This is a genomic window from Halobacillus sp. A5 (assembly GCF_024189315.1).
Taxonomy (GTDB): Bacteria; Bacillota; Bacilli; order Bacillales; family Halobacillaceae; genus Halobacillus_A.
The window spans coordinates 230,686-692,058 of the sequence record NZ_JAIZEO010000001.1 but is presented as its reverse complement, the minus strand read 5'-3'; the positions used below and the strand labels follow the sequence as shown (position 1 = coordinate 692,058).

Genomic DNA, 461,373 nt, shown 5'->3' with positions numbered 1-461,373 from the left:
AGCTATCATCCGATGATTTTTCAGGGATAGAAACTGATTTTCTGCCAAGCAGCAGTAGCAGCAGCCATCATAAAGATTAATATGCATGTCCTTGCTGACTCAGCGGGGCATTTTTTTTTGAACCAAAAAAGGGATTTTTTATGGAAGGTTCAGTTGGTTCATAGAGGTTGAGCCTGTGTGATATAATGACTCTATCTGTAAAAGAAGTAATTATAATGTCGACAGCACCAATCTATGTTCGTTTTGGAGGATTTTATATGGCTCAATACACACCCATGATACAGCAGTATTTAAAAATAAAAGCCCAGCACAAGGATGCTTATTTGTTTTTTAGATTAGGCGATTTTTATGAAATGTTCTTTCAGGATGCTTTATCCGCCTCTCAAGAACTTGAAATCACGTTAACCAGCCGGGATGGAGGAGGAGAAGACAGAATTCCTATGTGCGGGGTCCCCTATCACTCGGCTGAAAATTACATAAAACAGTTAATTGAGAAGGGATTTAAAGTAGCAATTTGTGAACAAGTAGAAGACCCTAAAGACGCCAAAGGTGTTGTGAGAAGGGAAGTCGTGCAACTAATAACCCCTGGTACCGTTATGGAAGGAAGTATGCTCGATGAAAAAGAAAATAATTATTTAGCATCTGTCAGTGAATTTGAAAATGGGACATATACTGTAAGCTATAACGATTTGACAACTGGAGAAAACAGTATTGCTTTATTATCCGAAGGCTTTGATGCCGTACTAAGTGAACTGTTTAATCGCCCGGTGAAAGAAGTGGTTATCGATTCTTCATTTGATGAAGCAAAACAGCAAATGTTTAAAGACAGGCTCGGCTTTACCGTGTCCTATAGTGACACCACAGCTGTTGATAAAGAATTTATACCCTTAGTAAAAGATATTCAAAAAGAAGAATGCATCGAAGGCTTCGGCCGTCTATTAAATTACATCCAGACTACACAGAAGCGCTCTCTTGACCATCTCCGCCCTGTCAAAAAGATTGAACTAAAAAAATACATGTCACTCGACATGTATTCAAAGAGAAATCTTGAATTGATGGAAACTATGAGAAAGCAAGGGAAGAAAGGCAGTTTACTTTCAGTGATGGACCGGACGATGACGGCTATGGGGTCACGGTTATTAAAAAAATGGATGGAACGTCCGCTGCTTTCAAGTAAAGAAATTTTAACGAGGCATAATCAGGTAGAGGGACTGCTTGAACATTTTTTTGAAAGAGAAGCTCTCCGCGAACAGTTGAAATCCGTTTACGATATGGAGCGTCTTGCAGGGAGAGTGGCTTACGGTAACGTGAATGCACGCGATTTAATCCAGTTGAAAGAATCGCTGACAGCGGTACCTGGACTGCTTGAGACGCTGCACCAGTTCAATCACACGGCTGTCAATCATCTCTATGAAGCTATTGATCCCTTATCTGAACTGAAAGCATTATTGGAAGAAAGTCTAGTTGATGATCCCCCTATTCAAATAAGTGAAGGCGGGATGATACAAGATGGCTGTCATTCCCAACTTGATGAGTATCGTGATGCTTCAAAAAACGGTAAACAGTGGATTGCCGAATTAGAAGCCAGGGAGCGAAGAGAGACCGGTATCAAATCCTTGAAAATAGGCTATAATCGAGTATTTGGCTATTATATTGAAGTAACAAAAGCTAATATTGCCCATCTTCCTGAAGGAAGGTATGAAAGAAAGCAGACGCTTACCAATGCTGAGCGGTATATAACACCTGAACTTAAAGAAAAGGAAGCTTTAATTTTAGAAGCGCAGGAAAAAAGTGTAGAACTTGAGTATGAACTGTTTATAAAGTTAAGAGAGAAAGTAAAACAATTTGTGGGGAAACTGCAAATCTTAGCCGGGCAGGTCAGCCGCATAGATGTGCTCCAGGGATTTGCACAGCTGGCTGAAGAGCATGACTACAGGCGTCCGGAGTTTAACGATCAGCGGATTGTAGATATAAAACAGGGAAGACATCCGGTAGTGGAGCAGGTTATGGGAAGTGAAACGTTTGTTCCTAATGATATTTTTATGGACGAATCTAATGACATCTTATTAATTACAGGTCCAAATATGTCGGGGAAAAGCACGTATATGCGCCAGCTGGCTCTGACTTCTATTATGGCCCAGATGGGAAGCTTTGTCCCTTGTGAGCAGGCAGAGCTCCCGGTCTTTGATCAAATATTTACACGAATTGGAGCTGCTGATGATCTAGTTTCCGGCCAGAGTACGTTTATGGTAGAAATGCTTGAAGCAAATCACGCGCTCACCCATGCCACGGAAAACAGTTTAATTCTGCTCGACGAAATAGGGAGAGGTACAAGTACTTATGATGGAATGGCTTTAGCACAGGCTATTGTAGAGCATATCCATGAAGAAATTCGAGCGAAGACTCTCTTTTCGACTCATTACCATGAGCTGACTTCGTTAGAAGCACAGTTAACTCGTTTAAAGAATATTCATGTTAAAGCAGAAGAATATGAAGGAAACGTAGTTTTTCTTCACCAAATTCAAGAAGGAGCAGCGGATGAAAGCTATGGTATTCACGTGGCAAAGCTGGCTGATTTGCCATCTTCTCTAATCGACCGGGCAACGAGGCTGCTTCAGGAATTGGAAAGTACTCCTAAAGAAGAGAAAAGCAGCTCCGAGCAGTTGAGCCTGTTTGTAGAAGATGAGAAAGCGAAACCCGCAGCTAAATCTTCTGAAGTGGAAACCAGACTGAAAAGTTTAGATTTAATGCAAATGACACCGATGGATGCTATGAATGAACTTTATCAGATGCAGAAAAAAGTAAAGCAGAATTATTAGCGCCATTCTGATTAATTTTTGATAAGCTGTTGAAAATATAGAAAGGAGGATAAATATGCCGAATATCCAACTGATGGCTGATCATTTAGCGAATAAGATTGCAGCCGGGGAAGTGGTTGAGCGACCATCCTCCGTCGTAAAAGAACTAGTGGAAAATTGCATCGATGCAAATAGTACGTGGATCGAAATTGAGCTTTATGAAGCTGGTCTGCAAAGGATTAGGGTGAAGGATAATGGAGATGGTATGGGTGAGGAAGATACAAAGCGTGCTTTTTTCAGGCATGCCACTAGTAAAATTCAAGACGAGAATGATTTATTCCATGTCAGAACGCTTGGATTTAGAGGAGAAGCACTTGCCAGTATTGCTGCCGTAAGCAAGTTGACTATTCAAACGTCAAACGGCGGACAAGCAGGTACCAAACTTGAACTTGCAGGTGGGGAAGTTATATCAGAAGGCAGAAGTGACGCCCGAAAAGGTACCGATATTGTGGTGGATGAACTGTTTTATAATACTCCCGCCCGCTTGAAATATATGAAAACGATTCATACAGAGCTTGGTCATATTACAGATGTGCTTAACAGAATGGCACTGGCCCATCCTGAAATCAGATTTACGTGCAAGCATAATGATAAAGAATTATTCCGGACGAATGGACGCGGTGAGCTTCTTCAGGTGGCCTCCCAAATTTATGGTGTGAATGTAGCGCGGAAAATGATCGCTGTTCAGGCAGAGACCAAGGATTTCCATGTTCAGGGCTACATTGCCAAGCCTGAAGTTTACAGGGCTTCAAGAAGTTACATTTCAACTATTATAAACGGGCGTTATATTAGAAATGTTGTGATGAATAAAGCAGTGCTGCAGGGATATCACACTTTACTTCCTATAGGTAAAAGTCCTATCGTTATATTAAATATCGAAATGGATCCGATTCTTGTAGATGTAAATGTACATCCAGCTAAGCTTGAAGTGCGGTTTAGTAAAGAAAAAGATTTATTTGAGTTATTAGAGCATACAATCCGGGATGCTTTTCGTACCCAGACGTTGATTCCTGAAGTAGAACATAAGCCACCAAAGAAAGAGAGCCCTTATCAAAGGCAGGGAAGTCTCGAATTGTATGAAAAGTCTTATGACTGTATAAAAGAACCTGCTTTTACACCACCTGTTCAACAAGAAGGGGAGGGGAGAGAAGGTACAAAGGTAAATCCGTCTTTAGAAAAAGAGGAAAAGTTCGAACTTCCCATAAGAGATGAAACGTCAGAAGAACCTCCGTTGAGAGAAACGGAAAGAGAAGAAGCTTCTTCAGGAAAACGAGTGCCGGTTATGCACCCTATAGGACAGCTGCATGGAACTTATATTCTTGCTCAAAACGAGGAAGGGATGTACATCGTGGATCAGCACGCTGCACAAGAGCGCATAAAGTATGAATACTTCCGGGACAAGATCGGAAATGTGGAACATGAGGTCCAGGAGCTATTAGTACCACTCACCTTTGAATTTCAAAGAAAAGAAGCTTTAAAGATCGAAGAGTACAAAGATGAATTGGAAAGGGTCGGGCTTTTCTTTGAAGCGTTTGGAGGAAACGCTTATATTATTCGATCACATCCCCAATGGTTTCCAAAGGGATTAGAAGAAGAGATCATCCATGATATGATTGAACAGCTTATTAAGGAAGATCAAATTAATGTGGCAAAATTGAGAGAAGAGGCTGCCATTTTAATGTCATGTAAACGGTCGATCAAAGCAAACCATTATTTGAACTATAATGATATGTTTGAGTTACTTGAAGAACTGAGAAACTCCACAGATCCGTTTACCTGTCCGCATGGCAGACCAATCATAGTATTTTTCTCTGAATATGAAATGGAAAAAATGTTTAAACGTGTAATGTAAGTAAACAAAAAAGCGCGGCTCCAAATAAGGAGCCGCGCTTTTTTGTTTACATAATGAAATTATGAGGTTTGTTTTTGTTGTAATAAAAATCGGAAATAGTTCTCAATCTGGTGAATTTCTTCAGGCTGTACTTTCATCCATGACTGCTTATCAAAAATTACTGAGCGGTCGAATCCCCTGTCCTCAAGGAATTGTTTGATCTCCCGTATTTCATCTTCCCTCTCATCGCTTAAACCAAGTAAATAATCCGCCGTTGTATGAAGGGCATTAGCAATTTTGGATAAATCCTCTAAGTCAGGGGAGGTATATTGACGCTCCCAATTCGAAACTACCTGGGGGGAAACTCCAACTTTTTCGGCTAACATCGTTTGAGTTAAACGTCGCTTTTTACGTAAGGTTCGAATTCGCTGATTAACCACTTCATACTCCTCCTTTTCTATATAATATCACAAAACTAACGAAAGTCGATATAAAAACTAACGAAATCTTTGAGTTATACTAACGGAATTCGTTAGTAATGGTAACGGATTCCGTTATTACAGGCCTTGAGGTAGCATTCCATAGGCATTCATGTATAATGGAGTTGAATTGAAAAAAGGAGTGAATTAGGTGAAGCCGCACGTGGTTAGTATTGTAGGGCCAACCGCAGTTGGAAAATCAGAATTAGCTGTAAGAGCTGCTCTGCGATACAATGGAGAAGTAATCAGCGGAGATTCTATGCAGGTTTATAGGACGATGGATATCGGCACAGCAAAAGTAACAAAGGATGAGATGCTCGGGGTTCCTCATCATATGATTGATATTAAAAACCCGGACGATTCGTTTTCAGCAGCTGAATTTCAAGAATGCACAGCATCATTAATTGAAGATATTACGGCTCGAAATCGTCTTCCAATCATGGTCGGCGGAACAGGGTTATACATACAAGCTGCACTGTATGGATTTAATTTTCCAAGTAAAGCACGTAATGAATCTATAGTTGAAAAGCTTGAAAAAGAGTATGAGCAGCATGGGGCACAAGCTCTTCATGAAAGACTTAAGCTTATTGATCCTCTCCAGGCTGATAAAATTCACCCCAATAATATAAGGAGAGTCATCAGAGCTCTGGAAGTGTATGAAACAACAGGTCAAACCTTAAGTGAAAATCATGAGCAGCAGCCGTCAGTCTCCCCGTATTCTCCACATTTCATCGGGCTTGAGATGGAACGTGAAGTTTTATATGAGCGGATTAATTACAGAGTGGACCTTATGATCCAGCAAGGACTAGAAGATGAAGTCCGCGCCCTTTATGATGCTGGGTTTGAGCACAGTCAATCGATGAAGGCAATTGGATACAAGGAATGGATCCCTTATTTTAAAGGCGAGTATGATTTCAATCGTGCTGTAGAGTTGTTAAAAAGAAATTCGCGCCGTTATGCGAAAAGACAGTTTACTTATTTCAAAAATAAGATGAACGTCAGCTGGTATAATGTAGATCCGATGCTAAAAGAAGATGAATTTGAAAAAATTTTGGAGGATTTAGCAGGAATGCTCGAAGAAACCTAGAATGGTAATAATATAGATAGAAAAGAGGAGGAAGATGTATGGCGCAGACTGTAAATATTCAAGACAATTACTTAAATCAATTAAGAAAAGACCGAGTCCAGGTGACCGTGTTTTTACTTAATGGTTTTCAATTAAGGGGTGTCATCAAAGCTTTTGATAATTTCACCGTCCTGCTTGAGACCGACGGGAAACAGCAATTAATATTTAAGCATGCAATTTCCACCTTTGCACCTGCAAAAAATATTGCACTTGATAAAGAGCAATAATACTTGAGATTTTTTATTAAAGCGAATATAAGTACTGAAACGGGCGCATCAATCGCGCTCGTTTTTCTATGAATTTAGGCGATTGTCACGAATCCTTGTTTCCGGCGTATGATACAAGGAAGCAAGGAGGGATTTGTGTGGATCAACAAGCTAGAATAAAAAGCCAAAATAAGATTAATATAGTTCTAAAAAAAGATTATAGAGAAAAAGAGAATGTTGCGGTGCAGGCTGAGCCAAAGGTTCATGCCCCTTATTTTCGGTTTATTGAGAATTATTTTTCATCAATTGTAGGGCTGGAAGATTTAAAACATCAAATTAAAGAAATTTACGCACAGGTTTTAATTGAACAGAAAAGAAAAGAAATGGGTCTGAAAGGTAACCATCAGGTTCGACATATGATTTTTAAGGGGAACCCCGGGACAGGGAAAACGACCGTAGCTAGGAAAGTGGCTCAATTGTTTCAGGAAATGGACGTATTAGAGAGCGGGCATCTTATAGAAGCAGACAGAGGAGAGCTTGTTGGAGAGTACATTGGCCATACTGCTCAAAAGACGAAAGATTTAATAACGAAGTCTCTTGGGGGAATATTATTCATAGATGAAGCTTACTCACTGGCTCGCGGTGGGGAAAAGGATTTCGGTAAAGAAGCTATTGATACATTAGTTAAATGTATGGAGGATTACCATGAGCAGCTGATCATTATCCTTGCAGGGTATCCATTAGAAATGAAACAATTCTTAACGATGAATCCAGGTTTGGCTTCAAGGTTTCCTCTGCAGCTTAATTTTCATGATTATACAGCTGAAGAGCTTTCCGCAATTGCAAAAGTTATGCTTGTTGAAAAGGATTACGCTTTAACACCTCAAGCTGAAAGAAAGCTGTATGATCATTTAGCAATGGTGAGCTGCGATCCTCCTCGAAATTTTGCAAATGCTCGTTATGTACGCAACCTTATTGAAGATGCGGTGCGCAAGCATGCTTATCGTATGGCGAATCGGGTAGACTGGAATAGAAAAGACTTAATGATGTTAGAGCCATCTGACTTTCATTTTGACCTATACCCTTAATACATCAAGGCAAAAAGGTGGTAGTGAATGTGAATAGAGAAAGAGTTATTCTTGTAGCAAGAAAGGAACCCAGACAAGACGAGGAACGTTTTCAGTCTTCATTAATGGAATTAAAGTCATTGACTGAAACAGCTGGAGGGGAAGTCAGTGAAGTGATCGTTCAGAATCGCGAACACGTCCACCCTGCAACTTATTTAGGTGAAGGCAAATTAGATGAGATAAAATCAGCAGCTGATGAATACGAAGCTTCTCTTGTCATCTTTAATGATGAACTGTCGCCGGGTCAGCTGAGAAATATAAGTGACCGTTTAGAACGTAGAGTGATCGACCGAAGTCAGCTTATCCTTGATATCTTCGCAAGTCGTGCCAGAACGAAGGAAGGGAAAATGCAGGTTGAACTTGCTCAGCTTCAATATTTACTCCCGCGTTTGGCGGGTCAGGGTACAGAGCTTTCAAGACTTGGTGGAGGGATCGGGACACGTGGTCCCGGGGAAACCAAGCTTGAAACAGACCGGCGTCACATCCAGAGAAGGATAGACGATATTAAAAGAAGACTGAAAACAGTTGTGAAGCAGCGCGAGCAGTATCGCAAACGAAGAGATGAAAACTTCGCATTTCAAATTGCCATTGTTGGATATACAAACGCAGGTAAGTCTACTCTTTTTAACCGGTTAACTTCAAGCGATTCTTATGAAGAAGATTTACTTTTCGCTACATTAGATCCTTTAACGAGGAAGATTAATCTTCCTTCAGGATTTCAGGCGCTTCTTTCGGATACCGTAGGTTTTATTCAGGATTTACCTACCACCCTTATTGCTGCGTTCCGTTCCACGCTGGAAGAAGTAACGGAAGCAGACTTTATTCTTCATCTAGTAGATGCTTCACACCCTGACCACCTGGATCAGGAGAAAACCGTAAACAAGCTGCTTGAAGATCTAGATGCTTCCCATTTACCGAAGTTGACAGTTTACAATAAAATGGATCTCGTGGACGGTTTGTTTATTCCTGATGCTGACCCTTACGTTACGGCAAGTGTTCAGGATGTGATTGACATTAATCGAATTACAGCTAAAATTGAAACCGTACTCACCGAGGAATGGGAATACTATTATACCTTTGTTGAAGCCTCTAGCGGAAAACAGATACAACAGATAAAAAATCATTCTATTGTTTCTTCGCTGCATTTTAATGAAGAACGGGAGGGCTACTACATTGAGGGGTATATTCACCCGGCACACCCTCTGAAAGCAAGTTTAATTAGTTAGGAAGATGATAGTGAAAGAACTCGTAAAACATGTTGAAAATATGATAATGCCCCAGCATCAGCATGTACAAGCTATTGTTGATGCCAATCAAGAGAAAGTATTAGAAGCCTTCCAAAAATTAAGAGTGTCTGATTCTCACTTTAACCCTACAACAGGGTACGGATACGATGACTTCGGACGTGATAAGCTCGAAGCTTTGTACGCTGAAATTTTTAAAGCGGAGGACGCCATTGTACGCCCTCAATTAATCTCTGGTACCCACGCTATTACTACAGCTCTTTTCGGGGTGCTTCGGCCGGGTGATGAATTATTATATATTACCGGCGCTCCGTACGATACATTAGAAGAGGTTATTGGCGTTTCTAATAAAAAGGATAAAGGTTCTCTTCGTGACTTCGGTATTACATATAAGTCTATTCCTTTGAAGGAAAACGGTGAATTTAATGAGTCTGAAGTGGGTAAAGCTATTAACAGTAAGACAAAAATGGTTGCAATCCAGCGTTCAAAAGGTTATGCCGATCGTCCATCATTTTCACTAATAAAAATAAAAAAAATGATTGAAGCTGTAAGATCAATGAAGAAAGACGTCGTCATCTTTGTAGACAACTGCTATGGGGAATTCGTAGAAGAAAGAGAGCCTTTAGAAGCCGGAGCCGATTTAATCGCTGGATCCCTCATCAAGAACCCCGGTGGAGGGATTGCAAGGACAGGGGGATACATTGCGGGACGGACTGACTTAATTGAACAATGCAGCTATAGATTAACAGCCCCGGGGCTTGGTAAAGAAACAGGTCCGAGTCTGCACTCACTGCAGGAAATGTATCAAGGAATATTTTTAGCTCCTCATGTGGTTGGAGAAGCATTAAAAGGAGCTATATTCACTTCTAAGCTTCTTGAGGAAAAGGGATTTCTTACTTCCCCATCCTTTGAAGAAGAACGTACTGATTTAATACAATCCGTCAAGTTTGACACTCCTGAGCAGATGATTGCTTTCTGTCAGGCTGTTCAGGCTTCCTCTCCAATTAATTCACATGTTACTCCACAGCCAAGTGCCATGCCTGGTTATGAAAGCGAAGTTATCATGGCTGCAGGGACATTTATTCAGGGGGCAAGTCTCGAACTTACAGCTGACGGTCCCATCCGCCCGCCTTTCACAGCTTTTGTTCAGGGCGGCTTAACTTATTCACACGTTAAAATAGCTGTTGTGAAGGCGCTGGAGAATAGTTTAAGCCTTACCTCAACTAATTCGTGAGCTTTTGACGAAATTTTTTAAAAATTATGATGTGAAGTTTTGTCACATTTGTTGACATATTATCGACTTAACGTATAATGAAGGTAGAATTTCTGTTTGGGGGTGGCAAATCGATGAGTGACGAAATTCGTCGTTCCATGCCGTTGTTCCCGATGGGGATTGTGCAATCACTAACTGATCTTTCAGCCCGGCAAATCAGGTATTATGAACAACATCAGCTTGTAAATCCAGCAAGATCAGAAGGCAACCGCCGACTTTTCTCGTTTAATGATGTTGATCGTCTGCTTGAGATCAAGTCGTTAATTGAGAAAGGCGTTAACATGGCTGGAATTAAGCAAGTATTGTCAATTACTCATCAGCCGGAGAACGAACCTTACGATGAAAAAGAAGTGGAAGAAGTTCATAATGAACTTACCGACCGCGAGCTTCGTCGTATGCTGCAACAAGAATTATTCACCGCGGGAAGACAAGGAAAAATGAGTTTAAGGCAGGGAGAAATGTCAAGATTCTTCCATTAATTGCTGCATTAGGAGGAGTAGAATGGGACTAACAAGAGAAGAAATTTTCAAGAAAATTGATGAAGAAAATGTAAAATTCATCCGTCTGCAATTTACAGACATGCTGGGCACAATTAAAAATGTGGAGATTCCGCTAAGTCAGCTGGATAAAGCGTTAGACGGGATGATGATGTTTGATGGATCTTCAATCGAAGGCTTTGTTCGTATTGAGGAATCTGATATGTACTTAGTACCCGATCTGGATACATTTGTTGTCTTTCCATGGACTTCAGAAAAAGGGAAAGTGGCCCGTTTTATTTGTGATATTTATAACCCTGATAAAACGCCTTTCGAAGGCTGTCCTAGATACAATCTTAAGCGTAACCTTAAGAAGATGGAGGAGCTTGGATTTTCTGCGTTTAATATTGGTACAGAGCCTGAATTCTTCCTGTTCAAATTAGATGAAAACCATGAGCCGACGCTGGAACTTAATGATAAGGGTGGATATTTTGATTTAGCACCTACAGATTTAGGTGAAAACTGTCGTCGTGATATCGTTCTGGAATTGGAAGAAATAGGGTTTGAAATTGAAGCGTCCCACCATGAAGTTGCTCCAGGTCAGCATGAAATTGACTTTAAATATTCTGATGCTGTTAAGCATTGTGACGATATTCAAACCTTTAAATTAGCTGTTAAAACAATTGCTCGTCAGCACGGGCTTCATGCTACTTTCATGCCGAAGCCATTGTTCGGTGTAAATGGTTCCGGTATGCATGCAAATATGTCATTATTTAATGAAGGCGGCAATGCTTTCTTCGATGAAAATGGTAAAGAGCAGTTATCCGATGTAGCTTACCAGTTTACAGCAGGGATCATTAAGCATGCTACAAACTTTACAGCTGTTACCAACCCTACTGTTAACTCTTACAAGCGTCTCGTGCCGGGATATGAAGCCCCGTGCTACGTAGCCTGGTCAGGACAAAACCGCAGCCCGTTAGTCCGCGTGCCAACTTCCCGCGGATTAAGCACCCGTATTGAAGTACGCAGTGTAGACCCGGCGGCAAATCCTTATATGGCAATGTCCGTATTGCTTGCTGCAGGCTTAGATGGCGTGGAAAACAAGCTTGAAGCCCCATCTCCAGTTGATCGTAACATTTATGTTATGAACAAAAAGGAACGTGAAGCTCATGGTGTTCAGGACCTTCCTGCTACGCTTTATGATGCATTAGAAGAGCTTCAAAAAGATGAAGTTATGGTTCACGCTTTAGGTGAGCACTTATTTGAGCACTTCCTTGAAGCTAAGGAAATTGAGTGGGATATGTTCCGTACGCAAGTGCACCCTTGGGAGAGAGAGCAGTATCTACAGACTTATTAATTGCACACCACACCCCTTGTCCTAATGACAAGGGGTGTAACTTTACTTAAAAAAAGCCTCACGTTCTTAAAAATAAGAACGTGAGGCTTTTTTTAATTTTTAAACCTTAATGTACTGTACGGTACAAACCAACGACCCTGCCTAATATAGAAACATCGTTTAAAATAATTGGATCCATCGTTGCATTCTCAGGCTGCAGTCGAATGTGATTTCTTTCTTTAAAGAAGCGTTTCACTGTAGCTTCTTCATCTTCAGTCATGGCGACTACGATGTCCCCGTTGTCGGCCGTCGTCTGCTGTCTGACAATTACCATGTCCCCATTTAATATTCCTGCCTCAATCATACTTTCACCCTGTACCACCAAAACAAATGTATTATCATCCCCTCCGGCTAAAGAGTCGGGAAGCGGCACGTACTCTTCAATATTTTCAATTGCAGTAATTGGAGAGCCAGCCGTTACTTTACCGATAACGGGTGCGTAGGCAGCTTCTGTGCGGGGTATACTTGAATCTTCTTCCAATTCAATTACTTCTATTGCTCTTGGTTTTGTTGGGTCTCTACGAATAAATCCTTTCTTTTCCAACCTTGATAAATGACCGTGAACAGTAGAACTTGAAGCTAGCCCGACGGACTGCCCAATCTCCCTTACGGATGGCGGATACCCTTTTAACAATACTTGTTCTTTAATGTAATCTAGTATTTCTTGCTGCCTTTTTGATAGTTTACTCATATTTAAACACCTCGAACATAGGATTATAGTAGTTTCATTTTATCATGAGTTTTCAAAAAATACAAACAAGCGTTCGAAAAAAGTAGTTGACAGGAACGTTAGTTCGTATATAATAAAATTAACAAACGCGAACAAACGTTTCCAAGAACGCTTGTTCTAAAAAGGGAGAGTGTTTGATATGTTCAATAAACTTTCAAAACTGGACGTCACGTACATTTTATTATTTGCAGCGAGCTTAGCTTTCTTATACTATTCCATGGTAACTAGCGTGTAAGCGCAGAAGCTTTATGAAAAGAGGAATGGAAAATGAAAGCTATCTTATATTGCAGAGTAAGCACCGACAAAGAAGAGCAGGTGAGCTCTCTTTCAAGACAGAGGTCAGAATTAACAGTCCTGGCTGAAAGTAAATCAGTTGAAATTGTTGATTGCATAGAAGAAAAGGCAAGCGGATATGAGATTGAACGCGAAGGTGTATTCCGTATGCTTGACCAATTCTCAGAGAAACGTGCAGATGTGTTATTCATTCAAGACGAAACAAGACTCGGACGGGGAAACACTAAAATAGCCTTGTTTCATCAGCTTCAGAAGTTAAACGTTAAGATCTTCTCGCTTACAGATTATGGTGAGCTTACCATGTCTGAATCCGACTCTATGGTGTTGCAAATAGTAGCGATCGTTGAAGAATATCAGCGGAAAATTCATAATATGAAAATTCGACGGGGAATGAAGAAAGCGGTAGAAAATGGTTATAACCCCCACAGCAACCTTTCCAATCAGCACTTATCACCAGGAAGGGAAAGGGTAGAGTTTCCAATCGAGGAAGTAGTTAGACTTAGAAGCAATAAGCTTACCTTTAATGAAATTGCAGCAACTCTGAGAGGCCTCGGGTTTGAGGTTTCCAAGGCCACTGTACATAGAAGGTACAAGGAATATGTCTCGCTTGAAAAACAAGACGAGTAGCGTTATTATATATAAAGGCAAGCGTCTAATCGGCACTTGTCTTTTCTTTATATCCTCTTATAAAAGGAGAGTTCTTATGATTTCCAATGAAAAATTAAATCGAATTAATGAATTGTCTCATAAATCTAAAGAACAAGGGCTTACTCAGCAGGAAAAAGAAGAGCAGCAGAAGCTTAGACAGGAATATTTGAATAATGTCCGCAAATCCTTCAAAAATCAGCTTAAAGGAATGACGGTCGTTGATCCTGAAGGTAATGATGTAACGCCTGAAAAGTTAAAACAAATGCAGGAAAACGAGAAAAAACATTAATATACGGTTAACCGCACTTATTCCAGTGCGGTTTTTGTTTAATTTTAATCCCTCAAGGGAAGGTTAAATGAGTGACTTTCAAAGAAAATCCGTTGTGAAACTTGTCACGTACTTCATTTCATTATACGATAATACATGGTACATACGCGAAGTAGAAAGGGGAATTTATTTTGGAAAACAGTATTGAACAGAAATCTATTAATACGATACGAACATTGACGATTGATGCCGTAGAGAAAGCTAACTCAGGACACCCGGGTATGCCGATGGGAGCAGCTCCTATGGCTTATACTCTATGGACTCAATTTATGAACCATAATCCTGAGAACTCTGACTGGTTTAATAGAGACCGGTTCGTGTTATCTGCTGGTCATGGATCTATGCTGTTATACAGCCTGCTTCACCTTTCCGGTTATAATGTCTCCATTGATGACCTAAAGGAATTCCGTCAGTGGGATTCGAAAACTCCGGGGCACCCGGAATTCGGCCATACCGATGGAGTAGAGGCTACAACAGGGCCGCTTGGACAAGGTCTTGCCATGTCCACTGGGATGGCAATGGCAGAAGCGCATTTAGCTGCAAAATATAACCGCGGTGATTTCAATGTCGTGGATCATTATACTTTTGCTATTTGCGGTGATGGAGACCTAATGGAAGGCGTGTCTCAGGAATCAGCTTCTTTAGCAGGTCATTTAGGTTTAGGAAAACTTATCGTGCTGTATGACTCGAATGACATCTCTTTAGACGGAGATTTAAACCGTTCCTTCAGTGAAAGCGTGGAAAAGCGTTATGAGGCATACGGATGGCAGGTTATCCGTGTTGAGGATGGAACGAATATTGACGAAATTACAAAAGCCATTGAGAATGCTAAGCAAAACACGGATCAGCCGACAATGATTGAAGTGAAAACAGTGATTGGTTATGGTTCGCCGAATAAATCTGGGAAGTCTGCGTCACATGGTGCTCCTTTAGGTGGAGATGAAGTAACTGCAACTAAAGAATATTACAAGTGGAACCACGAACCATTCCACGTACCTCAAGAAGTGTACGAAGACTTCAGTCAAAAAGTTAAAGAAAACGGTTCTAAAAAAGAAGCTGAGTGGAATGATCTGTACAGCGAATATGAACAGGCGTACCCTGAGCTTGCGCAGGAGCTTAAATCAGCGAAAGAAGGTAAACTCCCTGAAGGATGGGAACAAAGCTTACCTGTCTTTGAACCCGGCAAAGATGAGCTGGCCACTCGGGCAGCATCTGGTGAAGTAATTAATTCACTATCCAAAGCAATCCCTTATTTCTTTGGTGGAAGTGCTGACTTAGCTGGTTCAAATAAAACAGCAGTAAAAGAAGAGGAAGATTTTTCCCGTCATAATTACGCAGGGCGAAATATTTGGTTTGGTGTACGTGAATTTGCTATGGCTTCGGCTCTGAACGGAATGGCACTTCACGGCGGTTTAAAAATTTACGGCGGTACATTTTTCGTATTTAGTGACTACCTCCGTCCGGCACTGCGTCTATCCGCTATAATGAATCTCCCTGTTAATTACGTATTAACTCATGATTCTGTTGCAGTAGGGGAAGACGGGCCGACTCATGAACCTATCGAACAGCTCTCTTCACTACGAGCAGTTCCTAACTTATGTGTGGTTCGGCCGGCAGATGGAAACGAGACTAGTGCTGCCTGGAGATTGGCATTAGAATCAAATACTACACCTAATGCTCTTGTATTGACTCGTCAAGGTCTTCCAACACTCGAAGGTACTAAAGAAAAAGCTTATGAAGGTGTAAAACGCGGAGCTTATGTACTTGTCGATTCGGATAAAGAAACGCCGGATGGAATTCTATTAGCTTCAGGTTCTGAAGTGCAACTTGCCGTAAATGCACAAAAAGAGCTAAAATCAAAAGGTCATGACGTTCGTGTAGTAAGTGTTCCGTCCTTTGATCGTTTCCATGCACAGGATGAGGATTACAAAGAAGCGGTACTGCCTGACAACGTTCGAAAACGTCTAGCTGTGGAAATGGGTGCTTCCTTTGGATGGGAACGTTATGTAGGTCTTGATGGAGCGGTTATTGGAATTGACCGTTTTGGAGCTTCTGCCCCAGGAAACACCATTATCGAGAATTTTGGGTTCACTGTAAATAATGTCGTGAAACAAGCAGAGAAGTTATTAAACCAATAGAAAGACAGGCTGCTGCATCCCCCTGGGTGCAGTAGTTTACTGTTAAGAAAGAAATTTTGACAAAACAATTTCTTGGACGTGGACATAATGTGACAAACTACTCCTCCCTTGTTCGTTATAATTTTTTAAAAGGGGGGATGGTCACATGCAGTTTACAGTCTATGCAGTAAAACGCGAAGTTAGTGAAAACTATTACTATAAAGTAGATCTGCTGAAAAGGTTCTTTGAAGAATGTCAAGGCAGCATAAGGACAAGTAATTATATGCAGCAGCTTATGCAGCAGCTGGATTACATAACGACCCATTTCTCTTTCTATGACTGGCTTAAAAAAATTCATGAAAACCATATAAATTTGAAAGAGAGATTATTCGATTGTGAAATAAATTGTGATATACTAGATGGTAAGAATTGCTGTTGTCTATTTCAGTGTGACAGCCTCTGGCAGGCAGAAAGGGTTTTATTTCAACCGCTAAGAATGTGTGATCAGTCGTTTTTTATTATTGAAGAAAGCGGAGAACATTACGGATGGATTTCCCCTCTTATACGTCAGCGTCTGTTATCGTAAAATGCTCTATTGTATTCCTTTGAGCATTTTACTATACTGTTATGGGAGACAACACGAAGGAGGAAGACGTTGATATGACTTTGGGCATCGTATGGGTAATCATCATTGCGGTTTTAGCTCTAGTTGGTGGCGTAGCCTTAGGCTTCTTCATTGCTAGAAAGTACATGATGAACTATTTGAAAAAGAACCCGCCGATTAATGAACAAATGCTGCGCACGATGATGATGCAGATGGGCCAGAAGCCTTCGCAGAAGAAGATCAATCAGATGATGCGTGCAATGAACAACCAGCAGACCAAATAACAATTGCTTCAAACATTGATATAACAAGGTTTGAGCTAAGTATATTATTCTAAATATGGATGTGAAAAGGTGCAATTTTAGTACATGCTTAATCATCCTTGGCGATCTCAGAAGAATATGCTTTATCTTTCAAAAGAGCCACTTTCCTTATTAGATTATTAACCAAAAATCTAAATAGAGGGGTGGCTTTTTTGTATGGAATTAGTTACTGATTTAATCGAGGAGTATCTGTATCACTGTATGGCTAGGGGATATACTGCCAAGACAATGAAAAATAAAAGACAGGAGTACAAACAATTCAATACATTTTTAAAAGAAAGAAGGGGAATCACTGAGGTTGAAAACATTACTGTTCACGATATGAAGGCATATGTACGGAGCAAACAATTAGATAACTTACAACCTCAAAGTATTGTATCAATGGCAAAGAACGTAAAAGCATTTTTGAATTGGTGCATTTCCGAAGAATACTTGAACGAAAATCCAATGACAAAAGTTGCGCTCCCTAAAGTTCCAAAAAAGGTGGTAGAAGGTTTTACCTATGAAGATGTGAATGCCATGATCAATGCTTTTAGCACTAAAACAATGTTAGAAGCTAGAAACAAAGCCATAATAGCCATGCTTGCGGATTGTGGGCTAAGATCAATAGAAATAAGAAGTCTCAGGGTGAACGATGTAAGGGACAGTTCTATACTGGTTAGTGGCAAAGGAAATAAAGAAAGAATGGTTTCTATTAGCCCGGCACTTAAAAAGATTCTAATTCGATACGAACGCTTAAAAGAAAAGTATTTTGAAGATAAGAGTATTAAAGCTGATCGTTACTTTTTGTCGTATCAAGCTGGGGAGATATCACATGTAGGGCTGTATAACGTCATACAGAGGGCTGGAGAGCTTGCAGGAATTAAAAAGAGGGTACACCCCCATGCTTTTAGACACTTCTATGCAGTGTCTGTATTAATTGGATATGACAGTGTAGGAGGTTTGGACTTATATACAATTTCCAGGTTGCTAGGCCATTCAGAAACAACTGTAACTGAAAATTATTTAAGATCCATTACAGATCAGCAATTATTGGACAAAGCTGTGTCAGCAAGCCCATTAATGAATTATAATTCTAACAAGCGCTGATTTATAAGTCTGGTAACAGCAAGGATATACAACAAATTAAGTCATAAAAAAGCAGCCCTAAACTTAAAGTTAGGGCTGTTTACTTATAGGAACAAATTCAACTACGTCTTTGATATCACAGTCTAAATATTCTACCATCACAGCAATTACATCTAATGCTATATAGCCATTTTTATTCATTTTCGAAAAGGTTGCAGGCGATATACCTAAGTTATCTCTTAACTCCTGTTTCTTAATCCCTTTATCAATCAATGTTTTTTCAAATGGTTTATAACTTGGCATGATCGTAGTTGCCTTGCGTCTTTCTTTTGCCATATTATCACCCCACAATCCTTAGTATAATACACTTTGCTAACTTTTTATACTTAAAGTTCAAGAAATTGTACGAGAAGGGGTTGTTTTATTTTCCAGGAGGGTGTATGATTAATTTAGTTCAATAAGTTGAACTTTTAGTATTACTTTAAAAACTAAATGATAAGGGGAAATGAAAATGGACAAAAAAATGATGGGTTTAAACGAGGTAGAATCATTTGAAGCGTTAGTTGAGGAAACAGTGATTACAAAAGAAATCTTAATTGAAAAAGCTGATGACACAGCTGCATTTGCGAATGGTTATAAAGCGGTAATCGTTCAACAAGATGAAGATGAGTTCTCAAAATTATATCTTGCATATATCCCTGAGCTGCAGGAAGAAGTATGGTTATGTCCGAGTGACTTCATAGTAGAGAAATGGAAAGTCTAAGCGTTATAAAACATTGTTAGAGCATACTTTATGATTAACCAGTGCCTTTTACAACTAGAGATTACATAAATTACTTGGTTAAGATGCTCATTATTTATGGGATAATTACAATGTGAGGGATAACGTTAGTTCAAGGAGGGGTAATAATGGGAAAAGAAGTTGAGATGAGTGAGTGTGTCCATGAAATCGACTATAGCCACTCCTACACTTTCAGAGATAAGGCTCTAGAATTATTGATCGATTATATTAATGAAACATCCGATTTTCGAGTAGAAAAAAATAAGGGAGAGAATTAGTAATGGAAAAGTGTGTTAAAACGGGGTGCGATGGACGAAATGAGTGAGATTGATATTTCAAATTGCGAAATTATTGTTGATGAGTCCTCAGAATACACTATCAAGGACATGCTTCTTGAGATGATTATTGAGTATGTTAACGAGAACACGGAGCATCAAATTAAAAAGAAACTAGTCAGGTAAGTTATAAGAAAGTAGGAAGGGAGTCAGAAAATGAACAGCATTGATACTTCTGAATGCGTAGTTACAATTGAAGAAAATACAGAGTCTACAGTAAAAGACAAAATGATCGAAGTCTTAATTGATTTTATCCATGAAACAACTGATTTTGAGGTGGAAAGAGTTGATAAAGGAGAAAGCGTTGCTGATAGCTCTATATTATAATTGCTCACCTTTATCAAAAATCTCATGTAAATCATCTATAAAATCATAATCTTTTTCATTTGGGTCAAACATGTAATCACCTCCCAAATACTAATATAGTTGTAGGGAGAGTAATTTAGACCAAAATAGTAATAAAAAAACACGCATACTTAGTTGCGTGAAATAGAAAATCCGCTATAATATATAGTAGGGCTATTTTACCTACACGTGCCAAAATGAGGTAGTCTATTTGACTATCTCTGACTTTTTTGCATCCAATTTTAAGTTGAACCTTGATAACTGAATAGGCGGTTACTGAAAACCGTATTTTCTACCTGTACCGATAGTATAATATGACTCAATCTAAAATGCAAGTGGAGATCTAAATTCAATTAAAATCACTCTTTTATTCAGAAATTGAAAGGAGGTGATAAAAATGGGCAAACAAAAAGAATACACCTTTGTAGATACATTTGTACAAGTGGAGCGTTCTCCAGAAGAGAGACAAAGAAGGTTGGATGTTGTGTATAAGTTGTACTTCGATATGATTCTAAAAGACTTTGAAGAGTATTTGGAGGATATGGATAGAGATAAGGACGAATAAAACGATCAAATCGTCTGTTTTATGTAAGTTAGCCATATTAAAAAATACGATGATCAAGGCGTTTTTGCTAGATCAAAATGGTTTTTAGGTGGGGAGGGTACGTATTTATTATTTTTTGTCTTATTTGTGAAAGGAGGTGAAAGGATGGAACTGACTGAAAGAGAGCTAACACAGATCAAACGTAGAAGGGCCGGTATCAGTTTAGAAGTGGCTGCAAAAGAATTAGGTTGTCATTATACATACTTGAGCAAATGGGAACGTGATAAACGTGATATGCCGGATAAGTTAGTTAGTGCTTACCAGCAATACGTAAACGAAAGACAATAATCAAATGGAGTTGATCTTAATGGATAAATCAAGTCTGCTTTTCTGTTACAGCAAAAATTTATCAGATCATTTGCGACAATATGGATTTCAACCATTGACTTTGGCAAAAAACGCAAAGACTGACCAGTTATTCTCATTATTTTATCGTAGTCCTGAACTTTTGAAAGCTCTAGATGATTATAATGCCAGGATTAATAACAAAAGGGAGCGTGAGTATGAAAAAGTTATAAAATCGTAACAGTCAAAAGTCAGTCATGGCAAGGGTTATACATAATTGGTCAAGAAAACTAGGCATTTTTTAAGAGCAAAGGTAAGCGATTTTAGGAAAAAGTTATAAAATAGATGCGCAATGATCAATATTTAGCAGAAAAAGTTATAAAATCGTAACGTATAGTGGTTATTGGTTGAAATGCTGTCATATCAACGGTTTGGAAGGATTTTAGGTATTCTTAAAAAAGAAAAAGTTATAAAAGTGTAACAGTCAAGCATCTAAAATGTTGGATAAAGTTATAAAATCGTAACCTAATTAATTTAAAGTAATACTCTTTATATAATTTAAAAAATAATATCTCGTCGGTTGAAAGTAAATTTCCCCGACAAATTTAAAACATTTCTTAGGTCAAGGTCAAAACCTTCGCTTGGACAATTTGAAATTTGTTGTTGTTTGTTTTTGGTGAATTTTTAAATACTAAATTTTTAGAGGAGTTTTGTTAATGGATAATTTTGCGTTGGAGTCAATAAAAATTAAATCCAGTTGGTTTGATGGCGGAAAAGATTCTGTGTTTCAGAAAATGGGAAAGGAAAAGGGTTTGGAGTTGTATCTGCAGCTTTTCCGTTTCCGTGTCCACCAAGGGGATATTACTAAGCATCATTTCATTACGAGTGTGGGTGAGCTGCAACAACACACTAATGTAAATGTTAGTACCAAGCTGTCACCAGTCAAAATAGCTGAGTTACTTGAACGTTTTGAGAAACTTGGCATCATAAAGAACCATTCGTTTAAAGACTGGTCGGCTATATATAAAAATAATGATGATTATGGAAAAGTACATACCGACAAATTATTGAAGCTAGAGGCTATTGATACACCTGAAACTGTGCAGGAAGTTGTTAAAGAAATCAAACAAGATATTCCTGTGACAGAAGATGATAAATACATCAATATTACTTTTGAAACTGTAAATGAGATTTACGAAAAGAATCTTAATTCAAAAGCTTTGACAGTATTCTTTTTTATTCGTAAATGGTCGAATGCTTTAGGTGGAGAGAAAAAAGCATGGATGAACATTTCCAAGATAAGTGACCGTTTAGGATTTAACAACAATACAGTTACCTCATTATTGATTGAATTAAATATGACTGGCTTCATACATACAACCGTTAAAAAAGTAAATAAACGTGACAGCTTCGAGCATGTTGCTTGGTTTAAAAAGTGGAAATGCACAGTTGATGAGTTTGCGGAGACGAATAGAGAATCAACAGAAATTTTTCTGAAACGGTACATGGATAAAGGTGTTCCTTCTTCTGTTCTTAAAAAAGCAATGGAAAAACATAATTGGGGATGGGTTTATCAATATAAGAAGGCAACAGATCCTTCTGAAAGGTTTGCTCAAGAACAGGATGATGTATTCGCCAGCGTTGATGATAGCGAAATTTCAGATGACGAAAATTCTTGGGGTGAAGAGCCAGTTGGTTATAGAAGCGAAGATAGATGGGCGATTTAGAAAAAACTACTAAAATAAAAAGGGGAAATTTATTGATGAGTAACCTAAAAGAACAAATTTATCTATATTCCATCAGTACAGATGGGTTTTATAACGAGGAAGAGAATGCAATACATAATAGGTTGATGAGATGCTATGTCTGCAGAAACCGTTTAAAAAAGTATGAAGTCAATGTTGAAAGAAGGATGAGATTTATCAGTGAACATATCAATGAGTTGAAAAAAGAATTAGATGAACTGCTGGAAGAAAATGAAGATATGAGAATACTTAGAGAAGATGCTTTTAAGGATACGAATAAAATTAGTCAGTTTATGTCAACACTTACACGTACACTTGAGTTAGAAGACAAGGAAACAACGAAAGATATTGTTATTGTGAGAGCTTACCATTACAAGGTACTTGAAAATCTAATTCACAAAGGTTTTGTTAATGAGGATGGAGAACATTTTAAATACTTTGCTTCAAGTGCTGGTATGATCCGAAATAAGAAATCAGTATTTATTAAGAAAAGTGTAATGGAAGATGAAACGTTTCATAACCGTATCTGGTGTGGGATTGATAAAGAAAGAATCAACAATAAGAAGTTTGAAGATAAAGAAGGCAATGAAGAGTATGGCATTAACATAAATAAGATGAACGCATACTTAGCTCTTTGTATGACAAGCAGCATACCCTTTAAAGATTTTGATATTGACCGAGCGATTGTCGTTAAAGACTTCGAGACTGTACTAAAGAATCAGACAGTAGATTACATAGATGAAAAAACCTTTAAACCTGAACGAAAACATAATAAATCGATTACAATCAATCATCTTGACGGTGCAGGAATAATGTTGCCTGAAGTAAGAGAAAAGAGTCTGCAGTTTAGGATGCCTCACTTTAAAGGTTTACTTATCCCATTTCCGTTTGATGATTTTATAACCGATAAGATGAGGAAAGATGATGTGACTGTAACAGACATTTACGGTGAAGAGTGGGATATTATTGCTCAAGACATACAGTATATTTTTACAGAAAGTCAGTTTAAATTAGCTAAATATTACAATAATTGGGGTGAGTATAAGTCAGCATTTAAAAAGGGTTGTGAATTTGTTATCTGCAAAGAAGAGGAGAGCAAATTTCCTGATAAGCCTACCAACTACCAGATGCTTCAGACACTGGATGATATGAGTGCAAAAGAATTAAAGATACTTGCAAAAAAGACAAACAAGGATATAGCTGAAACCGGTCAAAGTAAAGAGGTTATGACACGTATTCTAGGTGTAAATAAAGAGGAAGACGATAAGAATGAATTTCAAAAAGCTTTAACTATTTATCCTGAGTTGTTAAATGATCAACACAGTAAAGAGGCAGTAAGGAATACCAGGGATTCTCTTTATAAAGATGCTAAGGCAGGAAGGTTATTGTTAGAGGGTAGTAAACGTACTTTCATAGCTCCTGACTTATATGCTTTCTGTGAATGTTTATTTGAGGGCATTGATGAGCCAGTAGGACTGTTGAAGAATGGAGAAGTAAGTTGTCAACTATATGATAATAAGAAAACATTGGATGTATTGCGCTCACCACACTTATACAAAGAGCACGCTATACGTGAAAATGTAAGGAATACAAATACACGTAAATGGTTTGACACTAATTGCATTTATACTAGCATCCATGATCCAATTAGTAAGGTGCTTATGTTTGATGTAGATGGTGATGAAGCTCACATAATTAGTAATTCAACTTATACTTACATAGCTAAGCGTAACATGGAAGGTATCGTACCGTTAGATTATGATTTACCAACTGCTAAAAAGGAAAAAATCAGCGAAGAAAGTATTTATAATTCGTTGATTGCAGCATACTCAAAGAATATTGGAGAAGTAAGTAATTCAATCTCAAAAATATTTAACCTTCCACATAACAAGATTGATTTAGACACAGTGAAGCAACTTTGCTTTATAAATAACGCAATTATAGACTATGCAAAAACATTGTGGATGCCGGAAGTGCCAGAAGAAGTGAAAGCCAGGATTAATGAACTGACTGAAGGTAAGTTACCTCATTTCTTTATCCATGCCAAAGATAAGACTGAGGATCAGGTGGAACCACTCATACATAATGAAATATTTGATACTATGCCTGAAAAAGACCAACAAATATACTTAGAGCACATAACCACTGTTAATAAGCTTGAATACATAATTAAAAAGAAAAGAATCCATTTCTCAAAAGTAGTTGATGACTTTGATTATCGATTCTTAATGAAAAAGAAAAAGGTCAAGAAGAAGGATCAACAGGTTATCAACAAATACAATGAGATTAATCGTGCGAAAAAGACTTTTATTCGTAAACAAATGGAATTACAGGATGTGAACAATAAAACCAGGTTGAATGTGTATGACGAGATTAGGAAAGCATTGTTAGAAATTAATAATGATGAAGATACTGTTGTGGATATGCTAATCGAGTATGTTTATACCGAGAAGCCTGATAGTAAGAAGTCAACTTTGTGGAAGTCATTCGGTGATGTACTATTTAGAAATCTTGAAGAAAATTTAGGTAGTGAAGCTTGGATTTGTGAAGATTGTGAGTGCATGTTTAGGAAAGTGACAAAGAATAAGGTTGTGTGTGATAAGTGTAAAAAGAAGAGGGATCGAGAAGAGGATAGAAAGAGAAAAATAATGTCAAGAAATAAACTTCGGACAGAAAATGGTAAGACTGCCTGAAGCCTTTGGGGGAGTAAGAGTATAAGAGAATAATACATAAAAATAGATAAGTAACTATAAGGGGAAGGGAAAAGCTAACGGGTCATTTAGAGCTTAGTATCCTTCTCTTTTTTATTTATTTTTTATTTTAAAATTGTATACCATTCCATTTTTATCATAACATTTTATTTGTTCAATAGCAATAAGGGAAATAACTATTTTTTTATACGTTGTAATGGGTCTCATCCACCCTTTTTTTATTAGTAGCGCAGGGCTGCAGTCTAATTAACTGTAGTCCTCATTTTTTTATTTACTAATAAGTTGATGAGATTGATTAGAACGTATAAGCGATTATGCGTTACTACATAAAAAGAAAGAGGATGATTAGATGAAAGAAGTAAAAAATGAGGTAAGAGTAAGGGATGGCTATGTGGAAATCAAATTAGAAGGTAAGCATGGGAAAGATGAAGAAGGTCTTCCCAGGATCACGAAAGTTGATGCAGAGGACTACATAAGGCTGAAATTATGGAAGTATCGTTGGCTATTTACTGGTTGTAGAGGTGGATATGCAGTAGCAAGAGACAGTAAAAATAAGAAAATCATTCGGCTACATAGACTTATTTTAGGATTAACTGACGATGATCAGCGATGGGGAGATCATATCTCTAGAGAATATCTCGGGTTAGATAATCGTAAAAAGAATTTAAGGGCTGTTAATCCAGATGAAAATTGTTATAACAGACAGAGAAACAAAGGACAAAAATATAAAGGTGTTTCAATCAAATACGGGAAGTATAGAGCGCAGACAAGAGTAGATAGAAAGAAAGAGCATTTTGGCTTATGGGAAAATGAAGAATTGGCTGCATATGCTTATGATTGTGCTGTAAAGAAAGTGTATGGAGAATTTGCACACCTAAATTCCATTGATAACTTACTTACTAATGAAGAAAAAAAGAGAATTGAAGAGTACGTATCTGCTAAGTTAGGTAGGATTTATGAAACTGAAAATGAAAGAGTGGAACGTATTGACCTGACAAATAAATTTACTGATAAGCAACAGGACGATTCGGATATAGAAGATATGAAGTAAATACATAATGACTGTATAAATCAAACATAGAACAATTTTCACCGAAAAATACATAGAATATAGTAAATTAATATCATGATAATCCATATTAAGGAAGGGATTTCTCTCTGTTTGGCGAAGATTTATATAATGACCAATGGAGGGAGGTAGTAAAATGCCTGATGTACTAGAACCAATTGACTTACGACTTCTTCAAGCTATTTATGACAAAGACTATAGTCGTAAAGAAATTAATTGGGATGAGTTTGAGTCAATTAATCACAGAGCTTCTCATCTAGAGCGATTAGAGAGAAATGGGTTTATAGAATTTAAAGGAGAGGCTCTGACACCTGGGGGACAGAAAGATCCTAAGTACGGTACTGCTATTGCTATGATATGGCCGGAAAACATCCATATTACAGATATAGGAGTAGAGAAATTAAAATAATAATAAAACACTCCATTCCATAGTGGAGTGTTTTTATTTTGTTCTTATTATCGATAAAGGATCTACATTTAGACACGTTTGTTTACCATTTATATCAGTTGAGATGACTGTAATTTTTATTTTACCGACAGGATCAATTAATTCACTGTTAAAAGCGAATTTAGTATTTTCCTCATATGGTAGATTATTAGTAAATTTAACGGAATGCACACTTCTTGCTGCAAGATTAAAGAAGATGGGAGTTTCAATTGCCTTTTTCTTATTATGTAAGAGCAATGAATTCACGCCATCAGTTACTTTTAATGTTACGTCAGTGATTGCAGTATCGCCTTTACCTGAATTATAGAATAACAAATTTATGTTGAAATCCATATTCGTTAGTTCTGAGTAGTCTACATCTCTAATCGAAGAATAACCCCCGATATTGTCACGAACTACCTTATACATATCAAAACTAGACTCAGAGTTAATTAATGATAGTTTCACTTTAGGTGTATGTTGTATATACTCTTTTAGCCATCCCAAACCAAAACCAATTATAACTGATACTACTGGGATAATTATCTTTAATAAATCCATGGATTCACTCCTTTAGGGAATATAAGACATTTATGTAATAGCTGGCGATCAATAGACCACCAACCTCTCTAAGGAATTAAGCACGACCTAATATTGATCCAGCTTTACTTTTCTTCTTTTTTGAAGAAGACTCTCTAGCCAAGTCTGAACCAGCTTGGGATAATCTTTTCTTTGTTGGTTTCTTTGCCATAATCTATCACCTCGTTTCCACTAATAACATACCACATCTGATAATTTTTAATCAATATATTGTACTCAAAACAGAAAACTTATCTATATATTGTATAGAACTAGTGTTTGTAATGTATTTTTCCTCATGATACAATTATTGTAAAATGATTGTGAGGGAGAGTGTGTTAATGCGAAAGTTTAAAGTTGTATATAGTCTGACGCACGATTACAAGCTAAGTAGGATAATAGAAGAGGAAAGCCAGGAAGATGCAGAAAAGAGAGTTAGAGAAGAAAGGAAACAATATATATCCTTTCATGATCAACGTGGTGTGTACCATGAAATTGATACATCCAAGGTCTTATTAACTAGAATTTACCCTTTTAATAGTAGATAAAATTCTTAAGCACTCCATATAGGGGTGCTTTTTATTATTTAAGGCAGCAACCTCTCTTTTTATCAATCATTTCACAACATCTATATATAGAGTTCAAAACGTTTATTTGTAACTAAATGTAGAGGTTTTTTGTTTTATGTTACAATATTGGTAGAATTTATCTTAGTTGGGAGAGTAGATATTTATGCTTCAAAATGAAATTGATCAAAAATTAAAGGTAAAGAATGACCTTGTCATAAAATTAGAAGAACAAAAACAACTTTACTTAAAAGAATTAACTCCTTTTGTAACGAATTGGTATAAAGAAGAGATGAAAAGAACCGTTAAAGATAATGCGGATAAAATTACGAGTATAGGTGAAGAAAAAGCTAAGCAGTTGAAAGAAGAAACTCAAGAACTTATTAGTAAAACAGATGATTTAGTTCAAAAACACATCGGTGTTGATTCGATTTGGTGGCATACAAATAACAAAAAATTAGAAAAGTATTTTTCAGAAAGAGAAGTGTTAGAGCCTGTTGAAACAAATATCCGTAAATTATTCGGAGAACTTGGTGCGATTCTGTATAAGTATGATATTGTTAGGCCAAAATCTGAATACAGTTCGGATTATGGTAACTCATGGAAAGAAAGTAACCGGCAAATTAAATATGCATATGGCATTGTTTATTCAGACAAGTTAGTCCAAATCTCCAAAGAATATATTAAATTAACTACAACTTGTAATGAACTCATCGAAGAAATAATTGAACTTAAAGATAGGCAAAAAAAAGAGAATATAGAAGAGTGGTGGGAATCTCTTTAATATTATTTAAGTCACTCATTTTGAGTGGCTTTTTTATTGCCCAAAAAGGAGATGGAGACAAATGAACAAAGAAGATATTAAATATTTTGAGCTACTGGAAAAGATTAATGAACGGATGGAGCAAACGAATCAAACGTTAAAAGAGATGAATGATAATGGTGCTTTTAAATTAGAATATAAACTAAAAGAAGGATGTAATACGAATGATTGACGTATGTAAGACATATACATTACACTAAGTTTCAAAATACTGGTAAAGGGACGATGAGATGAAAACTAAGAAAATGTTTATCTCTTTTACTATTGTCGGGGTTTTATCCATTGCTGCTGTTGGTTGTAGTGAAGACGACACAGAGAGTACTGAATTACCTGCATCTACCTCAGATGCAGAAACCGAATCAACTGAAACCACTGAAGAAACTAAAATGAGCTTTGAAGAAAGGGTAACAATCCTGGAAGATGCAATGGGTAAGGAAGGTTCAGGTAAATCATTGGTGGACGTTACTATGATAGGCTATGATGCTATCCCTTCAGAAGGTGGTTATACGTTCCTTGCTAGTGATCAAGATGAAGAAGATTTATCGATGGTTAAAGTTGTCCTTAACGAAGATGAAACTGTAATTGAAGATGTAACTTATACTGAAATCGAAGAGTAGCAGGAGTGTCTGTAATGAAAGTGCAGAAGAGTTACCGAATCGAAGAAAGCACAGTCGATAATATGGAGAAATTAGTGCAACATTACAAACAAGAGCTTTATGAACAAACAGGTAGCACTATTAATATTAGTGCTGCCTTTGTTATTGAGAGGTTAGTTACTGAAAAGATACGGCAGTTAAAGTTGGACGAGAAGTGAATAAATAAATTAGGGGATAGTGTTCTAGGAAATAGGGGTATGGCTGATGCTATGCCTCTATTCTTTATGCCGTTTTATCTAATAGATGTTGTGGCTAATAGCCTAAGCATACACCATATTAAGGGTATTAGTACCTGTGGTATACCTCTCTGTATTAATGGATAAGGGTATGTGCTTATGAGGGATAGATATTGTATAAAGATAGGCTATGTATATTGTAAGGGCTACCCTATTTGTTAAGGGATGGCTTATACATTTGAGAAGGGTAGGTGTTTGTGTATGCCTGGTAAGTCTTATAAGGCGTGTGCCTATATGCACTGCCATATGTTAACTAAGGATACATACTGTGATACACATAGTAAGGAAGTACACAAAGAGTACAAGAGTAATCGTAATGATAAGAGAGAGCAACAGTTCTACTCAAGTAAAGCGTGGATCAATCTAAGGAATGTTAAGAGACAGATGAATCCATTGTGTGAGATATGTATGACAAAGAATAAGCTAACTCCTGTTGATATTGTTCATCACATTGTTGAGCTTAAAGAAGATTGGAACTTAAGACTAACATTGAGTAACTGTCAAAGTGTTTGTTATTCATGTCACGAGAAGATTCATAGTAAGTGATTATGATTCAGGATATTGGATTAGGAATTGCATTATGGATTGCGGAATATGGATTATGATTCAATCCTATATGCTACGTTAGTAACGTTTTGGTCATTGATAATTATTCAGTGATTGAGGCGTTTTTATTTTGTTCAATTTTAAATGTGATGAAGGTTTTAATAAGAAATTTTATTTATTTCTTGAAGGAAAATTTTTTTGGGCGGGGGGATAGTCGAAAAACTTAAAATAACAATTCAGTAGTCGGCGGCAAGTCAACATTTTATAAACTCCCCCAAATAAAGCAGAAGGGGATTATGTTTATGAATAAAGAAGCGGCAGTTTTGTTCTCCTATAATAACGGATTGTTGTCTAGATTAATACGCTGGGTAAGCAGAGAACGATTTAGCCATGTAGCTATTTTAATTGATAACAGTATGGTTCTCGATGCAAGATTTCTAGGTGGAGTAAAGCAAAGGTACTTGAATTATAAGCCACAAGAAATATTGTGGATGAAACTGGATATGGATAAAGCTAAAAGTTGTATTGGCAGCAAGTATGATTTAAAGAAATTCTTCTGGTATGCCTTTAGAGTAGGAAAACCATGGAATACACCTACTCAATTTTTGTGTTCAGAAGTCATTGCTTATGCTAGTGGTGATCCAAACATGTATGATATGACACCAGATGAAATTTACTATTATGAATTGTCAAAGACTAAAAGCGAAAATGCCTATTAGAAAGGAGTGAAATATGATGGGAAGAAAAGCAAAACCTGCTCATTTGCATTTGTTGGAAGGTTCAAAGAGTCATCGTTCTAATGATGAACTAGAGAAAAGAAAGCAAGCAGAAGAGGACATGAATTTTAAAGACGATTCAGTTAGAGCACCCACTTGGCTAAGAAAAGAAGCTAAGAAACACTTTAATAAATTAGTCAAAGAGTTCAAGGGTTCTGGGCTACTTAAGAATGTTGATGTTAATGCTTTAGCCTTATACGCTGACGCTTTACTTGATTATATAGAGTGTACAAGAACCGTTGAAGAAGATGGATTTACAATTGAACAAACTAACAAAGCTGGTGCAACAAATAGTATTCCTCATCCACTCCTAACTAAGAAGAAGCAAGCCTTTGACCAGATGAGTAAATTAATGGGTGAGTTTGGGTTAACTCCTGCAGCCCGTGCTTCATTAGCAAGAAACATGATTAACGAAACCAAAGAAGATGATGAAGGTAATAAATTTGGTGGTCGAGTATGAGCCTAGTTGAAAGAGTATGGAATTATGCATCAGATATAGTTGAAGGGAACATTTTAGCTTGTAAAAAACACGTCCAAGCATGTCAGAGGTTCTTTGACGATGTAAATAAAATTGAAAATGATGATTTTGAGTATTACTTCGATGGTGATGAATTAATTGATTTTTACGATTGGGCAAACATGTTCAAGCATGTTGAAGGAAAACTTGCTAATCAACCTATTGAGTTAACTGATTTCCAGTTATTCTTAGTAGCAAATATTTTTTGTTGGAAGTCTAAAAAGAATCATACACGAAAGTTCAAACGTGTTTACATACAATTAGCTAGGAAACAAGCGAAATCGCAATTGCAAGCATTAATAGCATCATACGTGGGCTTCTTAAGTGAAGAAAAAGAACAGATTTATATAGCTGGTGTAACTAAAGAACAGTCGAAGATAGTATATCAGCAAATATTGGATCAAATTGATAATGCAAAATTCTTAAATGGTAAATACAAGACCTCATACGGAGTCATTACACATAAAAAAAGTGGATCTGTAATTCAGCCATTATCTAAAGAAGCAAAGAAAACGGGCGACGGTAAATTTCCGTCTCTCAATATAATTGATGAGTACCACGCACATGAGACATCTGAGATATTTGAAGTGCTATTATCAGGTATGATTGGAAGGTTGAATACACTCCATGTTGTAATAACCACTGCTGGACTGGATTTAAATGTGCCCTGCTTTAAAGAGTATGAATACGTATCTAAAATATTAGATCCTGAAAGTACTGTCGATAACGATGAGTATTTTGCTATGGTCTGCGAATTAGAGCCGGAAGATGACATAAAACTTGAAAAAAACTGGATTAAGGCAAACCCCATCGTTGCTACTTATGAAGAAGGTATGGAAGCTCTAAGAAGTAGATTAAAAGTAGCTCTAGAACAACCAGAGAAAATGACTGAATTTCTTACTAAACACATGAATATATGGGTTCAAGCAAAAGAAAATGGATATATGGATCTTCAACGATGGAATAAATGTGGAATTGGTAAGGATGAAAGCCTTCCTGATATCACAGGTAAAGAAGTATATCTCGGAATTGACCTTAGTAGTACTTTAGACCTTACCAGCCTTGGAATTATCATTCCTGTAGGTGATAAAAATGATGAAAAATTTGTTGTCAAAGGACACTCGTTTATGCCTGAAAATACGTTAATGGCTAAGATGAATACTGACAAAGTACCGTATGACTTATACGAACGTCAAGGTTGGCTCTCATTTACACCTGGTGATGTAGTGGACTATCGGTTTCTGCAAAAGTACATAGACGAGCAGGTTGAAAAATACAATTGGAAAGTTAAAGCTCTCTATTATGACGATTGGAATGCCACTCAATTTGCCAATAATGCTGCAGATTTAGGTTACATAACAGTAAAAGTTGTTCAAGGTATGAAGACATTAGCACCAGCTTCAAAAGATTTTAGAGAATTGGTGTATCGAGAAAAAGTAATTCATGACAATAACCCTGTAATAAACTGGGCAATGGGTAATGCTGTAACTAAGATGGATCATAATGAAAACTTTATGTTAGATAAGTCAAAATCTTCTCAAAGAATTGATCCAGTAGCAAGTATTATAACCGCACATGCTCACGCAAGATTCCATTACCAATATGGCGATGTAGGTAATTATAGTGATGAGGATTTGGATAAGTTGGGATGGTGATTAAGTGAAAGAAAAATTGAAGAATACATGGTCAAAATTTAAGAAAACATGTTATAAGATTAAAGCTAAAACTCTAAAAGCAAGCAATGAAATAGCCGAATTTGTAGTTGATAATATTGAAGATGTACTCATTTTCTTAGGATTACTGTTAATTGTGATAGCGACACTAATTTCATTTGGAGTTGCACCTGCTTTATATACGGCAGGTACTTTTATGGTGCTTGTAGGCTTAGGGGTTATAGATCCAGATAGGTTCTCAAGTGGAAGGAGGTGAATTAGTTGCTATTCAAGAAAAATAAAATTAGCAAGAGAAGTCTAACAACAACTGACGAAGAGCTTGCGAAGTTGTTAGGGATTGACATAAATGGAATTTCTAGCAATAAAGCTCGTGAAGCTACATTCTATACTTGTTTGCGTATTCTAAGTGATACCGTGTCAAAACTTCCTCTAAAATTGTATAAAGAGTCTACAAATGGAACAGATGTTGCAAGTAAGCATTATCTACATAATAAAATGAAGCTAAGACCTAATAAGAATATGTCTTCATCTGATTTTTGGAAGATGATTGAGTTTCAACGTAGTTATTTTGGTCACTCTGTTGTTGCTGTCCACACTGCACCTAACGGTAAAGTGGAAGGTTTACATCCATTAGATATGGCTAACGTTGAGATATGGGTTGATAATAATGCAATTATCGGTAAGGACAGTGCCATTTGGTACGTTTACAAACAAGGTACTAGAGAATTTAAGTTTAGAAGTGAAGAAGTTTTACATTTCAAAGGTTTAACCCGTGACGGTATTCATGGTATGCCAATCAAAGATTACTTAGCAACTGTTGTAGAGAATCTGCAATACAGTTCTGATTATGTTAATAAGTATTTTAAAGGCGGTCTAACAGCTAAAGGGTTATTACAATACACTGGGGATATTGAACCAGAAGCTATCAACAGAGTGAAAGCAAGATTCGAGAAGATGGCGAATGGTATGGATAACGTAGGTAAGATACTCCCTGTTCCACCAGGATATGAATTTCAAACCATAAATACTTCAATGGCCGATGCTCAATTCTTTGAAATCACTAACCTGTCAATCAGACAAATAGCAAGTGCGTTTGGTATCAAACAACACATGATTAATGATTTGTCGGGTGCTAAATTCAATAATGTTACTCAGCAGAATGAAGAATTTTATCGAGATACTTTGCAATCCATCCTCACTATGTATGAGCAAGAACTTACATACAAGTTACTAACTGAAAAGGAAATAAATGAGGGTAAATTCTTTAGATTTAATGTTGATGCCATACTTAGAACAGACCTTAAAACTCGTTATGAGGCTTATAAAATAGGTATTGAAGGCGGATTTCTCATGCCTAATGAAGCCAGAAAGAAAGAAGATATGGTATCTGCAGAAGGCGCAGATCAATTAATTGTCAATGGAACAATGCAACCTCTGGATAAAGTAGGAATGGCTTACGAGGGTCAGGGCAAAAATGCCTTTGAAGGAGGTGAAAACATTGACGATGAACAAGGAAACACGAACACTAACGATGCCGATTGAGCTTAGAGCAAGTGAAAATGATGAAAGTAAGCAAGTTATTGTCGGATATGCTCTTAAATTTAATTCAGAATCAGAAGATTTAGGTGGATTTGTTGAAATTATTGACCCTTCTGCCTTAAATGGTGCTGATATGTCTGATGTTAGAGGACTCTTTAACCATGATCCTAACATGGTGTTAGGTCGCTCTAAATCAGGCTCTTTGACTCTAGAAGTTGACGAGTTTGGACTAAAATACATAATTGATCCGCCAGATACATCATTTGCTAGAGATTTAGCTTTTTCTATGGGTAGAGGCGATATCGACCAGTCTTCATTCGGATTTGGCATTACTTATGATGGAGACGAATGGAAATACGATGAAAAACGTGATATTTATGTCCGTAAAATTAATCAATTCCATTCAATTGTGGATGTGAGTGTCGTAACGTACCCTGCTTATCAGGCTACTGAGAGTGTTGTTGCACAACGTAGCCTAGAAGATTACAAGCAAAATCAAGAAGAAATTAGGCAAGCAAAGGTAAGAGAAGAAGAAAGAAAGCTCAAACAAAAACAAATAGAAATTGAACTGGAACTTTTCTAATAGAAAGGTTCTTTTTTAATACAAAAAATTAATGAAAGAGGTAATTTTTAAAATGAAAAAAGTAGACGAACTAAAGCAAATGAAGGCTAATCTTAAGGAAGAAGTTCGATCCTTAAACACAGAAAACAAAATTGATGAAGCAAGTACTAAATTAGAAGAATTACGTTCACTAGATAAACAAATTGAAATCCAAATGGAACTTGATAAAGAAGAACAGCGTGAGGTGGAAATTAAAATGGAAAAACGTGAAAATAACAATCAAAAACTAGAAACTCGTACAGTATTTACTAAAGCTGTACAAGGAAAGTCTCTTACACAAGAAGAAAGAGCACTTGTTCAAGCATCTGTTAACTCTGATGGAGGATACTTAGTACCAGAAGAAATCAAAAACGAAATTAACGAACTTAAGCGTCAATACAAGTCTGCAAAAGAAATTATTGGTACTGTTCCTGTAACTACAGAAGCTGGTTCATTTGTACAAGAAGACCTTGCTGGTATCACTGAGCTTGTAAACTTTGACGAAGATAACTCTGGTCTTGATGAACAAAAACCTAAATTCCGTAACATTGAGTACAAAGTTGCTAACTACGGTTCTGTAACTCCTATTTCTCGTAGCTTCCTTCAAGACGAAACAGCTAACTTCATGAATTTCCTTAATGGTCATTTTGCTAAGAAAGCTATTCGTACTGAAAATGCTAAAATCTTTGCTGCACTAAAAACAGGCAAGACTGCTAAAGCTGTTACTGATCTTAAATCTCTTAAGAAAATTGTTAATGTAGACATTGATCCTGCAATTAAAGCACTTGCTGTAATGGCTATGAACCAAGACGCTTTCAACGCTCTTGATGAGATGGAAGATAATAATGGTCGTCCATTACTTCAAAAAGACCCTGCAAACCCAACTCAATACTTAGTACTTGGTCTTCCTGTACATGTTTATTCTAATGCCGAACTTCCAAGTGTTGACGGTCAAGCTCCAATGTTTATTGGTGCTACAAGCGAAGGTGCTAAATTCTTTGATCGTGGTGTTTATGAAGTAGCTGTTTCTACAGAAGCTGGATTCACTAAGAACCAAAACGTTGCTCGTGTTGTTGAGAGGTTTGATGTAAAACAGGCCGATACATCGGCATATGTACTGGCAGAAATCGACGTTTTACCAGAAGTTTAATAACTGATTGAAGGGGATAATTCCCCTTCTTTCTAATAGGGGAGGCGATTAAATGTTAGAACCCAATTTAGTCACCCTAGACGAAATGAAAAGCTACTTAAGATTGGAACGAGACGATATTGAAGAAGATGCTGATATTACTAGCTTCATCCTTGCTGCTGAGGACTATTTGAAGAGGGCTACGGGATTCAAATTTGAAGATGAACAGCCTGACACAGCAAAATTGATAGTTAAATTACTCACTTCACACTGGTATGATCACAGGTCAATTGTTTCCAGTTCACACGTTGCTGTAAATAAAGTGGATTTCACTGTAAGGGCTTTGCTGGCTCAGTTGACTTATACGCATGTAGAAGGTGAAGAAGAATGATTTCAGCAGGGGATCTTAATAAGCGAATTAAGATACAAGGTAAATCTTCTGATGAGCCACAGTATGACGATGATGGGTATTTAATCGAAAATCCTGAGCCTGCTACTTACAGTGTTAGAGCAAAGGTTAAACCTGTCTCAGCACAAGAATATCACAAAGCTAAAGCAGATCAGACTGAGAATATCACGAGGTTTGTTATTCGTTATCGTAAAGGGTTACATGTGGATGATAGTATGCAAGTCATCTACAAAGATAAGGTTTATGAAATTGAATCAGTCATTAATGACAATGAGGCAAATATTACCTTAACCATAATGGGAAAGGAAGTGTCTTAATGTCTAACTTTGGCGTTCAAGGATTAGAAAAGTTCGATAAATTGACTAGGGAAATAGCTAAGATGGCTAAAAATCTTGACGGTGAAACAAAAGAGGACGCAATGAAAGCAGGTGCGGAATTTTTAAAGGGAAAAATAGAAAAGCACCCTAATGTTCCTGTTTCTAGTCAAAATAAGTCTCATGCTCGTGACAACTTTAAAGTTGTAAAGAACAAAGAAGATAATGTGTACGAAGTCGGTGTGTCTGACAAATACTTTTACCTGTTTTTTCATGAATTTGGTGCTGATAAAGGGTTTCATGAAGTAGATGGTAAGAGATTTGTGACTCCTGCAATTGCAGCAAAGCCGTTTTTACGCCCATCTTTGGAAAATAATTCAGATAAGATTCAAGAAATAATGGCTGAAGTGATAAGGAAGTCGATCAAATTATGAGTATGAATAGTATTATCATCAATGCTCTTAAGCCTTATGCTCCTGTTGCATTCCACCATTATACAGGTACAGAAACAACGTACATAACGTTTTTCACTTATAACGAAAGATCAGGATTGATTGCTGACGATGATGAAGTGTCAACGGTTTATAGCATACAAGTTGATATTCATAGCAAGGGAAACCTTGAAACATTAGAAGAACAGGTTAAAGAGGCTTTAAAGAAACATGGTTTTAGAAGGACATGGGCAATGGAAGTATTCAATATCGAAACAAAGACATACCGTAAAAACATGTCCTTTAGGTTAGAAGACTTTAAAGAGTAGACAAGTGGATATACCACACTACTTTACTATAAAAAATTTATTTCAGAAAGAGGTATACAAATGCCAGTATTAGTTGGTTTAGATCAAATTCACATTTCACAAATTACAGAGGCTGACGGAGTAGAATCTTACGACACACCAGTTAAAGTTGCAGGAGCTATGGAACTAGGAGTTAGTGCAAACATTGATTCTCAAAACCTATTTGCTGATGACGGTGTGTCAGAAATTATTGACAACTTCTCATCTGCTGAAGTTTCTATTACTTTGAAAGACGTTTCTAATGAGTTATTGGGACAAATGCTAGGTAAAGAAAAGGATTCTAATGGAGTATGGATTGATTCTGCAGACGATATCGCACCTTTCATTGCTCTAGGTTTCCGTGCTAAGAAATCTAATAACGATTACCGTTATGTATGGATGTATAAGGGACGCATCAAATTACCAGAAGAGGCTTATAAAACAAAAGGCGAAAGTGTTGATTATCAGACTGTTGCACTTACTGGTACTTTCATTAAACGTCCAAAAGACGGTCAATGGAGAAGATCAGTTGATTCTGACGATGAAGAAGTAGGTACTGGAACAATTGACAGTTGGTTTGACGCTGTTTATGAAACTCCTGAAGAGGATACTACTACTACATAAAACATTATAAAAACTAAGGGGTAGGGAGTTTAAGCTCCTTGCCCCTTTTTTTATTTTTTACATTAAATACAAATTAATGAAATGAGGAATTTATAAATGATTAAAGGTAAAGATTTAAAACAAGCAAAATTAGTGAATATTGAGTTGGACAAAGAAAGACCATTGACGTTTGATTTTAACGCTTTATGTGAGTTGCAAGAACACTATATTGATCCATTTGTGGCTATTAATGGTATAGCTTCAGGAGATGTGAAATGTCTACGTGCATTGTTACATGCTTCTTTATTAGCTGGACATTTAGTGGAAAACGAAAATGATGAGTTTGACCTTACTCTTAATCAAGTTGGTCGATATTTAGGTCAAATTATGATAGCAGATAAGAAGTATTATGAAGAGATATTTGAAGTAATTGTTGATGGTATAACATTATTCTTCCCACAACTTAAGCAAGAGGACAATTCTAAAGAAGAAAGCAAGGAAGACGAAGACTCAAAAAACTAAATAACCAATCTCAAGACAATCTTATTGCTTGGGATTGGTACTATTATTTAGCTACTCAAGAGTTAAATATTCCAGAAGAAAGATTTTGGCGTATGACAATGAGAAAGTTGAATCTAATATGGGATATGAAAAAGAAAATGACTAAGCCTCAACAAAGTACAGATGTGAGTGTGAATAAGAAAAATCGAGAAATTGGAAAAAATGAAAGAGTGACTATAGATCAGTTGGATTTATTTTAAAAGTGAATTAAGAAAAGAGGTGGGATTATGTCAGAAGGCTTAGGTGCTTTCAAGATATCTCTCGGTTTAGATTCAGCGCAAGCAACTACCAGTTTGACAGATTTAAACCGAAAGTTAAGAGGTGTAAAGTCTGAATTTGATGCTGTCCATGACGGTACTAGAGATTTTGCTAAATCAGCCGATGGTCTAAAGGCCAAGAATGAGATGCTTACCAGGCAATTCGGTTTGCAGGAAGCCAAGTTAAACGAATTGAAGAAGAGGTACAATGATTCTGTAAAGGCTAAAGGGAAAGATGATAAAGCCTCTGAAGACCTTCTTATACAGTACAATAAAACAAGAAATGCAATGAATAAGACGGAGAGGCAAATTAAAGACGTTGATAGAGCCTTAAAGGATCAGACTAGCAGAGCTAAGAAAGCAGAAAACGCTTTAGAGAAGTTTGGAGACAAATCAAAAGATGTAGGCGGTAAACTGTCTTCAAGTGTAACCCCTCTTATTGGCGGTTTAGGTACGGCTTTTGGAAAAGTAGCTGATGATGCTGATTCTTCAAGGCAGAGGCTACAACAATACTTTGGATCAACTAAAGAAGAAGCTGAAAAATTAACTAAAACAGCCCGTGACGTATGGAAAGACGGTTTCGGTGAAGATATGGGTGCTGTCGAAGAGGGCATTATTCAAGTAAAACAGAACATGAAAGACTTAAATGAGTCTGATTTAGAGCAAGTAACTAGAGACGCAATGACATTAGCTGGCGTATTTGATGCTGATGTAAATGAAGTTACAAGAGCAGGAAATAACCTTATGCAAGGTTTCGGAGAAACGTCAGAAGATGCCTTTGATTTAATGGCATGGGGTGCTCAAAATGGATTGAATTTCTCTAATGAAATGTTTGACAACCTATCTGAGTACGCACCTTTATACAAAGATATGGGATTTTCTGCAGAAGACTATTTTGAACTATTGAAAAAGGGTACTGATTCAGGTGTTTATAATCTCGATTACATAAATGATGTTATGAAGGAGTTCCAGATAAATACTAAAGAAGGCTCTGAAGGAGTAGCTGAGGCTATCGGTCAATTATCACCAACTACCCAAGGTGTATTTGAGGATTTCAAAAATGGTGAAGCTACAGTTAAAGAACTTCATAACTCTGCAATCAAAGACCTTTCGGGAATGGACGATCAAGTTGCTGCTAACCAAATTGGAGTAGATTTATACGGCACGAAGTGGGAAGATCTTGAACAAGATTCTATGTACGCTATGGGTAACATTACTGGTGAACTAGATAACGTTGATGGTGCAATGGCTAAATCAGGTGAAAATGTAGATAAGTCATTCAGTCATAAATTAAAGGTTGCTTGGAGAACAGCACAAGAAGATTTAGTACCATTAGGTGAAAAACTTATTGTGCTTGGAGAGGATATCCTTCCTAAAGTTACTAACGCTGTAAGCAATGCAGTTGATTGGTGGAATGATTTATCTCCTACAACACAGGATTTTGCCATTAAATTAGGCTTAGTTACTGCTGCCGCAGGCCCGATGCTAATAGCTGTAGGCTCAATAGCTGGTACTATTGGCGGATTAGTACCGATTGTCTCAGGAGTTGTTGGTTCAATAGCTGGTGCAGGTGGATTAGGTGCAGCCTTAGCTACTTTGGCTACAGGCCCAGTAGGTATAACAGTTGCGGCTATTGGTGGTTTGGTTGCAGGCGGAGTCCTCTTGTGGAAAAACTGGGATACTCTGAATGAGAAGATCGGGCCTTTGGCAACAAATATACTAGCTTTAGCAACTCCTTTTGGTGGAGTAGTTGCGGCAGTTAAAGGTATTCAAAAAGCTAACGAAGAAGTTATTCCTTCAATGGATTTGTTTAATGATAAGATATCCGACTCAACACAAGAAGCTGTTGGAGATTACATGAAAATGGATGAGGATGCTACTTTAGCTTTAAACGAAATGGCATGGTCGCAATCGGAAATTACAAAAGATATGGCAGAAGATTTAATCGGTCAATACGATGAAATGAATGGCTCTATTCTTACAAAGATGGACGAAAGACACGAAGAAGAACTTGGGAAAACCAAGAAATTGTTTGAAGAAAGTAGTGCTTTATCAGCAGAAGAAGAGGCTAAAATTCTTGAAGATATGGATAAAAAACATGCTACAAGAAAAGAAAAGCAACAAGAGTATGAAGATCAAATAGCTGAAATTGTTAATACAGCAAGTGAAGAAAAACGTGCTTTAACAGAATCCGAACGTCAAGAAATTGAAGGTATTCAGAATAAAATGAAAGAATCTGCCGTGAAAACTATGAGCGCATCGGAAGAAGAGCAATTAATCATCTTAGGTAGATTAAAGGAACAGTCTGGAAGTATTTCAGCAAGACAAGCAGCAGATGTTGTCGCTAACTCAAAAGAACAACGTGATAAGTCAGTTGAAAATGCTGAAAAGCAATACGAGGATACTGTTGATAATATTAGATACCAACGAGACGTTTTAGGAGTTATTTCAGAAGAACAAGCTGAGAAATTAATTGACGAAGCTGAGTTACAAAAAGATGGCGTAGTAAGAAACGCTAACAATATGCATGATGATGTTCTTCGTTCTGCACGAGATCAAGCTGGGGAACACGTTGATGATGTTAACTGGGAAACTGGTGAAGTTCTCAATGGTTGGGACAAAATGTACGGTGGAGTCATTAATGCTGTTAACTGGATAAGAGACCTATTCGGCATGAAGAAACTTAAGAAAAAGGGTGCAGTCGCACCTAAGTATAAACATGATTATAGTAAAGGAGCAAAAGCCACAGGAGTTCAAACTTACGCAGAGGGTACTAAGAATGGTCAACATATGGGCGGTGCTGCAATTGTAGGTGAAGAAGGTCGAGAATTAGCCCATATACCAGGTAAAGGTTTGACAATGCTTGGTACTAAAGGGCCGGAGTTTATCAACAACCTTCCTACAGGTTCTTCTGTACTACCTAACCCACACACGGAAGCTATCCTTGGTTCTTATAATTTTCCGCCTATGTATGCCAACGGTATTGGAGATTACTTTGATGTAATTATGAAAGGTCCGAAAGCACTATGGAATAAAGCCGCAGATAAATTTGGTTTTGGTGACAGTTTACTTCCTGATAGCTTTAGGAATGCAATTGGAAATGTATCTAGCATCATCGGTGGTTGGTCTAAAAACCTAGTGAAAGATCTAATCGGTGACTGGAATTTTGGTGGTAGCTTCAGTGGAGTTGCTAAAAATTCTCAAGTTGAGACATGGGTAAAACAAGCTTTGCAAATTACAAATACACCTATGTCTTGGTTGCCTGCAATGATGACTAAAGCTCAAAAAGAGTCAGGTTTTAATCCTAGAGCGATTAACAAATGGGATATTAACTGGAAAAATGGAGTACCATCTAAAGGTTTATTCCAGACCATTGATCCTACATTTAACGCACATAAGATGAAGGGTATGAATGATATTTATAACCCTTTACATAATACTGTTGCTGCTATTCGCTACATTAAGTCTCGTTATGGCTCTGTGTTCAACACACCAGGTATTGCAGCGATGTCTCGTGGTGGAGCTTATGAGGGTTATGAAAAAGGTGGGTTTATCAATAAAGAGCAATTCGCAATGGTTGGTGAAGGTAATAAAGAGGAAGTTGTAATTCCACTTGAGCAATACCGTGATCGTGCGAAAAATTTATGGCTTCAAGCTGGTGAAAAACTTGGTATGATTCATATGCCACAGCCTGAACTATCGTCTATGGGAGACTCAAGAGGTGGAAACACTACCTCAAATACAAGCAATAACCATTATAATTATAATGTAAATGTTGCTTACACTGGCAATGCGAAAGGTAACGATGTACAAGAATTGGTCAAGGAAATTAAATACGAATTAGAACGACAGGATAACGACAAAAATCGTTCGTATGGAGTGATTTAAATGGCAAGCGAAATAAAGAGTTATGCGGGGGTGGAAACACCCTCTTTTTTAATTATTGAAAAAGTTACACCTCAAACACTGCCACCAGCTAGAGTAAATTCCATGAACATACCTATGAAAAATGGTGAAAGGTTTATCAATAAGACTTTAGGGGTTAGAACTTTCGTTGCTGATGTAGCAATAAAAGTTCCTAAAGGTAAGACGCTTCTTGAAATGATGGATGACTTAGCAGATTGGCTAGACTATGATGAGCCTCAAAAATTTATTCTTAGAGACAAACCTAATATTTATTATATGGCAATTGTAGAAAGTTCAACTGATATCCAACGGTTTAGTTATTCTGGGAAAGGACAAATAACATTCGTCTGTTATGACCCTCACGGTTATGGAGATGATAAGCAATACGTGTATGAAGGCAATCAAGAAGATCCTACGACTATTGTTAATAACGAAGGTAATAAAGAAACTGCACCAATCATGTCTATGAGGTTTGTTAAAGACGTTACGGATTTTGCTGTAACTACAGATGACGACATGTTGTATTTTGGAGAACCTTTTGATCCAGACGTTAATACCATTAAGGATTTTAACCCTAAACTTGTTTATGAAGAAATGGATTCATTCGATGGTTGGACAAATGGAGTTAGTGTTGATGGCGGTAACATTGTAGGTGAATTTGAAACAAACAACAGATCATTCAGACAGTCCGGTAAAGATTATGGAGAAGGTACAAAGTGGCACGGAGCTTCAATGATTAAGTCAGTCGGTAAAGAAATCCAAGACTTTACGATAGATATGCACTTTGGTATGGATTCATATGATGCAAAAGAAAAGGGAAGAGTCGAATTATACTTACTCGATGTTAACGGAAATAAGATAGGTAAGATAGCTTTAGTCGACTTAAGTGCATCAGGAATTTTCCCTAAATTTGAAGCTAGAGCAGGGTCTTTTCAAGATGGACATTATTTTGCTAACGATTATGGAAAACGAAAAGACACGTATAAGAACTTCTATGGGAAAATGGTTATATCCCGTAAAGGCAAAAAATGGAATGCTTACATAGCACATTTTAATACAGATACAAGAAAATTTGAAAAGAAATTAGTTAAGAGTTGGACAGATACATTAAATCAATACGATGCTACATTAGCATCTGTACAGGTGCATATTGCTACTTACAATGATGACGCAATCTATCAGGATATGTATATTTATCGTGTAACAGTATGGGAGCACATCACTTTCGAAGAGGAAGACATTGACTTTGTATTTAGAGTTGACGATGACCTAATAATTGACAATGATAAGGGTGAAATTTACTTAAATGGTGAAGAGTTTTATGATAGGTTATACCATTCATCAACCTTTTTAATGTTAGATAAGGGCTTAAATGGTATTGCCGTTTCTGATACTGATGCAATTACTGATTGTATTATTAACTTCAAAGAAAGGTGGAAATAGTCTATGTGGTTTGTATTAGACGCTAAGTACAAGCCAGTAGGCATTTTAGATAATACAGTACCTAATGGCTGCCCTATTTTAAACGACAATAGAAAAGAACAAATTCTAAATGGATATAACACCCTAGCCTTTGATGTTCCTGCAAATCATAAAACTGCAAACCTTCTGGAAACAGAAGGTTTTGTTGTGTTTACAGATGACAATGGAAGTGAGTTATATCGGATAAAAAGGACAAGGGAAATACATGGGGAGCAAATGATAAAGACTGTAGAATGTGAACCTGGTGCAACTGCAGACTTGCTTACACAACGAATTAGACCTGTAGAATTTACTTCTCAAACTTTAACCCAAGTCGTAGGTACGTTACTTGCCAACACTGGCTGGGAATTAGGTGAAAGTTATTATGATGATGTGGTCACTATAGAATATCAAGATTATCCTACATCTTTGGATGCTATTCATCAAGCTATTGAAGCATTTGATGCAGAAATTGAGTTTAAAGTCGAATTTAATGGTACAAGGATAGTTAGAAAAGTAGTTAATCTTTATCAACAGCGAGGTCGAAAGACTAATCAAATATTTGAATACGGTCACAACTTGCAAGGAGTTGAACGAAGTGAAGATACAAATCTCCTTTTTACAGCCATGATCGGTATTAAAGATGGAATGATGATTAAAGATAAAGCTGTTGGTGATCCTAAATGGGATAAATTTGAAACTGGTGATGACTTTGTAGCAGACCCTAAAGCCCTAGAATTATACGGTAATAATGGAAGGCATATTTTTGGAATTTATCAAGACAATTCTGCTTCATCTCCAACTGAATTGTATAACAATACTTGCGCTCAATTAGAAAAGCATAATAAGCCTCAGTATAAGTACGAAGTTGATATTGCTCTCATTGGAAATGTTTCAATTGGCGACACAATAATGATTAAAGATAGAACATTTAAACCAGAGCTTTACTTAAATGCTCGTGTATTAGAAAAAACGTCTAGTACGATTGAACCCGAAAAGGGAAGTGTAGTGTTAGGGGAATATACTCAATTAAGAGTTGATCCTATTGTTGCAGCTAAAAGAATACAGCAATCCGTAACTATGAAGCAAAATGAATGGACTAAAGCAAAGGAAATGTCAGATCAGTTAGATACAAGAATGGGCAACGCAGAAGAAAAGATTACTGATGACGCTATGGTTAAAACTGTAATGTCAAACCCTTCTTATCAAAACTCAATGGACGAAAAGGCAAACGCAGAAGAGCTTGGCGACAAAGTTTCTAAAGAGGAACTGGATCAGAAATCAGAGGAAGATAAAGCCTATACAGATGACAAAGTGGATAACATTGACTTTTCCCCATATGCTACAAAATCCGAATTAATTCAGTCTTCAGACTCGTTTGATTTTAAGCTTTCAAAAAGTGGTGGAATAAACCTAATTAGAAACTCTGTCGGTTATTCTGATACTGATTTTTGGTACAAAGACGGTGGAACACCTGAAACTATACAAAACAATGAGCTTAAAAAAATTGGTTCTGGTTCTGGATTCCACTTCAAGAAAAATACCGAACGGGTAAATCTGTATCAAGATATTAAAGTTACTGCAGGGCAAGAATATACGGTGTCTTGGCTTGTAAATGTAAATAATTCTACAGAATATGCTTACGTTATTGTTTATAACGGTGATGTGAATGACGATAATAGGGCATTTTCTCAATACACCGACTTAGGTGTTGATACGAATGGATATAAAGAATACTCTGAAACATTTCTTGCTCAAGAGGACGATATTACTTTAAGGATTGGAGCTAAAGACGCAGATGCTATTTTCACAAATATCATGATGAATGAAGGTGACTCATCTCGTCAATGGTCTACAGCTCATGGAGAAGTTTACAACACAAATGTAAAGATTGATATGAACGGTATTAAAGTAAATTCTTCAAACAGCAAAGGGTATACGTCAATTACACCGGAAGAATTTGCAGGCTATGACGAAGTAGCTGATGATGATGGAAACTTAGAGATGGAGAAAGTATTCACGGTAAATGGAGCAACAACTGAGGTTAAAGCATTGCAGGCTGAAAAAGAAATTGATATTAAACCTGTAAAAATGGTGGTTGTAGACTCTCCGACGATAAAGGGGCTGGCGTTTATTCCAAGTATTGATTAAAGAAAGGATAGATAAATAATATGGCATTAAGTGGAAGTTTTGGTAAAAATGTAAATGGACATTGGAGGTTGCAGATTGATTGGTCTGCTACTCAAAATATATCAGAAAACAAATCTAATGTAACTGCGAAGATGTACTGGATTGCCCGAGATAGTTACGGTGCTGTTTACTCTAGTGCTACGAAAACTTGTGCAATGCAACATAATAATGGTTCGTTTGTAACCAGAACAGCTAGTAGTATGGCAGCTTTAAAGGCCAATCAAAAGAAATGGATTCAAACGTATTCCTTTACGATAAATCATGAAGATGATGGTAAGGGTAGCTTTTCATTAGACGGATATTTTGATGTAGAAGTAACCTTGAACGGTACTTACTATGGAAGGATTGACTTAGATCAACAATCTTTTACGCTGAATACAATTCCTAGAGAATCGAAATTAACATCAAGTCCTTCATGGACTGCAGGAAGCAATAAAACAATGTCTATTCAAAGGTATTCATCCAGATTCAGACATGAAATTGAAATGTATGTAAAGAACACGTCAGGAGATAACGTACACGTAAATCAAGTCTTGCTATCCACCTCTGAGACTTCTAAATCGACTTCATTTACTTTGTCTCAGAATACCGAGATATTTGAGCTTTTAAATGGCAGATCAAGTACTGATACCTATGTAATTCTGCAGACTTATGACGGAGACAATTGGATTGGTAGTAGGTATTATGATGGAACTTTATCAGTACCATCTGCAAGTAAGCCTAATGGAAGTTTTGATCATTATGTTTACGTCGATGAAACGATTTCTGGAACATTAAATAAAGATAATTCTAATTTTGAACATACTGTGAGAATAAAATTAGGCTCTTTCACGAAGACATTTACAGATGTGGACTCTTCTTTTAATTGGACTCCTGACGCAACAGAGAAAACAAGTTTGTATGATCAAATGCCAAACGATAAGAGTAAAGATGGTTCAATTGAAGTAGAAACCTTCTATAATGGAGAAAAAGTTAGAAGTACCGTAAGTGAACTACTTAATTTTAGTGTTAGAAACAGTAATCCAATCTTTGAAGAGGATTATACATATGCAGACACCAATCAAACTACGAAGGATATCACCGAAAATGATCAATACATAATTTCAAATCATTCAGAGATTGTAGTAACGATACCGTCAACCGCAAAAGCTACTGCTCAAAATGGAGCTTCAATGGTTTCATACTCTGCAACATTAGCAGGGACAAGTAAGACTGTAGACTACAGTTCAAGTAGTGATGTACAATTCGACTTTGGTTCTATTGATGCAAACAATGATCAATCACTTGTTGTAAAAGCTATTGATAGTAGGGGTCTTACTACAACTACGAGCATAACGGTTCAAGTTATTCCATACAGCAATCCTACAGTTGTTTCAGCTACTAAGAGATTGAACGGATTTGAGGAAACCACCGACATTTCTATGAAGGGTGAAATTTCCTTACTAAGTGTAGACAATGAGCCTCAAAACGATATACATCAAATCGAATACAGATATAAGGCTAATGATAAAGAGGACTTTGGTTTTTGGACTTCTTTGGACTACACTTTAAGTGGCAGAGAGTATTCAAGTACCAAAATACAATTAACCTTAGATTCCACTAAGTCTTATAATTTTGAATTTAGAGTTATGGATGAACTAGGAAGTACTACAATTTCACAAACCATTGATACAGGGCAGCCGTTATTGTTTATTGATCCAGTGCTCAAATCAATTGGTGTTAATGACTTTCCTTCTAGATCAAATGAACTTTTAATTAATGGGCGTGTTCGTTTTGGTGCTACACTATGGGGATCAAATGTTATTGAAGAAGCTCAAGGCGGAGCAATGGATTTGAATAACTCTGACATCGTAGGGCTGAATGGTCTATTCTTTAATGATTTAGCCAATAACCAAGGTGAGGGCTTGATGTTTATTAAGAGTGGTGTAGACAGTGGATCACCAGATGCAGGTGACTACGATAACTTTAGGGTTAGGGATGGTACTGCTTATCTAAACGGTGAACCAATAGGCACTTCAGATGATCGAATATTATGGGAAGGAAACTCATTTATTAGGCCTTCACAGAACATAACACCGTCTAAACATATTGAAGACTGTCCTAATGGCTACATCTTAACCTTTAGCTATTGGAGCGGTACTGCAGAAAACTCACACTGGAACTATGTACCTGTACCTAAAGAACATGCATCAATTACTGCAGGAGGATTCTGGGCAATCATGAACACTACACCAGTCTCTAATCCTACATTAGTACAAAAATATATTTATATAAGCAGCGATTCTGTTATTACAGGTAATTCTCGAAATGAAACATCACCAGAAGATGAGATGGTACTGCGCTATGTATTATCTTTTTAGGAGTGAGAATAAATGATTATTTATTTGGATATGGATAATGAAACTGGTCAAGTTTATGGTTGGGGTTCTTCCTCATTCAATGAGGAAAGTGTATCGTTCGACTTGCCTAGAGACCATGATTTTTTTAATAATCCTATGTCATATAAAGTAGAAAATGGAGAGCTAACAAGAGATAGCAGTGAAGTCTTAAGACGTTACAAACAAAATAAGATAATTGAATTAAGTAAGGCCTGTAACTCTGCTATCTTAGCAGGGTTTTTTCATGTCATCGATGGAGTGGAATATCATTTTTCTTATGATATTGAAGCACAAGTAAACTTTGGGGATTTAAATGAAGTGTTAAAAGACGGAATCGTTGATGAAGTCACGTGGACAGTGAGGAAAGATGGAGAACAAATAAGAATACCTATCACATCTGAAATTATGAAGGAACTTACTGTATCCATTCTTATGCATAAACAAAATAATATTTCTAAATTCAGAGATTTCTTAGAGCCTCAAGTGAAAGATGCAACGACAATTGAAGAAGTCAAAGAAATTACGTGGTAACACCACAAGGAGACAAAGGAGCAAAATGGTTAAGAAGGGGAATAATAATATGGATTTGAAAATGATTTTGGCAGTTGGGGGAACAATTACAACGTTCCTTATAGGAGGGTGGCATGTATCCTTAACTGTTTTAGCAGTATTTATGGCTATCGATTTTCTTACTGGAATGGCTGCTGGTGCTTACAACAAACAGTTAAAAAGTGCAGTAGGATTTAGAGGAATCCTTAAAAAAGGTGTATTCATTCTCGTTATCGTCTTAGCAAACATGCTCGATGTGCTTGTAGGGGCAGGCGCACCGGTATTCAGAACAATGGCAGTATTTTTCTACATAGGTAATGAGGGGATTTCCATACTTGAGAATCTAGATAGAATGGGTATTCCGATTCCTGAAGGTATTTCAAAGTACATTCATGAGATTGGTAAAGAAGAAAACATAGTTAAAAAGTTAGACGAAAAAGGGCTTCCTATTCCTAAGACAGTTACTAAAGCTGCTGAAAAATTGGACGAAAAGCCAGGAATAAATAATGACGAGAATAAATAATTAAGGCTTTCCTTTTGGGGAAGTCTTTTTTAATTAAAGGAGATTTTAATAATGGCACATTTTGAAAAATTAAGTAAGCTTAAAGATTTACGGGGAAAAACAGCACATAACGGATGGCAACCAGTTTATGATATTAGTGTTAAAACTGACATAGCTATTCACCATTCATTGACGAAAGAAGGGGATTCCTACTCTTTTGCAAGGTATCATGTGCATACGAATGGTTGGCACGAAATTGCTTACGCATTTGTAATCCTTAAAGATGGTACTATCGAATGGAATCATGATTTAGGTGTGTTATCTTATCATGTTGGCAACTCCAATAAATTTGCAGTTGGTATCTGTCTTGTCGGAGACTTTAGATCAGAGAAGCCAACAGAAGCACAAAAACGGTCATTAAAACAACTTGTGGATTGTTTGAAGAAGGATATGCCTAATTACAAGCGTACTCGTGGTCATAACGAATTTCCCGGTTATGCTTGGAAACAATGTCCTGAGTTTGATTATCGTGCTGTAGTTAGTGGGGAGAAAGAATTTGCAAGTGTTCCTGCATCTAACGCAACTACTCACACAATCCAACAAGGAGATACTTTCTGGAGCATTGCTAACGATACAAAAGGATTGTCTGTAGATGACCTTAAGAAACTTAATCCTTCCGTTGATCCGAATAAACTTAAAGTTGGTCAGAAAATCAATATTAAGAAAACAGCAAGTAAGCCTGCACCTTCAAAGTCCTTTTCTAAAGGCGATATGAAGACCACAAGTATTGTTACATATCTTAAGAGTATTGGTGAAAATTCAAGTTTCTCTAATCGTGCTAAACTGGCAGCTAAATATAGAATAAAAGGATATAAAGGATCAGTTTCTCAAAATACTGCTTTACTTGAAAAATTACGTAGTGGAGGTAAGCCTGCACCTAAAAAAGTGACATTACCTAATGTCGTTCTAAAGAGAGGGAGCAATGGATATAACGTTAAGAAAGTACAAGAATCATTAAACATACTTAACTTCAAAGTGGGTAGTGTAGATGGAATTTATGGAGTTAAAACAGAGGATGCTGTAAGACGATTTCAGAGTGTTTACCTCCCTTCTGAGGTAGACGGTACCTATGGGGAAAATACGAGAAGTGCCATGCTTAAAAAGTTATAAAATAATCTATTCATTAGTCTCCCTACTTCATTTTTATGTTGTAGGGATTTTTTTGTAAAAAAATAGAGGGAATTACCTATAAGTGTCGAATATTAATTTTACAGGAGGTGTAATAATGGAAAAAGTAACTTTAGATTCAGGTTTTGGGTACACCTTAGACTACCCGTTGGAAAGTGAAATCAATATTTTTTGTACACTAAAGAAAGGAGAAAATGATCGGTATATAGTCATGGAGTATTTGCCCCGTTATCCTTTCCGTAAAGTCCTACAATCTCAAATCCACAACATTGAAGACCGCGCAAAAGACTTCTTACTTAGTCGATTACCGGATATTGATTCAGGAAAGTACGATACGAACTCTAAACTGATCGTAGAAAATTATGGCGTTGATACGCCCCTTGGAAGCGTCGAAAAAATGAGTTTTTAACAAAGGAAAAGCCTCACCTTGATTGGTGGGGCTTATGTTAGTTACATTATTTTATAAATACTTTACGCTTTTCTTCAAATCTTTTTGAGATTTCCCGGTATTCTTTTGTAGTTAGAACAGCAGGGCAGTAAACAGAAAATAATTTATCGTATCCATCTTTGCAATTAAAGCTAGTTGATTCTAGTATTTGTACCCATTTAATACCATCACGTTCAACAAACTTTTTACCGTATTTAAATTTTGGTTTTTCTACCAATAAATTAGATTTAAGTCTTAAAGGAAATCCGGCAGATTGACCTAAATTTATTCCTTTAAACTTAAATGTGATGTTAGTACTTTTTGCAATTGTTCTGGCTAATTGGGTTGGTAATCTTGCAATCCCCAAATTAATTTCTTCTAGGCCATTATTCATTTTTTCTATATTATTTACAGTACTTTCATCGATTAAGCCGATCAAGCCACCGTTTTTGTTGTATTTATTATATATCTCCAACACCGTTACACTTGCCCTAAGATATTTTTCATTGTCTTCAGCTAGTATGTTATTTATTAATAGCTGATGTAACTCACTCAAATTAAAATAAACTACTCTGATAGCTTGGTCTACGTTTAATGACTCAACCTCTGTACCATTTAATTCTTTTCGGAATTTTTTCTGCATTCCATTATGCTCTTTTAGAAAGGTAGCGGTGTTTAAGAGTATTTTACTACTTCCATTTTCATTTTTTGAGACACTAGAAACTGGATTACCATTATGTTGGGCAAAATTTCTTAAATTGTAGATAAATCTATATTCAAAGTTTTCATCATAAATCTTAGAAATTGATTTCTCAAATAAATCTAAAAAATTTTTGCTTTTCTTTCTTTTTATATAAGTTTCCCAATGATCGATAAACCCTTTATAGGCACTTAAAAAATTATTAATAAGTCTAATTACACTTTTTAAGGAACGACCGCCTTTATCCTGAAACCAATTTAAATATTCATTATACTCATTATTTAGGTAATCAAAAAAACTAAATACTTCATTTAAGGGTTTGAGCTTTAACAAAGCTTTATCAATGTCGAGTTTTTCTTCAGGTGTAAGCTCATTAATTACTTCAATACCTTCTTGACTATATTCTAGTACCCACTCCATCCTTATTCCCCCAAATCACATTTTCTTAAGAAAATTTTACCACATTGTAACTCTTTATTTTAGTAACATTTTAATTTAGAACTATAAATTAATTGTGTTAAAATAAGAACAAACGTTCTTTAAGGAGAGATTCGGAATGACGTGGCCGAGTGATCGAGGAACAATTAAGTGGACTTCTCTTATGATGCCTGAACATGTTGAGATGGTTCAGGAAGTTTTTAAAGAACAAACTAAAGAGGAAAAACCAGTACTGGATGAGCAACAGATACAAGATCATGCTTTCACCTTGGAAATGGCTATAAAGGATAACCTCACGGTTGAAATAAAATATCATAACGGACACAATTATTCTTACTTTACTGTGAAGGTGGTAGGTATAAACACTGATACAAAGAAAGTAAGTTGCTTTGATCAGCAAAAGAAAGAAGAAATCCAATTAAATTTTTATGACATATTTGAGGTAACTGTTTTATGAGCTCTCATTAGGAGAGCTTTTTTTTATTTTCCATAAGTCTTCAACTTTGCAGTTTAGAATTTCTGCCAATTTTAATGCATTCTCCAATGAAGGAATACTTTTTCCATTTACCCATCTGGACATTACTTCACTACTTACTCCTATTTGAGCAGCAACCCACTTCTTTTTGAAGCCACGCTTGGCTATCCATTCGTTTAGATTACATTCCATAAGAATCACCCACTTATTACTTCTACAGTTTTACGGAGAATCCTTTATTATTTCTTGAACTAATTTCAGAAGTACAGGCAATCTTTAGACTATTTCCCCATACAATTCTACAAAGGTATCTACCAAAGTAAATACTAACTATTTACCAAAGCATCTATCAAAGTATCCCTACACAATTAATTAAGCCTTAAAGGTAACGTGATAAAGGAAATAAAAAAGTGTTTAAAACGGAACGAAGTGGAGAGTCCTGAAGGGGGAGTATGAGGGGGTTGTAGAATATTTAGAACACTTTAATCAATTCTGGAGGTGGTTAATTGTGCTATCTATAATAGGTTGGTCATTAATCGGGGGAGCTTATTTATGCAATGCTTATCCAGCATTTGAATCTGTATTTTTGAAAAACCGATACAACAAAAGAAAGCTCATTGAGAATCTTTACAAGTCATTTACGAATGGTGAGTTTTTTAAAAAAATAAGTGGCAATGAAATTTATCCTACACTGTTACGTTGTGATACTAAACGAGACAATGTAACCTTTGTTTTTACTGTTCCAAGAGGATTGGAGCCAGATACCTTCATTAAAAAGGATTACGTCTTTAAACAACATTTTGGAAAGCATATTGATTTAATAGTGGATGTATCCAGGATTGTATTAAAAGTATATCCTGAAGGCTTACCTTCTGAGTTTAAGTATCAGTATGACAATGTAACTGAATCAATAAAAGGCTTAAAGTTGCCTATTGTATGTGGTCAGAATTTAGAGGGGAGCATATACAGCTTCGATATGGTCACTAATCCTCACATGCTTATTTCAGGGGAAACAGGTTCAGGTAAATCGAGTGAATTGAGAAGCATTCTAACCACACTCATAAAATTAAAAAATCCAAATGATTTAAGGCTAGTCTTAGGTGATTTAAAACGGTCAGAATTTCACTTGTTTAAAAACATTGAGCACGTAGAAGGGGTATATCATTCTGCGGATAAGTTAAGGCCAGCTTTGAAAAAAGTGAAAAAAGAAATGACTAAACGAGGCAATATGCTGGATGAAGAAGGGGTAAATTCAATTGATCAGTTAAAAGTGAAATTACCTTACATTATTGTTTGTATAGATGAAGTGGCTTTACTGAAGAAAGAAACGGATATTATGGACATTTTAGAGGAAATTTCAAGCATTGGCCGTTCATTAGGTGTGTTTGTAATCTTATCTATGCAAAGACCAGATAGTAAGTTGCTTGATGGTAAGTTAAAAGTGAATCTAACAGTAAGAATGGGGTTCAAAACAGCAGATCTGACTAACTCAAAAATAATTGGTACACCAGGATCTGAGAAAATAGAAACTCCTGGACGTATGTTATTGAAAGTGAATTCGTCCATGCAAGAAATACAATGTCCTTTATTAGAAAATAAACAGGCTGAGAAATTGTTGAAGCCATACAAAGTAAAAGAGATTGTTGAAGAAGAACAGCAGCCTGAAGAGGATATTTATTCTAAGGTTAGGGAGCTGTTTAATAATGAAGAAACGTGACAAGCAAATTATTAATGACTTAGAACGTTTCAGGGTGATGAGTCGTGACGATATTGTTGACTTGTACTTTTCTCATTTGAAGAACCCGATCACAAATGCGAATACAGTCCTCAAAAGAATGGTAAGAGATAACCATATCGAAGTAAGTAAAGCATTTAGCCCATACGTTTATTTTCCCTACAATTCCACAATGAAAAGAAACTCCACTAAAATACCTCACTTTTTAAGAATAGTCGATATCTATAAACAACTAAAACAATACATGAGAGTATCTAGCTTTGAAGTTGAACCTAAGTTTCAAAAAGGGTTAGCAGAGCCAGACATATTTACCACAATTAAAGGGACTCCATTCTTTATTGAAATACAAAGGAATATCTACTCTCAAAAAGTAATGGATAATAAAATGCTACGTTATGAATCTCTGTGTTACTCAGGAGAATTTTCAGCCTTTCCATTTATAATCTTAATTACTGATACAAGATACAAAATTAGTTCTGATGTAATTACAGTGTTTCAAGTACCAACCATCCATGAATTTATGAAGAATATACAAAAGAAAGAAAAGCCTAAAGTAAGAGATAGTCAGGGTGGGGGTATTAAGTTTAAAATTGGCTGATTAGGCAGGAATATCTTTTATATCCCTAGAATAGAGTAAATAATTAACAAAACTTGTATTAAGAGGTGATATAATATCGAAGAAAGAAACGAGGAATCATCAGTAGAACCGTATTGGGATACATCAACTCCAAATCCAAGTAATATTTCAAGAATGTTGTTTTGGGTAGGAGGACTGGAAATCGCATTAGGTTTCATTGTAGCGTCGTTTAGGGCTAACGAGGCTTATGAATTAGGCTGGACTACATTTTTTGTATGGTTAATGCCTACATTGGTTTCTGGCTTACTAATTATTGGATTCGCTGAAGTAATAAAGCTCTTAACGATCATTAAAAATAAGACGGATACATGAGATTATACTCTCGATAAATTCACCCTACAATTTGTAGGGTTTTTTTGTTAACTAATATAATGTAGAAACTCGATGAAAACTTAATCACCCTCTTAATGTTTCTAAGAAAAACATAGACAGAAACTCACCCTTCGTGGTATATTTTTCACAATAAGGGAAGTGGCTCCCTGGAGGAAGACGTTGATATGACTTTGGGCATCGTATGGGTAATCATCATTGCGGTTTTAGCTCTAGTTGGTGGCGTAGCCTTAGGCTTCTTCATTGCTAGAAAGTACATGATGAACTATTTGAAAAAGAACCCGCCGATTAATGAACAAATGCTGCGCACGATGATGATGCAGATGGGCCAGAAGCCTTCGCAGAAGAAGATCAATCAGATGATGCGTGCAATGAACAACCAGCAGACCAAATAACAATCAAAAGCCTTTACTTCCCCTTTAGAAGTAGAGGCTTTTTTATAGGTTTTCGGATCAAATTCGAAATGAATACTTACATTACTGATCGTTTTTCACCCTGCTCTCTGATACAATAAAGAACGAGTATGTTCATGGAGGCTTCACTTATGACTGATTTAAACGTTTTTCTTGCATTTGGAGCAGGGTTTCTTTCTTTTATCTCACCTTGTGTCCTGCCTTTATATCCTGCGTTCCTCTCGTACATAACAGGAATGAGTGTGAATGAACTTAGGGACGATAATGGAATGCTGACGAAACGCAGCCTGACCCACACAGTTTTATTCCTGCTCGGTTTTTCAACAATCTTTCTAATACTGGGTTTCTCAGGATCTTTGTTCGGTCAGGTATTAATTCAGAATGAAGAATTGATCCGCCGTCTGGGAGCCGTCTTAATCATCTTTTTTGGCTTTGTAATTATTGGGGTTTTTAATTTTCAATTCCTGATGAAAGACCGTAAGATTTCTTTTAAAAACAGACCGGCAGGCTATGCGGGCTCTTTTCTAATCGGCCTTACATTTTCACTGGGATGGACGCCCTGCACAGGTCCCATATTATCCGCTGTACTTGTACTTGCTGCTGATCAGCCTGATTTGTTTCTCTTAATGATGGTTGCCTACTCACTTGGATTTTCTCTTCCTTTTTTAATTCTTTCTTTCTTTATAGGTAAAATGGGATGGATTAAACGGCACAGCGCCCGCATCGTTAAAATTGGAGGCTGGATAATGATATTTATGGGTGTCGCCTTGTATTTCGACTGGATGACAAAGCTGACTTCCTATCTGGCCGGATTGTTCGGGTTTCAAGGTTTTTAACCATGGATTTTGCAGAAAGATTGTATTATCATAGTAGAAGTATATAGATGTTGATAAAAGGAGTTTTTTTATGGCGCGGACGAATGACTTAATTCTAAGAACAACAACGGCGTTAATTGCTTTTATTTTACTCGGCTTTTCTGTCTATTTATTTTTCGCCGGTCATAATAAGCCTGGCGGAGGATTTATTGGAGGTCTAATGGCATCTGCAGCCTTAGTATTAATGAATATGGCATATGGACTGGACGTAATAAGAAAAGTGATTCGTGTAAATTACTTGTATATGATTTTTACGGGACTATTAATTGCTGTAGGTACAGGGGTTGGCTCCTTTCTGTTTGGAGCTCCTTTTTTAACTCATAATTTCGGTTATTTTCAGCTGCCGATCCTGGGACGGACAGAACTGGCTACCGCAATATTATTTGACCTCGGCGTTTACTTAACGGTTATAGGAGTAACGATGACGATTATTCTAACAGTAGCTGCTGATCGGGAAGAAAGCGAATAAATGTGAACGGACGAAAGAGTGAACCTTATGTTTTGGATAATTTCAAGTTCCATTATGGCTGCAATAATGGCGGTAGTGATGATTTTCATCCGCCTGCGCGCAGCAAAAAAACCAGCGAGTGTTAAAAAAATTATTCTGCCTCCCTTTATGATGAGCACAGGAGCATTTATGTTTTTGTTTCCTGTGTTCCGTGTAGAATGGACACAGGTGCTCGAAGCTGTATTTATTGGTGCTGTCTTTTCTGTTTTTTTAATACGCTCCTCAAAATTTGAAGTGAGGGAAGGAAAGATTTATTTAAAGCCTTCCAGAGCATTTGTTTTCATACTTTTTGGATTATTAATTCTTAGAATCATATTAAAGATATTAATTGGTTCATCTATTTCATTTGGGGAAACAAGTGGTATGTTTTTTCTTTTAGCGCTCGGAATGATTTTAACGTGGCGTTTAGCGATGCTGAAACAGTATCTTCGCCTTGAAAAAACAATAGCCTCATAAAAAAACTCGGATACCTGCTTAAGGTTCCGAGTTTTTTTACCGTTCAAAGAGTGGCTGATACGGAGTGATGTCAATTTGTTTCTCTTTAAGTTTTTTTATTAAAAATTTATGGTCTCTTTTAGGTGTAGCCAAAATGTAACCTTCAATTATTATATCCTCTGTCATTTTGGAGCTTTTTCTCTCTACAGCTACCTGCCCTATCTTTCCGGCAATTTTTTGCTTAGCCACGTCCCTGAAAATTTCCGGTACCGGGGAAACCAGTTCTTCCAACAGCGCTTTCTGATCCTTCGTCCACATGTGAGCAGTCTGCTCTACGTAGTATTCTTCCCAATCCATTGTCGATTTTCCGTCTTCTTTAGGCATTCTTTTTAGAAATTTCCTGAACATAAAGAAACCGCCGATTGACATAAGTACGATCATGAGAACGATCCAGCCTATAATAAATAAAGCAAAACCGCCTGACATAAAACATCACCTATTTCATTTATACTTATTACGATTCATTATAAAACCATCTGCTGTGAAAGACAAGCTGGATTTAAGCTGTGTCGAATCTATAAAAATTTTGCGTAATTATTTTACTTATAAATCGTTTTCATATACAATAAAGGATGCATATTTGTGGACTTTTCAGAAAAAAAGAAAGCAAATGACACATTGGGGAATGGCATTAGAATGAATAATGTCATTTAAACACTGAAGAGGGGGTAAAAGGAATTATGGCTAACAATGCATTTAATGCTCGCAAACAATTTGAATTGAATGGTCAAACGTACAACTATTACGAATTAAAAGCCTTAGAAGAGGCGGGACACGGCAAGATCTCTCGTCTGCCTTTTTCTATCCGTATTTTACTTGAATCTCTGCTTCGTCAGCACGATGGACGTGTAATTAAGGATGAACATGTAGAGAGTCTAGCAAACTGGGGAACTAGTCAATCGAAAGGGGAAGACGTACCATTTAAACCTTCCCGTGTTATCCTTCAGGACTTTACTGGAGTACCAGCAGTTGTAGATTTAGCATCTCTCCGTAAAGCAATGGTTGATTTAGGAGGCAGTCCTGACAAAATTAACCCTGAAGTGCCTGTAGACCTAGTTATTGATCACTCTGTTCAAGTGGATAAGTATGGCACACCTGATTCTTTAAACATCAATATGGAGCTTGAATTCGAGCGTAACCAGGAGCGTTATGAGTTCTTACACTGGGCTCAAAAAGCGTTTGACAATTATCGTGCTGTTCCGCCGGCAACTGGTATTGTACACCAAGTTAACTTAGAATACATTGCCAACGTTGTTCACGCAATTGAGAATGATGAGGGATCTTATGATACTTATCCTGATACGCTCGTCGGTACGGATTCTCATACGACTATGATTAACGGTCTTGGAATCCTTGGATGGGGCGTAGGAGGAATTGAAGCAGAAGCCGGTATGCTTGGCCAGCCTTCATATTTCCCGGCACCAGAAGTTATCGGTGTAAAATTAAATGGCAGCTTCCCTCAAGGTACGACAGCAACTGACTTAGCGCTTAAAGTTACTCAGAAGCTGAGAGAGCAGAATGTTGTTGGGAAATTTGTTGAGTTTTTCGGCCCCGGCCTTCAGGAAATGCCTCTTGCTGACCGTGCTACAATTTCAAATATGGCACCTGAGTACGGCGCGACATGTGGTTTCTTCCCTGTGGATAAAGAGTCGCTAGAATATATGCGTTTAACCGGGCGCAGCGAAGAACAAATTGCTGTTGTCGAAAAATATTGCAAGGAAAACAGTCTATGGTACGATCCATCACTTGAAGATCCAGAATTTACAAAGCTTGTTGAAATCGATCTCGGAGAGTTAGAACCTAACCTGTCAGGTCCTAAACGTCCGCAGGATTTGATCCCGCTTTCAAAAATGAAGGAATCCTTTGAGAAAGCTATCACGGGACCATCTGGGAATCACGGGTTTGGATTGGATAAGAAAGAATTCGACAAAGAGGTTGAAGTAGAATTTGCCAACGGCAAGAAATCAATCATGAAGACTGGTGCACTTGCAATTGCCGCGATCACTTCCTGTACCAATACGTCGAACCCTCACGTTATGCTCGGAGCAGGGCTGGTCGCCAAGAAGGCTGTGGAGTTTGGTTTAAACGTACCGGATTACGTGAAGACTTCTCTTGCCCCTGGTTCAAAAGTTGTTACGAGATACCTTGAGGACTCTGGTCTTATGGAGCCTTTGAATAAGCTTGGTTTTAACCTTGTTGGGTACGGATGTACTACATGTATCGGAAACTCCGGTCCATTACTTCCTGAGATTGAGAAAGCTATTGCCGACAGTGATTTAACGGCTTCTTCTGTCCTTTCAGGGAACCGTAACTTCGAAGGGCGTATTCACCCGCTTGTTAAAGCGAATTACCTGGCTTCACCGCCATTAGTTGTCGCTTATGCTTTAGCGGGTACAGTGGACATAGATTTAAAAAATGAACCACTTGGTACTAATACAGAAGGTAAACCAGTATATTTCAATGACGTGTGGCCTTCACAGGAAGAAATTAAAGCGGAAGTTGCGCGTGTTGTAACACCGGAAATTTTCCGTAAAGAGTATGAGAATGTATTTAATTCTAACGAGAAGTGGAATGAAATTGATACAACTGATGAGCCCCTTTACGATTGGAACGACGAATCAACATATATTCAGAATCCACCGTTCTTTGAAGGGCTTTCTCCTGAACCTGAAACAGTTAAGCCTTTAAACAACTTAAGAGTAATTGGTAAGTTTGGCGATTCTGTTACGACAGACCATATCTCACCAGCGGGTGCTATTCCAAAAGATATGCCGGCAGGTGAATATTTAATCGAGAAAGATGTATCTCCACGTAACTTTAACTCTTATGGTTCCCGCCGGGGTAATCATGAAGTGATGATGAGAGGTACGTTTGCCAACATTCGTATCCGTAACGAATTGGCACCTGGTACAGAAGGCGGTTTTACGACTTACTGGCCGACAGAGGAAGTAATGCCGATTTATACTGCTGCTATGAAATATAAAGAGGACCAGACTCCACTTGCCGTTATTGCAGGCGATGACTATGGAATGGGAAGTTCCCGTGACTGGGCCGCAAAAGGTACTGATTTGTTAGGAATCAAAACTGTGGTTGCCCAAAGTTTTGAGCGTATCCACCGTTCAAATCTGGTGATGATGGGGGTTCTTCCATTACAATTTAAAGAGGGAGATACCATTGAATCGCTTGGTTTAACTGGTCGTGAATCCTTAGATGTAGACGTAGATGAGTCTGTAAAACCGCGTGATCTGGTTAAAGTTACAGCTACATCTGAAGATGGTACGAAAAAAGAATTTGACGTAATTGCTCGTTTCGATAGTGAAGTTGAAGTTGATTATTATCGTCACGGCGGCATCCTCCAAATGGTGCTTCGTAACAAATTAAGCTAATATTAAAACGAGGGAACCTGCTGTTTATCTTAACAGCAGGTTTTCATGCTGTTGAGAAAGTTTGGAAAGATATAGACGTGTTATTTCGTAGTTCCTCCATTAGAATATGTAGAAAAAGGAACAGGAAAAGCGCCTCTTTTAAGCGGGGCGGACGGCGTCACTTTTTCCGTTCCTTTTAATCACAAGAGGCTTTTAGAACCATTGAAGCATGCAGCTTTGTTAAAGGTAATCCAGAAGCACTAGCTCTCTTTTATCTTGATTATGAAAGGAATGTTTCCACTTTCGAACTAAAAGAGAAAACGACGGTTTCTCAATAAGCTGGTTTTTTCTTTTTAATAGATGAATTATAATTAGAGAATGTCATGTTTTATTTAACGGTTTTATTCATATCTTATAGTAATGAGTGGAAAGTAAGTGGAAGATAAAGGAAGGATTGCAATGATTAAGCAGATTAGTGCCGCTTTTTTCTTGCTTGTGCTGGTAGGGGTTATTGTATACAACGAAACCGGACAAGAAGAACCAGATACCTCCAATAAGCTCCAGGAATATGATACTACAGGAGATGGAGAACAGGAAGGGACGGCGATTAGCCCTCCGAATGCTCCTGAAGGGCTTAAGACAGGTGAACAGGCTCCGGATTTTGAACTTGAAACACTTGAAGGAGATGAGGTGAATTTATCTGAACTTAAAGGGGAGAAGGTGTTTTTAAATTTCTGGGCGACCTGGTGTCCTCCTTGTAAAGAAGAAATGCCCGAAATGGAAAAATTCCACCAGGAATTTGGTGATGAAGTTACGGTATTAGCGGTTAATGCTACTGATTCTGAAAGTAATTTAACCGATGTTGAAGAATACATTGAAGAAGAAGACTACACGTTTCCTGTATTATTGGATAAGAAAGGAGAAGTAAATAATAGTTATCAAGCTATGTCCATTCCCACCACCTATTTTATCGGCACGGATGGAAAAGTTCAGCAGGATCGTAAAGTAGGTCCAATGAGCTATGACTTTATGGTAGAAATGAAAGATGCATTAGATTAAGTATAACTCTTGCAAACATGGGAATCCTTTTTAGGTAAAGGAGTGATTTGCATGAGAAAGAAACAAAAAATTACTTATCAAGAGCGTGTACAGGAGAATATTCAACTGATCTTGAAAGATCAAAAGCTAATGGATCAGATTGAGGCCCGTATTGATGAAAGACATCAACAGCGTATGAAGAAAATTCCTTCTTAATAGTAGAAGGAATTTTTTTGTATAAAAAATGCATAATTTCAAATCATAAATTGTGACATTCAATATAGGAGGTAACAATAGATGCCAGAACAAAAACCAAATCCAGACAATCGCGAGGATAACGTAGAGCGACTGCAGGAAGCTGTACAAAATACGATTGAGAATATTGAAGCATCACATGAAACGATGAATATGGCAGACGGCAAAGACCGGGAGCAGATTGAAAACAAGAACAAAAAGAGAGAACAGGCCTTGGAAGCTATGCGTAAAGAAATAAGTGATGAGGCTCGCCATAAAGAATAAAAACGAATGAAACCGTTCCCTCTTAGGGAGCGGTTTTCAGGCTGTTAAAAAAATTAGATGGTTGTAGCCATGGAATCACCTGTCTCCTCCATAAGAAATTGAAGAAAAGGAACAGAAAAAAGCCGCATTCCTTGCTCTTGTCAAAGGAGTTGTTACTTTTTCTGTTACATCAAAAGAGAGTTTTGGAGCCATTGAGGTATGAGCCTTTTTTGGAAGAGTTAATTTTAGGCAGTACTTAACCGAATACTCTTTTATCGAATAAGGGTTTTAGGAAATGGCGATACTCCTATGGGAGAGACGAATCAGGTGTGCCCCCGGAGGACTGATAAGTACGAGGAGGCACACCATTCGCCCATGGAAAGGGAGTCGTTTCCTAAAACCCGTTCCTCTTATTTATGCAAGGACTGTTTACACTATTTAAATAACAGAGGAAACGATGGTTTCTAATTAAGATAAAACCGTTCCCTATTAGGGAGCGGTTTTATTATATGGGCAAGTTCATCTACATCATTGTTTAATTATGATAAAATATAACGATGATGGAAGGACGGGATATTTTGAAACATCAACATCTGCAGCAATGGACGCACTTAGAGGAGGAGCCTCCTCTATCCGAAGTTGAAGTCTTACGTTATTTAAATAATGAAATTATAGATAATAATGAAATAAAAGCAACCTTATACGTGATTCTTGCCTATTATCGAATCAAAAGACATCCCGCTCAAGATGACCTGGCGGATCAGTTTATTGACCAGGCACAAGTACTGGCTCCTGAGCATCCAATTGTAAAAGAGCTTTACGACTCTGTTCAGATTCTGCGGGGGTACTCAATGTTAAGGCAGAAAACATTTGAACAATGGATTCTGCATGAGACAGATCACAATTCAGCTAAAAGTAAGAAGGTGGAGTCCATCTTGGCCGATGTGGATGATCTTCTCCTGCATTGGAACGAAGAATTAGCAGAGAAAGCAGTAGTTGGCGGTAATTATGCATACGTACAAGTCTATCAGGAGATTTACTCCAATTTGCTTCTTTTAAGAAATAAATTGAATGAGGCACGTGACTCTATTCAACAGAGAAGAATTACTATTCCCGTAATAGAGATTAATGAGAGTATTAGAAAGATTGTCGACAGCAGGGAAGAGCTTTTTAAAATCCTGCCTGGCTTTCTAACCTCGGGTAATAAAGAGAATCCAATTGAACAATTTGATCAAATGATCGGCTTAAGAGACGTAAAAGTTTATATAAAAAAGTATTATCATTTCTTGAAATACCAGCAGCAGCGTAAGAGCCTGGGGTTTTCCATGGTGGACGAACCCGGCCTCCATATGATTATGACAGGTAATCCCGGGACGGGAAAGACCACTATCGCCCGTCTTTTGGCAGGTATCTATTATGACTTAGGAATCTTAGAAACGAAAGACGTAGTAGAAGTCAATCGCTCGCATTTGGTCGGGTCGTACGTTGGTCAGAGTGAAGAGAATACCATGAATTATGTGAAACAGGCGGTAGGCGGCGTATTATTCATTGATGAAGCTTATAGTCTAAAGCGTGAAGGTCAGACTGGCAATGATTATGGACAGGCTGTAATTGACACACTAGTTTCGGCAATGACAAGTAAAGATTACGGTGGGAAATTTGCGATTATATTAGCTGGATATCCTGAAGAAATGAGACAATTTTTGTGGGCAAACCCAGGGTTAAGAAGTCGTTTTCCTGAACAAAATCACATTGAATTGCCTGACTATAATACTGAAGAATTACTGGAAATTGCTGAAAATGCGGCGTTAGAGAATGATTTCTTTTTCACAAAAAAAGCGCTGCGTGCGTTTGAAACGCAGATTGAAAACGAAAGAATTGACGAGTCGTTCGGTAACGCCAGAACCGTACGCAACCTTGTGCTCAAAAATATTTTTCAAAAAGGAGCTTCAGAATCGTTCAATGATAAGGAACACTGGCTTGATCATATGAGGATTGACGAAGAAGACCTTCAGTTTGACAGGGGAAAAGACATGGAAGTTCCTTCTCCCCTCGATGAACTACACCACCTAATCGGTTTAAAAAATATAAAAGATGAAGTAAGGAAACTATCTTCTTTTGTAAGAGCGCAGCAAAAAAGAAGAGATGAAGGATTTCCTGTTGTCCCGATAGAGCTTCACTCTGTATTTTCAGGTAATCCAGGTACAGGGAAGACGACGGTAGCAGATATATATGCCCGCATATTAAAGGAGTGCGGTCTGTTAAAGAGGGGACATATGGTTGTAGCTTCAAGAAGTGATTTAGTAGCTGGATATACAGGACAGACTGCGATAAAAACAAAAAAGAAAATCAGGGAAGCTCTAGGCGGTGTATTGTTTATTGATGAGGCTTACTCTCTTCACAGTAAGGGAAGAGACGATTTTGGAAAAGAAGCAATCGAAACCTTAATAGACGAGATGACTAAGCATAATGAGAATTTAGTTGTCATTTTAGCCGGTTATCAATACGAGATGCAGCAGCTCATTAACAGTAATCCAGGATTAGATTCCAGATTCAAAAAATATTTTCACTTTCCTGATTATACAGAAACAGAGCTCTTAGATATGACTGTTCAATTGACTTTGGAATATGATTATAAAATTGAAGAAGAAGCACAACGTTTTTTATTAGAGCAATTCAGACAGCATAACATTCGCGGTAATGGCCGTTTTGTTACTAACATCGTGACAGAAGCCATTCAATTTCAGTCTTACCGTTTATTTGAAAGCGGCGGGCTGGACGGTATGAATTGGTTAGTGAAAGAAGACTGGCAGAAAGCCTGGCAAACTATCCGGGGGGAATAGTTAAATGATTACTAATAAAACAGAAATTAACGTCCGTTACCAGGAGACAGATATGATGGGTGTGGTCTATCATGCTAATTATCTTGTTTGGTTTGAAATTGGACGTACATCTCTTATCGAAGATTTAGGGTTTTATTACCATGAAATAGAAAAACAAGGAGTAGTATCTCCAGTCGTTGATGCTTCCATCCAATTCAAACGCCCCGTTCGTTACGGAGATGAAGTTTTTGTGAAAACGTGGGTGAAGGCTTATGACGGCTTGAGAATTACCTATGGGTATCATGTAGAGCATCATAATGGGGAGCTTGCGGTGTCAGGAGAAACTAAACACGTTATCGTTAAAAAGGATACCTTCCGTCCTGTTTCGATTAGAAAGCATTTTCCCGATTGGCATGATGCGTATTTAAGAGCAATGGAGAAGTCGGAATAATGGCATTCGGAGTAAAAAGGGCAGAGTTGTCAAATTGGAAGCAGAGTGTAGAAGCGGGAAGTATAGCATTTTTAACACATTATTGGCTGGATGACCGCTTTCCCGGATGTGATACGGTTACAAAAGCAGGCTGTGCCAACATTGATAAGCTGGCTCAATGGGGCAGTCAATACGGCCTTAAAAAGGAATGGATCCACCGTGACCCTCAACATCCTCATTTTGATTTGTTTGGAGCGCGGCAGCTTGAAGTATTGACGAGCGAAAGGCAATGGGAGCAGATTCACCGATTTTCATTAAGGAAAAAATAAAGCGCCGCATAATTGCGGCGCTTTATTTAATCATATATAAATTCAGGCTCCTGCCATTTTTCATTATATTGAACAGTTAAGGAACGATCATCAAAATACCATTCATCATCAGCTTCAATGAAAAAGTGGACTTGCCCCGCCTTGTCTTCTGCTATTGGTTCAGCGGCTTCCACCTGCTTAATGGCCAGAGACAGCCCCGGCTGAAGACCGCCAACTCCTCCATAGCGCACATAAAAACGAATCGAAGCATCCTCGTTTAATTCTAATTCATCTTTATACCATTTCGCAGCTTCTTCCGTTACTTTCAAGTTCATAACCTCATCTCCTACTTTTCTGAATCTGTAAATCTTTTTCCTTTATAGAGAGAATCATAAACCTAAAAAGATGATCAGCTGTTTTTCTCTTTTTTGCTTAAAGGAACAGGGTCAAAACCACCTTTATGAAATGGATGACATTTCGATATTCTTTTTACAGTCAGCCAAGTGCCTTTTATGAATCCAAACTTTCTAAATGCTTCTATTCCGTATTCAGAACAGGTAGGCATAAAGCGGCAGCTCGGCGGAGTCAGCGGGCTGATGAACTTGCGATAAATAGATAGAACAGCGATCATTATATATTTCATAAAATACCTTATTCAAGCTCATGTTTTTTATCATAGGTTAGTGAAGCGACGGCATCGTGTAAATGAATAGATTCCTCATTGCGGCATTTCACTGTAAAGGCTTCTACGAAGTTATATTCATACAAGTCTGCTGCAACCAGTCTTACAATATCCTCAACAAATCTTGGGTTTTCGTAAGCCTGCTCTGTAACCATCTTCTCATCCGGACGTTTAAGAACAGGATGAATGCGTGCACTTGCATTACTTTCTGCTGCTTCTAGTAACACAGCCTTCCAGTCAACCTTTTGTTCATCGAAGTCTTCAGTAAGCTTCACTTCCATCGTCACGTTGCCCCGTTGATTATGAGCGCTGTATTCACTAATCTCTTTCGAACAAGGGCATAATGTTGTAATTTTTCCAGTAAGACTTACGGTCACATCAAATCCTTTAGTACGATCATATTTTACTGCGATTGAAGCATCCGCATGATTCATTCCTGTTAATTGGGAGTAGGGTCCTTTCCTTTCAAAGAACCACGGGAAAGAAACCTCTACCTCAGCATCTTCTTGTTTGAGTCTATCGGCAAGTTCTGAAGTGAAACTTTTTAATGTTTCAACATCGATGGCAAATCCTTCATGATGATATTTGTCAAGCTGCTCCGTAAAGCGGCTCATATTCGTACCTTTGCTTCCCTGAGCAATGGAAGAGCCGAATGTAAACGTTCCAATAGTGGTTTGAATTTCGGGACTCAGCTGACTGGGAATAGAAATCGGGTGCTTTACATTTGAAATTCCAACCATATCTATCTGGAAAAGAAAATCTTTTTTTGAGTTTTGCAAATCAGCCATCTTATCCTTCTCGACTGGTTTGGTTCTTGGTCCTGGATCCACCGATCCAAATAATTTATGACGATCCTCTTTAGGAGGAAGTTGTTTTGTTTTATTCAATTCTGCTTGATTCATAACATAGGCTCCTTTCAGACCAGCTCTATACATCAAAGTATACAATATGTAAATACGTTAATAAAATTTATTGCTTTTATGATGTGTCTTCAAAGCTCGATTATACACACATAGAGAAACCCGCGGCAATAGGCTTCCGCAGGTTTCTCTAATACTGCTGCTTTTACATCCACGTAATTTTTGGCTCTGTCTTATTTAATATCCGCTTAATGTTGGTTCGATGACGGTATATAACAAAAATAGTCATGATCGCAATAACAATGGATAAGCCAAACTCTCCAAGGAGTAAGGTCACCACAAAGGCAACGACCCCGGTTACCATAGAGGACAGCGATACGTATTTGGTTAAATAGAGAAGCAGAAAAAATGTTGCTAAAATTATGGCAAATACTAGCGGGTTTACACCCAGGATGACTCCACCTGAGGTTGCCACTGCTTTTCCACCTTTAAACCCTGCAAATACCGGATACATATGGCCAATAACTGCAAAAAGCCCGATGACTAGTGTGATGATCTCTGCACCAAATAATAATGGAAGGACCGTCGCCAACGTCCCTTTTAAAATATCCGCAGTTGTGACTACAAGACCCGCTTTTAACCCAAGCACTCTAAAGGTGTTTGTCCCGCCTAAGTTTCCACTTCCATGTTCACGTATGTCTATACCATATCCCAGTTTACCTACGATAAGACCAGAGGGAATTGCTCCTATTAAGTAAGCCAAAATAATAAAAATAAAGTATTCCATGATGCACAACTCCTTACGCCTTTGTCATTAGTTTATCATTATATCTGGTGTTAAAGAACAAAAATCTTATATGGAATCTAGTATTTTAAATAAAAGTTCTTTTTGTGTTATAAAGCTCCTCTTAGCTGTAATCAGAAGAGGAATAATAGGAACCAGACTTAATACAATTCACAGAAGAAAAGGAGTATTTATCTAAAACGGTTTGATCATCCCAGACAGACCGTCAAAATAGATTCGGAGGTGGACAGAGTACAACCTTCAAGCTTCTAAATCAAGGGAGATGGACCTGGTATACGTGCAGTTTTCGATATGAATATTAGATCAAATTAAAAACCTGTAATGAGCGATGATTAAAGGTTTATTTTTGTTCTTACCTATCCTTTCCAGCTATTTATTTTTGACATCTCATTTCTATAGCTTAAAATATTTAGTGTACAAAGAATATGAAAAAACACAAAAATCGGATATTATCAAGGATTAAAGGGGTTACATGTTGGGATAAATTTATAATATTGTCCAAATTGTCAAATTATTACTTGTGTAATCGATCCCAATATCTTAATGTAACGAGAGTAGTATTTTGAAGAAACAGAATAGTATAAAAGTATCTTGAAAGTGGAGGAAAAGCTATTGGAATCTATGTCGTTTATCTTGTTTGGATCAACGGGTGACTTAGCAAAACGAAAAATTTACCCAGCTTTGTACAATTTATTTATAGATAGTTCCATGCCTGATTCTTTCTCAGTCGTAGGTTTAGGCCGAAGACAGTGGTCGCATGAAGAATTTAAAGGTAATGTGGAGGATGCGGTACGTACGTTTTCCAGAAGTTCCGTAGATGAAGAGTCGATGGATAAATTTCTTCAAGCTTTTCGTTATCATCCACTGGATGTGACGGAGCCCGAAGCATACGAGGACCTTTACAACTATGTCAATCAAAGGGAAAAAGAATTAAACATTCAAGCAAATCGAATGTTTTATTTATCTGTTTCACCCAAATTGTTTGATGTGATTATAACTAATGTGAAAAACAGCGGCCTGAGTGATACTGAGGGCTGGAAGCGGCTTATTATAGAGAAGCCGTTCGGTCATGATTTACAGTCGGCAAGAGAATTAAATAAGAAGATCAGTGCCGTATTTGAAGAGATAGAAATTTACAGGATCGACCATTATTTAGGAAAGCCCATGGTCCAGAACCTTGAAGCTTTAGAGCACTCTAATCCTGTACTGCAGGCTCTCTGGAATAAAAAGTATATTGCAAATATGCAAATCACTGCCAGTGAGATTGTAGGAGTGGAAGAAAGAGCCGGTTACTATGATAAGGTCGGCGCTATTCGAGATATGGTACAGAATCATATGCTTCAGTTATTAATGATGACAGCGATGCGCCTGCCTAATGAAATTAATGCTGAAAATATAAGAAACGAAAAGAAAAAAGTTATGGAAGCCCTCCGTCCTCTATCAAAAGAAGATGTGGCTAAAAATATTGTCCGGGGCCAGTATGGTCCAGGAATTATAAATGATGAGCATGTACAAGGATATCTGGATGAAGAAGGCATTGAGAATTCTTCAAGAAATGATACCTATATCGCTGCCCGTTTATGGATTGATAATGAATTCTGGGAAGGTGTTCCTTTCTATATCCGAACAGGTAAACGCATGAAAGAGAAGTCCACTAGAATTGTTATGGAATTTAAGAGTCCTTACGGCAAAAGATATGAGGAAGAAGAACTGGCCCCTAACCTGCTGATCATAGAAATTAGTCCAAATAAGGGAGTTACTCTGCAATTGAACAGTAAAAACTCTTTAAATAACGGAAAGCTTGAGCCGGTTCATATTAATTTCTCCCGTGATCAGAGGGAACTGCCTGAAGCATATGAACTGTTGCTTTTAGATGCTATGCGCGGGGACCAGACTTATTTTGCTCACTGGGATGAAGTGGAAATGTCCTGGGAATGGGTGCAGCCAATATTGGATGATTACGAGCAGGATGAAGCACCATTATACTTGTATGAAGCAGGTTCGATGGGACCGAAGGCTGCAGATAGATTAATTGATGAGGACAGCTTTCAATGGTGGTAAACTGCAGATTAATTTAGGATTAATGTATTGAAATATAAAAGGAGATGAAGGTTTTGAAACAGGAAATTGGTGTAATTGGATTAGCGGTTATGGGAAAGAATTTAGCTTTAAATATTGAAAGCAGAGGTTATTCAGTATCCGTTTATAACCGTACGAAAGAAAAGACAGATGAATTTCTTAATGATGAAGCTTCAGGGAAGAATTTCAATGGAGCCTCTACAATTGAAGAATTTGTTCAATCTCTGGAAAAGCCGAGAAAAATTTTATTAATGGTAAAGGCAGGACCTGCGACTGACGCCACCATCGAATCGCTGCTGCCTCATTTAGATAAAGGTGATATTCTTATCGATGGTGGAAACACTTTCTATCAGGACACAATCCGCAGAAACAATGAGCTGAAAGAATCAGGTGTCCACTTTATTGGTACAGGAGTATCCGGCGGCGAAGAAGGTGCATTAACGGGACCTTCTATCATGCCAGGCGGACAAAAGGAAGCATATGAACACGTAGAGCCTATTTTAGAAGCGATTGCTGCTAAAGTGGATGAAACTCCATGTACAACATACATAGGTCCTGATGGAGCGGGTCATTATGTGAAAATGGTGCATAACGGGATTGAGTATGGAGACATGCAGCTGATATCAGAAGCCTATTTTATTTTAAAGAATGTACTGGGCTTATCTGCTCAAGAGCTGCACGAAGTATTTTCTGAATGGAACAAAGGCGAGTTGGACAGCTATTTAATTGAAATTACATCTGATATTTTTACTAAAACAGATGATGAAACAGGAAAGCCGCTGGTTGACGTGATTTTAGATACAGCTGGACAGAAGGGTACTGGAAAATGGACGAGTATCAGTTCTCTTGAGCTTGGAGTACCGCTTCCTGTTATTACTGAATCAGTTTTCTCAAGGTTTATTTCAGCGATGAAAGAAGAGCGGGTCAAAGCTAGTAAAATTTTGAGCGGACCGGAACATAAACCCTTTACCGGAGATAAGCAGGCAGTAATTGAATCGATTAGAAAAGCTCTTTACATGAGTAAAATTGTATCTTATGCGCAAGGGTTTGCGCAGATGCGTTCCGCTTCTGAGCATTATGATTGGAATCTTCAGTATGGAGATATCGCGATGATCTTCCGGGGTGGTTGTATAATTCGGGCTCAGTTCCTTCAAAAGATTAAGGAAGCTTACGATCGTGAAAGCGATCTGGATAATTTACTGCTTGATCCTTATTTTAACGACATTGCAGAAAATTATCAGTCCAGCCTTCGTGAGGTACTCTCGCTGGCTATTGAGCGGGGGGTTCCTGTGCCGGCATTTTCAAGTGCTCTGGCGTATTATGACAGTTACCGTACAGAAACTCTTCCAGCAAACCTTCTGCAGGCCCAGCGCGACTATTTCGGGGCACACACTTACCAGAGAGTCGACAAAGAGGGGACCTTCCATACAGAATGGATGGAAAAATAAAATAACAAACAAAAAAGGATGGCTGAAGAGCTATCCTTTTTTGTTTTCTATCGATCAAGTGGTTTATCTCATTACCTGATAAATTTTTCATAAAGAACGATGAGGAAGTTTGGTAGGACGTAGCGATGATTCTTGCGAAAAGAAAAGAGCCTGCGGAAAACCAGAAGGTTCTCCACAAGCCGTCAAAGGTATTATTGATCTTTATCAAAAAGAAACACTCGTGCAGGGGAAGCATCAGTACCGACAAGCTTCATCGGCGCAGCAATCATTTGATAAGATTTTTGTTCTACATCTTTTAACCTTAATCCTTCAATAACAATGATGTCCGCAGCAAAGAGTGACTTATGAGTAGGGTGTTCAGGCTGGCTCCGTTCGATGCCCAGGGAATCAATTCCTACTCCGCGGATCTTTTTCTCTGCTAAATATCGTGCTCCATCCTCTTTTAGAAAGATGAATTCGAAATTAAAGTCATCTTCAAAGGAATTGCGGGTTTTAAACAAAATAAAATCGTTTTGCTGAATATCCAATTCCTCAAGGTCTTCTTTAGTAATTCCATCGTTAACATGAGTCAGATCAAAAACCTTAGCTTCTCCAATAAGCTTATTCATAGAGATGGTTTCAAAAGTTTCTCCGTCATTCACCATATGCAATGGTGCATCGATATGCGTTCCTGTATGAGCATCCAGTTCAAGACGCGATTCTGTTACATGTCCGTTTGTACTGCTCTTAAAATTCGGCTGTTTCTCAGGTTTGTTTTTGTACACCGGCATCCCTTCATAAACGGGCTGTGTAATGTCGATCATTTTCATCAAAAAACTCCCTTCCAGTAACTTTAAAAGTTCAACCTCTATTCTTACATTGTTTCTTATGACTAGCAAATAATTTGGCAGCGTTTAGATGAGAAGGAAATAAAGTCTTGATGTCGAATATAGGTAGTAAGGAAGGCAAGGGAGCGTGACAGAATGAAACAAGCGAATCTCTTTGATTATACCGGTGACTGCACGGATCCGCTCTATACCGAAATTAAAAAGCTGGGAAATGAAATAGCATCATTACAGGTGAATGAATATGTACTTAGTAAAAATAATTTTGGCTTGATTGAAATCACTGCTGACGGAATTTTTGAATGTGCAGGAAGTGATGAACAATGCTATAACTACTTGATCTCTCACGCGAAATAAGATTAATGAGGGCCTGGTTGAGGTATACATCTCTGTAATAACTATTAAAGAGGTGTAGTCAATGTGGATTAAGCATTCTTATTTTAAATATATGACTGGATTCATTTTAGCTCTCATCAGTATTTATCTATTAACATTACTTGATGCATTTGCTCCAGTCACTACAATTATTAGTACCTTGTTTTACCCTATTCTTATAGCCGGGTTCATTTATTACATATTTAAACCCGTCGTTCAATTCTTAGCGAAGGCTAAGTATATTCCTTTACCTGTAGCTATATTAATAGTTTATACAGCAGGAGCCGGTTTATTTTACCTTATGTACCGTCTGCTGGCAGCTACTGTCCAATCACAGGTTTCAGGGATTTCCTCTGATCTACCTGATGATTTAAAAGAGAGCGCAAAGGAAGCCGAAGAAACAATCCAGGAAAATGACATGGGCATGGTTTCTATGAGCGGGGTGCGTCAGCAGGCATCCAGCTTTTTTGGTGATTTAACTAGTGCAGCCGGCGATCATGCCACTGAAATTTTATCCGCAATTACTGGAGCTGCAACCGTTCTCGTCGTTATTCCTTTTGTCCTGTTTTTCTTTTTAAAAGACGGGCATCGGCTCATTCCTTTCTTAATGAAATATATCCCGGCCGGCCACCAGGAGGAAGGAAGGACGATTCTCAAAAACGTAGATAAGACTTTGAGTGCTTATATTATCGGCCAGATTACTGTAGCGTTTACGGATGCTGTGTTAATGTTCATCGGTTATTTAATAATCGGTCTTGATTATGCATTAGTACTCAGCCTCTTTGTATTTATAACTGCTGTCGTTCCTTTTTTCGGACCGCTTATTGGTGTGCTCCCGGCAGTAATCGTCAGTTTAACTCAAGATCCAGCTATGATTATTTACGTTTTTATTATTCTTATAGTTGTACAGCAATTAGAGGGGAACATTGTCGCGCCGGTTGTTCTTGGGAATCGTTTGAATGTACATCCGTTAACCATCATTTTATTATTAATTGTAGCAGCTGCATTGTATGGATTTATCGGAATGCTGATTGCTATACCGCTTTATTCAGTTCTAAAAGTAATAATTAAGAACGTTTACGCTTTTTACAGGCTGCGGCAGATACAGACTTAAACGCAGCGCAAGGTTTTGTTTCTTCATTAATTGGGGAATATAATGTTGAAATTTGTTATCACAGGGGGAAAGAAATGATCACCTTTAAAAATGTAACTAAGAAATATCCCGATGGAACTGAAGCGGTTAAATCGATTAATTTAAGTGTGAAAGATGGAGAGCTTTTAACCCTCATCGGTCCCAGCGGGTGCGGCAAGACAACAACCATGAAAATCATTAACCGATTAATTGAACCTACAGACGGGGAAGTTTTTATACATAATAAAAACATCCAGGAATATAACATTCACGAATTGCGCTGGAACATCGGATACGTACTTCAGGAAATTGCACTCTTTCCGCACATGTCAATAGAAGAAAATATATCTGTGGTACCGGAAATGAAAAAATGGAATAAAAAAGATCTCACAAATAGAATTGATGAGTTAATGACAATGGTAGGTCTTGATCCAGAAGTACACCGTAAACGAAAGCCAAGCGAGCTTTCCGGCGGGCAGCAGCAAAGGGTAGGTGTTTTACGTGCGTTAGCAGCAGATCCTGATATTATTTTAATGGATGAGCCTTTCAGTGCGTTAGACCCGATCAGCCGCGAACAATTACAGAAGGATATCTTATCCCTTCATAAAGAGATAAGGAAGACGATTGTTTTTGTGACTCATGATATAGATGAAGCTTTGGCGATGGGCGACCGGGTTTGTTTAATGCAGAATGGAGAGATTGTTCAAGTAGATAAGCCCCAGAATTTAATTCTGCATCCAGCCAACTCTTTTGTAGAGGACTTTATAGGAGGAAGAAAATCTCCGTGGCAGACAGCTGTAGATGTAATTATCGATCAAACCCAACAGCATGTATATTCTTTACAGGAGTTTGAAGCTGGAGCTCTTCCTGTTGATGAAACTTATACTGTAAAAAAATCGAACGGAAATTTTGCTTTCGGAGTTCATAAGGGCCGGAAAGTAGACATGCCGGTAATTGAACATGGAAATACGTTAGCTGAAGCAATGAGCTTTTTTGAGCAGGAGAACTATTCCCTGCTGCCTGTTACACGGAATAATGAACTGATTGGAACCTTATCCTATAAAGACATGGTGCTTCACCTGAAAAAACATAGGAGGACAAAAGGTGAGGTGATCCAGTCATGAACAGCTTTATAAATGTGTTTCAGGAACGGCAGGATATCTTTTTAGAGAAAGTATGGGAGCATCTGCAAATATCAATTATTGCCCTCGTTATCGCTACATTAATCTCCGTTCCTTTAGGGTTGATCTTAACACGGAAACAACGGATCGCTGAGCCGATTATTGGAGTGGCAGCTATATTACAAACCATACCAAGCTTAGCAGTTCTTGCATTTCTTATTCCTTTCTTTGGGATTGGGCAAACACCGGCGGTCATTGCTTTAACCGCTTATGGTTTACTGCCAATACTCAGGAACACCTATACTGGAATTAAAGAGGTGGATCCTGCATTGCGGGAAGCAGCCACAGGTATGGGAATGAACTCTTTCCGCCGGCTCTCAAAGGTAGAACTGCCTCTGGCTATGCCGGTAATAATGGCAGGGATTAGAACTTCTATGGTTTTAATTGTAGGGACGACAACCATTGCGGCATTAATAGGTGCAGGAGGTCTCGGTGACTTAATTCTACTGGGATTAGACCGCGGAGGCGATGCCAGCTTAATACTTTTAGGAGCTATTCCCGCAGCAGTCCTTGCCATTGTGCTTGATTTAATTTTACGTTTATTTGAAAGGACGTCAGCAAAGTCAGGTTTTCGTTCACTCGTCATTCTTCTTTCCATTGCAGCTCTCGTGGCAGTAGGACCGCTCGCTTTTGGAGGTAAAATACAAAATGATATTACAATCGGAGCAAAAATGGGCTCTGAACCCGCAATTTTAATAAATATGTACAAACTCCTGATTGAAGACGAGACAGATTTGAACGTAGGATTGGAAGAGAACCTCGGCAAAACGGATCTCGTATTTGGTGCTTTACAGGAAGGAAGCATTGATATGTATCCTGAATTTACAGGAACAGCTATTGTCTCGCTTCTAGAAGATGAAGCAGACAGCAATGATGAGACAGAGGTTTATGAACAAGCCAGAGAAGGTATGTCAAAAGAGTACAACCTGGCCTTCCTTGAGCCTATGCAATTTAATAATACGTACGCGGTGGCTACTACAGAAGAAACCGCTGACCAATACGATCTTGAAACTATAGGTGACCTAAGATCCGTTCAGGATGAAATCACTGCAGGCTTTACATTAGAATTTAACGACCGTCAGGACGGTTATCAAGGCATGAAAGAGGTTTATGGCCTGGACCTTGCGGAAGTAGAAACAATGGACCCCGGATTAAGACAGGGAGCCATTGAAAACGGAGACGTAGACATTATCGATGCCTATGCTACAGACAGTTATATGATTGATCTTGATTTAACAGTACTGGATGACCCAGAGAATTTGTTCCCGCCTTATCAGGGAGCCCCTCTTATGAGAGAAGAAACACTTGAGCAGTACCCTGATATAGAAGAAGCCTTAAATCAACTCAGTGGACAAATTACGGATAACGAGATGAGAGAAATGAATTATGAGGTTGATTTTGACGACCGCGACCCTGAAGACGTTGCACGTGATTACCTTACAGAAAATGGTCTATTAGAAGAATAGGAGGCTGAAAAATGTTTAAAAACCCTGGTCAGGACATACTGCGCTCAATTTTAAAGGATTCTAAAACCATTGCTGTGGTCGGCTTATCTAACAAACCTTACCGTACATCTTATCAAATCAGTCTGGCTATGAAGGAGGCGGGCTATAAGATTATACCAGTTAACCCTGAAATAACGGAGGCATTGGGTGAGCCTGCCTATAGTTCATTATCTCAGATTGAGGAGCCGGTCGATATTATAAATGTGTTCAGAAGGTCTAACTTTCTTCCTGACCTTGCAAAAGAAGCTAAGGAGATAAATGCTAAAGCATTTTGGGCGCAGCAGGGTGTATTTCACGAAGATGTGCCTTCCATATTAAAAGACACAAAGATAGAAGTCGTTATGAATAACTGTATTAAAGTAACGCATGCTTTGGTAAAATAAAATCATTGTGATGAAAAATCCCTGTTTCTACAGGGGTTTTTTCGTGTATGATAATGAAAATAGATTTGCGTCTTTTCGTAAAACCGCTACAATATAACAAGTGATGTTTATACCTGTACGTTTACACTCGGGAACATTTGTTCTAATATAGTAGTATGCAGGTCGTGTAGAAAGGAGCCGATGGAAAATTGTCGAGTCAAAATCAAGTATATTCAGATGATTCCATTCAAGTATTAGAAGGGCTGGAGGCTGTTCGAAAAAGGCCGGGTATGTATATAGGTTCGACAGATCAAAGAGGTCTCCATCACCTTATATATGAAATTGTAGACAATTCTGTTGACGAAGCGTTAGCCGGGTATGGGGAACAGCTGACGGTCACATTGCACCGTGATAACAGTGTTTCTGTTGCGGATGAAGCGCGCGGCATGCCAACAGGAATGCACCAGACCGGAAAACCAACACCCGAAGTCATTTTAACTGTACTCCATGCTGGAGGTAAATTTGGACAAGGCGGATATAAGTCAAGCGGCGGCTTGCACGGTGTTGGTGCATCTGTCGTTAATGCCCTGTCCGAGTGGCTGGAGGTTCATATCTGCCGTGATGGAGAAAAGTTTTATCAAAGGTTTGAGCATGGCGGTGTACCCGTAACCTCACTTGAGAATCGAGGGTCTACAAGGAAGTCAGGAACAACCATCCATTTCAAACCTGACACCTCTATTTTTTCCGTTACCAAATTCAACTTCGAAACTTTATCTGAAAGGCTGAGGGAAGCAGCGTTTCTTTTAAAAGGATTTAAAATTAAGTTAAAAGATGAGCGGGAGGGAGTGGAGGAATCCTATCAATTTAATGATGGGCTTGAATCCTTTGTTTCCTACTTAAATGAAGAAAAGGATACACTTCACCCCGTCGTTTCTTTTGAAGGGGAGCATACTCAGATTGAAGTTGATTTTGCCTTTCAATTTAACGATGGGTTTACAGACAGCATCCTTTCTTTTGTCAATAATGTACGCACAAAAGATGGAGGTACACATGAGTCCGGGGCCAAGTCTGCAATTACCCGTGTATTTAATGATTATGCCAGACGGGCCCAGCACTTGAAAGAAAAAGACAAAAATTTAGAAGGTAATGATATTCGGGAAGGATTTACAGCAATTATTTCCGTCCGCATTCCAGAGGAGCTGCTGCAATTCGAAGGGCAGACTAAAAGCAAACTGGGCACCTCTGAAGCCCGTTCAGCAGTGGATGCTGTCGTTGCTGAAAAGTTATCTTACTTCCTGGAAGAAAATCCGGATATATCTTCGATGCTCGTTAAAAAAGCTATACGGGCAAAAGAAGCAAGAGAAGCAGCACGGAAGGCCCGGGAAGATGCTCGTTCAGGAAAGAAACGTAAGCGGAAGGATGCTTTGCTTAGCGGGAAGCTCACTCCTGCGCAATCCCGGAATGCAGAAAAAAATGAACTGTATTTAGTAGAGGGGGATTCTGCCGGCGGTTCAGCCAAGCAGGGGCGCGACCGTAAGTTTCAGGCAGTCCTGCCTTTACGTGGAAAAGTAATAAACACTGAAAAAGCAAAAATTGCTGACATCTTTAAGAACGAAGAGATTTCAACAATTATTAACACGATCGGAGCCGGTGTAGGCGGGGATTTTGACGTTGAAGATTGCAACTATAACAAAATTGTAATTATGACTGATGCTGATACTGACGGTGCACACATTCAAGTATTATTACTTACTTTCTTCTACCGTTATATGCGCCCGCTAGTAGAAGCAGGTAAAATATTCATTGCTCTGCCGCCTTTATACAAAGTTTCCAAAGGCAAAGGTAAAAAAGAAAAGACCGAATATGCCTGGGATGAAGAAGGAATGCAGAAAATAATAAAAGTTTTAAAGAACGGCTACACGATCCAGCGTTATAAAGGGCTTGGTGAAATGAATGCCGATCAGCTGTGGGAAACCACGATGAATCCAGAAACTAGAACATTAATTCGAGTGACGATTGATGATCTCGCACGTGCAGAACGTCGTGTAACAACGTTAATGGGCGATAAAGTTGAACCTCGCCGTAAATGGATTGAATCCCACGTCGCTTTCGGTCTTGAAGACGAAGCTAACATTTTAGAAAATGAGAAAATAGAGAAATAAAAGGGGGATCTTCTGTTGGCTGAGGCAGAAAAATTTTTAGATTTACCACTAGAAGAAGTACTGGGCGACCGGTTTGGGCGCTATAGTAAGTACATCATTCAGGAACGGGCTCTACCAGATGCAAGAGACGGGTTAAAGCCGGTACAGCGCCGGATCCTGTATGCGATGCATCAAGAAAAAAACACACACGATAAAGCGTATCGAAAATCAGCAAAAACCGTTGGTACAGTCATCGGTAACTATCACCCTCACGGTGACACTTCTGTATATGATGCGATGGTACGTTTAAGTCAGAACTGGAAAGTAAGAAAATCGCTTGTTGAGATGCACGGAAACAACGGAAGTGTGGATGGTGATCCGCCTGCAGCAATGCGGTATACGGAAGCCAGGTTATCAAGCATTTCTTCTGAACTTTTAAGAGATATTGAAAAGAACACGGTTGAACACATACCTAACTTTGATGACACGATTAATGAGCCTACTGTGTTACCTGCTAAATTCCCTAACTTGTTAGCAAACGGGGCGACTGGAATTTCTGCAGGCTATGCAACAGAAATTCCTCCTCACAATTTGGGAGAGGTCATTGATTCGGTAATTATGAGAATCGATAAGCCGCAGTCCACGGTGGATGAACTTATGACTAAACTAAAAGGTCCTGATTTCCCTACTGGAGGTATTATTCAGGGGCTTGACGGTTTGAAAAAAGCTTATGAATCTGGAAAAGGAAAAATTATATTACGAGGGAAAGCCGGCATCCAGGCTGTCAGAGGCGGACGGGAACAGATCGTGATTGATGAAATCCCATATGAAGTTAATAAAGCTACACTTGTAAAGCGGATGGATGAACTGCGTATTGATAAGAAAGTGGAAGGCATTTCGGAAGTGCGTGATGAAACAGACCGCACAGGAATGAGAATTGTGGTTGAATTAAAGAAAGATGCTAATAGTGAAGGCGTTCTAAAGTACCTTTATAAGCATACTGATTTGCAGATCGCTTATAACTTTAATATGGTGGCCATTTATGAACGCACACCTACTTTACTCAGCCTTCCGCAAATGCTGGATGCATACATTGCCCATCAGAAAGAAGTGGTCACCCGTCAGTCTGTCTATGATTTAAATAAAGCACAGAAACGTGCTCATATTGTAGAAGGCTTGATTAAAGCAATTTCTATATTAGATGATGTCATTGCAACAATACGTGCATCAAAAGACAAAGCCGATGCAAAGGTGCAGCTTATGGAGGCTTATCAGTTCACAGAAGAACAAGCAGAAGCTATCGTCACACTACAGCTTTATCGTTTAACTAATACGGATATCACCGATCTACAGAAGGAAGCAGACGATCTGGCTGCCCAGATTGAATATTTACAGGCGTTACTAGCGAGTGAAAACAGACTGTTAAACGTTATCAAAGCTGATCTTCGTTCGATGAAAAAGAAATATGCAGATGACCGATTAACCCAGATTGAAGAAAAAGTAGAAGAGTTAAAGGTAGACTTAGAGGTGACCGTAGCCAGCGAGGATATTGTCGTATCTGTAACTAAGGACGGTTATATAAAAAGGACAAGCCTTCGTTCCTACGGAGCGTCTAACGGTGCAGACCTTGCTATAAAAGATGGAGATCACGTTCTGCGTCTGCTAGAAATAAATACTACAGATACGATCTTATTATTTACGAATCTCGGTAAATATCTCTATCTTCCGGTCCACAAGCTGCCGGACATCCGCTGGAAAGACCTTGGGCAGCATATTGCGAATATCGTATCTATTGATAAAGAAGAATATTTAATTGACGCTATTCCAATTCGGGAATATAAAGATGATCATTATTTAATTTTCTTTACAAAGAACGGTATGGTTAAGAAGAGCGAACTGGAACTCTATCAGGCAACCAGACATTCTAAACCATTAATCGCTGTTAATTTAAAGGGTGACGATGAAGTAGTTGATGTTCATTTAACCAATGGGCTATATGATCTATTCATTGCCTCAAATAAAGCCTATGGTTTATGGTTTTCAGAAGCCGAAGTGAATACGGTCGGACAGAGGGCTGCCGGTGTAAAAGCGATCCAGCTTAAAGAGGGAGAATACGTTGTTTCCGGTCAGGTCTTTCTCCCTGAAGAAGATCCGTCACTACTGTTAACGACTCATAGAGGCGCTGTTAAACGAATGCGCTTAAAAGAATTTGAGCGCACGTCAAGGGCTAAACGGGGTGTCATAATGTTAAGAGAGTTAAAGAAAAATCCACACCAGGTGGTTGATGTTCATATTGTGACGAACCAGGATACTATCGTTTTAAATACGACGAAAGAAGAATTAAAGGTCGTTCAACCGATGGAATTTAAAGCTAATGACCGCTATAGTAATGGATCCTACGTTCTTGATGTTGAAAATAGCGGAGAGGTCACGGAAACATGGGTTCAACCGCAGTATGAAAAAACATTTTCCACAGAAGGTTAATAACAGAAAGGCTCTTTCTACTTGAGAAAGGGCCTTTTTATGCAATGGCGTCTGTCTCCTCTTAAAAGATGAGACATTTCCTCCTTGTATAATAATTCCTTTAACTGTTTTGCATGCAAGTAAAAGTTTGGTTGTTTGGTGAACAAACTTAACTATATTATAGAAATGGGAAATGTTGTTTTTTATTAAAATTGTGATAAGATGAATGTATATTCAGTCTGAGGGGATGGTGTATGTTAAATTTACGAGATCGAATCATTGAGCAGTCACTGATACTATTTGACGAGTATGGTTTCCATGGTGTTACAGTTAAACAGATCGTGGAGGCATCAAAAACGTCTAAAGGCGGATTTTATCATCACTTTCAATCAAAAGATGAACTACTTTACGTCATCCATGATGCATTCATTACATACGTATCTAAAGAAGCGAAACGTGCTGATGAAACCCATCGCTCACCTATAGATAAAATCCAGGAAATTACCAGAGTATTTGTTCGAGTGTTTGACTTATATAAGCCTCATCTATCTGTCTTTTATCAGGAAAGCAAATACTTAAAGCCGCCTTATAACGAGCAGATTAAACAGAAGCGGGATGAATTTAAGAGTCTCATTTTCCAAGTGATCACAGAAGGTCAACGGACCGGCCACTTCAGGAAAGAACTGCCGCCCGGGTTAACAAGCATGGCCATCCTGGGAATGGTGAACTGGATGTACAAATGGTATAGAAGAGACGGCGACTACTCTATTGATGAAATCGCAGACGTCTTCATTGATATCATTCTCCATTCTTTACTCCCGCCTGATGAATCAGCCGTTTATTACGAAAATCAAATGCTGCACGTTCCTTTTTTTTACGATAGTAAGTAAACGCTTACATTTATTTTTGCTCATTACAGACCAACCAGTCGGTCTTTAAACAAGGGGGAAATGGTATGAATTTTGAGTTAACCAAAGAGCAGGAAATGACACGGAAAATGGTGCGTGATTTTGCGGATGGGGTCATTCGCCCGAGAGCTGTTGATATTGATCAAAAAGCGGAGTTTCCTGAGGATATATTTAAAGAAATGGGACAGCTGGGTCTGCTGGGAATTCCCTTTCCAGAAAATTACGGGGGTGCTGGAGCAGACACGCTGACCTACGCATTAGCAGTTGAAGAAATCGGAAAAGCATGCGGTTCCACCGGATTAAGCTATGCCGCAGCTGTGTCATTAGGAGCTAGCCCAATTTATTATTTCGGTACAGAAGAACAGAAGCAAAGATTTCTCGTGCCGTTAGCTAAAGGGGAAGGATTGGGTTCGTTTGGACTTACAGAGCCAAATGCCGGCTCTGATGCCGGTGGTACTAAAACAACCGCAGAGCTGCAGGGAGATCACTATGTTATTAACGGGGAGAAGTGCTGGATTACCAACGCCGAATACGCGCGTTCTATTACGGTTACGGCGGTCTCTGGGAAACGCAGCGATGGGAAGAATATAATCTCGGCTTTTATCATTCCTAAAGATACTCCAGGAATGAAGATTACGAGTCCTTACGAGAAGATGGGGGTTCGTGGTTCGAATACGTCAGAAATTATTTTAGAAGATGTTCACGTTCCTAAAGAAAATGTTCTCGGGGAGCTTAACGGCGGATTTAAACAATTCTTATATACACTTGACGGCGGCCGTATTTCCATTGGTGCTTTAGCTGTCGGAATCGCCCAGGCAGCTCTGGATAAATCACTTGCCTACGCGAAGGAGAGGAAGCAGTTCGGACAGCCGATTTCAAACTTTCAAGCCATTCAGTTCAAGCTGGCTGATATGGCGATGGAAGTAGAACTCGCTCGTAATATGGTCTTAAAAGCCGCATGGCTTAAGGATCACAATAAAAACTTTTCTAAGGAAGCGGCGTATGCGAAGTTATTCGCTTCTGAAACAGCATTTCGCGCGTCGAATGAAGCTATTCAAATTCATGGGGGCTACGGTTATATGAGGGAGTATGAAGTTGAACGCTACCTAAGAGACGCCAAGCTGTTAGAAATAGGAGAAGGAACGTCTGAGATTCAGCGCTTAGTCATTGCTCGTCAGTTAGGCTGTTAAATTATAAAGGAGGTCCATCATGTCTTTATTAAACTTGACGGTAGGAGAATTATTAGAGAAGCAGGCGGAGATGTACCCTGAACATGAAGCGATGATTTATCCCCAGTTGAACCTTCGTAAAACGTATAAAGAATTTAATAATATGACAAATGAAGCTGCAAAAGGTTTTATGGCCCTGGGTATTGATAAGAGAGATCACATGGCGATCTGGTCCGATAATAAGCCCGAATGGCTGACTACCCAGTTTGCTACAGGAAAAATGGGCGCAGTGCTCGTTACTGTAAACACAAATTACAGAGCTCAGGAGCTGGAATATCTTTTAAAGCAGTCTGATGCTTCTACGCTTATTTTAGCGGAAAGCTTCAGAGGAATTTCTTATATCGATATTTTAAGAGAAATTTGTCCAGAGCTAGACCATTCGACTAAGGGAGACTTGCAGAGTGAGAGGCTGCCATGTCTAAAGAATGTAATTGTATTAAGTGATAACGAGTATCCAGGCTGCTATACATGGGATGACGTGATCCATGCCGGCCAATCTGTTAGTGACCGCATGTTATCTGACCGGCACGATTCTCTCCATTATACGGATGTCATTAACATGCAGTACACCTCAGGCACGACAGGTTTTCCTAAAGGTGTAATGCTGAGCCACTATAATATCGTGAACAATGGAAACCAGGTAGCTGATTGTATGCGCCTCACTTATGAAGATCGATTATGTATTCCTGTTCCCTTTTTCCATTGCTTTGGATGCGTACTGGGCACGATGGCAGCTGTTTCTAAAGGAACGACAATGGTCATTCTCGAACAGTTTGATCCAGAAGCCGTTCTTAAAGCTGTAACAGAAGAACGCTGTACGGGTCTGCACGGGGTTCCCACAATGTTTATCGCAGAGCTTAATCATCCAAGCTTTACCGACTATAAACCCACGACGTTAAGAACTGGAATTATGGCCGGCTCTACCTGTCCAATGGAAGTCATGAAGGACGTCATGAATAAAATGGGGGCCGATGAGATTACGATTGCTTACGGCCAGACTGAATCCTCCCCTGTGATTACTCAGACGAGAACAGATGATCCTATAGAACGGCGTGTCCGGTCAGTAGGTAAAGCTCACCCTAATGTAGAAGTCAAAGTGCTGGATCCTGCTACTCAGGAAGAGTGTGAACCCGGCATACCTGGTGAGCTGTGTACCCGCGGTTATCTTGTGATGAAGGGCTATTACAAAAATGAGGAAGCAACCCAGGCGTCCATCGATCAAGACAGGTGGCTGCACACAGGGGATATCGCTGTAATGGATGAGGACGGTTATGTGGAAATTACCGGACGCATGAAGGACATGATTATAAGAGGCGGCGAAAATGTTTATCCACGTGAAATCGAAGAATTTTTATATCAGCATCCTGATGTCCTTGACGTTCAAGTGGTCGGGATACCAGATGCCAAATACGGGGAAGAAATTATGGCCTACGTCATTCCTAAAGAAGGCAGAGACCCTGATGAAGAAAATATTCGGGAATTTTGTAATGGGAGGATATCCAAACATAAAATTCCACGCTACATTCGGTTTACAGATGAATACCCGATGACAGCCAGCGGAAAAATCCAGAAATACAAATTAAAAGAAGCAGCTCTTGAGACGTTAAACAGGAATAAATAAGGAGGGATGCTCTATGTTTTCAAAAATACTCATTGCGAATAGAGGGGAAATTGCCGCTCGAATCATTCGAACGTGTCAACGTTTTAATATAAAAACTGCAGCCGTTTTTTCGGAAGCTGACCAGGACGCACCGTATGTACAACAGGCGGATGAAAGCTATTTAATCGGTAAACCGAGGGTAAATGAGTCCTATTTAAATGTTGAAAAGATTATAAAGGCTGCTAAAGAGTCAGGAGCGGAAGCAATCCATCCTGGATATGGTCTTCTCAGTGAAAATGCAGCTTTTGCAGAAAGAGTGAAACAAGAAGGTTTAACCTTTATAGGACCCTCTGCAGAAGTCATAGCTGAAATGGGGGACAAAATAGCCGCCCGTAACGTAATGAAAGCAGCAGGTGTTCCAGTAGTACCAGGGACGATGGAAGCAGTGGAAAATGTAACAGAGGCCAAAAATATTGCAGAAGAGATCGGGTACCCTGTAATGGTCAAAGCGGCTGCCGGCGGGGGAGGCATAGGGATGCAGTCTGTGTCTTCGAATGAAGAGCTGGCAAAAGCTTTTGAAAGCAATCAGAAGCGTGCCAAAACTTTCTTTGGGGATGGAAAGATGTTCATTGAAAAACAAATAATAAATCCAAGACATATTGAAATCCAGGTTCTCGCAGACCATCACGGACATGCTCTGCATCTATTTGAGAGGGAATGCTCCATTCAACGCAGACATCAAAAGGTGATTGAAGAGGCTCCCTCTCCATTTCTATCAGAAGAAACCCGGAAGAAGATGGGGGATAGCGCACTGCAGGCCGTACAAACATTAGGTTATACAAACGCAGGAACGATTGAATTTTTAGTAGATGAGAACGAAAACTTTTATTTCTTAGAAATGAATACACGTCTCCAGGTTGAGCATCCAGTGACAGAAGAAATAACCGGTATTGATTTGGTCGAGCAGCAGCTCAGGGTTGCAGCAGGGGAAGCATTATCATTTAGTCAAAATGATCTTGTTATTAATGGTCATGCGATTGAAGCACGGATTTATGCTGAAGATTCGAACACGTTTTACCCGTCACCTGGTCAACTGACAAAGCTTTCCCTCCCTGAGGATCCAGGGCTACGTCATGAGCTTGCTGTTCACTCCAATTCCTTTGTTTCTCCATTTTACGATCCAATGATTGCGAAGTTAATCGTTCATGGAGAGTCGAGAGAAGCAGCGGTTCAGAAGTTAACAGCAGCTTTGCATCAATATGAAATCGAAGGCATTAAAAGCAATATAACGATGCTTAAGCGTATTGTTACGAATGAGCATTACTTGCAAGGTCATACGACGACGTCATTTATACAAGATTATTATTTACCAGCGATCTCAAAATCCTAAGGAGGAATTGTAATGACTGAAATTAAAGCTTCAATGGCAGGAAGTGTTTGGAAGATTGTTGCACAGCAAGGGGATTCAGTTGCTGCTGGGGAAGATATTGCTATATTAGAGTCGATGAAAATGGAAATCCCCATCCCTGCAGAAGATGGAGGAACAGTGAAAGAGTTAAAAGTAGCCGAAGGTGATTTTGTTAATGAAGGAGACGTTATAGCCATTATTGAGTAAGGAGTGAACGTATGGAATCACTGCCAAATGCTGTGACAATTAAAGAAGTCGGTCCCCGCGATGGACTGCAGAATGAATCAGAGCAGATTCCTACTGAAGTCAAGGTGAACTGGATTAATCTGCTATCTCATGCCGGCTTTCAATCCATAGAAATCAGTTCATTTGTTAATCCAAAATGGATCCCTCAGTTAAAAGATGCTAAAGAAGTAGCTATGGGTATTGAGAGGAAGTCTGGCATAAGTTATGCAGCCCTTGTTCCTAATTATAAAGGGCTGCAGGCTGCTCTTGATTCCAACCTTGATGAGGTGGCTGTTTTTATGTCAGCGAGTGAAGCTCATAACAAAAATAATATTAATAAGACTATAGATGAAACGTATCCTGTACTTTCTGAAGTGGTACAGGAAGCCAAACATCATAAGAAGAGGGTCCGCGGCTATGTGTCCACAGTATTCGGCTGTCCCTATGAGGGAGAAATTCCTTTCAACCAGGTGGCTGCTATCTGTGAGAAATTGCTTCAAATGGGTGTAGATGAAATCTCTTTAGGAGACACGATCGGTGTTGCTGATCCAAAGCAAGTGGATGCTTTCTTTGAAGAAATAAAAGGTAATCTTCCCTTCAGCAAGCTTGCTATGCATTTTCATAATACGAACGGCATGGCGCTGGCTAATATATTGGTCTCTCTCCAACATGGCATTACGACTTTTGACAGTGCCCTCGGCGGTCTAGGGGGCTGCCCCTATGCTAAAGGAGCCTCTGGGAACCTGGCAACAGATGATTTAGTTCATATGCTGCACAAAATGGGAATCAATACGGGTATTGATGAAGTTAAATTAAGAGAAGCTGCCCGGTACATTCAACAGTCGCTGAATAAAGAATTAAACAGTCATCAAATGCAAATTTATAACCGTACCACAAAGGAGGCGCGATAAATATGGCATTGGTGGAGTTAGAAACTATTGATTCCCACATCGGGAGGCTTACGTTAAACAGGAGCGAAGCCGCTAACAGCTTATCGCTCGCATTGCTTAATGAACTATCAGAACAATTAGATGACATCGAGCGATCAGACTTAAGAGTACTTATTATAACAGGGAGCGGACCTAAAGCCTTCTGCGCAGGTGCTGATTTAAAGGAAAGATCGGGAATGACAGAGGCTGAAGTAGTTGAGACGGTTAGGAAGATCGGAGAAACAATTACCAAGGTGGAACAGCTCTCGATACCAACCATCGCTATGATCAACGGAGCTGCCTACGGAGGCGGACTAGAGCTTGCGTTAGCCTGTGATGTTCGAACGATGAGTCAGCACGCAAAATGCGGCCTTACAGAAACCTCCTTAGCTATCATTCCTGGAGCGGGAGGTACACAAAGGCTTCCTCGATTAATTGGACTTGGAAAAGCGAAGGAATTGATTTTTACTGCAAGGTCTGTAACAGCTGAGGAAGCTGTGAACATTCGGCTTGTCGAATCAATCCATCCACCTGAAGATTTAGACCGTGAGACGCTTCACATGGCCCATTTAATGAGTAATAACGGACCATTTGCCTTGAAATTAGCGAAAACAGCGGTCAACAGTGGATTTGAAACAGATAAACATACCGGACTTGTATTTGAACATCAATGCTACAAGCAGACCATTCCGACGAGCGATCGGGAAGAAGGCTTGAAGGCATTTAAAGAAAAAAGAAAACCGGAGTATAAAGGAAGGTAGAGGAGGGGGAGTTTATGATGAATGAAACTTTACAATCCATGAAGGAAAAAGTTGCCTCAGGCGGACTGGATAAATATCATGAAAGCAATCGAAGCAAAGGTAAAATGTTTGTCAGGGAGCGGCTGCAGCGATTATTTGATGATGACTTAAATGTGGAAGATGCATTTTTTGCTAACTGTATGGATGGTTCTCTGCCAGCCGACGGCGTTGTTACCGGCATTGGGAAAATTAACGGTGAGAAAGTATGCGTAATGGCCAATGATTCTACTGTTAAAGCAGGTTCATGGGGAGCACGAACCGTTGAAAAAATTATAAGGATCCAGGAAACCGCTATGAAGCTCGAAATCCCTATGCTGTATTTAGTTGATTCGGCCGGAGCTAGAATTACTGATCAAGTCGAAATGTTTCCAAATCGCAGAGGAGCAGGAAGGATTTTTCATAATCAAATAAAGCTTTCAGGCCGGGTTCCGCAGGTTTGTCTTCTATTTGGTCCTTCTGCAGCCGGAGGTGCTTATATACCTGCATTTTGTGATATTGTTGTGATGGTCGACAAAAATGCTTCAATGTATTTAGGTTCACCGCGTATGGCCGAAAAAGTGATTGGTGAAAAAGTAAGTTTAGAAGAAATGGGCGGGGCTGAGATGCACTGTTCCGTATCTGGCTGCGGAGATGTGCTGGCCGGTGATGAAGACGAAGCCATTCATTATGCAAGAAGGTACTTAAGTTATTTTCCGCCTAACTTTAGATCACTTCCTAAGCGTATGGACACAGTGGACATTGCTGGATTTGAGAAAAGCATTTCAGAATTAATACCTGCTAATCAGAATGCTCCTTTTGATATGTATAAGTTGATTGAGCGGCTCATTGACGAACAATCATTCTGCGAAATTAAAAAGAAATTTGCTCCTGAAATTATCACCGGACTAGCAAGAATTGACGGCAGAACGATTGGGATTATTGCCAACCAGCCGAGAGCTAAGGGAGGCGTGCTGTTCCCTGATTCCGCTGATAAATCTGCGAAGTTTATGCAGCTCTGTGATGCCTTCAATATACCTCTGCTTTTCTTAGTCGATATTCCAGGCTTTATGATAGGGACAAAAGTAGAAAGAGCCGGCATTATCCGCCACGGGGCAAAAATGCTTTCCGCTATGAGCGAAGCTACAGTTCCTAAAGTATCCGTTATTGTTCGCAAAGCATACGGCGCAGGGTTATATGCGATGGCCGGTCCTGCTTTTGAACCAGATGCCTGTATTGCTCTCCCGACCGCACAAATAGCCGTAATGGGGCCGGAAGCAGCGGTCAACGCTGTGTATGCTAATAAAATTGCAGCATTAGATGAATCGGAACGTCCTGCCTTTATAAAGGAGAAACAGGAAGAGTATAAAGAAAATATTGATTTATACCGTCTGGCCTCGGAGATGGTAATTGATGATATCGTTCAGCCTGAAAATTTACGAAAAGACTTAATACAGCGATTTGAAGCTTATCAATCAAAAAACATAAGGTTTACCGAACGAAAGCACGGTGTATATCCTGTTTAAAAAATTGAGGCTCGGCAAAGCGAATTTAATCCAAGAAAGACCCGATCCAATTGGATCGGGTCTTTCTGTATTTATAGAAAATGACATTATTTAATGTTTGCCTATTTTTTCGCGAGATTTTCTTTTCCCATACTCTCTATTTCTGAAATCGTGTGTGCGTTCTCAAGAGCACTCAAATCTCCGGAGGGCTTGTTTAAATACGCGGTTTTTATTGCTCTTCTCATCACTTTCGCATTTCGGGTTTTCGGTAAATCTGAGACGATAAAAACCTCTTTCGGAGCTAAAGCTTTCCCTAACTTTAATGATAAATACTTTTTTAATTCATCGATTAGGGCGGAGGCATCCTCTGTTTTGTCTTTTAAAACCACGAAAGCTACAGGTTCCTCGCCTTTGATATCATGCGGCACTCCGATAACTCCGGCTTCTATAACGGCTTCATGACTGACGAGCACTGATTCAACTTCAGCTGGTCCCAGGCGTTTACCGGCGACATTGAGTACATCGTCTGATCTTCCAGTAATGGTAAAGTACCCTTCATCATCATTAATCACCCAGTCTCCATGAACCCAAATGTCCTCGAAACGGTTCCAATAAGTTTCGCGGTATCTTTTATCATCATTCAAGAAACCTTTTGTCATCCCGACCCAGGGCTGTTTTATGACAAGCTCTCCAACTTCATTAACTAAGGGTTTACCAGTCTGATCATAAACATCAACATCCATACCCGGTAAAGCAGCATTAAAAGTTACTGGCTGTATAGGTTTCACCAGGACGTTGCCTAATATGCCGCCTGATATTTCAGTTCCTCCGGAATAATTAAAGATTGGCACTCTGGAACGGCAGACATGCTTAAACAACCATTTCCAGGGCTCCAGGTTCCATGGTTCACCTGTAGATCCAATTAAACGAAGGGAGGAGAGATCATGTTTTTTTATCCAGCTTGTACCATGCTTCATCATGGAACGAATTAGCGTAGGAGAGATGCCTAAATGAGTAACTTCATAATCATCTACCATTTTCCAAAGCCGGTCAGGCTCTTTATAATCGGGCGTACCTTCAAACATTACAATAGAAGCTCCATTGATTAAACCACCATAAACCAGGAATGGCCCCATCATCCAGCCCATATCTGTATACCAAAATAGAGTATCTTCTTTTTTAACGTCCATTCCAATTCCAGCATCAAAGGCTGCCTTTATAGGAAAGCCTGAATGAGTATGAAGAACTCCTTTTGGTCTGCCGGTGGTGCCGGAAGTATAGATAAGCATAAACTCATCATCTGCTTTTGTCACTTTAGTCTTGTAAGGTTGACGTGTATTAGTAAGAGATCTGTAGGAAATGTCACGTTCATCATTCCACGGAACTTCTTCATTTGTACGATTAATAACGATTAAGTGCTTGAGACTTCCGCATAGGTCAGCAGCTTCATCAGCTTCTTGTTTCATTTTTACAACTTTGCCTCTCCGATAAAAACCATCTGCTGTAATAAGCACTTTAGAATCGGAAGCGCTTACACGAGCGGCGACAGCTTCAGCTTTATATCCTGAAAAGGTGGGGGAGATGACAGCTCCTACTTTTGAAACAGCAAGCATTGCTACAAGAGTTTCCTTAAGCATCGGCAAATAAAGAGTTACAATGTCCCCCTGCACGACTCCCAGATTCTCCAGCCCGTGAGCAAAAGCGTCAACTTCTTCCTTAAGCTCCTTAAAGGTAAAGGCGTTTTTTTCTCCATTATCGCCCTCCCAGTATAAAGCAATATTATTCTGGGTTTGTATATCTTCTGCCCATTTATCCAGAGCATTATGGACGACATTAATTTCACCATCGATAAACCAATCTGGATACTGAATCCCATTCGATAGGCCGAGAGTTTGTGTATAAGGTTTGTACCATTCGATTCCAAGTGTAGACACGGCTTGATCCCACAGCCATTCAACGTCCTGGACAGACTTGCGGTGGAATTCATCATAATGATTAAACCCTAACGATGTCATCCATTGATATAAACGAGTTTCTTTCATAGTTTCTTCAGAAGGCTTCCAGGCAGTTTCAAAATTACTCATAGTTATCCCCCTAACTTATTTCTACTAAAAACTTCATATAATAAGTATAACTTATATCAGCAGATGAATGAATATTCAATTTCTTTGTTCTTTTTAATATTCACAAATATGAATAAATCGATATAAAATTGGGGTATATAGAGAAAAGGAATTTAAAAAATATGAGGAGATTAATTGTGTTTCTTTTTTTATAATGGTAAAGTCAACATCGTAGGAAATATGGTAACGAAACATATAGTTCCAAAAGTTATCATTACCCGATTAGAAACAAAGAATGTTATTCTAAAATGGAAAATGAAATTGTGAATTGTAACTAGGAGGTAGATTATGAGAATTATAGTAGCAGGGGGAGACGGTTTTTGCGGCTGGCCGACCGCTTTATATTTATCTAAACAAGGTCATGAAGTATCAATCGTTGATAACTTAGCGAGAAGAAAAATAGATGACGAATTGCATTCAAATTCAGTAACACCCATTGCAAGCCTTGAAGAACGGGTAGTTAAATGGAAAGAGCTTACAGGAAAAGAAATCCGGACATTCGTCGGTGATCTTAATCATTATGATTTCCTAAGTGAGGTCTTCCGTCAGACAGAACCGGAAGCTTTTGTACATTTCGCAGAGCAGCGTTCTGCTCCTTATTCTATGATCGACCGTGAGCATGCAGCTTACACTCAGTCAAATAACGTAATTGGGAATTTAAATGTATTGTATGCTATTAAGGAATTCGCTCCAGAGTGCCACTTAATTAAACTCGGCACTATGGGTGAATACGGCACACCTAATATTGACATTGAAGAGGGTTATATTGAAATTGAGCATAATGGAAGAAAGGATACCCTTCCTTACCCTAAGCAACCGGGATCTTTCTATCATCTTTCAAAAGTTCATGACAGCCACAATATCATGTTCGCTTGTAAGATCTGGGGAATTCGTGCGACAGATTTAAACCAGGGTATTGTATACGGTCTTCATACAGAAGAAACTCAGCAGGACCCAGTTTTATTTAACCGGGTGGATTATGACGGTGTTTTCGGAACTGCATTGAACCGTTTCGTTAATCAAGCAGCAATTGGCCATGACATAACCGTATATGGTACAGGCGGGCAGACACGTGCATTTCTAAACATTGAAGATACGGTACGCTGTGTAGAAATCGCTGCAGAAAATCCAGCTGACCGCGGAGAGTTCAGAGTGTTTAATCAATTCACTGAATGGTTCTCAGTTCAGGATCTGGCAGAAAGAGTTCAAAAAATCGCCATAGAAGAAGGATTTGAGACAAAAGTTAAAAATATCGAAAATCCGCGTATCGAAAACGAAGACCATTATTACCACGCTAAAAACACTAAACTTAAAGATTTAGGACTGGAACCACATCTGCTGACAGATGAAGTGATTCGTGACATCTTAAAAATTGCAGTAGAAAACAAGGATCGGATTATTAAAGACAACGTATTACCATCTATTACGTGGAAGTAAGGAGTTTTCCGCTTTGAAAATCGCCATTATCACCGAAACATTTCTACCATCTACCGACGGAGTGGTAACAAGGTTAAAAGAGGCCATTAAATATTTAAGACAGCAAGAGCACGAGGTTGTTGTTATTGCTCCAGACTTTGGTGTAACTGAATATGAAGGTGCGATTGTTGAAGGGGTTAAGACGACAACTATGCCTTTTTACAGGTATAGAGAATTTTCTATGCCTCAAAAGCGAGTTAAAGACTTACTGATAAAACACGATCCTGATCTAGTGCACGTAGTAAACCCTGCTTTAGTAGGAGTTTCTGGTGTATATTACGCGAGTAAATTGGGTTATCCATTAATTGCTTCCTATCACACCCACGTGCCAAAGTATTTGGAATACTATCGCTTGTATCCTTTTGTTCCTTTAGTATGGTGGTATTTTAGAAAACTTCATAATTACGCTGACTACAACTTATGTACATCTAAAGCCATCCAGGGGGAATTACAGGAAAAGAAATTCCACAACGTTCACGTTTGGGACAGAGGAGTTGCAATAGATCATTTCCATCCATCACATAAAAATGAAGAAATGAGAAATCGGCTGTCTAATGGTGAACCTGATAATAAACTCCTTGTATTTGTCGGAAGGCTGGCACCTGAAAAAGAAATTCACAAAATTAAGCCGCTGCTCGAACAAAGAGATGACCTTTCTTTAGCTATTGTAGGAGACGGACCTGAGAAAGAAGCTCTCGAGAAAACGTTCGCAGGTACGAAAACGACTTTCACCGGACTTCTTCACGGAGATGAGCTGGCTCAGGCATTTTCTTCCTCAGACGCGCTTATTTTTCCGTCTATTACAGAGACATTGGGCTTAGTTATCCTGGAATCAATGGCTTCTGGCCTCCCGGTAATCGCAGCAAAAAGTGGTCCGACAATGGAGCAGGTAGAAGACGAGAGAACAGGTTTGTTGTTCGAGAATGAAAACACTAACAGCATGATTGAAGCCATCAACCGGCTGGAAGACGAAGAACTTTACCAAAGGTTATGTAAAAATGCCAGAAGCGAAGCAGAAAAGTTCAGCTGGCAAAAACCATCAGAACAAATATTAGAATTTTATAAAGAAACTCTCGAGGTTTATCAACAAAATAAGGCAAAATCTAGATCTTCCAGAAAATCTAAAGTTAAGGTCACAGAGTAAGCCAAACGCTCTGTGGCTTTCTTTTTGTACATAGTAATTCCAAATAGTCTGACTTGAAACTTAGTAGCAACTCCGAAAGAAAAAACAATAAATAACATTAAAATGTAATTAGACCTAATGAAATATGAGTAGGGAAGGGGAAACTGCAATAAAAGAGGGGAAAGTATGGATAATAAATTTAATACAAAAAAGAATAAGAAAAATAATCTTGCTTCAATAACTTAACAAAAGTATTTTTCAGAAACAGGAAGGTAAGAAAACATAATTTAGGTATGAACGCTGGAATAAACGTAATTTTCATTTTGACCTGAATTATTACATTCGCTATGCAGTGTATATAGTACGGAACGTTGGAAATATATACGGCTTGTCATTCAATTGAACCTAAAGAGAGAATTATTACTGGCAATGCAGCACCAATAGAAAGCTGGAACTCATGTATCTGCTGGTTCAGTTGTTACAAAAGATGTTCATACCAATAGTAACTGGAAATTCAGCAAAAATATTATTTTGTCTCACTATCAAGAGTATACTTGGGTATTGAGACTAAAAAACCAAATGTATTTAAACTTCCTATAATATATATTATGTAAACTACAATAAAAAATTATTAATTCATGAACAGCCCTCTTCTTCATAATAATTTATTCCCGCTGTACTCCCCTGTACTTCGGTAGAAACTCGTTATAAACTTCTACGGGGAATTGAGTTTTCTTAGATTGTAACTTATCATGAATTACATACTCACAATCATAAGGATGACTAAGATGAAGAAATTAACTTTTATCATAAGCATAATCATTAGTTTACTTATTTTTTTATGCAAACCTAAAAAAGTCGTAACACCTTCCTATGTTCACCCTCCATTTTATCCAGGGACTAATATTCCAATTGGACCTGGAGATTTGCTGTTTTCACCGATTGGTAAAAGTGAATCAAAGTATGTTGGTCATGTAGGTATTGTGGACTGCAATCATCAGGTCGTGCATTCAATTCCTGCTGGATTAGTGAAGGATTCGGTTCCGGCTTACCACAATAAATTTCGATTCATTACGGTTTACGCCCCAATAGAATTACAACACGGAGAAAATGCTGCTGCTCATTTAAATACCATTTATGAAAGGGATTCTAAAGCATCTTATAAAATTTCCACAGCTTTAGGCAGTAAGGATAATGAACAATACTGTACTAAAATAGTATGGCAGTGCTATAAATTTGGAGCTGGTATCAACCTGGGTGGATTATCATCCAAAGCAAAAGCGGTCCACCCTTCTTTGATTAAACATTCATCTTTTCTTTATAAAAAAGGTGCCATTAATTAACTTGGCACCTTTTATGCTAGGCAATACTTTCTTTATTGGTTTTCGCGTTTTCAGTTTTTATCATGATTATCACTAGGATTAGGAGGAGAATACCTGCCCCTCCGGCTGTAAAATAACTAAGATTTAAATAATCTTGCATAACCATCGACATTCCAGGTGGCCCAATTGCAACCCCTATAAATCTGGATGAACTGTAAAAAGAGGTAATTGTCCCTCTTTCCTCTTTATCGATCCCTTCCGTAATCATAGCATCCAAAGTTGGAAGGATTGCTCCTATAGCTACTCCCATAAGAGTTGTAATAACTAAGAGCCACATCAGTTTATCACTGACTAAACCTATAAAAACTACAGTAGATGAAGTCATAAACAGACTAAAAAGTAAGACTTTCTTCATCACACTGAGCTCTCCCTTAATTAGTTTACCAGTCACAAACGAGGCAATGCACAATCCAAACAGTGGGACAGCTAGATAAAATCCTTTCTTAATTCCGTATAGATCATGGGTCTTTTCAAAAATGTCGGATAAAAAGAATAAAACTCCAAACAAAATCAGCATTAAGTAAATTCCTATAAGGAAAACGGTATAGAGCCACTTTCCTTCCTGGTTAAAAATTTTCTTCGTATTTTTAATGAACACTTTAAATTTTGGAGGTTTTTCTTCATTTTTTGGTGCTTTAATGAAAAAGAAAACTAATATTATGGAAATTAAACTAAAAAAAGATATTGAAAAAAACGGAAGAAACCAAATAAACGCAGCAAACGCAGCACCTAGAATTGGACTTAATACCTTGCCAAATGTATTGGATGTTTCTATAATACCTAAGCATGAACTCGTTTTTTCATCATCCTCTTTGTATAAATCTCCTACTAAAGGTAAAATTATTGGGGTGGCTCCAGCTGCTCCTATTCCCTGCAGGACTCTGCCAATCATAATCCAGGTGAAAGGATTATTGAGCTGCCAGGAAGCAAACCCTGCAATGATTCCTCCTATTAAAGCTAGGATTAAACTTGGAAGAATTACAACTTTTCTTCCATATCGGTCTGATAAATAACCTGCAACAGGGATCAGAAAGATAGCAGCAATCGAATAGCTGGTAATAATCATGCTTGATTGAAAAGAAGAGATCCCTACTTTCTGTTCAAAAATCGGCAACACAGGAATCAACATGGAATTTCCCAATGTCATTACAAGAGGAATCGAAGCCATACTTACAAGACACCACCTGCTAACTTTTTGACCATTTACATCGTCAGCCATTACTCACACCTCATTCATTATCTATCTTCAGTTATTTTTCTTTAAGTGAAAAAAATTATTCAATGAATAATTTATAAATAAAAAACCCCGCAGAGAAAATGCGGAGTTTTGTTTCAATCTTCTTCATGTCGAATCATCGTTTTGCCATCAATTTGAATAATTTTTCTTTCCTTTAGTAATGAACCTAAAGCACGTTTAAATGCAGCTTTGCTGATTTGAAATGTTTCTCTTATATCTTCTGGTGCACTTTTATCGGTTAAAGTCATCACACCATCATTTTCTTTTAAATAGGTATAAATAACCTCTGCATCATCTTTTAAGACTTCCTGCTTCAAAGGACGTAGAGAAACGTTTATTGTTCCATCTTCCTTTACATCGATTACTCTGCCTTCAACTGTTTCACCTAAGCGAGGCTCCTGTGTTCTTTCAAAAGGATGAACAAAACCGCGGTAACCTTGTTCAGTCAATATAAAGGATCCGGCTTTTGTGGAACGGTAGACACGTCCAGTCACAGTTTTATTTAACAACTCCTGCGGTGCAGGCTCGAGATCTTCCAGTATTTCACTTTCCGAGATAGGCTCGGCAAAAATTCTTCCCTTCTTATCTTTCTCCAGACTTACAAATAGAGTATCACCTTCCTGTGGCCATACAGATTTCTTATAAGGCAGATCATCTTTTGAAACAAGAAATGCTTTGTCGACCCCAATATTAACAAATGCTCCCAGGTTAGGAATAACTTCTTCTACTTCCGCCCATCCATACGACTCCAGTGTCACTTCAGGTAAGAATGTAGTTGCTGTAACTTCTTTGCTTCTATTTTGATAGATAAATACTGAAATCATTTCATTAAGCTCATGTATTTCTTCTGATACCTGGTCATCAGGAAGCAGAAGCTCTTCACTTCCGTCAGTTAACATAAAACCGTCAGTTTTCCTTTTTGTAAGTTTTAGCTTTTGAATCGTTCCGATGTAATTATTCATTTTCTAACCTTCTTTCCTAACACTTAGCTAGTCATTCTGTTTAAAATACTCAGCTATGAGCTTATAAGAATTTTTCTTTTCCTCGAAATCATAAATGTTTGTAATAATTATGATTTCTTCTGTACCATAAAGATCGCTTAGTTTTTTAAGTTTTTTAAGTTCCTTATATACAAATTCAGGATCCCCAATAATACATCTTCTTCGATTATGCTTTATTCTTTCCAACTCTTCCTCAGACATTTCCGCATCTTTTAGTTCGTCTGGCGAAGGTACTCGCGTGTCCAGTCCTTTCTCCACTTGCAAAAGCCACATATCCTGACTTAATGCCAATTTCTCTGCCTTTTCTTTTGTTTCTGCACAAACAACAAATACACAAGCGTTAACAGACGGTTCTTTTCTTAGCTCTGAAGGTTTAAATTTATTACGATAAGTTCTAATTGAAGCAGTGGCATAGTCTGGGTTTATAAAATGACCGAATGTAAACCCCGTCCCATTCAGGGCGGCATGCCTTGCTCCTCTTTCAGTCAGAGCAAGCACCCACAGCTCAGGATTACCATCAGCTGCTGGTTTAGCAGATACTCCGTAGTAGGAATGGTCTTTAGGAATACTGCTTTGCAGGAATTGCTGAAGCTCTTTAACTTGTCTTGAAAAAGAACTTAAAGGCTTTTCATAACCATCATTTAAGGCAGCTCTTGTCTTCTTCCCACCGCCAGGTGACCTTCCTAATCCTAAATCAATTCTTCGTGGAAATAAAGCTTCTAATAATTTGAAATTTTCAGCAACCTTTAAAGGGCTGTACTGCGGAAGTAATACTCCTCCCGAACCCACTCTAATTGAACTCGTAACGGAAGCAATACGGCTGATTAAAACTTCAGGAGAACTGCTTGCTAAACCATTTGTATTATGGTGTTCGGCTACCCAGTAACGGTAATAGTCCAATTTTTCAGTGTATTTCGCTAACTCTAGAGTATAGTTGAGAGCTTCCTCAGCAGTCCTGCCTTTTGAGATAGGACTTTGATCTAATACGCTTAATTTCATTTGGAAATCCTTTCTGTATACCTGTCCCTTAACGATAAACATCTTTCATAATCTTATTTAAAATCGTAAGCTGTTCTTCAAATAACAGCTTATATCGTTTTTTCAATACATTAAATTCTTCTTTACCAGTGTCAGTCAAATAGTACCAATATACTTTTTGTCTTCTTTTCTCATGAGATTTATAATCTTCTTTTCGATATAGTAACCCATCTTCGGTCATCTCATGTAATGTATCAAGCAAAGTTGACGGTGCTGGAATCCAGTTATTTGTTAATTTTTGAAATTCTGTTTTAAAATGTTCACTGATCATAGGTTGACTTAGCTGCAGTAAATGCATAATATAAAACTTTGTAAACTGTGCAGCACTCATATTTAAAGCAAACTTTTTAGGGTTGTTTTTATGAGACATGGAAACCTCTCCCCTCTTTTCTTCTATTTTACAACAGGAGGGTAAGGGTTTGTCTATTAATAAGCACATTTGTTCGGTTTATTGATATTTTTTAAAAGTTAATTCGGAGTAGCTACTAAGTATTGGTGAGAATTCAAGGTGGTCTATGAACTGTTTAACAGCTTTTTTGTTATTAATAATAATTGTTTGCGCGTGATCCTGCTGGATTAACACTGCTTTAATCATTTGATCTCTCTTTTTATAAGGGAACTTCCATACGTAATGCAGAAATTCTATTGTCATTCGGTCTGGACACCCCGGAGCCAGATCATCCCTGACCCTCCCTCGATTCAAAACCCACCTTTTAAGAATGCGATATATACAGAGAAACCGGTTCAGGTCCAAGAAAATAATAGTATCTGCCTTTTTCAACCGTTCATCCCAAACCAGACTATAATTACCTTCAATTATCCATGAACTTTTTTTTAGATGAATTTCCTGTTTAGCCAGCAACTCTTCACGGGTAGACTGTAACCAACCGGGTTTCCAAAAAAGTTTATCCATATGAACAACTGCAATCCGTGCGCTCTTCCCCAGCTTCTTAGCAAGAGTTGATTTTCCGGAACCTGGAGAACCTAATATAACAACTCTATTGATAATAACCACTCCTGTCCTAAACCGTTTAAGTATATAGTTTAGCAATCTTTGAACGATTTCCAAAGAATTTTGACTTATTTTATGAAACCTATTTATTTATTCAATCGTCTAATAATTGACAAATAAAAAAGCCCACTATTGTGGGGGCAATAGCAGGCTTTACATTTCTTCGATAATTATTCAGCTAATACTTGTACAGTTACGTCTTGACGGCCGAACTCAAGAGCTTCACCGCGGTCCTGCATGTAAAGGTCAATCTTATTACCTTGGATAGCACCGCCTGTATCTCCGGCAATCGCTTCACCGTATCCTTCAACATAAACTTTAGATCCTAAAGGAATAACATCAGGGTCTACTGCAATTACCTTTTGATCAGGGTTCGCATTTAGATCAATACCAGTTGCTGTAGTTCCAGTGCATCCTTCACAATCAGCTGTATAAGCTGTAGCTGATACATTTACTTCTTTAACTACATCATTACTAGTATCATTTGATGCATCCTCAGAGCTTGAAGATTGTTCTTCTGAGCTGCTGGATTCTTCTTCACTGGAATCAGAATCTGCAGAAGTTTGTTCTGGTTCTTCTGTTGATTCTTCATTTGAGCTGTCTTCTTTCGGTGCAGGTGCTTCTTCTGTTTCAGAAGGTTCTGATGAAGCTTGACCACTCACTGAAAGCTCATCTCCAGGGTAAATGAGAGAATCAGAAAGGTTGTTCCAACTCATAAGGTCATCTGCAGAGACGCCGTATTCCTGACCGATGCTGTAAAGGGAATCTCCAGATTCAACTGTGTACGTTTCTTCCTTTTGTTCTTCGTCAGAAACTTGTAATGACTGGTCTGCAACAATTAAATTAGAATCAAGGTTGTTAAGTTCTTTAAGTTTGTCAACGGATACCTCTTTATCTTCTGAAATGCTCCAAAGAGTATCACCTTTATTTACTTTATATTCGTCGGCACTTACACCAGTTGCAAATGCACCTGTAAGTGCTGCGGTAGCTGCTAATGAGAAAGCTGTTTTTTTCATTCGTAGAGTCCTCCTCGAAAAATTGATGTGTTGAATTAACCACAATTACAAGATTAACAGATTCTCTATAAAATTTAAGAACAAACAGCTAACAGTTTCTTTTCAACTATGACGCTTATTTTTCACTGAGTTTACAAAATGGTACTTTTTTCTTATTTATCTACAATTTACTTCATGCTTGCATCTTGAAATGTCGTATCCTGCGTAAATTTTTCATTAATGCAATAGGAAAATTTCAATGTTATTTAACTAAAAGATAAATTCCCAAGAAAAAAAGATCTGAAACCTAAGTGGTTTCAGATCTTTTTTTTAGCTTAACGAGGCTATTTGTTTCTGGACCGCAGGATCCTGCAAAAATTCATCGTACGACATTTCTTTATCAATAATACTTCCGTTTGGCGTAATTTCTATAATACGGTTTGCAATCGTGTGAATAAATTCATGGTCGTGAGAAGCGAAAATGATTGACCCTTTGAAGTTAATCAAACCTTTGTTTAATGAAGTAATTGTCTCCAGGTCCAAGTGGTTTGTCGGTTCATCCAGAAGCAGGACATTTGCACCGGAAAGCATCATTTTTGAAAGCATACATCTAACTTTTTCCCCTCCAGAGAGCACATCCGGTTTTTTCAGTGCTTCTTCTCCAGAGAAAAGCATGCGTCCAAGAAAGCTTCTTAGGAAGGTTTCTGTCTCATCCTCAGGGGAATATTGACGGAGCCATTCTACTAAATTAATATCAGAACGGCTGAAGAAAATCGAGTTATCTTTTGGAAAATAACTTTGAGAAGTCGTAACTCCCCATTTATACGTTCCTTCATCCGGTTCGATTTCACCCATCAAGATTTGAAAGAGGGTGGTTTTAGCAACTTCATGGCTGCCTACCAGGGCAACTTTATCGTCTTTATTCAACGTAAAACTTACGTTGTCTAATACCTTGACACCGTCAACTGTTTTCGAAAGATTTTTTACTGTTAATAAGTCATTACCTATTTCCCGGTCTGCTTTAAAAGCAATATAAGGATACTTGCGGGAAGAAGGCTGAATATCATCTAAAGTAATTTTTTCTAAAAGTTTTTTACGCGAGGTTGCCTGCTTTGACTTAGATGCATTCGCACTAAATCTTGCAACAAATTCTTTAAGGTCTTTAATTTTTTCTTCTTTCTTTTTATTCTGTTCTTCAGCCATTTTTTGGGCAAGCTGGCTGGATTCGTACCAGAAATCATAGTTACCTACATATATTTGTAATTTACCAAAGTCAAGATCTGCAATATGAGTACATACATTATTTAAAAAGTGTCGGTCGTGAGAGACAACTATGACTGTATTCTCGAAGTCGATTAAAAAGTCTTCCAGCCATTGTATAGCTTTAATATCCAGGTGGTTAGTCGGCTCATCAAGAAGGAGGACATCAGGGTTTCCAAATAAAGCCTGGGCAAGCAGTACTTTTACCTTCTCAGCACCGCTTAGTTCATTTACTTTTTTATCATGTAAACTATCCGTTATGCCTAAGCCTGTCAGTAAACGGGCAGCTTCTGATTCTGCTTCCCATCCATTCATTTCTGCAAATTCCCCTTCAAGTTCTGCAGCACGCATACCGTCTTCTTCAGTAAAGTCGCCCTTCATATAAATGGCGTCCTTCTCCTGCATGACTTTATACAAGCGTTTATGACCCATAATCACAGTTTGAAGCACCTGGTATTCATCATATTCGAAATGGTTTTGTTTAAGGACAGCCAGTCGTTGATCACTTTTAAGAGAAACATCACCTGTCTGAGGTTCGATTTCACCGCTCAATATTTTAAGAAAAGTAGACTTCCCGGCTCCATTCGCTCCAATCAACCCGTAGCAATTACCAGGTGTAAATTTTATATTAACGTCTTCGAATAGCTTTTGATCTCCAAAGCGAAGACTAACATTAGTTACATTTAACATTAAAAAATCCTCCCGTACCTAAGTGTATAACATTAGAATTATATCATTCATTATGACCGCCGGATAGGCTTTTATAATAGAATCCTCAAATTAACGTAAAAAAAGAACCCTGTCAGGGCTCTATTTTCCTTTATAATATAAACTGTTATTATTTACAACTTGTAAAACTTTGCTTTCTTCTTTCATCTCACTCGAGCACATCGGACAAATCGCTTTTTCTTCTGTTCTGAAATTATCTCTCATCCAGCAATTACAATCTTCTGACGTACATACCCAAATTTTTGTTTCTTCCTCTACAATCTCATCCTGGTTCTTTTTACCGAATGCCATTACGTTGAAACCTCCTTTGGACATGTCCAATATGTAAAAGAGACTGACTAGCCTTAAGTCAGTCTCTTTTCGTACTTATAGTTTAGTTACATTAGCAGCTTGTGGTCCGCGGTCGCCTTCTGTAATTTCGAATTCTACAGTTTGACCTTCTTCAAGAGACTTGAATCCTTCTTCCTGAATAGCGCTGAAGTGTACGAATACATCGTCTCCGCCTTCAACTTCGATAAATCCAAATCCTTTTTCAGCGTTAAACCATTTTACTGTACCAGTTTTCATAAAAATGGGTCCTCCAATATTTCTAAAAATTAATATGTGTTCCATATGCCATGAAAAAAATCACATATTATAAAAAGTACCAAACGAAAATTGATAACCCTTTATAATAAGTGATTTGAGAGTTAATCATGGAATGGTTCCCTTTTTATATACAATTATAACTATACATGATTACGGCCCAATCGTCAAGTTATTGTCAATTTTTAATTTGGATACGCTAAGATGCCTTAGCGTATTTTAAACTTCTTCAATTATACCGCAGGCTAATCTCAGTCCTGAACCACCACTTGGCTGGGACTTATAGTCATCTGGCCCTTGATGAATGATGACAGCTTTACCAACGATTTCATGAACTTCAAACTTATCTGTAAAAAATATCATTCTTGCCCGGCCATGGTTAGAAAATAATACAGGAAAGTCTCCAGCGTGGTTTCCATGAGGCTGATTTCCTGGATTCCAGTGCTCACCTGCTGTTGTGAAAGGTTTCTCCCCGTTCCCAATTTCACATACCCCCTTTTCGTGTATGTGAAAACCGTGCGGGCCTATTTGAGATCCATTTTTAACTTCAAACTTTGGCAGTCCTTCAACTTGTACAATTACCTCGACGCCATAAGGCTGTTGAATAAAGTCTACAGTACCTGTTAGTTCCGGTGCCAGCGGGCTGCTGTGAAATGTTGCTGCTGCGCGGTTGCCGTACATGTTTCGTGAACGATAGAGTATTGGTTCCAAGCAAAATCCCCCTCCCTGTATGCTCATTCTATGTAAATACTGTGGAAATATAACCTTAGAGTTTTACTTCAATTATACTCTTGTGCTACACTCCGTATAATGCTTTATGCTTTACTACGAAAAAGGAGCGAATAGAAAGATGAAAAACACTTTATTAGCTGCGTTACTATCTTTAATCACCATGTTTGGTCTGGCTGCTTGTGCTGGAGAAAATACTGAAGGTGACAGTAATGATGAAGGTCAAACGGAGGAAAGCTCTGAAGATGACAGTGAAGAAAGCACCAGTGATGGACCTGTAGCTACAGTAAACGGAGAAGAAATTTCCCGTCAAGATTTTGATCAGCAGCTGGCCAATGCGGAACAGCAATATGAATCCATGGGAATGGACATGGAAGGTCAGGAAGATCAAATTGAACAAAGCGTAGTTGATGAAATGATTGGAATGGAATTACTTAAACAGGAAGCAGAAAACGAAGGACATGAAGCTTCCGAAGAAGAAATAGATGAGCGCTACGATGAATTCACGTCCCAATTTGAAAGTGAAGAAGCACAGGAAGAAGCCTATGAACAGGCTGACTTAGACGAAAAAACAGTTAGAGAAGAACTGGAGCGCAGTTTAGTCATTAATAAATACGTAGAAGAAAATACAGAAGAAGCCGAAGTCACCGAAGAAGAAATAGAAGAGCAATATGATGCAATGAGCGAACAGCAAGGCGATGAAGCGCCAGACTACGACGAAGCAAAAGAACAGATTGAACAGCAGTTAATTACACAGAAGGAAAACGAACAAGTAACTGAACTGATTGACGATCTTCGAGAAAATGCTGATGTCGAGGTACTTATTTAATAAGAAAAAGGGGTATGAACTTTTTTGGTCCATACCCCTTTTATTTTTTAGTTCTATTTAATATACATACTGAAAACAACCATAGCCGCAATAAATACAATGATAAATTAAATTGGCATGCTCCGTGTAAATTTAATGGAACCCTTTAAACCACTCGATTTAACTGCTCAAGCCGCCTATAAAGGTCTTCACTATTTACCTCTTCCCTTAAACTCATTTTCTGATTCTCAAAATATTGGTTAATTTCACTACTCCATTCATCTTTCATTGTGCTGATTCTCATGTTAAATAGGTTCTGGGAATGAGCTGTAAAGGACTCGATCGAATCCATTATTACAACTTTTAGAGGCTCCTGAAGAACTTGAGCCATTTGATCCTTCATTCGTACTTTTTCATTTCCTTCAAAAAAAGATTTAGTACCTTTAAAAAGTTTCAATGTTTGATTTAATTCTGCCTTATCAACTGGTACAGTTTCATTAAATTGCATAACTGATCCATCTTTGGCAGACCACTCACGGTTACTCAATGAAAGTTCAGGCTCATATTTATTTACGGCAGTCTGTACCTCTTTTTGAGTTTGATTCAATAACTGCTCAACAAAACCTTCCATTCGCAGAGAAATTGCTCTTAATTCTTGATTCATTTCGAAGTCAATTTCATTTAACATCGGTTTAAGAGCAGATTTTAACTGGTCTTTAGCTTGATTATGTGAACCACTTATAACTGATGGGTTAATATGATTTTTAAAAAAATCGGTGAAATTAAGCATCATTCGTTCGTGGGCATAAAACAATTGCTTTTCTACCTTTTGCTCGACTTTCGCATACACACTGTTAAATGACCGTTCATGAATCAATGGGAGAATAGCGAGCTGGTTATTATACAGTTTGTTTAATTGCTGCTCTCTCTGCTGTTCATCCATAGCTGCATTATTAATGTAAGATTGCAGCAACCTGCATGCATAATCAAAATCATTTTGAATCGAGTGCTTTAATACCTGCGTTAACTCATCCTTTAAGAAAATCTCAAATTCTTCTTCAAAAAGAGCTAACCCCGAAGAATCAAGAGTCTTGTGCTCCAGCTTATTTTTCAACCCATTTAAACTGGATAATGAAAATAATCTAGGTTTTCTTATTTGAAAGGCTTGTAGTTGATCAGTAACGTATTCTTCCACCTGCTCTTTTTCATCCTGAGAATCTGCCAGGTCTGATGCATTAATAATGAAGAACATTTTATCCATGGAAAAAGCATCTTTCACCCGTCCCAGCTGCTTAAGAAAGGATTCATCAGCTTTAGAGAAAGGATGGTTATAATAAGTGACAAATAAAATCGCATCCGCATTTTTGATATACTCAAAAGATACATTCGTATGACGGGCATTGACAGAATCCGCTCCCGGAGTGTCAACTAAAGTCACTCCCTTGCGAGTCCACTCACAATCAAAAAATATTTCCACCCACTCAATAAAACAAGAGGTCTCTTCATTTGAGACAAAGGAAGCCAACTGGTTCCATTCAATTTGCATTTCAATTCCGATATTCTCATTCATATAGGAATACCCTTTAAGAAAAGCTTGAATGAATGATCTGTTTTTATGGTTAAGCTGCTCAAGTTCCCCTTCTTTCCACTGGCTGATATCCGAATAAGCTGCTTGCAGTGAATTAAAATGATTCCCATTATCTTCTGTAGCGTGCTTTAGATCATCTAATAGTTCTGTTTCCGCCTTGACCTTAACCAAAACAGTTTGATGACTTTGGCCATCTGTTGGTTTAGTTATTTTATTAATAGTTGCCGTCATAGGGTTAGGGGACACTGGTAAAATATTATCTCCGAGGATCGCGTTGGCGAAGGAGGATTTCCCTGCACTAAATGCCCCGAACAATGCAATCGTATACTCTTTGTTCACCAAACGGTCCTGCTTCTCCTTAAGCTGGTCGAGAAGAGAATTAAAACCTGCCGCCCCTTTTAAAATTGAAGAAACTTTATTGATTTTTTCTTCAAGCTCATCTTCCTGAGTATCATTTAATCCCTTATTTTTCTGGGGAGTAAGCTTGTCCGGCTTCTCTTTAGGTGAGCTTCTATCCAGGTCAGGTTCTGTTGTTTGCAACTCTACTTCCTTAATTTCATTCAATCGTTGATTAACAGCGGTTAAAATGCTTTCTTGTCTCTTTTCTTCTCCCGCTCCATCGTTGTTCAACAATTCGTTTATATAATGGGCAATCTCTTCTTCTATTATTTGACGCCGTGTTTCAAGCCTTCCTTTTTCCTCAATGGCTTCAAAAAGTTCCTTATGGTGTGCTGCCTCCAGTTGAATGGATTGAAGTAATTCTTCTTCAAAGGATTGACGCAGCCCCTCCATTTCCCCACGGTAAAATTTTTGAATATCTTTAGCCAGCTGGTCAGTATACCTTAGTACATACTCTCCTGTTACAGAAGCACCTGGTTCTATCAAAGTGCTGATCCGTTCATCTACAGGATAGCTAAACGTTAGTTTCTGGACATCTTCAACTAGAGAATCATTACTAATCTCGTACTCCTCCAGAAACTGGTTTACACGCTCCCTAAGGGGCCAAACTAAATTTTTTTCAGCTGTGTCGACCAGCACCCTAACGAATGCTTCTTTTCTCTGTACTCGTTCCTCTTCTGTTTTCTTTCCGGAGAAAATAAGCCCCACTTTAAAGTCTGCCTTCTCAGAAACAAGATATGCCTCTGCTTTCTCTCTTACTTCACTAGGCATGAGATAAGCATTGGATATAAACTTTTTCACACGGTCGTTAAAATGGTTCTTTGCTTCTGGAATCAAATTCTTTTCTTTTAAAGGGTCAATACCTTCATAACTTTGAGTTTCTATCATACGTACTGCTTCACTTAAGTCTGCATCAATTTGATTAAGCTCATCCTCAAATTGTTCACGGTATTCTTCTTTACACTCATCTATAATCCTTTCCAATTGTTGCGATGCATGATAAACCGTATCCTCTTCTTGAAAATGACGGCTGAAACTTGATTGTAAACGATCAACTTCACTATATGAGTGGACAGGCTTTTTTAAAGACGTATAGAAAATATCATCGGGTTGAATTCCCCAAAGTTGTAGAGATTCACTTACACTTCTTGAAAAGCTGTAAAAAGGTAATTCTTCCTCGCGGTGCTTGTCCACTTGATTAATAATGATAGAAAAGGAAATGTTTCGTTTCTGCATTTCTAAAAGGAAATTTAAATTCACTTCAGACTGTACATGGTTATAATCCATTACATAATACATATGATCCATCACATGCAGGGCGGACTCCGTAATCACCCGGTCAGCATCATTCGTAGAATCGACTCCCGGTGTATCAATCAGCTTGACATTGTCAGGAAGAGCGGGGATCTCCCGGGAAATCTCAATTCCGGAAATCGTCTCCCCATCCTTACATAAACGTCTGATGGTTTCTATAGGAACAGCACCTAAATATTTTTCGGCAGATTTTTCTTTAAAAAACACAGTGGTAAAAGGATCACCAGAAGACAACTTTACAATATTAGCGCTTGTCGGAATCGGACTCGAAGGTAAAACGTCTTCTCCCGTTAAATAATTGATCATGGAAGATTTTCCTGCTGAGAAATGACCGGCAAAACCGATAACTACTTCATTTTGGTCAGCCTTCTCTGCAAGGTCTAGTGTTTTTTCTGCGGGTACAGGATGGTTCTTTTCGATTTTTTCATATACTTTTGCAATTTCTTTTAATGCGGTGTCCCGTTTCTCTCGGATGATCACAGACATCTGCTATTCTCCTTTTCATGTCGTTCAGTAGGCTTTGGAATATATTATAGCAGAAAGAGAACTGCTCGTTAATTGAGGGAGAAGGCTATAACACTTCTTCCAACTTCTTATGGACGATTTCGTTGTGGAGTAAATGATTATGATCTTCCCCAGGTATGATTAAGACATCTTGTAAGAACGTATCCCTATGCCACCTTTGAAGCTTTGAAGGCACAATAAATTCATCCTTCTCTCCTATAAACGTTATAAACTTTTTTATCATAGACATTTGTCCAGGGAAAGGCTCAAGAAACCTTGAAAACATCAGCTTAAATGATAAATGCACAAGGTCTCCTTCTGAAAACTCATCTGGTACTATAGCTACAGTCTGATTGTTGAATCGTTGAATGCCAAGCTTTTGAAGCAAGGCCAATGCCGCGGCTTTTTTTGAAAAGACTTTATAATCCACTTCTGTTTCAGGTTTAAAGTGTTCATTTACATCCTCTTGATAAACAGGAATTTCCGGATGGAAGTAAGGAGCGAAAAACACATAGCCGTCTGCTGCTTTCTCGTTTTTATAGATAAGTCTTAACAGGTTGGCACACCCCATGGAATGACCTGCTAATATAATCTCTTGATATCCCTGCTTTCGAATAAAATGGATAAAGTCAAATAAGTCATCATCATATTGACCAATATAATCCAACTTCCCTTTTGCATGTTGAGAATCGTAACCCCGCAGAAGTGGCAGAAAAATATCCCCTCCTGCTTTATAGACCTTGGCCATTTCTTCATGATGCTTAACTTCCACCGTTATTCCGTGCACCATAATTAGAGCGCGTTGTGAATTACCATTATTATAATGTAAATAGAATAATGTTGAGAAATCACGCGCTGCGTATTGTTTCCATTCCTTTTTCACCTAACAGGGTCCTCCTTTATTCCGCCACTCCTCAAGATACTCAATGAAGCCTTCCACAGGAAGATGCTGAGTGAACGTATTAACGATTTGTTCGCCATATGATTTTGAAAGATGTCTTGCTGCTCCTCTATGTATTTCGATAGCATAATGAAGAGGCACTGCCTTATTTGGGTTTTTCGTGATTACTGTAAATGTAAGAGCGCGGTAAGTCGTCTCGTTTCTTTTAACCGTTACGACTGTGGGACGGTACCAGTAAGAGTACACACCCTCTCTCATGTATAAATAATCGAGTGCTTCTTCATTTACTTCATACAATACACCTTCCACAAGTCCATTTTCAGCTTCCCCTATATCTGCCCGTGCTCCATCTGTTAAATGGTGGGAAAATAACATTTCATAATGATTAAGGTGAGCCCCTCCGATAATTCTCTCAAATAAGTGATCGACACCTGCTTTTTTAAAGCGGGCATTATCCATGCAGGAGCCATAGGCAAAATAATAAACAGGTTGTGTATTTATGACACCCTCTACCTTCCAGTCTCCGGAACGAATCTCTTTTTCTTTATTTAATTGGGCACTTCCAAAATAGGTATAAGCTTCAACCTCGACTTTAGGCGTTTGAACTTGAACAAGCTTCTTATGAAATAAAGGGCTGGGGTCGTCAGGGTGCCAGCCTTCAAGCTTGTCGATTAATGGCTCTATATCATCATCAACCTTATATAACTCCCCAAAAGTAATCTCGGACTCATGATGTACAATAAAAGGATAATAAAATTCACCTTTATACAGCTTAGACCGGATAAAAGCCTGCTCGCTTATACATATTTCATTCTTCACATAGTGGTGGTTCCTTTCTCCTTTACAAAGAGTTCCATACACAAATAAATACATACCTTTTCACTCCATTTTTGCATCTTGATTAGCCGGAATGCCTAAGCAGCTTTCGGCTGACTCAGCCGCTGTTAATACCGCTTGTTCTACTGCATACGTATATAAATAACTTAAACTATTTACGTCTACTTCTACTTTCCCTGAACTCATGGAGAAGATGGTATCGCCGTCAACAAATGTATGAGCGGGCATCATTGTACGAGCAAAGCCATTATGAGCTACAGCACACAGCTTATTTGATTCTGCTTTTGTTAATTTAGCATTGGTCACAACTGCTCCAAGTGAAGTATTCCCGCTGAAATGATCCGCCTGCTTCCTCCACATTTGTTCCCTTAAAATCTGTTCTGTTTTCAAATAGGTTTGCTGACACCTGTCATATACACCGGCTACTCTTTGTTGAGTATAGGGGTTGATGATATCTCCAAAGCAATTAATCGCAACGACGGCTCCAACCTGTAATTCATTCACCTGAACAGCAAAGCTTCCGATGCCGCCTTTCATCGCGTAGTCATTTCCGAAGATTTTACCAACTACAGCCCCTGTCCCTGCACCAACATTCCCATTTTTAAATGGCGCACGGCTAAAAGCAGCCTCTGAGGCTGCTTTCCCCATACGTGAATCAGGACGTATGTTAGAAGAACCTGCCCCGAGATCATATAAAATAGCACCGGGAACGATAGGAATTCTAGCTTCCTTAGTTTCAAACCCAATACCTCGTTCCTCAAGCGACTCCATTACTCCGCTGCCGGCCTCTAAACCGTAGGCACTTCCACCTGCTAAAAATACGCCATGAACGGCCTGGACTAAATTCTCGGATTTTAATAAATCAGTCTCCCTCGTACCGGGGGCTCCTCCTTTTACATTTACACCACCGACTGCTCCTTCTTCTGATAGAATTACTGTACAGCCCGTTAATGCTTCTGCATACTGAGCGTGGCCAAAATAAAAATCTTTCATTTCTGTAATGTCAATTGTTTTCATTTTAACTCATCCTCATGTTTTCAGAAATATAAAAACGGTAAAATAACCTAAGGAGGTGATCATATGGCACGAAAACATTTAGTATTTCATGGACAGGTGCAAGGTGTCGGTTTCCGGGCTACAGCACAATCCCTTGCGAAGCAGTATGGTCTGACTGGATGGGTGAAGAATAAAGAGGATGGAACTGTCGAATTAGAAGCGGAAGGAAGCGCACAAGACCTTCAATCGTTCACCCGTGAGATAAAGGAAGGACCGAGCCCTTTTATTAAAATTAAGGCAGTAGAAGAAGACGATTATGATGAAGAGAAAGGTCACCGTAAATTCAAAGTGATTTATTAAGAAGTTTTAACGCATGGCCTTCAGCGGCCATGCGTATTCTATTTTTGATGCATGGGTCTGACAATTAATTCATTGACGTTAACAGATTCCGGCTGCATTACAGCATAAGCTACAGCATTGGCGATATCTTCTGATTCCAACGGAGTCATTTCCCTGTTTTTAAACATATCAACAACATCTCCATCCGTTATATGCTCAGTCAGTTCCGTATCCACGGCTCCCGGCGAAACATTAGTCACTCGGACACCAGATTTTGATAATTCTTTTTCCATACCCATCGACAATGCTTTAACGGCATATTTCGTGGCACTATAAACCGTACTCGATGGAAAGACTTCATGACCGGCTACAGAAGACACATTGACAATATGACCGGATTTCTGCTCGAGCATTTGAGGAAGTACCGCATGAATTCCGTAAAGCACACCTTTAATATTCACGTCCACCATCTGTTCCCATTCATCTACGTGATCATTTTTCAGAAAAGAAAGCAGCATAACTCCTGCGTTATTTACATAAATGTCGACGGAGTTAAATTTATCTTTGGTCTGCTTGACGAGTTCTTCAACGTCCACTCTTTTCGTCACGTCTGTTTCTACGACCGCGGTTCTGACATCATATTCATCTTCGATTTTTTCAGCCAGCTTCTGCAATTTATGTGCTCTTCTTGCAGCAAGTACAACGTTGGCGCCTTCACCGGCTAACTGTTCGGCTATAGCTTTCCCAATTCCGCTGCTTGCTCCGGTAATTACAGCTACTTTGTTTGTTAATTTCCCCACTTTAATAACCTCCTTGTCTGCCTATTGTTTTATACCCTTTCAGGGAGTTATTTATTCAAAACAGCCCTGCAAAAAAACCACCTCTAATAAAAGAGATGGTCTTCTTAAAATATGTGTTCATTATTTCTCCTCAAAAAACTTACGGTTCAACTCGATGTATTTGTTTTCTTCCTCTGGAACTTCGTCTTCAATATAGATAGCCTCTACAGGACATACCGCTTCACAGGCGCCGCAGTCAATGCAGATTGCTGGATCGATATAGAACATATCTTTACCCTCTTCAATACAGTCCACTGGACAAACATCAACACATTCGCCAGCTTTCTCATCTTTACAAGGGGAAGTAATTACAAAAGCCATGTGATCTCCTCCTTTTTTAAAAAATAAAGATGTACACTTAAACTATACACCTTAAATGCGAGTCTTAAACAAAACTCCTTTTATTATGATAACGATTCAGAGGAAAAATCGCAATTATTGCGGAAAAATAACTAATCCTGCCAAATACGTTCAACTGTATAATCTCCACCCTGCTTCTGCACAAGAAAAATATCTGGTCTTGAAAGCCTCTTCCATTCATTAAAGCCGAATTCTCTATTATACTTTTGAAGGAGCAGCGCCAATAAATTCCCGTGAGTTACAAGTACGAAATTGCCTGACTGGGCTTCTAATTCGTCAACAAGTGAGAGTACGCGCTGTTTAGCCTCAGTAGAAGATTCCCCGCCTGCCATTTTCAGCTCAGGGTCTTTGAAAGTATCGTACAACACTTCTTCCCAATCGTCTAATGGTGTATGGCTCAATATTCGTTCTTCCAGTCTTTCATCAAGCTCAATTTCTATCCCCTTCTTTTGAGCAAATGGTTTGATGGTTTCAACAGCTCTTAAGAAAGGACTGGAAATGACCCTGTCAATTTCATATCCGGTTTGTTCAAGAAATGCCGAAAGCATCTGAGCCTGGCGTACTCCCAGCTTTGTTAACGGTGAGTCTTCATGCTGTCCTTCTGTTTCACTGTGACGAACGAGTAGCAATTTGTCCATATCTGACTCCCCCTTCAAACTTTCACTTACCCTTATTATCAATGAAATGACAGCGGTTGACAAGAAGTGAACGGAGTAAATCTACAGAACCTGCACAATAAAAAGATATTATACACTAAAAAACTGAAACGGCATCAGCTCGTTTCAGTTTAAATTTCTTTAAAATAATCCTTATAAAAACCACCAATTCGGCCTGTGTTATCAATGACAAAATAAAATTCATCGCTTTCATTTTTCACATCATACAACTTGCCCGGCGTTAACACATTATGAACTACAAATTTTTCTGCATCATTATGAACACATTCGATTTGTTTGATCGTTTCTGACTTTTCCCAGGTTTTATGAATCATCGTAATCTGCCTCCTTCAACTCTCTATCATACACGGTTTCCTCCCATGTCTCAATTGCCTTAGTGATTATGATACCATTTAGCTGAAGCTTTCACTTCTTCTTCCGTTAAACGATGACCCATTCGTTCCCATTGAGTTACTACGGAAGAACCCGCTTCTTCCAGAATTTGCGTGAGCTCTTTAGTTTCCTCTGCGGGACAGATAGGATCGTTTTCTCCAGCCCCGATAAAAACCGGAACGTTGGAAAGATCCGGAAGCTGCACACCTCTTCTTGGCACCATAGGGTGATAGAGAATTGCCGCTCTTAAACTGTTTTCATAATGAAATAAGAGACTTCCCGCAATATTCGCCCCATTGGAGTAACCTGCCGCAACGACATTCTCCCTGCGGAATCCATAGGTTTCGGCCGCTTCATCAATAAATTCGTATAATTCTTTGGTTCGGAGGATTAAATCCTCTTCATCAAATACACCCTCTCTTAATCGTTTAAAATAGCGGGGCATTCCGTTTTCGAGCACATTTCCACGCACAGCTAAAACAGCAGCGTCAGGGTCGATTATTTGTGCAAGCGGCATTAAATCTTCTTCTGTTCCGCCCGTACCATGAAGAAGCAACAGTACACGACTGTCTTTTGATTTACCTTCTTTAAAAATATGTTTCAAACTTTACGCCTCCTATTAACTTAAAGACTAATAATTTCTCGCAATGGTTATAATTGAATAATATCTTTAAGTCGAGATATTGTCAAAACAAAAAGATGAAATGCAGCCGACGAAAGCATGATATACTTGAGAAAACAGGAAGAAAGAGGTGCTTGATTATGGACAAGTGGGTGTACGGATATGATGTCAAATCGAAGAGGTTTAATCATATACATATCCGCAACTATGAAGAGCAGGATTTCTCTCGGCTAATCGAGGTGCAGAAGAAAGCCTTCCCGCCCCCGTTCCCTTCAGATCTATGGTGGGATGAAGAACAGCTTTACAATCATATTTCCATTTTTAGAGACGGGTGTATATGTATAGAAGTTGAAGGTGAAATCGCTGGCTCCATGACGGCAATGCGGACTGAGATAAACGAGAACACACACCACACCTGGGAGGAAGTAACAGCGGGCGGTACAATGCGTACTCACAATCCAAACGGATCCGTTCTATATGTGGTGGACATTTGTATCGACCCTGCCTACCGATCTTTAGGTCTGGGGTCCCAGCTCACCCAGGCGATGTATGAGACCGTCGTTCATTATAAGCTTGACCGTTTAATGGGCGGTGCCCGCATGCCTGCCTATCATAAATATAAAAATGATTTAACCCCTGAAGAATATGTCAATTTAGTACTAAAAAATGAAATAACTGATCCGGTCCTCACCTTTCTATTTAAAGCAGGTCGTTCTCCTGTATGTCCGATGGCGGAGTACATTGATGATAAAGAATCGTGTAACTACGGACTAATTACCGAATGGAGGAATCCCTTTACGTAGATTATTTATTGGATGCACCGCTTTCAATTAACTTCATAAGCTGATCGGTCATAGATTTACTGCCAATCTTATGTTTATGCGGAAACAGAATCGCATGAAAAATAACATCGGCTATCATTTCCGAATCAACTTCACAAGACCATAATCCTGTGTGTTTCGCTTCATTAATCCATTTTAGAAGAATAGAATATGTCCGCTGATGCTCTTCAAAAAGCTGCGTTTGGTAGTAAGAAGCCAGATCCGCATCGCTCGTTTGTATATCCCGGATCATCCGCTCCACCTGATGGATTTCGGCATGATCGAGTAAAATATACAGCAGAGCACGTAATTTTTCATTTGGCTGTAAATTACCAGGTATATTTCCGATGCGATGATTCATCTCATCCATAATATCTTTTAAATAAGCAATTAACAGCTCTTCTTTATTACGATAATATTCATATAATGTACTTCGGCCTACTCCTAATATTTCTGCTAATTTTTTAAAATGGACACCGTGAATGCCTTCTGATCGTATGAGCTCCCCGGCAGCCTTAAAAAGTTCATTTTTCGTTAAGGATTTTTTTCTTCCCATATCTGGTCCCTCACTTACCCTCGTTGGTAAAGTTAAGTATACCTTACAATGATTCCATACAAAAGCTTAGTTGGATGACGGGACAAAACTGAATAAAACAAAAAATAATCCGAATGATTTTGTAGAAATCAGTTCGGATTATTTATGTTAAAGAGAATTCACACTATCGCTCCGTCAAAATGCTTCGCTTTCTGCGGGCACGTCTTCGCATTTTGACTATGCTAAACATCACTGCTTTACTTATGTTCCAGCCTCTTTGTTATGAAACAAATGGGTTAAATACCCATATCCTCTTTTTTCCATATCTTCTTTCGGTATGAATTCCAATGCAGCTGAATTAATACAGTATCTTAATCCTCCCTGCTTAACAGGTCCATCATCAAATACATGCCCGAGGTGGGAGTCTGCTTTCTCACTTCGAACTTCTGTTCGTCTCATACCGTGCGACGTATCCACATTTTCGTTTACCTGCTGCTTTTCGATCGGTTTCGTAAAGCTTGGCCATCCACACCCTGCATCATATTTATCTTCAGAGCTGAATAATGGTTCTTTAGAGACTATGTCTACATAAATGCCGTCCCCTTCTAGATCATAATATTCATTTTGGAACGGTCGTTCTGTTCCGTTTTCCTGAGTCACATGATACTGAATGTCAGACAAAGTTTCCTTCAACCTGTTTTTATTTTTTTTAACACCCCAGTGGTCTTTTATGAAATCTGCTCTTCCGGATCCTTTTTTATACCTTTTGTAATGAAAAGAATTCGTTTTGTGATAATCCTGATGTTTATCTTCTGCTTTATAAAAAATTTGTGCCGGCAGGATATCAGTGACGATTGGAGCATTAAACTTCCCAGATTGCTCAAGCTCACGTTTACTGGTCTCAGCTGTCCGTTTTTGTTCTTCATCATGATAATAGATCGCAGTTTTATACGACTCTCCCCGGTCGGCAAACTGACCGCCAGCATCAGTTGGATCAATTTGCTGCCAAAATATTCCGACTAATCGTTCATACGAGAATTTATTCGGGTCATACTCAATTTGAACAGCTTCTCTATGCCCTGTCGTTTCAGTAATAACTGACATATAGGTAGGGTTGGCCGTATGTCCGCCTGTATAACCCGATTGTACGGATATAATACCAGGACGTTCTTCAAACGGTTCAACCATACACCAAAAGCATCCTCCTGCGAATGTTGCTACTTTAAACTGTTCCTTCATATAGAGAACCTCCGTCATGATGATCTTTATGTGCGTATTTCTTATTTTTGCTAAAAATCAATAAAAAATCAAGCGACGCGCACAGCCTAAATAAAAAGCTTAGGCTGTGAAGTCCCTTGATGGCTTGATTTCTTCTGTTTTTTCATCTCTTTAGACTCTCTGTTATCCTTTCTTTCTCTTTCCCGCCTTCTATTATCGCCTCTTTGTTTTTGCAGGCGGTTTTTAGTATTTGGGCGCCGTTTGTTTTCACGAGGTTGTTTGGAATCAGCGCTCTCTCCTTCATCCGACTCATTCATAATTTTCACCATATTTATCATGGCCGGTAAATTCTTCATCATAGGAGCATATTCCTTAACCATAGGAGCTGCAGACTGCATGGCTTTAAGTGCTGACTGAACTTGTGTCAGCCATCCAGCTCCGGTCTGCGCCTGTATGGGCGCCCCTAGAAACGGCGCGGCACCAAATCCTCCCGGTCCGGCCTGGTTAAAGAATGCAGGAGCAAAACCGCCGGCGTTCCGCATTTGCTGAGGAGAAAAACCTTGAATATTTCTGGCAGGGCCAAAAAAGGGTGGTTGATTAAAACTCATACGAGACCCCTCCGTCATTCGTCATGTGATAGCCTATGCACATTATTACAGAGGGGTATGGGCAGCCGTCAGGATTTATTTATAGATTGCCAGTCCACCGGCTTCTGATTGACAGATTCCAAGAATTGATTTGCTCTGGAAAATGGACGGCTTCCAAAGAAACCTCTATACGCGGAAAGCGGGCTGGGATGAGGGGACTGAATGACGCAGTGTCTGTCTCTGTTTACAGCTTCTGCTTTTTTTTGAGCCGGTCTTCCCCACAGAATAAAGACAAGCGGGCGTTCTCGTTGATTTAACACTTCTATGACCTTATCGGTTAAAACCTCCCACCCCGCCTCCTTATGAGAATGTGCTTTATGAGCCTGAACCGTAAGTACGTTGTTAAGGAGCAGCACTCCTTCGTCTGCCCAGGCTTCTAAATTTCCATGAGGAGGTGATGCCATGCCGATATCTTCCTGAAGCTCTTTATAAATGTTTTTCAGGGAAGGGGGGATGTCCACCCCCTTTGGTACTGAGAAACTGTAACCATGAGCCTGCCCTTCCCCATGATAGGGATCCTGACCGATAATTACGACTTTCGTATCTTCATAGGCCGTGCGGTTAAAGGCAGCATAAATATCATACATATCTGGAAAAACACGTGAGGCAGCATATTCTTTCTTTAAAAACTCTCTCAACTTTTTATAGTATTCCTTTTCTAATTCCTCTGAGAGGATTTGTGACCAGTCATTTGTGAAAACCGACAACTATATCACCTTTCATTCGAACAAATTTCCCTGCTGTCGTGCATGTATATTTCCCGGGCAAGCGCAGGAAGTGACATAAAGCGAATAGAGACTCTTCTAATCAGTTGACTGAATGAAGAGAAATTAATCGATATTTGCAGATGGTTGTATTATTTTTTAATATAAGTTCTTCTATCTCTCCCGACCCGATTTGATCGGATTTGATATGTCGTTTGATTTCGATAATTTCATTCATCGGGAAAAGTTTATAGCCATCAAAAGTTATTTCAAATAAATTATCATTTGAATGTACTCTTTTTTCTTTCCCTTCAGTAATCAGCGTCCATTCCATGGATAGCGGCGTAGACATGGCTCCCATCCCCTTTTCAAGATTATTATTGAAATGCCATTTTAATTGTAGAACCTTCAGGACTGCTTTGAATCTGAAGCTTAGCAGGTATTTCTTCTTTTAACTGCTGCACATGAGAAATAATCCCTAACATTCGATTCCCGTCTTGAAGTGTTCTTAAGCACCCGATGGCCTGTTCCAAAGATTGTTCATCCAGTGTGCCGAATCCTTCATCTATAAATAGAGTTTCCAGTTGTACACCGCCTGAATGGGATTGAACGACATCTGCCATCCCTAACGCCAGACTTAAACTTGCTTTAAAACCTTCTCCACCTGAGAGCGTACGCACGGACCGCTGCTGACCTGTGTGATGATCAATAACTTCCAACTCTAACCCGCTCTGTGCTCCGCGTCTCGCTAACGCGTCGCTTCTAAGCAGCTGATAACGGTGGTCCGTCATCTGATCCAGGCGTATATTTGCCTGAATAAGGATTTCATCTAAATAAGATGCTAATACATAGCGCTCGAGTGAGAGTTTTAAAGAATTATCCCCCCTGGCCAGGTTTGAAATCTCTGCTAAATCGTAATATCGTTCCGCAAACTCTTTCTGCTCTTCCATAAGACTTGACATAGATAGTAAAATATTTTGATTCTGTTCATACACCAGCCGGTAGTCATGAAGTTCTTTTTGTTTACTTTCCACTAATTCTCTCCGCTCTTCAAACTTAAGTCTCAGCTCTTCCAGGTTTGGCCTTCTCTCTTCCTGAAGCTTTTCGGCTAACTCCTCGAGACGGTTGTTTATTACTGCTTTTCGCTGATTGAACTCCTCGATCTTTTTGGTGAGATTATTGATATCTTCTTCAGGAAGTAAGGCTTCCTTATAAGCTGTAAAGGATTCGAAGCGAAGTTGGTCAAGCGTTTGATTAAACTCCTTTTCTTTTTTTCGACACGTTTCTTCCGCATTTTGTAAATAACGTTCTAATTCAGCTTTCTTTGCTGTAAGCTTTTGCATTTCTTCGGACTTTTTACGGTATTCCTCTTGAATAACTTCCCACGAATGCACTGCTTCCTGCAGCTTTTGCTCAGATTCCCTGACAAATGCTTTCATTTCTTTCAATTCAAGTGTATCGAAATTGTAATTAGCCTCTAAGTTATGAATTTCAGTTTGGCAGGCTACTTTTTCCTCTGACCATTTCCTCTGCTGTTCATTTAAATGCTCCACCTCTTGGACAATTTCATTTAATTGATCATCAATCTGAGTAATCTGATCCGCTGCCTTACGAATATTTTTAAGTTCTGCTTCTTTTTTTTGTAATTCTTCGATATTAACTTTTAGATCATCTTGCACTTTACGAATAGCCTGATTTATTGCGCTGCTTGACAGCTCATCACCGGTAAGTTCACGCACTTCCTCGTGCAAAGTGTCAACTAGTTGTTTATGGCTGCTGCCCTCTGCCTTAGCAGAGGCCATTGATTCGTGCAAATTAAAATACTCTTTCTCATAATGATCATAATCTGCCTTTAATGCTTCCATTTCACGAGTAGACAACACATCTTTTGGCTGAACAGCCAGTGAAGGGTGATCTGCCGAACCACATACAGGGCATTTCTGTCCGCTGGATAAGTCCACTGCCAGGTGGTAGGCTCGGTGTTCTTTAAGCTTATCCACCTCGGCCTCATAATGTTTCTTCAGTGTGACACTGCGTTCTTTAGCTTTCTCTGTTTTATTATATAATTCTTTATACTTCTTTCTTAAATTCTGTAACGTATTCCATTCTTTTTCAAGACGCTGCAGGTTCGTTCTGCTTCTTTTAAGCTGTTCATTCATCTGTTTTAATTCGTACAATACAGAAGTGGTTCCTCTCTCTTTTGAAGCTAATTCACTACACGTTTCCCGCTCAGCTGTTAATTGTTTCTTTTTGTTGGAAATGCGGGTGAATGTCTCCCTTGCCCCTGTTTGTTTCCTTTCAATTTCTTGTACAGATTGCTTAAGATTTAATAAAGCTTCCAGCTTGACCTCGGCTTCCTTTTTCTGGCGCACACTTTCCTTGAGTTGATCCCTCAGCTGCTCGTTCGCTTTTTCTCTTTCGTACTTTTCCTTCAAACTTTGGAAATGATTATTTAATTCATTTAAGACCTTTGTATTTTCTTTAAATGAGTGAGCAAGTCTTTCCTTTTCCTGATTCCTTTCATTCATCTGCCGTTCAATAGGTACTATTTTTTGGGCTTCTACTGCCAGGTGCAGTTGATGAGAGGATTGATCAATCTCAGTCTGCTGTTCTTTAATTAGTGCGCGTTCAGCTGTCTTCCCATCTTTTTCCTTAAATAAGCTGTCGATCGATTTTGCATGGTAATACTTTTCCTGCTCTTGATTCAATTGTTTCCTCAGCTCGTCCATCCGTTCTTTAAGACTTTTAATATGGTATTGCTGCTGTTCAAGCGTACGGTCTAATTGTAGAATGACCTGCTTGGGATCCTCAGGAATTTCTTCCTCCTCTTGAGATGGCCACTGAATTTTTTCGATTTCCTGTTCGATCTTCCACTCAAACTGTTCCATATCTTTTTTAAGGGATTTCTGCTGCCCTCTCAGGTATTCTGTTAAATTGGAGTAAAACTGAGTGTTGAAAATCTTCTGAAGAATTTCTTCACGTTCCCTGCTGTTCTCAGAAATGAGTTTTCTGAATTCTCCTTGAGGAATCATAATCATTTTACGAAACTGATCATAATCCAACCGCAGCAGTTCTTCGATCATTTCATTCACTTCTTTAATTTTAGAAGCTACTAATCGTTCTTCTCCGTTTTGCAATTGGTACAAATAGGCCCGGGTGGGTTCTTCTTTAAATCCTTCTCCTCGTTCCTTCTTCTGTCTTTGCTTTGGCATTCTTTCAATCCGGTACTGCTTTCCCCTCAACAGAAAAGTAAACTCGACGAAAGTGGTTTCTTCCTCGCCTGCAAAATGACTTTTTAACGTATCCTGATCCCGATCCGTGCCGCTTGCTTTACCGTAGAGAGCAAAGCACATGGCATCGAAAATAGTTGTTTTTCCTGCACCGGTGGGACCTGTGACTAAAAAGATCGTTTCACTCCCTAACTGCGAGAAATCTATGGTCTGTTTATTTTTAAAAGGTCCGAATGCTTTCACTGTTAAATAAAGAGCACGCAAACTATTTCCCCCTTTCCTGAAGCCGCAATTCTTCAATAGCAGATTCGATCAGATGCTTTCTTTTTTCAGGCAGTTCGTCTTGTTTTATTTCCTTATAAAAATCGGTAAAAAGATCCACTGGATCGAGCCGCTGTCTGGATTTCAGCTGATCTAAATGTTCATGTTGATTCATGGGGGATAATGCCGCTCTCTCTAAATGAAGAATATTAGGATAAACTTTTCTTAATTTGCCCATCGGATCAAGTATCGTTCCATCATCTAACAACCGTACGTGCAAATAATTCTCAGGGTTAGCGGCAGAGGCACCGTCCAGTAAATCGGAAAAATAACCTTCAATGATTTCAAAATCCCGTTCTGGGACAAGTGGTATTTTTTCAATATCGCAGTGCTCACGGCTTAATTGGGCTATTGTAATTGATTTATTATGGTTCGCTTCTGAAAAAGAATATTTTAATATAGATCCACTATACCGAATGTTTTCCTGTTTAATTTTCTGAGCTTGATGAAGGTGGCCTAAAGCTACGTAGCTGAAATTTCTAAACAATTCAGCGTCTACATAAGGGGTGCCCCCTATCATGGAAAGTCTTTCTTCTGATTCCGATTCCATTCCACCAGCAATAAAAGAATGACCTACCCATACATGGCGCTCATTCATATCATAATGGTCCTCAATATGTTGGATCAGCCTTCTTGATGCCTGCTGGTGGCTTTTAATAGAATCGTCGTTAAATACGTAAGCCACTTCAGCCGGTTCTACGTAAGGGATGAGGTGGAAGTGAACTGGTCCTTCCTCATCATGGAAGGTAACAGGCTCCAAGCTGAGCTTTGTTTCAAGGTACAGGTTTTGTTTTCGAAACAGCTTCGAGCCAAAATCAAGCCGGTCAGGACTGTCGTGATTTCCTGTAATCGCCAAAACGGGAAGCTGGAGATCATTTATTAAAGTGGTTAAAGTATCATTAAGTAATTCCACTGCTTGTTTTGGGGGGATGGAACGATCATATAAGTCCCCGGCAATAACAATGACATCGGGCTTCTCTTTTTTAACTGTATCGATAAACTGGTCCAATATATACTCCTGGTCGCTGGTCATATATATATTGTTAACTATTTTGCCTAAATGCCAGTCGGCCGTATGTAATATCTTCATTCCGTTAAACCCCTCCTATCAAAAATACATACTATTATTATACTAAAATGTCATCGTTCATGAAAAAAGAAAAGATACCTTAAACAGGTACCTTTTGCTAACTAATCTTCTTCAATTTGATAGACATCATACAACCTGTCAAATACAGATAAAGCACTTGAAAAAGGGATATTCCATTCCAAGTAGCTGCTGATTTCATTGTAAGAGGTTGCCTGCTTTGGGAAGCTGTGGTCTTCAAACATCCACTCCGCAAGTTTTTTTTCGTCATCGGCCTCGATATTACCTCTATATCTCATCATGTAATGGTAAAACGACCTCATCCCGTTTCCTCCCTCACCATCATACTTGTCTATACTTTTATCACGTTTCACAGAATGAAGCAAAAATAAAGGATCAGTCTTATTCCTCCTGATCCTCCATAAATTCCCGATGAGCTTTAAGCTTCTTACGATAAACCATCCGCGATAATATAATACTTACTTCATAAAGCAGGATTAATGGAATGGCCACTACAATCTGCAGGATAAAGTCTGGCGGAGTAATCATGGTACCTATAATAATAAGAACGAAATATGCGTATTTTCTAATTTTGGATAACCATTCAGGCGTAACAATGCCCAGGCTTGTTAAAAACATAACAATTATAGGAATCTCAAATAATATCGCAAAAGGAATCGTCACGCGAAAAACAAATCGAAAATAACGTTCAACTGTAAATAATTCATTAAACATTCCCTCATTTAACGATAAGAGAAATGGAAGAATTAATTGGACAAATACGGTATATCCAAATCCAAGCCCGGCCACAAATAATAGAAAAACGGCGGGAATATAAGCAAGTGATGCTTTTTTCTCCTTAGGAGTCAACGCCGGCTTTATAAAAAGCCACAGCTGCAGGCAGAGCAAAGGAAGAGAGCCGATTAAGGCTATGATACTCGCAAGGGTAAAATAGATCCATACCACTTCTCCCGGGCTTGTCACACTCAACTTAATAGGTATATCAGCTTCTAGAAACCCATAAATATCCCGTATATAAATAAATCCTGCTATGAAGAATACAACAAAAGAGAGAAGAGAATAAATGATACGTTTCCTTAACTCACTTAGGTGATCCGTCATATTCATTTCTATATCTTGACTGCTGTTTTTAAGGTCTGTCATTTATAAACCTCCAAGCTTTTACAGATGCCCTTACATAAAGAAGATGTAAGGGAGTTCCCCTTACATCTTCTTATTTTCATTTTTGTCTTTATTTTTGGTTGATGGATCATCTGACATCATATCTCCTGCAGCTTTCTTAAACTCTTTTAAAGAACTTCCGAAAGCTTTCCCAATTTCAGGGAGCTTGGCCGGACCAAAAATAACTAATGCAATAATTAAAATAAGCAGCAGACCAGGAACGCCAATGTTTGAAAACATGTATCAACACTCCATTAGGACGATTTATTTCTTATCGTCTATGATATTTTTCGCTTCATTTACATCTTCTTTAACATCGCCAGTAAGATCACGTGCCGATTTTTTAAATTCTTTTAAAGTTTCACCGGTAGCTTTGCCGATCTCCGGAAGTTTCTTAGGACCGAAAATAACTAAAGCTATCACTAAAATTAAAATTAAACCAGGGATCCCAATACTTGAAAGCATGAGAGGCCACCTTCCTTATAAATAAGTATCTAACCTGAATTTTTGTTGTAAATGCATTCATCTGCGTCAGTCCTGCGTCTATCATATCACGTTTGTACGTGCATGTCTTTATTCTGTACGTATTTTTTCCAGAGCGGTTCTATAGTCCTCCCGGGAATTCATATTAAAAAAATGCCAGCAAAGGTTTGAATCACTGATGCCGGGGAAATCAGCGACATACAGAACGTTAATTTGATCTAAAAGAGACTGCATTTTTCTTTCTCCTTCTTCCAGCAGCTGTGCGCAATATTTTTCAACGCGTGTATGATATATGCCTGCAAGCGGCTGCACCCTTTTTTCGTAAACGGGGACAACAGCATCAATACCAGGCGTCAGGCTTGTCCTTAAAAATTGAATCACTTCACCTTGTATAAACGGAGTGTCACAAGCAGTCACATACACATACTCTGACCCGGCTGATGATAAAACAGCATGCAGGCCGCCTAACGGACCGTGTTGTTTATAATAATCTTCAATGTAAACCGCATTAAGTGTAAGAGGTCTGCTGCGATTGATAATAATATTGGAAAAAGCTTGACTCATAACCCGGTAAATACTTTCAATCACGGACCTGTCCCCTAAAGAAAGGCCGGCTTTGTCACGACCCATTCTAGTTGATCCACCGCCTGCCAGAATAGCTCCGCTTACATTCTCCATACTTATAGTCTCACACGATCGTAGATTCTAAAATAATAATCGTAAGGGTTTTTATCATCTTTAATTCCCTTATTCTCCTCTATCAAATGCCAATCGGCTTCATTATAATCGGGGAAGAAAGTATCCCCTTCAAAAGTATAATCAATATAAGTCATATACATACGATCAGCATGCGAAAGCATTTTCTCAAATAAAACACTGCCTCCAATAACAAACCATTCTTTTTCTGGATAGGTCTCGTTCAAACGAAGGATGTCATCAATGGAATGATATATTTCGCAGTCTTTTACTTCATAATCAGGATTGGACGTGACAATAATATGCCTGCGCTCAGGAAGAGGTTTTCCGAACGATTCAAACGTTTTTCTCCCCATAATAATCGTCTGTCCCCATGTTTTCTCTTTAAAAAACTTAAAATCTCTCGGGATATGCCAGGGCAGATCGTTATCCTTTCCGATAACACGATTTTGATCCATAGCGAATACAAATGAAATCATAGCTTCACCTCAACCTTTTCTTAAACTGCTACCGGCGCTTTAATGCCTGGGTGCGGGTCATAGTTTTCTATTTTAATATCTTCTATTTCGAAATCAAAAACGCTGGTTTTTTCGTCGTTAAGCCATAGAGACGGGGCTTCTTTTATATCGCGGGACAGCTGCTTATTAATCTGTTCCACGTGATTGGAGTAAATATGGGCATCACCTAAAGTGTGGATGAACTCTCCCGCAGCAAGCCCGCATTCTCTGGCAATAAGGTGAGTTAACAAAGCATAGCTTGCTATGTTAAATGGAACTCCTAGAAAAATATCAGCGCTTCTTTGGTACAGCTGACATGACAGCTTCCCATCAGCTACATAAAATTGAAACATCATATGACAAGGCGGCAGAGCCATATTGGATGGAACATCTTCAGGATTCCAAGCCGTTACAATATGCCTTCTAGAATCAGGGTTCTGTTTAATATTATTGATTACATCCTTTAGTTGATCAATTGTCTCTCCTCGGGAAGTCTGCCACGCTCTCCACTGTTTACCATATACCGCGCCAAGACTGCCAAAACGCTCACTGAAAGAATCATCTGTTAAAATCTTTTCTTTGAAATGATTCATTTGTTTGTCATATTCCATTTTAAAATCCTCTTCCAGCTGGCTTCGTCTCCCAAAGTCTGACATATCAGGTCCCTGGTACTCATCACTCTCAATATAGGATTGAAAAGCCCATTCATTCCAGATATTGTTGTTATGCTGCAGTAAATAGCGAATGTTTGTATCACCTTTAATAAACCACAACAATTCACTTACAATTAATCGAAAAGGGACCCGCTTGGTTGTCAACAGTGGAAAGCCTTCCTCAAGGTTGAATCTCATTTGGCAGCCAAATATAGATTGCGTTCCCGTTCCTGTTCGATCTCCTTTAACTGCCCCTTTGTTCAAGACTTCCTCACAAAGCGCCAGGTAACTGCTTTCATTTGTCATTTTTCTTCACCTGCTCTTTCTACGCTGTTCCATTCATCTAAAAATTGCCGCAAATATTGTTCCATAAAATCATGTCGTTTCCTTGCTTCCTCCTGAGCTTTCTTCGTGTGCATCCCGCTGCTGAGATGCAGCAGTTTATCATAAAAGTGCTGAATAGATGACGAGTAATGATCGTTTTCATCATAAATTAACTGCTTCTTCAAACCGCCATAAGCGAATGTGCGTGCAATACCTACTGCACCTATAGCATCTAACCGGTCTGCATCCTGTACAATTTTCCCTTCAATTGACTCGGGAACCTGTCCTTTAGAAAAAGATATATTTTTAATAATATCAAAAATAACTGCTCTTTTGGATGGAGAGATCTGGATTGAACTAAGAAATTGATCTAATTCCTTATAGATTGAATCAGGATCATCAAACAGCTTCGAATCACCAATATCATGCAGCCATCCGGCAAGTTCTGCGGTAAAAGAGTCCGCGCCTTCATGAAAGGCTAGTGTTCCCGCCCATTTCGCTACTCGTTTCATATGGTAATAATCGTGTCCTGAAGGCTCATGTTCAAAATGATCATTTACATATTGCTGCACTAGTTCGAGGATACGTTCTTCTCTCATATTTCACCTCTAAAATTGAAAAAGATCCATTTGCCTCGGATTCAAATTCTTATATTCTATATTAAGTAGTGATTGCAGCTGTTTAGCATTATCAGCAGCATCGCCGCCTGAGTTGTTATTAAACAACAATGTAATCTTTTCCGCTTCATTTTGAAGTCTCTTGACTCTCTGGACCCATTCTAATAATTCCTGTTCGTTATAACGGTAAAGAAATCGGACTTTCCGCCAATCTTTACGTCCGTTCTTATTCCATCCATGCAGGTTACGTCCGTGGAACCTTACGAGAGACTGGGCAGGATGAGTGACCGCTTCCACTAATGGTACAGACCCATCCCCTGCTTGAGGCTCGTCACAAATGGTATGAATCCACTGATAGTCTTTCATAAATTTCAACGTCTGTTCTCTATATTTTTCGTTAAACCACGTTTGATTTCTAAACTCCAAAGCAAGCGGATAGGGTTCTAACCATTCTTTGATTAGTCTCAGCTTCTGGATATGCTCTTTTCTTACGTCAAACCAAGGAGGGAATTGAAAAAGCAGACTTTGTACTCTGCCAGATTCAACAACAGGCTGTATCGACTCTTCATACGCTTTAATAATATCCTTAGCTTCCTGAATCGTCCTTGTCTCGCGGTCATGTCCCGTCAGCTGTTGGAATGCTTTAATAACAAAAGAGAATTCATCTGGAGTTTGATTCAGCCATTTTTCATAGTGCTTAACAGGCTGTATGGCATAAAAAGCTGTATCAACTTCTACTACAGGAAAATGGGAAGCATACACTCCAAGTTTTTCTTCAGGCTTCGTTTGATCAGGGTAAAGTGAAGCGTGATCCCCCCACCCTGTTAAGCCAATCCTTATCATGCTTCTACCTCCTTCTCTAGTAACTTAAAAAAGCCCCGTTATCGAACCGTCCTCCTGGACATTCATTTTTAATGCAGCGGGTTTCTTTGGAAGCCCCGGCATTGTCATCACGTCACCTGTTAGAGCCACGATAAAGCCGGCGCCTGCAGAAACTCTTAATTCCTTTACTGTAATCGTAAATCCGCGTGGCCGACCTAATAACGCAGGGTCATCTGAAAGTGAATAAGGAGATTTCGCCATGCAGACCGGCAGATCATTGTGACCATGCTCTTCAATTTGTTTCAGCTGCCTGCGGGAAGAAGGAGTAAATTCAACTCGGGCCGCTCCGTATATTTTAACAGCAATCTTTCGAATTTTCTCCTCTACAGAATCTTTCAGCTCATAAGTGTAGGTCATAGCTCCTTTATCCTTCTTGCAGCACTCGATAACTTTTTTGGCTAAGTCAAGTCCGCCGGCCCCTCCTTTAGCAAACACTTCCGTTAAAGAAAATTCAGCGCCCTGAGCCGAGCACCATTTTTTTAAATAATTAATTTCCTGTCCGGTATCCGTTGGAAAGTGATTAATTGCCACAACATACGGAAGGTTGAACTGCTCAATGGTCTCCATATGTTTCTTTAAGTTATCGGTCCCTTTTTTTAATGCTTCGACATCCTCTTCAGCTAAGTCTTTTACCGCTGCTCCTCCGTGCATTTTTAGTGCTCTGACCGTTGCAACTATTACGACAGCAGCAGGCTTGAAGTTTCCTGCTCGTGTTTTTATATTTAAAAACTTTTCAGCTCCAAGGTCAGCACCAAAACCAGCTTCGGTAACGACATAATCACCGAGCTTAGCAGCGGATTTCGTCGCGATTAAACTGTTACAGCCATGAGCGATATTAGCAAATGGACCTCCATGGATAATTGCCGGTGTATTCTCTACCGTCTGTACTAAGTTTGGCTTGACTGCTTGATGAAGCAGCAGGGTTAATGCACCCTCAAAACCGAGATCCAAAACGGTAACAGGTTGTTTATCATAGGTGTACCCGATAATAATGGCGGCCAGTCGTCGTTTTAAATCTTCAAGACCGTCAGCCAAGCATAGAATCGCCATAATTTCTGAGGCCACCGTGATCGTAAACCCGTCCTGCCGTGGAACACCTTTCACGGGGCCCCCAAGACCCACAACTACTTCCCGAAGGGCCCTGTCGTTTAAATCCATAACCCGCTTCCAGCTGACTCGTCTAGGATCAATATGTAACTCATTCCCTTGATGGATATGATTATCTATAAAGGCTGATAGGGCGTTGTTCGCCGATGTGATCGCGTGAAGATCACCTGTGAAATGAAGATTAATATCCTGCATCGGCAGAACTTGAGAATAGCCGCCGCCGCAGGCCCCCCCCTTTATTCCCATCGTTGGACCGAGTGAAGGTTCTCTTAAAGCAATAATGGCTTTTTGATTAAGCTGGCAAAGAGCCTGACCTAACCCCACAGTAACAGTCGATTTCCCTTCGCCTGCAGGAGTTGGATTAATCGAGGTAATAAGAATAACTTTTCCATCTGACTTAGTTTCTCTATCATTTATAATAGTCGTAGAAAGTTTGGCTTTATAGTGACCAAAAGGTTCCCAGTCATTTTCACTGAGCGACAATTGTTCGGCCACATTTTTAATTGGCCACAAAGTGGATTCTAAAGCAATTTCAATATCAGATTTCATAAGGGACAGCTCCTTTATATGAACAATCTATATCTATTGTACACGGATTATAAGTTACTGAAGAATTTAATTGAAATCATCAAAGCATGGAATTATAATAGAAAACTGTTGATTCATGAGGTTTAAAAGCTTCTCCCTTCACCAAAATAAAGAGAGCTCATATAGTATGAGCAACATATACACATAGTTATTCTATGAAGTTGTGTAGGACTAAATGATCGGATAGCTGCCAGGCAGGGTCTATTTAGCTGGATTTTGAAATATCGTGCAGCAAAATCCTTCCATTCTTGTTAAGAAGGAGTTTTATAAATGATAGAAGTTTACACTGACGCAGCGACTGCCGGCAATCCGGGAGCAAGTGCAGCTGGTATTTATATTAAAGAGCATCATCAATTTAGTAAGTATCTAGGAGTATGCTCAAATCACGAAGCTGAATTTTTAGCTGTTATTCATGCCTTACTATATTGCAAAGACCATTTCGCAGGGGAAATCATCTCTATTCGGAGTGATTCCCAGCTTGTCGTGCGTTCAGCTGATGCTGAGCATTGCAGGAACCCGGTGTACTCTCCCCTTCTTAAACAAATATTAGAATTACATGGGAATTTCTCTTATGTATTTTATAAATGGATTCCTGATAAGGATAATAAACACGCGGACGCGTTAGCCAGAAAGGAATTAAAGAAGAATCAGTAGCAGAAGGGGTTTCTCTACTACTAGTATTTTATATCCCTTTGCGTGCGGAAGGAAAAAGATTGCAGGGCTGAGGGTTGAAAAAAGGGAAAACCAGCAGCTAGTGGCTGGTTCTTCTTTTAGTCTCCATATTAGAAAATCCTCTTTTTTCAAGTGTTTGATAAGCAGTTTTTTTAGATGTTACGCCCTTATCAGCTATAAGCTCCAACACACTTATGTAAAAGCTGGGGTCAAATTTCTGCTGAAATTTTAAAGTCATTTGAAGAGCTAAAATCACTTTCCAGTCTTCTGTATTTGTAGAGTTTTTACCAAAATAAATAAAGCGCACATGTTCATCCGACAACTTAAACCCCCTCGACCATAAGTCTTCCAAATAATAAGCTAATGAGTGAGATGGCTTCATAACAGTCTCCTTATCTATTACCCTATTTCGACAAAATTCTTTCTACCCCAGTATACAAAATAATAAACCAAGTGGGAATCACCTGGCTTAAAATCGGTAAAACTATCAATCATTCGAAATCACCTGATAACGCTCTTTCCTCTGCAGGTATGCGTACACTTAGAACTATAAGATGAAGCAAAGGAAAGATTACGGCGGTTACAAAAGCTTGAAAAATAAGAGGGATAATGAGAAGTTCAAAAAAGACGATCACATAGTTGGGATGTTTAACAAATTGGTAGGGGCCTCTTTCTATAAGCGGCTCTCCAGGAATAACGATAATTCTAGTGTTCCATTTTCTCCCGAGTGAAGCAATGCACCATATTCTTAAGGCTTGTAAAATTAAAAAGGAAATCATTAAAAAGGGAGCAAGCCATAACGTTTCCTCTTTAAGGAAGTACCACTCAGCAAATAAGGCCGTAAAAAAGAGAGCATGTAGCCAGATGAACAGATGATAATGGCCGGCCTCTACTTCCTTTCCTCCTCTTTTAAGCATCCATTTTTTATTCCGCCACGCGATCACCAGTTCTACTAAACGCTGGCTGACTAAAAAGAGAAATAACCACATTTTATTTCCACTCCAGACTAACAATCTCAGAAGTAAAGCCGGGCCCAAGGGAAGTCATAAAAGATTTTGTACCTGAAGCGGGCTTTGTCTCCATAATTCTATTCAGAACAAAATGAACGGTGGGAGATGACATATTGCCATGCTGCTGTAATATAGCTTTTGAATCCATCACCAGTTTTTCATCAACTCCCAGTGTAGAGACAAAAGCTTCGATTACTTTCCTACCCCCGGGATGAGCCACAATGAAAGGCATTTCCTCTACCTTTATGTCCAATTCGGCGATTCGTTCTTCTATATGCTCTTTCCAGAAAGTTTTAACCAATTTAGGTATGCTTTTTTTAAAGATGACTTCAAAACCTGTGTTGACTACTCTCCACCCCATTACGGACTGACTATTAGGTTTGGTTTTCGTACTCGATGAGGTTACTTTAGGGATGGGGGAAGCTCGATATTTAAGAAGCTGTGATTCTTCCCCGGCTAACAAAAGACACGAGGCACCATCACCAAACAATGCTGAACCGACAAAATTACTTACTCTTGCATCGTTATGTTGAAAAGTAACACTGCACAGCTCTACACAGATGACTAATATGTTGCTTTTGGGGGAGCCTTTAAGAATATCAAAAGCTTTCCCTACTGCACTTGTACCCCCGGCACAGCCCAGTCCAAAAATTGGTGTTCTTTTCACATCTTCCCGTAACCCAAGCTCATCAATTAAATAAGCATCAATGGTCGGGGTGGAGATCCCTGTCGAAGACACAAATAAGATATGATCTATTTCCTCAGTGTTGATGCTTTTTACTAAGTAAGAAGGATTCGATAAACATTTTAGAACTGCCTGCTTACTATAATCAATTACTTTATCACAGTACGCTTCGTTTACTTCTTTAAGTTGTCGTTCTTCTCTATACCAGTTTAACGGAAAAGCAAGTTGTCTATAAGTAATATCACTATTATTAAAAACAGGCATTAATTTCTTTTTATCCGATTCTTTTAAGGGAAAGATCTGTTCAATCAGATGCTGAATGTCTGACTGCTCATAATTAAATTCTGCTTCTTTAAGTCCACACGATATGATATAAGCCATAGAATTCCACCTCTTTATTCATTAAGGTGGCATAATCTTCATAAATTATCCTGTTTAATATAAAAAGAGGAAACTGCTTAAGTTTCCTCTCAGAGTATAAAAAAGAACATTGAGAACTCGACGGCCTTAAAAAAACTGCACACGTTTTCTATTTAAAACTGGTAAATTTTCTTGTATTTTTCTGTTAAATACGCAACGAGATAATCAGGATTTAAGCCTTCTCCAGTTACTTCTTCAAGAATAGCTAGAGGTTTCTTCGTCTTACCATACTTATGAATTCGCTTGGAAAGCCATTTCTTAATAACTTCAAACTCCCCTGACTTCACAGCACCTGCTACATCTACCTCTTTCTCCATCGCTCTATTGAACTGTGCAGCATACATGTACCCTAAAGCATAAGAAGGAAAATATCCAAAGTCTCCTCCAGCCCAGTGAATATCCTGCAGAACTCCCTCTGAGTCGTTTGAAGGTGTAATTCCTAAATACGACTCCATTTTCTCATTCCATAATTCCGGCAGCTGGTGAACTTGAATATCTCCACTGATTAACCCTTTCTCCAATTCATAACGCACCATAATATGAAGACAGTAGGTTAGTTCATCAGCCTCAATTCGAATGAGTGAGGGTTTTATCTCGTTTACAGCTAGAAAAAAATCATCCAGTGCTACTTGCTGGAACCGCTCTGGAGCAAAAGTCTGGAAAAGATTGTAATGCTTCTCCCAAAACTCCCGGCTCCTTGCAATAAAATTTTCCCAAAATAAAGATTGAGATTCATGAAGTCCCATGGAGGTCCCGTCAGCTAAAGGAGTAAACGATAAATCAGGATCTATGTTTTGCTCATAGAGAGCATGTCCTCCCTCATGAATGGTCCCAAACACGGCTGTACGAAAATCCTTTTCATCATACTTAGTTGTTACGCGAACATCGTTTACATTTAAACCGATAGCAAATGGGTGAATCGTCTCGTCCAGACGGCCTGCTTCAAAGTCATAACACATCCGCTTAAGAATTTCTTCACTGAATTGTTCCTGCATTTTTTTAGGGAAATGGCCTGTAAGTAAAGTGGAGTCAGGCTTTATACTGGAGGTCTGAATTTTAGATAATAAATTCGTCAATTCGTCTCTTACTTTAGGGAAGACTTGATCAAGTTTCGCTACTGTTACACCCGGCTCGTAATTGTGTAGCAGAGCGTCATAAATATGCTCCTCAAACCCCCATAATCGTGCAAATTCCTGATTATAACGAACTAATTCTTCAAGATAAGGCTGGAAGCTCTTAAAATCATTGTTTTCTTTCGCTTCCGCCCATTTTGATTCTGATGAGGTCTGCAGTGTTACGAATTCTCTATATAATCTTGTCGGAATTTTCTTCGTCCGTTCATACGTTTCTTTTGAATTGTCTAAAGCAGCGAGTAGTTTAGGAGAGGCCTCGTGTTGTTTTAATGTTTCGATTAACTCCCGCATCTCGTCACTTGTCTGTATTTCATGAACCTGCTGTGCAAGGACTCCTATAACTTCCGACCGATTCTCCATTCCTTTTTTGGGTGCTTTCGTGCGTAAATCCCACGCCATTAACCCGATTGCTTCCTCATATGCTGACTGCTCCTTTAATAATTCCCAAAAACGATTCTCCGTTAATTGAGTCAAAAGACAATCCCCCTATTTAATGTTTTTGCCGAAGAATTGATAGTAGTCCGTTTTAATAAATCCATTAAATAATTTCCGCTTCTTCGTTGCTTCACGTCCATACAAACCTTCAAAGTTTTCGTTGGAAGTTAAGATATATACACTCCAGGAAGGATAATCTCTCATAATGGTGCCTAAGTCCCGATACATGTTTTCAACTTCTTCCTTATCCCCCATCCTTTCGCCATAAGGAGGGTTGCCGATAAGATAACCATTACCTTTTCTCGGGTTAAAATCCTTCACCTGCATTTGCTTCCATTTCACTAAGTCTCCAAGACCAGCTTCTATGGCATTCGTTTTGGCAATATCAATCATTTCATGACTAATGTCGGATCCTGTGATGTCTAATGGCTGATCATAATGGGCACAGTCTTCTGCTTCTTGAAACGCTTCCTCCCACAGAGATTCATCAATAAATCCCCAGTTTTCTGAGGCAAACTCTCTATTAAAGCCCGGAGCAATATTCTGCCCGATTAAGGCTGCTTCAATCGGAATAGTTCCAGACCCGCAGAAAGGGTCTACGAAAGGCATATCCGGCTTCCAGTTTGTCGTCTGAATTAATGCGGCTGCCAGTGTCTCTTTTAATGGTGCTTCACCCTGACCTACTCGATATCCCCGCTTGTGTAACCCACTTCCTGATGTATCTATGGTAAGTAACACTTCATCTTTGTGAATGGCAACTTCAACTCGGTGAAATGCTCCTGTTTCTTTTAAAATAGAAGCTACTCCGTATTTTTGCTTTAACCTTTCCACAATCGCTTTTTTAACGATTGCCTGACAATCAGGGACGCTGTATAGTTTCGATTTAACAGATTTCCCTACAACCGGAAATTCACCATCTTCCGTTATGAATTGTTCCCAGGGCAATGCTTTTGTGCTTTCAAACAGCTCATCAAAGCTGAATGCTTTAAACCTTCCGACTAATAACCGTACTCTGTCAGCTGTTCGAAGCCACAAATTAGCTCTTGGAATAGCAGAAACAGGCGCTTCAAATATAACACGTCCATTTTCAACCTTTACCTCTTCATAGCCGAGGGCTTTGACTTCTCTAGCCACAAATGCTTCTATCCCCATGGCTGCAGTTGCAATTAATGTAACTTTTGGTGACATCCTTTACCTCCTAGTATGCTGCAACGATTTATTGTACTGTTTCATATTCAAAAAAATAACCCTTCTAAAAAGCAATTGGCTTTTTGAGAAGGGTTTTCTGTGATGATCAATGACCGATTGAATACTCTGTAAGCCATGTTCTGTTCCTTAGTACTGCAAGCGGTGGTCAACCTCGTACTCCGGTGGTAACCATCTATCTGCCGCTTTACGCGGCCTTTTTTCAGGTTGAATTCCCATCCAAAAGTGCCCCTACCTTAATTTGGGTTGCTCGCTCGCGGGGTTTACCTCGTTCCACCTGAAATATTTCTATTTCAGCTTCGTCACTGTGGCACTTTCAAGGTAGTCATACCTTATCCAAAAAGAACGTAGGTATTTTCCCTGCCGTCAGCTTTTAAGCTACCTTGACTTATGATTTCGTCAAGCACGAACACTACAAGCATCTCAGCTTGTGCGAGCATGGACTTTCCTCTGCATAGATAACCAATGCAGCGATTACCCGAGTATTCAATATTCATTGTTTTTTGCTATTGAAAGCAAGTCCTACTATAATAGCATATTCTAATCTAAAAATCACCTGTTATTTTTTGGTTACTCTTCAGCGTATTTCTTTCCAAACACTGCTTTTTCAAGGTTAGAGACGCGTTTAAGAATATCGTAATTTACTTGATGATTTTGAGTATTATTGACAGGTCGTGTGCGTTGTGTCGGCGCTTCATCACGTGAAGAGTATTTTTTTAACCGGTTGTTCTCGCTCCGAAGCTGTTCAATTTCTTTTTGGAATTTTTCATAGTCTTGAATGATAATGTCTAAGAATTCATCCACTTCTTCTTGGTTATATCCTCGCATTGATGTTTTGAAATCTTTTTCTAAAATAGCTTTTCCATCTAAATTGTACTTATCTCCACTCATTTTTATCACCTCTGTTCAGCACATTACTTATATTTTTTCAAATCCAGAGAGTATTGTCAATTTTATATTTGTTTCCAGCAGGCACTTCTGTTCATATTCACAGTTTACCCTGCTACTGGCTCCAGTAGTCAGGGTTCATCATCCTTATTTCTTCAGCCGTCTCTTCCAAGTCTGACGGGGTAATAAACAAGAGGACATAATCATGGTGCTCTTGAAATTTTTTAATTAAGTCTATCAGATATTTGGGCGAGCCAGGGGTTTCTTCATCAAAAAGTACTACACATCCATCTGAATGCTCGATAAAGAATTGATCTCTAGCCCTGAATTGATGAGGACCTTCATAATTTTTTTCATAAATTTCTTTATAAAAATCGCACTGTTCAATCAATTGTTCATAAGCAAGCTGCATGGCTTCCGGCCACCTTGACTGCTGATTTGAAAAAGGAGGTAATATTCCTAAGCTAATATCATAATCCTCTTCTTTAAGTTCAATTATCACTTCTCCGGTCCAAAGTTCAACCCCCATCTGTCCAGAGATAATAACCCATTGCAGCCCTTCATCAATTAGATTGATAAGTTTCTTCTTCACAGCTGATTTAATGATGTTAATTTTGGGATCATCGTTTTTAAAAATACCTAATTCCATAGGTTTATAACCCGTGATAACAATAGTTTTCATAGGCTCTCCTTTCACCGGTACTCTGCCATTGAGAAAAGGCTGCCTAGATCAGGGCAGCCTTTCTAAGACTCTTTTCTGATTAAATCATCCGGTGAGAATGAAAAAGGTAAAAGTTCAGACATCTTCACAGTTTTCACGGTATCAGTTAAATTCGTGAGATGAATAGTTAAATCCGGGTGGAAGAACTCACTCATAACTTGCCGACATGAACCGCAGGGCGGAACAGGCCGGGCAGTATCAGCTACTACAGCCAGTTCCTTAAATTCGTAATGCCCATCAGAAACAGCTTTAAAAATAGCAACTCTTTCAGCACAGCAGGTGACAGGGTAAGCTGCGTTTTCAATATTACAGCCAGTATATAAAGTACCGTCTTTTGTTAATAGTGCCGCCCCCACATTAAATTTTGAATAAGGTGTGTAGGCTTTGTCTCTAATTTTTATTGCTTCCTTAATTAAACGTTGAGTATCCATCATTACCTCCCCCTTTATTGGGAAGATAATTATAAAAGAATGAAACATAATTGTAAAGCGTTTTCACCTTTTTTATAATCCTGGCACATTGATAAACTTATTTTTGACACAAGTGTCAAAAATAAGTTTATACTGGAATTATCTTTTCTACTATTAATTATGGAGGTTCGAAATGAAACAGGTGATAATTTATAGAAAAATGATCTGGCTTCTTATTATAATCCTTATTTTTACCGGGGTTTTTACATATTTCCAGCTTCCCAAACGTGAAATCCCTGAAATCAGTGTTAACGTAACTACTATTTCTACCACTTACCCGGGGGCATCTCCAGAGGAGGTAGAGCGGGCAATCATTAATCCTGTGGAAGAAGAACTTCTGGATATTAGCGGAATCGAAGAATTAACATCAAATTCAACGAAAGGATTTGGAACAATTACTGCCTCCCTCAGCGAAAATGCTGACAGCGACACTGTTAATAATGAAATTCAGCAGGCTGCTGCTGATGCCTCCAGTTCGTTCCCGGATCAAGCTGAGCCTCCGAGCATCAATAAAGGCGAAAATTCCTCACCAGTAGCTGCTTATCACATGCTGGCCGATTCACATGATGAACTTTACAAAATGAGAGATACTGCAGTGCAGTGGAAAGAACAGCTCTCTGCCATTAATGGAATAAGCGATGTGGAAATTAAAGGAATTCAAGATCAAAAGGTTACTATCTCACTGGAAAATAATTCACTTGAGGAATTTCAAATAACACCCCAGCAGGTGATTGAGGCAGTAGAGCAAGAGTTATCACCTGCTGCCATTGGCACTGAAGAAGATAATGAAAAACGTTACCAACTATCCTTCGAAAAATACAGCGAACTTGCTGAATATGAAGAATTAGCAATTTCTATTGATGGAAACGGAGATCCGGTGACTTTAGGCGACATTGGAGACGTAGGAATTGAAAATAATGAGGAAGAAGATTTAATTAGCTTTAAGGGTCAGAGTGCTTTAACTTTTACGATTCTTGCCGATAAAGGAAGCAATATTTCTGCTCTTCAAGAAGAGATTGACAAAAAAATACAGAGTTTGTCAGAGGACTTGCCTAAGCAAATGACCGTCGATCAATTCTATACTCAGAGTACGGTTATAGATGAAGTATTTTCTAACTTAATTACCTCATTTGCAATTTCATTATTTGCCGTAGTTATCATCTTGGTTATTGGACTCCCTTTATCTTCAGCTGTTTTAGCTGCAGCAGCTATACCAATCTCTATATTAATAGGATTAATTCCCCTGCCGTATATAGGGGTTGATCTTAATCAAATCTCAGTCATTGGTGCCATAATTGCAATAGGAATTCTCGTTGATGACGCTATTGTAGTAAATGAAAATATCCAAAGAAGATTTCAGCTTGGAGATTCTGCTTTAGAAGGGACCGTTAATGGAGTAAGGGAAGTAAAAAAATCGATCATTACTTCTACCCTTATGATCGTATTCAGCTTCTTCCCTCTTACTTTCATTTCAGGTTCAAACGGTGAATTCATTCGTGCTTTACCAAGCTTATTAATATTTACTATAATTGGGTCTACTTTTATTGCACTCACTTTAATTCCCACAGTACAGTTTGCCAAAAGAAGAAACCTTCATAATATGAGAAATACTAAAACAGGGCTTCTCAGCGATCTTTTTAAACGTATAGAAACCGGGTATGCTGACCGGCTGCTTCCAAAGATAGTTAAAAGACCAATTCGGACAGGTATTGCAGGAATTGTAGTATGTGTATTACTATCTTTGCTGGTCATAAGAATTCCATTTGAGTTTTTCCCGGCAGCCGATCGTCCAGAAGTTACAATTTCGGTTAAATTTCCACAAGGTACAACGATTGAAAACTCTGAAGCGCAGCTGGAAACCATGGAAGAATTCATAACTTCTAACGTAGATAGTGTTACAGAAACTGCAGTGTACACAGGGTCGGGGTTACCAAACTTATTTAGTGAAACATTAAGCCAATCTGGAGAGAATACGGGGCAGCTTCTCGTCCGTGTGGACCGTGAAGCTTCAAGTGCTGTGGAATTTATTAGAGACTGGGAAAAACAGTTAAGAGAAGAATTTCCTGATGCTGAAATATTTTTGGATACTATAGTTTCCGGTCCTCCCCCATCACCTCCTGCAGAGCTTAAGCTGCAGGGACCGGATATTGATACGCTTGCAGAGCAAGCAGAAGCTGTAAAAGAACATTTGGAACAGTTAGAAGACACAGAGATCGTTACAATTGACACTGGCACGCTGCAGCCAATTAAACAATATGAGCCCGACCGTGAATTATTAGCAGAAAACAATATTCCTGTAGAGACAGTATCTTCTCAATTACAGCTGGCTAATACAGGCATTCCGCTGGGAACTTTTGATAATGGCAACGCCCGGCTCCCTGTTCAATTAATACTTGAAGATAATAACAATGAAAAATTAGCATTAGACGACATTACAATTATCGGTGAAGCCGAAGATGATGCAGCTCCAAGGGAATTTACATTAAAAGAAATTCTCAGTGTAAATGAATTAGAACAAATTGGTGTAATTCCTCATCTTGACGGCGAGCGGACAGTTACAATAGAAGCTTATCCTTTAACAGGAAGTGAGTCTGACTTTACAGCTTCGGTTCAAGATGATATTGATTCGCTTAGTGAGGATCTCCCTGAAGGATATACCTTGGAGGAAACTGGACAATCCGATGCTCAATCTGACTTTTTTGCAGAAGTTTCTAAACTTTTTGTCATTGTATTATTCCTTATCTACGGTACGATTGCATTACAATTTAATTCGCTTACCATGCCGTTTTTAGTGACGAGCAGCATATTTATAGCTGTAACCGGATCAATTATTGGCTTGTTTATCACAAACGAACCATTAAGTTTTCTAGCCGTATTAGGAATTGTCTCGCTCTCAGGGATCGTGGTAAGAAACTCTGTGATCCTGATTGAATTCATCGAACAAAACAAAAAGAGCTATTCATCTATTCAGCAAAGTATAGTCGAAGCTGGACGGGCGAGAATAAGACCGATCCTTCTAACTTCTATTACTTCCATAGCAGCTTTAACCCCTGTCATCTTTACAGGTGATGTTTTATTTAAACCATTAGCCATTTCGATAGTGTCTGGACTCCTTTTCTCGACAAGCTTAACTCTTATATTAATACCTGCTTTTTATTTAATACTTGATCGCATTCGCTCCAGATAAAACAAAAAGAAGTCGAAAAAAATCGTATAAAACATAAATAATCCGAATGATTTTGTAGAAATCAGTTCGGATTATTTATGTTAAAGAGAATTCACACTATTGCTCCGTCAAAATGCTTCGCTTTGCGTGGGCACGGCCATAAGCTTCTTCAGAAAGTAAAGAACGCTATCCTCCGGGATCTTCGGCTCGTGCTGTTCCCAAAGGAGTCTTCGCATTTTAGCTGCGCTAATCATCTGCGTTTATACAAATGTTCGTTTTTGACATCATTGCTTTACTTATGTCCCAGCCTCTTTTTGTTTATCTATATCAGTTAATATCATATCAAGTACATAATGAGAAGATTGATGGAGCTCTTTAAATCTTTTTTTATCAATATCCAGGTAATAGCTGTGCAGTATAAGCATTTCAATGTTTTCCTGAGTTGATTTTACCTGGTTTGGATGCACACTTATCCCTCGGTTTTTCACAAATGATTCAGCCGCTTCCAGCCACATAAAGGTGAGGTCAAACAGTGGCTTTGTCTCTTTCTTTACATTATGAAAGAAATCATGGTCATTTTTATCCACTGGACCCTCGGTTTCCATAAATTTTTTATGAAGCTCATCAATCAATTCCTTTACGTCCAACGTTAGCTTTTGTATCTTCATATAGAATCAAACCTTTTTCACCAAACAATAACACGTTTTAAGAAATAAGCAAAACTACCCTGCAGATTTTTTTCTTGAGGAGAGATGGAGATTCTTTTTGGAGCTTACCTTCTTTTCTTTCTTTAGGTCCTTAATCTGTTCCCTTAAATGGATAACCTCTTCTTTTAGCTGGTCAATTTCTTTCCGGTGGGATACAGCCATCGTAAATACAATTTCATCAGCTTTTAAAGAAAGTCTCTTCTCAAATAAATGAAATTTTTTCTTCAGCTGAACAAACTGACGTTCATAAGCAGCACGGGATACGGACTCATTATTATTCATCTGATCTCCTCCTAAAAATGCTCTTGCCATAATTATTCTCGTACAATTGAATAACTCCTTTAAGGATGACAAAACTAGAATTAATGCAACAAAGAAAGACATTTCAATAAATAAGGAGGAAATAACGTGGCTAAAGAGCAAAAGAAAAATAGTAAAAAGAAACCTGTTCCGGCTAAAACAGATAATCCAAAATTAGCTGGAGAAAACCGTCCTTCCACATAATAAGGTTCTTAGAAACGCTGCTGTCGAGCAGCGTTTTTCATCCATATTCTCCCCTTAAAATCTTATTGAGATACGAATTTATATTTAGTGCTTATTTTTAATTTGTATTCGCCATGTTTCTCGTTTAAAATTTGTCGTAACTTGTTCCACGTCGTATAATAGAGTGAAACCTTTTGTGCGTTTCAATCGTTAATTAAGTGGCATCTAAAGGAGGAAATTTTGTTAACACCCCCGGTTCTTTTTTTGGTATGATACCCTCATGAAGTTAGGAGGGAAATATGTGAACTACCCTAATGGGAGAAAGTCCTCTAGCCAGCCGCTAAAGAAAAAAAGCAGGCCTGATTTCAGTAACAGAGGAATGACTTTAGAGGATGACATTGCTGCGACCAACGAATATTATCGTAATGCAAAAATTGCGAATATCCATAAAAAACCTACACCTATACAAATTGTAAATGTAGATTATCCCAGACGAAGTGCAGCTGTCATTAAGGAAGCATACTTTAAACAAGCTTCTACAACAGATTTTAACGGGGTTTATCGGGGACGTTACGTAGACTTTGAAGCAAAGGAGACTAAGAATAAAACTTCCTTTCCTTTAAGTAACATCCATCAGCATCAAATTGATCATATGAAGGAGTGCCATCATCATGGAGGTATATGTTTTCTTATTGTTAAATTCTCTGTGCATGATGAAACTTACCTTCTGCCGGCGGAATATTTGTTTTCCTGCTGGAAAGATCAATTAAATGACGGCAGGAAGTCGATTCCGTATCTTGATATTAAAACTAATGGAGTTCTTATACATTTTCATTATCAAGCCAGAGTCGATTACGTCAAAGCTTTAGATAAGCTCTATTTTTGAATGGAGGAATGACGACATGGCCAACGAAAGTCAGTCGAGAGCAGCAAGAAGAAAGCAGCAGAATACTAAGAAAACAAAAGGGAAAAAACGTCCACCATTTAAAACGATTTTCATGACGTTATTAACTATTGGAATCGTTCTTATGCTGGCAGTAGGTGCACTGTTTGCTTATTATATCGCCAAAGCACCTTCCCTGGATGAAGCGCAATTATCTGATCCCTTTTCTTCTAAAATCTATGATAAAGACGATAACTTGATTACCGACGTAGCCGGAGATGAACGGAGAACACCGGTAAGTTATAACGACCTCCCTGATCAAACAGTTGATGCTGTACTAGCAACAGAGGATGTTCGTTTTTTTGATCACTTCGGGATTGACCCTCGAAGAATCGGTGCAGCTGTTCTATCAAACATAACCAACGGTTTTGGTTCAGAGGGTGCAAGTACAATTACTCAGCAGGTGGTCAAGCGTTCTTACTTAACCGCAGATAAAACTCTGGAAAGAAAAGTACAGGAACAGTTTTTAGCTATTAAGCTTGATCAGCAGTATTCGAAAGAATCTATATTAGAAATGTATTTAAATAAAATCTATTATGGACAGGGTGCTTACGGGATTGTAGAAGCTGCCGAAACTTATTTCGGCAAGGATGACTTAAATGACTTGTCCCTGCCTGAATCTGCCCTGCTGGCAGGTATGCCGCAGCGTCCTTCAGCATATGATCCATACGAAAACCCTGATTTGGCTCAGGATCGTATGAACACGGTGCTTAATTTAATGGTTCAACATGATAAAATCTCTGAAGAGGAAGCCGAAGAAGCCAAGCAGACGAATGTAGAGGATCTTTTGGCTGATCCATCCGAAGAAAGTACTCCTTACCGTGCTTTTATTGACCAAGTAGAAAAAGAAGTCGAAGAAAAAATGGATGGAGCCAACATCCATGAAGATGGTCTTAAAATTTATACAACGATTGACCCCAATGCACAGGAAGATGTAGAACAGGCGTTAAGTGACGAAGGGTCAATTTCATGGCCGGATGAGGAGCTGCAGTCCGGTGTATCAGTAACTGATACGAAATCCGGCGCCATCCGTGCAATCGGTGGCGGAAGAGACTATGCAAAAGGAAACTATAATTTTGCTACAGATATCTCCAGGCAGCCCGGCTCCACGTTTAAACCGATTACTGCCTACGGACCCGCCATTGAAAATGAAAAGCTGTCAACTTATCATCAGATTGAAGACGAAGAAATTGATATCGATGGCTGGCAGCCGAACAATTACGATGGCGAATTTAGAGGCTGGGTAAGTATGAGATACGCATTAAGCCGCTCACTTAACATTCCAGCTATTAAAATGCTGGAAGAAACGGGTACAGATAATGCTGAAGACTTTGTAACCGGGTTGGGTTTCACGATTCCTGATGATGGCAGTCTCGTACTCTCTGACGCAATTGGCGGCGGAGTCTTGACCAACCCTGTAGAAATGAGCGGGGCATATGCAGCATTTGGCAATAATGGAACGTACAATGAACCTTATACAGTCCGGGAAGTAGAATCATCTGATGGGGAGTCTACAGACTTAACTCCTGAATCTGAAAATGCGATGAGTGACTCCACTGCTTATATGATCACATCCATGCTCGAAACGGTAATGAGTGACGGAACAGGTACAGCAGCCAACGTTCCCGGACTGCCTGTAGCCGGTAAGACGGGTACAACCAACAGAGAAAATAGTGACGAGGAATCCATCGTTCCAGACGTGTGGTTCAGTGGCTACACAACCGATTATTCTGTCTCCATTTGGACTGGCTACGGTGATAACAATGTCAACTTGTCAGATAGCTCCCAGCAGATCCCTCGTCAACTATTTAAGGAGATCATGGGACAAATCTCAGAGGGGAAAGATACCGAGGATTTCCAAAGACCTGATTCGGTTGAATGGGTTGATGTTGAAGACGGTTCCCGCCCTGCTGAACTTCCGAGTGATTACACACCGGAAAGCCAGATTGTAAATGAGCTGTTCCATGTAGATAATAAACCGACGGAAACGTCAGAACAGTTTGATAAACTCGATGCTGTTGAGGGACTTTCTGCTAATTTCAATGAAGATACAGAAGCAATTGACTTGGAATGGGATTATGAAGATACTGACGATGTAACGTTTGATGTGTCAGTCGCTACCGATGGCGGAGAAGCCCGCGAACTGACAAGCACCAACAGCCGCAGTATGGAAATTTCTCAGATTCAACCAGGATCTTCCTATGAATTTACGGTAGTAGCTGTTAGTGATGACGGCGAAGCTGAAGATAGTGACCCTTCCACTGCGAGCGTTGAAGTACCTGGTGGTGAAGAGGAATCAGAAGAAACAGATGAGAATGAGGAAGAAACCGAAGAGGAGTCAGGTTCTGATAATGAAACAGGTGAAGAGTCTGAAGAGAATGAAGAAGAATCTGACAATGGAGATAATGGTAATGGTAACGGTGATGAAAACGGCAATGGCAATGGTAATGGTAATGAGAACGAAAACGGTGAAGACACCGATGAAGAACAACCCCCTTCCGATGAAGAAGAAGAAAACGGCGGCGGGGAAAACACAGATGAAGATCCTCAAAACGAAGATGACGGCTCTTCAGAAGAAGAAGGTAATTCGGAAAACAGTGAAGAAGAATAGACAGAAAAACTCCAAGCCCTGGCATCAGGGCTTGGAGTTTTTTTACTTTATCGCATCAATTTTCTCGGCTTTACGTTTTCTCTTCTGCCCTTCTCTGCATAAAAAAAGTAGTGGACAATTATGACACTGAGGGTTTTTAGCCTTGCAATGATACCTTCCAAAAAATATCATACGATGATGAGTATCGCTCCACTCATCCCTCGGTATTTTCTTCATTAATGTTTTCTCTACTTCAAGAACAGAATCTTTATAGCGACATATTGCGAGACGTTTTGATACTCGTTCAACGTGCGTATCCACTGCAATGGCTGGTTCTTTAAAAGCAACGGAGGCTACCACATTAGCAGTTTTGCGGCCTACTCCTGCCAGACTCTCCAACTCTGATTTTGTTTGAGGCACTCTTCCATCGAAACGTTCCAGCATCGTGCTGCAAAGCTTTTGAATATTCTTTGCTTTACTTCGATATAAACCGATTCTCTTTATATCCTGTTCCAGTTCTTCCAAAGGAACATTCACATAATCTTCAGGGTTTTGATATTTTTCAAATAAACCTGGAGTGACTTTATTAACTAAAGCATCCGTAGCTTGAGCTGACAAAACAACTGCAATAAGTAATTCAAATGAATTCTTGTGTGTAAGCTCGCACTCAGCTTCAGAAAACATGGTTTTAAAAGTATCTAAACAATATCTTATCTGTGCTTTGTTTAACATAGTCCTACCTCATTTATTCTTCTTCCAGCCAATTATAGTATAAAGAGACGTCACGCTTAGAAGAAGGCTTGGAAGAATTATTTTTTACCTGCCCCTGTCTGAATTTTTTGCCATGCTGCCTGGCTTGGTCGACTGTTTGTATGCCCTTCCTCTTCCATTCTCTCAATATTCTATCAATGTACTTAAAGTTCAGTTTTCCCATTAAAACGGCTTCTCTGAGTGCCGCTTTAATAAGAGCAGGTTCCTGTTCTTCCTGATCAAGCCAGATATTAATATTTTCTATTTCAAACGGAGAAAGCGGACGGCCGAACTCTTGTTCAAATAGAGGGAACAGGTTATCCGGCTGAGAAGAAAAGTCTTTTTGTTTTTTGGGTAGCTGAAATAATTTCTCCCAAAGGGGTTCGAGAGAATAGCATTCATTCCCGACCATTCCTTCCTGATCTTTCTGCTCGATGGAAAGAAGCTGTTTCTGAATAAGGCTTCGCAAAATTTTAGAGCACTCTTCCTCAGTAAAAGACGTTACACTGGTAATTTCATTTGGGGTAGGAAATGAATTCCCGTCTAAACGAAATTGATGGATTTGTAAAATAGTCACCAGTTCTTTCTCTGCTATGCCTAAGCTTCTATATTCCAAAAGCAATACTCTTGGTATTGAAATTTGACTATCTAATACCGCTTGATAATTATAATAGTTAGCGATATTCCTCACCTCATTCTTTGATGCTAAATAATGAAAACACCGACATAGACAGCTGATTATCGGTGCTTTCATTCACTATATTAAGGATATAATCGGTTTAGTAGTCGAGGGAATGGGATAGTTTCTCTTACGTGTTCTACACCGGAGATCCAGGCAACTGTACGTTCAAGTCCTAGACCAAAACCGGAGTGTGGTACAGTTCCATATTCACGCAGCTGCAGGTACCATTTGTACGCATCCCCTGTCAAATCATGCTCTTCGTAACGCTGACGCATAAGTTCAAGATCGTCAATTCGCTGCGATCCTCCTATAATCTCGCCATACCCTTCAGGGGCAATTAAATCAGCACAGAGAACCACCTCGGAACGCTCTGGATGCGGCTTCATGTAGAAAGCTTTAATTTCCGCCGGATAATTTGTAATAAACACCGGTTTGTCAAAGCTTTCTGCAATTGCCGTTTCATGCGGTGCGCCGAAGTCTTCTCCCCACTCTATATCATTAAACCCTTTGTCTTTAAGCAGCTGAACCGCATCATCATAACTAATTCTAGGGAAAGGAGCTTTAATCTTTTCCAGGGTACTAGTGTCACGGTCTAATGCTTCCAAATCGAGCTTACAATTAGTTAATACGGATTGAATAACATGAGAGACATATTGTTCTTGAACGACCAGGCTCTCCTCGTGGTCCATAAATGCCATTTCCGGCTCAATCATCCAGAACTCAATCAGATGACGGCGGGTTTTTGACTTTTCGGCACGAAACGTCGGACCAAAACTAAATACTTTTCCAAACGCCATAGCGGCTGCTTCCATGTAAAGCTGTCCGCTTTGAGAAAGATAAGCATCCTCATCAAAGTACTTCGTATGGAAGAGTTCTGTCGTTCCCTCTGCTGAGGAACCTGTTAATATCGGCGGGTCCACTTTGACATAACCATTTTCATTAAAAAATTCATATGTGGCGCGGATAATTTCATTTCTGATTTTCATAACGGCATGCTGCTTTCGTGAACGAAGCCACAAATGACGATGGTCCATAAGAAATTCTGTGCCGTGTTCTTTAGGTGTTATCGGATAGTCTTTGGCTTCCTGAATAATCTCAAAGCCGCTGACCTGCATCTCATAACCAAAAGAAGACCGAGTATCTTCTACAATAACTCCGGTTACATACAAAGAGGATTCCTGAGTCAGCCCTTTTGCTTCCTGAAACTTTTCATCGCCAAGCTCCGCTTTTACAGCAACACCCTGCATAAAGCCGGTTCCGTCTCTTAGCTGCAGGAAAGCGATCTTTCCACTAGACCTCTTATTTTGAAGCCATGCACCTATTGTAACTTTTTCACCCACGTACTTAGACACTTCTGCGATTGTCGTTTTCACTATTTTAAACCTCCAAATTCAACTATGATTGACTCTTATTTTCAATAAAATGTTTAATTCGCTTAGATGCTTCTTCCAGTTGATCGAGAGAAGTAGCATAGGATAATCTTACATTTTCCGGAGAACCAAAGCCGGACCCCGGTACTAAAGCTACTTTTTCTTCTTCCAGTAAAACTTTCACCCAATCATCTACTTTGTCAAAACCACACATAGAAGCTGCTTCTTTCACATTAGGGAACAAATAAAAAGCACCTTTTGGTTTTTCACAATGAACACCAGGAATATCAACTAACCAAGTATGAAGTTTAGCCAGCCTTTCTTTAAACGCTGCTCTCATTTCTTCTACAGCGGCATCGGAACCCGTATAAGCAGCAAGTGCGCCATACTGTGCCAGAGAAGTCGGGTTTGAGGTAGAGTGCGATGCCATACTTGTCATGGCTTTTATAATTTCTTTATTTCCTAATGCGTAGCCTATTCTCCACCCTGTCATCGAATGAGACTTTGATACGCCGTTAATTATAATGGTCTGTTCATACAGCTCTTTAGATATCTCAGCTATAGAAACGTGCTGTTCCTCAGTATAAATTAATTTTTCATAAATTTCGTCTGATACAATTAATATATTATGTTCCAGGCAGACTTGTCCAAGAGCCTCAAGTTCTTCTTTAGAATACATCATACCCGTTGGATTGCTGGGGGAGTTTATAATAACTGCTTTTGTTTTGTCCGTAATGGAAGCTTCAAGCAGTTCAGGAGTCAGTTTAAACTGATTTCGCTCTTCTGTCTGAACGACTACCGGGCTGCCCTCTGCTAACTTTACTTGTTCAGGGTAGCTGACCCAGTAAGGAGCAGGAACAATAACTTCATCTCCTTTATTCAGCAATACTTGAAATAAGGTGAACAAGGCATGCTTGGCACCAATCGTTACGATCACTTGATCCTGTGTATAAGCCAGCCCTTGATCAGCTGCCATTTTATTAATAATAGCTTCCTTTAATTCAGGAATTCCACCAGCAGGCGTATATTTAGTCAACCCTTCATCCATAGAACGTTTAGCTGCTTCAATGATGTGGGCAGGTGTGTTGAAATCAGGTTCACCGGCACCGAGGCCGATCACGTCATGCCCTTCTGCTTTAAGTGCTTTTGCTTTTGCCGTAATTGCTAATGTGCTTGATGGTGTTAAAGATTGTACCCTTTGTGCTAAATCCAATTTGCTCACTCCTTAAATTTTTTCAAGTCTGCCGAAAAGCAAAACGTTGTACTTCTTCCCCATTTGTTACATCTAAGTATTCCAATACATATCGACTGCTTTCGTCCTTATACGTCACTTCCCAAACGGGACGATTCTCTTCATATGCAAGCTGAATGTCAACGAATTCACAACCACTGCACTCATTAACATTTTTCTTCGCTGCCTGCTCACCGATCATGTCCGCTGCTGGGACGGATGCTAACTCTTCTTTGTTTTCCATGTCAATAAACACATGAGTTTCTTCGTCATTTTCATTTACTCCACTGACGATATGAATAGGAAATTCACCATTATACCGACTAACTTCACTTGTATTTTCAAGTAGATTTTCAGATCGAACAAATTCTTTTACTTCATCGTATTGACCAGTTTTTGAGTCTTCAATATGAAGATACATCCAGGCTGACAGTGTACTTACTATTACAAATAGTATACCGAGTACGAGAAGAACCCACTGCGCCCATTTAGGTACGGTAAATCGTGAAGACGGCTGTGTCCTGATCATTTTCATCAAGGGCCATTCCAAACATTAAATTTTCTTCCTTCAATGTACGGTTCAGTGTATCCACAATTTTATAAAGGTCATCGGTTTTTTGAACACGTACAGTTGACAGTGTTTCAACTTTATTTGACATTAGACATATCTCCTAACTGCTTATTCATTTGGTTCTTCATCGGTAAATTCCTAGTCTATTATAACAGGTCCACAGCTTTTTTTTGTAATAATCCACAGATTTACAGCCATTTCTCTACTTGTTTTATTAAATTTCCAGTTGAATCGTAAGTCGTAGGAACCTCAGGGATCGAAGCTCTGAAGTATTTTCCATACCGGGCTTCTATAATTCTTTGGTCACAGACAAACACAATTCCTCGGTCAGTACGGGCTCTAATCAGCCGCCCAAAGCCCTGTCTAAATCGAATAATAGCTTCAGGAAGAGAATAATCCATGAAAGGGTTTTTCCCCTCTTCTCTTAACACTTGCTCTCTTAAGCTTTGTAAGGGCTGGCCTGGTGGTTGAAATGGAAGCCTGACGATCATCAGGCATGACAAATCGTCTCCCGGAATATCAATCCCTTCCCAAAATGAACTGGTTCCGAGCAGAATCGACTGGTCAAAGGCTTGAAAATTTTTCTTTAAACGGTCTCTGCTGCCGCTTGAAACTCCTTGGCCAAAGATCATATATTCTTCTGGATTTATCATTTCCTTTAGCAGATAATATGTTTTTCTAAGCATGTCGTAGGAGGTAAATAACACAAGCATCCGGCCTTTAGTTATCTGGGCTAAAGAATATACAGCTTCGCTAACGGAATAGATAAACTCCTCCGGGTTTTCCCTTACGTTAGGAAAATCGTTAGGAATCATCAACTTTGCCTGTTCGGCAAACTTGTAAGGAGATGAAATAACCTTCTCTACAACCTCTTTATCTTCACTTAAACCGAGACTTTTCCTTACGAAATTGAAAGTCTTTCGTGTGGTTAAGGTGGCACTTGTTAATACAACACTGCTTTTATTAGTAAATAACTTCTGTGATAAAAGTTCATTAAGATTGACAGGTTCACTGAACATGTAAAAAGAATGCTGATGACCGCTTCCCTCAATCTCGATCCATTTTGCCTCATTTCTCGTATCTTTTTTAAAATAATACTGAAGCTGGTTAATGATTTCGGTGCATTTAGTTTCTTTCTGAATTAATCTGGAGATCAAAATATTGGTCGTTTGATGAGAAGGGAAAGCACTGTACTGATCAATAATGGAGCGTAAATTGCGTTTTATATATGATACCTTAGACAAGAAACGATCCATCATTTCTGAAGCTGTAGAAATCATTGCTTGATCTTTTACAAAATCAAGACTGTATTGGATACGGCCGATATCACTTTTTGTCTTACTGGCAGGCCGTGTCTTTTTAACACGATGAAAAATAAACTTCGACATTTGACTTAACTCTTCTTTTGCCTGTTCGACAACCACTTTAATCTGTTCAAGCTTAGATCTCATTTGCTGGGGACCATTGATAAAATGCTGGTCGAGAAGCAGCTCGTTTAAGTAGGTGAACTGGCTTTGAAGTTCCTTATAGTTAAGCTGAATTCCAAAGTAACGACCCGCTGTTGCAGTAAATTGATGAGCCTCATCGATAATAACTTTACCATACGCAGGTAGCTGCTGGTGTTCATTTACTAAATCTAAGCTTAATAAAGAATGATTGGTAATTAAGACGTCAGCGTTATTCGCTTTTTGTTCTGCAAACGAATAAAAGTAGTTATCTACCTTTCTATGCTTACTTGTTTGTTCTGAAGAAATTTTATGCCAGAATCGCTGGCCGTTAGAGGGCAGCTGAATTTCATCAATGTCTCCAGTTATAGTTTGAGTAAGCCATACTAAAATCATTGATTTAGCTAAAGCTTCATCATAATTATCTAGATGACTGTTCTCAAGCTCATAGCTGAAATGCACTAAACTAATATAATGTGCTTTTCCTTTAAACAGCTCTACACAGAAAGGATTTTGAAATAACTTAAATAATTTAGGAATTTCTTCATTTAATAGCTGTTTCTGCAAAGAAGTAGTGTAGGTCGAAACCACAATTGTTTCTTCATTTTTCAAGGAATAATAAATGGCTGACAATAAGTAAGCAATCGATTTGCCCGTCCCGGCTCCTGCTTCTATCAAAGCGTGCTTATTTGCTGCTAATGCATGGTATACAGACTCTGACATTTCTTTCTGCCCTGTTCTCAGCTCAAAATTAGGAATAGCCTTGTTCAGACCTTCTTTCCCGGAAAACACTTCTTCAAGCCAATCAGGAAAACTTAATGACATCCCTTGATTCCTTTTAACATCTGCAGAGAGTTTCTTCACTGCAAGCCCGTGCCTCAGTTGATAGAGTTTATCTTCTGAAGCTGAGTACCTTAGATCATCGATCGCTTTTTCAAAAAATGGCCGTAGATTACTTTTTAATTTTTCAGTAACCTTTAACAACTGACGGAGTGTTCGTTCCGGCAGGTCTGTTATCCGATCAAGTAAATAAAGCAGCAGTTCACCAGTAACTTGAGCATCAGATAACGCCCTGTGAGGACGATCATGTCCTAAATTAAACTGAGCGGCCAGCGAACCTAATTTAAAGCTTGTGGAAGCGGGGACTAGAATCCTGGCCAGCTCTACAGTGTCAATGACAGGGCTGCTCAGAGATGGAAGCCCGTTTTGGTTAAGTTCAGCGTTTAAAAAACCGAGATCAAACTCCACATTATGAGCTACTATGTATGCATCTTTACATAATCTATAAATCTCTTCTGCTATTTCTGAAAACAGAGGAGCACCACTTACATCTTCGTTATTAATTCCCGTTAATGAAGTAATGAATGGAGGGATTTCACGTTCGGGATAAACGAGGCTAGAAAACTTTTTGCTAACCTTAGTTCCATTAATAATAACGACACCGATTTCAATAATACGATCTTGCTTCGAGGACGAATTTCCTGTGGTTTCAAGATCGATAATGGCAAATACTGCCATAAAAACCCCTCCTTAAACACTTTCAACTGACACAAATGAAGGACCTTGCCTATAAACGGGCTAAGATCCTTGTGTTTTCACGTCAATCATGTTGATTCAGATCTTATACAGAATACCAATGATCCCCTCAAGAATTTATTGTGGAATTGTAGTCATTGGCGGTTCTTCCTCAATCAATTCATTCACATGATTATTTTCATTCATAATAGCAATCTTAGGTTTAAAATCTGCCAGTTCCTCTTCACTTAACATAGCATAAGATACGATAATAATAATATCTTCAGGCTGAACAAGCCGGGCCGCAGCGCCATTTAAACAGACCATTCCGCTTCCCCTCTCTCCAGCTATCACGTATGTTTCCAGTCTGGCGCCATTATTATTATTAACGATCTGCACTTTCTCATGCGGCAGAATGTCTACTAAATCCATTAAATCCTGATCTATAGTTATACTGCCTACGTAGTTTAAATTTGCGTCGGTCACTCGTGCCCGATGTATTTTCGCCTTCATCATTGTACGAAACATGATGCTCCTCCTTGGACAAATCACATTGTTATACAGCCGTCCTTGTTTATTATGATATTATCAATCAACCGAGCCTTTTTGTAAAAAACGGCTGCAGCGAGAATCACCTGCTGGTCAATCTCCTCGATAACTTCCAGTTCAGGATAAGATAATAACTCAATATAATCTATTTTACCATGAGTTCTAGCTTCTAGGAACTGCCTCGTTTGTTCCACAATCTTCCCTGCAGTCTTTTCTCCTCTACAAAATAGGTCTTTACCAAACTCCAGAGCCTGGTGTATAGAAGGAGCTTCCATTCTTTCCCCGGAAGTTAGATTGACATTTCGACTGCTTTTAGCTAACCCATCATGCTCCCTTACGGTATCGACAGGGTTCAGCCTAATGGGGAAGTTAAAATCTTCTATCAGTGCATCCACGACTGCAACCTGCTGAGCATCTTTTTTGCCAAAATATGCGTTGTCAGGCTGGCAGATATTAAATAATTTTGTCAGCACCATCGCTACTCCTTCAAAATGCCCCGGTCTGCTTTTGCCGCATAGTACATCAGCTCTCCTTACTACAGAGATATTTAGTGAAAGCGGCCCGGGATACATCGTTTTTTCATTTGGCAAGAATACGAGATCGACTCCCAGTTCTTCAGCTTTATCAAGATCACGTTTTTCGTCTCTGGGATAAGCGTTTAAATCTTCGCTTTCACCAAATTGCAGAGGATTCACAAAAATAGTAAGCACGACGAAATCATTGTCTGTTTTTGCTTTCTCAATCAGGCGGATATGCCCTTCATGAAGATATCCCATTGTCGGCACAATGCCTATCATTCTGCCTTCCCTCTTCATTTTTAATACAGTTTGTTGAACGTTATTAATATTCTTAGATACTTCCATATAGATATCTCCTTATTGCTTTGGAAGCAATTTACCATCCATTGTAAATGTATGCTCTTCGGCCGGGAATTCTCCGGTTTTCACTTCCGTAACGTAAGTCTTCATGGCACTCTTGACTTCTTCATTGCTGTTAAAGTAATGCTTTGCGAATTTAGGCAGACGTTCCACACCATATTTTAGAATATCATGATAAACTAGAACTTGACCATCCACCTCTGCACCGGCCCCAATTCCAATGACAGGGATATCAAGCTGATTTGTGACAAGTTCGGCTAACTCCTTAGGTACGCACTCCAGTACCAAAGCAACAGCCCCTGCCTGCTGGATGCCTTTTGCATCTTCCACCATTTGAGAAGCTGATTCTTTTTCTTTTCCCTGCACTTTATAACCACCCAGTACATTTACAGACTGGGGTGTTAAACCGAGGTGGCCAATAACAGGTATACCTCCTGAAGTCAGCAGTTCTATCGTTTTTAGAACTTCACCAGCTCCTTCAACTTTTAGAGCCTGTGCCTCTGTTTCCTGAAACATTTTCTTCGCATTTCTTAACGAATCTTCCACTGATAGGTGATAGGACATAAAAGGCATGTCCACCACCACAAATGTATCTTTTGCTCCCCTTCTCACTGCTTTTCCGTGATGAATCATGTCTTCGATTGTAACGGGGATAGTGGAATTGTAGCCCAGTACTACCATACCCAGGCTGTCTCCGACTAATATCATATCCATACCTGCGTGCTCTGCCATCATAGCAGAAGGGTAATCGTAAGCAGTAACCATTGTAATCTTCTCATTTTCAGCTTTCATCTTCACCAGTTTTGATTTATTTAGCATTATATCCACCCTTTCCCCACTGGATTTCCGCAGAGTACAGCTTTTCTTCTTCCCCATTTATGTCTCTTGCTTTTAATGCTCCATCAGGTTCTATCCCAACCAGCACTGCGTCCCATTCTTTTCTCATCGTTTTTATCGTAACCTGCTCTCCTATCTTATAGCCATATTTCTCCCACACTGTTTTCACATGCTGAAATCCTTGAGTCATAAATTGATCATAGGTGATTTCAAACTGGTGCAGCAGATCCTGTATGGTATCAGTAATCGAACATTCTTGATCTGACTCAACTTTTAAAGAGGATGCTATATGCCTTAAATCCACTGGAATTTCATCTTCATTCTGGTTCACATTAATCCCAATCCCTAATACTACGTATTGGATTTGATCATGCTCTGCCTGCATTTCGGTAAGAATTCCTGAAACTTTTTTATGAGCCACGAGAATATCGTTAGGCCATTTTATTTGAGGAGTGACCTTAAACACTTTAGCGAACACTTCTGCCAGAACAGTAGCGGCTAACAGCGTTAGTTGTGGTGCTTGAACAGGCGCAAGGTCAGGACGCAGCAGAATGCTCATCCAGATTCCTTTTCCTTTAGGAGAATGCCATGGACGGGACATACGGCCTTTCCCTTTCACCTGCTCATCAGCTATAATTACAGTCCCGTGAGGCTTCCCCTGCTTAGCTAGCTGGTGGGCGATTTCCTGGGTGGAGTTAACTTCCTCGTAATGATATAGGTTATGGCCCAGCCACTTTGTGTTTAATCCCCACTGGACCGTGTTACCACTCACTTTATTTGGAGAAGAGAGAATGCGATAGCCTTTCCTCTGAAGGGCTTCAATTTTATAACCGTCCTTTTCCAGCTCCTTCATGTGTTTCCACACAGCCGTACGTGATATATCTAACTGCTCGGATAACTGTTGCCCGGATACATAGCCGTCAGCTTTATCCAACAATTGAATTAATCGGTTTCTGGTCGACTCCATGATTTTATCCATTCCTTTATTGCTGATTTTTCATTCGGGATTTGTCCTGTTGCTACGGCATGTTCAATTTCATATAAATATTCTCCTATCCACGGTCCTTTCTGAGATAGAGGAAATATATGGAATAGATCAAAAGCCTGAAAATTTAATTCCCGCCGTGAGTGAATAGGAAGACCCTCGTACACTGCTTTAAACTCTGCAGGATCCACCTTTAACCCTAAAGCGTTTAAAACATTTCCGAAGCTCTCAATAAGGTTAAAAGGCAGGTCATATAATACAGATTGAATAGGTTTATACTTATAAGAATCTACAGCTGATTTTAATTGTAAGGAATTCCTTTTTACTTGATTGGAAAGCTTCCAGTCTTTCACCCAATCCATAACGGTAAAAGTAGAAGCGTACTCACAATAAAAAGGGATAAGTTCCTTAAAACCGTTTAGTTTCACTTTAGGGATGTTCTCGATTTGATTAGGAGCATTTTTAAATACAGGTAAATAAATGTGTACTTTTAACTGTTTCATTAGTTGCAGCAGATAATGATACTCTTTACCCTCACACATTTTCTCAAATTCCACAGCCAGCCGTTCTACAGAGATCTTCGATAACAAGGAGGCTTGTTCCTTTATTGCCAGTTGAGTATCGTGATGGAGATTGAACCCTAATTGACTGGCAAAGCGTAAAGCTCTCATAATTCTAAGAGGGTCTTCATTGAACCTTTTATATGCTTCACCTACCGCTCTTACTTCATGGTTATTAAGATCTTCACGTCCGCCAAAAGGGTCGATTATTTCCAAATCTTTGTTTAATGCCATTGCATTAATGGTAAAATCTCGACGGGCTAGATCTTCTTCTATCGAGCGGACGAATGTGACTTCATCAGGGTGGCGGAAATCTTTATACCCAGCTTCTGTTCGGTATGTAGTGACTTCATAAGAGTCTGATGCATGACGCACAAGTACTGTACCGTGATCAATCCCCACAGGTATAACCTTGGGAAAAACCTTCATCATTTCTTCAGGTGTTAATGAAGTGGCTATATCCACATCTTCTACCGTAACTCCCAGAAGAGAATCGCGTACTGCTCCCCCTACAATATATGCTGTCCCACCGAACTTTTCAATCTTATCAATGATGTTAAAAGCCTTAGTTATTTTTACATTCACTCTTCATCACCTGATCATATAATTGCTCGTATTGTAAAACGATTGCTTTAGAAGCAAACTTCTCGGCAACTAAATTTTCTGCTGCCATTGAGAATTGTTTTAATTTTATTTCATCCTTAAGGAGGTTTACTGCTAAATGGGAAATGCCTTCAACATCTCCTAATTCACCGATATAACCAGTAACACCGGGCTGAATTACTTCTGGTATACCTCCCACATTCGTGCCTATACACGGCACCCCGCAGGACATCGCTTCAAGAAGTACTAGACCAAAGCTCTCTTTTTCTGATAGAAGTAATTTTAAATCAGAAATCGCTAAAAGCTCACTTACATTTTCTTGTTTCCCAAGAAACAAAACCTGGTCCTCTATATTCAATTCTTTTACAAGATTATAGCAATTCGAATATTCCGGCCCATCCCCTACGAGTAATAACTTACTCGGCATTTGTTTTGTAATTTCTGCAAAAACACATATGACATCCTCGACTCTCTTTACTTTACGAAAATTAGAAATATGAATAACGACTTTTTCTTCTTCGGAAATCCCGTATTGATCCTTAAGCGATGGGGTTTGAATCGGGTAATATTCACGTTCATCAACAAAATTATAAATCACTTCAATATCCTTCGTTGTGTCAAGCTGCTGCCTTGTCTGTTCAACCAGACTATGCGAAACAGCTGTAACTCGATCAGAATTGTCAATACCAAACCGGATCATACGCTTTAAGGTAGCGTCAATGCCAAGCACAGTAATATCTGTTCCGTGCAGAGTGGTAACAATCTTAACATCCCGGCTGCACATTTGCTTAGCAAGTATGGCCAATACAGCATGAGGCATAGCGTAATGAACATGTAATACATCTAATTGTTCACGATCAATCACTTCAGCCATTTTATTTGCCAGCGATAAATCATAGGGGGGATGCTGAAATACAGGATAGTTACTAACTTCCACCTCATGGTAAAAAATATTAGGATAAACACGATTTAAGCGAAAAGGGACTTGAGAGGTTATAAAATGAATTTTATGCCCTTGTTCAGCTAATAATTTTCCCAATTCTGTGGCTATCACTCCAGAGCCTCCGACTGTGGGATAGCAAGTGATTCCAATATTCGTCATTAGCCTTACACCTGATCTTTCATTTCTTTTTTATTCTTTCTCCAATTTATATCGCCTCGTTCTAAGGCTTTTATCATAATTTCTGCGCCTGCCATATTTGTTGCCACGGGAATTTGATGTACATCGCAAAGACGCAGAAGAGCAGTAATGTCTGGTTCGTGGGGCTGTGCGGTTAACGGGTCACGAAAGAAAATCACCATGTCCATTTCTTCATTAGCAATCTTTGCACCAATTTGCTGATCCCCTCCAAGAGGCCCTGACTGAAATCGGACGATGTCCAAACCGGAAGCTTCCATTATTTTCTTACCCGTAGTCCCTGTCGCATATAACTGGTGTTTTTTTAAAATGTCGCCGTAAGCTGTCGTGAAATTAATGATTTCAGGTTTCTTTTTATCATGTGCAATAAGTGCGATGTTCATCGTTTCGAGATCCTCCTTTAGTCAAGCAAATGTTCCAGCCCGTATACTAAAGTATCGAGTGAAATAACTTCTGTGACAGCTAGTTTAACACCAGACATAAATGATTCGCGGTGGTGGGAATCATGTTTAATAGTAAGTGTCTCTCCCAGGCTTCCAAAAACAACCTCCTGATGAGCAACGAGACCTGGCAGGCGGAGGCTGTGAATCCTCATACCGTCATAGTCTGCGCCTCTTGCACCTTCAATTGTTTCTTTTTCATTTTCATGTCCCTGCTTATGAGATTCTCTTTCTTCCTGAATCAGCTGTGCTGTTTTAACTGCAGTGCCGGACGGAGCATCCAGCTTTCGATCATGATGCTTTTCAATGATTTCTACATCCGGGAAATGCTTAGCTGCCCATTTGGAAAATTGCATCATCAATACTGCTCCTATTGCAAAATTAGGAGCAATGACTGTACCTAACTGCTTGTCTTCACTCAGACTTTTTACTTCCTTCAGCTGCTCTTCTGTAAAACCAGTCGTCCCGACTACAGGGCGGACATTGTGTTCTAAAGCGAGCTTTGTATGTTTATAGCCGAATTCTGGAGTGGTCAAGTCAATTAGAACGTCAGCTTCGACTTCTTGCAGACATACCTCTGCATCTGAATAGATGGGTGCATCCAGGTTAGGAAGGTTCTCGATCTCTCGAACGGACTTTCCGTCAAATTTACGATCGATGCATCCTGTTAATACTAACTGATCATCCTTTTCTATCATCCGGAGTGCCTCACTCCCCATTTTTCCTCTCGGCCCTGCTACAATACATTTAATTTCATTCATTATTTGTCTCTCCTTCCTTTCTCGTCCAGCGGTTTTTATCTCTTGTTTCAATTTTGCTGATAGACCGTTCAAACGCCTCAGATAAATTAATGTCTAATGAGTTAGCAAAACAAGTAAGAACAAAGAGAACGTCTCCTAACTCTTCTTCCAGCGCTTTCTCTATTTCGGATGATTTCTTTGGCTTTTCACCATACCTGTGGTTGACCTCTCTGGCCAGCTCCCCTACTTCTTCTGTAAGACGAGCCTGCAGGCTTAAAGGTGAAAAATACCCTTCTTTAAACTGCGATATGTAACGATCAACCCGATCCTGGATTTCCTGCGTGTCATATTTCAACTCTATTCCCCCTGAGTTATCTTGTTTTCTTATAGTAATGGTAGCCAAAAGGACGAGTTTTGACAAATTATTAGAACTATACTCATTGTAGGTTATAGTGGAAAACTTTATAATTATATTCGTTACAATAATTTGGAGGTGATAGTATGAGTATTTTTGGACTAAAGATAAAAAACATTGTCTTCATCTTGATCGGATCAGCCATTTTTTCTTTCGGACTCGTCCACTTTAACATCCAAAATGAGCTTGGTGAAGGTGGTTTTACAGGAATAACACTACTCTTATTATATCTCTTTAATTGGGATCCCGCTTTAATGAATATTCTTCTTAATATCCCAGTTTTATTTATCGGATGGAGGATTCTTGGCCGGACCACATTTTTCTATTCACTAATTGGGATTGTTTCGGTTTCTGTATTTATTCGTCTCTCCCAAATCTTTTTAATAGAAATCGATCTTGCTTCCGATCTCACCCTGGCAGCACTTTTTGCAGGAGTTTGTATTGGGGTTGGCCTCGGGATTATTTTTCGTTACGGAGGAACGACAGGCGGTGTTGACATTATTGCTAGGCTGATCCATAAATATCTTGGCTGGAGTATGGGCCGGGCGATGTTCTTGTTCGATGCCCTCGTTATATTTACATCAATTATTACGTACTTAGATCATATAAAAGGAATGTACACCCTGGTAGCTGTATTTATCGGAGCGCGCGTCATTGACTTCATTCAGGAAGGAGCATACGCAGCAAGGGGAACAACTATTATTTCGGAGAAAAGCAAAGAAATTGCCCAGACCATCATGATTGAAATGGACAGAGGCGTCACTGTACTGGAGGGGAGAGGATCCTTTACAGGAGCACGCAGAGACGTTCTATACTGCGTTATTGCCAAAAATGAAATAATACGTCTTCGTCACCTTATTGAACAAATTGATCCCCACGCTTTTGTAGCGGTAAGCCATGTTCATGAGGTGACGGGAGAAGGATTTACATTAGACGAAAATAAAATGCCGTTAACTTAAAAAAACTCCCGCTTTGAGAAATCAAAGCGGGAGTTTTAAATTATTCTTCGTTCATCCCCATGAACATAAAGATAAAACGGAGTAATTCAGCAAGAGCTACAAGAGCACCAGCTACATAGGTAAATGCCGCAGCATTTAAAACCTTCTTCGTTTTACGTTCTTCATCGTTCCTTATAACTCCGGTCGAAACCAGCTGTCCCATAGCTCTGTTAGAAGCGTCAAACTCTACTGGAAGAGTGACGAACTGAAAAAGAACAGCAGCTGCGAAAAACACAATCCCAATCAGTAGCAATCCCTGCATTTGTAAAAGCATTCCGCCAAGAATTAAAAAGATTGACGTGTTTGAGCCAAAACTAGCAGCTGGAACTAACGCACTTCTGAACTTTAAAAATGCATACTCTTCTGCATCCTGAATGGCGTGGCCGACTTCGTGGGCTGACACTGCCGCGGCAGACATTGAGCGGCCGTGGTAGTTATCTGAAGAAAGCCGAATTACTTTTTTTCTAGGATCATAGTGGTCAGACAGCATTCCTTTTGTCTCTTCAATTCCTACATCAAAAATCCCGTTGTCATTGAGTATTTTTCGAGCAACCTCAGCTCCTGTCATTGAAGAAGAAGTTGGTACTTTTGAATACTTTTTATACGTACGTTTAACCTTCGAAGATGCCCATATCGGCACCAACAGAATAATCGCAAAATAAATGATTATCTCCATTTATATTCCTCCATCTTAGATGTGAACTGGTATAGGTCAATTTTAGTCAAATAACTCAAAAAAATCAACTATTAAGCTTTTGTTTTTTCCGCTGTTGAGCCTTTTCTGCTTTATACTTTCTATAACCTACATATGCCAGGGTTACTATAATCGTTCCACTTATAATAGCAGCTGTCCAAATAAATGCATCGTAAGTTCTCTCAGTTTCTTCGGGAATCAATTCCTTCAAATAATATAATACGGTCTGCTGACTATTAAGCGTATTACTCTGATAATAATTTTCAAGTGCATTGCTTACACTTTCAACATCAGCCTCAGGAAAAGTAATCCCTATTACAGGGGACAAACTTGTCCATTCATCCATAACAATAGTTCGATCTGCATCAGAGTTTTCAACTAATAGTTGAATCTCTTTCAGTTTCTCTATGACAGCCTTCTCTTCATCTGATGTCAGGGAGAATTCAAAGAATTGAATCAATGATTGAGCCTCGTAGGAATCCCGTTTAACATTCTCTGCAAGCTGATCAAAAGTCTCTCTATGAGCAGGTGATCTCTCTTCATAGTAAACAGCTAAATCTTCATATCGATTTTCCAGCATCTTTTCGGCCAATTCATATTTTCCGTCTGCAATTAGATAGGTGTATTGTGCAACGAAAGCAGACCAATCCTTGTCCTTTGTATCGGCAGAAACCCATTGACTGTATGCAAACATAAAACCTAGTAACGTAAGGCTTACAATGAGAACAGCTCGTCCCATACAGACTCTCCCCTTCTACTTCTATCTTAATGATATTGTATGAGGGGGAATGCTGAATTAGACCGTACTTCTCTTTCCTGCAAACAAAAAAGCAATCGCGATAGAGACTACACTAAGCCAGAATGTAAAGTACCCAATTGCATTTATGTGCTCCATAATAGCAGGATATACAGGCATCTGTTCATATACATAGTCAATTACATCATTATGAAGGGTCCATACTCCTGCAACAGCCACATGACGGAATTTTAATTTGTAATAAGGCGCATACAACAAGCCTTGTACGGCCATAGCACCATGGGAAACTACCAGCATATAGCCTGTCCATGGAAGCGCTCCATATTCCATGAAAGTCAATCCATTCATTACAACGGCCCATATGCCATATTTAAATAGTGTGACCAAAGCGAGCGCTTCGATGTAAGGAATATTTTTGTTAAATATGTAAAAAAACAAAAATATTGTAAAGAATAAACTGGCTGTTGGACTATCTGGTACAAATATTAAAAAAATAGGATCCGTTATTTTAAGTTGGGATTCGTACCAGATGTACCCATATATTGTGCCTGCTAGATTAATGAGGAACAGAGCTATGAGAAAGCTTCGTTGATTTAAAATGTATCCTGCCAGCGCCTTCATAATAATCCTCCAATGATAAAATAAGCCGTGCTCCGAAGGAAGGGCACGGCTTATTTATAAGCAATTATGTTATTCTTCTTCAGATTCCTCTTCTTCGCCTGAACCTTCCTCTTCAGAGTCTCCTTCTTCACCTTCAGAGTCCTCTTCTTCTTCACCAGTAGGGTTCGTTACGAATGCAGCAAGATCCTCAAGTTCCTCTTCAGAACCTTCAAAGATTCCCTCCGGCATTTCTCCAATACCATTTTGAGCAATCTCTTTAATCTGATCTTCTGGCAGTTGTGTATCAAGCAGTGCCGGGTAGCTTCCCGTACCTTCAAGGTTTCCGCCATGACAGCTGGCACAGTTATTTTCATAAATTTCGTAGCCGGCGGATTCTGTGTCAATTTCAATTTCTTCAGCTTCCATGCTGACGCCGTACTCCTCATCACGCTCAGCGTAGTCTACTTCTGATACAGATTCATAAGTAAGCCAGAACGTAGCGATAAAACCTAGCATCATAAGTCCAACTGCAATTGGACGTTTGTGCGGACGACGCTCAGGTCCTCTATCAAGAAACGGTGCAAGCAGTAAAGCTCCAAATGCTATACTTGGTGCAATAATTGCCCCAAAGACGATAAAGTCTCCACCAGCATATTGATACTTTAAAAATTGGTATAAAAATAAGAAATACCAGTCAGGCAGCGGAATGTAACCAGCATTGGTTGGATCAGCCTGCTGCTCCAGCGGTGATGGGTGAGCGGCAGTCAAAATTAAGAAACCAATAAGGAAAACCGAACCTACCAACCATTCTTTAAGAAGGAAGTTAGGCCAGAATGCTTCCGTACGCCCAGGGTATTCTGAATAATCTTTTGGTAAATTGGCTTTTTGTTCAGCGGTAATCCGAGAATCACCGACAAACTTCATACCTTTTCCCCTATGCACAGCTTTCCCTCCTTTACATCATTTCCATTTTATAGTGGACCGGAAATTCCTTGCTTTCGAATTAATATAAAGTGAGCACCCATTAACCCAAAGAGTGCTGCAGGCAGGAAAAACACGTGAATAGCAAAGAAACGTGTCAGCGTCTGAGCTCCTACAATTGTCGGATCTCCTGCTAAAAGTGATCGTATCATATCGCCTATAAGCGGGGTCGCAGCCGCGATTTCAAGCCCTACCTGAGTTGCGAAATAAGCTTTATTATCCCACGGAAGTAAGTAACCTGTAAATCCTAGGCCAAGCATGACGAAGAATAAAAGTACACCTACGATCCAATTCAATTCACGAGGTTTTTTATAAGCTCCCTGGAAAAACACACGTAAAGTATGTAGAAATAACATGACGATAACAAGACTTGCTCCCCAGTGATGCATCCCACGAACGATCTGTCCATAGGCTACTTCTCTCTGTAAGTAGTAAACAGATTCCCAAGCATTCTCAATATCAGGTACGTAATACATTGTTAAAAACATGCCTGATAAAATTTGAATTACTGTAACAAAGAATGTCAAGCCACCAAAACAATAAACAAATGCTGAAAAGTGGTGGGCAGGGTTGACATGCTCGGGCACTTCGTGGTCGGCGATATCACGCCATAATGGTGTGATGTCTACGCGCTCATCGACCCAATCATAAATTCTCTGTAGCATGATTTACGCCCCCTATCTATCTTGTTCTTGTCCAAGGTACAACATACCTTCTTCTACTTTATGGTCGAATAAAGGCAGCGGTGCAGTAGGCGGAGTGCCAGGCACATTGACTCCATCCTTTGTGTAACGGCCAGCGTGGCAAGGACAGTAAAACTGGTCAGGATACTCTTCGTTGGATCCCCAATCGACTGTACAGCCTAAATGAGTACAAATTGGTGATAAAGCAACAATTTCGTCATCCTCTGTGCGGTACACCCATGCCGTTTTTTGTACCTCTGATTCATACCAACCATCAACTTGATCAACAATCCACTCAAATCTTTGCGGTTCGTTTGTAATCTCATCAACTGATGCAACAGATTGAAAATCACCAGCAGCAGATGGTTTCAGCACAGGATCGATGGCAAATCTTACCATCGGCGCCAGCATACCTGCTGCCATAAAACCACCCACACCTGTCAATGTGTAGTTTAAAAATTGACGACGGGATACTCTTTGTTTATCGCTCATTCTTTTCCCCCCTCTATGCTGTAATCCATGCGACATGGATCGGTTACATACAGTTTACTAGGACATTACTATGATAGCGCAATCTTATAGCCTGGTCAATAAAATATCGGAGTTATAGGAAAGTTTTAGCTATTCCCAATAAGCTTTAATAAGCTCACTCATTTGAAGGACCTGCTCCTTAACATAAGATCTTGTTTCTGAAGAATGCAGGTTTCTATCACTCATGCTCGGTATCCATAGCAGATGCCCTTTCAATTCTTTTTCCCATCTCTTCCATTTTGTATCAAAAGTAAATAAAAATACATGAGCAGCCGGCTGATTATTAAATTTTTCTATCCATTGGTTGATTCTCCGTATTTCTTCCTCATAGTTTTCTGCTATGTAATTGTAGTCAGGTGCAAGTAATATACGCCCCCTGTAATCTTTCTCTAATAAATGCGTAGTCAAGTGATTTAATTCTCTTTGAAACGCCCCATTCACTATAGTACTATCAACCTCAGTGTACAGGGGAATAAGAGGAATAACCAGAGTATCCACATATTCCTTCTCTAAAACATAAAGTTCCATATCTGATTTAGTCCACTGCATAAAAAATTATTCCCTCCCTTACTTACTTTAGTCTATTTTACTAAAAATAAACAAAAAGAAAAGCTAAGAGGAGATATTCCTCTTAGCTATTCGACCTTAGTATATCGTAAAGCTTCTTTTACTTTCATTAATTCACCGGCAAGCTCTTTGAACAGGGTCTGATCTCCACTTTGAAGCGACTGATCAATTTGGCTTTCGAGCTGGGTTTTCTTAAATACAAGCAGGCTAATCGAAAGTAATTGTTCGACTTCTTCCCGATCATTCTCATTTACGTAATGATCTTTAGGTAAATAAGGGTTTTCTTCAAGTACGAGTGCATACATAGAACATTGATGGGCGTTTTCAAAATTCATTTGAATGTAGATTGGTTCCTCCTGATTCATCCTTAAGTCATGAAACGATTTCTCTGCGTCGTTTGTCATCACTTGACCTTTATAAAAACGGAATGGCGGATCTTTGACACCCTGAGCTGTAATTTCCATACCGCGTGGACATAACTTTACATCTTCAACGAAACACACTGATGAGAGCAATGATTCATGATTCATTAAATAGTTAAGAATCCATACACTTTCTCGCTTCTTTAGTTGATAATGATTTAAGAACCAACGGACAAATTCTTTTTTTTCATTAACAGAGATCGGTGTTTCCATAGGCGCCCCTCCTGCGCTTTTTAATTACATGTCTTTTAATCGATGAAGAAATTCTTCCACTTCAGTGTTGGACGGTTCAATTGCTAAATATTCCTCCAGCACCTGCTGACCTTCTTTCATTCTTCCTTCCTCAACTAAGAAATATCCATATGACTTAAGGAATACGTCATCCTCTTTAAGTGAAGGGTAAGCATTCTGGTAATGCTCTAAAGCTTGTTTATATTCTTCCTCTTCCTCATAAGCTTTAGCCAGTTCAAACAAATAATACGGATCTTCTTCGCCCAACGTAAGAAGCTCGGTAATTAATTCTATGATGGATTCTTGGTCAGCATCACTTTTAAAATTTTCAATTAAGAATAGAACTGCTTCTTTATATCCTGGATCAAGAGCAACGGCTTCTCTCATGTAACGATAACCCGCTTCTTTATCACCAAGCTTGTGTGCCAAAGTTCCTACTAAATGATAAAGTTCTTTGTTATATTCATCCTTAGCCAGACCTTTCTCAGCCATATTCAAGGCCTCTTTAGGCATACCTTCTGTTTCATATGCCTGCGCAAGCAGCGGGTATACCGACTGATAATAAGGATCGTTATCAATGAGACGCTCCCACACATGAATGGCAATATCGTTACGCAGTGCCTGATAAGCTACGAAACCGTAGCGGAAAAGTACATCAGCATGATCCTCTTCTACTTTTTCGTAGTATTCTAAAGACTTCTCAAACTCTCCTGTAGCAGCATAAGATTCAGCAAGTCGTGTAGCTACTTCTATATCCGCAATAACAGGCTGATGATGCATCGCATTCTCGTAGAATGGGAGCGATTTGTTGTATTCGCCATTTGAAAAAGCCAGTTCGCCAAGAGCAAAGTCGATTACAGCTTCATTCGGCTCAAGCTGCTTAGCGGTTAATAGTTTTTGTTCAGCAACTTCAAAAAGTCCCTGAGATTGATAGAGATCAGCTAATTGAAGAAGGGATTCTAAATATCCTTCGTCTTCAGGGGTGAATTCATTAAGAAGACTGATTGCATCTTCATCTTCATTCAAATCGATGTGTATTTCAGCCATCATCACTTTCAGTTCAGCTTCTTTAGGATAACGCTGAATTAATTCCTGAAGGATCATCTTTGCTTCCTCCAGCATTCCCCACTGAATATATAGTTCTGTAATCGTAAAGCGTTCCTCTTCATCCGCTTCCGGCAAATATTGCTGTAGTATTGAAATGGCTTCTTCAGATTTATCTGCTTCCATTGCCTGGATCGCTTTATGAATTTCCTCCATATTGACTTCCTTTCAGCATTTAAACAAAATGTTTGTAAATTGAACTTTTAAAAAATAACCCTTTTAGGTTATGTGCTGTTACTTGTCTCACCTGGGTTACCTTCCCTCTCATTACAGTAACAGCAGGAACAGTTTCATGATATAAGAAATTCATATCTTCATCAATTAAACCGTTTGATGATTGTTCGTATAAATTATAATCAGCGTAAGCCTTAGGTCTTAGAGTTCCTTTGTATGGATAAATGCCACTGTCTTTTAAAGCTTGAAAGGATAGTCTTTCCTCACATATTGGTTGAGATAACCCTATAATACCATAATTACTAATAAGGTTTGTCCAAAACCTTTCGTTATTCATCTCACTATTTCTACTATTTCTGACACTATAAGTTATTGGAATACGACGGTAGCTTTGAGCTTGAGCGATCCATCCCCACGGCACTTCATCAAACTGCTCTAAACTCTCTGCATCTACAATAATGAAAGGTGCTTTCTCTTTTGCAAAATAACGAATTATGTCTGGATGAAGAACTTGAGAAGAAACTCGAGGTACAATCATGAAATCAACATGCAGGTTCTTCAGCTTTTCAATCAGCTGTTTGTACTCCAGTTTAAATTGGTATCTTGAATTAATAAAAAACTGAACCAGAAGTAAGGTGCATCCTTTTTTCATGTAGGAGTAACTAAGATCCTCAGGTGAAGGAGAGCGGCTTAAGGGGAAGGAAATATCGAGCATCACGTGGCCGGGAGCGATAACATATTTGTTTACATTCATATTTAACAGGTGACTATAGGCTTCTGTCGGTTCGAGAAATTTGTCTTTATTTACGAATAGTTCTCCATAAAAGCTTTGATTATTTTCATACATGATGCCATGAAACCAGTGAGCTCTCATACGATAACCCTCCATCAGGCTTTTTATATCGTATGAGAGCTTTAATTAATCTATGAATCCTTATTTACAAACCTTGTCCAAATGTTCAAAGAAACCAGGATATGAAATGTTTATGCAGTCCTTATCTTCAATTGTAACCGGTCCTTCAGCAATAATAGATGCAACAGCACCCATCATACCAATACGGTGATCACCATAGGAGTGCACTATACCAGATGTAAGCTCTGTCTTTCCATTAATAATCATTCCGTCCTCTGTAGCTTCAATGTCGGCTCCTAAACTACGTAAATTAGTCACAACCGCTTCAATTCTGTCCGTTTCCTTCACCTTTAATTCTTTAGCATCTTTAATGTGGGTTGTACCCTCGGCCTGAGTTGCAGCAAGAGCCAGGATAGGAATTTCATCAATCAAGTTAGGGATCAACTCCCCTTCAAATGTGCAGCCTTTAAGCTCACTTGACTTGACATGTACCCGTCCAACTGGTTCGTGGCCAATTTTTTCTCCCTGCTCTACGTCAATGTCAGCTCCCATCCTATCAAGAGCAGTTATTATCCCGTCCCTTGTTGGATTTAAACCTACATTTTCAATAGTAATAGAACTGTTAGGTGCTACCGCTGCAGCAACTAGGAAAAATGCAGCGGAAGAAATGTCTCCCGGCACCTTTAAATCCGATGCTTGAGGTTGCTGATTACCTGGTATAGTTAATTTACTACCTTGTTTTTCTAAAGTAATGCCATACTGGGACATCAGCATTTCGGTATGATTTCTTGTAATTCCTTTTTCGTAAACGACCGTGTCACCTTCCGACAGCATACCAGCCAGCAGCAGTGCTGATTTTACCTGGGCACTTTTTACATTCATCTCAATTGTCGTGCCCTTTAATTTTTTACCATTAAAAGCTAAAGGCAAGTATTTAGCATTGTCGCGGCCTATGATCTCAGCACCCATTTCTGATAAAGGGCCGACTACTCTGTCCATTGGGCGCTTCGAAAGGGAAGGATCGCCAAAAGCCGTACTAAAGAAAGGAAGCGCGGATAACACTCCGCTCAGTAAACGGGCGGTTGTCCCGGAATTCCCGAAGTTAATCGGATTTACAGGTGACTGAAGGGCTTTTATTCCCTTCCCGTGTACGATCACATTTGTCCCATTGCGTTCAATATCTACCCCAAGCTCTCTAAAAGCCTGAATTGTACGAAGGCAATCTTCACCATCCAAAAAATTTTTAATATGTGAAGTTCCTTCGGCTAATCCAGAAAAAATGATAGATCGATGAGATATCGATTTATCGCCAGGAACGGATAACGTTCCACTTAAACCTTTTGAAGCAGGCAGTAATTTTACTTGCGTCATCAATGTCCCCCCTATTCTTCTATCATGACTTCATACCCTCTAGTGGATAAGACGTCATAACTCGATTTTTGTTCTTTGCTGGTAGAAAAGCTTATGCGCAAAACCCCGGTTATTCCTTCTCTTATCTCAAGGATCTCAATATTTTTAATACTGATATCCGCTTCCGCTAATTGTTGAATAACTTTGTAAATCGCTCCTGGCTGGTCATGAATATCCACATATAAGTCATAAAAGGCAGGAATAGCTCCTTTTTCTTTTACAGGGAGACCGTCACGATACTTCTTCGCCTGAAGCAGATAGTTATAAGTAAGCTGAGCTTCCTGTTCCTGTAAAAGACCCTGAAGCTCCTGCATTTCATCTATCCAGTCACCAAGCATCTGTATGAGAAGCTTACGGTTTTGAAAAAAGATGTCCTGCCATAATTTAGGATTGCTTGAGGCAATTCTAGTGATGTCCCTGAATCCGCCTGCAGCTAAATGTTCCAGGTAAGGATGCGTTTTCTGCCACTCTTTGGCCTGGTGCACAAGTGATGATGCAATTAAATGGGGAAAATGAGAGATTACTGCAGTCATTTCGTCATGCTCCTGAGTTGAGAGAGTCATAAACCTGGCTTTAGTTTCTTCAAACAATTCCTGAAGCCGGGAAGCCTGTACTCCATTTGAAGTTCTGCTCGGTGTCAGTACATATATAGCATTTTCAAATAAATGAGGCTTTGCTGCTGAATAACCTTGCTTATGAGAACCGGCCATAGGATGGCCGCCGACAAAAGTAACTTTATCATTAGTCAGTTGATTGGCTGCTTCTAATACGTTATTCTTCACGGATGAGACGTCAGTTACGAGCAAAGGCTTATCAAGTTGAATTTCGTTTAATTGATTCAAGTAATTGATGGTTACAGAAATAGGCGTAGCCAGGATTAAAATATCCGCTTCCCGGCACCCGGAATAAAAATCCTCCGCTTCTTCGCTGATCACCCCTTGAATTTTAGCCATGTCCATAGTTTTTTGGTCAGGGTCGAGAGCAATCACTCTGCTATTCTTCTTCTTTGCAACGTTCATGGCCAGTGAGCCACCTATTAGACCAAGACCTACAATAAAAACAGTTTGATTCATTTAGTGATACCTATAATTCTTTCTTTAATTTCTGATTGTATAATTTCCATGTCTTCTTTTTTTCCAATGGTTAAGCGGATAGAATTTGGCAGACCCAGCGCTTCACCTGAACGCACTATAAACCCTTTGCTGAGCAGGTGTTCAAACATGACATCACCGCTCAGAGGAAGGTGTACCAATACGAAATTCGCTTCTGAAGGATAATAATCAAGGCTGTTCTCATCAAGGAACTCCATTAGTTTTCTTTTGTTAACAGCGTTCTCTTTAGTAGTTTCTATAATAAATTCCTGGTCATCAAGGGCTAATATAGCTGCAGCCTGTGCAATAGTTGACGTATTAAAAGGTTCCCTCGCCGGTTCCAGAGTTGACACAATTTCAGGACTCCCGACACCGTATCCAATACGCAGGCCGGCCAACCCATAGGCTTTAGAAAATGTGCGCAATACCAATAGGTTTTCGTACTGATTTAAAGCAGATAAGGAATCAAAGGCATCCTCTGCTTCCATATATTCATAATAGGCTTCATCCATTACAATCAACACGTGAGAAGGACAATTGTTTAAAACATGTTCAATTTCCTTGGCTGATAAATGAACGCCTGTAGGGTTGTTAGGCGTACACAACCATAATACCCTTGTATTCTCATCTACCTGCTCGAGCATCGTTGAAAGATCATGCCGCCCATTTAGCAAAGGAACCTCTCTTACTTCAGCTCCCTCTATTAACGCATTGTGCTTATACTGAGGAAAAGTTGGTGCTGCCATAACCGTATTAGCACCTGCTTCTAAAAACGTGCGGCAAATAATCTGGACAATTTCGTCGGATCCATTCCCAAAAATCAGCTGATCTTCTTTCACATTTAGAAAGTCAGCTGTTTTTTTCCGTAAAGCGGCCGCATAACCGTCAGGATACTTTTCCAGCTGCTTAATGAGCTTAGGAAGCTGTTTATTTACCTGCGGAGAAAACCCAAATGGATTTTCATTGGAAGCAAGTTTAACAATTTTGTCTAACCCATACTCTTTTTTCACTTCTTCAATTTGCTTCCCCGGCTTGTAAGGGCTCATACCTTTTAGTATTTCTTTAGCTTTCAAGACGATCACTCCTCACTTGCTCTAAATCAGGTCGTAATGCTTTAGCCCCGTAATGATATACATGCTTGACATCCTGTTGGGCTGTTGTTGAATTAACCGTCATCATCACACGAATACATTTGTGAAGGCTCTCAGGTACAGGAATTTCCTGCATGCACATAACGGGAACATAGGTCCAGCCCTTTATTTTCCGGAGGGATTTAGCCGGGAATGTGGCATTTAGATCCTCCGTAACACTGAACAGTACAGTAGCCACATCATCTGCCGAAACATTATTATTATTAATCATCTCTTTTACAAGCTCAAAGGAACGGTCTACGATCTCTTGAGCATCGTTACTATTAACCGTAGTAGCTCCTCTAATTCCTCTCATCAATGTTGACTCACCTCTTTTATAAAGTCAGTTAAATACCCTTTCAGCTCATCCTCCTCGACGGATTTAACTAAAGGTTGCCCTACAGATTTTAGAAGGACATAATGAAGCTGACTTTCAACTGTCTTTTTATCCCACTTCATGCGGGAAATTATTTTATCACTATCTATTTCTGCTGCAAGCTTTACGGGGTAATCATTATTTATCAGCCAATCACGGTATTTCCGCGTCGGCAGAGCAGCATCGACCTGTTTTTCACTCACACGGAGAGCAAACCATATCCCGATCGCTACGGCCTCCCCATGAGTAATTTGTCCATATCCTAACTCCGCTTCTAAAGCATGAGCCAGTGTATGACCTAAATTAAGGTGTTGTCTAATCCCCTGTTCTTTCTCATCCTTCTCTACGATATCCGCTTTTACCTGGATGCCTTTTGATAAGTAAAGATTTAACTTTTCGTTATTCATTGCAGATATTTCGGATTCTAATAATTCAGTGCACCAGGCAGGATCACTTAATAAAGCATGCTTGACCACTTCCCCAAAACCGGATCGTATTTCAGAAGGTGGCAGACTTAATAGAGTTTCTGTATCATAAATCACCTGTACAGGATTGTAAAAACAGCCGATTAAGTTCTTCCCCTGTGAATGATTAATAGCTACTTTACCGCCAACACTGCTGTCATGGGCTAGAATAGTGGTCGGCATTTGCAGAAAATCGACCCCTCTTAAATAAGTAGAAGCTGCAAACCCTGCTAGATCTCCAACCATTCCTCCGCCTAATCCTACAATTAAAGATTTTCTATCGAGTTTATTTGTGATACAAGTGTCGAGCAGACTGCTATACTGCTCCATACTCTTAGAAGCTTCTCCAGCTGGAACAATATGCTCAAAAACTTCAGTCTGACTTGAAAAAGCTTGTTTCACATCTTCCAGGTAAAGTGGCGCCACTTGATGATCAGTTATAATCAGTACTTTTTTGTACGTTTTATTCATAAGCCCCTCCAGTTGAAATCGAATAGAAGCTCCGATTTCAACATTATAAGAATGAGTAGAGGCATTAATTGTTATTTTTTCCATTAATATTCACGCACTTCTTCACGATAATCGTCTACCGCTTTCTTCAATCGAGGGAAATAGTCAGAAGGAAATTCTTCTGTAATAGCTTTTGCCAGTTCAAATGCTACAATATGCTCCATGACTACGGAAGCGGCAGGGACGGCACATGAATCCGAACGTTCGATACTAGCCTGGAACGATTCCTTGGACTCAATATCGACACTCTGCAGAGGCTTGTAGAGAGTAGGGATCGGTTTCATCACACCTTTTACTACAATTGGCATACCTGATGTCATGCCGCCTTCAAAGCCTCCAAGATTATTAGTACGTCTGTAATATCCCTTTTCTTTATCCCATAATATTTCATCATGTACCTGGCTGCCGTTCCGGCGGGCTGCTTCAAAGCCAATCCCGAACTCTACTCCTTTAAAAGCGTTGATACTCATAACAGCACCAGCTAATTTAGCATCCAGTTTACGGTCATATTGAACGTAAGAACCTATTCCTGCAGGCATCCCTTCTACATAAACTTCACAGACACCCCCAATAGAATCTCCCTCTTTTTTAGCAAAGTCGATCGCTTCCATCATTTTCGATGCGGCATCTTCATCAAATGTACGGACTGGAGATTCTTCCGAAATGCGCGCTCTTTCATGAACGTCTAACGTCTCGTCAACTTTACTGACAATCCCCGCTATTTCTCTCACATAACCTGCAACTTCTATTCCAAGCTCTTTTAAAAGCACTTTCGCAACAGCTCCTGCACCTACACGTGCTGCTGTCTCTCTGGCAGAAGAACGCTCTAACACGTTTCTCATGTCCCTATGGCCATACTTCATGCCGCCATTTAAATCAGCATGCCCTGGACGGGGACGGGAAATCGTACGTTTGACTTCTGTTCCTTCCGGCAGAGGGTTTTCACCCATTATATTTATCCAATGTTTAAAATCATCATTACTTACGACTAATGAGATAGGCGACCCGAGCGTATACCCGTGTCGCACTCCGCTGGTGATATCCACCAGGTCTTTTTCGATCTGCATACGTCGACCGCGTCCATAACCGCCCTGCCTTCTTATTAATGATTCATTTATCTGTTCTGGTAATAAAGGTAAGTGTGATGGTACACCTTCTATAATTGTTGTTAATTGTTTCCCATGAGACTCACCTGCTGTTAAATAACGCATGAGTAACGGCCCCCTAGTTTTAAAATTTATGTACTACTATATCATAAGCATAAAGCTTTGTGTCCTTTATATAGTCAATCTATTAAAAAAACGATATGTAAAAACTGGATTACTATATTTTTTGGTAAAAGAATGTATCGAATACATTAAAGTTATAATCTGTGGGTGTAAAGATCTGCTCCGTACTCCCAACGAAGAAAAAACCTTGATCTTTAAGAGATCGGCTGAACTTTTCATAAATTAACCGCTTAGCATCTTCTGTAAAGTAAATTAAAACGTTACGGCAAACAATTAAGTCATAATTTTCTCCGTAACTGTCCGATAGCAGGTTATGTTTCTTAAATGTAATGTTTTTCTTTAATTGAGGATTTATCTGATATCCATATTCTTTTTTATTAAAATATTTGGACACTACTTCTTTGGGAGCCTCTTTTAAAGCTCGATCCGGATAAATTCCAGTTTCAGCACTCTTTAATGCATTTTCGTCAATGTCTGTAGCTATGATTTCAAATTCTTGTGGTGACAAATATTTGTTAAGGAGCATAGCCAGTGTATAAGGTTCTTCTCCTGTAGAACAAGCGGCACTCCAAATTTTTAACTTTCCCCGTTTCTCCAATAAATGGGGAAGAACCTTTTCCTCCAGTACAACCCAGCGTTTTTGATTCCGGTAAAACTCGGAAACATTTATCGTTAAACGATCGAGCAGTTCATGGAATAACTCCCTGTTGTGCTGACAGGCTTCAAAATAACTAAAAAAATCCTGATAACCTCGTTTATCGCGTAAAGAAGTTAATCTTCTTTTCATTTGGGCTTCTTTATAAAAAAGCAGATCTATTCCAGATTTTCTTTTTAAATTCTGAACAAATACATCATAATCACTCATGATTCAACTACCCCTCGTCCAACTTCCTCTTTTACAGAGTAAAGCATTAAATTAATGCTGTAAAGTTCATTTTGACAAAATTAAAAAGCTACCTCAAGTGAGAACCCTTTACTGTTACTCACTTAAGATAGCTTTGACTTAATAGATCCAGGATAAATTATCCTTGTTGTAGTCGATCAGTTCTTTTTCATTAAAGAACAGACCGATTTCGCGTTCAGCACTCTGCTGTGAGTCTGATCCATGAATTACATTCTTTCCTACCGTTAAACCATAGTCGCCCCGTACAGTGCCTGGTGAGGCTTCTTGGGGATTTGTTGCCCCCATCATTTGACGTGCGGTTAAGATTACGTTTTCACCTTCCCACACCATCGCAAATACTGGTCCTGAAGTGATAAAATCAACCAACTCTTTAAAGAAAGGCTTGCCCTTGTGTTCGCCGTAATGCTCTTCAGCAAGGGAGCGGTCAATCAGCATCAGTTTGGCTCCTGCTAATTTAAACCCTTTGTTTTCAAATTTGGAAATAATTTGTCCTGTCAGGTTACGCTGAACTCCATCTGGTTTAATCATTAAAAACGTTTTTTCCATGGATAAACACCTCAGTTTATGTATTTGGAAGCGCTTTTATAAAGCACCATAAAAGATTTTACCAAACTTTCATCAGGGTGGCAAACCTTTTATGTCCTTCTTTTTCCAATATATTTCGCAATACCTTTGAGTGTCTGCTTAGCTCTATTCTGAGGTAAACACTCCAACGCCTCATAAGCTTTCTTTAAATAACGGTCACTTAACTCTAATGACCTTTCAATTGATCCATTGCTTTTAATTTTATCAATTACTGCAGAGAAATCTCCTGGGACTCTGTTTTCTTTTAGAAACAGGCTCATCAGGTCTGACTTGAGTTCATTATCCTGAAGTGAGTATAAAACAGGAAGAGTAATGTTTCCTTGAATTAAATCACTGCCCGCCGGTTTACCCAACTCCTTTTCTGAAGCTGTGAAATCCAGTACATCGTCGATAATCTGGTAGGACATCCCCACATAATAACCATAAAGGTGCAAAGCCTTTTCTTCTTCCTTTGTAACATTAGCAGCAATAGCACCCATTCTACAGCTTGCCGCAATAAGGATGGCCGTTTTTCTTTTTATTCGCCTTAAATACTGCCTGATGTTTTGCTCAAGATTATACTTATCTTTAATTTGCTCAATTTCACCTAAACAAAGTTCTACCATTGTTTCTGCTAACACCTGATGTGCTAAAGGGTTGTTTAAGGAGGTTAGATTTTCTAAAGAGCGGGCAAATATGTAGTCCCCTGTATACATGGCTATCCGATTGTCCCATTTTGACTTAATTGTCGGCTCTCCTCTCCTCACTTCTGCTTCATCGATTACATCGTCATGGACCAGTGAAGCTGTATGTATGAGTTCAAGAGATACTGCGACGGCTTTCATTTGATCAATCTGATAATCTCCAAATTTGCCGGCAAGTAACACAAAAACAGGACGGATTCTTTTCCCCCCCGCTCTTAAAAGTTGACTTGACGCCTCACGCAATACAGGATTTTCAGATTGGATGGTTTCATTTACTGCTTCTTCAATTGTTGCTAAATCCTGTTTAAGAAAGGAATAAATCATAGCCAGTTTCATTGTCTTCATCCTCAATTACGATGGTTTTTCACCCATGTGCATCGCTGCCGCCCCGCCTGTATAAGACTTCACTTGTACATCAACCAACCCTGATTCGTAAAAAAGATCAGCCAATTCAACTTTACCAGGAAAATCTTTTGCGGACTCGTGCAACCAGCTGTATTCATTATAACTGCGGGCAAACAGCTTTCCAAAGACAGGCATTATATAACCAAAATAAAAATAGTAAAGCCTTTTAAAAACTGGGTTTGTCGGCTGTGATGTTTCTAAACAGACCACTTTTCCACCGGGTTTTACAACTCGGTGCATTTCTTTTAATACTTGCAGATAATCAGGTACGTTTCTTAAACCGAATCCTATCGTAACGTAATCAAATTGATTATCTTCAAAAGGAAGAGCCATCGCATTACCATGTTGGAATTCCACATGCTTCATACGGGACTCAAGCTTCTTTCTTATAGCTACGGACAGCATATTCTCGCTGAAATCCAGGCCGATTACCTTTCCGGATGGACCCGTTTCACCTGCTAAAGACATCGTCCAGTCCCCGGTTCCACAGCAAACATCCAGGGTCGAACCGCCCCTTTTCACCTTCATACGTTTCATAACATCTTTTCTCCAGAGTCTGTGCTGCTGAAATGAAATTATTGAATTCATTGCATCATATCGATTATAAATTTTTTCGAATACGTGATGCACCCGTTCTTCTTTAGACTGTTGCTGCATCTCTTACCCTTCCTCTGCCATATGTGTTTTATAAAAGCGGTGATAGATCGATGAATCTATATAAGCCTTCAGCCAATTAAAATGAATAGGCAGTTGTGAAACCGTCACTTCAATTTTAGTAATTTGTTTATGAATCAACTGTTCAATATTAGTCAGGAGTTGAGTGCTCGTTTCTTCCGGTCTGTTTATTAACAGCTCAATCACGGGGGAGAACCGGCCTTCCTGATAGCTGTTCTTTTCTTCCATCAGCCTTTTAGTAAATAACCAGTCCCCTGCCATTTCGCTGATCGCTGTCTTTTGGACACAGTCAGCAACCCGCTGAATAAGCAATGATTCAATCTTCTTTAATGAAGTGAAAAATTCTTGAAAGGACTCTACATCTTTATAATACAAATCCATCTTCAGCTCATTTATTTCTTTAATTGCACCCGCTAAAGTGCGGACCATCGGAATATCATTTAACTGCGCAAGCATGTAGTAATACAACCCACTGTAATAATCCCCTGCCAGCACGGTTAATTGTCTGGTTCTTACCGTCTCATGTTCATCATCATTATCAGAAAGAGTAACAAGATCATGAGTATCCAGTGCAATTTGCACAAGCATTGTAGTAACTATATATTTTTCTTTTTTGTATGCAGGAAGAGTTGTGTGATCCATGATAGATATCAGAATAGCGAGCTTGTCCTCATCGATAACGGGATCCGCAATAAACTTAGCTAAAAAAGGATGGCGGACCTTAGCGGCAATTGTTGTCTTTAATTGGTCAATATGCATATCTGATGGATTCACCTTTTATCACCTAATCCCTTTCTACCGCACATCTAAAATATAATTATTATAGCATAAAGCATCACATTATGCTTACTATGTAAACGGCAGAGATGCTTACTCTGCTTCATTCTTCATTTCGCCATGACTTGTTTGAATGATAGCTTTTCCTCTTATTTTCACAGCTGAGGTATGCTCGGTAAACTGGGCGATCATTACTTCATTACGGTCTAACTTTTCTGAATGATGAAAACGAGTATCTGTACCACGGGTTAATCCGATTACATTTACTCCGTCTTCTAATGCTTTAATTACAAAAAAATCATTATCTGAAGCAGCCATTTACAGAACTCCTTTCGTTAACTTTAACTATCTCTTATACCTTTTATTATGTCAAAAATTCTAATTATTTACCATTGAAAAAGGGGTGCTTTTAAAAGCACCCCTTAAGCCCTATGTAGCTATTATTTAACAGCATCTTTAAGGGCTTTACCAGGTTTGAAAGCAGGAACTTTGCTTGCAGAGATTTCAATCTCTTCACCTGTTTGTGGGTTACGGCCTTTACGTGCCGCACGCTCACGTACTTCAAAGTTACCGAATCCAATCAATTGAACTTTCTCACCATCTTTTAGTGAATCCATGATAGATTCGAATACAGAATCAACCGCTTGTGTTGCGTCTTTTTTGGAAAGCTCAGCTTTCTCAGAAACTGCATTGATCAGGTCTGTCTTGTTCATGACATTCACCTCCTTCCAAGAAGGTTGGTCTTTTAAGCGACTATTAATTCACTTAAAGTGCCTCTAAAATCATCAATATATGATGACAAGCCTTATATTAAACGACTTTGATAGGAAATTCAATAGAGAAAACTTATAAGAATGCCTATTTCTAGCCATTCTTCACTTTTTTCGGAAGTTATATACCTTCTCCACGGAATATTTTACATAAACATTAAAATACGCTAAAACCTTGATATATCAAGGTTTCAGCGTGAATGAAGTCTGTGTAATAATATTAATCTGGTTTACATAAAAATATGATTAAAAACTTTTGTTTTATTTTCTAAAAAAAATTAAAACGGCTCTTTAAGGAGCCGTTATAAGATGATCGCTATCATTCCGCCTGAGCCTTCATTAATAATTCTTTCTAAAGTTTCTTTTAATTTATATCTGGCATTTTCCGGCATAAGTGAAAGCTTTGCCTGGATCCCTTCTCTTACGATAGAACTTAATGAACGGCCAAAAATATCAGAATTCCAAATAGAGAGCGGATCTTCTTCAAAATCCTGCATTAAATATCGGACAAGCTCTTCACTTTGTTTCTCCGTACCAATAATCGGAGAAAATTCCGACTGAACATCAACCTTAACCATATGAATTGAAGGCGCCACTGCCTTTAACCTTACTCCAAACCTGGATCCCTGGCGAATAATTTCTGGTTCGTCTAACTCCATATCTTCTAATGAAGGGGCAGCAATTCCATAGCCGGTCTGCTTCACCATCTGTAAGGCATCAGCAACTTGATCATACTCTCTCTTTGCGTGTGAAAAGTCCTGCATAATCTCAAGAAGGTGATCTTTACCTCTAATTTCTTCCCCTACAATTTCTTTGAGCACTTGGTCATACAAGTAATCCGGTGCCTGGAGATCGATTTCTGCAATTCCTTCTCCCAGGTCCATACCGGAAATGTGAGCACCCGTTATATGTTCATATTGATCAAAATTACCAATTACTTGATCTACATCCCGAAGTCTTTTAATATCTTGAACTGTTTCTTCTATAGCTGTCTGCAGGTGTCTGCGCAGCCAGTGGCGGGAGTCAAGCACCATAACCCAGCTTGGAAGATTCACGTTTACTTCAAGGACTGGAAATTCAAATAACGCTTCCCTTAGAACGTTATGAACGTCCTGATCACGCATGCTTTCTACAGATAATGCAAGGACAGGAATATCATATTTCTCCTGCAGCTGTTTTCTTAAATGTTCGGTACGATCACTGTGAGGCTGTGCGGAATTAACAACCATGATAAATGGCTTACCAACTTCCCTGAGCTCTTCCACTACCTTCTCTTCCGCTTCGACGTAGTCAGCACGAGCAATCTCGCCGATTGTTCCATCAGTTGTGACGACAATACCAATGGTTGAGTGTTCCTGAATCACTTTTTGTGTACCGATCTCCGCAGCTTCATGAAAGGGAATCGCTTCCTCATACCATGGTGTGTGAATCATTCTAGGACCGCTTTCATCTTCATATCCGACAGCACCATTTACAGCATAGCCAACACAGTCTACCATGCGGACACGGACGTCTAAGTGCTCATCAAACTGAATAGTAGCAGCCTGATTAGGAACGAATTTAGGTTCAGTGGTCATTATGGTTTTCCCTGCGGCACTTTGAGGCAGTTCATCCATGGCTCTTTCTCTTTCGGAATCATCCTCCATATGAGGAATGACAACCAACTCCATGAACTTTTTTATAAATGTTGATTTTCCTGTCCGAACCGCACCTACAACTCCCAGATAAATATCTCCATTAGTACGCTTGGAGATATCACTGAAAATATCAACCTTTTCCAAAAGATCCCCTCCCAGATAAATTTCACAAAATTACAAGCTTGGACACTCTCATTCTATGACATCACCCCATGTAATTATGCTCGAATTCATTAAGTTCTCGAAGTTCGTTCTGACTACATAGTAAAATCCCCCCTATCCACAAGGGATAAGGGGGATGATCTTTAAGAGTCAGCTGACATGAAGACAAGTTCGCCATCCTCTAATGTATAAGGCGGAGAATAAGCTGGGGCAATTGGAGTATGATCCGTCAAGAAGTAACGAAGGTCATCTCCCTCCTCATAGGAGTGCTCCTCCTCCTCTAACAACGGGTAGATTTCTTTTCTGTAATCAACAAGCAGTTCTCCTCGTTCATTTATATACACAGGCAGTTTTTGATCGGAATACGGACTGTCTATAGTCGGAGCACTCTCCAGCCCCATTTCTTCATACTTAAGGTCGTAAACACCTTTTGCAATCTTATTGTTAAGAGGTGGGAATTCATTCTCATTCTCATAGAAATCCACCTTTAACTGAAGAGACCTTAAGGCTTCAGTCATTCTTAAATCCACCACTTTGACAGTAGGATCTTCATCCGGATTAATAATAACGTACTGGTAATGTCCCCCGTTTTCAAATGAATTACCAGGGGCCTCACCTATCAGTCCGCTTTCTCTTAATTTAGAAAAGTCCAAAGGATACTTTAAAAAAGGTGGAGTATCTTCCTCCTTTGTTTTAATCGGAAGTAATCCAGATTCTTGTTCCTTATATTGTGACACTGCTGTCTGTACCGATTCTAACTGCTCCTGGTTTGTAGCATTATTTTTCTTAAGCTCAGACTGAGGATAAAGACAGCCGGTCAGCATGAACAAAACTGCCGGGATACTCAGCCACTTTAGTAATTTCATGAGGGTCCCCCTTCTAACCTGTCGGTCCGCTTAATACGATGTAAAGTATAATAAGACCGCCAAAAATCATAAACAAATAAGCAAAAACAGCAGTTATGATAGAAATAATTCCTGATAATTTAAACCTGCTCAAATAAATTAAGCCTGTGGCAAGAAATAAAGAAATGATTCCTGCAAAGGATATGTACATTTTCAACATCGCTACTGACATAAAAAACTTCCTCTCCTATATTCCCATTGAACTCGTTGGTATTATACCACAGCTGTACATTCTTAAGAAGTCAAAAAAAAATCCGGAGCCCCTATGCTCCGGTTGACTAAATAATTCCCATAAATAGCTCATACGTATTAATTGCTACGGATTATAGTATGCGCAATTTTGGAGGACTGTCTCCTTAAAACGCCTACATATACTTAACCTTTAAAGTATTTACTTAAAGTATTCATGTCCAGAGGTATGTTTTGGTTTACGATTGCCTCCACAATTTTATCCTCTTTTTGCTTAGAAACCGGCTTGTTAGCCACACGAGCTAATTGTCTTACTAAACGCCTTACCACTTTTTCATCACTGAAGTCCGCATTTTTCACTGAATCAGCTACTTTATACACGTCATCTGGATTAATATTTGCTTTATTCTGCAAATGATCAAAAATGTTTTTTTGAAAATTACTCACTACTATTGACCTCCTCGTGCAATTTGTTCTTGGTAGTATATGCACGAGAAGATTAATGTGTTAGTTGTTCATTTGATCATCAAGGATATTCGTTAAATCCTCCATCTCATGACGTCGGATGCGGGTCATGAGCTGCGTCACCACATCTCTTGGATCAGCATTTTCAAATAAAATCCGGTAAATTCCGGCCGTTATCGGCATGTCAACCTCTTGTTTCTTAGATAATTGATATGCTGCTTTTGTCGTACGGACTCCTTCGACAACCATTCCCATTTCTTCAAGTACCTGGTCCAGGTCAGCTCCTTTTCCCAGCTTATTCCCTGCTCTCCAGTTACGGCTGTGGGCACTTGTACACGTAACGATAAGATCACCTATACCTGTTAAACCAGAGAATGTCAGCGGATTAGCTCCCATAGATGTTCCAAGTCTGGCAATTTCCGCTAAGCCGCGTGTAATCAGAGCTGCTTTTGCATTATCTCCAAACCCCAGCCCATCAGAAATCCCTGCACCAAGGGCAATAATATTCTTTAACGCTCCTCCAAGCTCTACACCAACTAGGTCCGGAGAAGTATAAACTCTAAACTTCTCATTAATAAAGAGATCCTGTACAGTTGCAGCTACGTTTAAATCCTTGGAAGAAACGGTGACGGTAGTTGGATGCTTCAAACTCACTTCTTCGGCGTGACTTGGACCTGACAGTACGACAATATCCTTATAAAAGTCTTTCGGTATTTCTTCAGCGATAATTTCAGACACACGCTTGTACGTTTCAGGCTCAATCCCCTTTGCAGCGTGAGTAATCGTTACTTCTGAAGTTAAATGCGTGACTAATTCCTTGCATACTTCCCGAACTGCCTTAGTTGGTACAACTAGAATGATATGATCGGCTTCTTCCACGACACTTTTCATATCTGAGCTCGCATAAATAGCAGCAGGAATTTCAATATCTTTTAAATATTTTTCATTTTTATGTGCAGCGTTAATTTCAGCAGCGTGTTCTGCCCGGTGTGACCAAAGCTGAACGTCATGACCATTTTCCGCCAAAACTATAGCAAGAGCTGTGCCCCAGCTTCCTGCACCTAATACAGCTGTTTTACCCATATCCTATTCTCCTCTCAGTTTAGCTACGTTTTCTGGCAATAATTTTTATTGGAGTTCCTTCAAATCCAAACGCTTCCCTAATCCTGTTTTCTAAGAAGCGTTCGTAAGTGAAATGCATGAGTTCGGGTTCATTTACAAATACCACAAAAGCAGGAGGTTTAACCGCTACCTGGGTGGCATAAAAGATTTTCATTTTCTGCCCTTTAATTGAAGGTGCAGGATTCATAGCAAGCGCATCCATAATGACTTCGTTTAAAATATTTGTTTGAACTCTACGTGCGTGATTTTCACTTGCTTCAATCACTTTAGGCAATAACGTATGAGTTCTCTTTTTTGTCTTTGCAGATAAAAATACGATAGGAGCATAGTCTAAAAAACGGAAATTGGATCGGACATCATCTTCAAATTCCTTCATAGCTTTCTCATTTGATTCAACAGTATCCCATTTATTGACGACAATTATGACTGCTTTGCCGGCTTCATGAGCATAACCTGCTATTTTTTTGTCCTGCTCCTGTATTCCTGTCTCTGCATCAATTAAACTTAAAACCACATCAGAACGTTCAATGGCTTTGAGCGCCCGCATTATACTATATCTTTCAGTTGCTTCGTAAACTTTCCCCTTCTTACGCATCCCTGCCGTATCTATAATAACGTAATCTCTGTCATCTTTTGAAAAAGGGGTATCAATAGCATCCCTCGTCGTACCGGCAATATCACTAACAATAACTCTGTCCTGCCCAAGGAGACTATTAACTAGTGAAGACTTTCCAACATTTGGCCGGCCAATCAAACTAAATCTTATAACATCATCATCTAAATCTTCTATTTCACGTTCAGGAAAATGCTCTACAACAGCGTCAAGCAAGTCGCCTAAACCGAGTCCATGAGTTCCTGAAATAGGATAAGGCTCACCAAAACCAAGAGCATAGAACTCGTAAATATCTTCTCTCATTTCTGGGTTGTCCACTTTATTTACAGCGAGTACTACAGGTTTATTGGACTTAAACAAAATCTTGGCTACTTCTTCATCGGCACCCGTTATTCCGTCTCTGCCATTTACCATAAAAACAATTACATCAGCTTCATCAATGGCTACTTGAGCCTGAGCACGCATTTGAACAAGTAATGGTTCATCCCCAAGTTCAATACCGCCTGTATCAATTAAATTAAATGTTGTATTTAACCATTCAGCTTCAGCATAAATACGATCCCTTGTGACTCCGGGTGTATCTTCAACAATCGAAATACGATCGCCGACGAGTCGATTAAATATAGTAGACTTGCCTACATTCGGCCGCCCTACTACAGCTACTATAGATTTCCGCATGAAAGGATCATCCTTCCCCTGTCTATTTATCAGCCATTCCCATTTTTCGTCTATACAAATATAAAAAAATACTGCTGTTCAATGGAGTCACTCGTTTAAGCAAACTTCCATAAGAATAGCAGAAATGACCTAACTTTATTATATTAGCAAATTCCTTTACTTTATACAATCGATTTTTAGCGATACACCAGTGCTTTCTTGTTACGCTTTAACTTCGCTGAAGATCTTTTTAAATAGGAAATCCCATTTAAAATAAAAATTACTACAATTCCTTGTAATACTGTGGTGTGGACGTTCACATAATCCGGCATAAAGTCCAGGAACAGAATATCACTTACAATTCCTGCCGTAATTACACCCAGAATATTCATGATCAGCCAAAGTCCAAGTTGACTATTAAAAGTGAAGGTCAAATAATGGAAAATAATTAGCACACCAACAATAGCGATTTGAACACCGGGGAATAAATACCAAACCGGATTACTCAGCAGAAACAATTGAAACACTGCCCAGCAAAAGGTAAATAACACTGGCCAGAGCTGTTGAAAGATCGGACGGGGCTCTGCCCATAAATATATACCGAAAAAGCACTGAATAACTAAAGAAGTCCAGAGAAATACATCCATATGTATGAACGGCAAAAATATCATTTGCAGTAAAACAAAGGTAAGCAGTGCCGTCTTTTTATATTTACGGGAAGTTAAAAAAAATAAAATAATGATAACTATGAACCAGGCATACCAGTAATATACAGCCATAATATCTCTCCTCCGTTTTATTATGGCTGATCTATAACTTATTTAAACATGTATCTAATCCATCAGCTTACAACGTTGATCCACCCATTCTTTTGTTTTGCCATGTAAAGTATAAGGGCTCTGCCTCAATTCTGAAACATTTTTTGAGTTTGTCAGCATCATAACCATTTTAATCTCTTTCTTGACATGTTCTATTTGATCAATTAAGGAATCATACCCTTCTTCTATTAAAACTTTTAATAAACTTCCTGCCATGCCGAACGCTTCAGCACCAAGCACCAGAGTTTTGGCTCCATCAACTCCGTGCCGAATGCCTCCTGACCCTAAAATGTGAAGTCCTGGTAACTTATCCTGGCTGACTTCTGCTAAAGAAATCGGAGTTGGAATACCCCAGTTATCAAATGAAGCAAGCGGTTTTTCTCTACGCATATTCTCGACTTTAGAAAAATTTGTACCTCCTCTCCCACCGACGTCGATATACCGGACACCTAATTCATAAAGTTGTTTGACGGCGTCTTTTGACATTCCATACCCTACCTCTTTAACAATGACAGGTATATCTATACCGCTCACTATAGCTTCAATATTTGCTATACGGCTTGAAAAATCACGATCGCCTTCGGGCATAATTAATTCTTGAAGCGTGTTTAAATGGATTTGTAATGCTTCAGCTTCAATCATATCAACTGCTGATTCTGCCTGTTCCAGAGAAGCCTCGGTTCCTACATTGGCAAAGACAGGGCCATGTTTGTTTTCCTTCCGTACTATCTCATAGCTGGGGCGCTCGGCAGGGTCTTTTATTGCTGACATCTGGGAGCCTACAGCCATTCCGATCCCAGTCTCTGCAGCTGCCCGGGCCAGTTGCCTGTTAATCGTTAAAGTTCGATCCCCACCGCCTCCGGTCATAGCATTTACAAAAATAGGAGAACTTAGATTAAGTTCTCCTACATTAGCATTTAAATGAAGTTGATCAAAGTTCATACTCGTTAAACTTTGATGGACAATGTTTATATCATCAAAATGGTTGTAAACATCGTGCGTATGACTTAAGGCGTGCTGAATGTGATCGAGCTTGCGTTTAGCTCTAGACAAATCCTTCACCGCCTGTTACTTTTTGTATTTATCCAGCTGATCTCCAATCATATCGCTAAGTGAAAATCCTGAGTTATCGTCTTCTTTCTCATATTGCTTCACTTCATCTCTCGCTTGTTCCTTCTCAAGTTCTTTCATGCTGAGAGATAATCTTTTTGCGTCTTCATCTACATCAAGGACTTTAACATTCACTGTCTGACCTTCTTCTAAAACCTCGCCGGGAGTACCAATGTGGCGGTTAGAAATCTGGGAAATATGAACAAGTCCTTCCACACCAGGGAAGACTTCAACAAAAGCACCGAAGCTTACAAGACGACGCACAGTACCTTCTACCACCTCACCTGCCTGTACACGACTGGATATGTCGTGCCATGGTCCAGGCTGGGTAGCTTTTAGAGAAAGTGAAATCCTCTCGTTATCACGATCCACTGATAACACTTTAACCTGGATTGTTTGACCTTCTTCTACTACATCTGACGCTTTCTCCACGTGCTCATGAGAAAGCTGTGAGATATGTACTAGACCGTCAATACCGCCAAGGTTTACAAAAGCACCGAAGTCTGTCAGTCTCTGTACTGTTCCTTCAATGACTTGTCCCTCTTCCAATGATTGAAGAACCTCTTGTTTCTTAGTAGATTCTTCTGCTTCTATAACTGCGCGGTGAGAAAGTATGACACGATTTTGGTCACGGTCAAGCTCCACCACTTTTAAGCTCAGTTCTTTACCTTTGTAATTTTCAAAGTCTTCAACATAGTAAGTTTCGACTAAAGAAGCCGGAATAAAGCCGCGCAGTCCAATATCTACTACAAGTCCGCCTTTAACAACGTCCTTCACTTCTGCAGTAAAAGTTTCACCGCTTTCATATTTCTCTTCGAGATCCTGCCATGCCTTATCTGCATCGACCGCCCTCTTAGAAAGGACAATTTCATCATCTTCTACCTTCTTAACTTGAAGTTTGAGTTCGTCACCTTCGCTAACGACATCTGAGGCTTTTTCTACATGCAGACTGGATAATTCACTAATAGGAACAATACCTTCAACTTTATATCCTACATCCACAAGGACTTGTTTTTCTTCAATTTTTACGACTTTACCAGTCACAATATCCCCTGCAGAAAATTCTTTCATACCTGATACTTCATGGTTCATTTCATCCATGCCAAGCTACCTCCTTCAATTTCCGACACAACCTGAATACAGAAATGCCCTTTTGTCTAACTTCTAATATTTGAAGCGGTTTGTCAAGTATTTACCCTTTTTCGCTGTGAATTTTATGCAATTGTCTGATTTCTTCCATGATCAGATCTGTAACGACTTGTGCGCTTGCTTTTTTATCGCGGTAAGGCTGTAAATCAATCGGTTTTCCGTAGGCAACCTTTATAGGTTTAAATTTGCGATATGGACCAATAATCGCACACGGTACAATAACCGCCTCAGAACGAAGAGCAAAAAAGCCAGCTCCAGCTAAACCTTTCCCTATTTCTCCGTTTCTTTGTCTACTACCCTCCGGGAACAAACCTAAAGCATGATTCTGTTTAAGAATATCTAATCCTTTGCGTAATGCGTTTCGGTCTCTCATCCCTCTTTTGATTGGAAAAGCATGTACTCTTTTCAAAATTCCCCCAATAAGCTTGTTCTTAAACAATTCTTCTTTTGCGAGGAAATAAATGTTTCTATTATTGGTAATCCCTACAACCGGGGGGTCTACATTTGAAATATGATTGCTGCATATAATGACAGGACCTTTTTTGGGTATGTTTTCTCTTCCTACTACCTTAATTCGATATAAAGGATATAAAATAACCGCACATAAAGTTTTTCCTACTGTGTACAAGTTCAACGTTACACACTCCCATCCTGCTCTTTATTGACAATTTCTATGATTTTTTCAACTACCTGCTGAATTGATAATGAGGTCGTGTCTACTTCTACAGCATCCGATGCTTTAACTAAAGGTGCCGTTTTTCTCTGGGAATCAATTTCATCCCTTTTACGAATCTCTTCCATCAACTCTTCTAAATTAGAAGAGAACCCCTGCTCTAAATTTTCTTTATGACGCCGCTCCGCTCTTTCTTTCACAGAAGCAATCATAAATATTTTCACTTCAGCATCAGGAATAACATGGGTGCCGATGTCGCGCCCGTCCATTACGACACCTCTTTTTTCTACAAGCTTTTGCTGCCTTGCCACCATTTCTTTTCTTACTTTAGCATGCTCCGCTACATAGGAAACATTGCCTGTCACTTCATGTGTCCGAATCTCTTTCGTCACATCGGAGCTGTTTAATTTAACGTGCTGGCCGTCTTCTTCTTGAACTAATTCAATTTCAGTTTCTCTAAGAAGCTGTTCAAGTGCATATTCATCATTTAGATCTATTTCATTCTGTAAAGCATTCAAAGTTAAAGCTCTATACATTGCCCCTGTATCTATATATATATAAGATAAATGTTTGGCGACCTTTTTTGCCACTGTACTTTTTCCTGCAGCAGCCGGTCCATCAATAGCTATTGCTAATTTACGTGTCATCTCTTCTTCCTCCAATTTACAATGCTACATACAAAAACGCACCAACTGTTTAGAAAGCGCGTTTTGAAGTCTGTCATGTCGATTTTATGTACACTGTTATCTACTTTCATACTCGTAAAGAATAACATAAAATACAATCTATTATCTATAAAAACCTTATAGTCTTTTCTGTTTACGCATCTGCATCTGCTGTTCAAAACAATATTGAATTACATACTGTCTCATCTTTTCGTTTAAATTAATAAATTCAATTGATACAGATTTTTTATTCGAACCTTTTAACATAGACGACCTTACAACTTTCCCAGAAGACTCCATGTAATGGTAGTCACCATCATTCATGGGAAGCACTACTGTAATATCCAGCATTAGATCTGGAGACAAGGATATTTTTTCAGGCTCGTATATAGCCATGCCTCCCCCGCTCAAGTCTCTAGTTACAGTCGTAAATTTCGTTTTGTTATTATTAGTATTTACTGCCACATCTACAGCAGTATCAACGCGGACATATTCCCTTCTTTGAATGCGGACAAGCTCTTCCTCTCCAGGAAAACTGACCATGAGCACCGGAATATTTTTCTTCTTTCTAGCTAAGACCTCAGTTTCAAACCAATATACTGATCCATCTTCTCCAAGAAAACTGGCTTGAAATTGTGTTCCTTCAAAAAAGAAGGCCGTTTTTTGTGTATTCATTTTAACAGGATAATCAATAAATACATGGCTATGACTGAAGTCGACTATTTTACTCTTATATTTTTCCGCTTCTTCCTGCTTGTTCCTATGTAATTCCAATGTTAAGGGTTCCCCAGCTTTAAACATTTTTTCGCCTTCTTTCACCAGCACTTCACGCTCGTTACTTACATTTATTATCTCAAAAAATAGTATTAAAAGTCCAGGACTTTTGATTCAAATTAACATCAAATGCTTGGTGTACAATATACAGCCATAAACATAAAACAGACTGTCGGGAAATCCTCCCGACAGTCTGAAGCTGCTTATTTAAGATACATCCATGTCGTACCTTTGCTCACTTGTTTTTAAAGTTTCTACTTCTTCCTCTGTTCCATCATCCGCATTAATAAAAATGCGGTAGGTTTCGTCCCCTTTAGTGGTAAGAAACTCGTAACATAAGATGGTTTCCTGAGCCTCATTCTCGATTACCGCTAAATAATTTTCCTGAACTTCCAGATTAGGGTTGATCATTTCTTTTGCCTCATCTTCTGATAGAGCTGGTTGTTTATTTATTTCTTCATTAGGACGGCTGTAGTATTCTACAGCATCTAACCCGAGCATTTCTCCATTATCAAGGGCTACTTTAACTTGAACTGTACTCGGATAATAGCGGATATCATCTTTAGTATAAACAAACCTAAAGACTCCCACATTATCATATTGATTACTTTCAACCATTTCCATGTTCTTCAGCTCTAATTTATCTACATAGGTTGCTGCTTTTTTAGATGCTTCATTTAGACTGATTTGCGTATCATCTACATCTCTTGCCACCATAACGGTTAAAGGATAACCGCCTTGTTTGGACATATCCATATAGCCGTTTCTTTCATCTTCGTTAAATGCAGCGGTAACCGTTGGTATGTCGGCACCTTTTCCTGATTTTGTTATCGTAAATTCATCAGGCTCAACTTTTCCAAACCAATTTTGAGCGATTTCAATTGCATCTTCTTTATTAATTTCTTCTCCTTTTAAATGCGACAGATCTTTCTCATCTGGTCTCGAAGATATACCATTTTCTGAGTTCGTCTGCTGAAATCCATCCATAGATTTTTCAACTGTTTTAAATCCATTAATAATCGTGTTGTCTCCCGTTTCTTCATTTGTGGCAAGAGCAAGCTCAACATCCATCCATCTTAAATTGTCTTCGAGCACCATATTCTGAACTTCTCTCAATTCATTTCTAATATCACCAGACTGCTTGTAAAGCGCCTCCAAACCTGCTATCTCATCTTCAGATAAAGGTTCTTTATCCAAATCTCTTATTGCGGTGTTGTAAGCGAAGTCCCCAATATCAAACAGAAACTCTTCTGTTTTGTTAAAAGGCAACAATGTTAAAGGCAGCTGTCCTACATCAGAGCTCGCCTCAGAAGTAAGCCTCCAAATCTCAGCCATTTGTGGTGAAAGCTGCTTACGTGTGTTCATTGCCAGCGTTGCGCCAATTTTATCATGGAGTGTGTCCACATCGGACGTCAATTCATGGAAAGCCCTTTGATAGCTATTCTCTGCCTGGATAAGTATCGCGTTCTTATCCTGGTGTTCTTTATATCCAAAAACTGCAAGACCTACGATCGTAATCGCTAATAAAGATATGGTAATCCAGCGAAACATGACTCCACCTCCTATTTACAAAAGATATGCTTTCCAATTTTTTTGATTTGCGGTCTCGACCAAATCCAGCTTGACGTTGCTGTGTTAGGGTTAAAATAATAGGTAGCATTACCTGAAGGATCCATCCCATTAATAGCGTCCATAACAGCTCTTTCAGCAGTGTCATTCGGCGTCAGCCAAATTTGACCGTCAGCAACTGCAGTGAAAGCCCGCGGTTCAAAAATCACCCCAGAAATGGAATTAGGGAAAGTTGCGCTATCTACACGGTTAAGTATTACTGCAGCCACAGCTACTTGTCCTTCATAAGGTTCTCCCCGCGCCTCACCATACACAGCATTTGCCATTAATTTAATGTCGTTTTGAGAGTAACCGCCAGGAACGTTTACCGCAGTAGGTTCAGAAGTTGTTTCTCCTCCCCCGCCCTGGTTCTGCTGCTCTTGTCCCTGGTTTTGACCCGTCTGTTTACCTCCGCCATCTCCTGAAGGTAAATACTTTTCATACCCTTTTGAAGCTTTTACTAATTTCTCTTTCATCTGTGGACCTACAAGTCCGTCAATTTCCATACCAAACTCATATTGAAAGTTTCTTGCTGCCCAATACGTACTCCAGCCAAATACCCCATCTACATCTTTGCTGTAGAAACCAAGATGCTTTAGTCTTGCTTGAAGCTCAATAACATCTTGCCCGACAGATCCCTGCTGAATCACTTGACTCGTAAAGGCATGAACCTTTTTGCTGTTATACATTTCAGGAACAGGTAATATAAGAAGCGCAAATAATAAAGCAAACATTACAAATTTCTTCGAAGCCATCTCTTCTACACCCCTGACGCAACTTTTTATTTATAGAGGTAGTTTTGTTCAATTAAGTCACAATATACATAAAGAAACAAAAAAAGCCGCCATAATGGCAGCTAGCGGTCCGAATTGGAGGATAGTACTGGATCGTGATGATTGTTAGCCAGCTTAATCTTGCGGACACCAATACACCACAATATAATCATAAAAGGAATAATCAGATACAGCCAGATTGAGGTAACAACGAAGTAATCATATAAACTATGTAAAACGAAAGGTATAATAAAAGCTAATGCAAGCGACCATCGTCTAGTTGTCGGAGAGAACTTAGCTTTCCCCATATAATAACCCATTAACAGTCCAAACAATGCGTGAGATGAGACGGGAAATAAGGCTCGCAGCAGAGCTATTTCAATGCCATTGGCGAAAAGATAAAGGATATTCTCCAACGTGGCAAATCCTAAGCTGATAGAAACACCGTAAATAATCCCGTCGTAATGGTGATCAAAATCAGAATGGCGGTAAGCCACAAATAATAAGAAGAACCACTTAAAAAATTCTTCTAACAATCCAGCAAGGAAAACAGATTTCATAAAAGGTGATTGGAAAAGTCCTTCGCTCTCAAAAGCATATTGAATAAACATTAACGGGAATACCAGGATGGCTCCCAGTATAAACATCCTGATGATTAAAGGAAGAGGCTCCAGTTCTATTCTTTTACTTAAATAAATGAAAGTCATTAGAGCAACGGCAGGTGCAACTGCTGCTGTTAGAATCGCCAAAACCCATCCCCTCTCTTTCTTTCCACTAAAATTCATCGTATCATGGAAAGAGAATAAAAGGAATATTTGAATAAGCAGGAGGTCCTAATGAAAACTATTTTAATTATACATACAGGCGGAACTATTTCGATGAAAGAAAATAAAGCTACGGGAGAAGTAAATACTGATGGAGAGCACCCTCTTAAAGAGCTTTCAACCTTTCTAAAGGAGAGCATAGAAATTAAAGATGAAATTCTCTTTTACCTTCCTTCGCCTCATATCCGCCCTGATCATATGCTTAAACTAGGTCAGTTTATCCATGAAAAGTTAGCAGAGCATCAATATGATGGGGTAGTCGTAACACATGGTACTGATACTCTGGAAGAAACGGCATATTTTCTTGATTTGTTCCTTCAGACAAGGAAGCCTGTGATTGTCACAGGCGCTATGAGGTCGAGTAATGAAATAGGCTCAGATGGACTTTATAACTTAATGAGCGCCATTAAAGTGTCAAGCTGCGATGAGGCCCATGGCAAAGGAGTACTCGTCGTAATGAATGATGAAATTCATACAGCTCGTAACGTCACCAAGACTTCAACAAGTAATGTTGCTACCTTTCAAAGCCCTCAATACGGGCCGATAGGCATTACGACGAAGAAAGATGTATTTTTCCACCACAAGACTACAAGCCACGATTCATATCCCATTCAGCATTTAACTAAAAATGTGGCTCTCATAAAGGCATATGCTGGGATGGATGGCACAATTATCGAAGCCGTTTGTAACAGCGGAGCAAATGGAATGGTGATTGAGGCTTTAGGGCAGGGCAATCTCCCGCCTGAAACTGTCCCGGCCCTGAAAAACACCATAGAACAAGGAATTCCAGTGGTGCTTGTTTCCAGGTGCTATCAAGGGGTTGTTCAAGATACTTACAGCTATGAGGGAGGCGGCCGCAAGCTGAGGGAAATGGGGATCATATTTGCAAATGGACTGACAGGTCCAAAAGCCAGGATTAAACTTATGGTCGCCCTTGAAATGACAAATAATCCAATAGAATTAAATCCGATGTTTAGTTATTAAAGAAGAAGCATAGTGAATTTCTCACTATGCTTCTTTATCATATATAGATTGAGCAATCTTATCTCCATGGAAGCGGCCATTTTCAATAAATATTTCATTATTGTTATAACCGGCAGCAATGACTCCGGCTATATAAATATTATCCATGTTTGTTTCCATAGTAGCTTCATTAAAATCCGGGCGTCCGGTTTTCTCATCCATATCCACACCCATTGAAGTTAAAAATTGATGGTTTGGACGATAACCGGTCATGGCAAAGACAAAGTCATTTTGAATTCTTTTTTCTTCACCATTGCACGTGTAGATGACTTCGTGATCTGTAATTTCGTTCAAGTGAGCACAAAATTCCATCGTTACAACTTCTTTTCGTACTAATGCTTCAAACTGTGGAAGAATCCATGGTTTTATACTTCTGGAGTAATCTTCACCTCTATAGAGTACGGTAACATTTGCACCTGCTTTTACTAATTCTAATGTAGCGTCAGCAGCAGAGTTTTTCCCTCCAACCACAACTACATCTTTATTAAAGTAAGGATGCGCCTCCTTAAAATAGTGCATTACTTTACCGGAGTCTTCACCTTTAACATTTAATGGATTAGGCTGGTCATAATAACCTGTTGCAGCCACAACGTATTTAGAAAAGTATTCCTTTTCTTCTTGATCATTTTTAATTGTCTTTATGGTGTAGCCCTCATCCTCTTTTGTAACCTTAACTACCTTTTCAAAAGAGTGGATGCGGAGAGTTTCTCTTTCCGCTACAGCTCGATAGTAAGCTAATGCTTCATTCCTTACCGGTTTTTGTCGTTCAGTTATAAATGGAATCTGTCCAATTTCTAGTTTCTCACTGGAACTGAAAAACGTTTGATGAGTAGGGTAATGATAAATCGAGTTAACCACATTTCCTTTTTCTATAATCAGAGCGTCTATCCCAAATTTTTTTAGCTCAATGGCGGCACTCATTCCGCACGGTCCCGCTCCTATGATTATAACTTTTTCTTCCTGCACATCTGTCACTCCTCTTTATCCCGCAAATCCTGTCTGTACAACATAAAAGATCTCCTATCATCTAAATGATAGGAGATCTAACTTATAGAATCAACCTATATCCATCCTCTGAACCTTGACGCTTCAGCCATTTTTCTCACGCCCACCATATATGCTGCCAGCCTCATGTCCACCCGCCGGTTTTCAGCAGTCCGATAGACATTTTCAAAACCTTTGACAATGACTTTGTACAGTTTTTCTTCTACTTCTTCTTCGGTCCAATAATACCCCTGGTTGTTTTGCACCCACTCAAAGTAAGAGACGGTAACTCCTCCAGCAGAAGCTAATACATCCGGGACGAGAAGTATTCCGCGATCTGATAATATTTTAGTTGCCTCTAACGTAGTAGGTCCGTTCGCAGCTTCGACTACTATTGTAGCTTTGACACTTCCTGCATTTTCTTCAGTAATTTGGTTTTCAATAGCAGCAGGGACCAGGATATCACAATCAAGTTCTAATAATTCTTTATTTGAGATGGTGTTCTTAAATAAGTTGGTAACTGTTCCAAAACTGTCTCTTCTATCCAGTAAGTAATCAATATCCAGACCATCAGGGTCATATAACCCTCCGTGAGCATCTGAGATTCCAACAACATTCGCACCTTTGTCGTGCATGAATTTAGCCAGGAAACTTCCTGCATTTCCAAATCCTTGCACAACTACACGTGCTCCTTCTATTTGAATGCCTTTTTTCTTGGCTGCTTCTTCTATACAAATTGTAACACCTTTAGCAGTGGCTGATTCCCTGCCATGAGAGCCCCCGAGCACTAAAGGTTTTCCTGTAATAAAACCTGGATTATTAAATTCATCAATTCGACTGTATTCATCCATCATCCAAGCCATTATTTGCGAATTCGTAAACACGTCAGGAGCTGGTATATCCTTAGTAGGGCCTACAATTTGACTGATTGCTCGCACATAACCTCTGCTTACCCCTTCTAATTCTCTAAACGACATATCCCTTGGATCACACACAATACCGCCTTTACCTCCACCGTACGGTAAATCAACAATTCCTGCTTTTAAGCTCATCCAAATGGACAGTGCTTTCACTTCTTTTTCAGATACATTAGGGTGGAAACGCACCCCGCCTTTTGTAGGGCCAACAGCATCGTTGTGCTGAGCTCTAAAGCCTGTATAGATCTTTATGGAATCATCATCCATTCGTACCGGAATTCTAACTGTCATCATTCTGACAGGTTCTTTTAAAAGATCATAGACTTCATTTGGATATCCTAATTTATCCAGCGCTTTTTTCACTACTTTTTGAGTGGACTTTAAAACATCCAGCTTATCATTTTGGTCATTTGCATTGACGTCAGCTTTATCGGCTACCATCGATTTACCTCCTATGTGAAACCATTCGCTAAGGGTGTTCTTTCAGTCAATAGTATACACGTAACCCATCGTTATGCAAAGCGAATTCATAGCTTTCTTTCTTATTTTTTAAAAAGTATGAAAGCGATTACAACTATTGATTTTTCTCCGGCAATGATAGAGAAACAAATCGTTCAACTAAATCGTCATAGCTCAATCCTATGACCTGTGCCGAATCAGGAAAAAGACTGGTTGGTGTCATACCAGGGAGTGTATTTACTTCCAATATAATAGGTGTATTATTCTCATTAATAATAAAATCTACTCTGGAATAAACACTGCACCCTAATAATTGATGAGCTTCAACCGCATAGGCCTGCAGCTGCTCAGTCAGTTCATCAGAGACTTTAGCAGGTACGATGTGCTCACTGCCTCCAGGTTTATATTTAGAATCAAAATCGTAATAATCGCTTTTCGGAATAATTTCTATTACAGGCAGTGCCTCTTCTTCTCCTTGTTTTCCTACTACCGGTACCGTTACTTCCCGGCCACCTACGTAATCTTCTACTAAAATAACCGAATCAGAAGCAGCTGCAATTTCAATAGCTTTATCAATCTGGCTCTCATCTTTGACTACAGTTAACCCTAATGTGGAACCTTCCTGATTCGGTTTTACAACGAATGGAACTGTAAATCGTTCTTTTACTGCTGCAGCTATTTGGGAATGATCACGATACCTGTTTACTACGTATGATTCGCTTTCGGCGGTAGGAATATGATTAGTCGCAAAGATCTGCTTTGATTTAGCTTTATCCATTGCAAGTGCAGAAGACAGTACTCCTGATCCTACATATGGAATGTCAAGCATATCCAGTAAGCCCTGAATCCTGCCGTCTTCTCCAAATCTGCCGTGCAGACCTATAAATACAAGATCTACTTTTAAATCAATCAGCTGGTCTATTTTACTCGGGTCAAAATCAATTCCTATTACTTGATGACCTTTATTTTTTAAAGCTTGAATAATTCCTTTACCCGTTGATAGAGAAACTTCTCTTTCTCCGGATACCCCCCCGTATAATACCGCTACTTTCATGCACGAACACTCCATTTCTCAGTCCAAAGTTTCACTTTATTTTAACACGTTATGAAGACACCTTCTAATTTAATCAAACAAAAAGAACGAAAGCATCTGCTTCGTTCTACTTTCAATCTATGATTTGGAGAAATATTGTTTAATTGTTTTAACCGCATTTTGTTTCATTATAGGTTGACCATATTCTATTAAACGGTGTGAAGTAACTGCCGAAGCCGAGGAGAATTCTGAGAGTAAAGCGATTACTTGTTCTATGTCTAAATGGAATATGGCTTCATCGTCGAGCACCATATAATAATGGTCATTATAAAGATAAACGTCTCCTTCTTCTACATTTAACGCATATAAATGCAATCCTGCCTGAATGATATCTTCAAAATCATCAAATGCAAAAATCATTTCCTTACTTTCATCTAATGTAACTTTCATTTCAATATATCCATCATCTTCATCTATTTCTTCTTTAGATTTCGTAACCACTACAAGCATTCCTTGAGCCTGCAGCAAGTATACTTGGACAAGAAGCATCCCATTCAGCTCAACCCCAAGCTCAACACCGGCGTCATACATCATATCACTAAACACTCGGTGCACTCTTGGGAGATCACTCCAAAGCTCTTCTTTTGTCAAGCCTCTGTCTAACAAATCATCAAAAGTTAAAAATATTTTAAATTTCTCGTTAGACATTCTTTCGACTCGCATGTATACGCCCCCTTTTAATAAGGATAACTGTTATCTATATCTTATGATGACCGCTCTAATTATGGCACTTTTTTTAGAATTATATCCATTATTTCTCGCAGGGGCAATTATTTAATGGATTATACATTTTTCTGCAGCCATTCTTCCCACTCTTTCTTTGTGCTTCCTACCAAATAAGACTCCAGACTTCTTATATCTAATTCAGGAAGTGTCTCGTAAGCATAACCTCCAAGTCCGATTTTCAGATCAGGAAACTGCTCATCCAATGATTCCACTAAACGAATCGTCATAGGAATATTCTGCTCTAATGTACATGACATAAATACAAACGATGGCTTTATCTCATTGATAACTACCTCGATATCTCCACCTGCAATACTTTGCCCGAGATAAACTACTTCATAACCCCGTCTTTTTAAAAACAATGCAAAAATAAGCAACCCTAACTCATGCTTTTCATTAGGACCACAAACGAGAAGTGCTTTCGGCTGAATACCTTCTGCAGGAATAGTCAGCAGCATCATTCCTATCCGTGAACGGAGGAAATTGCTCGCAAAATGCTCATGCGCACTTGTGATTTCATTATTTTCCCACATGTCACCTATTTTTACTAGTAAAGGCCCGATCATGTCAATAGCAACTGTTTCCGGCGTAAATAAACTGAATGCTTCATCAAGCTTAAATTGGGCCGCTCGCTCATTGAAAGACAATAAACATTGCAGAAGTTGATCTCCTGTAGCGGTCAAATGATTTTTTTCCTCCTTTAAATGTGGAGGTGTCGTCACGTCTTCACTATTTTCCAATAAAGAGACAGCTTGAGAAATAGTAAAACCTTTATTGACTTTATCTAAAAGCCATTTAAGTGTTTGAATATGGTCGTCCGTGTATAAACGGTGACCCGCTTCATTTCGGGAAGGACGGATAATCTGGTATCTGCGCTCCCACGCCCTCAACGTTCCAGCTTGTATCCCCAGCATATTGGAAACAGCTTTTATATTATATTTAGCTTTAATTTTTTGCATGAGTACCCCTCCACTAGAACGTTTTAGTTTAAGTATAGTGTTTGAGCAATTATTGTGTAAAGTTTGTATACGCTTCGTGTGGTTACATACAATTCATTATAAGAATCGAATAGGACAAGTCAAACAAACATAAGGTGGGGGTATGACCGTTAAGAAAGGTGATGAGTATGTATACCCCTATAAAATGGTACCATCCTTACGCAAGTACAGCTGATCCGTGCCCGCCTATTGAATGGAAGTATTATCAAACACCGCCAAACTTATACCTTGGGTTCCAGCCGACCGGACTCCCTCAATTTCCTTTAAAAGAAGCCCTTTACAAAGGGACCTTATGGCCGGTGCTTTTCGATCCTTATCCAAGTCATGTAAGAGGTGAAGACCATTGAAACCAAGTCAAGAGCAAATAAACCAAATGGAACAAATCCAACAGGTGGATTTTGCATTAGTGGAACTGACTTTATATCTCGATACTCACCCTCAAGATTATAATGCCATTCAACAGTTCAATCAGCTGGCCGTTCAAAGTAAACAGTTAAAAGGCCAATATGAACAGCAATTTGGACCTTTGAAACAGTTCGGAGGGAGCTTTTCCTCTTACCCTTGGAACTGGATCGATTCCCCATGGCCCTGGCAGATGTAAATGCGTAAAGGAGGAGCGAAATGTGGTATTATGAGAAAAAATTACAATACCCTGTTAAAGTAAGCGAATGTAACCCAAGATTAGCCAAGTTTTTAATCGAACAGTATGGAGGAGCCGATGGTGAATTGTCCGCAGCGCTCCGGTATTTAAACCAGCGCTACTCCATCCCTGATAAAGTCATTGGACTGCTGACTGATATAGGAACAGAGGAATTTGCACACTTGGAAATGATCGCTGCTATGGTCTATAAATTAACGAAAGATGCAACACCTGAACAAATGAAAGAGGCTGGATTAGGAGCTCATTACGCTAACCATGATCATGCATTATTTTATCATGATGCAGCAGGAAACCCATGGACAGCTACCTATATCCAGGCGAAGGGCGACCCTATTGCAGATTTATATGAAGATATCGCAGCTGAAGAAAAAGCTAGAGCCACTTATCAATGGATTATTAATATGTCGGATGACCCTTGCTTAAATGACAGTTTAAAGTTTCTGAGAGAGAGAGAAATTGTCCACTCCCAGCGTTTTCGCGAAGCGGTAGAAATACTTAAACAAGAACAAGATAAAAAGAAATTTTATTAAAACACTCAAGCTTCCTTTTTTACGGAAGCTTGAGTGTTTTTATTCTATAGAAATCTCTTCAATATAAGAAACGGGGTCTTCTCTTAATTGAGGGCTTTCTACTAAACTACTCCAGTACGGATATGTGATTAAGATTAAGATAATTATTACAAAGGAGGCAAGTAAACACTGAAACCACCTCTGGCTGAACCGAAGTCTTGCATTCAACTTCTTTTTACTGTGTGTAGCAGCCCGGGAAGGCAGGTTTACCAAAGACTCTTCATCGTGCTCATGTTTTGTAGTATATTCATTCATTCTGACCCCTCCCGTAATACTTCGAAATCCAAATACCTAAAATAAAATCGATTAGAAAATGAGAAGTAATTGTGACCAATAGATTTTCTGTAATATGAAACATGTACCCAAGAAAATAACTGACTAACAAAACAGATACGAATAATACCACCTTTTTTAAATACCTGAAATGGATAAGAGCAAAAAGTGTACCGGCTGCCAAATAGCCAAATGAAGTTTGAATAACACCTCTAAATAGAACTTCTTCACAGATCGCTATCAGCAGGGTCAACCAAAAAATGTTAACTGCTTTTTGATTTTGGAATACCTTTTGATTGATCCCTCCATCATCGTAAAATCTTTCCGGGAGAAGAAACATAAGTATAAAATCAATCGAAATAACAATGATAGCCGGCATTACACCAAACCATAAGATTTCGGGTCCCGCATTAAAAAGTGACAGCCACTTATTTACGGGGTCGACAAACAAAAAGGCGCTTGACAGGACAGCAATGGTTAAAAGAATTAATTGAGTAACAATCAGATGCTTTGTAATTTCTCTTGTTGACATTCTTCTAATTAGTTCCCTTTGACTAATCTTAGCCATCGGAGGGCTCCTGAAGGAATATTGCACGAAGTCGTGCTTCCCAGGAGGAGTACTGTGCCCTTGATACTTCCTTTTGGGGTATATGAAGATCCTTCATAAAAGAGCCGCAATAATCACAACAGCCTGCCTGAGGACTCCTCACTTCACTCTGAAAAGGAGAATATAGCATTTTTCTTCTACAGCCGTCATAGAACAACCAGTTTATCATTTGCTTATACTTACTATTTTTGTAATTCCAGCGTTCTTGCAAGCGATTCAATAGTTCAGCCTGAATTACCTTCCAATTCTCTTTAATTTCTATATTATTTCTTGTAATTACCCCCGATTTTCCTAAGTGGAATTTAATAAAATTCCATTGGGAATCTGACAGCTGGAGCGTTTCCAGCATTTCCTCATCAGATAAAAGTCTCTCATTTCTATCAAACCAGTGAAAAACGCGAGCTGCATCCTCATTCTTAGGCAGCTCTTTTTCTATTAACAACTGGGGGAGGTAGTGATCGCGGTGAGTATGCAACACAAGACTGGCACAAGGCTTCCCGTCCCTTCCCGCACGGCCGATTTCCTGTATAAATGATTCAATCTGGCCCGGAAAGTGATAATGAATAATTCTTCGGATGTTTGGTTTATCAACACCCATTCCGAATGCACTTGTACAGCAGACAACATCCAATTCATCATTCATAAACTGCTGTTGAACGAGGAGACGGTCTATATTCTCCATTCCGCCATGATAAAAAGCGACTCTTTGGTCCATCGTTAACCATAGTTCTTCAGCCACTTTCTCAGCAGCAGAACGGCTTGAGAAATAGATCATCGTCGGTGCCGGCTGGTTGGATAATATCGTTTTAATTCTTTCAATTTTTTCGCCCGGATCTTCAAGATATTCCACTTCAAAGCTCATGTTGGGCTTATCCATCTTATAAATATGCGGCACCATATGGGGGCGGTTCAACTGTATTTTTATATCCTGCTGAACTTCAGGGGTTGCCGTAGCGCTCAGCGCAAGCACAGGAGGATCACCTAATTCTTTTATCATTTCATTTAATTTCAAATAGTCCGTTCTAAATTCATGACCCCATTGTGATATACAGTGTGCTTCATCAATTACGAAGAGGTTCACATGTAATTCTTTTAATTTAGCGGCTACCCTCGAGTTTTGAAGAATTTCCGGAGAAAGATAAATGAGGCGGTAATTAGGCAAGGAATTTAAAACAGCCGCTCTTTCTTTTACTTCCATAAAGCTGTTTAAAGCAGTAACTGATTTAACCCCCTTCACCTTCAACTGTCTTACCTGGTCAACCATTAACGAAATTAAGGGGGAGACCACAACCGTAACCCCGCTTTGAAGAAGAGCAGGGAGCTGGAAGCATAGAGATTTTCCGCTGCCTGTCGGCAGTATACCTAGTACGTCTTTTGCTTCTAGAACATCTTCTATAATCTCCTGCTGCCCTTGTCTAAATTCTGAATAACCAAAATATCTTTTCAAATCCTCATGAAGTTGTTCGCGAGACATATGACCCCACCTCTTTATCCCCGTAATTCAAACGAGCTTTAACTAATCTTAATTGAAAATAATCGAACCTTTTTTCCATAGCTTCATACAATTCTCTTAGTTTATTTGAATTTACTAAATTTAAAGCTTGAGCAATTTCAGCTTGATGATCAGCGGACACAAAAGTTGAAATGTCAAAATCAGGAACAACTAAAGCAGCTTCCACGATGTGGTCTTGAATAGTACTTATCTTCAACCGTCTTCTATTACAGATTTGCTCAAGCGTGTAACCACCTGTTAACAAGTGGTGAGTCTGTTTTGCGGAAGCTGTTATTAAATTCGAACCTTCCAGTCCCTCTGCGCACATAAATAACGCTTTATAAGATTGCGGTGCGTTCAACGTACTTTGTAATAAATAATAAAAAGTATGCCGTACATACAGGTCAACGTCTTCTTTAGAAAGGTCATACCGGGAAGCAAGCTGCGCCTTCGTTCTTCCCGTTACCCTGCCCCCTGTAATCCTGGCTGTAAACAGTTCCGCCTCCAGTTTATCAATGGCCAAAAGCAATGTATACAACTCATTGTGAAGATTTGTAATCATCTCCTCTGCCGAGCAGTTCCTGTATATATACTTGACCCAGCGCTGTGTTTCAATATCGTCCTCAATAGGGATAAAAGAGAAGTCTTTCAGATTAGTGCGTGTAATGGTTTGAATTAACAGCCGCAGTCTTTTTTCAAAAACGTTCACATGCTTATGTAAAGTCATTCCATTAAGATAGTGCCGCGTTTCTATGGTAGAATTGTTTAGTACTTGATGTCCTTCTTCCCTAATAACCGGTATCTTTTCTTCATTGATATAAACCCATCCTTTTGCAGCCATTCTTACCACAGCCTCTTCCACCTGTTCTTTCTTAATGGAGGGAGCAGTCGCAAAAAAAAGGTCAATATTATATATTTTAGCATCCTGAAGAGTTTGAGAGGAACGTTTACCTTGAATAAGGTGAAAAATCCCTGAAATTGACCGCTCTCCTCTTAAGGATTGTATACATTTCAGTAGTATCGCTTCAAACATTTTTGTCCCTCTTTCTGTTATGTATTGAAATGTGAAGTTCTGCAATTTACAATATACTTATAGTTTTGACCCTCTTTAGGCCATCTTCATGAGGTAAAACATAAAGGAGGTTCATTAGTGCCTAAATATACAATCGTAGACCAAGATACCTGCATAGCATGCGGTGCCTGCGGCGCAGCCGCTCCTGATATATTTGATTACGATGACGAAGGTTTAGCTTACGTCGTTCTCGATGAAAATAAGGGGATGGAACAAGTTCCTGAATACCTGGAGGATGATATGGAAGATGCTTTTGAAGGTTGTCCGACAGACTCTATTAAAATCGAGGAGGAGCCCTTCGAAGGAGATCCACTTAAATATGAATAGGAAATCAGTCCCTCTAGTATAGATGAGGGACTTTTTTTATTGATGAAAGGCAGCTTTTTGAATCACATCATAAGGTTTACCCTTTAGTGCTGCTGTCAGCGTTTCACTCTCCGAAAATAATGAACATACCACAACGGCCGTACCCCAGCCGGCCAGCGTACGTCCTTTTTCTATTTGAACTAACGTTTTTTTAGACAGCCCTAACATTGTGGACATCTGACTCTGAGTAAATCCTGCCTCAACTCTTACAAGTTTAAGTTTGCGTGAAACGATATCTCTTAACTCGTATCGATTCATTATAACCTACTCCTTCGCAATCTCTTTCTCATTTTAACAGATTATTCTTCTGTATCCTATTGATCAATATTAACTTGCTGAGTTAGTAGAAAGAGGTTGGACATAAGCAAAGCAATGAGGTAAAAAAGTGAATCGTATAAACGAAGATCACGCGAGAATACTTTCCGAGGAAGCTTAAAGCGGAGTCCATCGAAATCGAAGTGATTTGACGGCGCGACGGTAATAAAACTCTTTCGTGGCCATAAATAATCCGAACTGATTTCAATAGAATCGTTCGGATTATTTTATGCTTTATTCAGTTTTATTCAAAACTTTTCCTTCACTTTATTCTGGAAAGTGAAAGCATTCCTTGCAAACAAACAGGCGCCACTGTTCTAATTTAAAGCATGCCGCTTTTGATATCGGTTAAATAGTGTTCCCAAAACAGGTGACAGCAACGCTATAAATACTGCATTGGCAAACGAATGATTCAAGTCCATTGGGATCCCAGCGACATAGTAGCCCCAAAAAGGCTGCCCGGCAGTATACATAGTTATAGAAATCATAAAGCCAAAAAACAGGCCGCTGAAGAACCCATATACTACTAAACACCATGTTGGAATAGATGGCCAGTATTTACCTATCAATCCTGCAATTAATCCAATAACGGACCATGAGATTACCTGCCAGACAGACCATATTCCCATACCTAATATGACATTAGATAAAAATGTAGTTAAAAAGGCCATAATTACTGCAGCAAGCGGGCCCAGCCAAAATCCAGTGATAATAATAACCGCTGTAACAGGCTGGATATTAGGCAGGTGGGCCATAGCAATTCTCCCCGCTACGGCTAGTGCAGCCAGCATAGCAATTAATGTAAGCTTATACGTACTCATTCAAATCATTCCCGGGATTGAAAATCGAAGTTAATCTCGTCTCCTTCTTCCAATTCATACTCATTTGCTCCTACGCTGGCTTCTTCTCCATTAATCGTATACATCCACGCTTTTTCTTCCCCTTCTTCAGCGCTGATGCCCTCAATACTATTAATAAATCCTTCATCTTCTTCGACGTCATAGTGTCCTTCCATAACATCCATCAGTAAGGCTCCTTCTTCCACTGTGTGCTCCTCTGTAGAAACTACTTCTTCCCCTTCGTCTTCAGAAATTTCAATTTCAATCGTTACTTCTTCAGACTGATCGGCTTTACCAGAAGATCCTTCATCATTGTCACCTTCTCCTTGACAACCTGCTAAAAATACAGCAGCTATCAGCGTGAACAATAAGGCTTTAATACTATGTCTCATCTTCATTCTCCCTTCCTTGAATATGTCGTTTCAAAGATGAGGTAACGGGAGTGGATTCGTTTATGTAATCAAAAAACTGCCCTTCAATTATGAAGAGCAGATAAAAGACAATCTAAACGGCTGTAAGTAAATAGACCAGCCGGCTGCCTAAACGCTCAATCCCCGAAGCTTTGAAACGACTAATATTGGCAGGTCTACTGACTTTGTGTGTCATCCTACTAGGAACCTTCCCATAATAACAATTACAGTGGTTTTTTCCGTTCGTCTACACTTACAGTTGCGAGGACAGTTCTGGTTTTTCACCAGATTCCCTGTTCAGCCTGATCGGCACCAATATTATATAAAAAGTTAAGTCCTTTTTTAAGATTACATGATCCCAGTGATAATAGCAATCTAATAATCAAATAGATTTGCTTGGTCAGGGATCTGGACTGTGAAAGCAGTGCCTTCATCTACTTTACTATGGACGGAAATCTTCCCTCCATGTGCTTCGATAATATTTTTAGCAATAGCCAGACCAAGGCCTGTACCTTTTTGAGATGAGTCTCTTTTTCTTGATTTATCCGCTTTGTAAAAACGTTCAAATATAAAAGGTAAATCCTTTTCTGGAATACCGTTCCCAGAATCAGCCACCTGAATCGAAAGTTCTTCTGATGCTTGTACCCTAACCTTTACCACTCCGTTTTCACTTGTATGGCGGATCGCATTGTCGATTAAGTTTGTTAAAACCTGTTCAATCCGATCAGGATCAATATTAATTCTCGTCTGTTTAATATCAACTTCAGAATGGAGCTGCACCTGCTTTTCATCTGCCAGCCCTTTAAACTTACGGATAATTTTATCTATAAATGGTTTAACTTCTATGTGATCAACATGAAGAGAAATGTGTCCTGCTTCCATCCGGGCAAGGTCTAACAATTCATTCACCAGTCTGCCTATCCTCAAGGACTCATCATGAATAATCCTAGCAAGCTCATTTTTATCTTCGCGTGTCTCGGCTATATCATCTACAATTGCTTCACTGTAGCCCTGCAGCATAGATATTGGCGTTCTAAGTTCGTGAGAGACATTAGCAATAAAATCTTTCCTCAGCTTATCCAGTCTTCTCTCGTCTGTCATATCGCGAAGTACAGCTACAGCTCCTCTAATATGCTTCTCATCATATAAAGGGGTCATAATTATAACCCATGATCTTCCCTGAACTGTGATTTCAGTCATTTGCTCCTGCTCAAGTTCAATGACTTCATCAAAAAGCTTCCGCATAGGAGAAGGGAGTGTCTTCCTTGAGATTTCTTCAGAGCCAGGCTGTGTGCTGTTTTCGAAAAACCACGCATCTAAATATTGGTCAGCCGGTGGGTTGGATACAAGAATGTCACCCTGCCTGTTCATCGTTAAAACCCCATCAGCCATCGAGCGTAAAATTCCGGACAATTGTTCTTTTTCATGATTAAGCGCATCAATATGAAACTTCAACTGCCGTCCCATCCGGTTAAAAGCCATAGCCAGTTCACCGATTTCATCATGTGTCCGTATAGGGATCTTAGTATTAAATTCTCCCTTCGTTAACTCTAGAGCACCTTTTCGCATTTTGATAAGCGGAGAAGTGATTCGTGTAGAGAGAAAGAAGGCGAAGATTGTCGTCAATATAATCGCTATACCTGCACCAAGAAAGATGATCTTTGTAGTCTGCTGAGTTGTTTCCTCAATTGTATCAAGGGACTGATAAACAAAAACCGCCCCTTCTTCATTTTCAAGCGGCGTTCCTACGACAAGCAATCCTAATTCAGAAGTACCTAAATCAGCAACTTTCATTACTTCCTGCCCGTCGTTTACTACAGAAGCTAATTCTTCATCTTCCATAAACCACTTATAATCTAATTCAGGCAGATCAGACTCGTTTGACTCTGAACTTAACACATTTTCTGTGTCATTTGTGACTACAACACGGCTCGAGGGATCCTGAATTAGCTCCGTCATTGATAATATTAAGTCTTCCTCTTCATATTCTGTCACTACATCTGAAATTCTTGTGGCATCTTGAAGCAATTCCTTTTCTGCTTCGAGTACATGATAATTCTCAAAAAACTCGAGTAGTAAAACAGTTAATAAAATAAGAACAAAACATACAAGAAGAAGGATAGTAAACCATAGTTTCCCTACGACACTTCTCCAGAACATTAGTCGCCACTAACCTCAAACTTATAGCCTACTCCCCAAACAGTAACAATCATTCCAGCAGCCTTTGAGGAAACTTTACTAAGTTTTTCCCTCAGTCTTTTAACGTGCGTGTCAACCGTTCTTAAGTCTCCAAAAAATTCATACTGCCAAACTTCTTTCAACAACTGTTCACGGTCGAAAACTTTATCTGGAGATTGTGCCATATAATTTAATAATTCATATTCCTTAGGAGTTAAAGCTACTTCTGCACCATCAGCGGTTACTCTATGTGCATCATTATCAATTGTCATATGTGGAAACACGAGCACGTTCCTTGCTGCTGTATCCGTTTCAAGAAATTTTGTTGAAGAGGCTCTGCGCAAAAGCGCTTTCACTCTTAAAACAACCTCTCTCGGACTGAATGGTTTTACAATGTAATCATCAGTCCCTACTTCAAAGCCCTGGACTCTGTTAGCCTCTTCGCCCTTAGCCGTCAGCATTATAACAGGAGTAGCCTTTTTCTCGCGCAGTTCTTTACAAACTTCGACTCCATCTTTCCCAGGCATCATAATATCAAGCAAAATAACATCATAATCTTCAGTAAGAGCTTTATTTAGGGCTTCATTTCCATCCTCAGCTTCATCAATAATATAATTTTCTCTTTCTAAATACATCCTAATCAGCCTGCGGATGCGGTCTTCATCGTCCACGACTAAAATCCTGGCTTCATTATCCATTTATAAGCCCCCTTAAAATTTACGTTGTTACTCAATTATAATAAATGGCAGGCAGGATAAACAAATCCTACCTGCCGTTTGAATCTTTAAGCATAAGAGTGTAAGCCTGAAATAATTAAGTTTACCGCCAGCAAGTTAAACATAATAATAGCAAAACCGCCTACAGCAAGCCAAGCTGACTTTGTCCCCTGCCATCCTCTCGAAAGTCTTAAATGCAGATAGGCAGCGTAAAAGAAGAAGGTAATTAACGCCCATACCTCTTTAGGATCCCATCCCCAAAAACGATCCCATGCCTGTTGAGCCCATATCATCGCAAAAATAAGCGCACCTAGTGTAAAGACAGGGAATCCAATTGCGACGGCACGATAACCAACTTCATCAATAATTTCAGGGTTAGCTTTTTTCAATAGCGGCTGTAATGCAGAGCCTACTCTTTTTCTTAAGAGCAGCCGCAGCAGACCATAAAGTACGAGTCCGCCGAAAAACGACCAGATCAGTGTGTTAAATTTAATCGCCGCATCAACACCACGCATCCATTCCGGCGCTTGAATCAATGGTGTCATAGCATCCTCTGTCAGCAACTCTCCATCGTAAGGACCAGCAACCGCAGGCATTTCGTATGTCATCTCTGTCGGCTGTCCTTCAACCGGAGCTTCAAAGGCTGCCTCATAATTAAAGGCGCTGAAGGTAGACGAGATGATTATAAAAGCGAGAGTGGTAGCTACCATAAATATAACGAATTCAAGCCAAAAAGTCTGCTTAGTTTTTTTCGTTTGATCAATTTGACGAATTAAAAAGATTAATCCGGCTACAAAGCTGATCGATAAGATCGCCTGTCCCAGTGCAGCTGTAGTTACATGAATATATAACCAATGAGACTGCAGTGATGGTACCAATGGTGAAATCTCACGCGGGAACATACTTGCAAAAGCTATAATTAATAATGCAATAGGTAAAGCAATTAATCCTAATACGTTTATCTTGTAAATAAAATACATAACTATAAACGCAAAAACCAGCATCATCCCAAAAAAGGTTGTAAACTCGAATAAATTACTTACAGGTGCATGCCCTGCTGCAGCCCATCTTGTGAAAAAATATCCTAGTTGTGTAAGAAACCCAATGATGGTTACAGTGATCGCAATATTACCTGCTAAACTTGTTTTTTTTCTGCTATTATCCCGAATCGTGCCAGCGAAAAAAAATGTGGCAGTTAAATAAATGAAGAAAGCCGCATAAAGCAGGCTACTGCTTAAAGAACTTAAATCACCCATATAGACACTTCCTCCTTACATGCTCGTATAGGCTAGCCTTTTAATTCTTGTTGGTCTGCAGGTGAAGATACTCCTGTATCCTTTGTTACTTTCTCTATTTCACGTTTTAGAGCAACCCAGTTTTTATTCGTATGTCCAGCAATCCACACTCCGTCTTCCTTCGGCTTAATCCAGATTCTGCGGTGATTCCAATACATTCCTTGTATCACACCAATCATGAATATTGCGCCTCCTAAGGCAATAAACGGAAGGGTATAATCTTTTCTAATCGTAAGCCCTGTGACATCCCGAACATCAAAATCCACCAGGTTGACTTTATGATCATTCTCCCCAGAGCCGTCCACGTTAGCCCCGATCCCCGCAAAACTAACTTCAGGCTCGGATTCATCCGGAGGATAGACATTAAATACGAATGCCGGGTTTTTAGGATATTTCGACTTAGAAACCGGCTCTCCATCATTTAGCTCATATTCCGGAAAGTAAGAATCAAGGACAACCCGGTACCCATTGTCTAATTCATATTCTGAGTCAGGGTCGCTTAAGTCTACCGTGAATTCTCCATAAGTGGTATCCTCATCATCCATATCATGTAATTCAAAAGTCATGTCTCTAAATTCATTTTGCTGATAACTTGCTTGATACAAAGTAAAATTATCAAACTTTATTGGATGATTTACTCTTGCTTCAGCCTGTTTAATTTCTTCCAACTCAGGGTCAGCACCAACGACTACATCATCAGTTCGTTTAAATATAGTGGCGTTAGTCTGATATGTTTTAGGAACCGGCTGGCCATTACGTTGAATCGCTTCCTGGAACCGCTCATCGTTTTCATCATAATTCTCTAGAAGAAATTCATCATTTCTGATGTAATATTCGCCGTCTGTTCCATTAATGACTTTCGTCTCTCCTTCACGTACCCAGATAAACTCGTCTATGTACATGGCAGGGACGAATCTAAGCAGTGAACCGAGTAAAAAGATAATCAGACCGATGTGGTTCACATAAGGCCCCCACCGTGAGAACCTGTTCTTTTCAGCTAAAATACTTCCGTCTTCTTCTTTCACTTTGAAACGATGCTTTTTTAAATTATTCTTTAAAAGCTCCATATTAACTTCTGTTGATTCAGTAGTCCCAAATATTCTCTGTTTCTTAAGAAATTTATCATGGCGTTTAGGCTTTTGAGTTTTCAAGGTTTTGTACAAAGGGATAAAACGATCTAAACTGGCAATTACAATAGAAATCCCGATCATAGCCAGTAATACCATGTACCACCATGAAGTAAATAAATTATGAAAACCCAGCTGGTAATAAATTTGACCTGCAAGACCATATTGATTTTCATAATGGGTAGCCGCATTAGATCCTGGCGGAATGTACATCTCTTGCGGAAATATAGTACCCACTGCAGAAGCAATTAATGTTATAACGATCAGTGTGACTCCAACCTTTACAGAAGAAAAGAAATTCCAAACCTTGTCAATAATCGTTCTATTATACGTTTGAGAACGTCTCGCACTTCCATCGTATCTCATATTAAGAAGTTTTTGATCATCATTTCCATTAAGGTGCTGATTATCCGCTACGGGTTTCCCACAGGACTCACACAACACCGTCCCCTCAGGATTGACATGTCCGCATTCGCACTTAATTTCATTCATAGTAAAACCTCACAATTTCATACGAGCTTAACTCTTCGGTGTAATCTCATCCAGATAACCTTCAAGCTTGTCCAGCGTTAACGGGCCGACAACTTCTTCCTCAACCTCACCTTCAGGGTTAATAAAAAGAGTCGAAGGAAGCTGACCTACATCGTACTCATCCATAACTTGTCCATCTTTATCATGTAAAATCGGAAAGCTTAGTCCATACTCACTAAGAAATCGCTCTACAACGAGATTGGTAGAGTCAAGGTTAACGGCTAATATTTCCACTCCCTGCTCTTTATAATCATCATAAAGCTCTTCCATATAAGGCATCTCGTCTTTACAGGGCTCACAGTACGTAGCCCAAAAGTTTATCATAACACCCTGTCCTTCATAGTCGCTTAAGGAAACGGTTTCTTCAGTGCCAAACTTTTTCAGCTGAAAGTCAGGCGGCTCCTCACCTTTAGCCACTACATTTTTATCTTCATTATGGTTGGAAATCAAGGCAAATACCACAAGACCTACCATGACTGCCAGCAGGATGGAACGAAAAACAAGCCGTTTCTTTTTCTTTTCTATAGTTGTTTCTTTCATGGCTTTCACTCCCAAACCATTATAACATTGATGAACTGTGGAATTTTTGAAAATTATTCAACATTTTCTTCAGCTGCTTGACGGAGCAGTTTCACTTCATGAGGTTTTAACGCTCGATAATCACCCGCGTTCATTCCTTGTAAAGTTATAGAACCATAGCGCTCCCTTTTAAGCTTATCAACAGGATACCCTAACGCTTCGAACATTCTACGTACTTGACGATTTTTTCCTTCATGTAAAATGATTTGAACTATAGCTGTGTTTTTTTTGGAGTCGGCGGATACTAACTTCGAGTGTACCGCTTTCATATACTCTCCATCAACCGTTACACCTTTTTTCAGGTTTTTCAATTGATCTGGAGTTGGAATACCTTTAGTTTTTGCAATATATACTTTATCAATTTCATGACGAGGATGCATAAGCAGATTAGCAAATTCTCCATCATTAGTCAGAAGAAGCACTCCTGAAGTATCGTAATCAAGACGACCCACAGGGAATATTCTTTCTTCTACTTCAGGGAGGAAATCAGTAACTACTTTGCGGCCTTTATCATCTTTAACACTAGAAATAACGCCTCTGGGCTTATAAAGTAAATAGTATACGGGTACCTCTTTAACTAGAGGAACACCTTCCACTTCGACATCATCATTGGGACTAACTTTAGTACCAAGTTCTGTTTCAACTTTTCCGTTCACTTTCACTTTACCTTGCTTAATCATTTCTTCTGCTTTTCTTCGTGATGCAACCCCAGCATGAGCTATCACTTTTTGCAGACGTTCCAGTTTAGACATTGGATCGCCCTCCCGTTTCCATTTTATCGTAAACATCATTAAACCACGCTGGGCAAATCCAGCGCGGCTTATTCTCATCACTATTATACATACTTTATCATAATTTGAACAAAAAATAACGCTCCTTACCCAAATAATATTATAACGACAGTTACCGCAGCAATTAAACCAACTAAGTCTGCGAGAAGTCCTACTTTTAATGCGTCCCCCATCCTGCGAATTCCTACCGCTCCGAAATATACTGTTATGATATATAAAGTAGTGTCAGTGCTTCCCTGCATAACAGATGCCATTTGGCCGATTAAGGAGTCGGGACCAAATGTACGTATTAACTCGGTTGTCATGCTTAAAGCAGCTGTACCTGAAATCGGACGAATTAAAGCCAGTGGCAGAATCTGCTCCGGTACGCCGAATGCTGCCATCAGCGGTTTAAATACTGTTAATACTGCATCCATTGCCCCTGAAGCTTGAAAAATAGCAATAGAGACCATCATACCTAAGAGGAAAGGGAGAAGGTTGACCGCTAATTGTATCCCTTCTTTACTTCCTTCAACAAATACTTCATAGGCAGGTACCCGTTTAATAGTTGCTGTTACCAATACTACAAGGATAATAGCCGGGATTAACCAGACGCTCATAACAACCTCCCCAGCCTTTGACGACGGTAATAAAATAGTCGGTCAATTAAAAGTGCTGCTATCGTTGAGATTATTGTCGCTATTATCGTCGCTCCTATAATACTCGTGGGATCTGAAGAATCATATTTCATTCTGATCGCGATCACAGTCGCTGGAACAATCGTCAAGGATGAGGTATTTATAGCTAAAAATGTAATCATTGAACGGCTGGCTTCGCTGTGCCCTGACAACCGTTTTAATTCCTTCATTGCTTTAAGTCCCATGGGGGTGGCCGCGTTGCCAAGTCCGAACACATTAGCTGTCATATTGGACAGAATATAACCTAAAGCAGGGTCGTTTTCAGGGATATCCGGAAATATCCTTTTTACAATTGGTTGAAACAGCCTCGCCAACCCCTTCAACAGACCGGCTTCCTCAGCAATTTTCATTAAACCCAGCCAGAATACAAGCACACCTAACAGACTTAAAGCAATCATCACACTCTCGTCAACAGCTTCAAAGATAGCTTTGTTGACTTCCTCCATTGTCCCATTGAAACCCGCGTATAGAATTCCGGCGACTGCCAGTACCACCCAGATTAAGTTGACCATAGCTCCACCCCCACCATTCGTTTAAAAAATGATAAGCTGCTGTCCAGCCAGGGCTGGGGAGGTCTTTTCGCTAAGACTTGCGATTCAGCTACTAAATTCTCATTTAGGTGATAAGTTCTGACGCCTTTGTATGTTTCACCTTCAGCATTTGGCTTAAATACTGCTTTAATTTGATTTTTCTCGCTTTCAGTTAAAGGGAAAAGGATATCTTTAGGAAGGTAATAAAGGTTACCATTGGCTTCTGTATATCCTTCTTCCTGTAATTTATAAGTCTCAAAATTATTGAACCCCCACTCATACATACGCTCGTGATCACTCCAGTCACTGGGGGCATTCAAAGTGACAGCTATTAATTCCATCCCGTCTTTTTCAGCACTGCTGACCAGCGTCCGGCCGGCGCGCTTTGTAAACCCGGTCTTTCCTCCTGTTGTATGCTCATATAGTGAAGTTAGTAATTTGTTTTTGTTCTGCCAAGAATATGTACGATTCTCGGATTTATACGAGACACTCCCTGTTACCTCTCTGAAAGTTTCGTTTTTCATTGAATATGCCATTAGTAAAGCTAAATCGTACGCACTGGAAACATGATTCTCGCCATCAAGTCCGTGTGGATTTTCAAAATTCGATGCCTGCATGCCGAGCCATGCGGCTTTTTCATTCATCATCTGAGTAAAGCCTTCCGCGCTTCCTCCAACATGCTCAGCAATTGCTATAGCAGAATCGTTCCCTGAACGAAGCATTAAACCGTAAACTAAATCTTTTAATTTAATTTTTTCACCCTTTGTTAAGTAAATAGATGAACCCTCTGTTCGAATCGCTCTTTCACTTACGACTACTTCTTCTTCCATCATTCCGGATTCAACTGCAATGATTGCTGTCATTATTTTTGTCGTACTGGCAATTAATGAGGAAGAGTAACTATCTTTCTCAAACAATACTCTTCCAGATTCTGCATCGATAAGGACAGCATGTTCAGCTGAGACAAATAATGTTGATTCTGGCTCTGAATAAACAACAGCCGACCTGCCAAATAGGGTAAAGACTAATACGAATAATATCGTATAGATCATCGTCTTCAAAAGAGATCTTCCTCCAATCTTCTTTCTCTTTCTTAAGGTTATGCCGGGAAGTACAGGCTTATGAAAACGAAAAAAAGACTGCGTATAAACGCAGTATCAGCTTGTTGAAATACCCTGGTTTCATGCAATTGTTTTCCTGCCGCCAGTAATAAAGCGCCCCCTTTCCTCGGACGCGCGCCTGAGCTGCCTAACGAAACCCACGCTCCGTGATCTCGGCTCAATAGTTCTTCCGCAGGAGTGGAAATGATCTCGTTCATTTAGCCAGAGTAAGACTCTCATTCACCTGGATCATGAAAACGCTCTTCTTCATGTTCAAGAAGGAACCTGTGACTGGCGAGATTTATATCGACAGGCTTCATACAAGAAAGGTTTTAAAATCTTTTAATAAATAGGACTATTCTTCAAAATAGATAAGTGTTGACTCAATTTCAACCCCGCCGAGCTCGTGAATATCCCGGTATAGATTTTGAACGGCATTAATGTTTAGATCTTCAAAAACAAGCAGGATCTCTTCTTTACTTAATAATATTTTTGAACGATGTTTATACTCCGGGTATTTAATCAGGCAGGCCAGCGAAAGGATATGAACAATCGACTCTTCAGGAATAGAAAAACGTGAAGCAATCTCTTTCTGTACACTCTCAGGATACCTCACTTCAAAAGACTGTCTGTTTCCTTTATCTTCATAAGTAATTACCGAACTACATACAGACACATCACTTTTACTGCATTCTCCATAAGCACCAGTAAATTTCACTATTTAAACTCCCTCCGCTGTTATTCACCTAGATCATCTTCATTTTTATCTTCAGTAAATTTTTCAAAGAATAAGTCAGCCTCGTCCTCCACATTCCCTTCCTCTTGAAACTCTTCAATCGGCGGCAGTTCCTCGATAGAAGATAACCCAAAGTAAGTAAGAAAAGCTGTTGAAGTTCCAAATAGAACAGGTCTGCCGACAGCTTCCTTCCTGCCTTTCTCTTCAATCAAACCTCGATTCACCAGAGTCTGAACAGCTCGATCACTTTTCACACCGCGAAGTTCGTCAATTTCAACACGTGTAATGGGCTGCCGATATGCAATAATGGCCAGTACTTCCAGAGACGCCTGGGAAAGCCTCGTCGTACCTTTAGTTTCCAGTAACTGCTGATAGTATGAAGCATGCTCAGGTTTAGTCGTCAGGTGAAGAATACCATTTGATTCCATAATTTTAATTCCGCGGTCCTCACGATCGTATTCTTTAAAAAGTTCTTCAAGAAGACTGGTGAATTCACTAGAAGTACAATCAATGATTTGTGTTAATTTATTTATTGAAATTCCTTCTTCTCCTGAAGCAAATAATAATCCCTCTATTAGAGCTTTTTGTTTAATCCTATTCATTATGTTCCTCCATTGCTTCAGCATAAAACCTAAATTCAGTGCTTTACACCTTACTGCGAAATACTATCAGCTCTTCAAAATGCTCGGACTGTGTACAAATGATTTCATTGTTTTTCATTAATTCGAGTATTGCAATAAATGAAACGACAATATGAGATCTTGTTTTTTCTTCAAAAAGATCATAGAAACGTGTGCCCTCTCTTGAAACACGAATTTTACTTAAAATGTCGTCCATTCTAAGCTGGATAGATACTTCGTCCCGTTTAATTTTCGTTTCGCCAGGAGCTTTATGCTTGTTATTCTTAAGCATTTGTTGTACGGCAGAAACCATTTCAAAAACAGAGGCTTCTCCTTCTTTAACTACCGGTCCGTCGTACTCATTCTGTTCCACATTCATTTGTGGACGTGTGTAGATTCTATTCTCCTCTACTTCTTTCGTTTTGAGCTGCTCAGCTGCTTTCTTATACTTCTTATACTCGATCAGCCTGCTTATTAATTCTTCTCTAGGGTCTTCCGTGTCTTCCGCTTCGAATTCTTCATTAAGCGAAGGAGAAGGAAGCAGCATCTGACTTTTTATTGCCAGCAGGGTAGCGGCCATTACTAAGTATTCGCTGGCTACATTTAATTCTAGTTCCTGCATGGTGTGAATGTAATTCATATACTGCTCTGTTATAGTAGAAACGGGAATATCATATATATCAATCTCATAACGGTTAATTAAGTGAAGTAATAGATCGAGAGGGCCTTCAAAGCCTTCGAGTTTCACATGGTATCGGTCAGTCATAGTATTCTATCCTTTTTTAAGTAGTTTACATACTGCAATCATCGTACCAGAAAATATTCAAACCGTTAATAATATCTTTTGAAAAATCACCTGCGTGAAAAGGTTAAAGAATAGTTGAATTGCTGATTCCGCTAATTGTAAGGTGAAAGGCGAACCGGGACAGGGCAGTTCCCGACTCACATTCTCTTTAGCAAGCAGCCTGAATAATTTTGCATGTTTAAAGACAGATCCAATATTTAATGAAACTTTTATTCTACAATGTCAGTATTATTAGAACAAGCTAATCAATTTAGAAAGGAGAATGGAATATGTATCCTTTTCCGTATATAGAATTTCTGGCTCATTTTCACGGAACTCGTGACTATTTCGAGTGCCATGAAGTACTAGAAGATTATTGGAAAAAAGTAGAACCCGGGAAAAGAGATTCTGTATGGGTACTGCTCATCCAGTTTGCTGTTTCTCTCTATCACTATAGGAGAGGAAACAGCAAAGGAGGAATTATTCTCATTCAAAAATCGCTGAATAAACTGCCTGCTAACAGAAAGGCTCTCTCTTCAATAGGAATTAATGTAAATGAATTTCAAAATCTTATGCTGGCCGTTAAGAAGAGAATGGAAGCAGATGAAGCATATGAGAGCGTTTCTATACCAATTAATGTTCCTGCCCTTAAAGAAGAGGTTAAAGCATTATGTATGTCCTGGGAGGTTTCTTTTGAATCTTCTAGTGACCTAACCGATGAAAAATTAGTTCACCGTCATAAAAAGCATAACAGAACATAAAAGAAGACGCCCTCCTTTAGGCGTCTTCTTTTATACCTTTGAAGATGAACTTTCCACATCACATTTTTCAAAAAATGTCTCAGTTACTTCATCTGGTTTCACTTCGTAGTTTTTCTCAAATTGCTCTTGAGCAGCTAAGACCATTTTCCTTCCAATTCCTAAATTACGATGAGAAGGGTTTACGGACACGTGTTGTATATAAGCTGCTCCCTCCTCAGTACGCACACCAACAGTACCAAGAATATCTTCCTCTTTCCAAAGGAACAGGTGCCAATCCGGGTTCTGTTCATACTCTTGTATAATTCCCTGCAGCTTGCGTACTTCTTTACATTCCGGCATAAAAGAAAGAAGTCCCATCGCTATTTTTTCAAATGATTTTTTAAATCGAATTAACATAATAACCCCTCGTATTGCTCGTAAATTTTTTATAGCTTTTTAATACTCCAGTGATTACATGACGATCCCAAACCAGTAATAAAATCCCCACGATAAGCTCATAATTAACAAAATTGAAAAGAAAATCCAGTTGTTTCGTCTCATTAAATGCCTCCACAGTGACTAATCTGCCTAGGCATTAGGATACTGTATATTACCTTAAGATTCAACCCGCTTTGCCCGGAGATTCTCTAATACTAAATAACCGTCTGATTTTCTTTTTCCAATTTTAAAAGGGATCATGTTAATAACCGCCATATAAAGATTAAAAAAACTAAATAGGAGCACCTCGTTTTCATATCCAAGCTTTATGTTCATGAAGCATAAGAAAACAATACTATTAGCAAAAGGACCTGCAAGACTAATCCAAACTTTTTGCAGACAGGAAAAATCCGGGTCTTTTACATTAATAGAATAACCGCCCAAGAAATATATTCTACCCACTATTATGTGCAATTTCTGGAATTTAATACGTAGTATAGAATTTCCGGCTCCAACGCTCAACACCGAATATCTAGCTCCACACAGGAATCCCGCAATAATATGCCCGGTCTCATGTATTACCAGCCCTATAGGGGCAATGACGAATAGCAACAAAAGCCATATACCTATCATGTTAAGTATCGATTATCTGCTGTTAACCTTCTACTCTAACTTTCTGCATAACATCACCTGGTCGAACACGATCTACTGTTTCGACGCCTTCAATGACTTTTCCGAAGACAGTGTGTCTAGCGTCTAAATGAGGCTGGGGAGAGTGACAGATAAAAAATTGACTTCCACCTGTATCTTTTCCTGCATGTGCCATGGACAGCGTTCCACGTTCATGCTTGTGAGGGTTTCCTTCTGTTTCACACTTAATAGTGTAACCCGGTCCGCCTGTTCCGTTGCCATTAGGGTCTCCACCCTGTATAACAAAGTCAGGAATGACACGGTGGAAGGTTAAACCATCATAAAATTCACTATTGGCCAGTTTCTCAAAATTTTCCACTGTGGCAGGTGCTGCCTCATCATAAAGTTCTATTTTAAGCTTTTCCCCGTTTTCAAATTCAATCGTTGCTTGTTTCATAATTCAGTTCCTCCTGTTTTGTATAAGATAAGTCCAATCTTGTTATTTCTTCGAAGTCTTCTCTACGCACCACAAGTTGATGCTTTCCATTTTCCACAAAAACAACTGCAGACTTTCCAAAGCGGTTGTAATTATTAGCCATAGCATATCCATAAGCTCCAGTACTGAATACTGCCATTAAATCCTGTGGCTCTACCTCGGGAAGCTTCACATCCCATAATAGCATATCTCCTGACTCACAGCACTTACCAGCTATAGCATATTCTTTTTTTAGAGGCTGGTGCATTTTATTTGCTAAGACAGCATTGTACTTTGCTTGATATAAAGCCGGTCTGATATTATCTGTCATCCCACCATCAACCGAAGCATAAGTCCTTACTCCCGGAATTTCTTTAATAGAGCCTAAAGTATACAGGGTTACTCCGGCATCACCAACGATAGCCCGTCCTGGTTCTATCCAAATTTCAGGCATCGGATAATTTAATTTTTCAGACTGGAGTTTTACTTCATTAATGAGAGCCAGAGCGTACTGGTCAAGCGCTAAAGGGTCGTCTTCATCGGTGTACTGAATTCCGAATCCGCCGCCTAAATTTAACACCTCGGCCTGATAGGAGAATTTTTCCCGCCAATCTTTCATCGTTTCAAACAATTTCTGGGTGGCAAGGGTAAAGCCGCTCGTTTCAAAAATCTGAGAACCAATATGACAATGAAGCCCTTTAACTTTCGTTCGTGGATCAGAATTTAATAACTCGAATGCTTTATCTGCCTGGCCACTGGATAAGTCGAAGCCAAATTTCGAATCTTCCTGACCTGTTAAAATATAGTCATGTGTATGGGCTTCGATACCTGGAGTTACACGCAGAAGTACCTCCATCGTTTTTCCTTTCTCAGCTAAAACATCAGTTAATAAAGCAATCTCATAAAAATTATCTACGACAATACAGCCAATATTATGATTAACAGCCATCTCAAGTTCAGAAAGACTTTTGTTATTGCCGTGCATATGAATTTTTTCAACAGGAAAACCGGCTTCTAAAGCTGTATGTAATTCTCCTTCAGAAACTACATCCAAACTTAAGCCCTCCTGCTTAGCTACCTGCAGCATAGCAATAGTGGAGAAGGCTTTACTTGCATAGGCCACCTGTGCAGGGATACTATAATTTTTAAATGTTTGGACGAACGCTCTTGCGTTATCCCGGATCCTTTCTACATCATAAACGTATACAGGAGTACCGTAAGCTTTCGCAATTTCTGCAGCTGCAACTCCCCCGATCAGAAGCTGTCCTTGTCCGTTGGTTTCATGCCTCATGCTGCTCCGCCTTTCTATATTTTACATTTATTTAATATCTATATTTCTTTATAATAACGAATCCAAAAGAAAATGTTCCTTCAGAGAAAAAGGAACATTTAAAATTATATTTAATTTATCACAAGTTTTATAAACGGGCAATTATCTTTGTCTATGCTCATTTTGAGGATGGACAACGCTTGGACGGATCTTTCCGACAGGTACAGACATTCTAACAAGTATCTGCATAAAAGCTTTTGCATTAAACGGCAGAAACGGCCATAAATATGGGGTGTTGAGAGACTTCGTTCGAGCAAGCAGCAGGATATATAACGTGATCCCGATAACAAAACCACTTAAACCAAATATAGCGGCCAAAACTAATATGAGCAGGCGGGATATTTTATTTGAAATAGAAAGCTCATAGCTAGGGGTTGCATAAGAACCAATAGCACTCACAGCCACGTATAAAATGACTTCAGGAACAAACAGCCCTACATCAATTGCAATTTGTCCAATTAATACAGCAGCAATTAACCCCATCGCCGTTGAAAGCGGTGTAGGAGTATGAATAGATGCAATCCTCAGCATTTCTATACCCAAATCAGCAATAAGGAGCTGAACAATAATAGGCAGAGTACTTTCTTCATTTGGACCTATAAAGTCTAAGGATTCCGGGAGTAGGTCGGGTTGAATAACAAAAAGCATCCACAAGGGTAGAAGAAAAACGGATGAAAATAATCCAAAAAACCGCACCCATCTTATAAACGATCCTATAACAGGAGACTGTCTGTATTCTTCAGCATGCTGCACATGGTGGAAATAAGTTGTAGGTGTGATTATCATACTGGGAGACGTATCTACCATTATCAGAACATGTCCTTCTAATAAATGTGCAGATGCAATATCTGGACGCTCGGTATACCTGACTAAAGGAAATGGATTGCCCCCCTGCTTTACTAAGAACTCTTCTACTGATTTGTCCGCCATTGATAAGCCATCAATTTCGATCTTATTTAGTTCGGCTTTAATGAGCTTAATAAGCCCTGGGTCAGCAACATCCTCAATATAAGAGATACAAATATCTGTCTTAGACCGCTGACCTACTTGTATTAATTCATTTCTTAAACGGTCATCACGTATCCGGCGGCGGGTAAGCGCTGTGTTTTCTATAATATTTTCTGTGTACCCGTCACGGGAACCCCGTACGACCTTTTCAGTATCCGGCTCTTCTGGTGTGCGGCCCGGGTAAGCACGCACATCAACAATAATGGCTTCAGCTTCCCCTTCAACGAAAATTGCAATTAATCCCGAGAGTACTTGGGTAAGACATTTTTCTATCGTATCTTCTAATTCTACCTGTTGATGAGCAAGGTCATTATATATATGTTTAAAAGCAGACTTTTTATCACGAGTACCTTCATTTAACTGAAACAATTGCCTTAATAAATTCACAATGACAGGGGATTCACACAAACCATTAACATAATAGAGGTCGACTTCATGTCCAAGTATATTCAAAGTTCGACACCCGACGTCAAAGGATTTACCAATGCCTAACCTTTCATACATAATGGATCGATTCTGATCTATTTTCATTACAATCGGCGTTTTCGTTTCCTGAGGCATGGTATAGTCTCCTTTCTTATAAATTACCCTTTAGGTTTAAAAATAACAGCAACTATAAATCCAAATAAAATGGCTGAAGCAATACCTGCAGACGTTAGCTCAAAAATGCCAATCGCAATTCCGATAAAACCATGTTCATCTGCCTGTTCCATAGCTCCGTGCAAAAGTGAATGACCAAAGCTGGTGATCGGAACGGTAGCACCCGCACCTGCAAATTCAACGAGTTTGTCATATAAATCAAATGCATCAAGTACAGCTCCGGCTACAACAAAGGATGACATTACATGAGCAGGAGTCAATTTAGCAATATCTAACAACAGCTGACCAACCACACAGATAGACCCGCCTACAACAAATGCCCACAAAAAGCTCATTCCATTTCCTCTCCTTTCGCTAATACGACAGCATGAGCAATCCCTGGTATGGACTCTTTCTGCTGAAGCATCATAGGACTCATGAGAGCGCCGGTAGCAACGACAAGTATTCTTTTATAAGTACCAACTTTAATACTGTTGATCAATTTACCATACGTTACAACAGCCGAGCAGGCACAACCGCTGCCGCCGCTGAATACAGGCTGTTCACTATGGTAAATAAGCAAGCCGCAGTCTTTGTGTACTTCTCCAATGTGGAAGCCATCATCCTTCAACATATCTTTTAATATTGGAGTGCCTACGGCAGAGAGGTCTCCCGTCACGATTAAGTCATAATCATCAGGAACCCTCCCCATATCTTCGAGGTGGGTCTTAATTGTATGCCATGCTGCTGGTGCCATAGCTGATCCCATATCAAAAGGATCTGTTATTCCATAGTCCATCACTTTTCCAATAGTAGCTGCTTCCACTTTAACAGGTGAAGGCTTTCTGGATATTAGTGCCGCGCCGCTGCCGGTAACAGTAAATGTTGCCGACTTAGGCTTCTGGCCCCCATATTCAGTAGGATATCTAAACTGCCGTTCTGCAGTAGCATTATGTGAGCTTACTGCTGCTATCGCTTTTTTAGCGTACCCGCTTTCTATTAAAGCTGCTCCCGTTGCCAATGTTTCCATTGAAGTCGAACACGCGCCAAACATGCCGATAAGCGGTATTCCTAATTGGCGGGCAACGTAATTCCCTGTAACGTTTTGGTTAAGAAGGTCACCTGCAAGAAACAAATCAATGTCCTTCTGGTCAATTCCTGCTTTCTGCAGACACTGATAGACTGCGTCAAGCATTAGCCGGCGTTCGGCTAACTCCCAATTATCTTCATTGCAATGTAATTCGCTGTACACTTTATCGAATGTATCTTTTAACGGCCCCTGTCCTTCCAGCGGACCGACAGCTGTCCCGGTGGACTGAATATATACGCCTTTATTAAAACTCCATGTTTGTTTTCCAATTTTACTCACGACATGTCCCCCTAAAAAATAACCTGCCACGTATATCTTATAATACCTAAAACATAAGCGGCAACGACGCCGAATACGATGACAGAACCAGCTAGTTTAAATAAATTAGTTGCTACGCCAAGAACAATTCCTTCGCTTTTGTGTTCAAGAGCTGCAGAAGTAATAGAATTGGCGAACCCGGTAACAGGAACGGCCGACCCTGCACCGGCAAACTGCCCGAGCTTGTCATAAACACCAAACCCTGTAGCTAAAGCGGAAAGAAGAATTAACGTAGCTACCGTAGGGTCTCCTGCATTTTTCTCTTTAAATCCAAACCAGTGAATATACATTTCTGAAAGAAGTTCACCTAACACACAAATAAGGCCACCGACTATAAAGGCTTTTAAAGCATTAATAAAATATGGTGGTTTAGGCTGGTAATTTTTGCTCGTTTTTTTATAATCTTTCGCATTAAACCCAGGCATATTTATACTCTCCTTTTATTTAACAAACAGCACCCATTGAAATAGAGAACCAGCGATTTTTCCTAATGAAAGTGCCATGAGCAGCGTAAACAAATAACTTTCAATACCTATTCTCTTAAACAGCAATGGAAATACGTTTAATACTTCAGTTAATGCAGCAGCCAGCATGCCTACAAACATTCCATGAAGCACACCCCACAGAACTAAACCAATTACAGGGACACTCATGGTATGGTTACCAAAAGATAAATAAATACCAGCAAACACTCCTAATATGATAGCGGCTTCATAATAAATGATTTTTGATTCTGTATGGCTCAGCTGCATCAACCTGGGCACAATCCCTAAAACAGTAATAAAGGCTACGAAACCTGTACCCACTGCGATACCTGATGCCAGACCAATCAACGCCTCAATGATCCTCATCCTGTTGTTCCACCTTATTTTCGTGAATGGCTACATAATGATCCAAGTCCTCCTGATATTTAAATACTTCAATTTCCATGGGATTAGGCTCTTCGTTAAACTTCTTCGAAAACCAGTGATTAAAAAATAAAATCATGCCGAGCCCAAGTCCTAATGAATAAGGGACTTGTATCCATAAGGGGTGTTTTTCTTCTTCTCCGGTCAGCATGTAATGAAGCTTCTGCTGTACAGATTCCATTGCGACATCGTAGTGAAAATTCATAATAGCCATGGCAGCTCCAACAAATAACAGCAGCCAGATAAATCCTACTACTAGTAAAGGAGGCATCTTCTTTTTTCGTTCAATATGGACTACACATTGATTAGATCCTAAGATTTCAACCTCTCTTTCAGGAAACCTGTTCATCAAAATATCAACAATCAAATAACTGTCAATCACAATGATGTTTTTATCCTCTTCTGTAACTCTGTGGAGGATGATATTTTCTATTGTCTGTCTATTTATTAAGGTTCCTGTGACTTTAGCTACTTCATATAGACGTATTTCCTGCTTAATTGGAATTCGGATGGATTGTCTCATCCTAATATAAATAGGGGTTGACATTACATCGCCTCCCTTAATTTCAGCACAATTTTAGTATGTGATACATTTACAATTTCATACAAAAGAAAAACTACGCATCTCCGCGTAGTTTTGGTTATGAAGAGTCGCTCATAGACTCCTTCATCTGTTCTAATATTTTCTTTTCCAGCCTTGAGACCTGTACTTGAGAAATTCCTATCCTTTCTGCTACCTCCGATTGAGTTTGATCTTTAAAATACCTTAAATAAATGATTAACCGTTCTCTTTTATCCAGTGTATTCATGACCTCATGTAGAGTTAAGTGGTCGAACCATCGCGAGTCTTCTTCTGCAATTTGATCCACTAATGTGATAGGATCCCCTTCACTTTCATAAACCGTTTCGTAAATCGATTGTGGAGAACGCCCGGCATCCTCAGCTTGAATCACCTCTTCAGGAGACAATTCAAGTGCGTCTGCCAGTTCATTTATCGTTGGAGAACGACCATGTTCCTTTAGCAGTTCTTCCTTTTTCACCCGGATTTTATGATACATTTCTTTAAGACTCCGGCTAACTTTTACACTGCCGTCATCCCGGATGAATCGCTGAATTTCTCCAATAATCATAGGAACTGCGTACGTAGAAAACTTTACCTCAAAGCTTAAATCAAATTTATCGACAGATTTTAACAGCCCAATACAGCCGATTTGATATAAATCATCAGGATCGTAGCCCCGCCTCAGATATCTTTGAACGACTGACCACACCAGGCGTGTGTTTTTCTCTACTAAGAAATGACGTGCTTCCTGGTCGCCTTCCTGGCTTCGCTTAATTAAATCCCGCACTTCCTTATCGGATAAACGTTCCTCTTTTGTTTCTGTGTTAATATTCATGGCGGCCGCCCTAATTACAAATGGCCTTTGTAGAAGTCAACTGCTTAGATAAAGTAATTCTTGTTCCTTCATTCTCCTTGGACTTAATATCTACCTGATCCATGAAATTCTCCATGATGGTAAAGCCCATACCAGATCGCTCCCATTCTGGCTTAGAGGTGTAAAGAGGCTCTCTAGCGGCTTCAATATCCTCAATTCCCTTACCAAAATCCTCAATAATAATTTCTACTTGAGACTGGTTTATAGAACATTCAAGAATCACTTTCTGATCAGCATCTTCTTCATAACCATGAATAATTGCATTTGTCACGGCTTCTGAAACTACCGTTTTAATATCTGTCAATTCATCGACCGTAGGATTTAACGGACTAATAAATGAAGCGACAGCAATACGGGCAAGAGACTCATTTTGGCTGACACTCGAGAATTCGACCTTCATATAATTTTTCATGAAGCCACCCCCAGCATCTGTAATGCAAAGTCTTCATTATCTGCAAGTTTCACAATTTTAAACATACCTGAAAGATCGAATAAACGGCGCACTTCCGGAGTAACAGAGCATATGACCATCTCCCAGCCTGCAGCCTGGATTTCTTTATAACGCCCAAGCATAACTCCCAAACCAGAGCTATCCATAAAAGTAAGCTTCTCTAAGTTTACAATTACGTTACCTACATTGTTTTGAGCAAGTTGTGCCTGCCATTCTTCCCTTAAATTTGTGGCTTCATGATGGTCTAGTTCTCCTTCTAGTCGAACAAGTAAGACAGATTCTTTTACGTTAAAGTTTACGGAAAGACTCAAGTGTAGTTCCTCCTTATCAATTAGAGTCACTTAGTCTTTTCGAATAAAATGGCTTACTTTCCTGCCTGAAAACAAAATTAGTGGCGAATCGCTAAAACTTCTCAAATCCGGCTAAATTTCTAAATGAACGTTCCCACAATTCAAGAAGACTGGCTTTCTCCATAGGTTCAGAGGCTTCAAGTCTTACTTTAGATACTTCTTCCTTACCGTTGTTAACGGTCAGCCATCCAAGGTGATCACCTTTCCTAATGGGGAGATCAACTGCATCGTTTAATGTCACAGCCGTTGTATACTTAGCTTTAGGTTCGTTCTTTCGTTTCAGAACGACTACGTCCTTCTCAGGTTTCAGCGGAAGCACGTGAGGCGTTCCTCTAGGATTACTCATATCATCAATGACATCGTCTTTTGAATGCAGCAGCTGACCTTCATATTGTCCAAAACCAAAATCCAGTAAACTGGTGACAGCTTCGTTCCGCTCTTTTGGTTTCTCAGCCCCCATGACCACAGCGATCATGTGTAAATCACCTTTTTTAGCAGTGGCTGTCAGACAGTATTTCGCCTTTTCTGTAAATCCCGTCTTTAATCCATCCATCCCCGGATACGATTTAATGAGTTTGTTTGTGTTCACTAGCCAGAATTCATTGTCTTTCCCTTTTCTTAAATAATCCTCGTAAATCGTTGTATATTTTGTAATATCTTCATGCAATAGTAATTCTCTTGCCATAACAGCCATATCGTGGGCAGTGCTGTAATGATTGTCTGCCGGCAGTCCTGTCGGGTTTTCAAAATGGGTATTTTTTAACCCTAATTGCTTGGCTTTATTATTCATCAATTTGACGAACTCTTCTTCACTTCCTGATATTCTCTCTGCCAAAGCTACACTAGCATCATTCCCTGAGGCTACGGCGACTCCCTTTAATAAATCATCAACTGACATTTCCTCTCCTGCTTCAAGAAAAATTTGAGATCCGCCCATTGATGCAGCATGCTCACTTACCCTGACGGTTTCATCCAGGGTCAGGCTGCCTTTCTTAAGTTCTTCCATAATGAGCAGTAAAGTCATAACTTTTGTCATACTGGCTGGAGGGAGCTTCTTATCAGCCTCTTTTTTAAACAAAGTCATTCCACTGTTTTTTTCCATTAATATAGCTGATGGAGCACTATCTGCAATGGAATTGTTATGATCTTCTGCTTTCGTATATGTCGGGTAAAACAGAGATGCTGAAATACTAAGGGTTAATAGTAGGCATATAAACCTATGCATAATGATACCTCCTGCAACTTTAAGTGCTCCTATTTTCCCCTTAAGTACAGGTTCTATACTTTAAAGTTTCAGAACTAATTGGATACCCTTTCAAGTAAGTGGTTTTGTTTTTGCGGCATTTTCTAAAATCACAAACTAAATAACTTTTGGAAGAGTTCATAAGCCCAGGAATGGCACAAAAAAGTTCATAAATTTTACTTTATGTAACTAACTCTACAGCCTTGCTATTTGAGAACGGAACAGTCATCAGTTCCGTCTTAAAGAGGAAGCGAATGTGGGATTTTCTGCATTTTCTTAGAGCGGGGGAATAATTATTATCTCACTTTAAAAAGGTATAACAGTCGAATCAACTTACAGACAAAAAAATCGAGTAAAAATCTTTGCGATTTCATACTCGATTTCATACAGTCGTTATAAAGTTTGTTTACAGTTTATTTAATTACTTTATGAACAAGGGTTGGAGCTTTCACTATTTCATCCGTAATTTGATAGGCTTCTTTAACTTTCTGCACTGAATCTTCTGCTTCTTTGTAATCACTGTGCAGAATAACCAGCTGCTCTCCCTCTTTGACTTGATCACCGATTTTTTTGTTCAGCGTGATGCCTACTCCGTGGTTAATCACATCATCTTTCGTCGCTCTGCCTGCTCCAAGGTACATAGCGGCCACTCCTATCGATTCTGCGTCAATTGCTTTTATATACCCATCTTTTTCTGCTTTGACTTCGATATCATAAGAAGCTTTAGGCAACAAACTTAAATCATCAATCATTTCAGTGCTGCCATGCTGAGCTTCAATAAAAGTACGGAAGGCTTCAAACGCCTTTCCATTATCAATGTTTTTCTCTAAAGATTCATACGCTTCTTCATAGCTGGTAAATGCCTCAGCTAAAACAGTCATATGTGAAGCGATCTCTAATGAGAGTTCACGCAGATCCATTACTTTTTTACCTTGCAGGATTTCAGCAGCTTCTCTTATCTCATTTGCGTTTCCTACTTCAAAACCAAGCGGCTGATTCATATCACTTATAACTGCAACAGTATTTCGTCCAAGGTTATTACCGATATTGACCATCTCACGAGCCAGAGCTTCTGAATCTTCTAACGTTTTCATAAAAGCTCCACTTCCCGTTTTCACGTCCAGTACAATGCTGTCTGCACCGGAAGCCAGCTTCTTACTCATAATCGAACCGGCAATTAAAGGTAGTGAATTCACTGTCCCCGTAACATCCCGCAAAGCATACAGTTTTTTGTCCGCCGGAGCTAAATTACCCGTCTGCCCGGCAACAGCTAACTTATGCTTATTGACATTCTTAATAAATTCATCTTTTGTCATTTCTATTTTTAAACCTTCTACCGCCTCTAGCTTATCCAGGGTTCCCCCCGTGTGGCCTAAGCCTCTTCCAGACATTTTGGCAACGGGAACACCGGCGGAAGCTACTAGTGGACCGACGATAAACGTCACTTTATCTCCTACTCCCCCAGTAGAATGTTTATCTACGATATGACCATGAATAGCTGATAAGTCGATTGTCTCTCCAGAGCTCACCATAGCCTGCGTCAGGTTGGCTGTTTCTTCCTGAGTCATCCCTTTAAAATAAATCGCCATAGTTAACGCAGAAGCTTGATAATCAGGAATATCACCTTTTGTATACCCCTCAACGAAAAACTCAATCTCTTTCTTTGTAAGTTCGCCGCCGTCTCTTTTTTTTACAATCACGTCTACCATTCTCATTTGAATTCCCCCTTTAGTTATGCCGGTAAAGTTTTAAGCAGGTCTTTAACAAAGCCTAGAAAGTCTTCTCTTACTCGTGCTGTTGTTTCAATGACCTCATCGTGGGTGAGCGGCTGATCTAATATACCTGCCGCCATATTAGATATACAAGAAATGCCCAGTACACGGATTCCGGCGTGATTTGCAGCAGTAACTTCAGGTACTGTAGACATTCCCACAGCATCTCCGCCTAAAATTCGAAGCATTCTAATCTCCGCACCTGTTTCATATGCAGGACCAGTGTTTCCTACATAAACACCTTTTTTAACCTGCATTCCAAGCCGGTCAGCACTTTGTTCAGCATGCTGAATCAACGCTCTGTCATAAGCCTCCGACATATCAGGAAAGCGCGGCCCTAGTTCTTCATCATTTGAACCCATCAATGGATTATCCCCCATGTTGTTAATGTGATCGGTAATGACCATTAAATTGCCAGGTTCAAATTCCTTATTAATACCTCCTGCTGCATTTGTAACAAATAACGTTTCAATTCCGATTTCTTTCATGACACGAACAGGGAATGTCACCTGCTTCATATCGTAGCCTTCATAGTAGTGAAAACGTCCCTGCATAGCCAGTACCTGCCTACCCTGAAGCTGTCCAGCAACGAGCTGCCCTTTATGCCCGGATACTGTAGATTCAGGGAAGTGAGGAATCTCCTGATATGGAATTATTACAGGGTTTTCAATTTCCTCTGCCAGGACGCCGAGTCCAGAACCTAAAATTAACCCTACCGTCGGTTCAATGTTTAATTTCTCTTGAATGAATGTAGCGGCTTCTTTACTTTGCAATGTCATATTAATCTCTCCCTATTTTATGTCTTTTAAAAAGCTTGTGCCGTGGTCAGGCATTTTTGCAGAAAAGTTGTCTGAGATGGTTGCTCCAATATCGGCAAAAGTCAGACGCTGTTCCAGCTCTCTGCCTTGTTTAATCTGATTATGATAGACAAGCAGAGGAACTAATTCTCTTGTATGATCTGTACCATGATGGATAGGATCGTTGCCATGATCGGCAGTAATAATGAGCAAGTCGTCATCATTTAACTTATCCAATACTTCGGGCAGCCGCCGGTCAAATGCTTCCAAAGCCTCACCATAACCTTGAGGGTCTCTTCGGTGCCCGAATTTCGCATCAAAATCAACAAGATTTAGAAAGTTTAAGCCATTAAACGGCTTATCCATTGAAGCAGCCAGCTGATCCATCCCATCCATATTGTCAGTTGTCCGTATTGCTTCAGTTACTCCTTCCCCATCATAAATGTCCGAAATCTTACCAAGAGCAATGACATCAAGCCCCGCGTCCTCCAAATGATTCATCACAGTTTCACCGAAGGGTTTAAGAGCGTAATCATGACGGTTCGATGTTCGTTCAAAAGCACCGGCTTCTCCGATAAACGGTCGGGCGATTACTCTGCCCACCATGTATTTTTCATCTAATGTAAGCTCTCTTGCATACTCACAAATCTCATAGAGTTCTTGAGGAGGAATCACATCTTCATGAGCTGCAATCTGCAGAACAGAATCTGCCGAAGTATAAACGATCAAGTCTCCAGTTTGTACATGATGTTCACCCAGCTCCACGAGAATTTCTGTACCTGAAGCCGGCTTGTTCCCGACAATACTGCGTCCAGTTTTCTCTTGAATTTGATCGAGCAGCTCTTTTGGAAAACCATCAGGGAATGTTCGGAATGGCTGTTGAATATTCAAACCCATAATCTCCCAATGACCTGTCATCGTATCTTTTCCATTCGACGCCTCAATCATAGTCGTATAATGAGCGCCGGCAGTCGCAGCTGGACCAATTCCTTTAACAGGCCTGATATTCCCAAGACCTAACATCGCCATGTTGGGCATATTTAACCCATTCATATGTTCAGCTATATGTCCCAGAGTATTTGAACCCTTATCATTAAACTTCTCAGCGTCTGGAGCTTCTCCAATTCCTACCGAGTCCATTACAATTAAAAATACTCGCTTAAATGTTTGCATAACGATACCTCCTAATGTTTACTTTCCCAAAGCTTATAAAATATAGTCTAAAAACCTCAGTTGTAGGATGTCAGACAACTTAAATTAAAAAGAAACTACGCCCTTGGATGATACGAGCGGTAGACATCTTTTAATCGAGTTTTTGTAACATGTGTATATATTTGTGTAGTAGAAATATCTGCGTGACCAAGCATTTCTTGAACAGCCCTTAAATCAGCGCCATTCTCCAATAAATGTGTAGCAAAGGAATGTCTTAATGTGTGTGGTGTTATTTCCTTAGCCACTCCAGCCTGCCTGGCAACCGCTTTCAATATCTTCCAGAAACCTTGACGGGACAACCTGGAGCCGTGCTGGTTTACAAACAATTCTTCTGTCTGTTTATGCTTGACCAACTGATCTCTTGGACCGTTCAAATACTCTTTCAGTGCATCTTTAGCAAGATCGCCTAAAGGTATAATCCTTTCTTTGGAGCCCTTTCCCATACACCTTACAAACCCCATTGTTAAATGAAGATCACTGACTTTAAGAGTAATCAATTCTGTGACGCGCAGTCCTGTAGCATATAGAATTTCAAGCATTGCTTTATTTCTATAGGTTAATGGATCCTTTGCGGATAAATTCAGCAGTTTATCCACATCATCCGAAGATAAAACTTTAGGAAGTTTACGTTCTTTCTTCGGTGTTTCGATATGTAAACTGGGGTCCTGATTACTTAACTTCTCTCTTACCAAGAATTGATGAAACAAACGAATAGAAGATAAAAAACGTGCAATTGTAGCCGATGAACGTCCTTTGTCATTTAATTTGTAAAGATATTTCATAATCTGTGTACGAGAAACTTCATCCCAGTTCTCCACATTAATTTCCTGTAAAAATAGAAAGTATTGATTTAGATCTCTTTTATAAGAATGAATCGTATTTTGGGACAAACCCCGTTCTACGGTTAAGTAATGAAAAAAATCTTCAAGGGCAAATTTCATTCTGTCTACTCTCCTAATTGAAAGAAAATCGATAAGCGATTGGTCCAATCTGACCCTATCGGATTCATCACCTTAACTGCCCTGCCTTCGGGAGGGTCATATCTATGACTTCTTTCGTGCTGATCATGAATAACACGCAGCGCTACATAAAACAAGCTTGTACATATTGTGAAGATAATGAGTACTCTTATAATTTCTTGAATCTGCTTATTATTAGACATAGGAGCCTCCATAAAAATTCTGTTTATAAAGGATATGTCAAAAAAACAAGCTAGTATACATATAATTTTCATTTCTAAAATTAACGTACACGATTTTCTTTCATTTGTAAATAGAAACCTATTAACTAACAAAACCGTTACGAATACTAGATTCATAACGGTTTAGACTCATAACAGAATTATTTTCTTCCATCTGCCACTGCTGCTTTCTGGCACACTTTGCAAATCCCATGAAATGTTAAACGATGATCTTTTACTTCAAAACCCCACTGCTTCTCAACTAACTTCTCTACTTCGCCTAAAAGATCCTCTTCGATTTCTTCTACAGATCCGCATTCTGTACATACAAGATGATGGTGAAAATGTTCCGCTCCTTCTTTACGTAAATCGTAACGGGAAACACCATCTCCGAAGTTGATTTTATCGACAACTTTCAGCTCTGATAATAGTTCTAATGTACGGTAAACCGTAGCTAAGCCAATTTCAGGTGCTTTCTCTTTTACGAGGAGGTATACATCTTCTGCACTTAAATGGTCAGCCTCATTTTCCAAAAGAACTCTAACAGTGGCTTCTCGCTGGGGAGTCAACTTATAACTCTGAGAATGCAATTGTTTTTTTATACGCTCTAATCGATGTTCCATCTTCGTCCCTCCCTCGTAATTCCATTTTCATTATAAGCAGAGAAGGAACGAGTGTCAAATTAAAATAATTATAAAGTGTTAATGATAATCATTATTACTAAAAACTCATTATTTATAAATCCATTTCACAGCAACTTCCAGCAGCGGATGAGCTATAAATACTTCTATTAATGAAGCGGAGATGAGTATTAGAAGCAGCGCTCCAAAGAGCAGGCTGTACTTTGCAAATGCTTGTAAAATAGGCTGATGTACCCTTTTAATAAATAACTGTTTACACAAAGTTAATGAGAAAAGCAGTGCTAGTGCACCGGCAAATAAGTAGACAGGAATAATTACTATATTCTGCGGAGCTATAGATGCTGAGGACAACAGCAGCCCGTACCAACCCATTTGATTTACGAGAAATCCAACAGAAAAGCCGACAACTAGTCCTTTAATAAATAATAAAACAGTAATAATCGGCATTCCTACAATTGATATCCCTAATAAGAAAAGAAGCAGCATGTATTTCACATGATATAGAATGCTGTCTCTTAATAATCCTGTCCGATCCGGACTGCTTCGATCAACCATTTGTTCAAAAAATTGTTTTAAATAAAAAAACAGATCTTCTTTTTGAACAAAGTTCATGCTGTTCACGATAATGGCCCCAAAAATCATCCCCATAATAAATAATACAAATATAAAAACGAAGATGCTTATATGGTTGTTAATATCACTTTTCACCATTCGTACTCCACGCTGCATCTACTCTCACCCTCTCATCAACGATCTATAAATACTCTATGAGAGAAGGCGGATAAGTAGACCAAATTAAGAGGAAATTATTTTAATCCTCTTAATTTTAAATAGAGCAGAGCGTACGAAGTCTTGGCATCGTGGATTCGCTGTTCTTTTTCTAACTTCTCTGCTTCTCCAAGCGTCAGCTCCAGTAACTCAACAAATTCATCATCATCACCCGCAACTTTTTCTTCTAATGGAATCAACTGGCTTGTGAAATATACATTTACAAGTTCATCTGCAAAACCGGGGGATGTATAAAATGAGTTAATTAACTCTAATTGGTTTGTTGTATACCCTGTTTCTTCCTCCAGCTCCCTTTTAGCCGTCACGATTGGATCTTCTCCGGCTTCTAATTTCCCAGCAGGTATTTCCACCAGACTTTTTTCTAATGCTTTACGATACTGTTCTACAAATATAATTTTCCCGTCTTCCTTTTGGGCAATAACGGCTACAGCACCAGGATGCTTGATGATCTCTCGTTTAGATGTATTACCGTCGGGTAAAGTAACAGTGTCTACATTCAAATGAATAATTTTCCCTTTAAATATTTCTCTTGTTTCTGTCGTTACTTCTTCAAATTTTCGCATAAGGTTTCATCCTCTCTTTTTACCTATCGATAGTTTATCATAGAGAGAGACATTAATAGAATGGAGATTATTTCAGGAAAGGAAGATTACATGTATAAAAGACAATTGGGTAATAGTGACCTTTATGTGTCAGAATTGAGCCTTGGCTGTATGTCCCTTGGAAAAGATGCAGAAAAAGCTAAATCCATAATTGACCTGGCCATAAATGCTGGAATAAATTATTTAGATACCGCTGACCTCTATGACTTTGGGGAAAACGAAAGAACTGTGGGAGAAGCAATAAAAGGACGACGCAATGATATCATTATTGGTACGAAAGCGGGGAATAATTTCACGCCGGGTCAGGAAGGCTGGACATGGGATCCTTCGAAATCGCATATAAAGAGTGCTGTTAAAGACAGTTTGCAGCGTTTAGGCATCGATTACATCGATCTCTATCAGCTACATGGAGGTACGATTGACGACCCTGTCGACGAAACCATTGAAGCATTTGACGAACTTAAGAAGGAGGGCATTATAAGAGAGTACGGTATTTCATCAATTCGACCGAATGTAATTAAAGAATACGTTAAAAAATCTGACATAGTCAGTGTAATGATGCAGTTTAACGTCTTAGACCGACGCCCTGAAGAGGCAATACTAGAGCTGCTGGACGATAACAATATAAGTGTATTAGCACGTGGCCCCTTAGCGAAAGGAATGCTGTCAACCAAAGCTCAAGAGAAGGTTAAGGAGAAAGGGCAGGACGGCTTCCTCGACTATAGCTATGAGGAATTAAAAGCCTTAATCGATAAATGGAAAGACTACGAAAGCAGTGAAAGGACTCTTGAGGCACTGGCTCTGCAATATATTCTTCACAACAAAACTGTAGCGGCTGCAGTGTTCGGAGCAAGCTCTATAGAACAGCTTGAAAATAATTTAAGCTACCTTGAAGCTGCGCCCTTAACTGAACAAATGTTTGGCGAAATTCAAGCGATGACTAAGCCGTTGACCTATAAAAATCACCGCTGATTCAGAAACATTTTCTTCAAAGAGTCGAAAGAAAAAAAATAAAGCTGACGAGAAGAATCTTCGTCAGCTTTATTTTTTGAATTTTTCCCAGTCTAATTCACTTTCATTTAACAGCTCTTCGAAACTTTTATTTGCTTCTCGATCCTTCATTTGCTTTATTCGTTTTTGGCGCTCTTGTTCTTCTTTATCTCGTTCCCGCTCTTTTAAACTAATCTTCTTTTCTTTCAGCTGTTTTAACAGGTCTTGATTTAATTGATCGGATAGCTGATTCCCTTCCCGTTTTGGTCTCATAACGGCACCTCATTTTTCACAGTCCCTGTAGGAATGATTGGATTTAAGATACCTTCAGGACTTGAAAGCCTAAACGTTCCTTTAATTAGATCCAGCTTCATCTCTTTCCTAAAGAAGACCTTCTGCTGATGGTCAATGATCACAGGAAGCTCTTCATTTTCTACTTTCTGATCTGTTTCATTTATATGATTAACAAGTCGTATAGTAGGCTGGCCGTTCACTCCGCAGCCCAGACCCTCTGTATCATAATAAAGCCTTAATATTTGATGTCCTTCATCCATTATCGGTTCTAATTGTTCCCAGGCCGCTTCAGTAATTTCCAATTTCATATGATCACCTCTCTGCTTATCTTATAAAACAAAGTAATCTGAATCAAAAGTTTTACTACTTTTTGTGAAACTGGGATTTTAATAAAGCTTCCATTAACCCAGGAGATAACTGATAGCACCAGCTCCCTGCGTTCATCCATGACGGTAGATTTATTTCACGCCTCCGGTAAAATAAATGATTTATAATCTCTAGTGCAACAGTGTTAGGATCAAGCATGATCTTATCTACAGATTTTTGATAGTTGCCGGAAGGATCAGCCGTTTTAAAAAAATTGGTCTTAACAGGCCCCAGATTAACGGTCGTGACATAAACGCCGCTATTCTCAACTTCCATACGCAGAGCATTAGAAAATCCTAATACGGCATGTTTGGTTGCTGAGTAAACAGCGGATTTAGGAGTAGCCATCTTCCCAGCCTGCGAGCCTATGTTTATAATATGTCCTCTTTTTTGATGGATAAAATACGGAAGACATTCATAAATCGTTCGAAATACAGCTTTAACGTTAATGTTAATCATCTGATCAATATCTTCCCAGTCAGAATCAACAAAGTTTTGAAACCTGCCCATTCCAGCATTGTTAATTAGGGCGTCAACTTCCCCATGCCTCTCGTATATGAGGTTTAATGCCTCCTTCCAAGATGAATCATTAGACAGATCTGCCTGGTAACAATGAACGGGAGTGTCAAAATATTGCTCAATCTTTTCTTTGATCACTCTAAGTTTGTTTTTGGAACGTGACACTATAATTGGTTCGGCTCCCTGCCTGGCCGCATGAATAGCTAAATATAAACCAATACCGTTTGACGCTCCTGTTATTAATACTTTTTTGTTTTTTACTAAATCATTCACACAATCACCTGTTTACATAATAATATTTTCGTTCACCTAAGAAATTATTTGAAATATGCCCTTTTTCTTCTAAATAATCCAGTTGACCTATAGTTTCTGACATAGTCAGACCAAATTGAGAATGGATATGCTTTGGAAACAGTCTCTCACATACTTGAAAAGCTGACTTTTCTCCCTCTTCGAGTAACTTTAATACTTTAGCAGCTCTTAATTCTTGATGTTTGAGTCTTTGCGTGATCAACGAATCTATATCATTGAATACTTCCCCGTGACCCGGATATACTTTTTTAATGTTATAATTTAATAATTTTTTCATTGAATCTCTATACTGCAACAGCGGCCTGGGTCTCGTTGTATGAACAGTTTGAGGCGGCTCAAGCAATGGATTAGATGATATGTGGGCAAGTAAGTGATCGCCTCCAATTAATGCACCGTCGCACTCTCTGAAAAAAGAAATGTGACTTTGTGCATGGCCAGGCGTTTCGATAACCTTCCATTCCTCATGCCCTGAAAGGAAGCTCCCCTCTGTCAGTTCTTCGTGAAGTTCCCCGGATGACGTCCATTTCAACGGTTTTTTTAATGTTTTAAGTATATAAAAGAAATCTTCAGGCACCCCTGATTCTATATACATTTGCCGGAAAAAATTCTCGTATTCAATAAAAAATTGTTCATTTTGTTCATACCAGGGTTTGAGAAAAGGGTGACCCGCTACTTTTTTTATGTTTGGAAAGTGTTGAACCAGCCCCATGTGATCTGGATGATGGTGGGTTAAAGCTACCTGTTCAATTTGATCAGGTGTAATGTTAATTTGGTCCAACTGGAGTTTCATCGCTTCCCACGCTTCTTCCGTTTTCACCCCAGCATCTATTAAAGTCAACTGCTCCCCTTCTAATAAGTAACAGTGCACATCCCCTACGGCATAAGGTGTTGGCAGGGTTAATTGATGAATCGTATCTTTTATCGTTTTCAAGCTTATTACCCCCAAAAAGTGAATGATCATTCATTATTTATCCTTTATTGTAGCATGGTTTTATAGAATATCCTATTATGATCTGCCAGCATGAAGGCTTCAAGCGCCCGGTAGACACGTAAAACACCGAGACTGTAACTGAATACCGGTGGTTAAAGCAAGTTTATCCTCTGCAGAAAATTTATAACTTCCCAGGCCATAAAAAAATACCGCCGAGGCAGGCGGTGTTAAGGTGTTAATAGCGAAACATTTGATGAATGGTTTCAGTTAAGATGTGTGGCAGCTTCTCAAAGCTATAGGTTAATTCCAGCCGTTCTGTCCACTGATGGGGATCTTTTCCTAAAGGACCAATATTAATAATCGGCATTGTTACAGATTCTATCAGGTTTGAAGGCAAGTTAAATCCCCTCCCCTGAATCGGCATTTGATCCACTAATTGCTGGATGGAAGAGTCGGAGGAGACCGGTCCGATAAAACTTAAATCGGACAACCCGGTGAAATACTCCTGAGTATGCAGCTCGACACCGAATTCATTGCGGGCATAATCCATCGCGTAAGCAGAAGTCTTTTTAATGAAAGGATCATGATTCGAAGTCACAGCTGGATAGAAAGGCGGACTGTAGAAAAGAACCATCATCGGGGTAATATCTTTACATAGAGCAGCCAAGTCTTGAACGAGCGTAGTTGAAAAATCCCTGTCCCCCTGATCTCTTTGTTTAATCAGCAGATTCTGTCTTCTTTGAACTTCTTCCTGCCCAAAACGAACTACCGCTTCATGGTAAAGCTGTTCGTACGTCAGGACAGTAATTTCAGGTTGAAAAGATGACTTCTGACCACTTCTTAAATAGAAAGAAGCTTGTTTATGATAATGTTCAATAATATTCTTTTTAGCTCTTTCGGCTGCATTAATTAGTTTCTTATTAATTTCATCAATGGATTGTTTCATATAAAGTACGTTGTACATCGTAACTGCGGCCTGAGGACTTTGAACAGAGTACTCTTCTTTTAAATCTCTTTGCATCAGGCTGATTGGAGGCGGTGTCTTCTCTCCATCAACTTCTTCTATAAAGGCCTCATTTAACTCTAATTCTTTCGCTAAGTAACTTATCATTAAATTAGCATTTAATCCGCCAAAAGGTTCTCCAGCGTGTGTCTCTTTCCCGTAGCAAAGAAAACCCGGAAGAGCCTTACCAATCGAACCTGTATAAAGATAGTAGGCAGGGTCTCCTGGATACTTACTAAACATCGGTTCTCCATTAAGAGCGGCTTTATAGGTTAGATTAAACTTATCTTTTAGTTTATCCAGCACAGGGAGAGCTGCAAGCATACCCTCGGAATTTACCTCTTCATCAGGAACAGCAATCAATAGTAAATTCCCTTTAAAGTTCCCTTTCATTGCTTTTTCTAATATGGACAGCTGGACAGCTAAGCCGGCTTTCATATCCATCGTACCTCGTCCAAAAATCCACTGACCCGTTTTTAAATCCCTTGCGGCGTCCGGCGGCAGGGAATTGATGTTTTTTTGCAGTTCCTGAGTCAACTCTCTAGGGTAGAACGCTAAATTCTCCCACGAACCATAGTCCTGTACAGATACAACATCTGCATGTGATATTAATACAATTGTATCACTGACATTCTCTTGTTTTACCAGTGCAGAAACAAATTGCCTGCCATCTTCTAAGGGATGTAACTTTATATGTTCAGGATGTTTTTGATAATATTCCTGATCGCTTAAAATATAATATAAATACTCAAATATAGCGATCTCAGCGTTAGAACCCGTAATACTTGGGTATTCCACCAAAGAACACAATAAATCTGTCAATTGGTCTTTTGTCTGCCATTTTTCCATAACAAAACACTTCCTTTCATTGACTTCTTATCATTCATCACTGACAATCAAAACGAATTAAACCTTTAACTGAGGTGAAGCAATTGAAGAAAACTTTGATTTATGCTCATAGAGGAGCAAGTAAGCTTGCTCCAGAAAATACCATGGCTGCCTACCAGCTGGCCAGCGAGTCCGGAGCTGATGGTATAGAGATTGATGTCCAGCTGACTAAGGATCGTATTCCTGTTCTCATTCACGATGAGAATGTACGCCGCACCACTAACGGTACTGGATTTGTGCAAGACTACACGTTAAACCAAATCAAGAAATTAGACGCAGGCAGCTGGTTTTCCACAAAATATTCTGACTGTTCTATTGTAACATTGGAAGAATTTCTATGCTGGTTCAAATTCAAACCTTTGGAGTTGAACCTGGAACTAAAAACTAACGTAATTGAATACAAAGACATAGAAAGTCTTGTCTACGAGTCACTTCGCCGCCATAATATGCTTAAACGAACTGTTATATCCAGCTTTAACCTTAACAGTGTAAAAAGAATTCACGAAATAGACCCTCAGATTGACACAGCATTTCTAACATCAACGAAAAGACAAAACCTTGCGGAGTATGCATGGAATCAAGGCTCTTCATCTCTTCATGTAAAGTATCGCTTACTGGATAAAAACCTGATCAAACAATGTCGCAAACTTGAAATGCCGCTGCGGGTATATACAATCAACCGTCCATCTTACATGGAAAAATGCTTCAAAATAGAGTGTGACGGCATTTTTACTGATGTTCCCCATGAAGCTGTAGAATATCGAGCCCGCTTCCAAAAAAAGAGACTTTAAGAAGTCTGATTTATATTTATATGTTCATTTTAACGGTTTTTAATAGCAGAACGAATACTACTTCCTACAAGGGAAATGAAGTGTATCGATTTTAACAGGGTGGTATGATATCTAGAAAGGGGGATACATATATGGAACTATTTTTTTTAGGTACAGGATCAGGTGTGCCTTCAAAAGAACGCAATGTCTCTTCACTAGTACTCCGGCTGCTTGAGAAAAGTGGGAGAACGTGGGTGTTTGACTGCGGAGAAGCCACACAACATCAAATATTAAGTACAAGCATACGTCCCAGAAGAATTGAAAAAATTTTTATTACACACTTACACGGAGATCACATATATGGATTACCAGGGTTATTGAGCAGCCGTTCCTTTCAAGGCGGGGAAACTCCTGTTACGTTATACGGACCAACCGGCATAAAAGACTACGTTGAAACTAGTTTAAAGATAAGCGGCACCCGATTGAAATATCAGCTTTATATTGAGGAAATCGAAGAAGGTTTTCTCTTTGAAGATGACGCATACCATGTGGAGGCTATTAAGCTGAACCATGGTCTTGAAAGCTTCGGTTACATTATTAAAGAAAAAGATAAACTGGGAGAATTACTCCCCTCCCGCTTGTCTGAACTAGGAATAGAGCCCGGCCCTGTTTATCAAAAAATTAAAGACCAAGAAAAAACTACCCTGGATAACGGCCAGGTAATTTTAAGAAAAGAGGTTATAGGTCCTCCAAAGAAGGGAAAACGAGTTGCAATACTGGGTGATACACGCTATATGCCAGGCCTCAAAGAGAAACTGGCGAATGTAGACGTACTTGTCCACGAAGCTACTTTTGCAAGTGAGGAAGAAGAAATGGCACACGATTACTTTCATTCAACTGTCAGGCAGGCAGCCCAGCTCGCCAAAGAAGCTAATGCCAAAGAACTTGTCTTAACTCACATTTCTTCGCGTTATCAAGGGGAATCAATCAAGCAATTAGAACGTGAGGCTGCGGCTATTTTCAAGGAAACAACCATTGCTTTTGATTTCTACCAGCATCACATTAAATAACCTGGAGGTCGAATTATGCACCCGATTGTAAAACTGCAAAAAGACTGGTTTAAAGAAGGACATACGACTAGTTACGAGTTCAGAAAAGAACAGCTGCAGAAGCTTAAAAAGATGTTAAACACCTTTGAAAAACCAATCCTGCAGGCCTTGAAATTTGATTTAGGAAAGTCTGAATATGAGGCTTACACTGCGGAGATTGCTTTTTTAAAAAGTGAAATAAACGACCACATAAAACATTTAAAGGAATGGATGGCGCCTGTGCGCGTTAAAGCCCCTTTAACTCATGCAGGCTCTAAGAATTATATTATGAAAGAACCTTATGGAACAGCACTTGTTATAGCACCATGGAACTACCCGGTACAGCTTGCTGTTGCTCCAGTAATCGGAGCTGTAGCAAGTGGAAATACTGTGATTATAAAGCCATCTGAGCTCACTCCTACGGTTTCCTGGGTAATTAAGAGAATGATTGAGCAGTATTTTCCTCCCCATTATATAGCGGTTATTGAGGGTGATAAAGAAGTTACTCAAGAATTGATGGACCAGCCCATTGACTATGTTTTCTTTACTGGCAGTGTGCCAGTAGGAAAGAAAATAATGGAACAGGCTAGTAAAAGGCTTATCCCTGTAACTCTTGAACTCGGCGGTAAAAGCCCGGCTATTGTACACCAGGATGCTAACATTGACTTGGCAGCTAAACGAATCGCCTGGGGTAAATTTACTAATGCCGGCCAAACTTGTATTGCTCCTGACTATTTATACGTCCATCACGAAGTAAAACCCAAATTCCTAAACGCTCTTCAAAAATATATTTTTGAATTTTACGGCGAAGAATCATTATTAAACGAAGATTATGTAAAAATAGTTAACCGCAGTCATTTCGACCGGTTGTCAAGCTACCTTGACGAAGGAAATATTTTAGCAGGTGGACGTGTGGATTCTATGCAACTGCGTATTGAACCCACCATTATAGACCAGGTAACCTGGTCTGATGAAGTAATGCAGGAAGAAATTTTTGGTCCTATTCTTCCCATACTCACCTATGATGATTTAGAGGGAATCATTAACGAAATTAATGAACATCCTAAACCACTCGCACTCTACTATTTTGGCGGTTCAGAAGAAGATCAGCAAAAAGTAACCCAGTCTATCTCATTTGGAGGAGGGTGTATTAATGATACGCTTTACCACATTTTAAACCCTCATCTTCCTTTTGGCGGTGTCGGCGAAAGTGGAATGGGGAGTTATCACGGAAAAGCCAGTTTCGATACGTTTTCTCATGAGAAAAGCATTACTAAACAGACTACAAAGTTTGATCAGAAATTTCGTTATCCCGGCTCTAAAATAGGTCTAAAAGCAATAAAAACAATATTAGGCTGACAAAGAAGCCCTCCTTCTCATAGAGGACTTCCTCGGTTGTAGAAAAACTTGGATGGATGTATGTAGACAGGACATAGTATTTCAGGGTTCCTCCATTAAAATCTGAAGGAATAGGAAATGCGCCGCTTTGAAGCGGGACAGGCGGAAAAGCTTCCCGGTCTGCGAGCTTCCGCGGCCTCTCCTGTCTGCTTCACTTTTCCGTTCCTTATAATCAAAAGAGGCTCTCGGAACCATTGAAGCATGTAACCTTGTTGCACCAATTCTTAGGCGCCGCCTGGTTTAATGATCTAATATCGAATGCCTACTGATATACAAGCCTTTCTTCTATTTAAATTCATCTACAAACTCCGCATATCCTTCTTTCTCCAAATCAGGTTTTGGAATAAATTCCATGGCAGCTGAATTCATGCAGTAGCGGAGTCCCGTAGGTTGAGGACCGTCATCAAAAACGTGGCCAAGATGAGAGTCAGCTTGACTGCTTCTTATTTCTATTCTGGAGCCGAATAGGCCGGGATCTTCTTTCTCTACTATATTTTCTTCTGCCAGGGGCTTAGTAAAGCTCGGCCACCCCGTGCCTGGATCGTATTTATCATTTGAGCTGAACAAGGGTTCTCCAGAAATAACATCAACATAAATTCCTTTTTCATTTAAGTCCCAATATTCATTATCGAATGCTTTTTCTGTACCATCTTCTTGAGTTACTTTGTACTGTGAATCAGTCAGCATCTTTTTAAGCTCCTCTTGTGAATAGATCTGCTCATCTCCATTTTCACTAATGTATACATTTTTTTCACTTGGCTGGCCACCTGAGATACGATCAATTAAGGAAGGAGTAAAAACGACAGCGAAACCAACGATTACCAATGAGGCTATCAGGATCCTGTACAATCTCTCCCCTCCTCTATTAGAATAGTTATCATTATATTATCACCCTAACCGACACTTCGTCATGAACGAAGATTACTTTTTAGGAGGCAGATTATGAATAAGAATGAAGTTGAAAAACGCATCATCGAGAAATACCGCCAGGATGAAGATATGATGATCCTATTATTTGCCCAATGGTGCAGAAACAACAATATGGACCCACTCCAAGTTTACAAAGAAGCTTACCCGGACCAACCCCAGAATGTTAAATTGGAAATTGCCATAGATGCTGTGGTTCCAAAAGAGCAATCTGATGAAATATCAACTGCTGCCCTATTCGAAATTCTTTCAATTTTCGACAATGATGAGCTTGCTTTTAAAATAAATGAATATATAGTGTATAACCATAAATACAGCAGTAAATGAAGCGCTTGCAATTATCCCGCTGGTAATCTATTCATTTGACTATCCAAAAAATTCTGATAACATAATTAAAATATGAGTCACGGTAGAAAAACCGTGGTAATCACAACGATTATACAGGATGGTGACAACGTGACATTACAAACTAAAAACAACGATCATACGACACCGCTTCGCCGGGACGTAAACTTACTAGGAAACATGCTGGGTGAAATTCTAGTTCATCATGGTGGAGAAGAACTGCTTAACAAAGTAGAATCTATTCGAAAGTTAACGAAAGATTTAAGAAAAAACCACGAGGCAGAGAATTATGAGCAATTGAAACAAGAGATTTCTAACCTTAAGCCGCCAATTCGCTCCCAGGTTATTCGAGCCTTCTCTATTTACTTCCACCTCGTAAATATTGCGGAACAAAATCACCGAATCCGCAGACGAAGAGAATATCAACTTCGGGAAGACCACGGCGTTCAGCCTTATTCATTAGAGAGTGCTGTAAAAAACCTTAAAAATAATGATATTAGTAAAGAAGTCATACAAAATGTTTTAAACGACCTGTCTCTCGAGCTGATTATCACAGCCCATCCCACTGAGGCTACTAAACGTACTGTACTGGAAATACAAAAAAGAATCGCCAATATATTGATTCAACTCGATCACCCTCAATTAACGGACCAGGAAAGGCAGAATATTGAGGAAAGCTTATTTAATGAAGTAACAGTACTCTGGCAGACGGATGAACTCCGTCATCGTAAACCGACAGTGATGGATGAAGTTCGAAATGGATTGTACTACTTTGACAAAACGTTATTTGATGTACTCCCTGACATTCATCAGGAACTTGAAAATCGTCTGGAAGAGTTGTATCCGGAAGAAAATTGGTCAGTACCCAACTTCTTACACTTCGGTTCCTGGATTGGTGGCGATCGAGACGGCAACCCTAATGTTACCCCGGAAGTGACGTGGTCTACACTTGAAAGTCATCGTAAATTGGTACTTAAAAAATATGAAACGGTTTTAATCGAATTGATGAAACGATTCAGCCACTCCACTACTCGAGTGAAGGTAAGTGAAAGTTTCCTGAGAGCTGTTCAGGAAGAAGAATCTTCTATTCCACATGAGAAGCGCTGGCGCGTTGATAGTGAAATTTACCGTCGTAAGTTTGCTATCATTCTTGAACGTCTGAGAGAAGTGGGGCAATCTGAAGTCGGGTATAACGAAGCTGACGAACTATTAACCGACTTACAAGAAGTTCAAGAAAGCGTCCATTTCCATCATCCATCTAAAAGAGAGCTCAAAATGCTAAAGAAGCTAATTAGACAAGTGAAGCTTTTCGGTTTCCATTTAGCTACATTAGACATCCGCAACCATAGCGGTGAACATGAAATGGCTATTACTGAACTACTGCAAAAAGTAAATATTACAGAAAACTATTCTGAGTTAAGTGAAGACAAAAAAATAGAACTTCTTTCAAAGGTATTAAAGGACCCGCGACCGATTTCATTGCTTAATGAAGATTATTCCGAAGAGACTCAGGAAATGCTCAAGGTCTTCCAGCTGATCCGGGAAGCACACAAAGAATTTGGCGAACGTTCAATTCAAGTCTATTTAATCAGCATGACTGAATCTGCCAGTGACTTACTTGAAGTGCTATTATTAGCTAAAGAAGCAGGTATATACAGACTTCATGCAGATGGAAAGGTAGAAAGCGGATTGGATGTTGCTCCATTACTTGAAACAGTAGATGATTTAAAAGCAGGACCTGAAATATTAAAAACTTTGTTCTCCATGGATGTATACAAGAAACATTTAGATGCCCGAGGTAAAGATCAGGAAATCATGTTAGGGTATTCAGACGGAAGTAAAGACGGCGGCACCTTAACCGCGAACTGGAGATTGTATAAGGCACAGCAGGAAATCCATGAAATGGCTAAAGAATATAATGTCGGACTTAAGTTTTTCCATGGCCGCGGTGGTTCTTTAGGCAGAGGAGGCGGACCTCTGAATCGAAGCATTGCTTCACAGCCGGTAGAAACGTTAGGTGACGGGGTAAAAATAACTGAACAGGGTGAAGTTTTATCCTCCCGTTACTTAATTACTGATATTGCCTATCGCAGTTTAGAACAAGGAGTATCAACTCTTCTGGAAGGTGCTGCTCATGTTTCTAAAGAAACTGAACAGGCAACAAGCTGGGAAGAGCATTGGGAACAAGTAATGGAAGAAGCAGCTAACACTTCTTTGAAGAAATATCAGTCCCTTGTCTTTTCAGATAAAGATTTCTTAACTTACTTTAACGAAGTCACTCCCCTTCAAGAGATAAGTGAACTAAATATAGGCTCCCGCCCAATGAAACGAAAAGACAGCACTAAATTTGAAAATTTACGTGCCATTCCATGGGTATTTGCCTGGACGCAAAACCGCCAGCTCCTGCCTGCCTGGTATGCAGCTGGTACAGGACTTGCAGAATATGCAGAACAAAACGATTCAAACTTAACTAACTTACAGCAGATGTACGAAAACTGGCCGTTCTTCCGTTCAACCATCGATAATTTACAAATGGCGCTTACGAAAGCTGATATGCACACAGCCAAAGAATATTCCGCTCTTGTAAATGATGAGGAAATGGGTGAACGCATCTTCCAAAATATTGTTGATGAATATAATACAACAAAAGATATTCTTCTAAAGATCACAGGTGACAATGAGCTTCTAGATCATCAGCCTACAATCCAAGAATCTGTTCGTTTGCGTAACCCTTACGTGGATCCCTTAAATTTCTTGCAGGTTGACTTAATTAAAGAGCTTCGCGAACTTGATGAAACTGACGAAGAATTACTAACGGAAGTTTTGCTAACAATCAGCGGGATTGCAGCAGGGCTTCGAAATACTGGTTAATATCTACCGGGCATTTAACTGCCCGGTTTTTTTTATTTCGAATAAAGTACTGCTGCTAATTCCCCCTATCTAAACACCCGCTTCACCTATTGTATAAAGGATGAATTGTGCCTGTTTATAATACATATTTATTTGTGATTAAACCACAATAGAGAAGAATCTTATTATCAGGAGGAATCAAACATGGACCAGCAAGTACCAAATCCTAATACCGAGCCGTCTGAACAAATGCCCCCTTCCATCAGTCATGGGGGACACGAATTATTCGACGCTCACGAGGTTATTGCATCTATTATCAGCTTGTTAGATCAATATCAGCTTTACAATCAGCATATGCAGGATCCGGAACTCAAACAAATGGCAGATCGTCAATCTCGATTTTTAACCGAGCTTTATAATATTATGGTGGAGTGTCTGCAGACAGGCAGTAAACCAGCAGAATCCACACATATTTATAAAATGGAGCAGAGCAATGACGTTATCTATGGAATGCAGCCCGCTCAACCTAAAAAGCCCAACCAGTCGATTAAAGAGCTTTCTGATCAAGGAATTTCCGCCTATATGCTGGGCCAGGTAAAAAGCTTAGCTTCATTAATGTCTATGACAGCTTTAGAAATGACGAACCCTGTGCTTAGAAGAGTAGTGGCGGACAGCGTGCCGAATCTCATTGAAATGAGCTATGAAGTATTCCTTTATCAAAACAAACATAGTTACTACCAAGTGCCGCAACTGGCCCCGCAGGACCTTACCCAAATGACTCACAGCTATACCCCTGTAGAGATTCAAGACCTTCACTAAAAAAACAGCCTCTGGGCTGTTTTTTTACCAGCTTGTTGAAATCCCATCGTTTACTCTAAAGAGTAAACATTCAAAGGATTCTAGGAAACGACTTCCTGTCCTTTTTCTGCAGATTCTATTGGAGGCACCACGGAATATCATGTCTACATCCATTCAAGCTTTTTTATTCTCGAATATCTAACCAGTTTAATTGGAATTTGAAGAATTCGACGCTGCAGATACAGCCACCATTCCTGCCATCATCGCTGCCTGCTGTGCCTGTAAAATAGCTTCCATTATAGTAAACAATCCGGTTTCCACCATGTTACTATTTTTTAACCGTTGACTCACATTAAGATTAACTGCCATTTTAAAGATTAACTGCCATTTTAAAGTTAATGTCTTTCTGCCATTTGAAGTGTTTCGTGCGATCTAAGTCATCTTTAATATTTTGAATCATTTCTAACTCATTCTTTCCCTGTTCCATTAGAGCAAGCAGTCCAATCTCAGGGTAAAGAACACTCTTTGGTTTTATAGAGATTTTTTTCATTTGATCATACACTTGAACAACACGATCAATTAATACATCCTTGTCGTGACTCTTGTCGAGTGCCAGGATATAACTTAGAAACTGCAGGTCATTCCCTTTATAGAAATTATTTCTGCTCAATTGTTTATAAAAGTATTCTACATTGGCCACGATCTCCTCTGCCTCTCCCTCTAATTGAGACAGAAGAACAGCAAGTGGATAATCCTCATTCGTGGTTATAAAAGGGTGCTCACTTTTCATCTCTTTAAATACTTTTAAAGCTCGTTCCATTTGAGCTTCATTTTCTTTTAATCGATCATCTGCTAAAATCACCAAAGCCGTAATGTACGTGAAATTACCCTTCTTAAACCCTTTATTGACGAGTTTGTCATAGATCTCAATAAATTCACTGTATTTCTCCCTGGTATCCGTAAAACGAGCGTCTAGAAAAGCTGCTGCGGTAAAACGTAAATTGGATTTAAGAGGCGAAAACAGACTTGCTTCCTTCTTGATGAAATCACACAACCCTCTATATCTCGATGCTGAAAAAGGGGAGTCGTTCATGGCATAAACAGATGCGGCAAGCATCAGTACTTTTTTGTCTGTCCATTTGACCGCATCATCCATTTCAAAAAATATCCTTTTAAAATCTTCGATTATCGCTTCTCCTTGATGTTCTTCCATTTCCTTCACGTCCTTTCGCAAGTCTCTTATTATTTACGCATCAGGGTCCTGAAAAGTTTCATATGCGACCAGTAAAGTTCTGTTTATTACCATAGCCATCGCAGCTAAAAAAAGACTGCCGAGATTTTCCCTCGACAGCCTTCTCATCCCCGGCCAGCTCATTTAATCTTTATCAGCGGTGCTGTAAGCCAGAGTTTCTCTTTCCGGATCTTCAGATAAGTTATTCTCATTGTTATTAGAATTGTTCTTACTTAAAGAATCCAGCATACTTGATAAATCTAAACCTGTTAATTCTTTTAAAGGTTCATGCATATCCATCATAGTCTTTGTAACGCTCTTTCCAAAGGAAGAGACGCCCTGGCCATTTCCAGAGTCAATAATTTTCACAGAATCAATATTATTTAATGGGGCAGAAACTTTCTCGGCAAAAACAGGCATCATTTCGATCATTTTCTCAACAATTATAGCGTCGCCATGTTTTTCCATTGCTTCTGCAATCAGACGACGGGACTCCGCTTCGGCTCTACCCTTCTCTCGAATAACTTCAGCTTCTGCCAGTCCTTCTTCTTTTTTAATGCGGGCAGTCGCTTCTCCGGCAATCGACGATTTTTGAGCGTCGGCTTCAGCACGTTTTGTTGTTTCATATGCTTCGGCGTCAGTTTTTGCTTTCCTGACTTTTGCTTCTTCATTCTCAAGTTTAACGAGGCGTTCTCTTTCAATATGTTTTAGGTTAAGATCTTCTTCTTTCGCTCTGCGTTTAAGCTGCAGATCTTCTTCCTGGACTTCCTTTGCAAGCTTCGTACGTTCCAGCTCATAGGACTGTTCTGTCTGAGCACGGGCCCTCTCTGTTTCTTCCTTAAAAGCAGCATCTTTAATATCTTTTTCTTTACGTGACTGAGCGATAGCACTCTCTCGTTTATACTCTTCTTCCTTAGCTTCCTGATCTGTACGGGCTACATGCATTCTCGTTTCTCTCTGACTATTCGCTTCTGCAATTTCAGCCTGCTTCCGTACTTCAGCAATGCGGGGTCTTCCTAAGTTTTCTAAGTATCCATTTTCTTCATCCGCATCACGCAGGTCAGTCAACCCAAGGGAAGTAATTTTAAAACCCATCTCATCTAATTGTTTTTGGGCTATGCTTGTCACTTTTTCGTTAAAACTTTCCCGATCTTCATTGATTCCCTCTACAGTCATTTTTGATAAAATGGCTCGAAGGTTACTGCCTAACACTTCAACAATTTCCTGTTCTATTTCATCTTGTTTTTTCCCGAGGAATTGTTCAGCGTAATTAGCAATCCCCTTTAAACTGTCTGCTACTTTAATCATAGCTACTGCATCCGCGACAATCGGTACTCCACCATTTGTATAAACTTTTGGAGTTTCCAATTTCAGCTGAAAACTCGTTAAATTAACGGGAGTGGAAGTTTGAAACATTTTTAAGCGATAGCCGCCGCCGCGGATAATTTTCATCGAACGACCTTCATCATCTGTGAAGATATTTGTCTCCTTCTCAGGATCGCCCAGCTTAGGGCCTGTAATAATTAAAGCTTCATTAGATTTAGCTGTACGATATCTAATCTTTAACCAGAAGAAGCCTACCGCTCCGACTACAGCTATCACAATCAACAGCGGAATTAAAATAAATAATACGTTTGATAACGACATATGTAATTGTTCCCCCTTGAAAAGAATTAGTTATAGTGTAACATTTTGTCAACAAATGAAAATAGTTCTATCTGATTTTTTAAAAGAAAAAACCACCTCTACAACGAGATGGTTTATAAAGCTTCGATATAGCGCTGATAGTATGCTTCCACATTATTAAGAAGAAGTAATTCAGTATAAATGTAGCTTTTCATATTAAAATCATTAAAATCAATATTTGTTAATTCCTGTATCTGTTTAATTCGATAATTTAATGTGTTTGGATGAATAAACAATTGTGTCGCTGTCTGCTTCCCTTTACCGTTATTCGCCAGATAAACTTCTAAGGTACGCAGCAGATTTGTCTGCTTATCTTTGTCGTTCTGGATCAGTTTAAGAAGGTCTTCACTATAGTAATCCTCTGAGCTGTTTTTCTCATAAAGAGCAGCCAGATACCGATAAATGCCGAGTCTAGCGAATTCTCTGGGCATGGATTCAGGACGGGGAGTAATAAAGTTAGCCGTTTCTATGACCTCTAAAGCCTCAAGGAAGCTTTTCCTTAAATTAAATAGTGTCGTGTATTCTTTGCCAATCCCTATGAGAAAATAATAAAACTCTTCTTCTCCCGTTTCAAATTTCACATCGTCAATTAATCTTCTGGCTGTTTCCCGGGAAGAAAATTCGCCACTGAGCTGACCATTTATAACAATAATAATTTGAAATTCTGTTTTTAAATACAGCATTCTGTTTCGTTCAGAGGACTGCTGGATCACCTTCTCTAAATAATCAAGCATATATTTATGCTTAGGCGTCGTAATGGAAAATACAGCTACCGAAAACCGTTCAGGCAACGTTAGTTTTGCCAGAGACGAATCGTGACGAATTTGACTCTCACTTCCATACTCGTGATGCAGGAGTTTCCAAATAAGTTCTTCTTTATGTCCTTCCTTCGCGTTAGCTTTTGCATATACGTCATAGATCAGCTTACCAATATGAGGGGTTATTTCTTCAAGAAATGTAAGTTCTTCATCTTTTAACAGCTGATCCGATTCCTGAACCCATACATACCCCATTGTATGCCCTAAATGTTTAGCCGAAATCACGATCCGCTGATGGAAACCCAGTTCTTCAATAGGCTGTACTCGTATAGCATCCCGGCGCTTCTCAAGCCGCTGAACAATTCCTTCTTTTTTTAGACGATCAATAATAAAAATAGGACACTTCTTGGACAAAATTGTCTTTTGCTGAGTCTGATCAAACTCATCAAAAGACGAGCTGTATGAAATAAGCTCGAAGTTTTTGTTTTCAATTATAACCGGTTTTTTCAGTCTTGAACTTATTAATTCTGTAGCTTTATGGACATCTTCAACTTGAAATATTAATTCTTTTACTTCCATAATAAATCCATACCTTTCTCAGGTCGTCACAATATGACTATTTAACCATCATTATAGCGATTAATCATGAAAAGAAAAAGAAAAAGAGCTCCCCTGTAAGAAGAGCTCTTCACATAAATAGTATTAATACATTTCCGAGATAGTTTTTGCCTGCATGTGGAGGGCTAGATAATCAGGACCGCCGGCTTTAGAATCCGTGCCTGACATTTTAAAACCGCCAAACGGCTGATAGCCTACTATTGCGCCTGTACAGTTACGATTAAAGTATAGGTTTCCGACGTGAAAATCACGCTTCGCTTTTTCCAGATGATCACGATTATCGGAAATTACCGCACCTGTTAAGCCGTACTCAGTATTATTTGCAATATCGATCGCTTCATCGAAATCTTTCGCTTTAGTAAAGCAAACGACAGGTCCAAAAATTTCTTCCTGCTGCATGCGAGATTTCGGAGCCAGGTCGGCAAAGACGGTAGGCTCAATGAAATACCCTTTGGAGTCATCACCTTTTCCACCTGTGACTAGACGACCTTCTTCTTTTCCAACTTCGATATAACTCATCACTTTGTCAAAGGCACCCTGATCGACCACAGGTCCCATGTAGACGTTCTCTTGTGAAGCATTGCCGACAGTTAATCTCTCAGTCCGCTCTTTTACCATCTCAAGCAACTCATCGTACACATCTTGATGAACAACTGCTCTAGAACCGGAAGAACACTTCTGACCCGAGAATCCAAATGCAGACACAACAATCGCTTCAGCTGCCGTTTCCAGATTAGATTTATTATCTACAACTACCGTATCTTTTCCTCCCATTTCTGCAATAACCTGCTTAATGTGAGTCTGACCTTCTTTAATTTCAGCTGCTCTTTTAAGAATACGGGTTCCTACATCGCGAGAACCGGTAAAAGAAATTAATGCGGTTTTGGGATGGTCTACTAAATAATCTCCTACTTCGCCACCGCTTCCCGGTACAAAATTCAGCACTCCTTTAGGCAGTCCTGCTTCCTCTAAGACTTCCACAAACTTAGCTGCAATCACCGGGCTGTTACTGGCCGGCTTCATAACAACTGTGCTTCCTGTTACAAGTGGTGCAACCGTAGTACCGGCCATGATTGCAAATGCCAGGTTCCAAGGCGGGATAACTACAGCAACTCCTGTTGATGTGTAAATATAGCGGTTTTGCTCGCCTGCGCGGCTCTCTATCGGTTTACCGTCCTTAAGTTCAATCATTTGACGACCATAATATTCTAAGAAATCGATAGCTTCAGCTGTGTCTGCATCTGCTTCTTTCCAAGGCTTTCCGACCTCATATACGAGGTAAGCAGAAAATTCATGCTTGCGTCGACGGATAATACTGGCTGCACGGAAAAGAACTTCTGCCCGTGCGCGCTCATCCCATTTCCTCCAGTTCTCAAATGCGGTAGAAGCAGCTTGAATTGCTTTTTCTGCAATTTCTTGATTGGCTTTAGAAACAACTCCTACTACTTCTTTAGTATACGCAGGATTTGTTGAAACGATCTCTTGATCAGTTCGAATCCTCTCTCCATCAACAAGTAGATCATGTTTTTGTCCAAGCTCATCTTTGACTTTTTTTAAAGCCTCTTCAAACGCTTTTTTATTTTCCTCAATTGTGAAATCAGTGAATGGCTCATGCTTGTAAGGTGTTACCATAGTAAAATTCCCCTCTCAATTTTATTTTTTGAAGATTCCTTTTATAGCAAAGGCGATATTCGCCGGCCTTTCGGCTAAACGTCTCATAAAATATCCGTACCAATCCTCACCGTAAGGTAAATATACGCGTACGGTATAACCTTCCTGAATAAGCTTTTTTTGTGTTTCATTCCTCATGCCATACAGCATTTGAAATTCAAACTGTTCTTTAGACATCTTCAACTCTGCTTCTAACTCTTTCGTATAGTCAATTATGGCATCATCATGGCTGGCAATTGCTGTATATTGACCATTCTCTAAATTCTTTCTAATTAAGCGCTTTAAATTCGAATCAACCATTTCCTTATCTACAAATGCTACTTTGCCAGATTCTTTATACGCGCCTTTGACCAGCCGCAAATATGGGTTATAGGAACTAAGTTCATCAATATCTTCTTCCGAACGGTAAAGATAGGATTGAATAACAGTTCCAAGATTCGAATAATCTTTTTTTAAAGATTTGAAAATATCCAGTGTAGTTCCGCACCTCGAAGAGTCTTCCATATCAATTGTAACGGTAATCCCCGCAGCTTCTGCTGCATCTAAAATCATTTTCATGTTTTCCATTACCAGATCATGACTAATATCAAGGCCTAATGACGTTAACTTCAAAGAAACCTCTGAGTTCAATTGATGATCAGCGATGGACCGAATTGTATCTATGCATTCCTGCGCTCGATTCCTAGCTTCATCTTTTGACTCCACAAATTCCCCTAGATGGTCCACTGTGACCTGTAATCCATCATGGTTAAGCTGTTTAATAATAGGTATTGCTTGACTAAACGTTTCTCCTCCTACAATCTTGTCAGCCCCAAAGCTTGTTCCAAATCGCTTTGCAAAACGATCTAATACTTTGTTATTGGAAAGGAATAAGAAAAAATTCTTACTTATGGCTTCCAAGATCACCACACCCTTTCTGTCATTCATTTATAACCATGTGGAATTTGTAAAATAGAATTTAATCTATTAAGAAAATTATAACGATTATTGTGAGCTGCTGACAACGTGGCACGTTCACAAACATCTTCATCTCTAATTGTGGTTCAATCACAATTAGAAAAAGCCCGTAATAATTTTTTTCAACACGACCATAAAAAAACCGTCATTATGCAATGACGGCCAGCTTGTTGAGAAACTATCGTTTACTCTTAAGTGTAAACATATCTTGCATAAACAAGAGGTAAGGGTTTTAGGAAACGACTCGCTTTCCGTGGGCGTACGGTAAGCCTCCTCAGTCTTTGCCTTCCGGGTTCTCACCAAGTCCGTTTCTCCCACAGGAGTCTCGCCGTTTCCTAATACCCTTTTTCTATAAATGATCACTAGACCCATAGGCGTTTATGAGGTCTTTTTCTGTGATTCAATGGTTCCGAGAGCCTCTTGTGATTAAAAGGAACGGAAAAAGGAACGGCCGGTCCCTTCCCTTTCCGAAATCGAATCTAAGCCTTCAGACCAAAAATTAAGACTGTCGAGAACTTTCCCGACGGTCTAACCGTCATTATGCAATGACGGCTTAAAGTTTCTTCATATTAAACTGAGCATTGAGCTGACCCTGAATCATATTGTCTCTGACTTCACGTTTCTTATTGTCATTTAATAATTCTTTTTTGATTTCATATGTTTGTATCCCTTCTTCACGCTTATCCGCAATATCCATAAGTAGTTCAATATCAGAGAAAGAATATTTCCGAGTACCTCTCTCCGTTCGCTCAGGAAATATTAAGCCACGCGATTCATAATATCGAATCATTCGGCATGTCAATCCTGTGATTTCATTCACAATCCCAATTGTAATGACTTTCTTATCTTTATAAGAAGACATAATTTACTCCTTTAACCAACATTATTATTCAGCTTTACAGGTTTTTGTTCAGTAAGCCGATTGTGATCAATAATAGCTTTGAGCTGGCTTAACGTTAACGTACATGCGTCCCTGGCAGACGGGTCCAATAAATTAGCGTTGATCAGCTTATTTATATAATGTTGTTTCATTTCCTGAATTGCATTCCGCAGTTGATTGGGTTCCGATACATCCATTATCCAATTATACTCATCATTTGGCTGAAAATTTTTAGAATGTTCCATTTAAGAACTCCTCCCTATAATTAAAAAGATTAAATCAGGACTACTGCAAAAATGGAAAAATATCTACTACATAACTTACAACGTCTCCCCTTTTCTCTTTTATAAATATAAGGATAGATGATATTCAGTGAAATGTCAGTTGTTATGTAAGAAAATCTGACATTAAATCAATAATAATTAAATTTTATGTTAGGATTAGTGACATAAACTCACATAAACATACGAAGATTAGTGGGTAATGTCATCGACGGGTGACTGTACCCACCATTTCCTTTTTTCAAGGTATAGTGAGAGGCTGAGACATAAGTAAAGCAGTGAACCATTTTGACGGAGCGATAGTGTGAATTCTCTTTAACATAAATAATCCGAACTGATTTCTACAAAATCATTCGGATTATTTTATGTTTTTTATTCAGTTTTGGCCCAACTTCTTTAAAGTCGCTGTTGATAGCCGTCTTTTACTTTATCAAGTCTTCCAGTGTCAGGATCAATAATCAATCCGTGAACAGGAATGCCTTCCGGCAGTAATGGGTGATTTTCTACTACTTCAACACTCTCCTTAACACTTTCTTCTACGCTGTTGAATCCTTTTAAGAATTTTTCCAGCTCTACTCCTGAATAATTCAAAGTATGTAAGGTTTCTTTTTGAACCCCCCGGTCCTTCATCTTACTTACTATACTTTCTGTTTCTAAGCTGGCCATGCCGCAATCATAATGGCCGACGATGCATACTTCTTCTGCACCTAACTCGTAAATAGCCACTAAAATACTTCGCATAATACTGCCGAAGGGGTGGGAAACGACGGCCCCGGCTGTTTTGACAATTTTTACGTCACCATTTCCTACATTCATCGCTTTAGGAAGCAGTTCAACTAACCGCGTATCCATACAAGAGACGATGACCATCTTTTTGTTAGGCAGTTTGCCTCGCTGATATTTTTCATATTCTTTGTTTCCGACAAACTTTTCATTATGATCTAAAATTTCTTCCAATAACTTCATAATATCTCTCCTCATTTACATTACCTTTCTTATTATAGTAGCGTTCTCTAATGGTATTGAAAAGTATTTTCCCTTAAAGAAGAAAATTGAACCTATTATCTCATTAATAATTAGGTCTTTCTCTTCGTTTTACAAAAGAATTCAAGGGAATATATACCATATGTGGTGATATAATGCTACTAATTCCATGCATCTGAACTTACAGACATTTATCGTTCAATTATCCCTTTCTGAGTTGATCATTTATGAAGGAGGAGTATTATGAGTAAAATTCGTTTGATTCCGTATGAAGTAGATGAGATCGTTGAGGTGTCTTCTGAGACGCCGGAGGGAGTAAAAATGGTTCAGGCTCCTGAGGTCTGGGACAGAGCTGATAAAGGCAGCGGAAGTGTAATTGCAGTGATCGATACGGGCTGTCAAATTGATCATCCAGACTTAAAAAACCGAATTATTGGCGGCAGAAACTTTACTTCTGATTATGATGGAGATGAAGATAATTATGATGACAACAACGGACACGGCACTCATGTAGCAGGTACGGCAGCTGCTTCCTCGGCTAATGATGACGGTATTTTTGGTGTCGCACCAAAAGCAAATTTGTTAGTTGTCAAAGTATTAAGCGAGGATGGCAGCGGTGATTATCAATGGATTATTGACGGCATTGAGTATGCAATTGACTGGGAGGGCGATAACGGAGAAAAAGTGAGAGCCATTTCCATGTCTCTTGGAGGTCCAAGTGACGTACCTGAACTATATGAAGCCGTAAAAAGAGCCGTTGACGAAGGGATTCCCGTTGTTTGTGCAGCAGGAAATGAGGGGGATGACCGACATGAGACGGATGAGTTCGCCTATCCGGGAGCTTACAATGAAGTCATTCAAGTAGGGGCAATTGATTTTAATAAAGAAATCGCACCGTTTAGTAATACAAATGACGAAATAGATATTGTAGCACCAGGAGTGAACATACTATCCACTTATTTAGATAGTAAATATGCTAAGCTTTCAGGCACTTCAATGGCTACTCCTCATGTATCCGGTGCTTTAGCACTGGTCACTAAAGTTGCAGAGGAGCAATTCGACCGGCGTTTAACCGAAGCAGAGCTGTATGCCCAGCTGGTAAGACGCACGATTCCTCTTGGTTATCCCAAATCCGCCGAAGGAAATGGGCTTCTTGCATTAGCTATTCTTGATCAATTCGAACAGTTATTCAAAGCATTTAATACTTCATTCAATTTGCCGAGAGAAAAAGAAAAAGCTGGCACTTCCAATAAATCATAATACAAACAGCCACCTTCGTTAATTGATCAGAAGGTGGCTATTTCTTATAATCATCAAGAAAGTCTTTTTGGAAGCTGGTTGTCACTTTTGCCTCCTGAATATTTTTTAAAGACCTGAAAGTGTTCTCACCATACTTCTCTGTTAAACTATCCATAACTTTATAAAGCTTCTCTTTAGATGCATATTGCTCAAAATTGAACAGATCCAGCTGCTGGGTGGCCTCAGACTTCTCTGATAAATCTTGGGCAGTCACTCCTAATAACCTTACAGGCTGCTGGTTCCAATGTTCATCAAATAAATGCATAGCTACATAAAACAATTCATCTCCGGAAGATAAGAATTCACTCTGCTGTTTACTTCGCGTAATTGTTTTTCGATCGTGATATCGTATCATAATCTGTACGTTATTAGCAACAACGTTTTTATTTTTCATCCGGGCTTCTACTTTATTTACGAGCTTCCTAAAGACGCTTCTTATTTCCACATCATCCGTAGTATCTTGAGCTAAGGTTGTAGACGTACCAATACTTTTAAATTCATGTACAGCCTCAGGATCCACTGGCCGCTGATCTATTCCGTTTGCTCTATTTCTAAGCCTTTCCCCATTGACTCCAAGAAGCTGTTTTAATTCAACTGATGAATGACTGGCTAGATCTCCAATCGTATTGACTTTTATTTTCCTTAATTTTTCTGCAGTCTTTTCGCCTACACCATACATTTCTTCAATGGGCATCACCCACATTTTTGTCGGCAGGTCTCTTTTACGCAGCACTGTAATTCCCATTGGTTTTTTCATATCTGATGCCATCTTTGCTAAAAACTTGTTAGGTGCAATGCCTATACTGCAGGGTAAATCCAATTCCTTATGAATTCGCAATTGTATCCGTTCTGCAATTTCGAGTGGTGAGCCTTGAGCTTCACACCCGGTTATATCCAAATAGCCCTCATCAATGGATACAGGCTGCACAAGCTCCGTTACATCTGCTAAGATTTTAAACATTTCTTTGGACGCTGCACGATAACGATCAAATGTTGGACGCATCACGATTAAATTCGGACACAGCCGCTTTGCTTCCCCAACGGGCATAGTCGTTTTAACCCCAAACTTCCTTGCTTCATAACTACTCGTTACGACGATGCCTCGGCGTTCTTCAGGATTCCCTGCAATAGCCAGAGGCTTTCCTCTAAGATCAGGATTGAATGCCATTTCCACGGATGCATAAAAGCTGTTCATATCAACATGAAATATGACACGTCCGTTTTTCGGATACCATTTAGACATAGTCCCCATCCTTCTCCTTCGAACGTTAGTTCTCACATTATATCATAAAAACAGCCATGCAATATACATGGCTGTTTCATTTTAATGGCTGGCTGCTTCTTCAATAATAGCGGTCACAAATTCTGCAGCCTTTTCTAATTCAGATACAGGAATCCGCTCGCTTGTCGTATGAATTTCTTCATATCCCACAGCTAAGTTTACAGTGGGGATATTAAAGCCGGCAATAATGTTAGCATCACTGCCTCCACCACTGGTTAAGAGTTCACTCTCCCGGCCAATTTTAGCGGCGGCAGCTTTTGCTACTTCTACGACCTGGTCACCTGCTTTATGCTTAAATCCCGGATACATAATTTCTACGTCGAGATCTACTTCTCCACCCATTTCTTCAGCTGTTTCGTAAAATGCTTTTTTCATTAATTCTACTTGCTTCTGCATTTTTTCCGGCAATAAAGAACGAGCTTCAGCCAGGATTTCCACGTAATCACAAACAATATTTGTCTGCTTCCCTCCTTCAAACCTTCCAATGTTCGCCGTCGTTTCCTCATCAATACGGCCCAGGGGCATTTTTGCGATCGCTTTAGAAGCCAGAGTTATAGCAGATACCCCTTTTTCCGGCGCCACTCCCGCATGAGCTGTTTTCCCTTTTACTTTAGCCAGGATTTTGGCCTGGGTCGGAGCTGCAACGATAATGTTTCCCACATTGCCGTCACTGTCTATTGCATAACCGTACTTCGCTTTTAAATGCTTAGCATCCAAGGCTTTTGCTCCAACAAGACCGCTTTCTTCTCCTACCGTAATAATAAATTGAAGGTCTCCATGTGCGACCTCCTGCTCCTGAAGAGTTCGCACAGCTTCAAGAATCGCTGCAATACCAGCTTTATCGTCCGCTCCGAGGATCGTACTGCCATCAGTAGTTACATAGCCATCCTTAATAGAAGGCTTAATGTTATTACCCGGAATCACTGTATCCATGTGTGCTGTAAAATAAATGGGGTCTGCGTCACTTTTGGTCCCTTTTAAATTACAAATTAAATTTCCAGCTCCATGGCCTGTTTTTTCTTTCGCTTCATCTTCTATGACTTCAAGACCTAGATCTTTAAATTTTTTTTGAAGTACTGTTGCGATTTCTGCTTCATACTTCGTTTCAGAATCTACTTGTACCAGCTCCAAAAATTCATTTAGAAGTCGTTCTTTATTTATGGAAACCATCCTTTTACCCCTTTCTATGTAACACGTTTACCATGTACGTTAGCCGAACATGCCTTCCCTGTCAATTAAAGCGGAATGTTCCCGTGTTTTTTATAAGGCCTTTCTTCATGCTTATTTTTTAACATTTCAAGAGCTTTTATGATAGTAATCCTTGTTTCTCGAGGATCAATGACATCATCAATCATGCCAAGGCCCGCTGCTACATATGGGTTAGCAAACTTCTCCCGGTATTCACTTATTTTAGCCTGTCTTGTAGCCTCAGGATCTTCACTATCTTTTATTTCTTTAGCAAAGATAATGTTTGCAGCCCCCTCTGGTCCCATTACTGCAATCTCAGCGTTAGGCCAAGCATATACAAGGTCAGCTCCGATCGACTTACTATTTAAAGCTACATATGCCCCTCCGTAAGCTTTTCTGGTAATAATGGTCAGCTTAGGCACTGTGGCCTCAGAGTAGGCATAAAGAATCTTCGCACCGTGTCTGATTATTCCTCCATGCTCTTGTTTAATCCCAGGGAAGAAGCCGGTAACGTCTTCAAACGTAATTAAAGGTATATTGAATGAATCACAGAAGCGAATAAACCGTGCAGCTTTATCACTGGAGTCAATATCTAACCCGCCAGCCATGTATTTAGGCTGATTACAGACAAGCCCTGCTGTCTGTCCTTTTATTCTAGCGAAACCTACTACAATATTTTTAGCAAAGTCTTTATGAATCTCAAAAAAAGAGCCTTCATCCACTACTTCATCGATGATGGTACGAACGTCATAAGGCCGTATCGGATCAAACGGAATTTTATCTGTTAAATCAGGACGATAATCATCTGACTCTTCTACTTCATTTACAGCCGGCTTCTCTTTGCTGTTCTGAGGTAAATAACGAACCAGCTCTCTTACCGCTTCTAGAGCTTCCGCCTCGTTTTCTGTCTTAACATGTGCGTTACCGCTTAACGTATTATGAACATCTGCTCCCCCTAAATCTTCTGAAGAAATCTTTTCACCTGTTACGGTTTCGATAACTTTAGGTCCAGTAATAAACATTTGAGAAGTCTTTTCCACCATAATAACAAAATCAGTAATTGCAGGTGAATAAACAGCACCACCTGCACACGGCCCCATAATGACACTGATTTGAGGAATTACTCCTGAATAGATAGAATTCCGGTAAAACACTTGTCCATACCCATCAAGAGAGGAAACACCTTCTTGTATTCTGGCACCCCCGGAATCATTTAAACCTATAAAAGGAGTTCCGTTCTTTACAGCGAGATCCATTACGGCAGCTATTTTTTTTGCGTGCATTTCCCCAAGAGCCCCGCCGTATACGGTAAAATCCTGAGCGAATAAATAAACAGGTTTGCCATAAATTTTTCCATAGCCTGTTACGACTCCTTCACCTGAGGCTTCTTTTCCATTCATACCGAAATCCTCGTGACGGTGCTCAATAAATGGATTTAGTTCTACGAAGGAACCTTCATCGAGTAAATGATCGATCCGCTCGCGTGCTGTCCACTTCCCTTTTTCATGCTGCTTATCAATTCGTTCATCTCCGCCGCCCAGTTGAACCTGGCGTCGTTTATCATAAAGCTCATTGATCTTATCGTAAATATCCATCACTATCAGTCCTCCTGCTTGGGTTGACAAAGTTCATACAGCACACCATGTGCTGCTTTAGGATGTATAAAAGCAATTTCACTCTGGTGCGCACCTTGCTTTGGTCCTTCATGCAGCAGATTAACGCCTTCTTCTTTATATTGCTGCAGCCTTTGGCGAATATCATCCACTTCCAGAGCAATATGATGGATTCCTTGCCCTTTTTTAGAGATAAAGTGGTGAATGGGAGAATCATCGCTAATAGGTTCGAGCAATTCAATCCTGGAATCTCCAACGGAAAAAAAGGCCACTCTTACTTTTTCTGACTCCACTTCCTCCACAGCTTCTAAAGTCAGGCCTAACGTATTCTGATAGAAAGGAAGCGCTCCTTCCAGACTTTCCACAGCAATTCCTATATGGGCTATTCTTTTAGGTTCCACTCTCGTTTCAAGGTTCATCATCTGCTTGATGTAAACCGCAATGGCATCCGTAGGAGACCCACTGGTGAATATTTTAGTGACACCTTTCTTTTCCAAAAAAGGGATATCTTCGGCAGGGATCACGCCGCCGCCTATAACCGGAATGTCTGACGCCTGTTCAGCCGCCAATGCTTCTACCACTTTAGGAAACAATGACTTATGAGCGCCTGATAAAGAAGACAGTCCTACCACATCGACATCCTCTTGGACAGCAGCTCTTGCTATCTGCACAGGAGACTGCCTTAAGCCTGTATAAATAACTTCCATCCCATGGTCCCTTAATGCCTGGGCAATAATTAACGCCCCACGGTCATGTCCGTCTAATCCCGGTTTGGCGATTAGCACACGAATTGGTTTCATGTTTTACGTCATCCTTCCTACATAGCCGTATATTCTCCAAACTCATCTCTGAGTACATTTGCAATTTCACCAACAGTGGCATATGCCTTTACAGCCGATACAATGTGAGGCATAACGTTCTCATTTGTATCAGCAGCATTTCTTAAAGCTTCTAGACATTGATTAACCTTAACCTCTTCCCTGGTCGACCTAACCTGCTTTGTGCGTTGAATTTGGTTAGCTTCCAATTGCTCGTCAACTCTTAATAGATCAGGATTAATCTCTTCATCAAGCTGATATTCGTTTAAACCAACGATGATCTCCTCTTTTGATTCAATACGTTTCTGGGCATCATATGCGGTCTGGTGAATTTCACGCTGCATGTAACCTTCTTCCACAGCCTGCACAGCTCCTCCCATATCTTTAATTCGTTTTAAGTACTCATTAACCTGCTCTTCCACCTGGTTTGTGAGTGATTCTACGTAGTAGGAGCCTCCAAGTGGATCGATTGTATCTGCTACTCCGCTTTCCTGGGCTATAATCTGCTGTGTTCTAAGCGCAATCCGGGCCGACTCCTCTGTAGGTAGCGCGAGCGCTTCATCTCTTGAATTCGTGTGAAGACTTTGTGTTCCTCCCATTATAGCGGCTAATGCCTGAAGAGTGACCCTGACTATGTTGTTGTCAGGCTGCTGTGCAGTTAACGTGCTTCCGCCAGTTTGAGTATGAAACCTCATTTTCCAGCTTTTTGGATTTTCTGCTTTATAATGCTCCTTCATTATTTTAGCCCAAATCCTTCTGGCGGCACGAAACTTAGCCGCTTCCTCGAAAAACTGGTTATGAGCATTAAAAAAGAACGCAAGTCTCGGTGCGAACTGATCTACTTTCAATCCAGCTTCTATGGCTGCATCTACGTAAGCCATCCCATTAGCAATTGTAAAAGCCACCTCTTGAACAGCTGTTGATCCAGCTTCTCTAATGTGGTAACCAGAAATGCTGATCGTGTTGAACTTTGGCAAATTCTCCTGACAATAAGCAAAAATATCCGTAATTAACCTCATGGAGGGTTTAGGAGGATAAATATATGTACCTCTAGCAATATACTCTTTTAAAATGTCGTTTTGAATGGTTCCAGTAAGCTCTTCAGGTTTAACCCTTTGTTTTTCACCAACGGCAATATACATAGCAAGCAGGATGGAGGCCGGCGCGTTAATAGTCATAGACGTACTGACTTCATTCAGCGGTATCTGATCGAACAGTACTTCCATATCTTTTAGGGAATCAATCGCCACTCCTACTTTGCCCACTTCCCCCTCAGCCATGGGATCGTCGGAGTCATACCCGATTTGTGTAGGAAGGTCAAATGCTACAGACAAACCTGTCTGTCCTTGATCTAATAAATAACGAAATCGTTTATTCGTCTCATCAGCAGAACCAAACCCTGCATATTGCCGCATCGTCCAGTAACGACTGCGATACATTGTAGGCTGTATCCCTCTTGTGTAAGGGTATTGGCCAGGGTAGCCTAATTTTTCTTCATATGCCTGTGTCTTTAGTTCTTCTGGAGTGTATAAGGCATTAATGTCTATTTCAGAACTCGTGTGAAATTGTTTTTTTCGTTCAGGAAACCGCTGCACTGCTTTTTCCATATCACTTTCCCATTTATGTTTCCCTTGCTGGGTTTCTGATGACTTCCCCATTTGTCTGCCCCCTTTAGTAACACCATACGATAAGCATACCAGAAATAAAGCGCTTACGTTTCAAAAAATTAGTAGAATTCATAATACTATTTTAATTCATTTCTCTCCCTTGTCCAAATCTAAAATATCATTTAAAATGTGTTTAGTAGGAAATGAAGGAGGTTACTAAACCTTGGCTGATCAAAACCAACCAACAAAAAAGAAAAAGTCTAAACGGGAAAAACGCATGAAATTTATCATTTATTTAATGATTTTGTCTATGTTTCTTTCTTCCCTTCTCGCAGGAGCTTCTTTCTTTTTATAATAAGCACTTTAAAGGAAGCCTGGCACCAAACAGGCTTCCTTTTATCACATAAAAAAACCGAGCTGATCCGGCCCGGTTATTCTTTAATATACTGCTTTAACTGCTCTCTCTCCCAGCTCTCATAAACCTTTTCAAAGTCCTTCTGTCCCTTCATAATGATTATATCTGAATCCTCTTCTACTATAGAATAAAGTTTCTCCACCTGCTCATTTTTCATCCGGATACATCCTGCTGATACGGCCATTCCTATTGAATCAGGTTTATTTGTACCATGAACCCCATAGATTCTTCCATCCGTCCCCTTTGCATCAAATCCGATCCAGCGGCTGCCTAGAGGATTTTCAGGGTCTCCGCCTGGAATATCTTTCTTCCTATAGTAAGGATCTATTGCTTTTACTTTAAAAGTAAATTCTCCTTCAGGGGTAAGTTCTTCAGTTTTACCGGTAGCTACTTTCGACTCGAACACGGGTTCACCGTGCTGAAAAGCGACTAGTTCATTTGTTGTTTTATTCACGATAACCAAAGGCTCGTCGGTAACAGCAGGAGGGATAAATATCGCTCCTGCTATTAACAATATATTGAGTAAAGGCATAGGTTTCACCCTTTTTTCAAAGTATGCCTCAATCTCCTATGGTTATACATCACTTTTCTTAAATGACCTTTTAATAATAAGATACTGCTCAATTTCATTTAGTAAATGAAAAAGACTGGCTCTTTTCTCAAATTCTTGTCTCGTAACCGGCAAGTCATCTTCTCTAAAGTCATCCCGTATATCTTTCAGCTTTTGTAAATAAATAACAGCCGTGTTCCCAGGATGGATGCCCTTTGATAATTCATCAAAGAATTCCGCAATCACTTGAGCATGCTTGTTGTCTCCCCAAATTCTTGTAACAAGTGGAAGCATGCGCTCCAATAATTCGAACTGCTTCGTTCTCATATGAAAATAATGATAATACTTATTATGGGTTCTTAATAAATGATTCTCCACATCTCTAAATGATAAAGACTTGGCTTCCTCCAGTAGTGCCGCAGTGTCTGTGAGTTCTTTACCTGCCCACCCTTCATTCCCATCACGAAGAAACCTGGCGATTTCTTTGAGAATGGTTGAGAAGTTATCTTCTACTTCTGTTTGATAGTTCTCAAGTTTGCCTTCTAAGCTCGGCATATACAAGTTAAGCAGCAGAGCTGTCCCAATCCCCACAATAATCAGCAGTATTTCATTTATTATAATGTCCCATCCGATAGGCTCGGAAATAAATAAATGAAGGATAATAACTGAGCTTGTAACGATCCCCGGCGTAATTTTCAACCAAACCGTCGTTGGTATAAATACGAATAACATCAGTCCGATTGCTAACGGATTATATCCCGCTGCCTCAAAGAATATAAAAGAAAACAAAATAGCTATCATACATGCAGAAAACCGGTGCCAGGCTGATAATATCGAGCGCTTTCTAGTAATTTGTATACATAAAATTGTTAAGATTCCGGCCGATGCAAAGTTTTCAAGATCTAATAACATAGCGACCCAAATCGCAAACGGGGTTCCTACCGCTGTTTTTATTGTTCGATAACCGATTTTCACCAGGCATTCCACCTCAATTAATCCATTTCTTCAACACAAAAGAGGACCTTTGCATAACAAAGATCCTCCCAACTTTAATGTTGATTATACTTCTTCACAGTATTCCTCAAATTGTCGTTGTAGTTTTGCAATAACCTCCATTGGTTCAAAACCTTCGATGTCATGACGTTCAACCATAGTTTTTATTTTTCCATCTTTTAGCAGAGCAAAAGAAGGAGAAGAAGGAGGGAAACCTTCGAAATATTCACGGGCTCTTTCTGTAGCTTCACGATCCTGTCCGGCAAATACTGTAACGAGATGATCAGGCCGCTTATCATAGTGAACGGCATGAGAAGCAGCCGGGCGTGCAATACCACCGGCACAGCCGCATACTGAATTAATCATGACAAGTGTCGTGCCTTCTTTATTTAAAGCTTCATCTACTTCTTCTTTCGTCGTTAGTTCTGAATAACCCGCCTGGGTTATTTCTTCACGTGCTTTTAATACTACATCGTTCATAAAAATATTGAAATCCATATTAATCATGGCTCCTTTACTTAAGTACTATCAACAGTTTACCAATATTTAAACACCCTTTCAATTCAAAGAACATAATAATACCCCCAGCTATCAGCCGGGGGTTGTGCGTTAGTATATTGAAGTGTGTTCTTTATTCATATTTTCCAATATTTCTTTAAGACGTGCTAAGAAATTTCCTGCAACCAAACCATCGAGCACACGATGGTCTAATGATAAACAAAGGTTCACCATGTCACGAGCGCCGAACATTCCATCCTGGAACACCGGTTTCTTCACAATTGATTCGACTTGAAGAATAGCAGCCTGCGGATGATTAATTACACCCATGGATTGAACAGAACCAAAAGAGCCTGTATTGTTGACTGTAAACGTGCCTCCCTCCATATCTTTAGAGGTCAGCTTGCCTTTTCTGGCTTTTGCAGCCAGCCCTGTAATATCCTTGGCAATCCCTTTAATGCTTTTCTCGTCAGCATCCCTGATTACGGGAACGAACAGCTCGTTCTCTTTTGCTACGGCTATATTTAAGTTGATGGCTTTACGCTGAATAATTTTATCTCCAGCCCACGTGCTGTTTAACTGCGGATACTCTTTTAATGCTTGAGCTGCTGCTTTTACAAAGAAAGAGAAAAAGGTCAAACTATATCCTTCTTTTTGCTTAAACTCATCTTTTAGCGAATTCCTTAACTCCACCAGGCCGGTTACATCGACTTCCACCATCATCCAGGCATGAGGAATTTCAGTAGTAGACTTCACCATATTCTGAGCTATAGCTTTTCTTACTCCAGTTACAGGAATCTCAATATCGCCATCTTCTGTTTTTATACCCTCTGAAGATGGTTTTGAAGCAGATGTCTGCCGGTCATCCTCTGACACTTCCTTACTAGAAGAAGGAGTAGGAATATCACCGTTTTTAATAATGTTTTCTAAATCTTTTCTCGTAATACGTCCGTCGCGTCCTGAGCCGTCTATCTCGTTTAAATCGATATTATGCTCCTGAGCAAGTGTCATTACTGCCGGGGAGTAGCGTTTTTTACTAGTTTGATTTGTCTGCGCTGGTTGTTCATTTTTGTCCGCCGGCGCTTGTGAAGCAGGAATTTCTTTCTTGACTTCTCCGTCGTTTTCTTTGACAGTTTCTTTATCGCCCTGTGCTTCTTTATCACTGGATGCGCCATCTACTTCAATGTAGCACATCAACTCACCGACTTCGATTGTATCATCTTCTTTAGCTGCAAGTTCTTTGATTGTCCCAGTGAAGGAGGATGGCACTTCAGCATTTACTTTATCTGTCATTACCTCGGCAATAGGATCGTATTTATTCACTTTATCGCCTGGCTGCACGAGCCACGAGCTTATCGTACCTTCTGTAACACTTTCTCCGAGCTGAGGCATGTTGATTTTTTCTAACCCCATGGGAACAACTCCTCTATATTAAAATTCAGCTAAGTCGCGCATAGCTTTTTCAACTTTATCAGGATTCATCATGAAGTATTTTTCCATCGTAGGTGCATAAGGCATAGATGGAATATCCGGGCCTGCTAAACGTTTAACCGGTGCATCAAGGTCAAACAAACAGTTTTCACTTATAATTGCCGAAACTTCGGAAATAATGCCGCCTTCCTTATTATCCTCAGTTACCAGCAGCACTTTTCCAGTCTTAGCGGCAGCTTCGATGATGGCCTCCTTATCGAGCGGATAGACTGTTCTCAAGTCTAAAATGTGTGCATCGATGCCTTCTTCAGCTAATTTCTCCGCAGCCTGTAAAGCAAAGTGGACACACAATCCGTAGGTTATGACTGTTATATCTGTCCCTTCACGTTTTATATCGGCTTTTCCGATAGGAAGTGTATAATCTTCATCGGGCACTTCCCCTTTAATTAACCGATAGGCTCTCTTGTGTTCGAAAAAGAGAACAGGGTCATTGTCTCGAATGGATGCTTTGAGAAGCCCTTTTACATCGTAAGGAGTGGAAGGCATAACAATTTTCAATCCTGGCTGATTAGCAAATACAGCTTCCACTGACTGAGAATGATAAAGAGCCCCGTGAACACCTCCGCCGTAAGGAGCACGAATTGTCATTGGTACAGACCAATCGTTATTTGATCGGTATCTCGTTTTAGCCGCTTCTGAAATAATTTGGTTGACTGCAGGCATAATAAAATCAGCAAACTGCATTTCTGCTACAGGACGCAGCCCGTACATCGCAGCACCAATTCCCACTCCTGCAATGGCTGATTCGGCCAGGGGTGTATCCAACACTCTTGCTTCACCAAATTCTTCGTATAATCCATCGGTAGCCCGGAAGACACCACCGCGTTTCCCGACATCCTCCCCTAATACAAATACTTTCTCATCACGCTGCATTTCTTCTTTTAATGCCTGGGTGACTGCTTGTATATAAGATATTACCGCCATACGATCTCCCCCTCCTTACTCTTCGTAGACAAAGTTCAATGCAGATTCCGCTTCTGCATAAACCGCATTTTCCGCATAATCTGTAGCTTCATTTACGATTTGATCCAGTTCCTTATTTAATTCTTCTTCCTTATCTTCAGTTAATACACCTTGCTCTCTTAAGTATTGAGCAAATGTTAAGATTGAATCCTTTTTCTTAGCTTCATCAACTTCACCGCGCTCCCGATAGGTACGGTCATCATCATCACTGGAGTGCGGAGTGAGACGGTAGGACACAGCTTCGATTAACGTTGGTCCTTTTCCGCTGCGGCCTCTCTCAGCTGCTTCCTTCACGACCTCATAAACAGCTAATGGATCATTTCCATCAACGGTATGCCCGGGCATGCCGTATCCGATTGCACGATCTGATACTTTTTCACATGCCAGCTGCTTGGAGACGGGAACTGAGATCGCATATTTATTATTTTCCACCATAAATATAACTGGCAGTTTATGAACTCCTGCAAAATTGGCTCCTTCATGGAAGTCGCCCTGGTTTGAAGAGCCTTCTCCAAAGGTAACAAAAGAAACAAAATCTTTGTTTTCCATCTTTCCAGCCAGTGCAATACCTACTGCATGAGGTACTTGAGTGGTTACTGGAGATGAACCTGTCACAATGCGATTTTTCTTCTGACCAAAGTGACCCGGCATCTGCCTGCCTCCTGAGTTCGGATCTTCAGCTTTAGCGAAGCCGGACAGCATTAGATCTTTTGCAGTCATTCCAAATGCCAATACTACCCCCATGTCCCTGTAATAAGGTAAAGCGTAATCTTTCTGCCGGTCGAGTGCATAGGACGCTCCAACTTGAGCAGCTTCCTGCCCCTGACACGATATAACAAATGGAATTTTTCCGGCTCTGTTTAACAGCCACATTCTTTCATCAATTTTACGAGCTAATAACATAGTACGAAACATGTCCAGTACTTCGTCATCACTTAACCCTAACGATTTATGACGATTTTCAGCCACAGGAATTCCTCCTTTAATAATTATCCGTGAATTTGATTGCCATCAACAGCCATTGCAGCTTCACCTATTGCTTCTGACAGCGTAGGATGTGGATGGATAGTTTCTGCAATTTCCCAAGGAGTGGCATCAAGAACTTTAGCGAGCCCAGCTTCGGAGATCATATCTGTCACATGAGGTCCTACCATATGGACGCCGAGTAAATCATTATTTGTCTTATTAGCGATAATCTTTACAAATCCTTCTGTTTCCCCAAAAACAAGGGCTTTACCAATTGCTTTAAATGGAAATTTTCCAGTTTTAACTTCATAGCCTTGATCTATCGCCTGTTTTTCCGTAAGACCTACACTGGCTGCTTCAGGACTGGAATAAATGCAAGTTGGTACCTGGTCATAATTTAACACATGAGGATGCTTATCTGCCATATGTTCGACCGCCGTTATCCCTTCATGAGAAGCAACATGAGCAAGCTGCATCCCGCCTATAACATCACCAATAGCATAGATATGAGATTCCTTCGTTTGATAATAATTATTGGTTTTAATCGCTCCATTTTCCGTTTCGATATCAGTATTCTCAAGACCAATATTTGTAACATTAGCTGACCGGCCGACTGAAACTAACATACGATCCGCTTCATAGGTTTCGGTGGCTTCATTTACTTTTCCTTGAATGACAACTTGTTGATCCGTCTTCAGAGTTTCGGGTAATACTTCAACATTTGTAATAATGTTGACTCCTTTTTGTTTAAGCTGCCGCGACATTTCTTTTGCGACCTCTTCGTCCTCCGTCGGCAAAATAGAAGGTAAGTATTCGAGCACGGTTACTTCAACTCCAAAATCAGCAAGCATTGATGCCCACTCAATACCTATAACTCCGCCGCCTACAATAATAATTGATTTTGGGAGCTCCTGCATATTAAGTGCTTCATCAGAAGTCATTACATATTCTCCATCAATATCAAGTCCTGGTAAAGTTTTAGGACTTGATCCCGTAGCAATTAAAACATTTTTAGGAATGAGCATTTCATTCTCTTCCCCATTATTTAACTCCACAGAGATTGTTCCAGCGGAAGGGGAGAAAATGGAAGGGCCGAGGATACGTCCAAATCCTTCGAAAATGTCGATTTTTCCTTTTTTCATCAGTCCTTGCACGCCATTATGTAACGTATCTACAATCGACTGCTTCCGTTCCTGGACTTTGATAAAGTTTATCACAGGCTCAGAAGTTTCGATGCCAAATTGATTCGCATCCCTGGTCTGCCTGAACACTTCAGCACTTCGCAGCAATGCTTTTGAAGGAATACATCCCCTATGAAGACATGTACCTCCCATCTCTCTTTTTTCTACTACTGCCACTTTTAAACCCAGCTTGGAAGCACGAATGGCTGCTACATATCCGCCTGTACCCCCGCCTAATACAACTAAGTCATATTCTTCTGCCATTCTAAACGACTCCTTTTATTCAACAAAGTTTGGATAGTGTTTCGGAAGCTCCTCTTTGTTTAACACACGCAGTGTCCCTTCATTTAAAGCCTCAAGCTCATTTTCACCAGGATAAATGAAAACATCAGAAATCCAGTTGACCCTTTTTTTGATCTCTTCTGTAAAGGCCTTTCCATAGGCAAGACCGCCGGTTAAGGCAATAGCATCTACTTTCCCTTCCAGTACCGCACTCATACTGCCTATTTCTTTAGCAATTTGATAAGCCATGGCTTCATAAATTAGTTTTGCCTTGACGTCGCCGCGCTCTATCATCTTTTCTACCTCAACCCCATCGTTAGTATCGAGATAAGCCATAATCCCACCCTGTCCGACAAGCTTTTTCATAACTTCCTCACGATAATATTGACCGGAGAAACACATCGACACGAGATCCCCGGCCGGGACTGTTCCTGCACGTTCAGGTGAGAAAGGTCCGTCTCCATGAAGTCCGTTGTTTACGTCAATAACCCGGCCGCCGGAATGAGCTCCAATCGTTATTCCTCCCCCCATATGGGTCACAATAAGACGGGCTCTGCTGTATGGTTTCCCAAGATCATCAGAAACCCTTCTTGCTACGGCCTTTTGATTTAAAGCATGGAAGATACTTTTCCTTGGAATTTCAGGAACGCCGGACATTCTAGCTATATCTTGTAGCTCATCTACCACAACAGGATCTACAATGTAAGCAGAAACATCTAAACTCTTAGCGATCTCATTTGCGATAATCCCGCCTAGATTTGATGCATGTTCACCATTATATCCATTCTTTAAGTCTTCGAGCATTGCCTCATTTACTTCATACGTACCGCCTTCAATAGGGTGCAGCAGCCCGCCTCGTCCACAGACCGCACTTAAGGCAGAAATATTCACATCTGCCTTGCTCAGTTCCTTAAGAATAACATTTTTTCTAAAATCGTATTGGTCGATAATATAAGTAAATTCATTCAGTTCCTCATGAGAGTGGCGAATCGTTTTCTCAAAGATAATTTCTGTATCCTGAAATACCCCGATCTTCGTAGATGTGGATCCAGGATTAATAACTAATATTTGATGTATCTGCAACTCCAATACCCTCCGTTATCTATCTTCGGCTCAGAATATGATGGCCGTTTTGTAAAAATTGACTGCGCGATTGTCGCATCGCTTCTATTCGCTCTTCAGCCATTCTATCTGCAGCTACGTACGTAGGTATGTTGTCTCGTCTGGAGATTTCAAATACTCTGGACACATTATCATAAATCGTTTCTACCCGTTTCATCGCACGATCTTTGTTGTAGCCATGTAATTCATCAGCTACGTTTATTACCCCACCTGCGTTTATAACATAGTCAGGCGTATAGATGACACCTTTTTCATGCAAAATATCTCCATGCTTTGTCTCTTTTAACTGATTATTTGCAGCACCTGCAATTACTTTGGCTTTTAATTGAGGAATCGTTTCATCGTTAATTGTAGCACCTAAGGCACATGGTGCATAAATATCGCACTCGACTCCATAAATCTCGTCAATTCCAACTGCTTGAGCACCAAAATCTTCCACTGCTTTTTGAACTGCTTCTTCATTAATATCTGTAACAATTAAGTGTGCACCATCTTCATGAAGATGACGGCATAAATCATAAGCTACGTTTCCTATACCTTGAACAGCTATGGTTTTTCCTTCTAGTAAATCACTTCCGAAACCTTCTTTAGCAGCTGCCTTCATTCCTCTGTATACTCCGTAAGCAGTAACTGGAGAGGGGTTTCCTGAAGATCCAAAGGCTGGTGAAATACCTGTAACGTAATCTGTCTCTTCATGGATCAAATCCATGTCCTGTACCGTCGTCCCTACATCTTCAGCCGTAATATATCTACCGTTTAAACCTTGTATATAACGACCAAACGCGCGGAACATTGCCTCATTTTTATCCTCTCGAGGATTACCGATAATGACCGTTTTTCCACCGCCAAGGTTCAAACCAGCCGCAGCATTTTTGTAAGTCATTCCTTTAGCAAGACGAAGGGCATCTTCTATTGCGTCTTCTTCACTGGCATAAGTCCACATTCTTGTACCGCCCAGTGCCGGACCTAACGTCGTGTCATGAATGGCTATAATCGCTTTTAACCCTGATGCTTTATCATGACACATAACGAGCTGCTCGTAATCATATTTGTCCATGTACTTAAAAATTTCCATTTCCTATTCCTCCTAATTACTGCTTGAATGTATGGCTAATGCTAGAGAATATACTTTGCTTTCAGCCGAGTCTGACCTTGAAGTAAGCACGATTGGAGCACTTGCCCCACTTATAACTGCCGCTACTCTGCCTCCAGCAAAATACATAAATGATTTGTATAAAGCATTGGCAACTTCAATCGTCGGGACCATTAAAATATCAGCTTTCCCGGCTACATCTGAAATAACTCCCTTTTGTTCAGCAGCTGACATGCTGATGGCGTTATCAAATGCTAAAGGTCCATCAATGATACAACCTTTTATTTGTCCTCTTCGATTCATTTGAGTAAGTGATGCAGCGTCAATAGTAGCTGGCATCGCTGGATTTACGACCTCAACCGCGGCTAATGGTGCAACCCTTGGAGTCTCCCATCCGTTCTTTTGCGCCACATCTACAGCATTTTTAACAATTTGAACCTTTTCCTCGAGGGTTGGGGCAATATTCATTGCTGAATCTGTAAGAAAGAGTAATCGATCCTGGCCGGGAATCTCAAATAAGGCAACATGGGACAAAATACTACCCGTTCTCAGACCATATTGTTTGTCGAGAACAGCTTTTAATAAAGTCTTAGTATCCACGTTTCCTTTCATTACCAGCTGGGCTTCCCCTCTATTTACAGCTCTGACTGCTTCAACAGCGGCTTCTTCCTTAGAACAGTCAATAAAATGAACTTCGCTGTCTGATTCTACTGCAAAATCAATTTCTTCAGCTATCCGCTGCACTTCAATTTTACTTCCTGTTAGAATAAAAGAAGCCATATTAAGCTCCCGAGCTCTTTTTACAGCGAGCAGAACTTCTCTATCTGCAGCCTGGGCGACCGCTGCTCTTTTTAATGATTGATTTTCTAACCTGGAGATAAGTTCGCTGAGTGCTTCCATTCCTCCACTCCCCTTTTTGCATACTATGAAAATCCTTGCAAATCATCTTTATCCAGCTGATATTTCTCAAGCTTGTAATATAAATTTCGTATCGAGATCCCCAGTGCCTTAGCCGTTTTTGTTTTATTGAAATTATGTGTTTTAAACGCATCTGTCAATAAACTTTTCTCATATTCATCAACGGCTTCCTGTAGACTGGACCTCTGCCAGGCAGCTTCTTCTCCATCATGGGCTGCTTCCGAATTCATTAAGGAAGGAATATGGCTTTTTCGGATGACTTCCTCCGTATGCTCCATAAAGATCATCGCCCGGCTGACCACGTTTTCAAGTTCGCGGACGTTACCCGGCCAGTCGTAATCCATTAGTTTTTCAAAAGCTTCATCCTCTATTGTACGAACATTTCGTCCATAGTCCTCGTTCAGCTTTTGGATTAAATGGGTAATTAACGGTTCCAAATCTTCTTTCCTTTCTCTTAGAGGAGGAATATAAATCGGCAGACGGCTTAGACGATAATACAGATCATCCCTAAAAGTCTTACGCATGATTGCTTTTTCCAAATTAATATTGGTTGCAGCAATTACTCTCACGTCAACGATTACTGGTTTTGTTCCGCCTACACGAACGATTTCTTTCTCCTGCAATACCCGAAGAAGCTTTGCCTGCATAGGCAGAGTCAGTTCCGATATTTCATCGAGAAAGATACTTCCATAATTTGCTTCCTCAAAGTACCCCTTTTTCCCGCCTTGCTTTGCCCCTTCAAACGCTCCATCCTCATACCCAAACAACTCACTCTCAAGCTGTGATTCTGCTATAGAAGCACAATTAACTCTTATGAATTTATTGTGGCGCCGATTGCTTTCATTATGAATAGCATGGGCAAACAATTCTTTTCCAGTGCCAGACTCTCCACGGAGAAGGACTGTCGCCGGAGTTTTAGCCCCTACCCTTGCCTGCTCAAGTGCAAGAGTCAGCTCTTGAGAATCTCCGGTGATATCAGCGAACGTATATTTAGCTTCTAGGTTACGGATAATCTGCCTTGCTCTCTTTAATTCACTGGTCAAAGATTGAATTTCAGTAACGTCATGAAGAACACCTACACTCCCCTTGACATCTCCATCCACAATTACTGGAGCAACATTAACCACTACTTCTTTTTTGGCAGGTCCTACTTTCATCCTTACCCCGCGTACGGCACGCCTTGTATTTAATACTTTCATATGCATACTTTCACCTTCTGAAATATCTACGGTAGCCGGTTTACCGATTACCTCTCTTTCTTCAAGACCGGTGATCCGGGTATACGCCGGGTTAATCATTAAACCGCTTCCATTTTCATCTACGACGGAAATCGCTTCATCAGAGGAGTGAATTATAGCTTCAAGCATAGTTTTAACTTCTTTTAAGTCAGTTATCTCTTCTGCCAGTTCCACAACTTCAGTTATATCTTTAAATACTGCATAAGCTCCCAGCAGCTCCTGATCTGAGCCTATCAATGGAATTCTTGTAGTTATTACTTTTTTCCCATTCTCTATCTCTAGCTCCTGATTTAATTCTTTAGTTTTCGTTTCTAGTATCTGCGGCAGTCCTGACCCAGGTATGATTTCTCTTACATCTTTCCCTACTACAGATTCTCTTGACTTATCAAGAATCTTTTCCCCGCTCTTATTTAAGAACGATACTTGTGCGTATCGATCAATGACGATCATCCCGTCATGTATACTATTTAGAATTAAATCCTGATTATTTGTCTGCTGTTTAAATTCTTTTAAAAGCGTTTCTTTCTCTTCTAATAATTCAGAAGTTATATAAGCAACGGCACCAGGAATTACAACCGTATGAGCAGGACGTTCTGAACGAATCTGTTCAAAAACCTTCTCATCTCCGGTAGCTTCAATTACAATATCGATCTCTTTATGTATAAAAGCTCTCCAATCTTGTCCAGTTGAAACCCCAAAAGAACTTGCTATTTTAAATCCTGCAGCGTCTGGATTTATATCCGTAATTGCTGCAACAATCATTTTGTCTGTTTCATTTAGTAATTTTAACAGCGCTGAGCCGCCTTTACCCGCCCCAACGATCAGTACTCTTTTCATAGTTTTCACACCCTGCAATTTTTTGCGCATTTTAATCGTACATGATTGTGCATACTTTAGCAAGAGACAACTTTATTTTCAGGCTGAAGTGGTTCTGGTATACTGATGGAGGATTGAAAACAATAAAGGAGTATGATTGATGCGCCTGATTGCTCTATTGCTACTAGTAACTCCCGGAATAATTGCTGTTATAGGAATTAAACTAATACGGGATGCACTATTTAATGTGTACCACCCCGTTTTTTTTCATATTGTAATCCAGGGTATATTCGGCCTCCTGTGTGTTGTGGGAGGAGTTGCATTTATTGGCGGTTTCATCTTGCACAGAGACCGTAAAAGAAATTTAACTAAAGGACGATTTAAGAAAAAGTAGAGGCTATGTTCTCTACTTCTTAAAGTGCCTTTATAAGGAGGAAACCACTCTGGCTTATTCGTTGAAATTTTACCGTTCTCAATATCCTTTTGATCTCTTAACTGATACCGAATTTAATGAAATTTTCAGTGAAGCTGTCATTAAAGAGTACAGCAGCAATGAATTCATAATTCATGAAGATCAGAACGAAGATACGTTTGATATTCATTTTTTATTATCGGGTTTAGCTAAAAACATTATGCACCGTTCGAACGGACGCCAGCTGTCCGTGAGGTTTTATTACCCCGGCGACCTTGTCGGAGTTATGATTTTACTGACAAGCGGGGAAATGAGATTTTCTGTACAAGCTCTAGAACCAGTTAAGACGCTCTGCTTCAAGAGAGAATCATTTTTGAAAATCATGTCCAATAATACGCAGTTCTCTAAAGTTGTCATGGATGGGATCAGTCATCTCATGAAAAGCTTATATGATGAAGTGAAATTTAAAAGTTCTTCAACCGACGAAGATGATGATAGTGAGTTATATAAAAAACGAGCAGGTGCCTATATGGAACAGCCTGCGTTCATCCACCCTCAGGAAACGATAGAACAAGCTGCTCGAATGCTGCAGCATCAAAAAATAGAGGCTCTGCTAGTGAGCGAAGACAGACAGACACTGCTTGGAATGATCGGTTATGGTGATTTATTAAAAGCATATTTTGAAAACAATCATAAAGATCCAGTCTACCTTCATATGTCAGAAGAACCTTATTCGATTAGTGATCAGGAATTTATTTACGATGCGTTAAGCTACTTAAAGCACCATCCTACAGAAATCATTCCCGTCCACCATAAAGATAAGATTGTTGGAATTCTGCGTCAGTCTTCCTTTTTCACTATAAGCAACTCCGTATACTTTGACTTAACTTACAGGATCTCTAATGCTGAAACTATTGGCGAATTAAAAGAACTGTCTCCCCTATATAACTCACGCTTTCAAGATTTTGTTTCCAGTCTCATCGATGACCACATGATGGCTTACGATATTGCTGAGTTGATTACAAACTATAATGACCGTATTCATAAACAAGTTGTTCAAATAGCTGAAGAGGAGATGATTGCTTCAGGGTTAGGCGCACCGCCCATTAATTATTGCTTTCTTGTTATGGGAAGTGAAGGTCGTAAGGAACAGGCCTTCTCTACAGATCAGGACAACGGCATGATATTAGACGATTATGACCATATCAAAAACAAAGAACAGATTAACAATTACTTCAAACTGTTAGCCGAGAAAATAAATCAAATGTTAAACGAATGCGGATTTCCTTATTGCACTGGAGGGATTATGGCCAAAGAAGAGAAATGGCGTCAACAGATGAGCAGCTGGCATGAAAGTATTGATCAGTGGATAAGTAGAATGGACGCTGAGGAGATTCGTGATTTCACCATCTTTATGGACTTCCGCCCTATTTTCGGAGATTTTTCTTTAGCTTATGATTTGAAAAAATATGTGACCCGGAGGGTACAACGTTCCCTTGGCCTGCATCAGCTTCTTATGAAGGATACGCTTCGTTTCCGCGTGCCCGTTCAGCCGTTTGGGAGAATTTCAGGGGTTGGAAAGAAGAAAACACTTAACTTAAAGAAATCAGCGATCATGCAAATTGTAAATGCTATCCGCATTTACAGCATGAAATATGGAATAGAAAATATTAATACTGTCAGCCGTCTGAACGCCCTGGCTGAGCAAGAAAGGTTTCATCCCCGAGATGCTGAAAATGCAAAGCTTTCTCTGCACCGTTTAATGGGATTCAGACTGAAGGAAAATTTAGAACAGCTTAATAACGGCGAACCCTTAACAAATGAACTTAAACTCAGTAAGCTCAATCGTGACGAACGGAAAGCTTTAAAAGAAGCATTAAGTATCGCAAAGCGTTTACAGCAAGTACTTGAACTAAGCTATAACCGAAACAGGGTGATGTAACTTGCTTCCTATTGACTTACAAATAATTAAATACATTTTTTTCGAGAAACCGATATATTATTATAAAATCAGACCGTATTTAAACAGTGATCGTCATAAGCAATTGTTTGTGCGGTTACAAGAGTATAAAAACCCTGAAGTAGCTGGAAAGAGTCTCCTTGAGATTGATTATACGATCTTCGATTTGGAAACAACCGGCTTCATTCCAGAAATCGGCCATGAAATTATCTCAATTGGCGCGGTGAGAATGAATGGATTAGATACAATTCACAATAAAACCTTTTATAAACTCGTGAAGCCCATTCGTCCTGTTAGTAAACAGACATTTAAGCTGACAGGTTTAACTAAGGAGCATCTGGAACAATCCGATTCATTTTTAGACTCTTTACAGGAGTTTCTCGCTTTTAGTGAAGGTTCTGTATTAGTGGCTCATCCCGCTATGTTTGATATGAGATTTGTTCAAACGATGCTGAAGCGGTGGAAACTGCCAAAAATGAGTACACCCGTTATTGATTCGCAAAAGCTGGCTAAATTTTTGTATCCGGGCCAGAAACCTCAGCTTGATCCACTCTTGAAAAAATTCAATATCAAAAGTCGTAAAAGACATCACGCATTGAACGACGCCATTATGACTGCTGAGTTGTTCGGGTGTCTGCTTAAAGAACTCACTTCTAAAGAGGACCATACCTTTCATGAACTTAAGCACTTACTTTATGAACAACAAAAAGCGAGAAGCCTTTAATTGGCTTCTCGCTTTCATTCATTTCTAAAAAAACGCGTGGTATAAAGATTGTACAGCCCGGTTTAAATCATGATCCTTAATACCGAACATCATTGATACTTCTGAGGATCCCTGGTTAATCATATCAATATTAACATCTGCATCTCTAAAGGCAGTCGATGCTTTACTTGCAACACCAATCGCTTCATTCATTCCCTCGCCTACAATCATAATCATAGCCATATTTCTTTCAATCGATATGGTATCAACTTTTAATTCATTTATAATCCGTTCTTTAACCTGTCCTTCCTTCTCTTCGGGGAGCTGGTGGTCTCTGATAATTACAGACATATCATCTATTCCCGAAGGCGCATGCTCAAAAGAGATCCCTTCCTCTTCAAGGATTTGCAGCAGTTTGCGTCCAAACCCAACTTCACGGTTCATCAAGTATTTACTAACATATAAGTTCAAGAACCCGGAATCACTAGCAATTCCAGCAACGTGTCCGTCTCTCTCAGGCAGTTCTGCTACGATCATTGTGCCGTCACCACCTGGATTATTTGTATTCTTAATACAAACCGGAATCTTTTCTTTAAAAGCTGGAATTAAAGCTTCGTCATGAAAAACTGAAAATCCTGCATAAGACAATTCACGCATTTCCCGGTACGTGAGTGCTTTTAATTCTTTAGGCTGGTCCACTATCATCGGGTTTACACAGAAAACAGAGTCTACATCCGTAAAGTTTTCATACAAATCCACTTTCATACCTGCTGCCACAATGGAGCCTGTAATATCTGAACCCCCGCGCGAAAACGTGACTAAATCGCCATCAAGTGTAAAGCCGAAGAAGCCCGGAATAACGAGAACTCCGTCTCTTTCTCTTAGTTTATTTAAATGTTCAAAACTTTCATCAAGTACTAAAGCCCCGCCAGGCTCGTCACTGACAAATATACCTGCATCTTTCGGGTTAACATAAGATGATTCCAGTTCCCTCGAATTTAAATAAGCACTTAAAATTAAAGCCGTTCCATCTTCACCGCAAGATTTTAAAGCATCCATACCGCGGTGGATATCTGATTCAATAAGTTTACAAGCATTGTCAATGCGGTCCTGTATTGTATTCAGCAATGACTGATCCAATTCAAGATCTCTTACGATTGAAGCAAAGCGTTCAATCACTTGATCGTAAATAGCTTGATTTTTTACGTTAACCTGGACAGATTCTCCCAGTGCTATCAGTAAATCAGTCGTTTTAGTGTCCTTAGAATGCCGTTTTCCTGGCGCAGAGACTATGATTGCTTTTCTTTGAGGATCTGCTTTAATAATTTCTGTTACTTTTCTTAATTGGCTGGCATCGGCAACTGAGCTGCCGCCGAATTTTACGACTTTCATTTCTACAACTCCCTGTTATGATGAACTAAAGTGTCTAATAATTAAGAATTGTACCATAATCTGTCGAGAAGATGAAATAAAAAATCTCCTCATGTTCTGAGGAGAATTTTTAGTTTATTATTAAGATGCTTTGTGTTCCAGTCTTAAACGGTCTGCAACCATTGCAATAAATTCGCTGTTTGTCGGTTTTGCTTTTGTAGAGGAGATCGTATAGCCAAATAATGACGAGATGGCTTCTATATTGCCGCGGTTCCATGCCACTTCAATAGCGTGACGGATCGCCCGCTCGACTCTAGAGGCAGTTGTATTGTATTTAGCTGCAATGTCTGGATAAAGGACTTTTGTAATGGATCCAAGAAGGTCTATATCCGTATAAACCATTGTAATGGCTTCTCTTAAATATAAATAACCTTTAATATGTGCAGGAACCCCGACTTCATGGATAATGTGTGTAATACTCGTATCTAAATCAGGCTTTTTCGATTTGGTGTAACTGCTGCCCATAGCACGGTTAATCGGATCACCTACGTGTTTAATCTGTCTGACCTGTTCTCCTAAATGATCTAAATCAAACGGTTTCATCATAAAGTAGGCGGCACCTAATTCTACGGCTTTTTTCGTTACTTCTTCTTGTCCAAATGCCGTGAGCATAATCACCTCAGGGGATTTATCTCTATTCTTAAGCTCCTGCAAAACAGCTAGTCCATCAACATGAGGCATAATAATGTCAAGAATGAGCACGTCAGGTTTCTTTTCCTTCAACATTTCCAGGCAGTCTCTTCCATTAAAAGCTGTTCCAATCACTTCAATATCTTTAGCATCTGAGAAAAAGTCCTCCAGAAGTCTTACTAGTTCACGGTTATCATCAGCTAAGCACACTTGGATTTTATCCATTTTACCCTTCCTCCTTACAAAATAATCCTGACCCTTACATTATGAATTCGACATCAGGAATGGTAACCCTCTTTATTATAGCAAATTTATTCTCAAAAAATAAGACAAACTTTAAAATGCTTCTATTTGCTCTTATTTTCTATATAATTCGATATATTTCTACATTGAATGTCGAATATTGTCGAACACAAAAAATAAAGGAGAGCGTGTATGGCCCTCCTTTACTTCAGCTTGCCTTTTTGTCTTCTTGTTCATAAATATTAATTCCTGCTTCTTCCATCATCCATTCAATATGAACCCCGTAGCCGGACGTAGGATCATTTACAAAAACATGGGTTACAGCACCAATAATCTTATCATCCTGAATAATCGGACTTCCACTCATACCTTGTACGATTCCACCTGTTTTATCAAGTAATTCGGGATCAGTAATTTTAACTATCATTCCTTTTGTAACTGGAGAATCCTTTGGCATGTTGCGAATGATCTCAACATCAAAAGACTGCAATTCATCTCCGTTTAATACGGTGAGTATTTTGGCTGGGCCTTCTTTAATTTCATCGTCTAAAGCAATTGGTAAGCCATCTTTATATTTGTCGTTCTTAATAGGATGTTCAAGTTCACCGAACACACCAAACGAACTGTTTTTGGTAATGGTTCCCATCCGGTCATCCGTTAAAGAAAATTCTGCTTTCTTTTCACCAGGTACTCCCTGGTTTCCTTTTTGAATCGAGGTAACGCGCGAGTTTACGATGGTCCCTTCATGGATTTCGATGGGCTTTTTAGTGTCCATATCGGCAATGACATGACCTAATGCCCCGTATTTTTTTGTGTTTGGGTCATAAAACGTCATGGTCCCAATCCCTGCTGCGGAATCTCGAACATATAACCCGATTTGATACTGCTCTTCAGCTTCATTAATTTGTGGCTTTATACTTGTTTGAAATCTCTCCTCACCACGCTTGACATCAAACTGAATTTCTTTATTCTGTTCTCCTGCATCTTTTACTATCGCGGAAAGGTCCTCCATATGATTTAATTCTTGACCATTTCCTTTTAAAAGTATATCTCCTACTTGTATATCTCCAGTCTCTCCCGGTGATGTCTGTCTTTCTTTATTTTCACTAACAAGGTGGTGACCAACTACTAATACACCCTTAGTCTGTAATTCGACTCCTACCGATTGTCCGCCTGGGACTAAACGAATATCCTTCAAACGCTTCATATCTGTCTTTTTCACAGGGATTCCAGCATATTCGTGGAATATAGCGTTGGAGGTATTTTGCTTATCCATTGAAAACGCAGGTACTGAAATGTCTTGGTCTGCATCTGCATTAACCGTTTGTGAAGACAATCTTAGCTCGGTGGGAATTGATATATACTCTTGAAGTGGACTTAATAAAGGGATAACAAGCATCATCAACAGGAGCATGGAGCCTAGAATATATTTCATCCTTTGTTTATTATCCAAGGTCTACCACTCCTTCTTACTCCTGAACCAATCAATTGGCTTACTTATAATGTGGGCCTTAATGCACTTTTTTAAACGAGCATAATCACAGAAAATATAGGATGCATTCCCTAGTCAAGAAACATTCACCAAAAGAAAAAACGCATGAATTTCATCATGCGTTCTGCTTATGCTTATTTGCCAGCGACAATAATTCTTTTGCATGCTCTACTGTAGTATCGGTTAGCTCTGCTCCTGTTATCATGCGTGAAATTTCATCAGCTTTGTCCATATTTGTAAGCTCCTTAACTACTGTAGATGTCCTTTCATTTACCACATGCTTTTCAATTCTAATGTGCGTGTCCGACATGGCTGCAACCTGTGGTAAATGGGAAATGCAAAGAACTTGAGAGCCTTTGGAAATCCCATAAATCTTTTCAGCTATTGCCTGGGCCACCCTTCCACTTACTCCTGTATCGACTTCATCAAAGATTACGCTCGTCACCCCTTGATGTTTAGAAAATATTCGTTTGAGGGCCAGCATGATCCGAGATAATTCACCGCCTGAAGCTGTCTTATGTATTTCTTTTAAAGGTTCCCCAGGATTGGTTGAAATTAAAAAGGAAATATAATCCATCCCATTTGAATGTAATCGAACTGATTTCCCGTTTATTTCGGGATCAGATGAGGAGCCTTCTTTTGTAGAGAACCCTACATCAAATGCAGCTTTTTCTAGATACAGGTCTTTCAATTCGTCAAGAATGGATTGAACCAGGCTGGAGGCAGCATCTCTCCGTATATCATGAAGGTTTTTGGCTTCAAGGACAGCATCTGCGCCTGACTCTTCGATTTGAGACTGCAGCCGGGACAAGTGGGAGTCTTTATTTTTAATTTCATCGATCTCTTCTTCAATACGTGAAATATACTCCATCATATCTTCAACTGTCTGCCCATATTTTTTCTTCAATCGGTTTAATTCGTTTAGCCGGGCTTCAATAAAATCTAAGCGGTCAGGATCAAATTCAAGTTCTGCCATCTGGGTGCTTAACTGAAAACTTAACTCCTCAATGATGTAATAAGAATTTCTCATTTCCTCAGATAGCTTTTTTGTCTGTTCGTCGAAATCTGCAGCGCTTTCTAAGGAAGACATGGCATGACCAAGCCAGTCCAATCCTTTTTGTTCTCCATACAACGAGTAATATGCATCATGAATACCCTGATATAGTTTTTCATAATTCATAAGCTTCTGCCGTTCATCAGATAACAGCTCGTCTTCCAGTGGTGTTAATTCAGCCTCCTGCAGTTCGCGGTATTGAAATTCAAGAAGGTCTAACCTCTGTGCCATTTCCTGCTCATTTTCACTTAATTCTTTATAACGCTTTTTTAATGTTTGGAGCTGCTGATATAGTCTTCTGTAATCCGTTAAAGTTCTTTTTAATTCCTTTCTTGCGTAAAGGTCCAGTAATTCTATATGACGATCAGGATCCATAAGAGACTGCGTCTCATGCTGACTGTGTATATCGATTAAAGACCTTCCAAATTCCTTTAAAATTGCCAAAGTAACCAATTTTCCATTGACCCGGCAGATGCTTTTACCCTGACTTGTAATGGTGCGCTGCAGGACCACCATGCCTTCGTCTCCAATTTCTACGCCGTAAAGTTCTCCCTTTTCATATACAGGATGATTTTTTACTATTGTAAACAAGCCTTCTATATCAGCTTTGTCTGCACCGTGTCTGACAAAGTCTACAGATCCACGTGAGCCTGATAATTGCTGGATCGCATCAATAATGATGGATTTTCCTGCTCCTGTTTCCCCGGTCAGTACAGTAAGACCTTCCTTGAACTGAATAGATACTTGATCAATAATAGCAAAATCTTTAATTGATAATTCCGTTAGCATGAAAGGACTCACCTCAGTTTTATAACATATTTAACAGTTGGTCACTTATATCCTCAGTTTGTTCCTGACTTCTGCAGATAATTAAACATGTGTCATCTCCGCAAATTGTACCCATGATCTCTTCCCATTCAAGATTATCAATTAACGCACCAACTGCATTGGCATTGCCGGGAAGGGTTTTGAGTATTATGAAGTGACCTGCCCGGTCAATACTGACAAAAGCATCCATCATCAGCCTCTTGAGTTTCTCTAATGGATTAAAGCGCTGGTCTGCAGGCAGACTATATTTATACCTGCCATCCATCATTGGCACTTTAACTAAATGAAGTTCTTTAATATCCCTTGATACCGTTGCCTGAGTAACATTATATCCCATGCCTTTTAAACGGTCGACAAGCTCATCCTGAGTTTCAATGTCATCATTCGTAATCAATTCTCTTATCTTGATATGTCGCTGGCCTTTATTCATATTCACCATCCCGTTCTCATTTACCTTAATAAAGAGGCTCCAGTGCAGCCTCTTTATTAATTATTATCATTTTCTGTGGGTTGAATGCGCGTCACTAACGACCCTGTCTATATCATCGGAAGAGACTTGAGGATCCCGTAACTTTCCGAAGTGAAAATGTGCTAAAAATTCAATATTACCATCTCCCCCAGTAATCGGAGAAAATGTTAAATTTTGAACTTTGAAGCCGTGCTGTAAAGCGAAATTTAAAATTGTATTAATAACGGAAACATGTATAGCAGGATCTCTTACAATACCTTTCCTGCCAACCTGTTCCCTTCCTGCTTCAAACTGCGGCTTGATCAGTGCGACAACGTCACTTCCTTCTTTTAACAAAGTACTAAGTACAGGAAGAATGATTTTAAGGGAAATAAAAGAAACATCAATTGTTGCAAAGTCGGGCTGGTCGTGCTTTAAGTCGTCTATCGTAAGGTAACGAAAGTTCGTACGTTCCATAACAACGACTTGTCTGTGATTCCTTAATTTCCAATCCAATTGATTATAGCCTACATCCACTGCATAGCTTAAAGCTGCTCCATTTTGAAGGGCGCAGTCAGTGAATCCTCCAGTAGAAGAGCCAACATCAATCATTGTTTTGTGATGAATATTTAATTCAAATTCCTTCAGAGCTTTCTCAAGCTTAAGGCCACCCCGGCTTACATAAGGAAGCGGCCTGCCTTTAATGGTGATTTCTACGTCTTCATCAACCTTTACACCAGGTTTATCTAACCGGACTTGATCTTGAAACACCAGTCCCGCCATAATCGTCCTCTTGGCTTTCTCTCTAGTTTCCATCAAACCTTTTTCAACGAGAAGTACATCTAATCTTATTTTTTTTCCCATTTTGAATTAAGCCCTTTGCTGTTTAGTTAAAGTTATTCCTTTAATTTGTTTGATAATATTTTCCTCGGTGAGCCCTATTTCTTCCCAGAGCTTGCTTACACTACCATGTTCAATAAACCGATCAGGAACTCCCAGGCGTTTAATCCACGATGTATAATTGTTTTCTTCTTTGAATTCTAGCACGCTTGAGCCGAATCCTCCCTGCAGAACTGCTTCTTCAATAGTTAGAACAGGAAGATTGTCTTTCATAATGTCATGTAGCATTGATTCATCCATCGGCTTAATAAAACGGGCATTAATTACCCTGACAGAAACTCCCTCTTGTCTTAAACGGCTGCTGGCTGAGAGAGCAAGAGAAATAGTCGTTCCAAATGTAAGAATAACTGCATCTGAACCTTCCTCAAGTACTTCCCAGCTTCCAATTGGGAGCTTCTTCAGCTTCTTCTCCATAGGGATACCTATACCGTTGCCACGGGGGTATCGAACCGCAATCGGCCCGTCATCATAATTTACGGCTGTATGAACCATATGCTGACCCTCATTTTCGTCTTTCGGCATCATGACTACCATATTAGGCACTGTACGTAGAAAAGCTATGTCAAAGACTCCCTGGTGTGTTTCTCCATCAGCACCGACTAAGCCGGCTCTATCTATTCCAAACATGACATTCAAGTTTTGGCGGGCTACGTCGTGAATCACCTGATCATAACCTCTTTGTAAGAAAGTTGAATATATAGCCAGGAACGGTTTCATACCCTGGGTAGCAAGTCCGGCGGATAAAGTAGTAGCATGCTGTTCTGCGATACCGACATCAAACAGCCTGTCCGGGAACTCAGCCTGAAATTTTTCAAGCTTTGAACCCAGCACCATTGCAGGGGTAACAGCTACGATCCTTTTATTTGTCCTTGCTTCAATTCTCAATGTATCACTAATAACTTCACTCCATGCAGGTGGTTCATCCACAGCTTTAATTTTTTCCCCGGATTCAATCTTATATGGACCCACACCATGCCACTTATCCTTCTGGTCTGATTCAGCTGGATGATAGCCTTTACCTTTTTGAGTGATCACGTGAATAATCACAGGACCTTCAGTTTTCTTTGCGTAATTAAGATTTTCGAATAAGTCGTGATAGTCGTGTCCGTCAACCGGCCCGTAATAAGTAAAACCGAGCTCCTCGAAAAACATTCCTGGCACAACAAAATACTTCATACTGTCTTTCAGTCGTTCCGCAGCTTGAGCAAGTTTGCCTCCGACAGCTGGAATCCGTTTCAAAAGCCATTCCAGGTCATCTTTGGCGCGGTTATACTTTCCGGCACTGCGCATACGGCCTAAGGCGCTATGAAGAGCTCCAACATTCCTTGCGATTGACATTTCATTATCGTTTAAGATAACGGTTACATTCTTTTTCTCATCACCAATGTGATTTAGTGCTTCGAGGGCCATTCCGCCTGTCAGCGCTCCATCCCCTATAATTGGAAGGATCGAGTGATTTTCTTCATTTAAATCTCTGGCAATAGCCATCCCCATAGCAGCTGACAATGATGTAGAACTATGACCTGTTTCCCATACATCATGCTCGCTTTCATTTCGCTTAGGAAAGCCGCAGAGGCCTTGATACTGACGTAACGTGTCGAATTTCTCTGCCCGCCCTGTAAGTATCTTATGAATGTAAGACTGATGTCCCACGTCAAAAAGAAAACGATCCTTAGGGCTGTCATAGACTTTATGCAGAGCAAGCGTCAGTTCTACCACTCCGAGGTTTGCACCTAAATGACCTCCGGTGGAAGATAAATTCTCAATTAAAAATTTCCTAACTTCTGTAGATAATTCCTTTAGCTGATCAATTGACATTCCCTTCAAAAAAGAAGGATCTTTAATCTTATACAGATCCATAAATGGACCTCCTTAAATTTAACGTGATTTTCGAGTAGTCTTAGCAGCGGAAGCGAGAATCTTTATTTTTAAGTTAGCTTCGATCCATGCTATTATACGTGCGGCTATAAAAATAATTTTTGTCGAGGAGTGAACAGCAAAATACTTTCCTACTGCTTTTCCTCCTACTGTTAAAGCAGCCACCACACTAGTCAATAATACGGATAGAGTGATCTGCATGCTGGACCCGTCAGAGTGTCCAAGCATGTTAGCTATTTGAATTACCACTACTGCGGAAGCAGTACCGCTAACTATACCAGATATATCCCCTATTACGTCGTTACAAAAACTTGCGAAACGATCTGCATTCCTAACAAGTATCAGAGCCTCTTTTGCACCTGGTACTTTTTCAGCCGCCATTGCGTGAAAAGGAGGTTCAGATGCTGCGGTTGCCGCAATACCAAACATATCGAATATCACACCAATAAATACAATGATGAGGACAATGAGCAATCCAATTATCCATACTACTCCACTCATTACAGAGCTTGAGATAATTGAAAAAATAGCCGCTAACACAAAAGTGATAACGGCAATACTAAAACTAAACTTTAAAGATTTTCTGAATTTATTGTCCATTTTCAACCTCAATATTTTTTATACGACTTATGTAGGAAAGGAATGGTCGTCAATCGAGTAAAAATTACGGCTTAGGTCTAGTAGGTTTTCCCATTTGAATACCGAGTGTCACCACTCTGGCGGTTCCCCTTTAAATCCAAATCAGCTTCGTTTCCGACAGCTGGACTAGATTACCACTCAGTCCGTACTATAATTCCCGATCACCGTCCATAGAACAGCCTAGGGGATTTCCCCGACAGCCTTTAACCGTTCCTTAGCCTCTTTTGCAGTTATGATTTCATATAGTTACCAGTTCAAATCTTAGTGGCCATCTAAGATCTTGAAAGGTCCATGACTATAATCCCCTCAAAAACCACTCAAGGCAGGCTACGCTACTTATACAGATGTAACTCCATATAAAAGTAGGTTCATACCCCATTTCATCAGAGCCTCCGGCTGAGAAACTCTCACAAAGATGGGCCTCCGCGGAAGCAGGGTCAACGCCCACATGCCTTTGTGGATCGCCCTGCGACCTTAACTCCCAGCACCGACCCAAGGCTGGGCGCCTCAAGCCGGCACAAGGAACTTCATCGATGTGCCCTTTGGCGGATTTTTAGGCCCGCCTTCAGGAACGGAGGACCGACTAGGATACTGCACCATTCCTTTTGTAAATCAAATATATCACAATCAATAAACTTCCTCAATTATAAAATCTTATCGGTCTCTTCGGCTTAAATATGCTATTAATTCAGATAAAACTGTTCCATTCACACCTGCTTCTTCAAGAGAAGCAAGAGATATATCAGCGTAGTAATTCTTCTGGCTGACCGCACCCTCTATACCTAGAAGCTGAGGATATGTACTCTTAAAATTTCCTGCATCACTGCCGATCGGCTTCCCGACAGCTTCCGCATCCCCCACAACGTCTAATATATCATCCTGAATTTGAAACAGCAGTCCCAGAGCTTCAGCCATCTTTGTCATCTCAGCTATCTGGCGAGTGTCTGCTTTTGCTAAAAATGCCCCGGCAAGTACAGCGAACTTTAAAAGTGCTCCAGTCTTATCCTTATGAATCGCTTCGAGCTTATTAAGAGCCAGAGTCTGGTTTTCACTAAGCATATCCTGCATCTGCCCGTCTACCATCCCTCTTGGGCCGCTGGCTGTTGATAATTTATTTATGATGAACACCTTTTCTTCATTAGTTAATCTTTCATCTTCAGTTATAACCTTGAAGCTTAAAGTTAACAGAGCATCTCCGGCCAGAATAGCCGTAGCTTCATCAAATTCCCGATGATTAGTCGGTTGTCCCCTTCTATAATCATCATTATCCATTGAAGGCAGGTCATCATGAATGAGCGAATAAGTGTGAATCATTTCTAAAGCGCAGGCGGAAGCTATTCCTTTTTCAGGATCCTTTTGAAAAGCTTCCATCGTTGCCAGCAGCAAAATAGGACGCAGCCTTTTCCCGCCAGCCTTTACCGAGTAAAGCATGGCGTTCCGTAACCGTCCATCATTCGTATGGGTTAGAATATAGTTTTCCAGAGCAGTATTTACTGTACTTTTATACGTACCTAAGAAATTATTTAAGCTTTCCACTAATCTTCCTCCTGAACGTCGAAGGGTTCAAATTCCCCATGTTCATTTAGAATTTGCTGCATTTGTTTTTCAACTTTATTTAACTTCTCGTTGCAGATTTTGGAAAGGTTCATCCCCTCCTGATAGTACTGAATAGCTTTTTCTAAAGGAACTTCTCCTGTCTCGAGCTTTTCGACCAGCTCTTCAAGCTGACTCATCGCTTGTTCAAAACTCTGTTCCTGTTGTTCCTTACTCATTTGTATCCTCCTTTACTTCATTGACTTCACACAGCAATGAACCGTTTTTTAAGGTAACTGTCACTTTATCACCTTTAGATACACTAGTAACGCTTTTAATAACCTGTCCTTCTTGAGTATAAGGAATGGCATACCCACGTTTCATTGTATCTAATGGGTTCAGCAGCGTTAACTTCTCCAGCTGGGAAATAAAATAGTCTCTTTTGGTTTTAAGTTTGTACTCAAATTGCGTTTGTATAAGCTTGGATACTTCTTGAAGCTGCTTGTGCCTTGATTCAATTTCAGTATGCGGATGCTGTTGAGAGAGACGCTTTCTTAAATAGTTTAAACGTTCAGTCTGCTGCTTTTTTAAATTTATCAGGTTAGATGATAAGCGTTCAAGCAAGCGGTCCAAATCCTGTTCCTTCTGTTTCATTAACTGCTCAGGGTACTTAAATGCATAGGACTTCTCCATCTGCTTTAATTGTTTGGAGGCTGCTGTAACCTCTACATCCATGGCCCTCTGCAGTCTATTGGTTAAGATAAGTACATGGTTTTGCAGCTCTACTAAAGATGGGACAGCCAATTCGGCGGCCCCGGTTGGTGTAGCTGCCCTCATATCTGAGACGAAATCACTAATAGTGGTGTCCGTTTCATGACCGACAGCCGAGATAATAGGAATTTCTGAGCGCTCTATTGCCCGTGCCACCTTTTCTTCATTAAATCCCCATAAGTCTTCTAAAGATCCTCCACCCCGTCCTACGATTAAAACATCACAATCTAAATTGTTGTTGGCGTAAGCGATTGCTTTTGATACAGAATCTGCTGCTGATTTACCTTGTACAAGTACAGGCAGGATAGAGACTTTCACTATAGGATACCGCCGTTTAATCGTAATTAAAATATCCCGGATAGCTGCTCCGGTCGGCGAAGTAATTACACCGATGTGCTTCGGGTACATAGGGACTACTTTTTTTCTTTCTTCAGAAAACAGACCTTCCTTGTGAAGTTTTTCTTTCAGCTGTTCAAAAGCAAGATAAAGTGCGCCAATCCCGTCAGGCTGCATATCCTGAATATAGAGCTGATAGCTGCCCATTGGCTCATACACATTTATCTCTCCGCGGACTAAAACGTTCATACCATTTTCTGGAGAAAACTGAAGGGAACGGTTATTACCTGCAAACATGACAGCTTGTATTCTAGACGTCTCATCCTTTAAAGATAGGTACATATGGCCCCGGCTGTGACGTTTAAAGTTAGAGATTTCCCCCCTGAGCCACACATCTTTTAAGTGAGGGTCAAAAGACAGCTTCTTCTTAATATACTTAGTAAGTGCAGCAACAGTTAAATATCGGTCCTTCACTTATAATATCCCCTTACTGATTATGAATCCACTTGGCTGCTTTAATTGTATTGTGCAGCAGCATAGTAATCGTCATTGGGCCGACTCCTTTTGGCACAGGCGTAATATAGGAGGCCTTCTCTTTGGCAGATTCAAAATCTACATCTCCAGTTAATTTACCATCCACACGATTTACTCCTACGTCAATGACAACTGCCCCTTCTGCAATGTCCTCTCCAGTGATCATATGTGGTTTCCCGACAGCAACAATCAGGATATCTGCCTGTTTAGTCAGTGTCTTCATGTTTTTAGTCCGTGAATGACAATAGGTTACAGTAGCATTTTCGTTAAGTAATAATTGTCCGACCGGTTTCCCGACTAAGTTGCTTCGGCCGACAACCACTACTTGTTTGCCTTCAATAGATATATTTGCTCTCTTTAGCATCACAAGGATGCCATATGGGGTGCATGGATAAAAAGTGTCCTGACCCGTCATAAGCTTTCCTACATTGATTGGATGGAAACCATCTACATCTTTCTTTGGATCAATTGCTTCAATTACGTTCTGTTCATCAATCTGTTTCGGAAGCGGAAGCTGAACAAGTATGCCGTGAACTTCCTCATCATTGTTCAGCTCCTCAATTGTTTCAAGGAGTTCCTGTTCAGTTGTATCGTCCGACAGTTCCAGCAGTTCAGACTTCATTCCAATGTTCTCAGACGCCCTTTGTTTCCCTTTTACATAAGATTGGGAAGCAGGATCTTCCCCTACAATGATGACAACAAGTTTCGGGAAAATGCCTTTTTCTCCTAAAGAGGCTACCTCCTCTTTCATTTCCTGACGTATCTGAGTGGCTAACTCTTTACCATATATAACCTCAGCTGACATGTTGAAAACTCCTTTCTACATTACCATTTTAGATAAAACACCATTAACAAACTTCCCTGACTGATCTTCACCGAAGATTTTCGCTAACTCTACGGCTTCGTTAATTGCAACCTGTGACGGGATTTCCTCATTAAATTTAATTTCATAAGCAGCGATACGAAGCAGCGTTTTTTCAACCCTGGCCAAACGAGCGAAGGTCCAGTTTTCCAGATGCTGCTCAATCCAGAAATCGATCTCACTTTTATGTTCGAGAACTCCTTCTACGAGCTGCATTAAGAACTCATCAGCTTTTTGTTCATTCAGAACATGATGAATCGCTTCCTCAGCAGTAATATCACTTGAATCAAGTTGGAAAAGAGCTTGGAATGCTTTTTCTCTTGCTAATCGTCGTTTCATCTATCTTTTTCCCCTTTAATGTCATATCCGATAGAATCATAACATTTTCATATTGTAAATGCTATTCACTATTAATAAAAGACCAGTCCAGGAAGATTCCCTGCTGGCCTTTTATCATTAGTCTTCTTCAGTTGCTGCTTCCTCTCTTGATTCCATCTGAACACCTACAACGTGAACGTTAATTTCTTTGATTTCAAGAGCCGTCATATTCTTTAAAGCCTGACGGGTGTTATCCTGTATTTTCTGGGCTGTTTCAGGTATAGATATACCATAATCCATTACAACATAAGCATCTATAAGAATTCCTTCTTCATCTAATTCTACTTTAACACCTTTACCATGACTCTTCTTACCAAGTCTCTCTACTACACCTGTAGCAAAGTTACCTCTCATCGCTGCGACACCCGCCACTTCTGATACAGCGATACCAGCAATTACTTCAATCACTTCCGGAGCAATCTCTACATTACCAAGAGTCGAACCTTCTGTAACGTTTAATAATTGTCTTTCATCCATTAATGACCACTCCTTATTTATTCATCCTCCATGACGGTATAATTCTCGAGGAATTTCGTATTAAAATCTCCTTGAACAAATACTTCGTGCTCCATCATTCTTTGATGAAAAGGGATGGTAGTCTTTACACCTTCTACAACAAACTCATCCAAAGCGCGTTTCATTTTCTGAACAGCTTCCTGACGGTCTTTACCATAAGTTATTAACTTGGCAACCATGGAATCATAGTAGGGAGGAATCATATAGCCAGGATATGCCGCCGAATCCACGCGGACACCGAAGCCGCCCGGTGGTAAATACATTTCGATTTTACCCGCTGATGGCATAAAGTTTTTAAATGGATCCTCTGCATTTATACGGCACTCCATTGCCCATCCTTGAAATTGAATATCCTTTTGCGCAAAACTCAGTTTTTCATTCTTTGCGACTTTTAGCTGCTCCTTGATTAAGTCTACACCTGTTACCATTTCTGTAACGGGATGTTCGACTTGAATACGTGTGTTCATTTCCATAAAATAAAACTTTTGATCGTTTTGGTCAAAGATAAACTCAACTGTTCCTGCTCCTGAGTAATTGACCGCCAGAGCAGCTTTAACCGCTGCATCACCCATCTTTTTCCGCATCTCAGGGGTAATGGCCGGGGAAGGTGTTTCTTCTATCAGCTTTTGCAGACGTCGTTGAATAGAGCAGTCCCTCTCCCCTAAGTGAACAGCGTTTCCATGATTGTCAGCTAACACCTGAATTTCTACGTGACGGAAGTCTTCTATAAATTTTTCAATATACACTCCTGGATTGCCAAAAGCTGTTTCAGCTTCCTGCTGAGTCATACGGATTCCTTTTTCTAGGTCTTCCTGAGTTCTGGCGACCCTGATTCCCTTTCCTCCGCCGCCGGCTGTCGCTTTAATGATGACGGGATATCCAATATGTTCAGCTATTTGCTTACCTTCTTCAGCATCCTTAATGATCCCTTTAGAGCCTGGAACTACCGGCACTCCTGCTTCCCGCATAGTTTCTCTTGCTACATCCTTCGTGCCCATTTTTTGTATGGCGAATGAAGAAGGTCCGACAAAAGTAATATTACACTCCTCGCACATCTCTGCGAATTCTGCGTTCTCAGCTAAAAATCCATACCCAGGGTGGATCGCATCTGTTCCTGTAAGTGTCGCTAAACTCATTATATTAGTGTAATTTAAGTAACTGTCTTTACTTAAGGTAGGTCCAACACAATAGGCTTCGTCGGCAATCTGAACGTGAAGTGCCTCTTTATCGGCCTCTGAATACACAGCTACCGTTTCAATCCCCATTTCTTTACAAGCACGAATAATTCGAACCGCAATTTCACCACGGTTCGCGATTAAAACTTTTTTTATCATGACATTAACCCCCCGACTATGCTGTCTTCACTCGAAATAATGGTTGTCCATACTCGACGAGTTCGCCATCTTCTACTAAAATCTCCACAACTTCACCTGAAACCTCTGCCTCGATCTCATTAAATAATTTCATCGCTTCAACAATGCAGACGACCGAATCCTCTTTCACCTGGTCTCCAACTTTAACGTATACATCCTGGTCAGGCGATGGCGATTGATAGAATGTTCCTACCATCGGCGATGTAATTTCTTTATCATAGTCTTTTTGATCTTTTGGAGCCTGCTTAGTTTCTGTCTGCGGTTCTTCTTCTTTGGAGACAGGTTCTTCATCTGCTTCAGGCTTAGCTTTTGGAGCAGGTGAAGACGCGGCAGGTGCTTCTGTTACGACTTTTCCACCACTCTTTTTCATACATACTTTTGTTCCATTTGCTTCATAAGAGAATTCATCGATTTGTGATTGATCAATTAATTTAATAAGTTCGCGGATTTCTTGAACTTTTAACATAGTTTGGGCACCCCTTTATGTATATAACTTTTATGACTGGTACTAATAACTCCTTTTAACATTCTACGACAAATAAGCACTCTCCTGCAACTTTCGTTGATTTCAACATGTTCACAGTAATTATCAAAACAAAAAATCCTCTTCACTTATTGAGAAGAGGAATAATCGTTATTTATGATGCAGGCTGAAATTTCACTTCTACACGCATTTGGCCAAACTCGTCTGATACCATCTGCATAATCTCTCTTGTTTCAGCCTTTGTTAACTCTTCAGCCTGTACAGTAACTTGAATGACATCATCTTCTGCCCTGACAAGTACATCTTCGTATGGAACACTCGCTCGAATCGTATTTTCAAGAATTGATTCTTTAGAAGATGTTTCCTGCAGGGTTTCTATTTCCTCCATCGCATCATTTTTTTCCTCTGCTGAATAGTCACTTGAAGCTACAACCTCAGATAGCTGCTCTGATTTTTGGTCTCTTTCGTTCTGTTTCTCCAGGCGGATGGAAGCAAAGAGTTCATCTGCAGCCATTTCGGAGTTGACCACATCTTCTGACGCCTGCTCTCCTTCCTCTTCTGCGTTCTCTCCATCCTGCCACTCATCATCTTGTATGAATGCCATCTCCCCGTTATCAGGCGAGGTCATATAATATACACTTAGAACAATAAGTAAACTTAACATCGTTAACAACCACACTGTTTGTTTTTTTACCAATTGAAACCCTCCCTATGATTTAGGCAGTACTGAAACCCTGTGGCTCGGAACATCAAGCACACGTGAAACAGCCTCGACCACCCATTCTTTCACTTTCATTTGTTCGACTCCTTCTGCTGTTACAAAAACCCCGCTGACATTAGGTTTATTTGTTTTCGTAAGCAGCGGCACTTCCTGATCCCCCTGCCTTACTAATACTAACTGCTGTTCCTTCGAATAATCCTCAATCTCTCTTTCCCCTCCATTCTTGTCGGTTTCTTTCGTTGTCTGTTTTCCTATAATTAAGTTTTTGTCATACACTTTCTCCTCCGTCGCTGCAAGATTAATCATTAATTCAACTTCACTTACTCCCTGTATATTTTCGAGAAGCGGTTTTAGCTGTTGTTCATATTCCTGTTCCAATTGATCTACTGATAATGTTGATTCTTCTTCCTTCTCTTCCGAAGCGGCACTTTCATTAGGAGAAGGAGGCGGGGTGCTGGTGTCAGGAGTTTGAAACCAGTTGCTAAGCAGGATGAACAACACACCAACTAAACCTATAATAAATAAGTATTTTGGCTTGTTCAGTTTGAGCTTCTGTCCCTCTTTTTGTGACATAGGACTTAACAGCTTACTCCACCAATTACTCATGACTTTCCTCCCAGCGTATTTCAATTTGTTCCTCACTAAGATTCAACAATTGAGCCGCTGACTCTCTTATTGAATCCTCGTTAAATTGAGGGGATCCAGCTATTTCCTCTTGGTCTGCTGCAGAGATCACAACTTCTTCTACAGAATCGCCACTCTCTGTAGAAGAGACAAATAAAACGAGCTTGTCCAAAGACTCTAGTGAATGCGGCGTTTTAAAAAATGTTAAATCTGCTTCTTCAATCGTTACCTGTTCATTCATCTCGATAGGCTCTTTCAGCTGTTTTACAATTGCGTCCTTTACCTGTTGTAATGTATATGCATCTTGTCCATTCAATATTTCATTTTTCTTTTCTTCAATTTCTTCGTTCAAATGTTCAGCTTCCAATCCTTCCTGCATTTGATTCTCTACTGTATACAAAAGTTGATTGGGATCTAATTTCAGAAACCCCAATAATGGATCAATAATGACCAGGAGTAATAATATTGACAAAACCAATCTTGCATACTTCTTCATCAGACCGGATGGCAGCAGGGCATCTGCCATCATAGCCAGAAGAAGAAACAAAACTATCTCAGTAATCCATTGGATAAACGTCTCCATAATTCATCCACCTTATCGAACCATCATAGTGATATTACTGGCGGCAACCATAATAACGATGACTAAAAAAAACATCATGGACACCATCAGCAGTGCAGCAAAAATATACATCATATGCTTACTGACTACGGCCATAGCCATCACAACAGGCCCGTCGCCTACCGGCTGCAACAGGGCAGCCGCTAATTTATAAATGAGGGCAATCGCTAATATTTTTAAGGCAGGGAATAAAGCAATACCTAAAAGGATAACTACACCTGCGATGCCCAGCGTATTTTTGAGAATCAGTGAAGCACCCAGGATTGTGTCTGTTGCATCAGTGAATAACCGTCCTACTACCGGAACAAAATTCCCCGTTACAAATCGAGCCGTTTTCATCGTAACTCCATCTTGAACTGCAGTAACAGTACCCTGAACTGATATAACCCCTAAAAATAAAGTAAGATACACTCCCATAATCGCCATTCCTGCTTTTCTCATCAGCTCTGCCAGCTGATCTACTTTAAACGTTTCGTTTAAGGAGCCCACAATCAGCAGCAGGGCTGAAGAAGCAAATAACGGAATAAGTATATATTTAACCAGCAGACCACTCGACTGAACCAGTGCCACAATAATAGGATGGAAAAAAGAAATCGACATTAAATGACTGAACGATGCCATAATTCCCAGCAGCAAGGGAAGAAGCCCTATCATAAAACTGCTCATTTGGTTGATAGCTCCCAGAGTATATTCTATGACTTGTCCAAAGCTCTCCAATGCTAAGCCAATTAGAACGAGATAAATCACCATGTAAGCTACTTTACTGACAATCGTTGTTTCGAAAGAAGACTGCATGGCCTGAAGCAAAGTGCTGAATAACGTGAGGAACAAAAGAGCTCCTAGTAATTTTCCATTTGAGAACAGTTCCTTAAATAAAAATGAAACAATCCCCGTGAGCCAGCCGGAATGCACTTCTCCCTCTTCGCTCCAGCTGCTTAAATCACTAAAATCTACTTTCGGCATATATTCTCCATACTGATCATGCAATTGGTCGTAATTCTGCTCTAATTCTTCTGTAGAAATGTGGTCCATAAGTGATCTGACGTCTTCATCATTAGTTGATGTTGAAGCTTCTGCGAACGAAGGCACAGATATTAAACAAAGAATAAACAAGATGAAAAGCATTAATTTTTTCATTTGCAACCTCAATCCTTACCCGGCGGCACCAGGTATAAAATCAAGTATCGTTTCAATTAAGGCCGTAATAATAGGTATGGCCAGCATTAATATAAACAGCTTGCCTGCGAGTTCCACTTTAGAAGCTAAGGAGTTCAAACCGGCATCACGAATCAGTTGAGAGCCAAACTCCGTAATATAAGCAATGCCGATAATTTTTAAAATCGTTTTGAAATACATCGTCTCCACCTGGGCCTGCTCAGCCATATATTGAAGAAGAGAGAAGATGTATTTCACGTGGTCAATAACCGCAAGAAAAATTAATATAACCGTGAAGATTAAAAGAAGGAAGGCTATTGATGATTTTTGTTCTTTTAATAAGATAATCAATAAGCTTGCGACAAGACCTAGAGAAACAATCTGCACAATATCCATTTTGACCTATCCTTGATATAAAAAAACCGATTTAATTTGCTGAAATAAATCCGCTAACCGGTGCAGCACAATAAATAAAACGATGATAAACCCTGTAAGTGTTACGACTTGAGCGATTTCTTCTTTTCCCATTTGTTTCAAAATGCTATGAAACATGGCTACAATAATCCCTATGCCAGCAATTTGAAATAGGATGGATGCGTCTTGAAACACAACGGTCCCTCCCCCTCATCATATAAGTAGTAATACGACTAACAGTCCGCTTAACACCCCCACACCACGGGCTAACCTTTCATGTTTCCCCGAGCTTTCAATTGCTTCATTAAGCTGCAAGTCTAAATGATGTGTGGTCAACTTGATTTGTTTTTGCTGCTGATCTAAATCATGCTGCCCGATAGTTGCTCCAAACTGTACAAGAATATCAAGATCACTTTTTGACATAGCGTTCCAAAACCAATGCTTTCTTAACTCTGAACTCCAAAGGACACTAAAGTCGGTACAAGTTTCTTTTTCTTTTACAAGGCTTGAAAAGAAATAACTTACAGGCGGCGGCAGTATATGTGAAAGTTTTTCACATACTTCCCACAATGATGATTGACTATAGACCATCTCCGCTTCAATCATTTGAAGGGCGCTTTTCCATTGCCTGATTTCTCCCGGCCTTTTTCTGAACTTAGAAGCAATATCAAAGCCTACCCAGGTGGTGGCGACTAAAACGATCAGGGCTCCGAGCCATTCCATCGCTTCCATCCCCTTTCACTCGTTCCATGATTCTTCCATCTTGATCTAAAATACTTATGAAATAACGAGAATTTGCCTGCAGCCGGGGTAATAGAACAAAGCGGTCAAAGACCTGCTCCTCAATTAAGTGACCGACATCTCTTCTCTTGCTCACTGACGATAAATTTTGTCCGTGCACACTGCAAATTACCTGTACACCTGTGTGAACAGCTTCCTTTACTGCAGCTGCATCCTCGCCCCCTCCTATTTCATCAACAATTAAAACTTCCGGAGACATAGACCGGATCATCATCATCATGCCGACAGCTTTAGGACAACTATCCATCACATCTGTACGGGCCCCGACGTCCATTTGAGGAATACCATCCAGGCAGGCAGCTAACTCCGACCTCTCATCTACAATACCAACCTTGGAAGCCTTCCTTAAGCTGTTATTCGAGCCAATCCATTTAGAAATATTCCTTAGAACAGTGGTTTTACCGGAATGCGGAGGTCCGATTATCAGTGTGTTCATCCATCGCTCCTCTTGGAATAAGTAAGGAAGTATATGCTTTGAACTATCAATATGAGCGTGCGCAACTCTAATGTTCATGAATGTGATATTTCTTAAAGTGTCTAATTCATTCCGCTGCATATTAGCCTTACCTGCCAGCCCTATGCGATGCCCCCCTTCGATTGTAATGTAACCTTCTCTTAATTCCTCTTTGAACTTATAAACAGAAAACTGACTGACTTGATTTAAGACAAATGATAGATCTTTTAGTGATATGTCAGTATTCGTGATAGATTTCACACCATTGCTGTCGATGATCTCTATCGGTTTGCCCACACGCAGCCGTACTTCCTGGATGACGTCCCACCTCACGTATTTCTTCAGCAGAGAAGCATAAACCTCAGGAAACAGTCTTACAATTTCTTTCATTACAGGTTGTCTCCTTTACTTGCTTTACCTTATATGTATGTGCTCTCTTAAAAGATATGACTAGTGATAGGAAGTATAAAAAAATAGCAGCCGGTAGAGTTTAAAGCTTTCAAATCGGATTGTTTATTAACCCATGAACAGTGCCTCATGCGCCCTGGCAGACATGGAGTACAAAAGAAAAACGTCTCGAGGGAAGAATTCTTGCATGTTAAAAGGCGGTTTGCTAAAGATGCGGGTGTCCGCGCTGAGCTGAATGTAACTCCTCAAAACAATAGATCTACAGTTTAGAATTTGGTTACTTCCTTGAGCACAAAAAAAGAGCAACCCCTGTTGGGGTTGCTCTGTTAAACTGTTTTTTATGCACGGGAAACATATTTCCCATCAGATGTGTTGATAACTAGAACTTCGCCTTCATTAATAAAGAAGGGAACTTGAACTATAAGTCCTGTTTCAAGAGTAGCAGGTTTCGTTCCCCCGCTTGCCGTATCACCTTTGATTCCAGGTTCTGTTTCAACCACCTTAAGTTCTACATTGTTAGGCAGTTCAACTCCGATAGTCTCCGCTTCGTATGATTGAATCTGCACTTCCATATTTTCTATTAAATAGTTTAATTTATCTGAAATTTGCGCTGTAGGAAGTTCTACCTGCTCATAGGTTTCAGTGTCCATAAACGCGTGCATGTCACTAGATCCATATAAATATTGCATTTTTCGATTTTCAATATGTGCTTTTTCCACTTTTTCACCAGCGCGAAACGTTTTTTCCTGAATATTTCCATTACGTAAATTACGCAGTTTTGAACGTACAAAGGCCGCGCCTTTTCCAGGCTTTACATGCTGAAACTCTACAACCTGCCATATCCCTCCATCTACTTCAATTGTTAACCCTGTCTTAAAATCATTAACTGAAATCATAATGTATTTCCTCCTATTAGAGCGTTATTAATTCTTTTGGCGAATGGCTCAAGGTTTCGTTGCCAGTCTCAGTCACTACTGTGTCATCTTCAATGCGGCAGCCCCCGGTCTTTGGAACATAAACACCCGGTTCTACAGTGACGACCATCCCCGGCTCAAGCAAGACGTCAGAACGATAGGAAAGCCCAGGACCTTCGTGAACATCGAGACCAATTCCATGTCCCGTTGAATGACCAAAGTAGTCACCATAACCTTTAGCATTAATATAGTCCCGCGTTAATGCATCTGCTCCTTTCCCTGTTAACCCCGGCTTTAAACCTGCCATCCCTTTTAACTGGGCTTGTAAAACAGTTTGATATATGTCCTCTAACTCTGAATTAATTTGTCCCACTGCAACGGTTCGGGTAATATCGGAGCAATAGCCATTGTAAAGCGCACCAAAGTCCAAGGTAACGAGTTCACCCTTCTGTATTTCTTTCTCGGAAGCTACACCATGGGGCAGTGCAGATCTATAGCCTGAGGCAACAATAATGTCGAAGCTCGAAGACAAAGCTCCGTGTTTTCTCATATAGAATTCAAGCTCATTTGATATATCAATTTCTTTAACTCCAGGTTTTATGTAATTCAGAATATGAGAAAAGGCATTGTCAGCTATTTTTACAGCATCCTTTAATATACTAATCTCATCTTTTGACTTAATCAAGCGTAATTTTTCAACGAGTCCTGAGGTAGGAACCAGCTCAGCTTTAACATGCTGGCGAAAAAGATCATATTGACCATATGTAAGCAATTCTTTCTCAAATCCGAGCTTAGCTATGGCAGATTTGCCGGCCTGCGCCGCCACCGCTTCATGTAAAGGAACTTTATGCTCGATAACCTTAAACCCTTCAGCTTGTTCAGCAGCCTGCTCAGTGTAGCGGAAATCGGTAATCAATACCGCTTCGTCTTCAGTGATTAATAATGCCCCGGAGCTTCCAGTAAAATTAGAAATATACCTTCTGTTTTTATCTGACATGATGAGCAGACCATCTACACCCTGGTCTCCAAGCGCTTCACGCAATTTACTGAGTTTAGACATCAACCATTCCCCTCTCCCAAGTCTATCTTTTGAATTAGTCCTAATGCAGCGAGGCGATAACCATCTGTACCAAATCCAACGACTTGCCCCGCGCATACCGGAGCAAGCATCGAGTGATGACGAAACGCTTCACGCTGGTGGACGTTTGAAATGTGTACTTCTATAACCGGAGCCGAAATAGAGGCAATCGCATCCCGCAAGGCTATACTCGTGTGCGTATAAGCTGCAGGATTAAAGACTATCCCGGAAACTTCCCCTTCTGTTTCGTGCAGCTTATCGATTAGTTCGCCTTCATGGTTCGATTGAAAATCCACTAGTTCAAAACTATTTTCTTCCGCGGCTTCTTTCACTTTAGTAATAACATCATCTAATGTCTCAGTTCCATAAGTATCAGGTTCTCTTTGTCCCAGTCTATTTAAATTGGGACCATTAAGTAGCAACAGCTTTCTCACCTAAACTCACCACCTAACTCTGGCAAAAATGAATATCCTTTTTTATTTTATCATACTATGAGCATATCATCACTCTGCCGTCTGCTGGTTATATTCATGAAATTCATAGGATATAGAATAGCCGATAAAGACTCCATACAATATATAAAGACATATATTTGTTACATAGGAGTCTCCGCTAAGCTCATTCCAGGAAGGGACTGCCGAAAATATTGGATTTAAGCCTAAGAAAACAGCGGCAAATAATACTGTTCCAAAAATCATTCCGGGCCATATTCCATTTATGCGCTTGAACGAAATATAGTATATAAACGAAACAAGTACTGACAACAGCCCCACAATAATTACAGCCAGAACTTCTGCTAAAAATGAACTCGTCCAACTCGTCTGCCAAAAAGACCTGAAAATAAAAGAAGCCGCAGACACTTCGGAGAAATGAAAGTAGTAGGAGAGTGCCCCGAGAGCGCTCCAAAGTATACCTGACACAAACCCTACAGTCAAAGCCTTAGCTAGAACACTCTGTGGCGGCTCTTGTTTCCTTTGTTCTTTCTTTTCATCTGACATTCTAATCACCTCAATGTTATATTTTCCAACTTCCTCTTTTTTCATCCAATCTGCCTGCACAAAAATGGTAGTGAAAATTTACATATTGAGGTAAAATAAAAGATAACATGCACGACTGCTAATGAGGAATAAAAGTATAAATTCTCTCGTTCTATGCATAAATAATCTAGGCTTGGAAAGAATTTAAAGAGTTAGATTAAAGACCGTTTCAAATTAATGTGTAAAAAAGTGATAATTATAAGCACTTAAGTGGTATACAAATAGAAAGGCCATCCTTAATTGAACCCAAATAAAGGAGGAATATATAATGTCAAGGAACTGGGTCACACCCGTCATTTATACACTTATTGCACTTGCCGTTTTTTACGTTGGCGTTCAAATGTTTACTAACACATCCAGTTTTCTAAGATCAATTGTTATGATGATTGGTATCGCAGTGCTTATATATGGAGCGATCTATTTCTTCTTCATACGAAATCGGATGGGTTCCGGCGCCAATCGGAATGAAATGAAAAAATACAAACAGGCTGTTAAGCAATCCAAACAAAAATATAAAGCTCCTAAACCTGTAAAATCAGCAAAGACATCCACTTCCCCTACATCGAAATCTACACCTTTGCAAAAGAAAAAAACTAAAAGAAAGCAATCCTCTCACTTAAGAGTGATCGAAGGAAATAAGAATAACAAAAAAGATCGTGCCTCTTTTTAATAAAGGCTCGATCTTTATTATTTTGCCCACCGTTTTAAGAAACTCATTGCTTCAGTTCTGCCGAGGGTTAGTAGCTTCTCCTTCTGGAGCGGACTAATGTAAAAATCCGTTGTCTCTACACCCTTTACTGGAATAAAAATAATATCACGGCTTTTTGTAGTCGAGATGTACCTTGCATCATGAGCCTGTTTCATAGTGCTGAATAAAGCCTGGAACATTTGTATAGCGTTTTTTATCTTGCGCTCAGGAAGTTGATCTGGAGGATCGCTCAGCTGTAATCCTATTATTGGACGTTTCCTTCTTCCGTGTTCATTTTCAAATAACCAGATAGGAAAATTGCTGAGTACACCTCCGTCAACTAGCAAAGACTTTCCTTTCTTTCCATGAATCTTGACAGGCATGAAAAAGTAAGGAAGACTCGCACTAATCCTAGCCGCTTTAGCAACCGAAAACGTTTTCGGATCTATCCCATATATTTCTTTTAAATCATCAGGAAAGACAACCATTTTCCCAAGCGTCAAGTCGGAGCAAACGACTTTTAAGCTTCCTGCTGGAAGGTCAGCAAAGGTATGAATACCTTTTTTACTTAACCACTTAGTTAAAAGCTGTTCTAACCGGTTCCCCCGGTACAATCCCATTCTAAAATATAAAAAAAGCCATTTCGAAAAAGGAAATATTTGATCAGATAAGGGCTGGTCAATAAGCTTCTCAAAGGAGAGCTCATCCAGGATGACCTTTAAGTCCTCTGCTTCATAGCCGGCTGCTTTTAATGAAGCTATTATAGCCCCTGCTGAAGTCCCTGCCAATCTTTCAAGATGATAACCATACTCTTCAAGAACTTCTAAAGCCCCAATGAATGCAAGAGCCTTGACCCCGCCCCCAGAAAACACACCGTCAATATTCACGCGCATCCCCCCACAGTTATATATAGAAGAAACACGGAATATATAGAACAAAGTACAAGTAAAAAGACCTTGACTTATGCTTTATGCCTAAGTACAAAGAAGCAGGTGCCCTGATAAACACGAAACGCATAAGCTAAACGTCTCTTGAGTATGGAGACCTCCCCCGCTTCAATGCGTATTGTTTAGTATGCGAGTGTTTGGACGCTTGAGCAGGATTGTCGCTTTTCAAGGCACTTTTTCATTTGATAATTACTGGACCATAAAAAAACAGGCTGTCGGGATGACGACAGCCTGAAGGAAGGGGAAATCCTCTAGTTTTCTTCATTGTTTTGATCTTCATTTTTCTGTTGTACTTTCCTCAAACTGGCTACCCTTGATTTATCTTCTTCAAAATATTGCACGAGATCGCCGATTCGGTCGATCGAGTCCCAGCTTAGATGATGCTCAATCCCTTCAACATCTTCATAAATTTTATCATTATCCACGCCGATGATTTCCAGGAACTGTTCAAGAAGATCATGACGGTACACGAGTCTCTTCCCGACTTTTTTACCCTTAGGAGTAAGGATCAAACCTCGATATTTTTCATAGTTCAAGTATTGATCACGGTCCAGTTTCTGAACCATTTTTGTAACAGAAGAAGGGTGCACCTGCAGGTTCTCAGCTATGTCCGATACACGGGCGTAACCCTTCTCTTCAATTAATATGTAAATTTGTTCAATATAATCTTCCATACTTGGCGTCGGCATGATGAACCCCCAATACAGCTAGTGGTCTGTAGACCTTTTCATGAAAATGATACACTAGTTTCCCTATGATGACAAGAAAACGCGCAGGCGTAAAATGGACACTTGCTTTACACAAGTGTCCATTCTCCTTTATTATAACCCGCATTTCAACTGAGCATTACAGTTTGTACACGTATTACAACCACCAATGTCTTCCACTGTGCCTTTACGGCAGACCGGGCAGGTATCCCCGACTTCTGACCCTATCGTTACATTAGTTTTATCAAGCTCGTGTACTGTATCCATGAGTACGACATGAGGCTTCTTATCTTCCTCAAATTCGAATTCAGTCTGTTCCCCATCGAACGCATTTTCTTCTGCTTTTAATGTAAGCACCTGGCTGTCACGGCTTCCATCAACGTAAACCGTTCCGCCTTTCGCTCCACCATGGTAAAGCCTTTGATATACTTTCTCTACTTGTTCTACGGAGTACCCTCTTGGAGCATTAACTGTTTTAGAGATTGAACTGTCAACCCAGCGCTGGATAACACATTGTGTATCGGCATGAGCTTCAGGACTCATAGTCATAGCCGTAATAAACCATTCTGGCAGTTCATCAGGATTCTGCTCTGTATTTCTATCTAAATACTCCTTGACGATATCGGCTTTAACTTCGATAAATTTACCTAAACGTCCGCTGCGGTAGTAAGAGAAGGAGAAGTAAGGCTCGAGACCTGTACTTACACCGACCATTGTGCCTGTACTTCCTGTTGGTGCGACAGTTAGGAGGTGAGAGTTTCTAATCCCATACTGACGTACACCTTCTTTAATATCTTCAGGCATAGACCGCATATATCCTGTATTGACAAAATTTTCACGTAATTGTGCTGTTTCTTCCTCCGTATTACCTACGAGGAAAGGAAAGCTGCCTTTTTCTCTTGCTAACTCAATGGATGAACGATATGCGGTTGTGGCAATCACCCCAAAAATCTCATCTACGAGCTGGTTGCCCTCCTGTGAACCATATTCGGTTTCACAATAGATCAGAAGGTCGTGCAATCCCATGACACCTAAACCTACCCGGCGCTCACCAAGAGCCTGCTTCTTATTTTCTTCCAAGAAATATGGTGTGGCATCAATAACGTTATCCTGCATACGTACACCGGTTGCTACCGTTTTCCTAAGCTTATCAAAATCAACCTGCTTCGCTTCTTTATCTGCCACAGACGCCAGATTTACTGCGGCTAGGTTACAAACAGAAAATGGAGCTAATGGCTGCTCCCCGCATGGATTTGTAGCAACAACCTTCTGGCCATAAGCACTTGCATTTGTCTTTTCATTCGCATTGTCAATAAAGAAAATACCCGGCTCAGCTGAATAAGTAGCACATATATTAACCAGCTTCCATAATTCTGCAGCTTTCACTGTACGATATGTTCTTACAGCCAGCCCTTTCTCTTCCCACTCACGTACGTCTCCACTTTCCTGCCATTCATTGTTGTAGATCTCCATTTCTTCTTTCGTATAGGATTCTACATCAGGAAAGCGGAGGCGGTAGTCATCGTTATTTTCTACAGCTTCCATAAACTCATTGGTAATACAAACTGAGATGTTTGCCCCGGTTAGAAACTCAGGATTATTAACCGTATACGTACCGCCGGTGTGAAGTTTCTCTTCGGCTTCACGAATACCGCTCTCAGTAAATCCGCCTTGACCCGGCATAGTTTTATAATTTACAACACTTTGATACAAATCACGTTCGGTTTCAGTCAGAGGAGTAAATTTAAGTTTTTCTTTCGCCAGTTCTTTAATTTGCTCATCTTCCGTATTTTCTATTAAATAACGTAGAATTCTAGAGTTCTGCATCTTTGAAATAATAAACTCAACGATATCGGGGTGCCAATCAGCGAGCATAATCATCTGTGCTCCACGTCTTGAACCACCCTGCTCTACCAGGTGTGTCAGCTTAGCAATATCATCAAGCCAGGATACAGAACCTGATGATTTGCCGTTTACTCCGCGGGCAAGTGTGTTTCTTGGTCTTAATGTTGAACCATTCGTCCCTACTCCGCCTCCGCGGGACATAATTTCCATTACTTGTTTACGGTGATCAGAAATGCCTTCCCGTGAATCCTGAATGTAAGGCATAACATAGCAGTTAAAGTAAGTAACATCAGTGTTTGACCCTGCTCCGTACAGTACTCGTCCTGCTGGAATAAAGTTTAATTCTGAGAGCTCTTCGTAAAATTCTTCGAAGCTCTGTTGGCGTTTATCTTCATCTATTTCTACCGCAGATAATCCAGTCGCGTTTCGCAGCGCAATCTGTTCATAATAAACTTCTAATGGTTTATCTATAGTGTCTAAATTACGTGTAATTAAACCAGATTCTCTTTCATCTTCACTATCGAGTACGTTAACGAAATCAGGCTCTACCTTAACAACCGCTTTGTGTGTTTCCCAGTCGATGGATTGGATAAAACCGAATCCGCGTGCGGGAAACTTAGGATCATCTTTTACAGTTAAAACAACAAAATCACCTACGGCCAAGGTTAATTTTTCCGTGTCCTTAAATGCGTAGCGGTCCAGCATAACTAATCTGGATACACCACTGTGGGTAATATGCATACCTGGTGTAATTTCGTGTACTTGATTAAATTGTCTTATGTCAGCGTTCAAACGTTCAACATTAATTTTTGCATTGGCGTCATTGGAAGTGGACGTCATTTGCATACAAACCTCTCCCTTCAATCATGCTTACTGAGGCATGTCCCTGTAACTTCTAAAATAGTTAACTATAAGTAACATACCACATTTACGAATTTTTAATCAATATATTGTACTCAATTCATTAAAACTTTCTATATATTGTGTTATTGAACGAACGTGTAGAAATTTGTCAATTTATAAATTCTCCAATAATTAACGCGAACTAGAGATATTTGAAGCAATTACATTTTTATTAAGGTAAAACCACTTTTTTTATCATTTGCATTGCACATCTTTTAGACATCCGGACAAATCAATTTTATAAAGCCTATCCAGCTTAAAATAATTCAGCAACCTATTGCAATGGTAAAAAAACTTTGAAATAAGAAGAATTCCCCCATATAATAGATAGGGGAAGAGGGGGTATAGAGAATATGGAACTTTGGATTTTAATTGGTGCAATCGTCTTCTTAATCGCATTTGGAATTTACCGGTTTATGAAGGCTAGAAAAATATTAACAACTTTATCTGAAGAAGAATTTCGTCAAGGGTACAGAAAAGCACAGCTTATTGACGTCCGTGAACCTAAAGAATATGATGGCGGCCACATTTTAGGAGCCCGCAATATTCCTTTGTCGCAAATGAGAAACCGATTAGTCGAAATTCGCAAGGACAAGCCCGTTTATCTTTACTGTCAGAGTGGAGCGCGCTCTACTCGTGCCGCATTAATGCTTAATAAAAAAGGCTACGTAAACCTTAACCAGCTTGAGGGCGGTTTTAAAAAATGGAACGGGAAAATTAAAACGAAAAAGTAAAAGACGCTGCGACCGCTGCAGCGTCTTTTCGTTATTCTTCTACTTTCTGATATCTCAGCACAGGCTTTCTTGCTGCTGTTGTTTCATCCATACGGCTTACAATTGTAGTATGAGGAGCTTCCTGAACCTTCTCGGGTTCATGTTTTGCTTCCTCGGAAATTTGCAGCATCGCTTCTACAAATGAGTCCAGTGTCTCTTTTGATTCAGTTTCGGTAGGTTCTGCCATAATGGCTTCTTCGACATTAATCGGGAAATAAATCGTAGGCGGGTGATACCCGAAGTCTAAAAGCCGTTTAGCGATATCGAGCGTTCGTACACCTAATTTCTTTTGCAGCTTTCCGGATAGCACGAATTCATGCTTACAATGCTGATCAAAAGGAAGCTCATATTCCTTTTGCAGACGACGCATCATATAGTTTGCATTAAGAACGGCATACTCACTCACTTTTTTAAGCCCCTCAGCTCCCATAGTACGGATATAAGTATAAGCACGAACATTTATACCGAAATTACCGTAATACGGTTTTACACGTCCGATAGATTTCGGGCGCTCATAATCAAAATCGAATCCATCTTCCCGTTTCACTAAAATTGGTTTAGGCAGAAATGGTTCAAATTCAGCAGTGACTCCGACTGGGCCCGAACCTGGTCCGCCTCCTCCATGTGGACCTGTAAATGTTTTATGAAGGTTTAAATGGACAACATCAAAGCCCATATCGCCTGGCCGCGCGTAGCCTAGAATCGCGTTTAAGTTCGCTCCATCATAATACAATTTCCCGCCAGCTTCATGAATAATAGAGGCCATTTCTTCAATATGTTCTTCAAACAGCCCCAAAGTATTAGGATTTGTAAGCATGAGTGCAGCTGTACTTTCATCGACAACACGCTTAAGGTCTTCCAAGTCTACTAAACCCTTCTCATTGGATTTTACAGTAACCGCTTCAAACCCAGCCACGGTAGCCGACGCAGGGTTCGTGCCATGAGCAGAATCAGGAACAATAACTTTAGTACGATTAAAGTCTCCATTTCCTTCATGAAAAGCTCTGATCATCATTAGGCCAGTCCATTCCCCATGAGCTCCGGCAGCTGGCTGAAGGGTCACACTATCCATACCTGTGATCTCTGCCAAAATATCCTGTAAATCGTACATAAGCTCAAGAGCACCCTGCACCTGCTCTGCAGGCTGAAGAGGGTGAATATGGGAAAACCCTGTGAGACGGGCAATGTCTTCATTTACTTTCGGATTATATTTCATCGTACAAGAGCCTAAAGGATAGAAACCTGAATCAACACCATGGTTTCTCGTGGACAACCCCGTATAGTGACGCATAATCTGCAGTTCACTTACTTCAGGCAGCTCAGGCTCACTTTCCCTTACAAAAGCTTCACCTAACTGTTCATCTATATTTGTTTCAGGAACATCGAATTCCGGCAGACTAAAACCTGTACGACTCTCTTGACTAAGTTCAAAAATTAATGGAAAGTCTTGATTAGCCACAAATATCACCTACCTCTTTAATAAACTGATCGACTTCTTCCTTCGTTCTGATTTCCGTTATGGCTAAAAGCATGTGGCTGCTAAGCTCGGGAAAATCCCTGGATAAGTTATAACCGCCGATGATTCCCTTTTCGAGAAGCTTACGGTTAACCATATCTACGTCTTGATTCAGTTTCACTACGATTTCGTTAAAGAAAGCTCCGGTGAATGCAATTTCAAATCCGGATTCTTCTAATTGTTTTTTCATATATGACGCTTTTTGTATATTCATCCATGACATCTTCCTTACACCCTGCTTACCGAGGGAGGACATAGCCACGGAAGCAGCGAGAGCATTCAGGGCCTGATTGGAACAAATATTCGAAGTCGCCTTATCCCGACGTATGTGCTGCTCTCTCGCCTGTAATGTAAGAACAAACCCTCTTCTTCCTTCCTCATCTTTCGTCTGCCCTACTAAACGTCCTGGAACCTTACGCATCAGTTTCTTTGTAGTTGCGAAATAACCGCAGTGAGGACCGCCATATTGAGCAGGTATGCCAAACACTTGAGCGTCGCCTACCACAATATCGGCTCCAAACTCTCCCGGCGGAGTGAGGTAGCCAAGGGCCAATGGATTACTGGAAGTTATCATCATCGTTTTCTTCTGTTGATCTACAAGCTCTCTTACTCTGTCCAGCCGCTCGATTTGTCCAAAGAAGTTAGGGTATTGAAGTACAACGCTTGCAGTATCCTCATCAAGTTCGCTTTCTAATTGATCCATATCCGTAACGCCGTTTACATGATCAATCTCAACAATCTCAAGTCCTGGGCCTTTTACATAGGAATGAATAACGGCTAAAGATTCCGGGTGTATAGCTTTTGAGACAAGTACTTTTTGTCTTTTGGTCTGACCAGCTGAAAGATTTACAGCTTCAGCGAGAGCAGTTCCCCCGTCATACATGGATGAGTTAGCTACATCCATTCCTGTCAACTCACAGATCATTGTCTGAAATTCAAAAATAGCTTGCAGCTCACCTTGTGAAATTTCAGGCTGGTATGGTGTATAAGCAGTATAAAATTCTGATCGGGATATTACATGATCCACGATTGAAGGGATATAATGATCATATACACCAGCACCTAAAAAACTTGTGTGAGCTTTAATATTAATGTTGCGGCTGGCTAATTGTGTTAATTCTTTAGTTAAAGCATACTCGTTTTTTGGAGGTTTAATATTTAATTCTCCATTGCAGCGTACACTCTCAGGAATATCTGCAAATAATTCATCTGTCGACTGTACACCAATAGTTGAAAGCATTTCTCGTTTATCCTTTTCTGTAATTGGTAAGTATCGAAATTCCATTTATTGTTCCTCCAATTCTAACGTTTGTAAAAAGGGGTGGCTGCTACTTTAGCTTTCAGAGTTTTCTTGCGAATTTGAACATAAACTTCTGTACCAGGAGCTGTATACTTAGTTTTAAGAAGAGCCAGTCCAATATTCTTCCCAAGTGTCGGTGATTGAGTACCTGTTGTAACATATCCAATCACACTCTCTCCATCCAGTACCTCATAACCAGTCCGGGGAATTCCCTTGTCAATCATTTCAATACCAACAAGTTTCCTTTTTAATCCTTCTTCTTTTTGGCGGATTAAAGCCTCTTTACCGATAAAGTCCGACTCTTTTTTCAGCTTGACTGCAAACTGCAGACCTGCTTCAAGAGGGGTAATGTCAGCACTTAATTCCTGTCCATATAAGGCCAGATTTGCTTCAAAGCGCAGCGTATCTCTAGCTCCAAGCCCGATAGGCTGAACTCCGTGTTCTTTCCCGTATTGAAGAATAGACTGCCACAAAGCAGGCCCCTGGTTACTCGGCAGGTAAATTTCGAACCCATCTTCTCCAGTATAGCCTGTACGCGATACGATAGCTCCCCCTTCTACTCCCCTAAGGCGCACATCTTGAGCAAAATTAAAGAACTTAATATCGGATAACTTTGTTTCTGTCAGGCTCTGCAATGCCCGTTCAGCTGCCGGTCCCTGCAGAGCAAGTTGAACGTAATCGTCAGAAACATCCGTTACTCTTACATTTTCCTCGACATGCTGTTTTAACCAGCTTACATCCTTTTCCCTGTTAGCCGCATTAATTACGAGTAAGTACTTGTTTTCTTCGAGCATATAAACAATGAGGTCATCAACAGTCCCACCATCTTCATAACACATGATCGTATACTGAGCTTTCCCAGGTTTAAGTTTTGACACATCATTCGTTAACATTTTCTGTAAGAAAGATAAGCTGTCGCGTCCTTCGACTAATGCCTCACCCATATGAGAAACATCAAATAACCCAGCTTTTTGACGCGTAGCGCGGTGCTCTTCCTTTATGCTTGAGAATTGAACAGGTAAATCCCATCCTCCAAAATCAATCGTTTTAGCTCCAAGCTTCTTATATTCCGAATATAATGGCGTGCGCTTAAGATCTGCCATGCGATCACTCCTCACTACTTATTTGACATAAAAAAAGAGACTCCACCGTAACCTCAGGGAGTCTCTGTCCGTGCACCAGAAAGTTTCGCGCCATCCTTTATCTTCACGCTTGCTTCTTGGGTGGTTTACGTTAATAGTAAACTCTCTCCAGAGCTGCGTCCTACAGAGGTCTTGTTTGCCTGAGAGATTCACAATTATCTGCTTGCTCCTTCGGCGCTACATTACGTAGGCTCTCCCCCTGCAGTCATTCGCATTAGTATTTAGTTAGATAGATTGGGGCATACTAACCTGTAAAGAATACGACAAACTCTCTTAATTTTCAGGTTCATTATACCACAGCCATTATAAACGTACAGATTAGATTTATAAATTTCAAAAAAATCTACCATTAGAAGGAGGAATACTAAGTGATTGAAATCCATCAGGACTCTGATTTCCTTCCTCAGTTTTCAAACCGCCTTGATGAGTCAAATGCCCTTTGCAGCTTTGAAGAATTCAAGCTGGCATGGCAGGGACTGAAACTCCAGTCTATTCCTCAATTTGAAGGTGTACTCGCTTTAGAACAACTTCCTCACATTCAGTTTCTGGATCACCAGGTTGATGCTTGTGAACGCGTCGTGCACGAAATGAGCGGAAGAGCAATACTTGCTGATGAAGTTGGACTTGGAAAGACTCTGGAGGCAGGATTGATATTAAAAGAATATATGATCAGGGGAATGGTCAAAAAAGTATTGATCTTAACCCCCGCTTCACTCGTTAATCAATGGACACAGGAGTTGAGTGAAAAATTCTATATTCAGGCTGCATCTCCAAGAAAAAAACATGCAGACTGGAGGAATTGGGATATAACCGTTACATCTATTGATATGGCAAAAAGAGAACAGCACCAAGAAGAAATTTTATCTATGACTTATGACATGATTATTATTGATGAAGCACACAAACTAAAAAATCATAAAACGAAAAACTTTCAATTTGTAAAACAATTGAAAAAGACTTACTGCCTGCTCTTGACTGCAACGCCGATTCAAAATCAATTAAGTGATTTATTCAACTTGGTTTCTATATTAAAACCTGGTTATCTTGGAGACCTGACAGAGTTTAAGAAAAAATATAAAAACACTTCACTTGAAGAATCACAAACACAGCAGCACGTTCATTCGCTGCTGGGCAAACTCATGATACGAAATTTGAGAAAAGACACCGGTCTTGATACTTCTAAACGTAAAGTGAAGAACATTACATTAAGTTTTAATGATGAAGAACAGTGGTTCTACAATGAACTAGAGAAGTTAAAGACCAATTATCCATCCTTTACCTGGCTGACACTGGCTAAAGAATTTTGTTCATCGAGGGAAGCCTGCTTTATGTCCCTAAAAGCGTTAAATGAAAAAAGCCCTTCAGATTTTAAAGAACAGTTGATGAATAAACTTGGAGAATTGCCTCATCATACTAAAGCGCAGAAAATGGCCGATTTAATTGAAGAATCAGGCGAGAAATTTATCGTATTTACCGAGTACAGGGCTACACAGTTTTATTTACAATGGTTTTTGCAGCAGAGAGGCATTTCATCGGTACCATTCAGCGGTAAGTTTAATAAGAGTAAAAGAGACTGGATGAAGCAGCTTTTCAAAACCAGAGCTCAGGTAATGATCGCCACTGAAGCTGGTGCTGAAGGCATTAACCTTCAGTTCTGCCATAATATGATTAACTATGATCTGCCCTGGAACCCAATGCGCTTAGAGCAGAGAATAGGAAGAATTCATCGGTTTGGACAGGAAAAGGATGTTAATGTTTTCAATTTTGCTATTAAAAATACGCTGGAAGATCAAATTTTAACTTTATTATATGAAAAAATTAAGCTCTTTCAAAACGCAGTCGGCGATTTAGACTCGATTCTCGAGCAGATTCCAGGCGGCAATTTTGAAAAACACGTTCAGTCCATCCTTCAAGAATCCGAATCTCAGGGAGAAATTGATATTAAACTGAGAAATTTAGTGAGCTACGTAGAATATTCAGTGGAAGAAAGGAAGGAATCAGGGTGAACAGCGCCAGTCATTATGACTTCACAAAACAGTTTTTCCAATTGAATGGATGTAAAATTGATGAGGATAAGCCGAAACAAATGAAAGTTAAGCTTACGAAAGAAATGGACGAAGCTCTTATGAACCGCCCATTCTACTGGCATTATATTAAGAAGATGAATCGAGAAGGTGAGACGCTGAGCTTGACTTTTAAAGATATAAGCCTAGGAGAAGCAGAAGAAGGTATTTATCTGCACGGGGGCACACCGAAACTACAGCAAATATATCAAGTTGCCCTGGAAAAAGGATACACAGCCAGGTTGTATGAAGCTGTAGAAACGGATAATCAAAACCTCGCCCTTCATCCCTGGCTTTGTCTGAATATGAGAGTTACGTTTAGAGGGAAACAATCTAAAGACTTACTGCTGTCTCTTGGTTTGAACTTAATTAACGGTGCAATGGTCCACGAGGCAATGCCGAAACTAATAAAACTGGATTTAACTTCGAAAGTTTCAGACTATACCTTTCCTATGACCCCTTTAATTAAAATGGAAAGCGGTTATAAACGCCTGCTCCGAAATATAGAATTACACCTCGAAACCCTTGATACACAGTGGGCTGTAGAATCACTCCAACAGCTGCGATATGAACAAGAACTGCTGGAAAGTTTTTATAATTCTAAAGACGTTGATACGGACCAATATGAAAAGGAGCTTGAACAGCTCCATGTACGGTATCAGCCAAGAATTCACCTGCAGGTTGCTAATGGCGGGCTGATCTATTTAACTAGTGAAACTTCACAGAATATGCTGAGAACGCAGATTTAACGCCTGCGTTTTTTCAGCATTTTAAGGGCAAATGGCAAGAGGCCGAACCAATAGGACGAACTCTTCTTCGACGGTTTTGTTTGCTTTTTTTCTAATTTTTCCTGTTTAGTCATATGCATATGTTTCATCATTTCTTCAGTTAAATACTGTGCATACTCACTCTTTTTCATAAGTGACCCCACCTTTACAAGAACTACTTTTATTATGTCCGCCGGGTCAGCTTTTTAGACAATTAAGAACTTCTTTCGTGATCGCTTCTTCCGTCTTGTGATCCACTTGAATGGTATAATCAGCCAGGGTTTGATAAAGCGGTAGACGCTGCTCATATCGCTTTTGATTCGTTTCCCTGCCAGCTGACCACAATGGACGATGTTCATCGTTAGATAATCTTTCATCAATTGTCTCAAATAAAGCATGGAGAAAAACCACTGTACCTTTTTGTAATAGTTCCCTGTTTTCCTCTTTTAGAATGACCCCGCCCCCTGTAGAAACAATTTTATCACCTCTTAAGGATCTCAATAAATTTGTTTCAAGCTCGCGGAAATATTCCTCCCCATAATGTTCAAATATTTTCGGAATGCTCATTCCAGCCTCTTCCTCAATGGACTCGTCCATTTCTATGTATTCTACATTCAAGGTCAGACTCAGCTTTTTGGCAATTGTAGTCTTGCCGCTTCCCATGTAGCCGATTAAATAAATCATTTAAAATCACTCCATTTATAAAATTAAAAGCAGGATATTTGCTGTTTATGTCGAATAAGTTATTTACAGAAATTTTGAAATGAGGTGATCCATTCAGTTGAGTCATATTACTGACAAGTCCAGAAAGCTTTTAGCTTCAGCAATCGAACAATCTGCCTCTGATGTGCATTTTTCCCCAAATAAGGAAGCCACTGACGTATACTTTAGAGTGTTCGGCCAGAGGGTTCGATACACTTCCTTACCTAATCCAACTTATCAGAAGTTACTGGCTTATTTCAAGTTTACATCCGGTATGGATATAGGCGAAATCACTAAACCACAAAATGCATCATTAGAGCACCGGCGGGATAACCTAGTGTACCACCTGCGGCTTTCTACACTGCCGACCCCAAACAGTGAAAGTTTAGCTATCCGCATTCTCCCCTCTCAAGAACAAATAGACCTCTCTCAGCTTTTTCTTTTTCCAAATCAGCTTCAAATAATAAAAAAATGGATCAAGCATAAAAGCGGCATGATTTTATTTACAGGACCTACAGGTTCGGGCAAAACAACAACCATGTATTCATTGGTTCAAACTATTCTTCAGGAACAATCACTTCAAGCTATAACGTTAGAAGATCCTATGGAAAAGAAGCTTGACCACATCGTTCAAGTCCAAGTAAATGAAAGAGCCGGAATCACTTATGATGCTGGATTAAAAGCTGCTCTCAGGCATGATCCTGATTTAATTATGGTCGGAGAAATCCGGGATAAGGAAACAGCGCAATTTGCAATTCGGGCAGCTCTAAGCGGACACCTTATCATAAGTACCATACATGCTAAGAATGCTTATGGGACTCTACAGCGTTTAAAAGAGATGAACATAAAAACTGTTGATCTTGAACAAACAATGATAGCTATTGCCTGCCAGGAGCTTATCAATTTACAGCTTACTGGTAATGTTCCAAGAAGGGCTGCCATCCTCGAGGTTCTCGAAAGTTCTGCACTTCAAAGAGCCATACATGGAATCCCGCCCTCTGAAGACCCTTCGTTTCAACCATTTGAATTGCTGAGGAGGAAAGCTCATGCCCTTGGCTTTTATAAAAATCAATAAAGGTAATTCCCCTCCTGCATTACCAATTAGAAATCAAATTGTTTTTCTTAACCGTACGTGTAAACTCCTCGACAAAGGTTATCCTCTCGTAAAGTCTCTGCAGATGATCAGCTGGGACCATAAATATAAATTCATAACAGAAGAGATTATTCGTGAACTTAACTTGGGCAACCCCATTGATATCGCCTTTGCAAATGCGAACTTTTCCAGGCAGGTGACTTCTTTTCTGTACTTCGCCCGAATACACCAGGATCTGCCTACTCTTTTCCGTCAGTGTGCAGACCTTCTTCAACTGCAGCATCAATATAAGCAAAAATTCAGAGATGCCCTCCGGTACCCCCTTATCCTTCTCATTTTTTTACTCGCAGCTTTTACAATTATTAAGCACACAATTATCCCGAGCTTCACCACATTATTCGATAATGCTGCAGGTCAGCCATGGAGTCTTGCCGTACTAAAAGGTTCAGATATGATCATATCTATCCTCGGATTAGCTTTCCTTCTCTTCACTGTTATGTGTACAGCGTTTCTGCTGACAAACCACAGGCGGTCTATTGAACAAAAGCTTGCCATTTATGAGAAGTTGCCTCTGCTTAGAGCCTATAAGAAGTTTACCCTGTCCTTTTTCTTTGCTACTCACTTAAGTTCCCTCCTTATGGCAGGTCTTCCATTAAAGGACGCTTTAAAAGTGATCTCATCTCAGTCAAAATATCCTGAATTATCCTATTATGGCAATCAAATTCAAAAGCAGCTTGAAAACGGATACAGTTTATCAAGTGCCATACACGAGTGTCCTTTATTTAGAGCTGAACTTACAGCGGTTTTCCACCAGACGAATGACTTAAAGACTCTTGCTTCAGAGCTTCAAATGCTGGCAGAATTACTGATTGAACAGCTGAAAGAAAAACTAATGAAGGCCGTACAGCTGATTCAACCTGTGTTTTTTATTATAGTAGCTTGTTTAGTGACCCTTATTTATGCTTCAATCATGCTTCCGCTATACCAATGGATGGATCAAATATAAAGGAGTGTACCAAAATGAACCAAAAAGGATTTACGTTGATTGAAATGCTCATCGTTCTTCTTATTATTTCCGTTTTATTAATAGTAACAATACCCAACCTGACAGAGAATACAGAATCCATACGTAATAAAGGCTGTGAGGCTCTAGTGTTAAATACATCTGCTCAAGTCGAATCATATTATATTGAATATGATGAATTTCCTGTCTCCTTAGAAGAGTTAGTTGACGAAAATTACATTACTCAAACACAATGTCCTAATGGAGATGAGCTAACTTACGATTCAGAATCTGGTCATGTTGGCACCCCGTAAACATCAGAGAGGTTATACGTTAGCAGAAGTGATTTTAGTATTAACTGCGTTTTCAATTCTTACAATTATATTCGTGCCGTTACAAAGTAAAGCTATACAACACATTGAAACTAAACAATATATTGCCCAATTCAAAGAGGATGTTCTCCTAGCTCAGCAATTAACCATGACAGACCATCCATCCTATTGGTTAATGATAAGACCTGCTCAAAAAGACTATTATTTATATGACTATCAACAAAAAAAAACAATTTTTCACAGGGAATTCCCCCCATATTGGAAGCTAAACCTGCAAAGTCTGACTACCCCCGTCCGCTTTAATTCTCAAGGTACACTAAGAAATCCGGGGACTATGAGGATTTCCTCTCCTCATACAGCATATAAAATTACCTTTCCTTTTGGAAAAAGCAGGGTGACTATTAATGAACAATAATGGATTTACTTTAATAGAGGTAATTTGTGCGTTCAGTGTGCTCATGATAGCTGCTGTCTTCCTCTCTCCGCTTCTTATTGAAATGAGACTAGAGCAGAAGGCTCTTTCTGAGAAAAGAAACACTATCCTTACTCTACAAAATAAGTTACACGAATACACTAGTGATCCCTCTTCTGCAGGTGGAAATCAAACTGAGAATAGCATTGAATTTATTTTTACGCCTCACTCAAACTATATAGAGGGGTGTGCACTTTGGGAGAGAGTTGATGAAGAAAAGGAGAAAGAATGTCTTTATGCCCCTTTACAATAATGAAGGCTTTACACTTGCGGAAACTATCCTGTCATTAACAATAATCACTATATTACTGTCTATCAGCTACCCAACCATCCGGATGATAGACAGTGCAAATTATTATGAAGAATTAGATGTATTTCAATTTTTAACATTCGTCGAAAATGAAATGAATTCCTCAAACCACGTAAGTATTACACGTGAAAATATACTGCTGACAGATCACAACAACAGATTAGTCGAAATTGAGAAATATAGAGATCATGTTCGAAGGCGTGTTGATGATCAAGGTCATGAACTTCTTATACAGAATATTAAAGATATTGAATTCGCACATAAAGACAATCTGTTAATAATACATGTTTATACCAGAAACGGAGGTGAATATCATAAAAAAATCCCCCTCCCTGCTGCTTAATGAAAGGGGTATTATTTTCCCGTGGGTAATTATTTTAGTTAACGTCATCATTTTTATTTCCATAATGACAAGTAAACACTTTGAGACACAGATTAGGTCTACGCAGGCTTTTATTTATACAGCTAAGCTGCAAAATGTATTCTACTACGCAGAAGCTGAGTTAATGAGTATCAAAGAAGATAATCCATATACTTCAGGAGCCAGCTTTACTTTACCTCATGGAGAAGCAAAGTTCAGCTGTGAACTGCTTGAAGAATACGATTATAAGTGCAGATGGCATATCACTATTGATTCCGGACAGACGAAAATTTTCTATAGAAAGTATTCTGTAAAAGCCGATGCTGTGTGAACAAATTGCGGCTATGAAGCAAATTATGAAATTTTCACAGTCTGTTCAGGTTTTGAAGTTAATCCTTTTAAACCCTCTTCATTGTATCCTACAACCAGCTTCTCGCCATCAGTTAGTATCGGTCTTCGCAGTAATTTAGGTTTTTCGTTTAGCAGCTTAAGAAATTCATTTATAGTTAATTCCTCAACTTCTAAATTCAGGGATTTAAACTCTTTACTTCTTTTCGCAAGTATTTCGTCTATTCCATTAGTAGTGAGGGACAGAATTTGCTTTAACTCTTCAACCGTTGGGGTCTCTCTGAATAAGTGCTGTTCATCAAATGGAACTCCTTTTGTAGTTAACCATGACTTCGTCCGGCGACAGGATGTGCAACTAGGATAGCTGTAGAATTTCAGACCTTCCATCTTGATCGCTCCTTCTATAATTGAAATTTTTGTCGAATCTTTAATGTACTGTTAATGTATAACCTTTGTACAATTTATTAAACCTATAATGACTAACTTTAATAAAAATTTTATTTTCATATATGGTTTAAAAATTCAAAACAAGGCAAAGGTAAAAGAGATAAATATATGGTTTATTTACATTCGGCTGACGGTCGTTTATAATATGAATGATAACGTTATGATGATAGATGATAAAGGAGGGGGAAGAAGCATGGATCGCATGTTTCGCGTAATGGCGTTCTGGACTGGGATATTTGCTGTCATGTTTTATGTTGGCGACATGATGGAGGCGGCATTTTTATCTTTAGCTCAAACTGCCTTTTTCCTTGCAATTGGGTACCTCAAGCTGTCTGAACGTATGTACATATACATATTCTTTTCGTACTTGACAGTGTTTATGATTGGTTTTACGTATTACTCTTCATTTATTTTAGTTCCTTCTTTTGGAGGCCATTAAAAAAACTGTTCCCCTCGGGAACAGTTTTTTTAGTCTTATCATACTTTCTTTACTTAAAAAACGGGTTTTCTCTTTTTTCCTCTTCTACAGTCGTTGGGAGACCATGTCCGGGAAAGATTCTCATATCATTTCTCAGGCTGAATAATTGAGTCGTAATGCTATCCTCCAGTAATTCACGATCCCCTCCGGGAAGGTCTGTCCTCCCAATCCCTCTTTGGAATAAGGTATCACCCACAACTGTGAACCGCTGGCTGCGGAAGACAAATGAAACACTCCCCGGGGAATGGCCGGGTGTATGTCGAACTTCAAAAGCAATCGGTCCAATTTCCATTGCTCCAGGCTCCAGCTCGAAATCTGCAGACCGGGCTGTTATTTCACCTAATTGAAAAAAAGAGGACCCATTAAGTCTACTGTCCATAAGCCAGTCATGTTCAGCATGATGCAGATACACCGGGACTTGATAAGCGTCCCTCGTTTCATCCACTGCCCCAATGTGATCAAAGTGAGCATGAGTTAAAAGAATAGCTATTACCTCTAAACCTTTCTCTTTGACAGTCTGATCTAATTTTTGAAAATCACCACCTGGATCTACTACAACAGCCTTTTTATTTTCACTAATTATATAAGAATTTGTCCCCATCAACCCAAGGGGAAGTCTCGTAATGTTTAACAATCTTACCACCTCATTTTCCGTAAATTAAAAAAGCAGGAACTACTCGACAAATGACCTTTAATACTATAAAATAAATGTGGAATGAAAACGGTACATATAGTATAACATCCAAACTGATCGGGTGATAATAAAGAAAAGGATATTGGAGGGCTTCTAGTGGTAACAGCAATTCTTCTTTTACTCGTAACAATCTTATGTGTAATGGCTGTATTTAGGGAAATTAAAACGAAAAATTTCTTTGCTGTTCTTTTTGCGGCTGGCTCAGCTCTAATGTTTGGCTGGTTTTCGATAATGACAATTTATGCAAATTTAATTGGCTAAAACATAAGAACTAAAAACAGGATCCAGCTGCTTTCGGGCAGCTGGATCTTTTGTTTAGGTTTGATTTCGTATTTCCTCTTCTGTTTCAAGGAGTTGAGCCTGTTCATTGAAAAAGTAGCGGTACATTGATAACGTTATGAACATTGCACTTAAAGAAACAGAGGAAAAAATACTTAATGAAATGACAAGCTGGTACTTTATTGCCATAACCGGCTCAACGCCTCCTAATATTAATCCCGTCATCATACCGGGAAGCTGAACCAATCCTATAGTTTTTAATTGGTCAACATTTGGAATTAGCGCTGCATTTAATGTCTTTTGTACTATTAACTTTGAAGCACTATTAGGCTTAGCCCCTAAAGATAATGCTGCTAATAATCTTCCGTTATTCTCTTTAAATTCATTTTTCATTCTTTCAAGTGCCAGTCCCATAGCAATCATGCTATTGCCAATCACCATGCCGCTCATTGGTATAACTTCTGAGGGAGTAAACTCTACCATATCAAATAAGAGCCACATACTTAATACGCTGACTTCAATAACAACCAGCCCCGCTAGTATGTACCAAAAAACGTTGGGAAGCTCTCTCCCTTTTAATCTGGCATGAAAAGCAGCTACCATGATCATGATACTTATCATTAATGGTATGCCTATTCCTGCCTGTAAATCAAATAAATAAGTTAACAGGTAGCCAATAGCAAACAACTGAAGTGTCCCCCGGATGGAGGACCATAATATATTTCTGCTTAAACCCAATTGATAAAAATATGATAAAGAAAGTGGTATAAATACAAAGACAGTCAAAAATAGCAGCGATTGATTCGAAATTTCCGGTTCCATTACAGCCTCGCCCCCCTTACTCTTCTATAAACCTTGCCAATTCGTTCGTTTGAGGATTTGTTAACATTTCAGAGATTTTTCCATCTTCGATTATCTTACCATTCACCATAAAGAGCCCGCGATCTCCAAGGCGGCGGGCCTGGTTCAGGTTATGGGTCACCATCACCATTGTAAGTTTATGTTCCTCTATCAGTATTTCTAAGCAGTCCTCAATCTCTTCAGCTGTGCGGTAATCTAACGCACTGGTCGGCTCGTCCAGGAGGAGAATTTCAGGAGAATTGGCTAAGGTACGGGCCAGAGATACTCTCTGCTTTTCTCCTCCGGAAAGCTGTTCAGCATCACGGTTTACATAAGAAGAAGGAAGGTGAACATATTGAAGTAACCTTTTTGCATCCTGATCTTCCCACTCCCCAAAAATAGAAGGACCGTATTTAATATTATCGAGTACGGTTCCAGGAAATAAATTCGGCTCCTGCAGCACCAAGCCTACTCTCTTTCTTAATGCTGTAACCTCATAATCCGCCACGTCCTGGCCCTCTAAATAAATTTGACCCTCTGAGGGGCTATGTAATCGATTAAACAAAAACAGTAATGTGCTTTTTCCTGCACCGGAAGGACCAAACAGCATCACTTTCTCTTTTTTATTAATTGAGAATGATAAATTTTTCAATGGTCCATATGATACTCCTTCAAATCTAAACATCATTTTTCCCCCTTCTTTAAAGCTGTTCCATCTTTATCATACCCGTTAAACGGTTTATATATAAAAGCAAAAAGTCATTATGAGTCAGTACTCATAATGACTTTTTAAGCTAATTAAAATCATAAAACCGGAATAGATCACCGTATATGATGTCATTGGAATATTGTAATTCCTGATCAACATTTTCTCGAACTGGTGCGCAAGCTTCTTCCTCCGGATCAACTTCTTCCCCTGTTTCTCGATCGTAGCAAATAGAATCCGTGTAAATATAATCTTCACTTACAAAACTTCCGTCTCGCATGGCAATAAATCCTTTGCGGTCATCAGAAAACATGTCTGATCCGAAGGTTAAGTCGTTTTCATCTTTAATACCTAATAAATTTAACAAAGTCGGTTTAACATCAATTTGTCCCACAACTTCTTCACGTTTCCCTCCGCCTTCATATCCAGGGATATGAATCATGAAAGGGACACGCTGAAGCTGCATATGTTCATAACCATCGATTTCTTCTCCAATAAATTCACCCATAGCCTTATTATGATATTCACTAATTCCATAATGATCTCCCATGAGTACAATGATGGAATCCTCGTATAATCCGGATTCTTTTAATTCTTCGAAAAACAATTCTAAGGATTCATCTGTATACCTTGCTGTCTGAAAAGAATCGTTTAAAGTCTGAGATCCGGAATCATGTTTATCGATATTTGCTTTTTCCTCCGGCAGTTCAAAAGGAAAGTGATGGGTTAACGTAATAAATTTACTGTAAAATGGCTGTTCTTGTTCTTCTAAATAAGGAATTGATTGCTCAAAGAATGCTTTATCTTCCAATCCCCAGCCAAAAGAGTTTTCTTCAGTTTCTTCGTAAGACTCATCACCGTGAAACTCATCGTATTCAATATTATCGTACATTACATCACGATTCCAAAAACTTTTATTATTCGCATGGAACACACTGGTTTCGTACTCATTTTTGTTAAGAATCTCAGGAAGAGCGTTGTATTCATTTTGTGCATGAGTAAAGTATACAGAACCCCTGTCCAATGGATAAAGGGAATTCTCAACTATAAACTCAGAATCGGAGGTTTTACCCTGTGCTGTCTGGTGATAAAAATTCTCAAACCAGATGGTATCTTCTCTTTCCTTCAAATCATTTAGAAATGGTGTTGTTTCGGTTCCATTTATGTCAGAATCCAGCAAATAATTTTGGAATGATTCAATGCTTACAAATATAACATTTTTGTCTTCTGCCACTCCAAACATATCGGAGTCTTCTTTGGATCCAGTTTCTTCTTTCATATACGATTCTATCCCGCTGATTTCACTGCTGTCTGCGAATGCTCGCTGAGCTTTTGTCTTAGTCTGCATCGTTGCATCATAAATGTGGTAATTATATATCCCTATATTTTTAACAATATATTCGCGGTCAAATGCCCGTACAAAAAGCATCGGACGCTCGATTTCAGCTAAAACTACATTTCCTGCTAACAGCAAAAAAGTTACAGCAGTTGCTGCAATCTTAGAATGTTTATTAAAGTGAACGGAAGCATGAGGCGATTTAAAACTAATCCACCATATGACGATAATATCCAATATCAGCAGAAAATCTTCAAAGTGGATCAGTGTAAAGATACTCGATGTTAAATCGGCTGCATTGTTGCCTTGAAACAAAACTGGTATGGTTATAAAGTCCGTGAAATTCCTATAGAACACTAAGTTTAAATAAAGGATCAGCGTACCAATTACGGCTGTCCAGCGTAAATATCTCATTTGATTTTTCGGCTTCAGCCAGACGCTGATGGCAAACACTAAATATGCGCTCGCTAAAGGGTTAATAAATAAAATAAATTCCTGCATCAAATTTTCTATGGTTAAGCCAAACATAAAACGGTACATAAAATATGTTTTTAAACCAAAGAGAAAGGATGCAATAACAAATAAAGGCACTCGAAATTTGTTAAATTGCATAATTTTCCTCCTCCACCCTGTAAACCGTAACCGATTCAGGATGTTTATCTTTTATTAATTTCCACGCTAGTTCTTTTTTAAACAATATCCTCTAATATGACGAATATCATACCATAAAAGTTTCACCGGATATAGTATTTCCCATTAATTACTAGGATGATCTCCTCTATAAAAACATACACCTTGTTCACATACTTGGGCGTGTTTCCATTAAAAAAAAGCCAATTCAATGGCTTTTTTTAATGATACTGTTTCACAAGAGAAGCTCCGCCTATCACACCTGCATCATTTCCTAATTCTGCAATTTCAAATTCACAAGCCTCTGCTGCTCTTGGAAGAGCATAATTCTTAAATGATTGTTTTAAAGGATCCAATAACTGCTGTCCAGCTTTAGATACTCCTCCTCCTAATACAATTTTATTAGGATTAATTGTTACAGTAAGGTTTGCAAGGGCCAGCCCGAGTGTATCGATTACTTCTACTAAGACCTTACCGGCTGCCTCATCTCCTTGATGTGCTGCTTCAAACACATCTTTAGAGGTTATTTTATCAAAGCCGGCAAGCAGCGAATCTGGCGATTCAGCTAATGCCTCATAGGCTTTTCTAACAATAGCAGTAGCTGACGTTTCTGTTTCTAAACATCCCGTCCGTCCGCAGTTGCATGAGGCGCCACCTGAAGTTTTTACCGTCATGTGACCGATCTCAGCAGCCGTCCCATTCGCTCCGTTTAGAATCTCTCCATTAGCGATAATTCCTCCTCCTACACCAGTCCCGAGTGTAACGGCTATTAAATTTTGAACGCCTCTTCCCGCTCCTAACCAGTTCTCACCTAAAGCAGCAAGATTCGCATCATTGTCCACCCATACTGGCAGTCCGGTTAAATCTTTTAATTCTACTCCAAAATCAAAATGCTTCCAGCCTATATTAATAGCTTCGTTTATATAGCCGGTACTTGTATCAACAAACCCCGGAGCACCCGCGCCTATACCCAATATGGACTCTTTATGTATATTCAGCTCTTCTAGAGTTTCATTAATGGTGTAGTTAATATCGTTGGTAATATTCTTACCGTGATTACTTGTATCAGTGTGGATCTCCCATTTTTTAATAATGTCGCCTTCAGTAGAAATTACCGCAAGCTTAATAGTCGTTCCGCCAATATCCGCGCCTATACAGTATTTCTCATTCATCTTAGATACTCTCCCCTTTTCTCTTATCCCTTAGAACGGCTATTTCTGTTCTGAGCAGCAGAATAGCCATTGAATAATCTTCTTTAGTTATACATTGTGCTTCGTACATCGTCTGGATTTCATCCTCCATTAGTTCTAATTCTGCAAGACGGTCTCCTACATAAATAAACGTTCCAAATTTTTTTAATAATTGTTGGATATCATAAATTGTTTTCATTTTTATCACCTCTCTCATTATACCAATCTAAAGCGTCGTTGAAAACGGTTAACACCCTGATCAAGTTAGCGATCAGGGTCTTTAGGATGCAGAAATGCCGGTCTTCTATTTTTTAATGGTATAGGGGAACGAATTAATATATCACGGAACGCTCGTAAAGAAAAAGGAATAAACGGCCACATATATGGTGTCTTAAAGGATTTCATATGAGAAAGATATAAAATCCAGAAGGTGATACCGATTAAATAACCCTTTAAACCAAAGAAGCCGGTGACTACTAATAGTGCTACTCGTGAAATTCGATCAGCTAATCCTACTTCATAGCTTGGAGTTGCAAATGTACCTATTGCTGCTATCGAAAGATAAAGAACGACTTCGGTTGAAAAAAGACCAACATCTACAGCTACTTGTCCTATCAATATGGCCGCAACCAGTCCTAAAGCAGTGGCCAGAGAAGAAGGGGTATGGATAGCTGCCATTCTTAACATATCTATGCCGATCTCAGCTATTAAAAATTGCACAAGAAGTGGAATAGCCCCTTCTTCCTCTGGTCCGATATAGGATAATTCAACAGGGAGAAGCTCAGGTTGAATAGAAAATAAATAATACAAAGGTAACAAAAATAGAGACATAAACAATGCAGCGAATCTAACCCAGCGAAGATAAGCCCCGACTAAAGGTTTCTGACGATACTCCTCTGCATGCTGCATATGATGCCAAAAAGTAGCAGGTGTAATCATTACACTTGGTGAGCCATCAATAATGATTAGAATATGGCCTTCATATAAATGAGCGGCGGCCGTGTCGGGACGCTCTGTATAGCGAATAACTGGATAAGGGTTCCAATGTTGTCCGCTGATATATTCTTCGATAGTTTTTTCCGCCATCGGAAGAGCATCCGTATCAATCTCTTTCAGCACTCGCCTCAAGTGCTGAACCCGTTCATCCTCAGCTATCTCCTTAATGTAACAAAGACATATATCTGTCTGCGACCGTCTGCCTATCTGCAAATATTCCATGCGCAAGGAACGATCTCGTACTCTTCTCCTTGTTAGAGCAGCGTTAAAGACGATGGTCTCTACAAATCCATCTCTCGATCCCCTGACCACCCGTTCTAAATCCGGCTCTTCCGGTCCACGCACAGGATACGTTCTAGCATCAATCATTATTACATGGTCGACGCCTTCTACAATCAAAGCTGTCGGACCTGCCAGTACATGATCAGCCGCTTTAAGCAAATCCCTTTCTTTATCCAGTTCCACGTAAGGAATATGAGTTTTCAACAGGTTCTCAAGGACATCCACCTCTAAATCTTCTGGTTCCAGGTGTGAAAGACCCCTCATTAAATAGTGAAGGATATCATCTTTAACGAAACCATCCACCATGAACAGTGACATTTTCCGCTTGGCATAAACTACATCTAAATGAATTAAATCAAAGCTTTCATCCGTTCCTAAATATTCCGTAAAGAATTCAACATTTTTATCGAAACTTTCAAACATAGGTTGTTTCTTTTTCATTCCTTCACCCCCATGCCCTCTATGTTGATTAGGCTTCACCAATCAATGAAAATCATTCATGGAATGATATTTTTAAGCATGTCCTCTACATTTCAATCATAGATGTATAATATAGCGTAATTAAAGGGGATGCGGACAATTGAAATACATTTGGTTATCGATTTGTGCCACTCTTGTCTTTTTGATGGTCTTTTATTTTTATACTATTTCTAAAGAGGAAGCAGTTGTGAAATACTTCCCTACTGATGAAGATGTAACATTTGAAAAAGCAGAAACTTCTCTTTCTTATCAAGAAGGGGAAGGAGCCGATGAGTATGAAATAGGCTGGGAAATTTCGTCCAAGAGCGATCAGCCGGTTTACCTCAGGCAGGATGTTTCACTGCTTTATGTAAATGGCAGATTAAAAGGGGTTATAAATAAATGGCAGGAAAACACAGATGAATTGAGTAAACATTCTACTCTTCACGGAGAGGATACGAAGAAATATGAAGCACTTTCTTTTCATCACGGCGAAATACATAAAGACGAAGAGGTAATTAACAGTATTCAGGCAACTACAAGTGATCAATTGTATATTATCGACTCGCCTTACACGAATCGAATGGCCTTTAAGTCCGCAAAAACGAAGGAAGAGGAAGATTGGCAGAATAAACTGGACCATTCTATCTACCAACAGCTTAAGGCGCAGTGGGACGAACTTTTAGCTTTCTATCAAATCCCTGAAAGCCAATATGAACAGGTACCACTCACTGACCTGCCTGAATTTAATGAAGAAAATCCTTTCCCCTATACAACAGGCGACCAATACAGTCGTATTTCAGGCCAATTATGGGAAGGGCTGTACAAGAATTACATCCTTGGGATTAGAGATGCTAAATCGAAGCATCCTATTCAAAGCTATATTCCATTACTGCTTTTTGATAAAAAAGGCAAACACTTAATGGTATTATTTGAGGACGATCAGGGTGAAAAAAAACAGCTCATTCAGTATTATTGAATAAAGTCCAACTACAGCACAGCCAATAAATCAGGCGAAAGAGCTGCAGATTAACAGACTGCAGTTCTTTCCTATATTGTTCGTCCTTATCCTTTTGAAATCCCGATGCTGATCATCGTAAACATTATCGTTCCATACAGCAGTCCTGCAAAGATCCTTCTTTTCTTCAGGTGGATTTGTTTGGGCAGCCCTGTCATCATGGAGGCGATAAACCCTCCAATCAACCCGCCTACGTGAGCTCCATTATCAATTTGAGGAACTATGATGCCAAATGCTAGATTAATCCCAATAATGGTGAGCAGATTATATCCCATTGTCTGAAAAAATACCCGCTTCTTGTTCAGACCAAAATAAAGCAGGGCTCCAAACAAACCAAATATAGCTCCAGACGCTCCGGCAGCAATATTGGGATTTAGCATAAAACTAGCGGTCCCGCCAAAAATTCCAGCTAAAAAGAAAATCAACACAAAGCGGTAGGACCCATAAATTTTCTCCACTGCTATACCTAAATAAAACAAAGCAAGCATGTTCATAAGTAAATGTACGATTCCTATATGAAGAAACATGGAAGTAATAATTCTCCACCATTCCCCTTTAAGAATCTCCGGGTTGTATTTAGCACCAAATTCTATGAGGGTGGCTGCAGAAGTACTTCCACCAACCCGCTCCATCATAGCAAAAACAAGTAAATTGATGAGAATGAACACAAAAGTAAAAATGGATTTCCCATAGGAAAACACTTCCTGCAGCTCTCTATTTCTTTTCTCGTGAATAGATATGATTTGCTGTTTTAAGTACTGTCCTTGTCTTTCATACTCTATCTCATCTTTATCTGTTCTATAAGGCTGAACAGGAATTTGAAAGGTGTTCATAAATTCGGGAAGCTCTTTTGATTTTTCTTGATCATCCATATAATACACATTTAATTCTTTCACACGCTTATTTGATTCAAATTTAATGTCTTCCCAATGGTCTACAGGAGGGAATTCAGAAAGAAACACACAATGAAAATGAATGCGGCTGCCTTGAAACAGATGTTTATTTTTACGCACCTGCTCTTGAGTATACTCGACATCCCGCTTAAGTTCATTTCTCCAATTTATTTCCTTGTGCACTATTCTGACCACGTCTTTTCTGCCCCGCACTTCTTTAACCAGCCAGACTTCGCTGCTATTCTCATCAACAAACACCAGGTCGCAGTTATGTTTAACAACTAAGTCATAGCATAACCTCCATAAGTAAAACTCCTGTTTAATATACACGTCCTCTCCCCTCCTTATAAGAAAATAATACCATGCCCATGGCATGCCGGGCCAAGAACAAAGGCTCAACAGCCTGGAACCACGAAGTAAAAACCTCTTCAGGAAGGGAGCTATCCCTTTCTCATCGTGGGTAACTTATGAGGCGACTACTTGCGCGCATGCTCTGAAAATTGCTCTATAAGTAAATTTATTCTCAGACGGCAAAAATAAAAACTACCGCAGGTGAAGGTAGTTTTACTTAAAAAGATTTCCTATTAGTTTTTGTCTGACGAAAGGCAGCTTCATTAAAAAACGCACACTGAATTTTCTTAATATGGGGACAGAAGCAATAAAAGGAATAAGTTTATTTCGTTGTATAAATAAAATGGCTCCAGCAGGAATCAGCAGCAGACTAAAAAAGAGACTTTTATCTTTCATCTTGAAAACCTCCCGATAATTTAGGTTCGGTTTAGTTTTCACGAAATCAGTGCTGATTATTCCTATAACCGGTCGTCTTTATGATCCCATCTTCTGTAAATAATTGCTGAACAGGCTGGTCAAATGGTTCAGAAGGAACTTTCTCAATTAATTGTTTCCTTGATAACAATGAAGCAGTGGTCCCTTGATAATCCTTTAAATATCGATCATAGAATCCGCCGCCGTAACCGATTCTAAATCCTTTATGATCAAAGAGGAGTCCGGGGACCACTATTAATTGAATATATGATTTCTTAACTAACTTAGAAATTTCAGGAGATGGCTCTTTTAACCCATAATATACAGTCTCTAATTGATCCAGGTTCTCTAATTGATAAAACGTCATCGCCTTAGTGTTTCGATCACATTTAGGTACGAGAACTTGTTTGTGTTCTTTCCATGCTTGTTCAATTATTGGATAAGTATTCCATTCATCAGCCAAAGATACAGTCAGCGCCACTGTCTCCGAGTGTTTAAAAAGGTTGGATTGAAATAGCTGTTGATAGAGCCGTTCTTCAACGGATGTCTTCTCAGCTTTCGTAAATGATTTAAGGATAAGCTTTCCTTGCTCTCTTAATAACTGTTTCTTCATTATAATCATCCCTATAAAAAAACAGCAGAGTATAAACTCCGCTGCTTATTTGGTCTCACGATGAAGCGTATGCTTCCCAACACGCGGGCTGTATTTTTTAAGCTCGATACGTTCAGGGTTTGTACGCTTGTTTTTTGTAGTAATATAATTGCGGTCACCAGTTTCAGTGCAAGCAAGTGTGACATTTACACGCATGGTTTATCCCTCCAAATCATGATTCAATTCACTGTCTTTATCCACATAATCAGACTTTATAATCGTACCAAAACTTCCTGCTCCTTTCAAGTGTGTAATGTAAATAGACGAAATAGATTATAGAATTATTTATTTAAATATGGTATAACTGAACGTGGAAAGAGAGGAATTCAACAAATGATTACTACATTACTTACATTAGCTTCTATTAGTGTTGTACTCTTCATTGCATCATTCTTCATGAATGATCGACTAAAGGACGTGGAAGATCAGGTCGAACAAATGTCCATCCAAATGATGCAGGATACATATCAAGTGAAGAAAAAGCTCAATGTTCTTGAAGAAGAGTTATTAGCAGGAGAGCTGCCTGAAGAAATGATAAAGCAGACTCGTCCATCTGCTCCTTCGTCTACTTCATTAGTACAGACCATTAAAAGTATGTACCAGGGCGGATACTCAACTGAACGGATTGCTAAAGAAACAAATATGAGCATTCAAGAGGTCCATTCGATTGTCCATCATTACTCTCCAAAGGGTGTCAGTCAATGAAGCATTCGGTTCGTTTTTTCTCACTGGGGATAGCCGTTTCAACTGTAATTTTAAGTTCTGCTTACTGGCTCTCTCCAGACAAAACTGCTGAGGGTACCAACACTTCAATGAATGAAAGTGAAATGATTCAGAGACTAGAAGAAAGCAATTATCAAGTTCTTTCTGATGAAGAACTTCAACAGCAGATTAATGAAGCTTTAAGCGAGCAGACAAATGATGAAACCAAAGAAGAGAGCAGCAATACGAGCTCCGAGGAAGAAAAGTCTGAAGAAGAAGAGCAATCTAAAAAACAGGATAATGAGACAAATGGTTCTGACACCTACACGTTAGTAATAAAAGAAGGGATCAGTTCCACAGACATTAGTCAATCTCTTGAACGAGAAGGTATTATAGATAATGCGAATTCATTCGACAAGTATTTATCAGACCGCAAGCTGACCCAGTATATTCAAATTGGAGAGTTTGAATTGAACAGCGGCATGAATAGAGATGAAGTGGCAGACGCAATAACAAGATAGTTTTCAAAACACAGGAAGGACCCCATATAATTTCAGGGGTCCTCTTTAAAACTATTCATTTAAATCATAGGAAACACCTTTAACTAAATAGAGAATGCTTTCACCTATATTAGTCAGGTGATCAGCGAAACGTTCAATATATCTTGAAGTGTAGGCTGTCTGCATAATATATTGAATTTGATCAGGGTTATTTGCCGTTAATTCTAAGAGATCCTTAGTCACACGACCATACAGTTCATCAACTTTATCGTCTTTTTCTGCCAGTACCCTCGCAAAAGAAATATCCTCGTTATGATATCCTTTCACAGCAATGTCGACCATAGACACAGCAATTTCCGTCATTTCCTTAATGGTAGAGTGAATGGAAATCGGATGGTCATCTCCTAGAAAAAGAGTGGCTTTAGCAATGTTTTTCCCATGATCGGCCATTCTTTCTAAATCACTTGATATTTTAATAGCTGCAATTAATCTTCTTAAATCGGATGCTACAGGCTGTTGTTTTGCAATCATCACTAATGCAGAATCGTTTATATGCTGCTCTTTCTCATTATAAATGTGATCTTCTTCAATGATACGTTGAGCAGTTTTAAGATCACTATTATATAACGCCTCAACAGAGGTAGTAAGAACTTTCTTTGTGTCCTCTGCTAATTCTTCTACTTCAAGCTTTAGCTGTTGCAGCTCTTCATTAAAAAAACGCCTTGTTTGCATAGATGGTTTCCCCCTTGGTATTAACCAAACCTTCCACTAATATAATCTTCAGTGCGTCTATCTCTAGGATTAGAAAAGATCTGGTCTGTGTTATCATATTCAATAATTTCTCCATTTAAGAAGAAAGCCGTACGGTCTGATATACGTGAGGCCTGCTGCATATTGTGTGTGACCACCACTATAGTGTAATGTTCCTTCAGCTGCTGAATTAATTCCTCAACCCTGAGTGTAGAGATTGGATCTAACGCAGAAGTAGGTTCATCCATAAGTACAACATCAGGTTCATTAGCAATCGCCCGGGCAATGCAGATTCTTTGCTGCTGTCCGCCGGATAACCCCATAGCGTTTTTATTTAATCGATCTTTTACTTCATCCCATATGGCTGCCCGCTTTAAGCTTTTTTCCACCATTTCATCTAATACGGCTTTTTTACGAATCCCTTTAACTCTGGCACCAAATGCCACGTTGTCATAAATAGATTTAGGAAACGGATTGGGATGTTGAAATACCATCCCAACTTTTGTTCTCAACTCTTCTGGATGATATTTTGATGATAAAATATCATCTCCGTTATATTTAATATTACCTGCCACTTTAACACCAGGCACCATTTCCACCATTCTATTTAAAGCTTTTAAGAAAGTGGACTTCCCACAGCCTGAAGGTCCTATTATTGCGGTCACCTGATTGGAAGGGATATCCATCTTCACTTCATGTAAAGCTTGAGAACTGCCATACCATAAATTTAAGTTTTCCACCTCATAAGAGTGTTTCTCCATTTGAACTCATCCCTTTACAAGAAAAATATCTCTCTACTGAAAATTTATCTGCATATATATAATAGTTAATAACCTTAACTGAACTTTCCAGAAATATAATCTTCCGTACGTTGTTCTTTAGGATTCGTAAACAGGTCGGATGTGTTTCCAAATTCAATTAAATCACCATTGTATAGGAAAGCCGTGTTATCTGAAATCCGAGCTGCCTGCTCCATATTGTGAGTTACGATTGCGATCGTATAATGTTGTTTAAGCTCCATGACCAGGTCTTCTACTTTAGCACTGGAAATAGGATCGAGCGCTGAAGTAGGTTCATCCAACAGCAATACATTAGGCTGAAGAGCCAACGCCCTTGCAATACAAAGTCGTTGCTGCTGTCCCCCTGAAAGCGAGAGAGCAGAATCGCCCAGTCTGTCTTTAATTTCATCCCATAATGCTGCCTGCTTCAGTGAATTTTCTACTATTTCATTCATATTTGATTTAGCCATACCCATAAATTTCAACGCATGAGTGATATTCTTTCTAATTGGTTTCGGAAATGGATTCGGTTCCTGGAACACCATGCCGATTTCTTTTCTTAAGGCGACAACGTCAATATCTTTGTTTAGAATGTTTACCCCATCATAATTAATTTCTCCATCATAGTGAGCAATAGGAATTTGGTCGTTCATACGGTTGATTGTGCGCAGGAGGGTTGATTTACCACATCCTGAAGGTCCAATGAACGCCGTAACTTTATTTTTCTCTATCGGCATCGATACGTTTTTTACGGCCTGATGGTCACCGTAATATACGCTCAAATTGCGTAAATCAAGCAGGGAGTTAAACTCAGGTTCATTCGTTTTATCCAAGGTTCTCTCTTTAGTCTGGCTCTCGCCATAATTATTTTCAGCATGTTTTTTTACCTTTAACATGAAGAATCCCCTTTCTTATTTTGAACCGGTAATCTTGTTATAAATAATGTTTCCTATAACACGTGCCGTAACATTAAACACTAGTACAAAAAGAATCAGAACGGCAGCAGATCCACTTGCAATCTCGTCTACGTCGGGCATAATTCCCTGAGAGTTGACTTTCCAAATATGCACAGACAAAGTTTCAGCTGATCGGAAAGGGTTTAATGGGGAATCGGAATTAAAGGGATTCCACGTATCAAATTGTAAGTTGTTTGTGGATAGGCCCGCTGTGAATAATAAAGCTGCTGCCTCACCGAAAATACGTCCTGCTGACAGTAATATACCAGTTAAAATTCCAGGGAAAGCCGCTGGTACCAGTACGGTTTTGACTGTATGCCAATGAGTAATTCCAAGGGCAAGACTGGCATTTTTCTGTTTCTTAGGAACAGAGCGAATCGAGTCTTCTGTTACACGAACGATTATTGGCAGGTTAAATACTGTGAGTGCCAGCGCACCTGCAATTATTGAATACCCTAATCCGGCATATTGAACGAAAACAAGCAAACCAAACATTCCTACTACTATAGAAGGAAGTGATGATAATACTTCTACACTTGTACGAATAACATTCGTTAATTTCCCCGGTCTGGCATATTCCGCCAGATAGATACCGCCTAATACACCTAACGGCACAGACAAAATCAATGTTACTACGAGGATATAGAAAGAATTCCAAAGCTGATTTTTAATTCCTCCGCCTTCCATTGCTGAACTGGAGTTAGTTGTTAAGAAAGACCAGTCTACATTAGAAAGGCCATTTGTTAGAATGTACCCTAATAAATATACAAGGGTTGCTGTCATTATTACGGCACACAAAATGAAAACAGATGTTGCGAAATTGTTTATGATTCGTCTACTCATTATACTTTCCTCCTTGAGGACACAAAACGAATGATAATAATAAACACATAGGACATAATTAATAAGAATAATCCCAGTGACCATAGCAAGCTGTTATGCACACTTCCATAAGTGGTGTGAGGCATATCCAGCGTAATAATAGATGTTAACGTAGCGGCCTGATCCGTAATTGACTCGGGAAGACCTTTTACGTTACCTATAACCATTTGAACAGCTAAAGCTTCTCCGAAGGCGCGTGCCATGCCTAGAACTATTGCTGTCATTAATGACGGCAGTGCTGCCGGAATAATAACTTTATAAATCGTCTGCCATCTTGTAGCCCCAAGGCCATAAGAGGCATCTTTAATGTCTTGCGGGATGGCTTTAATTGCATCTGCAGAAATACTAGTAATCGTTGGCAGGATCATAACTCCTACAACAATCATTCCCGCCAGCAAGCTAAAGCCGAGACCTCCTACATTATCTCTAAGCAGAGGGACAATTACTGTAACACCAATTAGTCCATAAACAACGGAAGGAATTCCGACTAATATCTCAATAACAGGTTGAAGAACTTTCTGCCCCCATTTTTTTGCAATTTCCGTCATGAAAATTGCGCTGCCTATACCTAATGGCGCAGCTACTAAAGCGGCTAGAAATGTAACTGCAAATGAACCGAATATAAATGAGAAGGCACCACTGTTTTCAGTACCATCCCAGTCGGTTGTCGTCAGAAAGTTCCATACACTTACATCAAATACAAAGAACGTACGAATTCCTTTATACCCCAGGAAAAGAGTGATCGCAAGCGTAGCTATGATAACGATAGCTGCACTGGAATATACTAGAGCTTTGCCCCTCTTTTCATTCTTCTTACTGGAAGAGCCGTTCTTCTTTAGTAATCTATGATTGTTAGTCTCACTCTTCTGAGCGTTCTCCATAAATATCCTCCTAAAGCATGGGAAATGGGTTGAACCCGGACATCCGACGAATTAATGAATCAAGAAAAAATTCATTAATTTATGTTCAGATTCTCAGGCCAACCCTTATGATATCCCGATTAAATTGTTAGTTATAAATCTTACTCAATATCTGATTCGTTACCTTCAGCGTCCCGTTCTACTTCCATTTCAGTAGCAGGAATATATCCTTGATCCGGCAGTAGAGATGTTTGAATTTCTTCACTCATCATATAATCAAGAAATTCTTTTTCCAGACCTTCAGGTTCGCCCTGCGTGTAGCTGTGCTGATATGCCCAAATCGGGAATTCCCCTGTTTTTACGTTTTCATCAGTAGGTTCTACTCCGTCAACACCCAGCGGTACAATGTCTTCGTTGCGTTCAAAGTAAGCGAAGGATAGATAACCTACTGCCCCAGGAGTATCATTTACGATTTGCATAACACGGTTGGAAGAGTCTTCTGTAATGCCTTCAGCAGGTTCCTCACCGTCTAGTCCGAATTCGTTGAAAGTAGCACGAGTGCCTGAACCGTCAGGACGGTTAACCAAGGTGATTTCTTCATCTGCTCCGCCAACTTCAGACCAGTTTGTGATTTCTCCTGTGAAAATTTCTTTAAGTTCATCTTTAGATAAGTTATCAACGCCAACTTCTGGGTGAGCGGCTGCAGTCATACCTACAACGGCTACTTTGTGGTCGACAAGTTCTTCAGCGTCAATATCGTCCTTAGTTTCAGCAAAGTAATCTGAGTTACCAATGTCAAAGTTGCCTGCTGCAACTTCACTCAAACCAGTACCGCTTCCGCCGCCTTGAACATCGATTTGAGCGTCAGAGTTTTCAGCTGTGAATTCTTCAGCTGCTGCTGCAACTAGAGGCTGCATTGCACTTGAACCACCAACAGTGATTGAACCTGATTCACCAGATCCTTCTTCAGATCCTCCGTCTTCAGAACCTGAATTTCCTTCCTCGGAAGATCCTCCGCATGCAGCAAGTACCCCGACTACTAAAAAGAACGCAAATAGTAGTGCTAATCTTTTAAAGCTCTTCATCTTTACTCCCCCTACATTCTCTAAATGTTTTGGATTTTGGCTTGACCAACTCACAATTCATATACTAAAGGTGGAGTTTTAATTGCATATGAATCAAACGTAAATGTTTTGTAAATATGATAATTTCTATGTATATATATGAATTGTTGAACTAATAGTCAATACAACTGAAGGAATCGGTCATTCTACCGCAAGGCGGATTGCTAATAGTGAGAGTATTTAAGCTTCCCAGACCACAAAAAAAGAGCAATGCCTCAGCATTACTCTTCATCCTCTTCAATTTCTTCTGTTTTCTCGTCTGCTTCCGTTAATTCAAGGTTTATTCCATCTTCTTCTCGTTCTTCTTTAAGATCGAAATAAGCATCCATAATTTTACGGGCAATCTCTCCGTTTATACTTGTATCCGCATCCTCGCCTGTAAATGGTACCATCACGGAAAAAGCAACCTCTGGGTTATCAAATGGGGCATATCCTACCATCGTCAAGTTCAGGGTCTCATACTGAACAGGATCTCCCGCTTCATCATAAACAATGTCCCCGTCTTCGTCTCGTTCCGTTACAATTTCCTGAGCTGTACCTGTCTTACCAGCAGGCTGGTAGTCCGCGCCATCAAAATATCCGGATGCAGTACCGCCAGGGAGCATCACATCTCGAAATGCTTCCTGCACTCTAGTTATGTCTTCATTTTCCATTGTTAAATTATTCATTACTGTCGTATCATTTTTATCATACAATGGCCCAAGTCCCTCTTCTTCCTGATTAGGGTTGTGTACTTCTTTAACCAGCTTAGGTTCAACTCTCTGCCCGCCGTTGGCAATTGTAGAAACATACTGATTGAGCTGCATTGCCGTATACGTGCTATACTGGCCGATAGAATAATCCAGCACGTTACCAGGGTTACTAAAGTTTAATTCCTCAGAACCTCTAGATTCATAAGGAAAGTCAATCCCTGTTTCTACCCCTAATCCGAATTGATTAAAATGATAGACAAAACGCTGCAATGTATCACTTTCTAACCCTAACGGACCATTATTCACATACTCATGTCCGCCCATCCACATGGCAATAAAAAACATATAGACGTTTGAAGACTGCTGCAGCGCCTGGCGATAATTGACATTACCGATTCCTGGCCTATAAGAACTCTTATTAGGCGTACCTTGAAATCTTAATGTCCTATCATTCACTACCGTGCTGGGTGTAATTACACCTTCTTCAAGTCCTGTAAGGACCGTAGCACCTTTAACCGTAGAGCCCGGCATATAAGCGTTATAAACGGATTGATAGGAGGCATCAGATACTTTATCATCCCCTGACTCCCTGTCCCGGTTATACTCTTTACCTGAAACAGCAAGCACTTCTCCATTATTAGGGTCGGACATAACGACAATAGCATTTTCCATATGTCTGTTCGCCTGTGGATCTTCTTCAATAGCTTTAACGAGTTCGTCCTCTACAATACGGTCAACCTCTTCCTGTAATTCAATATCTAAAGAAAGCATAAGATCTTTACCTCTTGAGCCTTCTCGAACTACTTCTGTATCAATCACATTGTTATCTTTATCTGTTGTATATTGTACCTTTTCTTTAGTACCCCTTAATACATTCTCATACTGCTCTTCAAGACCGCTTGTACCTACCCGGTCATTACGGCTGTAATCCAGCGACATGTAATAATCCTCTTCATCTTGAGGAATCCCTTGGTCACTTGAAGTGATGCCGCCTAGAAATCCCCTGAATGTATTTTCGAAAGGATATTCCCTGTCCCAATCTGAAGTTACATTGACACCCGGCAGTTCAGACAAATGTTCAGCTACCGTAGAGTATTCCTCCTGAGAAATCTCAGCATTCTTTACAATATGAGGTGATAAAGTATAAGCCTGATCAAGTTCTTTTTTTATCGCGATAATTTCTTTCGTCTCGTCATCAAAACTATCGATTTCTTCTTCTGTAATACTGTCAATTTGGGCTTGATACACTTCCCCGTTGTCTAGATCTTCCAAGTCTTCTTCGGAAAGTCGTTCAGTTACTTCTTCTTCATTCTGAATAAAGTAATAATCTTTTAAGTCTCTCTCTGTTAATTCATCTTCAAAATCCATTTCAATATACTCTGCCATTGCTTCTGCAACTTCCAGACGATCCTGTGGCTGTACCCCTTTAGGCGGCGTATATGTAATCGAGTAAAGAGGTTCGTTATTTACCATCACCCGCCCATAACGGTCATACATTTCTCCTCTTGGAACAGGTATTGTGGTGGTCGTATTTTCCGTACGATCAATTTCTTCCTGTGCTGACTCTCCAGTTAAAATTTGTACAACTCCTAACTGAAGTATTAATCCAGCAAAAAGAAGAAAAACAATAAAGAAGATAATATTTAAACGGAAAGGTACGTGTGATTTCTTTTTGTTTGACTTCTTCCCCATAGTTCCTCTCCCTTACTACTAAAGATTCCAACCTATAGTATACCATTGAATGAAGGTTAGAAAACAGTGGAAAAATTGAAGAAAAAGTTTTAATTCTGTGCCGAGTCTTTCGTTTTGAATTGTATATCTTTGATTAAAAAGTATATTAAAAAGTAGCCTCCGCCTATAATCAGCAATATATATGGAATTCCTGTTTCAGGAGGAATAAAGGCAATAGCAATTAAAAACACTACAATAGACAGAACTCGGCCAGCGTTTAAAAAGATTTCACGAACAACAATGTATTCAATTCTCATTTCCCCAGCATTCCAGGACTTCCCTATAACGTCATATGAAAGTGATTGATACGGAACATATAAAAGCGGAAAAAACACACCTGTAACAGCTCCATAAAAAAGCAGTAAGGATAAGCTTTCTCCCATCAACAGTAACAATACGGACAAATAAAGCGCCAGCCCCGCATAAAAAATCGCCTGTTTTCGCCGGCTTGGTTTAACAATTCTCGTCACTAAGAAAAATAATAAAAATGAGAAACCAGAATATACGAGATTATAGACACCCAGGATAAACTCATCTCTTGTCAATAAATACACCCAGATGGTTACCGCAAATAAAAACGTACCTTCTCTAAATCCTTGAGCTACATGAGCTTGTAAAATCCTGCTCCAATTTGTATTGTATTTTCTCTCTAATATTATCCTGCGAAACGAAAAATTCCCTTTAGCTTTTCTTCTTGATAAGCCAAAGCTGATAAACACAGCTAAAATAAAAAAGCTGAAGGAAATGGCAAAAATAACAGTATAACCTGTCAATTGATCCAACCTTGAAATGACGAAACCGGCAAACAGCGGTCCCGTCATCCCTCCGAATGATTGCAGCACCCCTAGAAATCCATTAAAGAAGTCTCTTGTATCGGGCTCTGTAATTTCAAAGGTGAGTACGTTGTACGCCAGCCAATAGAAGCCATACCCTACACCAAGAAGAGACCCCAGCAGTATGTTAAATTGGGCAGCTCTTTCTCCGATAATAAGTACCGCAAGAAAGAAAGCTGAGAGAACAATAACACCTGCACGCAATACAATTACCCGGTCAATCTTTTTGGCACATTTCCCGGCAAAAATAAACGTCAGTGGCTGCATGATATATATGCTCAAATTATATAATGCAATATCTGTATAACTGTTGGACTGCTTCCACAAATAGATATTTACAAATGTGCTTGACAAGAATATTCCTAAAGAATAGAGTCCCCCAATTAATAATAAGAAAATTAGATCCCTTGATACATTTTCCTGCTTTAACCACACCTTTAACATATTCAGCATAATTGTATATCTCCTTTAACCATCTGTTCTTAGTGTGATCAGAACAAATGGAGATATACAAAAAGAAGGATACAGAAACTAATCTGTATCCTTCTGACTCTTTATTATTTTGCAGCGTCGTAACGCTTAGAAACTTCATCCCAGTTGACTACGTTCCAGAATGCTTTCGCATAATCAGGACGGCGGTTTTGATAGTTCAGGTAGTATGCATGCTCCCAAACATCAAGACCTAAAATTGGAGTTTTACCTTCCATTAAAGGAGAGTCCTGGTTCAGTGTATCAATTACTTCAAGCTGACCATTGTTTACTACAAGCCAGGCCCAGCCGGATCCAAAACGCCCTAAAGCTGTAGCTTCAAACTTTTCTTGAAATTTGTCGAAGCCGCCAAACGTTTCTTCAATTTTAGATGCCAATTCTCCAGAAGGCTGTCCACTGCCGTTTGGTGAAAGGATTGTCCAGAAAAGGCTGTGGTTGGCATGGCCGCCCCCGTTGTTGCGAACTGCAGTTTTAATGTCTTCAGGTACAACTTCAAGGTTATTTGCCAGAAGTTCCTCAAGAGACTTATCTTGAAGATCTGCATGTCCTTCAAGTGCGCTGTTCAGCTTCGTCACATAAGTGTTGTGGTGTTTCGTATGGTGGATGTTCATAGTTTCCTTATCAATAGTTGGTTCAAGTGCATCATATGCGTAAGGTAGTTCTGGTAGTTCAAATTTAGCCATGTTTAACTCCTCCTTAAAATAGTATGTACATTTTGTGAAGATTTTCACTCCACAACTGTACATTACCAAAATGAAAATTTTCTTGCAAATCATTTGCCTCGCTTCATCAAATGAATTTCCGTAAATAAGCATTCCCGTTTTTCTATTTTTAAAACATAAAAAAACAAGCTTGATCTGCTTGTCTGGAATGGTGGCTCGGGACGGAATCGAACCGCCGACACACGGATTTTCAGTCCGTTGCTCTACCGACTGAGCTACCGAGCCGCTATAAGGTTCTGTCTTCTAAATCAAACTTCGGCAATATGTAATGGCGGAGGAGGAGGGATTCGAACCCCCGCGGGCCGTGAAGCCCCTGGCGGTTTTCAAGACCGCTCCCTTCAGCCGAACTTGGGTACTCCTCCGCAAAAAAATGGTGGACCCTGCAGGACTCGAACCTGCGACCGATCGGTTATGAGCCGATAGCTCTAACCAGCTGAGCTAAGGGTCCAACATGGGGCGGCTGATGGGAATCGAACCCACGAATGCCGGAACCACAATCCGGTGCGTTAACCACTTCGCCACAACCGCCATGTTAAATTAGTACAATATGTAAGCTGTTCTATTCATGATACATTCTGCATCTGTCAAAAAACATTCAACTCTTACTTCAGCGTGATTACTCGCGGGTTAAAATCATTGCACTTGGTAGTAGCGGCGGAGGGGATCGAACCCCCGACCTCACGGGTATGAACCGTACGCTCTAGCCAGCTGAGCTACGCCGCCATGATGAGTAAGTATGATCGACTTCGAATGAAGCGACGCAAATAAATATATCATGGTTTCAACAAACTGTCAACAACATGAATACAATGTTTTTGGCAACAAAATTAATATAGCACGTCACCGAATTCGTTTCAATATATTTCAATAAGATTTTTTAAATAAAGAACCGCTGACTTTTCAGCGGTTCTTCAAAGGGTTATAGACTTTCTTTTTCTCCGAGTACTTCTTCTGCAATATTAACGGCATGGTCGCCAATACGCTCAAGGTTGCTCAGCATATCAACGAATACAATGCCTGCCTGACCTGTACATAGACCTTCATTCATACGAATAATATGCTTTTTACGGAAGGTTCTTTCCATACGATCTAATTCATTCTCTTTCTGTACAACTGAGAGCGCTTCTTCACGATCCATAAACTCCAGGGATTTCGTCGCTTGTTTAACTGTCATTAATGTCAGGTCAAACATTTCATTTAAATCTTCGACAGCCTGCTCAGTTAAAATAACTTTATTTGAATTTTTATAATCTATAAGCTCGATAATATTTTCAAAGTGATCACCAATACGTTCAATATCCCGAACAGAATCCATTAAGGCAGTGTGTTTATGGCTGTCTTCATCTGACAGCTGGGCTTGAGACAGATCAACTAAATAATCAGTGATTTTTCGATCTAAATTATTTAATGCCTCTTCAATTTGCATAGCAAGCTCCGAATGTTTCTGCTGCTTGTTATTTAAATACAGGCTCGTTTCTTCCAGCCCTTTATACGCATATTCTCCCATTCGAATTACTTCCTCTTTTGCCTGATCCAATGCTAAGGATGGAGACTGCTCAATAAAGATTGGATCCAGGTGCTGAGGCTTATACTCAATTTCAGAATCCTGTCCCGGTACGATCCTCATTACAACCCAAGCTAATACAGCGATGAAAGGAAACTGAATAATAGTATTGGCCACGTTAAATGAACCATGTGCAAAAGCTATTGTCATTTCCGGGTTTAGGTCGAAGGAGTTCTGCATCCACTCTACAAATAAATGGAAAGGCGCTAGCAAGATTAGGAATACAACAGCACCCAACACGTTAAATATAACGTGTGCAGCTGCTGCGCGTTTAGCTCCTACACTTGCACCTAAAGCCGCTAATACAGCAGTAATAGTTGTACCAATATTATCACCAAACAGAACTGGAAGGGCTGCATTTAAATCTACAAGTCCCTCTCCCATCAGTTGTTGGAGCACTCCAATTGTAGCACTTGAACTTTGTACAATAACTGTGAACAAGGTTCCGATTACTACCCCAAGAATTGGGTTATCACTCATACTTACTGTTAAATCTTGGAACGATTGTAAATCTCTAAGTGGTTTCATACCACCGCTCATAATTTCTAAGCCATAAAATAACGAACCTAAACCAAAGAACAATTGTCCAAAGTTGGCCACTTTTTTATTTTTAAAGAAGAAAAGCATAAATGCGCCGACAGCCAGAATCGGAAGACCGTATGCACCAATCTCGATACCTATAATAAAGGCAGTTACAGTGGTACCAATGTTAGCCCCCATAATTACACCAATAGCCTGCCTAAAAGTCATAAAACCGGCATTAACTAAACCTACCGTTAGTACTGTAGTCGTGGAACTGCTTTGCACTAGAACTGTAACAAATAAACCAGCAAGTACACCCATTAATGGATTACTCGTGAACTTATCCAGAATCTCTCTAAGACGATCACCTGCTGTACGCTGCAGCCCGTCAGCCATATATTTCAGACCAAATAGGAAAATACCTAATCCACCAATAAATTCAAAAATCATTTCTTGAATATTGACTTCCATTTTTCCTCCACCCTTTCTTCATCCATGTTTTTTCTCTTTTTTTAAAAATACCTTCCTCATTATTGACGATATAAAAATGCTTTGTAAAGGGTATTCGTGAATCTTAACATTAAATTTACATTCGCGTTATTTTAGTCATTACTTTTCTTTTTTCATCTTGCCTTCACAGCCAGTTGTCGCTTACGATAGATACGATAAATGTAAAGGAGATATTTACAAATGAGTAAAACCGAGCAGATGCTTAAAAGCTTTTATCATAGTAAGATGATGGCAGCCTTTCGAATCCAGCCTATGGGTAAAGCCATAAGCTATTTGTTTTTTTTAAGCCTAATCACTTTGCTGCCTGTACTACTAAGCACCATGTTTACATATTTATTTTCTGGAGAGAAGCCTTCAAATGGAGTTTCAAGCGGTATTTTTATCGTTATATTTCTGCCTTTTCTTTACTTTTTTATAGCGGCCGTTTTGTTTAGTGTAGTGTCTATACTTGCTAGTATGGCTCTCCTCTACAGCCGTATGCGCCGGTTACGGGCTGACTATAAACAGCTGTGGAACGTTACTGCTTTCTCCGTAACAGCTCCAACTATAGTATTTGTGCTGTTAGAAAGTTTGATCTACTCAAGCACTTTATTAATATTTCTTTATCTCTTGACATCAATGGCCTATGTAGGGCTTGTACTTAGACATATTCCCATAAAAAATAGACCGGCATAACCATGCGGGTCTATTTTTCTATAGGATCGGCTATTTTTTTCACTAAAATTCTTGTACCATCTACAGATACTACTCTAACTGATTCCCCTTTGTATATCCATTGTGCATTGGATATTGCGCTGTACTCTTCTTCTTCAATCTGAATGGTTCCTACGGGCCTCATGTCGGTAAGAGCTTTTCCTGTTTGATCAACTAAGCCCGAATACGATTCTTTCATCGAATTATATCCCATTTCTGAACTTAATTGATCCACTAACGCAATTTTCGTCCACATCTCTCTGCGTTTAAAAACCCTCAAAAACATAAGAGACGATGCTCCTCCAATTAATACACCTATAACAGCATACAATCCTGAAACCCAGTTTGGCGCACTAAATCCTACTGCAATAACCATAGCAGTGGCTCCAATCGTAGCAAGTGTACCGTCATTAACCACCTTACCGTCAATTATAATCAGGGCTAACCCAAGAATATAAACAAACATCATAAGAGCAAACATATCCGGGGTTAAAAAGGAATAAAAATAAACAGTTATAAATCCCAGTCCGAGGACTCCAAATAAACCTCGCATATTAACAAGTAATTCACCAATTAAAAATAAAGTCCCGAATAAAGTGACAAGCAGAACAATCCAATCATAAGTCAACAAATCCACCAGCATTCACCCTCTCTCCGATTCTTCTATAATATATACGTTTGACAAACTGAAATTGTTTCAAAAGAGTTGTTAAAGTTTTTCAACCACCTGACCTCATGATATAATTTTTTTAGATAGCGTACAATTTTACTGGTCATGTAAAGATTAGGAAAGTTTTAAGTGTCTATACTTCTCATTTATCATAATACCCCTTATAATGAAAGGTGGTATTTTATAATGAGCTTTTTTCAGATATAAAGGAGCGATTATTAATGGCAATTATTCACAGAAAAGATACTCGACCTGTTAAAGTCGGTGATCTGACCATAGGTGGAGCTGATCAAGTTGTGATACAGTCCATGACTACAACAAAAACACACGATGTAGAGGCTACAGTAGCTGAAATTCATCGTTTAGAGGAAGCTGGATGCCAGGTTGTTCGAGTGGCATGTCCAGACGACCGGGCAGCTGATGCTATCCCCGAAATTAAGAAAAGAATTAACATCCCGCTGGTCGTAGATATTCACTTTGATTACAAAAAAGCTCTAAAAGCTATAGAAGGCGGAGCTGATAAGATCCGTATAAATCCTGGAAATATTGGTAAACGTGAAAAAGTAGAGGCCGTAGTTGAAGCAGCGAAAGCTAAAAATATCCCGATTCGTATCGGTGTTAATGCCGGCTCATTGGAACGCCATATTCTTGAAAAGTATGGCTACCCTACTGCAGATGGTATGGTTGAAAGTGCACTGCATCACATAAAAATATTAGAGGATCTCGATTTTCATGATATTATCGTTTCCCTTAAAGCCTCTGACGTAAAATTAGCAATTGAAGCATATGAAAAAGCGGCTGAAGTTATTCCTTATCCTCTTCACTTAGGCATTACCGAATCCGGAACGTTATTCGCCGGAACGGTAAAGAGTGCAGCAGGATTAGGAGCGATTTTAAGTAAAGGTATAGGAAGCACTTTAAGAGTAAGCTTAAGTGCTGACCCCGTTGAAGAAGTGAAAGTTGCCAAAGAATTATTAAAATCCTTTGGGCTGGCTTCCAATGCGGCAACCTTAATCTCATGTCCGACTTGCGGCCGAATCGAAATTGATTTAATTTCGATTGCTAATGAGGTGGAAGAGTATATTCAAACCATTAAAGCTCCGATTAAAGTAGCTGTGCTTGGATGTGCGGTAAACGGCCCTGGAGAAGCGAGAGAAGCTGATATCGGTATTGCCGGAGCCAGAGGCGAAGGTCTTCTTTTCCGTCACGGAGAAATTATCCGCAAGGTACCTGAAGATATAATGGTTGAGGAATTGAAAAAAGAAGTAGATAAGCTTGCTGAAGAGCATTATGAAAAAGAACGATTAGAAAAAGAACAGCAAGAAGCTTAATCAAAAGGTGGACCGTTAACGGTCCACCTTTTTTTATGCTAAAACATTTGAGTAACTGGAGCCAAAAATAATGAAAATAGGATAGAAACGATACTAATGATGATCGCCATATTACCTAAAGTATCTGCTCCACGTCGTTTACTTATTACTCCAAAAACAATACCAACAATCCCCAGCAGAAACGGTGCAAAGAAAAAGGAAAGAATCGCGGCGGATAACCCGATCCAGCCCATACCTGATTTAACATCTTCTTCCATATTCGTTTCCGATTCTTGAGATCTAACCGGTTCATTTATCGGCATAGCAGCTTCTTGTGCAAATTCTTCATCATAGCTTTCACCATACACAGGCTGGTTGGCTACTCGTTCAACTTCTGTGGAGTAATCCATCTCTTCACCGTGTTTTTCAAGCTCTTCTTCCTGATCCCCTACAGACTTATTTGTTTCATCCATTTAAAACCCTCACTTTCTGATTGAGAATCAAGTTTAGTATCTGTAGAAACTCATTTTTTAGGTGAGGAATTAAATGGGATAGAACAGCGAAAAACCCTCTGCATATTGATTGGGCAGAGGTTTTCCTTTAATTTGCAGCGGCTATTGTTTCGTGGCTGTCTGCCTTAGATTGAATTTCTACAGCATACCAGCTTTCGGCATCACCATTTTCTTCCTTATATTTCTTTAAACCGCCTACTCCCCGATGATAAGCGGTCAGCGCTTCATCCCAATTATTGTATTTGTTGTATAAATAGTCCAGATATACAACGGCCAGCTGCATGGAATAATAAGGATCGAAAAGCAGTTCTTCTTCATAACGAAGTCCGGCCATGTCTGCAATCCAGGGAGCTGTATTTTTCATGAATTGTCCAATTCCGTATGCTTTACCGTATTTTGTTTCCGGTCCGACCAGTTTCGGGTTAAACGTGTCACCTGTTTCCACCTTTAATAATTCATAAACCACAACTGGATCCACCTCATATTTTTCTGATTGTTTAACCATGAATAAAGCCCATGGCTTTTTAAATTCTTCATCACTATCTTTATGAAATGCCTCCGCTTGATCTTCTAAGTATGACCATTGATCAAAATCACTATTATCGACGGTTCTATCTTTAGATAATACATAATCATTTTCTGCCTGTAGCTGCTCATTTTCTTCAGAAAGCTGTTCATTCTTTTCAGCCAGAGTCCGCTGATCTTTATCCTTATAATAATTAACAATTAAGATAGATCCCGTAATTAAGATGACCGTAAAACTGATTTGAGCAAACATAGTAACACTTTTCAAAATATAACACTCCCCGCTGCTGCTCCTCTGACTTTATTAATAGTCCGCTCTCATTTGAATTCAACGCTAAAATATTGAACGCTTCTCTCTGCGCTGACATAAGGTGTACAGAATAGAAAAAGAAGGAGATCGGATAGATGAAAAACATAGCCCAACAGTACATTACCCATAAACTGAAAAACTTAACCACAGATGAGTTAATTTATTATAGTCAAATGCATAATATCCCCCTTACTTATCAGGAAGCAGAGCAAATCGTGAAAGAATTAAAAAAGAATAGAGAAAATCCTTTTGATAAAAAAGGGAGAAAGCGAATGCTTCGCAAACTAGCTCAAATCACCTCGGTTGAAACCGCACAATCAGTAGATGTTTTACTTCACCGCCTCGCCAAACAGTACGGTGTAGAAGAATGGCTTCAATAAATATAAAACAATTTCTTCCGGCTTGTGGAAAACCCGCGGTTTTCCGCAAGCAACTTCCTAGCTGCGAGGAGCAGTAGGATTCTTTCTTTTCCTTTTCGTGGACGATCGATAATTTTATGTACAAATAATAAAAAGGTCCACTCTCTCCTTTTTAATGCGGGAGAGAGCGGGCCTTTAATTGATATCAGCGGAAATATGAAATTATCCGCGGTTTTAGAGAATTTATCAGCGGTTACCCATTTATATACGCGGTTCTTTATATTTATCAGCGATTCAACGTAGCGGGACAGACTCGGTTAAACGAGCAGGATATGCTATCGGTTTACTCTCGCATAGCTCATCAAAGAAGAGTATACACCGCCGGTTACTGCTTCATAATTTTTTCTTTTAAATCTTCATCATAGATTCCTTTTTTCAGCATATCAATTTCAAATTGATATGGAGGCTGCTTATTCTTTTTATCCTCGCCTACATAAGGAGTTTCCAATATTTTAGGTATGTCCTTAAACGTGTCATGATGAACTATATAATGGAGAGCATCAAACCCAATGTGTCCGAAACCGATGTTTTCATGCCGGTCTTTTCCAGCACCCTGAATGTTTTTACTATCATTAACATGGACGACTTTTATACGGTCCACTCCAATTATTTTGTCAAATTCATTAAGTACCCCATCAAAATCATCAACTACGGAATAACCGGCATCATGAATGTGACAGGTATCCAGACAAACAGATAATTTATCATTAAGTGTTACTCCATCAATAATCTCAGCCAGTTCTTCAAACCTGCGGCCGCATTCAGATCCTTTACCCGCCATCGTTTCTAATGCAATTTGAGCAGTCTGGTCCTTGTGCAGGACTTCATTTAATCCTTCAATAATTTTTGCAATTCCCTTATCAGCACCTTGTCCAACATGTGATCCGGGATGAAGAACAATCTGTTTTGAACCAAGGGCTTCTGTACGTTCTATCTCATTTCTCAGAAAATCCACTCCCAGTTCAAACGTTTCAGGCTTTGTGGTATTCCCTATATTAATTATATACGGCGCGTGCACAACAATATCCTTTATACCATTCTCGTCCATATGGGCCGTTCCATTTTCGATATTTAATTCCTCGATCGGCCGCCTTCTCGTATTCTGAGGAGCCCCCGTATAAATCATAAATGTGGAGGAGCCATAGGATACAGCTTCCTCACTAGCACCTAACAGCATTTTCTTCCCTTTCATTGATACATGTGAACCTATTTTAACCATAGCTGTTCCCCTCTCTATCTTTTCTTGCGGTAACTGTCTCTTTTAAGCTTTTTATAATTTTTGTCTGCATCCTGTTTCATTTTCTTTTTGTAACCTGGTTTAACTTTTTTAGGTTTTTTCACCATTTGTTTTGCTTTCTTCTGCAGGTCATTTTCCACTGGTGTACGCTTCTGTCTTTCTTTATAAGACTTAGCTTCGACCCATTCCCCATTCTTTATTTCATAAAAGTGAAAAGATAACCCGCGTTTTTCCAGCTTTTCGATTAAGGGAAGATCTTCTTCAGCATAAAGATTAATCGCTGTACCTTCTAAACCTGCCCTTGCGGTTCTTCCTACACGATGGATATAGAACTCCTCTTCCTTGGGCATTCTGGCGTTAATTACATGGCTGACACCTTGAATATCAATTCCTCTCGACGCCAGGTCAGTAGCAACAATGTATTGGTAGCGTAAGCTTTGTAAATCCTTTAACATTCTTTTTCGTTCTCTTGGACTCAGCCCTCCATGGAGAACTCCTGTTTCCAATCCTCGATCCAGCAGACCTGAGGCCAGCTCATCCGCCTGTTCTTTGCCGTTTGTAAAAATAATAGCTAAATAAGGCTGAATGCTTTTTGATATCTCCATGATCAGATCTGCAGGATCCTTGTGCCTTAAAGCAACAAGTCTATGTTCCATAGACTCCGGGGAAGGCTTGTTATCATCAATTTCTATATGGGTTGGATTGGCTAAATATTTTTTTAGAAATGGCTGAAGCCTCTCAGGAATTGTTGCTGAGAACACTAATAATTGAAGATCTTCATTCATGCGTATCAGGATTTGATCTACATCCTCGATAAAGCCTAAATCAAGCATAAGATCAGCTTCATCAAGCACAAAAGATTTAACATGATGTACATTTACTGCTTCCTCTTTAACCATATCCAGAATTCTTCCTGGTGTTCCTACAATAATTTGAGGAGGATTGCCCGCAAGCTTTTCAATCATCCGCTGCTTATCTGTACCTCCGATAACTAAACTCGCCCGCCAGACTTCTTCTTTATTGGCCAGCTGGACAGCTTTCTTCACTTCATTATATATTTGCATTGCCAGCTCTCTAGTTGGAGCGGTAACAACAAATTGTACTCCCTGCTCTGCTTCATCAATTTGATCCATAAGCGGCAGCAAGTAAGCATGAGTTTTACCAGAACCTGTATGTGACTGACCAATCAGACTTTCACCGCGCAAAGCTGCAGGTATGACTTTTTGCTGAATGGGTGTCGGCTGATTAAATCCTAATCCCTCTATAATCTGCTCAACGTTTGAGCCTATTGAATATTCTTTAAATGAATGGTTATTCATAACCGTACTCCTTTAATGTAAATTATCCCTATCCTATTATAATCGACTGAACAGTGAATTGCACGAATCGTAGACATTCTTTGTCATATTATACTTTAGCCTTTATAATAGAGGATGAATTAATTCGTTACAAAAGATGTTTTTAAGAACAAAGAGGAGGATTTATGAAATGGAAGTCATAAAAATCGCCCCTCGCGGTTATTGTTATGGAGTGGTAGATGCAATGGTGATTGCGCAGAATGCTGCGAAAGACCCTAATCTGCCTCGTCCTATATATATTTTAGGTATGATTGTCCACAATTCTCATGTAACAGATGCATTTAAGAATGAAGGAATTATAACCGTCGATGGTAAAAACCGCTTAGACTTATTAGATGGAATTAACGATGGGACCGTTATCTTTACAGCTCATGGTGTTTCACCAGAAGTAAAAGAAAGAGCCAAAAAGAAAGGTCTCACTGCATTAGATGCTACATGCCCTGATGTAACGAACACTCATAATTTAATTAGAGACCGTGTAGCAGAAGGTTACGAAATTATTTATGTCGGTAAAAAAGGTCACCCTGAGCCTGAAGGCGCGATGGGAGTTGCACCGGGCAAAGTCCACCTTGTTCAGACCGAAGAAGACGTTGAAGACCTAGAAATCACTCATGACAAGCTGTTAATTACGAACCAGACGACGATGAGTCAATGGGATGTTTATGATGTGATGGAGAAAGTGAAAGAGAAATATCCTCAAGTAGAAAAGCATCAGGAGATCTGCATGGCGACTCAAGTGAGGCAGGAAGCAGTTTCTGAGCAGGCTAAAGATGCAGATTTAACATTAGTAGTCGGTGACCCGAAAAGTAACAACTCAAATCGCTTAGCCCAAGTTTCAATGGAAATTGCCGGCACACAGGCGTACCGTATTTCCGATGTTACAGAAATTGAGCTCGACTGGCTCGAAGGCGTCTCCAAAGTCGCTGTAACGGCAGGCGCCTCCACTCCTACTCCAATTACAAAAGAAGTGATTAAATTTATCGAACAATTTGATCCTGAAATCGAAGACTCCTGGATAAGAGAGTCTAAAGTTGAACAGAAGAAGATTCTTCCAAGAGTTAAGACAAAGAAAAAATAATTGCTAAAACCCCTCTTTCTCCAGTAGAGAAAGAGGGGTTTTTCTACGCAAAGTTAAAGGGTTCTGTATTGGATTTTGAAATGATTACGTCTATTTCCTTACCGTGGCCAGATTCTATCCAGTATTTTATTTCAGGCAATATCACTTTCTCAACATGATGACCTGGATCAATGACAGCAAGACCGCTCTCTTCTGCCTCCTGAGCGAAATGAAAGCTCATATCCCCGGTTATATAGGCATCAGCCCCTTGTTTAAGAGCATCAGAATAGTACTTTTCACCACTGCCTCCAAGAACAGCAACACGGCGGACGAGCTGATCAGGATTTCCGACAAACCTCAATTGTGGTACTTTATATTTCTCCTTAACCAGCGTACATAAATCTTTTAACTGAATCGGCTCTCTAAGATTCCCAATTCTTCCTACACCCTGTACATAACCTTCATTCAGCAGCGGATATAAATCATAAGCCGCTTCCTCATAAGGATGAGCGTTAACCATAGCTTCTATGACTTGAGGAAGAATTGATTGGGGAAGAATCGTTTCTACTCTTTTTTCTTCCACCTTCTCAAGTCTCCCTTCACTGCCAATATAAGGGGTGCTCCCTTCTAATGGTTTAAAAGTTCCTTCTCCCTTTACTTGATAAGTGCAATGGCTGTAATCTCCAATATGACCGGCCCCAGCTTCACTTACAGCATTACGGACAGATTCAACATGAGTACCTGGTACAAATACAGCAAGTTTGATTAAATCGTCTTTAGACGTTTCTATCAGCGGGCTGGTATCATTTAAATCGAGCAAACGACTCATAACATCGTTAACTCCGCCTTCTGCAATATCAAGATTCGTATGAGAAGCGTAGACAGAAATATTATGCTGCAGCAGTTTTTGGACTGCCCGACCTTTAGGAGTCGAAGTATCAATTTTATTTAATTTCACAAATAATAAAGGATGATGGGCAACTATTAGATCAATATTGTTTTCTATGGCCTCGTCAACGACATTTTCTAAAACATCCAGCGTGACCATTACTCTTTCGACAGGCTGTTCCTTTGATCCGACCTGCAGTCCTACGTTGTCCCAGTCAAAAGCAAAGCTGCTTGGCGCTTTTTTTTCGAGCATAGATATAATGTGACGGACCTTAACCTCTTTGTTTCCCATTAAAGAACCTCCTTCAACCAGTTTATTTCCTTCTCAAATTGTTTAACCTTTTCAAAATTTGGTTCACTCGCACTTTTCATTTGCTCTATGATTCGTTCTTTTTTAACTATTTCCTCTGTCCACTTTTTATAAAACACTTTATTTTTCTTTTTCAATAAATGAGGTCCCAGCCATAATTCCCTTTTAAAGTCCTCACTATTATAATTCTCAAAAGGATCTCCTTTATCGGCGACCAAAACTTCATAAATATGACCGTTTTCTTCTAATATTACTTCATTTACTAAATTAAATTGGTGAGCTGCTAACCATTTACGAACTGACCTGGCATCTATATTTGGCTGAGCAATAATTCTGTTAATGTTTAGAAGCTTATCCTTGCCATTCTCTAATATTTCAGTAATAAGGGGCCCGCCCATCCCAGCAATCACCACTTGATTAACCTGATTGTCAATGACTTCTAATCCGTCTCCTTGAACGACTCTAATCTGACCTTCAAGGTTTTGTCGTTTTACTTCTTCAAGAGCACTTAAATAGGGTCCTCTGTTTAATTCTCCCGCTACAGCCAGAGCCTCTTTCTGTTGCTGGCAGACATAACAGGGTAAATAAGCATGATCAGAGCCTATGTCAGCAAAATGTATGGGTGGTTTTAAAAAGTCTGCCACTGTTTTTAATCGTTTTGATAATTGATCGGTATTCATTATGCTAATCTTTCCTCTCATAAATAGAAAAGCTTCCTGTAAAATTACAGAAAGCTTTTCTTAATTTATTGATGCTCTTCAGCAAGCCACTCTGCTAATGTTGCAGCATCATCACCTGAATAAAGGCCGGCCGGCATCGCTCCATCGCCTTTACCGTTTTCGATAATGCCTTGAATCTCACCGGCATCATATTTTGAACCTACTTCTTGAAGGCTTGGCCCATTCTGACCTTCAAGATCACCACCGTGACAGCTTGAACACTGCTGTTCATACATTTCTTCTGGTCCTGCGGCAGTTTCTTCACTTTCTTCGCCATCTTCTGCATTTTCAATTGCTTCTCTTTCGTTAATTCCTACTGATGACACAACAATCATCACTAGAATCCCTAGTACAGCAATAAGTGCAAAAGGAATCACAGGGTTTCTTCTCATTAGTTGCATCCTCCTTATGTATCCCTTGAAAAGAATGAGAGATGTCTAATCGACTATATTTATTTTACTTTAAATTCCTCCCATAGGAAAGGGAAAACGATGAAAACTTACAAAACAATTAGTATGACTTATACGCTTACAACGACTAATATTAAAAAAATTGTACTTATTATGATTATTAAGAGCCACTGGACTGTGAAGCATTTAAAATCAGAAATGAAATTCAGCACATGTCATAACAGGTTCTCAGAAATCCAGCAGACGACAGTTATGTAAGCGATAACAACAAATGTCGACAAAAGACCTGTTTGCATTATAATTCCCATTTCAGTAAAATAAATGACAAGTAATGAAAGTGATAACAATAAAAGGTTGTTGAATGAACATCCGTCTTTTCTTCTTCAAAACAGTGGCACTTCTACATCCGTTAAACAAATAATAAAATTATAGGGACCTTTAAGGCCCCTATAATTCTGCAGCTTTATTCCATAAAATCTTTTAATCTTTTACTGCGGCTTGGATGTCTAAGCTTCCTTAGTGCTTTAGCTTCAATCTGACGAATTCTCTCTCTTGTCACTCCAAATACCTTGCCAACCTCTTCTAATGTACGTGTACGGCCGTCATCCAGCCCGAATCTCAGACGCAGTACATTTTCTTCGCGGTCAGTAAGTGTATCAAGAACGTCCTCGAGCTGCTCTTTTAACAATTCGTAAGCAGCGTGATCGGAAGGGGAAGTAGCCTCCTGATCTTCAATAAAATCGCCTAAATGTGAATCATCCTCTTCACCAATCGGAGTTTCAAGAGAAACTGGTTCTTGAGCAATTTTTAATATTTCTCTTACTTTTTCAGGGGTCAATTCCATGTCCTGAGCTATTTCTTCAGGAGTGGGTTCCCGGCCAAGGTCTTGCAATAGCTGACGCTGAACACGGATCAGCTTGTTTATCGTCTCAACCATGTGTACAGGAATTCGTATAGTTCTTGCTTGATCGGCAATGGCACGTGTAATAGCTTGTCTAATCCACCAGGTAGCGTAGGTACTAAATTTAAAGCCTTTACGGTAGTCAAACTTTTCAACCGCCTTAATGAGACCCATGTTCCCTTCCTGTATTAAATCGAGAAACAGCATTCCGCGGCCTACATACCGTTTGGCAATACTTACTACAAGACGCAGGTTAGCCTCTGCCAGCTCTCTTTTGGCTTCTTCATCACCGTCTTCGATACGATGTGCCAGGCTAATTTCATCATTAGCTGACAGTAGGTTTACACGCCCTATTTCCTTTAAATACATACGAACTGGATCATTTATTTTAACTCCGGGCGGTACACTTAAGTCATTTAAATTAAACTCTTCTTCCTTGTTAAGCTGCTGCATGCTTGGATCCTGATCCGAATCACCAATTACTTCGACGCCTTGTTCATTGAGGTGCTCGTAATATTCATCCATCTGTTCAGAATCCAGCTCAAAACTGGAGAGTTTTTCAGCTACTTCTTCGTAGGCCAGTATACCTCGCTTCTTACCTATTTCCAGAAGTTGTTCCTTTGCTTGTTCCAGGGTTAATTCACTTTCGTTTTCTTTAGAACGTGATGGCTGTTGTTGCTTATCCGCCATGAGTCCCCCTCCTTCCAACTATCCATACCATTAATGAGTATTTTTCAACTCTTGCTTTCGTCTCAATATTTCCATTGCAATTTCTGCAGCTTTTATGGGGTCATTATGCTGCTCTGCTTTTTTTTGTTCAGCTTGCAGGCTCTTTATATCACTGCGGTCAGTGCTTTCGAAACGAATTCTGTGAAGATAATCAGATATTTCCTGGTCAGAAATTTCTTCATTCGTTCCAGAGGACATTGTCAGCTGAATCACTAAATCCTTTAACGATTGATCCTCCAACCGTTCAATGAATTGGCTGACGTCAGGTTCATGGCCATCTTCATAGTATGCATATAAATGCGTTACGATAACTTGATGCTCAGAAATATTAAAGGCCCCTCCTAATTCCTCTTGCACTTTATCAGCAATAACAGGGTTTTTCAACATATTTGCAATCAGCTTTCGTTCTGCATTGTGAAAAGCCGGGAGCAGTTTATGCTGTGTTGTATTCTGTCTTACGGGGGCAGTCCGCTGCTGACGATAGCCGCCGGGTTGTGAAGACGAGGCGGAAGCTTGAGTCTGATGCTTTTCCACTTCTTTCTTCAGCGTATCCGTGGATATTTGGAACTCCTCTGCTAAAGCATTTAGATAATGTTCTCTTTCAATCGCACGGTCTAACTGCGCAATCTCCTGTAATACCTCTTCGATATAAGCAATACGATCTCCTTCTAATTGAAGGTTATAATCTCTGCGAAGATAATTTATGATGAACGACGTATAAGGATCACTTGCCTCTATTATTTCTCTTTCAAAGCGATCTCCGCCAAATTTCTTTATATAATCATCAGGGTCCAGCCCTTTAGGCAATCTTGCTATATTAGTCTGACAGCCGGTTTTTTTTAATAACTTAGCTGCTTTAGCTGCAGCGGCCGTTCCAGCTTCGTCCCCATCGTAGCAAATGATCACTCGATCTGAATATCTTTTAATTAGGTTCGCCTGTGTGTCCGATATTGAAGTACCCATCGTCGCTACACCATTGTGAATTCCAGCCTGATCAGCAGCCAGCACATCAGCATATCCTTCGAATAAAACCATAGACTTAGTTTTGCGGATCGAAGAACGTGCCTGATCAAAATTAAAGAGCAGCCTCCCTTTTTGAAAAAGGTCAGTTTCAGGTGAATTTAAATACTTTGGCTCCTGCTCTCCCATTGACCTGCCGGCAAAAGCGACGGTTTTCCCAAGATGATTACGCAGCGGAAACATTATTCGTCCGCGAAATCGATCGAAGTATTCCCCGTCTTCGCTGGCATTTAACAGCCCTGCCTTCACCATCGTTTGCGGGTGAAAGCCTTTCTTTTCAAGGAAGGTTGCTACGAATGTTTTGGAAGTAGGTGAAAAACCAAGCTGGTACTTGTGAATAGTATCCTCTGAGAACCCCCGGTTCAAGAGATACTGAAGAGCTTCTTTACCTTCTTTCGAGTTACGAAGCAGATGATGGTAAAACTTTGTCATCCATTCATGAGCATCTAATATGCTTTGAGCTTCTGGGTCCGTTTGCTGGACCGGTTCTTCTGTGAACTGCTCTGGAAGTGAATGACCTGTTGTTTCTGCCACCCTGGAAACAGATTGAAGAAAACTGTAGCCTTCTATCTCCATCAGGAAGGTATACACGTTTCCTCCTTTTCCACACCCAAAACAATGAAAGATCTGCTTATCACTGGAAACTGAAAACGAAGGAGTATTTTCACCATGAAAAGGGCATAAGCCAAAGTAGTTTCTACCCTGACGTTTCAATTGAACATATTGACCTACAATATCTGCAATATCAACCGATTTTCTTATCTCATCTACTTTTTCTTCTGGGATGTGTCCAGCCATTTTGTATCACCGTACCAGTTGTAAAATTCCAAATTAATCACCGGCTTTCCCGCGTGTTTAATACGTCTGTTAATGCTTGCGAGAACATCCTGCGATCTTCATCAGTAAAAGCTCTTGGACCTTTCCATTTTTTCTTCCGCCTAAGGGACTGCTGCCGAAGATGCTTCTGATTCATAATATCAAAGGCTTCCCCCTCTTCTATCAGTTTACCTCTTGGCGTAATAACATAAACCCCTCGTGGCGTCAGTAATACAGCTAACGAGTAATCCTGCGTAATTACAATATCTCCGGATTTCACACGATTTAAAATGAAAAGATCTACAGATTGTGAACCATGATCCAGAAAAGTCCAGTTCTCACCTTTTGTGTCATGCTTAAAATGATTCACTGTTGCCACAAATTCAGGTTCAATGTGAAAACCAGAGCATACCGAACGAATTTCCTCCTGGACAGGACAGCTGTCAGCATCTACCCACACATTATTGTTTTGTTTTTGCATACTTGAGTAATTCTACAATAATCGTTAGATTCCTGCTCTTTTCTTAATGTTTTATTATTCAGAAAAGTATCTTCATGTAAATAGCAATATGATTATTTTTACACAAATAATTATTATAATACATAGGAATTGAAAAATCTATATATTTTTCAAGAAAAAACGCGCTTATTAATTCTAAGCGCGAGTTATCTATATTTTAAAATCAAAGAGAATTTTCTCGTTTTAGATTCATAATAACATTTGCCGTTTCCTCTACAGCTTTGTGGGACACGTCGATCACATGACATCCTATCCGGTCTACTACTTCATTAAAGTGTTTAATTTCCTGATGAATGCGGTCCATATTTGCATAGCTCGCCTCCGCTCCTAAGCCAAGCGATTTAAGGCGTTCTTTTCGAATGTCGTTTAATTTTTGAGGGCTGATCTTTAAACCAATACACCGTTTAGGATCTACCTTAAACAGTTCCTCTGGTGGCTCAACTTCCGGAACAATGGGAACATTGGCTACTTTCAGCCTTTTATGGGCTAAATATTGAGACAGTGGTGTTTTGGATGTACGTGAAACTCCTATTAAAACAATATCAGCTTTAGTAATTCCCCTTGAATCCCGTCCGTCATCATATTTCACTGCAAACTCAATAGCTTCCACCCGTTTAAAATAATCTTCATCTAATTTATGAACAAGTCCTGGTTCTAACCTTGGTTCAGATTTAAAATACCTCTGCATAGCATCCATCATCGGACCCATGATATCAATACACTCTAAATCATACTCTTTTGCTTTCTTAATAAGATGAGAACGAAATTCAGGTATAACTAATGTAAAACCGATCATGGCACCATATTCTTTTGCCTGGACCACCGCTTCGTTGATTGTTCCAATATCCTCGACATAAGGAATTCGCTGGACCTCAAAGGGGCCGTCATCGAATTGGCTTAATGCTGCTTTAACTACAAGTTCGGCTGTTTCTCCAACGGAATCAGATAGTATATAAATAAAAGGTTTTTTCAATGTTTCTCCTCTCCTTCTTAGAAGGGATTCCTTATAAATGCTGGTCAGTTGCCAGCTCAACAAGGGCTTTAGTAACACTTGTTTTCGTAAGTCTTCCGATAACCTCCATCCCTGCAGATACAGGTTTCACCACCGGTAGACCGTCAATTTGTTTATCAATAAGTTTTTGTGCCGCATCTAATAAGAGATCATCCTTTTCGCAGATTGAAATATTAGGCATTCTTGTCATGATAATATGCACGGGCACCGATGTTAAGTCCTGATTTCCTATACTTGCCCTAAGGAGATCTTTTCTGGATAAAACTCCTACAAGTAATGATTGTTCATTTGTAACGAATAACGTCCCTACATCCTCTAAAAACATCGTGCATATTGCATCGTAAGCTGAGACGTCCTCTGCAACGACTACCGGCAGAGCCTGATACTCATGAACTTTAAATTTTTTCAGTTTTTCAGTTAACAGCTCTGAACCAGTTTTCCCCGTAAAGAAATAACCGACTCGGGGACGGGCATCTAAGAACCCAGCCATCGTTAAAATCGCTAAATCAGGACGTAAAGTCGCTCTTGTTAAGTTTAAGCTGTCCGCAATGTTTTCTCCTGTAATGGGTCCGTTATCTTTTACAATCTGAATAATCTGTTCTTGTCTGTTGGATAGTTCCATTCTTTCACCACCCTAATCACCAACTGTGACATACTATTTAATTAATTATAGCTCATTTATCATATTGGGTAAAAGAACGTGACTTAATATTGCTGCTTCCATTCTACTTCGTTTAAATCAGCAAAAAGGAAAGTGTCATCTGCTATGTTTCTCAACAGTGCTAATCGATTGGTACGAACCGCTTCATCTTCTGCCATTACCATTGTTTGATCGAAAAAGGAATGAATCGGCTCTGCCATTTCAGCCAGTTGTTCGATCGCAGCTTCTAACCGGCCTTCTTTATACTCTTCAACAAATCTATTGTGCACTTTACTGTAAGCTTCAAACAAGTTCCTCTCACTCTCGTTTTCGAACAGCTCTGTGTTAACAGAAGTATTATCAGCCTTTTCTGCAAGGTTTAATACTCTGCCAAGCGCTTCATGAACCCGTTTAAATTCAGGATCATTTCGTTTAACGGACAGCAGTTCCGCCTTGCTCAGTGTGAGAGTAAACTGCTGGATCCCCCGGCTCAGAACTGCCTTTACTACATCTGGAGCTATCCCTTCATCTTTAAGCAGGAAGTTTGCACGTGAAATGAAGAAATCTTGAGTATCACGGACCAACTGTTCTTTTGAGACAGTCGGCAGCTTCCTTTCGATGTACATTTCAATAACATTATTTATTAGCGCTTCTACTGATACGTTCCAATTCCGTGACTTTAATATTTGCAATATCCCCAGGGCTTGTCTTCTTAACCCGTATGGATCCTGTGAACCCGTCGGCAGTTTACCAATGGCTATTGACCCTATAATGGTATCTAATTTGTCAGCTACACTAACAACAGATCCTATTTCGGATTCTGGCAATTCTCCGTTGGATTGTCGTGGCATATAATGCTCTCTAACTGCCTGGGCTACTTCAGTATCTTCACCAAACAGTTTAGCGTACTTTTCGCCCATAACTCCTTGCAGCTCTGAGAATTCATCAACCATATGAGTTACCAGGTCAAACTTGCTGATCTCTGCCGCTCTTATTGCTTTGGCTTTATTCACTTTGGCTTCCAGATCATCACATAAATGCTCAGAAATTGTTTTTATCCGGTCAACTTTATCGGCTAACGTTCCTAATTCCACTTGATATACCATTCGATTTAGCTTTTGAAGCTTTTGTTCAATCGAACCTTTTTGATCTTCATGATAAAAGAACTGTGCATCTGCGAGTCGTGCCTTTAAAACCTTCTCATTCCCTTTTGATACAGTATCAAGGTAGGCTTCTCCTCCGTTTCGGACAGCAATAAAGCAGGGAAGCAGCTTTCCATCTGTAGATTGTACAGGGAAATAACGCTGGTGCTCCTTCATAGATGTAATCAGCACTTCTTCAGGTATTTCGAGAAACTCTTCACTGAAAGAACCGCTGAATACAGTGGGATATTCGACTAAATGAGTGACCTCATTTAATAAGCTGTCGTCCGCGAGCACCTTCCAGCCTTTCTCTGCTTCCATCCTTTTAAGCTGGCTTAATATTTTCTCTTTTCTTTCGTTTTTATCTGCTATAACATTTTGCTGCTTCAACGCCTCTTCATAAGAATCTGCATGCTTTAAAGTTGTGTGGGTCCCTAGAAAACGATGACCGTATGTTTCATTGCTGCTTTGTACATTTTCAATTTCTAAAGGAATAACTTCATCTCCATAGAAGGCAGTTATCCAACGGATGGGTCGGACGTACCGTAAGTTGAAATCGCCCCACCTCATATTTTTAGGAAAATTAAGCCCTAAAAATACGTCTTTAAAGCTTTGAAGTAAAACGCTTGTATCTTTCCCTTTAATATACTTAGTAATGTGAACATACTCCACACCTTTAATCTCTTTAAAGTAAATATCTTCGACAGACTTCCCCTGCCCTTTTGTAAAACCCGCAGCTGCCTTTGACCATTCTCCGCTATCCGTTAAAGCAATTTTCTTTGCTGGGCCTTTAGCTTCCTCTTCAATGTCAGGCTGCTTACTCTCAACGCCAAATATCTGAACCGCTAATCGGCGTGGGGTGGAATATGACTTTATTGACTGATATGGGATCCGCTGTTCCTCAAGCCAGGTTTTTGTGTTTTCTGCTAGTTGTTTTTCAGCATCGTCAATAAACCGAGCAGGTAACTCTTCAAGTCCAAGTTCGAATAAAATAGTATTAGTCATGACGTGATTCTCCTTCCTGAAGCATTGGAAATCCTAATCGCTCTCTTTCTTCTACATAAGTTTTGGCTATGGATCGTGCCAGGTTCCGAACTCTGCTTATATACCCCGTCCGCTCGGTGACAGAAATGACACCTTTAGCATCCAGCAGATTAAATGTGTGGGAGCACTTTAATACATAGTCATATGCAGGAAACACCAGGCCCTTCTCCATGATTTGTTTGGCTTCTGCTTCATATGTTGTGAATAAATCGAATAACATCTCATCATTAGAGGCTTCAAATGTATATACAGAATGTTCGTATTCAGGCTGAGCGAAAATATCTCCGACGGTTACCCCGTTTGTCCATTCTAAATCAAAAACGTTCTCCTTATCTTGAATGTAAGAAGCAAGACGCTCCAGTCCATAAGTTATCTCAGCAGATACAGGGCGTGCTTCCAACCCGCCGATCTGCTGAAAATAAGTAAACTGAGTAATTTCCATTCCATCCAGCCATACTTCCCAGCCCAGGCCTGCAGCTCCAAGAGTAGGGTTTTCCCAGTTATCTTCTACGAAACGGATATCATGTTGATCCGGATCAATTCCCAGAGCTTTTAACGAATCTAAATACAGCTCCTGGATGTTGTCCGGCGAAGGCTTCATGATAACCTGGAACTGGTGATGCTGATACAAACGGTTAGGGTTTTTCCCGTACCTGCCGTCTGCCGGCCTTCTTGAAGGTTCTACGTAAGCCACGTTCCAAGGCTCAGGGCCTAAACTTCTAAGGAGGGTCATTGGAGACATCGTACCTGCCCCTTTTTCAGTATCATAGGCCTGCATTAACAGACACCCTTGATCAGACCAGTGCTTCTGCAATGTTAAGATCATTTCTTGAATATTCATATTACTTACCTCCTGCTTGTTTTAAGCATAAAGAACCCCGTCTCTATGCCGTAATGACATAGGGACGGGGTTTTAATCTCCGCGGTTCCACCCTATTTGCTTTCAACTAAATCTATTGAAAGCCTCTTTAAACGATTATCGCTCCAGAACGCCTTCACTGAACTATGCCGCCCGAATTCCACCATCACGGGCTCTCTATTTACACAGGCTTCAGTTACTACTTTCCTTCAAAGCAATCATATTGTTAGTAAGTAGAATCATACTGAATCTAAAGAAATTTGTCAATTATTATCCTTAAACATGTCTAACTGATTTAAGAATTTTTTTGATTTTAAAAAATATCCGCCGTAACGGTCATAATACTCGTCCATCAGCAAGCGAAGCTTTTTCTTATTTTCTTCTTTCATTGTAATCTGGCCAACACGTTTAACGTCCATATGTAAAAATAATCGCAGCAGCTTTGCGAGAGGATCTGATAAACCGTAAGCCTGAGAGTCCACGTGCTTACATCTGAAACATAAATAACCGCCCTCTACAACCGAGAACGAAAACGGGCCATCTGAAGCACCACAATTCAAGCAGACATCTACCTTTGGTGCAAAACCTGCTTTGCGATACATTTTCAGCTCGTACATCATAGATAATATTTCACTATCTTTTCCTTCAGCCATCCACAGCAGAGTTTGAAGAAGCTGCTCAAAAAGAAACGGGTCAGGCTTTTTTTCATCCAGAAGTTTATCCGTTAATTCGGCTAGATAGGAAGCATACGCTGTCTTGACAATGTCTTCTCTTATTGATCGTAATGAAGTGATCATTTCACCCTGACTCAGTGAACCAAGACCTGATCCAGCGTGAATCAAGAATTGGCCATGAATAAAGGGTTGTGTAACCGAGGCCATCCGGCTATTGGGTTTCTTTGCTCCTCGAGCCATGACCCCGATTTTTCCTTTTTCTCTTGTGAATAAAGTGACAATCTTATGAGTCTCCCCATAATCTCTCGTACGCAGAACTATTCCTTCGATTTTTTCCAGCAAAGCATTTCACCTGCTTTTTACCCGATAGGGTCTTCGTATTCCGCGGCAGATGAAGCGGTTTCTTTATCCTTAATATTGTCGGCTTCTACTTCCTTCATTAGTAAATAGGTTTCTATGTTTCCTGTCTGCCTAAACACATTCCAGTACAGATCTAGCACAAGAAACACCCCTTTCCCATAATCATAAAAGAAAATGATATGACAATCTTAGGTTGCTTCATCTACCTTAAACAATGAATTATAAATTTTACCAAACTTAGTATTCTTCTTCCTTATATCCGAAGTCACTCAGCTGTACCTGCCGATTTCGCCAATCCTTCTGCACTTTCACCCATAACTCTAAAAACACTTTACTCCCGAGCAGTGCCTCTATATCTTTCCGTGCTCTCTGGCCGACTTCCTTAAGCATACTGCCTTGTTTGCCTATAATAATTCCTTTCTGGGACTTACGCTCAACAATAATAGCAGCTTGTATAAAAACAGCATTTGAATCTTCTCTAGGTTTTATTGTTTCGATAACGACAGCAATTGAATGCGGAATTTCTTCACGGGTTAAGTGTAGAACTTTCTCACGTATTAACTCACTCACAATAAAGCGTTCAGGGTGATCAGTAATGTGGTCCTCCGGATAAAATTGAGGGCCTTCCGGCAAGTGAGTTTTCAGCACGCTTAATAAATGATCTACATTATTACCTTCTAAAGCAGAGATTGGAATAATTTCTTCAAAATTCAACTTCTCACGATACTCATCTATTAAAGGAAGCAGCTGATCAGGATGTACTTTATCAATCTTGTTCACAATTAAAAACACAGGCTGGCTGATCTTTTGTAATCGATCTATTATAAATTGATCGCCCCGCCCATATCCCTCTTCTGCATTAATCATAAACATAATCGCATCTACTTCATTTAATGTATTTTCAGCTACATTAACCATAAAGTCACCCAGTTTATGTTTTGGTTTATGAATTCCTGGAGTATCAATAAATATCAGCTGTGCATCTTTTTCAGTGAGCACCCCTTGAATTTTATTACGTGTCGTTTGTGGTTTATCACTCATTATCGCTATTTTCTCGCCTATCACACGGTTCATGAAAGTCGACTTCCCAACATTCGGTCTCCCGATTATGGCTACGAACCCTGATTTAAATTGTTCTTCCATTATATTGCCTCCATCTTTTTAGAATCAATCTAGAACATTACCATGATTTTAGGTATAAAGATAATAAAACCAATAATAATGGAACTAATTGCTGCAATTAAAACAGCTCCTGCAGCTATGTCTTTAATTGCCCCAATTAAAGGATGAACCTCAGGGGCTAAATAATTCATAACACGCTCAATACTCGAATTGATCATTTCAAGCGTGATCACAAGAGCTATAGTTAATATTAACGCGGTCCATTCGAGGGGTGAAATTCTCAAGATCAGCCCCAATATTATCGCGGTAAAGCCAATAACACCGTGTATTCTTAAATTTCTTTCCTCTTGAAAGGCTGCTTTAACACCGTTAAACGCGTTGGATAAACCGATCCATTTCTTACGACCTTTGTAATCCGAATTCATTTAAAATATCCTCTTGTCGCTTAAACATCTTCTGTTCGTCTTCCTCGTTCATATGGTCGTAACCTAATAAATGTAGAAATCCGTGTAAGGCTAAAAAGGCAAATTCCCTTTCTAATGAATGATTGTAGTCTTCAGCCTGCTCTCTCGCTTTATCTACAGAGATAACGATATCTCCTAATAATACTGGAAGGTCCTCATTTAAGACTTCAACCTCCCCTTCTCCCAGCTCCTGCATAGCGAAGGAAATCACATCAGTCGCTTGGTCCTTCTGCCTGTAATTTCGATTTAATTCCTGAATCTCCTTGTTGTCCACAAACGTAATGGACAGCTCAGCTTCATTAGCTGTATACTCTTTCTCTCCTGCAAATTGAATGACCCTCTCAATTAAATCAACAAATGCTTCGTCTATTGAATTGGTTTCATCGTGAAAATCAATGTGTATCAAATTATTTTGCCTCCTTTACGGCATTGCTCTGGCTTGGATACTTAATACGGGAATGGAAAATGCCCTGAAGTGTTTCACCTATAGCATACTCCACTCTGGATAGTTCATTAAAAGTAAGGCTGCAGTCATCTAACTGACCGTCCAGCATTCGATCTTCAATGATAGAGTGGACAATGCTTTTAATTTTCTCCTGATTGGGGTGATCAAGCGACCTTACAGCAGCTTCTACAGAATCACATATACATACAATGGCTGCCTCTTTAGATTGCGGCTTAGGTCCTGGATAACGAAATCGCTTCTCTTGAACTGTCGGATCCTCTTCCTTTGCCTGATAATAAAAATATTTCAGCAGAGTAGTCCCGTGATGCTGTTTAGCAATATCAATAATTTCTCTGGGAAGTTTGTTCTCATTCAACATCTTCGCCCCATCATAAGGGTGATTGATTATTATGGTAGCACTTTCTTCAGCTTTTAGAAAATCATGAGGGTTTTTAATTCCCATTTGATTTTCGATAAAGTAGTGCGGGTGTACTGTTTTACCTAAATCATGATAATAAGCGGCAACCCGGGCAAGCAGCCCTCTGGCTCCAATCGATTCACAAGCCGCTTCACTTAAGTTGGCAACCATTACACTGTGATGATAAGTTCCCGGGGCTTCTGTTAATATTTTTCTTAACAGCTTGTGATTTGGATTGGCTAATGCTAAAAGTTTACTATCGGAAAGAATGTCAAAGGTGGATTCAATTAAAGGGAGAAGGCCAAAGGTCAAAATAACTGATAACAGCGCACTTCCTGCTCCATAGCTGGAAAATACCAGCCAATCTATCCACGTATACTTTTCAAAAGACAGGAATACAGTAAAGCTTAAAGCCATACAATTGATCAAGGCGATTCCAATCCCTGTTTTTGCAATAAATTGTCGATCAGTAGTATTCCATAAAAAGAATATACCCGCAAATTGCGACAGTAATACATATATTCCCGCATGCGCATTTATTGTACTGGCCACTTCACCATTAAACAATACAGTGGCCATCAAAGCGAAAACGATACTCATCAACAAAGCAAAACGCTCATTACAGAGCAGCTTTATTAGCAGCGCTCCCGCTGCCGCCGGCATTACATAGTACAAAGACTCAACTGATAGCGGGATTACACTTACGCCTTTCATCAGGCTCATAAGAATAATAGATACAAGCAAGACAACATAAATGTGCCTATAGGTTAATGACTCCTCTTTAACCATTTTATAAAAATGGTAATTCACTATGCCTCCTAAAAGAACAGAGAATATCATCAGCCCTAAGTAGGGGATTACATTTCTTTCTTCATTTAAAAGTCCAGTTATTTCAAGTTCTTCATAAATATCATTAGTAATCGTAACACCTTCTGCCACAATCACTTCACCTGCTTGAACCATATCCGGCTGAACTTGTGCTACCGCCTCTTTCCGAGCTTCGTCTGTTGCTTCAGCATCAAAGAATGCATTTTCTACAAGTGCAAAATTACCAAGTTCCGTAGTTTCTTCCTTTAGCTGATCTGGTATCGAAGAATAGCGCACCTTTAATTGAAAAGTTTCTTCTGTATTCTCCAAATCAGTTGTACGGATTCCCTCTTCAAAGTATTTCTGAATAGAAGAAGCGAGAACTTCTTCACTTTTTTCTAAATCGCCATAGTCAGCTTGTATAAATGGCCGAAAAATTTCCATTGGGAGTTCATCCATTATATTCTCTGACAGCAAAGTTTCAAGTTCATTCAGTTTTTTATCTGTTGAACCTTCATCTTCTTTCACTTCTTCTACAGCTTCAAAAATTTCTGTAATATATCCGAGCCTTTCTTCGGTAATCGTATCAGACACCTGATATCGATCTTCCACATCCTGAGTGGCTTCACGCACTCTCTGCTCTGTGTTCTTTTCATTTTCAATCGTTATTGGTGAATGAATCGTTTCTTCTGCTACACTGAATTTTTCCAGATTATATGTTTTAGTATGTATATTAGAAAAGCTCAATATAAAAAAGAATACTGCAAGAAGAATAGACGGAATAGTTAATTTAATCCAGTCGCTGCGGCCTTTTTTAAAACGATTTCTTTTGCCCCCGGGAAACTTCAACAGCGCACCACCACCTTACATATTATTCCAAAATAAGATAATAATAAAGGCCCTTATCTGGGCCTTAGTTTTGTTCATACGCGTCAATTACTCTTTGAACTAATGGGTGACGAACCACATCAGTTTGATCTAAATGTATAAAAGCAGAGCCTTTTACCTTACTAAGCTTTTCTTCCGCTACTTTTAATCCTGAACTCACGCCTTTTGGCAAGTCCACCTGAGTGATGTCACCAGTTATTATCATTTTAGATCCGAATCCTAAACGAGTTAAAAACATCTTCATTTGTTCAGGGGTTGTGTTCTGCGCTTCGTCCAATATGGCGAAAGCATCATCCAGGGTGCGTCCCCTCATGTAGGCAAGAGGAGCAATTTCTATCGTACCCCGATCAATTAGCCGTGCCGTATGTTCCGTACCAAACACATCATGGAGAGAGTCATAAAGAGGTCTTAAATAAGGGTCAACTTTTTCTTTAAGGTCTCCCGGCAGGAAACCAAGACTTTCCCCGGCCTCTACTGCCGGACGGGTTAATATAATCCTCTTTACTTCTCCGTTTTTTAATGCATTTACGGCCATAACTACAGCTAAATAAGTCTTACCTGTCCCAGCCGGACCAATCCCAAACACGAGATCGTTGTTTTTTATAGCTGCCACATAACTGCGTTGTCCCAGTGTTTTCACTCGAACAGATTTGCCTTTAGCATTTTTCGTAATTTCATCTTCAAACAGAGCTTCAAATTGATTTATTTTTCCTTTTTTAGCCAGCTCAACTGCATAAACAACTTCACGTTCAGTTATAGATAAACCTTTTCTGATTAAAGCAAGAACAGCCAGCAAAATTTCTTCGACAAGCTTTACATGCTCAGCTTCACCTGAAACATTTACTTGCTCGCCTCTTGAAATAATAGTTACTTTTAATTGTTCTTCAATTCTTTTTAAATGACGGTCTTCTGTACCGAACAGCGCCAAAGCTTCTGAAGGATTATTTAATTGTATATCTATTGTTTTCAGGTCTCCTTGCATACTCAATCTCCTTGGGAAACATACTTGGTTTCTGCAATATTTTCTTCTACTTTTACTAATAGGATTAATTTTACTTTACCATGGTCCTTACTCTCGTGCAAAATTTTTTCATCAGTAATTTCAGCCTCTTCATCAAGCTGTAATAAAAGAGATTGTTTTGCCGTTTCCACTGAATTATTCACCGATTGATCGCTGGACAAAGACTGCTGCTGTTCTTCATTGTTATAGATCAATGATTCCCTTAATTGTACAGGTACTTTCCATCCAAACAGTTCAAGGCTGTGATTATAGCTTTCCATTCTTACCTGTTCTTCATACTTTCTCCAAAACCCCCATACTGGTATTGAAAAATCATTAATTGCAATGGAAAATGAATGATCTGCATCTCCGTCCGTTATATTCTGCTCTCTTTCCAATTCACTATCAACTTCTACTCTATACCATGTTTCTGCCAGCACTTCACCTTCAGCTTCGATGAATTCCCCACTATCTTCTTTCAGTTCTCCCGTTGCTAACAGCTTCCCTTTTTTCACAACTTCATTTACTTCTGCGGTGGGGCGTCCTTTCGATATGAACATCTTTGTAATTAACCCCTTTTTAGCTGCAACAATATTAGATGGCTTCGGCTTGTCTGCTTCATCGAAATTTGTTTGCTTTACACCGTACAATTGATAGCTTGTCCCCTGCTTCTTCACCCCCACCCATAGAAGCTCAGGAATGTCCTCCAATAATAATCGCTGAATTTCACGAGGCTGCTTCATTGAAAAAGTGCTGGAGCCTGGCTGTATGCCATAAGATGATAATTTAGACTCCACTTCTGCTTCAAGCTCGGGATCAAGCCCTGTAATCTTTATAGACCATAGAGTATTGGCTAACAGAAATGCTGCAATAAAACCTATTAGCACAGCAGTCACTAACGCTTTACGGCTTCTTAGCCGGTTTAAAAAGAATGGAGCACCTTTCTTTGTGAGGATTTTTATTTTACATCTATAATTCTTTCTAAGTCTCCTCAAAACAGGCCAGTCCTGAAGCAGAACAGTCACTTTTACTTTTCGTCCATTTAAATATGTGATATCCGAGAAGGTGCATCCTTGCTTTACGCATGCATGGATAAATGCTTCTAATAGCTGTCCTTCTACAGTAAGAACTAAAGTTCCTTGTAATACAGTCAGCTGACCTCTCCTCATATTCACCCTCCCTCCTTTAATTCTTTAAAATCAATTGATATCAATTCTCCTTCAAGCAGCAGCTCTTGCTTTAACATCATTTTAATCCGCAGGTCTTTCCCTTTAATCGATAACTCACCCCTGCGGTATTGAATCCTGACTTCCCGGTCAGAGAAATGGAGCAGCCCTGTACAATTCTCTATGTAGGCGTGTAAAGAACCTATAGTTGTAATTCTGGGAAGGTCAAGCATGACATCAGCAGGCAGGTCAAAATACTGACTCACCCAATTACGCAATTGATTTTGCCATTTTGACATGCAGCTCCCCCCTCACTTATACATACGAAAAACGCACGAATTGTATCACAACAATTCGTGCGTTTCTTTATCTTTTTCTCGGGTGAGAACTATGCGGTTTGTGAGCCCGCGGCTGACCTAGAATTTCTGACATTACAATTCCTTCAGCCAAGCGGTTTCGATTAAACTTCATAGAATACTTTAAAGGCGTCTTTTTCGTAATTGATTCTTCTTGAACAAATACTTCCATTTTATTCTTATTTAAATCTTTCTCATCAAACGTCAATGATTCTTGAGCTCGTTCTACTTGATAGTCTGCCATTTCTTCAAGACGTTTTTGTTTCTGTTCATAATAATCTTCTATACGTCCCTTGGTATCTTGAGTAACCTCTCTTGACTGGCGTTGAACATCCTTCGCCTTATCCATACTCTCCCTCACCGGTTTTTGCTGCATCGGTCCAGAAGGTGTTCGAGTAGGCTTAGGTTGTTTAGGAGCACCATCCTGTTTCTCAGACTCTTCCTTATTCATACCTGAGAACCAGCTTAATAATCCCCCAATAACAGCCGCCACAATTAAGAAGTTGCTAAAGATTAAATCAAATAGATCATTCATAGCAATTCTCCTTTATGTCATGAGGAAAATTATTGATCATCATTCTCCTTATCTTCTGATAGGTCGCCTAATGTCCTTCTCATGTCTGTATCTGCATTAATGTTCTGATAGTTCATGTAGTCCATGACACCCATTTTCCCGGAGCGCAGGGCTTCAGCAAGAGCTTGTGGTACTTCAGCTTCAGCCTCCACAACTTTAGCCTGCATTTCTTGAACACGTGCACGCATTTCCTGCTCTTGCGCAATCGCCATTGCCCGACGTTCTTCTGCTTTCGCTTGAGCAATGTTTTTATCTGCTTCAGCTTGGTCAGTTTGCAGGATTGCTCCAATGTTTTTACCGATATCAATATCAGCAATATCAATGGATAAAATTTCGAAAGCTGTTCCTGCATCTAAACCTTTACCTAATACATTTTGAGAAATCATATCAGGGTTTTCAAGCACCTTATTATGGTTCGTACTAGAACCGATGGTTGATACAATACCCTCACCTACACGAGCAATAACCGTATCTTCTCCAGCACCACCGACTAATCGATCAATGTTAGCGCGAACAGTTATGCGAGCTTTTGCTTTCACTTCGATACCGTCCATCGCTACACCAGCAATAAAAGGAGTTTCGATTACTTTAGGATTTACACTCATTTGTACAGCTTCTAACACGTCACGCCCCGCTAAATCAATAGCAGCAGCACGTTCAAAGCTTAACTCAATATTAGCACGCTGGGCAGCAATCAGAGCATTCACTACGCGGTCTACGTTACCTCCTGCTAAGTAGTGGCTCTCTAGTTGGTTCGTGTCTACATTCACACCCGCTTTATGAGCTTTAATCAGAGGGTTAATAACTCTAGAAGGGATGACCCTTCTTAATCTCATTCCAATTAGTGTAAAGATACTGATTTTAACTCCAGCAGCTAAGGCGCTAATCCATAGCATAACTGGTATAAATGTGAATAATACCGCTAATACAATAATAATAATCCCAACGATGATGATAGGCATCAATTCTTGAATCGTCATCTCTTATTCCTCCTCTAGTTTGTTTTGTGCTCTCACAACAATTCTTGATCCTTCTGTCTTCACAATAACGACAGGCTGATTAGCTCTTATAAAACTTCCTTCAGAAACTACATCCAGCCTTTCATTATCAAACACCGCTGTGCCTGCGGGACGAAGTGGAGTAATTGTTTCTCCTTGTAAACCAATCAACTCCAGGCGTGTGACAGAAGATACATAACCCTTTTCAGTTGAAGTAGCATCGCTTAATATCACACGTTTGAAGAACCCTCTTTCTAAGCCAATTGTTTTAAATAATATGATGGAAACTACAATGGTGACAATTAACGCAATCCCTATGCTCATTGCCATTTGACCCATATCAGCCGACGAAAGCATTAAGGAAGTAACAATAGCCACAATCCCAGCAATTCCAAGTATACCGCTGGACACAAAAAACTCCGCAATAATTAACCCTATACCTAGTATGAGCAAAATAATCGCTTCATACCCTGCGAGTCCAGCAACGATGTGACCGTAGAAAAACAGTACTAAAGATATAGCACCCATTGTTCCCGGTATACCGAAGCCAGGCGAATACAATTCAACGACTAAGCCGATACTGGCTACTGATAGTAGAATAGGGATAACGACTGGATTCGTTAGAAATCGAGCAAAATTTTCGGCAGGCGTTGGATTATTCTCCACAACTTTCGCTTCTGATAATCCCAGCTCACTAAGTAATTCGACACGATCCTGCACAATACCTTCTGCGTATCCGACTTCCTCAGCCTGATTAGGTCCGAGTGTTAAAAACTCTCCCTCTGGGGCTCCATAGTCTGGTAAGTCCACAGAACTGTCAGCCATCGCTCTCGCATATACCGGATCTCTATCATTAGATTCTGCAGCAGCTACCATTGAAGATATCCAAGCAGATTGAGCTTTCTTATCGGCAGCTGTACCATCAGAGTTAATGACACCTGATGCACCTATAGTCGCCTGCTGCTTCATATAAATTTGATCTGCATTTAAGGCGATATATGAACCTGCTGAATAGGCTTGGCTTGTAATGTACGCTGTGTTTGGAATATCTAAATCTTGTAACAGCTCACCGATCGCACCAGCAGCGTCAACTCTGCCGCCAGGTGTGTCGATCTCAAATATGATATGGTCCGCCCCGTTTTCAAGCGCTTCACTGGTAGTCCGTTCCAAAAATGCAGTCATTCCCCGTTCCACTGTGCTTTCTACAGGTATGACATACACTTGTTCTCCCTCGCCATCTGCATGGACGAGCGAACTAAAATGGCAGGCGGCTAAAATAACGGCCACTAAAGCGCTTGCCCAAAATGGCAGGAACTTAACCTTTCCACCCAAGCCGATCACCCCCTCATTCTATCTTAACCGTTGCATACTATCTATACGTATTTATTATAAAATAAGTTTCAAAAAAATTAAAAAGTCTCCCTTAATTTAATAAAGGGAGACTTTTCTACAATTACGATAATTGCTTAAGTACGAGCTGATTCACTTTTGAACCATCCGCTTTGCCTTTAATCTTAGGCATAACAGCACTCATGACTTTACCCATATCGGCTTTAGATGAGGCTCCTACTTCTTGAATGGTATCCTGAACAACCTGCTCAAGTTCTTGATCAGATAGCTGCTTTGGCATGTATGCTTGTAAAATTTCAATTTCCTTCACTAGTTCTTCTACAAGATCTTCGCGTCCAGCTTCTTTAAACTCATGGAGGGAATCTTTACGCTGTTTTACCTCGCGGGATAAAACGGTAAGTTCTTCTTCTTCAGATAGTTCATTTTTACCCAGTTTAATCGCTTCATTCTGCATTGAAGCTTTCACCATGCGAATTACAGTCAGAGTTTTTTTATCTCTGGCCTTCATTGCGGTTTTCATATCTTGGTTTAGACGTTCAGTAATAGACATCTATATGCACCCTCTTTAGATCACTTGCGCTTTCTAGCGGCCTCAGACTTTTTCTTACGGCGTACGCTAGGCTTATCGTAGTATTCACGCTTACGATATTCTGATAATGCACCGCTTTTCGATACATCGCGCTTGAAGCGACGAAGAGCATCTTCAAGTGACTCGTTTTTACGAACGCGAGTTGTTTTTGACATGCTATTTCCCTCCCTCCGAAGCAAAAAAACTGTTTCTCTAATGTATGAGAGGACTCCCATACCTTCGACAATTATATTATATAGAAGGGATACGGTCAACTTTTTTTAAAAAAAGCCTCTGTTAATAATCCGCAGATCCTTGCCCGCCATTTATGATTTCAATTCCGGCACTGGCTCCAATACGTGTTGCGCCTGCCTCTATCACTGCTTTAGCACCTTCGTAATCTCTTACTCCGCCTGAGGCTTTAACTCCTAGATCGGGGCCTACCGTTTTTCTCATTAAGCTGATGTCTTCCACAGTTGCTCCTCCGCCAGAAAAACCAGTGGAGGTTTTCACGAAGTCTGCTCCGCCTTTTTTTGTAAGCTCAGAAGCTGTCACTTTCTCTTCTTCAGTAAGTAATGAGGTTTCAATTATAACTTTGACTAGTGCTCTTCCTTCAGCTTCATTTACAACGCTTTGAATATCCTGCAGGACGAATTCTATGTTACCGGATTTTAACTCACCCACATTAATAACCATATCTACCTCTGTCGCCCCGTTTTCAATCGCCTGGCGAGTCTCAAATACTTTCGTCTCTGTAGTTGTTGCACCTAAAGGAAAACCGATCACTGTACAAACTTTTACATCTGTCCCATCCAATAATTCCTTGCAGTAGCTGACCCAGTAAGGATTCACACAAACTGACATAAAGCTGTTGTCTCTCGCTTCTTTACAAATCTGCTCTATTTTCTCTTTTGTTGTATCTGGTTTTAATTGAGTATGATCAATTAACTTGGCTAAATTTTGCCCCATATAAATCTTCCTTTCGGTTAGTTGTACGTACATCTATTGTATAATAGCACTACTTCAGCAAAAAAGCTAATGGTTATGAAAGGGTTATCATAGTTACGCTTCTTCTAATTGATAGGAAAGAGCAGATAAGAAATAAAGAGGTGCTGTTTCCATTCTTAGAATTCGCGGTCCTAATCTCACAGAACAGAACCCTTTTTCAATTAATGCAGCACCTTCCTGCTCTGAAAAACCTCCCTCAGGGCCGAATACAATAATAACAGAATCCCCGGGGTTCACAGTGGCTAACGATCTGTGCAGAGTACTGCTATATTCTCTCCTTGCTTCTTTCTCATAAGCAATCAGCTTGTGGTCATACTCATTTAAACCAATAAGATCATTCAGCTTTATTACCGATTGAACGGAGGGTATACGTGTACGTTCGGATTGTTCACTGGCTTCTTTCGCTATCTTCTTTAACCGGCTTATTTTTTTATCCGTTTTTTTAGAATCCCACTTTGTAACAGAACGGGCGGCTTGAAATGGTATAAAAAAAGACGCCCCGAGCTCGGTTCCTTTTTGGACCACCTGCTCCATTTTATCTCCTTTTCCTAAGCTTTGTACGATCGTTACCTCAACTGGGAGTTCATTGTTTTTAGGTACCCAATCACTTATCTCCATCTCTACACACGATTTATCAATGGAAGTTATAGTACAAACCGCATCCCCTTTAACAGCATGTACAACTATCAGCTGGTCCCCCACATTCATACGCATGACGTTAACAATATGGTGAACATCTTCATTATTAATAAAAACGCAGGACTGAGTCCAATTCGAAGAATCTACAAAATAACGCTGCACTATATTCCCACCCTACTTTTTAGCGATGATTGATATCCAGTCTTCCATATTATTTGTTTCTATAATTTCAAAACCCGCTTGTTTTAAATGGTTTAATACAAGTTCTTTTTTTCCAGAAATAATTCCTGAAGTAATAAAATATCCATCCTTTTTCAATAATTGATAGGCTTCATCAATAAACTTAATAATAATTTCAGCTAATATATTTGAGACAATTAAATCAGGCTTGACGTCCACCTCTTTAAGTAAATCGTTTTTCTTAGAAGTAATTTGATTCTGCACTTGATTTAACTCAGCATTATTAGTCGTACTGTTTACTGCCACTTCATCAAGGTCAAAAGCATGTACATGCTTCGCGCCTAATAGAACTGACGCTACACTTAAGATCCCTGATCCAGATCCAACGTCGACTACAAGATCATCGGGTCTTAAATATTGCTCAAGTGCCTGCATGCTTAGAACAGTAGTTGGGTGAGTGCCGGTTCCAAAAGCCATTCCAGGGTCCATTTCAATAATCAGTTCATCACTCGATACAGGTTCATACTCTTCCCATGTAGGTATAATTGTAATGCGTTCAGAGATTTTCACTGGTTTATAATACTTCTTCCACGCTGTAGCCCAGTCTTCCTCTCGAATTTCACTAAGGGAAACGTTGTTATGACCAATATCAATGTCATACTCCTTTAAGCTGGTTACGGATTGTTTAATGGAATCTACAGTCTCTGCAAGGAAGCTGTTCATTTGCAGGTAGGCTTTGACGTAGACCCCTTCTTCAGGATAATCGTCCGGATTTAATTCGTAAATCTCGCCAAGTGATGTCTCTTCTATAATCATATCCCGCGGGTCTTCAATCACCACACCGCTGGCCCCAGCTTCATGCAGAATATTAGAGACAGGCTCAATGGCTTCGTTTGTTGTGTGAATACAAATTTCAGACCACATCATCATCAGATCAACTCACTTTTCTAATTTTAAGTATTAAACTCAATCAAATAACAGCTTCAAGGAATAAGAAAATGTACATCAGAAAGTTCTCCTGTTAAAAATAGGGACAGCAGGAAACCTGGATAAAAAAATAAGTGTCTAGCACTCAAGGCTTGGGGAACGCCCCCTACAATGATATCTGCTAGACACTCTCTTCGATGTGATCAGTCACCTTTAAACGCACGTTTCATTCTTTCAAAAAAGTTTCCATGCTGTTCTTCAGTAACTTCATTACCACTAATCTCATTAAATTCACGAATTAAATCCTTCTGGCGTTCTGTTAAGTTTTTCGGTGTAATCACACGAATCTTAACGTGCTGATCTCCCTGCCCACGTCCATGAACGTTTGGCGCACCCTTATCTTTTAATCGGAACGTCTTACCGGTTTGTGTACCCGCTGGTACTTTCAGCTTAACTTTGCCATGAACAGTTGGTACTTCTATCTCGTCACCAAGTGCCGCCTGGGCAAATGTTAGTGGGATATCACAAAAGATGTGATCGCCCTCACGGTCAAAGAATTCATGAGGCTGTACCCGGATGACAACAAACAAATCACCAGCAGGTCCGCCATTCACACCCGCTTCACCTTTTCCAGGTACACGAATCTGTTGACCTTCTTCAATACCGGCAGGAATATCAATATGAATTTTCTTACGGTTCGTCACACGGCCGTCGCCGCCGCAGGAATTACACTTATCTTTGACAACTTGACCGCTGCCTTGACAGTGATGACATACTCGACGATTTACCACACGGCCAAATGGAGTATTTTGTTCCTGATTGATTTGTCCGCTGCCTTGACAGTGCGAACACGTTTCAGGTGAAGTACCCGGCTTAGCTCCTGAGCCGTTACAAGTATCACACGTTTCCTCTGTCGGTATTTCTACATCCGTACTTTTCCCAAAAATGGCTTCTTCAAACTGAAGTGTCATAGAATATTGCAGGTCGGCACCCTTTCTCGGTGCATTTGGGTCACGTCTGCGCCCGCCGCCTCCGAAGAACATATCAAAAATATCGCCGAAACCGCCGAAGTCTTCTCCTCCGCCGCCAAATCCACCAAAGCCTTGACCCTGGGGACCGGCATGTCCAAATTGGTCGTATTGGGCACGTTTCTGCTGATCACTTAACGTTTCATATGCTTCTTTAGCTTCTTTAAATTTATCAGAAGCGTTTTCTTCTTCACTTACATCTGGATGGTATTTTCGTGCCAGCTTGCGGTATGCTTTTTTAATTTCTTCTTTCGAAGCATCCTTTGATATTCCCAGCACTTCATAATAATCTCGTTTACTCAATTGTCAATCACTCTCCCGGACACTATTGCATAAGGTTTATATTAACACTCTCTAATACATTCAAGCAACTATTAGAGAGGAGTATAGAATTGAAGGTACCGACCTGAAAAAAGTCAAAGTCAAGTTGAACCTGACTTTGACTTTTTCAATTCAATCACTTACTTTTTATTTTCGTCTTCGTTTACTTCTTCATAGTCTGCATCAACCACATCTTCTTCTGTATTTGTCTGCTCGCCTTGTGCGGCTTCGGCTTGTTGTTGAGCTTGTTCATAAAGTTTGACTGAAAGATTTTGAACTTCTTCTTGAAGAGCTTCTTTCTTCTCTTTAATCACTTCAAGATCTTCACCTTCAAGTGCAGATTTCAACTCTTCTTTTGCTGATTCAGCTTTTTCCTTCTCTTCATCAGATACTTGATCACCTAGATCCTTGATCGTTTTATCCGTAGTAAAGACAAGCTGGTCAGCTTCGTTACGAAGTTCAATTGCTTCACGCTTCTTCTTATCTTCTTCAGCATTCTCTTCAGCTTGTCGTACCATGTCTTCTACTTCTTCGTCTGAAAGACCAGAAGAGGACTTAATGGTAATTGACTGTTCTTTGTTCGTTCCCATATCCTTCGCTCGCACGTTAACAATACCGTTCGCATCGATATCAAAGCTAACCTCGATTTGCGGGACTCCACGTGGTGCTGGTGGAATATCAGTCAGTTGGAAACGACCAAGCGTTTTGTTATCCTGAGCCATTTCACGTTCCCCTTGGAGTACATGAATGTCCACAGCTGTTTGATTATCAGCAGCTGTTGAGAACACCTGGGAATGGCTGGTTGGAATCGTAGTATTACGTTCAATAAGTTTCGTAGTTACGCCGCCCATTGTTTCAATACCAAGAGATAAAGGAGTAACGTCAAGAAGCACGACGTCTTTAACATCACCTTGAAGGACTCCACCTTGTATCGAAGCACCAAGTGCTACAACTTCATCAGGATTTACTCCTTTAGAAGGATCTTTACCTACTTCTTTCTTAATAGCTTCCTGTACGGCAGGAATACGTGTAGATCCGCCTACAAGAATAACTTTATGAATTTCACTTGCACTTAAGCCGGCATCTTTAATTGCCTGACGAGTCGGCTTCATAGAACGTTCTACAAGGTCAGATGCCAGTTCTTCAAACTTCGCACGAGTCAGTGTCATTTCCAGGTGAAGCGGTCCAGCTTCTCCTGCTGTAATAAACGGAAGAGAAATTTGAGTCTGTGATACACCTGATAAGTCTTTCTTCGCTTTCTCTGCAGCATCTTTAAGACGCTGCTTAGCCATTTTATCCTGAGAAAGGTCGATGCCGTTTTCTTTCTTAAATTCAGCTACCATATGATTAATGATCACTTCATCAAAGTCATCGCCCCCAAGACGGTTATCACCAGCAGTTGCTACCACTTCGAAAGTACCATCACCGATATCAAGGATAGAAACGTCAAATGTACCACCGCCAAGGTCATACACTAAAATTGTCTGATCCTGATCTTCTTTGTCAATACCGTAAGCAAGTGCAGCGGCAGTCGGCTCGTTAATAATCCGCTCCACTTCCAAGCCGGCAATTTTACCAGCATCTTTAGTTGCCTGACGCTCAGCATCATTAAAGTATGCCGGAACTGTGATTACAGCTTTTTCAACTTTTTCACCCAGGTAGTCTTCAGCATACCCTTTAATATATTGAAGAATAATAGCTGATACTTCCTGAGGAGTGTATTCTTTACCTTCAACTTCTACTTTGTGGTCTGTACCCATATAACGCTTAATGGATAAAATAGTATTCGGGTTCGTAATCGCCTGACGCTTCGCTACTTCTCCTACTTGACGCTCCCCGTTCTTAAACGCAACAGCTGAAGGAGTCGTACGGTTACCTTCCGGGTTTGGGATAACCTGTGCTTCTCCACCTTCCATAACTGCTACACAAGAGTTAGTTGTTCCTAAGTCAATTCCAATAATTTTACTCATAAATCTTATCCTCCTCTACAAATTTCAAAAATATAAGGTTACTGATTTACTTTTACCATAGCCGGTCGGATGACTCTGTCGTTTAACCGATAGCCTTTTTGAAGCTGCTCTACGATGACATTTGAATCGTAGTTCTCATCTTCAACCTGCATTACCGCTTGATGCAGATGTGGATCGAATAGTTCGCCTTTGGCGGGAATCTCTTCTACCCCTTCTTTATCTAAAGCAGCGTGGAACTGATCATATACCATTTTCATTCCATTGGCGAAGTTTTGGGCAGATCCACCATCCACTTCTACCTGCAGCGCTCTTTCAAAGTTATCTAATACTGGGATAAGCTCTTCTACTAGAGATTGAGCTTTATATTTCCGGTCAGCCTCCCTCTCTTTCTGAGTTCGGCGGCGGAAGTTATCATAATCAGCCTGAAGTCGCAGCAGGCGGTTTTGGATTTCTTCCTTTTCTTCACGAAGCTGATCTGCTTCGCTTTTTTCTTCCATTACTTCAGCCTGGTTATTTTCATTAGTTTCATCTTCATCAGGTTGATCATTAATTTCTTGTTCAAGTGTATCTTTCTGTTTCTTTTCTTCCATGACGTACACCTCCTTGGTTCCGTTTCACCGTTATGACTATAACATGAATATATATTCTTAAAAAAGCAATAGACAAAAAGAAGCGATGGGCTGTCCAACTCTCCCATCTTTAATTCCTCATCTTAACCGTGGCTAAACTAGTACCATGCACGGAATGTATCTGTCATTTGCTTAGATAACACGTTTAAAAGAGATACAACCCGATTATATTCCATCCTCGTAGGTCCTAATAGAGCTATTGTCCCTACTTGTTCATTACCGAGCGTATAGCTGGCAGTAATTAAACTGCAATTCTGCATGGCATCGAATGGGTTTTCGTGACCGATACGTACATGCACGCCTTTTTCGCCAGAACGGAGAAGGTCTGCCATTTCGTTTTCTTTCTCGATAATGGCATATAAAGACCGGACTTTCTCTAAATCTTTAAATTCAGGCTGCATGAGTATATTTGTTTTACCGCCTATATACAGTTTCGTCTCGTGATCATCCAGGAGCGCGGCCTGCAAATAAGAAAAAGCATGATTGTGCTGATCCGTGTGGCCTTTTATTAACTCCAGAATTTCAGTTTGCAGCTTCTCATAAAGCTGCACAAGCGGAACACCACGCAGCCTATCGTTGAGGATGTTAACCAATTTCTCTAACTGAGACTGATCCATTTCAACTGGAACATTAAAAGCTCTATGCTCAACGTGTCCCGTGTCTGTAACTAGTATAGCTATTGCAGACTGGTCGTTTAACGGGACAATCTGTAACTGCTTTAACTTCGTCTCAAACACTTCAGGACCAAGGATAATCGAGGTATAGTTCGTCAGCTCCGACAAAATACCAGCGGACTTCTGAACGATACGCTCAAATTCCATTCTACGATCATTAAAAGCCTGCTTGATCGTTATCAGCTCACGGTTAGATAACCTCAGAGGTGATAATAAATGATCGACGTAAAAGCGGTAGCCTTTTTCCGAAGGAACCCGGCCGGAGGAAGAATGAGTCTTTTCCAGAAAGCCCATTTCCTCTAAGTCTGCCATATCATTTCTAATGGTGGCTGAACTGTGAGTGATCTCTTCCTTCTTAGACAAAGATCTCGAACCAACAGGTTGTGCAGTAAGGATAAATTCATCAATGATGACCTGCAGAATTAATAATTGTCTATCCGTTAACATCGATAATCACCCCTGTTAGCACTCGAATTGAGTGAGTGCTAAATCTAATAATAAATTATCAAAAGGCCTTTTCGTTGTCAATGGATTTACATTGTTTTTTATCTTTCCAGCAAAAATTCCCGAAAGACCTCATTTCCCAACAACCTGCCTCTGTCAGTTAGAAACACATAACCCTCTTCTTCATCGAGAAGCCCTCTTTCTTTCAAAGCAGGGAGAGCCCCTTGAAACACCTCCAGGATAGAACGTCCGAACTTTTCCTCAAAGCGTTCCGAAGATACTCCTTCCACTTTTCTTAAGCCTAGAAACATCTCTTCTTCCATTTGTTCCGTTAACCCTACAGGCTCCTCATGTAAAATAGGACGGCCATCAGCAATTGCCTGCTTTACATAAGCCGGAAGGGGTCGAATATTTATTGTGCGGATCCCGGGAAGATAACCGTGAGCTCCTGCACCAATCCCATAGTAGTATTCATTATTCCAGTATGTCAGGTTATGCTGACTCTCATAACCAGGCTTGGCAAAATTACTGATTTCATACTGCCGCACGCCGTATCCAGCCAGTTTGGACTGCAGCAATTCGTACATCTCCGCCTCGTCATCTTCTGGAGGTTTAACGAGCTTACCTTTTTTGTAGCGTTGATAGAAAATTGTTTTGGGTTCAATCTGCAATGAATATGAGGAATAGTGAGGAAGCCCGAATTGAAGAGCTTCATTAATAGTAGCCTCAAAATCTTTTACAGACTGTCCAGGTAATGCGTACATCAAATCAATACTTATATTTGTCAGACCTTGACTTACTAGACGGTTTACATTCGTATATACATCCTTCACTTTATGAACTCTGCCGATTTTCTCAAGCATTTCATCGTCAAAAACCTGAACTCCGAGAGAGATTCGATTTACACCGTAAGCCTTTAATAGTTTTACCTTTTCTAAATCTAAGTCACCCGGATTCGCCTCAAATGTATATTCGATGCAGTTAGAAACACAAAAATGGGCGTCGATCATCTCTAACAACTTTTTTAACTGAGGGGCCGTTAAGGCAGTTGGAGTGCCTCCTCCTACAAAAATTGTTCTTACTTCCGCTTTTTCCCGGGGAATAGACGTATGAATTTCATTCTCTAACGCTGTTAAATATTCGTCTGCCAGTCGTTCATTATAAAAAAACTTTGTAAAATCACAATAATGGCAGATTTGCTGACAAAACGGAATATGGATATATGCTGAAGAAATATTCATGCTGCACAACCTTTCATAAGGAAAACCGCAAGAGGATGCTCCTGCGGCCTTAGACCTTACACTTATTAATCTTCATCAATTTCTAACACGGACATAAACGCTTCCTGAGGCACTTCAACAGAACCAACCATCTTCATACGTTTCTTACCTTCTTTTTGCTTCTCCAGAAGCTTTCGTTTACGGGAAATGTCCCCTCCATAACATTTGGAAAGTACGTTTTTCCGCATAGCTTTAATGGTTGTCCGCGCCACAATTTTGTTACCTATTGCTGCCTGAACAGGAACTTCAAACTGTTGTCTTGGGATAAGTTTTTTCAATTTATCAGCAATAATCTTACCCCGCTCATAAGCAAAATCACGGTGCACAATGAAAGACAATGCGTCAATCGTATCACCATTTAATAAAATATCCATCTTCACCAAATTAGAAGAACGATAGCCAATTAGTTCATAATCAAACGAAGCGTAACCTTTTGTTTGAGACTTTAATGAATCGAAAAAATCATAAACGATTTCAGACAGTGGGATTTCATAAACAATATTTACACGGTTATCATCAAGATATTGCATATCCATAAAATTACCGCGTTTTCGCTGGCAGATCTCCATTACGGGACCTACGTAATCGTTTGGCACCATGACGGTAGCTTTAACATAAGGTTCCTGCACCTCTTCCACCTGCTGATTATCCGGCATCATTGATGGATTGTCTACCTCTACCTCACTGCCATCCGTTAATTTAACAGAATATATAACGCTTGGTGCAGTAGTAATAAGATCGATCTTATACTCTCGCTCAATTCTTTCCTGAATAATCTCCATATGGAGCATACCAAGAAAACCACATCTGAAACCAAAACCCAGAGCCTGGGAAGTTTCTGCTTCAAACTGGAGGGAAGAATCGTTCAATTCTAACCTTTCCAGAGCGTCTCTTAAATCATTGTAATTCGAAGCGTCTACAGGATAAAGTCCGCAGAAAACCATAGGGTTCATCTTCTTATAGCCTGGCAGCGGTCCAGAAGCCGGCCGGTTCGCCTGAGTAATTGTATCCCCTACTCGGGAATCGCCAATATTTTTAATAGATGCTGTTAAGTACCCTACATCACCTACATTGAGTTCTTTCAAAGGGGTCGGAGCAGGTCTGAAAACACCAACTTCGTTCACCTCAAACTCCTTCTCAGTAGCCATCATTTTAATTCGGTCGCCTACCTTAACGGATCCCTCACGCACACAGGTATAGGCCACTACACCACGGTAGGAATCATAAAGGGAATCAAAGATGAGTGCTTTCAGCGGGTCTTCTGCTTTTCCTTCCGGTGCGGGAATATCCGTTACGATCCGTTCAAGAATTTCATCAATGCCAACACCTTCTTTAGCCGAAGCTAGAATGGCGTCGGAAGCATCAATGCCAATCACATCTTCAATTTCCTGCTTAATTCTTTCCGGGTCCGCACCTGGCAGGTCAATTTTATTAATTACAGGTATGATCTCCAATTCATTCTCAAGAGCCAGATAAACATTCGCCAGTGTCTGTGCTTCTATTCCCTGGGCTGCATCTACAACAAGAATAGCTCCTTCACAGGCAGCCAGGCTTCTGGACACTTCGTATGTAAAGTCGACATGTCCCGGTGTATCAATTAAATGAAATGTGTAATCCTGCTGGTCGTTCGCTTTGTAATTCAACTGAACGGCATTTAATTTAATTGTAATACCACGTTCTCTTTCTAAGTCCATAGCATCTAAGAACTGTTCTTTCATTTCTCTTTGAGTCAGAGCATTAGTTTTTTCCAAAATTCTGTCAGCAAGAGTCGATTTCCCATGATCAATATGTGCAATAATGGAGAAATTACGTACCCTCTCTTGATTTGATCGTGTTGTCATTATCATCACTCCTACTATTTCGACACACCTATCTATGATGATTATAGCAATAGGAATGACCAGGTTCAATCATAGTTGTGAAAAAAGCACTAACTTGTACTAATAAAGGAGTAGAACAAGAGAAGGATAAAATCAAAGCCGTGACTCACACCCTTCCCAAGGCCTACAGCTGCTTCCGCTATCAGCGGAACATTTTCTTCAGATTTAACACGTTCACCGCAGGCTTGTTCTTTTTCTATTGACTGTTGAACGTCCGCGTCCACTGTTTGATCTGAGTAATACTGCTCGCTGTTTTTAATCATATAGAGCGAGCCACTTACGAACAAAAACAATGCCATAGCCGTCAGTATCAATACTTTCATCTATTCTTCCTCTCCCTCATTAGAAACTTCCTCGGCCTGCCAATAATACTCGCTGAATACTTCACCAACAGCTTCTGCTGAACGATACAGTTCATCTAAATCATTCTCTACTCCGCCAAATTCAATCAGACTGGCGTTCGGATCTAAATCCTGGTTGTAAACCCCATCAACGCCTGACCCTTTTTTCGTAATAACACCTCGACTTAAGCCAGGGTATTCCTCTTCCAGGCGGTTATGAAGTTCAGTGGCGAGTTTAAGGTTTTGTTCATATTCGCTGTGCTCCGCACCTATTACAAATATGGTTCTTGCATAGTTTTTTCCGTCTATTTCCGCAGTGGTCACATCGCGCGGCAGGCTATCCCTGTGAAGGTCAAAAAAGTAGTTAAACGTATTAGTTTCATCCATAGCATCTTCTACCACTGTACGGGCAGCATCATATGACTGATGATATTCCATGTTCTCCTCCTGAAGAACGGCCGCCATATCCGTATAGTCCACTGAAGTGCCAATTCCATTTTTCTCAAGTGTTTCCGCAAGACGTTCGCCTACCAAAGTTATATTTACTTCTCCATGGAATGCTTCAGAAGAAGGTGTGTTATCCGGGAGATGAGGAAGAAAAGACTCCCTATTATGAGTATGGTAAATAAAAACTTTATCTTCTGTCAGATCTCTTTCCGGCTCCTTCTCCTCGTCACTGTTTTCCTGTTCTTGATCAGCATCTTTTGCCTCTCTTTCTTTCTGAACGACTTCTACAGGAGCTTCGGATTCGATCGGTAAAGTTGTGTAATCTGTCCCTTCTCCAGCTATTACAATATCGCTGTTATATGTCGAAAGCCCTGGAATTTCACGTCCAAGCAGACTCCGTAGATCATGAGGTTTAACACTGGTCAGCATTTGAAATGAAAGAGAAGAGAGACTAGGCAGATTCGACTCCTCAGGGTGTGCTCCTGAAAACTGACGGTTTTCCATTTCAAATAGATGGATAAAAGCTCTTCCTTCGATTTGTGTGGTTACATTTTGAATGGTTTGTGAGTAAATCTTATATGTACTCTTAGCCCCTGTTAACAGCCCGATGCCCACAAATAACAACAAGAGGATAATAATGGCTCCTGCTAGTAATACGGACCACTTTTTAACTATATGTGAATTCCTTTTCTTAAATTTTCGAATGGTTCCCATCGTTCTTCCCCCTGTCATGGACTCTAGTAAATCCTATGAAAGGGAGATATATAATAGAACGATTTCTCTTATCTCAATTAGAATTTCGTATAAGATGAGGCTTCTCCTTCTTCTATTTCTTCATGTAAAGCACTATTAATTCCTGAAGCAATCACGTTAGCCATATCATGGACAAAAGCATCTACTTCTTTAGGAGTAACCATTAAATTGTGTCCTAATGGAGTAAGAACTTCTTTAATTAATTGTTTCTTTTCTTCTGTTCCCAACTCACCCAGCATTCCGAGCACCGCCTTACGCTCTTGTTCTCCGGGCAAATCTTCTTCTGTTAAGGTTTTTCTTTCAAAAGGATTTAATGACGGAGACAAAGCGTTCGAAGGTCTGTCTTTCTCCTGCCACTCTCTTCCAAAATGCTTTAAAATATAATCAATACTGTCGTTCGTGATGGTGACTGCATCGACCACGGTAGGCACACCTATTGATATCACAGGAATACCATATGTTTCTCGGCTGATTTCTTTTCTTTTATTACCAACTCCTGAGCCTGGGTGAATACCAGTATCTGATATTTGAATGGTGGCATTGATACGGTTGATTGACCTGGAAGCTAATGCATCCACCGCAATTACAAAATCAGGATTGATCTCATGGATAATACCGTGAATCATGTCGCTCGTTTCAATCCCTGTGACCCCCATCACTCCAGGAGTTACTGCGGAGACAGGACGATAGCCTTCTGAAACGGTTTCAGGCTGCAGTTCAAATAAATGACTGGTAACTACTACTTCGTTTGTTACAAGCGGTCCTATTGCGTCAGGTGTCACATTGTGATTTCCTAAACCAACAATTAGACAACGGTCTGATTCCTTTATTCCTACTGCTTCCATTAATTTTTGCAGTTGTCTTGAAAGGCATGTAGCCAGCCTGACCTGCATGTCGGTATCCTGCTTACGAATGGCAAGAGATTCAAGCGTAATGTAATTACCAGGCTTTTTTCCAATTCGCTCCGCTCCAGCTTCATCTACTTTTACATAAGTTAGAGTAATATCTTCAAATTTTTCTTCATTGACTGTGACCCCGTCATCAGATTGGCTTTTATCTTCCTCAGGGTGTGCGTTCATTTCCTGTGCCTCTAAAGCTAAGTCTGTGCGCACAGAATATTCCTCATGTTCTGCCATATTTTCATACCTCCTTTAGGAATAATTTCTCCCTTGAAGTCCATTACTATGCAAATGTTCAATGGAAACCTATTGAAAACGGCGGTCTGCTTTGGTAAAATGACTCTTGTTCGATTATGAACGAGTTTAATGTTTTTACCTGGGAGGTGAAACCATGCCTAATATTAAATCAGCCAAAAAACGCGTACGTGTTAACCAGGACGCCCGCGAACTGAACAATGCTTTTAAATCTGATATGCGTACGGCAGTTAAACGCGTAGAGAAGCTTACGGCCAGCAGTAATGCAGACCAAGCTAAAGAAGCATTAGCTACAGCCGTCAAGAAAATTGATAAAGCTGTACAGCGAGGTGCCCTTCATAAAAATAACGGCGACCGAAAAAAGTCTCGTTTATCAAAAAAAGTTAACGCATTATAATGTTTAGCGTTTTTTATGACCAACAGACGATCCTTATTTAAGGGTCGTTTTTTTGTTCTGCTGCAATTAATCTGTATCTACTTTATAAACAAATAAGAGGCTGAGACATAAGTAAAGCAGTGATATCAAAAAAAGAACATATGTATAAACGCAGAGCTTGATGCGAAGACTCCTGTGCAAACCACACAAGCCGAAGAACAAACAGGAAAGCGCTCTTTACTTTCTGAGGAATCTTAAGGCCGTGACCACATAAAGAGAAGTATTTTGACAAAGCGACAGTGTGAATGCTCTATAACATAAAAATAACCCGAACTGATTTCTACAAAATCATTCGGATTATTTTATGATTTATTCAGTTTTATCCCGACCTCATTGCTTTTTATACATTGTTATGTGCAGGTGTTAAGCCACTTTGTTTTAAATGAATCAGTTGATATAGAAGCATTTCAAATGCGAGCTCCTTCTCCATTTGCCCCTGTTTCATTACAAAATCTGTCTCGGCCAGCTCCTGAATGATACCGTTGAGCTCCTCACTCGTGAAAGCTCTCTCTCTTTTCAATGCCATTTTGATTACAAATGGGTGTGCCTTTATATAATCACGCATTTGATTTTGTGCATAACCCTTTTGCTTTAGTGTTTTCACCTGACTGATAATTCTAAATTGAGAAGCAAGCAAAGCCACTAATGAAATAGGTTCTTCATTCGCTTTTAATAAATCTTTAAAAAGCATGATCGCCTTCCCTAAATCTTTTTCCATAACTGCGTCCACCATTTTCAGTCCGGAAGTTTCTGCACTGTGGGATAATAAACTTTCTGCCAGCTCGCGGGTAATAGTACCGCCCTTTCCAACATTTAAAGCCAATTTCTCCATTTCATTCCGCAGAGCCATCAGATTTGTTCCAACTTCCTGAGCAAACAATTCATGAATAGACTCTGGAATGATAATATTAAATTCCCCGGCCAGCGATTGGATCCATTTGTCAATATCCCATTCTCTTACAGGCTGACAATGCTCTATTTTCGCATTTTTCTTTAATTGCTTAAAAACTTTTTTTCGCTCGTCCACTTTCTCATATGGAGCAATAATTACAAGAACACTATAATCAGCAGGATTGGCTATGTATCGAATAAGTGAATCTACATCGTGTTCAAAAGCTAAAGGGTCTGGTTTAGCTTTAAGAAAAACGGGATGATATGCGATAACGATTTTTTTATCACCTAAAAAAGGAAAGGTCTCCGCATCCGTAACAACATCTTCAATTGGTGTTTCCTCAAGATCATATTGAGAAACATTAAATTCACGGTCATCAAGAGCAAGAGTATCTTCAATTATTTTCTTTTTATGGTTTTGAATTAAATAATCTTCCGTTCCATATAATAAGTAAATCTGTTCAGCCAAATTTCGTCTCCCTTTCCGGTTGTAAAAGTTGCGGTGGTGTCCCCAATCAGGGATGATTTCGTGATACTATTTTATGTTTTAACTTTTGCTCTGTCAAAACATCACCACCGCAAGCATCTATATAAACGTTTTTCCTATAGCCCCGGACGCTATAAGAGTAAACGATGTTGTCTCCCTCATGAGCTTAGTGTGACCGTTTATGGGAGAATTATCTTTGACAAGTCTTGCTAGAAGAGGCAAACAAAAATTGAATAGAGGCTTACTTACAAAGCATGTGGATTTTTAATCATTTATCACTTATAATGGGAAATGATATAGGAGGGGTAACCATGAATGAATTTAAGAAAGATATTCAATCAAAAACAAATGACGTCATTGATTCAGGCATTGGTTTTGTCGCATCATTTGTTTTTTTCTTCGTCATTTTTGGGATAGGCGTGTTATTCTCAGTTATTGGACAATAATCCATAATGAAGGTGAAAGGCTGCTTCCTCTACGGCAGTCTTTTTTATTTTCTTTCCGCATTATACGTCAACTCTGTATAAAACGTTCCATCTTCTCCATTAAATAAATACTTTACAGCTCCGTGATGATCAGTACGCAAAATAATACTTCCTTCCTGTTCTAGATCTTCGATAACTTTATGATGTGGGTGACCATACCTATTATCTCTTCCCACTGATAACAAAGCTACTTCGGGACTGATCTGCCTCAGCCAGCTTTCACTCGTGGAACTCCGGCTCCCGTGATGGCTCACTTTAAGAACATCTGCTGTTAATTCAGGATAATTATTCATCAATTCATCCTCAATTTCTTTCGATATATCCCCTGTAAAAAGCCATGAGCGGCCGCCAAGCTCTGTATAAATTACAAGAGAATTGTCGTTTGGATCTAGTTGATCGACTTTAGGATGAATTATGGTAAATGGCTGGCCGGATACATATAGAATATCCTCTTTTTTCACTCGATTACTCTCCTGATTATCATCATGAAAAGAACTGACAAATATATCGTCTACTTCCAAAAAAGAAGAAAGAAATTCTACACTTCCACTATGGTCCTGATCTTGGTGGGATATGAATAATGCGTCAATTTTACTGATCCCTTTTGACTTTAAAAAGGGCTTAATTGTATTGTCAGCAATACTTGAGGGGTTATTAGAAAAAACGGACGGCCCTGCTGCGTCAATCATTACTATGCCTTTTCTGTGCGGAAGCTCAATAACAAATGCATCTCCCTGCCCTACGTCCAGCATGGTCACTTCACCGTTACGGCTTAGGTAAGGAACCACACTGTAGCTCATTATAAGAGCTGCCATCAATATTCCATAAGTAAATGCTTTCTTTAACAGACCTTTACACCAGTTTCTCATCATACTTATAAAAAGAAGAAAATACATGCAGCCCCACACAGGAGGAAATTCACCTACAATCCACTGAATGTTTAACCCTTTACTGATAAAGATAATCCAATGAAGAACAGCATCGTGTAATTGAACAAACACCCCGGACAGGCTTCCCGCAAGTGATGGAATAATCCAGCAAAGAATGACAATCAATATAATAAAAGGAATAACAAAAAAGGAAAAGTATGGAACAATAATTAAATTTAAAATAAGAGACAACGGGTTAAATTCATAAAAGTGGTGGAGTTGAATGGAAAGAATGGAGAGCTGGCTTACAAGGCTGATTGTTGCAGCGACAGCCAGAGGATGTTGAGATAAAATCAGTGGTTTTGATAACAATAGTGCAAAAGTGACGAGAAAAGAAAATTGAAAACCTAAATGATATAAATAATCCGGATTAAACCAAAGCAGTAACAAAGCCGCAACAGAAAGGATGTCGCTCACATTCATTTTAAAACGCGTGAAACTAAGCCCCGTTAACAGAAGAGCCATAAAAGACGCCCGTAATACAGAAGGCTCTGCACCTGCAATAAAGCAATAACATGGAATAATAAGCAACAGAGAGTACCTCGTTTGTTCGACCGTTGCCAAACCTGAACGAAAAAGAACAAAGAACAATCCGCCTACAAACAAACCTACATGCAAGCCTGATATGGCGAGAATATGTGATAAATTAAAATCTCTAAACCACTCTAACAGTTTCTCATCTAATAAAGAACTGTCCCCAAATACAAGTGCGGAAGCCCAGGGAAAGGCTGCTTTACCAACTACATTTGACGTTCGTTCGATAATAGCTTGTCGAACTTTATATATTTGATGAAGATACGATGATCCATCACATAATAGTTGTGAAGGAGTATTAATAATGATTTCTGAATGAATGCCCTGATGAGAAAGGTAAGTCCGATAGTTGAACTCACCGGGGTTGGTGGCTGAATCAGGCGGCCGTTGCACGCCATTTACTTCACAAGAGGCACCGTATTTCAAACGCGACATTATCTCCTCTGCATCTCCCCCATCGGTAAAATATTGAAGCATTAACTTATCATCAGAGGATTGATTTTCCAGAATGACTCTTATAGTCGAATCTGTTTTTGTCACAGGAGATATAACGGTGCCGGAGATTGAGGTGGTGGATTCTTTAATATGAGGAGATTGAGGAGAAGAGTTGTATAGTAAAAATCCAGAAATGAAGAGGGTTAATAAGGTTCCTCTCCATTTCCAAGTATTTAATTTAATTATCCATATCGTAAAGGCCAGCAGAATGATCGCTTTTATTGGATAATTTAAGGTTACAGTCAAGCCGCCTGACAAAAAAGCAAATACCAGCAGATGGTAATTACCTCTCATTTGTTTTTTGAAGCGGATTGGGGAATAATTCAGCAGCCCGGTTCTTTAGTGAGACAATCTCTTGTTCATTAACATTAGTGTTTTCAAGCTTCTTAACTAGAGCTTCTACAAATTGAGCTTTTTCTAATGATTCTTCAGCATTGCCAATGGTATGTTCTACTTTAATCATCTTCACCCCTGCATTTTCAAACAACTGTTCCGCATAAGGGTGATTACGATAATCTTCACTGTAGTATACCGCTTTTATACCTGCTTGTATAATCGCCTTTGTACAGTGAAGACACGGAAAATGAGTAACATAAATTTCGGCTCCTTCGGTTGCGACACCAAATTTAGAACATTGAAGTAAAGCATTCATTTCAGCATGTATGGTACGAACACAATGCCCATCAATAACGTAACAGCCTTCATCAATACAATGTACTCCTCCGCTGACACTCCCATTATATCCCCCTGCAATCATACGTTTATCTCGAACAATGACAGCACCTACAGCAAGTCTTTCACAGGTACTGCGTGTTTTTAGAAGATAGCTCTGTGCCATAAAATAATGATCCCACGATATTCGTTCCATCATACTGACTCCTTTATTTACATCATATTTTTAATCAAGTGTACTCTCACTGAGAATTTACGTCAATTACCAGTTAAGGTATCTGAATATGCTCTTCCAGGCTTTCCAGAGTCTTTTCACCAATTCCGGATACATTCAGTAAATCCTCGCTGCTTTTAAAAAGTCCTTGTTCATCACGGTATGTAATAATTGCCTCTGCTTTTGCAGGTCCAATGCCTGGCAGAGCTTGAACCTCTTCAGAAGTTGCATAGTTAATTCGTACAACCGAAGTACTATTACTTCCACTTTCTTCTGTAACCTTATTATTATCATTTAGTGTGCTCATCACTAAGATCACCATTTCGTCCTGCACCTTTTGAGCAAGGTTAATGGTTGTCTCATCCGCCTTCTCAGTTAGTCCTCCTGCTAATTGAATAGCATCATTAACTCTCATCCCCTCCTCAACATCGTAAATGCCTGGTTCATTCACTTCTCCTTTTACATCTACTACAAAAAATGAACCTTCTTTCTGTGGAGGATCTTGAAGCTCCTTTGAAGTATCCATACTTTTTTCATTTGACTCCCCCTTTACTTGCAATAAAGACTCTTCTTGATCGAAGTTAAACAGTATAAGTAAAGCAAATAAGAAAAGGACTACTCCAATCCAACCATACTTCTTAAGTATCAGCATAGAATTCAACTTCCCTTCATATTTCTTATTGTTGTGAATAAAGTAGTTAGGTAAACGATAAGGAGGAGATGCCCATGAAATATGGATTAATCGGCACAGGAAACATGGGGAGCATGCTTACACATGCCTTCATATCAAGCGGCGCTGTACAGGCAGGTGACATCAATGTCTATAACCGGTCTCCAGATAAAGCTGAAGCCTTAAAAGAACAATTCCCTGAAATCACGGTTGCTCAGACGATTACAGAGGCAGGACAGAACAGCGAGATTATTTTCATTTGTGTGAAGCCTCATCATTACGAGCATGTACTAGATCATTTAACCCTTTCCTCGAACCAATGTCTTGTATCTATAACTAGTCCAGTATCTGTAAATGATTTAGAAAAAAAAGTGAACAGCCAGGTTGCTCGAATCGTTCCTTCTATTACAAACCGGGCTCATGCAGGGGTGAGTTTGTTTACATTTGGGGATAGGATACATGAAAAATTTAAAAAAGAACTCTTTGATACTTTTTCCTGTTTTTCAAAACCTGTTGAGATTGAAGAAGAGCATATTCGAGTTTCTTCTGATATTGTTTCATGCGGACCAGCATTTGTAGGTTTTTTACTGGAGAATATGATTGAATCTGCAAATAAAATTGGAGGAATCTCACAAGATCAGGCAACCGTGCTTATGGAGGAAATGATTATCGGTCTGGCAGCTCTGCTGGAAAAAGATATTTACAGTTTTCCAGAACTCATAAAAAAAGTAACCGTTAAGGGAGGGGTTACGGGAGAAGGGTTAGTGGCTCTGGAAGAAAATATTGATGATACCTTCCTTAGAATGTTTCAGGCTACGCACTATAAGCATTACAGGGATAAATTATCCATAAAGCTTTAATAGACATATTCGACATAAATTGTCTTTTTCCTGCAAAAAAATAAAGGCGGCACCGAATGCCCGCCTTTATTTTTTCAGGCAGACAAAGAATAATCGTTCTCCCTCATCTGCAGAAACATCGGAGAAGTCCGCATAAACACCTAAAATACTAAAGCCTGCTTTTATTAATTCTTCTTTCAAATAAAGGGGAGAGTAACCTTTTTGATAGTGGGTTTCATCAAATCTTTCAAATACTTCACCATTTCTTATAAAGAAAGTCAATTCATGCTCAAATTCACCTGGAACACTACCCTCATCGCAAAACCATATATAGGATAAGTCATCATATACTTCGGCAAAAGTCCGACCGATCAAATCATTGTTAATATGAGGTAGAGAATGAACGTCAAACAAGAAAAGCCCTTCTGAATCTAAAGCTTCATAAGCATGCTGAAAAACTAAAAGTAAATCTTCTTCTTTAATAATATAGTTAATAACATCACAGTAACTGATGATACAATCATAATTGGAAAGGCCGGTTAGCCTGGTAATATCCTGCCGCAGCCACTGAATGGTTCGGCGGTCGTCTTTAGTCGAAGCGATTGCCAGCATATCTTCTGATAAATCGACACCTGTCATTTGATAAGTCTGTGCCAGTCTAGTTGTAATTTCACCCGTTCCACATCCTAAATCAAGTACATACTTAGTGCGGGGACGGTGTTTCTTAATCATGTGTCTGGTCCAGGTTACCCATTTATTATAAGGAGCATCCTGCATCAGCCGGTCGTATACCTCGGCCATACGTTGATAACTCAACCTTGTATCCCCTCAACAGAAACAGTTGATGCATCGCCCCATAGTCTTTCTAAATTATAATAATGACGCTCATCTTTATGAAAGATGTGACAGACGACACCGTTTAAATCCACCAGTATCCATCGAGCTTTATCAAAGCCTTCCATACGTTTCACTTCAATCCCATTTTCTTCTGCTTGTTCTTTTACTTCACGAGCAATGGCTTGTACCTGTCTTTCATTTGATCCTTCACAAATTAAGAAATAATCAGCAACAAGAGATACATCAGCCATATCAAGTACAACTATATCCTGTGCTCTTTTCTCGTCACATGCCTTCGCAGCGACCTTCACTAAATCTTTACTATCCATACTATTCCTCCCATTATTTATAGTGGCGCAGTTTATTATACTAATGCATTATATGCATTAATGGTATCAGGATAAACCGTTCTTTTATTATTCGTTAAAAAATGTACGGTATTAACCAGTGATTGCAGACAAGCGTTATCCAAATCACTCTTCGCCAGTTCACGTACCTCTTCAACTCCTTCAAAATTACGGCCCGGCTCTATATAATCTGCCAGAAATACAACCTTGTCCAATAAACTCATATTCTTTTTACCCGAGGTGTGGCAGGCTATCGCAGATAGTATTTCTGGATCTTTAATTTCAAGTTCATTTTCAAGCATTAGCGCACCCGCTGGACCATGCCACAATTCATGGTGATAGTCCAATAAATCATTAGGAACCCTCTCATCATTAGAAATCCAGTGTTTAAGCTCTTCTTTAGATTTATGTTTAGCAAAATCATGTAAAATTGATGCAGTTTCTGCTTTTTGAACGTCAGCCCCATATTGTATTGCCAGTTCTACTGCTGTATCAGTCACTCTTACAGTGTGTTCATACCGCGACTGCTTCAGATGCGGCCGTACGAAATCTAATAATTGGTCACGACTCAGGTGCATACAGAGCATTCTCCTTTATATAATCGTTAACTTGATCGGCTACTAAATATCTTACACTTTGTTTGTTAGAGAGCCGCTCTCTTATCATTGAAGAAGAGATGTCTATTCGTGGTATATCCACCATAGTAACCCCATCAGCGGCGTTGGAAGAACCACCTCTTCCAACACCAACAAACTGGACAAGCCTTTTCAGTTCTTCAATACGATACCAGCGGTCCAGGTAATCCACCATATCTCCGCCTATAATAAAACAGAAATTGTAAGATGGGAATTGAGCATCTAATTCTTTAATGGTGTCCAGCGTGTAAGACTTCCCTTTTCTTTCTAATTCAATTGATGAAACAAAGAAATGGGGGTTGCTTTCCACCGCTTTTTCAACCATCACTAAACGATCATCAGCAGAGATCGATGATTCCTGTTTGTGTGGAGGGACATGAGAGGGAATAAACCAAATTTCGTCCAATCCCATCATTTCACATACATGTTCAGCTATAATCAGGTGACCTAGATGAGGAGGATCAAAAGTCCCTCCCAGCAACCCTACTTTCATATTGATGGCTCTCCTTTAAGGCAGCTCAATCTGCTTATTATTAATTGATTCTTTGTATAAAATAACAATATTCCCAATAACCTGTACAATCTCAGCTTTCGTTTGTGAAGAGATCTCTTCAGCTACCACTTGATTATCATCGAAATTATTTTGCAGAATACTGACTTTTATCAGTTCTCTTTTTTCAAGAGCCTCCGCTATCTGAGTTGTCATATTAGGATTGACGCCGCCTTTTCCTACTTGAAAGATAGGCTGGATGTGATGAGATTCCTTACGAAGAAACTTTTTTTCTTTACTCGTTAACATTCTATTCTCCTTCCAATTTGCTTTCAAAATCATTCATTATTTTTTTAGTTTCAGGATTAGTATTTGTCCAAATCCTAAACGCATAAACAGCTTGATGAAGAAGCATTTCATACCCAAAGTGTATGTTTGCTCCGTGCTGCTTGGCTTCCTGCAAGAACTTTGTCATTTTGGGGCGGTAAACAATATCACTAAAAATGGCCCCTTTTAATTCAGGCTTTAATTTTACAATCGATTGCTGATCATTTGGTGACATGCCTACAGAAGTAGTTTGGACAACAAGATCATACTGATCAATTTGACTTTCGGCTTGCTCGGTACTAAGAGGAGTAGAAAAATTCTCTCCGTTTAGTTCTTCGATAATTTTCTCCGCTTTTGCAACCGTCCTATTAGCAAGGTCTACTTTACTTATTTGATTACGTAAAAAAGCGTAATAAATCCCACGTGCAGCTCCGCCGCTTCCCAGGATAAGGACCTTACTTGTATCTTTTAAATATTGCGGAAATCGGTCTTCAATTGAAGCTACATATCCGATTCCGTCTGTATTATAACCGACCCACTTCCCATTCTCTGCCTTAACGGTATTTACCGCTCCTAAGAAACGAGCCCCTTCATCAATATCATCAAGATAATCCATAATTCTTTCCTTGTAAGGAACAGTGACGTTAAACCCGTCGAGCTTTTGTTCCTTTAACTCAATAATCTGTTCGTCAAAATGTCCAGGATCAATCTCAAACAATTCATAACTGCCATCCAATTGTTGATCATTTAAAAGCCTCTCGTGAATCCAAGGTGATAATGAATGTGCAATCGGATAACCTATCAGCCCTAATCGAAGCATATACTAACCTCCTAAATTAACGATTCGCGAAGTGATACTTTGACCCCTTCAGGAGCATAAGCTGTCACAGTAATGCCACCCTGGGGTACAGTCACCCAACCCAGTCCGGAAAATACTAAATCTGTTTTGGCACGTGTAATCTTAAAGGTATGCGGTGCCAATGCAGGAAGTCTTTTCATTGTTTCCGAGTCCGGCGGTGCAAGCAATTCTCCCAAATGATCCCGATATAAATCATCTGCTTTTTCTAACTTTGTACGATGGATTTCCATTTCATTTGAAAGGTAACATATAAATGAGCTTCTTTCCCCTGAATTAAAGTCTAACCTGGCCAGACCTCCAAAGTACAAAGTTTGTCCTTCGTTCAATTGATAAACTTTAGGCTTCACTTCTTTTCTTGGAGTGATTTGCTTTAAATCGTGATCGGATACATAGTGAGCCATTTGATGACGGTGAATAACACCAGGCGTATCAAAAAGAGAAGTCTTGTCATCTAACGGAATATCAATAAACCCAAGTGTGGTACCCGGGAAATAAGAAGTAGTTATTACATCTGTGACACCTGAACTCTGGTGAATTAATTTATTAATAAAAGTTGATTTACCAACATTCGTCGTTCCTACTACATAAACATTCTGCTCTTTGCGGTGTTTCTCGATAGCTTGAGACAGGTCTTCCATACCCGACCCGTTTTGGGCTGAAATTAAGTGTACATCTTCCACCTTAAGACCGATTTCCTTTGCGGCAGAACGAAGCCATTGCTTTAGCTTATTTTCGTTAACCGACTTTGGAAGAACGTCCAATTTATTTCCTGCAAGAAGGATAGGGTTGTGCCCGGTTAACCTTTGCAGACCAGGAATAAAGCTTCCGCTTAAGTCGAAAATATCTACCAGCTGTACAATTAAGCCTTTACTCTTACTTATCTGATTTAACATATTTAAGAAATCATCGTCCTCAAATGGAACATCCTGAACTTCATTGTAATGCTTCAAACGAAAGCATCTCTTACATATTATATCCTCTCTTTCAAGAGCAGATTTCGGTGCATACCCTGCCCCTTCAGGATCTGAAGTTTGAATAACTGCTCCACACCCTTGACATTTTATTTCATCCATTAATTTTCCTCCCAGTTAATCTTCCCTTTACGTTTCATCCACTTTAAGATTCTACGTTCAATTTTCCTGTTGAACTTCGTGAAAAAACCATCTGTTTCTACAATGGGAACGACTAAAATTGTGTGTATTCCAGCTAAATTACCGCCAAGTACGTCAGTCATTATTTGATCGCCGACGACCACAAGCTCTTCTTTTTTTACATTCATTTCTTTTTGAGCCTTTTTAAAAGCTTTAGACAAAGGTTTCCTTGCACTATGAATAAATGTAGTATCCAGCGGTTCAGAGAAAAGTTTTACACGTTTTTCATTATTGTTTGAAGCAATAATAACTTGAATACCGTGTTTATGCATCCTTTGAAACCATTCTACTATTTCCTCTGTAGCATCCGGTGCGTCCCATGGCACAAGCGTGTTATCTAAATCTGTTATCACACCTTTAATACCTTTATCCTTTAAAACGAGAGGGCTGATATCGTGTATACTCTCGACATGTTCATTTGGTAAAAATTTTTTCAGCATTCAAATTACTCCACCCTTCACGACAAAATCTCCTTACCTATCATAAACAAAAATAGACATTGTTTCAAAATAATCCTGATTGTACCTTCAATATTCCAAAAATCGTTCGACAAATCGCGACAACTCCAGTGTGTGGATAACTTTATACACATATTCCACATAGAAAAGGTGTGGTACTTATAGGAATTTGACGAAGTATCATTTCCACTTATCTACAATTGGTTGTTGATAAAGGGGTTATTGTAGCCTGCAGCCTCCCGTGATAAGGTGAAATAGTAATAAAACTTCCAATTCCTAAATACTCAGGAGGTGGCTGCCATCCGGCAGAGGAAGATGAAACAATTATCCGATACCCTGTTAATACAATCTTACCACAAAGCCATTCAACTCAATCTATCCCGCGATTTTATAAAACAAATAGAATGCGAAATCATCGAAAGAAAATTATATCACCTATTAGATCGCTCGAACTTTCGTGTAGGTTAATTCCACTAAAAGGAAATCCTGCCTCCTGGACAAACGTCAATCTCTGAATTGACGTTTTTTTATTAAGTTTTTTTATGAGTTAAATAAGACGCATTTCTACATATTTATATATTTCGAAAAATTAGGCTACAATAATCTTGTTTCTAATAGTATTCAGTTGAATATTCGACTCATTTTTGATTACAATTGAGTGAACCTACTATTACATTTGAACTTATTTAGGCTGAGGGAGGAACAACCAGATGCTACTGGCTGTATTATTGCCTTTTATCATTGCAATTTTCATTCCATTATTAAGTCGATGGAAACACAATCTTCACACAGGATTTTTTGTCACAGCAGTGCCCGTTGTGATCTTTATTTATTTTATACGATTTATAGGACAAGGATTTGAACCTGTTGAAAGGGAATATTCCTGGATTCCATCACTTGATATGAATATACTTCTTTATCTTGATGGTTTGAGCTTGCTTTTCGTATTATTAATTAGTGGTATTGGCTCCCTAGTTGCTTTTTACTCGATCTATTATTTACATAAATCGGAGCAGCTGGGACATTTTTATGTTTACTTTTTACTATTTATGGGCTCCATGTTAGGTGTTGTTCTTTCAGATAATGTATTTGTATTATATACATTCTGGGAGTTCACATCTCTTTCCTCTTTCCTGCTTATCGGCTTTTGGAATCATAGAGAAGGATCTCGGTACGGCGCTTTAAAGTCAATGTTAATCACTGTGTTTGGGGGCTTGAGTTTACTTGGCGGACTCGTTTATTTGAGCGTGATCACAGGTACTTCGAGTATTCAGGAGATTATGAGTCAACGGGAATTAGTACTAAATCACGAATTTTTCCCACTTATTCTCGGACTTATCTTACTTGGTGCCTTTACTAAGTCTGCTCAATTCCCATTTCACATTTGGCTTCCGGATGCTATGGAAGCTCCGACACCCGTAAGTGCTTATTTACACTCCGCAACGATGGTAAAAGCCGGCATATTTTTAGTGGCCCGGTTTTTCCCCATGCTGTCAGTATCAGAGTGGTTTTTTATCATCGTTTCTACGGTAGGTATTTTTACGCTCTGCTGGGGGTCCTACATGGCAGTACGCCAGACAGATCTGAAGGCTATATTAGCCTTCTCCACTATAAGTCAACTCGGTATGATTATGGCTATGCTCGGTTTTGGAACGGAGCTGGCAATTTTCGCAGCTGCGTTTCACATTTTGAATCACGCCACATTTAAAGGCAGCTTGTTTATGGTTGCCGGAATCGTGGATCATGAAACTGGTTCGCGTGACATTAGACGACTGGGCGGACTTATGACATTTCTGCCGATTACAGCTACATTAGCTTTAGTAGCTTCTTTTTCCATGGCAGGTGTTCCACTTCCGTTCTTAAACGGTTTCTATAGTAAAGAATTATTCTTCCAATCTGTATACGAATTGGATTTATCCGTAACCGGTATAATTGCTTTTCTGCAGTCGATATTTCCTTATCTTGCTGTTTTCGGAAGTATATTTACGTTTGTATATTCTATGTATTTCTTCTTCGGCACTTTTAGAGGGCAGGGACGCATTGAAAAATTGCCAAAAAAACCGCATGAAGCTCCTATTGGCATGCTGGTCTCACCACTGCTGCTTGTGGTTGGTGTAATTGTTATAGGGTTAATTCCTGACCTGATTAATAAACCTTTTGTAGAACATGCAGCTTCTGCTATTGGTGGAGCAGATATATCAAAAGACATTTACTTCTGGCATGGGATTAAGCCGCCTTTTATCATGTCCATCACAGTCGTTGTGTTTGGAACAATTTTATTCTTGGTGCGTCCAAAGTGGGCTTCTGTATATAAAATAGTACCTGGCATATTAAGTTTAAATAAATTTTATGATGGCCTTGTCGCCCGGACAGAACGGTACTCTACTGTTATAACAGACGGTTATATGAATGGGTCATTGGGACGGTACATGCGTTTAATTCTAGTGGCTATTATGCTTGTTACGTTTAGTGTAATGATTTACACAGGAGGATTCACAGTTGATACCGGTAATCTGTCAGACATTAGAGTGCACGAACTGTTAATTGCTTTAGTTATGGTTATTGCTGCTTTTGGTACGATTGTCGCAAAAAACAGAATTGCAGCCATTCTCATATTAGGTGTAGTCGGATATGGGTTAGCAATGCTCTTCGTCGTATACAGGGCCCCCGACCTTGCCTTGACTCAATTAATTATTGAAACAGTTACTGTAGGATTATTTTTACTCGTGTTTTATCATTTGCCTAAGCTTAAGAAAACCAGTGAATCACCATTCACCAAAACTATGAATGTAATCATTTCTGCCGGCTTTGGCCTTCTTATGACGATGGTAGCTATCTCTGCTCACAGCTCAAAACTATTTGATTCTATGTCCAGTTACTTTGTTGATAATTCTTATGAATTGGGCGGCGGAGATAATATTGTAAACGTGATTCTAGTAGACTTTCGTGGATTAGATACACTATTTGAGATCGCTGTCCTTGGAATTGCAGCCATGGCGGTCTTCTCATTAATTCGATTACGCGAAAAGAAAAAGGAGGAGTAAAACATGGAAATTGTGATGTCCATACTTGCCGGTATTTTATTTATGACCGGCGTCTATAACCTCCTCCAGAAACAACTGCTCCGAATTGTTATAGGGACAGCCTTGATCTCACATGGGGCGCACTTGTTTATACTAACTATGGGAGAATTAAAAAGAGGAGCGCCTCCTATTCTGACGGATGGCATTGAACAATACACAGACCCGCTCCCTCAGGCTTTAATTCTTACATCAATAGTAATCAGCTTTGGCGTAACAAGCCTGCTGTTAGTGTTAGCTTACAGAGCTTCGAAATTAAATGGAACCGACAATATGGAGCAACTGAGGGGTAACGACTATGAGTAACTTATTAGCTTTAACAATTATTTGGCCGCTGATTGCCGGGATTATTGCGGCCTTTCTAAATAACAAGAAACGTGTAGTAAGACCGCTTGCTCAACTGTTTGCCGTTATAAGTTCAGCTTTAGCCATTTTAGTGCTCTATTTGGTTTCTGCCAATGGAACGATAGTGTTGGAAACAGGATCTTATGAAGCTCCTTTTGGCATAGTATTGGTCGGGGACCTATTATCAGTTACGCTGGTAGTAACTACGAATATAATAGCCACTGCCTGCGTATTTTATGCGCCTAAATCGTTAACAGAGAAGCAGGAATCCTTCTTTTTTTACAGCTTCTTCTTTATGCTTATTACAGGAGTCAGCGGCGCTTTTCTAACTGGTGATATATTTAACCTATTCGTATTCTTTGAGGTTCTCCTTATGGCTTCCTACGGACTAATTGTGTTAGGAAACGGGAAAGCTCAGTTAAGAGAATCCTTAAAATATGTATTGATCAACTTATTTTCATCTATGCTTTTTGTTACTACTGTAGCTTTTCTATATTCAGTTGTAGGCTCCGTAAACATGGCTCAAGTGGCTCAGCGGGTACAAGAAGTAGAACAGCAGGGAGTTCTTACAACAATTGCGATTTTATTTTTCTTTGTGTTCGCTACTAAAGCAGCCGTTTTTCCACTGTATTATTGGCTGCCGCGCCCTTATGTTGTGCCGAATCCGGTCGTTTCTGCTTTATTTGGAGCTTTACTTACAAAAGTAGGTATCTATTCTATCCTAAGAATCTTCACCCTTATTTTTGTTGGAGAGTTAGATTTAACACATACGATCTTTATTTACCTTGCTGCATTTACTATGATTTTTGGTGTCATCGGTGCATTATCAACTCACAATGTTAAACTGATTGTAGCGTACAATATTATCCCTGCAGTCGGATTTATGCTTATGGGCATCGGCATTTTTTCTGAGGTTTCCATAAGCGGCACCATTTATTACCTAATTAACGATATGATTATAAAGGCGGCTCTGTTTCTACTTGTAGGGGTAATTGCTTATGTAGCAGGAACATCAGACCTTCGTAAAATGAGTGGACTAATTCATCATTACCCTGCCCTGGGATGGTTAATGTTTATTTCCACTCTGGTTCTGGCAGGGATTCCGCCTTTCAGCGGATTTGTAGGTAAACTGCTCCTTATTCAGGGAGGGCTGGCTAACGAAGAAATTATGGTGGTTATTGCTTCACTCGTTTCCAGTCTTCTAATTCTGTTTTCCATGATAAGGATATTCGTTAGAGGTTTTTGGGGAGAGAAAACAAAATCCCCGCCACATCCTGAGCGAAGCAAGTCAGCAGGCAGAATGATTTGGCCTATTGCATTTCTTTTGTCTCTGACCGTCCTTTTAGGTGTTGGAGCTGAATGGTTTTATCCTCCTGTAGAATGGATGGGAGAATATTTAATGGACCCTCAAATGTATATCGATTCTGTTATAAAGGAGTAGACTATTCATGCCGTTTCAAATTTTGCTCAATATCATCATTGCAGTAATGTGGATGTTTTTAAGCGAAACCTATAACTTTACTACATTTGTTGTAGGCTATATTATTGGTGCTCTTATGCTCTTTGTTCTGCAGCGTTTTGTTCCTGGCACCTTTTATTTCAAGCGGGTGGTTGGTGTAGTTAAGTTAATACTGCTGTTTGCCAGAGAGCTCTTATTATCGAACCTGGATATAGTAAAATTAGCATACAAACCTAAATTGGACTTTCAACCTGGTATATTTGCCTTACCCATTGAATTAAAGTCAAACTGGGAGATTACTTTACTTGCTAATTTAATATCGTTAACACCTGGGACATTGTCTCTTGAAATTAGTGAAGATTATTCAAAGATATATATTCATGCTATGGATATTCCTGACGTAGAACAATCGATTAATGATATAAAAGATACTTTTGAAAAAGCAATCATGGAGGTGACACGATAATGGAGGAATTATTAAACTTTACTAAAACTTTGATTCATATTTCTTCAATCATAGCGATTATCGGTGTCTCTGTTTCCGTGATCATTTTACTATACCGAACGATGAGAGGACCTACCAACCCTGACCGGGCTGTTGCTCTGGATGTCATTGGAGTAAACATAATGGCGTTGACTGGGCTTATTGCCATATTACTGGTATCCACACAGTTCAACGATGTAATTCTTTTAATTGGTATATTGCTTTTCATTGGTACTGTCGCCTTGGCGAAATTCTTAGAAAAGGGTGTTATTATTGAACGGGACATGGATTAATATCATTCTTGATTTACTCATATGTATCTCCCTGCTGGCAGGCACCTTTTTTCTTATTTCCGGATCTATTGGTGTGTTACGGTTCCCTGATGTCTATACAAGACTCCACGCCGCTACCAAGAGTTCTACTTTAGGCGTAGCCGGCATCCTTATAGGAGCCTTTCTGTTTATGTATGTTGAGCACGATGTGATAAGCGGCAAACTTCTACTCGGCATTTTTTTCGTTCTGCTCACAGCTCCAGTCTCCGGTCATATGATTGGACGAGCTGCTTACCGGAGCGGCGTTGAATTATGGGACCATAGTATTCAGGACCAGTATAAAGAAGTCTTTGACCAGTCGAAGCACACAAATAAATAAAGGGATTTCCTCTAATCTGAAGCAGCCATTCACTGGCTGCTTTTTTTATGTACGTACAGGCACAGCTATGCTTTAACCCACATACACTTGTGATATAGGCAGATACCCAAATCCAGGGAGGTGTATGCAATTTGAGCAGCATATTAGCTTCAATTTTATACTTTTTTAAAGAAGCTTTATTTTTTGTGTCTTATGTAAAAAACCAAGCTTTCCCTAACCCTTTATCTAAGGAAGAAGAAGCAAAACAGCTGCAGCTTATGAAAGAAGGGAATAAAGAAGCCAGAGATAAACTCATCGAACATAATTTGCGTCTTGTAGCTCACATTGTAAAAAAATTTGAAAATACAAAGGAAGATTTCGAGGATTTAATTTCAATTGGAACTATAGGTTTAATAAAAGGAATAGAGAGCTACTCTACAGGGAAAGGGACTAAGCTCGCTACCTATGCAGCCAGGTGTATAGAAAACGAAATCCTGATGCATCTACGTTCCACTAAAAAGATGAATAAGGACATCTCTTTGCAAGATCCCATCGGTCATGATAAAGAAGGTAATGAATTGAATCTGCTCGATATTTTGCAAGCAGATGTCGTTGATATTGTTGAGGAAATTCAGCTTCACATGGAAATAGAGCAGATTAAAAAATATATTTCCGTCCTTGATGAACGTGAGAAAGAGGTTATAGTATTTCGATACGGCTTAAATGACGAAGACGAGAAAACTCAGCGTGAAATTGCCAAGGAATTAGGCATTTCCAGAAGCTATGTGTCACGTATCGAGAAACGAGCATTAATGAAGATTTTCCACGAGTTTTACAAGCAGAGTAAATACGGAAATTCCTCCTGAACACAGCAAAGCCACTGCAATGATATGCAGTGGCTATTTCATTCTTCTCTTAATTTTTGCTGCCAGTGTTTAATCTTATTTATAAAAATAGCTGAAGTTCCAAGTAAAACTGCTATGACTGCAAATAAATAATAATACGCATTGGTTTGATATTCATAAAGGCTGATAATGACCCCTATATATAAATAACTGCTTAGGATGAGTAAAGTCATTGTGAAGCGTCGATAGTCTCTTAACTTGTTCTCTAAATGTTTAGTAGAATCCATCAAGCCACCTCCTGTACGCTAACGATTGTAACATATCTATCGAAACGAACAGGATGGTAATTTCTACTATTTAATTTCTTTTAGTATCGTTAGAATCATAGCTGCTGCATTATTAGCCGCTTTAGGCAGGAATTGGTCAAAAGAAACAGAGGATTCCTTTCCAGCAATATCAGAAAGCGCACGAATCACCACAAAAGGAGTTTCATACTTATAGCAGACCTGAGCTATGGCTGCTGCTTCCATTTCAGCTGCGATCATTTCCGGAAATTTGCCTCGTACAAAGCTGACTCTGCTTTCTTCCTGCATAAAAGAATCTCCCGTAGCAATAATACCTTTTTTAGCCTTCGCATCCGTTGACTTGACAGCTTTCATTGCAAGATTTATCAATTCATCGTCTGCTGGATACATGGCCGGCAGGCCGGGTACCTGTCCGTACTCATATTTAAAAGCCGTAACGTCCACATCGTGATGTGTAACTAAAGAAGAAATGACAAGGTCTCCTACTTCCAGTTCCTTTGCAAAGCCTCCAGCCGAGCCTGTATTAATAACACGTTCTATAGTAAAGCGTTCATGCATGATCGTAGCTGCTATGGCAGCATTTACTTTACCAATCCCGGATTTTAATAATACTACCGAATGAGCACATAACTCTCCTTCAATGAAGATATTATCTGCGACGTGATGAACCTCTCTTACTTTCATGTTACTTTTTAATAGTTCAATTTCTTCGTCCATTGCTCCTATAATTCCAATAGCCATCCTGCATGTTCTCCTTCCGAAACCTTACTTCCCATCATTCATACGGATTACCGTTTAATTCTTCCACCTGTAACGGACGGTAGCCTTCTCCATCCACCCATTCAATCAGCACCCGGTAAACAGGATCCTGGGATTGATTGGAAATCACAGCATGAACTTGACCATCACCTGCGTTCTCTACACGCCATTCAATAATGTCGCCCGAGTTTAACCCAGTGGCCATTGTGGCAGCAGAAATGATCTCCTCCCAGTCTTGCGATCCTTGATTAAATGAAGTAGTGTGGTCACCTGAAGTGTCCTGTTCTGTAGCTACAGGCTCCCAGTCTTCAGTAATTACACGGTCTACGTTTTCGTCTGAACTTTCTTCTACTTGACGATCATTATCCTCTTCCTCTGAAGATTCCTCTTCATCCTTTGAGTTTTCTTCATCTTCTGAATCTTCTTCACTTTCTTCGTCTTCTGAGTTGTCTTCATCTTCTGAGCTTTCTTCGTCTTCATTTTCTTTTACTTCCAGATCTTTGTCACTTTCTTCTTCCCCGGAATTCTCTTCTTCGTTTTTATTGTTTTCTTCTTCATTAGCAGACTCGGTCGCGGTTTCGTCTGACTCTGGACCAGTCCCCCCAGTAAAAGTAAACAACCCTATATATACCATAACCAGTAAAACTGCTGCTGCAGCCAGTATGGTCATTAATTTTTTTGTTCGATTTCTTTTTTCAAACCGATTCGATCTTGATGATAATTTTTGATCGTTTTTCATTGCTGAAACCTCCTCTATGAAATTCATTATAGTTCATTCGACTCTCAGTTCCAACCTTAGTCCGTTCTAAGAAAAAATCAAAGAGAAAGACAGGGGGTTAATCCCCTGTCCTTATTGTGTCGTTACTGTAATGATTTTAACGTTAATTTCTCCACCCGGTGTAGCAACCGTTACTTTATCTCCTACTTCATGACCAATTAGACTTTGAGCCATTGGAGAATCATTTGATATTTTACCTTCAAATGGATCAGCTTCTGCACTACCTACAATTGTATAGGTTTCTTCATCACCATCAGGCAGTTCTTGAAAAGTAACCGATTTCCCCATAGACACGCGGTCTGGGTTATCATTATCACTTTCAATAATAACTGCATTACGTAGCATATTTTCCACGCTCTGAATCCGCGATTCTACAAAGGCCTGCTCATCCTTCGCAGCATCATATTCAGAGTTCTCAGAAAGATCCCCAAAACCGCGTGCGATTTTAATACGTTCGACGACTTCTTTACGACGTTCATTTTTTAAATATTCAAGTTCCTCTTCTAATTTAACTTTTCCTTCTTCAGTCATGTAAAAGCTTTTTTCTTGGGCCATGCCAACACGCTCCTTCTATCCGACAATGTTAAAAAATACGCGTTCAGAAAGATTTAAGCTTCTGAACGGTCAACCATCCGGGGTTCTCCCCGGAATGTACACTTATTATCAATAATTTGCACATAGCCAGTACAAATGTGAATTAATATAATGTATACGATAGTTAGGTTATCTAGAACTTCTAAACAAAACTATGCCAGATTTATTAAAACTTTTCAACTATTTTCTCTGCTTATTTTTTGTCCTTCTGTTGTAATACTGTTTGGATCTTAGTAGCCATAAGATCAATGGCCACGTGATTTTGTCCGCCTTCAGGTATGATAATGTCTGCATATCGCTTAGTTGGTTCAACAAATTGCAAATGCATGGGGCGCACAACATTAATATATTGATCAATTACGGAATCAAGGGTACGCCCGCGCTCATTAATATCCCGCATCATTCTGCGGATAATTCTTACGTCGGCGTCTGTATCTACAAATACTTTGATATCCATTAAATCACGTAACCGCTCATCCTCCAGTACTAATATTCCTTCTAATATAATAACCTCTTTTGGGTCTACTTCAATTGTTTCCTCTGAGCGGGTGTGAATCTTATAGTCATAAACGGGTTTGTCCACAGACTTTTCATCAATTAATTGTTCTAAGTGTTCAATTAATAAATCGTTATCGAAAGCCAGAGGGTGATCATAGTTTGTCTTCAACCTTTCTTCTAAAGGAAGATGGCTTTGATCTTTATAATAGTAATCCTGCTCGACCATTAATATTGTTTTATCAGTGAAGCGCTGAATAATTGAACGCGTTACACTCGTTTTCCCGGAACCTGTACCTCCGGCCACTCCTATTACAACAGGTTTGTCAGTCATAAATCATGGTTCCCCTTTCACCCTTACTTATATTTATGCTTTTACTGTAATCGCTACGCCATCGCCCACCGGCACAATAGTCGTATGATAATCACTGTTTCCCGTCAGTGTCTCATTAAACCTTCTCACTTTTGCCGCTATTTTTTGTACACGGCCAGATGAATCTTCCGGGTTTGCAACAGCGCCCTTAAATAACACGTTGTCTGAAATTATCATTCCTTCACTGGTTAAAAGAGGGGCATAGAATTGAAAAAACTCTGCGTATTTTCCTTTAGCCGCATCAATGAATATAAGGTCATAATAACCATAATTCATCACTTGCTCTTTAACCTCTAAAGCATCTCCATGAATGATTGTAATCTTCTCTTGTTTCCCAAAAAACTGGACATTCTTTTCTGCCACCTTGAACCTGTCTGTATCTCTTTCAAGCGTTACTATTTCCGTTGACGGCTGAGCTTCAAGCATTCTTAATGCTGAATAGCCGATGGCAGTACCGATTTCAAGAATTCGGCGGGGCTTATGAATTCGAATCAGCTGCATGAGAAAATTCATTCCTAGAGGATCCATAATCGGTACTTTATTTTCTTTCGCATAATCTTCTAATTCTTTAATTTCTTTAGAAACAGGGGGCAGTAAAGAATGCAAATAAGCTTCACTATCCATATAATACTGTCTCCTTTCAACCTAAACATGGCTTTACAACCATATTATTTTAACATAAAAAAAAGAAGGAATGCGAGTAGTTCCCCGCATTCCTTAAAATTATTCCGGTTCATCTTCCGGCAGCTGCTCTTCATCCCCAGTATTAATGTGTTCTTCTCTTAACTCATTATGTTCCTCTAACGTTTCAGCGTAGAAAATTTCACCATCGCTGTTGGCTAGGAAATAAAGATAATCAGATTCAGTCGGATTTATAGTAGCTTCCAATGAATTAGCATTGAAACTTGAGATCGGACCAACAGGAAGACCTTCTTCTTGATACGTATTATAAGGAGAGTCTACTTCTAAATCTTCATATAATACACGGTCCTTATGCTCCCCAAGTGCATAGAGAACAGTTGGGTCTGTTTGCAGTCTCATATTTTCATCTAAACGGTTGTAGAAAACACCAGCAATTTCTTTTCGGCTTTCCTCATTTGGTGCTTCATTCTCGATAAGAGAAGCCATTGTTATTACTTCATGAACAGACATATCCATTTCTTCGAGTTCTTCACTTCGTTCATTAACTGCAGCGTCGGTTCTTGAAACCATCTCTTCAATAATTTGTTCTACTGAAGGATCCTCTACAAAATAATCATAAGTCGTAGCGTAAAGATACCCTTCGAGAGGATAACGAATATCTTCATCAAGCACTTCGTCACTTAGTAAAGAGGGATAGTCTTCAATTAATTCATTAACATATTCTTCATCGTTAGCTGTTTCCATAAATTCTTCTTCTGAGAAATCAAATTTTTCAGCATAGACTTCAGCAATTTGTTCTAAATTTCGTCCTTCTGGAATGGTTACTCTCACAGCAGGCTCTTTTACAATTTTGCCTGTTTTTAAAGATTCAATGATTTCATCTAGAGTCATTGAGGCTGTGAAGCTGTAGTTACCAGCCTGAAATCCTGTTTCATTTTTAAATTTCGTGTAGAACCTAAAGATAATTTCGTTCTTTATTACGTCGTTTTCTTTAAGAATGCTCGCTATTTGTGAGGTAGATGAACCAATTGGAACTTCTACATTAATTTGTGATTCATCGTCTTGATCTACAGGCTGTAATGACGACTTTATATATAAATAACCTGAAATTAGTACGATGATAAGTACAACGGCTAGAACCGCTAATACGATAGCGACAATTTTACGGACTGTAGTTGCTTCTTCACTTCGGTTATGCAATCGTTCTTTGTAGCTTTTCTTAAAATCTGACAACCATGCTCCTCCTTCCACCCGGTTCATTATACTATAAATTATTAGCTTTTTTCTACGAATTTAGACAGATTCCCCTTATATCAATGTAAATATTCCCTCATATGACATCCGTTTAATATTTGATGTAATTATAGTCTTCAAGGACGAAATCAGGCGGGAATGTATCGTTTATTCCAAATAAAGGTAAGGGGTGCGGATATATAGGTTTTATTATGAGCTTATTCAGACGCAGCAGTGCTGAGAGAAGATTTCCTGTTCAACAGCAGAGAGGAGTACAACCGGGGAGTTCAGAATGTTGAAAAATGAAGGGCAAAGTCAAATCACTAGAAGAAAATATCCATAAATAAGGCTGTCGAGAAACTCGACAGCCTTATTTATTAAGTTAAATCTTCTTCGGTCAAAGTGTTTAGCATTTCCTCAACCATTTCCCACTCTTCATCAGACTCAATTTGATAAAGAGCAAGGTCATCCTCTTCATTCCCTTTTTCTTCATATCTAAAGGCAAAGACTTCGACTTCATCGCCTTCTTTTTGTTCGGCTGGAACTACAGCTATATATGACTGTTCTGTTTGTTCCACATCAAACGTAAATAACACCTCAAATAAATGCTCTTCCCCATTTTCGTCGGGAATGATAATTCGTTCTTCTTTTTCTAATGCCATTGTACTGCCTCCTTATTGTTTTGCATCCAAATAGCTTTGCAGGATAATCACCGCAGCCATCTTATCAATGACTTTCTTTCGCTTATCCCTGCTCACATCAGCGTCCAGTAGAACACGCTCAGCAGCCATGGTAGTGAGACGTTCGTCCCAGTATTGCACATTTACTTTAAATTCCTTCTCAAGCCACTTTCCAAACCTTTGGCTTGCCTCTCCTCTTGGGCCTATCGTTCCGTTCATGTTTCTTGGAAGCCCTACTACCGCTTCGCTGACTTCATTCTCATTAATAATTTGGCGCAGAGGCTCTCTCGCTGTCGTATAGTTGTTCTCATCCCATTTCAGGGTAGTCAGCCCTTGCGCTGTCCACCCTAATGCATCTGAGACAGCAAGGCCTATCGTTTTTTCCCCCACGTCCAGTCCTAGTTTCTTCATTAAATGTCCTCTTTATTATTTTCCAGATAAAATTTAACTAGCTCTTCAATCAGCTCGTCTCTCTCCATCTTACGGATTAAGTTACGTGCATCGTTATGCCGCGGAATATAAGCCGGATCCCCTGACAGCAGATACCCAACAATCTGATTAATTGGATTGTAGCCTTTCTCCTGCAGGGAATTATGCACAGAAAGCAGCAGTGATCTTACATCTTCGTCAAAAGGTTCCTCTGAAAAATTAAAACGCATGGTTTTGTCCATTGAACTCATCTTTTGTCACCTCGCCCGGATTAGTCTTTGTTCTATTATATACTTAATTTGAACAGTTTGTAAAAACTAGTCATTCTGCTTAACGTATTCTTTAGCGTAATTAAGAGCATCAGTGATCTTAGATGAATCCTTACCACCGGCTTGAGCCATATCAGGGCGGCCTCCACCACCTCCTCCACATATTGAAGCAGCTTCTTTAATTAAGTGACCGGCGTGATAGCCTTTATCGATTAAATCATTAGTAACTCCCGCAATGAGCTGAACTTTTCCGCCATTAGCCGCAGCCAGTAAAAGTATTCCCGAATCCAGCTGCTGCTTTAAGTCATCCATCATTGACCTTAAAGCATTCATATCTTTAACTTCTACTTGTTTGGCCAGCACATTTACTCCATCCACTTCTTCAATTTCGTTTAAAATGGAGGAAGCTTCCATGTTCGAAAGCTTAGCGGAAAGAGAATCGTTTTCACGCTGAAGGTCTTTCATATCTTTGTAAAGAGCCTGCACTCTCTCAGGCACTTGTTCCGGCCGTGTTTTCAACAACACGCCAGTTTCTTTAAGAACCGCTTCCTTCTGACTTGTATATTCATAGGCTCCTTTGCCGGTAACAGCTTCAATTCTTCTTGTTCCTGCCCCAATTCCCGCTTCACTAACTAGTTTAAACATGCCAATTTCAGCTGTGTTTGAAACGTGACAGCCTCCACAGAGTTCCAGGCTGTAGTCCCCAATTTGCACGACACGGACCTGAGATCCATATTTTTCTCCAAAGAGTGCCATGGCTCCTTTTTCTTTAGCTTCATCCAGACTGTTATATTCAATGCCTACAGGAATGGACGACCAAATTTTTTCATTTACTATTCTTTCAATTTTATTTATATCTTCATCAGTCAGTGAGCTAAAGTGAGAAAAGTCAAATCGCAAACGATCAGGTGCTACAAGTGATCCTGCCTGATTCACATGATCTCCAAGAACATCTTTCAGGGCTTGATGAAGCAGGTGGGTGGCTGTATGGTTTTTTACTATATAAGAGCGCGTTTCCCTGTTTACAGCGGCATGAACTTTGTCCCCCTTGTGTATAGTTCCTTCTTTTACGACAGCTTCGTGCATATTCTGCCCGTTAGGTGCGGTCTGCACATTGGTAACCTCTAAAGTTACACTTTCGTTCTCGACGATTCCTTTATCGGAAATTTGTCCGCCACTCTCAGCATAGAACGGTGTCTGATCAAGGAAGAAATATACTGTCTCACCAGGAGCAGCAGAATCACTAAATTCATTGTCATTAATTAACTCTGCCACACAGCTGTCAGCAGCTAAACGATCATACCCGATGAATTTGCTATCTACGTGAACATCACCCAAAACACCGGATTGGATTTGCATACTATCTGATTTCTGACGTGCACTTCTTGCCCGTTCACGCTGTTTGGACATCTCTTCCTGAAAGCCTTCTTCATCAATCGTAAAACCGGCTTCTGATACATATTCATCTGTTAATTCTTTTGGAAAACCAAACGTATCATATAAACGGAAAACTTCTTTACCAGGGAAAACATTGCTTCCCTTTTCTGTTTCCTGCTTCATAATATTAGATAAAATCGCAAGACCTTCGTTTAAAGTTTCATGGAAGCGTTCCTCTTCAGTTTTTATGACGTTTTGAATAAATTCTTGCTTCCTGCCAATTTCAGGGTAAAAATCCTCCATAATTTCTGCTACTTCCGGGACAAGCTTATACATAAAAGGCTCATCTATTCCCAGTTGTTTAGCAAAGCGGACTGCGCGCCGGAGAAGTCGTCTTAATACATATCCTCTTCCTTCATTGGATGGCAGTGCACCGTCACTGACGGCGAAACTTACTGTTCGCATATGGTCGGCAATGACTTTAAAAGCTGAATCCTGTTCCATACTTTCCTCATACGTTCTTCCTGAGATCGATTCTGTGGCTTTAATAATAGGCAGAAACAAGTCGGTTTCAAAGTTTGTCGGTGTATCCTGAATCACACACACCATTCGCTCAAGCCCCAAACCTGTATCAATGTTTTTCTTTGGAAGCGGGGTATAGGTATCATCGGGATTATGGTTGAATTGAGAGAAGACTAAGTTCCATATCTCTAAATAACGTTCATTCTCTCCCCCTGGATAGAGCTCAGGATCCTGCGGGTCATTTCCATACTTTTCTCCACGATCATAGAAGATTTCTGTATTTGGCCCGCTTGGTCCTTCACCAATGTCCCAGAAGTTCTCTTCAAGACGAATAATTCGCTCTTCAGGCACACCAATTTTGTCTTTCCAAATGGAGAAGGCCTCATCATCCTCAGGATGAACGGTAACGGATAGTTTTTCTTCCTCAAACCCAATCCACTTAGGATTCGTCAGAAACTCCCATCCCCATTCAATCGCTTCTTCTTTAAAATAATCACCGATTGAAAAATTTCCAAGCATCTCAAAAAATGTATGGTGCCTGGCAGTAAAACCAACATTCTCAATGTCGTTAGTACGAATTGATTTTTGGGCGTTTACGATTCTGGGGTTTTCAGGAATAACCCGTCCATCAAAATATTTTTTTAATGTAGCAACTCCGCTGTTAATCCATAATAAAGAAGGGTCCTCATGGGGCACTAGTGACGCACTCGGCTCCACACCATGTCCTTTCTCTTTGAAAAAATCTAAAAACATCTGTCTTACATCTGCTGAAGTTAATGATTTCATGTTTATTGACCTCCTATTTAATATTAATATTTCATTATGAACACAAAAAACCCGCCCCTGCACTATGGCAGGGACGGGATTATATTCCGCGGTACCACCCTGATTATAGACATACTGTCTATCACCTCTAACGCTTGTAACGGTACGTGAAACCGGCGGACGTTAACCGCACTCGGGAATAGCTTTCAACAATGCTCGATGACTCTCTTTCAGCCTTAGGAGAAGTCTCTCTGTAATCCGCTTATTGTTTACTCAGTTCCGTCTTCGTATTAATTCAGCGTTCATATAGTTATAGATAGCGTCATTATAGATAATATGAGATTATCTGTCAACGTTCAGCCTGGCCTGATAAAATTCTTCCAAAATTACTTTAAGACAAGTTAGTACAGGAACCGCCAGTACCATTCCAGCTATACCAGCCAATTCACCGCCTGCCAGTAAAGCAAAGATAATCAATAAAGGGTGTGTGTGAATGCTTTTGCCCATGATGTAGGGGGATAGCAGATTGCCTTCAATCATCTGGATAATTACTATTGCGGCAACAGTAATTATTAACGCTTTGACTGAAAGAGTGACGGCCACAATTAGAGCAGGAACAGCGCCTATTAGTGGGCCGAAGTAAGGAATTATATTAGTTATGCCGGCGATCACTCCAAGCACCAAAGGATAAGGCAGACCTGCCGCCCAGAAACCTAGAGTAGCCAGTACCCCTACGAACAAACTGATTAACAGCTGTCCCCTGATATAACCGCCCAGTGACTGATTTAATTTTTTTGTAAGGTGGACAGCTTCCCTTTTCCATTTACGTGGTATGAGACAGAGCATCGCATTCATAATGTAGTGATGATCTTTTAAAAAATAAAATGTCATAACAGGGATCACGGCAATTAGGATAATAACGTTAAACAAGCCGCTCATTCCTGTTATAATGCTCATTAACCGTGCATCCATCCATGCTTCCAGTTTAGCGAAGCTTTCCTCCAAACGATCATGAATACCATCAGGAAACCGTTCAGTTTGTTCATACATTTCTTTTGTCCACCGCTCATAAGCTTCGATTAAGTGCGGCAGTTGTTCATTTAACAGTTTAATCTGCTGTACCAAGTGGGGATAGCCTTTATATACTCCATATCCAATCAGCAAAAAAAAGGCAAGAAATATGAGTAAAATAGAGAGGATTCGACTTAAACCCAACTCCTCTAAATTGTGCACCAGCGGATGGAGAAGCATGGCCAGAACTATAGATAAAACAAACGGCAGAAAAATTCTTCCAATCAACAGTACGACATGGTCGTAATGAGGAAACAGCCATGCTAGAAACAGCAGCATTAATAAAATTACGAAAAAGATGGATAAACGTATTCCCCATTTGATTAAGCGTTTATTCATTATGAACCTGATTGGTAAAAGATATCATTTAATGAACTTAAGCTTCCATCTTCTTCAATTTGATTAATATTAATTTTACCTTTGTCTACCGAAAGCTCCAAACAACAATTCCAGCAATAATAATGGTCATTTCCTATACGGCCAAGGTTTTTACTATTACAGTTTGGACATTTCATAAGTCAGACTCCTTTTTTTGCTAGTCTGTCCTCATAAATGCCAATTTATACCTTACATAAAGTCATAAGGTGATAGTTCTGCCTCTTCTTCCTCTTCCGGGATGTCAGGTATTTCCTCCCCCTGAAGCTTCTCTGCAAGCGCAGTGAATCTCAGATTCGTATCCGTTGTCTTAACACCTTCAAGAAAAGCCTGCTCATCCCCGCATATTATTAATGAGTGCTTCGACCTCGTTATCGCCGTATATAATAGATTCTTTCTCAGCATTCTTCGAAACCCTCTTACGACAGGAAGAATGACCACTGAAAACTCACTACCTTGAGATTTATGGATTGAGGTACAATAAGCATGCATAATATTATTTAAGTCTTTCTTAGGGTAGACAACCTCTTTTCCATCGTACTCCACTACAACCTGTTCTACCTGATCGATATTCTCTTCTGCCCTGAAAATTGCGGCGATCTCTCCAATATCCCCATTAAAAACGTTATCTTCAGGCTGATTCACAAGCTGAATAACTTTATCGCCCTTTCGAAACGTCGTCTCTTTAAAGGTCAGGTCTCTTTTTTGTCTGCTTTTAGGATTAATTACATTCTGCAGCTCTTCATTCAGTTTGTGTATTCCGACATCTGTACGGTACATAGGCGCTAAAACTTGTACTTCGCGAAGATCAATTCCTTTATCTACAGCCTTCTTGACAATATTAGTAACTAATCCTTTAACCTGCTGATCCCCCGCTTTTATAAAATTAAAATCTTTATCTTTGTGAAGCGAGCCGGCATGGCACTGATTATTTTTAATCTCATGAGCAAGCTGTATGATTCTTGAACCTTCCTTCTGTCTGTACACCTCTTTTAATTGAGTAGAGGGAATAAATTCAGATTTTAATAAGTCTGTGAGTACCTGGCCGGGACCAACAGAAGGCAGCTGATCTTCATCTCCCACAATTAGAACCTGCATGTCAGAAGGAATAGCACGGAACAGCTGGTTGGCCAGCCAAATATCCACCATAGAAAACTCATCAATAATGAGCAGCTTTCCCTCCAATTGATTATTGTGATTTTTATCAAAACTTTGATGCCCATCCCAGCCAAGGAGTCTATGAATCGTACTCGATGGCAGCCCTGTCGATTCCGTCATTCGTTTGGCAGCTCTCCCTGTTGGAGCTGCTAATACGAAGGAAAAAGGCTCTCCCTGATCATAATCACCCGGGTCAGCTGATAAGTCATTAAGCTTAGCATAAGCCTGAATGATCCCTTTAATGACAGTTGTTTTTCCCGTTCCGGGACCTCCCGTTAAAATCATAACTTGAGAGTGGAGAGCTTTTTCAATAGCATTAAACTGGTCTTCACCATAGCTCATGCTTTCCTGCTCTTCCACGTCACCTATAATCTTCAATAGATCAGCCTGGGTATAACCTACCTCTATTTCACTTTCAGTTAATCGCTCTAATTGGTGACAAAATCCATTTTCTGCATGATAAAGAGAAGGAAGATAAACTCGTTCTTCCTCTATAAAAACATACCGGGCCTCTGCGAGTTCAATCATTTGTTTAGAGAGCTCATCAAAGGAAATTCCCTGGTTTGAACCGTTATTTAATAATTGATCTACTTGAAGCAGGCAATCTTTAGTGGGCAGATAAACATGTCCTGTGGATAAGCTTTGCTGCAATACATAAAGGCAGGCCGCTCTTATTCGAGTAGGGTGGTTCTCAGGCAGCTCTTGAACCACAGCTATCTCATCGGCCCGATGAAAACCGAACCCATCAACATTAAACACGAGCTGATAAGGATCCTCTTCGATAATAGATAAAGTCTGATCCTTAAATGCTTCATATATTTTTTGTGAAAGCTTCAAACCGAATCCATATTTATTAAGTTGAATCATTACATGCTCAAAGCCCTGATGCTCCTTAAGAGAATCGATCAGCTGCTGCTTCTTTTCTTTAGAAAGTTTTGGTATTTGATCTAATGCCTCAGGATTCTGCAAAATCCTGGATATCGCCTGCTCTCCTAGTTGATCCACAATCCGCTCTGCTGTTTTCTTTCCTATTCCGTGAAACAAATCGCTCGATAAATAGACGATCAGTCCATCCTTTGTTTCTGGCATAATCCGCTGATAGTATTCTACTTGATACTGTTTTCCGAACTTCTTATGCTCCTGGAATTCCCCTTGGAAGTAATAGGTTTCTCCATCCTCTAAAGGAGCAAAATGTCCCTTGATGACTAAGCTTTTTTCCGAAAAATCTTCATTTGTCTCGGTGACATTTATAGAAGCAATGGAAAAGTGCTCCCCTTCATTATGAAAGATCATCCGGTTTAGTTCCCCTTTAACATACCGGGGTTCCTCTTTAATTGTGTCAGAAAAAAGCGTTCGTTCATCCATTTTCACGCTGCTCCTTTGCTTTTATTCACCGTTTAAAGCTTGCTCAATTTGAGCTTTGCCATGAGCAGCCAGCATGTGCTCATCATTACATTCCAAAGCTTTATTAAAATAATCAAGAGCTGTGGATGCATCTTCTTTATGAAGAGCCACTACTCCAAGGTTGTAATACGCATCACTATGATTTTCCTCTAATTGTAGCACAGTGTTCATCACTTCTTCAGCACCTTCTACCTGACCATTCTGTGCTAAACAAAGCCCATATTGAAACTGAATATCTACATCATCCGGTTCCAGCTCAGATGCACGCAGCAAATAAGGGAGAGCCAGTTTGACATATTCCTGATGAATAAACGTCATCCCTAACATAAAGTATGCGTCAGCTTCATCCAGGCCTTTTTCAATAGCAAGTAAAAATTGGCTTTGGGCTTTTGTATAATTTTCTTGTTCGTAATATACATTCCCAAGTCCATAGTAAGCAGTTGCCGCCTTATCATCTAACTCGATGGCTTTACTAAAAAATCGTTCCGCCCGGTTGAATTCATTTAGATGTATCAGCAGGTTACCAAAGTTAATATATCCTACCGGTTCGTTTGGGTTTTCTTCAATTGCTTCAGTAAAAAGCTTCGTAGCTTCTTCAAACTCCTGCTTTTGCATATGACTGATTGCCTTCTCAAGTTTATCCATTATACTCCTCCTACTTAAAACAGCCATGCCCATCACAAACTGGACATGGCCTTCTTCTTTATTATCACCCTACATAATCAAGCGATTTGTTTTCTTTAACCACCTTGTCAATCGTTGCACCGCCCAGGCAGACTTCTCTGTGATAGAAGACGACAGCCTGACCGGGGGTGACCGCCCGCTCACGTTCATGAAATGTAACTAAATAAGTGCCATCGGCCCCAGGTGTAACAGTAACCTTACTGTCATCCTGACGGTAACGAAATTTTGCTGTACATTCAAATGATCCTTCAGGAGCTTTCCCGCTTGTCCAGTTCGCTTCAACAGCAATCAGACCTTCAGAATAAAGAGCTTCATGGTGGTAGCCCTGCCCTACATAAAGGACGTTATCTTCTACATTTTTTCCTACTACAAACCACGGCTCTCCAGCTCCACCAATCCCTAAACCTTGTCTTTGGCCTAAAGTATAATACATAAGACCATCATGCTCTCCCTTTACTTCACCATCAAGGGTCTGCATCGTTCCAGGCTGGGCAGGAATATATTCACTTAGAAATTCTTTGAAATTACGCTCACCTATGAAACAGATTCCGGTAGAATCTTTTTTCTTAGCTGTCGCTAAACCTGCTTCCTCAGCCAGTCTCCTTACTTCTTTCTTCTCGAGATGTCCAAGCGGAAACATGACTTTTGAAAGCACGTCTTGTGACAACTGATTTAAGAAGTACGTTTGATCTTTATTGTTATCTACACCCCGCAGCATTTCAAACGTTCCATCCACTTCACGAACCTGCGCATAATGACCTGTCGCCAGGTAATCTGCTCCTAATGCTAGAGCATGATCCATGAAGGCTTTAAACTTAATTTCTTTATTACACATGACATCCGGATTAGGCGTTCTCCCGGCTTTATATTCATCAAGGAAGTACGTAAATACTTTATCCCAGTACTGTTTTTCAAAGTTTACAGCGTAATAAGGTATATCCAGTTGGTTGCAGACCCGTATGACATCTTCATAATCTTCAGTTGCTGTACATACCCCGTTCTCATCGGTGTCGTCCCAGTTCTTCATAAATATACCGACCACATCATAACCTTGTTCTTTAAGCATCAGAGCAGAAACCGAAGAATCAACGCCCCCGCTCATACCCACAACGACACGTGTATCTTTTGGTTCTTTCATTTTAGTTCACCTTCCTTAACTCAGTCTTCGAATAATTTGACTGATTCTTCTTCCAGATTCAACCATCTGTTCTTCATGGTTGGCCATGCCGAAGCTGAATCTTATCGAATTCGTTGTCCTTTCATCTTCCGTTCCATACATTTCCGATAATACATGGGAGGGCTCTACAGACCCAGCGGTACAAGCACTACCGCTGGAAGCGGCAATTCCTGATAAATCAAAATTAGTAAGCAGCGTTTCCACATTCATGCCTGGAAAGCTTAAATTAATAATAGAAGGTGCGCTCATTTCTTTGACACCATTTATTGAAAAGTTGACCGCTTCATCTTGTAAGGTTTTTAAGAAGGTATCTCTGTAACGTTGGTAAGCTTTGAGTTTTTCCTCCCGTACTTCACCCATTATTTTTACAGCTTTTTCAAAACCTGCCACACTAGGAACATTTTCTGTACCTGCTCGTCGTTTTCGTTCCTGCTCACCGCCATGCTGAAGAGCTTGAAGGGCGGTACCTTCTCTCATATAGAGAAACCCAGTCCCTTTAGGACCGCTAATCTTATGGCTGGAAACAGCAAGTAAGTCAACGGGCAGCTTCTGAGTATCGATTTCATACAACCCAAATGCCTGAACAATATCAGAGTGAAAGCAAGCCTGATGATCTCGAGTTAACTCACTCAGTTCCTGAATAGGCTGAATTACACCTGTCTCATTATTTACCATCATTACTGAGACAAGAATGGTATCCTCTCTCAACAATCTTTTTAGGTCTTCTAATTTAACGCGGCCGTTTTCATAAACCGGTAAATAATCCACCTCAAAGCCTTGATGCTCAAGGTACTCTGCAGCATGTAAAGAAGCATGATGCTCAATCCGGGTAGTAATGATATGTCTGCCCTTATGCTGATTGGCCATAGCAGTTCCAATAATTGCTAAATTATCGGCTTCGGTGCCTCCACTTGTAAATATAATTTCTTTATCATCGGCATTTATACTTTCAGCCACTGTCCTTCTCGCTTCATCTAAAAGCTTCCGGGACTTTCTTCCATAAAGATGAACACTTGATGGATTTCCAAATGTTTCTTTAGAGACCGTAGTAATAACATCTATAACTTCTGGATGAATAGGAGTGGCTGCCGCATGGTCTAAATAAATAGAGTCCATCTTCTCCACCTCCCCAAATTAAATATAGAACATGTATGCATCTTGCGTTTGATCATCCACGTGATCCTTTAAATCTTCTAATGTCGTTGTATCTAATACATCTTTTACTGCATCTCTAACCCTTTTCCATAAAGCCTGCTTCGCCGGTTCTTCATCTTCAATGCCTTCAACTGGCGTTATAGGACCTTCCAGGACTCTGATAACATCGCCGGCGGTAATTTCATGCGGGGCTTTAGTAAGCATATAACCCCCGTAAGCTCCACGCACACTTTTGACTAAACTTGCATTTCTCAGCGGTGCAATCAGCTGTTCCAAATAATGCTCTGATAACTCGTTATCTCTAGCAATCTGTTTTAATGAAATTGGACCATCGCCATGCTTTCTAGCCAATTCGATCATTATGGTTAGGCCGTAACGACCCTTCGTAGATATTTTCATACCTTTCACCTTTCCTTATTAAGAAGTTCAAAAGTTGTTTTGACAATGGAAGAGAATAGCCGACAAGTGATCCGAGGAATAAAGCAATAAATATTGTTCCAGCTCCTACTGGGCCTCCTAAAAGCCAGCCAGCCAGAGCAACAGTAATTTCAATTCCATTTCGGACAGTCGATACCTTCCATTGGAGCCAATCTGTTAATAATAACATTAGACTGTCTCTAGGACCGGCTCCAATAGAAGGAGCAACGTACACTCCAATTCCTATAGCAGTTATAATCGTTCCCATTACAAACACAGCTATTTTTGAAACAAGCCACTCGGGCTCTGGTAATATCCAATTAAAAAAGTCTATAAAAACGCCTATCATTACCATATTTAATATTGTGCCAATTTGCGGTATTTGTTTTCTTGCAATCGAACTAACGACAACAATTACAATCCCGGCAATAATAGACCATGACCCTACTGTTAGGCCAAACTGTTCGTACAATCCATAGTGAAATACATCCCAGGGCCCTATGCCGAAGTCTCTGACTTGCATCGTTAATGATATACCAAATCCTAAAATCACTAACCCTGCAATAAAAAAAGACCAGCGCAGCCCCATAATCGGGCGATTCAACCGATCATTTTTCATACCTGAGCTCTCCTTACTCCATTATACCAAACGCTATTATAGCATGAATAGCAACTCTCTTGCATTTTAATAGCTTTCGGCATACCCTTAACATGATTACCTATGTAAAGGAGCTTTTCCCCTTAATGAGCATTCAACCTCTAGCCTATCGGATGAGACCCTCATCTATACAAGATATTATCGGGCAAAAACATTTAGTTTCAGAAGGAAAAACAATAAATCGAATGGTTAAAGCTGAACGATTAGCTTCAATGATCCTTTTCGGTCCTCCTGGTACCGGAAAGACATCTATGGCAACCGCTCTGGCCAAGCACTTAAATCTTCCCTTTAAAATGCTTAATGCCGTAATTGATAAGAAAAAAGATATGGAAATCGTTGTGGAAGAAGCAAAAATGCACGGGGAAATGGTACTTATACTCGATGAAGTTCATCGTCTCGATAAGGCAAAGCAGGACTTTTTACTTCCTCACTTAGAAAGTAACCGCCTGACTATGATCGGATGTACAACAAGCAATCCATTTCATTCCATTAACCCTGCTATACGGAGCCGTTGTCATCTATTTGAGCTTTACCGTTTGGAGGAAGAAGATATTAAAGAAGCCATATATAAGGCTTTAAAAGATAAAGATGACGGTTTAGGACGCATCTCTATCGAAATTACTGATGAAGCACTTGAACATATAGCCCTCAGTGCTAACGGTGATCTAAGAGCTGCGTTAAACGGTCTCGAACTGGCTGCTTTCTCGACTCCCGAAAATGAAGAAGGGATCATTATTATCAATTTGTCTTCTGCTGAAGAATGCATGCAGAAGAAAAGTTTCTCTCACGATAAGGAAGGAGATGCACATTATGATGTGCTATCCGCTTTTCAAAAGTCAATCAGAGGAAGTGATGTCAATGCATCTCTTCATTACCTTGCACGCCTGATTGAAGCGGGCGACCTTGATAGTATTGCACGCCGAATGGTAGTTATTGCTTATGAAGATATCGGATTAGCCAATCCCCAGGCGGGGCCAAGGGCGTTAGCTGCAGTAGAAGCTGCAGAAAGGTTAGGGTTTCCGGAAGCGCGTATTCCTCTGGCGAATGCAGTTACAGAGCTGGCTTTATCACCTAAATCGAACAGTGCTTATAAAGCTCTAGATGCTGCCCTTGCAGATTTACGTACAGGAAAGAGCGGTGATGTTCCGTTACATTTGAAAGATTCTCATTATAAAGGAGCAGCGTCTCTGGGACGAGGCACAGAATATAAATATCCTCACAACTATCCAAACGCATGGATTGATCAGCAATACTTACCAGATAAATTAAAGAACGCCAATTACTATGAACCTAAAACCACAGGAAAATTCGAACAAGCTTTAAAGCAGGTATTTGATAAAATTAACCAACAAAAATCGTAATGAAGTATATTCTTTGTCTGCTTTGGTCACAATAGTAGCAAATCTGACAAACTATTGTTCTAATAGTTCAACAGGAGGGTTATTATGCCAAAGGTAAGACAAGACGCCTGGTCTCATGAAGATGATTTATTATTAGCTGAAACTGTACTCCGTCACATCCGTGAAGGCAGTACCCAGTTAAGAGCGTTTGATGAAGTTGGAGATGTGCTCAATCGTACCTCAGCCGCTTGCGGATTCAGGTGGAATGCAGAAATCCGCCAGAAATACGAACAGGCAGTTGAACTCGCTAAAAAGCAAAGAAAAGAAAAGAAACGCAGTGAAGCAGCTTTTGCACAGCCGGTAGTAAAGAAACACTCCGAGCCTCAACAACCTGTCGCTGTTCAACAAGAAACTCAAGGAACACAGGAAACGAAGGAATCTATTACTGATTTATCTCAAGTAATTTCCTTTTTACAGGCTTTACAGTCAAGCGATCATGATCAGTCAGAGTTAAATAAAGAAGTTCAAAAGCTGGAGGAAGAAAATTACATCCTTAACCAAACGAATCAGAAGCTTCAAACTCAACTAGATTCATTAAAAGAAGATTATCAAGCATTTATTTCCATAATGGACCGTGCTAGAAAAATGACGATGTTTGAAGAACAAGATGTGATGAATAAACCATTCTTTAGAATGGAGAAAAACGGCAATCTGGAGCACCTGGCAAAATAGAAAGTGCGAGCTTAATAAGCTCGCACTTTCTTTCACATATAAAACAAAAAACCAATCCCAATTGTGCCGTTGCATCATGAGTTTTGAACCCGCTCCAGGCAGGTGGGTGCCTTGCTTCACATTTCTTGCGTCCTCTGAATGTAATAAAGAGGCTTGCATTCCGTGTGAAGACGTCAGGCTCCCGTCTCAATAATGTTCGGTCAAAACGTACATTCGAACAACGTACACATCAGGATTGGTTTATTATTTTGTAATCAAATCATAGCATAATTTTTTTTTCTAATCAAGCATGAGGAGATGAATTCTCTCTAATACTTCTGTCCCGTTTTTTATTTTTTAATTGTAAATTCAGTTCATCTAACTGCGATTCACTTACATGTCCAGGTGCATCTGTTAACGGATCCTGCGCAGAAGCCGTTTTAGGGAAAAGAATCGTATCCCTTAAGTTTGTTCTACCAGACAGCAGCATAATAAAACGGTCAAAGCCTAAAGCGATCCCTCCATGGGGCGGCGTACCGTATTCCAGGGCCTCAAGCAAAAATCCAAACTGTTCGTCTGCTTCCTCTTTAGAAAAGCCTAACGCTTCAAACATGCGGTCCTGCATCTCTTTTTCATATATACGCAGCGAACCTCCGCCTAATTCATAACCGTTGAGTACAATATCGTAAGCCTCAGCTCTAGCCTCCGCTGGGTTATCAATAATTTGACTTACCTCTCCCCCGGCAGGCATCGTAAATGGATGGTGAGCAGCAAAATACCTGCCTGCTTCCTCGTCATATTCAAATAACGGCCACTCCGTTACCCAGAGGAAGTTAAATTTAGAAGGATCAATCAAATTTAGAGCCCTTCCTAATTTCAGCCTTAATGCACCTAAACTGTCATAAACGACCGATGTTTTATCGGCAACAAATAGAAGTAAGTCGCCGTCTTCAGCATTCATAGCTGTCATTAATTCAGTAGCTTCCTCTTCCGAGAAAAACTTTGCGATGGGACCATTCAGTTCTCCTGCTTTTACCTTCAGCCATGCTAATCCTTTAGCACCATAAACTTTCACATCGTCTGTCAGTTTATCAATATCTTTTCTTGAAAATGATTCAGCTTCACCTTTTACATTTAAGCCGCTTACTTTCCCACCGGAAGCTACCGCACTACTGAACACTTTAAAGCCAGAGTCTTTCACTATTTCAGAAAGAGTAATCAACTCTAATCCAAAACGCGTATCCGGCTTGTCTGAACCAAAACGCTCCATCGCCTCGTCATAAGGCATTCGTTGAAATGGAGAAGCCACGTCAATTCCTTTTACTTCATTCATTACCTTTTTCATCATTCTTTCTGTCATGGCCATAATCTCTTCCATTGACATAAATGACGTCTCAATATCTACTTGAGTGAACTCAGGCTGGCGGTCTGCTCGTAAATCTTCATCTCGAAAACAACGGGCAATTTGGTAATATTTCTCAAATCCTCCCATCATCAGCATTTGTTTAAACAATTGGGGAGATTGTGGAAGAGCATAAAACTCGCCCTCATGTACACGGCTGGGGACGAGGTAGTCTCTCGCTCCTTCAGGCGTGCTTTTAGTCAGCATGGGCGTTTCCATTTCTAAATATCCTTCTTCGTTTAGAAAATTACGCATCACCTGCGTAGTTTGATGACGAAGCTTAAAAGTTTCCTGCATTTCTTTGCGTCTTAAATCCAGGTATCGATATTTTAAACGAATGTCTTCTGCAACTTCTGAATTTTCTTCAATCATAAATGGTGGAGTCTTGGCTTTATTTAATACTTTAATATTCTGGGCCAGTACTTCAATTTCCCCAGTTGCCATATTGGGATTAACGGTACTGTCATCGCGAATCACTACCTTGCCGGTAACTTCAATGACGTACTCACTGCGAATGTCCTCTGCTATCTTTAATGCTTCAGATGATTCATCGGGGTTAAACACGATTTGTACGAAACCTGACCGGTCCCTCAAATCAATAAAAATCAATCCACCGAGATCGCGTCTTTTTTGAACCCATCCATTTAACTTAACGTGTTCACCTTTGTCTGATGGACGTAATGTGCCGCAATGTATTCTTTCCATCATTCTTCCCCTCCTGCCAGCTTTTGTTTAAAGTATTGAATAACCTGCTTTAAAGGCAGTTCCATTTGTTCACCAGAACTCATATCTTTAACAGATACAGAACCTTGCTCTAATTCTCGTTCTCCAAGCACGACTACATAACGAGCATTCAAGCGGTCGGCTGCTTTAAATTGACCTTTCATTTTTCTTTGAAGGTAATCCTTATCCACCTGGACGCCAGATTGCCTTAATTGATAGGTTAAATTTACAGCTTCTTTTTCAGATGTCTCTCCTAAAGCGACAATGTAAACGTCCAGAGAATCTTCCAAAGGCAGGTCTGCTCCTTCTGCCTCCAGTGCCATAAGCAAACGTTCTATACTTAAGGCAAATCCGATACCTGACGTTACCGGCCCTCCGATTTCTTCCACCAGACCATTGTAACGGCCTCCGCCGCTTAATGTCGTAATTGCTCCAAATCCTTCAGCCTCGCTCATTATTTCAAAGGCAGTATGATTGTAATAGTCCAATCCGCGGACTAAGTTAGCATCCACTTCATAAGGGATTCCCATTTCATCTAAATAAGCTTTCACTTTTTCAAAATACTCAAGAGATGTTTCATTTAAATACTCTAAAATGGAAGGAGCAGAACTCATAGCGTGATGCTCTCTGTCTTTTTTACAGTCGAGCACCCTCAGCGGATTATGATCTAGACGAACCTGACAATCTGAGCAAAGTTCTTCTCGATATGGAGTAAAGTGTTGAATAAGAGCATTTTTATGAGCTTCCCTGCTTTCTCTATCGCCTAAACTATTTATGACAAGCTTTAAAGATTTTAAACCCATTTCTTCATAAGCACTCATTGCAAGGGCCATGACTTCCGCGTCCACTGAAGGATCATTGCTTCCGAGTGCTTCTATCCCAAACTGTACAAACTGTCTTAATCTTCCTTGCTGCGGCCTCTCATAACGAAACATAGGACCGATATAAAACAGCTTAGTCGGCTGATTTGGCAGTCCAAATAATTTATTTTGAACAAACGACCTAACAGTAGACGCTGTCCCTTCTGGACGCAGAGTAACACTTCTTCCACCTCGATCTTCAAAGGTATACATTTCCTTCTGGACAATATCTGTACTATCACCGACACCCCTCTGAAACAATTCGGTATGCTCAAATATCGGTGTTCGAATTTCTTTGTAGTTGTAGCGCCTGCAAATATCGATTAATTTTTGTTCGACATACTGCCATTTTTCTGATGTTCCCGGTAATATATCTTGAGTTCCTCTAGGACCTCTCATGTTTATTTCCTCCTTATCAGCACCTGAATAATATCAACAAAAAACTCCCGTCCCTTTCTAATCACTGACTAGAAAGGGACGGGAGTTTTATCCCGCGTTGCCACCCTAATTGAGACGTTTCCGCCTCCACTTTAAAAGCAATTAACGCCTGCCTGCGACCCTATTTACTGAGCTTGAGCTGTTCAATAGGATACCTAAGAGATGTCTTTCATCTGTATCGTGCAGGAAATGCTTTCAGCCTGAGGCATTTCTTCTCTTTGTACACAAATAACCAAATTACTTTTCTCTTCATTGGTTTTATCGGTTCATTTAGAATATGAATTCTATCATAAGGTTTGTAACTGTGTTATGTCAAGTTTAAATAAAAGAATTCAGTGCAGGAATTTTTTTGCAAAAAAAGAAGGGATAACACTTTTTTTGTCGAATGGTTATAAGCATTAAAAAAATGGAGGTGGATGTAATATTATGAAAGGCTGGCTGTCAATTTTGTTTATATTGGCCGGCTTATTTTGGATGATTCCCGCTACAGCCCATGCTGACACAGCAAATGTTCAAGTCGACAATTTGAACGTAAGGACCGGTCCTGGTCTGTCAAATTCTGTAATAGGTAAGGTTCAAAAGAATGAATCCTTTTCTATAGTTGATCAAAGAGGAGACTGGGTAGAAATTAAATGGAACAACAAGACTGGCTGGGTAGCAGACTGGCTTATCCAAATTAAGCAGGACGAAACTGTACAATCTAAAGTTGATTATTTAAGGGTTCGTTCAAAAGGTAGTTTGAGTGGAGGCGTACTTGGTTATTTAATGAAAGATGAGAAAGTAACTAAAGTCGGTGAATCAGGAGATTGGGTAAAGATTGAGCGCTCTAAAGGTTCCTCAGGTTGGGTACATAAAGATTATTTAGGTACATACAACACCGATACACCAAAGGATGATACTGCTTCAAGCCGTCCTTCATCACTTGGGGAAGTTAAGGTTGCCACTGCGGTTTTAAATGTAAGGAGTGAGGCAACGACTAATAGTTCAATCCTTAAGCAAGTGAGAAAAGGCAGCAGCTTTGAGTATATTGACGAAAAACAAGGCTGGTATAAGATCAAGCTGGATGGAAGCAAAACCGGATGGATAGCTGGCTGGCTGGTCTCAAGGTCAGGTGATGCTTCATCTGATGAAAGTGCTTCAGGAACTAAATCGAAGGTAACACTTCAATACAATGCAACAAATATTAGATCCGGCCCCTCGACCGGGCACAAAGTACTTGGACGGGCAGGTCAAGGCGATCAGTTCGACGTAGTCAGCAAGGAAGGAAAATGGTATAAGATTTCTTATAAAGGCAGCGAGGCTTATGTAGCAGGCTGGATCGTGGATGAGAGCGATTCATCCAAACCAACCCCGGTTTCTTCTTCTCATCTCAACGGTAAAACGATTGTAGTGGATGCCGGGCACGGAGGATTTGATCCGGGAGCTGTAGGACACAGCGGAACATATGAAAAGACGCTGACATTGCAAACTGCTAAAAAGCTTAAATTCACCCTCGAGCAAAATGGTGCAGAAGTAGTCATGACAAGATCAAATGATTCTTACCTATCTCTTTCTGCCAGAACTGCATTATCCAATGCAGCAAAGGGAGACGCATTTATTAGTGTTCATTATAATAGTGTACCTCAAACTATTAAGGCTTCAGGAATTAACACTTATTTTTACAGCTCGAATACAAGAACATTAGCTTCAAACGTTCAATCTGGAGTCACACAAGCTACAGGATTAAGAGACCGCGGCATAAAGCAGGGCAATTTCCATGTCATCCGCTATAACAAAAAACCATCAATTATGGTCGAGTTAGGTTTCATCTCAGATGCTGATGAGGTAAAAACAGTGAAAACGTCAGGCTATCAGTCAAAAGCGAGTCAGGGTATAGCAAATGGATTAATCTCATATTTCAAATAAAGGGAAACTTAGAGATAATTTAACGATGATGTCAAAAACGAACAATAAAATTTTAATAGTTAAACGCATATCATCAGCGTAGTCAAAATGCTCAAGACTTCTATGGGAACAGCGCGGGCTTAAGCCCCGCTGGGTCCACGGAAAGCGAATTTTGACGGAGCGATGGTAAAAAAACTTTCCCGGCACATAAATAATCCGAACTGCTTTCATTGGAATCGTTCGGATTATTTTTTGCTTTATTCATTTTTTCCCAGCCTCATTTAACGATCTTTACTATCTAAAATTAAGGTAACAGGTCCGCTGTTGATTAAATGTACATCCATCATTTCTCCAAAACTGCCGGTCTCGACTTGTACCCCTTCTTCCCGTACAAGTTGATTAAACTTGTTATAAAGCTCATCTGCTTCAGAAGGGTTAGCAGCCTTCATAAAATTAGGTCTTCTTCCTTTTCGAGTATCCCCGTAAAGAGTAAATTGAGAAATAGACAAAAGCTCCCCATCCACATCTTTTAATGATAGGTTTAATTTACCTTCATCATCTTCAAATATTCGGAGATGAGGAATTTTAGAAGCTAAGTAGCGGGCATCTTCCGCTGTATCATCATGAGTTACGCCAAGCAGTATAACAAGACCATGGCTGATTTCTCCTATTACTTCTCCGTTTACCGTTACACTTGCTTCAGCTGCACGCTGGACTACTGCTTTCACATTTATTCCTCCGTTTACTGCATCACGCGGCGCACCGTATACACGTCATGAATCTGCTTAATTCGTTCAACAATTTTTCTTAAATGATCAGTATTTTGAATTAGAATTGTGATATGAATAGTGGCCATCTTATTACGATCCGATTTACCGGACACCGCAGTGATATTCGTTTTTGTTTCATTTACCGCCTGAAGCACTTCATTTAGTAAGCCGCGGCGGTCATACCCCCATATCTCGAGGTCCACATGATACTGCTTCGTGTCACTTGGTCCTTTTTCCCAGTAAACAGGTAAAAGTCTGGCTTCCGCTTCTTCTGTCTGCACATTAGGACAGTCAGCTCTATGAACGGAGACCCCTCTTCCTTTCGTAATGTACCCGACAATCTTATCGCCGGGGACAGGATTGCAGCATTTTGACAAACGGACCAGTAGATTATCGACTCCTTCAACACGGACACCTGAGTCTTTCTTCCCTCTGGACGAAGATGTTTTTATTTCAGTCGTAGAAACATCCGCCAGCGTCTGTTCTAAGTCTTGTTCTTTCTGAATTTGTTTTCGCAGTTTCTCTGTTAGACGGGTCGCTATCTGGGAAGCCGTTATACCCTGATATCCGACGGCAGCAAACATATCTTCTTCGTTTGCAAAGTTAAACTTCTCAGAAACCCGGTCTAAATTCTCAGAAATAAAAACTTCCTTCGGCTGAAGACCCATATTACGGATTTCTTTTTCAACAAGTTCCTTACCTTTTACAATATTCTCTTCTTTACGCTGGCGTTTGAAGAACTGTTTAATTTTATTCTTAGCCTGCGAAGTTTGAGCAAGCTTAATCCAGTCCTTGGACGGACCATAAGAATGCTTCGATGTCATCATTTCAACAATATCGCCGGTATTCAGCTTATAATCAAGCGGCTCCATTTTCCCATTCACCTTAGCCCCAATCGTCTGATTACCAACTTCTGTGTGAATACGATAGGCAAAATCAATAGGGACAGAACCAGAAGGGAGCTCGACTACCTCCCCTTTTGGTGTAAAAACATATACCATATCGGAGAAAAGGTCTACTTTAAGAGATTCCATAAATTCTTCTGCGTCATGAGTTTCACTTTGAGAATCAAGGATTTCTCTAAACCAGGTTAATTTCTCTTCAAAGGAATGAGTTGAAGCCTGTCTCCCTTCTTTATAAGCCCAGTGTGCCGCTATCCCATATTCAGCTATCTCATGCATTTCGTGAGTGCGGATCTGGACTTCAAGCGGGTCCCCCTTCGGGCCGATTACAGTCGTATGAAGCGACTGATACAAGTTAGGTTTCGGCATCGCAATATAATCTTTAAAACGACCAGGCATCGGTTTCCAGCATGTGTGAATAATACCTAACACGGCATAGCAGTCTTTAATACTGTTTACAAGTATACGTACAGCTAAAAGGTCATAAATCTCATTAAATTGCTTATTCTGCAGTACCATTTTGCGATAAATACTATATAAGTGCTTGGGTCTTCCATTTAAATCGGCATCTATATTGACATCTTTTAACTGTGTGCTGATTTCATTCATGACATCATCAATATAATATTCGCGTTCATTCCGTTTCTGCTTCATTAAATGCACGATACGATAATACTGCTGAGGATTTAAATATCTTAATGCCGTATCTTCAAGCTCCCACTTGATTGTTGAAATACCAAGTCGATGGGCTAGCGGGGCAAAGATTTCCAAAGTTTCATTAGATATTCTCCGCTGCTTTTCAGAGGGTAAATGCTTAAGAGTGCGCATGTTGTGCAGCCGATCAGCTAATTTTATTAAAATAACCCTCATGTCTTTTGCCATGGCCACAAACATTTTCCTATGGTTCTCAGCCTGCTGTGCTTCTTTTGATTTATATTTAATTTTTCCTAATTTTGTAACACCATCGACAAGCATGGAGACTTCTTCCCCGAACTTCTCCTCTATATCTACCAATGTAAAATCAGTATCTTCGACTACGTCATGAAGAAAGCCGCCTGCTATCGTTTCAGGATCCATTTCTAAATTAACTAAAATACCGGCAACTTGTATAGGATGAATAATATAGGGTTCTCCCGATTTACGATACTGCTCGCTATGTGCACGGTTGGCAAACTCAAAAGCCCTGCGGATAAACCCCAGGTCTTCGTGATTCATGTATTGACCAGCCTGCTCAACCACTTCTTCGGCAGTTAAAATTTTATCTTTTGCCATACGATCACCCTGATTTCTCTAAGCTTCCAAAAATAAGATGGTTTGTGTTTCATTATCAAAAAAAGATCTTGAAAAGTAAAGAAAAAACGTTTAAATGGTAATTTTAAAACAAAGAGCGCCCTGATTAAGGACACTCTTCACACTTAATATTGCATTAATGTCAGTACATCGTAGCCTTCAAGCTTATCACGGCCATCAAGGTAAGTAAGTTCAACCAGAAAAGCACATCCAGCCACTACTCCACCCAGTTGTTCCACCAAATTTACAGTTGCTTCAATTGTACCTCCTGTTGCAAGCAGATCATCAACAATCAACACTCGCTGTCCAGGCTTAATAGCATCCTTATGAATAGTCAGTACATCTTTTCCGTACTCCAAGCCATAATCGACCTTAATAGTTTCGCGAGGCAGTTTTCCTTCTTTACGGACTGGGGCAAAGCCTATTTCCAGAGCATAGGAAACCGGGCACCCTACAATAAAGCCTCTTGCTTCAGGGCCTACAACTATATCGATCTCTTTATCTTTCGAATATTCCACAATTTCATCTACTGCCGATTTAAATGCTTTTCCGTTATCCATAAGAGGGGTAATGTCTTTAAAACGGATACCTTCTTTTGGCCAATCTTCTACAATTGCAATATGCTGTTTATAATCCATTTAAAACTTCCTCCTTGACCGGTTTCCGCTGCTGCTCGAACCAATCCTTTAATTCTTTATAAGTAGAATAGTAAAGAGCTTGTTCTACTGATAACTGCTCTTTTCTTTCTTGATAAACCAATGATTCAGCAAGGTCTTTCTGCTGAGGGTTTGTCTCTACCGTCAAAAGACCATCTTTTATTTTAACAAAACCCAGTTCAAAAAACACCTGGGAAATAAAATCAATCATACCTACGTTCCACCCTTTTTTAAGGGAAAGCTTCTCACGATCATTTTTTAAATCAAATGACTTACGCTTCATTAGCATACCATAAAACCACTTGAAATGATCCCTGGTAGGCCAGGACGTAAAAAACGCACTATTTTCGACTTGATAACACGCATAAATGTTATCCGGTGCCAGCCGCTGAACTGAAGAAGAAAGTTCGGTTAGCTTTTCTGGCAGATCTAGAAGAACGAGACCATGAAGAGGAGCTGTATGAAGGTAATTCTCAATGTCCTCCACCCTAATCACCCTTAATCCATGCGGTGCTGATTTCTCCCCTGTAAAAGTTAATGCCATAACGTTTTGGTCCGCAGGAAATTCCAGCTTTTTCTCCAGATGCTTTGACCCTCTGTAATCAAAAAGCTGCCAGGTTGGTACTTTTAAGTCTTTAACCATCACCTGGACGTTTTTTCTCCCGTTCCACTCATTTATTCCGAGCTCACCAACAACTTCAAGCTCTGAAGCTGGGGAGATTCTCGTGTATAAATCTCCCATACCAAAAGCAATACCCTCCAGCTTTGACTGCTCTTTTTTAAACAATAGTTTTAAATGATTTTGACGACTGCCAATGAGACGCAGTTCTTTTGGTTTCTCTTTAAAATGAAACAATGGTTTTGGATTTCCCATCCCAAAAGGCCGAAGCTTATTAATCTCCTGAATCTGCTGAATCGTCACGTCACTCATATCTAATGACATTTCTATGCTGAGAACCTGCTGATAATCATCTTCACTCAGCTTCTCCTGCGCTTTTTCGCACAACTGCTTTCTTACTTCATCTATATTTTCGATACAGAGCGTCATCCCTGCAGCCTGGGCGTGGCCGCCGAAATGAATAAACTGGTCTCTTACTTCCATACAATTTTGAAATAAATCAAAAGCATCTATACTTCTCGCTGACCCCTTAGCGTATCCTTGCTCCGGGTCAATTCCGAGCACAATAGCAGGTCTGTCAAATTGACGTACTAATTTAGAAGCAACAATTCCTAATACACCAGGGTTCCAATTCTCTTTAGCTACAACGATTACTTCGTTCAGAGGCTGTTCTCCGCTGAGAAGAAGCTCTTCTGCTTCTTTAGCAATCTGGGTAACTATTTTTTGTCGTTCCTGGTTCAACTCATTAATAAAACCAGCTAAATGACCAGCCTCTGCTGCATCATTTGTTAAAAATAAGTCAACAGCCGGCGAAGCATCCTGCAGACGTCCCACAGCATTTACACGGGGGCCAATGGTGAAGCCAATAGTTTCTTCCTCAATTTCACCGTCTATGCCGCATACTTCTTTTAACGCACGAAGTCCCACCCGGTTTGACTGATTGAGAGCTTTTAACCCTAAATATACGAGGGAGCGATTTTCGTCTTTTAATGGAACAAGGTCCGCAATAGTACCAATGGCAACCATATCTAACAGATAAGTGGGAATTTCCCCTAAGAGGGCATGGGCAAATTTAAAAGCCACCCCTACCCCTGCTAATTCTTTAAAAGGATATTCGCGCGATGTTTTTGGATGAATAATAGAAAAAGCATCAGGAAGTGTTTCTTGAACTTCGTGGTGATCCGTAATAATTAAGTCTATTCCGACCTGCTTTGCTACTTCGGCTTCATGAGTTCCCGCTATTCCATTATCAACCGTAATAATTACACTGAAACCATCTTCTGCAGCTTGAAGAAAAGCAGCTTCATTAGGTCCATAGCCTTCGGTAAACCGATTGGGAATATAATAATCGCAGATCGCACCAGCTTTTTTCAGTGCTTCTATCATGACAGTTGTAGAACTTACACCATCCGCATCGTAATCACCATAAACAAGAATATGTTCACCCTGTTCAATGGCAGATTGAACTCTAGCTATAGATTCTTTCATGCCGTCAAGCAGATAAGGATCATAGAAATCCTTCATGGAAGGCTGAAGGAAGCGGGCCGCTTTATCCTCCTCCGTTATACCTCTTCTTTGTAACAACTGACTGGTTAAATCGGAGACGCCGGCAAGACCTGTCATTCCTTCATCTGCATCCGTATCTTTATATGTAAAATTCCATTTTGTTTTGCTTTTTAACATACATTCACCCCTGACCCATCTATTATACTAGACGCAGTCAGGGGTAGCAAACAAGTTTAGTTCGTATGTTTTTCATTTTCGTTTTCGCTGTCAGTCGATGCCAGCCTTTCATTCTTTCTACTTCTTCTAGAAGGCGTAGTGCTCTCTTGAAGACCAGAATTCAACTGGCTTCGCAGACTTTTATTTTCACGCTTCATTCTGTAGAATCTGACCGCACCCACAGAAAAAGTAATCAGCCCCCCCATCAGCACTGAACCAAGAATAACTAGAATCAATGGAGCTTCTCCAGTTCCAAAAAGATAATTCACTTGTACAGATCCTACATTAATGACAGCAAATACAGCTATTAATATAGCGATTATAAGTGCAAAAATAAAATATGTTTGACCTTTCAAATTTTCCCCTCCTCTAGAAGCTATTCACAATAACTATACCCTTTTCCAAATCCATATAACCAAATAAAACAAGGCCGCCTGAATATGGCAGCCCTGCTCATTAAACTTGAGGTCCTCCTGATTTTTTCTTTTTCACGTATTCTATTGGTTTGTTTTTAATATTTTTACCTCTCCAGACCAGCCACAGTTGTGCAGCGATAAATAGAGAGGAATACGTCCCCGCAATCAGTCCAACAATTAAAGCAAAAGCGAAGTTTGTTATTGAAGAAGCGCCAAAGATGAATAACATAGCTGCAGCGAAAACCACAGTTAAAACAGTGTTTAAACTTCGGGCCATCGTTTCAAGCAGACTGTCATTTACGACTTTCGCCAGTTCGCCGAACGATTTCACTTTTTGCTTAAATTTAAGATTCTCGCGGATACGGTCAAACGTTACGATTGTGTCATTGACTGAATAACCGACTATCGTCAAGATGGCTGCAATAATCGTTATATCAAATTCGAGCCTTGTAATACTAAACAATGCGATAATAAAGAACGCATCATGCAGTAATGCAATGATCGCAGTGAGTGCAAAAAAGAACTCGAACCTAAATGTAACGTAGATTATGATACCAATTGAGGCATACAGTACAGCAAGAGCAGCATTCTTTGCAAGTTCCTGTCCTACCACCGGAGATACGGTGCTTACATTAGGACTGCTTCCATATTCTTCAGAAAAATAATCCTGAATCTCTGCAATCTTATCCTGTGGAAGTTCAGTTTCGAAGCGGGTAACGGCAATATCATCGTTTTCACCAGAAAGTACAATCTGCTTCGGTGAAACCCCTAACTCGTTTTCAAATGCTTCTTCCACTTCTTCTGAAGAAATACGTTCATCTGCCAGAATCTCTACGCGGGACCCACTTGTGAAATCAATACCTAAATTAAGCTTGTAGATTCCCAGAGCTATAGCCCCTGCGGCAAGCAAAGCTAAGGAAAGAGCAAAGAATTTCTTCCTATGCTGAATAAGATCCAGCTTGCGATTCATAAACTTGGGCTCGACGGTTTCTCCTTCAGCAAGAGAATGAATATCGTCTTTCTTTACACCAAACCAGCCTGGCCTTTTAGTTAAGAAGCGGCTTTTCACCCATAGTCCAAGCATCAGCCTCGTTCCGTATACAGCTGTAACAAAGCTGACTAATATACTCACAATTAACATCGTTGCAAAACCTTTTACTGAACTCGTACCGAAAGCAAAGAGTACAGCAGCTGCAATAAGTGTAGTTATGTTCGCATCTAATATTGTGGCTAATGATCGTTTGTTACCTGACCTATAAGCGGACATCACTGATTTCCCAGCTTTTAATTCTTCCTTTATACGTTCATACGTAATTATATTAGCGTCAACCGCCATCCCTACACCAAGGATTAATGCCGCAATTCCCGGAAGGGTGAGCACCCCATTTAGAAGTTCAAACACGACGAGTATAAGGTAAATATAGGCTGACAAAGTTACGACAGATATTACTCCAGGAAAACGATAATAATAAAGCATAAAGAGAAAAATTAATCCTACACCAATAATCCCTGCATATATCGTTTTGTCCATCGCCTGCTCCCCGAACTGGGCGCCTACTGATGTAGAATACGTCTCTTCCAGCTCAACAGGAAGAGAACCTGCATTTAATATATCGGCCAGCTGCTGAGCGGATTCCTGAGAAAAATCCCCTTCGATCTGGACCGTATTGCTCCGGATTCCCTCACTAACTTGAGGAGCAGAAACGTAAGCCGGATCCTCAGATCCATATTCTTCTTCAAAAGAAATATCTTCGTCATAATCCAGCCAGATCACTAATAAATTCGGTGGATATGTAGCGCCTTCAACTGGTTCTTTATTTGAGATTTCCTGTGTTACATCATAAAACTCAGAAGCACTTTTCACTTCTAACGAAACAATAGGGGAGTTGTTTTGATCGTATGTCTGCTGTGCACTGCCCTCTCTTATATCTGATCCATCCATATACTCATTACCTTCAACATCACGGAAGGAGAGCTGGGCAGTCGTTGAAAGCAGATCCCGCGCTTCCTGCTGGTCTTCCACACCTGCTAATTGAACGCGGATTCGATCTCCACTTTCAATAGAAATATTAGTTTCACTTATTCCTAATACATCGACTCGTTCATACAACGATTCAACTGTAGATTCAAGTACCTGCTGGTTAACCTCCTGATCTTCATCGATCGTTTCTACGTCATAAAGAATTTCAAACCCACCCTGCAGGTCCAGTCCAAGGTTTATATCCTTTGTTACTCCAGTAACCGTTGTGCCAATCGTAGCTGCTATTATTATAACGGCTAGAAAAAAGGCAACGATCCGCCCTCTTTTCACCATATCTTTCTCTGCCTCCTTCTACTTTTACCCAACACAGCTTATGTAATCTTTATACAAAACTTTAGTTCTTTTACCATTCTACTACTAATTTTGCATATAACAAATATTAGCTTATTAATCTGAGGATTCGCTTCCTTGTTTTAAAGCTTCAATGGATGCCATCAAGTCATCATTTTGGTAAGCTTCTACTGTTATAAAGCTTACATATTGGTTATTACTCAAATGGAATATGTCCTGCACAACTTCATAAAGCCTTTTATCAGGATTGTTCTTCCAAATTTTTTTCTGCATACACTGCCATACATCCTCAGTACTTGCCTTTTTGTACCCTAACATTCTGAATTCATGTGCTTTACTGTTTAACACAGGCATAATCCTATCTTTCCACTGGGTGACTGGTTTTGCTTCTTCCATGGTACGGCACTCCTTTAAATAGTTATGAAAAGGATCACTAAGTCCTTGTCATGCCTTGTCCATCTCAATGCATATACTTCATTGTATATGAATTTTATTCCTTTGAGAAGGCGGATTCCTACGATGACAAAACAAACCTTTCTACACGGAGCCTTAATATTGGTAGCAGCAGGGCTTATCACCCGGCTATTAGGATTTATCAACAGAATTGTTGTGGCAAGAATTATGGGGGAAGAAGGAATGGGGCTTTACATGATGGCTCTTCCCACCCTGATATTAGTAACAACCATCACACAGTTCGGCCTTCCTGTAGCTATTTCAAAGCGAGTATCTGAAGCCGAAGCAAATGGCGACGAAGCACAAATTAAACGTATTTTAATTATTTCACTGACCATTACCGGAAGCTTAAGCATTTTCTTTACTATAGGACTTTTCTTATTCGCCCCAATTGTCGCCCAGTATTTCTTAACAGATGCTCGTGCCATGGCTCCTCTGCTCGCGGTTACCCCTATTATTCCGATAACAGCAGTCTCAGCCGTACTTAGAGGCTATTTCCAAGGGCGGCAGAACATGAAGCCTCAAGCTGTATCTCAAGTTATAGAACAGATTGTCAGAATTACTACTGTAGCGTTCTTAACAAAGCTTTTTTATCCTTACGGTGTTCAGTATGCTGCTGCAGGTGCTATGATCGCAGTTATTATAGGAGAACTGGTTTCACTTCTATATATGACCAGACAGTTCTCTATTCATAAAACGTTTAAGTGGAGAAAAGCATGGATTAAACATATTCGGGAAGGCAGACAGACTTTGCAGCAACTAATGACGATCGCACTTCCTACGTCGGGAAGCCGGTTAATTGGGTCTCTAACCTATTTTTTTGAACCCATCATCGTAGCTCAAAGTTTAGCGATTGCCGGAATTACTGCGATAGAAACAACTAAGCTGTATGGGGGTTTGACCGGTTACATTCTGCCATTATTATTTCTCCCTACTTTTCTCACCCACGCTTTAGGTGTCTCACTTGTTCCATCTATAAGTGAGTCTGCTGCTAAACAACAATACGGAACCATTAATTACCGAATATTACAGGCGATTAGGCTCTCCCTTGCCTCAGGCGGGTTAGTTACAGTGATCTATGTTCTATTTCCCGCAACTGTATTATCTGTAGTTTACGGTACTGATCAAGGAGTATTCCTATTACAATTCATGGCTCCCTTCTTCCTTCTGCACTATATACAGACACCTCTGCAGGCAAGCTTACAAGCGCTTGACCTTGCTAAAGCCGCAATGTGGAATACATTAATCGGGGCTGCCGTTAAATTTGCTGTACTGGCAGGGTTAAGTTCACGTGCGGAGTTTGGCATCAATGGTGTGGCTATTGCTATGGTTGTCGGTGCCGTGATCGTAACCCTTTTACACCTGGCCGCGTTAATAAGAGCTACAAGCTTTAAATTTCCTTATAAGATGGTGTTCACATTTATTACTGTGCTTGCTTTAACAGGCGGGTTGGGGTACCTCCTTAATGAACAGAACTACTTTTCTGCAAATCCTCTAGTCGAATTGTTAAGTGTGGCCTTTATCTTAGCCGTGGTATATCTCTATCTCTTATTTAAAGTAAAATTATTAACGAAAGACGAGTGGAATTTAATTCCCTGGCATAAATTAACGAAAAAATAGCCGGAGAGCCTGGACTCCGGCTATTTTTTCATCCAAATATAAAATCTTAAACAAAGTTCTGGAATGAAAATGGGGGATTAATCAATTACTTCCTTTCATCATCTTCGTCCATACTGATTTCTCCACTTAGATTAATCGTGCACAACGAAATATCTTCCACCGTTTCAAATCCTTTTTTCTTAATTTCATTCATTAACCAATCTTTCGTTTTTTTTGTCTCCTTTAACCCTGCATATTGGACCTGGCCATCTTCAATTAGGACAACGGCATAATCTGATGAACCATTTTCTTTTTTCTTAAATACAGAGAGTTTCCCGGAGGGCTCCAGCACAGCAAAGTCAATATCTTCTAAATGCTGAACCTCCTGTTCTCTTAATTGTAATAATAAATCAGAGAAATTGTACCTCTGCCTCCTCATTTCCTGCTCATCAATTTCCCCGTGTCTAATCAATACTGAGGGCTTACCGTCAAACCAGTCGCGAAACTTCTTGCTTCTTAATGATAAAATGGCGCTGCCCCATTGTATACTAAGAAGCACACTCATAGGGATAATAGCCTGCCAAATAGACGACTCCGGTTTTTCAATTAGAAAAATGGCGATTTCTGCAAGCATGATGAATACGACTAAATCCATTACACTAAGTTCACCGATTTCCCGTTTTCCCATCAGTCTAAAAATCACTAATATAAATAAATAAGTAATTACCGTCCGAATAACCAATTCCAGTATCATTACTATCCTCAGCCCTTCTTAAACTCTACACGTTTAAGATGACCTAACTTTTCCCTTTCTATTATAGAAAGGGAATTAAATATCTAAAGAATATATAGAAAGAACAAATAATGAGCGATAATACCAGCAGCGGTATTCCATACATTGCGAATTTGACAAAGGGAATAGGTTCCCTATAGCTGGCAGCAAGTCCTGCAACCACTACATTGGCAGAAGCGCCTATTAACGTGCCGTTGCCTCCCAGGCAGGCTCCTAAAGCAAGTGACCACCAAATGGGATCCACATTCATCATTCCATAGCTCTGCAGCTCTTGAACGACAGGAATCATTGCAGCTACAAATGGAATATTGTCCACCACTCCTGAAATGATCCCTGAGCTCCACAGCATCATTAAAGATGTAAATGGCAGATCCCCGTCCGAAAGCCAGATCATCCCTCTTGCTAATTCGTCTATAAGCCCCACAGTCTGAAGACCCCCGACCAGCATAAACAGCCCCATAAAGAAGAATAAAGTGACCCATTCTACCTCTTGAAATACTTCTTCTACTTCCAGTAGATGATCTGTTGTAAATAATAATAACAGGGCTCCGCTCACAGCTATAGTTGTAATATCCATGTGAATAAATGGATGCAGCATAAAGCCTGCTATTGTTAGAAAAAGGGCAGAAAGCGAGCGGTATAGTAATTGATTTTTTTCTAAATATTTGTTCGCATCCTCTGTCATGAATTGTTCGGCCAGTCTTTGATTGTAATGAAGTTTATTTTTAAATAAAAAAACTAGAATGGATACAGTGATCACAAAAATAACAAACACTACCGGGCCCATATGATTAAGGAATGATAAAAATGTAAAATGCTCGACCGCCTGTCCGATCATAATATTTGGCGGATCTCCGATTAGAGTACTTGCCCCTCCAATATTTGAAGCAAATATCGTTGTGAGAAGAAAGGGAAATGAAGGAAGCTGTAATTGCTTTACTAAAGAAAGAAGGACCGGAACAAATAATAAAACGGTGGTGACATTATCAAGAAATGCAGAGCCCACAGCAGTAAATAAAGCGGACACCACGAGAAGGGGCACAGGACGGCCTTTGACTAATTGTGCTAACCGTATGGCTACATAAGTAAAGATTCCTGTTCTCTTTGTAATAGAAACGAGGACCATCATTGAAAACAATAACGCAATCGTGTCCCAGTCAATAAATCCAAAAGCATCCTCCCATTCGTATACATTACAAATAAGCAGAAGGACTCCTCCAGTTAAAGCAATAGTTGCTCGGTTCCATTTTTCAATCATAAGTAAGCAGTAACTGATTACGAAAATTATAACGGTAACCAAAGTGGTCATAGACCTTCCCCTTTACACGTGCTTTTTTTATATCTATTCAAAAGCTCGTCTAAATATCTACTTCTATCTTCACTATCTTCATGCATATAGTAAGGAAGACATGCTAATTAAGGGGGCGGAAGAAATGAAAAGATTTTTACAAGGAGTACTTGGGTATGGTGTTGGTTCTATATTTATACTAATGATCCTGTTTTCAGCCATTTTAGCCAGCTTACTAAGATTCACTACTTTGGATACGCATACTTTAAATCAGATTTCTTTAATTGCTGGATTATCTATTCTTGCTTTTGGAGGTTTGCTCGCTGCTTATAAAGGACAGCAGAAGGGTTGGCTTACAGGATTGTTAACAGGTTTTATATTTATAGTTATTATGATGCTCTTTCAAATTGTTTTCGAAAACAGGTGGGTATCACTTGCTCAATTAAGCTATTTCGGAGGGTTATTGCTGGCAGCTTCTCTTGGAGGAATGATAGGTATAAATATGCCGCAAAGGCGTACCTAGTGATACATTGCAGGGCTTTATACTTTTGGCTGGAGAAACGACATGATACTTCCACTGACTTTTATCTGACTTCAATCTCAACTTTAATTATGGTATTGATTTATAAATGAATGAACCGTACAGAATTATTAGTTTGAGGGATAATGAAAAACAGGCAGCCGGAAAAATTCCGGCTGCCTCAGGCGATTAGTTAAGCGTATGTAGATAAGCCCAGGTCTGTCTTATAAAAAACAGACCTAATATCGCTTAATCTTTAGTCCTGGTTCAGTTTCTCTCTTACTGAAGAGCGGTCAAATTTCAACTGAGACCCATCCTGTACACTAACGATCAGAGTATTCTCGTCAATGGCATGAATCGTGCCATGAAGGCCTCCAATTGTAATAACTCTATCTCCTTTTTGCAACTCCGCCTGCATATTTTGAACATTCTTTTGTTTTTTCTGCTGAGGGCGGATCAGCAAGAAGTAGAAAATGACAAACATTAAGATAATCGGTAACAATCCTAATAGTGTGTCCATTCGTATTCCCCCTTTCTAAAAGTTCTTTGCGTTTGGTTTGTTGAAACCATACTTTTCAAAGAATTCTTCTCTAAAGTCCCCGAGTCGATCTTCTCTAATGGCTTCACGAACTCGCCTCATTAAGTTTAACAGAAAATACAGGTTATGATAAGTAGTAAGCCTGAAACCAAACGTTTCATTAGCCTTTACTAAATGACGGATATAAGCACGGCTGTAATTACGGCATGTATGGCAATCACACTCTTCATCAATCGGCCGGAAATCAAGTGCAAACTTAGCGTTCCTTACTACTAATCTCCCTTTAGAGGTCATAAGTGTTCCATTTCTTGCAATCCTCGTCGGAAGTACGCAGTCAAACATATCAATTCCTCTAACCGCTCCGTCAATCAAGGAATCAGGCGATCCCACACCCATAAGATAGCGTGGTTTCTTAACAGGCAGAAGGGGGGCCGTAAAATCAAGAACCCGATTCATAACATCTTTCGGTTCACCTACAGATAATCCACCAATCGCATAACCCGGAAAATCCATCGATGTAAGATCTTTTGCACTTTGGGTGCGCAGCTCTTCATATTCGCCGCCTTGCACAATACCAAACAAACCCTGATCATGAGGACGCTTGTGACCTTCAAGACACCTCTCTGCCCACCGGCTTGTCCGCTCTACTGATTTCTTCATATAATCATATTCAGCAGGGTAAGGTGGACATTCATCGAAAGCCATCATAATATCAGCACCTAATGAATTTTGGATACTCATCGCTCTTTCTGGAGAAAGAAAAAGCTTCTCTCCGCTAATATGATTTCTAAAATGCACACCTTCTTCTTCAATCTGACGAAGGTCACTTAAGCTGAAGACTTGAAAGCCCCCTGAATCTGTTAAAATGGAGCCGTTCCAATTCATGAATTGATGGAGCCCGCCAGCTTCCTCTACTATATCTTCTCCTGGCCGGAGCCATAGGTGATACGTATTTGAAAGAATAATTTGAGCTCCCATCTGCTCCAATTCTTCCGGGCTCATTGTCTTTACAGTAGCCAACGTTCCGACAGGCATAAACATCGGCGTCTCAAATGAACCGTGGGGAGTATGAACACGTCCAAGCCTGGCCCCGGTCTGTTTGCATGTTTTTATTAATTCATAGGTAATTGCCATTGTTTCGATCCTTTCTACCCATCTAACTCTTTCTAAAAATCAGCTTGTTAAACCCTTTTATTGATATCTCTCCTAAGCCTGGAGGCAGAAAAATTACAAAATTCTTTTCATTTGAAGGCTGCAAAGATCAATACTTAAAAAATAAACATTGCATCGCCAAAACTGAAAAATCGGTAACGTTCCTCCACTGCTTTGTTGTAAGCATCCAGGATGTAATCACGTCCGGCGAAAGCACTGACAAGCATAATTAAAGTCGACTTAGGCAAATGAAAGTTTGTAATTAAGCCGTCGATTGCCTGCAGCTGATAGGGAGGATAAATAAATATATCAGTCCATCCACTGGCCTCCTTAAACCTACCATGATCACGCATAATTGTCTCAAGTGTGCGAGTGGATGTGGTTCCTACTGATATAATCCTGCCGCCACTTACTTTAACCTCATTCAGTTTTTGTGCTGCTTCTTCACTTAAGGTATAGAACTCAGCATGCATTTCGTGTTTTTCTACTGATTCCACACTAACCGGGCGAAATGTGCCTAAACCAACGTGGAGAGTCAGATAAACAATTTCCACTCCTTTTCTCTGCAATTCTTCAAGTAGTTCCGTAGTAAAATGAAGTCCCGCTGTAGGTGCTGCAGCAGAGCCTTCCTCTTTTGCATAAACTGTCTGGTATCTTTCCTGATCAGACAACTGCTCTTTAATATACGGAGGAAGCGGCATTTCACCAAGTGATTCCAATACTTCAAGAAAGATGCCCTGGTAGGAAAACTTTACAATTCTCCCGCCGTGCTCCTGGGTGCCCGTGCACTCAGCTGTCAGCTGTCCTTCCCCAAATATAATTCTTGTTCCTTCCTTTACCTTCCTGGCAGGCTTTACGAGAACCTCCCATTCATCCCGGTCAGTTTGATGAAGCAGAAGTACTTCTACTTTTCCACCTGTATCTTCTTTAGCACCATATAAGCGGGCTGGAAGAACACGTGTATCATTGAGAACGAGACAGTCTCCCTTTTTTAAAAAGTGAGAGATATCACTAAAATGCTTATGGTCTGTGGTTTGATTCTGTCGATCCAGCACCATTAACCTGGAAGAAGATCGATCCTTTAAAGGAACCTGCGCAATTAATTCCTCGGGTAAATGAAAATCGTATGCATTTATGTCCATGTGATGCTCCTATTCCTATCGCATTTTACTAATTAAATAAAAAATAAGCGTTAATACGACGCTTGCAATGATCGATGTCATAATTGGAAAATAAACGGTAACTGGACCCTTTTTAAAGCTGAAATCGCCTGGCAGCTTACCGAATAAACTCCATATGATGCCGATCACAATAAATACAACCCCTATTACAATAAAGATTTTCCCCATGCCCGTCAAGAGCCTGGCACCTCCCGGTTAAAATGTGAGTATGCTTTTGGAGTTACAACTCTTCCTCTCGGGGTGCGCTGAATAAATCCAGTTTGCAGAAGAAACGGTTCATATACATCCTCGATCGTCTGAGATTCCTCTCCAATGGTAGCGGATATCGTATCCAGACCTACCGGGCCTCCTTTAAATTGGTCGATGATCGCAATTAGAAATTTGTGATCAATGTGATCAAGACCTTCTTCATCGACTTGAAGCATTTTTAAAGCCCTTTGTGTTGTCACATTTGAAATGACAGATTCTCCACCTACCTGAGCAATATCGCGCACCCGTTTAAGAAGACGGTTGGCAATTCTGGGAGTTCCTCTTGATCGGCGTGCGACTTCTACGGCAGCATCCTTTTCAATGCCTATTTGAAAGATCTCAGATGTTCTTTCTACAATCTCACAAAGTGCCCCGGCATCATAATAATCCAGCCTGCTGTGCACCCCAAAACGGTCCCTTAAAGGAGCAGAAAGCAGACCTGCACGTGTGGTCGCCCCTACTAATGTAAATGGAGGCAGATCGAGCCTTACAGATCGTGCACTTGGTCCGGTTCCCACGACGATATCCAGACAGAAATCTTCCATCGCCGGATACAATATCTCTTCTACAGAGCGGGGCAGCCGATGAATTTCATCTATAAAGAGTACGTCCCCAGCTTCCAGCGAAGATAAAATAGCCGCTAAATCTCCCGCACGTTCGATAGCCGGACCCGCTGTTGTTCTGAACTGTACATTCATTTCATTGGCAATAATGGAGGCAAGTGTTGTTTTTCCAAGTCCAGGAGGTCCAAAGAGCAGAGTATGATCTAAAGGTTCTTCCCGCATTTTTGCTGCTTCAATAAAGATACGTAAGTTTTCTTTAGTTTTATCCTGCCCAATATATTGTTTAAGCCACTCAGGCCGTAAGCTTAACTCTATGTCCTGTTCGGCATCCTGCAATTCGCCTGAAATCATCCGTTCTTCCATTATATTTTATCCTCCTTTCTCTTACACCTTCATAAGCAGCTGCAAACCTTGTCTAATGTAATCATCCACATTTCCATGGTTTGCTTTAGCAAGTTCGGGCTGAACCATCTTAAGTTCTTTATCTGAATATCCAAGTGCTTTTAGTGCCTCTAAAGCTTCGTCGATTCGTTCGCGCTTCTGTTTATCAGATCCTTCTTCCTGATAGAAAATCGTCTGCTCATTCTGCTCATCAGGCAGCCAGACAATCAGCTTTCCTTTCAAATCAAGTATCATCTGACGAGCTGTTTTCTTTCCTACCCCGGGAAATTTAGTTAAATATTTGTCGTCTTCCTGTTCAATAGCTGAAACAAACTCAGGCACGCTGACACTTCCTAAAATAGCAAGTGCTCCTTTAGGACCGATACCCGATACATTTAACAATTTAGAGAACAATAGCTTGTCTTCTTTCTTCTTAAACCCAAATAGAAGCTGCTGATCTTCTCTTACGTAATGATACGTATGAATCTTCACTTCTTTATGTAAATCCTGCTGGAAATTAAAAGGTGAAGGGCAGAGAATCTCATATCCTACGCCTTGTGTTTCCACAGCAATCGAATCTTCATCAATTGAAGTAACATTTCCTTTAATATAGGCGATCATGGTGAATTTCCCCTTAAACTGAAAAATATAATCTACACTTTATTGTAACACACAAGCACATGTTCGCATAAGCATCATTACATAGAAAAAAACCGCCAGTTTTCAGCGGTTTTCTCTCTTATTTTCAAGTGCGATCCACTTGTCTCTGAAAAACAATCTTCCCGATTTCCTGACCCTCGACCGTCCAGTCTTTGTATTGAGCCCAAAAATCCTCCATCGCCCATATCTTTTTATTTTTAACTTCTGTATCTATTAATTCTTCATTATCATATGTCTTTAAAATAACTTTAAGCTCTAAAGGTTCCTGATAAACAAAGGCAGGAATTTCTTTGTTTACTACTGATGCGTTCACAAAACTGTGGTCACTGGCATTCTTCTCTGTATTGACAGCTGAAGGCTGCAGGACCAAACTAATGATCAACACCGTTGACATCCATATCGTATGCACGGTTTTTCCTCCTCATAAAAAAGCTGTTGTCTTTAGTATGATCCGAAACAACAGCTTTTATAATAAGGAGCTCTATATTTATGATAGTTTCTCTAACACTTCTTCATCGACGTCTAAATTGTGATACACTTCCTGCACGTCATCGTTATCCTCAAGCATATCAACTAAATTCAGCATTTTAGAAGCACCGTCCTCGTTAAGGTGAGTATAAGTCGCAGGAATCATAGTGATTTCTGCAGACTGGAACGTATAACTACTTGCTTCTAAAGCTGATTTCACTTCTCTGAAATCTTCTTGAGCTGTATAGATTTCAAAATGCTCTTCATGAGATTCTAATTCTTCTCCGCCAGCTTCTATCACTTCTAAAAGGAGCTCATCTTCATCAACTTCGACTTTAGTCCGGTCGATCACCATATACCCTTTTCTATTGAACATAAAAGCGACACAGCCATTTTCCCCAAGGTTTCCGTCATTTTTATTAAAAGCGTGACGCACCTCGGCTGCCGTACGATTCTTATTATCTGTTAACACTTTTACCATAACAGCCACACCGCCAGGTCCGTACCCTTCATAAGTAAACTCTTCATAGTTTACGCCGTCAAGATTACCGGTCGCCTTTTTAATTGCACGGTCGATATTGTCATTCGGCATGTTATTAGACTTAGCTTTATCTACAGCTATACGGAGGTTTGCATTCATCTCAGGGTCTCCGCCGCCTTCCCTTGCCGCCATGAAAATTTCTCTGGCATGCTTCATAAATAATTTGCCTTTCTTTGCATCTTGAGCGCCTTTACGACGCTTAATATTATTCCATTTGGAATGACCAGCCATAGGTATCTCCTCCCCTGGAGCAATTCTTTATCCTATACCAATATATCACATATTTCATTTCTGCTTAAATGAGCTACTCTTCCTCATTCTCTTTAAAAAAATCTCGAATTCTTTCTCTTACTTTGTCAGGGGCTTCATCAGCAGCTCTTCTCGCATTTTCATCTTTCTTTTTATCCCACGAATTAATGTTTGTATATACGACCACAGGTAGATCAGTTACACCTTCAGCCTTTTCAAGCACTTTTTCTTCAATATCTTCATCGCGCCAATCGTAGGGGTTAACCATTACAGCAACATAGGCTTTCTCTCCATTTGTAAAGGCCTGGGTCATTGTCACTTCTTTTAATTCATTTACTTCTTGTGTAATTGCCATGGATTCTTCGTTGTTAAAAGAATTATCATGACCGCGTGTAGTTTCTGAATACTTAGACTCGCGCATTTCATCCTGACTGGATCGTTTAAAAAACTGATCCTCTCCAGTTGGTATCTGACTACCTTCTTTCTTTCCTTCATCTTCAGAGTACTCTATAGGCTGATAAAGCTCTTCACTCTGACTTTCTTCAGTTTTGTCAGGAACATCATTTGTACATCCACTCAATGCTAATACTAATAAAAATAAACATCCAATTTTATAATACATAAAAAACAATCTCCTTTTTCCCATACTATTTGAAAAAGGAGACTGTTTTAGTCTGTTAATATAAGGTATTTTATTGTGGAGGACCGGGAGCAATGGAACGCTTATGTTTCGTACGATTATGCATCGCTTCAATGATCTCTCTGTCTTTCTCCGGAATATTCTTTCCTTTTAAATGACGATCAATCATATCGTAACTTGTACCCATTTCATTTTCATCTGTCTGGCCTTCCCATAATCCTGCACTAGGTTGTTTGTTTACAATTTCATCAGGGACTCCAAGGATTTCAGCCATTTCCCTCACTTCACCTTTCGTAAGGTTAACGAGAGGTACTAAATCTACTCCTCCATCCCCATACTTAGTGAAGTAACCTGTATACCATTCAGCAGCATTATCGGTTCCTACCACAAGATAGCGGTGATTGGTGGCGACTGTGTAAAGGGTACTCATTCTCAGTCTGGCACGCAGGTTCGCATCCGCGATCTGTACGTGTTCTTCATTAAACGATTCACTTTCCTTTAACTTATTTACAATTTTTCCGAACATGACGGTGTGGGTTTCCGTTAGATCAACTGTCATTGATTGAATGCCGCAGGACTCAATAACTTTTTCTGCATGTGCTTGATCATCTGGATTACTCTTACACGGCATGATCACACCTAAAGAGTGATCAGGACATGCACGCTTAATTAAATGAGCAACCACAGCAGAATCAATTCCTCCACTTACACCTACCAGCAAACCTTTTACATTAGCTTGTTCTGCCTGCTTTCTTAACCATTGTACAATTTCTTCAACTTTTTGATTCACTTGCATGTTCATCCTTTCACACTCAAGATATTCTTTATCTTAGCATGAATTCTGTATAACGGACAAACGGTTTTCTTCGATTCCAAGCTGTTTCAAACTTATTCATATGACTGATCAGGGTACCATCGCCTTTTCTATACTTATTATAACCATACAGCCATTCACGGATCAGGTCTGCTGGAACTAAAACGCCTTTGAGCCACATCCTGGGGTCCTCCACTTGGCGGAATAACTGTAGAAAAGATGCCTTTTCATGTTCAAGAAACGGCAAATATCTATGAGCTAATTGAATTTCGTCGTAGAGTCTAGGGCCGACGTGGAGAAGGTCAAAGTCAATCATCTTTACTTTCCCTTCTGTATCAATTAAAAAATTGTGATGCGCCACGTCGCCATGCAGCCATTGTTGTCTTTCCCAGGCTGAATGTTCAATTTCTCCCCAGGGATGAAGCGCGAACTCATTAAGAAGACGTTCCGTCGTTGAAAAAACTTCGTTATAAAAATTTTGCTGATGATGAGTGATAAAAACGTCCTTCGTTTCTTCAAATTGCTGGAGTCTCCTCTTCCACTTTAAATATAAAGGATCGCGCGGAACAGAAAGAACCTGCACTCCTTTTGTGGAACGATGAAATTGTCTCAAGCAGTTATAAACCTTTAACCGGTCCTCCTCCAGTCCAAATTCGGCATGCCGTCCGTTTACCCAATGAAACAACCCCCATTCACAGCCTAGCTTGCTCACTGTTCGTTCACCTGTGGGAAATACTGCTGGAATTGCAGCTAAATCAGCTGCACGATTCCACTTTTTAAAAAACTCCAGCTGCTGGTCCAGTATGTTCGAACGCCGATAACCTTTTAGTAAATAACAGTTGCCGCCTGCCATAACCTTAAATATTTTCGGTTTAATTTCTGCAACTTTTTCTACTCTAAGATTTTTCCTCACTTCCAGCCAATGAAAAAGGCGATCCGTATAAGAATCGCCTCTGTTTAATTTAGTCCTCATCCTCGTCATCCTGCCAGGATTGACCATTTTCCCAATTGGTATATTGCTGAGGTCCCTGAGGGAAATAATCACCCATTTGTCCGTTTCCGTGCATCATTGGGAACCAACCATTCATATGAGGGGCCATCATTTGATGTGGAGGCTGATTTTCATGCCCCATGCTCATAGGTTTCTTCCCGCCACAACCACACCCGCCTTTTGAGTCACCCATCATATAAGGCTGATTTTCTGAATCATCGCCTTCATCCATTCCATGCATGAAAGGCATTGGCTGGTTCCCCATCGGCATATTACTCATTGGATGATTGGCCATCGGCATATTACCCATAGGGTGGTTCTCCATTGGCATGTTTCCCATTGGATGATTGGCCATCGGCATATTGCCCATAGGGTGGTTCTCCATTGGCATGTTTCCCATTGGATGATTGGCCATCGGCATTTTGCCCATAGGGTGGTTCTCCATTGGCATATTACCCATAGGATGATTGGCCATTGGAGAGGTCATAGGCTGATTCATGTGTGGGTGGTGCATACCCATACCGGGATACGGAGGGCACCAGAAATAATCCCAAGGTGTCGGATGATATGACATAGGCTGGTGATAAGGCAGCTCTTGAACCGGCTGTTGAGCTTTCTTCGGCGGAGAATACTCTTTATTTTCTTGGTGATCATGTGCCGGTTCGTTTGGCTTCACAGTTTTAGGCTGTACTGCCTTTGGCTTTACCGTTTTCGGTTTAGGTGCAGCTTTCGGTTTGGATTTTGGCTTTTCCGGCATAGGCATTTGAGGCAGGTGAAAAGTTGTATAATAATTCTGCATATGCTGGTCCATAGGCATTTGAATCGGCATATTCATTTGAATCGGCATCATTGGCTTTTCCATCATTGGAGCAGGCTTAGGTATGTTTTCATCTTCTTTTA

At 39.7% G+C, this 461,373-nt stretch carries 492 protein-coding genes, 5 tRNA genes, 2 other RNA genes, 3 riboswitches and 3 other annotated features (2 of these 505 cut by a window edge); of the genes, 149 read left to right on the top strand and 350 right to left on the bottom strand.

Features of this window, described 5'->3' with window-relative positions; translation table 11 throughout:
• The 3 genes from LF822_RS03660 to mutL all read left to right on the top strand — a co-directional run.
• Window positions 1–80 carry the final stretch of an outer spore coat protein CotE gene (locus tag LF822_RS03660; RefSeq protein ID WP_253922598.1) on the top strand. 493 nt of this gene lie to the left of the window's left edge, so only the last 80 of its 573 coding nucleotides appear in the window; the start codon falls outside the window, past its left edge; it ends in the stop codon at window positions 78–80.
• A 177-nt stretch (window positions 81–257) separates the two neighbouring features.
• A complete protein-coding gene (gene mutS / locus LF822_RS03655) occupies window positions 258–2,819 on the top strand; it encodes a DNA mismatch repair protein MutS (RefSeq protein WP_253923450.1) in 2,562 nt (853 codons plus the stop codon).
• A gap of 55 nt (window positions 2,820–2,874) precedes the next feature.
• Entirely contained in the window at window positions 2,875–4,710 is a 1,836-nt protein-coding gene (mutL, locus tag LF822_RS03650; RefSeq protein WP_253922597.1) for a DNA mismatch repair endonuclease MutL, read from the top strand.
• A gap of 59 nt (window positions 4,711–4,769) precedes the next feature.
• On the opposite strand, the gene LF822_RS03645 is transcribed toward mutL, so the two are convergent.
• Window positions 4,770–5,129 carry a helix-turn-helix domain-containing protein gene (locus tag LF822_RS03645; RefSeq protein WP_253922596.1) on the bottom strand — a complete coding sequence of 120 codons (360 nt, stop codon included), beginning with the start codon at window positions 5,127–5,129 and terminating at the stop codon, window positions 4,770–4,772.
• Between the two features lie 190 nt (window positions 5,130–5,319).
• Between LF822_RS03645 and miaA the strand changes: the two genes are divergently transcribed.
• From miaA to glnA, 7 genes are all read left to right on the top strand, one after another.
• Window positions 5,320–6,255 carry a tRNA (adenosine(37)-N6)-dimethylallyltransferase MiaA gene (gene miaA, locus LF822_RS03640; RefSeq protein ID WP_253922595.1) on the top strand — a complete coding sequence of 312 codons (936 nt, stop codon included), beginning with the start codon at window positions 5,320–5,322 and terminating at the stop codon, window positions 6,253–6,255.
• A 38-nt stretch (window positions 6,256–6,293) separates the two neighbouring features.
• Window positions 6,294–6,521: an RNA chaperone Hfq gene (gene hfq, locus LF822_RS03635; RefSeq protein WP_253922594.1), complete on the top strand. Its 228-nt coding sequence runs from the start codon at window positions 6,294–6,296 to the stop codon at window positions 6,519–6,521.
• A gap of 137 nt (window positions 6,522–6,658) precedes the next feature.
• The gene (locus tag LF822_RS03630) at window positions 6,659–7,588 is read left to right on the top strand and encodes an AAA family ATPase (protein WP_253922593.1); all 930 of its coding nucleotides are present in this window, start codon (window positions 6,659–6,661) and stop codon (window positions 7,586–7,588) included.
• A gap of 29 nt (window positions 7,589–7,617) precedes the next feature.
• Window positions 7,618–8,853 (top strand): GTPase HflX, encoded by a 1,236-nt coding sequence (hflX, locus tag LF822_RS03625; RefSeq protein WP_253922592.1) that lies wholly within the window; start codon window positions 7,618–7,620, stop codon window positions 8,851–8,853.
• A 4-nt stretch (window positions 8,854–8,857) separates the two neighbouring features.
• On the top strand, window positions 8,858–10,105 hold the full coding sequence (locus tag LF822_RS03620; protein WP_253922591.1) for a methionine gamma-lyase family protein: 1,248 nt from the start codon (window positions 8,858–8,860) through the stop codon (window positions 10,103–10,105).
• 113 nt (window positions 10,106–10,218) lie between these two features.
• The gene (locus LF822_RS03615) at window positions 10,219–10,623 is read left to right on the top strand and encodes a MerR family transcriptional regulator (RefSeq protein WP_253922590.1); all 405 of its coding nucleotides are present in this window, start codon (window positions 10,219–10,221) and stop codon (window positions 10,621–10,623) included.
• 22 nt (window positions 10,624–10,645) lie between these two features.
• Window positions 10,646–11,977, top strand: a complete 1,332-nt coding sequence (gene glnA, locus LF822_RS03610; protein WP_253922589.1) for a type I glutamate--ammonia ligase — start codon at window positions 10,646–10,648, stop codon at window positions 11,975–11,977.
• Between the two features lie 106 nt (window positions 11,978–12,083).
• Here glnA and lexA read toward each other — a convergent pair whose 3' ends face one another.
• Complete coding sequence (lexA, locus tag LF822_RS03605; RefSeq protein ID WP_253922588.1) at window positions 12,084–12,707, bottom strand: transcriptional repressor LexA; 624 nt, start codon at window positions 12,705–12,707, stop codon at window positions 12,084–12,086.
• A gap of 306 nt (window positions 12,708–13,013) precedes the next feature.
• On the opposite strand from lexA, the gene LF822_RS03600 reads away from it, so the two are divergent.
• From LF822_RS03600 to LF822_RS03575, 6 genes are all read left to right on the top strand, one after another.
• Entirely contained in the window at window positions 13,014–13,667 is a 654-nt protein-coding gene (locus LF822_RS03600) for a YneB family resolvase-like protein (RefSeq protein WP_253922587.1), read from the top strand.
• 76 nt (window positions 13,668–13,743) lie between these two features.
• A complete protein-coding gene (locus tag LF822_RS03595; RefSeq protein ID WP_253922586.1) occupies window positions 13,744–13,977 on the top strand; it encodes a DUF896 domain-containing protein in 234 nt (77 codons plus the stop codon).
• A gap of 170 nt (window positions 13,978–14,147) precedes the next feature.
• On the top strand, window positions 14,148–16,154 hold the full coding sequence (gene tkt, locus LF822_RS03590; protein ID WP_253922585.1) for a transketolase: 2,007 nt from the start codon (window positions 14,148–14,150) through the stop codon (window positions 16,152–16,154).
• 145 nt (window positions 16,155–16,299) lie between these two features.
• Window positions 16,300–16,719, top strand: a complete 420-nt coding sequence (gene sirA / locus LF822_RS03585) for a sporulation inhibitor of replication protein SirA (protein ID WP_253922584.1) — start codon at window positions 16,300–16,302, stop codon at window positions 16,717–16,719.
• Between the two features lie 74 nt (window positions 16,720–16,793).
• Window positions 16,794–17,021: a YneF family protein gene (locus LF822_RS03580; protein WP_371925817.1), complete on the top strand. Its 228-nt coding sequence runs from the start codon at window positions 16,794–16,796 to the stop codon at window positions 17,019–17,021.
• 195 nt (window positions 17,022–17,216) lie between these two features.
• Window positions 17,217–18,149 (top strand): tyrosine-type recombinase/integrase, encoded by a 933-nt coding sequence (locus tag LF822_RS03575; protein WP_253922583.1) that lies wholly within the window; start codon window positions 17,217–17,219, stop codon window positions 18,147–18,149.
• 69 nt (window positions 18,150–18,218) lie between these two features.
• Here LF822_RS03575 and LF822_RS03570 read toward each other — a convergent pair whose 3' ends face one another.
• Window positions 18,219–18,464, bottom strand: a complete 246-nt coding sequence (locus tag LF822_RS03570; RefSeq protein ID WP_253922582.1) for a helix-turn-helix domain-containing protein — start codon at window positions 18,462–18,464, stop codon at window positions 18,219–18,221.
• A 175-nt stretch (window positions 18,465–18,639) separates the two neighbouring features.
• Between LF822_RS03570 and LF822_RS03565 the strand changes: the two genes are divergently transcribed.
• From LF822_RS03565 to LF822_RS03520, 10 genes are all read left to right on the top strand, one after another.
• Window positions 18,640–18,891, top strand: coding sequence for a hypothetical protein (locus LF822_RS03565; protein ID WP_253922581.1), 252 nt, complete (start codon window positions 18,640–18,642; stop codon window positions 18,889–18,891).
• 146 nt (window positions 18,892–19,037) lie between these two features.
• The gene (locus LF822_RS03560) at window positions 19,038–19,187 is read left to right on the top strand and encodes a hypothetical protein (protein ID WP_253922580.1); all 150 of its coding nucleotides are present in this window, start codon (window positions 19,038–19,040) and stop codon (window positions 19,185–19,187) included.
• Between the two features lie 213 nt (window positions 19,188–19,400).
• Window positions 19,401–19,571: a hypothetical protein gene (locus tag LF822_RS03555; protein ID WP_253922579.1), complete on the top strand. Its 171-nt coding sequence runs from the start codon at window positions 19,401–19,403 to the stop codon at window positions 19,569–19,571.
• 415 nt (window positions 19,572–19,986) lie between these two features.
• Complete coding sequence (locus LF822_RS03550) at window positions 19,987–20,154, top strand: hypothetical protein (RefSeq protein ID WP_253922578.1); 168 nt, start codon at window positions 19,987–19,989, stop codon at window positions 20,152–20,154.
• A gap of 144 nt (window positions 20,155–20,298) precedes the next feature.
• Window positions 20,299–20,481, top strand: a complete 183-nt coding sequence (locus LF822_RS03545) for a helix-turn-helix domain-containing protein (protein WP_253922577.1) — start codon at window positions 20,299–20,301, stop codon at window positions 20,479–20,481.
• A gap of 19 nt (window positions 20,482–20,500) precedes the next feature.
• Window positions 20,501–20,719, top strand: coding sequence for a DUF5659 domain-containing protein (locus LF822_RS03540; protein WP_253922576.1), 219 nt, complete (start codon window positions 20,501–20,503; stop codon window positions 20,717–20,719).
• Window positions 20,720–21,194: 475 nt separating this feature from the next.
• On the top strand, window positions 21,195–22,205 hold the full coding sequence (locus LF822_RS03535; RefSeq protein WP_253922575.1) for a hypothetical protein: 1,011 nt from the start codon (window positions 21,195–21,197) through the stop codon (window positions 22,203–22,205).
• The gene (locus tag LF822_RS03530; protein ID WP_253922574.1) at window positions 22,193–24,916 is read left to right on the top strand and encodes a hypothetical protein; all 2,724 of its coding nucleotides are present in this window, start codon (window positions 22,193–22,195) and stop codon (window positions 24,914–24,916) included. Before LF822_RS03535 ends, LF822_RS03530 begins: the two co-directional genes overlap by 13 nt.
• 367 nt (window positions 24,917–25,283) lie before the next feature.
• Window positions 25,284–25,985, top strand: a complete 702-nt coding sequence (locus tag LF822_RS03525) for an AP2/ERF family transcription factor (protein ID WP_253922573.1) — start codon at window positions 25,284–25,286, stop codon at window positions 25,983–25,985.
• Between the two features lie 154 nt (window positions 25,986–26,139).
• Window positions 26,140–26,412: a hypothetical protein gene (locus LF822_RS03520; RefSeq protein ID WP_253922572.1), complete on the top strand. Its 273-nt coding sequence runs from the start codon at window positions 26,140–26,142 to the stop codon at window positions 26,410–26,412.
• 33 nt (window positions 26,413–26,445) lie between these two features.
• On the opposite strand, the gene LF822_RS03515 is transcribed toward LF822_RS03520, so the two are convergent.
• Window positions 26,446–26,991: a hypothetical protein gene (locus tag LF822_RS03515; protein ID WP_253922571.1), complete on the bottom strand. Its 546-nt coding sequence runs from the start codon at window positions 26,989–26,991 to the stop codon at window positions 26,446–26,448.
• A gap of 750 nt (window positions 26,992–27,741) precedes the next feature.
• Between LF822_RS03515 and LF822_RS03510 the strand changes: the two genes are divergently transcribed.
• The 26 genes from LF822_RS03510 (at window position 27,742) to LF822_RS03390 (ending at window position 51,576) form a co-directional block, all read left to right on the top strand.
• Window positions 27,742–28,359, top strand: coding sequence for a hypothetical protein (locus LF822_RS03510; protein ID WP_253922570.1), 618 nt, complete (start codon window positions 27,742–27,744; stop codon window positions 28,357–28,359).
• 61 nt (window positions 28,360–28,420) lie between these two features.
• A complete protein-coding gene (locus LF822_RS03505) occupies window positions 28,421–28,570 on the top strand; it encodes a hypothetical protein (protein WP_253922569.1) in 150 nt (49 codons plus the stop codon).
• A 58-nt stretch (window positions 28,571–28,628) separates the two neighbouring features.
• Window positions 28,629–29,015 carry a hypothetical protein gene (locus LF822_RS03500; protein ID WP_253922568.1) on the top strand — a complete coding sequence of 129 codons (387 nt, stop codon included), beginning with the start codon at window positions 28,629–28,631 and terminating at the stop codon, window positions 29,013–29,015.
• Window positions 29,016–29,029: 14 nt separating this feature from the next.
• A complete protein-coding gene (locus LF822_RS03495) occupies window positions 29,030–29,212 on the top strand; it encodes a hypothetical protein (protein ID WP_253922567.1) in 183 nt (60 codons plus the stop codon).
• A gap of 243 nt (window positions 29,213–29,455) precedes the next feature.
• Complete coding sequence (locus LF822_RS23010) at window positions 29,456–29,836, top strand: HNH endonuclease signature motif containing protein (protein WP_371925818.1); 381 nt, start codon at window positions 29,456–29,458, stop codon at window positions 29,834–29,836.
• A gap of 302 nt (window positions 29,837–30,138) precedes the next feature.
• Window positions 30,139–30,555, top strand: a complete 417-nt coding sequence (locus tag LF822_RS03490) for a hypothetical protein (protein WP_253922566.1) — start codon at window positions 30,139–30,141, stop codon at window positions 30,553–30,555.
• A gap of 16 nt (window positions 30,556–30,571) precedes the next feature.
• Window positions 30,572–31,072, top strand: a complete 501-nt coding sequence (locus tag LF822_RS03485) for a phage terminase small subunit P27 family (protein WP_371925850.1) — start codon at window positions 30,572–30,574, stop codon at window positions 31,070–31,072.
• Entirely contained in the window at window positions 31,069–32,784 is a 1,716-nt protein-coding gene (locus tag LF822_RS03480; RefSeq protein WP_253922564.1) for a terminase large subunit, read from the top strand. The genes LF822_RS03485 and LF822_RS03480 overlap by 4 nt, the downstream gene beginning before the upstream one ends.
• A 4-nt stretch (window positions 32,785–32,788) precedes the next feature.
• Window positions 32,789–33,058 (top strand): hypothetical protein, encoded by a 270-nt coding sequence (locus LF822_RS03475; RefSeq protein ID WP_253922563.1) that lies wholly within the window; start codon window positions 32,789–32,791, stop codon window positions 33,056–33,058.
• Window positions 33,059–33,063: 5 nt separating this feature from the next.
• Window positions 33,064–34,344: a phage portal protein gene (locus LF822_RS03470; RefSeq protein WP_253922562.1), complete on the top strand. Its 1,281-nt coding sequence runs from the start codon at window positions 33,064–33,066 to the stop codon at window positions 34,342–34,344.
• Entirely contained in the window at window positions 34,307–34,924 is a 618-nt protein-coding gene (locus tag LF822_RS03465; protein WP_253923449.1) for an HK97 family phage prohead protease, read from the top strand. Before LF822_RS03470 ends, LF822_RS03465 begins: the two co-directional genes overlap by 38 nt.
• 52 nt (window positions 34,925–34,976) lie before the next feature.
• Window positions 34,977–36,092: a phage major capsid protein gene (locus tag LF822_RS03460; protein WP_253922561.1), complete on the top strand. Its 1,116-nt coding sequence runs from the start codon at window positions 34,977–34,979 to the stop codon at window positions 36,090–36,092.
• Between the two features lie 52 nt (window positions 36,093–36,144).
• On the top strand, window positions 36,145–36,462 hold the full coding sequence (locus LF822_RS03455) for a head-tail connector protein (protein ID WP_253922560.1): 318 nt from the start codon (window positions 36,145–36,147) through the stop codon (window positions 36,460–36,462).
• Window positions 36,459–36,797 carry a phage head closure protein gene (locus LF822_RS03450; RefSeq protein ID WP_253922559.1) on the top strand — a complete coding sequence of 113 codons (339 nt, stop codon included), beginning with the start codon at window positions 36,459–36,461 and terminating at the stop codon, window positions 36,795–36,797. Before LF822_RS03455 ends, LF822_RS03450 begins: the two co-directional genes overlap by 4 nt.
• Window positions 36,797–37,228 (top strand): HK97-gp10 family putative phage morphogenesis protein, encoded by a 432-nt coding sequence (locus LF822_RS03445; RefSeq protein ID WP_253922558.1) that lies wholly within the window; start codon window positions 36,797–36,799, stop codon window positions 37,226–37,228. Before LF822_RS03450 ends, LF822_RS03445 begins: the two co-directional genes overlap by 1 nt.
• Complete coding sequence (locus LF822_RS03440) at window positions 37,225–37,554, top strand: hypothetical protein (protein WP_253922557.1); 330 nt, start codon at window positions 37,225–37,227, stop codon at window positions 37,552–37,554. The genes LF822_RS03445 and LF822_RS03440 overlap by 4 nt, the downstream gene beginning before the upstream one ends.
• A 60-nt stretch (window positions 37,555–37,614) precedes the next feature.
• Window positions 37,615–38,196 carry a major tail protein gene (locus tag LF822_RS03435; protein WP_253922556.1) on the top strand — a complete coding sequence of 194 codons (582 nt, stop codon included), beginning with the start codon at window positions 37,615–37,617 and terminating at the stop codon, window positions 38,194–38,196.
• A 96-nt stretch (window positions 38,197–38,292) separates the two neighbouring features.
• Window positions 38,293–38,697: a hypothetical protein gene (locus LF822_RS03430; RefSeq protein ID WP_253922555.1), complete on the top strand. Its 405-nt coding sequence runs from the start codon at window positions 38,293–38,295 to the stop codon at window positions 38,695–38,697.
• A gap of 266 nt (window positions 38,698–38,963) precedes the next feature.
• A complete protein-coding gene (locus LF822_RS03425; protein WP_253922554.1) occupies window positions 38,964–42,881 on the top strand; it encodes a phage tail tape measure protein in 3,918 nt (1,305 codons plus the stop codon).
• On the top strand, window positions 42,882–44,342 hold the full coding sequence (locus LF822_RS03420; RefSeq protein ID WP_253922553.1) for a distal tail protein Dit: 1,461 nt from the start codon (window positions 42,882–42,884) through the stop codon (window positions 44,340–44,342).
• A 3-nt stretch (window positions 44,343–44,345) separates the two neighbouring features.
• A complete protein-coding gene (locus LF822_RS03415) occupies window positions 44,346–46,511 on the top strand; it encodes a phage tail spike protein (protein ID WP_253922552.1) in 2,166 nt (721 codons plus the stop codon).
• Window positions 46,512–46,531: 20 nt separating this feature from the next.
• Window positions 46,532–48,910 (top strand): DUF859 domain-containing protein, encoded by a 2,379-nt coding sequence (locus LF822_RS03410; protein ID WP_253922551.1) that lies wholly within the window; start codon window positions 46,532–46,534, stop codon window positions 48,908–48,910.
• A 12-nt stretch (window positions 48,911–48,922) separates the two neighbouring features.
• Complete coding sequence (locus LF822_RS03405; protein WP_253922550.1) at window positions 48,923–49,459, top strand: DUF4376 domain-containing protein; 537 nt, start codon at window positions 48,923–48,925, stop codon at window positions 49,457–49,459.
• A gap of 49 nt (window positions 49,460–49,508) precedes the next feature.
• Window positions 49,509–50,000, top strand: a complete 492-nt coding sequence (locus LF822_RS03400; RefSeq protein WP_253922549.1) for a phage holin family protein — start codon at window positions 49,509–49,511, stop codon at window positions 49,998–50,000.
• A gap of 51 nt (window positions 50,001–50,051) precedes the next feature.
• Window positions 50,052–51,149, top strand: coding sequence for an N-acetylmuramoyl-L-alanine amidase (locus LF822_RS03395; RefSeq protein WP_253922548.1), 1,098 nt, complete (start codon window positions 50,052–50,054; stop codon window positions 51,147–51,149).
• A gap of 115 nt (window positions 51,150–51,264) precedes the next feature.
• Complete coding sequence (locus LF822_RS03390; protein ID WP_253922547.1) at window positions 51,265–51,576, top strand: hypothetical protein; 312 nt, start codon at window positions 51,265–51,267, stop codon at window positions 51,574–51,576.
• 46 nt (window positions 51,577–51,622) lie between these two features.
• Here LF822_RS03390 and LF822_RS03385 read toward each other — a convergent pair whose 3' ends face one another.
• The gene (locus LF822_RS03385; protein ID WP_253922546.1) at window positions 51,623–52,714 is read right to left on the bottom strand and encodes a hypothetical protein; all 1,092 of its coding nucleotides are present in this window, start codon (window positions 52,712–52,714) and stop codon (window positions 51,623–51,625) included.
• Between the two features lie 136 nt (window positions 52,715–52,850).
• Here LF822_RS03385 and LF822_RS03380 point away from each other — a divergent pair, with 136 nt between their 5' ends.
• Window positions 52,851–53,189 carry a YolD-like family protein gene (locus LF822_RS03380; protein WP_253922545.1) on the top strand — a complete coding sequence of 113 codons (339 nt, stop codon included), beginning with the start codon at window positions 52,851–52,853 and terminating at the stop codon, window positions 53,187–53,189.
• Here LF822_RS03380 and LF822_RS03375 read toward each other — a convergent pair.
• Complete coding sequence (locus tag LF822_RS03375) at window positions 53,184–53,399, bottom strand: helix-turn-helix transcriptional regulator (protein WP_253922544.1); 216 nt, start codon at window positions 53,397–53,399, stop codon at window positions 53,184–53,186. The genes LF822_RS03380 and LF822_RS03375 overlap by 6 nt on opposite strands.
• Before the next feature lie 316 nt (window positions 53,400–53,715).
• Here LF822_RS03375 and LF822_RS03370 point away from each other — a divergent pair, with 316 nt between their 5' ends.
• The 6 genes from LF822_RS03370 to LF822_RS03345 all read left to right on the top strand — a co-directional run bounded on the left by LF822_RS03370 (window position 53,716) and on the right by LF822_RS03345 (window position 58,161).
• Window positions 53,716–54,924: an FtsK/SpoIIIE domain-containing protein gene (locus LF822_RS03370; protein WP_253922543.1), complete on the top strand. Its 1,209-nt coding sequence runs from the start codon at window positions 53,716–53,718 to the stop codon at window positions 54,922–54,924.
• Window positions 54,911–55,540: a hypothetical protein gene (locus tag LF822_RS03365; protein ID WP_253922542.1), complete on the top strand. Its 630-nt coding sequence runs from the start codon at window positions 54,911–54,913 to the stop codon at window positions 55,538–55,540. Before LF822_RS03370 ends, LF822_RS03365 begins: the two co-directional genes overlap by 14 nt.
• A 536-nt stretch (window positions 55,541–56,076) precedes the next feature.
• Window positions 56,077–56,304 (top strand): YneF family protein, encoded by a 228-nt coding sequence (locus LF822_RS03360; RefSeq protein ID WP_371925817.1) that lies wholly within the window; start codon window positions 56,077–56,079, stop codon window positions 56,302–56,304.
• 149 nt (window positions 56,305–56,453) lie between these two features.
• The gene (locus LF822_RS03355; RefSeq protein WP_253922541.1) at window positions 56,454–57,158 is read left to right on the top strand and encodes a cytochrome c biogenesis CcdA family protein; all 705 of its coding nucleotides are present in this window, start codon (window positions 56,454–56,456) and stop codon (window positions 57,156–57,158) included.
• Window positions 57,159–57,228: 70 nt separating this feature from the next.
• On the top strand, window positions 57,229–57,666 hold the full coding sequence (locus tag LF822_RS03350; RefSeq protein WP_253922540.1) for a Na(+)/H(+) antiporter subunit B: 438 nt from the start codon (window positions 57,229–57,231) through the stop codon (window positions 57,664–57,666).
• Window positions 57,667–57,693: 27 nt separating this feature from the next.
• The gene (locus LF822_RS03345) at window positions 57,694–58,161 is read left to right on the top strand and encodes a CcdC family protein (RefSeq protein ID WP_253922539.1); all 468 of its coding nucleotides are present in this window, start codon (window positions 57,694–57,696) and stop codon (window positions 58,159–58,161) included.
• A 36-nt stretch (window positions 58,162–58,197) separates the two neighbouring features.
• On the opposite strand, the gene LF822_RS03340 is transcribed toward LF822_RS03345, so the two are convergent.
• The gene (locus LF822_RS03340) at window positions 58,198–58,626 is read right to left on the bottom strand and encodes a DUF2621 domain-containing protein (RefSeq protein ID WP_253922538.1); all 429 of its coding nucleotides are present in this window, start codon (window positions 58,624–58,626) and stop codon (window positions 58,198–58,200) included.
• Between the two features lie 254 nt (window positions 58,627–58,880).
• On the opposite strand from LF822_RS03340, the gene acnA reads away from it, so the two are divergent.
• The 7 genes from acnA (at window position 58,881) to LF822_RS03305 (ending at window position 66,682) form a co-directional block, all read left to right on the top strand.
• A complete protein-coding gene (acnA, locus tag LF822_RS03335) occupies window positions 58,881–61,586 on the top strand; it encodes an aconitate hydratase AcnA (protein ID WP_253922537.1) in 2,706 nt (901 codons plus the stop codon).
• A gap of 438 nt (window positions 61,587–62,024) precedes the next feature.
• Window positions 62,025–62,624 (top strand): TlpA family protein disulfide reductase, encoded by a 600-nt coding sequence (locus LF822_RS03330; RefSeq protein ID WP_253922536.1) that lies wholly within the window; start codon window positions 62,025–62,027, stop codon window positions 62,622–62,624.
• A gap of 51 nt (window positions 62,625–62,675) precedes the next feature.
• Window positions 62,676–62,819 carry an FbpB family small basic protein gene (locus LF822_RS03325; RefSeq protein WP_253922535.1) on the top strand — a complete coding sequence of 48 codons (144 nt, stop codon included), beginning with the start codon at window positions 62,676–62,678 and terminating at the stop codon, window positions 62,817–62,819.
• 81 nt (window positions 62,820–62,900) lie between these two features.
• Window positions 62,901–63,122 carry a small acid-soluble spore protein Tlp gene (tlp, locus tag LF822_RS03320; protein ID WP_253922534.1) on the top strand — a complete coding sequence of 74 codons (222 nt, stop codon included), beginning with the start codon at window positions 62,901–62,903 and terminating at the stop codon, window positions 63,120–63,122.
• Between the two features lie 539 nt (window positions 63,123–63,661).
• Entirely contained in the window at window positions 63,662–65,944 is a 2,283-nt protein-coding gene (locus LF822_RS03315; RefSeq protein ID WP_253923447.1) for an AAA family ATPase, read from the top strand.
• Between the two features lie 4 nt (window positions 65,945–65,948).
• Window positions 65,949–66,374, top strand: a complete 426-nt coding sequence (locus tag LF822_RS03310) for an acyl-CoA thioesterase (protein ID WP_253922533.1) — start codon at window positions 65,949–65,951, stop codon at window positions 66,372–66,374.
• Window positions 66,374–66,682 (top strand): hypothetical protein, encoded by a 309-nt coding sequence (locus LF822_RS03305; RefSeq protein WP_253922532.1) that lies wholly within the window; start codon window positions 66,374–66,376, stop codon window positions 66,680–66,682. The genes LF822_RS03310 and LF822_RS03305 overlap by 1 nt, the downstream gene beginning before the upstream one ends.
• Window positions 66,683–66,708: 26 nt before the next feature.
• Here the strand turns inward: LF822_RS03305 and LF822_RS03300 are convergent, their stop codons facing one another.
• The 4 genes from LF822_RS03300 to plsY all read right to left on the bottom strand — a co-directional run bounded on the left by LF822_RS03300 (window position 66,709) and on the right by plsY (window position 68,990).
• Complete coding sequence (locus tag LF822_RS03300; RefSeq protein ID WP_253922531.1) at window positions 66,709–66,996, bottom strand: HesB/YadR/YfhF family protein; 288 nt, start codon at window positions 66,994–66,996, stop codon at window positions 66,709–66,711.
• 74 nt (window positions 66,997–67,070) lie between these two features.
• On the bottom strand, window positions 67,071–67,304 hold the full coding sequence (yidD, locus tag LF822_RS03295) for a membrane protein insertion efficiency factor YidD (RefSeq protein WP_253922530.1): 234 nt from the start codon (window positions 67,302–67,304) through the stop codon (window positions 67,071–67,073).
• 8 nt (window positions 67,305–67,312) lie between these two features.
• Window positions 67,313–68,245 (bottom strand): GTP cyclohydrolase FolE2, encoded by a 933-nt coding sequence (gene folE2 / locus LF822_RS03290; RefSeq protein WP_253922529.1) that lies wholly within the window; start codon window positions 68,243–68,245, stop codon window positions 67,313–67,315.
• Window positions 68,246–68,408: 163 nt separating this feature from the next.
• Window positions 68,409–68,990 carry a glycerol-3-phosphate 1-O-acyltransferase PlsY gene (gene plsY, locus LF822_RS03285; RefSeq protein WP_253922528.1) on the bottom strand — a complete coding sequence of 194 codons (582 nt, stop codon included), beginning with the start codon at window positions 68,988–68,990 and terminating at the stop codon, window positions 68,409–68,411.
• A 630-nt stretch (window positions 68,991–69,620) separates the two neighbouring features.
• On the opposite strand from plsY, the gene zwf reads away from it, so the two are divergent.
• Complete coding sequence (gene zwf, locus LF822_RS03280; RefSeq protein ID WP_253922527.1) at window positions 69,621–71,069, top strand: glucose-6-phosphate dehydrogenase; 1,449 nt, start codon at window positions 69,621–69,623, stop codon at window positions 71,067–71,069.
• Between the two features lie 53 nt (window positions 71,070–71,122).
• Window positions 71,123–72,535, top strand: coding sequence for an NADP-dependent phosphogluconate dehydrogenase (gene gndA, locus LF822_RS03275; protein WP_371925815.1), 1,413 nt, complete (start codon window positions 71,123–71,125; stop codon window positions 72,533–72,535).
• Window positions 72,536–72,726: 191 nt separating this feature from the next.
• On the opposite strand, the gene LF822_RS03270 is transcribed toward gndA, so the two are convergent.
• The gene (locus LF822_RS03270) at window positions 72,727–73,344 is read right to left on the bottom strand and encodes a cyclase family protein (protein ID WP_253922525.1); all 618 of its coding nucleotides are present in this window, start codon (window positions 73,342–73,344) and stop codon (window positions 72,727–72,729) included.
• 153 nt (window positions 73,345–73,497) lie between these two features.
• Here LF822_RS03270 and LF822_RS03265 point away from each other — a divergent pair, with 153 nt between their 5' ends.
• The 15 genes from LF822_RS03265 to LF822_RS03195 all read left to right on the top strand — a co-directional run bounded on the left by LF822_RS03265 (window position 73,498) and on the right by LF822_RS03195 (window position 91,119).
• Window positions 73,498–73,716, top strand: coding sequence for a hypothetical protein (locus LF822_RS03265; RefSeq protein WP_253922524.1), 219 nt, complete (start codon window positions 73,498–73,500; stop codon window positions 73,714–73,716).
• 61 nt (window positions 73,717–73,777) lie between these two features.
• Entirely contained in the window at window positions 73,778–74,848 is a 1,071-nt protein-coding gene (locus LF822_RS03260; protein WP_253922523.1) for an AI-2E family transporter, read from the top strand.
• A 74-nt stretch (window positions 74,849–74,922) separates the two neighbouring features.
• Window positions 74,923–75,990: an ABC transporter ATP-binding protein gene (locus LF822_RS03255; RefSeq protein WP_253922522.1), complete on the top strand. Its 1,068-nt coding sequence runs from the start codon at window positions 74,923–74,925 to the stop codon at window positions 75,988–75,990.
• The gene (locus LF822_RS03250; RefSeq protein ID WP_253922521.1) at window positions 75,987–77,513 is read left to right on the top strand and encodes an ABC transporter permease/substrate-binding protein; all 1,527 of its coding nucleotides are present in this window, start codon (window positions 75,987–75,989) and stop codon (window positions 77,511–77,513) included. Before LF822_RS03255 ends, LF822_RS03250 begins: the two co-directional genes overlap by 4 nt.
• An 11-nt stretch (window positions 77,514–77,524) precedes the next feature.
• Window positions 77,525–77,935, top strand: a complete 411-nt coding sequence (locus LF822_RS03245) for a CoA-binding protein (protein ID WP_253922520.1) — start codon at window positions 77,525–77,527, stop codon at window positions 77,933–77,935.
• A gap of 188 nt (window positions 77,936–78,123) precedes the next feature.
• Complete coding sequence (gene parE / locus LF822_RS03240; RefSeq protein WP_253922519.1) at window positions 78,124–80,076, top strand: DNA topoisomerase IV subunit B; 1,953 nt, start codon at window positions 78,124–78,126, stop codon at window positions 80,074–80,076.
• A gap of 15 nt (window positions 80,077–80,091) precedes the next feature.
• Window positions 80,092–82,539 (top strand): DNA topoisomerase IV subunit A, encoded by a 2,448-nt coding sequence (parC, locus tag LF822_RS03235; protein WP_253922518.1) that lies wholly within the window; start codon window positions 80,092–80,094, stop codon window positions 82,537–82,539.
• A gap of 233 nt (window positions 82,540–82,772) precedes the next feature.
• A complete protein-coding gene (locus tag LF822_RS03230; protein ID WP_253922517.1) occupies window positions 82,773–83,408 on the top strand; it encodes a TetR/AcrR family transcriptional regulator in 636 nt (211 codons plus the stop codon).
• 65 nt (window positions 83,409–83,473) lie between these two features.
• The gene (locus tag LF822_RS03225; protein WP_253922516.1) at window positions 83,474–84,616 is read left to right on the top strand and encodes an acyl-CoA dehydrogenase; all 1,143 of its coding nucleotides are present in this window, start codon (window positions 83,474–83,476) and stop codon (window positions 84,614–84,616) included.
• Window positions 84,617–84,635: 19 nt separating this feature from the next.
• Window positions 84,636–86,276, top strand: coding sequence for an AMP-binding protein (locus LF822_RS03220; RefSeq protein WP_253922515.1), 1,641 nt, complete (start codon window positions 84,636–84,638; stop codon window positions 86,274–86,276).
• A 13-nt stretch (window positions 86,277–86,289) separates the two neighbouring features.
• Window positions 86,290–87,645, top strand: a complete 1,356-nt coding sequence (locus LF822_RS03215) for an acetyl-CoA carboxylase biotin carboxylase subunit (protein WP_253922514.1) — start codon at window positions 86,290–86,292, stop codon at window positions 87,643–87,645.
• 12 nt (window positions 87,646–87,657) lie between these two features.
• Window positions 87,658–87,870: an acetyl-CoA carboxylase biotin carboxyl carrier protein subunit gene (locus LF822_RS03210; RefSeq protein WP_253922513.1), complete on the top strand. Its 213-nt coding sequence runs from the start codon at window positions 87,658–87,660 to the stop codon at window positions 87,868–87,870.
• Window positions 87,871–87,881: 11 nt separating this feature from the next.
• Window positions 87,882–88,799: a hydroxymethylglutaryl-CoA lyase gene (locus LF822_RS03205; RefSeq protein ID WP_253922512.1), complete on the top strand. Its 918-nt coding sequence runs from the start codon at window positions 87,882–87,884 to the stop codon at window positions 88,797–88,799.
• 2 nt (window positions 88,800–88,801) lie between these two features.
• Window positions 88,802–89,578 carry an enoyl-CoA hydratase-related protein gene (locus tag LF822_RS03200; protein WP_253922511.1) on the top strand — a complete coding sequence of 259 codons (777 nt, stop codon included), beginning with the start codon at window positions 88,802–88,804 and terminating at the stop codon, window positions 89,576–89,578.
• A 14-nt stretch (window positions 89,579–89,592) separates the two neighbouring features.
• A complete protein-coding gene (locus LF822_RS03195) occupies window positions 89,593–91,119 on the top strand; it encodes an acyl-CoA carboxylase subunit beta (protein ID WP_253922510.1) in 1,527 nt (508 codons plus the stop codon).
• Window positions 91,120–91,220: 101 nt separating this feature from the next.
• Here the strand turns inward: LF822_RS03195 and LF822_RS03190 are convergent, their stop codons facing one another.
• Window positions 91,221–93,182 (bottom strand): AMP-binding protein, encoded by a 1,962-nt coding sequence (locus tag LF822_RS03190; protein WP_253922509.1) that lies wholly within the window; start codon window positions 93,180–93,182, stop codon window positions 91,221–91,223.
• A 327-nt stretch (window positions 93,183–93,509) separates the two neighbouring features.
• Here LF822_RS03190 and LF822_RS03185 point away from each other — a divergent pair, with 327 nt between their 5' ends.
• The 3 genes from LF822_RS03185 to LF822_RS03175 all read left to right on the top strand — a co-directional run bounded on the left by LF822_RS03185 (window position 93,510) and on the right by LF822_RS03175 (window position 97,163).
• On the top strand, window positions 93,510–94,658 hold the full coding sequence (locus tag LF822_RS03185) for an NAD-dependent epimerase/dehydratase family protein (protein WP_253922508.1): 1,149 nt from the start codon (window positions 93,510–93,512) through the stop codon (window positions 94,656–94,658).
• Between the two features lie 13 nt (window positions 94,659–94,671).
• Window positions 94,672–95,841: a glycosyltransferase family 4 protein gene (locus LF822_RS03180; RefSeq protein ID WP_253922507.1), complete on the top strand. Its 1,170-nt coding sequence runs from the start codon at window positions 94,672–94,674 to the stop codon at window positions 95,839–95,841.
• A gap of 767 nt (window positions 95,842–96,608) precedes the next feature.
• Window positions 96,609–97,163, top strand: a complete 555-nt coding sequence (locus LF822_RS03175; protein WP_253922506.1) for a C40 family peptidase — start codon at window positions 96,609–96,611, stop codon at window positions 97,161–97,163.
• A gap of 16 nt (window positions 97,164–97,179) precedes the next feature.
• Here the strand turns inward: LF822_RS03175 and LF822_RS03170 are convergent, their stop codons facing one another.
• The 10 genes from LF822_RS03170 to LF822_RS03125 form a co-directional block, all read right to left on the bottom strand.
• Complete coding sequence (locus tag LF822_RS03170; RefSeq protein WP_253922505.1) at window positions 97,180–98,421, bottom strand: MFS transporter; 1,242 nt, start codon at window positions 98,419–98,421, stop codon at window positions 97,180–97,182.
• Between the two features lie 113 nt (window positions 98,422–98,534).
• Window positions 98,535–99,401 (bottom strand): CvfB family protein, encoded by an 867-nt coding sequence (locus LF822_RS03165; RefSeq protein WP_253922504.1) that lies wholly within the window; start codon window positions 99,399–99,401, stop codon window positions 98,535–98,537.
• 27 nt (window positions 99,402–99,428) lie between these two features.
• A complete protein-coding gene (locus tag LF822_RS03160; RefSeq protein WP_253922503.1) occupies window positions 99,429–100,439 on the bottom strand; it encodes an LLM class flavin-dependent oxidoreductase in 1,011 nt (336 codons plus the stop codon).
• Between the two features lie 28 nt (window positions 100,440–100,467).
• On the bottom strand, window positions 100,468–100,848 hold the full coding sequence (locus LF822_RS03155) for a helix-turn-helix transcriptional regulator (protein WP_253922502.1): 381 nt from the start codon (window positions 100,846–100,848) through the stop codon (window positions 100,468–100,470).
• A 78-nt stretch (window positions 100,849–100,926) separates the two neighbouring features.
• Window positions 100,927–101,547, bottom strand: coding sequence for a P-loop NTPase family protein (locus tag LF822_RS03150; protein ID WP_253922501.1), 621 nt, complete (start codon window positions 101,545–101,547; stop codon window positions 100,927–100,929).
• Window positions 101,548–101,660: 113 nt separating this feature from the next.
• Window positions 101,661–102,506, bottom strand: coding sequence for a LysM peptidoglycan-binding domain-containing protein (locus tag LF822_RS03145; protein WP_253922500.1), 846 nt, complete (start codon window positions 102,504–102,506; stop codon window positions 101,661–101,663).
• Window positions 102,507–102,815: 309 nt separating this feature from the next.
• Window positions 102,816–104,435, bottom strand: a complete 1,620-nt coding sequence (locus LF822_RS03140) for an ABC-F family ATP-binding cassette domain-containing protein (protein WP_253922499.1) — start codon at window positions 104,433–104,435, stop codon at window positions 102,816–102,818.
• A gap of 120 nt (window positions 104,436–104,555) precedes the next feature.
• Window positions 104,556–104,765, bottom strand: a complete 210-nt coding sequence (locus tag LF822_RS03135; RefSeq protein WP_253922498.1) for a cold-shock protein — start codon at window positions 104,763–104,765, stop codon at window positions 104,556–104,558.
• Between the two features lie 75 nt (window positions 104,766–104,840).
• Window positions 104,841–105,041, bottom strand: coding sequence for a cold-shock protein (locus LF822_RS03130; RefSeq protein WP_253922497.1), 201 nt, complete (start codon window positions 105,039–105,041; stop codon window positions 104,841–104,843).
• Between the two features lie 237 nt (window positions 105,042–105,278).
• Window positions 105,279–105,740 (bottom strand): superoxide dismutase family protein, encoded by a 462-nt coding sequence (locus LF822_RS03125; RefSeq protein WP_253923446.1) that lies wholly within the window; start codon window positions 105,738–105,740, stop codon window positions 105,279–105,281.
• A 169-nt stretch (window positions 105,741–105,909) separates the two neighbouring features.
• Here LF822_RS03125 and LF822_RS03120 point away from each other — a divergent pair, with 169 nt between their 5' ends.
• Window positions 105,910–106,617, top strand: coding sequence for a SurA N-terminal domain-containing protein (locus LF822_RS03120; protein WP_253922496.1), 708 nt, complete (start codon window positions 105,910–105,912; stop codon window positions 106,615–106,617).
• Between the two features lie 145 nt (window positions 106,618–106,762).
• Here LF822_RS03120 and LF822_RS03115 read toward each other — a convergent pair whose 3' ends face one another.
• From LF822_RS03115 to LF822_RS03100, 4 genes are all read right to left on the bottom strand, one after another.
• Window positions 106,763–110,383: a dynamin family protein gene (locus tag LF822_RS03115; RefSeq protein WP_253922495.1), complete on the bottom strand. Its 3,621-nt coding sequence runs from the start codon at window positions 110,381–110,383 to the stop codon at window positions 106,763–106,765.
• An 85-nt stretch (window positions 110,384–110,468) separates the two neighbouring features.
• Window positions 110,469–111,284, bottom strand: a complete 816-nt coding sequence (locus tag LF822_RS03110; protein WP_253922494.1) for an alpha/beta hydrolase — start codon at window positions 111,282–111,284, stop codon at window positions 110,469–110,471.
• Window positions 111,285–112,175 (bottom strand): gamma-glutamylcyclotransferase family protein, encoded by an 891-nt coding sequence (locus LF822_RS03105; RefSeq protein WP_253922493.1) that lies wholly within the window; start codon window positions 112,173–112,175, stop codon window positions 111,285–111,287. It abuts the gene before it with no gap.
• Between the two features lie 6 nt (window positions 112,176–112,181).
• Entirely contained in the window at window positions 112,182–113,156 is a 975-nt protein-coding gene (locus tag LF822_RS03100; RefSeq protein ID WP_253922492.1) for a P1 family peptidase, read from the bottom strand.
• 63 nt (window positions 113,157–113,219) lie between these two features.
• Here LF822_RS03100 and LF822_RS03095 point away from each other — a divergent pair, with 63 nt between their 5' ends.
• Window positions 113,220–113,495 (top strand): acylphosphatase, encoded by a 276-nt coding sequence (locus LF822_RS03095; protein WP_253922491.1) that lies wholly within the window; start codon window positions 113,220–113,222, stop codon window positions 113,493–113,495.
• 38 nt (window positions 113,496–113,533) lie between these two features.
• Here LF822_RS03095 and LF822_RS03090 read toward each other — a convergent pair whose 3' ends face one another.
• The 5 genes from LF822_RS03090 to LF822_RS03070 all read right to left on the bottom strand — a co-directional run bounded on the left by LF822_RS03090 (window position 113,534) and on the right by LF822_RS03070 (window position 116,326).
• Window positions 113,534–114,274, bottom strand: a complete 741-nt coding sequence (locus LF822_RS03090; RefSeq protein ID WP_253922490.1) for an SDR family oxidoreductase — start codon at window positions 114,272–114,274, stop codon at window positions 113,534–113,536.
• 120 nt (window positions 114,275–114,394) lie between these two features.
• Complete coding sequence (locus LF822_RS03085) at window positions 114,395–114,634, bottom strand: ferredoxin family protein (protein ID WP_253922489.1); 240 nt, start codon at window positions 114,632–114,634, stop codon at window positions 114,395–114,397.
• 131 nt (window positions 114,635–114,765) lie between these two features.
• Window positions 114,766–115,311 (bottom strand): histidine phosphatase family protein, encoded by a 546-nt coding sequence (locus LF822_RS03080; RefSeq protein ID WP_253922488.1) that lies wholly within the window; start codon window positions 115,309–115,311, stop codon window positions 114,766–114,768.
• A 149-nt stretch (window positions 115,312–115,460) separates the two neighbouring features.
• A complete protein-coding gene (locus tag LF822_RS03075) occupies window positions 115,461–115,664 on the bottom strand; it encodes a DUF6501 family protein (protein ID WP_253922487.1) in 204 nt (67 codons plus the stop codon).
• 59 nt (window positions 115,665–115,723) lie between these two features.
• The gene (locus LF822_RS03070) at window positions 115,724–116,326 is read right to left on the bottom strand and encodes an alpha/beta hydrolase (RefSeq protein ID WP_253922486.1); all 603 of its coding nucleotides are present in this window, start codon (window positions 116,324–116,326) and stop codon (window positions 115,724–115,726) included.
• Between the two features lie 158 nt (window positions 116,327–116,484).
• On the opposite strand from LF822_RS03070, the gene LF822_RS03065 reads away from it, so the two are divergent.
• Window positions 116,485–117,147 carry a GNAT family N-acetyltransferase gene (locus LF822_RS03065; protein ID WP_253922485.1) on the top strand — a complete coding sequence of 221 codons (663 nt, stop codon included), beginning with the start codon at window positions 116,485–116,487 and terminating at the stop codon, window positions 117,145–117,147.
• Between the two features lies 1 nt (window position 117,148).
• Here LF822_RS03065 and LF822_RS03060 read toward each other — a convergent pair whose 3' ends face one another.
• From LF822_RS03060 to LF822_RS02980, 17 genes are all read right to left on the bottom strand, one after another.
• A complete protein-coding gene (locus tag LF822_RS03060; protein ID WP_253922484.1) occupies window positions 117,149–117,721 on the bottom strand; it encodes a TetR/AcrR family transcriptional regulator in 573 nt (190 codons plus the stop codon).
• Window positions 117,722–117,961: 240 nt separating this feature from the next.
• Window positions 117,962–118,939, bottom strand: a complete 978-nt coding sequence (gene msrB, locus LF822_RS03055) for a peptide-methionine (R)-S-oxide reductase MsrB (RefSeq protein WP_253922483.1) — start codon at window positions 118,937–118,939, stop codon at window positions 117,962–117,964.
• Window positions 118,940–119,025: 86 nt separating this feature from the next.
• A complete protein-coding gene (vrrA, locus tag LF822_RS03050) occupies window positions 119,026–119,526 on the bottom strand; it encodes a VrrA/YqfQ family protein (RefSeq protein ID WP_253922482.1) in 501 nt (166 codons plus the stop codon).
• Window positions 119,527–119,594: 68 nt separating this feature from the next.
• Window positions 119,595–120,272, bottom strand: coding sequence for a uracil-DNA glycosylase (locus tag LF822_RS03045; RefSeq protein WP_253922481.1), 678 nt, complete (start codon window positions 120,270–120,272; stop codon window positions 119,595–119,597).
• Between the two features lie 100 nt (window positions 120,273–120,372).
• Window positions 120,373–120,621: a DUF2584 family protein gene (locus LF822_RS03040; RefSeq protein ID WP_253922480.1), complete on the bottom strand. Its 249-nt coding sequence runs from the start codon at window positions 120,619–120,621 to the stop codon at window positions 120,373–120,375.
• A gap of 25 nt (window positions 120,622–120,646) precedes the next feature.
• The gene (locus LF822_RS03035) at window positions 120,647–123,763 is read right to left on the bottom strand and encodes an AAA family ATPase (RefSeq protein WP_253922479.1); all 3,117 of its coding nucleotides are present in this window, start codon (window positions 123,761–123,763) and stop codon (window positions 120,647–120,649) included.
• Window position 123,764: 1 nt separating this feature from the next.
• The gene (locus LF822_RS03030; RefSeq protein ID WP_253922478.1) at window positions 123,765–124,910 is read right to left on the bottom strand and encodes an exonuclease SbcCD subunit D; all 1,146 of its coding nucleotides are present in this window, start codon (window positions 124,908–124,910) and stop codon (window positions 123,765–123,767) included.
• Between the two features lie 101 nt (window positions 124,911–125,011).
• Complete coding sequence (locus LF822_RS03025) at window positions 125,012–125,230, bottom strand: YozE family protein (RefSeq protein ID WP_253922477.1); 219 nt, start codon at window positions 125,228–125,230, stop codon at window positions 125,012–125,014.
• A gap of 79 nt (window positions 125,231–125,309) precedes the next feature.
• Complete coding sequence (gene tatC / locus LF822_RS03020; protein ID WP_253922476.1) at window positions 125,310–126,071, bottom strand: twin-arginine translocase subunit TatC; 762 nt, start codon at window positions 126,069–126,071, stop codon at window positions 125,310–125,312.
• A gap of 60 nt (window positions 126,072–126,131) precedes the next feature.
• Window positions 126,132–126,329, bottom strand: a complete 198-nt coding sequence (tatA, locus tag LF822_RS03015) for a twin-arginine translocase TatA/TatE family subunit (RefSeq protein ID WP_253922475.1) — start codon at window positions 126,327–126,329, stop codon at window positions 126,132–126,134.
• A 24-nt stretch (window positions 126,330–126,353) separates the two neighbouring features.
• The gene (locus LF822_RS03010) at window positions 126,354–126,554 is read right to left on the bottom strand and encodes a twin-arginine translocase TatA/TatE family subunit (RefSeq protein ID WP_253922474.1); all 201 of its coding nucleotides are present in this window, start codon (window positions 126,552–126,554) and stop codon (window positions 126,354–126,356) included.
• Between the two features lie 108 nt (window positions 126,555–126,662).
• Window positions 126,663–127,250 carry a molybdenum cofactor guanylyltransferase gene (mobA, locus tag LF822_RS03005; protein WP_253922473.1) on the bottom strand — a complete coding sequence of 196 codons (588 nt, stop codon included), beginning with the start codon at window positions 127,248–127,250 and terminating at the stop codon, window positions 126,663–126,665.
• Between the two features lie 2 nt (window positions 127,251–127,252).
• Window positions 127,253–127,747 carry a dihydrofolate reductase gene (locus tag LF822_RS03000; protein ID WP_253922472.1) on the bottom strand — a complete coding sequence of 165 codons (495 nt, stop codon included), beginning with the start codon at window positions 127,745–127,747 and terminating at the stop codon, window positions 127,253–127,255.
• A gap of 20 nt (window positions 127,748–127,767) precedes the next feature.
• Window positions 127,768–128,724 (bottom strand): thymidylate synthase, encoded by a 957-nt coding sequence (locus tag LF822_RS02995; protein ID WP_253922471.1) that lies wholly within the window; start codon window positions 128,722–128,724, stop codon window positions 127,768–127,770.
• Window positions 128,721–129,341 (bottom strand): HD domain-containing protein, encoded by a 621-nt coding sequence (locus LF822_RS02990; protein WP_253922470.1) that lies wholly within the window; start codon window positions 129,339–129,341, stop codon window positions 128,721–128,723. The genes LF822_RS02995 and LF822_RS02990 overlap by 4 nt, the downstream gene beginning before the upstream one ends.
• Before the next feature lie 9 nt (window positions 129,342–129,350).
• Entirely contained in the window at window positions 129,351–130,202 is an 852-nt protein-coding gene (locus tag LF822_RS02985; RefSeq protein ID WP_253922469.1) for a DUF72 domain-containing protein, read from the bottom strand.
• 24 nt (window positions 130,203–130,226) lie between these two features.
• Entirely contained in the window at window positions 130,227–131,897 is a 1,671-nt protein-coding gene (locus tag LF822_RS02980) for a formate--tetrahydrofolate ligase (protein ID WP_253922468.1), read from the bottom strand.
• 309 nt (window positions 131,898–132,206) lie between these two features.
• Between LF822_RS02980 and LF822_RS02975 the strand changes: the two genes are divergently transcribed.
• On the top strand, window positions 132,207–132,590 hold the full coding sequence (locus LF822_RS02975; protein WP_253922467.1) for a ribonuclease HI family protein: 384 nt from the start codon (window positions 132,207–132,209) through the stop codon (window positions 132,588–132,590).
• A gap of 97 nt (window positions 132,591–132,687) precedes the next feature.
• Here LF822_RS02975 and LF822_RS02970 read toward each other — a convergent pair whose 3' ends face one another.
• The 9 genes from LF822_RS02970 to LF822_RS02930 all read right to left on the bottom strand — a co-directional run bounded on the left by LF822_RS02970 (window position 132,688) and on the right by LF822_RS02930 (window position 139,537).
• Complete coding sequence (locus tag LF822_RS02970) at window positions 132,688–132,990, bottom strand: DUF6123 family protein (protein WP_256521421.1); 303 nt, start codon at window positions 132,988–132,990, stop codon at window positions 132,688–132,690.
• A 109-nt stretch (window positions 132,991–133,099) separates the two neighbouring features.
• A complete protein-coding gene (locus tag LF822_RS02965) occupies window positions 133,100–133,597 on the bottom strand; it encodes an isoprenylcysteine carboxyl methyltransferase family protein (RefSeq protein ID WP_253922465.1) in 498 nt (165 codons plus the stop codon).
• A gap of 1 nt (window position 133,598) precedes the next feature.
• Entirely contained in the window at window positions 133,599–134,684 is a 1,086-nt protein-coding gene (locus LF822_RS02960; RefSeq protein WP_253922464.1) for a type III polyketide synthase, read from the bottom strand.
• A 152-nt stretch (window positions 134,685–134,836) separates the two neighbouring features.
• A complete protein-coding gene (locus LF822_RS02955; RefSeq protein ID WP_253922463.1) occupies window positions 134,837–136,330 on the bottom strand; it encodes a carboxypeptidase M32 in 1,494 nt (497 codons plus the stop codon).
• Window positions 136,331–136,342: 12 nt separating this feature from the next.
• Window positions 136,343–137,479, bottom strand: coding sequence for a THUMP domain-containing class I SAM-dependent RNA methyltransferase (locus LF822_RS02950; RefSeq protein WP_253922462.1), 1,137 nt, complete (start codon window positions 137,477–137,479; stop codon window positions 136,343–136,345).
• A gap of 124 nt (window positions 137,480–137,603) precedes the next feature.
• Window positions 137,604–137,983, bottom strand: an RNA gene (gene rnpB, locus LF822_RS02945) — RNase P RNA component class B.
• Between the two features lie 84 nt (window positions 137,984–138,067).
• A complete protein-coding gene (gene gpsB / locus LF822_RS02940; RefSeq protein ID WP_253922461.1) occupies window positions 138,068–138,388 on the bottom strand; it encodes a cell division regulator GpsB in 321 nt (106 codons plus the stop codon).
• A gap of 112 nt (window positions 138,389–138,500) precedes the next feature.
• A complete protein-coding gene (locus LF822_RS02935) occupies window positions 138,501–139,067 on the bottom strand; it encodes an SLOG family protein (protein WP_253922460.1) in 567 nt (188 codons plus the stop codon).
• Window positions 139,068–139,129: 62 nt separating this feature from the next.
• Entirely contained in the window at window positions 139,130–139,537 is a 408-nt protein-coding gene (locus tag LF822_RS02930) for a cytidine deaminase (protein WP_253923445.1), read from the bottom strand.
• A gap of 172 nt (window positions 139,538–139,709) precedes the next feature.
• Between LF822_RS02930 and LF822_RS02925 the strand changes: the two genes are divergently transcribed.
• Complete coding sequence (locus LF822_RS02925; protein ID WP_253922459.1) at window positions 139,710–142,763, top strand: efflux RND transporter permease subunit; 3,054 nt, start codon at window positions 139,710–139,712, stop codon at window positions 142,761–142,763.
• Between the two features lie 275 nt (window positions 142,764–143,038).
• On the opposite strand, the gene LF822_RS02920 is transcribed toward LF822_RS02925, so the two are convergent.
• Together LF822_RS02920 and LF822_RS02915 are read right to left on the bottom strand one after the other, a co-directional pair.
• Complete coding sequence (locus tag LF822_RS02920; RefSeq protein ID WP_253922458.1) at window positions 143,039–143,410, bottom strand: DUF1798 family protein; 372 nt, start codon at window positions 143,408–143,410, stop codon at window positions 143,039–143,041.
• A 54-nt stretch (window positions 143,411–143,464) separates the two neighbouring features.
• Window positions 143,465–143,731: a hypothetical protein gene (locus tag LF822_RS02915; RefSeq protein ID WP_253922457.1), complete on the bottom strand. Its 267-nt coding sequence runs from the start codon at window positions 143,729–143,731 to the stop codon at window positions 143,465–143,467.
• A 502-nt stretch (window positions 143,732–144,233) separates the two neighbouring features.
• On the opposite strand from LF822_RS02915, the gene recU reads away from it, so the two are divergent.
• Window positions 144,234–144,818: a Holliday junction resolvase RecU gene (gene recU, locus LF822_RS02910; RefSeq protein ID WP_253922456.1), complete on the top strand. Its 585-nt coding sequence runs from the start codon at window positions 144,234–144,236 to the stop codon at window positions 144,816–144,818.
• A gap of 16 nt (window positions 144,819–144,834) precedes the next feature.
• Window positions 144,835–147,486: a PBP1A family penicillin-binding protein gene (locus LF822_RS02905; protein ID WP_253922455.1), complete on the top strand. Its 2,652-nt coding sequence runs from the start codon at window positions 144,835–144,837 to the stop codon at window positions 147,484–147,486.
• Between the two features lie 42 nt (window positions 147,487–147,528).
• On the opposite strand, the gene nth is transcribed toward LF822_RS02905, so the two are convergent.
• From nth to LF822_RS02825, 16 genes are all read right to left on the bottom strand, one after another.
• Window positions 147,529–148,197 carry an endonuclease III gene (nth, locus tag LF822_RS02900; protein WP_253922454.1) on the bottom strand — a complete coding sequence of 223 codons (669 nt, stop codon included), beginning with the start codon at window positions 148,195–148,197 and terminating at the stop codon, window positions 147,529–147,531.
• 13 nt (window positions 148,198–148,210) lie between these two features.
• Entirely contained in the window at window positions 148,211–148,906 is a 696-nt protein-coding gene (locus LF822_RS02895; RefSeq protein ID WP_371925814.1) for a DnaD domain-containing protein, read from the bottom strand.
• Window positions 148,907–148,977: 71 nt separating this feature from the next.
• Window positions 148,978–150,270 carry an asparagine--tRNA ligase gene (gene asnS / locus LF822_RS02890; protein WP_253922453.1) on the bottom strand — a complete coding sequence of 431 codons (1,293 nt, stop codon included), beginning with the start codon at window positions 150,268–150,270 and terminating at the stop codon, window positions 148,978–148,980.
• A gap of 22 nt (window positions 150,271–150,292) precedes the next feature.
• Window positions 150,293–151,480, bottom strand: a complete 1,188-nt coding sequence (locus tag LF822_RS02885; protein ID WP_253922452.1) for a pyridoxal phosphate-dependent aminotransferase — start codon at window positions 151,478–151,480, stop codon at window positions 150,293–150,295.
• A gap of 22 nt (window positions 151,481–151,502) precedes the next feature.
• A complete protein-coding gene (locus tag LF822_RS02880) occupies window positions 151,503–152,033 on the bottom strand; it encodes a hypothetical protein (RefSeq protein ID WP_253922451.1) in 531 nt (176 codons plus the stop codon).
• Window positions 151,987–152,157 (bottom strand): YpmA family protein, encoded by a 171-nt coding sequence (locus LF822_RS02875; RefSeq protein WP_253922450.1) that lies wholly within the window; start codon window positions 152,155–152,157, stop codon window positions 151,987–151,989. Before LF822_RS02875 ends, LF822_RS02880 begins: the two co-directional genes overlap by 47 nt.
• Before the next feature lie 100 nt (window positions 152,158–152,257).
• The gene (gene dinG, locus LF822_RS02870; protein ID WP_253922449.1) at window positions 152,258–155,032 is read right to left on the bottom strand and encodes an ATP-dependent DNA helicase DinG; all 2,775 of its coding nucleotides are present in this window, start codon (window positions 155,030–155,032) and stop codon (window positions 152,258–152,260) included.
• Window positions 155,033–155,167: 135 nt separating this feature from the next.
• Complete coding sequence (gene panD, locus LF822_RS02865) at window positions 155,168–155,557, bottom strand: aspartate 1-decarboxylase (RefSeq protein WP_253922448.1); 390 nt, start codon at window positions 155,555–155,557, stop codon at window positions 155,168–155,170.
• Window positions 155,558–155,577: 20 nt separating this feature from the next.
• A complete protein-coding gene (gene panC / locus LF822_RS02860; RefSeq protein WP_253922447.1) occupies window positions 155,578–156,441 on the bottom strand; it encodes a pantoate--beta-alanine ligase in 864 nt (287 codons plus the stop codon).
• Window positions 156,442–156,453: 12 nt separating this feature from the next.
• Entirely contained in the window at window positions 156,454–157,275 is an 822-nt protein-coding gene (gene panB / locus LF822_RS02855) for a 3-methyl-2-oxobutanoate hydroxymethyltransferase (RefSeq protein WP_253922446.1), read from the bottom strand.
• Complete coding sequence (locus tag LF822_RS02850; RefSeq protein ID WP_253922445.1) at window positions 157,265–158,260, bottom strand: biotin--[acetyl-CoA-carboxylase] ligase; 996 nt, start codon at window positions 158,258–158,260, stop codon at window positions 157,265–157,267. Before LF822_RS02850 ends, panB begins: the two co-directional genes overlap by 11 nt.
• Entirely contained in the window at window positions 158,236–159,423 is a 1,188-nt protein-coding gene (locus LF822_RS02845; protein ID WP_253922444.1) for a CCA tRNA nucleotidyltransferase, read from the bottom strand. Before LF822_RS02845 ends, LF822_RS02850 begins: the two co-directional genes overlap by 25 nt.
• Window positions 159,404–160,543: an N-acetyl-alpha-D-glucosaminyl L-malate synthase BshA gene (gene bshA, locus LF822_RS02840; protein ID WP_253922443.1), complete on the bottom strand. Its 1,140-nt coding sequence runs from the start codon at window positions 160,541–160,543 to the stop codon at window positions 159,404–159,406. The genes LF822_RS02845 and bshA overlap by 20 nt, the downstream gene beginning before the upstream one ends.
• Window positions 160,544–160,548: 5 nt before the next feature.
• A complete protein-coding gene (gene mgsA, locus LF822_RS02835; protein WP_253922442.1) occupies window positions 160,549–160,962 on the bottom strand; it encodes a methylglyoxal synthase in 414 nt (137 codons plus the stop codon).
• A gap of 17 nt (window positions 160,963–160,979) precedes the next feature.
• Window positions 160,980–161,780 (bottom strand): 4-hydroxy-tetrahydrodipicolinate reductase, encoded by an 801-nt coding sequence (gene dapB, locus LF822_RS02830; protein WP_253922441.1) that lies wholly within the window; start codon window positions 161,778–161,780, stop codon window positions 160,980–160,982.
• Window positions 161,773–162,114, bottom strand: coding sequence for a nucleotide pyrophosphohydrolase (locus tag LF822_RS02825; RefSeq protein ID WP_253922440.1), 342 nt, complete (start codon window positions 162,112–162,114; stop codon window positions 161,773–161,775). The genes dapB and LF822_RS02825 overlap by 8 nt, the downstream gene beginning before the upstream one ends.
• Before the next feature lie 146 nt (window positions 162,115–162,260).
• Here LF822_RS02825 and LF822_RS02820 point away from each other — a divergent pair, with 146 nt between their 5' ends.
• A complete protein-coding gene (locus LF822_RS02820; RefSeq protein ID WP_253922439.1) occupies window positions 162,261–163,133 on the top strand; it encodes a YitT family protein in 873 nt (290 codons plus the stop codon).
• A 40-nt stretch (window positions 163,134–163,173) separates the two neighbouring features.
• On the opposite strand, the gene LF822_RS02815 is transcribed toward LF822_RS02820, so the two are convergent.
• From LF822_RS02815 to prsW, 38 genes are all read right to left on the bottom strand, one after another.
• Window positions 163,174–163,848: a zinc metallopeptidase gene (locus LF822_RS02815; RefSeq protein ID WP_253922438.1), complete on the bottom strand. Its 675-nt coding sequence runs from the start codon at window positions 163,846–163,848 to the stop codon at window positions 163,174–163,176.
• 64 nt (window positions 163,849–163,912) lie between these two features.
• Window positions 163,913–164,605, bottom strand: a complete 693-nt coding sequence (locus LF822_RS02810; RefSeq protein ID WP_253922437.1) for a sporulation protein YpjB — start codon at window positions 164,603–164,605, stop codon at window positions 163,913–163,915.
• 57 nt (window positions 164,606–164,662) lie between these two features.
• Window positions 164,663–165,244 (bottom strand): lipoprotein heptaprenylglyceryl N-acetyltransferase LhaT, encoded by a 582-nt coding sequence (lhaT, locus tag LF822_RS02805; RefSeq protein ID WP_253922436.1) that lies wholly within the window; start codon window positions 165,242–165,244, stop codon window positions 164,663–164,665.
• Window positions 165,245–165,313: 69 nt separating this feature from the next.
• Window positions 165,314–166,165 carry a menaquinol-cytochrome c reductase cytochrome b/c subunit gene (locus LF822_RS02800; protein ID WP_253922435.1) on the bottom strand — a complete coding sequence of 284 codons (852 nt, stop codon included), beginning with the start codon at window positions 166,163–166,165 and terminating at the stop codon, window positions 165,314–165,316.
• A gap of 29 nt (window positions 166,166–166,194) precedes the next feature.
• On the bottom strand, window positions 166,195–166,869 hold the full coding sequence (gene qcrB, locus LF822_RS02795) for a menaquinol-cytochrome c reductase cytochrome b subunit (RefSeq protein WP_253922434.1): 675 nt from the start codon (window positions 166,867–166,869) through the stop codon (window positions 166,195–166,197).
• A gap of 12 nt (window positions 166,870–166,881) precedes the next feature.
• Window positions 166,882–167,379 carry a QcrA and Rieske domain-containing protein gene (locus LF822_RS02790; RefSeq protein WP_253922433.1) on the bottom strand — a complete coding sequence of 166 codons (498 nt, stop codon included), beginning with the start codon at window positions 167,377–167,379 and terminating at the stop codon, window positions 166,882–166,884.
• Window positions 167,380–167,508: 129 nt separating this feature from the next.
• Window positions 167,509–167,967, bottom strand: coding sequence for a DUF2487 family protein (locus LF822_RS02785; protein ID WP_253922432.1), 459 nt, complete (start codon window positions 167,965–167,967; stop codon window positions 167,509–167,511).
• A gap of 86 nt (window positions 167,968–168,053) precedes the next feature.
• The gene (locus tag LF822_RS02780) at window positions 168,054–168,620 is read right to left on the bottom strand and encodes a ReoY family proteolytic degradation factor (protein ID WP_253922431.1); all 567 of its coding nucleotides are present in this window, start codon (window positions 168,618–168,620) and stop codon (window positions 168,054–168,056) included.
• A 24-nt stretch (window positions 168,621–168,644) separates the two neighbouring features.
• A complete protein-coding gene (locus LF822_RS02775) occupies window positions 168,645–169,898 on the bottom strand; it encodes a tetratricopeptide repeat protein (RefSeq protein WP_253922430.1) in 1,254 nt (417 codons plus the stop codon).
• A 19-nt stretch (window positions 169,899–169,917) separates the two neighbouring features.
• Complete coding sequence (locus LF822_RS02770) at window positions 169,918–170,790, bottom strand: hypothetical protein (protein ID WP_253922429.1); 873 nt, start codon at window positions 170,788–170,790, stop codon at window positions 169,918–169,920.
• A 60-nt stretch (window positions 170,791–170,850) separates the two neighbouring features.
• Window positions 170,851–172,140 (bottom strand): 3-phosphoshikimate 1-carboxyvinyltransferase, encoded by a 1,290-nt coding sequence (gene aroA / locus LF822_RS02765; RefSeq protein ID WP_253922428.1) that lies wholly within the window; start codon window positions 172,138–172,140, stop codon window positions 170,851–170,853.
• 11 nt (window positions 172,141–172,151) lie between these two features.
• The gene (locus LF822_RS02760; RefSeq protein ID WP_253922427.1) at window positions 172,152–173,252 is read right to left on the bottom strand and encodes a prephenate dehydrogenase; all 1,101 of its coding nucleotides are present in this window, start codon (window positions 173,250–173,252) and stop codon (window positions 172,152–172,154) included.
• Window positions 173,249–174,343: a histidinol-phosphate transaminase gene (gene hisC / locus LF822_RS02755; protein WP_253922426.1), complete on the bottom strand. Its 1,095-nt coding sequence runs from the start codon at window positions 174,341–174,343 to the stop codon at window positions 173,249–173,251. Before hisC ends, LF822_RS02760 begins: the two co-directional genes overlap by 4 nt.
• Window positions 174,333–174,719, bottom strand: a complete 387-nt coding sequence (gene aroH, locus LF822_RS02750; protein WP_253922425.1) for a chorismate mutase — start codon at window positions 174,717–174,719, stop codon at window positions 174,333–174,335. The genes hisC and aroH overlap by 11 nt, the downstream gene beginning before the upstream one ends.
• A complete protein-coding gene (gene aroB / locus LF822_RS02745; protein ID WP_253922424.1) occupies window positions 174,716–175,795 on the bottom strand; it encodes a 3-dehydroquinate synthase in 1,080 nt (359 codons plus the stop codon). Before aroB ends, aroH begins: the two co-directional genes overlap by 4 nt.
• Window positions 175,795–176,961 (bottom strand): chorismate synthase, encoded by a 1,167-nt coding sequence (gene aroC, locus LF822_RS02740; RefSeq protein ID WP_253922423.1) that lies wholly within the window; start codon window positions 176,959–176,961, stop codon window positions 175,795–175,797. Before aroC ends, aroB begins: the two co-directional genes overlap by 1 nt.
• 112 nt (window positions 176,962–177,073) lie before the next feature.
• Window positions 177,074–177,844, bottom strand: coding sequence for a CheR family methyltransferase (locus LF822_RS02735; protein ID WP_253922422.1), 771 nt, complete (start codon window positions 177,842–177,844; stop codon window positions 177,074–177,076).
• Window positions 177,845–177,982: 138 nt separating this feature from the next.
• Window positions 177,983–178,429 (bottom strand): nucleoside-diphosphate kinase, encoded by a 447-nt coding sequence (gene ndk / locus LF822_RS02730; protein WP_253922421.1) that lies wholly within the window; start codon window positions 178,427–178,429, stop codon window positions 177,983–177,985.
• An 89-nt stretch (window positions 178,430–178,518) separates the two neighbouring features.
• On the bottom strand, window positions 178,519–179,487 hold the full coding sequence (hepT, locus tag LF822_RS02725) for a heptaprenyl diphosphate synthase component II (protein WP_253922420.1): 969 nt from the start codon (window positions 179,485–179,487) through the stop codon (window positions 178,519–178,521).
• A gap of 15 nt (window positions 179,488–179,502) precedes the next feature.
• On the bottom strand, window positions 179,503–180,213 hold the full coding sequence (locus tag LF822_RS02720) for a demethylmenaquinone methyltransferase (RefSeq protein ID WP_253922419.1): 711 nt from the start codon (window positions 180,211–180,213) through the stop codon (window positions 179,503–179,505).
• 3 nt (window positions 180,214–180,216) lie between these two features.
• Window positions 180,217–181,005, bottom strand: coding sequence for a heptaprenyl diphosphate synthase component 1 (locus tag LF822_RS02715; RefSeq protein ID WP_253922418.1), 789 nt, complete (start codon window positions 181,003–181,005; stop codon window positions 180,217–180,219).
• Window positions 181,006–181,101: 96 nt separating this feature from the next.
• Window positions 181,102–181,326, bottom strand: coding sequence for a trp RNA-binding attenuation protein MtrB (gene mtrB, locus LF822_RS02710; RefSeq protein ID WP_253922417.1), 225 nt, complete (start codon window positions 181,324–181,326; stop codon window positions 181,102–181,104).
• 122 nt (window positions 181,327–181,448) lie between these two features.
• A complete protein-coding gene (locus LF822_RS02705) occupies window positions 181,449–181,721 on the bottom strand; it encodes an HU family DNA-binding protein (protein ID WP_082233987.1) in 273 nt (90 codons plus the stop codon).
• A gap of 359 nt (window positions 181,722–182,080) precedes the next feature.
• Window positions 182,081–183,559, bottom strand: coding sequence for a stage IV sporulation protein A (spoIVA, locus tag LF822_RS02700; RefSeq protein WP_253922416.1), 1,479 nt, complete (start codon window positions 183,557–183,559; stop codon window positions 182,081–182,083).
• 161 nt (window positions 183,560–183,720) lie between these two features.
• Window positions 183,721–184,443, bottom strand: coding sequence for a hypothetical protein (locus tag LF822_RS02695; RefSeq protein ID WP_253922415.1), 723 nt, complete (start codon window positions 184,441–184,443; stop codon window positions 183,721–183,723).
• A gap of 13 nt (window positions 184,444–184,456) precedes the next feature.
• A complete protein-coding gene (locus LF822_RS02690; protein WP_253922414.1) occupies window positions 184,457–184,654 on the bottom strand; it encodes a DUF2768 domain-containing protein in 198 nt (65 codons plus the stop codon).
• A gap of 203 nt (window positions 184,655–184,857) precedes the next feature.
• Window positions 184,858–185,118, bottom strand: coding sequence for a stage VI sporulation protein F (locus LF822_RS02685; RefSeq protein WP_253922413.1), 261 nt, complete (start codon window positions 185,116–185,118; stop codon window positions 184,858–184,860).
• Between the two features lie 60 nt (window positions 185,119–185,178).
• Complete coding sequence (locus LF822_RS02680) at window positions 185,179–186,219, bottom strand: NAD(P)H-dependent glycerol-3-phosphate dehydrogenase (RefSeq protein WP_253922412.1); 1,041 nt, start codon at window positions 186,217–186,219, stop codon at window positions 185,179–185,181.
• Between the two features lie 19 nt (window positions 186,220–186,238).
• Complete coding sequence (gene der, locus LF822_RS02675; RefSeq protein WP_253922411.1) at window positions 186,239–187,549, bottom strand: ribosome biogenesis GTPase Der; 1,311 nt, start codon at window positions 187,547–187,549, stop codon at window positions 186,239–186,241.
• 176 nt (window positions 187,550–187,725) lie between these two features.
• Window positions 187,726–188,307: a YphA family membrane protein gene (locus tag LF822_RS02670; protein WP_253922410.1), complete on the bottom strand. Its 582-nt coding sequence runs from the start codon at window positions 188,305–188,307 to the stop codon at window positions 187,726–187,728.
• Window positions 188,308–188,361: 54 nt separating this feature from the next.
• A complete protein-coding gene (fni, locus tag LF822_RS02665) occupies window positions 188,362–189,399 on the bottom strand; it encodes a type 2 isopentenyl-diphosphate Delta-isomerase (RefSeq protein ID WP_253922409.1) in 1,038 nt (345 codons plus the stop codon).
• A gap of 15 nt (window positions 189,400–189,414) precedes the next feature.
• On the bottom strand, window positions 189,415–190,557 hold the full coding sequence (gene rpsA / locus LF822_RS02660; protein ID WP_253922408.1) for a 30S ribosomal protein S1: 1,143 nt from the start codon (window positions 190,555–190,557) through the stop codon (window positions 189,415–189,417).
• Between the two features lie 91 nt (window positions 190,558–190,648).
• The gene (locus tag LF822_RS02655; protein WP_253922407.1) at window positions 190,649–191,239 is read right to left on the bottom strand and encodes a lysophospholipid acyltransferase family protein; all 591 of its coding nucleotides are present in this window, start codon (window positions 191,237–191,239) and stop codon (window positions 190,649–190,651) included.
• Between the two features lie 2 nt (window positions 191,240–191,241).
• Complete coding sequence (cmk, locus tag LF822_RS02650) at window positions 191,242–191,925, bottom strand: (d)CMP kinase (protein ID WP_253922406.1); 684 nt, start codon at window positions 191,923–191,925, stop codon at window positions 191,242–191,244.
• Window positions 191,926–192,081: 156 nt separating this feature from the next.
• A complete protein-coding gene (locus tag LF822_RS02645) occupies window positions 192,082–192,744 on the bottom strand; it encodes a flagellar brake protein (protein ID WP_253922405.1) in 663 nt (220 codons plus the stop codon).
• A 180-nt stretch (window positions 192,745–192,924) separates the two neighbouring features.
• Window positions 192,925–194,268: a germination protein YpeB gene (gene ypeB, locus LF822_RS02640; RefSeq protein WP_253922404.1), complete on the bottom strand. Its 1,344-nt coding sequence runs from the start codon at window positions 194,266–194,268 to the stop codon at window positions 192,925–192,927.
• A gap of 11 nt (window positions 194,269–194,279) precedes the next feature.
• A complete protein-coding gene (sleB, locus tag LF822_RS02635) occupies window positions 194,280–195,080 on the bottom strand; it encodes a spore cortex-lytic enzyme (RefSeq protein WP_253922403.1) in 801 nt (266 codons plus the stop codon).
• A gap of 101 nt (window positions 195,081–195,181) precedes the next feature.
• Window positions 195,182–195,883, bottom strand: coding sequence for a glutamic-type intramembrane protease PrsW (gene prsW / locus LF822_RS02630; protein ID WP_253922402.1), 702 nt, complete (start codon window positions 195,881–195,883; stop codon window positions 195,182–195,184).
• Between the two features lie 51 nt (window positions 195,884–195,934).
• Between prsW and LF822_RS02625 the strand changes: the two genes are divergently transcribed.
• A complete protein-coding gene (locus LF822_RS02625; RefSeq protein ID WP_253922401.1) occupies window positions 195,935–196,906 on the top strand; it encodes an asparaginase in 972 nt (323 codons plus the stop codon).
• A 24-nt stretch (window positions 196,907–196,930) separates the two neighbouring features.
• On the opposite strand, the gene LF822_RS02620 is transcribed toward LF822_RS02625, so the two are convergent.
• From LF822_RS02620 to LF822_RS02600, 5 genes are all read right to left on the bottom strand, one after another.
• Window positions 196,931–197,911, bottom strand: coding sequence for a YpdA family putative bacillithiol disulfide reductase (locus tag LF822_RS02620; protein ID WP_253922400.1), 981 nt, complete (start codon window positions 197,909–197,911; stop codon window positions 196,931–196,933).
• Window positions 197,912–198,006: 95 nt separating this feature from the next.
• The gene (locus LF822_RS02615) at window positions 198,007–199,287 is read right to left on the bottom strand and encodes a Glu/Leu/Phe/Val family dehydrogenase (protein WP_253922399.1); all 1,281 of its coding nucleotides are present in this window, start codon (window positions 199,285–199,287) and stop codon (window positions 198,007–198,009) included.
• 133 nt (window positions 199,288–199,420) lie between these two features.
• A complete protein-coding gene (locus LF822_RS02610; RefSeq protein WP_253922398.1) occupies window positions 199,421–200,359 on the bottom strand; it encodes a D-alanine--D-alanine ligase in 939 nt (312 codons plus the stop codon).
• A 117-nt stretch (window positions 200,360–200,476) separates the two neighbouring features.
• Window positions 200,477–201,061, bottom strand: a complete 585-nt coding sequence (locus LF822_RS02605; protein ID WP_253922397.1) for a genetic competence negative regulator — start codon at window positions 201,059–201,061, stop codon at window positions 200,477–200,479.
• A gap of 119 nt (window positions 201,062–201,180) precedes the next feature.
• Window positions 201,181–202,083, bottom strand: a complete 903-nt coding sequence (locus LF822_RS02600) for a MerR family transcriptional regulator (protein WP_253922396.1) — start codon at window positions 202,081–202,083, stop codon at window positions 201,181–201,183.
• Between the two features lie 167 nt (window positions 202,084–202,250).
• On the opposite strand from LF822_RS02600, the gene LF822_RS02595 reads away from it, so the two are divergent.
• The 3 genes from LF822_RS02595 to LF822_RS02585 are packed head-to-tail and all read left to right on the top strand — an operon-like array spanning window position 202,251 to window position 203,313.
• Window positions 202,251–202,469, top strand: coding sequence for a spore coat associated protein CotJA (locus LF822_RS02595; RefSeq protein ID WP_253922395.1), 219 nt, complete (start codon window positions 202,251–202,253; stop codon window positions 202,467–202,469).
• Window positions 202,470–202,495: 26 nt separating this feature from the next.
• Window positions 202,496–202,723 carry a spore coat protein CotJB gene (locus tag LF822_RS02590; protein ID WP_253923443.1) on the top strand — a complete coding sequence of 76 codons (228 nt, stop codon included), beginning with the start codon at window positions 202,496–202,498 and terminating at the stop codon, window positions 202,721–202,723.
• A gap of 20 nt (window positions 202,724–202,743) precedes the next feature.
• Window positions 202,744–203,313, top strand: a complete 570-nt coding sequence (locus tag LF822_RS02585; protein WP_253922394.1) for a manganese catalase family protein — start codon at window positions 202,744–202,746, stop codon at window positions 203,311–203,313.
• A gap of 39 nt (window positions 203,314–203,352) precedes the next feature.
• On the opposite strand, the gene LF822_RS02580 is transcribed toward LF822_RS02585, so the two are convergent.
• Genes LF822_RS02580 through LF822_RS02565 form a run of 4 tightly spaced genes read right to left on the bottom strand, consistent with a single transcriptional unit; the run spans window position 203,353 to window position 206,757 of the window.
• On the bottom strand, window positions 203,353–203,607 hold the full coding sequence (locus LF822_RS02580; protein ID WP_253922393.1) for a hypothetical protein: 255 nt from the start codon (window positions 203,605–203,607) through the stop codon (window positions 203,353–203,355).
• On the bottom strand, window positions 203,600–204,193 hold the full coding sequence (locus LF822_RS02575) for a CPBP family intramembrane glutamic endopeptidase (protein ID WP_253922392.1): 594 nt from the start codon (window positions 204,191–204,193) through the stop codon (window positions 203,600–203,602). The genes LF822_RS02580 and LF822_RS02575 overlap by 8 nt, the downstream gene beginning before the upstream one ends.
• Complete coding sequence (locus tag LF822_RS02570; RefSeq protein ID WP_253922391.1) at window positions 204,186–205,706, bottom strand: RecQ family ATP-dependent DNA helicase; 1,521 nt, start codon at window positions 205,704–205,706, stop codon at window positions 204,186–204,188. Before LF822_RS02570 ends, LF822_RS02575 begins: the two co-directional genes overlap by 8 nt.
• Window positions 205,684–206,757, bottom strand: a complete 1,074-nt coding sequence (locus LF822_RS02565; RefSeq protein ID WP_253922390.1) for a YpbB family protein — start codon at window positions 206,755–206,757, stop codon at window positions 205,684–205,686. Before LF822_RS02565 ends, LF822_RS02570 begins: the two co-directional genes overlap by 23 nt.
• Before the next feature lie 117 nt (window positions 206,758–206,874).
• Between LF822_RS02565 and LF822_RS02560 the strand changes: the two genes are divergently transcribed.
• Entirely contained in the window at window positions 206,875–207,123 is a 249-nt protein-coding gene (locus LF822_RS02560; RefSeq protein ID WP_253922389.1) for a ferredoxin, read from the top strand.
• 36 nt (window positions 207,124–207,159) lie between these two features.
• On the opposite strand, the gene LF822_RS02555 is transcribed toward LF822_RS02560, so the two are convergent.
• The 15 genes from LF822_RS02555 to LF822_RS02485 form a co-directional block, all read right to left on the bottom strand.
• Complete coding sequence (locus LF822_RS02555) at window positions 207,160–207,420, bottom strand: helix-turn-helix transcriptional regulator (protein WP_253922388.1); 261 nt, start codon at window positions 207,418–207,420, stop codon at window positions 207,160–207,162.
• Between the two features lie 374 nt (window positions 207,421–207,794).
• Window positions 207,795–208,298: an ECF transporter S component gene (locus LF822_RS02550; protein ID WP_253922387.1), complete on the bottom strand. Its 504-nt coding sequence runs from the start codon at window positions 208,296–208,298 to the stop codon at window positions 207,795–207,797.
• A gap of 5 nt (window positions 208,299–208,303) precedes the next feature.
• Window positions 208,304–208,708 carry a DUF4430 domain-containing protein gene (locus LF822_RS02545; RefSeq protein WP_253922386.1) on the bottom strand — a complete coding sequence of 135 codons (405 nt, stop codon included), beginning with the start codon at window positions 208,706–208,708 and terminating at the stop codon, window positions 208,304–208,306.
• A gap of 170 nt (window positions 208,709–208,878) precedes the next feature.
• Window positions 208,879–209,058: riboswitch (cobalamin riboswitch) on the bottom strand.
• Window positions 209,059–209,101: 43 nt separating this feature from the next.
• Complete coding sequence (locus LF822_RS02540; RefSeq protein WP_253922385.1) at window positions 209,102–210,886, bottom strand: ATP-binding protein; 1,785 nt, start codon at window positions 210,884–210,886, stop codon at window positions 209,102–209,104.
• Window positions 210,886–211,602, bottom strand: a complete 717-nt coding sequence (locus tag LF822_RS02535; RefSeq protein WP_253922384.1) for a response regulator transcription factor — start codon at window positions 211,600–211,602, stop codon at window positions 210,886–210,888. Before LF822_RS02535 ends, LF822_RS02540 begins: the two co-directional genes overlap by 1 nt.
• An 86-nt stretch (window positions 211,603–211,688) precedes the next feature.
• Window positions 211,689–212,876, bottom strand: a complete 1,188-nt coding sequence (gene ccsB, locus LF822_RS02530; protein ID WP_253922383.1) for a c-type cytochrome biogenesis protein CcsB — start codon at window positions 212,874–212,876, stop codon at window positions 211,689–211,691.
• 32 nt (window positions 212,877–212,908) lie between these two features.
• Window positions 212,909–214,534, bottom strand: a complete 1,626-nt coding sequence (gene resB / locus LF822_RS02525) for a cytochrome c biogenesis protein ResB (protein WP_253922382.1) — start codon at window positions 214,532–214,534, stop codon at window positions 212,909–212,911.
• Window positions 214,535–214,561: 27 nt separating this feature from the next.
• Window positions 214,562–215,113 (bottom strand): thiol-disulfide oxidoreductase ResA, encoded by a 552-nt coding sequence (resA, locus tag LF822_RS02520; RefSeq protein ID WP_253922381.1) that lies wholly within the window; start codon window positions 215,111–215,113, stop codon window positions 214,562–214,564.
• Between the two features lie 53 nt (window positions 215,114–215,166).
• Window positions 215,167–215,895, bottom strand: coding sequence for a pseudouridine synthase (locus tag LF822_RS02515; RefSeq protein ID WP_253923442.1), 729 nt, complete (start codon window positions 215,893–215,895; stop codon window positions 215,167–215,169).
• Window positions 215,896–216,029: 134 nt separating this feature from the next.
• Window positions 216,030–216,542: a spore maturation protein gene (locus tag LF822_RS02510; protein ID WP_253922380.1), complete on the bottom strand. Its 513-nt coding sequence runs from the start codon at window positions 216,540–216,542 to the stop codon at window positions 216,030–216,032.
• The gene (locus LF822_RS02505) at window positions 216,539–217,132 is read right to left on the bottom strand and encodes a nucleoside recognition domain-containing protein (RefSeq protein WP_253922379.1); all 594 of its coding nucleotides are present in this window, start codon (window positions 217,130–217,132) and stop codon (window positions 216,539–216,541) included. Before LF822_RS02505 ends, LF822_RS02510 begins: the two co-directional genes overlap by 4 nt.
• A complete protein-coding gene (locus LF822_RS02500) occupies window positions 217,120–218,202 on the bottom strand; it encodes a D-alanyl-D-alanine carboxypeptidase family protein (protein WP_253923441.1) in 1,083 nt (360 codons plus the stop codon). Before LF822_RS02500 ends, LF822_RS02505 begins: the two co-directional genes overlap by 13 nt.
• 403 nt (window positions 218,203–218,605) lie before the next feature.
• Window positions 218,606–218,968, bottom strand: a complete 363-nt coding sequence (locus tag LF822_RS02495; protein WP_253922378.1) for a hypothetical protein — start codon at window positions 218,966–218,968, stop codon at window positions 218,606–218,608.
• Window positions 218,969–218,988: 20 nt separating this feature from the next.
• Window positions 218,989–219,588 carry an SMC-Scp complex subunit ScpB gene (scpB, locus tag LF822_RS02490; protein WP_253922377.1) on the bottom strand — a complete coding sequence of 200 codons (600 nt, stop codon included), beginning with the start codon at window positions 219,586–219,588 and terminating at the stop codon, window positions 218,989–218,991.
• 43 nt (window positions 219,589–219,631) lie between these two features.
• Window positions 219,632–220,372: a segregation/condensation protein A gene (locus LF822_RS02485; RefSeq protein WP_253922376.1), complete on the bottom strand. Its 741-nt coding sequence runs from the start codon at window positions 220,370–220,372 to the stop codon at window positions 219,632–219,634.
• A gap of 308 nt (window positions 220,373–220,680) precedes the next feature.
• Between LF822_RS02485 and LF822_RS02480 the strand changes: the two genes are divergently transcribed.
• Window positions 220,681–221,151, top strand: coding sequence for a DUF309 domain-containing protein (locus LF822_RS02480; RefSeq protein WP_253922375.1), 471 nt, complete (start codon window positions 220,681–220,683; stop codon window positions 221,149–221,151).
• Between the two features lie 30 nt (window positions 221,152–221,181).
• Here LF822_RS02480 and LF822_RS02475 read toward each other — a convergent pair whose 3' ends face one another.
• The 22 genes from LF822_RS02475 to LF822_RS02370 form a co-directional block, all read right to left on the bottom strand.
• Window positions 221,182–221,547 (bottom strand): GNAT family N-acetyltransferase, encoded by a 366-nt coding sequence (locus tag LF822_RS02475; protein WP_253922374.1) that lies wholly within the window; start codon window positions 221,545–221,547, stop codon window positions 221,182–221,184.
• Window positions 221,548–221,745: 198 nt separating this feature from the next.
• Window positions 221,746–222,201: a site-2 protease family protein gene (locus LF822_RS02470; RefSeq protein ID WP_253922373.1), complete on the bottom strand. Its 456-nt coding sequence runs from the start codon at window positions 222,199–222,201 to the stop codon at window positions 221,746–221,748.
• 22 nt (window positions 222,202–222,223) lie between these two features.
• The gene (locus tag LF822_RS02465; RefSeq protein WP_253922372.1) at window positions 222,224–222,655 is read right to left on the bottom strand and encodes a peptidylprolyl isomerase; all 432 of its coding nucleotides are present in this window, start codon (window positions 222,653–222,655) and stop codon (window positions 222,224–222,226) included.
• A complete protein-coding gene (lysA, locus tag LF822_RS02460; RefSeq protein WP_253922371.1) occupies window positions 222,636–223,964 on the bottom strand; it encodes a diaminopimelate decarboxylase in 1,329 nt (442 codons plus the stop codon). The genes LF822_RS02465 and lysA overlap by 20 nt, the downstream gene beginning before the upstream one ends.
• A gap of 141 nt (window positions 223,965–224,105) precedes the next feature.
• Window positions 224,106–225,572, bottom strand: coding sequence for a spore germination protein (locus LF822_RS02455; protein WP_305881977.1), 1,467 nt, complete (start codon window positions 225,570–225,572; stop codon window positions 224,106–224,108).
• A gap of 23 nt (window positions 225,573–225,595) precedes the next feature.
• On the bottom strand, window positions 225,596–225,946 hold the full coding sequence (gene spoVAE, locus LF822_RS02450) for a stage V sporulation protein AE (protein ID WP_253922370.1): 351 nt from the start codon (window positions 225,944–225,946) through the stop codon (window positions 225,596–225,598).
• Window positions 225,943–226,959: a stage V sporulation protein AD gene (gene spoVAD, locus LF822_RS02445; RefSeq protein ID WP_253922369.1), complete on the bottom strand. Its 1,017-nt coding sequence runs from the start codon at window positions 226,957–226,959 to the stop codon at window positions 225,943–225,945. Before spoVAD ends, spoVAE begins: the two co-directional genes overlap by 4 nt.
• 11 nt (window positions 226,960–226,970) lie before the next feature.
• The gene (spoVAC, locus tag LF822_RS02440; RefSeq protein ID WP_253922368.1) at window positions 226,971–227,423 is read right to left on the bottom strand and encodes a stage V sporulation protein AC; all 453 of its coding nucleotides are present in this window, start codon (window positions 227,421–227,423) and stop codon (window positions 226,971–226,973) included.
• 15 nt (window positions 227,424–227,438) lie between these two features.
• A complete protein-coding gene (locus LF822_RS02435; RefSeq protein WP_253922367.1) occupies window positions 227,439–227,849 on the bottom strand; it encodes a stage V sporulation protein AB in 411 nt (136 codons plus the stop codon).
• Complete coding sequence (locus LF822_RS02430; RefSeq protein WP_253922366.1) at window positions 227,836–228,453, bottom strand: stage V sporulation protein AA; 618 nt, start codon at window positions 228,451–228,453, stop codon at window positions 227,836–227,838. Before LF822_RS02430 ends, LF822_RS02435 begins: the two co-directional genes overlap by 14 nt.
• Before the next feature lie 94 nt (window positions 228,454–228,547).
• Window positions 228,548–229,303 (bottom strand): RNA polymerase sporulation sigma factor SigF, encoded by a 756-nt coding sequence (gene sigF / locus LF822_RS02425; protein WP_253922365.1) that lies wholly within the window; start codon window positions 229,301–229,303, stop codon window positions 228,548–228,550.
• 10 nt (window positions 229,304–229,313) lie between these two features.
• Window positions 229,314–229,754 (bottom strand): anti-sigma F factor, encoded by a 441-nt coding sequence (gene spoIIAB, locus LF822_RS02420; RefSeq protein ID WP_253922364.1) that lies wholly within the window; start codon window positions 229,752–229,754, stop codon window positions 229,314–229,316.
• Window positions 229,751–230,104, bottom strand: a complete 354-nt coding sequence (gene spoIIAA, locus LF822_RS02415; protein ID WP_253922363.1) for an anti-sigma F factor antagonist — start codon at window positions 230,102–230,104, stop codon at window positions 229,751–229,753. Before spoIIAA ends, spoIIAB begins: the two co-directional genes overlap by 4 nt.
• A gap of 91 nt (window positions 230,105–230,195) precedes the next feature.
• Window positions 230,196–231,368, bottom strand: coding sequence for a D-alanyl-D-alanine carboxypeptidase family protein (locus LF822_RS02410; RefSeq protein WP_253922362.1), 1,173 nt, complete (start codon window positions 231,366–231,368; stop codon window positions 230,196–230,198).
• 431 nt (window positions 231,369–231,799) lie between these two features.
• Window positions 231,800–233,101, bottom strand: coding sequence for a pyrimidine-nucleoside phosphorylase (locus LF822_RS02405; protein ID WP_253922361.1), 1,302 nt, complete (start codon window positions 233,099–233,101; stop codon window positions 231,800–231,802).
• Window positions 233,102–233,118: 17 nt separating this feature from the next.
• On the bottom strand, window positions 233,119–233,937 hold the full coding sequence (locus LF822_RS02400) for a purine-nucleoside phosphorylase (protein WP_253922360.1): 819 nt from the start codon (window positions 233,935–233,937) through the stop codon (window positions 233,119–233,121).
• Window positions 233,938–233,949: 12 nt separating this feature from the next.
• Complete coding sequence (gene deoB / locus LF822_RS02395; RefSeq protein ID WP_253922359.1) at window positions 233,950–235,128, bottom strand: phosphopentomutase; 1,179 nt, start codon at window positions 235,126–235,128, stop codon at window positions 233,950–233,952.
• A 95-nt stretch (window positions 235,129–235,223) separates the two neighbouring features.
• Complete coding sequence (xerD, locus tag LF822_RS02390; RefSeq protein ID WP_253922358.1) at window positions 235,224–236,108, bottom strand: site-specific tyrosine recombinase XerD; 885 nt, start codon at window positions 236,106–236,108, stop codon at window positions 235,224–235,226.
• Between the two features lie 5 nt (window positions 236,109–236,113).
• Window positions 236,114–236,329, bottom strand: a complete 216-nt coding sequence (locus tag LF822_RS02385) for a DUF4227 family protein (protein WP_253922357.1) — start codon at window positions 236,327–236,329, stop codon at window positions 236,114–236,116.
• A 179-nt stretch (window positions 236,330–236,508) separates the two neighbouring features.
• The gene (gene fur / locus LF822_RS02380) at window positions 236,509–236,970 is read right to left on the bottom strand and encodes a ferric iron uptake transcriptional regulator (protein ID WP_253922356.1); all 462 of its coding nucleotides are present in this window, start codon (window positions 236,968–236,970) and stop codon (window positions 236,509–236,511) included.
• A 108-nt stretch (window positions 236,971–237,078) separates the two neighbouring features.
• Window positions 237,079–237,717: a stage II sporulation protein M gene (gene spoIIM, locus LF822_RS02375; protein WP_253922355.1), complete on the bottom strand. Its 639-nt coding sequence runs from the start codon at window positions 237,715–237,717 to the stop codon at window positions 237,079–237,081.
• A gap of 77 nt (window positions 237,718–237,794) precedes the next feature.
• Window positions 237,795–238,340 (bottom strand): NUDIX domain-containing protein, encoded by a 546-nt coding sequence (locus LF822_RS02370; protein WP_253922354.1) that lies wholly within the window; start codon window positions 238,338–238,340, stop codon window positions 237,795–237,797.
• 90 nt (window positions 238,341–238,430) lie between these two features.
• On the opposite strand from LF822_RS02370, the gene LF822_RS02365 reads away from it, so the two are divergent.
• Complete coding sequence (locus tag LF822_RS02365; protein ID WP_253923439.1) at window positions 238,431–239,351, top strand: aldo/keto reductase; 921 nt, start codon at window positions 238,431–238,433, stop codon at window positions 239,349–239,351.
• Window positions 239,352–239,420: 69 nt separating this feature from the next.
• Here LF822_RS02365 and LF822_RS02360 read toward each other — a convergent pair whose 3' ends face one another.
• The 5 genes from LF822_RS02360 to LF822_RS02340 form a co-directional block, all read right to left on the bottom strand.
• Window positions 239,421–239,642, bottom strand: a complete 222-nt coding sequence (locus LF822_RS02360) for a YqkE family protein (protein WP_253922353.1) — start codon at window positions 239,640–239,642, stop codon at window positions 239,421–239,423.
• Window positions 239,639–239,971, bottom strand: coding sequence for an iron-sulfur cluster biosynthesis family protein (locus LF822_RS02355; protein WP_253922352.1), 333 nt, complete (start codon window positions 239,969–239,971; stop codon window positions 239,639–239,641). The genes LF822_RS02360 and LF822_RS02355 overlap by 4 nt, the downstream gene beginning before the upstream one ends.
• Window positions 239,972–240,026: 55 nt before the next feature.
• On the bottom strand, window positions 240,027–240,821 hold the full coding sequence (locus LF822_RS02350; RefSeq protein WP_253922351.1) for an SDR family NAD(P)-dependent oxidoreductase: 795 nt from the start codon (window positions 240,819–240,821) through the stop codon (window positions 240,027–240,029).
• Window positions 240,822–240,825: 4 nt separating this feature from the next.
• A complete protein-coding gene (locus tag LF822_RS02345) occupies window positions 240,826–241,791 on the bottom strand; it encodes an MBL fold metallo-hydrolase (protein WP_253922350.1) in 966 nt (321 codons plus the stop codon).
• 235 nt (window positions 241,792–242,026) lie between these two features.
• Window positions 242,027–243,643, bottom strand: a complete 1,617-nt coding sequence (locus tag LF822_RS02340) for a M20/M25/M40 family metallo-hydrolase (protein ID WP_253922349.1) — start codon at window positions 243,641–243,643, stop codon at window positions 242,027–242,029.
• Between the two features lie 83 nt (window positions 243,644–243,726).
• Between LF822_RS02340 and LF822_RS02335 the strand changes: the two genes are divergently transcribed.
• The 3 genes from LF822_RS02335 to LF822_RS02325 all read left to right on the top strand — a co-directional run bounded on the left by LF822_RS02335 (window position 243,727) and on the right by LF822_RS02325 (window position 246,899).
• On the top strand, window positions 243,727–244,473 hold the full coding sequence (locus tag LF822_RS02335) for a glycerophosphodiester phosphodiesterase (protein WP_253922348.1): 747 nt from the start codon (window positions 243,727–243,729) through the stop codon (window positions 244,471–244,473).
• 131 nt (window positions 244,474–244,604) lie between these two features.
• A complete protein-coding gene (gene rnz / locus LF822_RS02330) occupies window positions 244,605–245,522 on the top strand; it encodes a ribonuclease Z (RefSeq protein ID WP_253922347.1) in 918 nt (305 codons plus the stop codon).
• A gap of 15 nt (window positions 245,523–245,537) precedes the next feature.
• Window positions 245,538–246,899, top strand: coding sequence for an aldehyde dehydrogenase (locus tag LF822_RS02325; RefSeq protein ID WP_253922346.1), 1,362 nt, complete (start codon window positions 245,538–245,540; stop codon window positions 246,897–246,899).
• A gap of 324 nt (window positions 246,900–247,223) precedes the next feature.
• On the opposite strand, the gene msrB (LF822_RS02320) is transcribed toward LF822_RS02325, so the two are convergent.
• On the bottom strand, window positions 247,224–247,787 hold the full coding sequence (msrB, locus tag LF822_RS02320; RefSeq protein WP_253922345.1) for a peptide-methionine (R)-S-oxide reductase MsrB: 564 nt from the start codon (window positions 247,785–247,787) through the stop codon (window positions 247,224–247,226).
• 93 nt (window positions 247,788–247,880) lie between these two features.
• Between msrB (LF822_RS02320) and LF822_RS02315 the strand changes: the two genes are divergently transcribed.
• From LF822_RS02315 to LF822_RS02305, 3 genes are all read left to right on the top strand, one after another.
• A complete protein-coding gene (locus LF822_RS02315; protein ID WP_253922344.1) occupies window positions 247,881–248,192 on the top strand; it encodes a hypothetical protein in 312 nt (103 codons plus the stop codon).
• Window positions 248,193–248,264: 72 nt separating this feature from the next.
• Window positions 248,265–251,081 (top strand): phosphoenolpyruvate carboxylase, encoded by a 2,817-nt coding sequence (ppc, locus tag LF822_RS02310; RefSeq protein ID WP_483867084.1) that lies wholly within the window; start codon window positions 248,265–248,267, stop codon window positions 251,079–251,081.
• 183 nt (window positions 251,082–251,264) lie between these two features.
• Entirely contained in the window at window positions 251,265–251,879 is a 615-nt protein-coding gene (locus LF822_RS02305; protein WP_253922343.1) for a spore coat protein, read from the top strand.
• A 186-nt stretch (window positions 251,880–252,065) separates the two neighbouring features.
• On the opposite strand, the gene LF822_RS02300 is transcribed toward LF822_RS02305, so the two are convergent.
• The 9 genes from LF822_RS02300 to LF822_RS02260 all read right to left on the bottom strand — a co-directional run bounded on the left by LF822_RS02300 (window position 252,066) and on the right by LF822_RS02260 (window position 260,906).
• Complete coding sequence (locus LF822_RS02300) at window positions 252,066–252,227, bottom strand: hypothetical protein (protein ID WP_253922342.1); 162 nt, start codon at window positions 252,225–252,227, stop codon at window positions 252,066–252,068.
• Window position 252,228: 1 nt separating this feature from the next.
• Window positions 252,229–253,071, bottom strand: a complete 843-nt coding sequence (locus tag LF822_RS02295) for a DUF4003 family protein (protein WP_253922341.1) — start codon at window positions 253,069–253,071, stop codon at window positions 252,229–252,231.
• Window positions 253,072–253,233: 162 nt separating this feature from the next.
• The gene (locus LF822_RS02290) at window positions 253,234–254,736 is read right to left on the bottom strand and encodes a flotillin family protein (protein ID WP_253922340.1); all 1,503 of its coding nucleotides are present in this window, start codon (window positions 254,734–254,736) and stop codon (window positions 253,234–253,236) included.
• Between the two features lie 113 nt (window positions 254,737–254,849).
• A complete protein-coding gene (locus tag LF822_RS02285) occupies window positions 254,850–256,112 on the bottom strand; it encodes a PucR family transcriptional regulator (RefSeq protein WP_253922339.1) in 1,263 nt (420 codons plus the stop codon).
• A gap of 123 nt (window positions 256,113–256,235) precedes the next feature.
• Window positions 256,236–257,783, bottom strand: a complete 1,548-nt coding sequence (pruA, locus tag LF822_RS02280) for an L-glutamate gamma-semialdehyde dehydrogenase (RefSeq protein WP_253922338.1) — start codon at window positions 257,781–257,783, stop codon at window positions 256,236–256,238.
• A gap of 21 nt (window positions 257,784–257,804) precedes the next feature.
• Entirely contained in the window at window positions 257,805–258,722 is a 918-nt protein-coding gene (locus tag LF822_RS02275) for a proline dehydrogenase family protein (RefSeq protein ID WP_305881976.1), read from the bottom strand.
• A gap of 610 nt (window positions 258,723–259,332) precedes the next feature.
• Window positions 259,333–259,641: a MerR family transcriptional regulator gene (locus tag LF822_RS02270; RefSeq protein WP_253922336.1), complete on the bottom strand. Its 309-nt coding sequence runs from the start codon at window positions 259,639–259,641 to the stop codon at window positions 259,333–259,335.
• An 11-nt stretch (window positions 259,642–259,652) separates the two neighbouring features.
• Window positions 259,653–259,904, bottom strand: coding sequence for a Fur-regulated basic protein FbpA (locus tag LF822_RS02265; protein ID WP_253922335.1), 252 nt, complete (start codon window positions 259,902–259,904; stop codon window positions 259,653–259,655).
• Between the two features lie 432 nt (window positions 259,905–260,336).
• Window positions 260,337–260,906 (bottom strand): beta-class carbonic anhydrase, encoded by a 570-nt coding sequence (locus LF822_RS02260; RefSeq protein WP_253922334.1) that lies wholly within the window; start codon window positions 260,904–260,906, stop codon window positions 260,337–260,339.
• Between the two features lie 261 nt (window positions 260,907–261,167).
• On the opposite strand from LF822_RS02260, the gene LF822_RS02255 reads away from it, so the two are divergent.
• Window positions 261,168–262,184, top strand: a complete 1,017-nt coding sequence (locus LF822_RS02255; protein WP_253922333.1) for a S8 family peptidase — start codon at window positions 261,168–261,170, stop codon at window positions 262,182–262,184.
• Window positions 262,185–262,221: 37 nt separating this feature from the next.
• Here LF822_RS02255 and LF822_RS02250 read toward each other — a convergent pair whose 3' ends face one another.
• From LF822_RS02250 to LF822_RS02230, 5 genes are all read right to left on the bottom strand, one after another.
• Window positions 262,222–263,466: a DNA polymerase IV gene (locus LF822_RS02250; RefSeq protein WP_253922332.1), complete on the bottom strand. Its 1,245-nt coding sequence runs from the start codon at window positions 263,464–263,466 to the stop codon at window positions 262,222–262,224.
• Between the two features lie 81 nt (window positions 263,467–263,547).
• Window positions 263,548–264,675, bottom strand: coding sequence for a M20/M25/M40 family metallo-hydrolase (locus LF822_RS02245; protein ID WP_253922331.1), 1,128 nt, complete (start codon window positions 264,673–264,675; stop codon window positions 263,548–263,550).
• Window positions 264,676–264,740: 65 nt separating this feature from the next.
• Window positions 264,741–266,288: an acyl-CoA carboxylase subunit beta gene (locus tag LF822_RS02240; RefSeq protein WP_253923437.1), complete on the bottom strand. Its 1,548-nt coding sequence runs from the start codon at window positions 266,286–266,288 to the stop codon at window positions 264,741–264,743.
• Between the two features lie 5 nt (window positions 266,289–266,293).
• Entirely contained in the window at window positions 266,294–267,106 is an 813-nt protein-coding gene (gene mce / locus LF822_RS02235) for a methylmalonyl-CoA epimerase (protein WP_253922330.1), read from the bottom strand.
• 17 nt (window positions 267,107–267,123) lie between these two features.
• Window positions 267,124–268,782, bottom strand: a complete 1,659-nt coding sequence (locus LF822_RS02230) for an acyl-CoA mutase large subunit family protein (RefSeq protein WP_253922329.1) — start codon at window positions 268,780–268,782, stop codon at window positions 267,124–267,126.
• A 172-nt stretch (window positions 268,783–268,954) separates the two neighbouring features.
• Here LF822_RS02230 and prli42 point away from each other — a divergent pair, with 172 nt between their 5' ends.
• Entirely contained in the window at window positions 268,955–269,086 is a 132-nt protein-coding gene (prli42, locus tag LF822_RS02225) for a stressosome-associated protein Prli42 (RefSeq protein WP_253922328.1), read from the top strand.
• A 76-nt stretch (window positions 269,087–269,162) separates the two neighbouring features.
• Here the strand turns inward: prli42 and LF822_RS02220 are convergent, their stop codons facing one another.
• From LF822_RS02220 to LF822_RS02170, 11 genes are all read right to left on the bottom strand, one after another.
• Window positions 269,163–269,678, bottom strand: coding sequence for a L,D-transpeptidase (locus LF822_RS02220; protein ID WP_253922327.1), 516 nt, complete (start codon window positions 269,676–269,678; stop codon window positions 269,163–269,165).
• A 42-nt stretch (window positions 269,679–269,720) separates the two neighbouring features.
• Window positions 269,721–270,674 carry an aromatic acid exporter family protein gene (locus tag LF822_RS02215; protein WP_253923436.1) on the bottom strand — a complete coding sequence of 318 codons (954 nt, stop codon included), beginning with the start codon at window positions 270,672–270,674 and terminating at the stop codon, window positions 269,721–269,723.
• Window positions 270,675–270,755: 81 nt separating this feature from the next.
• Window positions 270,756–271,193 (bottom strand): BrxA/BrxB family bacilliredoxin, encoded by a 438-nt coding sequence (locus LF822_RS02210; protein WP_253923435.1) that lies wholly within the window; start codon window positions 271,191–271,193, stop codon window positions 270,756–270,758.
• A 105-nt stretch (window positions 271,194–271,298) separates the two neighbouring features.
• The gene (locus tag LF822_RS02205; RefSeq protein WP_253922326.1) at window positions 271,299–272,600 is read right to left on the bottom strand and encodes a dihydrolipoamide acetyltransferase family protein; all 1,302 of its coding nucleotides are present in this window, start codon (window positions 272,598–272,600) and stop codon (window positions 271,299–271,301) included.
• Window positions 272,601–272,618: 18 nt separating this feature from the next.
• The gene (locus LF822_RS02200) at window positions 272,619–273,602 is read right to left on the bottom strand and encodes an alpha-ketoacid dehydrogenase subunit beta (RefSeq protein ID WP_253922325.1); all 984 of its coding nucleotides are present in this window, start codon (window positions 273,600–273,602) and stop codon (window positions 272,619–272,621) included.
• 15 nt (window positions 273,603–273,617) lie between these two features.
• Window positions 273,618–274,556: a thiamine pyrophosphate-dependent dehydrogenase E1 component subunit alpha gene (locus LF822_RS02195; protein ID WP_253923434.1), complete on the bottom strand. Its 939-nt coding sequence runs from the start codon at window positions 274,554–274,556 to the stop codon at window positions 273,618–273,620.
• Between the two features lie 74 nt (window positions 274,557–274,630).
• The gene (gene lpdA / locus LF822_RS02190) at window positions 274,631–276,052 is read right to left on the bottom strand and encodes a dihydrolipoyl dehydrogenase (RefSeq protein WP_253922324.1); all 1,422 of its coding nucleotides are present in this window, start codon (window positions 276,050–276,052) and stop codon (window positions 274,631–274,633) included.
• Window positions 276,053–276,067: 15 nt separating this feature from the next.
• On the bottom strand, window positions 276,068–277,153 hold the full coding sequence (buk, locus tag LF822_RS02185) for a butyrate kinase (protein WP_371925812.1): 1,086 nt from the start codon (window positions 277,151–277,153) through the stop codon (window positions 276,068–276,070).
• A gap of 19 nt (window positions 277,154–277,172) precedes the next feature.
• Entirely contained in the window at window positions 277,173–278,267 is a 1,095-nt protein-coding gene (bcd, locus tag LF822_RS02180; RefSeq protein WP_253922322.1) for a branched-chain amino acid dehydrogenase, read from the bottom strand.
• Between the two features lie 12 nt (window positions 278,268–278,279).
• The gene (gene yqiS / locus LF822_RS02175) at window positions 278,280–279,185 is read right to left on the bottom strand and encodes a phosphate butyryltransferase (RefSeq protein ID WP_253922321.1); all 906 of its coding nucleotides are present in this window, start codon (window positions 279,183–279,185) and stop codon (window positions 278,280–278,282) included.
• A 23-nt stretch (window positions 279,186–279,208) separates the two neighbouring features.
• Entirely contained in the window at window positions 279,209–281,278 is a 2,070-nt protein-coding gene (locus tag LF822_RS02170; protein ID WP_253922320.1) for a sigma 54-interacting transcriptional regulator, read from the bottom strand.
• 139 nt (window positions 281,279–281,417) lie between these two features.
• On the opposite strand from LF822_RS02170, the gene LF822_RS02165 reads away from it, so the two are divergent.
• The 3 genes from LF822_RS02165 (at window position 281,418) to LF822_RS02155 (ending at window position 284,353) form a co-directional block, all read left to right on the top strand.
• On the top strand, window positions 281,418–281,651 hold the full coding sequence (locus tag LF822_RS02165) for a DUF2627 domain-containing protein (RefSeq protein ID WP_253922319.1): 234 nt from the start codon (window positions 281,418–281,420) through the stop codon (window positions 281,649–281,651).
• Window positions 281,652–281,712: 61 nt separating this feature from the next.
• On the top strand, window positions 281,713–283,611 hold the full coding sequence (locus LF822_RS02160) for a DUF294 nucleotidyltransferase-like domain-containing protein (protein ID WP_253922318.1): 1,899 nt from the start codon (window positions 281,713–281,715) through the stop codon (window positions 283,609–283,611).
• Between the two features lies 1 nt (window position 283,612).
• The gene (locus LF822_RS02155) at window positions 283,613–284,353 is read left to right on the top strand and encodes a 3'-5' exonuclease (RefSeq protein ID WP_253922317.1); all 741 of its coding nucleotides are present in this window, start codon (window positions 283,613–283,615) and stop codon (window positions 284,351–284,353) included.
• A gap of 24 nt (window positions 284,354–284,377) precedes the next feature.
• Here the strand turns inward: LF822_RS02155 and LF822_RS02150 are convergent, their stop codons facing one another.
• The 28 genes from LF822_RS02150 to LF822_RS02015 form a co-directional block, all read right to left on the bottom strand.
• A complete protein-coding gene (locus LF822_RS02150) occupies window positions 284,378–285,724 on the bottom strand; it encodes an aspartate kinase (protein ID WP_253922316.1) in 1,347 nt (448 codons plus the stop codon).
• Window positions 285,725–285,844: 120 nt separating this feature from the next.
• Window positions 285,845–286,618, bottom strand: coding sequence for a sporulation transcription factor Spo0A (spo0A, locus tag LF822_RS02145; RefSeq protein WP_253922315.1), 774 nt, complete (start codon window positions 286,616–286,618; stop codon window positions 285,845–285,847).
• A 226-nt stretch (window positions 286,619–286,844) separates the two neighbouring features.
• A complete protein-coding gene (gene spoIVB / locus LF822_RS02140) occupies window positions 286,845–288,089 on the bottom strand; it encodes a SpoIVB peptidase (protein WP_253922314.1) in 1,245 nt (414 codons plus the stop codon).
• Between the two features lie 154 nt (window positions 288,090–288,243).
• The gene (gene recN / locus LF822_RS02135) at window positions 288,244–289,971 is read right to left on the bottom strand and encodes a DNA repair protein RecN (protein ID WP_253922313.1); all 1,728 of its coding nucleotides are present in this window, start codon (window positions 289,969–289,971) and stop codon (window positions 288,244–288,246) included.
• A gap of 19 nt (window positions 289,972–289,990) precedes the next feature.
• Window positions 289,991–290,440, bottom strand: coding sequence for a transcriptional regulator AhrC/ArgR (gene ahrC / locus LF822_RS02130; RefSeq protein WP_101844240.1), 450 nt, complete (start codon window positions 290,438–290,440; stop codon window positions 289,991–289,993).
• Between the two features lie 66 nt (window positions 290,441–290,506).
• Window positions 290,507–291,322, bottom strand: coding sequence for a TlyA family RNA methyltransferase (locus tag LF822_RS02125; RefSeq protein ID WP_253922312.1), 816 nt, complete (start codon window positions 291,320–291,322; stop codon window positions 290,507–290,509).
• Window positions 291,323–291,328: 6 nt separating this feature from the next.
• The gene (dxs, locus tag LF822_RS02120) at window positions 291,329–293,218 is read right to left on the bottom strand and encodes a 1-deoxy-D-xylulose-5-phosphate synthase (RefSeq protein ID WP_253922311.1); all 1,890 of its coding nucleotides are present in this window, start codon (window positions 293,216–293,218) and stop codon (window positions 291,329–291,331) included.
• An 18-nt stretch (window positions 293,219–293,236) separates the two neighbouring features.
• Window positions 293,237–293,836, bottom strand: coding sequence for a hypothetical protein (locus LF822_RS02115; protein WP_253922310.1), 600 nt, complete (start codon window positions 293,834–293,836; stop codon window positions 293,237–293,239).
• A gap of 693 nt (window positions 293,837–294,529) precedes the next feature.
• The gene (locus LF822_RS02110; protein WP_253922309.1) at window positions 294,530–295,411 is read right to left on the bottom strand and encodes a polyprenyl synthetase family protein; all 882 of its coding nucleotides are present in this window, start codon (window positions 295,409–295,411) and stop codon (window positions 294,530–294,532) included.
• Window positions 295,411–295,647, bottom strand: a complete 237-nt coding sequence (locus LF822_RS02105) for an exodeoxyribonuclease VII small subunit (RefSeq protein WP_253922308.1) — start codon at window positions 295,645–295,647, stop codon at window positions 295,411–295,413. Before LF822_RS02105 ends, LF822_RS02110 begins: the two co-directional genes overlap by 1 nt.
• On the bottom strand, window positions 295,640–296,989 hold the full coding sequence (gene xseA, locus LF822_RS02100) for an exodeoxyribonuclease VII large subunit (RefSeq protein ID WP_253922307.1): 1,350 nt from the start codon (window positions 296,987–296,989) through the stop codon (window positions 295,640–295,642). Before xseA ends, LF822_RS02105 begins: the two co-directional genes overlap by 8 nt.
• A gap of 13 nt (window positions 296,990–297,002) precedes the next feature.
• On the bottom strand, window positions 297,003–297,854 hold the full coding sequence (gene folD / locus LF822_RS02095; protein WP_253922306.1) for a bifunctional methylenetetrahydrofolate dehydrogenase/methenyltetrahydrofolate cyclohydrolase FolD: 852 nt from the start codon (window positions 297,852–297,854) through the stop codon (window positions 297,003–297,005).
• 15 nt (window positions 297,855–297,869) lie between these two features.
• Window positions 297,870–298,250, bottom strand: coding sequence for a transcription antitermination factor NusB (nusB, locus tag LF822_RS02090; protein WP_253922305.1), 381 nt, complete (start codon window positions 298,248–298,250; stop codon window positions 297,870–297,872).
• A 117-nt stretch (window positions 298,251–298,367) separates the two neighbouring features.
• The gene (locus LF822_RS02085) at window positions 298,368–298,766 is read right to left on the bottom strand and encodes an Asp23/Gls24 family envelope stress response protein (protein WP_253922304.1); all 399 of its coding nucleotides are present in this window, start codon (window positions 298,764–298,766) and stop codon (window positions 298,368–298,370) included.
• Between the two features lie 17 nt (window positions 298,767–298,783).
• Window positions 298,784–300,139 carry an acetyl-CoA carboxylase biotin carboxylase subunit gene (gene accC / locus LF822_RS02080; RefSeq protein WP_253922303.1) on the bottom strand — a complete coding sequence of 452 codons (1,356 nt, stop codon included), beginning with the start codon at window positions 300,137–300,139 and terminating at the stop codon, window positions 298,784–298,786.
• A 16-nt stretch (window positions 300,140–300,155) separates the two neighbouring features.
• Window positions 300,156–300,644, bottom strand: coding sequence for an acetyl-CoA carboxylase biotin carboxyl carrier protein (gene accB, locus LF822_RS02075; protein WP_253922302.1), 489 nt, complete (start codon window positions 300,642–300,644; stop codon window positions 300,156–300,158).
• Between the two features lie 172 nt (window positions 300,645–300,816).
• Window positions 300,817–301,359, bottom strand: coding sequence for a SpoIIIAH-like family protein (locus tag LF822_RS02070; RefSeq protein ID WP_253922301.1), 543 nt, complete (start codon window positions 301,357–301,359; stop codon window positions 300,817–300,819).
• A gap of 12 nt (window positions 301,360–301,371) precedes the next feature.
• Window positions 301,372–301,989, bottom strand: coding sequence for a stage III sporulation protein AG (spoIIIAG, locus tag LF822_RS02065; RefSeq protein ID WP_253922300.1), 618 nt, complete (start codon window positions 301,987–301,989; stop codon window positions 301,372–301,374).
• Window positions 301,982–302,590 carry a stage III sporulation protein AF gene (gene spoIIIAF, locus LF822_RS02060; RefSeq protein ID WP_253922299.1) on the bottom strand — a complete coding sequence of 203 codons (609 nt, stop codon included), beginning with the start codon at window positions 302,588–302,590 and terminating at the stop codon, window positions 301,982–301,984. Before spoIIIAF ends, spoIIIAG begins: the two co-directional genes overlap by 8 nt.
• Window positions 302,591–302,602: 12 nt before the next feature.
• Complete coding sequence (spoIIIAE, locus tag LF822_RS02055) at window positions 302,603–303,766, bottom strand: stage III sporulation protein AE (protein WP_253922298.1); 1,164 nt, start codon at window positions 303,764–303,766, stop codon at window positions 302,603–302,605.
• 15 nt (window positions 303,767–303,781) lie between these two features.
• On the bottom strand, window positions 303,782–304,180 hold the full coding sequence (gene spoIIIAD / locus LF822_RS02050; protein WP_253922297.1) for a stage III sporulation protein AD: 399 nt from the start codon (window positions 304,178–304,180) through the stop codon (window positions 303,782–303,784).
• 6 nt (window positions 304,181–304,186) lie between these two features.
• Window positions 304,187–304,393 (bottom strand): stage III sporulation protein AC, encoded by a 207-nt coding sequence (gene spoIIIAC / locus LF822_RS02045; RefSeq protein WP_253922296.1) that lies wholly within the window; start codon window positions 304,391–304,393, stop codon window positions 304,187–304,189.
• A gap of 18 nt (window positions 304,394–304,411) precedes the next feature.
• Window positions 304,412–304,921, bottom strand: a complete 510-nt coding sequence (gene spoIIIAB / locus LF822_RS02040) for a stage III sporulation protein SpoIIIAB (RefSeq protein ID WP_253922295.1) — start codon at window positions 304,919–304,921, stop codon at window positions 304,412–304,414.
• Complete coding sequence (gene spoIIIAA / locus LF822_RS02035) at window positions 304,866–305,843, bottom strand: stage III sporulation protein AA (RefSeq protein WP_253922294.1); 978 nt, start codon at window positions 305,841–305,843, stop codon at window positions 304,866–304,868. The genes spoIIIAB and spoIIIAA overlap by 56 nt, the downstream gene beginning before the upstream one ends.
• Before the next feature lie 356 nt (window positions 305,844–306,199).
• On the bottom strand, window positions 306,200–306,757 hold the full coding sequence (gene efp / locus LF822_RS02030) for an elongation factor P (protein WP_253922293.1): 558 nt from the start codon (window positions 306,755–306,757) through the stop codon (window positions 306,200–306,202).
• A 16-nt stretch (window positions 306,758–306,773) separates the two neighbouring features.
• Entirely contained in the window at window positions 306,774–307,835 is a 1,062-nt protein-coding gene (locus tag LF822_RS02025; protein WP_253922292.1) for a M24 family metallopeptidase, read from the bottom strand.
• Entirely contained in the window at window positions 307,835–308,287 is a 453-nt protein-coding gene (gene aroQ, locus LF822_RS02020) for a type II 3-dehydroquinate dehydratase (RefSeq protein ID WP_253922291.1), read from the bottom strand. The genes LF822_RS02025 and aroQ overlap by 1 nt, the downstream gene beginning before the upstream one ends.
• Before the next feature lie 69 nt (window positions 308,288–308,356).
• The gene (locus tag LF822_RS02015) at window positions 308,357–308,896 is read right to left on the bottom strand and encodes a YqhR family membrane protein (protein WP_253922290.1); all 540 of its coding nucleotides are present in this window, start codon (window positions 308,894–308,896) and stop codon (window positions 308,357–308,359) included.
• Window positions 308,897–309,158: 262 nt separating this feature from the next.
• Here LF822_RS02015 and LF822_RS02010 point away from each other — a divergent pair, with 262 nt between their 5' ends.
• Window positions 309,159–309,560, top strand: a complete 402-nt coding sequence (locus LF822_RS02010; RefSeq protein ID WP_253922289.1) for an SA1362 family protein — start codon at window positions 309,159–309,161, stop codon at window positions 309,558–309,560.
• Window positions 309,561–309,577: 17 nt separating this feature from the next.
• Here LF822_RS02010 and LF822_RS02005 read toward each other — a convergent pair whose 3' ends face one another.
• From LF822_RS02005 to LF822_RS01995, 3 genes are all read right to left on the bottom strand, one after another.
• Window positions 309,578–310,471: a patatin-like phospholipase family protein gene (locus LF822_RS02005; RefSeq protein WP_256521357.1), complete on the bottom strand. Its 894-nt coding sequence runs from the start codon at window positions 310,469–310,471 to the stop codon at window positions 309,578–309,580.
• A 305-nt stretch (window positions 310,472–310,776) separates the two neighbouring features.
• Window positions 310,777–311,214, bottom strand: a complete 438-nt coding sequence (gene mntR / locus LF822_RS02000) for a transcriptional regulator MntR (protein WP_253922287.1) — start codon at window positions 311,212–311,214, stop codon at window positions 310,777–310,779.
• A 132-nt stretch (window positions 311,215–311,346) separates the two neighbouring features.
• Window positions 311,347–313,917, bottom strand: a complete 2,571-nt coding sequence (locus LF822_RS01995) for a vitamin B12-dependent ribonucleotide reductase (protein WP_253923433.1) — start codon at window positions 313,915–313,917, stop codon at window positions 311,347–311,349.
• Window positions 313,918–314,333: 416 nt separating this feature from the next.
• Here LF822_RS01995 and LF822_RS01990 point away from each other — a divergent pair, with 416 nt between their 5' ends.
• Window positions 314,334–314,714 carry a rhodanese-like domain-containing protein gene (locus tag LF822_RS01990; RefSeq protein WP_253922286.1) on the top strand — a complete coding sequence of 127 codons (381 nt, stop codon included), beginning with the start codon at window positions 314,334–314,336 and terminating at the stop codon, window positions 314,712–314,714.
• Between the two features lie 31 nt (window positions 314,715–314,745).
• Here the strand turns inward: LF822_RS01990 and gcvPB are convergent, their stop codons facing one another.
• The 3 genes from gcvPB to gcvT are packed head-to-tail and all read right to left on the bottom strand — an operon-like array spanning window position 314,746 to window position 318,672.
• Window positions 314,746–316,212 (bottom strand): aminomethyl-transferring glycine dehydrogenase subunit GcvPB, encoded by a 1,467-nt coding sequence (gcvPB, locus tag LF822_RS01985; RefSeq protein ID WP_253922285.1) that lies wholly within the window; start codon window positions 316,210–316,212, stop codon window positions 314,746–314,748.
• Window positions 316,205–317,554 carry an aminomethyl-transferring glycine dehydrogenase subunit GcvPA gene (gene gcvPA, locus LF822_RS01980; protein ID WP_253922284.1) on the bottom strand — a complete coding sequence of 450 codons (1,350 nt, stop codon included), beginning with the start codon at window positions 317,552–317,554 and terminating at the stop codon, window positions 316,205–316,207. The genes gcvPB and gcvPA overlap by 8 nt, the downstream gene beginning before the upstream one ends.
• Window positions 317,555–317,571: 17 nt before the next feature.
• Window positions 317,572–318,672, bottom strand: a complete 1,101-nt coding sequence (gcvT, locus tag LF822_RS01975; RefSeq protein ID WP_253922283.1) for a glycine cleavage system aminomethyltransferase GcvT — start codon at window positions 318,670–318,672, stop codon at window positions 317,572–317,574.
• A gap of 62 nt (window positions 318,673–318,734) precedes the next feature.
• Window positions 318,735–318,825, bottom strand: a riboswitch (glycine riboswitch).
• Window positions 318,826–318,828: 3 nt separating this feature from the next.
• Window positions 318,829–318,920: riboswitch (glycine riboswitch) on the bottom strand.
• A 159-nt stretch (window positions 318,921–319,079) separates the two neighbouring features.
• Between gcvT and LF822_RS01970 the strand changes: the two genes are divergently transcribed.
• The gene (locus tag LF822_RS01970; protein WP_253922282.1) at window positions 319,080–320,717 is read left to right on the top strand and encodes a DEAD/DEAH box helicase; all 1,638 of its coding nucleotides are present in this window, start codon (window positions 319,080–319,082) and stop codon (window positions 320,715–320,717) included.
• Window positions 320,714–321,523: a YqhG family protein gene (locus LF822_RS01965; RefSeq protein WP_253922281.1), complete on the top strand. Its 810-nt coding sequence runs from the start codon at window positions 320,714–320,716 to the stop codon at window positions 321,521–321,523. Before LF822_RS01970 ends, LF822_RS01965 begins: the two co-directional genes overlap by 4 nt.
• On the opposite strand, the gene LF822_RS01960 is transcribed toward LF822_RS01965, so the two are convergent.
• Together LF822_RS01960 and LF822_RS01955 are read right to left on the bottom strand one after the other, a co-directional pair.
• The gene (locus tag LF822_RS01960; protein WP_253922280.1) at window positions 321,520–321,693 is read right to left on the bottom strand and encodes a YqzE family protein; all 174 of its coding nucleotides are present in this window, start codon (window positions 321,691–321,693) and stop codon (window positions 321,520–321,522) included. The two genes, LF822_RS01965 and LF822_RS01960, sit on opposite strands and share 4 nt — an antisense overlap.
• 46 nt (window positions 321,694–321,739) lie before the next feature.
• Window positions 321,740–322,225 carry a shikimate kinase gene (locus LF822_RS01955; RefSeq protein WP_253922279.1) on the bottom strand — a complete coding sequence of 162 codons (486 nt, stop codon included), beginning with the start codon at window positions 322,223–322,225 and terminating at the stop codon, window positions 321,740–321,742.
• Between the two features lie 97 nt (window positions 322,226–322,322).
• Between LF822_RS01955 and comGA the strand changes: the two genes are divergently transcribed.
• From comGA to LF822_RS01920, 7 genes are all read left to right on the top strand, one after another.
• Window positions 322,323–323,318: a competence type IV pilus ATPase ComGA gene (gene comGA, locus LF822_RS01950; RefSeq protein WP_253922278.1), complete on the top strand. Its 996-nt coding sequence runs from the start codon at window positions 322,323–322,325 to the stop codon at window positions 323,316–323,318.
• Window positions 323,290–324,342: a competence type IV pilus assembly protein ComGB gene (comGB, locus tag LF822_RS01945; protein ID WP_253922277.1), complete on the top strand. Its 1,053-nt coding sequence runs from the start codon at window positions 323,290–323,292 to the stop codon at window positions 324,340–324,342. The genes comGA and comGB overlap by 29 nt, the downstream gene beginning before the upstream one ends.
• Before the next feature lie 14 nt (window positions 324,343–324,356).
• Window positions 324,357–324,653 carry a competence type IV pilus major pilin ComGC gene (comGC, locus tag LF822_RS01940; RefSeq protein WP_253922276.1) on the top strand — a complete coding sequence of 99 codons (297 nt, stop codon included), beginning with the start codon at window positions 324,357–324,359 and terminating at the stop codon, window positions 324,651–324,653.
• On the top strand, window positions 324,637–325,086 hold the full coding sequence (comGD, locus tag LF822_RS01935; RefSeq protein ID WP_253922275.1) for a competence type IV pilus minor pilin ComGD: 450 nt from the start codon (window positions 324,637–324,639) through the stop codon (window positions 325,084–325,086). The genes comGC and comGD overlap by 17 nt, the downstream gene beginning before the upstream one ends.
• Window positions 325,076–325,396: a type II secretion system protein gene (locus tag LF822_RS01930; protein ID WP_253922274.1), complete on the top strand. Its 321-nt coding sequence runs from the start codon at window positions 325,076–325,078 to the stop codon at window positions 325,394–325,396. Before comGD ends, LF822_RS01930 begins: the two co-directional genes overlap by 11 nt.
• The gene (gene comGF / locus LF822_RS01925) at window positions 325,353–325,796 is read left to right on the top strand and encodes a competence type IV pilus minor pilin ComGF (RefSeq protein ID WP_253922273.1); all 444 of its coding nucleotides are present in this window, start codon (window positions 325,353–325,355) and stop codon (window positions 325,794–325,796) included. Before LF822_RS01930 ends, comGF begins: the two co-directional genes overlap by 44 nt.
• A gap of 163 nt (window positions 325,797–325,959) precedes the next feature.
• Window positions 325,960–326,145 carry a hypothetical protein gene (locus LF822_RS01920; RefSeq protein WP_253922272.1) on the top strand — a complete coding sequence of 62 codons (186 nt, stop codon included), beginning with the start codon at window positions 325,960–325,962 and terminating at the stop codon, window positions 326,143–326,145.
• A 23-nt stretch (window positions 326,146–326,168) separates the two neighbouring features.
• Here the strand turns inward: LF822_RS01920 and LF822_RS01915 are convergent, their stop codons facing one another.
• Window positions 326,169–326,549, bottom strand: coding sequence for a Spx/MgsR family RNA polymerase-binding regulatory protein (locus LF822_RS01915; RefSeq protein WP_253922271.1), 381 nt, complete (start codon window positions 326,547–326,549; stop codon window positions 326,169–326,171).
• 253 nt (window positions 326,550–326,802) lie between these two features.
• Here LF822_RS01915 and LF822_RS01910 point away from each other — a divergent pair, with 253 nt between their 5' ends.
• Complete coding sequence (locus LF822_RS01910; RefSeq protein WP_253922270.1) at window positions 326,803–327,048, top strand: DUF2626 domain-containing protein; 246 nt, start codon at window positions 326,803–326,805, stop codon at window positions 327,046–327,048.
• A 49-nt stretch (window positions 327,049–327,097) separates the two neighbouring features.
• Here the strand turns inward: LF822_RS01910 and LF822_RS01905 are convergent, their stop codons facing one another.
• The gene (locus LF822_RS01905; RefSeq protein ID WP_371925811.1) at window positions 327,098–327,730 is read right to left on the bottom strand and encodes an MBL fold metallo-hydrolase; all 633 of its coding nucleotides are present in this window, start codon (window positions 327,728–327,730) and stop codon (window positions 327,098–327,100) included.
• A gap of 147 nt (window positions 327,731–327,877) precedes the next feature.
• Here LF822_RS01905 and LF822_RS01900 point away from each other — a divergent pair, with 147 nt between their 5' ends.
• The gene (locus LF822_RS01900) at window positions 327,878–328,042 is read left to right on the top strand and encodes a DUF2759 domain-containing protein (protein WP_253922268.1); all 165 of its coding nucleotides are present in this window, start codon (window positions 327,878–327,880) and stop codon (window positions 328,040–328,042) included.
• A gap of 54 nt (window positions 328,043–328,096) precedes the next feature.
• Here the strand turns inward: LF822_RS01900 and LF822_RS01895 are convergent, their stop codons facing one another.
• The 6 genes from LF822_RS01895 to LF822_RS01870 all read right to left on the bottom strand — a co-directional run bounded on the left by LF822_RS01895 (window position 328,097) and on the right by LF822_RS01870 (window position 334,481).
• A complete protein-coding gene (locus tag LF822_RS01895) occupies window positions 328,097–328,882 on the bottom strand; it encodes an ABC transporter permease (protein WP_253922267.1) in 786 nt (261 codons plus the stop codon).
• Window positions 328,883–328,898: 16 nt separating this feature from the next.
• Window positions 328,899–329,585: an ABC transporter ATP-binding protein gene (locus tag LF822_RS01890; RefSeq protein WP_253922266.1), complete on the bottom strand. Its 687-nt coding sequence runs from the start codon at window positions 329,583–329,585 to the stop codon at window positions 328,899–328,901.
• A gap of 109 nt (window positions 329,586–329,694) precedes the next feature.
• On the bottom strand, window positions 329,695–331,554 hold the full coding sequence (locus LF822_RS01885) for an LTA synthase family protein (protein WP_253922265.1): 1,860 nt from the start codon (window positions 331,552–331,554) through the stop codon (window positions 329,695–329,697).
• Window positions 331,555–331,793: 239 nt separating this feature from the next.
• The gene (locus LF822_RS01880; RefSeq protein WP_253922264.1) at window positions 331,794–332,744 is read right to left on the bottom strand and encodes an ROK family glucokinase; all 951 of its coding nucleotides are present in this window, start codon (window positions 332,742–332,744) and stop codon (window positions 331,794–331,796) included.
• 1 nt (window position 332,745) lies between these two features.
• Window positions 332,746–332,961 carry a YqgQ family protein gene (locus LF822_RS01875; RefSeq protein WP_253922263.1) on the bottom strand — a complete coding sequence of 72 codons (216 nt, stop codon included), beginning with the start codon at window positions 332,959–332,961 and terminating at the stop codon, window positions 332,746–332,748.
• Between the two features lie 65 nt (window positions 332,962–333,026).
• A complete protein-coding gene (locus tag LF822_RS01870; RefSeq protein ID WP_253922262.1) occupies window positions 333,027–334,481 on the bottom strand; it encodes a spore germination protein in 1,455 nt (484 codons plus the stop codon).
• 139 nt (window positions 334,482–334,620) lie between these two features.
• Here LF822_RS01870 and LF822_RS01865 point away from each other — a divergent pair, with 139 nt between their 5' ends.
• Complete coding sequence (locus tag LF822_RS01865) at window positions 334,621–335,478, top strand: hypothetical protein (RefSeq protein ID WP_253922261.1); 858 nt, start codon at window positions 334,621–334,623, stop codon at window positions 335,476–335,478.
• Window positions 335,479–335,564: 86 nt separating this feature from the next.
• Here LF822_RS01865 and LF822_RS23005 read toward each other — a convergent pair whose 3' ends face one another.
• The 4 genes from LF822_RS23005 to rpmG all read right to left on the bottom strand — a co-directional run bounded on the left by LF822_RS23005 (window position 335,565) and on the right by rpmG (window position 337,983).
• Entirely contained in the window at window positions 335,565–336,740 is a 1,176-nt protein-coding gene (locus tag LF822_RS23005; protein WP_253922260.1) for a rhomboid family intramembrane serine protease, read from the bottom strand.
• A gap of 234 nt (window positions 336,741–336,974) precedes the next feature.
• On the bottom strand, window positions 336,975–337,157 hold the full coding sequence (locus LF822_RS01855) for a hypothetical protein (RefSeq protein ID WP_253922259.1): 183 nt from the start codon (window positions 337,155–337,157) through the stop codon (window positions 336,975–336,977).
• 46 nt (window positions 337,158–337,203) lie between these two features.
• Window positions 337,204–337,788, bottom strand: coding sequence for a 5-formyltetrahydrofolate cyclo-ligase (locus tag LF822_RS01850; protein ID WP_253922258.1), 585 nt, complete (start codon window positions 337,786–337,788; stop codon window positions 337,204–337,206).
• A 45-nt stretch (window positions 337,789–337,833) separates the two neighbouring features.
• Window positions 337,834–337,983 carry a 50S ribosomal protein L33 gene (rpmG, locus tag LF822_RS01845; RefSeq protein WP_253922257.1) on the bottom strand — a complete coding sequence of 50 codons (150 nt, stop codon included), beginning with the start codon at window positions 337,981–337,983 and terminating at the stop codon, window positions 337,834–337,836.
• A 177-nt stretch (window positions 337,984–338,160) separates the two neighbouring features.
• Here rpmG and LF822_RS01840 point away from each other — a divergent pair, with 177 nt between their 5' ends.
• Both LF822_RS01840 and LF822_RS01835 read left to right on the top strand, forming a co-directional pair.
• A complete protein-coding gene (locus tag LF822_RS01840; RefSeq protein ID WP_253922256.1) occupies window positions 338,161–338,532 on the top strand; it encodes a hypothetical protein in 372 nt (123 codons plus the stop codon).
• A complete protein-coding gene (locus tag LF822_RS01835) occupies window positions 338,529–339,050 on the top strand; it encodes a hypothetical protein (RefSeq protein ID WP_253922255.1) in 522 nt (173 codons plus the stop codon). Before LF822_RS01840 ends, LF822_RS01835 begins: the two co-directional genes overlap by 4 nt.
• A 51-nt stretch (window positions 339,051–339,101) precedes the next feature.
• On the opposite strand, the gene phoU is transcribed toward LF822_RS01835, so the two are convergent.
• The 15 genes from phoU to LF822_RS01760 all read right to left on the bottom strand — a co-directional run bounded on the left by phoU (window position 339,102) and on the right by LF822_RS01760 (window position 351,404).
• Window positions 339,102–339,761, bottom strand: coding sequence for a phosphate signaling complex protein PhoU (gene phoU, locus LF822_RS01830; RefSeq protein WP_253922254.1), 660 nt, complete (start codon window positions 339,759–339,761; stop codon window positions 339,102–339,104).
• 20 nt (window positions 339,762–339,781) lie between these two features.
• Window positions 339,782–340,540: a phosphate ABC transporter ATP-binding protein PstB gene (pstB, locus tag LF822_RS01825; protein WP_253922253.1), complete on the bottom strand. Its 759-nt coding sequence runs from the start codon at window positions 340,538–340,540 to the stop codon at window positions 339,782–339,784.
• A 74-nt stretch (window positions 340,541–340,614) separates the two neighbouring features.
• Window positions 340,615–341,454 (bottom strand): phosphate ABC transporter ATP-binding protein PstB, encoded by an 840-nt coding sequence (pstB, locus tag LF822_RS01820; protein ID WP_371925810.1) that lies wholly within the window; start codon window positions 341,452–341,454, stop codon window positions 340,615–340,617.
• A gap of 15 nt (window positions 341,455–341,469) precedes the next feature.
• Window positions 341,470–342,357 (bottom strand): phosphate ABC transporter permease PstA, encoded by an 888-nt coding sequence (pstA, locus tag LF822_RS01815; protein WP_253922252.1) that lies wholly within the window; start codon window positions 342,355–342,357, stop codon window positions 341,470–341,472.
• Window positions 342,357–343,277 (bottom strand): phosphate ABC transporter permease subunit PstC, encoded by a 921-nt coding sequence (gene pstC / locus LF822_RS01810; RefSeq protein WP_253922251.1) that lies wholly within the window; start codon window positions 343,275–343,277, stop codon window positions 342,357–342,359. The genes pstA and pstC overlap by 1 nt, the downstream gene beginning before the upstream one ends.
• Window positions 343,278–343,417: 140 nt before the next feature.
• Entirely contained in the window at window positions 343,418–344,341 is a 924-nt protein-coding gene (locus LF822_RS01805) for a phosphate ABC transporter substrate-binding protein PstS family protein (RefSeq protein WP_253922250.1), read from the bottom strand.
• 260 nt (window positions 344,342–344,601) lie between these two features.
• Complete coding sequence (locus LF822_RS01800; RefSeq protein ID WP_253922249.1) at window positions 344,602–346,764, bottom strand: peptidoglycan D,D-transpeptidase FtsI family protein; 2,163 nt, start codon at window positions 346,762–346,764, stop codon at window positions 344,602–344,604.
• An 89-nt stretch (window positions 346,765–346,853) separates the two neighbouring features.
• On the bottom strand, window positions 346,854–348,089 hold the full coding sequence (locus tag LF822_RS01795) for an MFS transporter (RefSeq protein ID WP_253922248.1): 1,236 nt from the start codon (window positions 348,087–348,089) through the stop codon (window positions 346,854–346,856).
• Between the two features lie 104 nt (window positions 348,090–348,193).
• Window positions 348,194–348,808, bottom strand: coding sequence for a superoxide dismutase (locus LF822_RS01790; protein ID WP_253922247.1), 615 nt, complete (start codon window positions 348,806–348,808; stop codon window positions 348,194–348,196).
• Between the two features lie 188 nt (window positions 348,809–348,996).
• Window positions 348,997–349,072, bottom strand: a tRNA-Phe gene (locus LF822_RS01785).
• A gap of 44 nt (window positions 349,073–349,116) precedes the next feature.
• A tRNA-Ser gene (locus LF822_RS01780) sits at window positions 349,117–349,209 on the bottom strand.
• A 9-nt stretch (window positions 349,210–349,218) separates the two neighbouring features.
• Window positions 349,219–349,295, bottom strand: a tRNA-Ile gene (locus LF822_RS01775).
• 4 nt (window positions 349,296–349,299) lie between these two features.
• Window positions 349,300–349,375: transfer RNA gene (locus LF822_RS01770), tRNA-His, on the bottom strand.
• 121 nt (window positions 349,376–349,496) lie between these two features.
• Window positions 349,497–349,570 (bottom strand) — tRNA-Met (locus LF822_RS01765).
• 196 nt (window positions 349,571–349,766) lie between these two features.
• Window positions 349,767–351,404, bottom strand: coding sequence for a Na/Pi cotransporter family protein (locus LF822_RS01760; protein ID WP_253922246.1), 1,638 nt, complete (start codon window positions 351,402–351,404; stop codon window positions 349,767–349,769).
• A 219-nt stretch (window positions 351,405–351,623) separates the two neighbouring features.
• On the opposite strand from LF822_RS01760, the gene LF822_RS01755 reads away from it, so the two are divergent.
• A complete protein-coding gene (locus tag LF822_RS01755) occupies window positions 351,624–352,118 on the top strand; it encodes a DUF1189 family protein (RefSeq protein ID WP_253922245.1) in 495 nt (164 codons plus the stop codon).
• Between the two features lie 10 nt (window positions 352,119–352,128).
• Here the strand turns inward: LF822_RS01755 and LF822_RS01750 are convergent, their stop codons facing one another.
• On the bottom strand, window positions 352,129–352,779 hold the full coding sequence (locus LF822_RS01750) for an NfeD family protein (protein WP_253922244.1): 651 nt from the start codon (window positions 352,777–352,779) through the stop codon (window positions 352,129–352,131).
• A gap of 248 nt (window positions 352,780–353,027) precedes the next feature.
• On the opposite strand from LF822_RS01750, the gene ispG reads away from it, so the two are divergent.
• Window positions 353,028–354,137: a flavodoxin-dependent (E)-4-hydroxy-3-methylbut-2-enyl-diphosphate synthase gene (gene ispG, locus LF822_RS01745; protein ID WP_256521350.1), complete on the top strand. Its 1,110-nt coding sequence runs from the start codon at window positions 353,028–353,030 to the stop codon at window positions 354,135–354,137.
• A 38-nt stretch (window positions 354,138–354,175) separates the two neighbouring features.
• On the opposite strand, the gene LF822_RS01740 is transcribed toward ispG, so the two are convergent.
• Together LF822_RS01740 and LF822_RS01735 are read right to left on the bottom strand one after the other, a co-directional pair.
• Window positions 354,176–354,589 (bottom strand): hypothetical protein, encoded by a 414-nt coding sequence (locus LF822_RS01740; RefSeq protein ID WP_253922243.1) that lies wholly within the window; start codon window positions 354,587–354,589, stop codon window positions 354,176–354,178.
• 127 nt (window positions 354,590–354,716) lie between these two features.
• The gene (locus LF822_RS01735) at window positions 354,717–355,421 is read right to left on the bottom strand and encodes a lytic transglycosylase domain-containing protein (RefSeq protein WP_253922242.1); all 705 of its coding nucleotides are present in this window, start codon (window positions 355,419–355,421) and stop codon (window positions 354,717–354,719) included.
• A gap of 137 nt (window positions 355,422–355,558) precedes the next feature.
• Between LF822_RS01735 and LF822_RS01730 the strand changes: the two genes are divergently transcribed.
• Window positions 355,559–355,843, top strand: coding sequence for a DUF2624 family protein (locus tag LF822_RS01730; protein ID WP_253922241.1), 285 nt, complete (start codon window positions 355,559–355,561; stop codon window positions 355,841–355,843).
• Between the two features lie 364 nt (window positions 355,844–356,207).
• Here LF822_RS01730 and LF822_RS01725 read toward each other — a convergent pair whose 3' ends face one another.
• Both LF822_RS01725 and LF822_RS01720 read right to left on the bottom strand, forming a co-directional pair.
• Window positions 356,208–357,101, bottom strand: a complete 894-nt coding sequence (locus LF822_RS01725; protein WP_253922240.1) for a deoxyribonuclease IV — start codon at window positions 357,099–357,101, stop codon at window positions 356,208–356,210.
• Between the two features lie 14 nt (window positions 357,102–357,115).
• Window positions 357,116–358,438 carry a DEAD/DEAH box helicase gene (locus LF822_RS01720; RefSeq protein WP_253922239.1) on the bottom strand — a complete coding sequence of 441 codons (1,323 nt, stop codon included), beginning with the start codon at window positions 358,436–358,438 and terminating at the stop codon, window positions 357,116–357,118.
• Between the two features lie 169 nt (window positions 358,439–358,607).
• Here LF822_RS01720 and LF822_RS01715 point away from each other — a divergent pair, with 169 nt between their 5' ends.
• Window positions 358,608–359,555, top strand: coding sequence for a 4-hydroxy-3-methylbut-2-enyl diphosphate reductase (locus LF822_RS01715; protein ID WP_253922238.1), 948 nt, complete (start codon window positions 358,608–358,610; stop codon window positions 359,553–359,555).
• A 43-nt stretch (window positions 359,556–359,598) separates the two neighbouring features.
• On the opposite strand, the gene LF822_RS01710 is transcribed toward LF822_RS01715, so the two are convergent.
• Genes LF822_RS01710 through cccA form a run of 3 tightly spaced genes read right to left on the bottom strand, consistent with a single transcriptional unit; the run spans window position 359,599 to window position 361,843 of the window.
• Window positions 359,599–360,714: a Nif3-like dinuclear metal center hexameric protein gene (locus LF822_RS01710; protein ID WP_253922237.1), complete on the bottom strand. Its 1,116-nt coding sequence runs from the start codon at window positions 360,712–360,714 to the stop codon at window positions 359,599–359,601.
• Window positions 360,714–361,433 (bottom strand): tRNA (adenine(22)-N(1))-methyltransferase, encoded by a 720-nt coding sequence (locus LF822_RS01705; protein WP_253922236.1) that lies wholly within the window; start codon window positions 361,431–361,433, stop codon window positions 360,714–360,716. The genes LF822_RS01710 and LF822_RS01705 overlap by 1 nt, the downstream gene beginning before the upstream one ends.
• Window positions 361,434–361,477: 44 nt before the next feature.
• Complete coding sequence (gene cccA, locus LF822_RS01700; RefSeq protein WP_253922235.1) at window positions 361,478–361,843, bottom strand: cytochrome c550; 366 nt, start codon at window positions 361,841–361,843, stop codon at window positions 361,478–361,480.
• Window positions 361,844–361,942: 99 nt separating this feature from the next.
• On the opposite strand from cccA, the gene LF822_RS01695 reads away from it, so the two are divergent.
• Window positions 361,943–362,119, top strand: coding sequence for a hypothetical protein (locus LF822_RS01695; protein WP_253922234.1), 177 nt, complete (start codon window positions 361,943–361,945; stop codon window positions 362,117–362,119).
• A gap of 205 nt (window positions 362,120–362,324) precedes the next feature.
• On the opposite strand, the gene rpoD is transcribed toward LF822_RS01695, so the two are convergent.
• From rpoD to gpr, 33 genes are all read right to left on the bottom strand, one after another.
• A complete protein-coding gene (gene rpoD, locus LF822_RS01690; RefSeq protein ID WP_253922233.1) occupies window positions 362,325–363,452 on the bottom strand; it encodes an RNA polymerase sigma factor RpoD in 1,128 nt (375 codons plus the stop codon).
• A gap of 30 nt (window positions 363,453–363,482) precedes the next feature.
• On the bottom strand, window positions 363,483–365,309 hold the full coding sequence (dnaG, locus tag LF822_RS01685; RefSeq protein ID WP_253922232.1) for a DNA primase: 1,827 nt from the start codon (window positions 365,307–365,309) through the stop codon (window positions 363,483–363,485).
• A gap of 37 nt (window positions 365,310–365,346) precedes the next feature.
• Window positions 365,347–365,808 carry a DUF188 domain-containing protein gene (locus tag LF822_RS01680; RefSeq protein WP_253922231.1) on the bottom strand — a complete coding sequence of 154 codons (462 nt, stop codon included), beginning with the start codon at window positions 365,806–365,808 and terminating at the stop codon, window positions 365,347–365,349.
• Window positions 365,809–366,010: 202 nt separating this feature from the next.
• Complete coding sequence (locus tag LF822_RS01675) at window positions 366,011–366,820, bottom strand: pyruvate, water dikinase regulatory protein (protein ID WP_253922230.1); 810 nt, start codon at window positions 366,818–366,820, stop codon at window positions 366,011–366,013.
• Between the two features lie 31 nt (window positions 366,821–366,851).
• Window positions 366,852–367,481: a transcriptional regulator CcpN gene (gene ccpN, locus LF822_RS01670; RefSeq protein ID WP_253922229.1), complete on the bottom strand. Its 630-nt coding sequence runs from the start codon at window positions 367,479–367,481 to the stop codon at window positions 366,852–366,854.
• An 83-nt stretch (window positions 367,482–367,564) separates the two neighbouring features.
• Complete coding sequence (gene glyS, locus LF822_RS01665; RefSeq protein ID WP_253922228.1) at window positions 367,565–369,646, bottom strand: glycine--tRNA ligase subunit beta; 2,082 nt, start codon at window positions 369,644–369,646, stop codon at window positions 367,565–367,567.
• Window positions 369,639–370,526, bottom strand: a complete 888-nt coding sequence (glyQ, locus tag LF822_RS01660; protein WP_253922227.1) for a glycine--tRNA ligase subunit alpha — start codon at window positions 370,524–370,526, stop codon at window positions 369,639–369,641. Before glyQ ends, glyS begins: the two co-directional genes overlap by 8 nt.
• Before the next feature lie 57 nt (window positions 370,527–370,583).
• Window positions 370,584–370,766 (bottom strand) — a binding site (T-box leader).
• A 41-nt stretch (window positions 370,767–370,807) separates the two neighbouring features.
• Window positions 370,808–371,560, bottom strand: a complete 753-nt coding sequence (recO, locus tag LF822_RS01655) for a DNA repair protein RecO (protein WP_253922226.1) — start codon at window positions 371,558–371,560, stop codon at window positions 370,808–370,810.
• A 17-nt stretch (window positions 371,561–371,577) separates the two neighbouring features.
• Window positions 371,578–371,718 carry a YqzL family protein gene (locus LF822_RS01650; protein ID WP_253922225.1) on the bottom strand — a complete coding sequence of 47 codons (141 nt, stop codon included), beginning with the start codon at window positions 371,716–371,718 and terminating at the stop codon, window positions 371,578–371,580.
• Window positions 371,719–371,815: 97 nt separating this feature from the next.
• Complete coding sequence (era, locus tag LF822_RS01645; protein WP_253922224.1) at window positions 371,816–372,721, bottom strand: GTPase Era; 906 nt, start codon at window positions 372,719–372,721, stop codon at window positions 371,816–371,818.
• A gap of 29 nt (window positions 372,722–372,750) precedes the next feature.
• Entirely contained in the window at window positions 372,751–373,125 is a 375-nt protein-coding gene (locus tag LF822_RS01640; protein WP_253922223.1) for a diacylglycerol kinase family protein, read from the bottom strand.
• A complete protein-coding gene (gene ybeY, locus LF822_RS01635; protein WP_253923430.1) occupies window positions 373,100–373,567 on the bottom strand; it encodes an rRNA maturation RNase YbeY in 468 nt (155 codons plus the stop codon). The genes LF822_RS01640 and ybeY overlap by 26 nt, the downstream gene beginning before the upstream one ends.
• A gap of 4 nt (window positions 373,568–373,571) precedes the next feature.
• A complete protein-coding gene (locus tag LF822_RS01630; RefSeq protein ID WP_253922222.1) occupies window positions 373,572–375,683 on the bottom strand; it encodes an HD family phosphohydrolase in 2,112 nt (703 codons plus the stop codon).
• Between the two features lie 64 nt (window positions 375,684–375,747).
• Window positions 375,748–376,704 carry a PhoH family protein gene (locus LF822_RS01625; protein WP_253922221.1) on the bottom strand — a complete coding sequence of 319 codons (957 nt, stop codon included), beginning with the start codon at window positions 376,702–376,704 and terminating at the stop codon, window positions 375,748–375,750.
• A gap of 2 nt (window positions 376,705–376,706) precedes the next feature.
• On the bottom strand, window positions 376,707–377,891 hold the full coding sequence (gene yqfD, locus LF822_RS01620; RefSeq protein ID WP_253922219.1) for a sporulation protein YqfD: 1,185 nt from the start codon (window positions 377,889–377,891) through the stop codon (window positions 376,707–376,709).
• A 2-nt stretch (window positions 377,892–377,893) separates the two neighbouring features.
• The gene (yqfC, locus tag LF822_RS01615; RefSeq protein ID WP_253922217.1) at window positions 377,894–378,187 is read right to left on the bottom strand and encodes a sporulation protein YqfC; all 294 of its coding nucleotides are present in this window, start codon (window positions 378,185–378,187) and stop codon (window positions 377,894–377,896) included.
• Window positions 378,188–378,254: 67 nt separating this feature from the next.
• On the bottom strand, window positions 378,255–378,779 hold the full coding sequence (locus LF822_RS01610; protein ID WP_253922215.1) for a hypothetical protein: 525 nt from the start codon (window positions 378,777–378,779) through the stop codon (window positions 378,255–378,257).
• 29 nt (window positions 378,780–378,808) lie between these two features.
• Window positions 378,809–379,798, bottom strand: a complete 990-nt coding sequence (floA, locus tag LF822_RS01605; RefSeq protein WP_253922214.1) for a flotillin-like protein FloA — start codon at window positions 379,796–379,798, stop codon at window positions 378,809–378,811.
• A 3-nt stretch (window positions 379,799–379,801) separates the two neighbouring features.
• Window positions 379,802–381,103 carry an NfeD family protein gene (locus tag LF822_RS01600; RefSeq protein WP_371925849.1) on the bottom strand — a complete coding sequence of 434 codons (1,302 nt, stop codon included), beginning with the start codon at window positions 381,101–381,103 and terminating at the stop codon, window positions 379,802–379,804.
• A 166-nt stretch (window positions 381,104–381,269) separates the two neighbouring features.
• The gene (locus LF822_RS01595; RefSeq protein WP_253922213.1) at window positions 381,270–381,716 is read right to left on the bottom strand and encodes a GatB/YqeY domain-containing protein; all 447 of its coding nucleotides are present in this window, start codon (window positions 381,714–381,716) and stop codon (window positions 381,270–381,272) included.
• Between the two features lie 20 nt (window positions 381,717–381,736).
• On the bottom strand, window positions 381,737–381,910 hold the full coding sequence (rpsU, locus tag LF822_RS01590) for a 30S ribosomal protein S21 (RefSeq protein WP_079530318.1): 174 nt from the start codon (window positions 381,908–381,910) through the stop codon (window positions 381,737–381,739).
• A gap of 121 nt (window positions 381,911–382,031) precedes the next feature.
• Entirely contained in the window at window positions 382,032–382,703 is a 672-nt protein-coding gene (deoC, locus tag LF822_RS01585; RefSeq protein ID WP_253922211.1) for a deoxyribose-phosphate aldolase, read from the bottom strand.
• Window positions 382,704–382,796: 93 nt separating this feature from the next.
• A complete protein-coding gene (locus LF822_RS01580; protein ID WP_253922210.1) occupies window positions 382,797–383,543 on the bottom strand; it encodes a 16S rRNA (uracil(1498)-N(3))-methyltransferase in 747 nt (248 codons plus the stop codon).
• A 12-nt stretch (window positions 383,544–383,555) separates the two neighbouring features.
• Window positions 383,556–384,488, bottom strand: a complete 933-nt coding sequence (gene prmA / locus LF822_RS01575; protein WP_253923428.1) for a 50S ribosomal protein L11 methyltransferase — start codon at window positions 384,486–384,488, stop codon at window positions 383,556–383,558.
• Window positions 384,489–384,691: 203 nt separating this feature from the next.
• Entirely contained in the window at window positions 384,692–385,819 is a 1,128-nt protein-coding gene (dnaJ, locus tag LF822_RS01570; protein ID WP_253922209.1) for a molecular chaperone DnaJ, read from the bottom strand.
• A gap of 158 nt (window positions 385,820–385,977) precedes the next feature.
• Window positions 385,978–387,807, bottom strand: coding sequence for a molecular chaperone DnaK (gene dnaK, locus LF822_RS01565; RefSeq protein ID WP_253922207.1), 1,830 nt, complete (start codon window positions 387,805–387,807; stop codon window positions 385,978–385,980).
• Window positions 387,808–387,845: 38 nt separating this feature from the next.
• Window positions 387,846–388,397 carry a nucleotide exchange factor GrpE gene (grpE, locus tag LF822_RS01560; protein WP_253922206.1) on the bottom strand — a complete coding sequence of 184 codons (552 nt, stop codon included), beginning with the start codon at window positions 388,395–388,397 and terminating at the stop codon, window positions 387,846–387,848.
• 137 nt (window positions 388,398–388,534) lie between these two features.
• Window positions 388,535–389,557, bottom strand: a complete 1,023-nt coding sequence (gene hrcA / locus LF822_RS01555; protein ID WP_253922205.1) for a heat-inducible transcriptional repressor HrcA — start codon at window positions 389,555–389,557, stop codon at window positions 388,535–388,537.
• A 98-nt stretch (window positions 389,558–389,655) separates the two neighbouring features.
• Window positions 389,656–390,795, bottom strand: coding sequence for a radical SAM family heme chaperone HemW (gene hemW / locus LF822_RS01550; RefSeq protein ID WP_253922204.1), 1,140 nt, complete (start codon window positions 390,793–390,795; stop codon window positions 389,656–389,658).
• A gap of 65 nt (window positions 390,796–390,860) precedes the next feature.
• Window positions 390,861–392,675, bottom strand: a complete 1,815-nt coding sequence (gene lepA, locus LF822_RS01545; protein ID WP_253922203.1) for a translation elongation factor 4 — start codon at window positions 392,673–392,675, stop codon at window positions 390,861–390,863.
• An 89-nt stretch (window positions 392,676–392,764) separates the two neighbouring features.
• Window positions 392,765–393,037, bottom strand: a complete 273-nt coding sequence (locus LF822_RS01540) for a hypothetical protein (RefSeq protein WP_253922202.1) — start codon at window positions 393,035–393,037, stop codon at window positions 392,765–392,767.
• The gene (gene spoIIP, locus LF822_RS01535; protein ID WP_253922201.1) at window positions 393,038–394,216 is read right to left on the bottom strand and encodes a stage II sporulation protein P; all 1,179 of its coding nucleotides are present in this window, start codon (window positions 394,214–394,216) and stop codon (window positions 393,038–393,040) included.
• Window positions 394,217–394,293: 77 nt separating this feature from the next.
• Window positions 394,294–395,391, bottom strand: a complete 1,098-nt coding sequence (gene gpr, locus LF822_RS01530; RefSeq protein ID WP_253922199.1) for a GPR endopeptidase — start codon at window positions 395,389–395,391, stop codon at window positions 394,294–394,296.
• Between the two features lie 154 nt (window positions 395,392–395,545).
• Between gpr and rpsT the strand changes: the two genes are divergently transcribed.
• Window positions 395,546–395,806, top strand: coding sequence for a 30S ribosomal protein S20 (gene rpsT, locus LF822_RS01525; RefSeq protein WP_253922198.1), 261 nt, complete (start codon window positions 395,546–395,548; stop codon window positions 395,804–395,806).
• A gap of 379 nt (window positions 395,807–396,185) precedes the next feature.
• Here rpsT and holA read toward each other — a convergent pair whose 3' ends face one another.
• On the bottom strand, window positions 396,186–397,205 hold the full coding sequence (gene holA, locus LF822_RS01520) for a DNA polymerase III subunit delta (protein WP_253922197.1): 1,020 nt from the start codon (window positions 397,203–397,205) through the stop codon (window positions 396,186–396,188).
• Window positions 397,206–397,534: 329 nt separating this feature from the next.
• On the opposite strand from holA, the gene LF822_RS01515 reads away from it, so the two are divergent.
• Window positions 397,535–397,669 (top strand): YqzM family protein, encoded by a 135-nt coding sequence (locus LF822_RS01515; RefSeq protein WP_188375641.1) that lies wholly within the window; start codon window positions 397,535–397,537, stop codon window positions 397,667–397,669.
• Between the two features lie 44 nt (window positions 397,670–397,713).
• Here the strand turns inward: LF822_RS01515 and LF822_RS01510 are convergent, their stop codons facing one another.
• From LF822_RS01510 to LF822_RS01500, 3 genes are all read right to left on the bottom strand, one after another.
• Window positions 397,714–399,912 (bottom strand): DNA internalization-related competence protein ComEC/Rec2, encoded by a 2,199-nt coding sequence (locus tag LF822_RS01510; protein ID WP_253922196.1) that lies wholly within the window; start codon window positions 399,910–399,912, stop codon window positions 397,714–397,716.
• Window positions 399,913–399,949: 37 nt separating this feature from the next.
• Window positions 399,950–400,534: a ComE operon protein 2 gene (locus tag LF822_RS01505; protein ID WP_253922195.1), complete on the bottom strand. Its 585-nt coding sequence runs from the start codon at window positions 400,532–400,534 to the stop codon at window positions 399,950–399,952.
• A 73-nt stretch (window positions 400,535–400,607) separates the two neighbouring features.
• Window positions 400,608–401,204, bottom strand: a complete 597-nt coding sequence (locus tag LF822_RS01500; RefSeq protein ID WP_253922194.1) for a helix-hairpin-helix domain-containing protein — start codon at window positions 401,202–401,204, stop codon at window positions 400,608–400,610.
• A 74-nt stretch (window positions 401,205–401,278) separates the two neighbouring features.
• Between LF822_RS01500 and comER the strand changes: the two genes are divergently transcribed.
• A complete protein-coding gene (gene comER, locus LF822_RS01495) occupies window positions 401,279–402,082 on the top strand; it encodes a late competence protein ComER (protein WP_253922193.1) in 804 nt (267 codons plus the stop codon).
• A 66-nt stretch (window positions 402,083–402,148) separates the two neighbouring features.
• Here the strand turns inward: comER and LF822_RS01490 are convergent, their stop codons facing one another.
• Genes LF822_RS01490 through LF822_RS01455 form a run of 8 tightly spaced genes read right to left on the bottom strand, consistent with a single transcriptional unit; the run spans window position 402,149 to window position 407,147 of the window.
• Window positions 402,149–402,877, bottom strand: a complete 729-nt coding sequence (locus LF822_RS01490) for a class I SAM-dependent DNA methyltransferase (protein WP_253922192.1) — start codon at window positions 402,875–402,877, stop codon at window positions 402,149–402,151.
• Window positions 402,874–403,227: a ribosome silencing factor gene (gene rsfS, locus LF822_RS01485; protein WP_253922191.1), complete on the bottom strand. Its 354-nt coding sequence runs from the start codon at window positions 403,225–403,227 to the stop codon at window positions 402,874–402,876. Before rsfS ends, LF822_RS01490 begins: the two co-directional genes overlap by 4 nt.
• Before the next feature lie 35 nt (window positions 403,228–403,262).
• Complete coding sequence (gene yqeK, locus LF822_RS01480) at window positions 403,263–403,823, bottom strand: bis(5'-nucleosyl)-tetraphosphatase (symmetrical) YqeK (RefSeq protein WP_253922190.1); 561 nt, start codon at window positions 403,821–403,823, stop codon at window positions 403,263–403,265.
• On the bottom strand, window positions 403,807–404,373 hold the full coding sequence (locus LF822_RS01475) for a nicotinate-nucleotide adenylyltransferase (protein WP_253922189.1): 567 nt from the start codon (window positions 404,371–404,373) through the stop codon (window positions 403,807–403,809). Before LF822_RS01475 ends, yqeK begins: the two co-directional genes overlap by 17 nt.
• A 15-nt stretch (window positions 404,374–404,388) precedes the next feature.
• Window positions 404,389–404,679 carry a ribosome assembly RNA-binding protein YhbY gene (gene yhbY / locus LF822_RS01470; RefSeq protein ID WP_253922188.1) on the bottom strand — a complete coding sequence of 97 codons (291 nt, stop codon included), beginning with the start codon at window positions 404,677–404,679 and terminating at the stop codon, window positions 404,389–404,391.
• A 1-nt stretch (window position 404,680) separates the two neighbouring features.
• The gene (gene aroE, locus LF822_RS01465; RefSeq protein ID WP_253922187.1) at window positions 404,681–405,517 is read right to left on the bottom strand and encodes a shikimate dehydrogenase; all 837 of its coding nucleotides are present in this window, start codon (window positions 405,515–405,517) and stop codon (window positions 404,681–404,683) included.
• A gap of 11 nt (window positions 405,518–405,528) precedes the next feature.
• Complete coding sequence (yqeH, locus tag LF822_RS01460; RefSeq protein ID WP_253922185.1) at window positions 405,529–406,629, bottom strand: ribosome biogenesis GTPase YqeH; 1,101 nt, start codon at window positions 406,627–406,629, stop codon at window positions 405,529–405,531.
• Window positions 406,629–407,147 (bottom strand): YqeG family HAD IIIA-type phosphatase, encoded by a 519-nt coding sequence (locus tag LF822_RS01455; RefSeq protein WP_253922184.1) that lies wholly within the window; start codon window positions 407,145–407,147, stop codon window positions 406,629–406,631. The genes yqeH and LF822_RS01455 overlap by 1 nt, the downstream gene beginning before the upstream one ends.
• A 333-nt stretch (window positions 407,148–407,480) precedes the next feature.
• On the opposite strand from LF822_RS01455, the gene sda reads away from it, so the two are divergent.
• From sda to sigK, 8 genes are all read left to right on the top strand, one after another.
• Window positions 407,481–407,633, top strand: coding sequence for a sporulation histidine kinase inhibitor Sda (gene sda, locus LF822_RS01450; RefSeq protein ID WP_253922183.1), 153 nt, complete (start codon window positions 407,481–407,483; stop codon window positions 407,631–407,633).
• Between the two features lie 242 nt (window positions 407,634–407,875).
• On the top strand, window positions 407,876–410,209 hold the full coding sequence (locus LF822_RS01445; RefSeq protein ID WP_253922182.1) for a Na+/H+ antiporter subunit A: 2,334 nt from the start codon (window positions 407,876–407,878) through the stop codon (window positions 410,207–410,209).
• A gap of 3 nt (window positions 410,210–410,212) precedes the next feature.
• Window positions 410,213–410,551, top strand: a complete 339-nt coding sequence (locus LF822_RS01440) for a Na(+)/H(+) antiporter subunit C (protein WP_253922181.1) — start codon at window positions 410,213–410,215, stop codon at window positions 410,549–410,551.
• Window positions 410,544–412,031, top strand: a complete 1,488-nt coding sequence (locus LF822_RS01435; protein WP_253922180.1) for a Na+/H+ antiporter subunit D — start codon at window positions 410,544–410,546, stop codon at window positions 412,029–412,031. Before LF822_RS01440 ends, LF822_RS01435 begins: the two co-directional genes overlap by 8 nt.
• 7 nt (window positions 412,032–412,038) lie before the next feature.
• Entirely contained in the window at window positions 412,039–412,515 is a 477-nt protein-coding gene (locus LF822_RS01430; protein ID WP_253922179.1) for a Na+/H+ antiporter subunit E, read from the top strand.
• Window positions 412,515–412,826, top strand: coding sequence for a monovalent cation/H+ antiporter complex subunit F (locus LF822_RS01425; protein ID WP_253922178.1), 312 nt, complete (start codon window positions 412,515–412,517; stop codon window positions 412,824–412,826). The genes LF822_RS01430 and LF822_RS01425 overlap by 1 nt, the downstream gene beginning before the upstream one ends.
• A complete protein-coding gene (gene mnhG / locus LF822_RS01420) occupies window positions 412,807–413,184 on the top strand; it encodes a monovalent cation/H(+) antiporter subunit G (RefSeq protein WP_253922177.1) in 378 nt (125 codons plus the stop codon). Before LF822_RS01425 ends, mnhG begins: the two co-directional genes overlap by 20 nt.
• A 131-nt stretch (window positions 413,185–413,315) precedes the next feature.
• Complete coding sequence (gene sigK, locus LF822_RS01415) at window positions 413,316–414,029, top strand: RNA polymerase sporulation sigma factor SigK (protein ID WP_253922176.1); 714 nt, start codon at window positions 413,316–413,318, stop codon at window positions 414,027–414,029.
• A 38-nt stretch (window positions 414,030–414,067) separates the two neighbouring features.
• Here sigK and LF822_RS01410 read toward each other — a convergent pair whose 3' ends face one another.
• The 19 genes from LF822_RS01410 to LF822_RS01320 all read right to left on the bottom strand — a co-directional run bounded on the left by LF822_RS01410 (window position 414,068) and on the right by LF822_RS01320 (window position 431,289).
• Complete coding sequence (locus tag LF822_RS01410; protein WP_253922175.1) at window positions 414,068–414,295, bottom strand: YrhC family protein; 228 nt, start codon at window positions 414,293–414,295, stop codon at window positions 414,068–414,070.
• Window positions 414,296–414,361: 66 nt separating this feature from the next.
• Window positions 414,362–415,054 (bottom strand): 5'-methylthioadenosine/S-adenosylhomocysteine nucleosidase, encoded by a 693-nt coding sequence (gene mtnN / locus LF822_RS01405; RefSeq protein WP_253922174.1) that lies wholly within the window; start codon window positions 415,052–415,054, stop codon window positions 414,362–414,364.
• A 34-nt stretch (window positions 415,055–415,088) separates the two neighbouring features.
• The gene (locus LF822_RS01400; protein WP_253922173.1) at window positions 415,089–415,811 is read right to left on the bottom strand and encodes a YrrS family protein; all 723 of its coding nucleotides are present in this window, start codon (window positions 415,809–415,811) and stop codon (window positions 415,089–415,091) included.
• 111 nt (window positions 415,812–415,922) lie between these two features.
• Window positions 415,923–416,405, bottom strand: coding sequence for a transcription elongation factor GreA (greA, locus tag LF822_RS01395; protein ID WP_253922172.1), 483 nt, complete (start codon window positions 416,403–416,405; stop codon window positions 415,923–415,925).
• 232 nt (window positions 416,406–416,637) lie between these two features.
• Window positions 416,638–417,273, bottom strand: coding sequence for a uridine kinase (gene udk / locus LF822_RS01390; RefSeq protein WP_253922171.1), 636 nt, complete (start codon window positions 417,271–417,273; stop codon window positions 416,638–416,640).
• A 33-nt stretch (window positions 417,274–417,306) separates the two neighbouring features.
• On the bottom strand, window positions 417,307–417,936 hold the full coding sequence (locus LF822_RS01385; RefSeq protein ID WP_253922170.1) for an O-methyltransferase: 630 nt from the start codon (window positions 417,934–417,936) through the stop codon (window positions 417,307–417,309).
• Window positions 417,937–418,035: 99 nt separating this feature from the next.
• Entirely contained in the window at window positions 418,036–419,187 is a 1,152-nt protein-coding gene (gene mltG, locus LF822_RS01380) for an endolytic transglycosylase MltG (protein ID WP_253922169.1), read from the bottom strand.
• Window positions 419,188–419,564: 377 nt separating this feature from the next.
• Window positions 419,565–419,849 carry a DUF1292 domain-containing protein gene (locus LF822_RS01375; RefSeq protein WP_101844373.1) on the bottom strand — a complete coding sequence of 95 codons (285 nt, stop codon included), beginning with the start codon at window positions 419,847–419,849 and terminating at the stop codon, window positions 419,565–419,567.
• A gap of 12 nt (window positions 419,850–419,861) precedes the next feature.
• On the bottom strand, window positions 419,862–420,278 hold the full coding sequence (gene ruvX, locus LF822_RS01370) for a Holliday junction resolvase RuvX (RefSeq protein WP_253922168.1): 417 nt from the start codon (window positions 420,276–420,278) through the stop codon (window positions 419,862–419,864).
• The gene (locus LF822_RS01365; RefSeq protein ID WP_253922167.1) at window positions 420,278–420,547 is read right to left on the bottom strand and encodes an IreB family regulatory phosphoprotein; all 270 of its coding nucleotides are present in this window, start codon (window positions 420,545–420,547) and stop codon (window positions 420,278–420,280) included. The genes ruvX and LF822_RS01365 overlap by 1 nt, the downstream gene beginning before the upstream one ends.
• 66 nt (window positions 420,548–420,613) lie before the next feature.
• Window positions 420,614–423,250, bottom strand: coding sequence for an alanine--tRNA ligase (gene alaS, locus LF822_RS01360; RefSeq protein ID WP_253922166.1), 2,637 nt, complete (start codon window positions 423,248–423,250; stop codon window positions 420,614–420,616).
• 66 nt (window positions 423,251–423,316) lie between these two features.
• Window positions 423,317–423,524, bottom strand: a binding site (T-box leader).
• A 47-nt stretch (window positions 423,525–423,571) separates the two neighbouring features.
• Window positions 423,572–424,639, bottom strand: coding sequence for an AI-2E family transporter (locus LF822_RS01355; RefSeq protein WP_253922165.1), 1,068 nt, complete (start codon window positions 424,637–424,639; stop codon window positions 423,572–423,574).
• Window positions 424,639–424,815: a hypothetical protein gene (locus LF822_RS01350; protein ID WP_253922164.1), complete on the bottom strand. Its 177-nt coding sequence runs from the start codon at window positions 424,813–424,815 to the stop codon at window positions 424,639–424,641. The genes LF822_RS01355 and LF822_RS01350 overlap by 1 nt, the downstream gene beginning before the upstream one ends.
• A 52-nt stretch (window positions 424,816–424,867) precedes the next feature.
• Window positions 424,868–427,198, bottom strand: a complete 2,331-nt coding sequence (gene recD2 / locus LF822_RS01345; protein WP_253922163.1) for an SF1B family DNA helicase RecD2 — start codon at window positions 427,196–427,198, stop codon at window positions 424,868–424,870.
• Between the two features lie 21 nt (window positions 427,199–427,219).
• Window positions 427,220–427,882, bottom strand: a complete 663-nt coding sequence (locus LF822_RS01340; protein WP_253922162.1) for a tetratricopeptide repeat protein — start codon at window positions 427,880–427,882, stop codon at window positions 427,220–427,222.
• Between the two features lie 64 nt (window positions 427,883–427,946).
• Window positions 427,947–429,059, bottom strand: coding sequence for a tRNA 2-thiouridine(34) synthase MnmA (gene mnmA / locus LF822_RS01335; protein WP_253922161.1), 1,113 nt, complete (start codon window positions 429,057–429,059; stop codon window positions 427,947–427,949).
• 15 nt (window positions 429,060–429,074) lie between these two features.
• On the bottom strand, window positions 429,075–430,214 hold the full coding sequence (locus LF822_RS01330; protein WP_253922160.1) for a cysteine desulfurase family protein: 1,140 nt from the start codon (window positions 430,212–430,214) through the stop codon (window positions 429,075–429,077).
• A gap of 18 nt (window positions 430,215–430,232) precedes the next feature.
• On the bottom strand, window positions 430,233–430,652 hold the full coding sequence (gene cymR / locus LF822_RS01325) for a cysteine metabolism transcriptional regulator CymR (RefSeq protein WP_253922159.1): 420 nt from the start codon (window positions 430,650–430,652) through the stop codon (window positions 430,233–430,235).
• Window positions 430,597–431,289: a YczE/YyaS/YitT family protein gene (locus LF822_RS01320; protein ID WP_253922158.1), complete on the bottom strand. Its 693-nt coding sequence runs from the start codon at window positions 431,287–431,289 to the stop codon at window positions 430,597–430,599. The genes cymR and LF822_RS01320 overlap by 56 nt, the downstream gene beginning before the upstream one ends.
• Window positions 431,290–431,414: 125 nt before the next feature.
• Between LF822_RS01320 and LF822_RS01315 the strand changes: the two genes are divergently transcribed.
• Both LF822_RS01315 and LF822_RS01310 read left to right on the top strand, forming a co-directional pair.
• Entirely contained in the window at window positions 431,415–432,689 is a 1,275-nt protein-coding gene (locus tag LF822_RS01315) for a replication-associated recombination protein A (RefSeq protein ID WP_253922157.1), read from the top strand.
• Between the two features lie 84 nt (window positions 432,690–432,773).
• Window positions 432,774–433,400, top strand: coding sequence for an RsfA family transcriptional regulator (locus LF822_RS01310; RefSeq protein WP_253922156.1), 627 nt, complete (start codon window positions 432,774–432,776; stop codon window positions 433,398–433,400).
• A 50-nt stretch (window positions 433,401–433,450) separates the two neighbouring features.
• Here the strand turns inward: LF822_RS01310 and ssrS are convergent.
• The 3 genes from ssrS to hisS form a co-directional block, all read right to left on the bottom strand.
• A non-coding RNA gene (gene ssrS / locus LF822_RS01305) (6S RNA) lies at window positions 433,451–433,639 on the bottom strand.
• Window positions 433,640–433,683: 44 nt separating this feature from the next.
• Window positions 433,684–435,489 (bottom strand): aspartate--tRNA ligase, encoded by a 1,806-nt coding sequence (gene aspS, locus LF822_RS01300; RefSeq protein ID WP_253922155.1) that lies wholly within the window; start codon window positions 435,487–435,489, stop codon window positions 433,684–433,686.
• The gene (hisS, locus tag LF822_RS01295; RefSeq protein WP_256521334.1) at window positions 435,486–436,763 is read right to left on the bottom strand and encodes a histidine--tRNA ligase; all 1,278 of its coding nucleotides are present in this window, start codon (window positions 436,761–436,763) and stop codon (window positions 435,486–435,488) included. The genes aspS and hisS overlap by 4 nt, the downstream gene beginning before the upstream one ends.
• A gap of 71 nt (window positions 436,764–436,834) precedes the next feature.
• Window positions 436,835–437,064, bottom strand: a binding site (T-box leader).
• A 164-nt stretch (window positions 437,065–437,228) separates the two neighbouring features.
• On the opposite strand from hisS, the gene LF822_RS01290 reads away from it, so the two are divergent.
• Complete coding sequence (locus LF822_RS01290) at window positions 437,229–438,707, top strand: N-acetylmuramoyl-L-alanine amidase family protein (protein WP_253922154.1); 1,479 nt, start codon at window positions 437,229–437,231, stop codon at window positions 438,705–438,707.
• A 260-nt stretch (window positions 438,708–438,967) separates the two neighbouring features.
• Here the strand turns inward: LF822_RS01290 and dtd are convergent, their stop codons facing one another.
• The 7 genes from dtd to LF822_RS01255 all read right to left on the bottom strand — a co-directional run bounded on the left by dtd (window position 438,968) and on the right by LF822_RS01255 (window position 447,789).
• The gene (gene dtd, locus LF822_RS01285; protein ID WP_253922153.1) at window positions 438,968–439,414 is read right to left on the bottom strand and encodes a D-aminoacyl-tRNA deacylase; all 447 of its coding nucleotides are present in this window, start codon (window positions 439,412–439,414) and stop codon (window positions 438,968–438,970) included.
• A 14-nt stretch (window positions 439,415–439,428) separates the two neighbouring features.
• Window positions 439,429–441,630, bottom strand: a complete 2,202-nt coding sequence (locus LF822_RS01280) for a RelA/SpoT family protein (RefSeq protein ID WP_253922152.1) — start codon at window positions 441,628–441,630, stop codon at window positions 439,429–439,431.
• Window positions 441,631–441,773: 143 nt separating this feature from the next.
• On the bottom strand, window positions 441,774–442,286 hold the full coding sequence (locus tag LF822_RS01275; protein WP_253922151.1) for an adenine phosphoribosyltransferase: 513 nt from the start codon (window positions 442,284–442,286) through the stop codon (window positions 441,774–441,776).
• Entirely contained in the window at window positions 442,276–444,606 is a 2,331-nt protein-coding gene (gene recJ / locus LF822_RS01270) for a single-stranded-DNA-specific exonuclease RecJ (RefSeq protein WP_253922150.1), read from the bottom strand. Before recJ ends, LF822_RS01275 begins: the two co-directional genes overlap by 11 nt.
• Before the next feature lie 56 nt (window positions 444,607–444,662).
• Window positions 444,663–445,001, bottom strand: coding sequence for a LapA family protein (locus LF822_RS01265; RefSeq protein ID WP_253922149.1), 339 nt, complete (start codon window positions 444,999–445,001; stop codon window positions 444,663–444,665).
• 100 nt (window positions 445,002–445,101) lie between these two features.
• Entirely contained in the window at window positions 445,102–447,375 is a 2,274-nt protein-coding gene (secDF, locus tag LF822_RS01260; protein WP_253922148.1) for a protein translocase subunit SecDF, read from the bottom strand.
• A gap of 114 nt (window positions 447,376–447,489) precedes the next feature.
• Entirely contained in the window at window positions 447,490–447,789 is a 300-nt protein-coding gene (locus tag LF822_RS01255; RefSeq protein WP_253922147.1) for a post-transcriptional regulator, read from the bottom strand.
• Window positions 447,790–447,912: 123 nt separating this feature from the next.
• Here LF822_RS01255 and spoVB point away from each other — a divergent pair, with 123 nt between their 5' ends.
• A complete protein-coding gene (gene spoVB, locus LF822_RS01250; RefSeq protein WP_253922146.1) occupies window positions 447,913–449,466 on the top strand; it encodes a stage V sporulation protein B in 1,554 nt (517 codons plus the stop codon).
• An 85-nt stretch (window positions 449,467–449,551) separates the two neighbouring features.
• Here the strand turns inward: spoVB and LF822_RS01245 are convergent, their stop codons facing one another.
• Together LF822_RS01245 and LF822_RS01240 are read right to left on the bottom strand one after the other, a co-directional pair.
• The gene (locus tag LF822_RS01245; RefSeq protein ID WP_253922145.1) at window positions 449,552–450,199 is read right to left on the bottom strand and encodes a DUF421 domain-containing protein; all 648 of its coding nucleotides are present in this window, start codon (window positions 450,197–450,199) and stop codon (window positions 449,552–449,554) included.
• A 61-nt stretch (window positions 450,200–450,260) separates the two neighbouring features.
• Window positions 450,261–451,547, bottom strand: a complete 1,287-nt coding sequence (locus tag LF822_RS01240; protein ID WP_253922144.1) for an ArsB/NhaD family transporter — start codon at window positions 451,545–451,547, stop codon at window positions 450,261–450,263.
• A 124-nt stretch (window positions 451,548–451,671) separates the two neighbouring features.
• Here LF822_RS01240 and LF822_RS01235 point away from each other — a divergent pair, with 124 nt between their 5' ends.
• Entirely contained in the window at window positions 451,672–452,049 is a 378-nt protein-coding gene (locus tag LF822_RS01235) for a TIGR04086 family membrane protein (protein ID WP_253922143.1), read from the top strand.
• 253 nt (window positions 452,050–452,302) lie between these two features.
• Here LF822_RS01235 and yajC read toward each other — a convergent pair whose 3' ends face one another.
• The 12 genes from yajC to safA all read right to left on the bottom strand — a co-directional run.
• Window positions 452,303–452,566, bottom strand: a complete 264-nt coding sequence (gene yajC, locus LF822_RS01230; protein ID WP_253922142.1) for a preprotein translocase subunit YajC — start codon at window positions 452,564–452,566, stop codon at window positions 452,303–452,305.
• 15 nt (window positions 452,567–452,581) lie between these two features.
• A complete protein-coding gene (gene tgt / locus LF822_RS01225; RefSeq protein ID WP_253922141.1) occupies window positions 452,582–453,718 on the bottom strand; it encodes a tRNA guanosine(34) transglycosylase Tgt in 1,137 nt (378 codons plus the stop codon).
• Window positions 453,719–453,852: 134 nt separating this feature from the next.
• Window positions 453,853–454,878, bottom strand: coding sequence for a tRNA preQ1(34) S-adenosylmethionine ribosyltransferase-isomerase QueA (gene queA, locus LF822_RS01220; protein WP_253922140.1), 1,026 nt, complete (start codon window positions 454,876–454,878; stop codon window positions 453,853–453,855).
• A 15-nt stretch (window positions 454,879–454,893) separates the two neighbouring features.
• Complete coding sequence (locus LF822_RS01215) at window positions 454,894–455,094, bottom strand: DUF2905 domain-containing protein (RefSeq protein WP_253922139.1); 201 nt, start codon at window positions 455,092–455,094, stop codon at window positions 454,894–454,896.
• Window positions 455,091–456,092 carry a Holliday junction branch migration DNA helicase RuvB gene (ruvB, locus tag LF822_RS01210; protein ID WP_253922138.1) on the bottom strand — a complete coding sequence of 334 codons (1,002 nt, stop codon included), beginning with the start codon at window positions 456,090–456,092 and terminating at the stop codon, window positions 455,091–455,093. Before ruvB ends, LF822_RS01215 begins: the two co-directional genes overlap by 4 nt.
• A 21-nt stretch (window positions 456,093–456,113) precedes the next feature.
• Entirely contained in the window at window positions 456,114–456,731 is a 618-nt protein-coding gene (gene ruvA / locus LF822_RS01205; RefSeq protein WP_253922137.1) for a Holliday junction branch migration protein RuvA, read from the bottom strand.
• Window positions 456,732–456,855: 124 nt separating this feature from the next.
• Window positions 456,856–457,179 (bottom strand): BofC N-terminal domain-containing protein, encoded by a 324-nt coding sequence (locus tag LF822_RS01200; RefSeq protein WP_253922136.1) that lies wholly within the window; start codon window positions 457,177–457,179, stop codon window positions 456,856–456,858.
• A gap of 78 nt (window positions 457,180–457,257) precedes the next feature.
• Window positions 457,258–458,010, bottom strand: coding sequence for a YebC/PmpR family DNA-binding transcriptional regulator (locus tag LF822_RS01195; protein ID WP_253922135.1), 753 nt, complete (start codon window positions 458,008–458,010; stop codon window positions 457,258–457,260).
• A gap of 73 nt (window positions 458,011–458,083) precedes the next feature.
• A complete protein-coding gene (locus tag LF822_RS01190) occupies window positions 458,084–458,650 on the bottom strand; it encodes a YhcN/YlaJ family sporulation lipoprotein (protein WP_253922134.1) in 567 nt (188 codons plus the stop codon).
• Between the two features lie 70 nt (window positions 458,651–458,720).
• Window positions 458,721–459,458: an NAD(+) synthase gene (gene nadE, locus LF822_RS01185; protein ID WP_253922133.1), complete on the bottom strand. Its 738-nt coding sequence runs from the start codon at window positions 459,456–459,458 to the stop codon at window positions 458,721–458,723.
• A gap of 34 nt (window positions 459,459–459,492) precedes the next feature.
• Window positions 459,493–460,455, bottom strand: a complete 963-nt coding sequence (locus LF822_RS01180) for an aminoglycoside phosphotransferase family protein (protein WP_253922132.1) — start codon at window positions 460,453–460,455, stop codon at window positions 459,493–459,495.
• Window positions 460,445–461,373, bottom strand: the 3' portion of a protein-coding gene (safA, locus tag LF822_RS01175) for a SafA/ExsA family spore coat assembly protein (RefSeq protein ID WP_253922131.1). It continues 274 nt past the right edge of the window; 929 of the gene's 1,203 nt are visible here — the last part of the coding sequence; its start codon lies beyond the right edge, outside the window — the gene reads right to left on this strand; the stop codon is at window positions 460,445–460,447. Before safA ends, LF822_RS01180 begins: the two co-directional genes overlap by 11 nt.

What these genes read in the sequence shown, in the direction of transcription:
- recD2 (WP_253922163.1), bottom strand. Translation starts at nt 427,198, where the DNA reads ATGGATGAACGAACGCTTTTTTCTGACACAATTAAAGAGGAACCCCGG.
- comGF (WP_253922273.1), top strand. Translation starts at nt 325,353, where the DNA reads ATGAAGAAAAGGAGAAAGAATGTCTTTATGCCCCTTTACAATAATGAA.
- LF822_RS02680 (WP_253922412.1), bottom strand. Translation starts at nt 186,219, where the DNA reads ATGGGTAAAACAGCTGTATTAGGTGCAGGAAGCTGGGGCACAGCTCTT.
- LF822_RS03550 (WP_253922578.1), top strand. Translation starts at nt 19,987, where the DNA reads ATGGGCAAACAAAAAGAATACACCTTTGTAGATACATTTGTACAAGTG.
- LF822_RS01610 (WP_253922215.1), bottom strand. Translation starts at nt 378,779, where the DNA reads ATGAATGATCTATTTGATTTAATCTTTAGCAACTTCTTAATTGTGGCG.
- yqiS (WP_253922321.1), bottom strand. Translation starts at nt 279,185, where the DNA reads ATGGAAGCACTCAGCGAACTTATCTCCAGGTTAGAAAATCAATCATTA.
- LF822_RS01280 (WP_253922152.1), bottom strand. Translation starts at nt 441,630, where the DNA reads ATGGCAAAAGATAAAATTTTAACTGCCGAAGAAGTGGTTGAGCAGGCT.
- ccpN (WP_253922229.1), bottom strand. Translation starts at nt 367,481, where the DNA reads ATGGAACTATCCAACAGACAAGAACAGATTATTCAGATTGTAAAAGAT.
- bshA (WP_253922443.1), bottom strand. Translation starts at nt 160,543, where the DNA reads ATGACGAATATTGGAATCACTTGCTATCCCACAGTCGGAGGCTCTGGA.
- cymR (WP_253922159.1), bottom strand. Translation starts at nt 430,652, where the DNA reads ATGAAAATATCTACGAAGGGTCGTTACGGCCTAACCATAATGATCGAA.
- LF822_RS01595 (WP_253922213.1), bottom strand. Translation starts at nt 381,716, where the DNA reads ATGTCTATTACTGAACGTCTAAACCAAGATATGAAAACCGCAATGAAG.
- LF822_RS02915 (WP_253922457.1), bottom strand. Translation starts at nt 143,731, where the DNA reads ATGAATAATAATGAGTCCGTATCCCGTGCTGCTTATGAACGTCAGTTT.
- LF822_RS03525 (WP_253922573.1), top strand. Translation starts at nt 25,284, where the DNA reads ATGAAAGAAGTAAAAAATGAGGTAAGAGTAAGGGATGGCTATGTGGAA.
- LF822_RS01375 (WP_101844373.1), bottom strand. Translation starts at nt 419,849, where the DNA reads ATGGCATTAGAAAAAGAAGAACGAATTATCATTCCCGACGAAAATGGG.
- LF822_RS03400 (WP_253922549.1), top strand. Translation starts at nt 49,509, where the DNA reads ATGGATTTGAAAATGATTTTGGCAGTTGGGGGAACAATTACAACGTTC.
- LF822_RS01835 (WP_253922255.1), top strand. Translation starts at nt 338,529, where the DNA reads ATGAAGCATTCGGTTCGTTTTTTCTCACTGGGGATAGCCGTTTCAACT.
- LF822_RS03230 (WP_253922517.1), top strand. Translation starts at nt 82,773, where the DNA reads ATGTTAAATTTACGAGATCGAATCATTGAGCAGTCACTGATACTATTT.
- LF822_RS03510 (WP_253922570.1), top strand. Translation starts at nt 27,742, where the DNA reads ATGCTTCAAAATGAAATTGATCAAAAATTAAAGGTAAAGAATGACCTT.
- LF822_RS02125 (WP_253922312.1), bottom strand. Translation starts at nt 291,322, where the DNA reads ATGGGAAAAAAAATAAGATTAGATGTACTTCTCGTTGAAAAAGGTTTG.
- LF822_RS02370 (WP_253922354.1), bottom strand. Translation starts at nt 238,340, where the DNA reads ATGCGAAAATTTGAAGAAGTAACGACAGAAACAAGAGAAATATTTAAA.
- LF822_RS01680 (WP_253922231.1), bottom strand. Translation starts at nt 365,808, where the DNA reads ATGCAAAAACAAAACAATAATGTGTGGGTAGATGCTGACAGCTGTCCT.
- LF822_RS01240 (WP_253922144.1), bottom strand. Translation starts at nt 451,547, where the DNA reads ATGACCACTTTGGTTACCGTTATAATTTTCGTAATCAGTTACTGCTTA.
- LF822_RS02430 (WP_253922366.1), bottom strand. Translation starts at nt 228,453, where the DNA reads ATGTCAACCCCTATTTATATTAGGATGAGACAATCCATCCGAATTCCA.
- LF822_RS03565 (WP_253922581.1), top strand. Translation starts at nt 18,640, where the DNA reads ATGGACAAAAAAATGATGGGTTTAAACGAGGTAGAATCATTTGAAGCG.
- LF822_RS01505 (WP_253922195.1), bottom strand. Translation starts at nt 400,534, where the DNA reads ATGGAACGAATATCGTGGGATCATTATTTTATGGCACAGAGCTATCTT.
- LF822_RS02485 (WP_253922376.1), bottom strand. Translation starts at nt 220,372, where the DNA reads ATGACTGACCGATACCATGTGAAACTCGAAGGCTTTGAAGGCCCTCTC.
- LF822_RS02575 (WP_253922392.1), bottom strand. Translation starts at nt 204,193, where the DNA reads ATGGCTAAGATTAGTCAAAGGGAACTAATTAGAAGAATGTCAACAAGA.
- LF822_RS03155 (WP_253922502.1), bottom strand. Translation starts at nt 100,848, where the DNA reads ATGTCTCATAAAAACAACCCTAAAAAGTTTGCTTTAAATATGAGTGCT.
- LF822_RS03355 (WP_253922541.1), top strand. Translation starts at nt 56,454, where the DNA reads ATGACTGATTTAAACGTTTTTCTTGCATTTGGAGCAGGGTTTCTTTCT.
- LF822_RS03600 (WP_253922587.1), top strand. Translation starts at nt 13,014, where the DNA reads ATGAAAGCTATCTTATATTGCAGAGTAAGCACCGACAAAGAAGAGCAG.
- LF822_RS03120 (WP_253922496.1), top strand. Translation starts at nt 105,910, where the DNA reads ATGAAAAACACTTTATTAGCTGCGTTACTATCTTTAATCACCATGTTT.
- spoIIIAB (WP_253922295.1), bottom strand. Translation starts at nt 304,921, where the DNA reads ATGGAATGGCTCGGAGCCCTGATCGTTTTAGTCGCCACCACCTGGGTA.
- LF822_RS02760 (WP_253922427.1), bottom strand. Translation starts at nt 173,252, where the DNA reads ATGAATCAAACTGTTTTTATTGTAGGTCTTGGTCTAATAGGTGGCTCA.
- LF822_RS01790 (WP_253922247.1), bottom strand. Translation starts at nt 348,808, where the DNA reads ATGGCTAAATTTGAACTACCAGAACTACCTTACGCATATGATGCACTT.
- LF822_RS02780 (WP_253922431.1), bottom strand. Translation starts at nt 168,620, where the DNA reads ATGGAAACACCGATCTCTGTTAATGAAAAAAAAGAATTTGTCCGTTGG.
- LF822_RS01255 (WP_253922147.1), bottom strand. Translation starts at nt 447,789, where the DNA reads ATGGAAGAAGCAAAACCAGTCACCCAGTGGAAAGATAGGATTATGCCT.
- yajC (WP_253922142.1), bottom strand. Translation starts at nt 452,566, where the DNA reads ATGGACACACTATTAGGATTGTTACCGATTATCTTAATGTTTGTCATT.
- LF822_RS01385 (WP_253922170.1), bottom strand. Translation starts at nt 417,936, where the DNA reads ATGGATAGTGAAGCTTATTTGCATTCTTTACTGCCCCCTGTTTCTAAA.
- LF822_RS01330 (WP_253922160.1), bottom strand. Translation starts at nt 430,214, where the DNA reads ATGGACTCTATTTATTTAGACCATGCGGCAGCCACTCCTATTCATCCA.
- LF822_RS01310 (WP_253922156.1), top strand. Translation starts at nt 432,774, where the DNA reads ATGCCAAAGGTAAGACAAGACGCCTGGTCTCATGAAGATGATTTATTA.
- LF822_RS03085 (WP_253922489.1), bottom strand. Translation starts at nt 114,634, where the DNA reads ATGGCTTTTGTAATTACTTCCCCTTGTAAAGATGAGAAAGCTGGCGAA.
- LF822_RS03515 (WP_253922571.1), bottom strand. Translation starts at nt 26,991, where the DNA reads ATGGATTTATTAAAGATAATTATCCCAGTAGTATCAGTTATAATTGGT.
- LF822_RS02230 (WP_253922329.1), bottom strand. Translation starts at nt 268,782, where the DNA reads ATGGGGAAGTCATCAGAAACCCAGCAAGGGAAACATAAATGGGAAAGT.
- LF822_RS02535 (WP_253922384.1), bottom strand. Translation starts at nt 211,602, where the DNA reads ATGGATAATGAAGCCAGGATTTTAGTCGTGGACGATGAAGACCGCATC.
- LF822_RS01895 (WP_253922267.1), bottom strand. Translation starts at nt 328,882, where the DNA reads ATGGAACCGGAAATTTCGAATCAATCGCTGCTATTTTTGACTGTCTTT.
- LF822_RS02540 (WP_253922385.1), bottom strand. Translation starts at nt 210,886, where the DNA reads ATGTTCTGGAGAAGTGTCGTAGGGAAACTATGGTTTACTATCCTTCTT.
- hisS (WP_256521334.1), bottom strand. Translation starts at nt 436,763, where the DNA reads ATGAGAGGTCCTAGAGGAACTCAAGATATATTACCGGGAACATCAGAA.
- spoIIIAF (WP_253922299.1), bottom strand. Translation starts at nt 302,590, where the DNA reads ATGGAGACGTTTATCCAATGGATTACTGAGATAGTTTTGTTTCTTCTT.
- aroA (WP_253922428.1), bottom strand. Translation starts at nt 172,140, where the DNA reads ATGACGCAAGTAAAATTACTGCCTGCTTCAAAAGGTTTAAGTGGAACG.
- LF822_RS03350 (WP_253922540.1), top strand. Translation starts at nt 57,229, where the DNA reads ATGGCGCGGACGAATGACTTAATTCTAAGAACAACAACGGCGTTAATT.
- LF822_RS02550 (WP_253922387.1), bottom strand. Translation starts at nt 208,298, where the DNA reads ATGAGTACGTATAAGCTTACATTAATTGCTATGCTGGCTGCACTAGCC.
- LF822_RS02260 (WP_253922334.1), bottom strand. Translation starts at nt 260,906, where the DNA reads ATGAAGTTATTGGAAGAAATTTTAGATCATAATGAAAAGTTTGTCGGA.
- rpoD (WP_253922233.1), bottom strand. Translation starts at nt 363,452, where the DNA reads ATGGCGGATAAGCAACAACAGCCATCACGTTCTAAAGAAAACGAAAGT.
- LF822_RS03460 (WP_253922561.1), top strand. Translation starts at nt 34,977, where the DNA reads ATGAAAAAAGTAGACGAACTAAAGCAAATGAAGGCTAATCTTAAGGAA.
- LF822_RS03160 (WP_253922503.1), bottom strand. Translation starts at nt 100,439, where the DNA reads ATGAAATTAAGCGTATTAGATCAAAGTCCTATCTCAAAAGGCAGGACT.
- LF822_RS03505 (WP_253922569.1), top strand. Translation starts at nt 28,421, where the DNA reads ATGAACAAAGAAGATATTAAATATTTTGAGCTACTGGAAAAGATTAAT.
- rnz (WP_253922347.1), top strand. Translation starts at nt 244,605, where the DNA reads ATGGAACTATTTTTTTTAGGTACAGGATCAGGTGTGCCTTCAAAAGAA.
- LF822_RS03190 (WP_253922509.1), bottom strand. Translation starts at nt 93,182, where the DNA reads ATGAGTAATTTTGAAACTGCCTGGAAGCCTTCTGAAGAAACTATGAAA.
- LF822_RS02595 (WP_253922395.1), top strand. Translation starts at nt 202,251, where the DNA reads ATGTATACCCCTATAAAATGGTACCATCCTTACGCAAGTACAGCTGAT.
- LF822_RS01275 (WP_253922151.1), bottom strand. Translation starts at nt 442,286, where the DNA reads ATGGATTATAAACAGCATATTGCAATTGTAGAAGATTGGCCAAAAGAA.
- LF822_RS02270 (WP_253922336.1), bottom strand. Translation starts at nt 259,641, where the DNA reads ATGTCTTCTTATAAAGATAAGAAAGTCATTACAATTGGGATTGTGAAT.
- LF822_RS02720 (WP_253922419.1), bottom strand. Translation starts at nt 180,213, where the DNA reads ATGCAGCAACAGTCTAAAGAAGAACGGGTGCATCACGTATTCGAAAAA.
- LF822_RS02480 (WP_253922375.1), top strand. Translation starts at nt 220,681, where the DNA reads ATGTATCCTTTTCCGTATATAGAATTTCTGGCTCATTTTCACGGAACT.
- msrB (WP_253922483.1), bottom strand. Translation starts at nt 118,939, where the DNA reads ATGAAGGAACAGTTTAAAGTAGCAACATTCGCAGGAGGATGCTTTTGG.
- LF822_RS02555 (WP_253922388.1), bottom strand. Translation starts at nt 207,420, where the DNA reads ATGAATCGATACGAGTTAAGAGATATCGTTTCACGCAAACTTAAACTT.
- LF822_RS03365 (WP_253922542.1), top strand. Translation starts at nt 54,911, where the DNA reads ATGAAGAAACGTGACAAGCAAATTATTAATGACTTAGAACGTTTCAGG.
- LF822_RS02605 (WP_253922397.1), bottom strand. Translation starts at nt 201,061, where the DNA reads ATGCGAGTCGAAAGAATGTCTAACGAGAAATTTAAAATATTTTTAACT.
- LF822_RS03330 (WP_253922536.1), top strand. Translation starts at nt 62,025, where the DNA reads ATGATTAAGCAGATTAGTGCCGCTTTTTTCTTGCTTGTGCTGGTAGGG.
- LF822_RS03075 (WP_253922487.1), bottom strand. Translation starts at nt 115,664, where the DNA reads ATGATTCATAAAACCTGGGAAAAGTCAGAAACGATCAAACAAATCGAA.
- hrcA (WP_253922205.1), bottom strand. Translation starts at nt 389,557, where the DNA reads ATGTTAACGGATAGACAATTATTAATTCTGCAGGTCATCATTGATGAA.
- grpE (WP_253922206.1), bottom strand. Translation starts at nt 388,397, where the DNA reads ATGGAAGAAAAGAAACAGAAAGATACACTTGAACAAGAAATTAATGAT.
- LF822_RS03300 (WP_253922531.1), bottom strand. Translation starts at nt 66,996, where the DNA reads ATGAACTTGAAAGTAACGGAAGAAGCTGCGAAATGGTATAAAGATGAA.
- LF822_RS02005 (WP_256521357.1), bottom strand. Translation starts at nt 310,471, where the DNA reads ATGCGCGTGAATATTGACGGTGTGTTTTCTGGGGGCGGGGTCAAGGCT.
- LF822_RS02610 (WP_253922398.1), bottom strand. Translation starts at nt 200,359, where the DNA reads ATGAAAGTAGCGGTATTATACGGGGGGGTATCCGGAGAAAGAGAAGTT.
- secDF (WP_253922148.1), bottom strand. Translation starts at nt 447,375, where the DNA reads ATGGTGAAAAGAGGGCGGATCGTTGCCTTTTTTCTAGCCGTTATAATA.
- LF822_RS02475 (WP_253922374.1), bottom strand. Translation starts at nt 221,547, where the DNA reads ATGTTAATTCGATTTAAAAAATCATTTGAAAAAATAGCGATGGGACTT.
- ahrC (WP_101844240.1), bottom strand. Translation starts at nt 290,440, where the DNA reads ATGAATAAAGGCCAGCGACATATCAAGATAAGAGAATTGATTACGAAT.
- LF822_RS03200 (WP_253922511.1), top strand. Translation starts at nt 88,802, where the DNA reads ATGGCATTGGTGGAGTTAGAAACTATTGATTCCCACATCGGGAGGCTT.
- LF822_RS03175 (WP_253922506.1), top strand. Translation starts at nt 96,609, where the DNA reads ATGAAGAAATTAACTTTTATCATAAGCATAATCATTAGTTTACTTATT.
- LF822_RS01425 (WP_253922178.1), top strand. Translation starts at nt 412,515, where the DNA reads ATGGAGGAATTATTAAACTTTACTAAAACTTTGATTCATATTTCTTCA.
- LF822_RS01440 (WP_253922181.1), top strand. Translation starts at nt 410,213, where the DNA reads ATGGAAATTGTGATGTCCATACTTGCCGGTATTTTATTTATGACCGGC.
- LF822_RS03500 (WP_253922568.1), top strand. Translation starts at nt 28,629, where the DNA reads ATGAAAACTAAGAAAATGTTTATCTCTTTTACTATTGTCGGGGTTTTA.
- folD (WP_253922306.1), bottom strand. Translation starts at nt 297,854, where the DNA reads ATGTCAGCTGAGGTTATATATGGTAAAGAGTTAGCCACTCAGATACGT.
- LF822_RS02010 (WP_253922289.1), top strand. Translation starts at nt 309,159, where the DNA reads ATGTCAAGGAACTGGGTCACACCCGTCATTTATACACTTATTGCACTT.
- LF822_RS01625 (WP_253922221.1), bottom strand. Translation starts at nt 376,704, where the DNA reads ATGCAAGGAGACCTGAAAACAATAGATATACAATTAAATAATCCTTCA.
- mntR (WP_253922287.1), bottom strand. Translation starts at nt 311,214, where the DNA reads ATGCCGACGCCAAGTATGGAAGATTATATTGAACAAATTTACATATTA.
- LF822_RS02790 (WP_253922433.1), bottom strand. Translation starts at nt 167,379, where the DNA reads ATGAGCGATAAACAAAGAGTATCCCGTCGTCAATTTTTAAACTACACA.
- resB (WP_253922382.1), bottom strand. Translation starts at nt 214,534, where the DNA reads ATGAATGAAATTAAGTGCGAATGCGGACATGTCAATCCTGAGGGGACG.
- LF822_RS02455 (WP_305881977.1), bottom strand. Translation starts at nt 225,572, where the DNA reads ATGCCTCAGGAAACGAAAACGCCGATTGTAATGAAAATAGATCAGAAT.
- LF822_RS01710 (WP_253922237.1), bottom strand. Translation starts at nt 360,714, where the DNA reads ATGGGAAACAAAGAGGTTAAGGTCCGTCACATTATATCTATGCTCGAA.
- LF822_RS03485 (WP_371925850.1), top strand. Translation starts at nt 30,572, where the DNA reads ATGGGAAGAAAAGCAAAACCTGCTCATTTGCATTTGTTGGAAGGTTCA.
- LF822_RS01875 (WP_253922263.1), bottom strand. Translation starts at nt 332,961, where the DNA reads ATGAAAACAATTTATGATATCCAACAATTATTAAAAAAATTTGGAACG.
- LF822_RS03305 (WP_253922532.1), top strand. Translation starts at nt 66,374, where the DNA reads ATGGCATTCGGAGTAAAAAGGGCAGAGTTGTCAAATTGGAAGCAGAGT.
- lexA (WP_253922588.1), bottom strand. Translation starts at nt 12,707, where the DNA reads ATGAGTAAACTATCAAAAAGGCAGCAAGAAATACTAGATTACATTAAA.
- LF822_RS02290 (WP_253922340.1), bottom strand. Translation starts at nt 254,736, where the DNA reads ATGTCGTTATCAAACGTATTATTTATTTTAATTCCGCTGTTGATTGTG.
- mobA (WP_253922473.1), bottom strand. Translation starts at nt 127,250, where the DNA reads ATGGAGAATGTAAGCGGAGCTATTCTGGCAGGCGGTGGATCAACTAGA.
- LF822_RS01500 (WP_253922194.1), bottom strand. Translation starts at nt 401,204, where the DNA reads ATGCTGATACTTAAGAAGTATGGTTGGATTGGAGTAGTCCTTTTCTTA.
- phoU (WP_253922254.1), bottom strand. Translation starts at nt 339,761, where the DNA reads ATGCAAACAAGGCGTTTTTTTAATGAAGAGCTGCAACAGCTAAAGCTT.
- LF822_RS01340 (WP_253922162.1), bottom strand. Translation starts at nt 427,882, where the DNA reads ATGGATAAACTTGAGAAGGCAATCAGTCATATGCAAAAGCAGGAGTTT.
- mce (WP_253922330.1), bottom strand. Translation starts at nt 267,106, where the DNA reads ATGAAACCAATTCGTGTGCTAATCGCCAAACCGGGATTAGACGGACAT.
- LF822_RS02315 (WP_253922344.1), top strand. Translation starts at nt 247,881, where the DNA reads ATGAATAAGAATGAAGTTGAAAAACGCATCATCGAGAAATACCGCCAG.
- LF822_RS02590 (WP_253923443.1), top strand. Translation starts at nt 202,496, where the DNA reads ATGGAACAAATCCAACAGGTGGATTTTGCATTAGTGGAACTGACTTTA.
- LF822_RS02205 (WP_253922326.1), bottom strand. Translation starts at nt 272,600, where the DNA reads ATGGGGTTAGAAAAAATCAACATGCCTCAGCTCGGAGAAAGTGTTACA.
- cmk (WP_253922406.1), bottom strand. Translation starts at nt 191,925, where the DNA reads ATGACACGTAAATTAGCAATAGCTATTGATGGACCGGCTGCTGCAGGA.
- LF822_RS02295 (WP_253922341.1), bottom strand. Translation starts at nt 253,071, where the DNA reads ATGGAAGAACATCAAGGAGAAGCGATAATCGAAGATTTTAAAAGGATA.
- LF822_RS03080 (WP_253922488.1), bottom strand. Translation starts at nt 115,311, where the DNA reads ATGGACAAATTGCTACTCGTTCGTCACAGTGAAACAGAAGGACAGCAT.
- LF822_RS02170 (WP_253922320.1), bottom strand. Translation starts at nt 281,278, where the DNA reads ATGAAAAGAGTACTGATCGTTGGGGCGGGTAAAGGCGGCTCAGCGCTG.
- LF822_RS03105 (WP_253922493.1), bottom strand. Translation starts at nt 112,175, where the DNA reads ATGTATTTATTTGTGTATGGAACTCTTTGTAAAGGAGAAAGGAACCAC.
- LF822_RS03220 (WP_253922515.1), top strand. Translation starts at nt 84,636, where the DNA reads ATGTCTTTATTAAACTTGACGGTAGGAGAATTATTAGAGAAGCAGGCG.
- LF822_RS02250 (WP_253922332.1), bottom strand. Translation starts at nt 263,466, where the DNA reads ATGTCTAAATGGTATCCGAAAAACGGACGTGTCATATTTCATGTTGAT.
- sirA (WP_253922584.1), top strand. Translation starts at nt 16,300, where the DNA reads ATGCAGTTTACAGTCTATGCAGTAAAACGCGAAGTTAGTGAAAACTAT.
- LF822_RS02500 (WP_253923441.1), bottom strand. Translation starts at nt 218,202, where the DNA reads ATGATCTATACGATATTATTCGTATTAGTCTTTACCCTATTTGGCAGG.
- LF822_RS03555 (WP_253922579.1), top strand. Translation starts at nt 19,401, where the DNA reads ATGAACAGCATTGATACTTCTGAATGCGTAGTTACAATTGAAGAAAAT.
- LF822_RS02355 (WP_253922352.1), bottom strand. Translation starts at nt 239,971, where the DNA reads ATGAAATTGGAAATTACTGAAGCGGCCTGGGAACAATTAGAACCGATA.
- aroC (WP_253922423.1), bottom strand. Translation starts at nt 176,961, where the DNA reads ATGCGTTATTTAACAGCAGGTGAGTCTCATGGGAAACAATTAACAACA.
- LF822_RS03265 (WP_253922524.1), top strand. Translation starts at nt 73,498, where the DNA reads ATGAAACAAGCGAATCTCTTTGATTATACCGGTGACTGCACGGATCCG.
- LF822_RS03195 (WP_253922510.1), top strand. Translation starts at nt 89,593, where the DNA reads ATGATGAATGAAACTTTACAATCCATGAAGGAAAAAGTTGCCTCAGGC.
- LF822_RS02600 (WP_253922396.1), bottom strand. Translation starts at nt 202,083, where the DNA reads ATGCAAAAAATTAAAGCTAAATATAATATAAAAGCTGTTTCCAATATG.
- LF822_RS02695 (WP_253922415.1), bottom strand. Translation starts at nt 184,443, where the DNA reads ATGAAATTACTAAAGTGGCTGAGTATCCCGGCAGTTTTGTTCATGCTG.
- spoIIAB (WP_253922364.1), bottom strand. Translation starts at nt 229,754, where the DNA reads ATGAAAAATTATATGAAGGTCGAATTCTCGAGTGTCAGCCAAAATGAG.
- LF822_RS03145 (WP_253922500.1), bottom strand. Translation starts at nt 102,506, where the DNA reads ATGAAAAAAACAGCTTTCTCATTAGCAGCTACCGCAGCACTTACAGGT.
- LF822_RS02255 (WP_253922333.1), top strand. Translation starts at nt 261,168, where the DNA reads ATGAGTAAAATTCGTTTGATTCCGTATGAAGTAGATGAGATCGTTGAG.
- LF822_RS01850 (WP_253922258.1), bottom strand. Translation starts at nt 337,788, where the DNA reads ATGAAGAAACAGTTATTAAGAGAGCAAGGAAAGCTTATCCTTAAATCA.
- LF822_RS01880 (WP_253922264.1), bottom strand. Translation starts at nt 332,744, where the DNA reads ATGAATGAGAAATACTGTATAGGCGCGGATATTGGCGGAACGACTATT.
- LF822_RS01890 (WP_253922266.1), bottom strand. Translation starts at nt 329,585, where the DNA reads ATGTTTAGATTTGAAGGAGTATCATATGGACCATTGAAAAATTTATCA.
- LF822_RS03135 (WP_253922498.1), bottom strand. Translation starts at nt 104,765, where the DNA reads ATGGCATTCGGTAAAAAGAACCAGGATGAGATTGTAGAGGAAGAAACA.
- LF822_RS02545 (WP_253922386.1), bottom strand. Translation starts at nt 208,708, where the DNA reads ATGAGACATAGTATTAAAGCCTTATTGTTCACGCTGATAGCTGCTGTA.
- LF822_RS03245 (WP_253922520.1), top strand. Translation starts at nt 77,525, where the DNA reads ATGTTTAAAAACCCTGGTCAGGACATACTGCGCTCAATTTTAAAGGAT.
- lysA (WP_253922371.1), bottom strand. Translation starts at nt 223,964, where the DNA reads ATGAGGCATGAAACCAACGGACAAGGACAGCTTCTGATCGGGGGAGTT.
- LF822_RS01290 (WP_253922154.1), top strand. Translation starts at nt 437,229, where the DNA reads ATGAAAGGCTGGCTGTCAATTTTGTTTATATTGGCCGGCTTATTTTGG.
- LF822_RS03410 (WP_253922551.1), top strand. Translation starts at nt 46,532, where the DNA reads ATGGCATTAAGTGGAAGTTTTGGTAAAAATGTAAATGGACATTGGAGG.
- LF822_RS03115 (WP_253922495.1), bottom strand. Translation starts at nt 110,383, where the DNA reads ATGTCTGTGATCATCCGAGAGAAACGGGACACCGCATTAAAAGAAATT.
- ruvB (WP_253922138.1), bottom strand. Translation starts at nt 456,092, where the DNA reads ATGGAAGAACGGATGATTTCAGGCGAATTGCAGGATGCCGAACAGGAC.
- pstA (WP_253922252.1), bottom strand. Translation starts at nt 342,357, where the DNA reads ATGAGTAGACGAATCATAAACAATTTCGCAACATCTGTTTTCATTTTG.
- LF822_RS03480 (WP_253922564.1), top strand. Translation starts at nt 31,069, where the DNA reads ATGAGCCTAGTTGAAAGAGTATGGAATTATGCATCAGATATAGTTGAA.
- LF822_RS01885 (WP_253922265.1), bottom strand. Translation starts at nt 331,554, where the DNA reads ATGCAATTTAACAAATTTCGAGTGCCTTTATTTGTTATTGCATCCTTT.
- LF822_RS03395 (WP_253922548.1), top strand. Translation starts at nt 50,052, where the DNA reads ATGGCACATTTTGAAAAATTAAGTAAGCTTAAAGATTTACGGGGAAAA.
- LF822_RS03170 (WP_253922505.1), bottom strand. Translation starts at nt 98,421, where the DNA reads ATGGCTGACGATGTAAATGGTCAAAAAGTTAGCAGGTGGTGTCTTGTA.
- LF822_RS02585 (WP_253922394.1), top strand. Translation starts at nt 202,744, where the DNA reads ATGTGGTATTATGAGAAAAAATTACAATACCCTGTTAAAGTAAGCGAA.
- LF822_RS02970 (WP_256521421.1), bottom strand. Translation starts at nt 132,990, where the DNA reads ATGAAGCCATCTCACTCATTAGCTTATTATTTGGAAGACTTATGGTCG.
- acnA (WP_253922537.1), top strand. Translation starts at nt 58,881, where the DNA reads ATGGCTAACAATGCATTTAATGCTCGCAAACAATTTGAATTGAATGGT.
- LF822_RS02240 (WP_253923437.1), bottom strand. Translation starts at nt 266,288, where the DNA reads ATGGATATTTACGATAAGATCAATGAGCTTTATGATAAACGACGCCAG.
- dnaG (WP_253922232.1), bottom strand. Translation starts at nt 365,309, where the DNA reads ATGGCTGGACACATCCCAGAAGAAAAAGTAGATGAGATAAGAAAATCG.
- rpsT (WP_253922198.1), top strand. Translation starts at nt 395,546, where the DNA reads ATGCCTAATATTAAATCAGCCAAAAAACGCGTACGTGTTAACCAGGAC.
- LF822_RS01515 (WP_188375641.1), top strand. Translation starts at nt 397,535, where the DNA reads ATGAATGAATTTAAGAAAGATATTCAATCAAAAACAAATGACGTCATT.
- yqeH (WP_253922185.1), bottom strand. Translation starts at nt 406,629, where the DNA reads ATGGATGAAATAAAATGTCAAGGGTGTGGAGCAGTTATTCAAACTTCA.
- accB (WP_253922302.1), bottom strand. Translation starts at nt 300,644, where the DNA reads ATGTTAAAAGTTCAAGAAATCCGCGAACTTATTAAATTAATTGATCAA.
- rsfS (WP_253922191.1), bottom strand. Translation starts at nt 403,227, where the DNA reads ATGGATAGTAAAGATTTAGTGAAGGTCGCTGCGAAGGCATGTGACGAG.
- ndk (WP_253922421.1), bottom strand. Translation starts at nt 178,429, where the DNA reads ATGGAAAAAACGTTTTTAATGATTAAACCAGATGGAGTTCAGCGTAAC.
- LF822_RS01960 (WP_253922280.1), bottom strand. Translation starts at nt 321,693, where the DNA reads ATGAAAAAGAGTGAGTATGCACAGTATTTAACTGAAGAAATGATGAAA.
- LF822_RS03430 (WP_253922555.1), top strand. Translation starts at nt 38,293, where the DNA reads ATGATTAAAGGTAAAGATTTAAAACAAGCAAAATTAGTGAATATTGAG.
- LF822_RS03440 (WP_253922557.1), top strand. Translation starts at nt 37,225, where the DNA reads ATGAGTATGAATAGTATTATCATCAATGCTCTTAAGCCTTATGCTCCT.
- LF822_RS02990 (WP_253922470.1), bottom strand. Translation starts at nt 129,341, where the DNA reads ATGAGAGAAGAACGTATCCTCGAACTAGTGCAGCAATATGTAAATGAT.
- plsY (WP_253922528.1), bottom strand. Translation starts at nt 68,990, where the DNA reads ATGGAATACTTTATTTTTATTATTTTGGCTTACTTAATAGGAGCAATT.
- LF822_RS01955 (WP_253922279.1), bottom strand. Translation starts at nt 322,225, where the DNA reads ATGATTTATTTAATCGGCTACATGGGAAGCGGCAAGACTACAATTGCC.
- spo0A (WP_253922315.1), bottom strand. Translation starts at nt 286,618, where the DNA reads ATGGATAAAATCCAAGTGTGCTTAGCTGATGATAACCGTGAACTAGTA.
- comGB (WP_253922277.1), top strand. Translation starts at nt 323,290, where the DNA reads ATGCCCTTGGCTTTTATAAAAATCAATAAAGGTAATTCCCCTCCTGCA.
- sda (WP_253922183.1), top strand. Translation starts at nt 407,481, where the DNA reads ATGAAACAATTATCCGATACCCTGTTAATACAATCTTACCACAAAGCC.
- lepA (WP_253922203.1), bottom strand. Translation starts at nt 392,675, where the DNA reads ATGACAACACGATCAAATCAAGAGAGGGTACGTAATTTCTCCATTATT.
- LF822_RS01930 (WP_253922274.1), top strand. Translation starts at nt 325,076, where the DNA reads ATGAACAATAATGGATTTACTTTAATAGAGGTAATTTGTGCGTTCAGT.
- LF822_RS03380 (WP_253922545.1), top strand. Translation starts at nt 52,851, where the DNA reads ATGACGTGGCCGAGTGATCGAGGAACAATTAAGTGGACTTCTCTTATG.
- LF822_RS02085 (WP_253922304.1), bottom strand. Translation starts at nt 298,766, where the DNA reads ATGGATGAAAGACAATTATTAAACGTTACAGAAGGTTCGACTCTTGGT.
- LF822_RS03225 (WP_253922516.1), top strand. Translation starts at nt 83,474, where the DNA reads ATGAATTTTGAGTTAACCAAAGAGCAGGAAATGACACGGAAAATGGTG.
- LF822_RS03205 (WP_253922512.1), top strand. Translation starts at nt 87,882, where the DNA reads ATGGAATCACTGCCAAATGCTGTGACAATTAAAGAAGTCGGTCCCCGC.
- LF822_RS02960 (WP_253922464.1), bottom strand. Translation starts at nt 134,684, where the DNA reads ATGGCTTATATCATATCGTGTGGACTTAAAGAAGCAGAATTTAATTAT.
- LF822_RS01350 (WP_253922164.1), bottom strand. Translation starts at nt 424,815, where the DNA reads ATGAAATGTCCAAACTGTAATAGTAAAAACCTTGGCCGTATAGGAAAT.
- gpr (WP_253922199.1), bottom strand. Translation starts at nt 395,391, where the DNA reads ATGGCAGAACATGAGGAATATTCTGTGCGCACAGACTTAGCTTTAGAG.
- der (WP_253922411.1), bottom strand. Translation starts at nt 187,549, where the DNA reads ATGCGGAAATCTATAGTAGCTGTAGTAGGGCGGCCGAATGTAGGCAAG.
- spoIIIAD (WP_253922297.1), bottom strand. Translation starts at nt 304,180, where the DNA reads ATGGATATTGTGCAGATTGTTTCTCTAGGTCTTGTCGCAAGCTTATTG.
- LF822_RS02975 (WP_253922467.1), top strand. Translation starts at nt 132,207, where the DNA reads ATGATAGAAGTTTACACTGACGCAGCGACTGCCGGCAATCCGGGAGCA.
- LF822_RS03580 (WP_371925817.1), top strand. Translation starts at nt 16,794, where the DNA reads ATGACTTTGGGCATCGTATGGGTAATCATCATTGCGGTTTTAGCTCTA.
- mutL (WP_253922597.1), top strand. Translation starts at nt 2,875, where the DNA reads ATGCCGAATATCCAACTGATGGCTGATCATTTAGCGAATAAGATTGCA.
- mtrB (WP_253922417.1), bottom strand. Translation starts at nt 181,326, where the DNA reads ATGGCTGCTTCAGATAATGATTTTTTTGTAATTAAAGCATTAGAAGAC.
- dnaK (WP_253922207.1), bottom strand. Translation starts at nt 387,807, where the DNA reads ATGAGTAAAATTATTGGAATTGACTTAGGAACAACTAACTCTTGTGTA.
- LF822_RS03315 (WP_253923447.1), top strand. Translation starts at nt 63,662, where the DNA reads ATGGAAGGACGGGATATTTTGAAACATCAACATCTGCAGCAATGGACG.
- LF822_RS02265 (WP_253922335.1), bottom strand. Translation starts at nt 259,904, where the DNA reads ATGGAACATTCTAAAAATTTTCAGCCAAATGATGAGTATAATTGGATA.
- spoIIM (WP_253922355.1), bottom strand. Translation starts at nt 237,717, where the DNA reads ATGCAGCGTGGAGTACGAATGGTGAAAAGTGATATTAACAACCATATA.
- LF822_RS03310 (WP_253922533.1), top strand. Translation starts at nt 65,949, where the DNA reads ATGATTACTAATAAAACAGAAATTAACGTCCGTTACCAGGAGACAGAT.
- LF822_RS02510 (WP_253922380.1), bottom strand. Translation starts at nt 216,542, where the DNA reads ATGAGCGTCTGGTTAATCCCGGCTATTATCCTTGTAGTATTGGTAACA.
- deoB (WP_253922359.1), bottom strand. Translation starts at nt 235,128, where the DNA reads ATGCAAACATTTAAGCGAGTATTTTTAATTGTAATGGACTCGGTAGGA.
- LF822_RS03420 (WP_253922553.1), top strand. Translation starts at nt 42,882, where the DNA reads ATGGCAAGCGAAATAAAGAGTTATGCGGGGGTGGAAACACCCTCTTTT.
- pstC (WP_253922251.1), bottom strand. Translation starts at nt 343,277, where the DNA reads ATGGAGAACGCTCAGAAGAGTGAGACTAACAATCATAGATTACTAAAG.
- LF822_RS03360 (WP_371925817.1), top strand. Translation starts at nt 56,077, where the DNA reads ATGACTTTGGGCATCGTATGGGTAATCATCATTGCGGTTTTAGCTCTA.
- LF822_RS02615 (WP_253922399.1), bottom strand. Translation starts at nt 199,287, where the DNA reads ATGGTAGCCGATAAAGCTGACGTCAATGCAAATGACCAAAATGATAAG.
- LF822_RS03595 (WP_253922586.1), top strand. Translation starts at nt 13,744, where the DNA reads ATGATTTCCAATGAAAAATTAAATCGAATTAATGAATTGTCTCATAAA.
- LF822_RS03165 (WP_253922504.1), bottom strand. Translation starts at nt 99,401, where the DNA reads ATGAATAATTACATCGGAACGATTCAAAAGCTAAAACTTACAAAAAGG.
- LF822_RS02850 (WP_253922445.1), bottom strand. Translation starts at nt 158,260, where the DNA reads ATGGAGTCGACCAGAAACCGATTAATTCAATTGTTGGATAAAGCTGAC.
- LF822_RS02880 (WP_253922451.1), bottom strand. Translation starts at nt 152,033, where the DNA reads ATGAAAATGATCAGGACACAGCCGTCTTCACGATTTACCGTACCTAAA.
- nusB (WP_253922305.1), bottom strand. Translation starts at nt 298,250, where the DNA reads ATGAAACGACGATTAGCAAGAGAAAAAGCATTCCAAGCTCTTTTCCAA.
- spoIIIAA (WP_253922294.1), bottom strand. Translation starts at nt 305,843, where the DNA reads ATGAAAGAAATTGTAAGACTGTTTCCTGAGGTTTATGCTTCTCTGCTG.
- LF822_RS03040 (WP_253922480.1), bottom strand. Translation starts at nt 120,621, where the DNA reads ATGTCTACGCCGCTATCCATGGAATGGACGCTGATTACTGAAGGGAAA.
- hemW (WP_253922204.1), bottom strand. Translation starts at nt 390,795, where the DNA reads ATGAATATTTCTTCAGCATATATCCATATTCCGTTTTGTCAGCAAATC.
- LF822_RS02435 (WP_253922367.1), bottom strand. Translation starts at nt 227,849, where the DNA reads ATGAGGATCATTGAGGCGTTGATTGGTCTGGCATCAGGTATCGCAGTG.
- LF822_RS01400 (WP_253922173.1), bottom strand. Translation starts at nt 415,811, where the DNA reads ATGAAAAACGATCAAAAATTATCATCAAGATCGAATCGGTTTGAAAAA.
- LF822_RS02365 (WP_253923439.1), top strand. Translation starts at nt 238,431, where the DNA reads ATGTATAAAAGACAATTGGGTAATAGTGACCTTTATGTGTCAGAATTG.
- scpB (WP_253922377.1), bottom strand. Translation starts at nt 219,588, where the DNA reads ATGAATAGGATTAAACAAAAAGCTCTAATAGAGGGATTATTATTTGCT.
- LF822_RS02195 (WP_253923434.1), bottom strand. Translation starts at nt 274,556, where the DNA reads ATGTTTCGTACTATGTTATTAGCTCGTAAAATTGATGAAAGAATGTGG.
- ruvA (WP_253922137.1), bottom strand. Translation starts at nt 456,731, where the DNA reads ATGATCGCCTATATTAAAGGAAATGTTACTTCAATTGATGAAGATTCG.
- cccA (WP_253922235.1), bottom strand. Translation starts at nt 361,843, where the DNA reads ATGAGAAGAAACCCTGTGATTCCTTTTGCACTTATTGCTGTACTAGGG.
- LF822_RS03100 (WP_253922492.1), bottom strand. Translation starts at nt 113,156, where the DNA reads ATGAAAACAATTGACATTACAGAAATGAAAGATTTTTATTTTGGCCAC.
- yqfC (WP_253922217.1), bottom strand. Translation starts at nt 378,187, where the DNA reads ATGTCAAAATGGCAAAATCAATTGCGTAATTGGGTGAGTCAGTATTTT.
- LF822_RS03030 (WP_253922478.1), bottom strand. Translation starts at nt 124,910, where the DNA reads ATGAAGATATTACATACGGCCGACTGGCATTTAGGCAAAATAGTTAAC.
- LF822_RS03450 (WP_253922559.1), top strand. Translation starts at nt 36,459, where the DNA reads ATGATTTCAGCAGGGGATCTTAATAAGCGAATTAAGATACAAGGTAAA.
- LF822_RS02690 (WP_253922414.1), bottom strand. Translation starts at nt 184,654, where the DNA reads ATGTCAGTAGCGATGTTGAAAATGTACATATCCTTTGCAGGAATCATT.
- nth (WP_253922454.1), bottom strand. Translation starts at nt 148,197, where the DNA reads ATGTTAAACAAAGCACAGATAAGATATTGTTTAGATACTTTTAAAACC.
- ypeB (WP_253922404.1), bottom strand. Translation starts at nt 194,268, where the DNA reads ATGTTTCGCTGGATTACCATATCTTTATTAGCGATTACGATCGTAGGT.
- LF822_RS03570 (WP_253922582.1), bottom strand. Translation starts at nt 18,464, where the DNA reads ATGGCAAAAGAAAGACGCAAGGCAACTACGATCATGCCAAGTTATAAA.
- LF822_RS01365 (WP_253922167.1), bottom strand. Translation starts at nt 420,547, where the DNA reads ATGAGTTCAATGGACAAAACCATGCGTTTTAATTTTTCAGAGGAACCT.
- hepT (WP_253922420.1), bottom strand. Translation starts at nt 179,487, where the DNA reads ATGAAACTGGCTATGATTTATTCCTTTCTTAAACAGGATTTAGCAACA.
- yhbY (WP_253922188.1), bottom strand. Translation starts at nt 404,679, where the DNA reads ATGTTAACGAGTAAAGAAAAAAAGTTTCTTCGTAAGGAATCTCATCAC.
- LF822_RS03545 (WP_253922577.1), top strand. Translation starts at nt 20,299, where the DNA reads ATGGAACTGACTGAAAGAGAGCTAACACAGATCAAACGTAGAAGGGCC.
- LF822_RS02220 (WP_253922327.1), bottom strand. Translation starts at nt 269,678, where the DNA reads ATGCCTTTACTCAATATATTGTTAATAGCAGGAGCGATATTTATCCCT.
- tatA (WP_253922475.1), bottom strand. Translation starts at nt 126,329, where the DNA reads ATGTTTTCAAACATTGGCGTTCCTGGTCTGCTGCTTATTTTAATTATT.
- LF822_RS02875 (WP_253922450.1), bottom strand. Translation starts at nt 152,157, where the DNA reads ATGTCAAATAAAGTTGAAACACTGTCAACTGTACGTGTTCAAAAAACC.
- LF822_RS02980 (WP_253922468.1), bottom strand. Translation starts at nt 131,897, where the DNA reads ATGAAATCTGATATTGAAATTGCTTTAGAATCCACTTTGTGGCCAATT.
- pstB (WP_253922253.1), bottom strand. Translation starts at nt 340,540, where the DNA reads ATGGAGAAACACTCTTATGAGGTGGAAAACTTAAATTTATGGTATGGC.
- LF822_RS03620 (WP_253922591.1), top strand. Translation starts at nt 8,858, where the DNA reads ATGATAGTGAAAGAACTCGTAAAACATGTTGAAAATATGATAATGCCC.
- aspS (WP_253922155.1), bottom strand. Translation starts at nt 435,489, where the DNA reads ATGATGGAAAGAATACATTGCGGCACATTACGTCCATCAGACAAAGGT.
- pstB (WP_371925810.1), bottom strand. Translation starts at nt 341,454, where the DNA reads ATGTTAAAGGTAAAAAAACATGCTGAAAATAATTATGGCGAGAGCCAG.
- LF822_RS03260 (WP_253922523.1), top strand. Translation starts at nt 73,778, where the DNA reads ATGTGGATTAAGCATTCTTATTTTAAATATATGACTGGATTCATTTTA.
- spoIIIAG (WP_253922300.1), bottom strand. Translation starts at nt 301,989, where the DNA reads ATGAGTAATTGGTGGAGTAAGCTGTTAAGTCCTATGTCACAAAAAGAG.
- LF822_RS01540 (WP_253922202.1), bottom strand. Translation starts at nt 393,037, where the DNA reads ATGAAAGTATTGATACTGACGGCTATGGCATTGTTTTTGTTCGTAAGT.
- LF822_RS03455 (WP_253922560.1), top strand. Translation starts at nt 36,145, where the DNA reads ATGTTAGAACCCAATTTAGTCACCCTAGACGAAATGAAAAGCTACTTA.
- LF822_RS02165 (WP_253922319.1), top strand. Translation starts at nt 281,418, where the DNA reads ATGCGCCTGATTGCTCTATTGCTACTAGTAACTCCCGGAATAATTGCT.
- comGD (WP_253922275.1), top strand. Translation starts at nt 324,637, where the DNA reads ATGTTGGCACCCCGTAAACATCAGAGAGGTTATACGTTAGCAGAAGTG.
- LF822_RS03540 (WP_253922576.1), top strand. Translation starts at nt 20,501, where the DNA reads ATGGATAAATCAAGTCTGCTTTTCTGTTACAGCAAAAATTTATCAGAT.
- spoVAE (WP_253922370.1), bottom strand. Translation starts at nt 225,946, where the DNA reads ATGAGCTTTTTGTGGGCATTTGTTGTAGGCGGGTCTATCTGTGTGGTT.
- panC (WP_253922447.1), bottom strand. Translation starts at nt 156,441, where the DNA reads ATGGAAGTATCTAAGAATATTAATAACGTTCAACAAACTGTATTAAAA.
- LF822_RS01235 (WP_253922143.1), top strand. Translation starts at nt 451,672, where the DNA reads ATGAAAAGATTTTTACAAGGAGTACTTGGGTATGGTGTTGGTTCTATA.
- LF822_RS02340 (WP_253922349.1), bottom strand. Translation starts at nt 243,643, where the DNA reads ATGGAAAAATGGCAGACAAAAGACCAATTGACAGATTTATTGTGTTCT.
- mutS (WP_253923450.1), top strand. Translation starts at nt 258, where the DNA reads ATGGCTCAATACACACCCATGATACAGCAGTATTTAAAAATAAAAGCC.
- yidD (WP_253922530.1), bottom strand. Translation starts at nt 67,304, where the DNA reads ATGAAATATATAATGATCGCTGTTCTATCTATTTATCGCAAGTTCATC.
- LF822_RS01855 (WP_253922259.1), bottom strand. Translation starts at nt 337,157, where the DNA reads ATGAAAGATAAAAGTCTCTTTTTTAGTCTGCTGCTGATTCCTGCTGGA.
- gpsB (WP_253922461.1), bottom strand. Translation starts at nt 138,388, where the DNA reads ATGAGTGGAGATAAGTACAATTTAGATGGAAAAGCTATTTTAGAAAAA.
- mnmA (WP_253922161.1), bottom strand. Translation starts at nt 429,059, where the DNA reads ATGAAAGAACCAAAAGATACACGTGTCGTTGTGGGTATGAGCGGGGGC.
- LF822_RS03210 (WP_253922513.1), top strand. Translation starts at nt 87,658, where the DNA reads ATGACTGAAATTAAAGCTTCAATGGCAGGAAGTGTTTGGAAGATTGTT.
- LF822_RS01245 (WP_253922145.1), bottom strand. Translation starts at nt 450,199, where the DNA reads ATGATACTGGAATTGGTTATTCGGACGGTAATTACTTATTTATTTATA.
- LF822_RS01695 (WP_253922234.1), top strand. Translation starts at nt 361,943, where the DNA reads ATGAAAACTTACAAAACAATTAGTATGACTTATACGCTTACAACGACT.
- comGC (WP_253922276.1), top strand. Translation starts at nt 324,357, where the DNA reads ATGAACCAAAAAGGATTTACGTTGATTGAAATGCTCATCGTTCTTCTT.
- LF822_RS01190 (WP_253922134.1), bottom strand. Translation starts at nt 458,650, where the DNA reads ATGTATTATAAAATTGGATGTTTATTTTTATTAGTATTAGCATTGAGT.
- LF822_RS01715 (WP_253922238.1), top strand. Translation starts at nt 358,608, where the DNA reads ATGGAAGTCATAAAAATCGCCCCTCGCGGTTATTGTTATGGAGTGGTA.
- LF822_RS03385 (WP_253922546.1), bottom strand. Translation starts at nt 52,714, where the DNA reads ATGGAGTGGGTACTAGAATATAGTCAAGAAGGTATTGAAGTAATTAAT.
- LF822_RS02965 (WP_253922465.1), bottom strand. Translation starts at nt 133,597, where the DNA reads ATGTGGTTATTTCTCTTTTTAGTCAGCCAGCGTTTAGTAGAACTGGTG.
- rpmG (WP_253922257.1), bottom strand. Translation starts at nt 337,983, where the DNA reads ATGCGTGTAAATGTCACACTTGCTTGCACTGAAACTGGTGACCGCAAT.
- LF822_RS03270 (WP_253922525.1), bottom strand. Translation starts at nt 73,344, where the DNA reads ATGAAAATGATCGACATTACACAGCCCGTTTATGAAGGGATGCCGGTG.
- LF822_RS01920 (WP_253922272.1), top strand. Translation starts at nt 325,960, where the DNA reads ATGAGTATCAAAGAAGATAATCCATATACTTCAGGAGCCAGCTTTACT.
- LF822_RS03025 (WP_253922477.1), bottom strand. Translation starts at nt 125,230, where the DNA reads ATGAGGTCGTTTTACCATTACATGATGAGATATAGAGGTAATATCGAG.
- LF822_RS03375 (WP_253922544.1), bottom strand. Translation starts at nt 53,399, where the DNA reads ATGGAATGTAATCTAAACGAATGGATAGCCAAGCGTGGCTTCAAAAAG.
- LF822_RS01315 (WP_253922157.1), top strand. Translation starts at nt 431,415, where the DNA reads ATGAGCATTCAACCTCTAGCCTATCGGATGAGACCCTCATCTATACAA.
- dxs (WP_253922311.1), bottom strand. Translation starts at nt 293,218, where the DNA reads ATGGATCTGTATAAGATTAAAGATCCTTCTTTTTTGAAGGGAATGTCA.
- yqeK (WP_253922190.1), bottom strand. Translation starts at nt 403,823, where the DNA reads ATGCACCTGAGTCGTGACCAATTATTAGATTTCGTACGGCCGCATCTG.
- glyQ (WP_253922227.1), bottom strand. Translation starts at nt 370,526, where the DNA reads ATGAATATTCAAGAAATGATCTTAACATTGCAGAAGCACTGGTCTGAT.
- LF822_RS02810 (WP_253922437.1), bottom strand. Translation starts at nt 164,605, where the DNA reads ATGGGACGAGCTGTTCTCATTGTAAGCCTTACGTTACTAGGTTTTATG.
- LF822_RS03435 (WP_253922556.1), top strand. Translation starts at nt 37,615, where the DNA reads ATGCCAGTATTAGTTGGTTTAGATCAAATTCACATTTCACAAATTACA.
- LF822_RS02925 (WP_253922459.1), top strand. Translation starts at nt 139,710, where the DNA reads ATGAAACAGGTGATAATTTATAGAAAAATGATCTGGCTTCTTATTATA.
- LF822_RS01430 (WP_253922179.1), top strand. Translation starts at nt 412,039, where the DNA reads ATGCCGTTTCAAATTTTGCTCAATATCATCATTGCAGTAATGTGGATG.
- LF822_RS02815 (WP_253922438.1), bottom strand. Translation starts at nt 163,848, where the DNA reads ATGGAGATAATCATTTATTTTGCGATTATTCTGTTGGTGCCGATATGG.
- LF822_RS01410 (WP_253922175.1), bottom strand. Translation starts at nt 414,295, where the DNA reads ATGGATTCTACTAAACATTTAGAGAACAAGTTAAGAGACTATCGACGC.
- LF822_RS02645 (WP_253922405.1), bottom strand. Translation starts at nt 192,744, where the DNA reads ATGTTTAAAGCTGGGGAACCCTTAACATTGGAATTACATAGGAACAAG.
- LF822_RS01705 (WP_253922236.1), bottom strand. Translation starts at nt 361,433, where the DNA reads ATGAGAGGAAAGATTAGCATAATGAATACCGATCAATTATCAAAACGA.
- LF822_RS02360 (WP_253922353.1), bottom strand. Translation starts at nt 239,642, where the DNA reads ATGAGACCAAAACGGGAAGGGAATCAGCTATCCGATCAATTAAATCAA.
- era (WP_253922224.1), bottom strand. Translation starts at nt 372,721, where the DNA reads ATGGAAGAACAATTTAAATCAGGGTTCGTAGCCATAATCGGGAGACCG.
- panD (WP_253922448.1), bottom strand. Translation starts at nt 155,557, where the DNA reads ATGTTTCGTACAATGATGAAGGCGAAAATACATCGGGCACGAGTGACC.
- LF822_RS03465 (WP_253923449.1), top strand. Translation starts at nt 34,307, where the DNA reads ATGAACAAGGAAACACGAACACTAACGATGCCGATTGAGCTTAGAGCA.
- LF822_RS02735 (WP_253922422.1), bottom strand. Translation starts at nt 177,844, where the DNA reads ATGAGTGATTATGATGTATTTGTTCAGAATTTAAAAAGAAAATCTGGA.
- aroE (WP_253922187.1), bottom strand. Translation starts at nt 405,517, where the DNA reads ATGCTTCGATTAGGGCTGATAGGTTATCCGATTGCACATTCATTATCA.
- LF822_RS01730 (WP_253922241.1), top strand. Translation starts at nt 355,559, where the DNA reads ATGAAAAACATAGCCCAACAGTACATTACCCATAAACTGAAAAACTTA.
- LF822_RS02470 (WP_253922373.1), bottom strand. Translation starts at nt 222,201, where the DNA reads ATGATAGGTATATGGCTTTTGTTGCTATTCGTCATTGCCCCTATAGGG.
- LF822_RS01475 (WP_253922189.1), bottom strand. Translation starts at nt 404,373, where the DNA reads ATGAAAGTAGGGTTGCTGGGAGGGACTTTTGATCCTCCTCATCTAGGT.
- LF822_RS02200 (WP_253922325.1), bottom strand. Translation starts at nt 273,602, where the DNA reads ATGGCGGTAATATCTTATATACAAGCAGTCACCCAGGCATTAAAAGAA.
- LF822_RS03060 (WP_253922484.1), bottom strand. Translation starts at nt 117,721, where the DNA reads ATGGGAAGAAAAAAATCCTTAACGAAAAATGAACTTTTTAAGGCTGCC.
- recJ (WP_253922150.1), bottom strand. Translation starts at nt 444,606, where the DNA reads ATGTTAAAAAGCAAAACAAAATGGAATTTTACATATAAAGATACGGAT.
- LF822_RS02995 (WP_253922471.1), bottom strand. Translation starts at nt 128,724, where the DNA reads ATGACAAATGAAAGCAGTTACCTGGCGCTTTGTGAGGAAGTCTTGAAC.
- panB (WP_253922446.1), bottom strand. Translation starts at nt 157,275, where the DNA reads ATGCTAAATAAATCAAAACTGGTGAAGATGAAAGCTGAAAATGAGAAG.
- ccsB (WP_253922383.1), bottom strand. Translation starts at nt 212,876, where the DNA reads ATGGGTGATTTAAGTTCTTTAAGCAGTAGCCTGCTTTATGCGGCTTTC.
- LF822_RS03405 (WP_253922550.1), top strand. Translation starts at nt 48,923, where the DNA reads ATGATTATTTATTTGGATATGGATAATGAAACTGGTCAAGTTTATGGT.
- LF822_RS03575 (WP_253922583.1), top strand. Translation starts at nt 17,217, where the DNA reads ATGGAATTAGTTACTGATTTAATCGAGGAGTATCTGTATCACTGTATG.
- LF822_RS02785 (WP_253922432.1), bottom strand. Translation starts at nt 167,967, where the DNA reads ATGCAGTGGACTAAATCAGATATGGAACTTTATGTTTTAGAGAAGGAA.
- LF822_RS03495 (WP_253922567.1), top strand. Translation starts at nt 29,030, where the DNA reads ATGAAAGTGCAGAAGAGTTACCGAATCGAAGAAAGCACAGTCGATAAT.
- dapB (WP_253922441.1), bottom strand. Translation starts at nt 161,780, where the DNA reads ATGAATGAAATTAAATGTATTGTAGCAGGGCCGAGAGGAAAAATGGGG.
- LF822_RS03215 (WP_253922514.1), top strand. Translation starts at nt 86,290, where the DNA reads ATGTTTTCAAAAATACTCATTGCGAATAGAGGGGAAATTGCCGCTCGA.
- LF822_RS01455 (WP_253922184.1), bottom strand. Translation starts at nt 407,147, where the DNA reads ATGCTGAAAAAATTTTTACCAAATGAACATGTCGAGAGTATACACGAT.
- LF822_RS02015 (WP_253922290.1), bottom strand. Translation starts at nt 308,896, where the DNA reads ATGAAAAAAGAGGAAGTTGGAAAATATAACATTGAGGTGATTAGAATG.
- LF822_RS01870 (WP_253922262.1), bottom strand. Translation starts at nt 334,481, where the DNA reads ATGAAAAAGAAACAACCTATGTTTGAAAGTTTCGATAAAAATGTTGAA.
- recN (WP_253922313.1), bottom strand. Translation starts at nt 289,971, where the DNA reads ATGCTAACGGAATTATCAATTAAAGATTTTGCTATTATTGATCAAGTA.
- LF822_RS01740 (WP_253922243.1), bottom strand. Translation starts at nt 354,589, where the DNA reads ATGGATGAAACAAATAAGTCTGTAGGGGATCAGGAAGAAGAGCTTGAA.
- LF822_RS01435 (WP_253922180.1), top strand. Translation starts at nt 410,544, where the DNA reads ATGAGTAACTTATTAGCTTTAACAATTATTTGGCCGCTGATTGCCGGG.
- spoIIIAE (WP_253922298.1), bottom strand. Translation starts at nt 303,766, where the DNA reads ATGAAAAAATTAATGCTTTTCATCTTGTTTATTCTTTGTTTAATATCT.
- LF822_RS03425 (WP_253922554.1), top strand. Translation starts at nt 38,964, where the DNA reads ATGTCAGAAGGCTTAGGTGCTTTCAAGATATCTCTCGGTTTAGATTCA.
- LF822_RS01640 (WP_253922223.1), bottom strand. Translation starts at nt 373,125, where the DNA reads ATGAATTCGGATTACAAAGGTCGTAAGAAATGGATCGGTTTATCCAAC.
- LF822_RS01915 (WP_253922271.1), bottom strand. Translation starts at nt 326,549, where the DNA reads ATGGAAGGTCTGAAATTCTACAGCTATCCTAGTTGCACATCCTGTCGC.
- greA (WP_253922172.1), bottom strand. Translation starts at nt 416,405, where the DNA reads ATGGCCCAAGAAAAAAGCTTTTACATGACTGAAGAAGGAAAAGTTAAA.
- fur (WP_253922356.1), bottom strand. Translation starts at nt 236,970, where the DNA reads ATGGAACATCGATTAGAGCGTATAAAAAAACAATTGCATTCTCAGAGT.
- LF822_RS03255 (WP_253922522.1), top strand. Translation starts at nt 74,923, where the DNA reads ATGATCACCTTTAAAAATGTAACTAAGAAATATCCCGATGGAACTGAA.
- LF822_RS01800 (WP_253922249.1), bottom strand. Translation starts at nt 346,764, where the DNA reads ATGGGGAAGAAGTCAAACAAAAAGAAATCACACGTACCTTTCCGTTTA.
- spoVB (WP_253922146.1), top strand. Translation starts at nt 447,913, where the DNA reads ATGACAAAACAAACCTTTCTACACGGAGCCTTAATATTGGTAGCAGCA.
- prmA (WP_253923428.1), bottom strand. Translation starts at nt 384,488, where the DNA reads ATGATGTGGTCTGAAATTTGTATTCACACAACAAACGAAGCCATTGAG.
- sigF (WP_253922365.1), bottom strand. Translation starts at nt 229,303, where the DNA reads ATGAATATTAACACAGAAACAAAAGAGGAACGTTTATCCGATAAGGAA.
- LF822_RS01355 (WP_253922165.1), bottom strand. Translation starts at nt 424,639, where the DNA reads ATGAATAAACGCTTAATCAAATGGGGAATACGTTTATCCATCTTTTTC.
- LF822_RS03520 (WP_253922572.1), top strand. Translation starts at nt 26,140, where the DNA reads ATGCCTGATGTACTAGAACCAATTGACTTACGACTTCTTCAAGCTATT.
- lhaT (WP_253922436.1), bottom strand. Translation starts at nt 165,244, where the DNA reads ATGAAGGCGCTGGCAGGATACATTTTAAATCAACGAAGCTTTCTCATA.
- LF822_RS02935 (WP_253922460.1), bottom strand. Translation starts at nt 139,067, where the DNA reads ATGAAAACTATTGTTATCACGGGTTATAAACCTATGGAATTAGGTATT.
- LF822_RS01195 (WP_253922135.1), bottom strand. Translation starts at nt 458,010, where the DNA reads ATGGCTGGTCATTCCAAATGGAATAATATTAAGCGTCGTAAAGGCGCT.
- hfq (WP_253922594.1), top strand. Translation starts at nt 6,294, where the DNA reads ATGGCGCAGACTGTAAATATTCAAGACAATTACTTAAATCAATTAAGA.
- LF822_RS02305 (WP_253922343.1), top strand. Translation starts at nt 251,265, where the DNA reads ATGGACCAGCAAGTACCAAATCCTAATACCGAGCCGTCTGAACAAATG.
- LF822_RS03490 (WP_253922566.1), top strand. Translation starts at nt 30,139, where the DNA reads ATGAATAAAGAAGCGGCAGTTTTGTTCTCCTATAATAACGGATTGTTG.
- dinG (WP_253922449.1), bottom strand. Translation starts at nt 155,032, where the DNA reads ATGGCAGTATTTGCCATTATCGATCTTGAAACCACAGGAAATTCGTCC.
- spoVAC (WP_253922368.1), bottom strand. Translation starts at nt 227,423, where the DNA reads ATGCCTGGGTTTAATGCGAAAGATTATAAAAAAACGAGCAAAAATTAC.
- LF822_RS02325 (WP_253922346.1), top strand. Translation starts at nt 245,538, where the DNA reads ATGCACCCGATTGTAAAACTGCAAAAAGACTGGTTTAAAGAAGGACAT.
- accC (WP_253922303.1), bottom strand. Translation starts at nt 300,139, where the DNA reads ATGATAAAAAAAGTTTTAATCGCGAACCGTGGTGAAATTGCGGTTCGA.
- LF822_RS02285 (WP_253922339.1), bottom strand. Translation starts at nt 256,112, where the DNA reads ATGGAAGTAAAAGAATTAATATTTCAAGTTGAAGATGTCCATAAAGCT.
- LF822_RS01750 (WP_253922244.1), bottom strand. Translation starts at nt 352,779, where the DNA reads ATGCTGGTGGATTTGTTGACTTATGATTGGATTGTTCTGCTTGTCACT.
- LF822_RS02385 (WP_253922357.1), bottom strand. Translation starts at nt 236,329, where the DNA reads ATGTCTAATAATAAGCAGATTCAAGAAATTATAAGAGTACTCATTATC.
- yqfD (WP_253922219.1), bottom strand. Translation starts at nt 377,891, where the DNA reads ATGAGGAGAGGTCAGCTGACTGTATTACAAGGAACTTTAGTTCTTACT.
- LF822_RS02245 (WP_253922331.1), bottom strand. Translation starts at nt 264,675, where the DNA reads ATGGTTTCCATAAATAAAGAACGACTTCTAAATGAATTTTTGGAGCTG.
- deoC (WP_253922211.1), bottom strand. Translation starts at nt 382,703, where the DNA reads ATGGGGCAAAATTTAGCCAAGTTAATTGATCATACTCAATTAAAACCA.
- LF822_RS03130 (WP_253922497.1), bottom strand. Translation starts at nt 105,041, where the DNA reads ATGAAAACTGGTACAGTAAAATGGTTTAACGCTGAAAAAGGATTTGGA.
- LF822_RS03325 (WP_253922535.1), top strand. Translation starts at nt 62,676, where the DNA reads ATGAGAAAGAAACAAAAAATTACTTATCAAGAGCGTGTACAGGAGAAT.
- lpdA (WP_253922324.1), bottom strand. Translation starts at nt 276,052, where the DNA reads ATGGCAGAAGAATATGACTTAGTTGTATTAGGCGGGGGTACAGGCGGA.
- LF822_RS01995 (WP_253923433.1), bottom strand. Translation starts at nt 313,917, where the DNA reads ATGACGTCCACTTCCAATGACGCCAATGCAAAAATTAATGTTGAACGT.
- mtnN (WP_253922174.1), bottom strand. Translation starts at nt 415,054, where the DNA reads ATGGCTATTGGAATTATAGGAGCAATGGACGAAGAAATTGAACTATTA.
- LF822_RS03615 (WP_253922590.1), top strand. Translation starts at nt 10,219, where the DNA reads ATGAGTGACGAAATTCGTCGTTCCATGCCGTTGTTCCCGATGGGGATT.
- LF822_RS02985 (WP_253922469.1), bottom strand. Translation starts at nt 130,202, where the DNA reads ATGATAAGGATTGGCTTAACAGGGTGGGGGGATCACGCTTCACTTTAC.
- tgt (WP_253922141.1), bottom strand. Translation starts at nt 453,718, where the DNA reads ATGGCAATTACCTATGAATTAATAAAAACATGCAAACAGACCGGGGCC.
- LF822_RS02115 (WP_253922310.1), bottom strand. Translation starts at nt 293,836, where the DNA reads ATGGACAATAAATTCAGAAAATCTTTAAAGTTTAGTTTTAGTATTGCC.
- LF822_RS03010 (WP_253922474.1), bottom strand. Translation starts at nt 126,554, where the DNA reads ATGCTTTCAAGTATTGGGATCCCTGGTTTAATTTTAATTTTAGTGATA.
- LF822_RS02400 (WP_253922360.1), bottom strand. Translation starts at nt 233,937, where the DNA reads ATGACATTGCAAAGTAAAGAAGCCGCTACATTCATTCAAGAGAAATTA.
- LF822_RS02150 (WP_253922316.1), bottom strand. Translation starts at nt 285,724, where the DNA reads ATGAAAGTCGTAAAATTCGGCGGCAGCTCAGTTGCCGATGCCAGCCAA.
- prsW (WP_253922402.1), bottom strand. Translation starts at nt 195,883, where the DNA reads ATGAATTTTAGTGGAAAGAAAGAGAGGGGATGGGTTTTGGCGATTCTA.
- vrrA (WP_253922482.1), bottom strand. Translation starts at nt 119,526, where the DNA reads ATGAGTTTTAATCAACCACCCTTTTTTGGCCCTGCCAGAAATATTCAA.
- floA (WP_253922214.1), bottom strand. Translation starts at nt 379,798, where the DNA reads ATGACGATTCAAGAATTGATGCCTATCATCATCGTTGGGATTATTATT.
- LF822_RS03560 (WP_253922580.1), top strand. Translation starts at nt 19,038, where the DNA reads ATGGGAAAAGAAGTTGAGATGAGTGAGTGTGTCCATGAAATCGACTAT.
- LF822_RS02465 (WP_253922372.1), bottom strand. Translation starts at nt 222,655, where the DNA reads ATGAAACAAGCAACGATTGAATTTGAAAACGGGGAAAAGCTTAAAATA.
- alaS (WP_253922166.1), bottom strand. Translation starts at nt 423,250, where the DNA reads ATGAAATCATTAACTTCAGCAGATGTAAGACAGATGTTTTTAGATTTT.
- LF822_RS01320 (WP_253922158.1), bottom strand. Translation starts at nt 431,289, where the DNA reads ATGAAAAATGATCGGTTGAATCGCCCGATTATGGGGCTGCGCTGGTCT.
- LF822_RS03390 (WP_253922547.1), top strand. Translation starts at nt 51,265, where the DNA reads ATGGAAAAAGTAACTTTAGATTCAGGTTTTGGGTACACCTTAGACTAC.
- tlp (WP_253922534.1), top strand. Translation starts at nt 62,901, where the DNA reads ATGCCAGAACAAAAACCAAATCCAGACAATCGCGAGGATAACGTAGAG.
- gcvPA (WP_253922284.1), bottom strand. Translation starts at nt 317,554, where the DNA reads ATGGAATTTCGATACTTACCAATTACAGAAAAGGATAAACGAGAAATG.
- LF822_RS02930 (WP_253923445.1), bottom strand. Translation starts at nt 139,537, where the DNA reads ATGGATACTCAACGTTTAATTAAGGAAGCAATAAAAATTAGAGACAAA.
- LF822_RS02405 (WP_253922361.1), bottom strand. Translation starts at nt 233,101, where the DNA reads ATGAGAATGGTAGACGTGATTGTAAAAAAAAGAGACGGCGGCGAACTT.
- LF822_RS01720 (WP_253922239.1), bottom strand. Translation starts at nt 358,438, where the DNA reads ATGAATAACCATTCATTTAAAGAATATTCAATAGGCTCAAACGTTGAG.
- qcrB (WP_253922434.1), bottom strand. Translation starts at nt 166,869, where the DNA reads ATGCTACAGAGAATTTATGATTGGGTCGATGAGCGCGTAGACATCACA.
- LF822_RS02625 (WP_253922401.1), top strand. Translation starts at nt 195,935, where the DNA reads ATGAAAACTATTTTAATTATACATACAGGCGGAACTATTTCGATGAAA.
- bcd (WP_253922322.1), bottom strand. Translation starts at nt 278,267, where the DNA reads ATGGAAATTTTTAAGTACATGGACAAATATGATTACGAGCAGCTCGTT.
- LF822_RS02505 (WP_253922379.1), bottom strand. Translation starts at nt 217,132, where the DNA reads ATGGTCAACTTAATCTGGGTGGTACTGGCAGTCGCCGGAATTCTATAC.
- ppc (WP_483867084.1), top strand. Translation starts at nt 248,265, where the DNA reads ATGAGTCACGGTAGAAAAACCGTGGTAATCACAACGATTATACAGGAT.
- xerD (WP_253922358.1), bottom strand. Translation starts at nt 236,108, where the DNA reads ATGAAATTTGCCCTTGAAGATTTTTTTCATTACTTAACCGTAGAACGG.
- LF822_RS03535 (WP_253922575.1), top strand. Translation starts at nt 21,195, where the DNA reads ATGGATAATTTTGCGTTGGAGTCAATAAAAATTAAATCCAGTTGGTTT.
- comER (WP_253922193.1), top strand. Translation starts at nt 401,279, where the DNA reads ATGAAATATGGATTAATCGGCACAGGAAACATGGGGAGCATGCTTACA.
- tatC (WP_253922476.1), bottom strand. Translation starts at nt 126,071, where the DNA reads ATGACAGACCTTAAAAACAGCAGTCAAGATATAGAAATGAATATGACG.
- LF822_RS02775 (WP_253922430.1), bottom strand. Translation starts at nt 169,898, where the DNA reads ATGGAGGAAATTCATAAAGCGATCCAGGCAATGGAAGCAGATAAATCT.
- LF822_RS01795 (WP_253922248.1), bottom strand. Translation starts at nt 348,089, where the DNA reads ATGCTGAATATGTTAAAGGTGTGGTTAAAGCAGGAAAATGTATCAAGG.
- LF822_RS02920 (WP_253922458.1), bottom strand. Translation starts at nt 143,410, where the DNA reads ATGAAGATACAAAAGCTAACGTTGGACGTAAAGGAATTGATTGATGAG.
- LF822_RS02670 (WP_253922410.1), bottom strand. Translation starts at nt 188,307, where the DNA reads ATGGCTGTATATTACTGGTATGCCTGGTTCATAGTTATCATTATTTTA.
- spoIIP (WP_253922201.1), bottom strand. Translation starts at nt 394,216, where the DNA reads ATGGGAACCATTCGAAAATTTAAGAAAAGGAATTCACATATAGTTAAA.
- LF822_RS03250 (WP_253922521.1), top strand. Translation starts at nt 75,987, where the DNA reads ATGAACAGCTTTATAAATGTGTTTCAGGAACGGCAGGATATCTTTTTA.
- LF822_RS02905 (WP_253922455.1), top strand. Translation starts at nt 144,835, where the DNA reads ATGGCCAACGAAAGTCAGTCGAGAGCAGCAAGAAGAAAGCAGCAGAAT.
- LF822_RS02820 (WP_253922439.1), top strand. Translation starts at nt 162,261, where the DNA reads ATGAGTATTTTTGGACTAAAGATAAAAAACATTGTCTTCATCTTGATC.
- LF822_RS02580 (WP_253922393.1), bottom strand. Translation starts at nt 203,607, where the DNA reads ATGAATGAATATACTACAAAACATGAGCACGATGAAGAGTCTTTGGTA.
- LF822_RS02565 (WP_253922390.1), bottom strand. Translation starts at nt 206,757, where the DNA reads ATGTTTGAAGCGATACTACTGAAATGTATACAATCCTTAAGAGGAGAG.
- LF822_RS03140 (WP_253922499.1), bottom strand. Translation starts at nt 104,435, where the DNA reads ATGTTAAATGTAACTAATGTTAGTCTTCGCTTTGGAGATCAAAAGCTA.
- ispG (WP_256521350.1), top strand. Translation starts at nt 353,028, where the DNA reads ATGGCAATTATTCACAGAAAAGATACTCGACCTGTTAAAGTCGGTGAT.
- folE2 (WP_253922529.1), bottom strand. Translation starts at nt 68,245, where the DNA reads ATGAATCAAGCAGAATTGAATAAAACAAAACAACTTCCTCCTAAAGAG.
- LF822_RS01725 (WP_253922240.1), bottom strand. Translation starts at nt 357,101, where the DNA reads ATGGTTAAAATAGGTTCACATGTATCAATGAAAGGGAAGAAAATGCTG.
- LF822_RS03345 (WP_253922539.1), top strand. Translation starts at nt 57,694, where the DNA reads ATGTTTTGGATAATTTCAAGTTCCATTATGGCTGCAATAATGGCGGTA.
- ruvX (WP_253922168.1), bottom strand. Translation starts at nt 420,278, where the DNA reads ATGAAGAAACTAGGACTGGACGTGGGGGAAAAAACGATAGGCCTTGCT.
- glyS (WP_253922228.1), bottom strand. Translation starts at nt 369,646, where the DNA reads ATGACTAATACTATTTTATTCGAACTTGGACTTGAAGAGTTACCTGCT.
- LF822_RS03095 (WP_253922491.1), top strand. Translation starts at nt 113,220, where the DNA reads ATGGCACGAAAACATTTAGTATTTCATGGACAGGTGCAAGGTGTCGGT.
- LF822_RS03065 (WP_253922485.1), top strand. Translation starts at nt 116,485, where the DNA reads ATGGACAAGTGGGTGTACGGATATGATGTCAAATCGAAGAGGTTTAAT.
- gcvT (WP_253922283.1), bottom strand. Translation starts at nt 318,672, where the DNA reads ATGGCAGATCTTAAGCGCACGCCATTATATTCGGAATATAAGAAGCTT.
- LF822_RS02025 (WP_253922292.1), bottom strand. Translation starts at nt 307,835, where the DNA reads ATGTCTAAACTCAGTAAATTGCGTGAAGCGCTTGGAGACCAGGGTGTA.
- mgsA (WP_253922442.1), bottom strand. Translation starts at nt 160,962, where the DNA reads ATGAACATCGCACTTATTGCACATGATAAAAAGAAACCTGAAATCATT.
- LF822_RS01445 (WP_253922182.1), top strand. Translation starts at nt 407,876, where the DNA reads ATGCTACTGGCTGTATTATTGCCTTTTATCATTGCAATTTTCATTCCA.
- LF822_RS01180 (WP_253922132.1), bottom strand. Translation starts at nt 460,455, where the DNA reads ATGAGGACTAAATTAAACAGAGGCGATTCTTATACGGATCGCCTTTTT.
- resA (WP_253922381.1), bottom strand. Translation starts at nt 215,113, where the DNA reads ATGAAAGAAACAACTATAGAAAAGAAAAAGAAACGGCTTGTTTTTCGT.
- pruA (WP_253922338.1), bottom strand. Translation starts at nt 257,783, where the DNA reads ATGGTAACACCTTACAAGCATGAGCCATTCACTGATTTCACAATTGAG.
- LF822_RS01990 (WP_253922286.1), top strand. Translation starts at nt 314,334, where the DNA reads ATGGAACTTTGGATTTTAATTGGTGCAATCGTCTTCTTAATCGCATTT.
- LF822_RS03185 (WP_253922508.1), top strand. Translation starts at nt 93,510, where the DNA reads ATGAGAATTATAGTAGCAGGGGGAGACGGTTTTTGCGGCTGGCCGACC.
- glnA (WP_253922589.1), top strand. Translation starts at nt 10,646, where the DNA reads ATGGGACTAACAAGAGAAGAAATTTTCAAGAAAATTGATGAAGAAAAT.
- LF822_RS01755 (WP_253922245.1), top strand. Translation starts at nt 351,624, where the DNA reads ATGAGTAAAACCGAGCAGATGCTTAAAAGCTTTTATCATAGTAAGATG.
- sleB (WP_253922403.1), bottom strand. Translation starts at nt 195,080, where the DNA reads ATGGCTTCGAAGAAATTTGTAATGTTTGCTTTATTATTTGCGCTTCTT.
- LF822_RS02410 (WP_253922362.1), bottom strand. Translation starts at nt 231,368, where the DNA reads ATGCATAGGTTTATATGCCTACTATTAACCCTTAGTATTTCAGCATCT.
- rpsU (WP_079530318.1), bottom strand. Translation starts at nt 381,910, where the DNA reads ATGTCAAAAACAACTCGCGTTCGTAAAAACGAGTCACTTGAAGATGCT.
- LF822_RS03415 (WP_253922552.1), top strand. Translation starts at nt 44,346, where the DNA reads ATGTGGTTTGTATTAGACGCTAAGTACAAGCCAGTAGGCATTTTAGAT.
- LF822_RS02300 (WP_253922342.1), bottom strand. Translation starts at nt 252,227, where the DNA reads ATGGCAGTTAATCTTAATGTGAGTCAACGGTTAAAAAATAGTAACATG.
- LF822_RS01840 (WP_253922256.1), top strand. Translation starts at nt 338,161, where the DNA reads ATGATTACTACATTACTTACATTAGCTTCTATTAGTGTTGTACTCTTC.
- LF822_RS01910 (WP_253922270.1), top strand. Translation starts at nt 326,803, where the DNA reads ATGGATCGCATGTTTCGCGTAATGGCGTTCTGGACTGGGATATTTGCT.
- LF822_RS02770 (WP_253922429.1), bottom strand. Translation starts at nt 170,790, where the DNA reads ATGAGAGCTCACTGGTTTCATGGCATCATGTATGAAAATAATCAAAGC.
- LF822_RS02570 (WP_253922391.1), bottom strand. Translation starts at nt 205,706, where the DNA reads ATGTCTCGCGAACAACTTCATGAGGATTTGAAAAGATATTTTGGTTAT.
- LF822_RS01805 (WP_253922250.1), bottom strand. Translation starts at nt 344,341, where the DNA reads ATGAAGAGCTTTAAAAGATTAGCACTACTATTTGCGTTCTTTTTAGTA.
- LF822_RS03445 (WP_253922558.1), top strand. Translation starts at nt 36,797, where the DNA reads ATGTCTAACTTTGGCGTTCAAGGATTAGAAAAGTTCGATAAATTGACT.
- LF822_RS23010 (WP_371925818.1), top strand. Translation starts at nt 29,456, where the DNA reads ATGGCTTATACATTTGAGAAGGGTAGGTGTTTGTGTATGCCTGGTAAG.
- LF822_RS02105 (WP_253922308.1), bottom strand. Translation starts at nt 295,647, where the DNA reads ATGAGTAAGGAACAACAGGAACAGAGTTTTGAACAAGCGATGAGTCAG.
- queA (WP_253922140.1), bottom strand. Translation starts at nt 454,878, where the DNA reads ATGGACATAAATGCATACGATTTTCATTTACCCGAGGAATTAATTGCG.
- LF822_RS03530 (WP_253922574.1), top strand. Translation starts at nt 22,193, where the DNA reads ATGGGCGATTTAGAAAAAACTACTAAAATAAAAAGGGGAAATTTATTG.
- LF822_RS01760 (WP_253922246.1), bottom strand. Translation starts at nt 351,404, where the DNA reads ATGGAAGTCAATATTCAAGAAATGATTTTTGAATTTATTGGTGGATTA.
- efp (WP_253922293.1), bottom strand. Translation starts at nt 306,757, where the DNA reads ATGATTTCAGTTAATGATTTTAAGACAGGGTTAACAATTGAAGTAGAT.
- udk (WP_253922171.1), bottom strand. Translation starts at nt 417,273, where the DNA reads ATGACTGACAAACCTGTTGTAATAGGAGTGGCCGGAGGTACAGGTTCC.
- rpsA (WP_253922408.1), bottom strand. Translation starts at nt 190,557, where the DNA reads ATGGATGAAATGAACCATGAAGTATCAGGTATGAAAGAATTTTCTGCA.
- LF822_RS03340 (WP_253922538.1), bottom strand. Translation starts at nt 58,626, where the DNA reads ATGTCAGGCGGTTTTGCTTTATTTATTATAGGCTGGATCGTTCTCATG.
- LF822_RS02950 (WP_253922462.1), bottom strand. Translation starts at nt 137,479, where the DNA reads ATGTCACCAAAAGTTACATTAATTGCAACTGCAGCCATGGGGATAGAA.
- LF822_RS03125 (WP_253923446.1), bottom strand. Translation starts at nt 105,740, where the DNA reads ATGTACGGCAACCGCGCAGCAGCAACATTTCACAGCAGCCCGCTGGCA.
- LF822_RS03000 (WP_253922472.1), bottom strand. Translation starts at nt 127,747, where the DNA reads ATGATTTCATTTGTATTCGCTATGGATCAAAATCGTGTTATCGGAAAG.
- LF822_RS02705 (WP_082233987.1), bottom strand. Translation starts at nt 181,721, where the DNA reads ATGAACAAGACAGACCTGATCAATGCAGTTTCTGAGAAAGCTGAGCTT.
- aroB (WP_253922424.1), bottom strand. Translation starts at nt 175,795, where the DNA reads ATGGAAAAAATAACAATTAATGCCTCTACTCATTCTTATAATGTTGAA.